This window comes from Mucilaginibacter angelicae, from assembly GCF_042434235.1.
Classification (GTDB): domain Bacteria; phylum Bacteroidota; class Bacteroidia; order Sphingobacteriales; family Sphingobacteriaceae; genus Mucilaginibacter; species Mucilaginibacter angelicae.
In genome coordinates, this window is the sequence record NZ_JBHLTS010000022.1 from 1 (window position 1) to 461,373 (window position 461,373).

General features: G+C 42.8%; 355 protein-coding genes and 2 tRNA genes (1 of these 357 only partly in view). 151 read left to right on the plus strand and 206 right to left on the minus strand.

Annotation, left to right across the window (positions count from 1 at the left end):
* Positions 1–384: 384 nt before the first annotated feature.
* Positions 385–2,604, minus strand: coding sequence for a putative Ig domain-containing protein (locus ACFFGT_RS12350; RefSeq protein ID WP_377022843.1), 2,220 nt, complete (start codon positions 2,602–2,604; stop codon positions 385–387).
* Between the two features lie 293 nt (positions 2,605–2,897).
* Between ACFFGT_RS12350 and ACFFGT_RS12355 the strand changes: the two genes are divergently transcribed.
* The 8 genes from ACFFGT_RS12355 to ACFFGT_RS12390 all read left to right on the plus strand — a co-directional run bounded on the left by ACFFGT_RS12355 (position 2,898) and on the right by ACFFGT_RS12390 (position 10,072).
* Positions 2,898–3,254 (plus strand): hypothetical protein, encoded by a 357-nt coding sequence (locus ACFFGT_RS12355; RefSeq protein ID WP_377022844.1) that lies wholly within the window; start codon positions 2,898–2,900, stop codon positions 3,252–3,254.
* A 113-nt stretch (positions 3,255–3,367) separates the two neighbouring features.
* The gene (locus ACFFGT_RS12360) at positions 3,368–3,733 is read left to right on the plus strand and encodes a hypothetical protein (protein WP_377022845.1); all 366 of its coding nucleotides are present in this window, start codon (positions 3,368–3,370) and stop codon (positions 3,731–3,733) included.
* 228 nt (positions 3,734–3,961) lie between these two features.
* Positions 3,962–4,318, plus strand: a complete 357-nt coding sequence (locus tag ACFFGT_RS12365) for a hypothetical protein (RefSeq protein ID WP_377022846.1) — start codon at positions 3,962–3,964, stop codon at positions 4,316–4,318.
* Positions 4,319–4,396: 78 nt separating this feature from the next.
* Positions 4,397–4,768: a hypothetical protein gene (locus ACFFGT_RS12370; RefSeq protein WP_377022847.1), complete on the plus strand. Its 372-nt coding sequence runs from the start codon at positions 4,397–4,399 to the stop codon at positions 4,766–4,768.
* A gap of 406 nt (positions 4,769–5,174) precedes the next feature.
* On the plus strand, positions 5,175–7,532 hold the full coding sequence (locus ACFFGT_RS12375) for a TonB-dependent receptor (RefSeq protein WP_377022848.1): 2,358 nt from the start codon (positions 5,175–5,177) through the stop codon (positions 7,530–7,532).
* 3 nt (positions 7,533–7,535) lie between these two features.
* The gene (locus tag ACFFGT_RS12380) at positions 7,536–8,984 is read left to right on the plus strand and encodes a PepSY-associated transmembrane domain-containing protein (protein ID WP_377022849.1); all 1,449 of its coding nucleotides are present in this window, start codon (positions 7,536–7,538) and stop codon (positions 8,982–8,984) included.
* A 3-nt stretch (positions 8,985–8,987) separates the two neighbouring features.
* Entirely contained in the window at positions 8,988–9,209 is a 222-nt protein-coding gene (locus tag ACFFGT_RS12385) for a heavy metal-binding domain-containing protein (RefSeq protein ID WP_377022850.1), read from the plus strand.
* Positions 9,210–9,778: 569 nt separating this feature from the next.
* The gene (locus ACFFGT_RS12390) at positions 9,779–10,072 is read left to right on the plus strand and encodes a hypothetical protein (protein WP_377022851.1); all 294 of its coding nucleotides are present in this window, start codon (positions 9,779–9,781) and stop codon (positions 10,070–10,072) included.
* Positions 10,073–10,086: 14 nt separating this feature from the next.
* On the opposite strand, the gene ACFFGT_RS12395 is transcribed toward ACFFGT_RS12390, so the two are convergent.
* Both ACFFGT_RS12395 and ACFFGT_RS12400 read right to left on the minus strand, forming a co-directional pair.
* Positions 10,087–11,325: a DUF3179 domain-containing (seleno)protein gene (locus tag ACFFGT_RS12395; protein WP_377022852.1), complete on the minus strand. Its 1,239-nt coding sequence runs from the start codon at positions 11,323–11,325 to the stop codon at positions 10,087–10,089.
* 106 nt (positions 11,326–11,431) lie between these two features.
* Positions 11,432–12,775, minus strand: a complete 1,344-nt coding sequence (locus ACFFGT_RS12400) for an outer membrane protein assembly factor BamB family protein (RefSeq protein ID WP_377022853.1) — start codon at positions 12,773–12,775, stop codon at positions 11,432–11,434.
* A 263-nt stretch (positions 12,776–13,038) separates the two neighbouring features.
* On the opposite strand from ACFFGT_RS12400, the gene ACFFGT_RS12405 reads away from it, so the two are divergent.
* From ACFFGT_RS12405 to ACFFGT_RS12415, 3 genes are all read left to right on the plus strand, one after another.
* Entirely contained in the window at positions 13,039–13,746 is a 708-nt protein-coding gene (locus ACFFGT_RS12405) for a DsbA family oxidoreductase (protein ID WP_377022854.1), read from the plus strand.
* A 118-nt stretch (positions 13,747–13,864) separates the two neighbouring features.
* Complete coding sequence (locus tag ACFFGT_RS12410; protein ID WP_377022855.1) at positions 13,865–14,548, plus strand: hypothetical protein; 684 nt, start codon at positions 13,865–13,867, stop codon at positions 14,546–14,548.
* Between the two features lie 199 nt (positions 14,549–14,747).
* Positions 14,748–15,986 (plus strand): MFS transporter, encoded by a 1,239-nt coding sequence (locus tag ACFFGT_RS12415; RefSeq protein ID WP_377022856.1) that lies wholly within the window; start codon positions 14,748–14,750, stop codon positions 15,984–15,986.
* Here the strand turns inward: ACFFGT_RS12415 and ACFFGT_RS12420 are convergent.
* Positions 15,949–16,221 (minus strand): hypothetical protein, encoded by a 273-nt coding sequence (locus ACFFGT_RS12420; RefSeq protein WP_377022857.1) that lies wholly within the window; start codon positions 16,219–16,221, stop codon positions 15,949–15,951. The two genes, ACFFGT_RS12415 and ACFFGT_RS12420, sit on opposite strands and share 38 nt — an antisense overlap.
* A gap of 113 nt (positions 16,222–16,334) precedes the next feature.
* Between ACFFGT_RS12420 and nhaA the strand changes: the two genes are divergently transcribed.
* Positions 16,335–17,660 (plus strand): Na+/H+ antiporter NhaA, encoded by a 1,326-nt coding sequence (gene nhaA / locus ACFFGT_RS12425; RefSeq protein ID WP_377022858.1) that lies wholly within the window; start codon positions 16,335–16,337, stop codon positions 17,658–17,660.
* Here nhaA and ACFFGT_RS12430 read toward each other — a convergent pair.
* The 11 genes from ACFFGT_RS12430 to ACFFGT_RS12480 all read right to left on the minus strand — a co-directional run bounded on the left by ACFFGT_RS12430 (position 17,657) and on the right by ACFFGT_RS12480 (position 38,249).
* Positions 17,657–18,790, minus strand: coding sequence for a glycoside hydrolase family 26 protein (locus ACFFGT_RS12430; RefSeq protein ID WP_377022859.1), 1,134 nt, complete (start codon positions 18,788–18,790; stop codon positions 17,657–17,659). The two genes, nhaA and ACFFGT_RS12430, sit on opposite strands and share 4 nt — an antisense overlap.
* 319 nt (positions 18,791–19,109) lie before the next feature.
* On the minus strand, positions 19,110–20,870 hold the full coding sequence (locus tag ACFFGT_RS12435) for an alpha-L-arabinofuranosidase family protein (protein ID WP_377022860.1): 1,761 nt from the start codon (positions 20,868–20,870) through the stop codon (positions 19,110–19,112).
* A complete protein-coding gene (locus ACFFGT_RS12440; RefSeq protein ID WP_377022861.1) occupies positions 20,867–22,102 on the minus strand; it encodes an AGE family epimerase/isomerase in 1,236 nt (411 codons plus the stop codon). Before ACFFGT_RS12440 ends, ACFFGT_RS12435 begins: the two co-directional genes overlap by 4 nt.
* 291 nt (positions 22,103–22,393) lie before the next feature.
* Positions 22,394–23,590 carry a glycoside hydrolase family 130 protein gene (locus ACFFGT_RS12445; protein WP_377022862.1) on the minus strand — a complete coding sequence of 399 codons (1,197 nt, stop codon included), beginning with the start codon at positions 23,588–23,590 and terminating at the stop codon, positions 22,394–22,396.
* 12 nt (positions 23,591–23,602) lie between these two features.
* Positions 23,603–25,435 carry a sodium:solute symporter family protein gene (locus ACFFGT_RS12450; RefSeq protein WP_377022863.1) on the minus strand — a complete coding sequence of 611 codons (1,833 nt, stop codon included), beginning with the start codon at positions 25,433–25,435 and terminating at the stop codon, positions 23,603–23,605.
* A 261-nt stretch (positions 25,436–25,696) separates the two neighbouring features.
* Complete coding sequence (locus ACFFGT_RS12455) at positions 25,697–26,575, minus strand: AraC family transcriptional regulator (protein ID WP_377022864.1); 879 nt, start codon at positions 26,573–26,575, stop codon at positions 25,697–25,699.
* An 85-nt stretch (positions 26,576–26,660) separates the two neighbouring features.
* Positions 26,661–27,206, minus strand: coding sequence for a carbohydrate binding domain-containing protein (locus tag ACFFGT_RS12460; protein ID WP_377022865.1), 546 nt, complete (start codon positions 27,204–27,206; stop codon positions 26,661–26,663).
* 59 nt (positions 27,207–27,265) lie between these two features.
* The gene (locus ACFFGT_RS12465) at positions 27,266–28,426 is read right to left on the minus strand and encodes a hypothetical protein (RefSeq protein WP_377022866.1); all 1,161 of its coding nucleotides are present in this window, start codon (positions 28,424–28,426) and stop codon (positions 27,266–27,268) included.
* 7 nt (positions 28,427–28,433) lie between these two features.
* Complete coding sequence (locus tag ACFFGT_RS12470; protein WP_377022867.1) at positions 28,434–30,098, minus strand: RagB/SusD family nutrient uptake outer membrane protein; 1,665 nt, start codon at positions 30,096–30,098, stop codon at positions 28,434–28,436.
* Positions 30,099–30,116: 18 nt separating this feature from the next.
* On the minus strand, positions 30,117–33,278 hold the full coding sequence (locus tag ACFFGT_RS12475) for a SusC/RagA family TonB-linked outer membrane protein (RefSeq protein ID WP_377022868.1): 3,162 nt from the start codon (positions 33,276–33,278) through the stop codon (positions 30,117–30,119).
* Between the two features lie 852 nt (positions 33,279–34,130).
* Complete coding sequence (locus tag ACFFGT_RS12480) at positions 34,131–38,249, minus strand: two-component regulator propeller domain-containing protein (RefSeq protein ID WP_377022869.1); 4,119 nt, start codon at positions 38,247–38,249, stop codon at positions 34,131–34,133.
* A gap of 513 nt (positions 38,250–38,762) precedes the next feature.
* Between ACFFGT_RS12480 and ACFFGT_RS12485 the strand changes: the two genes are divergently transcribed.
* The 3 genes from ACFFGT_RS12485 to ACFFGT_RS12495 are packed head-to-tail and all read left to right on the plus strand — an operon-like array spanning position 38,763 to position 41,372.
* Positions 38,763–39,569, plus strand: coding sequence for an MlaE family ABC transporter permease (locus ACFFGT_RS12485; RefSeq protein WP_377022870.1), 807 nt, complete (start codon positions 38,763–38,765; stop codon positions 39,567–39,569).
* A gap of 11 nt (positions 39,570–39,580) precedes the next feature.
* Positions 39,581–40,354 carry an ABC transporter ATP-binding protein gene (locus tag ACFFGT_RS12490; protein ID WP_377022871.1) on the plus strand — a complete coding sequence of 258 codons (774 nt, stop codon included), beginning with the start codon at positions 39,581–39,583 and terminating at the stop codon, positions 40,352–40,354.
* Positions 40,355–40,382: 28 nt separating this feature from the next.
* The gene (locus tag ACFFGT_RS12495; RefSeq protein WP_377022872.1) at positions 40,383–41,372 is read left to right on the plus strand and encodes an MlaD family protein; all 990 of its coding nucleotides are present in this window, start codon (positions 40,383–40,385) and stop codon (positions 41,370–41,372) included.
* 289 nt (positions 41,373–41,661) lie between these two features.
* Here the strand turns inward: ACFFGT_RS12495 and ACFFGT_RS12500 are convergent, their stop codons facing one another.
* Positions 41,662–42,852 carry an acyltransferase family protein gene (locus ACFFGT_RS12500; RefSeq protein WP_377022873.1) on the minus strand — a complete coding sequence of 397 codons (1,191 nt, stop codon included), beginning with the start codon at positions 42,850–42,852 and terminating at the stop codon, positions 41,662–41,664.
* 202 nt (positions 42,853–43,054) lie between these two features.
* Between ACFFGT_RS12500 and ACFFGT_RS12505 the strand changes: the two genes are divergently transcribed.
* The 3 genes from ACFFGT_RS12505 (at position 43,055) to ACFFGT_RS12515 (ending at position 44,691) form a co-directional block, all read left to right on the plus strand.
* The gene (locus ACFFGT_RS12505; protein ID WP_377022874.1) at positions 43,055–43,549 is read left to right on the plus strand and encodes a hypothetical protein; all 495 of its coding nucleotides are present in this window, start codon (positions 43,055–43,057) and stop codon (positions 43,547–43,549) included.
* Positions 43,533–44,021 (plus strand): hypothetical protein, encoded by a 489-nt coding sequence (locus tag ACFFGT_RS12510; protein WP_377022875.1) that lies wholly within the window; start codon positions 43,533–43,535, stop codon positions 44,019–44,021. Before ACFFGT_RS12505 ends, ACFFGT_RS12510 begins: the two co-directional genes overlap by 17 nt.
* 115 nt (positions 44,022–44,136) lie before the next feature.
* Entirely contained in the window at positions 44,137–44,691 is a 555-nt protein-coding gene (locus ACFFGT_RS12515; RefSeq protein ID WP_377022876.1) for a DUF1572 family protein, read from the plus strand.
* Between the two features lie 501 nt (positions 44,692–45,192).
* Here ACFFGT_RS12515 and ACFFGT_RS12520 read toward each other — a convergent pair.
* The gene (locus tag ACFFGT_RS12520; protein WP_377022877.1) at positions 45,193–47,082 is read right to left on the minus strand and encodes an SPFH domain-containing protein; all 1,890 of its coding nucleotides are present in this window, start codon (positions 47,080–47,082) and stop codon (positions 45,193–45,195) included.
* 287 nt (positions 47,083–47,369) lie between these two features.
* Between ACFFGT_RS12520 and ACFFGT_RS12525 the strand changes: the two genes are divergently transcribed.
* Together ACFFGT_RS12525 and ACFFGT_RS12530 are read left to right on the plus strand one after the other, a co-directional pair.
* Complete coding sequence (locus ACFFGT_RS12525; RefSeq protein WP_377022878.1) at positions 47,370–47,528, plus strand: hypothetical protein; 159 nt, start codon at positions 47,370–47,372, stop codon at positions 47,526–47,528.
* A 78-nt stretch (positions 47,529–47,606) separates the two neighbouring features.
* Positions 47,607–48,014: a hypothetical protein gene (locus tag ACFFGT_RS12530; protein ID WP_377022879.1), complete on the plus strand. Its 408-nt coding sequence runs from the start codon at positions 47,607–47,609 to the stop codon at positions 48,012–48,014.
* Between the two features lie 385 nt (positions 48,015–48,399).
* On the opposite strand, the gene ACFFGT_RS12535 is transcribed toward ACFFGT_RS12530, so the two are convergent.
* From ACFFGT_RS12535 to ACFFGT_RS12555, 5 genes are all read right to left on the minus strand, one after another.
* A complete protein-coding gene (locus ACFFGT_RS12535; protein ID WP_377022880.1) occupies positions 48,400–49,623 on the minus strand; it encodes a multidrug effflux MFS transporter in 1,224 nt (407 codons plus the stop codon).
* 117 nt (positions 49,624–49,740) lie between these two features.
* Positions 49,741–50,955 carry a BamA/TamA family outer membrane protein gene (locus tag ACFFGT_RS12540; RefSeq protein ID WP_377022881.1) on the minus strand — a complete coding sequence of 405 codons (1,215 nt, stop codon included), beginning with the start codon at positions 50,953–50,955 and terminating at the stop codon, positions 49,741–49,743.
* Between the two features lie 155 nt (positions 50,956–51,110).
* Positions 51,111–51,461: a YMGG-like glycine zipper-containing protein gene (locus tag ACFFGT_RS12545; protein ID WP_377022882.1), complete on the minus strand. Its 351-nt coding sequence runs from the start codon at positions 51,459–51,461 to the stop codon at positions 51,111–51,113.
* Between the two features lie 107 nt (positions 51,462–51,568).
* Positions 51,569–52,381 carry an alpha/beta fold hydrolase gene (locus ACFFGT_RS12550; protein WP_377022883.1) on the minus strand — a complete coding sequence of 271 codons (813 nt, stop codon included), beginning with the start codon at positions 52,379–52,381 and terminating at the stop codon, positions 51,569–51,571.
* Positions 52,382–52,393: 12 nt separating this feature from the next.
* On the minus strand, positions 52,394–53,710 hold the full coding sequence (locus ACFFGT_RS12555) for a GntT/GntP/DsdX family permease (protein WP_377022884.1): 1,317 nt from the start codon (positions 53,708–53,710) through the stop codon (positions 52,394–52,396).
* A gap of 359 nt (positions 53,711–54,069) precedes the next feature.
* Between ACFFGT_RS12555 and ACFFGT_RS12560 the strand changes: the two genes are divergently transcribed.
* Together ACFFGT_RS12560 and ACFFGT_RS12565 are read left to right on the plus strand one after the other, a co-directional pair.
* Positions 54,070–54,426 (plus strand): response regulator, encoded by a 357-nt coding sequence (locus ACFFGT_RS12560; protein WP_377022885.1) that lies wholly within the window; start codon positions 54,070–54,072, stop codon positions 54,424–54,426.
* Between the two features lie 1,085 nt (positions 54,427–55,511).
* Positions 55,512–55,877 carry a response regulator gene (locus ACFFGT_RS12565; RefSeq protein WP_377022886.1) on the plus strand — a complete coding sequence of 122 codons (366 nt, stop codon included), beginning with the start codon at positions 55,512–55,514 and terminating at the stop codon, positions 55,875–55,877.
* Positions 55,878–55,957: 80 nt separating this feature from the next.
* On the opposite strand, the gene ACFFGT_RS12570 is transcribed toward ACFFGT_RS12565, so the two are convergent.
* From ACFFGT_RS12570 to ACFFGT_RS12580, 3 genes are all read right to left on the minus strand, one after another.
* Entirely contained in the window at positions 55,958–56,329 is a 372-nt protein-coding gene (locus ACFFGT_RS12570; protein WP_377022887.1) for a hypothetical protein, read from the minus strand.
* Between the two features lie 72 nt (positions 56,330–56,401).
* The gene (locus ACFFGT_RS12575) at positions 56,402–56,908 is read right to left on the minus strand and encodes a GbsR/MarR family transcriptional regulator (RefSeq protein WP_377022888.1); all 507 of its coding nucleotides are present in this window, start codon (positions 56,906–56,908) and stop codon (positions 56,402–56,404) included.
* Between the two features lie 797 nt (positions 56,909–57,705).
* Complete coding sequence (locus tag ACFFGT_RS12580; RefSeq protein WP_377022889.1) at positions 57,706–58,806, minus strand: DUF922 domain-containing protein; 1,101 nt, start codon at positions 58,804–58,806, stop codon at positions 57,706–57,708.
* A gap of 271 nt (positions 58,807–59,077) precedes the next feature.
* Between ACFFGT_RS12580 and ACFFGT_RS12585 the strand changes: the two genes are divergently transcribed.
* The 7 genes from ACFFGT_RS12585 (at position 59,078) to ACFFGT_RS12615 (ending at position 68,740) form a co-directional block, all read left to right on the plus strand.
* Positions 59,078–62,170: a tetratricopeptide repeat protein gene (locus ACFFGT_RS12585; RefSeq protein ID WP_377022890.1), complete on the plus strand. Its 3,093-nt coding sequence runs from the start codon at positions 59,078–59,080 to the stop codon at positions 62,168–62,170.
* Between the two features lie 29 nt (positions 62,171–62,199).
* Positions 62,200–64,074: a porin family protein gene (locus ACFFGT_RS12590; protein ID WP_377022891.1), complete on the plus strand. Its 1,875-nt coding sequence runs from the start codon at positions 62,200–62,202 to the stop codon at positions 64,072–64,074.
* A 40-nt stretch (positions 64,075–64,114) separates the two neighbouring features.
* Positions 64,115–65,185, plus strand: coding sequence for an HU domain-containing protein (locus tag ACFFGT_RS12595; protein WP_377022892.1), 1,071 nt, complete (start codon positions 64,115–64,117; stop codon positions 65,183–65,185).
* Complete coding sequence (locus ACFFGT_RS12600; RefSeq protein ID WP_377022893.1) at positions 65,182–65,895, plus strand: MotA/TolQ/ExbB proton channel family protein; 714 nt, start codon at positions 65,182–65,184, stop codon at positions 65,893–65,895. The genes ACFFGT_RS12595 and ACFFGT_RS12600 overlap by 4 nt, the downstream gene beginning before the upstream one ends.
* Positions 65,892–66,293 carry an ExbD/TolR family protein gene (locus ACFFGT_RS12605; protein ID WP_091219820.1) on the plus strand — a complete coding sequence of 134 codons (402 nt, stop codon included), beginning with the start codon at positions 65,892–65,894 and terminating at the stop codon, positions 66,291–66,293. Before ACFFGT_RS12600 ends, ACFFGT_RS12605 begins: the two co-directional genes overlap by 4 nt.
* 218 nt (positions 66,294–66,511) lie before the next feature.
* Positions 66,512–67,330, plus strand: coding sequence for an energy transducer TonB (locus tag ACFFGT_RS12610; protein ID WP_377022894.1), 819 nt, complete (start codon positions 66,512–66,514; stop codon positions 67,328–67,330).
* A gap of 96 nt (positions 67,331–67,426) precedes the next feature.
* Positions 67,427–68,740: a bifunctional folylpolyglutamate synthase/dihydrofolate synthase gene (locus ACFFGT_RS12615; RefSeq protein ID WP_377022895.1), complete on the plus strand. Its 1,314-nt coding sequence runs from the start codon at positions 67,427–67,429 to the stop codon at positions 68,738–68,740.
* A gap of 133 nt (positions 68,741–68,873) precedes the next feature.
* Here ACFFGT_RS12615 and ACFFGT_RS12620 read toward each other — a convergent pair whose 3' ends face one another.
* Positions 68,874–69,362: a lipocalin-like domain-containing protein gene (locus tag ACFFGT_RS12620; protein ID WP_377022896.1), complete on the minus strand. Its 489-nt coding sequence runs from the start codon at positions 69,360–69,362 to the stop codon at positions 68,874–68,876.
* Between the two features lie 106 nt (positions 69,363–69,468).
* Between ACFFGT_RS12620 and ACFFGT_RS12625 the strand changes: the two genes are divergently transcribed.
* The 5 genes from ACFFGT_RS12625 to ACFFGT_RS12645 all read left to right on the plus strand — a co-directional run bounded on the left by ACFFGT_RS12625 (position 69,469) and on the right by ACFFGT_RS12645 (position 74,580).
* Positions 69,469–69,816 (plus strand): winged helix-turn-helix transcriptional regulator, encoded by a 348-nt coding sequence (locus ACFFGT_RS12625; protein ID WP_377022897.1) that lies wholly within the window; start codon positions 69,469–69,471, stop codon positions 69,814–69,816.
* 83 nt (positions 69,817–69,899) lie between these two features.
* A complete protein-coding gene (gene mgrA / locus ACFFGT_RS12630) occupies positions 69,900–70,892 on the plus strand; it encodes an L-glyceraldehyde 3-phosphate reductase (RefSeq protein ID WP_377022898.1) in 993 nt (330 codons plus the stop codon).
* 85 nt (positions 70,893–70,977) lie between these two features.
* Positions 70,978–71,955 carry a Gfo/Idh/MocA family protein gene (locus ACFFGT_RS12635; protein WP_377022899.1) on the plus strand — a complete coding sequence of 326 codons (978 nt, stop codon included), beginning with the start codon at positions 70,978–70,980 and terminating at the stop codon, positions 71,953–71,955.
* Positions 71,956–74,052 (plus strand): M48 family metallopeptidase, encoded by a 2,097-nt coding sequence (locus ACFFGT_RS12640; RefSeq protein WP_377022900.1) that lies wholly within the window; start codon positions 71,956–71,958, stop codon positions 74,050–74,052.
* Positions 74,053–74,067: 15 nt separating this feature from the next.
* Complete coding sequence (locus tag ACFFGT_RS12645; protein ID WP_377022901.1) at positions 74,068–74,580, plus strand: hypothetical protein; 513 nt, start codon at positions 74,068–74,070, stop codon at positions 74,578–74,580.
* A gap of 68 nt (positions 74,581–74,648) precedes the next feature.
* Here the strand turns inward: ACFFGT_RS12645 and ACFFGT_RS12650 are convergent, their stop codons facing one another.
* Positions 74,649–74,825, minus strand: coding sequence for a DUF6496 domain-containing protein (locus ACFFGT_RS12650; RefSeq protein ID WP_377022902.1), 177 nt, complete (start codon positions 74,823–74,825; stop codon positions 74,649–74,651).
* A gap of 216 nt (positions 74,826–75,041) precedes the next feature.
* On the opposite strand from ACFFGT_RS12650, the gene ACFFGT_RS12655 reads away from it, so the two are divergent.
* The 4 genes from ACFFGT_RS12655 to ACFFGT_RS12670 all read left to right on the plus strand — a co-directional run bounded on the left by ACFFGT_RS12655 (position 75,042) and on the right by ACFFGT_RS12670 (position 79,322).
* The gene (locus ACFFGT_RS12655) at positions 75,042–76,136 is read left to right on the plus strand and encodes an AI-2E family transporter (RefSeq protein ID WP_377022903.1); all 1,095 of its coding nucleotides are present in this window, start codon (positions 75,042–75,044) and stop codon (positions 76,134–76,136) included.
* A 350-nt stretch (positions 76,137–76,486) separates the two neighbouring features.
* The gene (locus tag ACFFGT_RS12660; RefSeq protein ID WP_377022904.1) at positions 76,487–77,449 is read left to right on the plus strand and encodes an MBL fold metallo-hydrolase; all 963 of its coding nucleotides are present in this window, start codon (positions 76,487–76,489) and stop codon (positions 77,447–77,449) included.
* An 18-nt stretch (positions 77,450–77,467) separates the two neighbouring features.
* Positions 77,468–78,352, plus strand: coding sequence for an alpha/beta hydrolase (locus tag ACFFGT_RS12665; RefSeq protein ID WP_377022905.1), 885 nt, complete (start codon positions 77,468–77,470; stop codon positions 78,350–78,352).
* A gap of 82 nt (positions 78,353–78,434) precedes the next feature.
* On the plus strand, positions 78,435–79,322 hold the full coding sequence (locus ACFFGT_RS12670; protein ID WP_377022906.1) for an alpha/beta hydrolase: 888 nt from the start codon (positions 78,435–78,437) through the stop codon (positions 79,320–79,322).
* A 126-nt stretch (positions 79,323–79,448) separates the two neighbouring features.
* On the opposite strand, the gene ACFFGT_RS12675 is transcribed toward ACFFGT_RS12670, so the two are convergent.
* Both ACFFGT_RS12675 and ACFFGT_RS12680 read right to left on the minus strand, forming a co-directional pair.
* A complete protein-coding gene (locus tag ACFFGT_RS12675; protein WP_377022907.1) occupies positions 79,449–80,018 on the minus strand; it encodes a tetratricopeptide repeat protein in 570 nt (189 codons plus the stop codon).
* A gap of 57 nt (positions 80,019–80,075) precedes the next feature.
* Positions 80,076–80,612 (minus strand): GNAT family N-acetyltransferase, encoded by a 537-nt coding sequence (locus tag ACFFGT_RS12680; protein ID WP_377022908.1) that lies wholly within the window; start codon positions 80,610–80,612, stop codon positions 80,076–80,078.
* A 276-nt stretch (positions 80,613–80,888) separates the two neighbouring features.
* On the opposite strand from ACFFGT_RS12680, the gene ACFFGT_RS12685 reads away from it, so the two are divergent.
* Positions 80,889–81,956 carry an NADH:flavin oxidoreductase/NADH oxidase gene (locus ACFFGT_RS12685; protein ID WP_377022909.1) on the plus strand — a complete coding sequence of 356 codons (1,068 nt, stop codon included), beginning with the start codon at positions 80,889–80,891 and terminating at the stop codon, positions 81,954–81,956.
* A gap of 117 nt (positions 81,957–82,073) precedes the next feature.
* Positions 82,074–82,493 (plus strand): OsmC family peroxiredoxin, encoded by a 420-nt coding sequence (locus ACFFGT_RS12690; protein WP_377022910.1) that lies wholly within the window; start codon positions 82,074–82,076, stop codon positions 82,491–82,493.
* Between the two features lie 360 nt (positions 82,494–82,853).
* On the opposite strand, the gene ACFFGT_RS12695 is transcribed toward ACFFGT_RS12690, so the two are convergent.
* From ACFFGT_RS12695 to ACFFGT_RS12740, 10 genes are all read right to left on the minus strand, one after another.
* Entirely contained in the window at positions 82,854–83,219 is a 366-nt protein-coding gene (locus ACFFGT_RS12695; protein ID WP_377022911.1) for a hypothetical protein, read from the minus strand.
* Between the two features lie 238 nt (positions 83,220–83,457).
* Complete coding sequence (locus ACFFGT_RS12700; RefSeq protein ID WP_377022912.1) at positions 83,458–84,690, minus strand: cytochrome c3 family protein; 1,233 nt, start codon at positions 84,688–84,690, stop codon at positions 83,458–83,460.
* A gap of 105 nt (positions 84,691–84,795) precedes the next feature.
* The gene (locus ACFFGT_RS12705; RefSeq protein ID WP_377022913.1) at positions 84,796–86,292 is read right to left on the minus strand and encodes a RagB/SusD family nutrient uptake outer membrane protein; all 1,497 of its coding nucleotides are present in this window, start codon (positions 86,290–86,292) and stop codon (positions 84,796–84,798) included.
* An 18-nt stretch (positions 86,293–86,310) separates the two neighbouring features.
* Positions 86,311–89,730: a TonB-dependent receptor gene (locus tag ACFFGT_RS12710; protein ID WP_377022914.1), complete on the minus strand. Its 3,420-nt coding sequence runs from the start codon at positions 89,728–89,730 to the stop codon at positions 86,311–86,313.
* A 265-nt stretch (positions 89,731–89,995) separates the two neighbouring features.
* Positions 89,996–91,033 (minus strand): FecR family protein, encoded by a 1,038-nt coding sequence (locus ACFFGT_RS12715; RefSeq protein WP_377022915.1) that lies wholly within the window; start codon positions 91,031–91,033, stop codon positions 89,996–89,998.
* 147 nt (positions 91,034–91,180) lie between these two features.
* Positions 91,181–93,364, minus strand: a complete 2,184-nt coding sequence (locus ACFFGT_RS12720; protein WP_377022916.1) for a TonB-dependent receptor — start codon at positions 93,362–93,364, stop codon at positions 91,181–91,183.
* Positions 93,365–93,414: 50 nt separating this feature from the next.
* The gene (locus tag ACFFGT_RS12725; protein ID WP_377022917.1) at positions 93,415–93,723 is read right to left on the minus strand and encodes a DUF6660 family protein; all 309 of its coding nucleotides are present in this window, start codon (positions 93,721–93,723) and stop codon (positions 93,415–93,417) included.
* Positions 93,724–93,784: 61 nt separating this feature from the next.
* A complete protein-coding gene (locus tag ACFFGT_RS12730; RefSeq protein ID WP_377022918.1) occupies positions 93,785–94,372 on the minus strand; it encodes an RNA polymerase sigma-70 factor in 588 nt (195 codons plus the stop codon).
* A 594-nt stretch (positions 94,373–94,966) separates the two neighbouring features.
* Positions 94,967–96,541: an AGE family epimerase/isomerase gene (locus ACFFGT_RS12735; protein ID WP_377022919.1), complete on the minus strand. Its 1,575-nt coding sequence runs from the start codon at positions 96,539–96,541 to the stop codon at positions 94,967–94,969.
* 4 nt (positions 96,542–96,545) lie between these two features.
* Positions 96,546–99,044, minus strand: a complete 2,499-nt coding sequence (locus tag ACFFGT_RS12740) for a glycoside hydrolase family 9 protein (protein ID WP_377022920.1) — start codon at positions 99,042–99,044, stop codon at positions 96,546–96,548.
* A 300-nt stretch (positions 99,045–99,344) separates the two neighbouring features.
* Here ACFFGT_RS12740 and ACFFGT_RS12745 point away from each other — a divergent pair, with 300 nt between their 5' ends.
* Positions 99,345–100,496, plus strand: a complete 1,152-nt coding sequence (locus ACFFGT_RS12745) for a hypothetical protein (RefSeq protein ID WP_377022921.1) — start codon at positions 99,345–99,347, stop codon at positions 100,494–100,496.
* A gap of 121 nt (positions 100,497–100,617) precedes the next feature.
* Here ACFFGT_RS12745 and ACFFGT_RS12750 read toward each other — a convergent pair whose 3' ends face one another.
* The 8 genes from ACFFGT_RS12750 to ACFFGT_RS12785 form a co-directional block, all read right to left on the minus strand.
* Entirely contained in the window at positions 100,618–101,586 is a 969-nt protein-coding gene (locus ACFFGT_RS12750; RefSeq protein WP_377022922.1) for an alpha/beta fold hydrolase, read from the minus strand.
* A 375-nt stretch (positions 101,587–101,961) separates the two neighbouring features.
* Complete coding sequence (locus tag ACFFGT_RS12755) at positions 101,962–102,993, minus strand: DUF1735 domain-containing protein (protein WP_377022923.1); 1,032 nt, start codon at positions 102,991–102,993, stop codon at positions 101,962–101,964.
* A 78-nt stretch (positions 102,994–103,071) separates the two neighbouring features.
* Positions 103,072–104,751, minus strand: a complete 1,680-nt coding sequence (locus ACFFGT_RS12760; RefSeq protein ID WP_377022924.1) for a RagB/SusD family nutrient uptake outer membrane protein — start codon at positions 104,749–104,751, stop codon at positions 103,072–103,074.
* A gap of 24 nt (positions 104,752–104,775) precedes the next feature.
* Positions 104,776–107,613, minus strand: a complete 2,838-nt coding sequence (locus ACFFGT_RS12765; protein ID WP_377022925.1) for a SusC/RagA family TonB-linked outer membrane protein — start codon at positions 107,611–107,613, stop codon at positions 104,776–104,778.
* 34 nt (positions 107,614–107,647) lie between these two features.
* A complete protein-coding gene (locus ACFFGT_RS12770; protein ID WP_377022926.1) occupies positions 107,648–109,507 on the minus strand; it encodes a RagB/SusD family nutrient uptake outer membrane protein in 1,860 nt (619 codons plus the stop codon).
* A 15-nt stretch (positions 109,508–109,522) separates the two neighbouring features.
* Complete coding sequence (locus ACFFGT_RS12775) at positions 109,523–113,053, minus strand: TonB-dependent receptor (protein WP_377022927.1); 3,531 nt, start codon at positions 113,051–113,053, stop codon at positions 109,523–109,525.
* 229 nt (positions 113,054–113,282) lie between these two features.
* Positions 113,283–114,494: a FecR family protein gene (locus tag ACFFGT_RS12780; RefSeq protein ID WP_377022928.1), complete on the minus strand. Its 1,212-nt coding sequence runs from the start codon at positions 114,492–114,494 to the stop codon at positions 113,283–113,285.
* Between the two features lie 177 nt (positions 114,495–114,671).
* Entirely contained in the window at positions 114,672–116,147 is a 1,476-nt protein-coding gene (locus tag ACFFGT_RS12785) for a S41 family peptidase (protein ID WP_377022929.1), read from the minus strand.
* Positions 116,148–116,449: 302 nt separating this feature from the next.
* On the opposite strand from ACFFGT_RS12785, the gene ACFFGT_RS12790 reads away from it, so the two are divergent.
* From ACFFGT_RS12790 to ACFFGT_RS12810, 5 genes are all read left to right on the plus strand, one after another.
* Complete coding sequence (locus ACFFGT_RS12790; protein WP_377022930.1) at positions 116,450–118,876, plus strand: ABC transporter permease; 2,427 nt, start codon at positions 116,450–116,452, stop codon at positions 118,874–118,876.
* A gap of 281 nt (positions 118,877–119,157) precedes the next feature.
* Positions 119,158–121,545, plus strand: coding sequence for an ABC transporter permease (locus ACFFGT_RS12795; protein WP_377022931.1), 2,388 nt, complete (start codon positions 119,158–119,160; stop codon positions 121,543–121,545).
* A gap of 146 nt (positions 121,546–121,691) precedes the next feature.
* The gene (locus ACFFGT_RS12800; RefSeq protein WP_377022932.1) at positions 121,692–122,738 is read left to right on the plus strand and encodes an SDR family oxidoreductase; all 1,047 of its coding nucleotides are present in this window, start codon (positions 121,692–121,694) and stop codon (positions 122,736–122,738) included.
* A 14-nt stretch (positions 122,739–122,752) separates the two neighbouring features.
* Positions 122,753–123,586, plus strand: a complete 834-nt coding sequence (locus ACFFGT_RS12805; protein ID WP_377022933.1) for a helix-turn-helix domain-containing protein — start codon at positions 122,753–122,755, stop codon at positions 123,584–123,586.
* Positions 123,587–123,723: 137 nt separating this feature from the next.
* Positions 123,724–124,524: an SDR family NAD(P)-dependent oxidoreductase gene (locus ACFFGT_RS12810; RefSeq protein WP_377022934.1), complete on the plus strand. Its 801-nt coding sequence runs from the start codon at positions 123,724–123,726 to the stop codon at positions 124,522–124,524.
* A 21-nt stretch (positions 124,525–124,545) separates the two neighbouring features.
* Here the strand turns inward: ACFFGT_RS12810 and ACFFGT_RS12815 are convergent, their stop codons facing one another.
* The gene (locus ACFFGT_RS12815; protein ID WP_377022935.1) at positions 124,546–125,127 is read right to left on the minus strand and encodes an RNA polymerase sigma factor; all 582 of its coding nucleotides are present in this window, start codon (positions 125,125–125,127) and stop codon (positions 124,546–124,548) included.
* 469 nt (positions 125,128–125,596) lie between these two features.
* Between ACFFGT_RS12815 and ACFFGT_RS12820 the strand changes: the two genes are divergently transcribed.
* Together ACFFGT_RS12820 and ACFFGT_RS12825 are read left to right on the plus strand one after the other, a co-directional pair.
* Positions 125,597–125,950 (plus strand): VOC family protein, encoded by a 354-nt coding sequence (locus ACFFGT_RS12820; protein WP_377022936.1) that lies wholly within the window; start codon positions 125,597–125,599, stop codon positions 125,948–125,950.
* A gap of 248 nt (positions 125,951–126,198) precedes the next feature.
* Positions 126,199–126,588 carry a response regulator gene (locus ACFFGT_RS12825; RefSeq protein WP_377022937.1) on the plus strand — a complete coding sequence of 130 codons (390 nt, stop codon included), beginning with the start codon at positions 126,199–126,201 and terminating at the stop codon, positions 126,586–126,588.
* A gap of 42 nt (positions 126,589–126,630) precedes the next feature.
* Here ACFFGT_RS12825 and ACFFGT_RS12830 read toward each other — a convergent pair whose 3' ends face one another.
* A complete protein-coding gene (locus tag ACFFGT_RS12830) occupies positions 126,631–126,882 on the minus strand; it encodes a hypothetical protein (RefSeq protein WP_377022938.1) in 252 nt (83 codons plus the stop codon).
* A 289-nt stretch (positions 126,883–127,171) separates the two neighbouring features.
* Entirely contained in the window at positions 127,172–128,110 is a 939-nt protein-coding gene (locus ACFFGT_RS12835) for a sugar phosphate isomerase/epimerase family protein (protein ID WP_377022939.1), read from the minus strand.
* A 141-nt stretch (positions 128,111–128,251) separates the two neighbouring features.
* Between ACFFGT_RS12835 and ACFFGT_RS12840 the strand changes: the two genes are divergently transcribed.
* A complete protein-coding gene (locus ACFFGT_RS12840; protein ID WP_377022940.1) occupies positions 128,252–128,650 on the plus strand; it encodes a hypothetical protein in 399 nt (132 codons plus the stop codon).
* A gap of 2 nt (positions 128,651–128,652) precedes the next feature.
* Here the strand turns inward: ACFFGT_RS12840 and ACFFGT_RS12845 are convergent, their stop codons facing one another.
* On the minus strand, positions 128,653–129,069 hold the full coding sequence (locus ACFFGT_RS12845) for a VOC family protein (RefSeq protein ID WP_377022941.1): 417 nt from the start codon (positions 129,067–129,069) through the stop codon (positions 128,653–128,655).
* Positions 129,062–129,562 carry a hypothetical protein gene (locus ACFFGT_RS12850; protein ID WP_377022942.1) on the minus strand — a complete coding sequence of 167 codons (501 nt, stop codon included), beginning with the start codon at positions 129,560–129,562 and terminating at the stop codon, positions 129,062–129,064. Before ACFFGT_RS12850 ends, ACFFGT_RS12845 begins: the two co-directional genes overlap by 8 nt.
* Positions 129,563–129,767: 205 nt before the next feature.
* On the opposite strand from ACFFGT_RS12850, the gene ACFFGT_RS12855 reads away from it, so the two are divergent.
* The 5 genes from ACFFGT_RS12855 to ACFFGT_RS12875 all read left to right on the plus strand — a co-directional run bounded on the left by ACFFGT_RS12855 (position 129,768) and on the right by ACFFGT_RS12875 (position 134,528).
* The gene (locus tag ACFFGT_RS12855; protein ID WP_377022943.1) at positions 129,768–130,085 is read left to right on the plus strand and encodes a hypothetical protein; all 318 of its coding nucleotides are present in this window, start codon (positions 129,768–129,770) and stop codon (positions 130,083–130,085) included.
* Between the two features lie 96 nt (positions 130,086–130,181).
* Positions 130,182–130,604, plus strand: coding sequence for a secondary thiamine-phosphate synthase enzyme YjbQ (locus tag ACFFGT_RS12860; RefSeq protein ID WP_377022944.1), 423 nt, complete (start codon positions 130,182–130,184; stop codon positions 130,602–130,604).
* A gap of 168 nt (positions 130,605–130,772) precedes the next feature.
* Positions 130,773–131,474, plus strand: a complete 702-nt coding sequence (locus ACFFGT_RS12865) for an NUDIX hydrolase (protein ID WP_112567744.1) — start codon at positions 130,773–130,775, stop codon at positions 131,472–131,474.
* A gap of 210 nt (positions 131,475–131,684) precedes the next feature.
* Positions 131,685–133,550, plus strand: coding sequence for a tetratricopeptide repeat-containing sensor histidine kinase (locus ACFFGT_RS12870; RefSeq protein WP_377022945.1), 1,866 nt, complete (start codon positions 131,685–131,687; stop codon positions 133,548–133,550).
* Between the two features lie 105 nt (positions 133,551–133,655).
* On the plus strand, positions 133,656–134,528 hold the full coding sequence (locus ACFFGT_RS12875) for a creatininase family protein (RefSeq protein ID WP_377022946.1): 873 nt from the start codon (positions 133,656–133,658) through the stop codon (positions 134,526–134,528).
* Positions 134,529–134,643: 115 nt separating this feature from the next.
* Here the strand turns inward: ACFFGT_RS12875 and ACFFGT_RS12880 are convergent, their stop codons facing one another.
* From ACFFGT_RS12880 to ACFFGT_RS12890, 3 genes are read right to left on the minus strand one after another with little or no spacing between them, the layout of a single operon-like run.
* Entirely contained in the window at positions 134,644–135,339 is a 696-nt protein-coding gene (locus ACFFGT_RS12880; protein WP_377022947.1) for a ClpP family protease, read from the minus strand.
* 12 nt (positions 135,340–135,351) lie between these two features.
* Entirely contained in the window at positions 135,352–135,624 is a 273-nt protein-coding gene (locus ACFFGT_RS12885) for a hypothetical protein (RefSeq protein ID WP_377022948.1), read from the minus strand.
* Positions 135,605–136,156, minus strand: coding sequence for an RNA polymerase sigma factor (locus ACFFGT_RS12890; protein WP_377022949.1), 552 nt, complete (start codon positions 136,154–136,156; stop codon positions 135,605–135,607). The genes ACFFGT_RS12885 and ACFFGT_RS12890 overlap by 20 nt, the downstream gene beginning before the upstream one ends.
* 469 nt (positions 136,157–136,625) lie before the next feature.
* On the opposite strand from ACFFGT_RS12890, the gene ACFFGT_RS12895 reads away from it, so the two are divergent.
* Together ACFFGT_RS12895 and lysA are read left to right on the plus strand one after the other, a co-directional pair.
* On the plus strand, positions 136,626–137,936 hold the full coding sequence (locus ACFFGT_RS12895) for an aspartate kinase (RefSeq protein ID WP_377022950.1): 1,311 nt from the start codon (positions 136,626–136,628) through the stop codon (positions 137,934–137,936).
* A gap of 104 nt (positions 137,937–138,040) precedes the next feature.
* Positions 138,041–139,210: a diaminopimelate decarboxylase gene (gene lysA / locus ACFFGT_RS12900; RefSeq protein ID WP_377022951.1), complete on the plus strand. Its 1,170-nt coding sequence runs from the start codon at positions 138,041–138,043 to the stop codon at positions 139,208–139,210.
* 190 nt (positions 139,211–139,400) lie between these two features.
* Here lysA and ACFFGT_RS12905 read toward each other — a convergent pair whose 3' ends face one another.
* Together ACFFGT_RS12905 and ACFFGT_RS12910 are read right to left on the minus strand one after the other, a co-directional pair.
* Positions 139,401–140,162 (minus strand): hypothetical protein, encoded by a 762-nt coding sequence (locus tag ACFFGT_RS12905; RefSeq protein ID WP_377022952.1) that lies wholly within the window; start codon positions 140,160–140,162, stop codon positions 139,401–139,403.
* Between the two features lie 85 nt (positions 140,163–140,247).
* Positions 140,248–140,901, minus strand: a complete 654-nt coding sequence (locus ACFFGT_RS12910) for an HAD family hydrolase (protein WP_377022953.1) — start codon at positions 140,899–140,901, stop codon at positions 140,248–140,250.
* Between the two features lie 577 nt (positions 140,902–141,478).
* On the opposite strand from ACFFGT_RS12910, the gene ACFFGT_RS12915 reads away from it, so the two are divergent.
* Together ACFFGT_RS12915 and ACFFGT_RS12920 are read left to right on the plus strand one after the other, a co-directional pair.
* Complete coding sequence (locus tag ACFFGT_RS12915) at positions 141,479–141,673, plus strand: cold-shock protein (protein WP_090533335.1); 195 nt, start codon at positions 141,479–141,481, stop codon at positions 141,671–141,673.
* A gap of 187 nt (positions 141,674–141,860) precedes the next feature.
* Positions 141,861–142,247 carry a YtxH domain-containing protein gene (locus ACFFGT_RS12920; protein WP_377022954.1) on the plus strand — a complete coding sequence of 129 codons (387 nt, stop codon included), beginning with the start codon at positions 141,861–141,863 and terminating at the stop codon, positions 142,245–142,247.
* 71 nt (positions 142,248–142,318) lie between these two features.
* Here the strand turns inward: ACFFGT_RS12920 and ACFFGT_RS12925 are convergent, their stop codons facing one another.
* On the minus strand, positions 142,319–144,184 hold the full coding sequence (locus ACFFGT_RS12925) for a M1 family metallopeptidase (RefSeq protein ID WP_377022955.1): 1,866 nt from the start codon (positions 144,182–144,184) through the stop codon (positions 142,319–142,321).
* Between the two features lie 276 nt (positions 144,185–144,460).
* A complete protein-coding gene (locus ACFFGT_RS12930) occupies positions 144,461–144,967 on the minus strand; it encodes a DUF892 family protein (RefSeq protein ID WP_377022956.1) in 507 nt (168 codons plus the stop codon).
* A 156-nt stretch (positions 144,968–145,123) separates the two neighbouring features.
* Between ACFFGT_RS12930 and ACFFGT_RS12935 the strand changes: the two genes are divergently transcribed.
* Positions 145,124–146,074, plus strand: a complete 951-nt coding sequence (locus ACFFGT_RS12935; protein ID WP_377022957.1) for a Smr/MutS family protein — start codon at positions 145,124–145,126, stop codon at positions 146,072–146,074.
* A gap of 62 nt (positions 146,075–146,136) precedes the next feature.
* On the opposite strand, the gene ACFFGT_RS12940 is transcribed toward ACFFGT_RS12935, so the two are convergent.
* Positions 146,137–148,284 carry an alpha-L-fucosidase gene (locus tag ACFFGT_RS12940; protein ID WP_377022958.1) on the minus strand — a complete coding sequence of 716 codons (2,148 nt, stop codon included), beginning with the start codon at positions 148,282–148,284 and terminating at the stop codon, positions 146,137–146,139.
* 295 nt (positions 148,285–148,579) lie between these two features.
* On the opposite strand from ACFFGT_RS12940, the gene ACFFGT_RS12945 reads away from it, so the two are divergent.
* Positions 148,580–148,807: a hypothetical protein gene (locus ACFFGT_RS12945; RefSeq protein WP_377022959.1), complete on the plus strand. Its 228-nt coding sequence runs from the start codon at positions 148,580–148,582 to the stop codon at positions 148,805–148,807.
* A gap of 346 nt (positions 148,808–149,153) precedes the next feature.
* On the opposite strand, the gene ACFFGT_RS12950 is transcribed toward ACFFGT_RS12945, so the two are convergent.
* On the minus strand, positions 149,154–149,951 hold the full coding sequence (locus tag ACFFGT_RS12950; protein ID WP_377022960.1) for a carboxypeptidase-like regulatory domain-containing protein: 798 nt from the start codon (positions 149,949–149,951) through the stop codon (positions 149,154–149,156).
* A 103-nt stretch (positions 149,952–150,054) separates the two neighbouring features.
* The gene (locus ACFFGT_RS12955; RefSeq protein ID WP_377022961.1) at positions 150,055–150,390 is read right to left on the minus strand and encodes a hypothetical protein; all 336 of its coding nucleotides are present in this window, start codon (positions 150,388–150,390) and stop codon (positions 150,055–150,057) included.
* A gap of 403 nt (positions 150,391–150,793) precedes the next feature.
* Here ACFFGT_RS12955 and ACFFGT_RS12960 point away from each other — a divergent pair, with 403 nt between their 5' ends.
* Positions 150,794–151,372: a hypothetical protein gene (locus ACFFGT_RS12960; RefSeq protein WP_377022962.1), complete on the plus strand. Its 579-nt coding sequence runs from the start codon at positions 150,794–150,796 to the stop codon at positions 151,370–151,372.
* A gap of 380 nt (positions 151,373–151,752) precedes the next feature.
* Here ACFFGT_RS12960 and ACFFGT_RS12965 read toward each other — a convergent pair whose 3' ends face one another.
* The gene (locus ACFFGT_RS12965; protein ID WP_377022963.1) at positions 151,753–152,139 is read right to left on the minus strand and encodes a DUF4430 domain-containing protein; all 387 of its coding nucleotides are present in this window, start codon (positions 152,137–152,139) and stop codon (positions 151,753–151,755) included.
* A 258-nt stretch (positions 152,140–152,397) separates the two neighbouring features.
* Between ACFFGT_RS12965 and ACFFGT_RS12970 the strand changes: the two genes are divergently transcribed.
* The 3 genes from ACFFGT_RS12970 (at position 152,398) to ACFFGT_RS12980 (ending at position 158,965) form a co-directional block, all read left to right on the plus strand.
* Positions 152,398–155,271 (plus strand): sensor histidine kinase, encoded by a 2,874-nt coding sequence (locus tag ACFFGT_RS12970; protein ID WP_377022964.1) that lies wholly within the window; start codon positions 152,398–152,400, stop codon positions 155,269–155,271.
* A gap of 132 nt (positions 155,272–155,403) precedes the next feature.
* Positions 155,404–158,265, plus strand: a complete 2,862-nt coding sequence (locus ACFFGT_RS12975) for a sensor histidine kinase (RefSeq protein WP_377022965.1) — start codon at positions 155,404–155,406, stop codon at positions 158,263–158,265.
* Between the two features lie 70 nt (positions 158,266–158,335).
* Positions 158,336–158,965 (plus strand): response regulator, encoded by a 630-nt coding sequence (locus ACFFGT_RS12980; protein WP_377022966.1) that lies wholly within the window; start codon positions 158,336–158,338, stop codon positions 158,963–158,965.
* A 967-nt stretch (positions 158,966–159,932) separates the two neighbouring features.
* Here ACFFGT_RS12980 and ACFFGT_RS12985 read toward each other — a convergent pair.
* Positions 159,933–160,424, minus strand: a complete 492-nt coding sequence (locus tag ACFFGT_RS12985; protein WP_377022967.1) for a hypothetical protein — start codon at positions 160,422–160,424, stop codon at positions 159,933–159,935.
* Positions 160,425–160,552: 128 nt separating this feature from the next.
* Here ACFFGT_RS12985 and ACFFGT_RS12990 point away from each other — a divergent pair, with 128 nt between their 5' ends.
* The 5 genes from ACFFGT_RS12990 (at position 160,553) to ACFFGT_RS13010 (ending at position 165,962) form a co-directional block, all read left to right on the plus strand.
* Positions 160,553–161,353 carry a hypothetical protein gene (locus ACFFGT_RS12990; protein ID WP_377022968.1) on the plus strand — a complete coding sequence of 267 codons (801 nt, stop codon included), beginning with the start codon at positions 160,553–160,555 and terminating at the stop codon, positions 161,351–161,353.
* 137 nt (positions 161,354–161,490) lie between these two features.
* Positions 161,491–162,102, plus strand: coding sequence for a hypothetical protein (locus tag ACFFGT_RS12995; protein ID WP_377022969.1), 612 nt, complete (start codon positions 161,491–161,493; stop codon positions 162,100–162,102).
* Positions 162,066–162,842: a sensor histidine kinase gene (locus ACFFGT_RS13000; protein WP_377022970.1), complete on the plus strand. Its 777-nt coding sequence runs from the start codon at positions 162,066–162,068 to the stop codon at positions 162,840–162,842. Before ACFFGT_RS12995 ends, ACFFGT_RS13000 begins: the two co-directional genes overlap by 37 nt.
* Complete coding sequence (locus tag ACFFGT_RS13005) at positions 162,839–163,477, plus strand: response regulator (protein ID WP_377022971.1); 639 nt, start codon at positions 162,839–162,841, stop codon at positions 163,475–163,477. Before ACFFGT_RS13000 ends, ACFFGT_RS13005 begins: the two co-directional genes overlap by 4 nt.
* A 556-nt stretch (positions 163,478–164,033) precedes the next feature.
* A complete protein-coding gene (locus ACFFGT_RS13010) occupies positions 164,034–165,962 on the plus strand; it encodes a tetratricopeptide repeat protein (RefSeq protein ID WP_377022972.1) in 1,929 nt (642 codons plus the stop codon).
* A gap of 463 nt (positions 165,963–166,425) precedes the next feature.
* Here ACFFGT_RS13010 and ACFFGT_RS13015 read toward each other — a convergent pair whose 3' ends face one another.
* The 5 genes from ACFFGT_RS13015 to ACFFGT_RS13035 all read right to left on the minus strand — a co-directional run bounded on the left by ACFFGT_RS13015 (position 166,426) and on the right by ACFFGT_RS13035 (position 173,336).
* Entirely contained in the window at positions 166,426–166,785 is a 360-nt protein-coding gene (locus ACFFGT_RS13015) for a CHAT domain-containing protein (RefSeq protein ID WP_512700657.1), read from the minus strand.
* A gap of 2 nt (positions 166,786–166,787) precedes the next feature.
* A complete protein-coding gene (locus ACFFGT_RS13020; protein WP_377022974.1) occupies positions 166,788–167,159 on the minus strand; it encodes a tetratricopeptide repeat protein in 372 nt (123 codons plus the stop codon).
* Between the two features lie 51 nt (positions 167,160–167,210).
* The gene (locus tag ACFFGT_RS13025) at positions 167,211–170,435 is read right to left on the minus strand and encodes a WD40 domain-containing protein (RefSeq protein WP_377022975.1); all 3,225 of its coding nucleotides are present in this window, start codon (positions 170,433–170,435) and stop codon (positions 167,211–167,213) included.
* Positions 170,436–170,481: 46 nt separating this feature from the next.
* Positions 170,482–171,189, minus strand: coding sequence for a hypothetical protein (locus tag ACFFGT_RS13030; RefSeq protein ID WP_377022976.1), 708 nt, complete (start codon positions 171,187–171,189; stop codon positions 170,482–170,484).
* 188 nt (positions 171,190–171,377) lie between these two features.
* Positions 171,378–173,336: a caspase family protein gene (locus ACFFGT_RS13035; protein ID WP_377022977.1), complete on the minus strand. Its 1,959-nt coding sequence runs from the start codon at positions 173,334–173,336 to the stop codon at positions 171,378–171,380.
* 1,406 nt (positions 173,337–174,742) lie between these two features.
* Here ACFFGT_RS13035 and ACFFGT_RS13040 point away from each other — a divergent pair.
* Genes ACFFGT_RS13040 through ACFFGT_RS13050 form a run of 3 tightly spaced genes read left to right on the plus strand, consistent with a single transcriptional unit; the run spans position 174,743 to position 189,991 of the window.
* Positions 174,743–176,197, plus strand: a complete 1,455-nt coding sequence (locus ACFFGT_RS13040; RefSeq protein WP_377022978.1) for a ComEC/Rec2 family competence protein — start codon at positions 174,743–174,745, stop codon at positions 176,195–176,197.
* A gap of 15 nt (positions 176,198–176,212) precedes the next feature.
* Complete coding sequence (locus ACFFGT_RS13045) at positions 176,213–177,622, plus strand: hypothetical protein (RefSeq protein ID WP_377022979.1); 1,410 nt, start codon at positions 176,213–176,215, stop codon at positions 177,620–177,622.
* A 9-nt stretch (positions 177,623–177,631) separates the two neighbouring features.
* Complete coding sequence (locus tag ACFFGT_RS13050; protein WP_377022980.1) at positions 177,632–189,991, plus strand: Hint domain-containing homing endonuclease; 12,360 nt, start codon at positions 177,632–177,634, stop codon at positions 189,989–189,991.
* A gap of 352 nt (positions 189,992–190,343) precedes the next feature.
* Here the strand turns inward: ACFFGT_RS13050 and ACFFGT_RS13055 are convergent, their stop codons facing one another.
* The 7 genes from ACFFGT_RS13055 to ACFFGT_RS13085 form a co-directional block, all read right to left on the minus strand.
* Positions 190,344–191,264 (minus strand): glycerophosphodiester phosphodiesterase family protein, encoded by a 921-nt coding sequence (locus tag ACFFGT_RS13055; protein WP_377022981.1) that lies wholly within the window; start codon positions 191,262–191,264, stop codon positions 190,344–190,346.
* 1 nt (position 191,265) lies between these two features.
* Entirely contained in the window at positions 191,266–192,540 is a 1,275-nt protein-coding gene (locus ACFFGT_RS13060; RefSeq protein WP_377022982.1) for a ComEC/Rec2 family competence protein, read from the minus strand.
* A 48-nt stretch (positions 192,541–192,588) separates the two neighbouring features.
* Entirely contained in the window at positions 192,589–193,992 is a 1,404-nt protein-coding gene (locus tag ACFFGT_RS13065) for a RagB/SusD family nutrient uptake outer membrane protein (RefSeq protein ID WP_377022983.1), read from the minus strand.
* An 11-nt stretch (positions 193,993–194,003) separates the two neighbouring features.
* Positions 194,004–197,405 (minus strand): TonB-dependent receptor, encoded by a 3,402-nt coding sequence (locus ACFFGT_RS13070; RefSeq protein ID WP_377022984.1) that lies wholly within the window; start codon positions 197,403–197,405, stop codon positions 194,004–194,006.
* Positions 197,406–197,690: 285 nt separating this feature from the next.
* Complete coding sequence (locus ACFFGT_RS13075; RefSeq protein ID WP_377022985.1) at positions 197,691–198,824, minus strand: FecR family protein; 1,134 nt, start codon at positions 198,822–198,824, stop codon at positions 197,691–197,693.
* Between the two features lie 65 nt (positions 198,825–198,889).
* Positions 198,890–199,486 (minus strand): RNA polymerase sigma factor, encoded by a 597-nt coding sequence (locus tag ACFFGT_RS13080; RefSeq protein WP_377022986.1) that lies wholly within the window; start codon positions 199,484–199,486, stop codon positions 198,890–198,892.
* Positions 199,487–199,770: 284 nt separating this feature from the next.
* Positions 199,771–201,087 carry a serine hydrolase domain-containing protein gene (locus ACFFGT_RS13085; RefSeq protein WP_377022987.1) on the minus strand — a complete coding sequence of 439 codons (1,317 nt, stop codon included), beginning with the start codon at positions 201,085–201,087 and terminating at the stop codon, positions 199,771–199,773.
* Between the two features lie 187 nt (positions 201,088–201,274).
* On the opposite strand from ACFFGT_RS13085, the gene ACFFGT_RS13090 reads away from it, so the two are divergent.
* Both ACFFGT_RS13090 and ACFFGT_RS13095 read left to right on the plus strand, forming a co-directional pair.
* On the plus strand, positions 201,275–202,309 hold the full coding sequence (locus ACFFGT_RS13090; protein ID WP_377022988.1) for a sensor histidine kinase: 1,035 nt from the start codon (positions 201,275–201,277) through the stop codon (positions 202,307–202,309).
* Positions 202,310–203,002 carry a LytR/AlgR family response regulator transcription factor gene (locus ACFFGT_RS13095; protein WP_377022989.1) on the plus strand — a complete coding sequence of 231 codons (693 nt, stop codon included), beginning with the start codon at positions 202,310–202,312 and terminating at the stop codon, positions 203,000–203,002. It abuts the gene before it with no gap.
* Positions 203,003–203,212: 210 nt separating this feature from the next.
* Here ACFFGT_RS13095 and ACFFGT_RS13100 read toward each other — a convergent pair whose 3' ends face one another.
* Complete coding sequence (locus ACFFGT_RS13100; RefSeq protein ID WP_377023742.1) at positions 203,213–203,305, minus strand: VOC family protein; 93 nt, start codon at positions 203,303–203,305, stop codon at positions 203,213–203,215.
* Positions 203,306–203,369: 64 nt separating this feature from the next.
* On the opposite strand from ACFFGT_RS13100, the gene ACFFGT_RS13105 reads away from it, so the two are divergent.
* Positions 203,370–203,747 carry a VOC family protein gene (locus ACFFGT_RS13105; RefSeq protein ID WP_377022990.1) on the plus strand — a complete coding sequence of 126 codons (378 nt, stop codon included), beginning with the start codon at positions 203,370–203,372 and terminating at the stop codon, positions 203,745–203,747.
* A 43-nt stretch (positions 203,748–203,790) separates the two neighbouring features.
* Here ACFFGT_RS13105 and ACFFGT_RS13110 read toward each other — a convergent pair whose 3' ends face one another.
* The 3 genes from ACFFGT_RS13110 to ACFFGT_RS13120 are packed head-to-tail and all read right to left on the minus strand — an operon-like array spanning position 203,791 to position 205,648.
* Positions 203,791–204,519 carry a formylglycine-generating enzyme family protein gene (locus tag ACFFGT_RS13110; RefSeq protein WP_377022991.1) on the minus strand — a complete coding sequence of 243 codons (729 nt, stop codon included), beginning with the start codon at positions 204,517–204,519 and terminating at the stop codon, positions 203,791–203,793.
* A 3-nt stretch (positions 204,520–204,522) separates the two neighbouring features.
* Complete coding sequence (locus ACFFGT_RS13115) at positions 204,523–204,888, minus strand: VOC family protein (RefSeq protein WP_377022992.1); 366 nt, start codon at positions 204,886–204,888, stop codon at positions 204,523–204,525.
* Between the two features lie 37 nt (positions 204,889–204,925).
* Entirely contained in the window at positions 204,926–205,648 is a 723-nt protein-coding gene (locus ACFFGT_RS13120; RefSeq protein WP_377022993.1) for a hypothetical protein, read from the minus strand.
* 906 nt (positions 205,649–206,554) lie between these two features.
* Between ACFFGT_RS13120 and ACFFGT_RS13125 the strand changes: the two genes are divergently transcribed.
* Positions 206,555–207,724: a tyrosine-type recombinase/integrase gene (locus ACFFGT_RS13125; protein ID WP_377022994.1), complete on the plus strand. Its 1,170-nt coding sequence runs from the start codon at positions 206,555–206,557 to the stop codon at positions 207,722–207,724.
* 65 nt (positions 207,725–207,789) lie between these two features.
* On the opposite strand, the gene ACFFGT_RS13130 is transcribed toward ACFFGT_RS13125, so the two are convergent.
* A complete protein-coding gene (locus tag ACFFGT_RS13130) occupies positions 207,790–208,242 on the minus strand; it encodes a hypothetical protein (RefSeq protein ID WP_377022995.1) in 453 nt (150 codons plus the stop codon).
* Positions 208,243–208,714: 472 nt separating this feature from the next.
* Between ACFFGT_RS13130 and ACFFGT_RS13135 the strand changes: the two genes are divergently transcribed.
* Together ACFFGT_RS13135 and ACFFGT_RS13140 are read left to right on the plus strand one after the other, a co-directional pair.
* Positions 208,715–210,568 (plus strand): DEAD/DEAH box helicase family protein, encoded by a 1,854-nt coding sequence (locus ACFFGT_RS13135; RefSeq protein WP_377022996.1) that lies wholly within the window; start codon positions 208,715–208,717, stop codon positions 210,566–210,568.
* Between the two features lie 734 nt (positions 210,569–211,302).
* Positions 211,303–211,740 carry a hypothetical protein gene (locus ACFFGT_RS13140; RefSeq protein ID WP_377022997.1) on the plus strand — a complete coding sequence of 146 codons (438 nt, stop codon included), beginning with the start codon at positions 211,303–211,305 and terminating at the stop codon, positions 211,738–211,740.
* Positions 211,741–211,930: 190 nt separating this feature from the next.
* Here the strand turns inward: ACFFGT_RS13140 and ACFFGT_RS13145 are convergent, their stop codons facing one another.
* Positions 211,931–212,311, minus strand: a complete 381-nt coding sequence (locus ACFFGT_RS13145; RefSeq protein ID WP_377022998.1) for a hypothetical protein — start codon at positions 212,309–212,311, stop codon at positions 211,931–211,933.
* A gap of 561 nt (positions 212,312–212,872) precedes the next feature.
* On the opposite strand from ACFFGT_RS13145, the gene ACFFGT_RS13150 reads away from it, so the two are divergent.
* The 4 genes from ACFFGT_RS13150 (at position 212,873) to ACFFGT_RS13165 (ending at position 214,693) form a co-directional block, all read left to right on the plus strand.
* Complete coding sequence (locus tag ACFFGT_RS13150; RefSeq protein WP_377022999.1) at positions 212,873–213,331, plus strand: hypothetical protein; 459 nt, start codon at positions 212,873–212,875, stop codon at positions 213,329–213,331.
* 43 nt (positions 213,332–213,374) lie between these two features.
* Positions 213,375–213,854 (plus strand): hypothetical protein, encoded by a 480-nt coding sequence (locus tag ACFFGT_RS13155; protein ID WP_377023000.1) that lies wholly within the window; start codon positions 213,375–213,377, stop codon positions 213,852–213,854.
* Between the two features lie 11 nt (positions 213,855–213,865).
* Entirely contained in the window at positions 213,866–214,075 is a 210-nt protein-coding gene (locus ACFFGT_RS13160; protein ID WP_377023001.1) for a hypothetical protein, read from the plus strand.
* 117 nt (positions 214,076–214,192) lie between these two features.
* Positions 214,193–214,693 (plus strand): hypothetical protein, encoded by a 501-nt coding sequence (locus ACFFGT_RS13165; protein ID WP_377023002.1) that lies wholly within the window; start codon positions 214,193–214,195, stop codon positions 214,691–214,693.
* A 23-nt stretch (positions 214,694–214,716) separates the two neighbouring features.
* Here the strand turns inward: ACFFGT_RS13165 and ACFFGT_RS13170 are convergent, their stop codons facing one another.
* On the minus strand, positions 214,717–214,959 hold the full coding sequence (locus ACFFGT_RS13170) for a helix-turn-helix domain-containing protein (RefSeq protein WP_377023003.1): 243 nt from the start codon (positions 214,957–214,959) through the stop codon (positions 214,717–214,719).
* Positions 214,960–215,253: 294 nt separating this feature from the next.
* On the opposite strand from ACFFGT_RS13170, the gene ACFFGT_RS13175 reads away from it, so the two are divergent.
* The 12 genes from ACFFGT_RS13175 (at position 215,254) to ACFFGT_RS13230 (ending at position 226,657) form a co-directional block, all read left to right on the plus strand.
* Positions 215,254–215,988: a hypothetical protein gene (locus tag ACFFGT_RS13175; protein WP_377023004.1), complete on the plus strand. Its 735-nt coding sequence runs from the start codon at positions 215,254–215,256 to the stop codon at positions 215,986–215,988.
* A gap of 95 nt (positions 215,989–216,083) precedes the next feature.
* A complete protein-coding gene (locus ACFFGT_RS13180) occupies positions 216,084–216,389 on the plus strand; it encodes a hypothetical protein (protein ID WP_377023005.1) in 306 nt (101 codons plus the stop codon).
* Positions 216,390–217,898: 1,509 nt separating this feature from the next.
* Positions 217,899–218,561 (plus strand): hypothetical protein, encoded by a 663-nt coding sequence (locus tag ACFFGT_RS13185; RefSeq protein ID WP_377023006.1) that lies wholly within the window; start codon positions 217,899–217,901, stop codon positions 218,559–218,561.
* Between the two features lie 76 nt (positions 218,562–218,637).
* Complete coding sequence (locus tag ACFFGT_RS13190; RefSeq protein ID WP_377023007.1) at positions 218,638–219,303, plus strand: DUF4145 domain-containing protein; 666 nt, start codon at positions 218,638–218,640, stop codon at positions 219,301–219,303.
* Between the two features lie 4 nt (positions 219,304–219,307).
* Positions 219,308–219,928, plus strand: a complete 621-nt coding sequence (locus ACFFGT_RS13195) for a hypothetical protein (protein WP_377023008.1) — start codon at positions 219,308–219,310, stop codon at positions 219,926–219,928.
* A 121-nt stretch (positions 219,929–220,049) separates the two neighbouring features.
* Positions 220,050–220,961: an abortive infection family protein gene (locus tag ACFFGT_RS13200; protein WP_377023009.1), complete on the plus strand. Its 912-nt coding sequence runs from the start codon at positions 220,050–220,052 to the stop codon at positions 220,959–220,961.
* Positions 220,962–221,062: 101 nt separating this feature from the next.
* Positions 221,063–221,950, plus strand: a complete 888-nt coding sequence (locus ACFFGT_RS13205) for a phage exclusion protein Lit family protein (RefSeq protein WP_377023010.1) — start codon at positions 221,063–221,065, stop codon at positions 221,948–221,950.
* A 182-nt stretch (positions 221,951–222,132) separates the two neighbouring features.
* Positions 222,133–222,864 carry an N-6 DNA methylase gene (locus ACFFGT_RS13210; protein ID WP_377023011.1) on the plus strand — a complete coding sequence of 244 codons (732 nt, stop codon included), beginning with the start codon at positions 222,133–222,135 and terminating at the stop codon, positions 222,862–222,864.
* Between the two features lie 58 nt (positions 222,865–222,922).
* Entirely contained in the window at positions 222,923–223,366 is a 444-nt protein-coding gene (locus tag ACFFGT_RS13215) for a hypothetical protein (RefSeq protein ID WP_377023012.1), read from the plus strand.
* 18 nt (positions 223,367–223,384) lie between these two features.
* The gene (locus tag ACFFGT_RS13220; RefSeq protein WP_377023013.1) at positions 223,385–224,482 is read left to right on the plus strand and encodes a hypothetical protein; all 1,098 of its coding nucleotides are present in this window, start codon (positions 223,385–223,387) and stop codon (positions 224,480–224,482) included.
* Positions 224,483–225,035: 553 nt separating this feature from the next.
* Entirely contained in the window at positions 225,036–225,542 is a 507-nt protein-coding gene (locus tag ACFFGT_RS13225) for a hypothetical protein (RefSeq protein ID WP_377023014.1), read from the plus strand.
* A 692-nt stretch (positions 225,543–226,234) separates the two neighbouring features.
* Positions 226,235–226,657: a hypothetical protein gene (locus ACFFGT_RS13230; protein ID WP_377023015.1), complete on the plus strand. Its 423-nt coding sequence runs from the start codon at positions 226,235–226,237 to the stop codon at positions 226,655–226,657.
* A gap of 381 nt (positions 226,658–227,038) precedes the next feature.
* On the opposite strand, the gene ACFFGT_RS13235 is transcribed toward ACFFGT_RS13230, so the two are convergent.
* The 4 genes from ACFFGT_RS13235 to ACFFGT_RS13250 all read right to left on the minus strand — a co-directional run bounded on the left by ACFFGT_RS13235 (position 227,039) and on the right by ACFFGT_RS13250 (position 230,469).
* Positions 227,039–227,112, minus strand: a tRNA-Arg gene (locus ACFFGT_RS13235).
* A 141-nt stretch (positions 227,113–227,253) separates the two neighbouring features.
* Positions 227,254–228,060, minus strand: coding sequence for a polysaccharide deacetylase family protein (locus ACFFGT_RS13240; RefSeq protein ID WP_377023016.1), 807 nt, complete (start codon positions 228,058–228,060; stop codon positions 227,254–227,256).
* Positions 228,041–229,009 carry a glycosyltransferase family 2 protein gene (locus ACFFGT_RS13245; RefSeq protein ID WP_377023017.1) on the minus strand — a complete coding sequence of 323 codons (969 nt, stop codon included), beginning with the start codon at positions 229,007–229,009 and terminating at the stop codon, positions 228,041–228,043. Before ACFFGT_RS13245 ends, ACFFGT_RS13240 begins: the two co-directional genes overlap by 20 nt.
* Before the next feature lie 278 nt (positions 229,010–229,287).
* A complete protein-coding gene (locus ACFFGT_RS13250) occupies positions 229,288–230,469 on the minus strand; it encodes a glycosyltransferase family 87 protein (RefSeq protein WP_377023018.1) in 1,182 nt (393 codons plus the stop codon).
* Between the two features lie 110 nt (positions 230,470–230,579).
* Between ACFFGT_RS13250 and ACFFGT_RS13255 the strand changes: the two genes are divergently transcribed.
* Together ACFFGT_RS13255 and ACFFGT_RS13260 are read left to right on the plus strand one after the other, a co-directional pair.
* Complete coding sequence (locus ACFFGT_RS13255; RefSeq protein ID WP_377023019.1) at positions 230,580–231,509, plus strand: Nif3-like dinuclear metal center hexameric protein; 930 nt, start codon at positions 230,580–230,582, stop codon at positions 231,507–231,509.
* Positions 231,510–231,825: 316 nt separating this feature from the next.
* On the plus strand, positions 231,826–232,686 hold the full coding sequence (locus ACFFGT_RS13260; protein ID WP_377023020.1) for an N-acetylglucosamine kinase: 861 nt from the start codon (positions 231,826–231,828) through the stop codon (positions 232,684–232,686).
* Between the two features lie 642 nt (positions 232,687–233,328).
* Here the strand turns inward: ACFFGT_RS13260 and ACFFGT_RS13265 are convergent.
* Positions 233,329–234,021 (minus strand): NUDIX hydrolase, encoded by a 693-nt coding sequence (locus ACFFGT_RS13265; protein ID WP_377023021.1) that lies wholly within the window; start codon positions 234,019–234,021, stop codon positions 233,329–233,331.
* A 129-nt stretch (positions 234,022–234,150) separates the two neighbouring features.
* Between ACFFGT_RS13265 and pfkA the strand changes: the two genes are divergently transcribed.
* From pfkA to ACFFGT_RS13285, 4 genes are all read left to right on the plus strand, one after another.
* The gene (gene pfkA, locus ACFFGT_RS13270; protein ID WP_377023022.1) at positions 234,151–235,137 is read left to right on the plus strand and encodes a 6-phosphofructokinase; all 987 of its coding nucleotides are present in this window, start codon (positions 234,151–234,153) and stop codon (positions 235,135–235,137) included.
* Positions 235,138–235,144: 7 nt separating this feature from the next.
* Entirely contained in the window at positions 235,145–235,993 is an 849-nt protein-coding gene (locus ACFFGT_RS13275) for a hypothetical protein (RefSeq protein WP_377023023.1), read from the plus strand.
* 6 nt (positions 235,994–235,999) lie between these two features.
* Positions 236,000–236,995, plus strand: a complete 996-nt coding sequence (gene gap / locus ACFFGT_RS13280) for a type I glyceraldehyde-3-phosphate dehydrogenase (protein WP_377023024.1) — start codon at positions 236,000–236,002, stop codon at positions 236,993–236,995.
* Between the two features lie 573 nt (positions 236,996–237,568).
* Entirely contained in the window at positions 237,569–238,738 is a 1,170-nt protein-coding gene (locus ACFFGT_RS13285) for a hypothetical protein (protein ID WP_377023025.1), read from the plus strand.
* Positions 238,739–239,147: 409 nt separating this feature from the next.
* Here ACFFGT_RS13285 and ACFFGT_RS13290 read toward each other — a convergent pair whose 3' ends face one another.
* The 7 genes from ACFFGT_RS13290 to ACFFGT_RS13320 all read right to left on the minus strand — a co-directional run bounded on the left by ACFFGT_RS13290 (position 239,148) and on the right by ACFFGT_RS13320 (position 251,113).
* A complete protein-coding gene (locus ACFFGT_RS13290) occupies positions 239,148–239,873 on the minus strand; it encodes an SDR family oxidoreductase (protein WP_377023026.1) in 726 nt (241 codons plus the stop codon).
* Between the two features lie 51 nt (positions 239,874–239,924).
* Positions 239,925–240,830, minus strand: coding sequence for a helix-turn-helix domain-containing protein (locus ACFFGT_RS13295; protein WP_377023027.1), 906 nt, complete (start codon positions 240,828–240,830; stop codon positions 239,925–239,927).
* Between the two features lie 214 nt (positions 240,831–241,044).
* The gene (locus ACFFGT_RS13300; RefSeq protein ID WP_377023028.1) at positions 241,045–243,432 is read right to left on the minus strand and encodes a phosphoketolase family protein; all 2,388 of its coding nucleotides are present in this window, start codon (positions 243,430–243,432) and stop codon (positions 241,045–241,047) included.
* A gap of 3 nt (positions 243,433–243,435) precedes the next feature.
* The gene (locus ACFFGT_RS13305; protein ID WP_377023029.1) at positions 243,436–244,623 is read right to left on the minus strand and encodes an acetate/propionate family kinase; all 1,188 of its coding nucleotides are present in this window, start codon (positions 244,621–244,623) and stop codon (positions 243,436–243,438) included.
* The gene (locus ACFFGT_RS13310; RefSeq protein WP_377023030.1) at positions 244,614–245,045 is read right to left on the minus strand and encodes a hypothetical protein; all 432 of its coding nucleotides are present in this window, start codon (positions 245,043–245,045) and stop codon (positions 244,614–244,616) included. Before ACFFGT_RS13310 ends, ACFFGT_RS13305 begins: the two co-directional genes overlap by 10 nt.
* Positions 245,046–245,994: 949 nt before the next feature.
* Positions 245,995–248,412 carry an ABC transporter permease gene (locus tag ACFFGT_RS13315; protein ID WP_377023031.1) on the minus strand — a complete coding sequence of 806 codons (2,418 nt, stop codon included), beginning with the start codon at positions 248,410–248,412 and terminating at the stop codon, positions 245,995–245,997.
* 313 nt (positions 248,413–248,725) lie between these two features.
* Entirely contained in the window at positions 248,726–251,113 is a 2,388-nt protein-coding gene (locus tag ACFFGT_RS13320; RefSeq protein WP_377023032.1) for an ABC transporter permease, read from the minus strand.
* Positions 251,114–251,490: 377 nt separating this feature from the next.
* Between ACFFGT_RS13320 and ACFFGT_RS13325 the strand changes: the two genes are divergently transcribed.
* Together ACFFGT_RS13325 and ACFFGT_RS13330 are read left to right on the plus strand one after the other, a co-directional pair.
* On the plus strand, positions 251,491–252,153 hold the full coding sequence (locus ACFFGT_RS13325) for a hypothetical protein (RefSeq protein ID WP_377023033.1): 663 nt from the start codon (positions 251,491–251,493) through the stop codon (positions 252,151–252,153).
* A gap of 98 nt (positions 252,154–252,251) precedes the next feature.
* Positions 252,252–252,803 carry an STM3941 family protein gene (locus ACFFGT_RS13330; RefSeq protein ID WP_377023034.1) on the plus strand — a complete coding sequence of 184 codons (552 nt, stop codon included), beginning with the start codon at positions 252,252–252,254 and terminating at the stop codon, positions 252,801–252,803.
* A gap of 4 nt (positions 252,804–252,807) precedes the next feature.
* Here the strand turns inward: ACFFGT_RS13330 and ACFFGT_RS13335 are convergent, their stop codons facing one another.
* The 11 genes from ACFFGT_RS13335 to ACFFGT_RS13385 all read right to left on the minus strand — a co-directional run bounded on the left by ACFFGT_RS13335 (position 252,808) and on the right by ACFFGT_RS13385 (position 268,030).
* Positions 252,808–252,999, minus strand: coding sequence for a hypothetical protein (locus ACFFGT_RS13335; protein ID WP_377023035.1), 192 nt, complete (start codon positions 252,997–252,999; stop codon positions 252,808–252,810).
* Positions 253,000–253,133: 134 nt separating this feature from the next.
* Positions 253,134–255,440 carry a 1,4-alpha-glucan branching protein GlgB gene (gene glgB, locus ACFFGT_RS13340; protein WP_377023036.1) on the minus strand — a complete coding sequence of 769 codons (2,307 nt, stop codon included), beginning with the start codon at positions 255,438–255,440 and terminating at the stop codon, positions 253,134–253,136.
* Positions 255,441–255,644: 204 nt separating this feature from the next.
* The gene (locus ACFFGT_RS13345) at positions 255,645–255,950 is read right to left on the minus strand and encodes a GIY-YIG nuclease family protein (RefSeq protein ID WP_377023037.1); all 306 of its coding nucleotides are present in this window, start codon (positions 255,948–255,950) and stop codon (positions 255,645–255,647) included.
* 186 nt (positions 255,951–256,136) lie between these two features.
* Positions 256,137–258,611, minus strand: coding sequence for a glycoside hydrolase family 31 protein (locus ACFFGT_RS13350; RefSeq protein WP_377023038.1), 2,475 nt, complete (start codon positions 258,609–258,611; stop codon positions 256,137–256,139).
* Positions 258,612–258,720: 109 nt separating this feature from the next.
* A complete protein-coding gene (locus ACFFGT_RS13355) occupies positions 258,721–260,097 on the minus strand; it encodes an MFS transporter (RefSeq protein WP_377023039.1) in 1,377 nt (458 codons plus the stop codon).
* Positions 260,098–260,251: 154 nt separating this feature from the next.
* On the minus strand, positions 260,252–261,970 hold the full coding sequence (locus ACFFGT_RS13360; RefSeq protein ID WP_377023040.1) for an alpha-amylase family glycosyl hydrolase: 1,719 nt from the start codon (positions 261,968–261,970) through the stop codon (positions 260,252–260,254).
* An 80-nt stretch (positions 261,971–262,050) separates the two neighbouring features.
* The gene (locus ACFFGT_RS13365) at positions 262,051–262,419 is read right to left on the minus strand and encodes a hypothetical protein (protein ID WP_377023041.1); all 369 of its coding nucleotides are present in this window, start codon (positions 262,417–262,419) and stop codon (positions 262,051–262,053) included.
* A gap of 9 nt (positions 262,420–262,428) precedes the next feature.
* A complete protein-coding gene (locus tag ACFFGT_RS13370) occupies positions 262,429–264,741 on the minus strand; it encodes a glycoside hydrolase family 65 protein (protein WP_377023042.1) in 2,313 nt (770 codons plus the stop codon).
* Between the two features lie 126 nt (positions 264,742–264,867).
* Complete coding sequence (pgmB, locus tag ACFFGT_RS13375) at positions 264,868–265,518, minus strand: beta-phosphoglucomutase (protein ID WP_377023043.1); 651 nt, start codon at positions 265,516–265,518, stop codon at positions 264,868–264,870.
* A 44-nt stretch (positions 265,519–265,562) separates the two neighbouring features.
* Positions 265,563–267,425: a glycoside hydrolase family 13 protein gene (locus tag ACFFGT_RS13380; RefSeq protein WP_377023044.1), complete on the minus strand. Its 1,863-nt coding sequence runs from the start codon at positions 267,423–267,425 to the stop codon at positions 265,563–265,565.
* A 287-nt stretch (positions 267,426–267,712) separates the two neighbouring features.
* Positions 267,713–268,030 (minus strand): hypothetical protein, encoded by a 318-nt coding sequence (locus ACFFGT_RS13385; protein ID WP_377023045.1) that lies wholly within the window; start codon positions 268,028–268,030, stop codon positions 267,713–267,715.
* A gap of 212 nt (positions 268,031–268,242) precedes the next feature.
* On the opposite strand from ACFFGT_RS13385, the gene ACFFGT_RS13390 reads away from it, so the two are divergent.
* Positions 268,243–268,602: a hypothetical protein gene (locus tag ACFFGT_RS13390; protein WP_377023046.1), complete on the plus strand. Its 360-nt coding sequence runs from the start codon at positions 268,243–268,245 to the stop codon at positions 268,600–268,602.
* A gap of 130 nt (positions 268,603–268,732) precedes the next feature.
* Entirely contained in the window at positions 268,733–269,263 is a 531-nt protein-coding gene (locus tag ACFFGT_RS13395) for a ferritin (RefSeq protein ID WP_377023047.1), read from the plus strand.
* A gap of 124 nt (positions 269,264–269,387) precedes the next feature.
* Here the strand turns inward: ACFFGT_RS13395 and ACFFGT_RS13400 are convergent, their stop codons facing one another.
* Both ACFFGT_RS13400 and ACFFGT_RS13405 read right to left on the minus strand, forming a co-directional pair.
* Positions 269,388–269,648 (minus strand): (2Fe-2S) ferredoxin domain-containing protein, encoded by a 261-nt coding sequence (locus ACFFGT_RS13400; RefSeq protein WP_377023048.1) that lies wholly within the window; start codon positions 269,646–269,648, stop codon positions 269,388–269,390.
* Between the two features lie 220 nt (positions 269,649–269,868).
* On the minus strand, positions 269,869–271,023 hold the full coding sequence (locus tag ACFFGT_RS13405; RefSeq protein WP_377023049.1) for a DUF3095 domain-containing protein: 1,155 nt from the start codon (positions 271,021–271,023) through the stop codon (positions 269,869–269,871).
* A gap of 172 nt (positions 271,024–271,195) precedes the next feature.
* Between ACFFGT_RS13405 and ACFFGT_RS13410 the strand changes: the two genes are divergently transcribed.
* The 4 genes from ACFFGT_RS13410 (at position 271,196) to ACFFGT_RS13425 (ending at position 275,093) form a co-directional block, all read left to right on the plus strand.
* Positions 271,196–271,546, plus strand: a complete 351-nt coding sequence (locus tag ACFFGT_RS13410) for a glyoxalase superfamily protein (RefSeq protein ID WP_377023050.1) — start codon at positions 271,196–271,198, stop codon at positions 271,544–271,546.
* Positions 271,547–271,699: 153 nt separating this feature from the next.
* Positions 271,700–272,278 carry a thermonuclease family protein gene (locus ACFFGT_RS13415; protein WP_377023051.1) on the plus strand — a complete coding sequence of 193 codons (579 nt, stop codon included), beginning with the start codon at positions 271,700–271,702 and terminating at the stop codon, positions 272,276–272,278.
* 33 nt (positions 272,279–272,311) lie between these two features.
* Positions 272,312–274,747, plus strand: a complete 2,436-nt coding sequence (locus tag ACFFGT_RS13420) for a penicillin acylase family protein (RefSeq protein WP_377023052.1) — start codon at positions 272,312–272,314, stop codon at positions 274,745–274,747.
* Positions 274,748–274,754: 7 nt separating this feature from the next.
* Positions 274,755–275,093, plus strand: a complete 339-nt coding sequence (locus ACFFGT_RS13425) for a hypothetical protein (RefSeq protein ID WP_377023053.1) — start codon at positions 274,755–274,757, stop codon at positions 275,091–275,093.
* Positions 275,094–275,145: 52 nt separating this feature from the next.
* Here the strand turns inward: ACFFGT_RS13425 and ACFFGT_RS13430 are convergent, their stop codons facing one another.
* Positions 275,146–275,826, minus strand: a complete 681-nt coding sequence (locus tag ACFFGT_RS13430; RefSeq protein ID WP_377023054.1) for a lipid-binding SYLF domain-containing protein — start codon at positions 275,824–275,826, stop codon at positions 275,146–275,148.
* Positions 275,827–275,923: 97 nt separating this feature from the next.
* Positions 275,924–276,403: a DUF1203 domain-containing protein gene (locus ACFFGT_RS13435; protein ID WP_377023055.1), complete on the minus strand. Its 480-nt coding sequence runs from the start codon at positions 276,401–276,403 to the stop codon at positions 275,924–275,926.
* 224 nt (positions 276,404–276,627) lie between these two features.
* Here ACFFGT_RS13435 and ACFFGT_RS13440 point away from each other — a divergent pair, with 224 nt between their 5' ends.
* The 3 genes from ACFFGT_RS13440 (at position 276,628) to ACFFGT_RS13450 (ending at position 278,932) form a co-directional block, all read left to right on the plus strand.
* Positions 276,628–277,614 carry a LuxE/PaaK family acyltransferase gene (locus tag ACFFGT_RS13440; RefSeq protein WP_377023056.1) on the plus strand — a complete coding sequence of 329 codons (987 nt, stop codon included), beginning with the start codon at positions 276,628–276,630 and terminating at the stop codon, positions 277,612–277,614.
* Positions 277,615–277,760: 146 nt separating this feature from the next.
* The gene (locus ACFFGT_RS13445) at positions 277,761–278,480 is read left to right on the plus strand and encodes a PH domain-containing protein (RefSeq protein WP_377023057.1); all 720 of its coding nucleotides are present in this window, start codon (positions 277,761–277,763) and stop codon (positions 278,478–278,480) included.
* A 35-nt stretch (positions 278,481–278,515) separates the two neighbouring features.
* Positions 278,516–278,932, plus strand: a complete 417-nt coding sequence (locus ACFFGT_RS13450) for a DUF2314 domain-containing protein (protein WP_377023058.1) — start codon at positions 278,516–278,518, stop codon at positions 278,930–278,932.
* Positions 278,933–279,031: 99 nt separating this feature from the next.
* Here ACFFGT_RS13450 and ACFFGT_RS13455 read toward each other — a convergent pair whose 3' ends face one another.
* From ACFFGT_RS13455 to tyrS, 3 genes are all read right to left on the minus strand, one after another.
* Positions 279,032–279,484 (minus strand): RES family NAD+ phosphorylase, encoded by a 453-nt coding sequence (locus ACFFGT_RS13455; protein WP_377023059.1) that lies wholly within the window; start codon positions 279,482–279,484, stop codon positions 279,032–279,034.
* A complete protein-coding gene (locus ACFFGT_RS13460) occupies positions 279,484–279,978 on the minus strand; it encodes an Xre family toxin-antitoxin system antitoxin (protein WP_377023060.1) in 495 nt (164 codons plus the stop codon). The genes ACFFGT_RS13455 and ACFFGT_RS13460 overlap by 1 nt, the downstream gene beginning before the upstream one ends.
* A gap of 159 nt (positions 279,979–280,137) precedes the next feature.
* A complete protein-coding gene (tyrS, locus tag ACFFGT_RS13465; protein WP_377023743.1) occupies positions 280,138–281,421 on the minus strand; it encodes a tyrosine--tRNA ligase in 1,284 nt (427 codons plus the stop codon).
* Between the two features lie 431 nt (positions 281,422–281,852).
* On the opposite strand from tyrS, the gene ACFFGT_RS13470 reads away from it, so the two are divergent.
* The 7 genes from ACFFGT_RS13470 (at position 281,853) to ACFFGT_RS13500 (ending at position 289,161) form a co-directional block, all read left to right on the plus strand.
* Positions 281,853–282,524: a hypothetical protein gene (locus ACFFGT_RS13470; RefSeq protein WP_377023061.1), complete on the plus strand. Its 672-nt coding sequence runs from the start codon at positions 281,853–281,855 to the stop codon at positions 282,522–282,524.
* Between the two features lie 200 nt (positions 282,525–282,724).
* Positions 282,725–284,695 (plus strand): 30S ribosomal protein S1, encoded by a 1,971-nt coding sequence (gene rpsA, locus ACFFGT_RS13475; protein WP_377023062.1) that lies wholly within the window; start codon positions 282,725–282,727, stop codon positions 284,693–284,695.
* Between the two features lie 219 nt (positions 284,696–284,914).
* A complete protein-coding gene (locus tag ACFFGT_RS13480; RefSeq protein ID WP_377023063.1) occupies positions 284,915–285,307 on the plus strand; it encodes an ACT domain-containing protein in 393 nt (130 codons plus the stop codon).
* A 223-nt stretch (positions 285,308–285,530) separates the two neighbouring features.
* Positions 285,531–286,079, plus strand: coding sequence for a bifunctional pyr operon transcriptional regulator/uracil phosphoribosyltransferase PyrR (gene pyrR / locus ACFFGT_RS13485; RefSeq protein WP_377023064.1), 549 nt, complete (start codon positions 285,531–285,533; stop codon positions 286,077–286,079).
* A 152-nt stretch (positions 286,080–286,231) separates the two neighbouring features.
* Complete coding sequence (locus tag ACFFGT_RS13490) at positions 286,232–287,164, plus strand: aspartate carbamoyltransferase catalytic subunit (protein ID WP_091163068.1); 933 nt, start codon at positions 286,232–286,234, stop codon at positions 287,162–287,164.
* 17 nt (positions 287,165–287,181) lie between these two features.
* Positions 287,182–287,721 (plus strand): hypothetical protein, encoded by a 540-nt coding sequence (locus ACFFGT_RS13495; RefSeq protein ID WP_377023065.1) that lies wholly within the window; start codon positions 287,182–287,184, stop codon positions 287,719–287,721.
* A 9-nt stretch (positions 287,722–287,730) separates the two neighbouring features.
* Positions 287,731–289,161 (plus strand): serine hydrolase domain-containing protein, encoded by a 1,431-nt coding sequence (locus ACFFGT_RS13500; protein ID WP_377023066.1) that lies wholly within the window; start codon positions 287,731–287,733, stop codon positions 289,159–289,161.
* Positions 289,162–289,481: 320 nt separating this feature from the next.
* Here ACFFGT_RS13500 and ACFFGT_RS13505 read toward each other — a convergent pair whose 3' ends face one another.
* The 3 genes from ACFFGT_RS13505 to ACFFGT_RS13515 are packed head-to-tail and all read right to left on the minus strand — an operon-like array spanning position 289,482 to position 295,269.
* The gene (locus ACFFGT_RS13505; RefSeq protein ID WP_377023067.1) at positions 289,482–290,609 is read right to left on the minus strand and encodes an efflux RND transporter periplasmic adaptor subunit; all 1,128 of its coding nucleotides are present in this window, start codon (positions 290,607–290,609) and stop codon (positions 289,482–289,484) included.
* Entirely contained in the window at positions 290,602–293,847 is a 3,246-nt protein-coding gene (locus ACFFGT_RS13510) for an efflux RND transporter permease subunit (RefSeq protein WP_377023068.1), read from the minus strand. Before ACFFGT_RS13510 ends, ACFFGT_RS13505 begins: the two co-directional genes overlap by 8 nt.
* Positions 293,848–293,865: 18 nt before the next feature.
* Positions 293,866–295,269 (minus strand): TolC family protein, encoded by a 1,404-nt coding sequence (locus ACFFGT_RS13515; RefSeq protein WP_377023069.1) that lies wholly within the window; start codon positions 295,267–295,269, stop codon positions 293,866–293,868.
* An 89-nt stretch (positions 295,270–295,358) separates the two neighbouring features.
* Between ACFFGT_RS13515 and ACFFGT_RS13520 the strand changes: the two genes are divergently transcribed.
* Both ACFFGT_RS13520 and ACFFGT_RS13525 read left to right on the plus strand, forming a co-directional pair.
* Positions 295,359–296,309, plus strand: a complete 951-nt coding sequence (locus ACFFGT_RS13520; RefSeq protein ID WP_377023070.1) for a LysR family transcriptional regulator — start codon at positions 295,359–295,361, stop codon at positions 296,307–296,309.
* Positions 296,263–297,513 carry a family 8 glycosyl hydrolase gene (locus tag ACFFGT_RS13525; RefSeq protein WP_377023071.1) on the plus strand — a complete coding sequence of 417 codons (1,251 nt, stop codon included), beginning with the start codon at positions 296,263–296,265 and terminating at the stop codon, positions 297,511–297,513. Before ACFFGT_RS13520 ends, ACFFGT_RS13525 begins: the two co-directional genes overlap by 47 nt.
* A gap of 108 nt (positions 297,514–297,621) precedes the next feature.
* Here ACFFGT_RS13525 and ACFFGT_RS13530 read toward each other — a convergent pair whose 3' ends face one another.
* From ACFFGT_RS13530 to bglX, 9 genes are all read right to left on the minus strand, one after another.
* A complete protein-coding gene (locus ACFFGT_RS13530) occupies positions 297,622–298,938 on the minus strand; it encodes a flavin monoamine oxidase family protein (protein WP_377023072.1) in 1,317 nt (438 codons plus the stop codon).
* A gap of 119 nt (positions 298,939–299,057) precedes the next feature.
* Positions 299,058–301,847, minus strand: coding sequence for a glycoside hydrolase family 2 protein (locus ACFFGT_RS13535; protein WP_377023073.1), 2,790 nt, complete (start codon positions 301,845–301,847; stop codon positions 299,058–299,060).
* Between the two features lie 390 nt (positions 301,848–302,237).
* Entirely contained in the window at positions 302,238–303,800 is a 1,563-nt protein-coding gene (locus ACFFGT_RS13540) for an FG-GAP repeat domain-containing protein (RefSeq protein ID WP_377023074.1), read from the minus strand.
* Positions 303,801–303,817: 17 nt separating this feature from the next.
* Positions 303,818–305,383: an FG-GAP repeat domain-containing protein gene (locus tag ACFFGT_RS13545; protein WP_377023075.1), complete on the minus strand. Its 1,566-nt coding sequence runs from the start codon at positions 305,381–305,383 to the stop codon at positions 303,818–303,820.
* Between the two features lie 14 nt (positions 305,384–305,397).
* Positions 305,398–306,720, minus strand: coding sequence for a vanadium-dependent haloperoxidase (locus tag ACFFGT_RS13550; protein ID WP_377023076.1), 1,323 nt, complete (start codon positions 306,718–306,720; stop codon positions 305,398–305,400).
* A 10-nt stretch (positions 306,721–306,730) separates the two neighbouring features.
* Positions 306,731–310,345, minus strand: coding sequence for a VCBS repeat-containing protein (locus ACFFGT_RS13555; RefSeq protein ID WP_377023077.1), 3,615 nt, complete (start codon positions 310,343–310,345; stop codon positions 306,731–306,733).
* A gap of 77 nt (positions 310,346–310,422) precedes the next feature.
* Complete coding sequence (locus ACFFGT_RS13560; RefSeq protein ID WP_377023078.1) at positions 310,423–312,201, minus strand: RagB/SusD family nutrient uptake outer membrane protein; 1,779 nt, start codon at positions 312,199–312,201, stop codon at positions 310,423–310,425.
* 26 nt (positions 312,202–312,227) lie between these two features.
* A complete protein-coding gene (locus tag ACFFGT_RS13565) occupies positions 312,228–315,452 on the minus strand; it encodes a SusC/RagA family TonB-linked outer membrane protein (RefSeq protein ID WP_377023079.1) in 3,225 nt (1,074 codons plus the stop codon).
* 935 nt (positions 315,453–316,387) lie between these two features.
* Complete coding sequence (bglX, locus tag ACFFGT_RS13570) at positions 316,388–318,694, minus strand: beta-glucosidase BglX (RefSeq protein WP_377023080.1); 2,307 nt, start codon at positions 318,692–318,694, stop codon at positions 316,388–316,390.
* Between the two features lie 189 nt (positions 318,695–318,883).
* Here bglX and ACFFGT_RS13575 point away from each other — a divergent pair, with 189 nt between their 5' ends.
* Complete coding sequence (locus ACFFGT_RS13575) at positions 318,884–319,645, plus strand: NUDIX hydrolase (protein WP_377023081.1); 762 nt, start codon at positions 318,884–318,886, stop codon at positions 319,643–319,645.
* Positions 319,646–319,767: 122 nt separating this feature from the next.
* Here ACFFGT_RS13575 and ACFFGT_RS13580 read toward each other — a convergent pair whose 3' ends face one another.
* The gene (locus ACFFGT_RS13580) at positions 319,768–320,004 is read right to left on the minus strand and encodes a hypothetical protein (RefSeq protein WP_377023082.1); all 237 of its coding nucleotides are present in this window, start codon (positions 320,002–320,004) and stop codon (positions 319,768–319,770) included.
* Between the two features lie 142 nt (positions 320,005–320,146).
* Here ACFFGT_RS13580 and ACFFGT_RS13585 point away from each other — a divergent pair, with 142 nt between their 5' ends.
* Complete coding sequence (locus ACFFGT_RS13585) at positions 320,147–322,021, plus strand: M1 family metallopeptidase (RefSeq protein ID WP_377023083.1); 1,875 nt, start codon at positions 320,147–320,149, stop codon at positions 322,019–322,021.
* Positions 322,022–322,193: 172 nt separating this feature from the next.
* Here the strand turns inward: ACFFGT_RS13585 and ACFFGT_RS13590 are convergent, their stop codons facing one another.
* A complete protein-coding gene (locus ACFFGT_RS13590) occupies positions 322,194–322,622 on the minus strand; it encodes a pentapeptide repeat-containing protein (RefSeq protein WP_377023084.1) in 429 nt (142 codons plus the stop codon).
* 208 nt (positions 322,623–322,830) lie between these two features.
* Between ACFFGT_RS13590 and ACFFGT_RS13595 the strand changes: the two genes are divergently transcribed.
* Entirely contained in the window at positions 322,831–323,325 is a 495-nt protein-coding gene (locus ACFFGT_RS13595; RefSeq protein ID WP_377023085.1) for a DUF6265 family protein, read from the plus strand.
* Positions 323,326–323,343: 18 nt separating this feature from the next.
* On the opposite strand, the gene ACFFGT_RS13600 is transcribed toward ACFFGT_RS13595, so the two are convergent.
* Entirely contained in the window at positions 323,344–324,174 is an 831-nt protein-coding gene (locus ACFFGT_RS13600; RefSeq protein WP_377023086.1) for a helix-turn-helix domain-containing protein, read from the minus strand.
* 306 nt (positions 324,175–324,480) lie between these two features.
* Here ACFFGT_RS13600 and ACFFGT_RS13605 point away from each other — a divergent pair, with 306 nt between their 5' ends.
* Positions 324,481–325,479, plus strand: a complete 999-nt coding sequence (locus tag ACFFGT_RS13605) for a hypothetical protein (protein WP_377023087.1) — start codon at positions 324,481–324,483, stop codon at positions 325,477–325,479.
* Positions 325,480–325,633: 154 nt separating this feature from the next.
* Here the strand turns inward: ACFFGT_RS13605 and ACFFGT_RS13610 are convergent, their stop codons facing one another.
* The 5 genes from ACFFGT_RS13610 to ACFFGT_RS13630 form a co-directional block, all read right to left on the minus strand.
* Entirely contained in the window at positions 325,634–327,847 is a 2,214-nt protein-coding gene (locus tag ACFFGT_RS13610; protein WP_377023088.1) for an alpha-galactosidase, read from the minus strand.
* A gap of 14 nt (positions 327,848–327,861) precedes the next feature.
* Complete coding sequence (locus tag ACFFGT_RS13615; protein WP_377023089.1) at positions 327,862–331,200, minus strand: DUF5107 domain-containing protein; 3,339 nt, start codon at positions 331,198–331,200, stop codon at positions 327,862–327,864.
* Positions 331,201–331,214: 14 nt separating this feature from the next.
* The gene (locus ACFFGT_RS13620) at positions 331,215–332,576 is read right to left on the minus strand and encodes a sugar porter family MFS transporter (RefSeq protein WP_377023090.1); all 1,362 of its coding nucleotides are present in this window, start codon (positions 332,574–332,576) and stop codon (positions 331,215–331,217) included.
* 105 nt (positions 332,577–332,681) lie between these two features.
* The gene (locus ACFFGT_RS13625) at positions 332,682–332,828 is read right to left on the minus strand and encodes a hypothetical protein (protein ID WP_377023091.1); all 147 of its coding nucleotides are present in this window, start codon (positions 332,826–332,828) and stop codon (positions 332,682–332,684) included.
* A complete protein-coding gene (locus ACFFGT_RS13630) occupies positions 332,825–333,859 on the minus strand; it encodes an aldose epimerase family protein (protein WP_377023092.1) in 1,035 nt (344 codons plus the stop codon). Before ACFFGT_RS13630 ends, ACFFGT_RS13625 begins: the two co-directional genes overlap by 4 nt.
* A 250-nt stretch (positions 333,860–334,109) precedes the next feature.
* Here ACFFGT_RS13630 and ACFFGT_RS13635 point away from each other — a divergent pair, with 250 nt between their 5' ends.
* From ACFFGT_RS13635 to ACFFGT_RS13650, 4 genes are all read left to right on the plus strand, one after another.
* Positions 334,110–334,997 (plus strand): AraC family transcriptional regulator, encoded by an 888-nt coding sequence (locus ACFFGT_RS13635; protein WP_377023093.1) that lies wholly within the window; start codon positions 334,110–334,112, stop codon positions 334,995–334,997.
* Between the two features lie 49 nt (positions 334,998–335,046).
* A complete protein-coding gene (locus ACFFGT_RS13640) occupies positions 335,047–335,583 on the plus strand; it encodes a DUF6886 family protein (RefSeq protein WP_377023744.1) in 537 nt (178 codons plus the stop codon).
* Between the two features lie 82 nt (positions 335,584–335,665).
* Entirely contained in the window at positions 335,666–335,881 is a 216-nt protein-coding gene (locus tag ACFFGT_RS13645) for a hypothetical protein (protein ID WP_377023094.1), read from the plus strand.
* Positions 335,856–336,473, plus strand: coding sequence for a hypothetical protein (locus tag ACFFGT_RS13650; protein WP_377023095.1), 618 nt, complete (start codon positions 335,856–335,858; stop codon positions 336,471–336,473). The genes ACFFGT_RS13645 and ACFFGT_RS13650 overlap by 26 nt, the downstream gene beginning before the upstream one ends.
* Positions 336,474–336,682: 209 nt before the next feature.
* Here the strand turns inward: ACFFGT_RS13650 and ACFFGT_RS13655 are convergent, their stop codons facing one another.
* From ACFFGT_RS13655 to ACFFGT_RS13675, 5 genes are all read right to left on the minus strand, one after another.
* Positions 336,683–337,894: a DUF5000 domain-containing lipoprotein gene (locus ACFFGT_RS13655; protein WP_377023096.1), complete on the minus strand. Its 1,212-nt coding sequence runs from the start codon at positions 337,892–337,894 to the stop codon at positions 336,683–336,685.
* Positions 337,895–337,914: 20 nt separating this feature from the next.
* Positions 337,915–339,141, minus strand: coding sequence for a DUF4959 domain-containing protein (locus ACFFGT_RS13660; RefSeq protein WP_377023097.1), 1,227 nt, complete (start codon positions 339,139–339,141; stop codon positions 337,915–337,917).
* A 51-nt stretch (positions 339,142–339,192) separates the two neighbouring features.
* Positions 339,193–341,112, minus strand: coding sequence for a RagB/SusD family nutrient uptake outer membrane protein (locus tag ACFFGT_RS13665; protein WP_377023098.1), 1,920 nt, complete (start codon positions 341,110–341,112; stop codon positions 339,193–339,195).
* A 20-nt stretch (positions 341,113–341,132) separates the two neighbouring features.
* Positions 341,133–344,420, minus strand: coding sequence for a SusC/RagA family TonB-linked outer membrane protein (locus ACFFGT_RS13670; protein WP_377023099.1), 3,288 nt, complete (start codon positions 344,418–344,420; stop codon positions 341,133–341,135).
* Between the two features lie 550 nt (positions 344,421–344,970).
* On the minus strand, positions 344,971–347,436 hold the full coding sequence (locus ACFFGT_RS13675) for a TonB-dependent receptor domain-containing protein (RefSeq protein WP_377023100.1): 2,466 nt from the start codon (positions 347,434–347,436) through the stop codon (positions 344,971–344,973).
* A 635-nt stretch (positions 347,437–348,071) separates the two neighbouring features.
* Here ACFFGT_RS13675 and ACFFGT_RS13680 point away from each other — a divergent pair.
* From ACFFGT_RS13680 to ACFFGT_RS13690, 3 genes are read left to right on the plus strand one after another with little or no spacing between them, the layout of a single operon-like run.
* The gene (locus tag ACFFGT_RS13680) at positions 348,072–349,205 is read left to right on the plus strand and encodes a sensor histidine kinase (protein WP_377023101.1); all 1,134 of its coding nucleotides are present in this window, start codon (positions 348,072–348,074) and stop codon (positions 349,203–349,205) included.
* Positions 349,202–349,942: a LytR/AlgR family response regulator transcription factor gene (locus ACFFGT_RS13685; RefSeq protein WP_377023102.1), complete on the plus strand. Its 741-nt coding sequence runs from the start codon at positions 349,202–349,204 to the stop codon at positions 349,940–349,942. Before ACFFGT_RS13680 ends, ACFFGT_RS13685 begins: the two co-directional genes overlap by 4 nt.
* 40 nt (positions 349,943–349,982) lie before the next feature.
* Positions 349,983–350,405, plus strand: a complete 423-nt coding sequence (locus ACFFGT_RS13690) for a DUF1801 domain-containing protein (protein WP_377023103.1) — start codon at positions 349,983–349,985, stop codon at positions 350,403–350,405.
* A 39-nt stretch (positions 350,406–350,444) separates the two neighbouring features.
* Here the strand turns inward: ACFFGT_RS13690 and ACFFGT_RS13695 are convergent, their stop codons facing one another.
* A complete protein-coding gene (locus ACFFGT_RS13695) occupies positions 350,445–352,145 on the minus strand; it encodes a fibrobacter succinogenes major paralogous domain-containing protein (protein WP_377023104.1) in 1,701 nt (566 codons plus the stop codon).
* A 75-nt stretch (positions 352,146–352,220) separates the two neighbouring features.
* Positions 352,221–353,666 (minus strand): aminotransferase-like domain-containing protein, encoded by a 1,446-nt coding sequence (locus ACFFGT_RS13700; protein ID WP_377023105.1) that lies wholly within the window; start codon positions 353,664–353,666, stop codon positions 352,221–352,223.
* Positions 353,667–353,757: 91 nt separating this feature from the next.
* Here ACFFGT_RS13700 and ACFFGT_RS13705 point away from each other — a divergent pair, with 91 nt between their 5' ends.
* The 3 genes from ACFFGT_RS13705 (at position 353,758) to ACFFGT_RS13715 (ending at position 356,999) form a co-directional block, all read left to right on the plus strand.
* Positions 353,758–354,225 carry a GNAT family N-acetyltransferase gene (locus tag ACFFGT_RS13705; RefSeq protein ID WP_377023106.1) on the plus strand — a complete coding sequence of 156 codons (468 nt, stop codon included), beginning with the start codon at positions 353,758–353,760 and terminating at the stop codon, positions 354,223–354,225.
* Between the two features lie 506 nt (positions 354,226–354,731).
* On the plus strand, positions 354,732–355,922 hold the full coding sequence (locus ACFFGT_RS13710) for an aminotransferase class V-fold PLP-dependent enzyme (protein ID WP_377023107.1): 1,191 nt from the start codon (positions 354,732–354,734) through the stop codon (positions 355,920–355,922).
* Between the two features lie 294 nt (positions 355,923–356,216).
* Complete coding sequence (locus ACFFGT_RS13715) at positions 356,217–356,999, plus strand: alpha/beta fold hydrolase (RefSeq protein WP_377023108.1); 783 nt, start codon at positions 356,217–356,219, stop codon at positions 356,997–356,999.
* A gap of 24 nt (positions 357,000–357,023) precedes the next feature.
* On the opposite strand, the gene ACFFGT_RS13720 is transcribed toward ACFFGT_RS13715, so the two are convergent.
* The gene (locus tag ACFFGT_RS13720) at positions 357,024–357,455 is read right to left on the minus strand and encodes a DUF1801 domain-containing protein (protein WP_377023109.1); all 432 of its coding nucleotides are present in this window, start codon (positions 357,453–357,455) and stop codon (positions 357,024–357,026) included.
* Positions 357,456–357,660: 205 nt separating this feature from the next.
* On the opposite strand from ACFFGT_RS13720, the gene ACFFGT_RS13725 reads away from it, so the two are divergent.
* From ACFFGT_RS13725 to ACFFGT_RS13745, 5 genes are all read left to right on the plus strand, one after another.
* On the plus strand, positions 357,661–358,518 hold the full coding sequence (locus ACFFGT_RS13725) for a helix-turn-helix domain-containing protein (protein ID WP_377023110.1): 858 nt from the start codon (positions 357,661–357,663) through the stop codon (positions 358,516–358,518).
* A 67-nt stretch (positions 358,519–358,585) separates the two neighbouring features.
* A complete protein-coding gene (locus tag ACFFGT_RS13730; RefSeq protein WP_377023111.1) occupies positions 358,586–359,158 on the plus strand; it encodes a DUF417 family protein in 573 nt (190 codons plus the stop codon).
* A gap of 21 nt (positions 359,159–359,179) precedes the next feature.
* Positions 359,180–359,719 carry a carboxymuconolactone decarboxylase family protein gene (locus tag ACFFGT_RS13735; protein ID WP_377023112.1) on the plus strand — a complete coding sequence of 180 codons (540 nt, stop codon included), beginning with the start codon at positions 359,180–359,182 and terminating at the stop codon, positions 359,717–359,719.
* 14 nt (positions 359,720–359,733) lie between these two features.
* The gene (locus ACFFGT_RS13740) at positions 359,734–360,135 is read left to right on the plus strand and encodes a nuclear transport factor 2 family protein (RefSeq protein ID WP_377023113.1); all 402 of its coding nucleotides are present in this window, start codon (positions 359,734–359,736) and stop codon (positions 360,133–360,135) included.
* Positions 360,136–360,254: 119 nt separating this feature from the next.
* Positions 360,255–360,857, plus strand: a complete 603-nt coding sequence (locus ACFFGT_RS13745) for a DUF1684 domain-containing protein (RefSeq protein WP_377023114.1) — start codon at positions 360,255–360,257, stop codon at positions 360,855–360,857.
* Between the two features lie 317 nt (positions 360,858–361,174).
* Here the strand turns inward: ACFFGT_RS13745 and ACFFGT_RS13750 are convergent, their stop codons facing one another.
* The 6 genes from ACFFGT_RS13750 to ACFFGT_RS13775 all read right to left on the minus strand — a co-directional run bounded on the left by ACFFGT_RS13750 (position 361,175) and on the right by ACFFGT_RS13775 (position 373,122).
* Entirely contained in the window at positions 361,175–362,758 is a 1,584-nt protein-coding gene (locus ACFFGT_RS13750) for a glycoside hydrolase family 43 protein (RefSeq protein ID WP_377023115.1), read from the minus strand.
* Positions 362,759–362,771: 13 nt separating this feature from the next.
* On the minus strand, positions 362,772–363,668 hold the full coding sequence (locus ACFFGT_RS13755; protein ID WP_377023116.1) for an AraC family transcriptional regulator: 897 nt from the start codon (positions 363,666–363,668) through the stop codon (positions 362,772–362,774).
* A gap of 26 nt (positions 363,669–363,694) precedes the next feature.
* On the minus strand, positions 363,695–366,640 hold the full coding sequence (locus tag ACFFGT_RS13760; protein WP_377023117.1) for a discoidin domain-containing protein: 2,946 nt from the start codon (positions 366,638–366,640) through the stop codon (positions 363,695–363,697).
* 341 nt (positions 366,641–366,981) lie between these two features.
* The gene (locus ACFFGT_RS13765; RefSeq protein WP_377023118.1) at positions 366,982–368,445 is read right to left on the minus strand and encodes a RagB/SusD family nutrient uptake outer membrane protein; all 1,464 of its coding nucleotides are present in this window, start codon (positions 368,443–368,445) and stop codon (positions 366,982–366,984) included.
* Positions 368,446–368,472: 27 nt separating this feature from the next.
* Positions 368,473–371,754, minus strand: a complete 3,282-nt coding sequence (locus tag ACFFGT_RS13770; protein ID WP_377023119.1) for a TonB-dependent receptor — start codon at positions 371,752–371,754, stop codon at positions 368,473–368,475.
* A gap of 207 nt (positions 371,755–371,961) precedes the next feature.
* Positions 371,962–373,122, minus strand: coding sequence for a FecR family protein (locus ACFFGT_RS13775; RefSeq protein ID WP_377023120.1), 1,161 nt, complete (start codon positions 373,120–373,122; stop codon positions 371,962–371,964).
* A 148-nt stretch (positions 373,123–373,270) separates the two neighbouring features.
* Between ACFFGT_RS13775 and ACFFGT_RS13780 the strand changes: the two genes are divergently transcribed.
* Positions 373,271–373,858, plus strand: a complete 588-nt coding sequence (locus ACFFGT_RS13780; RefSeq protein WP_377023121.1) for an RNA polymerase sigma-70 factor — start codon at positions 373,271–373,273, stop codon at positions 373,856–373,858.
* Between the two features lie 266 nt (positions 373,859–374,124).
* Here the strand turns inward: ACFFGT_RS13780 and ACFFGT_RS13785 are convergent, their stop codons facing one another.
* The 29 genes from ACFFGT_RS13785 to ACFFGT_RS13925 form a co-directional block, all read right to left on the minus strand.
* Positions 374,125–375,354: a DUF4998 domain-containing protein gene (locus tag ACFFGT_RS13785; protein WP_377023122.1), complete on the minus strand. Its 1,230-nt coding sequence runs from the start codon at positions 375,352–375,354 to the stop codon at positions 374,125–374,127.
* A 17-nt stretch (positions 375,355–375,371) separates the two neighbouring features.
* A complete protein-coding gene (locus ACFFGT_RS13790; protein ID WP_377023123.1) occupies positions 375,372–376,604 on the minus strand; it encodes a DUF5126 domain-containing protein in 1,233 nt (410 codons plus the stop codon).
* Between the two features lie 46 nt (positions 376,605–376,650).
* Positions 376,651–378,564: a RagB/SusD family nutrient uptake outer membrane protein gene (locus ACFFGT_RS13795; RefSeq protein ID WP_377023124.1), complete on the minus strand. Its 1,914-nt coding sequence runs from the start codon at positions 378,562–378,564 to the stop codon at positions 376,651–376,653.
* Between the two features lie 16 nt (positions 378,565–378,580).
* Entirely contained in the window at positions 378,581–382,078 is a 3,498-nt protein-coding gene (locus ACFFGT_RS13800) for a TonB-dependent receptor (protein ID WP_377023125.1), read from the minus strand.
* A 183-nt stretch (positions 382,079–382,261) separates the two neighbouring features.
* The gene (locus ACFFGT_RS13805; RefSeq protein WP_377023126.1) at positions 382,262–383,419 is read right to left on the minus strand and encodes a FecR family protein; all 1,158 of its coding nucleotides are present in this window, start codon (positions 383,417–383,419) and stop codon (positions 382,262–382,264) included.
* Positions 383,420–383,510: 91 nt separating this feature from the next.
* Entirely contained in the window at positions 383,511–383,924 is a 414-nt protein-coding gene (locus ACFFGT_RS13810; protein ID WP_377023127.1) for a type II toxin-antitoxin system VapC family toxin, read from the minus strand.
* Positions 383,921–384,169 (minus strand): DUF6364 family protein, encoded by a 249-nt coding sequence (locus ACFFGT_RS13815; protein ID WP_377023128.1) that lies wholly within the window; start codon positions 384,167–384,169, stop codon positions 383,921–383,923. Before ACFFGT_RS13815 ends, ACFFGT_RS13810 begins: the two co-directional genes overlap by 4 nt.
* 174 nt (positions 384,170–384,343) lie before the next feature.
* Complete coding sequence (locus tag ACFFGT_RS13820) at positions 384,344–386,725, minus strand: ABC transporter permease (protein WP_377023129.1); 2,382 nt, start codon at positions 386,723–386,725, stop codon at positions 384,344–384,346.
* A gap of 224 nt (positions 386,726–386,949) precedes the next feature.
* The gene (locus ACFFGT_RS13825) at positions 386,950–387,540 is read right to left on the minus strand and encodes an RNA polymerase sigma-70 factor (protein ID WP_377023130.1); all 591 of its coding nucleotides are present in this window, start codon (positions 387,538–387,540) and stop codon (positions 386,950–386,952) included.
* A 219-nt stretch (positions 387,541–387,759) separates the two neighbouring features.
* Entirely contained in the window at positions 387,760–390,609 is a 2,850-nt protein-coding gene (locus tag ACFFGT_RS13830; RefSeq protein WP_377023131.1) for a M16 family metallopeptidase, read from the minus strand.
* A 141-nt stretch (positions 390,610–390,750) separates the two neighbouring features.
* On the minus strand, positions 390,751–391,308 hold the full coding sequence (locus ACFFGT_RS13835; protein WP_377023132.1) for a TlpA family protein disulfide reductase: 558 nt from the start codon (positions 391,306–391,308) through the stop codon (positions 390,751–390,753).
* A gap of 9 nt (positions 391,309–391,317) precedes the next feature.
* Positions 391,318–393,189 (minus strand): protein-disulfide reductase DsbD domain-containing protein, encoded by a 1,872-nt coding sequence (locus ACFFGT_RS13840; protein ID WP_377023133.1) that lies wholly within the window; start codon positions 393,187–393,189, stop codon positions 391,318–391,320.
* 7 nt (positions 393,190–393,196) lie between these two features.
* Positions 393,197–394,336 (minus strand): redoxin family protein, encoded by a 1,140-nt coding sequence (locus ACFFGT_RS13845; RefSeq protein ID WP_377023134.1) that lies wholly within the window; start codon positions 394,334–394,336, stop codon positions 393,197–393,199.
* 31 nt (positions 394,337–394,367) lie between these two features.
* Complete coding sequence (locus ACFFGT_RS13850; protein WP_377023135.1) at positions 394,368–395,300, minus strand: hypothetical protein; 933 nt, start codon at positions 395,298–395,300, stop codon at positions 394,368–394,370.
* A gap of 83 nt (positions 395,301–395,383) precedes the next feature.
* Positions 395,384–396,301, minus strand: coding sequence for a hypothetical protein (locus ACFFGT_RS13855; protein ID WP_377023136.1), 918 nt, complete (start codon positions 396,299–396,301; stop codon positions 395,384–395,386).
* Positions 396,302–396,319: 18 nt separating this feature from the next.
* A complete protein-coding gene (locus ACFFGT_RS13860) occupies positions 396,320–397,741 on the minus strand; it encodes a PKD-like family lipoprotein (protein WP_377023137.1) in 1,422 nt (473 codons plus the stop codon).
* 19 nt (positions 397,742–397,760) lie between these two features.
* Positions 397,761–398,600, minus strand: a complete 840-nt coding sequence (locus ACFFGT_RS13865; RefSeq protein ID WP_377023138.1) for a DUF4843 domain-containing protein — start codon at positions 398,598–398,600, stop codon at positions 397,761–397,763.
* A 14-nt stretch (positions 398,601–398,614) separates the two neighbouring features.
* Positions 398,615–400,090 carry a RagB/SusD family nutrient uptake outer membrane protein gene (locus tag ACFFGT_RS13870; protein WP_377023139.1) on the minus strand — a complete coding sequence of 492 codons (1,476 nt, stop codon included), beginning with the start codon at positions 400,088–400,090 and terminating at the stop codon, positions 398,615–398,617.
* A gap of 10 nt (positions 400,091–400,100) precedes the next feature.
* Complete coding sequence (locus ACFFGT_RS13875) at positions 400,101–403,529, minus strand: SusC/RagA family TonB-linked outer membrane protein (protein WP_377023140.1); 3,429 nt, start codon at positions 403,527–403,529, stop codon at positions 400,101–400,103.
* Between the two features lie 222 nt (positions 403,530–403,751).
* On the minus strand, positions 403,752–404,918 hold the full coding sequence (locus ACFFGT_RS13880) for a FecR family protein (RefSeq protein WP_377023141.1): 1,167 nt from the start codon (positions 404,916–404,918) through the stop codon (positions 403,752–403,754).
* A gap of 177 nt (positions 404,919–405,095) precedes the next feature.
* Positions 405,096–405,677: an RNA polymerase sigma factor gene (locus ACFFGT_RS13885; protein WP_377023142.1), complete on the minus strand. Its 582-nt coding sequence runs from the start codon at positions 405,675–405,677 to the stop codon at positions 405,096–405,098.
* A 270-nt stretch (positions 405,678–405,947) separates the two neighbouring features.
* Entirely contained in the window at positions 405,948–409,217 is a 3,270-nt protein-coding gene (locus ACFFGT_RS13890; protein ID WP_377023143.1) for a DUF2135 domain-containing protein, read from the minus strand.
* Between the two features lie 221 nt (positions 409,218–409,438).
* Complete coding sequence (locus ACFFGT_RS13895; protein ID WP_377023144.1) at positions 409,439–410,434, minus strand: basic secretory protein-like protein; 996 nt, start codon at positions 410,432–410,434, stop codon at positions 409,439–409,441.
* A 15-nt stretch (positions 410,435–410,449) separates the two neighbouring features.
* Entirely contained in the window at positions 410,450–411,403 is a 954-nt protein-coding gene (locus tag ACFFGT_RS13900) for a hypothetical protein (protein ID WP_377023145.1), read from the minus strand.
* A gap of 92 nt (positions 411,404–411,495) precedes the next feature.
* Positions 411,496–413,304, minus strand: a complete 1,809-nt coding sequence (locus ACFFGT_RS13905; protein WP_377023146.1) for a RagB/SusD family nutrient uptake outer membrane protein — start codon at positions 413,302–413,304, stop codon at positions 411,496–411,498.
* 25 nt (positions 413,305–413,329) lie between these two features.
* Positions 413,330–416,467 carry a SusC/RagA family TonB-linked outer membrane protein gene (locus tag ACFFGT_RS13910; protein ID WP_377023147.1) on the minus strand — a complete coding sequence of 1,046 codons (3,138 nt, stop codon included), beginning with the start codon at positions 416,465–416,467 and terminating at the stop codon, positions 413,330–413,332.
* 50 nt (positions 416,468–416,517) lie between these two features.
* Positions 416,518–417,069: a discoidin domain-containing protein gene (locus ACFFGT_RS13915; protein ID WP_377023148.1), complete on the minus strand. Its 552-nt coding sequence runs from the start codon at positions 417,067–417,069 to the stop codon at positions 416,518–416,520.
* A gap of 705 nt (positions 417,070–417,774) precedes the next feature.
* A complete protein-coding gene (locus ACFFGT_RS13920; protein WP_377023149.1) occupies positions 417,775–418,041 on the minus strand; it encodes a hypothetical protein in 267 nt (88 codons plus the stop codon).
* A 201-nt stretch (positions 418,042–418,242) separates the two neighbouring features.
* Positions 418,243–421,779, minus strand: a complete 3,537-nt coding sequence (locus ACFFGT_RS13925) for a non-ribosomal peptide synthetase (RefSeq protein WP_377023150.1) — start codon at positions 421,777–421,779, stop codon at positions 418,243–418,245.
* A 425-nt stretch (positions 421,780–422,204) separates the two neighbouring features.
* On the opposite strand from ACFFGT_RS13925, the gene ACFFGT_RS13930 reads away from it, so the two are divergent.
* Positions 422,205–423,092 carry a dienelactone hydrolase family protein gene (locus ACFFGT_RS13930; protein ID WP_377023151.1) on the plus strand — a complete coding sequence of 296 codons (888 nt, stop codon included), beginning with the start codon at positions 422,205–422,207 and terminating at the stop codon, positions 423,090–423,092.
* 40 nt (positions 423,093–423,132) lie between these two features.
* Here ACFFGT_RS13930 and ACFFGT_RS13935 read toward each other — a convergent pair whose 3' ends face one another.
* From ACFFGT_RS13935 to ACFFGT_RS13990, 12 genes are all read right to left on the minus strand, one after another.
* Positions 423,133–423,408: a DUF4342 domain-containing protein gene (locus tag ACFFGT_RS13935; protein WP_377023152.1), complete on the minus strand. Its 276-nt coding sequence runs from the start codon at positions 423,406–423,408 to the stop codon at positions 423,133–423,135.
* 120 nt (positions 423,409–423,528) lie between these two features.
* Positions 423,529–424,647, minus strand: coding sequence for a Gfo/Idh/MocA family protein (locus ACFFGT_RS13940; RefSeq protein ID WP_377023153.1), 1,119 nt, complete (start codon positions 424,645–424,647; stop codon positions 423,529–423,531).
* Between the two features lie 323 nt (positions 424,648–424,970).
* Entirely contained in the window at positions 424,971–425,366 is a 396-nt protein-coding gene (locus ACFFGT_RS13945) for a DoxX family protein (RefSeq protein WP_377023154.1), read from the minus strand.
* Between the two features lie 216 nt (positions 425,367–425,582).
* A complete protein-coding gene (locus ACFFGT_RS13950) occupies positions 425,583–427,094 on the minus strand; it encodes a M56 family metallopeptidase (protein WP_377023155.1) in 1,512 nt (503 codons plus the stop codon).
* Entirely contained in the window at positions 427,084–427,461 is a 378-nt protein-coding gene (locus tag ACFFGT_RS13955; protein ID WP_377023156.1) for a BlaI/MecI/CopY family transcriptional regulator, read from the minus strand. Before ACFFGT_RS13955 ends, ACFFGT_RS13950 begins: the two co-directional genes overlap by 11 nt.
* Positions 427,462–427,595: 134 nt before the next feature.
* Positions 427,596–428,234 (minus strand): class I SAM-dependent methyltransferase, encoded by a 639-nt coding sequence (locus tag ACFFGT_RS13960; protein ID WP_377023157.1) that lies wholly within the window; start codon positions 428,232–428,234, stop codon positions 427,596–427,598.
* A 203-nt stretch (positions 428,235–428,437) separates the two neighbouring features.
* Positions 428,438–429,295 carry a helix-turn-helix domain-containing protein gene (locus tag ACFFGT_RS13965; RefSeq protein WP_377023158.1) on the minus strand — a complete coding sequence of 286 codons (858 nt, stop codon included), beginning with the start codon at positions 429,293–429,295 and terminating at the stop codon, positions 428,438–428,440.
* Positions 429,296–429,399: 104 nt separating this feature from the next.
* Entirely contained in the window at positions 429,400–430,302 is a 903-nt protein-coding gene (locus ACFFGT_RS13970) for a metallophosphoesterase family protein (RefSeq protein WP_377023159.1), read from the minus strand.
* Between the two features lie 23 nt (positions 430,303–430,325).
* Positions 430,326–432,080: a RagB/SusD family nutrient uptake outer membrane protein gene (locus tag ACFFGT_RS13975; protein ID WP_377023160.1), complete on the minus strand. Its 1,755-nt coding sequence runs from the start codon at positions 432,078–432,080 to the stop codon at positions 430,326–430,328.
* A 24-nt stretch (positions 432,081–432,104) separates the two neighbouring features.
* Positions 432,105–435,500, minus strand: coding sequence for a TonB-dependent receptor (locus ACFFGT_RS13980; protein ID WP_377023161.1), 3,396 nt, complete (start codon positions 435,498–435,500; stop codon positions 432,105–432,107).
* 254 nt (positions 435,501–435,754) lie between these two features.
* The gene (locus ACFFGT_RS13985) at positions 435,755–436,909 is read right to left on the minus strand and encodes a FecR family protein (RefSeq protein WP_377023162.1); all 1,155 of its coding nucleotides are present in this window, start codon (positions 436,907–436,909) and stop codon (positions 435,755–435,757) included.
* A 78-nt stretch (positions 436,910–436,987) separates the two neighbouring features.
* Complete coding sequence (locus ACFFGT_RS13990) at positions 436,988–437,560, minus strand: RNA polymerase sigma-70 factor (protein ID WP_377023163.1); 573 nt, start codon at positions 437,558–437,560, stop codon at positions 436,988–436,990.
* 476 nt (positions 437,561–438,036) lie between these two features.
* Between ACFFGT_RS13990 and ACFFGT_RS13995 the strand changes: the two genes are divergently transcribed.
* Together ACFFGT_RS13995 and ACFFGT_RS14000 are read left to right on the plus strand one after the other, a co-directional pair.
* Entirely contained in the window at positions 438,037–439,221 is a 1,185-nt protein-coding gene (locus ACFFGT_RS13995) for an alginate lyase family protein (protein ID WP_377023164.1), read from the plus strand.
* Between the two features lie 228 nt (positions 439,222–439,449).
* A complete protein-coding gene (locus tag ACFFGT_RS14000) occupies positions 439,450–440,373 on the plus strand; it encodes a S1C family serine protease (RefSeq protein ID WP_377023165.1) in 924 nt (307 codons plus the stop codon).
* Between the two features lie 33 nt (positions 440,374–440,406).
* Here ACFFGT_RS14000 and ACFFGT_RS14005 read toward each other — a convergent pair whose 3' ends face one another.
* The 6 genes from ACFFGT_RS14005 to crtID form a co-directional block, all read right to left on the minus strand.
* On the minus strand, positions 440,407–440,805 hold the full coding sequence (locus ACFFGT_RS14005; RefSeq protein ID WP_377023166.1) for a nucleoside deaminase: 399 nt from the start codon (positions 440,803–440,805) through the stop codon (positions 440,407–440,409).
* Positions 440,806–440,886: 81 nt separating this feature from the next.
* The gene (locus ACFFGT_RS14010; protein ID WP_377023167.1) at positions 440,887–441,759 is read right to left on the minus strand and encodes an alpha/beta fold hydrolase; all 873 of its coding nucleotides are present in this window, start codon (positions 441,757–441,759) and stop codon (positions 440,887–440,889) included.
* 103 nt (positions 441,760–441,862) lie between these two features.
* The gene (locus ACFFGT_RS14015; RefSeq protein WP_377023168.1) at positions 441,863–442,423 is read right to left on the minus strand and encodes a TetR/AcrR family transcriptional regulator; all 561 of its coding nucleotides are present in this window, start codon (positions 442,421–442,423) and stop codon (positions 441,863–441,865) included.
* 260 nt (positions 442,424–442,683) lie between these two features.
* Complete coding sequence (locus ACFFGT_RS14020) at positions 442,684–443,886, minus strand: PQQ-dependent sugar dehydrogenase (RefSeq protein ID WP_377023169.1); 1,203 nt, start codon at positions 443,884–443,886, stop codon at positions 442,684–442,686.
* 182 nt (positions 443,887–444,068) lie between these two features.
* Complete coding sequence (locus tag ACFFGT_RS14025) at positions 444,069–444,800, minus strand: helix-turn-helix domain-containing protein (protein ID WP_377023170.1); 732 nt, start codon at positions 444,798–444,800, stop codon at positions 444,069–444,071.
* A 115-nt stretch (positions 444,801–444,915) separates the two neighbouring features.
* Positions 444,916–446,394 carry a bifunctional phytoene desaturase/3,4-desaturase gene (gene crtID / locus ACFFGT_RS14030; RefSeq protein ID WP_377023171.1) on the minus strand — a complete coding sequence of 493 codons (1,479 nt, stop codon included), beginning with the start codon at positions 446,392–446,394 and terminating at the stop codon, positions 444,916–444,918.
* Positions 446,395–446,474: 80 nt separating this feature from the next.
* Here crtID and ACFFGT_RS14035 point away from each other — a divergent pair, with 80 nt between their 5' ends.
* Genes ACFFGT_RS14035 through ACFFGT_RS14050 form a run of 4 tightly spaced genes read left to right on the plus strand, consistent with a single transcriptional unit; the run spans position 446,475 to position 448,787 of the window.
* Positions 446,475–447,326, plus strand: a complete 852-nt coding sequence (locus ACFFGT_RS14035; protein WP_377023172.1) for a phytoene/squalene synthase family protein — start codon at positions 446,475–446,477, stop codon at positions 447,324–447,326.
* Positions 447,326–447,871: a hypothetical protein gene (locus tag ACFFGT_RS14040; RefSeq protein ID WP_377023173.1), complete on the plus strand. Its 546-nt coding sequence runs from the start codon at positions 447,326–447,328 to the stop codon at positions 447,869–447,871. Before ACFFGT_RS14035 ends, ACFFGT_RS14040 begins: the two co-directional genes overlap by 1 nt.
* On the plus strand, positions 447,868–448,548 hold the full coding sequence (locus tag ACFFGT_RS14045) for a lycopene cyclase domain-containing protein (protein WP_377023174.1): 681 nt from the start codon (positions 447,868–447,870) through the stop codon (positions 448,546–448,548). Before ACFFGT_RS14040 ends, ACFFGT_RS14045 begins: the two co-directional genes overlap by 4 nt.
* Entirely contained in the window at positions 448,545–448,787 is a 243-nt protein-coding gene (locus ACFFGT_RS14050; protein WP_377023175.1) for a cytochrome b5 domain-containing protein, read from the plus strand. The genes ACFFGT_RS14045 and ACFFGT_RS14050 overlap by 4 nt, the downstream gene beginning before the upstream one ends.
* Positions 448,788–448,851: 64 nt before the next feature.
* On the opposite strand, the gene ACFFGT_RS14055 is transcribed toward ACFFGT_RS14050, so the two are convergent.
* Positions 448,852–449,766 (minus strand): PfkB family carbohydrate kinase, encoded by a 915-nt coding sequence (locus ACFFGT_RS14055; protein ID WP_377023176.1) that lies wholly within the window; start codon positions 449,764–449,766, stop codon positions 448,852–448,854.
* 316 nt (positions 449,767–450,082) lie between these two features.
* Here ACFFGT_RS14055 and ACFFGT_RS14060 point away from each other — a divergent pair.
* From ACFFGT_RS14060 to ACFFGT_RS14070, 3 genes are all read left to right on the plus strand, one after another.
* A tRNA-Asn gene (locus ACFFGT_RS14060) sits at positions 450,083–450,156 on the plus strand.
* Between the two features lie 84 nt (positions 450,157–450,240).
* Complete coding sequence (locus ACFFGT_RS14065; RefSeq protein WP_377023177.1) at positions 450,241–450,933, plus strand: hypothetical protein; 693 nt, start codon at positions 450,241–450,243, stop codon at positions 450,931–450,933.
* Between the two features lie 297 nt (positions 450,934–451,230).
* Positions 451,231–451,566, plus strand: a complete 336-nt coding sequence (locus ACFFGT_RS14070; RefSeq protein WP_377023178.1) for a hypothetical protein — start codon at positions 451,231–451,233, stop codon at positions 451,564–451,566.
* 237 nt (positions 451,567–451,803) lie between these two features.
* Here ACFFGT_RS14070 and ACFFGT_RS14075 read toward each other — a convergent pair whose 3' ends face one another.
* The 10 genes from ACFFGT_RS14075 to ACFFGT_RS14120 form a co-directional block, all read right to left on the minus strand.
* A complete protein-coding gene (locus ACFFGT_RS14075; RefSeq protein WP_377023179.1) occupies positions 451,804–452,451 on the minus strand; it encodes an HD domain-containing protein in 648 nt (215 codons plus the stop codon).
* A gap of 65 nt (positions 452,452–452,516) precedes the next feature.
* A complete protein-coding gene (locus tag ACFFGT_RS14080) occupies positions 452,517–452,711 on the minus strand; it encodes a hypothetical protein (RefSeq protein WP_377023180.1) in 195 nt (64 codons plus the stop codon).
* A gap of 56 nt (positions 452,712–452,767) precedes the next feature.
* Complete coding sequence (locus ACFFGT_RS14085) at positions 452,768–454,036, minus strand: quinol:cytochrome C oxidoreductase (RefSeq protein ID WP_377023181.1); 1,269 nt, start codon at positions 454,034–454,036, stop codon at positions 452,768–452,770.
* Positions 454,037–454,087: 51 nt separating this feature from the next.
* Positions 454,088–454,585: a quinol:electron acceptor oxidoreductase subunit ActD gene (locus tag ACFFGT_RS14090; RefSeq protein WP_377023182.1), complete on the minus strand. Its 498-nt coding sequence runs from the start codon at positions 454,583–454,585 to the stop codon at positions 454,088–454,090.
* 100 nt (positions 454,586–454,685) lie between these two features.
* Complete coding sequence (locus ACFFGT_RS14095; protein WP_377023183.1) at positions 454,686–455,561, minus strand: helix-turn-helix domain-containing protein; 876 nt, start codon at positions 455,559–455,561, stop codon at positions 454,686–454,688.
* A gap of 313 nt (positions 455,562–455,874) precedes the next feature.
* Positions 455,875–456,756: an AraC family transcriptional regulator gene (locus ACFFGT_RS14100; protein ID WP_377023184.1), complete on the minus strand. Its 882-nt coding sequence runs from the start codon at positions 456,754–456,756 to the stop codon at positions 455,875–455,877.
* Between the two features lie 21 nt (positions 456,757–456,777).
* On the minus strand, positions 456,778–457,434 hold the full coding sequence (locus tag ACFFGT_RS14105; protein ID WP_377023185.1) for a carbonic anhydrase: 657 nt from the start codon (positions 457,432–457,434) through the stop codon (positions 456,778–456,780).
* Between the two features lie 86 nt (positions 457,435–457,520).
* Positions 457,521–458,042, minus strand: coding sequence for a cyanase (cynS, locus tag ACFFGT_RS14110; protein ID WP_377023186.1), 522 nt, complete (start codon positions 458,040–458,042; stop codon positions 457,521–457,523).
* A 224-nt stretch (positions 458,043–458,266) separates the two neighbouring features.
* A complete protein-coding gene (locus ACFFGT_RS14115) occupies positions 458,267–459,103 on the minus strand; it encodes a helix-turn-helix domain-containing protein (protein ID WP_377023187.1) in 837 nt (278 codons plus the stop codon).
* A 239-nt stretch (positions 459,104–459,342) separates the two neighbouring features.
* Positions 459,343–459,879, minus strand: coding sequence for a carboxymuconolactone decarboxylase family protein (locus tag ACFFGT_RS14120; protein WP_377023188.1), 537 nt, complete (start codon positions 459,877–459,879; stop codon positions 459,343–459,345).
* A gap of 249 nt (positions 459,880–460,128) precedes the next feature.
* Between ACFFGT_RS14120 and ACFFGT_RS14125 the strand changes: the two genes are divergently transcribed.
* Entirely contained in the window at positions 460,129–461,007 is an 879-nt protein-coding gene (locus ACFFGT_RS14125; protein ID WP_377023189.1) for an MBL fold metallo-hydrolase, read from the plus strand.
* A gap of 154 nt (positions 461,008–461,161) precedes the next feature.
* On the opposite strand, the gene ACFFGT_RS14130 is transcribed toward ACFFGT_RS14125, so the two are convergent.
* A protein-coding gene (locus ACFFGT_RS14130) for a dihydrofolate reductase family protein (protein WP_377023190.1) crosses the window boundary here: on the minus strand, positions 461,162–461,373 show its 3' portion. The gene runs 355 nt beyond the window's last position; the window shows 212 of its 567 coding nt (coding positions 356–567); its start codon lies beyond the right edge, outside the window; it ends in the stop codon at positions 461,162–461,164.

Here is a 461,373-nt window from a genome sequence, read left to right on the forward strand (position 1 = left end):
AAAAGGTTTGTAGCATAAAAAATTATAGAAATACCCTTTGCCCCAGAGGGGCAAAACAAAACGCCTTGCTGATTAAACGACAAAGCAATTTTATGGGTTAACTTAAATCTGCGAGAGACCCTGAGGGGACATGAAACTTGCAGAGGACCCTGATGTATACACCATACAAACCCGCTGTTCTCTATGTCGAGAAAACGCGGTGAACCTCAGGGTCCTCTGCGAGAAACCCTGAGGAGACATAAGACACCCTGAGGGGACATAAACAAAAAAACGTCATTACGAGGAACGAAGCAATCCCAAACTGTACAGGGCGGACCTGCTAATCGGGGATTGCTTCGTTCCAGCAATGACGCGTATTTTTTATGCTTTTCTTCTCTAAATTACTCACATAACCCGGATCAGCTTTACGCCATGCGGTGGTATTTTGAAAGTGTACTTGTGGTTAACCGCTATCAGGTATTTCTGTTCCCAAACATCACGGGCTTTGGTAAAGCCTTTTAACAGCTTATCATTAGCATCCAGGTTAACGGTTTGATATTTATCAGATATGTTAAAGAATCCTATGGCTTTTTCGCCTTTGTTAAGCTCCTTCACCCAAATCTGTTGCTCATCTGTTTTAACAGCCTGTCTTGCACCTTTGCCTAAAGCATCCTGGTCAATAGCCAACACTTCATCATTGGTTAGCAAACTCAGTGTAAACCTGTCCAAATGGCCCATATCGCAACCAATCAATAACGGTGCCGACAATAAGCTCCATAAACTGATGTGTGTATATTGCTCGTCATAAGTTAAACGGCTGTTGTGCAGGCTTGGCCCCCAGCCTACTTTGCCCACAACCAGCATATCAGGATCATTAAAATGCCCCGGACCTGCATAAGGCGAAGCCGGGTCCTGCCCAAAGCCAATATCGCTCATACTTCTCCAGGTATCCTGGATATCGCCGGTTGTACGCCAGCTGTTACCACCAGTTTCGGCACCCCATTTCCAAACATCGCCCCAGCCATACTGGCAAAAGCTAAACATAATATCGCGGTTCACCTTGTTTAAAGATGCACGCATGAGCTCGTATGGTTTCTTTAAGGCGGGCAGGTCGGGATGCGGCGGAGTAACTTCCGAATAAGAGCACCAGTCGTATTTCAAATAGTCAAAACCCCAGTCAGCATAGGTTTTGGCATCCTGGTCTTCATGCTGCCAGCTGCCCAAAAAGCCACCGCAGGTGCGCGGGCCTGGCGATGAATAGATGCCGGTATGCAAACCAAGACTATGCACATAATCGGTTAAACCCTTCATATCCGGAAATTTGCTGTTAGCTACAATGGCGCCGTCTGCCGCGCGGTTTTCAGCTTCCCAGCCATCATCTATATTAATATAGTTCCAACCGTAAGCGCCCAATTCTTCCGACATTTCTTTGGCCGAGATCTTTACCTTTTCATCGTTTACGCTCAAACCCCAGGCATTCCAGCTGTTCCAGCCCAGGGCTGGGGTAAGACCAATTTTATCGCCGATGCTGATAGTAAGCGTTTTGGCTTTGCTGCCTAAGCTATTGGTAACAGTAAGCGTAACCGGGTAATCACCTTTTTGATTGGTTACACCTGTAATGATACCTGTTTTAGCATCAAGCTTTAAACCTGCAGGCAGTCCATCCGCTTTGTAGGTAAGCGGCTTTTTGCCGGTAGCGGGGATCAAATAAAGGAAAGGGTTACCCGGTCTGGCCCCGTAAACATCGGCACCATTAATTTTTGGTTTAGCCGATGGATAAGGCGTAAGGATATAAGGCGTGGTTTCGGTTTTAACAATGTATTTACCCGATTTTTGATCACTGAAAGTATAGGCGATGGTATAAGATTTTTTGGCTAACCGGGCTATTACAAACGAATAAGTAAAAGGCTTGCCTGCGGTAAAGCTTGCCGGGTTTGTTTTTTCGTAGATGACCGCGCCTGTTTCAGGGTCTGTAACTTTAAAAGCCAAAGTACCCTGATACTGGTATTTATTGGTAGTTACCAGTTTAACCGACTTGGCCAGGCTGTTATTTTCCTGGAAGCTGTAATCGCCGTCGGTATTAACTGTAACGTGATCCATTACGTCGGCCATGCCGAGGGTAAAATTATCACCGTAAATACCGCCGTCGCCCCCTGTATCATATATGCGGATGGCAAGCACGTTTTCTTTATCCCATAAAATAGCCGGATCAGCAGCCGGGATATTATAGGTACGCGGCCCGTAATTTCCATCTTTAATGGTTCCGCTGCGGCCGCCGTACTTGGCAATCAGCTTTCCGTTCAGGTATACTTCGTCGTTATCATCCACACTGGCCAGGCTTAACCGGAGACTATCCTTTAAATATGCTTTTTCTCTAAGCGATGAAGGGATCACCAAATGGATGCGGTACCAGCCAAAGCCATCGTAATTTGGATGTCCTTGTGGTTCCCAGGAGTGGGCAACATCAATATTTTGCCAATTTTGATCATTAAAAGTTGGTGATGACCATTGGGCAGAATCGCCCACGGCAAATTTCCAGCCTTTGTTAAGCTGAACATCCTGTGCCGAAGCGCCAAGGTAAGTGCCGCCCAGCAAAAGCAACATGGTAAAGATCTTTTTTATCATTGTAGGTTGTTTAAAATGTATTGCGAAACAGGATTTCGCACGGTTAGTATATGCTTTTTAAAGGTACAAGGATTTTGAATAATTAGAAATGTATTGTTAACATTTATATAACAACATTCAAAAAACACCCACAAATACAACTCAATGTAAAAAAGCATCCTTTGAGTTAACCATCAAGCTGTTGTAGTACAGTTTTTGTTTATAAACCGATAACACCAACGCAAGTAAATTTAATGTACAGTTTACGATTTGGTTTAATATCGATTATACATTTACTGGTGAAAACAATAGCAATGAAAAAGACCTTTTTAACCTTAGCCCTTGCAACATTTTGCTTTGTGGCCTGCTTTGCCTCCATTGCCGGAATTGCCGGTAAATGGGAAGGCAAACTTGAAACAGAAACCGGTGAGGTTTACCCGCTGCTTTATAATTTTCAGATTGATGGCGATAAATTAACCGGCACAGCCAAAACCCCAAAGGGTGATATGCCTATTGAAGACGGCAAAATAACCGGCAACGATTTTAAATTTACTGTAAGTATCGAAGATATCCATATTGCCCACACAGGCAAATTTTATGGCGATTCGGTTGGTGTGGATATTGAGGCTAATGGCTCAAAAACGCATACAACATTAAAAAGAGCTCAATAACCTTGATATTTCTGATTTATGGATTGCATGATATTTAAATCGCATAAAATATTAGGTAATCATTTCATCCTATAAATCAAGGTTCTTATATTTATAAACCAAATCAATATTTTATGAAAAGAAAAATTTTTACTACTACACTACTGGTAGGCTGCTTTATGATATGCCTTGCCGCTATAGCTGATTTAAACGGCAAATGGGCCGGCAAACTTACTACAAGCGATGGCCAGGAGTATCCTTTGCTATATAATTTTAAGGTTGATGGCGATAAACTAACCGGTACAGCCTTAACCCCCGAAGGCGATGTTGACATTAAAGAAGGCAAAACCAATGGTACCGATTTTTCATTTACAGTAGCTACCAGCGGTATCACCATCCCGCATACAGGCAAATTCATGGGCGATTCGATCAGCGTTGAACTGGATATCAATGGCTCAAAAAGCAGCTCGGTATTGAAAAGACCAGTTGAGAAGAAATAAGTTCATCCTTTTGTCATGCTGAACATAGTGAAGCATCTTCTTCGCTAAACATGCGAATACGCAAGGCGCAGAAGATCCTTCGTTCGTCAGGATGACAAAAAACAGGAAATAAAAAAGCAAAACCTTACCTCCCCGTAAGGTTTTTGCTTTTTTATTAAACTTAAAGGCAATAAAATTGTATATAGTTTAAATTACAGCATATAGGTATCTGCTTAAACTATATCAACAATGAAAAAGGAGCTCCTGGTGATCAGTGCGTTTGTCATTATTACCGCTTTTAGTTTTATTTCGATGGCCGATATCAACGGCAAATGGATAGGTTCATTAAAGCTTCCGGGCGATGATCATTTCCCTTTAAGTTACACTTTTAAGGTTGACAGCGGCAAGCTTACCGGCACCGCACATGCCCCGCAGGGCGATGTAACTATTACAGATGGTATGATCAATGGCGATAATTTTTCATTCAGCATCCCGGTGCCGGGAGGCAGCTCACCCCACACCGGTAAGGTTTATGCAGATTCTATAGGTATGGACCTGGTTTACAAAGGCCAGCATATGCACGCTACTTTAAAACGCGACAAATAAAGCAACCCATTTATCACGTTTAACTGTTTATTTAATTTACAAATTGCTTATTAAGCGCACAGGGTGTACATTTGCGCCATGCTGCAACGTATTACAGCCTATTTACTCATCTTTTCGCTGATCACGGTCAACTTCTCGCGCTTTTTCATTTTCGCGGGTTTTGAGCTGAACAGGAATTACATTGCCACCAAGCTTTGCGAAAACAGGAACAAACCCTGGCTGCATTGCGACGGTAAATGTTACTTTGCGAAAAAGATCAAACAGGCAGAGGACAAGCAGGCCAGCGACGAAAGGCAGTCGCAAAAGAGCCTCTTCCAGGAGGTTTATGTCATCAGTACAACTGATGTAAAATTCCACTCCAGCCTGTTGCAGGTTATTTTAACCCCCTACACCCCAACCGTACCGGCCGATCGCCCGGTTACGATATTCCAGCCTCCGCAGTTAGGATAATCATTTCATTTTTATTGGTTTTTGGTTGATGATATTGGATAGTTATGCCTATCGTATAACTACAACCATGTCATTGCGAGCGTGGCAATCGCATGCTTTACAAAGTGAACTTGTATAGTTTGTCATCGGTTCGTACTTGCTATTTATGATCAGATTTAAACATTCCGTCATTGCGAGGTACGAAGACAACCGACCGTAGGGAGTTCATTAATACATATAAAAAACAAATTATAAGTATTAATAATCCCAAACTGTACAGAGAACCATGCTTGGCCGCCCTGCTAATCGGGGATTGCTTCGTACCTCGCAATGACGAGAAGTATAATTCATTTTATCCCTCATCAATAGCCACACCCTACTTCTACCCATTTTTTACACCGGGAGGCAATTCCCGTAATACTATATAATGAAACGATATTTAATCCTATTTATAACTTTTATACTTTTTAAAACACTGGCTTTCGGCCAAACTACCATACAAGGCACTGTTACAGATGCCAATACCCACGAAGCCATAGCGGGCGCATCAATCTGCAACGCAGATATTCAAAACAGCGCAAAACTGGGTATGACCAATGCCAAGGGCCATTTCAGCATCAATGTGCAAGGTGTTACCCGGCTTAAATTTGCCATGGTTGGTTACAGCGCGCGCATTATTGAAGTCCCGACCATGAAAGGCCAAAAGCTCGATGTTGCATTAGAGCCTTCAACCGTCGATCTGCAGCCTGTGGTGGTAACCGCCAGTCGTGAAGGCCAGGCGAGGCAGGATGCACCTATTGCCATCAGCAAAATTAACTCTACCCAAATAAAGGATACCAAAGCTACCGCGCTTTACCAGTTGCTTAACAAAGTAGCCGGGGTTTATATGGTGAACCTCGGTAACGAGCAACATACCATGGCTATCCGTCAGCCTATCACTTACAACGCGCTTTATTTGTATATGGAAGATGGTTTGCCTATTCGCCCTACGGGCATCTTTAACCATAACTCGCTGTATGAGATCAACATGTCGGGCGTAAAGGATATTGAGGTGATTAAAGGGCCTGCATCATCTCTGTATGGCAGTAACTCCATTGGCGGCGCGGTTAACTTTATCACCCAGGGGCCGCCTACCGGCTATGCAGGCAATATTGCTGTTCAGGGCGATAACTACCATTACCGCCGCGTTGATGCCGATGGTGGTTTTACACAAGGCAAATTTGGTTTATACGTTGGCGGCTATGTTGCCCATCAAACCGATAGCTGGCAGGATTATTCTGATTTTGACAAGTACTCGGCCAATTTTAAAACCACTTATGATTTCAGCGCCAAAACCAAACTGACCACCTCGGCAGCCTACAATTATCTTAACACCCAAACTCCGGGCAGTTTGGACAGCGCACATTTTTACGACCGGAGCTATGGATCCAATCAGCGTTTTACCTATCGCAAGGTAAAATCGTTCCGTGCCAGCACCCGGTTAGATCATCAGTGGAATGACAAGAACAGCACTTTTGTAACGCTGTTTTTCCGTGGCAACTCAACCGCACAATTACCAAGCTATTTTATATCCGACGTTCGCGATGCCAATGGCGTTTACAAAAGCAGCAACGGCCAGGTGAATGATCAAAAATTTAACAGCTATGGCTTGCTGGCCCAACACCGGGCTGATTTTGATTTTCTGCACTCAAGATTGATTGGCGGCGTTTATATGGACGACAGTCCAAGCTCGTATTATGCCCAGTACCTTGATATCACCAAGGATGTAGCTAACAACTACTACACCAGCTTCAGCAATACCGGCAGGTACATTGATAACTACAAGATCAAATTGTTTAATACAGCGGCTTATGTTCAGTACGAGATCAGGCCGGTAGAAGCCCTGCGCATAGTGGGTGGTTTACGGTACGACAGAGTTCATTACAATTTTGATAACCAGATCCCTGCCGGGCAAACCAAGTACAAACAACAGGAAACCAACAATTTTAACATTGTTGCCCCCAAACTGGGCCTTACCTATAATTTTGGCAGCAACAAAGGTTTTTATGCTAACTATAGTGTAGGTTTTCAACCGCCCGAAACCGGTGATTTGTACAGCTCACGCCAGCTTACCCAGCTTAAACAAGCCACTTTTGATAATTACGAAGCCGGCGGCTGGTTCTCGGCTTTCAACAAAAAGCTATATTTTGAGTTGAGTGTATTTGATTTGGAAGGCCACAACGAAATCATTAACCAGTTGCTGCCCGATAACACCACGCAAAACCAAAATGCAGGTGCAACACGCCACCGCGGTATTGAATACTCACTTACTTTGGCACCGGTTAAAGAGCTTACCTTCAGATTTAGCGGCACCAATGCAAAACATACTTATGTTGAGTACAGCGAGGTAACCACCAATTACACTACCGGCACCAACACGGTAACCAATTACGATGGTAAACGGATGAACAATGCACCGGCCTGGATTGCCAACTCCGAGCTTACTTACAAACCCCAATATCTGCCCGGTTTCAGGATAGCGACAGAGTGGCAGCACATTAATCAATATTTTACTAACCCGGCCAATACCAAAACTTACTCGGGCTATGATATTTACAACCTGCGCTTAGGTTATGATGTTAAAAGCAGCGTATTAAAAGGTGCGGGCATCTGGTTCAATGTGCTTAACTTAACCAACAAGCTTTACGCTACCACGGTAACCAGCAGTCAGTACGGCGATACCTATAACGCCGCGCCGCCGCGTACTTACACTTTAGGCATCAGTTATTCATTTTCAAAATATTGATCAATGGCATCAGCAGCAGTAAAAAGCAACTTTTATAAATGGCACCGGGTGCTGGGCTTAACAGCCCTCATCCCGGTGATCTTTTGGACACTGAGCGGGCTTTCGCATCCCTTCATGTCAAACTGGTTCAGGCCGTCAATAGCACAGGAGGTATTCAAACCTTTGGTTCAAAGCCAGATGAAGCCGGCGCTCAGTATTCAACAGGTACTGGACAAAAACAATATCGCCGCCATCCGGAATTTCGGATTAGTAAATTTTAATCATAACACTTTTTACCAGGTGCTGGATAAGGATAGTGTGTACACCTACTATTCGGCCAACGATGGCGTGTTACTTAAAGATGGCGACAAGCTCTATGCCACTTATCTTGCCCGTTATTTTACACAGGATTCAACATCCAACATTAAAAAGATCAATTACCAAACAACTTTTGATGGGCAATACCAGCCCATCAATCACCTTTTACCTGTTTGGAAAATCAGCTTCGACCGCCCGGATGGCATGGATATTTATATTGAAACCAGCCAAAGCCGCATGGGTACTTTTAATAACAATACCCGTAAAGCGTTTTTGTGGCTGTTTGAGCAGTTCCATACCTGGCAGTTTCTGGCCGATATTGGCGGCGATACTTTCCGCAATGTAGTATTGCTCATCATCATGACGGTGATGCTGTGTGCCCTCATCAGCGGCTTAACCGTGTACGGTTTAATGTGGAAGAAGTTTAAATCCATCACTGAAAAACGTAAAGAAAAAGGCGGAGAGGATAAACGCATTGTTCATCGTTTTCACCGGCAGATAGGGCTTATTGTTTCTTTTGTGATGTTCACCTTTGTAATCAGCGGGGCATTTCACCTTGCAGTAAAGCTACACAATACTGAAACACCTAAAGCCGATTACAGCCAGGTAATAAACAGGAAACAGCTGGCGATATCCAATTTGCAGCTTTCCCTTGCCGATAGCCTTATTAAAAGGGTAGCAGTTGTTAGCTTTGATAGCAACACTTATTACCAGGTAACCGATAACAAAAAGCAAATCGCTTACTTCAACACCTTAACCGGCAAAGAGCAAATGAATGCAGATGAGGATTATGCCCGCTTTTTAAGCACTTATTACCATACCCACCAGGATCCCGATAAGTTTTACGGCAGGGTAAAAGTGAACCAGGTAAAGCAGTTTGATAACGAGTACGGTTTTATTAATAAACGCCTCCCGGTTGAGCGGGTAAGCTATGCCGATGGTAGTAATTGGTACATTGAAACTACCTCATCAAAACTGGCTACGAAAGTCGCAGGAATTGACAGGGCAGAAGGGCTTTCTTTTATATTTTTACACAAGTATTTTGGCATGACCTGGGCGGGTAAAAACATCCGCGATATAGTAAGCATGCTGGCCGCCTTAGGTGTGCTGGTAGTATCATTGTTCGGGTTGGCCTCATTCATCAAAAACAAATAATCAATGAAAAAAAGCTTTATTATTTTAGCCTTAGCTGGCCTTGCTCTTGGCGCCTGCAACAGTGCAGTAAAAAGTACTGCCAAAACCGACAGCACCGCAACCGTAAAGAAAAAAGGCAAATACACCTGCACCATGCACCCCGACCTTACTTTTGATAAACCCGGCACCTGCCCTAAATGCGGCATGGCTTTGGTTGAAAGGGATACTACGGAGGACAAGAAGTAACAGAAAAAAATGTCATTGCGAGGAGCTGGCTGTGGCTCGTGTCAGGGGAAAGCGACGCGGCAATCTCATAGCTATGCATAGCCGACAGGAATAGCTACGAGATTGCCACGCTGCGCTCGCAATGACATAGGTTTTATAATATAATAACACCTCACAGCAATAACGCTTTTTTGTTTTGCTATCTTGCGCACGTTTGCAACGTGTGCTTAATGTGGTTTGGCGATTGTATCGCCAGTGTGTTACGTTAAAAACGTAAGCCCATGTTAAGCACTCGTTAAAAACGAGCACAATTTTTGTTTGCTTGGTCCGGCCACAACAACTATTTCGGAAGATTTTATAATTCCCTCCCTTGGGAGGGGTGCGGTGGGATGTGTATTGGCAGGGAGGGGTTTATACATCATTAACGCAAATAAGTCTGGCGCAAAACCCCTCCTACCCCCTCCCAAGGGAGGGAATCGCACAATCCCGCACTTTCTTATTCCTTCCGAACACTTGTGGTCCCTCACAAACAATACAACAAATATCCCGTTATACCCCTTGTTACAAATAATTCATTAATTTTGGCGCTGATGAAAAAGGTGGAAGTATTAAAAATGATCGACTTGGTTGAAGAGATCAAGAAACTTGATGAGCTCATACAACAAAGCCGTAAGAAAAAAACTTCTGATTTTGTGATCAATCAATATGAGGCAAAAAAGCTAAAACTCATCGGTTCCACCATCGCTGAACTGGCCTCCGCCCCCATTCAATCTGTTGAAAGCTACCAGCTTATTCAAAAAATCCTGAATAAATACTATCCTAACCTTTCTGAAGATACATTGCTTAACGATGATGATATCAGCAAAATAGCAACCGCTATTTAATTAAAACCGCTTATTTAAAAAGGGGGATAAATTGATGCCGTTTGCTCCAGCGATTCATCACCTTTCCAAAACATTGTACCGGGGTGAAAATGTTTCCATGAATGCCAGTATTCCTGGTAGGCCTGTATTTTAGTAAGGCGCTGCCCTTTTTGTGAACCTGTTAAACATAAGCCGTCCCAATCCCAAACAGAAGCTGTTTCCTCGTCGGTAAGCATACCTTTATCGTCCAGCTTAAAATGGAGGGTTTTGCCATTTACTGATGTATTCCAGGCGTGGTAGCTCAGGCTATCCTTTTCAATACCTATCAGCAGCGAACTTTTGTCCAGTTCATCATTAAGAAGGCGCTTAGCATACATATGGCGCCAGTCGTAGGCTTTGGCTTTCCCGTTAATGATCACGCCTATCACCCAGCTTTTACGCATCAGGGAGTCCTTGTTTTTTATGCTGCTATCGCGATCAACAGCCTGTACACGGTCGTAGTTTTTCAGGTCAGCATAATCGGCTGTGTATAACCTGTCAGGTTGTAAAATGAGCGTTTCAGGGTGTTTCTGAAGCCAGGCAGCAAGGGTTAACTGCTCATAAGGCAGCTCTGTTAACTGTTTTCCTTTCAACTCACCAACAGCAGCATTACCGGTAGCCTGGTACCACCAGGTTTTGGTGCTTTCGTCCTCAATAATGGCGTTATAATGCCTTGCCCCTACCAGTCGGAAATTTTGCCTCACCCCATTAATAATTGGGCTGTAAACCCTCCCGGTACGGCACATCGTACAATAAGTTACAAGTACTGGTTTGTTACCCACATCATCCTGCAGCTTATGATGATAACCCAGGTATATGAGCGGATAAGCCTTGGCCACGCCGTTATTTACAACACCAACCACCAGGTAACTTAAAGGCACCCTGTTACGCAAGCCATTGGCAAAAACAGCTTTTTCTGTTTCTTTAAACATGGTTTCGGCCTTGTACATATAATCAGTTATATAAAAGCTGCCTATGCAAAGCACAAAAACTGCGGCCTTAACAGCCTTTTGTTTAAAGGTATTTTTGGTATAGAATTTAAATAAGTACCAGACAATGAACAGCAGCCCTATCAACCGCAGGGGCATGATCACTTTTTCGAGATAATAACAAACGGTTATGGCATTCAGATCCTGGCTGCCGGGAAAAGGCATTAACAGGTAAGCATGAATAAGACCGGGTACCACCAGTAAAATGATACCTATCCAAAATATTTTAGCACTGTTCCATCTCATGCTTAATCCTCAGCAATGGGCTGTTATCTCAATAAGTTTATAATCGGTTTATAATTTCCTAATTTATAAAAAATTACAATTACAAAAACTATCTCTCAATAAATAATTACTTAACCAGGTTTATGGCATATAATGAGCCGTCGGCACTACCAAAATAAATCACATCACCGGCAATTACCGGCGATGAAACTATAGACCCAAGCGTGTATAATTTATCCATTACCTCAATGCCTGTCTGGTAAAGACTGTTATCAGCACCTTTTGCTGCATGATCAAAATTAAGAGTATCCTGTTTTAAAATCGTAGCAGCATTTAAATTCCGGCCTGTGGTTTTAAATACGCCGGTAGGTTTACCCGATGCCAGATCGACAGCAAAAAGTTTACCCGTAAAATCGCCAAAAAAGGCAGTACTTGCCGACAACGCTGGCGACGAATACAGATACCCATTACCTTTATAGCTAAATTTAGGTTTACCGGTAAGCGCATCGGCAGCTACAAATAAGTAAGTATCGGATGTACCGAAATACACCGTGTTATTTTGTATAGCTGCTGTGGTAAGGATCCACGAGTTATTGGCATTGTATTTCCAGGCCAGCGTACCATTCTCCGCATTAAGCGCATAAAAATAACTATCCCTCGATCCAAAATAAACCATTCCGTTACTACAGGCCGGCGAAGCCTGAACCCCTTCAAGCAAATGATAAACCGGGTGATCGGCTGTTTTAAACTTCCATACCAGCTTACCATCGTTGGCATTTAAAGCATACAGGTAAGTATCCCAGCTGCCAAAATAAACCTTCCCATTGTATAATGCCGGGCTGGTGTGAATAATACCATTTGTTTTAAAAACCCATTTTAGCTTTCCCGTACCCGCATCTAACGCATAAAACTTACTATCGCTGCTGCCAAAATATACGGTGGGATTTTTTGCATCATCATCAAACACAGGCGATGACAGGAAAAAATCATACAGGTCATCCATGTATTTATTAAGCGGTTTCATAGTCCACAGACCCTTGGCGCCCACTTTTCGCTCCCCACCTGTTTTAAATTTCCAGTTTAGCTTCCCGGTTTTTGCGTTGAGCATATAGTAATAACCATCATAACTGCCAAAGCAAATAGTATTGCCCTGTACGGCTGGCGATGAGCTTACAGCACCGCCAGTGGTAAACTTCCAAACCTGTTTACCGCTTTGTAAATCAACGGCATAAAGGTTATGATCTTCGCTGCCTATGTAAACCATACCACCGGCAACCGCAGGCGATGAAAATATTTTTCCCTTTGTAGCAAATTTCCATTTTAAGCTGCCGAATGCGCTATAGCTTTTTGTGGTATAAACACCGGTATGCAGTGCATTTGCAGCAAAGGATGTATTTGTTAACGAATCGTTTTTTTGGGCACAGGCAGTGATACTACCCAGCAGGGCAATTATGGTAAGGTATTTTCTCATTAATTACAGGATGATAATTCAGGTACACAAGTATAGGCATACTTACCTGTATGAACATGATCAATAACTAATAAATGTAATTACCGCTGCGGTTTTTCCAAGCTCCGCACCCTTGATCTCTACTTTGCTGCCTTTTTTAAAGCCGAAGCATTGCCATCAAAAAAATGCTGCCTGTCAACCGCCAATCCGTTAAATTTTACGTTGGCCTTACGGGGATAGCAATCCTTATGCATTAAATTTGTTTAAACATTTAAAAAGAAGAGATGAAAGTAGAAATATGGTCGGATGTGATGTGCCCGTTTTGTTATATAGGCAAACGCAGGTTTGAGGAAGCACTTGCCGGGTTTGAAGGCAAAGAGCAAATTGAGATTGAATGGAAAAGCTTTCAGCTAAACCCCGATCTTAAAACCAACCCCGATATCAGCATCAACCAATACCTGGCCGATATAAAAGGATGGACACTTGAGCATGCCGAACAGATGAATGATCATGTTACCCAAATGGCGGCACAGGCCGGACTAACCTATGATTTCAGCAAATCAATTGTGGCTAATAGTTTCAATGCGCACCGTATGGCGCACCTTGCTAAAAAACATGGCCTGGGAGATGCCGCCGAAGAAGCCTTGTTCAGGGCCTATTTTACCGAAGGCCGCAATATTGATGACACTCAAACACTCATTGAGCTGGGTACTGCAATAGGGCTGAACACTGAAGAAATTAAGCAAACACTTGAAAGCGGCAGCTATGCCGACGACGTAAAACATGACATAGCCGAAGCACAATATTTAGGTGTACGCGGTGTTCCGTTTTTTGTAATGAACCGCAAATATGCTGTATCCGGCGCACAGGAAGTAGCAGTATTTAAAGATACACTTGCAAAATCATTTGCCGGCTGGCAGCAGGAAAACCCCAGGCCTGCATTTGATATTATTGAAGGCGAATCATGCGGACCCGACGGAGATTGTAAATAATTGAAAATATTGTAAACTTTTCTTAACATTATTTGTATCAAATAATTCCGGCAATACGTACAAAGGGCTGAAATGCTTATATTTAATGCATTAAAACTACAGCTTAAGCCCTTTGTATATGAAAAAAATCTACTATAAAGTATTTATCCTGCTTTTAGTAACAGCTTCAGTAAGCAGTTGCAAGCTCGACCCGCCTCTCGGCCCTGATAAAGAAACAAAAGCGATTGCTGTAACCCCTACCACTGGAACGGGTACTGGTACTGGAACAGGTACTGGCACCGGAACAGGTACTGGAACCGGCACTGGAACAGGAACAGGTACAGGTACTGGTACTGGCACCGGAACAGGTACAGGTACTGGTACTGGTACAGGAACGGGTACAGGAACGGGTACAGGAACTGGAACGGGTACTGCTGATGATGGCTCCGATTACCCGGCCGCTGCACAGGGAACCATCTCATACCAGATTGATGGCGGTGCCAAGATTGTAAAGAGTGGGCCAACACTTATCTCAAATGATCCAAACATCTTTTCTGATAAAGGTCAAACTATTGTATCTTATTTTACCACTACAGAGTCATTTCAATTAGTGGCGAACACGCTCTCTGCCGGTACTTATGATATATCAACGATGAGTGTAACTACAGACGGAACTTTTGCAAGCGGCAAAGTTAAATTTACTACATTAAATCATTCAAGCTCTATTAAAGGAAATGCAATAGGTACATTTAAGGCACAATTTGAAAATTTCAGTACCGGGGCAACACATACTATTGTAGGCTCATTTAACGTAAAAGGTTAACAACCGGGCAATAAAATACAATTTAAAAAGCGGTCATTTTTAACCTTTTACAGGTAAAATGACCGCTTTTGCATTTTAAACAACAGTTAATTCACCAAAAAGTAAAAAACGATTTAGCTTGTTAAAAATACAATTAATTGCTTTATATTTGTATCCGTCCGGCCATAGTGTCAAATTGACACTATGATAATATTTTAACATGAACAATATCCCACCAAAAACAGATGCTATAAACAGGTTAACGCTCCGCATTGCTGTGGGCGCTATGTTTTTTATGGCGGGGTTAAGTTTTTCAAGCTGGGCATCGCGCATTGCTACCGTTCAGCAAACTTTAGGTTTATCAGATGCCGGATTGGGTGCTGTGTTATTCGCTTTACCGGTTGGCCTGATGTGCTCCCTGCCCTTTTCGGGCTGGATCATCACCAAAATAGGCAGTAAAAAACTGGTTATAGCAGCCTTGCTGGTTTACGCGGTTGCATTGGTAAGCCTGGGCCTTGCACAAAATACATTTCAGCTTATCATATGCCTGCTATGCTTTGGCTTTGCAAGCAACTCCGTAAATATTGCGGTAAATACGCAGGCAGTAGCTACAGAGCAGCTTTATCAAAGGCCTATTATGGCGTTTTTTCATGGCTTGTGGAGCCTGGCCGGGTTTGCAGGTGCAGGTATAGGCACATTTATGATAGCCAAGGGTGTTATCCCTTTTCATCATTTTTCATTAATGCTGATAGTGATAGCAATTGGTGTGGCTGTAGCTGCCCGCTACCTGAAAGATGATAAAGTAACCGATACCGGGCCCGTGTTTGTAATGCCCGATAAATCGCTTATCAAATTAGGCGTAATTGCGTTTTGTTCGATGATTTGCGAAGGAGCAATGTTTGACTGGAGCGTGATCTACTTTAAAAAAGTAGTACTTGCCCCCGAAACATTGGTTGGCATAGGCTTTACTACTTTCATGTTCACCATGGCGGGAGGCCGCTTTATTGCCGACTGGTTTGCGCATAAGTTTGGTTTAAAACGAACTTTACAGGTTAGCGGCTCATTAACTGCGACCGGCTTGCTGATAGCTGTTGCCTTCCCTTATGTTTACACAGCCATGGCAGGCTTTTTACTGGTAGGCGCCGGCGTATCATCCGTGGTGCCAATGGTATACAGTGCGGCAGGTAAATCAAAAACGATGTCGCCTGGTGTTGCTTTGGCAGCAGTATCAACCATTGGTTTTATGGGCTTTTTGATTGGCCCGCCGGTTATAGGTTTTATAGCAGGAATTGCTACCCTAAGGGCTTCATTTATCCTGATAGCCTGCATGGGCGTTTCTGTAGTGATTGTATCAACCCTGGCCAAAATTGATTCGGATGATGCCAAAGAAGAATTACCAGCCGAAACAACAACCGTTGATTTTAGTCCCCCTGTTCCAAATCCTCAGCAGCAGGATTAAGCAGGTATTCAAACTGCTCGTACCCGTTGTGGAAAATAAACTTCAGCCTCTCCTTCGGTAAATTAATATCCAAAGCCATCAGCGCCAGTGTTTGCGGCAAATTATCCCTGATCAGTTTCAGATCTGTAACATGGGGCATTTCCACAAAAATATCATCACCCTGCGGTTTTATCTCCCAATCTTGTAAATGGGCGCTTTTCAATGTACTTATCCATTTTTGCTGATAACTGTTCATAATATTCCGGTTTCATTGGTAAATGTGATATAGCCGGTTTTTGTTTTAATGAGATTTAACAGGCAGGTCATTTCGGCCAAAAATCAAACTTAATTCCTTATTTTAGGCCATCTATGAAACAAAGCTACCCTATTGATAAGATCACCAAACCGGTAAGCAAATTCATACACCAGGAACATACCGGCGGGATAGTGCTTTTTATCAGTGTGCTTATCGCTATCATATGGGTAAACTCGCCTTTTCAGCACAGCTACCATGAACTTTGGGACCTCAAACTATCGCTCGGTTTTGATAAATATGTTTTAAACCATCCCCTGCACCTCTGGATCAATGACGGCCTCATGGCTCTGTTTTTCTTTGTGATTGGCCTGGAACTAAAACGTGAGTTTATGGCCGGCGAATTATCATCCCTAAAAAAGGCCTCGCTCCCTATGTTTGCCGCTTTAGGCGGGATGCTGGTACCTGCTTTGATCTTTTTCCTTTTCAACATAGGTAAGCCATCAGCACATGGCTGGGGCATCCCCATGGCTACAGATATTGCCTTTGCCCTGGCTTTATTATCTGTGGCGGGCAAACATATTCCATCATCGGTAAAAGTGTTCCTATCGGCATTAGCTGTAGCCGATGATCTTGGGGCTGTTTTGGTTATCGCCATATTTTATAGCAGTCATATAGCGCTTTTACCACTTACTGTTGGGATTTGGCTGCTGGTACTGCTGCTTATAGGCAATAAAATGGGCATCAGGAGTACTGCATTTTACCTGATAATAGGCTTTGCTGTTTGGATAGCCTTTTTACTTTCGGGCGTGCATGCAACTATTGCCGGGGTACTGGTTGCTTTTACCATTCCCGCGCGTACCCGCATCAGCGAGACAGGTTATGCCCAATCGGTAAAGCAATACCTTACCGATTTTGAAAACGAACAGCCCAACAACAGCACGCTTGTAACAGCGGAGCAGCATCATATTATTGATAAAATAAAAAAGCTAAGCCTCGATGCCGAAACACCGCTGCAAAAAATTGAGCACGCCCTGCATCCATGGGTAGCTTTTATCATTATGCCGCTTTTTGCTTTGGCCAATGCCGGGATTGAGATCGGTCACGATTTTTTTTCGGCGCTGGTTAATCCCGTTAGCATAGGCGTAACTGTAGGATTACTTGTGGGCAAGTTTACAGGTGTATTGCTCTTTACCTGGCTCATGGTAAAGTTTGGCGCCCAATTACCGGCTGGCTCATCATGGAAACAAATGGCCGGTGTAGCATTATTGGCCGGTGTTGGTTTCACTATGTCATTGTTTATATCTGCATTAGCCTTTAATCATGCCGAAATGATTGACCAGGCCAAATATGGGATTTTGCTGGCTTCGTTACTGGCAGGGATATCGGGAGTGGTTGTTTTAAGAGCCCCCCAGCCCCCTAAAGGGGGAGCTTCTGATTAGTGGCTTTTCCAATTCGGTTTGCCATAAATTCCTAAAGGCGTTATCCGGTTTTGAAAAATGGTTTGAGGGCTGTTATAAAATTTTATAAAATCATCGGCACTAATTTGGCCGGGGTATGGTACATAATAGTGATGATCGTTTCCGTTGCGCCAGGCCATTACATAGGATACTTTATGTTTAGCGAGGGTTTGCAGCAATACATCCGTCCACCAGTTAGCCATGGGGATGCCTTCGTAACCGGTTTCGGGCAGGCATGATATTTTATGGTGTTTTATGGCGATGGCATCAACAATGGCAAGGCGTTTATCCAGCTTAGCTTGAAAACTTTCAACATTCTGTCTACAGTAATTATCAAAGCCGATAAAATCGGCATAAGCATCGCCGGGGTAGCGTTCCAAAAACTCATCTTCTGATTCAAAATCGGCCGCCGAATATACGATGAGCAGGTTATGTAACTTCTTTTTATCCCTCAGGTAATCGATAGTAAAACGCCACAGGCTTTTAAATTCATCGGGCGTGCTCGTGTTTTTGCACCACCAAAACCAGTTACCGGTAAGCTCATGAAAAGGGCGGAACAATATCGGGATAGCCTCCCCCTCCGGCCCCTTCATATCAGCTAAATAACTGGCGGCACGATCAAGGTAAGCAACATACACATCATGGAACGCGCCACCGGGGATAAGATCTTTTACGGTACGCTGCGTGGTATCCCAGGCGGTTTTGCCATTAGCCGGGTTATCCATATGCCAGCAAAAAGTATTGATACCGCCGCGCGCATAAACATCCTTAACAAACTGTTTTTGCTGCTTAAAGGGAATACCATTAATATCATGAATGCTGTCATGCTCAATCCGGGCCAGATCCCAACCGTACATGGCAGGATATGACCCGGTAACACTTTTCACATCAGAGCCATCGGCATTATTGCGCCAGCCCACACCGTAGGCCAAATCATCGTGATGGCCAAATATCACACCTACGTTCAACAGGCGCTGCATACTGTAAAAAAGCTGCCGGGTTTCGGCGGTAGCTTTTTTATCGGCGGGTTCAAACAGTTGCGCCATAGCGGTTGAGCTATTGATCAGCAGGCATAAAATAACAATCCCCTTAAAAACCTTCCTTATCAGCATTTCTCTTTATTTCTTATTACTTAGCTTGTTTGTAGAGTTCATTTTTATCCAAACATCGCGTAGCTTATAATTTTCATTAATCTACACGCTGTTTAATTAAACCATTCAATAAAATCATTGCCGTTGACTTCAGTCAACGGAATAATAATAGTAAAGTAAATGGCTTTAGCCAAAATACCGCTTGAATTTTGGCTAAAGCCCAATTGTTCGTTTCTTTTACCGTTGACTAAAGTCAACGGCAATGAATGACTTTCATTTTTAAACAACACCCAAATTAACGCTTTCAAAACAAAACACAAGCCATCACAAATAGCCTACATTATTTCTTATCGGCCACCAAAAACACCACTCCCCTTGCCGGTACACTTACTTTAATACCCCCACTGGTACCGGTTGAACTTGCCGCTATAGTTTTATAATTTGACGGCCCGCCATAAGCAATTGCCGGGCCATTGCCGTTCACCAGCACCTTACCCGAAAACTCGCCGTTATCGGTGCCTCCTTTTAGGGTATAGTAATAGTAATTGCTGCCTGTATAGTAATTTTTAAAGTTGATGTTTACTACCTGATCGGTTGTGCTTTTGTTAACCAACACTACTCCAGCCTCACCCGAATTGAACGATGAGGCATAACTCACAATATCCGAACTTCCGGTAACCGACGAGCTGATCATTCTGTCGCCAAAATATTTCTGAAAGTAATACAGGTAATAAAATGCGGGGCGTGGTGTAAAATCCGGTGCATCCGGCTGACCGATGCTGAACAAACCATGATCATCACCTACAGGTGTTGTACTCCAGCTATTAGCTAAATCCCACCTGCTGGCTTGTCCATATTGATCTTTAATAATTTCGCCCAAAACCATTACAGCATGTACCCCGGCAATGTTGGAGATCTGCTGTTTTGAACCTGATGAAAATATATTCCATTCGGTAAGTGCAACAGGTTTTTGTGGCACACCCGCCGTTTGTATCGCCCCTTTAACATAATCCATCATCGTTTTTGAGGATGCCGGGGCCGTGTTAAGGATAGTTATAGCGTTTGAATTTTCATTATAATTAGTGTAGTAATTATGCACTATAAAAAAGTCGGCCTTATCACCTATTTGCCCTAATGCACCAGGGTTCCAATTGGCTACAATGGTAGGGTTTGAATTATCGGCACTTTCATGCAATACAGCGCCAATTTTTATAGTTGCGCCAATATCGGCTGCTGCTTTGCGCATCGAATCAGCAAAAACCTTAAAATGCTTACCATAAAGATCGCCGGTGATTATAGCGGGCTGACCATTTTTATTTTTACTTACATCAATGCGGTAGCAGGCCTCCCAGTTACCATAACACTCGTTGCCGACTTCCCAATATTTGGTTTTGCCTTTATCATACCGTACCCATTGCGCAGCCAGGTGCGCGGCGGCGGCCACGGGATCATTGCTGGTGCCGTACCGTGCATAGGCATAATTAACCGTGATAATACCGGTAGTATTTGTTTTTTGAAGCAGACTGTAGTAATTACTTAAACTTAAAGACCAGCTATCATTTACATTACCACTCCAGTAACCGGTATTCGTATCAACCGAACCATCCGGTTTCAGCGGGTGATCAGGCACATCGGCAGGTTTGCCATAAGCAGGTAAATCCCAAAAGTAGATATCAGATAAACTGCCTCCTGGTGCCCGGATGATATTTGGCGACAGGTTAGTGATATTGGTTACCGTACCGGCATCCGTATACTGACCTGTAAAAGGGTTAATATTATTGCCGAACAAGTATTTAGATACTTTTGACACCACCTGGCTAAAATCGGCCGTAACAGTTATTGATGTGCTGGCCGTTGGCTTGGCAGCATCAACAGTGGCCGGTTTAGTGAAAGTTTTACCCTGCCAGTCGTCAAGGAAAAAGCCCTGCGTTGCCGCCACCGAAGGATCGGTTGGTGCAGTAATAGGGCCTGTTGCACCACCATTGCCGGGATCAACAACAACTGGCGTTGGATCAGGCGCAGGTTTGCTGCTCTTTTTACATGCCCCCGTGAACAGGAGGGCGAGCGGAAGAACCGCTATGAATGTTTTTAATAATTTCATTTCAATATTTTTATCCGTTTAATAATTTCTATACATGCACGGCTGTTGTGGTAAGGGCATTTCCAAAGCCCTGCTTTATCCTCACCTGGCATAATGCTGCCATCGGCCTTAATGCCCCAAAACCATTCACCGTTTTGTTTATCTAATATTTTATCTTTTACAAAAGCCCAGTTATGAAGGGCTAATTGCAGGTATTTATCATTGCTGCTTACCTGCCAGGTGTTGTAAAAACCTACCATGGCTTCGGCTTGTACCCACCAATGCTTTTCTTTAATGAGATGATCGCCTGCCGGTTCATATTCGTACCATAAACCGCCATCGGTATCTAAACCCTGTATAGTTGCTTCTGCTATCGCGATGCAAATACCATTGATCCTTGTTATCATTTCATGATTGCCAATAGTTTCGGCGGCTTCCAGCAAAAGCCAGGTAGCTTCAATATCATGTCCGTATGATACCGTGTCCGACCGGCGGTTCCAGTCTTCATCAAAAAACAGTACGAGGTGCCCTGCTTCGGCATCAATAAAATGATCAAAGAAGTTATTGATCAGGGTTTCTATCTGCTGTTTAAGTCCGTCATTGGGCCAGATGCGGTACAGGTTGGTATAAGCTTCCAGCACGTGCAGGTGGGTGTTCATGGTCTTTTTTTCGTTGGCGTCCTTTGCACTTAGCCGCAGATCGCCGAGCGGCTGCCAGTCGCGCGTGAAAGCTTCGAGATAACCGGTTTTATCCTGATCATAACTTTTATCAACTAAAAGGTGATACAGACTGATGGCTTCTTCCTTTACCGTTTCCGATTTTGAAGCTATATAATATTCACTGAGCGCGTAAATGGTAAAAGCGTTGGCATACACCTGTTTTTTGGTGTCGAGCTTATCGCCTTTATAACCAACCGACCAATACACACCGCCAAACTCATCGTCAACAAAATGAGCTTTGATATAATCATATGCCCGTTTAGCTGCCTGCAAATAAGCTTCATCAGGATTTTGATTATAAGCAGCAGAAAAACTCCACAGGATCCGTGCGTTTAAAACAGAGCCTTTAGCAGCACCGGGAGTCACTTGGTTATCATTGTCGATCTTGCCCCAAAAACCGCCGTTTACTTCATCTACAGTATGGTTGAGCCAGTAGTTGAGGATATTTTTCAACTCTTCGGTTAGCTCGTTGCTGAAGATAGCAAGCTGATCTTTTGAAACAATGTTTAATGATTGAAGCGTATTATTTGTCATAGTTTACAGGCACACCACCTCCATAACAGCTTTTAACATACTGTTGAGTGGTGTTTGATTTTAGATGTTTAGTAAATAGTAAGGTGTTGTTGAGCGTGTGTTTTGTCGCGTGAAAAGAACACACCCCTCCACCCCTCTCAAGAGGGGAATCGCACCGCCCCTGCTTTGAAAGATGTATTTATAATCGCCATTCAAATTCCCCTCTTGAGAGGGGGTGCATTGGGTGGCGTGGTAGCAGGGGTGTGTTCTTCGCGCGAAAAGCCCCTTGCTTTGAAACACTTAAGTCTTTACTCAGGCGCTGGCTTCCTGTAACTGACCTAAACCCTTATTTTTATCAATAATATTATACACTACCTGCACCGATGAGGCCGAACGCAAGCCATCTGTTGGCGTGTTCATGGCATAGTCTATCAGTTTATCAACCGTGGTGGTGGCTACGTGCATCCTGGTATCCGATGATGCGTAATAAACATAAACAGTACCATCGGCATCAACTATCCAGCCATTGCAAAACACTACGTTTGATACATCTCCTACACGCTCATCGCCTACCGGTGCCAAAAAATAACCGGCCGGCTGGTAAATTACCCGGGTAAGGTCATGCAAATCGGTCATGAACATATACAGTACATAACGTAAGCCCGCAGCAGTATTACGCACGCCATGGGCAAGGTGCAGCCAGCCTTGCTCTGTTTTGATTGGCGCCGGGCCCTGGCCGTTCTTGGCCTCGTAAACTGTATGGTAGTTTTTATTATGGATAATGGTTTCCTGGTCAACCGCCGCGTTCTCCATAGTATCACAAAGGCCAAAACCTATGCCGCCGCCTGTACCTGCGCTGATAAAACCATCCTGCGGACGGGTATACAAGGCATATTTACCATCAACAAACTCAGGATGCAATACAACGTTGCGCTGCTGAGGCGAATTGGTTTTCAGGTCGGGCAGGCGCTCCCATTTCACCAGGTCCTTTGTACGGGCAATACCACAGGCTGCTATCGCCATCGACTGATCATGCGATGGCGCCTCCGGATCGCGGCGCTCGGTGCAAAACAAACCGTAGATCCAACCATCTTCATGCTGGGTAAGGCGCATATCATACACATTGGTGTCGGGCTCATCGGTTTGAGGCAATTCGATTGGATAATCCCAGAATCTAAAACCATTGATACCATCAGCACTCTCGGCCACTGCAAAAAATGACTTCCGGTCGGCCCCTTCAACGCGGGCTACCATGAGGTATTTGCCGTTAAATTTTATAGCGCCGGCATTAAAAACCGCATTGATCCCAAAGCGCTCCATTAAATGCGGATTAGTTTTGGTATCAAGATCATACCGCCACTCAAGGGGGGTGTGGGCGGCAGTAAGCACAGGATATTTAAACCGGCTAAAAATGCCGTTGCCTGTTTCCTCAACCTGGTTTTGCCGGTTAATTAATTGCGCTTGTTCGGCCTGTAATTGAATGAGCCTTTGGTTAAATTCCTGCGTCATATAGTTTTTTTATCAATAGTCTTTTAATTTATCCCACCAGGTTTTTTTCAGTATAGCGATAGTAACCACCAATATGGCAATGGTAACTATAAGGGATGCTTTTTGTGACAATATCAGGTACATGGGCAATATGGTAAGGCAGCACTGTGTTATGGTGCCGATAACTACATTGAACATGTTAAGCTTAAAGTTTTTATTCGGCACAAATGACGGATCGCTCTCCATCACAATTGCCTTAACGGGGCCCCAAAAACCCCATGGCCTCACTGTTGTGTAAAACGATCTTAACACGGCCATGTCAGTTGGTGGCTTAGCGTACGAACCGATAACCGAACCCGCCAGCGAGATAACAAACAACACCGGGAACCAGTACAACAGTTGAACCGAAGGAATGATGAGCGAGAACGCCATTGCTGATAAGATCCCCGAAAGCATCCCGAAAAAAAAGCCGTTGGCATTAAAGCGCCACCAATGCCATTTCAATACGTTACTGGCTATGTAACCACCATAAAGTGCCGATACTATCCATTGCAACACGGTATTTACATCTTTCATAAAAAAGCCAAGTATCACGCCTACTGCTACTACAAAAACGCCTACCAGGTAATTTGCAGTAATGATCTTTTTGGTGGATGCCTTTGGGTTGATGTATTTAAGATAGATATCATTCACGATGTAAGCCTGCGCCGCATTCATAGTACCGCTGAATGTGCTCATGAAAGCCCCAAGCAAACCGGCCAGCAGCAGGCCAACCAAACCAACCGGTAAAAAGCTGTTGATCACCGCAGGCAAGATCCGTTCAAAATCGATAGTACCCTGGGCATCTTTTAAATCCATTTGATGATAAAAAAGAACACCCAATATGGTTAAACTCACAATAAGCGAGTAGCGGATAGGCAGCAATATGATATTTACGAAACCGCTCATTTTGCTGGCCTCTTCGGGCGAGCGGGTGGAAAGGATCTTTTGCATATCATAATTAGGTGCAGGCCCGGCCACTGCCGCGAAGAACCCTTTAAAGGTCATCATCATAAAAAACAGGCCAAACAGTGAATAACCATCTGCCTTGATCTTATTGTTTACCTCATTAATGATCCCTGTCCAGCTCAAGCCAAGGTTTGTACCGAAGAATGGGCTGTACCAGCCTTCGGGCACATTGAGGTGGTTTCCCTGCAATTTTCCGGCAGCTATAAAACTGATCCACACGCAGGCTACGGTCATGATGCCGTATTTGATCATATCGCCCAGCACAATACTGTGCATGCCGCCTATGATAGAATAAAACATGGCGAAAAGCGTAAATATAATCCCGTACACATGCGGTACATATTGAGGCGCTACGCTGAAAGGCACGTAAGCTTTAACCAAATCCCAGGGGATAAATATTTCAATGAACTTGCCTAAGCCAATAAACCCGTAAGCCAGAAACCCAAAGCAGCTTAGCAGCGCAAAAGCGATAACCACTACATTTGAACCCGTTACCCCAGGCCCGTTTTTACCAAAGCGGGTAGCCAGCCACTCGGCACCGGTTGCCGCGTTTGACCGGCGAAGCCAGCGCGACAGGTACATCATTAAAAATACCTGGTTAAAAACCGGCCACAGCCAGGGGATCCAGATGCTTTTCATGCCATAAACAAAGCACAGGCTTACCATCCACATGGTGCCGCTGATATCGAACATATCGGAGGCATCACTTAAACCCAGCTTATACCAGGGTAAAGATTTGCCGCCCAGCATATAGCTTTCCTTGTTTTCGCGGGCCTTTTTACGGTACCATAAACCAATAAAAATGGTGCTCAGCAGGTATAAAACTATAATGGCAACATCAAGTAAGTGTAACTTCATTTAATAAAATTTTATCTGAACCGGGATTTTTCGAATTAAATAATTACCAGAATTTTATAATCATGCTTTTTAAAATAGCCAAATGCAATAAGCATTCGGTTCATTCATTAATTCCAAAAATTCGGGTTCAGACATAATAATTGGCATTACTCAAAAATGAATTTATTATCAGCAATTTTATAATACTTTTTTAACCTTATATTTAACTTTACCGACACATTGGTACATTTTCAACCGGCGGCACAGTCAAATAAATACCGGTTAAATAAACACGCGGTTCCCGGTATAGGTCTCCCTGAATTCTTTGGGGATACACATCTTTTTACGCTTAAAGATCCTGTTGAAATTGGAGATATTATTGAACCCGCATTTGTAAGCAATTTCGGCCACGGTGGTTGTTGAGTCAATAAGCATCCTGGAAGCATGGCCAAGCCTGATCTCGTTCAAACTATCAATAAAGGTTTTACCTGTGCGCTTTTTAATAAACCTGCTGAATGAAGCTTCGGGCATGTTGGCAATTTTCGCTACTTCGGCAAGGGTGATCTGCTTGTTGTAGTTGATATTCATATGCTCAAACACTTTCTCAATGCGGCGACTGTTGTAATAAAACTTCTCGTTAGCAAAGCTTGGGTCCGACAGCATTTTCATGTTACGGGAGATAGACAGATCATGAAGGATAGATAAAAGCTCCAGCACAGAGTCGAAGCCATTTTTTTTATCCAGCTGCATAATCCTGTCCTTAAGCGCATAAATAGTCTCGGCCGAAAAGGAAATCCCCCGCTGCGAGCGCTCCAGCATGCTCTTCACAAAACTCAACTGATTGCGTTTCAGAAACTTTTCATCAAACAGATCTTTGTGAAACTGAATGGTAACCTCGGTTATATTTTCGCTCTGGCATTGGTGCGTAAACCAGGCGTGGTATAAATTAGGACCAATCAGCGCCAGCTCCACCTCCTCAATAACTTCAATATGGCCACCCACTACCCTTTTAGCCCCCTTGGCGTTGATAATTAAATTAAGCTCATACTCGTCATGATAATGAAGCGGAAAGTCGAACTTCTTTTTTACCCTCGAAAAAATAGTAAAACAATCACTTGGCGTTAGCGGAGTTATCTCGCGCATTACATTACTTGTCATCATAAAATCCCACTAAAATAAGTTTGCTAATTGATGATACTAATTTAACACTTTTATACTTACAAAATGTCAATCACACAATTAATTATTAATTTTTTGTTACCACATCGCTCATTATCGCCTTCACAGCAACATCATCAATTAAAAATGTCCCTGTAGCATAGCCCATTGCTAAAAGCAGTTTAAAGCGTACCGCGCCGACAGGTATCAAAACCTCTTTTGAAGCCAACTCCCAGGGATGATCACCGGTTAGTGTAACTATGTTCATGCCTTCGCCAACCTTTTTATCCGCTTTATCCAAAAACTCAACGCTGAAAACCGCGCCATTCCAGTCATCCTTCCCTTTCATCACGTTAATGGTTTTAAGCCACGCACTGATTTCAAGCTTGCCAGCCTTTTTAGGGATAATCACCTGCTGATCAATGCCAAGCCAGCTTGCAGCATTAGTAGCGATGATAGCACAGCTGCTTTTGCCCGTTTTTACATCCCATGGGGTAAGCTTAACACCACCGTCGTTCCAACCGTACATTTCATCTTCAAAACCACCGTTGGTTACCAGGTTCTTTTGGGCCTGTACTTTGCCTGCCAGCAGCAACAACAGTGCTATACAGGTTATTAAGCTATAAACTTTCATACTGTTAAATTTTGAAAGCAAGGGTCACCGCCGTTTACACCGCGGTGACCCTATAAAATTTAAATAAAGCCAAGGTCATCTACATAGAAGGTGGCTGGTGCCCCAACCCCCAATGTTTGGAAAGTAATTTCGGATATGGTTGCCGGGTTCCCCAAACTGCTCAACGGGATAGTAAAATCAGTATAAGCACCCGGTACAATGGTAAGCGGTACGGCCTTATCATAGCCACCATTTACCACAAGCTGTACCCTATCGCCGGTTTTGAAGTTTGCACCGCCGTAAATTGATACTTTTATGGAGGTTAAGCCCGATGCTGCAACGCTTAAGGTAGCACCGCCATAACCTAATTGCAATGCGCCGTAACCGTTATCAACATTAACAGCAATAGCATGTGTACCGCGTTTTACATGAGCTGTGCTGGCATAATCGCGGGTACTGCCGTAGCCATCATAGCCGCCTCCGTTACCGCCCCAGTACAGGGTAAGGTCATCGCCATAAATCAAGTACTTAAAGCCGAATGAAGCAGCAGACTTGGTTGTACCGCCCGCTGTTGTAACATATACATAAGCCTGAACAATACCGGCCGGTACTTTTACCTTTATTTCGGTAGTAGTTGGTGTGCCCACAATTTCGGCAGGGGTATCATCAAATTTAACGCTGATAACATCGTTGAACACACTCCCGGTTATGGTAACAATATCGCCCGCACCTGCGGCAAGCGGTGCAAACGAAGTAATTACCGGAGGCGGCTGCGCTATGCTGAAATCATAATCAACCTTGCCCTGTGTAGTGACAACCGTAAGCTTGTTTGACTGGCTTGGCCCGAAAGGCACATTTGAGCCTATGGTAACAATAATGGTTTTATCACTTACCAAAGCAGGGTTAAAATAAACCTCAGTGCCGTTAAAGTATACATGGGTAGTATTCAGCAGGTTTTCGCCTATGATAGCGTACTGGGTGTTTAAGCGCCCCTGTGTTACTGTCGAATCAAACTTAACCAGTTTGATATCGTCATAAATATTGGCCGAATCGAGGTTTACCGGGTGCGATACATTTTTAATGGTATCTGTTTTACTAACATACCTAACCCTGGTAATTTTAGGGGCGCCGGTGCCACCGGTACCCCTGTCGTTATATTTACGGCACGAGGCCATACCAAACACCATCAAAACCGACAGCATCCAGTAAAATGATTTGGATTGTTGAAATATCTTTTTCATGGTTTGATTATTTAAATACATAAGGTACCGGTGCGTCTTTTAATTTAGGGTTCGATGCTACTTCGGTAGCAGGGTATGGCAGCCTGAAATTGGCATCGCTAACAATTGAATTATATTCGTTACCATAACGCTGCGGTGGTGTGCTGTTATCGGATGTTCCCCTGTCCTGGTTTTTAATAATGCTTACGGCTATCGGGTGGGTAGTTACATTATAGCCATCCAACCTGCCCAAATCAAACCAGAAATCGTTTTCAAAAGCAAACTCACGTCTTCTTTCATCCAGTATATCGTCACGGTAAAGTTCTTTCGGTGTATTAGTTGGTGCTCCGGCCAGTTTAAGCGCAGGGTTTGCCAGGTAGTATCCACGTTTAATAGTTGTAAGGTTGCCCAAACCGGCCCTCGTCCTGATTTTATTAATGGCAGCCAAGGCCTCCGGATCACTGCTGGTTTTAGCACCGGCCATGATGGCTTCGGCTTTGATCAGGAATACTTCGGCATAACGCATCATGTAGGTATTGTTTGCGGCAGATTGTGCCGCACCTAAACCTCCGTTATCAGCAGGGGTACCAACTACATATTTTTTAACCTGGGCATGCGTACCCTGCGAGTTTGCGTTATCGGGCAGCGTGTAACCGCCAGCAGCCTGGTTTATTTCAGGATAATGATCGCCGGGAAGCATAATGGTCGCTTTCCTGCGCAAATCGCCTGATTCATACATATCCTGCAGATCAAAGGTTGGCGCAAGCACACCATAACCATCACCGGTACCGGTTATAATTGAATTGTATGCAAACGAAGCCTGCTGCGGGTTGCCTTTTCCGTAGCCGCCAGTGGCCGACCATTGTAATTGAATAATTGACTCTTCATTATTGTTATTAGCCGTCAGATACAAATCGGCAAAGGTTTTACCGGCTACATCAACACCATATAATTTAAACTCGCCGCTGCTGATCACCTTATTGGCTTCGGCAAGGGAGTTTTGATAATCCTGCATGTACAGGTAAACCTTGGCAAGCAATGCCGATGCCGATCCGCTGGAAACACGGCCGGATGATTTACCGCTCCGCGGCCCCATTTTGGTCAGGTTATCCTCGGCAAATTTTAAATCGTTAACAATAAATTTGTACACATCGGGGATAGGATTGGTATTGATCTGGTAGTTTGATACATAATCCAAACTATTTTCGATGATGGGTACCGGCCCCCATGTCCTTACCAAATGAAAATAAGCTAAGGCACGGAACAGATGTGCTTCGCCGAGGGCATTGTTTATTACAGCTTTATCAACCCCGGCGCCTACTTTTACAGGCAGGTTATTGATCAGGGCATTGGCCTGGGCTACTACAATGTACAACGAGTTCCATGCACCGCCCAACTCAAAGTTAGCATCGGTTACCGAAAAATTTTCGAAGTTCACCACATCCGATGAATAGGTACGGCCATTGCCGCCCATCAGCTCGGTTATTGACCAGCCGGCTTTACCACACCAGCCAAACCATACCGCGCTGTACAGGTCGTTTGTACTGGCAACCACCTGGTCGTTAGTTTTATAGTAATTATCCAAAGTAATGGCACTTTGGGGCGGACGATTAAAGAAGTCCTTTTTACAGCTACTTGCCGTAACACCTGTTACAACCGTAAGCCCTAATAAATATTTTATATATCTTTTCATATCAGGTATATCCAAAAATTAAAATTCAGCGTTAACTCCAAATGTGATGGTACGTGGTGAAGGGTACCTGCCGATATCAACACCATTTAAAAACGCATCCTGGTTTATTGACCCAATTTCCGGGTCGAGGCCTTTGTATGGTGTAAATACATACAGGTTTTGCCCGCTTACGTAAACTTTAAGACGGTTAAGCTTGATGTGCCTGATCCATGATACAGGCAGATTATAGCCAAGACTAACATTTTGCACCCTCAGGAACGATCCACTTTCGATAAACCTGTCTGAGTTTTTCAGGTTAGGGTTATCACCGCCGCGTGGGGCCGGGATATTTGAATTAGGGTTTTGAGGCGTCCAGAAATTACCTACTGAAGCCAGTTGGTTTTGATAAAGGCCGGATAATCCGCTGATAGAATAGTTAAGCACGTTAAAGATCTTAGCACCATATGATCCGTTAAGGAAGAACGACAGATCGAACGATTTATAACTGAACGAATTGGTGATGCCATAAGTAAATTTAGGGTTACCGCTGCCAAGGCTGGTTTGATCCGATTCGTCAATTTTGCCGTCATGGTTCAAATCCTTGTATTGAATATCGCCCAGCCAGGTACCTGCTGAGTTATTAGCCACTGCACGGCCGAACTGGATAGGCGCATTGCGCAGCTGATCTGCAGTTTTGAAAATACCCTGAACCTCGTAGCCATAAAACTCACCCACAGGTCCGCCAGCAACAGTACGGGTAACCGGTAACGACAGGAAGCTTACGCCAACACTTCTGTTGATGAACGGCACACCATTGGCAAGTGATACAACTTTGTTTTTATACTTTGAGAAGATCAGCGTAGTGTTCCACCTGAAATTGGTAGTGGCGATGTTTCTTGAATTAATGGTGAACTCAATACCGCGGTTATACAATTTACCACCGTTAACATAAGGCGGTGCAATTACACCTGTACCTGAATACTCTGCACTTTGACCTAACAGGAATGCCGGTAACGATGCCTGGAACAGGAAGTTTTTTGATGTTTTATCGAAATAGTCAACGCTGGCGTCAATCCTGCCGAATAAGGAGAAATCGATACCGATATCGGTTTGGATAGCTGTCTCCCAGGTGAGGTTAGGGTTTGCCACCTTGTCAATGGTAAAGCCGGTACCCAAACCTGTAGTTAATGAATTTAAAGCCGAGCCATACAAATAGTTAGGCACTGCCTGGTTACCAACCTGGCCGTAACCTACCCTTAGTTTAACATTATCGGCAAAGGTTTTTATACCTGCAAGAAAGGGCTCTTCAGATAAACGCCATGACACCGCGAACGAGGGAAAATAGCCCACCTGGTGGCCTTCGGCAAATTTTGATGACTTATCACGGCGGATGGTGGCTGTGATACTATACCTGTTGTTGTAGGTATATATTGCACGGGCAAATTGTGATTCGAGCGCCTGCCCGTCTTTATACTCGCCGTTAGTGGCAGTTTTTGCATCGCCCAGGTTCAGTGTTTTAAGGTCATTACCTAAAAAATTCTGAACACCGGCATCAACACCACCCCAGGTTGATTCGTTAACCTCATAACCTAACAAACCTGTCACACTATGTTTTTTACCGAAAGTGTGATTGTAGTTCAAATACTCCTGCCAGCCCCAGTAAACAGTATTGGCAATATATTCGTTAAGTTTTGCGGTTGGATTAACAAATAGCGGCCCGTAATTATATGATGGCTGGAAAACCTTAGCATTCGACCAGTTGAAATCGCCGTTTAACTGGCTTCTTAATGACAGATCGCGGGTAAATTTCATTTCGGCATACACACCGCCGTTAAAATTACTGCGTACCAGGTTATTGTAAATACTTAAAGCCTGGGCCACCGGGTTAATTTGCCCGCCCTGCTGATTGGCCTGCGGCAGCGGACCGGAAAACGATCCATCAGCATTGCGCACGGACTGGTCCGGGGCGCTTAACAAAGCACCGTAAATAACACCATTATTATCGCCAATTGACACATTTTGGTTGGAGCGGCTGCCGGATATGGTAGTACCCACCTTGAGCCAATCTTTCACCTGCGAGTTGATATTAGTACGGATGGTGTAACGGGTAAAATCGTTACCTAAAATTGTTCCCAATTGCCTTAAGTAACCACCTGAGATATAATAATCCGTACCTTCTTTACCGCCAGATATAGATACCTGGTGACTTTGCATCGGTGCATTCCTGAAAATTTCATGCTGCCAGTTGGTTCCGTTACCCAGCAGGCTTGGATCGGCAAACTCACCGCGTTTTTGAACACCAATTACATCAGCAAGGGCATTTTGCAATGCGGCGTATTGCTGCAGGTTCATCATCTTTAAAAACTTGCCCTGCTCCTGGTAACCGAAATAACCATCGTACCCCACACGGGCGCTGCCATTTTTACCGCGTTTGGTAGTGATGATAATTACACCGTTTGATGCCCGGCTACCATAAATAGCTGTTGCTGATGCATCCTTCAGCACATCGATAGATTCGATATCACTCGGGTTGATCAACGCCAGCGGACTTACCGCATTTTCATCATTATTGGTAGTAAGCTGTGGCGAACGGCCACTGGTTGATTTATTGGTAGCATCACCAGAAACCGGCACACCATCAATAACATAAAGTGGCTCGTTTGATAAGCTTAACGAAGTAACACCACGCACCCTAACCGAGGTTGAACTACCCGGAGCACCCGAGTTTTGGGTGATGGTTAAACCGGCAGCTTTACCCTGTAACAATTGATCAATACTTGGCTGCGGGATGTTGGCTATATCAGAAGCTTTTACTGATGATATAGCACCGTTAACATCCTGCCTCCTTTGCGAACCATAACCTATCGCCACCACATTAACATCGGTAAGCGCGGTAGTGGTTGATTTAAGGATGATAGTGAATGTTGTTTTGCTGCCTATCGTCACCTCTTGTTTTTCGGTACCTATAAAGGTAAAAACAAGCATTTTGGCGTTGGCCGGCAAGGTTAGGCGGAATTTACCGTCGACATCGGTAATCACAGTTGTCTTAGTATCTTTAACAGCAACTGTAACGCCTGGCAGGGTAACGCCTTTTTCATCTGAAACCGTTCCCTGCACCACCGTTCCCTGGTTTTGTGCCATCCCCCGGATGCACACAAACAATAAGGAGAACAGGAAGGCTATTCGTAGAATTTTTCCCATAATTGATTGTTAGTTAATATTTGATTTTATTTAGATTTTTCAGCTCTTATTATACAGACTGAATAAACCGCTCCTCCCCTTGCCTGATGCCCGATATGCAGGAAATAATTCCTCTCTCCCTACAATTGCAGCATCTGTTTCATCAATCAACATTGACGGTTTATCCTGTTATTAAATTGGTTTGTTAATTTTAGGTTTATATTAACCCTTGCCTTAGCAAATGATTGTGGTTAATATTGATTATAACGATGGTAAAATTATATGCAAGAAACAGCCCGGTTGTGGATAAATAGGGGCACAAATGTCAACTCATATTAAATAACTCATTATCAATTACTTAATGTTATTTATTGCTATAAAAAGGATATAATAGTTACAAATGTATACCCATTAATATGTTTCATGAAGATATTTTGGTGCGATAATAGTATCACCGAGAGCGATTTATTGGGAGGTAAAAGAAGGCGATTTTGAAATAGGAGAATTCCCGCCGTCGCTCGGCTTCAGCCGAGTGTCAGCTATCGTCCTCTGGTCGAAGTTTAGCGATAGCGTAACTTCGTCCTAAAATGTGTTAAGCTTTCAGCTTAACTCCAATGTGTATTTACTCTTCCATACTTATTATAACATACAACACGAACAAGCATTGCAGGCTTCGCAAGCAGGATGCTTGCCTTATTTTAGGACGAAGTTACGCTATCGCTAAACTTCGACCAGTAAAGGGTAAAAAGCATGGACTTGATGATATCGCTAAAGCTGGAAGCTTTAGTGATGCTACACCACGGGTTACGCTATCGCTAAACCCGCGGCAGTGAAATCCATTAATCCAGAAAATCTGTTTAATCCCGGTTCAGATCACTCCTGGTTCATAGCTTCCAGGTACTTTGACGGGATGCTGTTAAACTCGGCCTTGAAGGTGCGCACAAAGTATTTCTGGCTCTTGAAGCCTACTTTATGGCAGATCTGCGATATGGTAAGGTGACCGGTTTCAAGCAGCTGCGCGGCACGCTTGAGGCGCATGGATCGCACAAGCTCGTTAGGGGTTTTGCCGGTCATTTGCAGGATCTTTTTATAGAGGGTATAGCGGCTCACAAACATCTCACTGCTTAATTCCTCAACAGAGAAATTAGGGTTGGAGATATTGGCATCTATCAGCATCAACACTTTTTTGATAAACAATTCCTCCGGCGAATCAACCTGCAGCTCGGTAGGCGTAACATCTACTTGTTTTTGGTAGGTTTTGCGCATTTTTTCCTGCTGACTGAGGATATTCTTTATTTTGGAATGCAGGATCTCAAAATTGAAGGGCTTAGTCATGTAATCGGTGGCACCGGTTTCCAGGCCTTTAATCTGCTGTTCCTCCCCTGTTTGGGCGGTAAGCAAGATCACCGGGATATGTGATGTACGCGAATCACCCTTGATTTTACGGCACAGATCAATCCCATTCATTTCAGGCATACTGATATCGCTCACTATTAGATTGGGGTGCTGTGCCAGGGCCTTTTGCCAGCCCTTTTTACCGTTTTCGGCTTCAATGATATTAAAGGCATCCTTCAGGTTATCCTTAATGTAAAATCTAAAATCCTCGTTATCTTCTACTAACAATACCGTTGGCTTTTTTATATCACGGGTTTCTTTTTGCTGATTTGGTTTTACCAGGTCGGCATCAGTCATAAACTCCATACTATGCTGCAGATGGTATTCAGTATCGGTAAACAGCGTTTCGTCAACTTTTTGCAACGGTAATATCACTGTAAAACAGCTCCCCTGGTTATGCTCACTCTCCACATAGATCTCACCCTGGTGCAGCTTCACAAATTCCTTGGTAATAGATAAGCCTATCCCGCTCCCCTGGTTTAACATAGAACCGGGGATATCATGCTGAAAGAATGGTTCAAAGATGCGCTCCCTTTTATCAGCCGGGATCCCGATACCTGTATCCACTACCCTGATCTCTAACAAGTATTCATCATCCTCATCTCCATTCTTCAGGTTAAGCAGTACGCTTACCTGGCCACCCTCATGCGTAAACTTGTAAGCGTTTGAAAGCAGGTTAAACAGGATGCGCTCAATTTTATCATGATCAAATCTGGTAACAAACTCGTCTGCATCTGTATCAAAAACAAACCTGATATGCTTTTGATCAGCAATATCGGTGAACGACCATGACAGTTCTTTAATAAAACTGATGATGTTTCCTGATCGCTTATATAGCTTAAGCTCCTGGTATTCCATCTTTCTGAAATCCATCAGCTGGTTAACCAAATTAAGCAGGCGCCTGGCGTTACGGGTAATCATGGTAAGCTGACGCCGGGTTTCGGGCTCGCTCACTTGTTTCAGGATCTTATCAACCGGGGCCATAATAAGCGATAGCGGCGTACGGAACTCGTGGCTTACATTGGTAAAAAATTTGATCTTCATCAGGTCGAGCTCGTGCATACGCTGGGCTTCCTCGCGTTCTTTTTCAATGGAGAATTGCACCCTCAGCTTTTTGATCCCCCTTTGCCTGAAATAAAACAGCGCGCCTATACCCAGCAAAGCATAAACTACATAAGCCCAGGTAGTTTTCCAAAATGGCGGCAGAATCCTGATGTGCAGGGCTATTTCTTTTCCGTTCCAAAACTCATTACTGGTTGCCCGCACTTTAAAGGTATAATCGCCCGGTTCAAGGTTGTAAGTGGCTTTACGGAGTTTGTTATCAACCGAAATCCAGCCATCATAAAAACCTTCCATTGCATATTGCAGCTTTACCTTATCGGGATTAAAGAAGGTGAGCGCGGCAAATTCAATCGAGAAAACATTTTGATCGTAGTTAAGTACTATTTCCCTAAGCTGGGAAATTGATTCGGGCAATATCACCCTGCTGTTAACTTTTTCACCTACGCCCAAACTTTTATCAAACAATTGAAAATCGGTAAACAGTAAGGCCGAACTGCTTTTATTAAAATGCAGGGTTGATGGTTTAAAAATATTAAAGCCATTGCCCCCTCCAAAAATCAACTCTCCTTCGCGGGTTTTTACTGATGAATTTTCAGCAAACTCGCGTCCCTCTAAGCCATCTGCTTCATTATAATTGATAAAGTGGAACTGCAGTTGAGGTTTACTCCTGTCAACAATAATGTTCGACAATCCGTTTGGTGTACTTACCCAAATATTATGATTTTCGTCTTCCCTGATATCTATCGTAGTATTATCAGGCAGACCGTCCTGTTTGGTAAGGGCGGCAAATTTCTTTGTAATCGGGTTAAAAATATTAAGCCCTTCGCGGGTGCTGATCCATATCAGCCCCCGGCTATCCTCCAAAATATTATTGGTATTGTTATTTACAAGGCTATTAGGATCTTTATCATCATGCAGGTAATGAATAAACTTATTTTCCTTTTGCGCCAGCATATCAACACCATAGGCTGTTACTACCCATATGTTTTTACGCCGGTCTTCAAGCAGGGCACTTACATAGTTGGAGTGAATGGTATTTTTGCTAATATCGCCATCAAATTTATAGCTCGCTACTACCTGCCGGTTCCGGTCGAGCTTATTTAGCCCTGCCGAAAGCGTGCCTACCCAAAGGTTTTGATCACTATCTTCCATGATAGAACAGATCCTGTCTTCAGAAATACTGTTTGCTATACCATCATTATGTTTATAGTGTTTAAAAGTTTTGCCATCGTAACAGTCCAACCCTCCGTAGTAGGTGCCTATCCATAACTTTTGCTCATGGTCAATATACAGGCAAACTATCACATTATTGGTGAGGCTGTTTTTATCACCTGCATTGTGCAGGTATTGCTTAAAGCTGCCGGTTTTACGGTTCCAGTAAATAAGGCCGCCGCCGTTTGTACCTATCCAGATATTGCCGAGTTTATCTTCGGCAAAGTTATTTACATCGCTAAAAGGTAAGCTATTGGGATCGCTGAGGTGATGTGTGTAACCCGCAAACTTGATAATACTTGGATGATAATAGCTGAGCCCCCTTTTGTAAGTGCCACACCATACAATACCCGAGTAATCCCTGTAAACACAGGTTACGCTGTTTTGCCCAACGGTTTTATTATCATCCTCGCGGTTAAGCAGGTAACTCAATTTAAAATTCTGCTTATCAAGCAGGTTGATACCCCCATGATCGGTTGCTATCCACATCCGGTTTTGGTCATCCTCTGCCAGGTCTGATATTACATCTGTATTCAATCCGGTACCGGCCGGGCCTTTACCTATGTGCTTAAAGATACCTTTTTGCATATTGAGGTAAAACACCCCCGATGAGTAGCTTGGCACAAACACCCAGATATCGTCCTGCCTGTCGATATATATTTTGTACGATGAGCTCAGGCCGGGGGGCAGCTCACCCAAAGCTTTACGGTAGTTTACTTTGTAAGTAACCGGGTCAAGCCTTTCCAAAACGCCTGTACTGGATACCAGCCATATGCCCTTTTTTGAATCGACAGCAAGATCGGTAACCATGTTAGTGAAAATGGAACTTCCATCATTATCCTTGTGTACTAAATTAATTAACCGGGTTGTTTTGGGATCATATTTAAACACGCCCTGATTTTTATTGTGGTGCAAAAACCAGAAATTACCGAACCTGTCGTTTTTAATAGCTGCTATATAAGGGTCATACAGTTTTATTTTGTACAGGAAATCTTTAACATTACGGGTAAATTTTTCGGTAGCGGGATCATAAATATTAAACCCCATCCGGGTTTCAATCCATAGCTTATTTTCGGGCCCGGGGGTTATGCTAACAATGTAATCATCATCTAACGTAGTAGTATCACTGCTGGCATGCTTAAAAGTTTTGATCTTGTAACCATCATACTTATTAAGTCCTGATAGTGTACCAAACCACATAAAACCTTTGTTATCTTTATAAACGCAGTTTACCTGGTTATGCGATAACCCGTTATTGATATCAAGCCTTGAAAACTGAAATGGATTTGATTGTGCGCTTAAAAATGCCGGTAAATACAGCATAATAAGGCAACATATCAAAATTTTACACTTCATTAACTATATTTTAGGGGCTGCGTTACGCTATATAAATTTTAACTTTTAGGTTTGCAGGCAAATAAGTTTAAACATTTAACCCAAATGGTCAAAGGTTTATTTAGCCGTAATTTAATCTGCCATTAACACTGTATTTGATAATTTGCCCGCTTAATACCGGCGTGGTTTTGGCCGGCCTTTTGCTAAAACATCTATAATTGGTTTATTACCAAATGTACTTTTAATACAGAGGTAAGATATAATACTTTTTTTACAATATTTAATTTTATATTAACAAAAACGTTTAAAATCATTGTTACAAACAACAAAATAAAGCATTGATACATAATACTTTTATTTCATTTTACTAATCAGTCAAAAGTTTTTAAAACGATTTAAAAAGTTATCAAAAGTGTTTTAAATGAAATAAAACAACGTACGGCAAACAAACTCCGACAGGTTTTGTAGAAATAACCGTATATTAATACAAGTACCTATTGAATGGACAATACGCAAAGCATAACAAAGCATACAAATAGATTCTCAAAGCTTAAGCAAAGCCTGAGCGACTTTTTTTTATCGCTTTACAGGATAAACCAGTTTATCTTCCGTTTTTTTAAGGAGGCCTTTGTACCGCCTTTTGAATTTAAGGAAGTTGTACGCCAGTGTTATGAAGTAGGCGTACGTTCATTTACGCTGATATCGGTTACAGGTTTTATTGTGGGTGTGATATTCACAAAACAATCAAGGCCGTCATTATCACAATTTGGCGCCGAATCATGGCTGCCTTCGCTGGTATCTATAGCTATTATGCGTGCGCTTGCCCCACTGGTTACTGCACTCATAGCTTCAGGAAAAGTAGGTTCAAGTATCGGTGCCGAGCTGGGCTCCATGCGGGTAACCGAGCAGATAGATGCTATGGAGGTATCGGGTACCAAACCTTTTAAATACCTGGTATGTACCCGCGTACTGGCTACCACGCTTACAATTCCTATTTTATCAACTTATACAGGCTTTGTGGCCTTGTTTGGCGGTTATTTGAACGTTACCCAAAACGAAGGCACCACCTGGACAACCTTTATACAGGAAGTTTTTGAACCCCTAACGTTTACTGACTTTGTGGCATCGCTCATAAAATCAATTGTATTTGGTTTTACCATTGGTATTGTTGGCTGTTACCAGGGCTATAACTCAAACAAAGGCACCGAAGGCGTGGGTAAAGCGGCAAACGGCGCAGTAATTACTGCTATGTTCCTGGTATTTATTGAAGAAGTTATTATTGTACAGATAACAGGCTGGTTCCGCTAATTAATTGAGATATGAAGAAAGCAGCAGTACAGGCAGATCATAGTAACCCGGTTATCAGCATCAGGGGCTTAAAAAAAGCTTTCCAGGATTATGCCGTGCTCCGTGGTATCGATCTTGACCTTTACCAGGGCGAGAACCTTGTTGTACTTGGCCGTTCGGGTACAGGAAAATCGGTACTGATCAAAATTATATCAGGCCTGCTTAAGGCCGATGAAGGTGTGGTGAAAGTATTTGACCAGGATATCACTCACATTAGTGAAGATGAACTGCAGAAGCTGCGCATCAGGATAGGGTTTTCATTTCAAAACAGCGCACTGTACGATAGTATGACCGTGCGCAAAAACCTGGAGTTCCCGTTGGTACGCAACAAACGCAACCTTACCCGCGGAGAGATCAACACCTCGGTTGAAACTGTGCTTGATGCGGTTGGTCTTTCACAAACTATCAACCAGATGCCTTCTGAGCTTTCGGGTGGGCAGCGTAAGCGTATCGGCATTGCACGTACGCTGATCCTCAACCCCGAGGTTATGCTATATGATGAGCCAACAGCAGGCCTTGACCCTATAACCTGTATTGAGATCAACGACCTGATCAATGAGGTACAGCAGCGTTACAATACATCATCCATCATCATAACACATGATCTTACCTGCGCCAAACAAACCGGCGACAGGATAGCTATGCTCTTAGACGGGCAGTTTCAGCGTACCGGTACTTTCGACGAGGTATTTGATACTAACGACAGCCGGGTGAAACCTTTTTACGATTATAATTTTATTCAATAACAGCATTTAGATAAGATATACCATTATCATGGATCCAGCAGAAAACAGAAAATCGATCATAGTAGGCATATTCCTGGCACTTGGCCTCATATTGTTTATATTGGGGGTATTTACCCTGGGCGGTCAGCAAAAAGCCTTTGTTAAAAATATAAAGTTAAGCTCGGTATTTACTGATGTTGCCGGCTTAAAGAAAGGCAACGCAGTTTGGTTTTCGGGCGTTAAAGTTGGCACTATCAGTGCTATCAAGTTCATTGGCCCCTCAAAAGTTGAGGTTTATATGAATGTTGACGAAGCCACTCAGCAGTACATTCGCCGCAATGCGATGGCCAAAATTGGGTCGGATGGTTTGATAGGTAATAAACTCATCGTAATTGAAGGCGGCAGCGCGCAGGCCCCGGTAATAGAAGATGGTGACATACTGCAATCAGAAAAAATGCTCTCCACTGATGATATGCTTAAAACCCTGCAGGACAATAACCAAAACCTGTTAGCCATCACCAACGATTTTAAGTCGTTAAGTCACAACATACTGCAAGGCAAAGGCACAGTTGGTGCCCTATTGGCCGACAGTACCATGGCCATACAGCTGCGCAGCGCTATGCGTAACCTGCAGGCCACCACCCAAAGCGCTGCTTTGATGGCGGTACAGCTTGATCAGTTTAGCCGTAAAATGAATACCAAAGGAGGGCTTGCCGATAAAATGCTTACCGATACCACAACCTTTGCCCAAATTAAACAGGCGGTAACCCAGTTGCAGCAAACGGCTACAAATGCTTCAACGCTTACCAGCAACCTTACCAAAGCAAGCAACAAGCTTAACAGTACCGATAACGCCCTTGGCGTATTATTGAATGACCAGAAAGCGGCAGTACAAACACAATCGGCAATTAATAACCTGCAGGCAGCATCTATCAAATTAAATGATGATCTTGAAGCAGCACAGCATAACTTTTTGTTACGTGGTTTTTTCAAAAAACGCGATAAAGCAAAAGCTGATAGCTTGAAAGGGAAGCAGTAGCCCCCTCTAATCTCCCCCGGAAGGGGAGACACAAATTCTTTTCAAGTCCCTCTCCCCCGGAGAGGGATTTAGGGTGAGGCTAAAAAAAATGCGTTCCGTATCTCACCCCGGAACGCAATCTCGACAACATCTCAAAGCTATCGATCAACTAAATCAGGTTAAATCTCACCCTGTATCTTATTATACACGCATATCGTGCCATTGTTTTAAATAATTAAAAATCAGCACATTAAACAAATTCAAGCTTTTTAAAATGTCCGTTTATGTACATGTAATGTTCCATTTCAGATCAGATGATTTTATTCACTCCCGGTATCTTCACCAGGATCAGCGATAGTAAAAAACTGCCTGCTACAGCCAGCGGACCAACAATCAGCAATTTAAAGCCTGGATCAATCGGCCAGCCTATGGCAATTACCGAAAGCGAGATCAACACCAGCGGATGAAAAATATATACCCCAAATGCAGCCCGCGACATACTTTTCCCTAATATCGATTGCCCGCTCCACCTATGTTTTGCAATGATCAATAAGGCGGCCATGATAAAAACACCAGTCAATTGTTCCCAGCAGGCATACATTAGCGATTGCCAGTGTCCCTGCCCGCTCAAACTTTCAATAGAACTATGAGTGCTTTCCTTCACAAAATAAAGTACCGGAAACATTACTAAAATCATGAAAGCTGCCAGCCAGGCAAACAGCCTGCCCGTTTTGATATCAAATCCGCTGAGCCAGTTATTTCGTGATGCTATTACCCCCACCCAAAACATGGCTATATATTGTGGAAAATGCCCTAACTGAAAACCAACCGGCTTAAGCACCCATCCTACCGGGAAAACTATCCTTACGCTGTATGAAGCCATTCCCAATCCGGCAGCAAACAATACAATAGCCAAAGCTGACGGTGCCTTTCCTGCTCCGGGCTTTTGGGGCTTTACCAATGCACTGATCAGCACAAAAACCAAACTGAATAATAACAGTGCTGCCACAAACCAAAGCACTCCAAAATTTATCCATCCATCAAAACCGCTTAGGTATTGAAGGTAGGTGATCTGATGTCCATCGGCAAAACGGTAAACTATATAGCTTAACACCGGCGACAGGATAAACGAGTAAAATAACAACGGGATCCCTAAACGCTTTAACCTATCGACAGTAAAACGCGCGGCACCTTTTTTTTGTAACGATGATGCCGAAAAGTAGGCCGAAATAAAAAAGAAAAACCCCATAAAAAACGACTGGTTTACAGCCACAAACAAGGTCATAGGAATAAGTGCTCCTGTGTGCGTGGTTTTATCGGTAAAATACCAGCCGCCTGGTGCCCCATAAGTAATAAAAGCATGATGCAGCACTACTAAAATAGTCAGCGCAATTTTTAAATTATCAATGTACAGCAACTTTGATGCGGCTGAATACTTGACATTGTTTTCGACAGGAGGTGTACCGGTTAATTGCATAGGCTGATTTGCAGTGATTTTCAATTAATAAGACACCAAAAAATTTTACATGTTACACCCTGATCAATATCTTAATAAATTATTGTACCAATTACATACAACATGCAGAAGTGTGAAATTCAACCCTTATTTTCACGCTTTTTTGCACAATTTTCATTTAACCTGTAACATAATTTTTCTATATTTGGTTGAATACTAAATTTATACTATTTTATTTGACCCCAATTTGAACCCGCAGTTACAAATATCTGCACCTCTGGCCCAGAGCAAGTTGGCGGCCGCACGAAACCTGTATAACAGTTACGCTGCAAAGCTTTTGGGTTATATTTTTGAGGTGGTACAAAACAAATTGATAGCTGAGCAGTATCTCGCAGCTGTTTTTAACGATGTACCAAACGAGATTGAAGAACTTTCAAAAGCTGGTGTAAACGTGCTTTGCCGTCTGCAAGTAATGGCACGCCAAAAACTGGCTAAGTTTTTTGAAACCCTTGATAATGACACCGACAGGAAAGCCTGGCAAAATATGCCCTGGGTAAACAATAAATACATTACCCTGATGACACCATTGCAACAACAGGTTTTTTGCTGTGTTTATTATCAATGTAAAACAACATCGCACATTGCTGCAGAACTGAACAAAACTGATGAAGAAATAAGAAAAACGTTAAAAGAATGTTTTACCATTATCAGGAACGGGAGGAACAATGAAAGAGTACATTGATAGCGGCATACTTGAAGTTTTTGTAATGGGCGCAGCTACCAACGAGGAAGTAAAGGAGCTGATGTACATGAAGGCTAAGTACCCCGAAGTAGATGAAGCCCTGAAACAACTGGAAACGGATATGGAAAAAATTGCCGCTAATATGGCTGTTGCTCCTCCACCGGGAACCTGGAATAAGATAGAAGATGAGATCAACGAACTCATCCGCCGCGAGGAAACACAGCCGGTTAAATTCAAAACAGATTATGGTTATAATAACCGAGAAAAGGCTGCTCCTGCTGAGCAGTTCATTTCGATAGAATCGGAATCGAACCATATGCGCCTCCATAAATCATGGCGCTGGGTATTTGCCGCCGTGTTTGTGTTAGGAAAGATATTTTTAGGTTTTGCTATATATTTTTACCTCGAAAACCGCCAGGCACAGCAACAATTGCAGGAGTTAAAAACTGAGATTAAAGAGTTGAAGAAGTAGAGGTTAGAGGTTAGAGGTTGGAGATTAGAGATTAGTTTTTTTCAAACAATATTGAGGCATTCTTTTGGATGCCTTTTTTGTTGCTTATTAAAGCATTGGGGTCTAACTTTATCTTATGGAAAATGATTATATAATCAGTGTAAAAAAGCAGTTCGCCTATTATAAATCATTGGGCGAAAAAACGTTTGAACAGCTTACCGACGAGCAGTTATGCTGGCAGTACAACCCCGAATCAAACAGTGTTGCCATGATCGTGAACCACCTATCGGGCAATATGATTTCCAGGTGGACAGATATTTTCACCACCGATGGCGAAAAACCCAACCGTAACCGTGAAGCTGAATTTGCTCCCTCCAATCTTACCCGGCAAACTGTATTAGCTACATGGGAACTGGGATGGAAATGCCTTTTTGATACACTTGATGGGTTAACTGGCGATGACCTCAGCAAGATCATCTATATCCGTAACCAGGGGCATACCGTTATGGAAGCCATTAACCGGCAGCTGGCCCATTACCCCTACCACGTTGGGCAGATAGTTTTTTTAGGCAAGATGCTTTGCGATGAAAGCTGGGCTTCATTATCTATCCCCAGGGGAAAATCTGAAAATTACAATGCCGATAAGTTTGCCAAAGAGAAACGGAAGGTACATTTTACGGATGAGGAGTAGCAACGTTGCAAACCGCCAAATTATAAAATCGTCATTGCGAGGCACGAAGCAATCCCCGACTGTACAGAGCGGATCTGCATAGCTACTCTGCTAATAGGGGATTGCTTCGTACCTCGCAATGACGCGTATTTTGTTTCACCCTAAAACAAAAAGGCATCCCCTCGCGGGATGCCTTTGCAATTGATCGGTTTAGGTAAAAAGCCTCGTCAATTATATCAGTTTAGCCGGATCATAAAGTGCAACCACTTTCGTAGCTCTCAATCTCTAATCTCCAACCTCTGATCTCTTAAATAAAGTTTAGGTATAAAGAACGTATGCTCTTTGGCCGGAGACAGGCTACTGATCACCTATCTCCAACCGCTGATCTCTTCAGTAAAAAGGTTTAGGATTTTGAGCTATTTGTACTCTTCCTCAAAAATCTCTAATCACAAACCTTAACCATGATGCATAATTTGCAGGGATTTCATAATCCATCTGCAAATTTTATGCACAGGTATTTAACTATTCGCCTTTAGTGGTGGCACCGCCTTTACCCTGGTTTTCATTTTGCAGTTTTTTCAGCATTTCAGTGCCTATAAGTGCATCTATCATACCGTTACCGCCGCCTTCTTTACCACTTACCAATATCTCAGGCACCAACCTGATGCCGGCGTTGGCCAGGGCTTCGGCCACACGTACTATGGCGTATTGTTCGGTACCCATGGCTTCGGTTTTTTGTTTGGTAACCTCAGCTTCGGCCATACCTATCGCTTTGATCTTGGCACCTTCGGCCAAACCATTCACCTCTGTAGCGTTAGCATCGGCTTTGGCATTCACAGTTTTCGCTTCGGCATCTGCCTTAGCTATCGTGATCCTTACCTCAGCATCGGCCTTGGCGTTGATGGTTTTGGCTTCGGCCTCACCACGTGACGCGGCAACCCTCGAAGCGGCCATCTGGGTGTTGATCTCAACCTGGCGGGTTGATTTCACTACCTCCGGCTGCATATCGGCACCGGCACGGGCGCTTTCAAACTCCTTACGTTCAATTTGCGCATGGCGCTGAATTTCGTAAGTAACCTTTTCTTCTTCGGCCAGTTTACGGTCGGTAAGGGTTTTCATCAAGGCAGCAGGTGGCACAATGTCGCCTATCAGGGTATCCACACCAATTACGTTGTAGGTTTCCAGTACCCTGCCAATGTGCTCGCGGGCATCGGTTTGCCTTTGGATACGATTGGCTAAGAAGCCGATCACATCACTTTTTTGGGCCGAGTTACGGAAGTAGTTGGCAATGGTTGGCTCCAGTACCTGTGATACCAGGTTTTTCATTTTACCAAACCTTGCTATCACTTTTGGTGCTTCGTTACGCGGCACGTGGATGATCTGTGACACATCAAGGTTGAAAGTAAAACCATCGCTTGACCTCACCGTAATGGTACACAGGTTTTTATCCAACTCGTGCGATTCGGTACGGCTATCGGCCCAGTTAAGCACGATGTTGGTTGTAGGCACAATTTCAACAGCGTGGGTATAAATGTTTACCGGGTGCTTACCAGGGTCAAGCGGTTCGTCCCAAACACCTTTTTCGTTCCGTTTAACAATATTACCATGCTTAAAGTTATCGCCGCTGGTATCCTTACCTTCAGGCCCTACGAACGAGTTCACAACACCTACATAACCAATAGGGATGTAAATCATATCTACCTGTTCAACACTCACAAACCAGGGGTTAAGGTAGTAGGTACCCGCCAGGATCACATCCTCCTGCAAACCTTTGCGGCCGCCGGCAGTGATAAAGGCAATTGGGTCCTGGTAGTTTTTGTGCCCCGCAACTGATTCGCCGGCTATCTCGCCTTTGTTCAACGGTTCACCATCCAAAGTGGTAATAATACCTACCTTATTTTCATGGATCTGGGTGATAGGAACCATCTCAATATCAAACAAAAAGGTATTGATACGGTAGCTACCCGGTGTAAGGAAAGCAGCCTGCGGGCCTTTTTGACCATTGTTATCCAAAAATGCTACCGCATCCTGAAATTTATCACAGTCAACCGGTTTACCCAGCACACGGCCGGTATCAAACGGGGCACCATCCTTAGCTTTTACCAGACCCAGCTTATTTTGCTCAATGATGGTAAAAGGCTGCATGATAATGGTATACTGCCATGGCCACATTTTCCAGTACAAGCCAGGCGCAAGACCGCGGCCCTGCATACCAGCTTCGCCTTTGGTGGCAATGATACGACCATCGGGCAGGCGGCTGTTGCCTGTAAGGGCAAACTTCTTGATCACCAGCCCGATACGGTCGTCAGGTACGATAACCATACCAAAAAACACGCGCAAAACAAATTTGTACATCAGCAATAACACTATGACGGGTATAACCCACCACAGACTAACAATTAGATTGTCCATTTTTTTAAAGATTGTTTTTGATTTTTTTAACGGAACCCTTAAGGTGCGGGCCCTCACAATACTTATAGCTTACCTGGAAGAGTACCTTGGCTATATAGTGTCATTAAGACAGTTGCAATTATGCTTTGTTACGAAAAATCTTAAAAATATTTTGCGGGCAGCGTCAAATCCATGTAATTAATTGATACACAGAAAGTAAATTTTATAATGGTTTTTCAAAAAACATTTAACAAGCAGCATAGTTAAACAGGTATCATATTGTTTAATGAAAACTTAACATTACCGCTATGAGCATTCCTAACAACACCAAAAAAGAAGGCACCAAAGCAGGTTCAACAAAAGCGGAGGGGCAAAAATCCAAAGAGATCAAAACCGAAGGCCCTTTAAGTGAAAAGGATGAAGTAAAGCAGGCCGAAGAACGGATCAAAAAAGGGTTGAAAAAATAACCGGCTTAATAATCTCCCGCCTCCTCACGCTTTCAATTTCAAAAGCAATTGTATAGTTTTATCCAAACATTTTATGTTATGATAAAACAAGGCTTTTTATTGCTTGCTGTTGTAGCACTTTTTATAACATCATGCAAACCTACGGTTTCGGTTACTACACTTACCGGCAAATGGAAGTATGTAAAAATTGAGCACCCTAATGCCAGTCCGCCGGATACTGTAAAACAAGCTGAGTTAGATGCAAACGTGCCTTACATCCAGTTTACGCCCGAAATGAAGTTCCTGATAGTTTGGGGTGGCAAGTTCCTGTCGCATGGCAGTTTTACGCTTAACGGCAGTAATATGAATATAACAGAGAAACTACCTGATGGTAAAACCCGCGATTTTGTTTTTTACGTTTCGGAACTAACCGAAAACAAGATAGTTTTTGAAAGCACCGGCCCCGATGGCTCAAAGGTTACGGCTTTAAGGGCAAGTAAATTTTAACGGGGCCTCCGCTCCCGCAAGGCCGTGTCTTGTAGGAACCATGTTATGCCATCGCCATTGTTGGTGACAACATAACAGCTGTTCGGAAGATGAAATTATTTCTTAAAAAGCATGTCATTGAGCGTAGCGCGGCAATCTCGTAGCCAATGCATGTACGATCTGTAGAGCTACGAGATTGCTTCGTCGTTCCTCCTCGCAATGACATGGTTTTTTAATCAACATTTTCAATTGATCTGCATCTTCCGAACACCTGTGATGACAACACCAACAACGGAATAGCGACTTAATATTGTTTATACTCTGCAGAGTATAAACGTTGCAAACGCTGCCACAAGGCAAGTAATTTTAAATCCTGCGAATCCTGTGATCCTAAAAATCAAGGTTCTTAATGAGCCACCAAAACATCCCCACTGGCTTCAACCTTGTGTTTTATAAACCGTTTACCAATAAATACAATTAAAAGCGCCAAAATTGATGAAGCTGCCATAACCGCGGCCATGGGCAATGAGCTATGCTGTTTGATTACCGAAATACCGATAGATGACAAAGCGCCCACAGCCATTTGCGAAGCACCCAAAATTGCAGAAGCCGAACCGGCATTTTTAGTAAAAGGGGCAAGAGACAGTGCAGATGTATTTGGGGCACAAATGCCAACACAACAAAGCACTCCAAATATCATAGCAATGGTACCGCCTATCCCAAACCAGTGATTTAACGAGCCTGCAAAAAACACTATCGAGATAATTACCATCAAAATAAGTGATGCACCAATCATTTGTTCGCTTTTATATTTTTTCATCAGCACACTGTTAAGCTGGCTTGAGCCAATAAAACCAACCGAAAGTCCGGCAAAGATCCATCCGAATTGCGTTTCGCTTACTTTAAACCCCTCAATGAATACAATAGGCGATGATGAAACATAGGCAAACAAACCTGCGAATGCAAATGCGCCGCCGATGGCATAGGTTACAAACTGGGCATCCTTTAAAACCGTTATAAAGTGGCCTATAATCGGCCCAGGCTTTAAAGAGTAGGAAGGATCGGGCTGGTAGCTTTCGGGCAGCCAGAATATTACGGCCAGCAATATCAGCACCGCTATAATTGTTAATACCAGGAAAATAATCTGCCACTCAAAAGCCGCGGTGATATAACTGCCTACCGTAGGGGCCAGCATAGGCGATGCGCCAAGCACCAGTATCAACAATGAAAATACTTTGGCATTATCTTCAACCGGGAAAAGGTCGCGCACCATAGCCATGGCCGCCACGCTTGCCGCACAGCTGCCTACCGCCTGGAAAAAACGGAGCATGATGAGCATTTCGAGCGATGAAGAAAAAAAGCAACCCATTGATGATACAATGTAAAGGCCAAGTCCCCAGTATAGCGGCTTTTTACGGCCGAACCTGTCAAGTAAAGGGCCATAAAGCAGCTGTCCGGCAGCAATGCCTATAAAATAGCTTGATAAAGACAACGCCACCTCATCGGTACTTGTATTCAGGTATTTGGCTATTGCTTTAAAACCCGGCAGGTACATATCGATAGAAAAAGGGCCAAGCGCCGTAAGTGAACCTAATATGAGGATGAGTACAATATATTTTTGTTTAGTCATATGTGTGTTAGTTGATGGTTCATGGATGATAGTTCATAGTTGTGAATGGGCACATATTATGTCATGTCCATACTAAAACTACTATGAACTATGATCAATAACCTATGAACCGAAGCATCAAAACGCCTCGCCTAAATTAAGACTTATTGATGAGAAGTTTTTGCTTACTCCATAATCAAGGCTGATATTGGTTCCCGCTTTTTTATTAAACTTGAACCGCAGGCCTGTTCCTCCGGCGGGGTGCCAGTATACAAAGGCATGATTTTCGGGCTCAGTAACGGAGTTTACGTTTGCAAATACTACAAAGCCCAACAAACCATTCCGGGTAATGTCGCGCCGGTACTCTGTTTCAAAATAAGCAAGCCTGTCGCCCCGGTAACGGCTTTGCGGAAATCCCCTGCCCGACCGCTGATAAGGCTCCCAGCCAAGGCTTGGCAGGTTAAGATATGGCGTGCGCGGCGAAAGTGTTGTCCAGAAGAAAGCCCAGAAAGCCAGTACATTTTTAGGACCTGTATTGTTTAATTGCACATACTTACGCACATCAATGTATAAAGATCGCCAGTCGGTATGGCTTCCAAAAACTTTGGCGTTAATCCGGTAAACCACATTGGCATAGGCTCCCGGCAGTGGATTGATAGAATTTTTGCGCGAATCGTACAATAAATTGAGCGTTACCCCTGATGAAAAAGCATCCTGATCAGCAGCGGTGCCATACTTATAGCCGGTAAACTTTCGCAGGTTTTGATCGCCGTTGCTTTCAATATCCATGTAATAATCAAGATTATAGCCTAAACCCGCATAAAAGTAAGGCTTGATCTTTTTTAACACGCTTTGATAAAAGCGCATATAATTATAGTTTACCAAAAACTTGTCATCAGGCGCCTGTTTACCCCCTAAGCCCCAGGTATATTGCGGATAAACCAGCAAACGGGTATCGCCCTGGATATTCCACTCATTATTATTAAGCCAGATGTTTGACCGGATAGGCAAGCCATACCTGCCCTTTAAATTAAAATAAGGAGTAAAAGTAAAGCTTGATAAATTGGTTGTGGCCTCATCACCAAGATAAAACCCTGCTGTTGTTGAGGTAAACAGCGCCCTGCCGCCGCTCCTTCCATCGGTTGTTGAAGTAGGAAAAACAGAAAAGTAGATTCTCTTCCTTACAGTTGCCTGCTGCCGGGGTTTAATTTTAAAAAACGAACGTACTATATCAATAACATCTCTTTGCGGTACTGTATCTTTTTTTATACTTACGGTATCAGTAACCGGCCCCTGCGCCAGCACCATTGCCGGAATTAAACACAAAATTATTACAGATAACCCTTTCACCATCGTTGCTTAAACAGAAATATCACCCTGCTGTTTGATCGTTAATAATATTAATAACGGATAAAACAGGGCAATCGCTTCAATTTAGCTAAATTTTAATTTAAATAAAAAAGGCCTGTAAAATCAATAATTACAGGCCTTCATAACAATCACTTAAATTAATGGTAAGTTGTTTGTTTAGTTACAGTTGTTTTAGTGGTAGTATAATGATGGTGGGGATGCGCCCTGCGCCAGGCAATGCGTGCCGCGCGTTGCCTTTTTTCCTCGCGCCTGCGGGCTTCATTACCAATAATATAACCACCACCGGCACCAAGTGCACCGCCCACTAAAGCGCCGCCGGCGCTATGGGTGATAAGCGCGCCGGCAACTGCACCGCCGGCACCGCCAATAATTGCGCCCTTACCCTGTTTGCTTATTCCCTTTTTCTTTGTAGTTTGTGCATCGGCATTAATACTGATGAATAACATCAGGCCAATCAAAAAGCACATATATATCATTAACTTTTTCATTGTGGTATGTATTTAATAAGTGTTAACACAAACACTTATACAAATAGCAGGCCGTTATTGAAAATAGCTGTTCAAAAATTCAACAATCTGAACATTAACTGACAATGTTATTTCAGGAAATCCAAAATTGATTTTGAAAATTCGGGGGTACGGCTGGCACTATTATGATCGCCGGGAACGTGAACAAGCTTTGAGCCGGGGATGAGTTTATTAAGAGCAACCTGGCCTTCGCTGTCATGATCTTCGGTTCCGTTAATAAGCAACACCGGAATTTTCACTTTGGCTAATTCCTGCTTGCTGGTTGATGGCTGCCACTTTTGCTGATAGGCTAAAGCAAGTTCATCAAATGGGTTACTGCGGATGTATTTGATCATACCGTCAACATCATGAAAGCTGGTATCGCCCATTAAAGCCTTATAGGCATGGATCCTTCGCGGCCATTCGGGGTTGGTATAAGCATCGCCCATGCCGCCCATTACGGCCTTCTGAACCCGCTTATCCAGCACAAATACGCGCGAAGTAATGATCGATCCGCGTGAGTAGCCTACAATATCATATTGCTTCAGGCCCAGGCTTGTGGCCAGGCCCATAATGTCCTTAGCTTCGGCATCGTTGGCATAACCGGCATCGGTGTGGGGCTTGTCCGACCGGCCGTTGCCCCGCTGATCCAGTATGATCACTTTGTAGCCTGCAGTCAACAGATCATTATAAAGCTGTCCTTTTTTCCAGCCTTCGCCGGTGCCCGAAAAACCATGCACCAGTATTACCGGGAAGCCATCGCCCTTTACCTCGTAATAAATTTTAACGCCATCAAACGAACTGTAGTAGCCGCCGGGGGCAGGAACCTGCTGCGCCAAAACACAGTTACCGATGATCAGCATAAAAATTAACAGGCTTAAACTTGCCGATAGCTTTTTCATAACAAGCATGGTTTATTTTACAAACAGGTTAATAACAGTAACGCCCACAAGCCCGATAATAGAAACAAGCGTTTCCATTAATGACCATGACTTAATGGTATCTTTAATACTTAAATTAAAATACTCTTTATAAAGCCAAAAGCCCGAATCGTTTACGTGCGAAAACGCCAGGCTGCCCGCTCCAATGGACAGTACCATTAAATTAGGGTTAACATGGTTCTGTAAAACCAGCGGCGCAACAATACCGGCAGCAGTTAGCCCCGCTACTGTTGCCGAACCTAAACTAATACGGATAATAGCGGCAATTACCCAACCCAACAGCAGGGGCGGCAGATTAAAGGATTGTAGTTGCGATGCTATCTGGCTGCTTACACCACTGGCCGTTAAAACCTCTTTAAACGCACCCGATCCCGCTATGATCAATAATATCAGTGCCACATCCTTCACGGCATCGGTAAAGCTGCCGGCAAGCTGCCCCATACTTTTGCCTTGCTTTATACCTAAGGTATAAGTGGCAACTATAAGCGCTATCAGCATCACAATTGACGGATCGCCAAGAAATGCAATGAATTTTGATACGCCGGGATCCTTTATATTGAGGTATGGAAAAAATGCAGTAAGCATTAAAAGCAAAACCGGCAATAAAGCGGTAAAAAAACTATTGAATGCACCAGGCAATTTTTCGATGGGTAGTTCTTCGGCACGGAAAGTAGCCAGCGGCTCCGACGGGATCTTTTTAAGAAACTGGGCAAACACCGGGCCCGCCAGTATTATGGCTGGAATAGCGATCATGAGCCCGTAAATAAAGGTTGTTGCCATATTAGCGTGAAACAAAGCCACCAATGCCGATGGCGATGGATGCGGTGGCAAAAAGCCATGCGTTACCGATAAGGAGGCCAGCATAGGCAGCCCTATATAAACCGCAGGCAGTTTGTATTTGTAAACTACCGAAAATATAAGCGGCACCATAAGCACGAAGCCGATACCGTAAAACAGGGGAATACCTATAATAAACCCGGCTGCCACCAACGCCCACTGAATATATTTTTCGCCAACGGCATCAACAAGTACCCCTGCTATTTTTTGTGCAGCCCCGCTTACAGCAACAAGCTTGCCCAGCATAGCGCCCAGGCAAATAATGATAAGCAGCTGGCCCAAAATATCGCCCATGCCTTTTTGCACCGAGGCGGTTACTTTGTTAATAGGTATGCCCAGCAACAGTCCTGCAACTATTGAAACAATCAGAAATGCAATAAAGGGATTTACCTTTGCCAGGCTCACCAGCAGAACCAGCAGGACAATACAAAAAAGGATAGTTAGCAGTACCATTAAGTTATATGTTATGTGTGGCCAGCAGAGCATGGAAAACCCTGCTGTTGCCAACTAAAGTAATAACAAAATTTGGGTTTAGGATTTTTAATGGCAAATGCTTTTAATTACGCTTTAACCAAAGGCATCTATACAGCATTCCCGGCATTACATCCTGAAAAACAGGCGATTCGTGTAAATACCTTACAACATATTGCTATTTACAGCATCGTTCCATTAATTATCTGAAAAATAGTTTTAATTTTGCATTAAAGTTTTATCCGATTAAGATTTAAGCCCAAACCATTGTTTACAGGATTCTGTATTTTTAACGAGCATACTTTAATACCTTTTCGGCAGTTACTTCTTTAATTTTTATTATGTTAAAGCGTATTTTAGTATTGGATGACAATCAGGACATACTTGATATTGTTCACGAAACCCTTACTTATGAACAATTTGAGGTTAAAAGTACATCAATAAGTACCGACGTGCTTCCGTTGATTGAAAGTTTTGAACCCGACCTGGTTATACTTGATTACCGCGTAGCCGGTACTAATGGCGGCGAGATTTGCCGCAACATTAAAGTGCATCCCCGTTTTGGCAATACCCCTGTAATTATCTTTTCGGCTTATGTGAGTAATGACAGCGAATTAATCAGCTATGGTTGCGACGCAATAATCAATAAACCTTTTGATTTGGCCGAGCTTGTTGAAAAGGTTAATAACCTGCTTTAAAAAACAAGCCAATCCTTTTTCAACTACCAAAATTGTTTAGTACCCCTGTGTATTACACCTTTTTGCCCCCCTGCTTTATCCCTTTTTTTTGGTAACCAGGAACCTCTATTATTAAAAAAACAAAAAAAGCATACAAAAGCATTCGTTGTTATAAATAAAGTGCATTTCAGAGGCATTAATTAAGTAATTATCAATACTTCAACAAGCTGATTGAAATATTGATAATTATATTAACTTTGTTATGTAAGTTAATATTAAACAATAAGTTAAATACAATAACCCCTGATTGTATTATGGTACTATCGATAAATGAACAAGAAAAAACGGAGCTAAAAAAAGTTCCTTTATGCCCCAGGTGTAAATCGGAGCTTGACAACCGGGTTCCGAGAGGGTTTCTTGTTAAAAATTTTCTGTTTTTTCTTCCGTTAAAAAGATATATCTGTTATAAATGCCAGCGTAAGCGGTATGTATTGCGATAATTAATTTAATTAATTTCTTAAAAGGAAATTAACACTTACTTAAAAGTACTTTTCATTATTTTCTTATCCTCCGATAATATAGATATTGTATTTTGGCTTCCTCTTATTTAAAAATTTGTGGAAGAAAACGAAGCGAAGTCAAAAAAAAGATATTATTGTCCAAAATGTGGGGCCCCTTACCATTTCCAGATGCGAAGGAGCTGGTTTTTGAAAAACATCCTGTTTTTTATACCCGTAAGGAAATATTTTTGTGCAAAGTGTAAAAAGTCGGCCCACATTTTTATAAAATGATGCTCAACTAATACATTTCTTTTCAATCTTCTCATGCCTTCTTTTCAGAAAGCAAACGTAGCCCGTGTGCCGGTAACAAAATTATTCTGTTATTTTAGAATACCGACCTTATTTGTGTACAATAAACAGGTATTGTGGTCTTTAATATCAGGATAACCGTGCTTTTATAGCCATATAAAATAGTCTTCACAAACCAAAGTGCTTAAACGTAATGCTTGGTATAAAATTTGCTAAGTAATAACTGTTAGTTATTGGAAGACGCAATATCTTACTGAGAATCAATTTTTTTGCTGAAACATTTTTTAATTTTTACATATGCGACGGATATTAGCGGTGGATGATGATAAGGATATTTTAGAGATAATAAAATATATACTGGAAGAATCGGGCTACGAGGTTGAAACTTTAGCCGAAGGTAAAAGTTTGTTCGACCGCATTAAACAGCATGAACCCGATTTAATTTTGCTTGACATTATGCTTGGCAATGTAGATGGGCGCGAGCTTTGCAAAATCCTTAAAAACCAGCAGGAAACTAAAAACATACCCGTTATATTAATTTCGGCCAGCCATGATCCGGGCAGGCTTGACCAGGCCGGATCTCCAGATGATTTTATAGCCAAGCCTTTTGATATTGATGTTTTATTAAGCAGTATAAGCAGCCAATTGAAGCGTGCTGCCTGATATACAACAGCGCAAAAAAAATGGGCAGGCAAATACTCGCCCACCCATTCAAATCAAAACAAAAAACTAAAAATTAAAAATTAAACATTTATAGTAAATGCCTTTTCCCGTTTAGCGCGGTTACGCAGCTTAAAGAAAATGACAAGGTTTAGGAAATGCATACCGCCCAATATTAAAATTATCCAGCCTACTTTATAGCTCAATACTTCAACCACTACCTGCATGCTGCCAATAGAGCCATACTCTTTAAGCGCCAGGCTCATATACCCTATATTTACCAGGTAAAAGCCCACCACCAGCAGCTTGTTAACAGAATCGGCCAGTTCATTGTTGCCGTGAAAAATATCCACTAAAAAGATCCTTCCGTTTTTAAACAGCACTTTGGCAACCCATACGGTTAATGCAATGCTTACCAGCAGGTAAATAACATAGGTTAAAATAAAGTAGTTCATGATGTTGAGGTTTTATTTATTATTAATTATTTAGAATTTTCAGTAAAAATTGAAATTTTAATTTAAAAAAATTTATTTAAACACTTTCAGTATCGAACCAAAAAACCAGTTCTCTTCGGCCTTAAGCATGGTATCCAATGTTTTGTTTACGTTATTAGCCAGCTTGTTAATATCAGTAACCGTAGTTTTAAACGTGTTATAAGCAGGATCCTTTGCATCACCATCTACCGTTACCAACTGATCAAGTATTTTAATAATGGGCGTAAGCTCGCGCTTTTTACGTTCCTCGGCTACACGGCGGGCAATAGTCCAAACATCTTTTTCAGCATAAAAAAACTCTTTGCGCTCACCGGTTTTGTGCTGCTTTTCAACCAGGCCCCAGTCAATTAAATCGCGCAGGGTCATGTTGGCATTACCGCGTGAGATGCTTAGCTCGGCCATTACCTCTTCTGTAGTTAAAGCTTCCGGCGAGATCATCAGCAAAGCATGTACCTGGGCCATGGTGCGGTTTATCCCCCACTCTGATCCCAGCTTGCCCCATGCCTCAATGAATTTTAACCTTGCCTCTGCCAATTCCATGCACAAATATAAACAAGTTTTTAAACTTTCAAAAAAAAATGAAACTAAGATTAGAGGTTAGAGGTTAGAGGTTAGAGGTTAGAGGTTAGAGGTTAGAGGTTAGAGGTTAGAGGTTAGAGGTTAGAGGTTAGAGGTTAGAGGTTAGAGGTTAGAGGTTAGAGGTTAGAGGTTAGAGGTTNGGTTAGAGGTTGAACGACTTACTTCTTATGGGGTTTCAAAATATTATCAACAATATACACAGTATTTGCATCAACCTTTACCAATCTTTAGGAAGCATTCATTGTAAATTTTATAAGGGCGTTGCCTGCGGCCCGGGCTGTACGCTCATACTACACATGGCCTTAGCCACTTGGCCGGTATCCGCTACCATCCCTAACGCGGATCGCGATTCATTGATCAATTAAGTTATTATATTGTTATGCTCCCCGTCGGCAGATAAGTTTCGGGCGAAAGCGGGCAGAACAATGGTGGGCACGTGCGGCTGCAAGGGCATAGCAAGTTTTTGCAGAAGCGAGGCCCGGAGCGAGCGAAGCGGGGCAAAATAATTGCAGCCGTGGTTCTGGCCGGTTTGCAGGGCAAAGGCCTTGTGCGGCAAAGAAACATTTCTGCCGACTTGATTTTTGGTTACTTTTTATCAAGAAAAAGTAACAGCCCACCCGCGGCAATTGAGCGGGCCAATGCTTATTAAAGCAACAAATTCCGTTACTTACCCAAAAATGGACAGCATCTACGGCGCAATTTATCTTCTATATGGAACTTATTACAAACGAGGTAAATCCTCATATAGCAACTACCCTCTAATCACTCCTTAAAAGCCCATCTATCTTCATATTCCATTCCTGTTGGTATGACTGGTTCGCGCCATGGCTGGTTTCATTATCGTATTGATTCTGTAACTGGTTCATTTCACGGTACGAGTCGAGGTATTGTACATTAATATAGCCATCATAATTATCAACCGGCAGTTTCATAGCTATGAGGGCCTGCTTAAAATGCCGGGCTACTATGGCCACAATATCAAAATGCCTTTGCTCATGGTTTAGTGCATAACTGGTACGCCCCTCCGGTTTTACCCAGGCGGCACTTTTAGGTAAAAACACGCGCATGCTCACCCTTACAACAACTATCGATTTTACAACATCCACTTGTTCGGTATAACCGAACCCGGGCAGCACCTCGGCAATATATTTTACGCCGCGGGCCTTATCCTGAAAGTCATTCCAGGTCAAAGGCCGCTTTGCCGAATAATAGATGGTATCGCCTTCGGGCTGTTCCGAATAATCGCTGAAGATCAGCTTCACCCCTTTAGCCAGTTTAATGTTGGTATCCGCTTCACGGTTAATCCATTTATTAAAAAAATCAAGACCGGCCATAAGCGCCCGGCTCATCAGCAACCCGGTATCATACTGCTGTCCGGCACTGCGATAGTAGGTCGTAGCAGCCGGATAATCAATCAAATGCACATTGCCCTCATCCTTTTTCAATTCAAACCACAATTGTATTTCCAGCCGGCCCTCTACCCTGCCATCGGTCATGGCTGTTTCAGTGAGTTTTAATTTTTTTATACGGATGCCGATAGGGCGCAAGGTTTTATTAACAGGGATAGCATAATCGATAAATTGCTTCACTGAAATTGCTGCACCGCCATGTAAATCTACCTTATATTTCACCGCCGGTAAACTGCCAGGGGTAGGCAATAACCAGGCTACGGCACTTCGGTCGGGCCGTTCATCAACAACATTGGCTATATAAAACTCATTAGTTTTTTCATTTAACTGCCTGTTTGTTAAAACAATTTCTGCATTTGTTTTTTGTGCTTTTGAATTTAACGGACAAAACACAAGCATGTACAAAATCACCGGCAACCACAATCCCGCCCTGTTAAAAACACTGTTCATAACTGATAAAAATAAAAGATGGGGCACACTGCCCTCAAGGTATTATAATGCTCAAAATACAAATAAATTGCACTGTTTAACGCCTAATCATTACCTTTGATTATCCACCGCCGGTACCACGGCAATACTTAACAATTTTAAAGTTTTCCACATGGATATGATCTTAAGTATTACCTTCGTTAAAAGAAGTGTTATCCACAATTGTTAATTTCTAATGTGAAAAGCCTCTTTTTGGTTTAGCTATTTTCGCACTATCGTTAGTATGCGCTTTATGATCAAAACAAGATACATCACCCTGCTCATTCCCGTATTTTTATTCTCAACTGCACGAGCCCAGCAAAACCCTTCCACTCAAATTTACCGCACTTACCATGCGGCTATTGACCTGATGGACAAGGGAAAATTTGCTTCGGCTGCCGAACAATTCCGTTTGGTTGAGGCTTACAAAATTAAAACAAGCACCCAGCCGCAGTTTGAAACCGAGTTATCACTCACTAAAGAAAACTGCCAGTATTACGAAGCTTTCTGTGCCCTTAATCTGGGTAACGATGATGCCGAAAGCATGTTCCTTCGTTTTATAAAAGAACACCCCGAAAACCCGCTTACCAGGCAGGCTTTTTTCCAGATAGGCAAATCGTACTTTAAACAAGGAAAATATGAAGACGCCATCCGCTGGTTCAATAAAGTTGAAGCAGGCGAGCTTAACGGGCACGACAATACCGAATATAAATTCCGTAAAGGTTATGCCTACTTTGAGTTAAAGGATTTCAAAAATGCCCAGCTGCTTTTTGGCGAGGTTAAAAATAAGCGTTCGGAATTTACCGAGGATGCTACCTATTACTTTGCCTACATAGCTTATCTAAATAAGGACTATCACCTGGCACTGGTAAACTTTGAAAAGCTTAAAAATTCAAAGAAATACGAAAACAGCTATCCTTATTATATCTCGGCTGTTTACTTTTTAGATAAACGTTATGATGATGTGATCAATTACGCTGTGCCTATTGTAAACAGCACCCATCAGCAAAACGAAACTGAGATGCTGCGCATCATAGCAGCATCATACTTTGCCAAAGCCGATTACGACAATGCGGTTAAATACTACGGCCGCTTTGAAGACCGCGACCAGGGCCGTACCCAAAATACGCAGGACAGCTACCAAATGGGTTATACCTACTATAAAGTAGGCAACTATGCCAAAGCTGCCAGCGAACTGGAAAAACTGGTTGAACAGCATGATGTTTACAGCCAAAGCGGCAACTATACCCTGGGCGATGTGTTCCTGAAAATGAACAACAAACAGAGCGCCCGTAACGCGTTCCTGAATGCTTCAAAGCTTGATTACGACAAGCAATTACAGGAAGATGCCCTTTACGAGTACGCCAAACTATCGTACGAGCTTGACTTTAACCTGCAGGCTTTAGGCGCTACAAGGTTATATTTAGCTACCTATCCGCGTTCAAAACGTATTGATGAGGTTAAGGTATTATTAGGCGAGGAATTATTGAACTCGCGCAGCTACAAAGAAGCGGTTGAGATCCTGGAGCCTATCCCTAACAAAACCCAAAGTGCCCGTTTAGCTTATCAAAAAGTTACCTACTACCGCGGTTTGGAATTTTATAACGAGCGCGCTTTTGAAAATGCGATAGGTATTTTCCTGCGCTCATTAAAAGATCCGGTGGATAGTAAAACTGAAGCATTAACCAACTACTGGATGGCGGAGGCCATGTTTGAGGTTCGTAAATACAGCGAATCTGTTGAAACTTTTGAAAAGTTTCTGAGCATGCCTGAGGCTAAAGAAACTGATGTTGCCAATTATGCAAACTACGCTTTGGCTTACGCAGCCTTTGGCGGTGAGCAGTATAAAAAAGCCGCTAATTACTTCGAGAAGTTTTTACAGGGCGATGTAAAAGATGTAAACACTCAAAACGATGCGATAACCCGCCTGGCTGATAGCTACTTTGTGCTGAAGAGCTACGGGAACGCCATGACGTACTACAACCGCATTATAGCCATGCACAACCAGGGCGAAGATTATGCCTTGTTTCAGCGCGGTATGATCCAGGGTTTACAGGGTTCCTTAGATACCAAGATCAGTACATTGAATGATGTATTGAACAAATTCCCTAACTCTGATTATGCCGATGACGCCTCATTTGAGATAGCTTATACCTACTTCCTGAAAACAGATGGTGATAAAGCTAAAACTGATCTGAATGCCATGATCCAGAAATATCCGCGCAGCAGCTATGTGCCGCGTGCGCTGGTTACTATTGGTTTAATTGATTACAATGCAGGTAATGACGATCTGGCTGTTGAATCATTTAAAAAAGTGGTGCAGGATTATTCCTCAACTGATGAGGCTAAACAGGCTTTAAAACAGATAGAAAAGATCTATACCGATAAAGGTGATGCCCAAACATTCATCAACTATGCGGGTACTACTCCTATCGGTAACTATACCACATCTGATCAGGAAAGCATTATGATAACCGCAGCCAACAACCTTTATCTTAAAGGCGACTGGCAGGGTACCGTAAGTGCGGTGAACGCTTATTTTGACAAGTTCCCGAGCAAACAGATCTACGAAAAGCAGGCTCGCTTTATCCGCGCTCAGGGACTGGCTAATTTAGGTCGCACGGAAGAAGCCGTTGTTGATTACAATGTGATCCTGAACGACTGGACAAGTGCTTACAGCGAAAAGGCATTGATCAGCATGGCAAAGCTATACATGCAGCAAAAGAAATATAACGAAGCTGTAGTGTTCCTGAAACGTTTGGAAACCAATTCTGAATACAAAGCTGATTATACCTTCGCCATCACTAACCTGATGTATTGCTACTCGGAAATGTTAATGACCGACGATGCTATCAAGTACGCTGAGCTGGTTAAAACCAATGATAAGGCATCGCAGGAAGATAAATTCAAAACCGGTTTATATGAAGGTAAAGCCTACCTGGCAACCGGCGATACCGCCATTGCTATAAAGCAATTTACCTACACCGCAACCAATACCAAAACTGTTGCTGCTGCCGAAGCCCGCTACAACCTTGCCTTTATTGAGTACGAAAAAGGCCGTTACAAAACATCGCAAAAAATGTGTTTTGACCTGGCTAAGGAAATGCCAAATTACGATTACTGGGTAGCCAAAACGTACATTTTGCTGGCCGATAACTACGTAGGCTTAAAAGATACCTTCCAGGCAAAAGCAACCCTTCAAAGTATCATTGATAACTATAAAGCCGATGACGACATATTACCTACTGCTAAAGAAAAGCTGGATAAACTGAGCGGCCGCAAAACCAAGGCCCCTGCCGCAAGTACCAAAGAAACTACCCAGCCCGATACAACTAACAAACAGTAACAAAGAGTAATATAAAAAAAAGACAAGCAATGAACTCAAGATACACATATACGCTGCTTACCTTAATAATAGCATTATACTTTGTTCCTGCTCAGGCACAAACAAAGAAACACGCCAAAAAAGCAACAGTAAAAACAGTAACTAAAAAGCCGGCTGCTAAACCGGCGCCTAAAAAAGCCGCTCCAAAACCAGTAACTAAAAAAGCTGCCGATAGCAAAAGTTTAGGCGATGCAGCTGCTAAAACAGTGCAGGATACTACTAAAAAAGGCGGTGGTAACAACCCCAACACATCTGCCAACGGCGGTAGCTTATCCGAGGAGATTGTAGTAACTACAGCCTATAAGCCGGTACTGGCCGATGCAGTTAAGATCCGCCGTAACCCCGACCTGGAAGATAAAGTGCCATTTAAAGCACCATTAACCTACGCGCCGCTTGATAAACGCCAGGAGCAAAACTCCGAGATCAGGCAGCTTGACCCAATGAAAAGGCCGGCCGAGCAGGATTCGATACTTACTAATAACTTTGCTAAAGTTGGTTTTGGCAACCTGAAAAGCATTTTTGGTGAAGCTTATTTTGCCAACGGCCGCGACCAGGCGTTACAGTTTGGCGGTCATATTAAACATTTTTCACAATCGGGTTCGCTGCAAAAACAAACCGAAAGCCGTGATGATGTTGGCGTATTTGGCAAAAGCATCATTGGCGATAATAACATATCGGGCCGCATAAACTACAACCGTTTAGGCACTTACTTTTACGGTTATAACCAGGATATTCCCGATAATAATTTTGAGCCAACCAAACAGCACTTTAATACTATAAGTGGTGAAGTTGAGCTGGCTAAAAACTATAAGGATGTTGAAAACGATTTCACTTATGCTGTAAAATTAAAAGGCTACGCTTTCAGCAATGCTTACCAGGCTCGTGAAAACAATATCGTGATATCAGGCTTTTTAAACCAAACTGTTAAGCAGTTTTATGCCGGTTTAAGCGGATCATTGGATCTGGCCAGCCAGAAAGATAGTCTTTACAACCTCGGTAATAATATTGCACGGGTTAACCCTTACATCAAATTTCAGGGTGATAACTACAAGATAGATGCAGGTGTTAACATTGTAAAAGAGTTTGGCGATTTCGGTAAGTTTTACATTTTCCCGGCTGCCAAGCTTGAGGTACAGGTGATCCCGAAATATGTACGCCTGTTTGTTGAGGCCAAAGGCGATGTTAACCGCTCTTCATTGCGCGATTTTGCCATGATCAACCCATTCATCGGTCAAAACATCAATATCAAAAACTCGGTTGACCAGCTGGATATCAGCGCAGGTTTAAAAGGTACTCTTGCTCCCGGCTTAAGCTTTAAAGCAGCCATATACCGCAACAGCATTAAAAACATGCCTTTAATGGTGAGTAATTTTAATGCCGAAGGCAACAAATTTGCTGTTATTTATGACGATGGCAAAGCCCGCGTAAATGGCTTTAACGGTGAATTAGACTTTAAGGCGACAGACGATTTTAACATTTTTGGCCGCGTTGAAATAAAAGACTATCAGCTGGCATCAGAAAAAGAACCATGGAACCTGCCTAAGTTTTTACTAACTGCAGGTACTGCCATACATATCGATAGCAAAATCACTGTTACAGGCTCATTGCTTATCCGCGGTTCAACTACCGACAGGTTATTGGTATTAGTACCATCTACCACGCCGGGTGGCACTGCGGTTTACAACCAGGTTAAACAGCCAATTAAAGGTTTTGGCGATTTGAGCGGCAGCGTTGAATACAAGATCAACAGCAGGTTTTCGGTATTTGCGCAAGCTAATAACATCCTGAGCAGCTCATACCAAAATTGGTTATACTACCCTAACTACGGATTTAATATATTTGGCGGCGTAGGCTACGCGTTTTAAGCCCTGTTTGATGTTTTAAAATTAACCGTATTTTTGCCCGATGGATATAGCCAATTATTTAAGCGAACTACTTGGCCGGTACACTGAAGTAAGTGTACCCGGCCTGGGCTGCTTTTCGCGGCTCCGTGTAAATGGCTATTATGATGATGAGCAGGCAACATTTTATCCGCCCGGTCATAAGCTGCACTTTGATCAGCAGTTAAAGGACGATGAGATCCTTACACAGTACATTGCCGAAAAGAAAAAGATCTCGCTGGCATCGTCCAAGTATTTTACCGAAAAATACATTAACGGCCTTAAGCAGGAACTGACACTGCGCGAAGTGCCTTTTGCCGAATTAGGCTGGTTTTATTTACAGGAAGGTAAAATAGCGTTCAGGCCGCAGGAACAGGCACAGGGTACCGATCCTTTATTTTTTGGTTTGCCCCCGATTAAAATTAACAAGGTAAATTATATACCGCCGCCACTCCCGCCGCCGCCTTTACCTACTGCAATACCTTTGCAGCAAACTTATACCCCGCCGCCTGTAACCACAATACCGGCTGATAGTGAGCCCGAATATGTTGCTGACGAGCCGGAAGTTAAACGTAATACAAACATCTGGATTATTATTGCATTGGTAATAGTTGCACTTGCTGCTGCATTATTTGGTGTGTATAAATATAACCCTGCACTATTACATCTTACTGACCAGGATACTACTGATCAACCAAAGGTTGAAAAGCCCAAACCTACTCCCGTGGTTAAGCCGGATAGTATTAAAAAGGACTCAACCCCAGCCGTCACTGATACCACTAAGGCAATTTCCAGGCCGGTTGCCGCGTTAAATAAACCGGTAGTTAAAACAGATACCGTAGCTAAGCCTGAATTCGCGATATTTTTAGGATCGTTTAAAACCGAATCAAAAAGTGAAGAGGCCGTTAAAGATTACAAAAGTAAAGGCATTGATGCCCGCATACTGAAAGGTCCGGGAACGGGTCCGCGTATCAAGATCATAATCGGTGGGTTTTCCTCATCCGAAGAAGCAGAAAGCACGAGAAAAAAACTCATATCACAAGGAAAAATAACGAAAGATACTTACTCAAAACAAATTACTGATTCCACGAAATGACTTTATTATTAATTCAGCAACTTACAGATACCGCCAAACACCTGGCAGATACCGCAAATCACGCCGTAACAACTGTGGCCGCACCAGCCGAAGACCTTCGCTTTGGCGACCTGTTGATCAAGGGTGGCTGGGTAATGATCCCGATAGGTATTTTAGCTGTACTGGGGCTTGTAATATTTTTTGAGCGTTATTTTACTATTCGTAAAGCATCCCGTAACGAATCAAACCTGATGGTGCAGGTACGTGCCAGTATCCACTCGGGTAACCTTGAATCGGCTATTGCAATTTGCCGTAACAACAACACCCCGCTTGGCCGCATGCTGCAAAAGGGCTTATTGCGAATTGGCAGGCCGATCAAAGATATTGAAGGCGCAATTGAAAACGTTGGTAAGCTGGAAGTATCCAAACTGGAAAAAAATATTGGCATTTTAGGTATCGTAGCCGGTATAGCGCCGATGTTTGGGTTCCTTGGTACCATTGCCGGTGTAATCAAGATCTTTTATGATATCTCAAAAACCGATAACATCAGCATGGGTGTAATTTCGGGCGGTTTATATGTAAAAATGGTAACATCAGCTGCCGGGTTGTTTGTAGGTATCGTAGCTTATGTTTGCTACCACATCTTAAATATGATGGTTGACAAGGTGATCCTTAAACTGGAAACCGATGCTATTGAATTTATTGACCTGTTAGAGGAACCGAGCAAATGAATTTAAGAAAACGACACAGGGGCGCATCCGCAGAAGTACATACATCGGCAATGAACGATATTATGTTCTTTCTGCTGCTGTTTTTCCTCATAGCTTCAACAGTTACCAATCCTAATGTTATTAAGCTGGTGCTGCCTAAATCATCAACAGGGCAGTCGGTATCTAAAAAAACGATAACAGTATCTGTAACCAAAGATCTTAAATACTACGTTGATAAAAAGGAAATCCCGGTAGATGCCCTGCAAACTACACTGGCAGGTTATAAAAACCTGGCTACCGAACTTACCATAGTTTTGTATGTAGATAAAACCGTAGCCATACAGGATGTGGTACAGGTGATGGATGTAGCACAAAAATTAAATATTAAACTGGTTTTGGCAACGGAACCAAAGGGCTAACAGTGGCAGTTGCAGTTTAAAAGTTTGCAGTAGCTTATTGCAGTAAGTTACTGTAATCAATTAAACAAACTGCCACTCTATTATAAAAGCAGGCAGTTGGCAGTTTTGAGTGGACAGTTAATATTTAATGCTAAACTTAATAACTTTGCCAACTGCAATAATTATAAAATAACTGCAATTGCTTAACGCAAATTAAGCAAACTGCAAACTGAACAAAAATGGAGTACAGGGAAGAAAATAACTATCCGAAAGCATTTATAGCAACAGGCATTATTATGGCTGTGCTGATAGCGGCATGTTATTTTATTGTGTTTAAAAATCCGCCGGTTGAAGAAAACGGAACAGGCGGTATCCTTGTGAATTACGGCACGGTTGATGAAGGCATGGGCGATGATTACATGAGCACAGAAGAACCTTCTGTAGCCGAAAAAGCTAATCATACCAAACCGGATAAAGTTACAGAAACCAAACCCACCGAAGAAAAGCCCACACCCGAAAGCAGCGAGAAAACGGTAGTTACCCAAAATACAGAGGATGCGCCTGAAGTAGCTGCACCAACTAAAAAACCAAGCCAAAATGTAGCTCCTACCCCGCCGGTAAAAACGCCACCGGCTAAACCAAGTGTTAACCAAAACGCGTTGTACAAAGGCAAAGCATCAACCGGTACAGGTGAAGGCGATGGTACAGGCAAAACACCCGGCAATCAGGGTAAAACTACAGGTACTACACTCACCAATAACTATAACGGAACAGGATCGGGCAATGGCGGCAGCCTGAACATGGCACAGCGTAACTTTGTGAGTCGGCCGTCGGTAACAGACGATAATCGTCAGACCGGTAAAATAGTGGTGGATATCCGAGTGGATAGGAATGGCAATGTAACTTATGCCAGAGGCGGTGCCCGCGGTACTACTATAACCGACGATGCATTAGTTCAAAAATGTGAGGATGCTGTACGCAACTCTAAACTTAATCCCCTTGAGAACGCCGAGGAAGAGCAAAAAGGCACCGTTGTTTTTGTATTTAAGGTAAATTAATTCAGTTTGCAGTTTTAGGTTTGCAGTTAGCATACCCAAATTAATAGCTTTGCCTTAGCAACTGCCTATTGCAAACGGGCGACTGCAAACTGCAAAATGAACTACAACGAAACCCTCCAATACCTTTACACCCAGCTCCCCATGTTTACCAGGGATGGGGCTTCGGCATTTAAGAAAGACCTTACCAATACGCTTGAGCTTTGCAGGCGGCTGGACAATCCCCAGCATAAGTTTAAAAGTGTGCATGTAGGCGGCACCAACGGTAAAGGTTCAACATCGCACATGCTGGCAGCTGTTTTACAAACAGCGGGGTATAAAACAGGGCTCTATACTTCTCCCCATCTTAAAGATTTCCGCGAGCGCATCCGCGTTAACGGGCAAATGATCAGCGAGCCAACTGTTATTGATTTTGTTGAAGACCATAAGACCGATTTTGACGAAATAGCCCCCTCATTTTTTGAGATGACCGTAGCGCTTGCCTTTGATGTTTTTGCAAAGGAAAAGGTAGATATAGCTATAATTGAAGTAGGCCTGGGCGGCAGGCTGGATTCAACCAATGTGATCACCCCGCTCCTTTCTGTAATTACCAACATAGGCTGGGACCACATGAACATGCTTGGCAATACCCTGCAACTGATAGCAGGCGAAAAAGCAGGCATTATTAAACCGGGGATTCCGGTGGTTATTGGTGAACAACAACCGGAGGTGGCGAACGTATTTACTGAAAAGGCCGCCCAAACTAATAGCAGGATCCGGTTTGCATCGGAAGGATGGATTGCAGAAAAGGTTAAAGGTGAAAGGCAAAAGGCGAAAGATGGTGCTGAAGAACTATTGGAGATCCACATCCAAAGTAAAGACCCCGGACTTAAAACTTACAACTTAGCACTTGACCTCCCCGGTACCTATCAACTCAAAAATGTAAAAACCGTTCTGACCGCGATTGAAGAGTTAAAAGGAATAGGCTTTGATATCAGCGATGATGATATCCATAATGGCCTGTCGCGGGTAAAAACCCTCACCGGTTTACATGGCCGCTGGGAAACCTTAAGCCAAAACCCGCTTACCATTTGTGATACCGGGCATAACCCCGACGGCATACAGGAAGTAATGAAAAACATTGCGTCCGTCGATTACAAGCACTTGCACATGGTGATCGGGATGGTGAATGATAAAGATACCGGCAAAGTATTACCAATGCTGCCAAAAGATGCTACCTATTATTTTTGCAAACCTGATATCCCCAGAGGTTTAGATGCCGAAAGTATGAAAGAACAAGCGGAGGCTTATGGCTTAATCGGCGAAGCTTACCCATCGGTAAAAGAAGCCCTGTTATCAGCACAAAAAAGTGCAGGCAGTGACGATCTTGTATTTGTTGGCGGGAGTACTTTTGTGGTAGCGGAGGTGGTATAAAAAATTAAAAAAAGCCGTCATTGCGAGGTACGAAGCAATCCCCGATTTACAGAGACGCTCTGCACAATTTGGGATTGCTTCGTACCTCGCAATGACGCGTTTTAATCTCTCTTGGATATCCCGGAGGAAAAATTCAAAACAGTTTCCTCCAAACAACCTCACCTGTTACCGCTCCGCCAGTAGTTGGCGCGGGCACAGTATACTTAAAAATATCTCCCGAAATTGTAAACGGCCGTTTTTGCTGTGTACCCTCCCAGTTTGGGAATGATGCGTGTTCGATATTGAAGATGATGTTAGCGCCTTCAACTTTATAAGTACCATAATGGGCGTTACATCCTTTAACCGCAGCTTTGTACTCTTCGTCGGTTCCCTTACTTTTATCCCCGGATGCAAATTTCGGCCGGCCTTCGCTGTAGATCTGCAAAGTATAATGCCCCATAGCATCAAATATCAGGATCCCTTTTGGCGAATTGCCATAAAGATGGATGCGGCTGCCGTCGGCGGCAATATTATCAACGGTCATTAGTTCATATGTCCCGGTCAAATTACTAACGCCGGTTTTGTTTTGTGCCGATACCCTGCAGGCAAGCATCAAAAAGATGAAAAGCAATTTATATTTCATACCACTAAGTTATATTTGCTATATTCCATTAACAATAAGGTACAAAAAAGTAGCCTGATTACTAAAAAGTTACCATGCTGTAAATCAGTTATATTATTTTTAATTGATGGATAAAAAATCGAATCATCCGGCACCAAAATGCGGCATCGACTACGCTTTTCAGCGGATAGGCGGTAAATATAAAGGCCGTATCCTATGGCGTTTGCGCAATGGCACCATGCGCTACGGCGAGTTACGCCGTACAGTTACGGGTGTAACCTCAAAAATGCTTACCCAGGCCCTGCGTGAATTGGAAGATGATTGCCTTATTGTGAGGCAGGTATATATAGAAGTGCCGCCAAGGGTTGAGTATACTCTTACAGATACGGGTAAAGAACTTCTCCCCTTTCTACAACTACTGCGCGATTGGGCCAAACACCAGATGCAGATTAATGATATACTGGCCATGCCATAATTTAATTTCAACAACTGTCAAAAACACCTTTATTAATCTGCTTAAAGTTATATTTTTACTCGTCCAATCCTTACCTTAAAAATATGACATATATAGCATCTGCCGATAGATATCAGACCATGCAATACCGCCGTTGCGGCAACAGTGGCATCAAGCTTCCGGCTATTTCACTGGGCCTTTGGCACAATTTCGGTCACGTTGATGTTGCCGATAACTACCGCAAAATATTACACCTTGCTTTCGACAGCGGCATCACCCATTTTGACCTGGCCAATAACTACGGCCCACCTCCGGGCTCGGCCGAAGAGAATTTTGGAAAAATCCTTAAAGAAGATTTCCGCGATTATCGTGACGAGCTCATTATATCAAGCAAAGCCGGTTACACCATGTGGCCGGGTCCGTATGGCGACTGGGGCTCAAAAAAATACCTGGTAGCCAGTCTTGATCAAAGCCTTAAACGCATGGGACTTGATTATGTGGATATTTTTTATCATCACCGCCCGGATCCAAACACGCCCCTTGAAGAAACCATGGCTGCCTTGGATCTGATCGTTCGCCAGGGCAAAGCGCTCTATGCAGGTGTATCCAACTACCCTGCCGAACTGGCTTCCAGGGCTATCAAAATTTTGAAAGACCTTGGCACGCCATGCCTTATTCATCAGCCCAAATACTCTATGTTTGAGCGCTGGGTTGAAGGCGGTCTGTTGAATGTTTTAGGTAATGAAGGCGTTGGCTGTATCCCATTTTCACCACTGGCGCAAGGCTTGCTTACTGATAAATACCTGCACGGCATCCCCGAAGATTCGAGGGCGGCAAGGCCAACCGGCTTCCTTCAAAAAAGCCATATCACCGATGAGCGCCTGAGCCAGATTCGAGACCTGAACAGCTTGGCAGTACAACGCAGCCAGTCGCTGGCCCAAATGGCATTGGCCTGGATCCTGAAGGATGAGCGCGTAACATCGGTATTAATAGGTGCAAGCAGGCCAGGGCAATTATCTGATTCATTAAAAGCATTGGATAACCTCCGGTTTTCGGCAGAGGAATTGGCGAGGATAGAAGAAATTTTAGCCCCCTAATCACCATAGGGGGGACATATTGTAATAATAAAAAAATAACTATTTTTAAAGTCTCCCCTTTCAGGGGGAGATTTAGAGTGGGCTTATGAGCACAATAAACTGGGGTATTATAGGCTGCGGTAACGTAACCGAGAAAAAAAGCGGACCAGCATTTAAAAAAGTGCCTGGAAGCAACCTTGTGGCCGTGATGCGCCGCGATGCAGAAAAGGCTGCCGATTATGCTGCGCGCCATGGCGTAGGTAAATGGTACAGTGATGCCGGTGAGCTGCTGGATGATCCGGACTTGAACGCGATCTACATAGCTACCCCTCCGGCCTCCCATCTCGACTATGCGCTTACCGCCCTAAAAAAGGGATTGAATGTTTACGTTGAAAAACCGGTAACCCGCAATTCGGCCGAGGCAAAGGCTATGGCAGCAGCTGTAAAGGATAGTACCTCAAAACTTACCGTTGCACATTATCGCCGGGCTTTGCCCATGTTTTTAAAGGTTAAAGAACTGATAGATACCCAGTTGATAGGCGAAATTCGCACCGTACAGATCAGGATGTGGCAAAGCCGCAAACCGGCTCTTGTTGCTGATGTGGAAACCAACTGGCGTGTACTCCCTGAACTATCGGGCGGCGGCTATTTCCATGACCTTGCCCCTCATCAGCTCGATTTGATGTTGTATTATTTTGGCGAGCCGGAAATGTATCATGGTTTTTCGCTCAACCAATCAAACTCAACACCTGCCGACGATCATGTGTGCGGGCAGATCCTGTTTAAAAACAAGGTGGTGGTTAATGGCTCATGGTGTTTCAATGTAGCCGAAAGCGAAACTACCGATACCTGCGAGATCATCGGCACAAAAGGAAAAATAACCTTCCCGTTTTTTGGCAATTACATCAGCTGGAAAACCGATACGGAAGAGGAAACAATAACATTTACCCACCCTGAACATATTCAACAACCATTTATAACTAAAATAGTAGCTTACTTTAAAGGCGAAGGGCCAAACCCCTGCCCCATTGAGGAAGCAGTGACGCTGATGGATATCATCGACGCGTTTACATTAAAAAAGTAAATGAAAAACCTAACCTTATCGTATCCGCCCATGCCTGCAGGGGCCGATAAAAATGTAGTTAAGCCCTCAAAAGCTTTCAAAAAGCACGTCTATTTTGCTGTGGGCGCAATCATTTTATTTGTGCTTTGTTACATGCTTTTATTTTTAGGATCGCTGGGGATAGCTATAGCATTTGGCTATATCGGTGTGGCTATTATAATGTTGCATCCGGCATTTATAACCCTTGCGGCAGGTATTGCACTGATATTGTCGGGCCTTATGCTGGTTTATTTCGTGATCAAGTTTATTTTCAAGCGTACCCATATTGATAATTCAGACATGATCGAAATAACATCAGACCAACACCCGGCATTATTTGAATTTATCTACAAAATTACTGCCGAAGCCCAGGCTCTAAAACCTAAACGCATTTATCTGTCGGCCGATGTAAATGCCGGTGTGTTTTACAGCTCAAGCTTTTGGAGCATGTTTCTGCCGGTTAAAAAAAACCTGAAGATAGGTTTGGGGTTGATAAACTCCATAAACCTGTCGGAATTTAAAGCGGTGATGGCACATGAGTTCGGCCATTTTTCGCAACGGAGTATGAAAGTTGGCAGCTATGTATACAACTTTAACAAGGTAATTTATGATATGCTGTACGATACCGAGGATTATAGCAACCTTGTTAACAGCTTTGCGCGGATTCATGGTGTGTTTTCTCTTGTTGCTGCTATAAATGTAAAGCTTATACAAGGGATGCAGTTCATTTTGCGTAAAATATATATAGTGGTTAACAAAGCCCACCTCGCCCTGTCGCGTGAAATGGAGTTCCAGGCTGATGCTGTTGCGGCATATGTAAGCGGATCAAACCATATCATTACCTCCCTGAAACGCGTTGATATAGGACAAGCTTGTTACGATAACCTTATCAATTATTCGCGTACTAACCTGAAACAGAATAAACGGGCAGATAACCTTTATCCCCAGCACCTGGAAATGATCGGGCATTTTGCCGGCTACCATAAAATCAATACAGATGCTGCTTCGCTGCCAATCATTGAAAACGGCTGGAATTTACCCGAAACCAGCGAAATAGTAATTAAAAACCAATGGTCGTCGCACCCTACCAATGAGGAACGTGAAGCCCACGCTAACCGGATAAACCTGATCACCCCTCCGGTAACAGAACCTGCCTGGGCGCTTTTTGAAAATCCGCTGAAAGTACAGCTACAGCTTACCAATCATTTGTATGAAATAGTTAATACAGATAAAAATGCCGAAACAGTAACCCTTGAAAGCTTTAAACAAGACTTTTACGGTAAGATCAATGAAAACTCTTTCGATCCGCTGTACAATAACTATTTTGATGACCGGCTTATAACCCCGTTTAATATTGAGGAAGCAATAACAGCCGAAGATAATGACCGCGGGCAAACTACTTTTGAAGAGTTGCTGAATACTGAGAACAGCAGCCTGCCGGCAAGGGCACGGCGTATGCAGGCCGATATCGACATATTTGGTCAGCTTAATACAGCCGACCATATCAAAACTTTTGATTTCCGGGGTACTAAATATCACCCGGATGACATTTATCCACTTCAGGCATCGCTTACAGAAGAATGTAAGATTGTACAAAAAAGAATAGAAGACCTGGACAAACAACTCTTCCTATTCTTTTACAAACACTCGGCCGGTACTGAACGCGAATTATTGACTATGCAATATAACAGCTTATTTAAGTACCAGCAGGAAGCAATCACCGACTATGATATGTACAATAACATCATGCGTGCCATGGCCCCTGTTTATAACAAAATGACGCCTGATCAGATCAATGATACCCTTGCAGAAGTTTACAAACAGGAACGCCACATAAAAAACCGGATAAAGGAGATTTTAACCGATGAAATAACCCGTGCCTATTTTAATGAAGAAGAGGTTAAAACTTTAGAAGGATACCTTGCTGCCAAACATATATACTACCTTAAACCAGGATATGACAATAAGGCCTTACAAAACTTCAATGAAGCGATGGATATTTACGTATCGGGCATCGCTAAACGCAATTTTGAAATAAAGAAAAACCTGCTTAATTTCCAGCTTCAACTTATTAATTAAACTAACTTAATCACAATGAAAAAAACCCTTACCCTGATCACAATTATAGTAGCGTTTTGCTTCACAGCAAAAGCCCAAACCTTTCACGTTCCTGAAAACTATACGCTAAAGGAAAAAGAAGATTATGGCAAATATGAAGATGATGTAATAAAAGCTGTTGACTGGCTTCAGGATACGCCATGGGCACTTGAGGATCAAAAACGTATGGAAACCAACGCCTTCCTGATGAAATGGATGCAGGGAAGCCCTACCGTGAGCATTGAAATTAACACCAGCGTAGCAAAAATGACCGAAAAGAACCCGCAGCTGCTCATGACCTTTATGGGAGGTTATACCAAATATGCCCTTCAAAACAAAAGCGCCTTTAATAAAACTAAGGCAAACCAAGCCGGTGTAAAAGCGGTGATTGACAAGTATGTTGTTGAAACAGACCATAAAAACAATAGCCTGCTCAATAAACTCACCAAAATTGAAAAAGACGGCAAATTAGCCGATTGGATGGCTTCTGATTTTAATAAAACGAAGTAATATTCATGAAAGGGCAGGCTCACTGAACGGCTGTAAGCTTTTCAGTGAGCCTGTATTACAGCCCTTTATCAGCCTTTCTTTTTGGGTACTTTAGCCCCTTCTTTCCTCGCCTCGGACAGGCCTATCGCTACTGCCTGCTTTTTGCTGGTTACCTTTTTACCGCTGCCGCTTTTCAACTTGCCTTCTTTCATTTCGTGCATGGTTTGCGCAACCTTCTCCCCGGCTTTTTCTGAATACTTTGCCATAGTGTTAATTTTAATTAAATGATATTATTACAATACAAAATATTTGCCAAAACATAAATCTGGTTATTTCCTTAATGATCTGCGCATAAATGAAATGAAGAAATTCAAACCTTTAATATCTTTTCATCCGGTGGGTTCCCAATTATTACTTATCTTCAAAACATCTGAAATAATTTCGTGTTAAGCCATCATAAAATACCGCAACATTTTGCCCATATGCCAACAAAAAAACTCATAGCCCCTTTTTACGAACGTCTTGCTTTAGTACTTATCGGCTTCATGGCCCTGGGCTACCTGGTTATTATGGGTAAAGACCTGCTTGATCCAATGATCTTTGGTTTCATCTTCGCCATACTGCTGCTCCCGGTTTGTAATTTCCTGGAAAACAAACTCCGGCTGCCCCGCAGCATGGCATCGCTCGTTTCCATATTATTGTTGATTGGCGTTATTGGGGGGATCCTGTATTTAGTGGGATCACAGATCTCAAACATGGCTAACGACTGGCCTATGCTAAAAAAGCAGGTTACGCAATCAATACAAGATCTGCAGGAGTGGATCCAGCATGCTTTTCATGTGAATGCCGCTAAACAAATGGCCTATGTTGATGATACTGCTAAAAAGCTCATGGAATCAGGTACGGATGTGCTGGGCAGCACCTTCGGGGCCATTTCATCGCTCATGTTATTTTACGTATTCATCCTGATATTCACTTTTTTTATCCTGCTATACAGGCGCCTGCTCATCCGTTTTATAGTATGGGTTTTCAGGGACGAAAACGAGCATGTGGTGATGGATATTGTTGAAAACATTCAGAGCATTTTAAGACAATACATATTGGGGCTATTATTGGAAATGGTAATAGTTGCCGGTGTGGCCATTACTGTTTTTTGGCTGATAGGTATAAAATATGCTGCTTTACTGGGTATTATAGTGGGCCTGTTCAATATCATTCCGTACATCGGCATCTTTACCGCGTTGCTGTTAAGCACGGTTATAACTTTTGCCACCGGCAGCATCAGCAACACCATAACAGTAGCTGCGAGTGTTATTGGCATCCATGCGGTTGATGCCAACTTTTTACTGCCTACCATAGTTGGCTCAAAGGTTAGGCTTAATGCCCTCATCTCTTTTATAGGCATCATTTTGGGCGAAATGATCTGGGGGCTTTCGGGCATGTTTCTTTCTATACCTGTTATTGCCATATTCAAGATCATATTTGACCGCATTGAAACACTGAAGCCATGGGGATACCTGTTAGGCGGTGATTATGAATATAAAAAATCGGCCGCGAAGGCTATGAAAACCGAATAATTTTTTCAAAAAGGGGCTAACCAAAATCTGCAAGTTTTCGTTTAAATAAACTAAACTTTTAATTTTGCAGAAACTATTGATGCCCCTAACAATGGAAATTGTAAGAGATACACCACGCGCTGTTTACAGGTGTAGAAAATGTAATGAGCCCTTAAAAACCAGGCGCAAGCGCGGCCTGTTATTAAAAGCAACCCTGTTTTGGCTTCCAATCCGGAAGTTTTTTTGTGAACGCTGTCTTAAAACGCGTTATGTAATGTAAGTGTTCATAAAAACAGGCAGCATTTTACTTTGATTATTTAGGCATATCCTTAATTTAGTAGCGTAGCATATTAAAGCTAAATCTGCCTAAAATGAACCTCAAGCTTAAATTTCTATCGTTTTTATATATTTTCCTGTTCCCAGCAATTGTATTAGCGCAAACTTCAAAGGGCACAGCTTTCAGGCTGGTACCTTTAGGCGTATTGGGCGGTATTGATGAAAGTAACCTGTCGGCCTATATGCTTGCCCCCGCCGGGAGCAATAATTATATCTGCCTTGATGCCGGTACGCTGCATTACGGCATTGAAAAGGCAGTAGCCGGTAAAAGCTTTAATGTGCCTGCGGGCACTGTGCTCAGGCAGTATATTAAAGGCTATTTCATATCCCATTCACACCTTGATCACATTGCCGGGCTCATCATTAACTCGCCCGAGGATAGTACCAAAAATATTTATGCACTTAACGACTGCATTGAAACCATAAAAACCCACTATTTTACATGGAAAAGCTGGGCCAACTTTGCCGATCAGGGCGAAACTCCGGCCCTTAAAAAATATCGCTATAAAGTATTGGAACCTGGAGCTGAAACCGCTATTGAAAATACCGAACTTAAGGTGCAGGCTTTCCCCCTTAGTCATTCCAATTTAACGAGCACTGCTTTTTTGGTGAAGAGTAATGATAGTTATTTACTTTACTTAGGTGATACCGGTCCGGACGAAATTGAAAAAAGCAGCAATATGCAAAACCTGTGGCAGGCCATCGCTCCGCTGATAAAAAGTAAAAAACTGAAAGCTATTTTGATAGAAGTATCCTTCCCCAATGAACAGCCGGATAAAACGTTGTTTGGTCACCTTACACCAAAATGGCTGATGACTGAGATGGACAAGCTTGCCGCGCTTACCGGTGCCGATGCTGTTAAAGGTTTAAATATTGTAGTAACACATTTAAAGCCGCCTGTTACCAGCATCAGCAAAATTAAAGTACAGTTAAAGGCCGCCAATAAATTACAGTTAAACCTGATATACCCTCAACAGGGCAAAGCGCTTAATTTTTAAATCTGAAATATCTGCACTATGAAAATACTTAAACCTGTTTTTCTACTTCTGCTGCTGATAAGCAGTTTCAACTCGTTTGCACAGCAAGGCAAGGTGCTTGAGGAGCAAAATGTAAAAAGCAAAATTTTAAAGCGCAACGTAAACTATGCAGTTTACCTCCCTCCCGATTATGAAACAGCCAACCGCACCTACCCTGTGGTTTATCTGTTGCACGGTTACTCCGACGATCATACCGGCTGGCTGCAATTTGGAGAGGTTAACCGCTATGCCGATAAAGCAATTTCCGACGGTACCATCCCACCGATGATCATTGTGATGCCTAATGCCGATTCAAGCTGGTACATCAACTCTTACGATGGCAAGGAGAAATATGAAGACTTTTTTATTAAAGAGTTTATGCCGCATATTGAAAAGACCTATCGCATTAAGGCCGAAAAAAAATACCGCGGCATAGCAGGCCTTTCCATGGGTGGTTATGGAACCCTCATTTACACGCTTAAACATCCTGATCTGTTTGCTGCAGGCGCAGCTTTAAGTGCTGCTGTATTCCCCGACGACCAGCTTATTGGCACGCCTGATGATACTTACGAAAAAATATTTGCACAGCTTTATGGCCGGGGCTTAAAGGGAAAAGACAGGGTTAACAATGCATGGCTAAGTAATTCTGTTTTAAACATGGTGCAAACCAAAACTACCGACGAGCTAAAAACCGTAAGGTACTGGATAGATTGTGGTGATGACGACTTTCTGAGCAAAGGCAACTGCCTGCTGCATATTGCCCTCACCGAAAAAAACGTACCGCATGAATTCCGCGTACGCGATGGTGCCCATACCTGGACTTATTGGCGCACAGGCATCACCAATGCACTGCAATTTATCGGGGATAGTTTCAGGCAGAAGTAGTAAATGTGCGGATTTCAGATGTGCAGATCTGCAAATAAAATTGCTGATGTACAACTGATTATTTAATTGAATAAATAAGAATATGAGTACTATAAAAAGGATTTTGCTGGCTTGCTTACTGCTGGTTTCTGTAAATGCATTCGCGCAAACTACCGGTAAAGTGATTGAAGAGCAATACGTAAAAAGCGATATTTTAAATCATAACGTAAAATACGCTGTATACCTGCCTGCCGATTATGAAACATCAAACCGTACCTACCCTGTAGTATACCTGCTGCATGGTTACGGCGATGACCATACCGGCTGGCTGCAATTTGGCGAAGTTAACCGCTATGCCGATAAAGCAATTGCCGACGGCACCATCCCCCCGATGATCATTGTAATGCCCGACGGAGGTACAAGTTTTTATATCAATGCCTACAATGGTAAATTAAACTACGAAGATTTCTTTTTCCAGGAGTTTATACCGGCTATCGAAAGAGAATACCGCATAAAAGGCACTAAAGAATATCGCGGTGTAGCAGGCCTTTCCATGGGTGGGTTTGGGACATTGGTATACAGCCTTAAACACCCCAAAATGTTTTCGGCAGCGGCAGCCTTGAGTGCGGCGGTACGCAGCGATGATGATTTTATGGCCGTAACCGACGAACGTTGGAAAGAAGTCTATAGCAAAGTATTCGGCCCCGATCTTAAAGGGAAGGAACGGCTTAACGCTACCTGGCAGGCTAATTCCATACTGGGTTTAGTTCAAAGCAAAACAACCGATGATCTTAACGATGTGCGTTACTGGATTGACTGTGGTGACGATGATGCCCTAAGCAAAGGGAACAGCCTGCTGCATATAGCCCTGACAGAAAAGAAAGTGCCCCATGAATTCCGCATCCGCGACGGTGCCCACACCTGGACCTACTGGCGTACCGGTATTACCGATGCGTTGGCGTTTATTGGTGATAGTTTCAGGCAGAAGTAATTACAAATAATGCTAAACAAACGTCATTGCGAGGTACGAAGCAATCGCGAACTGTACAGGGGGATTTGAATAGCCGCTCTGTAGGTAGGGGATTGCTTCGTACCTCGCAATGACGCTCGATAGTTTTTAATCACTCAAAATATCCTCACACTTCCCTTTCAAAACTTTCAAACGGTTATTCAACCCGTTCAGCCCGGCATCATCTCCTATGTTTTTATAAAGCGTTTTTATCAGGGCGAGGGTATTGTCATCAGCATCGCAGGCCTGGGCCTTTTCAAGCTGGGGCAGGGCTTTCTTAACAGTTTTAATATACTCGGCATCTGTTGATGGGCTATTCAAAGGCTTATCAGCATCGGGGATGCTTTTGAGGTACAAATACCCTAAGGCCCGGTGGGCTACATAATAATCGGGTTCGGCAGCTACAACGCGCTCGTATAAGGGTATGGCATTTACACTTTGATTATCATCCTCATAAAGCTTCGCCAGTGAGTTAAAAAAATTGATCCTCACTTTGGCGGTTAGCTTAGCAGTATCCTGTATGATTTGCCGGGACAGCTCCATCGCTTTGTCCTGCTCGCCCTGTAAGCGTGCCAGGTTAAAATCGAGGTATTTATTGTAGGTATCTTCGGCAGTTTGAGAATGCGCTAACGTAACAAACATCAACAAGACTATTGCCATCAGTATTTTCCTGAACATGGTTGTGGGTTTGGTTTTAGCTATAACGCCGAAATGGGCGGTTTAATGTAATTTAAGCTATAAAACCTTGAACATCTTAACCAAGGGCAATACTACACCATCCGGCATGGGTTGATCGATGTTTTCCATTGCATTATACCCCATCACTTCGTAAAGCGGCACACCGGGCAAAGTTGCTCCTAATTGCAGGCTTTTAAAGCCATTGTTTTGGGCGGCAGTTTCACAAACCTTCATAATATAACTTCCTACACCCCTCCGGGCATAATCAGGATGAACAAAAAACGCCCTGATCCTGGCGGCATCATGTTCGGGATTAAGCAATGGGTCCTCAATTTCTTTATGCTGATCGCCGCCATAGAGTGTATTACGTTTACTCCAGCCGCCACAACCTACGGTAACACTATCTATTTCAGCAACGTAATACGTACCATCGGTAACCAGCTGGGTATCCACCCCAAAAATGTATTTAATGGCGCTTTCAATCTGCTGCTGGTTATAATAACCAGTGCTCAATCCACGAACAGATAGGGCAATCAGTTTCTGTAATTCAGGGATATCATTAAATGTTGCTAAGCGTGTAGTAATGGTAGACATGGTGGTAAAAGTAATATTTTTCGGAAAAACAGCTCAGCATTGGGCTTTATTATATCGTTGTCATGTTGAACGTAGTGAAACATCTTCTCCGTCATGTATAGCCGCTCAGCATATCGAAGAAGATGCTTCGTTCCTCAGCATGACAAAATATATGCTCCCCGTCAAAAACCTTCTTCCAACCTCACCTCAATATCATTTTATCCGCCATACTATTATTTTACAAAAACAGTATTTGTACACCGCTTGTTAGTGAGCATATTTGTAAAAACAAAACGCATGTCTACACTATTTTCTCCCCTTAAAATAAAAAATATTGAACTTAAAAACCGCATCGTAGTATCGCCTATGTGCGAATATTCGAGCGAAGATGGTTTCGCTAACGACTGGCACCTGGTACACCTCGGGAGCTTTGCAACCGGCGGGGCAGCAATGATCATTACCGAAGCCACAGCGGTATCACCCGAAGGCCGTATTACTTTTGCCGATCTGGGTATATATAAAGACGAACATATTGAAAAGCTAAAACAGATCACCGATTTTATAAAGGCCCAGGGAGCTATCCCCGGCACACAACTGGCCCATGCAGGGCGTAAGGCAAGTCACCAGCAACCCTGGATCGGCGGCAAACAGATCCCTGCCGATCAGCCCAATGGCTGGCAAAGTGTCTCGGCCAGTGCAATTCCTTTTATTGAAAGTGAAGAACCACCTGTAGCCCTGGATAAGGCGGGTATTGAAAAAGTGAAAGCTGATTTTAAGGCCGCTGCTAAAAGGGCAATAAAAGCCGGTTTTAAAGTGATTGAACTGCATGGCGCACATGGCTACCTCATCAACCAGTTTCTTTCTCCGTTCAGCAACAAACGTACGGATGAATATGGCGGCAGCTTTGAAAACCGCATCCGCCTGCTGCTTGAAATAATTGAGAGTGTTAAAGAAGTTTGGCCCGAAGAGAATTTACTGTTTGTACGCATTTCGGCAACCGAATGGGTAGAAGGCGGCTGGACTGCCGACGATTCAGTTGCCTTAGCAAAGATTCTGAAAAATAAGGGTGTAGACCTGGTTGACTGCTCAACGGGCGGTAACATACCAAATGTTAAAATTCCATTAACGCCAGGTTATCAAGTGGAATTTGCCGGGAAAGTTAAAAAAGAAAGCGGTATACTTACAGGTACGGTAGGTTTGATCACCAAATCGGACCAGGCCAATGAAATTATCGAAAACGAGCGCGCCGATCTTGTGTTTTTTGCCAGGGAAATGCTCCGTGATCCGCATTTTGCCCTGCGTGCGGCACACGAGCTTGGGCAGGAAATAAAATGGCCTGTACAGTATGAGCGGGCTAAATGGTAATTGGTTAATAGGTGATGGTTCATGGTTCATAGCAAAGCCATAAACTATTTACCTCACCAAATCAAGCCATGAACAATGAACCATAAACTATGAACTAATATACAAAAACCACACACTATGAAACGTACAGCAAACGCCCATTGGAACGGCACATTACAGGCAGGTCAGGGAGAGATCACTACCCAGAGCACCGTATTAAACAAAACCCAGTATTCATTTAAAACCCGCTTTGCCGACGGCATTGGCACCAACCCCGAAGAGTTATTAGCTGCAGCTCATGCAGGCTGCTTTACGATGGCTGTTGGCGCTGCTTTAACCCAGGCTGGCTTCACTCCTAACGATTTAACCACCGATGCTATCCTTGACCTTGATATGCAGGCATTAGAGGTTACAGGCATCCTTTTAGAACTAAAAGGTGCGGCAATTGATGGTGTTTCTGAAGAGCAGTTTAAAGAAATTGCAGAAGGTGCTAAAGCTAATTGCATCATTTCAAAAGCACTGAGCGTGCCAATTACTTTAAGCGTTACTTACGCTTAATTACATTTAATAAAACAACAAAAAGGGGATTGTGTTATGCGCAATCCCCTTTTTGTTGTTTTATTAAACGAGATTCTACACCTACCCCTCTTAACACCATAGGTGTTCGGAGGATTTTTTAGTTCCCTCCCAAGAGAGGGGTGCGGCTGAAATGTGTGTTGGTAGGGAGGGGTTTGTACGCCATTGCAAACGAACGGGCTATCGATGAACCCCTCCCTACACCCTCCCAAGGGAGGGAATCGCACAATCCCTCGCTTTTTTAATTCTTCCAAACACCTACCTCCTCTTAACACAACAAAGCCGCCGGCAATTAAACCGGCGGCTTTTAGCACATTATTAATAGGGGTTAAATAAGTAATCTTATAGCATAAATACAAGCAGCATGGTAATATGTACCAGAACGCTGAATGCAAAAAAGCCAAGCAGTGTCCGGATCCCTGAGCCACCCATACCGGCTATGATGTTGGCAAAGAATAATACAAGAGTAATTGCCAGTATAGCGATAGGCGCATTATAATAATACAGCAGAAAAGCGGGTACAGGTAAAAAGAGCACACCTTGTGAAATAAGGGAAAACATGAACCAAACTGTTTTGTTAGGCGCCTGGCTATCGGCAAAGGCCATTAACTTATTCCAGATATTATTGCCGGTGTTGGTATTGGCAGTAGTAATTGTGTTGGTATTTGCAGCGGTCCATTCAGGAGCATTTATTTTTAAAATTGCCATGATTGTTATCTTTTAATGATACAAAGATGGCCGGTACGACTTACCTGTACCATGACCATGGCACGTAAAAAAAGTGATCGTGGTCACCTTTATTTGAGCTAAAAGCCTAAAGTCGAAGGCTCAAAGCCCAATAATCAATTCTCAAGCTCAAAACTAAAGGCCGAAAGCTTATACATGGTTAATCACAAAAACGCGCTCTATTTAGCTTTACGCTTTAAGCCTTAAGCTTTTGGCTTTATTAGCTTTTAGCTCTTAAGAAAGCCAGGATCTTTTTAGTTTCATTTGGATAGATAGCAATGCGATGGGTACGCACCAGGTAGGGTGATGACTTTTTATTCGCGGTATCATTTACAGCGATGGTATTTGACGGCTTAAGCGGCATATGACAGTCGATACAATTGTTTTGCATGGCTGCACTTAGCTTCGGTGCTACCTTGCAAAGATTATGATTGGCTTCGGTATGGCAGCTCATACATTTTTTAGAGTACAGGGCAAGGTTACCTCCATTATTTACGTGGGTGTTATGGCAGGTGCTGCAATCCATATTGCTCATCATAAAACATTTGCTGGCAGTGAGCAACCCGTTCTGGTTGCCATGCACATCAAGCAAAGCCGCATTGGTTTGTATATTTAAATAATCGGGCTCTTTGAAGCGGGCCAGGGTATCCCCCATTTTAAATTTAAAAGTCGATACCTGGAAAGCCTGCTTACTGCTTGAATGACAAACCCCGCAAGCGTCCATTTTCTGGGCACGGGTAAGCGATGCAAAGCGGATGATGTACTTAGCTGTCTTTTCCTCGGGATAAGCCTCATGGTAGTTTACGTGGTTTGCTGCCGGGCCATGGCAGCGTTCGCAGTCAATACCATAAATGATGGATGCAGGCTCAAACTCAACCTTGCGGTTTTGCATATCCATACTTTGTTGCGGCGCCTTTCTGATAAACGACGCATGGCACTCAAAGCACCTTTGCAAAATCGGCCTGTTAAAATCTGGTTTCCCCCCTTCATAACCCGGACTGTTTGCCCAGCCATGCACAGCGCTAAAGTAGGATACCGGCAATTCAAACAGTTGCTTATCCTGCCAGTACATATATGTTTGGGCTTTGCTTACCCCAAAGGTAATATCCATTTTATGGGCAAGGGCTTCCTTACCGTTAGTATAACTTACCTGGTAAAGTTCGCCATTTCGCTTTTCCATTTTAACTGTTGTGCCATCGGCATATTGCAGGGTATTATTATGCGGATCGAAACCTCCGTGTACAATTTCGGGTGTTGTTGGTCGCGATGAAAGATAGTGTGCTGTATGCAGGTAGCTGTCATAAACATCCTTATGGCATTTTTCGCAACTTGCTGATCCGGCGAAGATCTCCGCCCGCGGATCCTCCGGTCTATCACTAAAGCACTGTACCAGTAAAAAACTCAAAGGTATCAGTAGCAATAAAGCCAAAAAGAATGTGCGCTGCTTAAGCATAATATTACCTGCTAAAATTGACGGGCTAATGTAATGCCCCTCTATATAAAGATAAAAAGGCTGCCATGTAACATGACAGCCTTTTTATTAATTATTCGGGCTAAATTAATAACCCGGGTTTTGTTTAAGCTTAGTGCCGTTAAGGGTTTCATTTAACGGGATAGGCAAGATCTCATTAACGCCAGCTTTAAAGCCTTTAAATGCAAGCACAGTTGGTGCCTGGCCCCAGCGTACAAGATCGAACCAGCGGTGGCCTTCAGTAGCCAGCTCAAGCCTTCTTTCATCATAGATGTTTTGAAGCGTAGCCGGTTTTGAAGCCAAACCAACACGTGAACGAACAGCATCAAGTAAGGTTTGTGCACGGCCTTGATCGCCGCCGCCATTCAATTCAGCTTCTGCTTCCATCAGGTAGGTATCAGCCAAACGGATCTCGATGTAATCGTTAGGCCAGTTCAAATCGGTAGTACCTGTTGTTACTTTATTAGCAAGCACCGGTGCATACTTCTGGATAAAGTAACCGGTGTTTTGATAGCTTGGTGAATAGCTTGTTTTAGTAGCTTTTGTTAAACTATCTATGTTAACAACAGTGTAACCGTAACGTGGGTCGCCTTTTAAAGCGGTAGCCAATTGGGTGGTAACCGGGTTAAAACCATAACCACCACCATAATAGATCGGGCCGGTATAGCTACGCGGGCCAATCATCTGGGTATAGATGTTTGATTTAAACTGATCCCAATTGCTCCAGGTATAGCTTTGTGTACCGGAGTGCACCAATTCAAATATCGACTCGCTATTAAACTTGTTATTAGGGCTGAATATATCGCCGAATTTCGGTAACAGTTTATAGCCGTAGTTAGTGTTCACATCTTTTAACATAGTTGCTGCATCGGCCCATTTTTTCTCATACAGGTAAACTTTACCTAACAAAGCTTTAGCTGCACCCTGTGTTACACGACCACCGTCGGTTGTAGGTACTGTAGCCGGCAAGCCGGGGATAGCCGCTTTCAAATCATTTTCAATTTGAGTGTAAACCGCTTCCGGGGTTGCCTGTACCTGATCGTATACGTTAGTCAGAGTTAGTGAATTAAGGATCAACGGCACATTTTTAAATAACCTCACCAAATCAAAGTAATAGTGGGCACGTAAAAACTGCCCTTCGGCGGTGTAGCGTTTTAGCAAATCAGCGCTTAAACCCGGTACCAGTGGCAGCTTTTCAAGCAATACGTCGGTACGGTTAACACCCTGAAAGTTGATTGCCCAGAATTGGTTTTGTGGCCCTTGTGCAGGAGTAAGTGTATAGTTGTTGATCACCTGCCATGGGGTAACGTCTGATGCGCTACCGCCACCTGCATAGCACTCATCAGAAGCTGAGTTCAGTGCACCAAGCGGGTCTGAATAAGTATTATCAATACCCCCGGTTTCGGTAACCAACGGATCATAAGCAGCTATTACCGCTGCAAAAGCCTCATCGGGGTTTGCGTAATAGTTTGACTCTAAGAACTGCCCTTTAGGCTGCAGCTCAAGGAATGATTTTTTGCATGATACCATGGCACCCATTCCCATCAAAGCCAACCCGGTATATATAATATGTTTCGATTTCATGATAATTGTAATTTGTTATTATAAAGTGATATCCAAACCAGCCATAAATGTGCGTGCCTGAGGATAAAGCCCCATATCAATACCGCCGCTTATTTCCGGGTCGAAGCCTTTGTAACCTGTAATAGTTGCCAGGTTATTGCTGCTCAGGAATACCCTTACCCTTTTAATATCAGCCGATTTTAACCAGGTTGCCGGCAGGTTATAACCTAACTGCAAAGTTTTAATACGGAAGTAAGCACCGCTTTGCAGATAGAAGTTTGACGGGTTTTTAAAGTTGTTGTTCGGGTCGGCATCACTTAAACGCGGATAGTTGCTGCCGCTGTTAGTTGGTGTCCAGGCATCAAGTGCTGCTATTGGGTAGTTAGCAGAAGGGATATCTAACCTGCGGTAAGCCTGGTAAATTTTGTTGCCCCAAACACCTTGTCCAAATAATTTGATATCAAAGTTTTTGTAGTTGGCGCTAAAGTTAATACCATAAGTAAAAGTAGGCAGCGGGTTACCCAAAAACTGACGATCGGCCTGGGTAATTTTACCATCACCGTCAGTATCCTGCCATTTAAAGTCGCCCGGTTTAGCATTTGGCTGTATCAGCTGACCATTTTTGGTATAAGCATTAATCTCAGCCTGTGAATGGAACACACCTAATTCTTTAAAACCATAAAACTCGCCAATAGGTTGTCCCGGAGAGATCCGGCCAATTTCGTAAGTAGTGCTCTGTACGGTACCCTGCACAAAGTGATCAATCTGGTTACCCAGGCTTAACACCGTGTTTTTGTTGTATGAAATGTTACCGCCAACGCTGTAGTTAAGCTCCCCTATTTTGTTGCTGTAGTTAAGGCTTAACTCCACACCTTTGTTTTCCATGTCACCAACGTTATCAGATGGCTGGCCGGCAAAACCTGCATAAGCTGGCAATTGCACATCCTGTAACATACCTTTTGTAAGCTTTTTGTACACATCAAAAGTTACGCTCAGGCTATTAAACAATGTAGCATCAAAACCGATATCTGTAGTGTGGGTTTCTTCCCATTTCAGATTAGGGTTAGGCGGCTGGTTAGGGCTATAGCCTATGCCTACAACATCACCAAAAATAGCGTTACGGCCACTGCCAATAGTTGCAGCATACCTGAACGGCCCAAGGGCCCTTTCATTACCAACCGAACCATATGAAGCGCGAAGCTTGAAGAAATCAACAAATGTATTTTTAGGGAACCAGTCTTCACGGCTCACTACATAACCAACCTGGGCCGAAGGGAATGTACCGTAAAGGTGATTAGCACCAAAACGTGATGAACCATCACGACGGATAATACCTGAGAACAAGTACTTCTGATCGTAATCGTAAGTAACCCTGCCAAAGTATGATGCTAAAGTGTGTGGCTGAACATCATCTAAACCAAGCGAGCTTGCAGCAATCCTGTTGGCTGCCGGTAAGGCATAAAGTATTGACGCATCGTTCAGTGATGTAGCCGGTTCGCCAAGGAAGGTACCTTGCAAGCCTGAAGCAGTTGTTTTTTGAGCACTTGTACCTACCAGGGCTGTCAGGTTATTTTTGCCAAATGAACGGCTATAGGTTATGGTATTATCCCAGTTCCATGACAGGTTTCTGTTGTAAGCCTGGGTTTGATTGGTGGTAGTGTTTGAAGTACTTGAGTTAAGGTAGTACAGTGGCGTAAAGCCGTCGGAGCCGTAATAGGCTTGTTTCGCACTGATCTGTGACCTTAATTTTAAGCCCCTGATAGGTTCAACTTCAACAAAAGCGCTACCTAACAAATTGGTAGCATCACTGTAGTTACCTAAAACAGTTTGAGCGTAAGCCAATGGGTTGGTGATCTCCTGGCCTACATAACCTGATATACCATAAGGTAAGCCCTGTCCGTTGCGAATGATATTAGCTTTTTGGTAATCGGTTAAATTAGGCTGACCGTTAATATCGCTAACAGTAACAGGCGTTATAGGATCAAGGTTTAACGATGAACTTAACGGACCGCCAAATACACTGTTGGTGTTACCAAACGCTTTATTTTTGGTGTATGAATAAGTGAAGTTTTCGCCAATGGTAAGCCATTTTTTAGGTTTGAACGACGTATTAACCGTAAAGTTAAATTTCTTGTAACCAGATATAGATGGCATTACAACACCCTGCTGATCAAGATAGCCAAAAGAAGTGTAATAGTTAGCCTTGTCAGATGCACCGCTGATATTCAGGTTATGATTTTGGATAAGCGCGTTGTTATCAAAAATCTGATCCTGCCAGTTAGTGCCTGTGCCGTATGATGCCGGGTTTGCAAAAATGGCGGCTGCACCATCGTTTGTTTTCGACTCATTTCTTAAAGTAGCATATTGAGATGCGTTAGCCAGTTTAACCTTGCTCACCGGCGACTGTACACCAACGTAACCGTTATAGCTAATTTGCGCATCGCCTTTTTTACCTTTTTTAGTGGTTACAATGATTACACCGTTTGATGAACGTGAACCATAAATAGCGGCCGAAGCATCCTTCAACACCTCTATCGATTCTACATCGTTGGGGTTTACGTTATCCAAACCGCCGTTATCAACAACAATACCATCAATAACATATAGCGGATCGCTGTTTAACCTTGAAGTAACCCCCCTCACCCTGATCTGTGGTGATGAGCCCGGCGAACCTGAACTTTGTACAACGCTAACACCGGTTACGCGGCCGCGAAGCGCATCATCAACACGGGTAACCTGCTGATCTTCAAGATCGCTGGCTTTAACACTGCTGATAGCGCCGGTAACAGTTACTTTTTTCTGTGTACCGTAACCTACAACCACAACCTCGTTAATGGCTTTCACATCTTCGGCCAATGTAACATTGATAACAGTTTGGCTGCCAACAACAATTTCCTGTTTAGCATAACCAATAAACTGCACTACGATAACCGAAGCCGGGCCGGCAACCGACAATTTAAAGCCGCCATCAGCACCGGTAGTGATACCGTTAGTTGTGCCTTTTTCGGTAACTGTAGCTCCCGGAACCGGCTGACCTGTATTATCAATAACCTTACCTGTAATGGTAACATTAGCTGCCGGCTGTTCTGTAATTACAACACCTGCTTCGGCAGTATTATTAACAGCCGGTGCGGCAGGGGCCTTTTTTTCAAGTACCACCCTATCGTTCATTACATCGTAATTGATACCATTGTTTTTAAACACCTGGTCCAATACGGTTTTTAATGTTTGGTTATTGATATTTAATGAAAAGTGTTTATCGGCATCCAGTGAGCTGGCGCTGTAAATAAACTTTACATCGTTATTTTTTTGAAGGTATTGTAAAGCCTCAAGCATAGTTGTATTGCTGAGCGTAACATTTACCTTTTTGTTAAGTATACCCTGTGCTTTAATTGGGCTTGAATAAGCTATGCTGCTTACCATTATTGCTATCAGGATCTGGCTAAAAGTGATCTTCATGATTTTACCCCATGGTATGGGCCTTCGTAAACGAAAATTCATATATTTGTTATGTTTCTTTGTTAAAAATGAGACAATTAATAGCCCGCACACCTCCCGGAGGTGTTCTTAGCGGAACGGGCTTTTGATCCTTAAAACTTAGGGGTGCTCGTAACACTTCTAAGTTTTTTTTATGCAGATCATTTTCGGAGGTTGCTTTGCTTTCTTCTTTTAGGTTTGTAGTTTTTTGTACATCTTATAATTTTTGAATGTTTAATATGGTTGGTTATTTTAGTTCTATATGGTTATTAACAATAGCGTAATCAATATTGAGCGATTTCTTCAGCGCATTAAGCACATCAGGTAAATTGAACCCTTCAAAATCTGCATTCAGGATATAGTGGTTCAACTTTTCGCTGCTCACTCTGATATTTACGTTAAAGCTGGAATCAAGCACCGGGATAATGTCCCTGAGCGGTTTGTTATCAAAAACAAGGTGTGTGCGCTGGTACTGTTTCACAGTTGATTTTACTTCGACAGCCTGCGATGTAAGCGTATGCTTATCGTTCAGATAAACCGCCTTTTGATGCGGATAGATCATGACCTCATCTTTGGTAAGCTTTGTAGTAATAGCGTTATTTTTACCCTTAGTCTTAACACTTACCGAAACTTTACCTGTTAGTACCGATACATCGGCCATGTTACTTTGCTCATTATCGCGTACCAGGAAGCTGGTGCCCCAAACCTTGGTAACTATAGAACGGCTGCTGATAATAAATGGACGCCCGGGATTTTTAGTCACCTCAAAAAAGCATTCTCCCGAGATACTAACCAGCCTCGAATCGGAAGCAAACGCATTGGGATAGCTGATTTTTGCCGATGGGTTAAGCCAAACAGCACTGCTATCGGGCAGGGTAACTTTATAAATATGGCCGGTATTATTGGTAACGTTAAACAAACGTACATTGCTTACCGCTGATACAACCAGGTGCTGATCTTTTGACTTTTGGGTATAAAAAACCGCCACAGCCGATAATGCAAAAACAACAGCAGCGGCCGCAGCAACAGCGTACCACTTACGCAACGGCACTACTTTAGGTTGCTCTTCTTCTGGTGCTTGCAGATGCACAAGATTAAGGTTGCTGATAATACTGAAATAGATATTTTCTTCCAGTTGCTTCTCTTCGGCAGGCGAAAGGTCCGACACATGGTCATTTTCATGCTCAAAGCTGAAATACCATTGCTTTACCAAAGCTATCTCGGCTTCGGTGCAATCGCCTTTAATGTATTTCTCAAGCAAATCAATGCGTATAGGTTCTTTCATGAAAAAGAATATAATTCCGGTTTATAAATGGTATGACGAATGCGGGATAGTGTACCCCCTACACCTATGTAATATTTTTTTTAAAAAAATATTACATAGGTGATTTCACATCATTTCAATCCTGATATTAAGGCATTTATACTTGTACTATAATTTAAATTTTATGCCACCGTTTACCACAAAACCATCTAAAGGCGCATAAATATCTTTAAATACAGGATCAGTAATGCTCCCGGTATATATCGGGCCAAATTTGGTTTGGCGGGTATCCGTCAGGTTCTCGAAATTTATAAACAGCGAAAAACGCTTCCACATCTTTTCGGCCATGAAGCCTGTAGTCCAATATCCCCGGCCGGTTGAGCCATCATTTAATTGCTGCGGACTAAAGTAATAGGCCTCGGCCCCGAGTTTTAGCTTACCTTCTATTTCATAAACCAGTACATTGTTAAGCCTGTTGCGCGATACAAGCGGGTAGTTGGTAATATTATTACCGGTATGCTGGGTAACATCGGCCAGGGTATAACCAATAAACAGCTTAAAGTTGTTATAGGTTAGCTTAACATTGGTTTCAATGCCTTTGGTATTTAAATCGCCGGGAGGCTGCTGGTATTGCAAGTTGCCATCACTAAGGACAGTAAGTAAAATAGGCCTTTCAATCCGGGTGTAAAAGAAAAGCTGGTTAATGCTTAGGCTTACCGTGTTATCAAACAGGCCTGTTTTATAGGTAATATCGTAATTAGCGCCGTATGATCGCTCGGCTTTGGTATTGGCTACATCTATCGGTAGTACGTTCCTAAACTCAATACGCTCGGCATCCTCGGTAAATACGGTTGGCGCTTTATAACCTAAACCGCCACCCAAACGGGTCGAAAAATGAGTGTTTATCTTGTACAAACCCGAAATCCTTGGCAGTAAAAAGAAGCCATATTTATTGTGATAATCGCCCCTCAGTCCCGACTCTAAAGTAAATTTGTCAGTCGCATTCCAGGTGTTTTGTACAAACGCTCCAATTGTGTTGTAATTATAGCTTCGCAAGGCAAAAGCACTGTTTCTATCCTCGGTAAACTTATCAGTCAGGAAATTTACCCCTGCAACCCAATCGGTTTTGCTGCTGTTGTACGCGTAATTAGCCTCGCTGTAAGAGGAAACCTGCGAACCCGAAAACTTATACGCCGGCAGGTTAATACTGCGGCCAAAATAACTCAGGCTGTTTTTAACCGCGAATTTCTCTTTATCATTGATAGTATGGTCGAGCTCCAGCTGTGAGCTGTAACGGCCTGTTTTATTTTCCTCAAAATAAGAATGCTCTGCATCGCCATTGCCTTTCAGATATTGCATATCACCTCCAATCCTGTTCTCGATAGTTGAATTTATGCCGGCTATCAGTTTTGTGCGATCATTAAAGTAAAAGAACAGCTTCGGATTAAACGTATAGCGGTTAAACCGGGGGATGGCCGATAAGCCAAGATCCGAAGGATCATAAGCTGTACCATGATTATAAGCTGCATATACGGTTACGCCTATGCTGTTAAACTTTTGCGAATAAAATCCGCTGGCATCAAGCCCTAAAGCCGATGTGCCATTTAAAAGGAAATTTAATTGCCGTTCATTAGTGGGTGTTTTAGATACCAGGTTTACCAGCCCGGCAATAGCACCGCCGCCATACAATGTTGACGACGAGCCTTTAATTACCTCAACCTGTTTCAGATCAAGCGGGGCTATCTGCAATAAACCAAGGCCGCCCGAAAACCCGGAGTACAGCGGGAAACCGTCGCGGATGATCTGGGTGTATTTACCATCCAGTCCCTGTATGCGGATACTGGAATTGCCGCTTGTTGCCGAAGTTTGCTGTGTTTGAATACCGGTACTTTCGGCAAGTAGCATCCGGATATCCCCCGGTTTCATATTCCCTTTTTCGTCCAGTTCCTCGCCCGAAATCACTTCTACCCGGGTAGGGATGTTAGCCATGGTACGGCTGCTGCGGGTGGCACCAATTACTACCTCGGCCAGGTTCTCGCCTTCTTCCTTTTCGGCCTGTAAAAAAACAGGCAAAGGTACCGACTGACTTAGCGGAAAAATTATTGTATCTGTTTTGGTTTGATATCCGATAAAACTATAGCGGATAATTTGTTTACCATCTGGAACCCCGTTAAGGATTATCATCCCTGCGGTGTCAGCTGCGGCTCCCCTGGTGGTTCCGGATATTAAAGCGGTAGCGCCAATTAATGGTTCTTTTGTTTTTCCATCTTTAATAATGGCTTTAAACGTATTTTGAGCGTATGATATAGTAGTATATAGCAGTGCAATAGAAAGCACAGTTAGTTTTTTCATGATGTTATTATAATTAAGTGAATACAGAAAATGAGCCGGGCGGCTTGGTATTAACTTAATTTAGGAGGCAGCCAAATAGAAGAAGCAATTTTTGTGATACGCGGTTGCCGGTATGCAGCATATTCATTAGTGATGCTTTCTACAATCAAGGGTAAACTGATAACTACCGATTTGCCTGTAACAAAGCCTACGCATGATCCGCAGGTAAAAAAAGGAGAACATCCTAAACAATCCTTCCCGGCAGGGACTTGTTTACTTGTTTTTTCTTTGCTTAAAGCCACGCAGTTGTTATCCGTACAGCATGGCTTAGCCGAAAGGATAATAACATATAATGACAAAATGAGGCAAATAATTTTCACGCGCCAAAGTTATTTAATTATTACCGGCTTTGAAAGATGATTTATTAAAACAAAAGCGGTCTTAAAACTTGTGCAGCAGCGCAACAATCACCCACAGCATGTGATGGCTCAGGCTTAAACGAAGGCGTTTAATGGCCTTAGTAATTTGGTTTTCAACAGTTTTTTCCGAAATCCCCAATAGTTGGGCTATCTCCTTATTGCTTTTATATTCTTTACGGCTCAACTCAAAAACCGACCGGCATTTATCCGGCAGGTGACTTATTTCGGTTTCGAGGGTATGGGTCAGATCGCGCAGCATAATCGCGTCTTCGGTGCCGGTATCGGTCTCAGTACTTAATAATTTAAGTGCCTCGGCGTGTTTTGCACGGATAGTTTGTTTGCGGTACTGGTCAACCACCTGGTTTAAAACCGCAAGGTGCAGGTACCCGCCAATAGTAGTATTAATTTGCAGTGAATGCCTTTTATGCCAAAGGTTTGAAAATATTTCCTGAACAACTTCCTCGCACAGCTCCTTATTTTTCAGGCGCTTGTAAGCATCGCTATACAGCTTTTTCCAATACCGCTGGTAGATCTCCCTGAACGCACTAAGCTTATCCTGTTGTAGCAACCCCATCAAATCATCCTCAGTCAGCTTGGTAAAATCGTTCATTTGTTAAATAACGCGGCAATTAATGTTAAATGATTGGCAAAACTCAAAATAATTAAGGCAACTAACAAGACATCAATTGTAATACTTTTAACATAAACTATTATTATGTTGCTTTGACACAATGAGATAATTGGTTTGTAATGTTGATTTGCTGTAAACGGAGTGGGTTTTCTGCTTGGGTTCCTTCAATCTTAAGCAGAATTATATTGACTGTAAATTGACACAAAACAAGTTTTTTTTGCTGCTTAAGAGGTAAAATACAGTTAAGAGATAAAGAGAATGGGGTTTATATGATATATTTTTTGTGGAGCATACATCCAGAACATTTGTTTGATAAGCGTTTGAACTTTTGCCAGTTCGCCCCGCCAATTGAGGATGCGCGGGATAGTTAGGCTACCCAACACTAAAGCGATTTGGGCCATGCCTGCAAGGCGAATGATTTATTGAATGTTCATGACGAATAAATTTACTTATTTTATTGAATTTTCAAAAAATATTGAAATAAAAATCAACGCGTATTTTATCTCTCGCAAAGGCGCTAAGACGCAAAGTTTTTCACAGCAGATTTGTGTATTATGCATCTATATAGACGACTCAAAAGGCTTTGCTCTCCGTTGATAAATTCCCCGCCAAATCAACAGCCCTCACACTTAACTTACCGCTCTTACCCACCACAAAATAATTAAGCGGTGTAAAACCTATCCGTAAGCCATTACTGTAAATATTATAGCCCAGCACCCGTTTGTTATCTGTTGAAGCCAGCCATTTTAAAGTACCGGTAGCTTTAACCAGCTTTACCTGCTTGGGTGCGGTGGGTGGCGTTTTATCCGGATCAAGCTGCATAATGCAGTTCATCAAGGCGCGGAAGTTATGGTAAGTCCCCTTCCAGATTTGCCCTTTGAGCGCTGTTTTATATTGCAGTTGCTTATCTATGCCGCCCTGGTACCAGTCGCCGTGCTCATGATCAATGAGGTAGGTTTGGGTGTATTGCCACAGGGTCTTAAACTTGTTAAAATATTGGTGTTTATCCTGCGGGTATTTGGCTGCCATAATAAGCAGCGTGTTAAGTCCTTCGGCCTGGGCCCACCAGTTTTTGGTATCTTCGGTAATGGTGATTCCGGGCTTATCTTTAAAGTAATAACCTTCGTCGTAAAAACCGCCCACTTTGTTATCCCAGCCGTTATCCAATGCATCGTCGACCATCTTTTTGCCCACCTGCAAGGTTTTGACATCATCTTCCAAGCCTAAAGCATGCGAGGCTTCAAGCATGAGGTAAGCTGTTTCTACATTATGACCATAGGATACGTGATCAAGGCTATGATGCCTTTTATAAACTGCCAGGCTCGAATCACGGTAAGATACAGGTGTCCAGTCCGATTGAAAAAACAGGATGAGGTTACCGTTGTCATTGGTGATCTTATCGCGCACTAACAGCAGCATTTCTTTAAGGCGGGTTTTGAGCAGTTCATCGGGCCATACACTGTACAATTCGGTAAACGACTCCAGCAGGTGGATAGATGAATTTTGATCTTTATAACCTGTTTCGGCAGTTGATCTTATAGTCGAATCCCGTACAATAGGCGTACCATCTCGCTGCATGTGCTGGTAGTAACCTTTATACACCGGATCGTGTGCGTGTTTTTCCAGCCACCAGAAACATTGCTTAGCCAAATTTAACGCACTGGTATCGCCCGAGGCCTGGTAATAAGCAGCAAGCGCGTAAATGGCAAAGGAGTTGCCATATGCTTCCTTAGGGGCAAAATCACCATGCTTGGGATTGCCTTGTTTATCTGTAAAAATATAGAAACCTCCGTATTGTTTATCCCAAAGTTTATCCCTCAAAAATTCAAAACCATGGCGGGCCCCTGCCATGTAATATTTTTTACCGGGGAAAAGTTCTGCGGCTTTGCTGTTGCTCCAAATGTGGCGTGCCTGGGTCACAATCATTTTATCCTGGTTGCCTGTTGGTTTAAAATCATAGGTAAACGCGCTTAAAAAGCCACCATCGGCAGTATCAATAGCCGCCGGGTACCAGGGTTTAAGCAATTCATCAACCATGGATATTTGCATTTCATGGGCTATCTTCTGCTTTTCGACACTGTTATTTTGAGCAAATGCGATAGACGCGGTACCTATTAAAGCCGAAAGCAAAGTGATCTTCAATTTCATGGGGTTACTTTTTATTTAAAACATGATCGGCCGCCAAAACAAGGAACAGGTAATCGGTAGTGCCGCCGCCCAAAACGTATTCGCCCTGCTGCCACAGGTAAGGCCAGTTCAATAGTTCAGGAAAATCGGGACGGATAAGCGCTGTACCCGATGTAATACCACCGGGGATATACGAGCGATCGGCCCGGTTAAAGCCGTAAGCCGTGGTCATTGACCTTGAACCTACGCCCGACACAAACGAAGCCGTGTTGGAGCCAGGATGGCAGCCCAGCACAAAATCAATAGCATGCAGCATATAGGTATCGCTGAAAACAGCGGGGAAACCGGTGTATAAAAAGTATTGCTTATACCCAAAATTCTGAATGCCCCAGCCTGCCCCCCAAATATTAGGCTCATACGGAACGCCATAAGGAGTTTTGGTTCCCTGTTGCTGAATTTGAGCATATAACTTTTTCACCGCTCCGGTTATTTTGTTATGATAGTTTGCATCGCTGATAAGCCCCATGGTACGGCCAACCAGCCAGCCGGTATTGTTAATATCAGCTGCTATACCATCGGTATTGTTTACCAGATAGTCGGCATAGGTTTTATCTTTTGTAGTAATAAACAGCTCAACGGCCAATGCTACCCGATGCGATAATTTTTGATCGGGCGTGTTTTTCCAAACCTCCTGTGCTATTTGCAGGCATTGAGTGGCAAGGGTATCATTATACCCCTTCATCACGCGGCTTGCAGCAGCCAGCGCGGCGGCAGTTTCCAATGAGCGACCGGGATTATCTTCTGTAAATACCCAGCGGTCATCGGCGGTAGCAGGAGTTTTCAGTACCGGATCGGTGTTTGCAGCGTTAGTTACAAAAGGTTTGTTATCGGTAATATTAGCGGCATCGCCCAAAATGGTGTACTGCCTTATGGTTGGCTCAATAACACCACGGTAAAAACGGCCCATGGCCTGGTAACCGCCGGTGATTGCCAGTAAACCATGTTCAACCTGTTGCAGCATATCCGGTTTGCCATCGGGCTGATGGATCTCAACAATGTGGTTCTTTTGATCGATAGTAGTATTATCATACTTTACATCAAATGCCTCGTAAGCCAATGTAAGTCCGTGAACCGTTTCGGCCTGCGATTCAACCCTCAAATCAAAATCGCCGGCATCATGCCAGGCGCCACGATCAAGGAAAGGCACATTATCGCCGGGCTTATATTTATTGAGTGTGCTATGCCCCTGAATATATCCGTCGAAATGATTGGAATCAATTGGTGCCATCCTTGCATCATCCATATGGCACAGCCCATGCCACACCCGGTATTTTTCGTTAACGCGCATGTGGCACATCTGAATGGGTAAAAAGTATGAAAGCGTTGGCTGCCATACATCATTTTTAAACACATCCGCATTGATCTGAAACGGTTCAGTTTGATAGCTGCCATATTTCACCACGTACATACCCGGCTTGGTAATCTTTGTAAAATCGAATTGCAGGTAATGGTACCTCAAAAAATCGCCCCAGTTGTTGGGCGTAGCTTTTAAAGCCGTTACCAGTCCGCCGTTTTCATCTACTCTTAACAGCAATACCGGTAACGCTTTTTTATCATTTTTATCCAGTTCAATAACCGCTATTTTTTGCTGCGCCGGGTGATAACCCACCTGCGATACCTGCACCACCGGCTCAGATTGCCAGCCATCCACAGCATTGGGGGTTACCAGCCATTCTATTGCATTTTTTGAAGCACCTTTAGCCACTAATGAGCGTACCACAAACCAGCCGTTATTGTGCTTAGCCCGGCCGTCAAGCAGTTGCAGGTTACCGCCCGAAAGATTTTGGATAGTCATAAGCTGCAGATCAGCTTCAGGCACAATGGTAAGCTTTTTGCCTTCGGCCATCGGCATTACCTGGGTTTCGCCTTCCTTGTCGGTATAGGTTTGTCCGTTGGCCTGCTGGGGGAAGATGCCGAACTGCTTATCCATATAATACGATTTGCCAAACAGGATGCCGGGGAACAGCTCCAGGTTAAAGCCTACCTTACCTACCCAGTTATCGGGCAGGGGCTTATCTAAATCAACTATAATTTTAAATGCTTTCCCCGCAGGCATTACCCTGATGTTATAAGCAAAGTTCAAATCGGGATAAATAATAGGATTAAAACCATGACGGTTCATATCCGGGTTAGGGAACTCCATGCGTACGCTCACTTCGCCGGTAGTTTTATTAACCACACGCTTGCCTACTTTAGGTATGGGCGACCACTGGCCCGGTGTAGGTTCCAGCCTGATATCGCCATTAGTGGCTACACGCTGCCCGTTTTGGATAATGCCTACACCGCCCTGGTGGCCTTCGGGATAAAAATCATGGGCAAGCATCACATTTACACCCTTATATTCAAGATATTCCTGCGCATTAAGCTTCATTAAATTAGCGGCAGGCTTAACCTGGGCATGCAAAAAGCGTGGTAATAAACAACAGGCAGCGATAAGCGCCAGGAAGGTAAATTTAGATCTCATCAGGATATGGTTAACCGGTAATATGCAATACGATATTTGCATGGCTAAAAATAACCCGGTAGTAAGGGCAGGGTATAATGATATATTAACCTTTTGTTGCCGATTTTATATGATAACAGGGATATTACATTGATGCTATTGTCATTAAAAACAAGCTCAATTAACTAATTACCAAATAATTAAAACTAAAAATACCCAACATCAGGTATTCATTTTATTCATTTATTAATTAAATTTGATTACCGATTAATACCTGCATGCCGAAAAAGGGATCAAAGAGTAGGCAACAATTCTTAAACCATGGCCTTATTGTTATTTTTTGCTGTAATAGCTTTACCGCTATTACTAAACCCCTATTTAAAAAAACAGCTTTTTAAATTATCGGCGGGTGCATTTATATTTATAATCCCCACATTGGTTTGCGCGCAAACAGCAGGCAGCGACAGTGCAAAAAAGACTTCCGGGAAGCCAGATTCTGTAGCTAAAACAACCATTCTTTCCGATTCGATATTAAATATCTCCAACCTCAGCGGACGGAAAGATTCGGCAAGACTTAATGAGATCATCGCTATCAGGATCAAAACTAAGCTCCCTATCGATTCGTTCAAAACCCTTTATGTTGATGATATTAAAGTAGGAGAAACAGCTTTTTGGAGCAGTAATGACCATGAAAAGATAGTATATTTCAAAATAGATGAATCGGTACAGAACCTGGCTGTTCAGTTTTTAGCCAGTAAATCCCTTGATAAGGCACGCATCCCGGTATATTTTTCGGCAGGTTCTTCAAGTGGTTACATAACCAAAGGATTAATAATAACACAACTGGAGGTTAAACAAAAGATAAGCAGGATTTGGGTATGGATAATGGCCGTTATAATGGCCGGCTTCCTGGCCATGGGTTTAAAGAACAACATTTTAAAAGACGACAGTAATTTGTATTACAGCCTGAGCCGTACACAACTTTTGTACTGGACTATCATTTTTTCTGCAACCTATTTATATATATGTAATGAAACCGGGGCTCTGCCTGATATTCCAGGTTCATTGCTGGCCATTTTGGGTATCAGCGCAGCAACTATGGCCACAGGTAAGCTTATTGAAAACGACCAGAAAACCAAAACCGAAATTGACCCTAAAGCGCATAGCGAAGGCTTTTTTCACGACATCCTGTCCGACCGGAGCAGCATCAATATCCAGCGCCTTCAAAATGTGCTGTTCAACATTTTATTCGGGTTGATCTTTATTCAAAAAACGGTATCCTCAAACCTGTTACCCGATTTCGACAACAACATTTTACTAATGATGGGTATCAGCGCGGGCACCTACGCCGGGTTAAAAGCCACCGAACCAACCAAAGACCAACCGACAGAACAACATGACTCGACCACCGTTGGGAACGAAAAGCCTAACGGAGATGACGGTAAAGGCGGCGGTAGTGATAAAACAAAATAAACAGTAACGGACTTCGTCGTCCCGAACTTGTTTCGGGACCCCACATGACACTCCGATTGTTTAGCATGTGTATTACTTAGAGCGTGAGATGTTGAAACAAGTTCAACATCTCACGCTTATTTTATTTACCCAAAAACTCATTAATAACCTTAAATTCTTTCTCCGGTTCTTCAACCTGCGGATTGTGACCCGATTTTTCAAAAATCACAAACTGCGCCTGCGGGCAGTACTCTTTGTATTTAACAGCCATCCATGGTACAGCCACCCGGTCAAAGCGGCCGGTTACTATGAGCACGGGCATTTTAAGATTTTTGAGTTGCTTTCGGTAATCAAAATTGCCGATATCGCTGCCTACGATAAAATCACCGTCTTTGCCTACCATTTGGTAGTAAACCTCGCTGTAGTGAGGGTTTGGATAATGACGGGTATTCACACCTATTTTGGGTTCAAACCGGGCCGGGTTATAGGCATACAAAAATCCGTAAGGCACTTCACTATAAATGGCCTGGTGTTCCTCATCACTTGATACGGCGCCTTCATTCCTGATCTTCATCAGCCTTTCCCAAACCTCGGGGTAATTGGTTTTTATTTCATGATTGGAGTTATCGTCGTTTTCCTGCCACATTACAAAGCTGTGAAAAGTATCGGCCAAAATAAGGTGACTTAAATGTGCCGGGTATTTAATGGCATAGCCCTGTGCAACCACCCCTCCGTACGAATGGCCTAATACGGTGATCTTATCCAGTTTTAAAGCCACACGCAAACCCTCAATATCATCAATGTCGCGTGCAAGGCTATATTCAGTAACATTCTTAGCCGAATCTGACTTACCCCTGCCCAATGCATCAAAATAAATTAACTGGTGATGATTATTGGCCAGCGAATCAAAACTACGCAAACCCAAATGTGTACCACCCGGTCCGCCGGCAATAAAGATGATTGGATCACCCTCTCCTACTGTAACTACCCATAATTTAGCACCATTTATAGTAACATATTTGCCGTCGGTCCAGCTGTCAACAGGTTTCACCTGGGCTTGCGCCAAAGTTGTGGTTAAGAATAATGTTATGATGATGTATAGTTGTTTCATGCTTTTTGTTTGTGCAACTAAAATAGAAATTTAATTAAGATTGGGGAATTATTGGCGATGAAGTAAGGGGACGCGCTTATTAAAAATTGTCATTTCGAAAGAGCAGCGATGGAATTGAGCCTTAGGGCGAAAGAGAAATCTTGTACATCTTGCATAGCGAACTGTACAGGTCGGCTTTTATGGCGTAGAAGATTTCTCCTCACCTCCAACACACATTTCCCACTACCAGTTCGTCGAAATGACATTTTTCTATTTACTTCCCAAAAAAACAGCGCCCCGGATCTCATCCCGGGGCGCTTCATAGTATAGAGCTATACTAATCAACTAAATCTCAATTTATCATTGAGAATCGGTTTGCTATTTCTTACAGAAGCTTTAATTCACTCTTCTGAAATCGATATTGGTCATCTTGATCCCGGTTGTACCAAGGGTTGAACCACCCGAACGGATCAATACATAAGCAGTACCTGTTGTTGGGAATGACACCACGTTACCAGTGCCCGCGCATGATAACGAGGATAACAATGCGTTAAAAGGTGATTTACCGCAACCATTCCAGGTATTGAGCGCTATACGCGTGCCGCCATCAGCATAATCGCTTGCTTCAGATGGTACCCCCTGGCCTACATAAACCTCAAACCAGCAATCGGTAGCGCCCGAGCCGGCCACGTTCATATCAATTTTATATTTCTTATTGGCCCTTACTTCAACGGCCTGAACAATGCCCTGCTGCCCCCAGTTACCGCCTGTTGCCAATACGCTGCCATCGGTATTTACCTTAAAGGTTACACCATCGCCGCGGTGATAAATTTGCCATTTGGTGTTATCTATCAAATTGGTTTTGGGAGTAATAGCGTCAATCAGGTCCTCAACGTTGAAATAAATAATAGCCTTACTCATATCGGCATTTACTTCCTGTTTTGACGAATTTGCAATTTTAATACCCAGGGCCGCTATTTTACCGCCATACTTGTTCAAACTGGCAATTTTTATTTTAGGGGTGATGCTACCCTTCATAATGTTGTTGTTCAGCATTACGGTATCTTTAGCATCAAGGGTATAATCGGCAGGGTCAAGCACTACAGTATTAGCCGGCAATGTGCCGGCGGTAACCAAGCCGGCAATGGCGCTGTTATCTGCGCTTACATCAACGGTTAGCGTTTCAAAATTTGACTCACCGCCGCGGTATACCGGGATAGAAAAATTCACTGTACTCGCTGTACTGTCAACCTTAAGGGAACTTCCAGCCATAACATCAACAAGGCCGTTGGGCTTTTCAGAATCGGGCAGGTATACCTTTACAGCAGGGTTTGACTTTACACCGTTCAGGTGCTCCTGTTTACAGCCCGCAACTCCCAGCAACAAACATGCTGCCGAAAGCTTTACTAATGATGCATTAATTTTCATGAAAATATTTTTTACATTATTAATTTAAATCATTTAACAGCCCATCGCCTTGTTCTAAGGGCGATAGGCTGCTTGTATTTACCAGCCCGGATTTTGTGTCCAGCCAGTTTTTGAAATTTCGGCCTGGGGTATAGGGTACCATTCCATTTTGGTAGTAAACACCCTGTCTTCCAGTTTTTTTACAGTATAAACACCGGCAGCGGTAATATCAATACGGTTTACCGGCTTGCTGAAATAGCTTACGCCTTTTTTCCACCTGCGTACATCCCAAAGGCGGTTGTTTTCAAAGCTTAGCTCAACATTACGTTCATGTTCAATAGCCTGTTGGTTTATTGTTGTTAAAGCAGGTACACCTGCACGCTGCCTTACCTTATTAATTGCCTGTAAGGCGCTCATTCCGAACCCCTGCGGATCTGCATTGGGCCCGTAAGCATTAAACATAGCCTCGGCATAACTAAGCAAAACATCTGCATACCTGAAATAGATCCATGCATGATTGGTGGTTGTATTGTTGATCAGATCTACAGACTGATTCATCCATTTTGACAGGTAGTAACCGGTTTTGGTAGCGTTTTGCTTAGGCAAACCGCTGTTACCACCAAAATAGGTTTGGATAGTAGTTGATTTGAACGATGCGCCGTTGTATACAACTGTTGCCCCAAAACGCGGGTCGCGGTTGGTGTAAGGTGCCGCCGCATGTGCCGGATTATTCCAATCAAACGGAACAGAACCTGTAACTGTGCCACCTGATTTTATAAGCACTTCAAAATCACTCACGAGGTTTTCGGTTGGGGTTAAGCTGTTTCCGTTACTATTTTGAAATACAATAGGAAAGTTATTGTACTCATAGGTATTTATAGCCCCGTAACGGCGATAAAAGATCACCTCGCCCGATGTGGTATTATTTGCACCAAACAGGTTGGAGTAACTGGCATCAAGCGAATAGCTGCCCGGCGCAATTACATCGTGGGCTGCTGCCGCTGCCTGAGCCCAGGTAGTGGTTGATCCGTTTGCAGTAAACAACGGGCTCGCGCCATAAAGCAAGGCCTTCGCTTTTAAAGTTTTGATAGCACCATTGGTAACCCGCCCTGCTTCATACCATGAATATGGTGAAAGGTTGGCCGGAATTATGGCTGCAGCCTTATCACACAATGAGGCGATGTACTTGATACATTCATCAACAGAATTGCGCTGTACGTTTTTCCAGGTACTGGGGTCATTATAATCAAGCGGTTGCTCAAAAATAGGGACACCACCATAGCGTTTTACCAATTCAAAATAAAAATAAGCCTTTAAAAACAAGGCCTCGCCTTCCATAAATTTAACGTTATTGCGGGCGTTATAGTAAGTGGTTGAATCGGTTGAAGTGATTTTATCTTTAATGTAATTGATATCAACCTTATCTTTATTTTTAAGATAGAGGTTTGCCTGGCGGATGCCGTCGAAATTAGCAGCCCAAACGTTATCGGGGTTGTTGTACTGGCTCCAGGTACCGTAATTGAAAGCCTGTACCGGTTCAACCGAGTTGGTAGCTTCCGCTTCGTCGGTGGCAGCATCAAGATCAAGGTTTAAAAACCCGTTGGGCAGGTAACTGTATGTGTTCCACATCTGCTGTTGCACATAGGTATAATTTGAGTACAACTTATCAGTGGTAATGTCGGCCTTAATGGTTTGCACCTCAAGGTAATCATGCTTACATGATGAGTAAAGCAGCGTACCCAGGGCCAGCATTGCTATTATATATCGATTTCTTTTCATTTCCTTGTAATCAAATAATTAATACTACAATTTCACTTTCATACCAAATGTCACTGCTTTTACCAAAGGATATCCCATCGAAAGACGCTCAGCTTCAAGGCCTTCTATCTTATCCCATGTAAACAGGTTTGTGCCATTCACAAAAATCCTTACAGCATCAAGCTTCCGTAAAAAGCCACGCTGAGGCAAGGTATAACCCAATTCAACACTGCGTAACTTCAGGAAATTACCATTGCGCATCCAGAAATCAGATTGCTGATCATTGTTAGGGTTTGCAAGAGTTGATAACCGGGGTGAAGTAGCAGTAGTGGCATTTTGAGGCGTCCAGCTATTTGCCGAAAACTCAGATATGTTATTGTTGAATACAAAAGGATGAGTATAAGTATAAGCACTGTTAAGCAAACTTACAGTACGGTTCATTACACCTTGCAGGTAAGCGTCAAAATCAAAACCCGCATATTTAAAACCAAGGTTAAAGCCTAAAGTAATTTCGGGCAGTACAGAATATTTAAGCGGTACCTTATCATAATCATTGATGATACCGTTACCATCCTGATCTTTAAATTTCAGATCGCCGGGTTTAACGTTGGTATATGATGATGAAACAACGCCTGATTTTAAGTTACCATTGGCATCAAAATCCGACTGCTGATAAAACCCTGTGTATACCAGCCCCTTCATTTGGCCAATAGGATATCCCTGGGTGTACAGGTAGCTATATGGCTGCGGGTCTTCTGAACGCTTAACTATTTTATTGCGGGCATATGCAATTGAACCACCTACATAATATTTGAATTTGTTGTCATTTTGCTCATATTTCAATGATGCTTCCAAACCTTTGTTATGTACCTCGCCGGTGTTGGCGTATTGCAGGTTAAAGCCGGTATAGTCAGGCACGCCTGCCGATGGTATTTCAAGAATGCCTGTGCGTTTTTCGGTAAATACATCTAATGTACCCGAAAGGTTTTTCCATAGGGTAAAGTCTAAGCCAATGTTAAGCGTTGTTTTCTTCTCCCATGCAAAATCAAGGTTGGCAAAAGGCCCCTCGGTTAAACCACCGTGAACTGTATTACCGGTACCGGTGATCCAACCCGGTGCGCCAACAGCGTATTGTTGGTATAAAAAGCGGTAAGCTTCATTGATATTACCCACAATACCGTATGATGCGCGAACCTTCAGAAAGTTAATGATTGAATTATCTTTCAGGAAATCTTCTTTCGATGCAATCCAGCCCAGGCCCAGAGCAGGAAACCAGCCGTAACGGTTGCCCGGTGCAAAATCGGCCGAACCACTATATGAACCAGAAAGATCAACAATATATTTTTTATCGTAATCATAAGTTACGTTACCCGCAATGCCTTGTGTACGTACCTGGTAAACTATACCATCATGCGTATAACCCTGCCTGCGGGCCTGGATCATGCCGGTAAAGGTTGATTTACCGAAAGTACGGTCATAGTCAAACCCCATCCTTACGGTTGTACGGTTCCAGTGTGCTCCGCCACCGTCACTGCTCGACTGACTGATCGGTGTTACCGGGGTTGAGCCGTAAATAGCATTGCCCTGAGCATCCTGGCCGGTAATTTCGTACGAGTTTACCGAAAATTGTTTTTGATAGATCCCCACATACTGGTTTGCAAAGGATACTTCGCCTTTAAGGTCGAGGCCTTTAGTTAGTCTATCCAGCTTTTGTACAAAGCTGAAATTGGTTTGCAGGTTACGGGTATGCGACTGATAAACGCCATTTTGCTGTAAAAGCTGGATCGGGTTAAACTTATACACCGAACTGTTACCCCAGGTACCGTTAGGGTTTTTAACAGGGAAAGCAGCAGCCGGGATTGCCATGATGTTATTGAACACCTGGTCGGCAGTGAAGCCCGATGGCGTATTCCTATCCTCAGTGATGCCGCTGATGTTGGCCGTTACCACCAGGTTTTTGTTAAGCTGCAACTCGATGTTTGCCCTTAAATTCAGCTTGGTGTATTTGGCATTGGTACCAAAATCCTTATCAATGATATCGGCATTTTTGTACAGGCCTTCAAAGTTGGTGTAGTTCATCAGCACAAAAAACCTGGCTGTGTTATTACCGCCGCGAAAGCCAAAGTTATAATCCTGGATAGCCGAAGTTTTTTTGAGCAGCTCATTATACCAGTTCACATTTGGGTGAAAGGGATCATTGGCAGCTTTATACAACTCAGGATTAGGATATTTGATCGGCAGGCCGTCGTTGGTGAGTGCGTTATTGTAGTTTGTGGTATAGCCATAAGCGTCCATTACCTTCGGCAAGTCGATAGGGCTCATTATACCGTATTTACCGTTTACAAACACCTGTGTTTTATTTAAAACAGCACCTTTTTTAGTCCGGATACTTAATACACCCGAACCACCTTCAAGCCCGTAAACCGCCAGCGCAGCCGCATCCTTCAGCAAGGTAACCGATTCAATTTCATAGGCCGAAAGACCGCTGATAGCGCCCATATCAACCTGGAAGCCATCAAGGTATATCAGCACCTGGTTACCCTGAAGGTTCCAGCTGCTTACCCCTCTCATGTAAAAAGTTGGGTTATCATACCCTGGCTCGCCCGATCCGGTAATTACAGTTAAACCGGGGATGCGGCCCTGAAGCGTGTTAAGCAGGTTACCCGAGGTCATGCGGGTCAGGTCTTCGCCCGAGAGGGTAAAAACTGCGCCTGTGTTACGCCATGATTTATCTATTCTTAAGCCGCCGTCGACAAAGTCTTTATATGAGCTTGCCTTTTTTATGGTGTCGGCCGGTGCCGTACCTGCGGTTTGGGCGTTAGCCGCCGAAAAACTGCAGAACGCAAGCATCCAGGCCAAAAAGTTTTTATAATCTTTTTTCATTGTTTCTCACTAATTGTTAATGTTTAAAAGCCTATTACCAACCTGGATTTTGTCCGTCCCAGCTACTGTTACCTAAATACCTTAAACTGATTTCGGTACTTGGGAATGGAACATAGTAGTATTTGGCAGGGAACACCCTTGTAACAAATGGAACTGTTGTCCATGTACGTTTTAACTGCCCGCCAACGTTCCTGGCAGTGGTTTGGATACCGTGTAACACCGTATTCAATACAGTTTTGGCTTTTAACCAGCGGTTCAGGTCGTTATAGCGATGGCCTTCATAAGCAAACTCAATAGTTTCCTCATTCTGTACCGCATCCCTGAACGCATCAATAGTGGCCGGGTTTTTATCAGGCATCCCGGCACGTTGCCTGATCTTGTTCAGATAAGTTGCCGCTTCGGCGCTTGGCCCCTGGTATTCGTTAAGCGCTTCGGCATAACCAAGGTAAAACTCCGCAAGGCGGAAAACCGGCCATGCAAAATGGTTATCGGTCATGTTATCAACCCTTGCAACAAATTTGTAGGTTTCGGTAGCGTAGCCATCTACACCGGCATCACTGCTGGCCAGGTTACCATCGGTACTGTAATCGCCTTTTTTGTAGTAAGCAAGGATACCGCGCTGGCTGCTGTAGTATTTACCATCATAAGCAATGGTTTGGTAAAAGCGTGGATCAAGGTCCCATGCCGCAACATCAACAGGTAAGTCGGCTCCGTTTGCCGGCATAGTCCATTTAGTGCCATCGTGTTTTTCATACTGTTGTATAAACTCAATAGGCACGTTATTTTTAACCCCCCATTGCGCCAAACGCAATTTTGACGAAAGATATTGGCCCCATGCAGAGCCATCGCCCCAGCCACCACCGGCACCCGGAACCTGGTTTGAGGTATTTACCAATATCAACTCCTGGTTGGCAAACACGTTCCATACCGATTCATAATCGCCCAGTGTAGCATAAGTTTCGCCTGTTGTTAACGGTTTACCGGTATTGTATAAAGAAACACCACCGGCAGCAGCGTTATCTAACACATCTTTAGCAGCTTTAGCAGCTTTGTTCCAGCGCTCTTTATCATAGCTGGCATAAGCTAATACAGTATCGCGGGTGTCATTAAACCTTGCGCCCGATGCATCGCCTTTCATGCCGGCAGGTGTATTATAAAGCGGGCTTGCGGCATATAGCAGGATCCTTGCTTTTAAAGCCATGGCTGCCAGCTTGGTAACGCGGCCAAAATCGGCACTTGGGCGGGTAGCAGGCAACATTGATGCAGCCTGATCGCACCATTTAACCACACTGTCAACAACCGATTGCACCGAACTGCGCGGGATAGCAATTTTCACAGTACCATCAAGCGGTTTGGTTACGATAGGCACGCCGCCATAGTACCTGAACAATTCATAATGCTGCATAGCCCGGCAAAACAATGCCTGGCCTTTAACATCAGTTTTCCATGCGTTATCGGCATCGGCTACTTTATCTATATTTTTCAACACCAGGTTAGCCTGCCTGATGCCTTTATAGTGCCAGTAAAAACCGGCGCCGTTATCCTGTCCAAAACCATAATCGCAGTTATTATCGGCACTCATATTACCGGTAATGTATGAACCTGTGTTAATGGTATTTGAAGCCCAGTCATAAGCCGGGTGGATGATATAAAGCTGGTCGGTAAGCGCTTCGGGACGGCAGCCATCGTAGGTTTCGGGAAAATATCCCCTTATACACAGCATGTACATCTGGGCCACCGCGTATTGTGCCTGGTTGCGGCTATCAAAAATGGTATCAACCGTTACCGCACCGCCTTTAGGCTTTTCAAGAAAAGTTTTTTTACAGCTTGTTGAAAGCATACCACCTATGAAACAAGCCACAAGCAGTAAAATAATATTTGTTCTTTTCATCATTGCTATATTTTATGATTAAAAATTAACATTAACGCCTACGTTATAGGTGCGGGTAAGCGGATAACCGATGTAACCTAAGTTTTCCGGATCGCCCCAGATTTTATTTGGCGACCATGTGTACAGGTTATATCCGTTGATATAAAAACGGGCCGAGCGGATCCCCACTTTTTTCAAAAGCTCGGGTTTAAGCGTGTAGCCTATTTCCGCATTTTTTAACCTTACAAAAGCTGTACTTTTCAAAAAGAAGGTATTATAGGCTGCATCCTGGTTATAAGCGGCAATAGGGAAATCAATACGCTCGCCATGATCATAACGATCCTGGGTGTAGCGGTTCAAATCCACATCAAACAATGATTGCTGTTTGTTGAAGTGAAGCTCCTGCATAGCATATTTAGCTACACCTGATTGTCCCTGAAACAAGGCCGAAAAATCAAATCCATGAAAGCTAAAGCCAAACGATACACCATAGCTTAAGGTTGGCAGGTCGGTTTTACCCGAACGCATATAGTCCTTTTCGTTAATGATACCATCGCCGTTAATATCCTTAAGCCTAACCTCACCCGGTTGTAAAGGCGCACCCGCATAACCAAGATCTTTTTGATATACCGGGTTACCGGCCGCGTTGTTATAAGGCTTACCATCTTTACCAACTGCCAGAACAGGCTGCGAAAGTATCGGGTTGCCGCTGCCATCAATTTTGTATAACTGCGACCATGAGGTGTAAAGCCCGTCGGCCTGTAAGTATGAACCCTGGTTAATAGGACGGCCTGTAGCTGCCTGGTACTCTAAACCCGGTGCAATGGCTTCATCTTTAAAAAGGATCTTATTGTGATTGGTTGAGGCGTTACCTTTTACCCACCAGGTAAATTTACCAGGGGCGCTGGTATAGCTTAATTCAATTTCATCACCCCAGTTCTTTACTTCGCCCAGGTTGTACGGAGGCAGGGTTGCCTGTACTATACCCGGTACGCTGCCTTTGTATGAAAGGATGTTTTTACGATGCTCGTTATAGTGATCATAAACAATGGAAAGACGATCGTTAAACAGGTGGGTTTCCAAACCGATGTTTGATTTGGTAGCCGTTTCCCAGGTTACGTCGGGGTTACCCAAAACGTTTTCACGGGCACCTTGTATGGTATTGCGGTCATTAAGGGTACCAAAAGTATAACCACCACCATTGTTATAACCTTGTGCATATTGCCAGGTATCAGGCAGGTACAGGTAACGGGCTGATGTTGTAGTGCCCGGAATATTGATACCATCATTACCTACTTTACCTAATGACCCGCGAATCTTTAAGTAAGTGATATAATCAGTTTTAGGAAAAAACGACTCATTGCTTGCAAGCCACCCCAATGAATAAGCAGGCAGGAAGCCGAACCTTTTACCTTCGGGGAAGTTCTCAGAACCGTTGTAGCCCATGTTATATTCGGCCAGGTAACGGTCGCCGTAGTTATAAGTTACCCTGCCCGATACACCTTCATATGCATGCGGAAGATCATATTGCAAGTTCGGGTCATATTTTTTCTCGGCATTGGCCAGGATCAAAGCGGTAACAGTGTGTTTTTTTGCAAATACACGGTTATAGTTGATGGAGAACTCGCCGTATGCCTTACGCCATTTATCGGTGTAAAAATCTGTCCAGCGGGCAGGCGCCACGTCGTTGGTTAATTGCACCAGGATAGGGTCGAGCTTATTGCCGTTAGGGTTTTGGCGCAAACCATACAATAACGGCGTGTATTTACCACCGGTACGGCTTTGGAAGTAACTATCATAAGCACCACGTGCATTTACCGATAAACCAGGTGTAAGATCGTCAAGTTTATAAGTTAATTTGATAGCCGAGTTTAAAGTACTGTTGGTTGTAATATTGTAGTTGTTGCTGTTGGCTATGGCATACAGCGGGTTAAGCTGATCATTCTGGTTGCTGAAAGGCACTACAAACTTGCCATTGATTATACCAGGCGAACCAAGCGGCGATGACCATAAAATCCTTTTTTCCCAGGTGTAGCCGTCGTTATCCATACCTGTGATGGTTACGTACTGGGTTGATACATCTACCGATACCCTAAAATCTGAATTCACATCAAAATCGAGATTTGAGCGCAGGTTATAACGTTTCTTTTTAAACTGCATCTCGTCAGAGAAAGGCATATAATCGGTATTAAACAAACCGCCCTGCGCCAGGTAACCTAATGAAACAAAGTATTTGGTTGCCTTGGTACCGCCGGTAATATTGGCATTAACCTGTGTTTGAGGGGCAAACTTATTGAAGATCTGTTTTTTCCAGTCCTGATCGGGGTGGCCATACGGATCATAATAAGGGTTTGGCTGCCCGTTAAGCGTTGGTGTATGCGCGTTTTGATAATATTTCAAATCCTCGGGCGAGTAATATATAGTTGCGTCCTTGATCCAGTTGGCGTCACGTTTGGTCACGAAATCATTCCAGGTATGCACATCGGCATCTTTTGAATGCTGTACCCAGTAACTTTCATAGCTCTGCTCATTTAACAGCGATGCGTACTGGTACGAGTTAACAAAGTTGGGCATGCTCGAAAACTGCGAAATAGCCGTTTGGAAGGTAGCGCTAACTTTAGGAGCACCTTCTTTACCACGTTTGGTAGTGATGAGGATAACACCATTTGCTCCACGCACACCGTACACTGCTGTAGCCGATGCGTCTTTCAGGATACTGATGGATTCAACTTCGTTAGGGTCGATATCGTCATAACTGTCGCGGGCAATACCGTCAACCATTACAAGCGGGGCTGTTTGACCAGTATAGGTACCAACACCACGCACATAAAGCGTAGCCCCGTCTGAACCGGGCTTACCGCTGGTTTGGGTTACCGTTAAGCCCGATAAGCGACCGGCCAGCGCATTACTCAGGTTAGCAACCGGCGACTGCACCAGGTCTTTGGTGCCAATTGAAGTAATAGCGCCGGTTACGGTTTCTTTCTTTTGTACGCCGTAAGCTACAACCACAACCTCGGTAAGGTCCTGCGGTGCATCCTCAAGCGTAATACTTATTTCTGAACGGCCGTTAAGGGCAACTTCCTTAGTCCTAAAACCAACAAAGGAAAATACAAGGGTAGCGTTAGCTTCCGTAACATTAATGGAATAATTACCATTTAAATCGGTTATGGCGGCCGCTGTTGAACCCTTTTGTTTAACAGTTACACCCGGTAAAGGCAAGCCCTTACTATCAACTACCTTACCGCTGATCTTTTTAGGAGCGTTACTCTCGGCCGATGTTTTTTTACGGATGAGAATCGTTTTGTTGTCGATGCTGTAAGTTAGCGACTGGTTACTTAAACACAGGTCCATGGCCTGGTTTATGGTAACATTTGTAAGATCAACAGTTACCGGTTTGGCCAGCTTCAGATCGTCAGAATTGTACAGGAAATCATAATTGGTTTGATTCCTGATCTCTTCAAAAACTTCTTTTAAAGTTGTTTGTTTAACCTTTAAAGTAACTTTCTGTGCATAAGTTGCGGCAGACACCTGTAAGAAGGTAACTGTTAGCAAAATAAGTGTTAGTTTCATAATAAGCACAGGTTTATATAGGCGCCCACGATGTTTGCCGCAAGTAAATGCAGTAAAATTTTTATACATTTGAATGTCAGTTTATTAATAAGTGGTTGTAATCGCTGCAATTAGTTTTTCTATCTGGCATTGCCATAACACGGCTTAGGCCAGGGGCGGTCCGAAACGCTCCTGGTTTTATTTTTTTATGCTGATAGATAATTGGTTGGGGATAATAGAGAATGTAGATTTATTGCATAACGGTGATCCTCCTTCCTGTAATTTTAAAATGCACATTGCTTATTTGTTCAAGATTTTTCAGCAGGTCTGTTATGCTTTTTGAGCGGGTAAACGTACCGCCAAAACGCTGGGTACCAAAATTGCCCTGGTATTCAACATCTGCATCGTACCAGCGGGATACTTTCTTCATGATATCCACTATATTATCATCATTAAACATGAAATAACCGTTTTTCCAGGCCATAGCTTCGTTGATATGTGCTTTTGAAACCGCAATAGCATCAGCAGTACTGCCTATCACTGCCTGCTGGCCCGGTTTTAACAAAGCCTGGCTGCCGTTTTTACTGATCTGTACCGAGCCTTCAAGCAACGTGGTGGTTAAATCATTATCATCGGCATAAGCCGAGATGTTGAAATGTGTACCCAGTACTTTTACCTGTACGTTGTTCATCTCTACATAAAAAGGCTTGTCTTTATTTTTCGCTACCTCAAAGTAAGCTTCGCCGGTAAGTTTTACGGTACGGCTGTTACCGGTAAATTCGGTTGGATAGCTTAATGATGATGATGAGTTTAACCATACCTGGGTTCCATCGGGCAGTACTACCTGGTACTGGCCTCCCGGCGGAATGGTGAGTGTGTTATATAAAACAGCGTTAACACCAGCATGAGTGGCGTTTGGCAGCACATCATAAACCAGTTTGCCATCGTTAACTTTATTTACCTGGCTTTTGCCCAGGTTGGCAAGTGCCCCGTTAGCTACACTATCCAGCACTATACTTTTGCCGGTTGCCAGTGTAAGGATGGCCTTATTGCTGCCCGGAACAATTTTGGCGGCGGTATTAGCGGCAACATTATTTTTAACCGCACCATTTTTTTGGCGCTGCACAAAGTAAAACCCTACCGATGCAAAAATTAAAACGGCAGCTGCAATTTTTACCCAGCCGGCGTATAATTTTAATATATTATTTTTACGGATAACAGGTACTGCCGGTACAACGTTATCATTAAACCGTGAATCGGCCTTAATATCAGCCAATACTTTCTGCGCGCGGGCATTATCAAACTCAGGGGCGCCATCAAGGTTCAGCATTTCCTCGTCAACAGTACTAAATACCTCGCCGGGATTATTGTTCAGGTAGCTGAGCAACTCATCACGGTCGGCATTGCTTATAGCATCGTTAAAATACTGTTCAAGTAAACTCCTGAGCCTTTCGTTATTCATGTTATTGGTTTATATACAAATTCCCCGGGAGGGGCATTTATGTATAGAACACATAACTTAAACCATAGGACTACCCGGGTGTGAAATATTTTTTTAAAAATTGTGATTTTCTTCTTTTACCGGCACGTTATCTCCGGTTATAATGGCACAGACATTTTTCCCGAACGATCATTATGTTCATTTCTTTGATAAAATTAAGCCAAGTGTGAAATCTAACTCTGTATCGATGCCTTTTAAAATATCATCCATTTTAGGGCTTACATCATAGTCCGGATAAACGCCTCTCCCTTTTGTAAAAGCAACAGCATTTGTTGTTTTTAGTAATGGTATCGCAATTCTTATTTTAGTATTGGGTAATACCAGTCTTGCCGATTGATGTGAAGTATTGCCCTCCATTGTTCCACCGCTTTCTTCTCCAATAAATATTGCCCTTTTATTACCTTTCAGAAAGTTGGCAACTACTGATGCCATAGATCCTGATGCGCCATTGATCAGTACATATAATTTCCCTTTGTAATGATTGATATCCGGTTGCTGTTCATCAAGGAGCGGCATATATTTGTTTTTAAGGCTATAGATTCCGGTATTGGTTTGATAGACCAACGAATCGGCAAAAAATGGCTCTTTGCCGTTTTCCAGATAATCAGCGACTGGAGCATACCCTACAAATTTCACTTCGACAGATTCAAAATGCTTATACGGCTTTGTCAAAAGATAGGTAAGCAATTTTTCACCCGTTCCATCGCCGCCTTCATTATTTCTCAGATCCAAAATTAAATTCTTTGTATGCCTTACATTTAATTCTTTAAAAACACTATCGTATAAGGTATAAAAGTCTTGTTTAAAACGTGCTCTGTGCCATTTAAGAAATGAAGAGATGCGTAAATAAGCAACATCTTTTTTAAGGTATCTAAATGCTAATGGCGCCTCTAATTTTGTTCTGCTATAGAAAAACTTTTTATACGATTTATAATCAAGACCGGCAATCGTTATCATTTTCTTTTTTGACTGGTCAGCAACGTCTATAAATTCTATGCGATAAGAATCTGTATCTTCTATAAAAATTGGATAATTCAGATCAAAAAGGTTTTCTTCTTCAGTCATACTATAATCTTCCAGGTGACGAATATTAAAGGTTTGAATGTACCCGTCAGAGGGGATGGCAGACAATAAAGTATTTAGAATTTCTTCAATGGGCCTTCCGTTAATTGAAATAATTTCAGATCCGACAGGCATAGTGCTATTGGATTGTGCCGTTGTGAGCACATAAAACCTTCGGTCAATAATTTTTAAAGAAAAAGGCAAATAATGATGCGTATTTTCTAATGACCGGTAATAGTCTTTAGATGGTGTTGCGATCAGGTGCTCATCGTTTACCCTGGCGCAGGAGGTGGCGATGAGTTTGTAAAAATCAGCCCCGGACTCTGGCTGATTTAATGATTTGAAATTATCATCTAAATATTTGCTCATGATTAAACTGTCTGTAAATCTGTAAAGACTTGGATAAGTAGTTTCCAAAGCTTTTCTGAATATGGAGTAATCCTCCTGTAATTGTTTGGGACTGTAGGTTAATTGTTCGTTTTGACAGTTGCCACAAAAAGTTTTTGCTAACAACAGGAGCGTCAGCATTATTTTTTTTATTGAATTCAGCATATGGTAAATTATTTTTCTCGATAGATCTGTTATGGTACTAAAACTCGGTTCAAAAAAATCGGTTACAGAAATTTTGAAAATTTTCGGCTTTTGTTGAATAGACGGCAATTTTTAAAAGACAACAAGAAAGATCACTGCTTAAAGGATAACTTAACCTCATCAGAAATTCTTCTGAAAACCTTTGCAGGATTCCGGAGAACGAGGTTCCGTATTCTTAAACACTTCTGCTTGAAACTGGAAAAGTTTTTTCAGCAAATGCAACTACCCGGCCCGGCTCGCGTCATTTAACAAAACCTAAGATTATGTTCAAGAACAATTTCAAGATCGCCTGGCGTAATCTCACCAGGAACAAGGCGTCGTCTTTCATCAACATCGGCGGCCTGGCCGTGGGTATGGCAGTAGCCATGATGATTGGTTTGTGGATTTGGGACGAACTGTCATTCAATAAATATCATCAAAACTACGACCGCATTGTAGCCGTGATGCAGAAAGAAAAGTTCCTCGGCAATATTACTGTAACTGACCATATGCCTTACCGGCTGCTTAATGAACTCAAAACCAATTACCATAATGATTTTAAGCAAGTAGTAATAGCAACTGAAACCCGCGATTACTATCTGTCACAGGGTGAAAATAAAATAGCGCAGACAGGGCAATACATAGAAGCCGCTGCGCCCGAAATGCTGACTTTGAAAATGTTCCGCGGCTCATGGGCTGCCTTAAATGATCCCCGTTCGGTTCTGCTTTCAGCGTCTGCAGCAAAAAAACTTTTCGGCAATACCGACCCCATGGATAAAACAGTGAAAGTGAGCGACACCTGGGATGTACATACTACCACTGATGTGAAAGTGACGGGGATATATGAAGACCTCCCGCAAAACGTTCAATTTCACGATGTGCAGTTTTTTATGCCATGGGAGCTTTATGCAGCTGCTGATGCGCGCCTAAGCACAATGGCCTGGGACGATCATCGTTTTTTGATCTATGGTGAGATCTGGCCGGGTGCTGATTTAAATAAAGTATCGGCTACTGTTAAAAATGCTGAACTTAACGTGATCAGGCACATGGACAATATGAGGCATGAGGTGGCAGCAAACCCCGAAATATTACTAAACCCGATGAAGAACTGGCATCTCTATTCAAACTTTAAGGATGGTGTTGCCGATAAAGGGCCTATCCGGTTTGTGTGGATAGTTGGCACTATTGGTGGATTTGTATTGTTATTGGCCTGTATCAATTTTATGAATTTTAGTACCGCGCGCTCCGAAAGAAGAGCAACCGAGGTAGGCATACGTAAAGCCATAGGCTCGGCCAGGGTACAACTCATCGGCCAGTTTTTTAGTGAATCACTACTGGTGGCACTTTTGGCATTTATAATAGCGTTATTGTTTGCCATACTTGCTTTGCCAATGTTAAATGATCTGTCGGCAAAGCAGATCTCCCTACCCTACGCCAATATATGGTTTTGGCTTTCTTGTATCAGTTTTATCATATTTACTGGTTTGCTTTCCGGAATTTACCCGGCTTTATACCTGTCTTCATTCCAGCCCGTAAAAGTTTTAAAAGAGGCATTTCGGGCAGGCCGAATGGCGTCACTTCCGCGCAAAGTATTAGTAGTGATGCAATTCACGGTTTCTATTGTATTAATCATTTGTACCATCATTATATATAACCAGCTGATCTTTGGCAAAGACCGGCCCGTTGGTTACACCCGTGATGGCTTGATTATAGTACCGATGCAGTCAATTGACTATCAGGGGAAACAGGAAGTTCTCCGCAACGAACTGAAGGCAACCGGCTTTGTGGCCGAAGTAGCTGAATCAGAAAGCCCGGTTACAGGGGTGTCCTCAAACAATGACGGTTTTAACTGGCGAGGCAGGGACCCCGGTATACAAGAAAAATTTGGGACGTTAACCGTGACAGCCGAATATGGAAAAACAATTGGCTGGCAATTTAAGGATGGCCGCGATTTTTACGCCGGGTCTGCCGCAGATTCATCCGGTTTCGTAATCAATGAGGCTGCCGCAAAGTACATGGGCTTCAAAAACCCGGTAGGTGAAAGCATCCACTGGAAAAGCAAGTGGAACAATGTCGATAAGGATTACAGGATTATCGGCGTAATAAAAAACATGGTGATGGAATCGCCTTACGATGCGATAAGGCCCGTTGTTTTCCGCCTGGGAGGTAACCCCAACTGGATTTTTATCAGGATAAATCCGCAGGCAAGTGTTAGTAGGGCATTGCCCAAAATAGCCGGCGTTTTCAAAAAGATCGTTCCTTCCGTTCCTTTTACATATAATTTCGCGGATGAAGAATATGCCAAAAAATTTACAGCCGAAGAGCACATCGGCAAACTGACAAAATTCTTCTCCTGCCTTGCCATTTTTATCAGCTGCCTCGGGCTGTTCGGCATGGCAATGTTCATGGCCGAGCAACGCACTAAAGAAATCGGCCTGCGTAAGGTATTAGGTGCAACTGTATTCACGCTATGGCGGTTGTTATCAAAAGATTTTGTGGTGCTGGTAATTATTTCGCTCGTCATAGCAACACCAATGGCCTGGTATTTTATGTCGAAATGGTTGCAAAATTATCAATATCGCACACCGATAGCCTGGTGGGTATTCGTATTTACAGGGATAGGTGCTGTTTTGATCACCTTACTCACAGTAAGCTATCAAACTATTAAAGCCGCGCTGGCAAACCCGGTAAAGAGTTTGCGGAGTGAGTGATTCGTGGTAGAAAAAGTCGGGAGGTCATCAGATCCCCACCTTATCGTAACCATACACCGGAGATAAGCATGCCTTTTAACGTACCTGATTACTTCCCCAACTTTGACGATATGTATTACGCTAATTGTAATCAATAAACTTACTGATCAAAAATGCACGGTTACTGTTCACTTTTGATACAACAGCCCAAAGCCAACACACAACAAACACCTAATAACCAACAACATACACATTTGGCATTATATTTACGAATAGCTTCGTATCTATTAAATCGCCCGGTTATGATCAGAAATTATCTCAAAACTGCCTTGCGCAATCTCGTGAACAATAAAGTTTACAGCGCTTTGAATATCATCGGCTTAGCGACAGGGATGGCAGTAGCCATGCTCATCGGCCTATGGATTTATGCCCAGGTTTCCTACGACCGCTTTTTGCCCGGCTACCAGCAGGCCTACAAAGTAAGGTTTAATGTGAATAACAATGGCGAGATCAACACGGTTGGCTCTACCAACTTACCGTTGACCGACGCGTTGAAAAAAGACTTTCCGGAGATTAAATATGTGGCTCAAACAGATTGGATGGGTTCACATCCGCTTACTGTGGGCGATAAAAGAATAAACGTTAACGGGGCAATGGCAGGCAGCGATTTCCTGAAAATTTTTCAATTCCCGCTCATCAAGGGCAATATAGATGCCGTATTAAGTGACCCATATTCCATCGTGCTGTCACAAACCGCTGCAACGGCATTATTTGGTAGGGCTGAAGCAATAGGAAAAATGGTAAAAATTGATAATTTTCATGATTTGCGGGTTACCGGTATCCTGAAAGATGTACCGGCCAACTCTACATTTCAGTTCAGCTTTATTGTACCTTTCACCTACTATGCCATTACGGATAGCGAGGTAAAACAATCCCTTACCAATTGGGACAATAATTCATTCCAAACCTTTGTTGCTTTGCAATCTAACGCATCTTATGCTGAACTGGCCCCCAAAATAAAAGGGACAATGGTTAGGCATAGCCCTAAATATTACGCGCAAACCAAGGCTGAACTGTTCCTTGAACCTTTGAAAGACTGGCATTTATTTTCAGAGTATAGGAATGGCGTTGTCTCAGGCGGTTTAATAGATTATGTGAGAATGTTTACACTCATCGGCATCCTGATCCTGGTTATCGCGTGTATCAATTTTACCAATCTTGCTACCGCGCGATCAGAGAAAAGGGCGCGAGAAGTAGGTGTACGTAAGGCTATCGGATCCAGCCGTAAAAACCTCATCTTCCAGTTCCTGATCGAATCCATGACTTTAACCTTCTTAGCCTTTTTAGTATCGCTGCTATTTGTTACGGTAGCTTTACCGGCTTTTAATAACCTTACCCATACACAGATCAGTATTCCTTTTACCAATGGCACTTTTTGGCTGCTTATGATAGGTTTTGTTGTGTTTACTGGTCTGCTTTCGGGAGGAAGACCTGCATTTTACCTGTCGTCCTTTAACCCGGTAAAAGTTTTAAAGGGAAGTTTGCAAACAGGCAAAGCAGGTAACCTTCCGCGGGAGATCCTCGTGGTATTGCAATTCACCTGCTCCATTGCACTCATTATTAGCACCCTAATCATTTATCAGCAGATAGATCATGCTAAAGAAAGGCCAGTAGGCTACGATGCAAATCGTTTAGTGATGACCGACGCCACCGGCGACCTGACGCGCAATTATGAGGCTTTTAAAAACGAAATGCTGGCCACCGGCGTTGTGAGCAGCGTTACCAAATCTTCAAGTCCTGTTACCGATATTTGGGCCAACAATAGCGTAACGGATTGGTCGGGCAGGTTACCCGGCGAAACATTGAGCCTTGCTATCATTGGTGTATCTGATGCAGATTACTTTAAAACGCTGGGTATGAAAATGGAAAGCGGGCGTAATTTCACCGGCAATCTCGGAGCTGATTCCCTGAGCGTGGTACTCAATGAAGCTGCTGTTAAGCGCATGCGGTATAAAGACCCCATTAACCAGGTGATCACCTGGCACACTGTGGAGCAAAAGGCCACCGTGATCGGCGTGGTTAAGGATGCTTTGATGGCCTCGCCGTTTTCAAACTCGGTACCTACAATATTTATTTACCAGCCAAGCTGGTCAAGCGTAGTAACATACCGGTTGTCGCCAACGGTAAATACACGGGCAGCATTAGCTAAACTCGCCCCGGTATTCAGTCGTTATAATCCCACTATTCCTTTCCAGTATCGTTTTGTGGACGAAAGCTATGCATCAAAATTCGACTTTGAATCACTGATCGGGAAGCTGGCCGGTTTATTTGCCTCCCTCGCCATCATGATTTCCTGTATAGGGTTGTTTGGATTAGCTGCGTACATGGCCGAAAAACGAACTAAAGAAATTGGCATACGGAAAGTATTGGGTGCTACTGTGCCCCAGGTTTGGATGTTATTGTCGAAGGAGTTTATGATCCTCGTGATCATCAGCTGCCTGATCGCCAGCCCGGTTTCGTATTACTACCTCCATACGTGGCTACTAAAATATCAATACCGGATCAGCATAGGGCCGGGCGTGTTTATCCTGGCTGGAGCTGGGTCTATTATCCTAACTTTGCTCACCATCAGTTTCCAGGCTATAAAGGCAGCGCTAATGAACCCGGTAAAAAGCTTGAGGACGGAATAATCTGAATGATAAAATTTCGGCTTTAAGCTTTGTGCATTTCGCTTTTAGCATTTATACAACGGCCTTTTAAACAAACCATCTTCGGTCTTTTAAACAAACCTGCCTGTAGCTATTTAGAGGAGCTTTGCATTATAAAATTTAATGTAATGACAACAACAAACTCTAATAGCAATACACAGGTACTGGTAACAGGTGGTTCAGGCTTTATCGCGGTACACTGTATCCTGCAACTTATTGAAGCTGGTTACCGCGTAAAAACAACAGTACGCTCATTAAACCGTGAAGCCGAAGTACGGGATATGCTCAGAACAGGCGGCGTTGAAGCGGGCGACCGCCTATCCTTTATAGCTGCCGACCTCGGTGCCGATGCCGGCTGGGCAGAAGCAGTTGCAGGCTGTACCTATGTTTTGCACGTGGCCTCTCCCACCCCGCTTAAAGGCTATAAACACGAGAATGAAATGATCATACCCGCACGTGAAGGGGTATTACGTGTGCTGAAAGCAGCAAGGGATGCCGGTGTTAAGCGTGTTGTATTTACCTCGGCATTTGGCGCTGTTGGCTTTGGTCATAAGCCACGATCTACACCATTTAATGAAACCGACTGGACACCGATAAACGATAGCGTACCTGCCTACCAAAAATCAAAAACACTGTCTGAAAAAGCCGCCTGGGATTTTATTGCGACTGAAGGCGAAGGATTGGAAATGACTACAATAAACCCGGTCGCCGTTGCCGGCCCGGTTTTAGGGCCCGACTATTCACACTCCATTCAGTTGGTACAAAATATGTTGTTTGGCAAGTTAAAAGGCTGCCCAAGAATCAACACCGGCCTTGTGGATGTACGTGATGTGGCCGACCTGCATTTGCGCGCTATGACCAATCCGGCGGCAAAAGGCCAACGCTTCCTGGCCATTTCGGGCGAAAGCCTTTGGATGATAGATGTGGCAAAGATCCTGAAACGCCGGATGGGCAATTATGCAGATAAAGTTAAGGTAAAAAACCTGCCTAACTGGCTAATACATTTAACTGCCCTGTGGAACCCAACTGCCAAAGTAATTGCACCTATGCTTGACCAAAACATGAACGCTACCAGCGAAAAAGCCCGGCGCATGCTTGGCTGGTCGCCCCGCCCAGCCGAAGAAGCGATTGTTGCAACCGCCCAAAGCCTGATACAACTGGGAATTATTAAATAACTATTTTTACACTAATGGAACAACCGGGAGCAGCCAGCAGGGCAATGGTATTTGTATCCTGTAAGCGTGAAAAGCATTACAGCCGCGAAGTGATCCTTCCCTGGCATGCACTGGTATGCGTGCTATCAGGCGAAATGAAGATCGCATCGGCCGACAGGCTGTTTGTTTTCCATGCCGGGGATATTGTCCTGCTGCCGCGCAACCAGTTGGGCAGGTTAAGTAAAGTACCCTTAAACGGCGAGCTTTTTAAATCGATCTCCATTTGTTTCCCGCAGGAAACATTGCAGCGCTATTATGCCGCGCTTCCGCAGGTTCAGATCACTCCTGCTCAACCTGATATCAAATACTTTAACCGGCATCCGCTGCTGCAGAGCTTGTTTGGATCCCTGCTACCCTATTTTGAAGTGGCCGATGATTTGCCGGAAGAGATAGCCAATATCAAAATAACCGAGGCTATTGCCGTACTCCGCTCTATCGATAAATCGGTAGATAACCTGCTTGGCCATTTTGAAGAACCGGGTAAAATTGATCTGGCCGATTTTATGGAGAAAAACTACATGTTTAACCTCACCGCGGCCAGGTTCGGCTACCTTACCGGCAGGAGCCTCACCACCTTTAAACGTGATTTTAAGAAAGCCTTCGGCAATACGCCCGAAAAATGGCTTACCAAAAAACGCCTGGAAACCGCCCACTACCAAATAGTTGAACAAAAACGCAAACCATCCGAAGTTTACTTTGAAGTAGGCTTTGAAAACCTCTCGCATTTTTCATATGCTTTTAAAAAGCAGTTTGGGTATAATCCAACACTTTCTAAAGCTAAACGAGAGATAAGTGAAAAGCAATTTTAACAGACACCAAAGCACAAGCTTGTCCTAAACCCTCCCCTCAATTGTCATCTTTAGCCCTCTCCCTAAAATAATATTTACGGTTATGTTTGTTATGTAATCTGGCATTTTCAGAACTATCTTTAAACAAACCAATCATCATGATACTCCAAAACAAAAACGCGGTGATATACGGGGCAGGCGGCTCATTAGGCGGTGCAGTTGCGAAAGCCCTGGCTGCTGCCGGAGCAAGAGTATTTTTAACCGGGCCTAACCCCACATCAATTCAAAAAATAGCCAATGAAATTATTGCTTCGGCTGGCTTAGCCGAAACGGCTATAGTAGATGCGTTTGACGAGGTAGCAATTAATGGACATTTACACCAGGTGGTAAATCAGGCTGGAACAGTTGATATCTCCTTTAACGCTGTTGGAGTTGATGTAGTGCAGAACATTCCGCTTACCGAAATATCAGCCGAAGATTTTGTAAAGCCCATTACCCTCACCATGCAAACCCGTTTCATGACGGCCATTGCAGCAGGTAAGGTAATGATGAAACAAAGATCAGGTGTAATTTTATCGCTTACAGCTACGCCTGGAGGTATCGGTTATCCGCATACAGGAGGTTTTGGCCCGGCTTGCAGCGCGGTTGAAAGTTTTTCGCGCACGCTGGCATCCGAGCTGGGGACTTACGGCATCCGCGTAGTTAATATCCGTTCCGGTGGCTCGCCCGATTCACAGGTGTTCAAAAACGCCATTGATACCATCCCCGATGTTATGGAGCCCATCATCAAAAAAATGGAAGCTGATACCATGCTCAAAAAGCTCCCCTTAATGGCTGATATTGCCAATACTGCAGTCTTCCTGGCATCTGACCTTGCCGGGCAAATAACAGGCGTCACTATCGATGTAACCGGTGGTACAACGGCAGCATTAAATTACAGGGTAAACAGACTTGATTGAAGGTTTAGGGAAGAATTGCCTTTAGCTGATCCAGAAGAACAAGGCAAGCATAAAAATAAGGTCGGAGTATTGCAGCTGCGATTTGAGGGTTTTCAATGCCTCAACCATGTGGTTTTTTACTGTATTTGGCGAGATCTGCAACTGATCGGCAATTTCTTTGTGGGTAAGGTGCTCCACCCTGCTCAGCCTGAAAATAAGTTGCTGCTGGCGCGGAAGCTTGTTGATGATCCGCTCGGTAAACTGTTCCAGGTCGCTCACCAGCAGGTCTTCTTCGGTATCGTTATGAACGGTAGCTATGTGGTTCACTAACTTATCCGAAAACTCGCGCGACTGGCACATCTGCCTCAATGAATTTAATGATAAGCGTTTGGCAATAACGTAAAGGTACAGCCAGATATCGCCCATGGCATTAAGTTTTTCACGGCTGGTCCAAAGGTTTATAAAACACTCCTGCACTATCTCCTCGCTCTGCAGCGCATCCTTCAGAAACCGGAAAGCCAGCCGGTAAACCTTGCTGCTGTACGCTTCATAAATCAAATCGAAAGCGGCCTCATCGCCCGCTATCAATTGTTGGATATGATTGCTGTTAATACTCTTACCCACTGTAGTTTAATTATAATTGGTGAGATAAAAGTAAAAAGTAAATTTTAATTTAACATAGCAAAAACATGATAATAAATTGAAGTAGTGTTGTTGTAGTGGTACTTTTTTAACAAAGGCACATGCTTTTATAACTGATTATCAGCACACAAGGCACAAAAATCACTTCACCTGGTATGTGCAGCTTTTTTGTACAAAGCCGTATTTTGTGGAAAAGTTTTAACGTAAAAGAGTTTATTTTATTATCAGGAGATTAAAAAAGCATCTTTCTATTGATAATACAAGACCAAATAACTCTTTCCTTACCTTACTTTTCAGATGATTACGGATAGGAATATCAAGGCAAACCATTGACACGATTTACTGCTTTGGCCTTCATCAGGGTTCTTTCCGGAAGTCATGGTGGCACAGGAACCTATTAATTCCAGATCGTATTTGTTATGTTTACATACACTACTATCTGTAACGCAATATGGAATTTTTATCACTTGAGCCCTTTGTGCCATCGGGCAGCGACTTTGAAGGTTCTAAACAATTTTTTCAGGAACTGGGATTTAAAATTAACTGGGATTCGGGAGATTATATCGGCTTTCAAAAGGATAACTGCCGCTTTATCCTGCAACGTTATGACCAGCCTCATTTTGCTCAAAACTTTATGCTAAGCGTAAAGCTGAACGATGTAGCAGCCTTCAGACAAATGGTAATAGACAAACAATTGCCTCAACGTTTTAAAATCCGCATAAGTGAAATTAACCAGGAACCTTATGGCAAAGAGTTTAACGTTATAGATATTGCCGGTGTTTGCTGGCACTTTGTAGAACAATAAGTTCTGCTACTTCAAAGTACCTTACAGGAGCGCTCCTGAACTGCTTATTATTGCAGTAACGTAAGCAAAAATAAAATTGTACAATAATGGGAAAACTGCCCGAAAGCTATATATTAAATAGCTAACAAACAACGAATTATATATTACCACATTTTTCTCACTTCTGCACAATTACCTGCCTGTATCAGCTATGACCACGCTATCAATATAGCTTTTAGCTATATTAGTGGTGATCTAAATCTGACCTAATGGCCAAAACGCTTTTATACATTGATGACAATCAAATAGATATTGCCATTATTAAAGGGATGCAGGATAAATACCTGGCGTTTGATTCTGTAACATACAGTACCGACGCAGAGTATTCCATCCGCTATATCAGGGAACATTTGCAAAATGAAAATGAGTTGCCTGATGTTATTTTTCTTGATCTGTACATGACCCCATTCAGCGGATGGGAGTTTTTGGATGAGTTTATAAAAATCCAGCCCTTCATAGGTAAAAACATTGAAATCTATATCGTAACCTTCTCGATATTGCCAAGAGACCTGACACGTTCAAAGCAGTACCAGCATGTAAAATCATATTATACTAAACCAGTTACCAGGGAAACGTTTACCAGCTTCAGGGTTAATTAATTATTGGCAGGAGAAGCTGATAGGCACGTGATTTTTCGTTACCTATTTCCCCATCATAAACCCTATCGACTTTGCCTCTGCCTGTTTAGCTACCACGCCTTCAATATAAAGCTGGCCGTCCTTAATCTTATAATCGAGGGTGCGCTCATCAATTTTATAATCATCGTCTTTAAAAAGGTCCTTCAGTTTGTTCAGTACTTCCTTACGGTCAAACACAGGGCTGATGCTCAGCAAATCACTTGCTGGTTCAAGTGTAATGCCTTCTACTTTGTATGAAAATATTTTTGATTCCATGTGATAAAGATAAGCTATCGCGCCTGACATCAGCAAAACAATACCTACGGCTTCCTTTTATAAGTCTTGTGTTTTGCAAAGCTATTGCCATTTTGGTAAATCCGGTTTACAGGCTGCGCCTGCTTGATTGTGCTAACTGAGATTTCATTATTACCCTTGTCTGCCTCCCTATAGGCAGCGGGAATCCATTCCAGCTTTAATCTGCATGAGTTGTCCATATCTATATCTCAATAAATATAAATTTACAAAACATGAGGCATAAATACTAAAGGCAAACTAATACAACATCTTAAGCCAGCGCATCTGCAGCAAACTGGCGGCAAACTTTCACCTCCTTTACCGCATCTGATCCTTCGGGGATCTTATACTCTAACTCAATAGTGGCAGGAAATTTATAGTGATTATTTTTGAGTAATTGCAATACTTCCTTTATCGGGGTATCGCCCTGCCCCCATGGCTGGTTGGGGCCGTCATGGAACTTACGGTCCTTGATGTGCATGCTGGTTATACGGTCGTGGTATTTTTCTATGAACGGCACCGGGCTGCTGCTGGTACCTGCTACGTAATGGCCTATATCCAGGTTAATACCATTATATTTTGATTGGCTTAAGGCGGTATCCCAAAGGGTTGGTGTGGCCTGGGTGTGGGCGTGATAACCAACCATCATTTTATGTTTGGCAGCAATATCTCCAAGGCGTTTAGTTTGGGCTTCGTCGGGCAGCTCAACGGTTACGTGATTTACACCAAGGGCCTTCCCTGCGTTAAAGGCATAATCAATTTCGGCATCACTGTTTTTTGGGCCGAGGGCATTGGGTTTCCAGGCATAAATGCTTACCCCTACATCATGGTACATTTTCCTGATCTCCTTAAACTTATCCATCGGGGCTGTACCGCGCCATTCGGCTATCTTTTTACCAAATGCAGCCCAGTCTTCACCAGCCTCGCGTTTAGGGGCGCCTGCATATATCTCGGCGGCATCGCCCATAAGCTCAATGGCGTTAATATTACAGTCGATACAATACTTCAGCAAATCATCAATGGTGCCCGGCATACTCCGAAATGAGTAAGTGATCACCCCTATCTGTACGCCGTTAATGAGCGAATTAGGTTTATCGGCCCTGCCCGAAACCACACTTGCCAGTAATGGTTTTGAAAATGCTAAAAAACCGGCTGCGGCCATTACGCTGCGGCCAATAAAATCGCGCCTTGATAAGTTATGCTGTTTCATGATTTATAGGAAATACATTGGTTTACACCAAAGTTATCAATTAATTGATGCCGGCAAATTGTGTATTGAAACTGTTACCAACCTAATTTGTGTTGTAGCGTTTTGCCTTATTGTACCGTAAAGCATTATAAACCTTATTGTATGAAAAAGCTGCTTTTGTTTGGCGTACTTGCCGTTTTGTTAAGTTGTAAAAAAGATAAAACTCCAAATAACGATCAATTAATAGGTAAATGGGAATATCGCGGCACGGGTGGTTGCGAATGCGTACCTCCCAAGGACCCCAACTCGGTAAAGCCGGGCAATGGGAATATTATTACCTTTACATCAACTACCTACCAGCGGTTTAACAAGGATACCCTGATAAAAAGCGGCACCTACCGTACCCGAAGGTATGACGATGCACATGAGCAAATCATGTATGATAATGACACCTCAAGCAACAGTATCCTATTTTTCAGGGTAGATGGTAAAATACTTACTTTTTATGGCACAGTCCCTCTTGTAGTAGACGGGCCGGAATACAAGTATGAAAAGCTATAATATCATTGTACAGGCCAGTGAAAACACAGCAGGTAGCCGTCAGGATCAAGCAGGTAAATGGCTTTCCAGCCGTAGCCGGTAATCTGAGGTGCCTTTAGGTGTATCCCCTTACTTAACAAATAACTGTATAATTCATCAACATCAGGATGGCCGAAATAAAGTGAAGTATCAGTATGGGCAGCAATACGCTGCTCATCTGGTTCGGGAGGGCGGTTGGGCTTTTCATATGCGGTATTGAGCATCAGCTCTGTACTGTTAAGATTCAGTAAAACCCAGTCAACATCATCTCCTTCGCCCGATGCCCGTACTACTTCAAAACCTAATACGTCGCGGTAAAACCTTAAAGCAACAGGCATATCAAAAACCTGGAGCAGCGGGGCGAGGCCCTGGATCTGTTTTACGATGATGTTATTACTCATAATTTCCTTCTAATAATTCCAGTAAAAAAGATTTACAGCTATTACTTTCCGAATTGAAGCCATATATCACCATAAGGTAAATGAATACCAACACAGCAAATGGGCTCAGCGATACAAGATCAAACTTATTAGATTTTAACGAATTTAACCAACCCCCAAAGCCTGCAAACGTTAAAAAAATTGCCACGCCTATGATGATATATTCTATTTCCCGGTGCATAGCCATAGTTATATAAAGGCAGCTTCCTGATTCTGTTAATTCCACACGCCCCTTTATCACAGGAATAAACGAATTCCTGCCTACAATTACAGGTTCAATTTTAAACTCATTAATGCTTACATACCCTTTAAAGGGAGTAGGGTACCTGTTATATAATTGCCCGAAGAAATCTCCTGTAAAAGCAGGGCTCACCTGCTCCATCATTTTTGCTATTACTTCGTCGGGAGAAAGCGGGCTGATAATAGAAAATTTTTCATAAGGCAACCAATTCATAACTGATGGAATATTTGCATTTAAAAGTACTAATCCTGCTTATTAAAACCTATTATATCTGATAGGTCCCCTGCACGAAAACGAACGATCCATGTGTCAGAATGATGCAGGTGCAAAAATCAACACCAATATAAATTATTGAAAATCAACACAATAAATACATGGCACTTAATTTGAGTTCATAAAAAAGATTACTATAAATGTTATGAAACACGGCAAGCAACTGGAAAGGCGTACTTTCAACCAGGACCGTTTTGAAATACTTATTAAGCGGCAAAAAAACGGTACAGCTACCTTTAACGAGCTCAGCGAACTGGATGAGATTGTAAACCGTGACCCCGAGATCCGTGAAATTGTTTTGGAGGAAATGCAGGATGCAGATAACCCAAAGCCCCCGGACTCTGATCAAATTCAAATCATCGAAAAACCGGTGAGGAAAAGCTTTATTGAAAAAATAAAGACATTCTTCAACCACCTGTTCACGGTCGAAAGCGCAGGCCTTGGTCCCTCAATTGCTGCCTGAACGCTACAAACAATTTTAATATTGCAAACTCTTCAAAACAAAAACAGAACAATCTTTATAGATATGTTTGCAGCATCGTTATAAAGTAAACTGTTTATGAAAATATTTCAGCAAATGCTTCAGCTCAGGGAGCGCAAAAGGGGTTTTCATCTCATCACAGCCGAAGTAAAAAATGCCATGCCCCAACTCCAGGAACTAAAAACCGGTATTTGCCAGGTGTTTATCCAGCACACCTCGGCATCGTTAACCATTAATGAAAATGCCGACCCAACAGTACGGCAGGATTTTGAAATGTATTTCAGCAAAGCAGTGCCCGAAAATGATCCTGATTACTTACACGATGACGAAGGCCCTGATGATATGCCCGCCCACCTGAAAGCCGCAATGCTTGGCAGCTCGGTAACTATCCCTATCCGCAACGGCAGGCTTGCCTTAGGCATGTGGCAGGGGATTTATTTGTGCGAACACCGTAATTATGGCGGCAACCGGATGCTGGTAATAACAGCATGGGGTGAATAAAAACAGCAATAAGCAGCGAGTATGATTGTAAAAAGGACAATTAATTTACACATTTGACTATCTATTGTAAATTAATACTTTTTTAACTGGTATAACCCGGCAAATTTATCGGCTTATATCAAATGTTATTCTATATTTGTTTTTACCATAAAATTATTACTGTTATAAATGCTCAAGTACTCCAAGCAAACAAGGTTATTATTAGCTGTTGATTGTATCATTTTTGGCTTTGATGGCGAGGTTTTAAAAATCTTATTAATAAAAAGGGGCTTTCAGCCCGAAAAGGGAAACTGGAGCCTGATGGGCGGCTTTGTTCAGCCCGATGAAAGCCTTGACCAAAGCGCCAACCGCATTCTGAAGCAATTAACAGGCCTGGAGGGCGTGTATCTTGAACAGTTATATACCTTTGGGCAGCCACAGCGCGACCCGATTGAGCGTACCGTATCAGTAGCATACTTTGCACTGGTTGATATTCATAAATATGAAGCCCAGATCAGCGATGATTACCAGGCCGAGTGGTTCCAGCTTAAACGTGCCCCTAAACTGATATTTGACCAGCAGGAAATGGTTGAGCAGGCCCGCAAACGCATTCGCTACAAAGCGGCCATGCACCCTATCCTGTTTGAGCTTTTACCTACCAAGTTTACCATACCGCAATTACAAACCCTTTATGAAAGCGTGTTTAACACCACTATTGATAAACGCAACTTTAGTAAAAGGGTGCTGGCAACCGGTTTGCTCATTAAACTGGCCGATAAAGATAAAGCAGGTTCCAAACGCGGCGCTTATTATTACCAGCTTAACATGCAAAACTACTATGCCAAATTCCAGGCATTTATGAATTTTATTCCTAATCCCGATTCTTTATAGTATCCCTTTGGTAAAACGTTCCACTTAAACTACTTATAATATTACAAGCATATTCCCTTGTCTAATATCCGGATATTGTTGAGCAACAAACAAAAGTAACCGTAGGCAGGTGTTATTTTATTTAACATTTTCCAACCATACTGTTTTTTCATACGTATAATAGCTTTAGGCTGCATTTTAAACCAAAAGCCTGTTTGCTAACGCCAATTAATGAAAAAAAATGTAAGCCTTTTAGTATTACTGCTGCTGGCTGTATCTGTATGTTTCGGCCAATTCAGGGAGGTTAATAAACTTAAAAAAGACCTCCCTTTAATTCGCGATAGCATCCGGTATGTAAACACGCTTAACCGGCTGGGCATGCTGATGTATGAGCAAAACATCGACAGCGCATTTTACTATGCTAAAAAAGCCAGAAATATATCCGAGCGGCTTGACTATAAAGCCGGTAAAGCCGATGCCCTAAATGCGATAGGTATTGTTTACGATCTGAAAGGCAATCTGCAACTTTCGCTGCGTTATTATAATGAGGCTTATAACCTGTATAAAGAATTAAACGACACCTCAAACGTTGTGCAGGGCTTAATGAACATTGGCCTGGTGTTTAATGAAACCAAAGAGGATAAAAAAGCAATAGATTTTTTTAAACGCGCAATGAACACTGGCAAAACCATGCAGCGTGATTCCATTATGTCGCTGGTGTTATGTAATTACATGCTCTTATATCCGGAACAAATACCAAAAGATTCGGTTGAAATTTACCTTAAGAAAGCGCGGGCGATAGGAACCAGATTTAAAGATAAACGTATGCTGGTTGAAGCAGACCAGATCCAGGGCTTGCTATACCTGCAAAGCAACAAGCGTGAAAAAGGTACAGCATTATTACAACAGGCCGCTAACAACGGTTTAGCTATGGGGCTTTCCTATCTGAGCCTTGATATAATCATTAACCTTGGCGATCTGTACCTGGATAATGATACAGCAAAAGCCATTGAATACTATAAACAAGGACTTTCCATTGCCGAAAAAAACGGTTATCATTATTATGAAAAATTCTTCGAAAAAAAATTATATAATATCTATATCGCTCAAAATAACCTTAGTGAAATGCGGCGCTGCAACGAAAAATTACTGAAGCTTTACGAAGATGAGGAAAAATTCGCCAGCACATCGGGCTTCGATTACATTGATTATGCACTTAAGGACCAGGAGCTTGAGGCGATAACCATCAGGAGCCAAAACAGGCAAGTGCTTACTATTGTACTGGGTATATTATTTGTGATCACTGCTGTTACGGTGATATTTACCTATCGCCTTTACAACCTCAAAAAAAAGCATGGTAAAACACTTGAAGAGCTTAACCGCACGGTACAGCTCCGTAACGAAAAACTGGAAATAGATCACGAATTTAACAACCGCCTCGTATCCATCCTCGCTCATGATTTCCGGCAACCGATAGGCGCGCTCAAAACGCTGGCAACGGTACTCAAAGATGCCGATTCGTTCACCCGCGAAGAATTGATGGAACTGGTAGATACCATGGAGCATTCTTCAAATATTTCGCTGGAGATTTTTGAGAATATCTTGCAGTGGATCAAACAGCAACTATCGGGCTTTAATTATAAAGCCGTTCCGTTGCCTCTAAGTGAGCTTATTGATGAGGCGATACAACCATTTAACCTAATGGGCGAAGATCATGGGCTTAAGCTTTTAAACACAGTTGATCCGGCTATTATTATTCATGCTGACAAAGAATTGGTACAGTTCATCCACCGCAATTTTATTCACAACGCTATCAAGTTTTCGCCTGATAATTCAACTGTTACCATAAGCGCATCAAGTGGTAAAGATGTAACCGTTTGTGTACAGGACGAAGGTAAAGGCATCTCGCCCGATAAACTTCAGCTGCTGTTTAATTTTAAAGCCAATATGCAGTACAGTAACGAAAAGGAAAAAGGGGCGGGTGTAGCCCTCATGATCTGCAAGGATTTTACTGAAAAAATGAATGGCCGTATCTGGGTGGAAAATAACCAGGTAAAGGGTGCAACTTTCTGTTACTCGTTGCCCAACATCCCTTAATTTTTTATTGTAATTTTTAAATTACCTATTGAAAAACAACAGCTTAAGTTCGTAATTTTCAGATCAAATACAGTTTGCTATAACCTGTTATTAAACCTATAATTTATGAAAACTTACTTATTACTGTTTGCAGCGCTGCTGCTTTCTGCTTATTCATTTGCCCAGCAAATACCTGCCCGCTGGGACGAGCTTGTTGCTTCCGATTTTCCTGTAGCGCTCGAAAAGTCCTCAAAAACCTGTATCCTGCCTATCGGGATCCTGGAAAAACACGGCCCCCACTCTCCTATCGGTACCGACCTCATCCATGTACGTGAGTGGGCAGCCCATGCAGTTAAATCAGAATACGCCGTTGTATTCCCCGATTATTTTTACGGGCAGATTAATGAAGCCCGTCACCAGCCGGGAACATTTGCCCTGCCAAGCAAGGTGATCTGGGATTTACTGGAAGCTACCTGCGATGAAATTGCCCGCAACGGTTTTGATAAAATAGTGATCCTGAATGGTCATGGCGGCAACCCGGAGTTTATCCAGTTCTTCATGCAATCGCTGCTTAACAAACGTCATAACTATGCGGTATATTTTTACAATCCGCGCGGCGGCGATAAGGAATATAATGACCAGTACCGCAAAATGCATAAATCGGCCATTGAAGGAGATCAGCATGCCGGTGAAAGCGAAACTGCCACCCTGCTTTATTACCGTCCTGATTTAATGAAGATGGACAGGGCTGCATCACAATCGGGTGATAACCAGCACCGCTTAAACCTTGCCAATGTTTATACACCCATATGGTGGTACGCCGCCTACCCTAACCACTATGCCGGTGAGGGCGCTAAAGCCACACCCGAATTTGGTAAATTCATAGCCGAGCATGAAATAGCCAGCTTTATACAGGCCCTTAAAGCCATTAAGGCCGATACCAGTACCATTAAACTGCAAAACGAGTTTTTTGATAAGGTAGATGCGCTGAATAAGTAAAAAATAAACTTCAAAAAACCATGTCATTGCGAGCGCAGCGTGGCAACCGTACATAAGCATAGCCGCCCTGTACAGTATGCGATTGCTTCGTGCCTCGCAATGACATGGTTTGATATCAGTCCTCTTTCCCTCCCAAAACCTCATCTATCATCCCGAAAGCCTTGGCTTCCTTGGCTATCATCCAGTAATCACGGTCGGATACTTCATTAATCCGTTCGTAGCTTTGTCCGCTGTGTTTAGCTGCAATTTCATACAGCTCTTTCTTCATTTTGGCAATCTGCCGGGCAGCAATTTCTATATCTGACTCCTGTCCCTGCGCCCCACCCGATGGCTGATGCAGCATTACCCTTGAGTGCGGCAATGCGGCCCTTTTGCCTTTGGCCCCTGCACAAAGCAATGTAGAAGCCATGGAAGCAGCCATGCCTGTACAAATAGTAGCCACATCCGGCGAGATGAATTGCATGGTATCATAGATCCCCAGCCCGGCATACACCGAACCTCCCGGCGAATTGATATAGATCTGGATATCTTTTTTAGCATCGGCCGATTGCAGGAACAGCAATTGCGCCTGGATAATATTGGCCACCTGCTCATCTATCGCGGTGCCAAGGAAAATGATCCTGTCCATCATCAGCCGCGAAAAAACATCCATTTGCGAGATATTCATCTGGCGCTCTTCCATGATATAGGGTGTCATACCCATGTTTATTTTGCTGTTGTTAACCTGCGCAATAAACCTGTCGACATGTAAACTTTGGACACGGCGATGCCCTACCGCATATTTGCGGAACTCATTTTGATAGATATTCATAAAATTTAGTATTTAGCGTTTATGGAACAAACGCATGATCTTTTGCCTGAAACCCTCATGCTCAGGTTGGCTGAATAGTTTTTGATGCACACTTTCAATTTCGGCCTTAAGGTTATTACGGCCGTATTGCTGCACCAGGCCAAGGGTTTGTTTGTGCCACATCACCTGGTACTTAAGTTCGGGATTTATGATCAGTCTGGCCTCAAACAGCAGCGCTTCATCGGGTGCAGTCTGCCCAAGTACGTGGTCATCAATTGCTTTTATCTCATTCAATGAAGTCCTCATAAGCCAGTGATTGTTCTTTAACTGTTTCCCTTACTTTTTCAATGCATTTATACTTCTGCACGGTAGCCGAACGCTCACCTGCGTAGCCAAATAAACCAGCTACCTCTTTCATAGGTAGTTTGTGGTAATAAAAGGCGCTCAGTAGCTCCATGCATTTTTTACCGGCAGTCTCCAGGTAATGCATCAATTTACCGGTCAATGGCTGTTCATCGGCTTCATCAGTAATATCAAAGCCTTCAATACAATTATCAAACGGCAGGTTGTTGCTGCCATCCCTGAACTTTTTAAACCAAAGGTGTTTAGCGATACCCAACAGGTAGGCTTTTTCGCCGCTATTCAGGGATAGTTCACCATTAACCGTCTTTTCGTAATAAATAACAAGCGCATCCTGGAAAACATCCTTTGCATCATCAAAGGAGCCGCCCATTTTGCTTACATATTTCGCCACCGCTGGGAAAGCGCTTTTATAAAGCTCAGTAATGAGCTTTTCTCTTTCAATCGCCGGATTATCAAAAACTATCTCATGTGCCATGATCAATGCGTTTAATAGTAAGTGCACAAAACGGATGATATATCACCGTGAATTTAGAAAAAAATCACATAGCATCCTTTTTTTGCAGACTATAGAAGGATACACATATTTTGAGGCATTAATAACTAATAAAACCAATTGTCATTTCGACTGAGCATGGGAGGGCATGAGAACCAGGGGCGAAAGAGAAATCTTATACACCTTGTTTAGCGGCCATGAAAGCGTTAATACAGCGCGTATAAGATTTCTCTTTCGCCCCACCACCCAATCCGGCCCCGCTCTATCGAAATGACATTTTCTATTATTTGAAACAAGAGCTCCGTTTGAGATGCTCGACCTAAGCTCTTTAAATTAAATTACAGATAAGCGTTTTAAAATCCTATTTTTAGCGCCTCAAATATTGGTGCTTGAATATCAGCAAACTGGTATTCAAAAGCACCGGTCATATACGGTTAACAGCAACATAAAAATGAAAGTTTTAAAATTTGGTGGGACATCAGTAGGTAGCCCCGCCCGGATGAAAGCACTGCTTGACATCATTAACCCGGCCGAGCGCCAGGTGGTGGTACTATCGGCAGTGTCAGGCACAACAAACAGCCTCGTAGAAATTGGACAAGCATATCTCGCCGGTGATAAGAAGAAGGCGGGCCAGCTGATTACTATCCTGAAGGATAAATACGAAATTTTTATTAAGGAATTATTTGCCAAGCCTGAGTTTTTAGCCCAGGGCAAGGAGGTTATCGACTACCATTTTTCATTACTCACAAACCTGGCCAATGACCATTTCACTCATATTGAAGATAAGATCATTGTAGCCCAGGGCGAGCTGCTTTCAACTACGCTTTACCATGTTTACCTTAAGGAGATCAGCATACCATCGGTATTGCTGCCTGCTTTAGATTTTATGAAGATTGATGAGGACAATGAGCCCATTGTTGATCACATTACCGAAAACCTGCTTCCGCTGCTTGATAAACACCCCGAAGTAAACCTGTTCATTACCCAGGGCTATATTTGCCGCAATGCTTATGGCGAGATAGATAACCTGCGACGCGGCGGCAGTGATTATACAGCATCGCTAATTGGAGCCGGCATCCGCAGCGAGGAAGTACAGATCTGGACAGACATTGATGGCATGCACAATAACGATCCGCGGATTGTGAAAGGCACACAGCCTATTGCCCAGCTCTCCTTTGATGAGGCTGCTGAACTTGCCTATTTTGGCGCCAAGATCCTGCACCCGCAAAGCGTATTCCCTGCCCAAAAGTACAAGATCCCGGTCCGTTTACTGAACACCATGGATCCCAAGGCACAGGGTACCCTGATCACCAATACCAGCGAAAAGGATAAGATCAAATCTATTGCTGCTAAAGATGCCATTACCGCTATCAAGATCCAATCGAGCAGGATGCTTTTGGCGCATGGCTTTTTACGCAAGGTATTTGAAGTGTTTGAGCGTTATAAAACATCTATCGATATGATCACTACATCAGAAGTGGGCGTTTCGGTAACTATCGACGATACAACTTATCTTGGCGATATCACCAAAGAACTGAATACATACGGCTCGGTTGAGATTGACGTAAACCAAACCATCATTTGCGTGGTAGGCGATTTTGGTGCTGAAAAGCATGGTTATGCTGCCCGTGTACTGGAAGCTGTTAAACATATCCCGCTCAGGATGATCTCATATGGCGGCAGCGATCATAACCTGTCCTTACTGGTAAAAACCGAGGATAAGGTGGAGACTTTAAGGAGTTTACATAACAGGCTGTTTTAATTCCGGATGTCGGATTTTCGATTTCGGAATTATTTTATTTAAGATTTAAAGTTTAAAACGTCATTAAGGGTTATTTAGCCCTAATGACTTGAAAGATTAACACTATGTTCAACGCCAATACTATAGATAAATTTAACGGCTTAGAAACCCCTTTTTATTACTACGATCTTGAGGTATTGAAAAACACCTTAAGCGCCTGCCGCGATGCTTCTGCAAAGCATGGCTTCCATGTGCACTACGCCATGAAGGCCAACTTTAACCCAAAGGTTATTGATACTATACAAACCTATGGCTTTGGTGCCGACTGTGTGAGTGGTAACGAGGTTAAAGCAGCTATTGAACATGGCTTTGATAAAGGCAAAGTGGTATTTGCCGGTGTAGGTAAGTCCGACCGCGAAATAAACCTGGCCCTTGATGCCGATATTTTTTGCTTCAATGTGGAATCGGTACAGGAGCTTTTTATTATCGACGGTCTTGCCAAAGCAAAAAACAAAAAAGCTGCTGTTGCTATCCGCATTAATCCAAATGTGGATGCCCATACCCATCATTTCATCACCACCGGGTTGGATGAAAATAAATTCGGGATCAATACCTGGCAACTGCCCGATGTTGCTGCTGCCTTACGCAAATGCGATAACCTGCAGTTTTTAGGCATCCACTTCCACATCGGTTCACAAATTACCGACCTTGAAGTTTACAAAAACCTGTGTACCCGTATTAATGAAATGCAGGACTGGTTTGAAGACCGTGGCTTCCCCATCAAAGTACTAAATACCGGCGGTGGGCTTGGAGTTGATTATTATAACCCCGATAACAACGTAGCCGATTTTGAAGCTTACTTCCAGGTGTTTAAAAACTTCCTGAATGTTAAACCGGGGCAAGAAGTTCACTTTGAGCTTGGCCGTGCACTGGTTGCGCAAAGTGCCTCATTAATATCAAGGGTGCTGTATGTTAAAAACGGACAGAAAAAGAACTTCCTGATCCTTGATGCCGGCATGACCGAACTCATCCGCCCGATGCTTTACCAGGCCTATCACCTGATAGAGAATTTGAGTAGAAAGTCCGGAAGTCCGGAAGTCGGAAAGTCCGAAAGTTTGAAGTATGATGTGGTTGGGCCGATCTGCGAAAGCACAGATTGCTTTCAGAAAGACGTAAGCCTTCCTGAATCATTCCGCGGCGATCTGATAGCTGTGCGTACAGCGGGTGCCTACGGCGAGGTAATGGCTTCAGGTTATAACCTGCGCGACAGGGTTGGCTCTGTTTACTCGGAATAAGTAACTTAAAGCGCTTATTATAAGTTTTTTTAAAAATAAAAAAGACGTCATTGCGAGGTACGAAGCAATCCCCAAACTATACAGGGCGAACCTGCTTATCGGGGATTGCTTCGTACCTTGCAATGACGTTTCTTATTATAATATTTATTAAATCATTAAAACATCTTCTTAACAACTTCCCAAAAAACAACTAAAACTGGTACCCCAGCCTGAACTGAAAATAATTACCGCCTTCAAAAATGGCCACATAATGCTTTATCTGCATAAAGTAGGCTACGGTAACTATTCCCTGGTTTATTGTTTGGTATGTATAGTTGGCGTTTTTGTTTTTGTAAACATTGTCTTGCCCAAAAGTGCCACCGGCAAATACACGAAAGCCAAACTTATTTTGCGTATGGTTGGTATGAAAGATCAGTTCTGTAGTACCACCCAGCGTAAACAGATCGGTGCGGGTATCGGTAAAGAAATTAGGCTGATTGGTTACCGCTTTTCTGAAATTTGCATAGTCGCCAAATTCGTGACTGTAAACTGCTTCAAAACCGATAATACGGAAGTCGAAATGCCTGCCTTTTATAAAATAATCTCCGGATAACCGTGCACCGCCAGCACCAAAAAACTTATTTTTAAAGTAATATGGATCGTTTGGTTGCAGTTCGCCGTTGGTATAACTTCCCAAAACGCCAAAAGCCCCGTAGGCCAGGTTAAAATGATCAAAAGTGTTAGCATGGCTTAGGTTAAGCTGCCCGCTGGTAACCTGATCCAGGGGATTGATATTGGTATCAAACGTAACGCCTGCCGAAATATAAGTTGCCGACTTACCGGTATCTGCCGATACCGGTTTGGGCATATACGCTATATCACTATGGTGCAGCGCAGGGGCATACAAATGATCACTGCAGGAACTGATCAGCGCAGCTACGCCAAACAGACAAAGGATAAATTTAAGTTTCATCGTAAAAGGTTCAGATCAGGTTTATAATCAGGATACTGAACAATAATACGTTAAAACAAACAATAATATAACAAGCCCTACTGATTTATTGTACCAAATCGCTGATAAAGCTATCGGTAAAGTCATCGGCAAAGTGAATTACATTTTGCAGCGCCTCAAATTCGTCCTGCTGATGTGTCGTAGTAAGTACAACGGCTTTCATGCCTGCATTGGCAGCGGCTTCGGCACCTTTGGGTACATCTTCAAACACAATACAATCTGCTGTTGAGGCATTCAGTAATCCGGCAGCCTTCAAAAACGTTTCGGGGTGAGGTTTGCTCAACACTACATCATCGGCACTTACAATGGCTTTAAAATAATGCCTGATATTAAGGTTGTCCAACACAAAATCGATATTAAACGGAATAGCCGCCGAACCAATAGCCATAGGGATGCCGTTTTGATAGGCCTTTTCCAAAAACTCGTGCAGGCCGGGGAGAAGTGCCAAATGAGGTAAAAACTCGTCCTGGTAACGCTGTTCTTTAAGATAAGCCAACTTATCCATTTCTTCGGCTGTGAAGCGGTCGGGGCCAAACATACGTACCAGTACTTCCTGGTTTTTGCCATACATCTGTGGCTTTACTTCATCCCAGGTAAAGTTGGCGCCAAGGTCGGTATTTAAAAGATATTGCCATGCTTTGGTGTGGAACGGCATATCATTGATCATGGTGCCGTTAAGGTCAAATATAAAGGCCTTCATTCGTGCTATTCTATTTTTATAAGGGGATACAAACCAATCGCGGTTGCTGATGCAAACTTAACCTTTTTAAAAACTAAAACTCCAATGGCACCGTATATTCTTTAAACACATTGACAGATAATTTTTGGTACAGAATAAGTGACACTACAGGATGTGGCTAAAAAAATAAAATGGGTGGTTTGAGGTTGTTTTGTTGTAATTATTTTTTTTAGCGAGCCCATTGGCCTCAAAAGCCGAGGGGCTTTTTTATGTACCTAATTTTTCATTTACCGCCTGGTTAAAAATTGCGTAATTCGATTTTTTTAATTATAAAGAGCATTCATTTTAAGCAATAATTAAGCCTGTAATAACATGTGATAGCGTATACCGTTAACGAACCGGACGAAAAGATAAGAGGAACAGTAAAAGATTTGGAGGATACAATACAGGGACGCCACCTGGCAATAGTGACCTGAACAGCAAACTTTTAACAGGATAAGTACGATGCTGACTGTTTAGTTTCTGTCTAAATTACGCTTGGGGTATTGCTTTAATACGGTAAATTATAGCTACCTTGGCAGCATTAATAAATAAAATAATGCAAAATCAAGGAACAGTAAAATTTTTCAATGAAACAAAAGGTTTCGGATTTATAGTGCCAAGCAATGGCGGTCCGGATATCTTTGTTCATTCAACAGGCCTAATTGACGAAGTTCGTGAAAACGACACCGTTGAATACGAAGTTGAAAACGGCCGTAAAGGTCTTAACGCGGTAAATGTAAAAGTTATATAATTATAATATAATCATTAAGCCTACCAGGCACTCAATTTTTTGAGTGCCTTTTTTGTTGCTTATTTTTTTGTTAACCTGCCTGGTACCTCAACTTAATATTTGAATGTTACTTTCAAATAAAAACTGGCATTGTTGTTGTTTAACCTATAACATCATAAATCGACTACACATAAAACAAAGAAAGAACATGAAAGATCAAGCAAAAATTATAGCAGCACTGTTGGTAGGTGCGGCAGCGGGCGCGGCTTTGGGTTTATTGTTAGCTCCTGAAAAAGGCACTGAATTAAGAGGCGATATTGCTGACTATATAAACGACCTGGTTGATACAGCCAAAAACAAGGCTCAAAACACAGCCGGAGAGATCAAAGATTACAGCAATAATGTAATTGACAAGGCTAAAACCAAGTTTAGCGGAACAGTTAGCGACCTTTGGGATGCTAAAGACAAAGCTGTTGATGCCGTAAAATCAAAAGTTGAAGATATTGCAGGCAAAGCCGGCGATGCTGCTGATGATGCAAAATCTAAAGTAAAATCAACTGCCGATGATTGGAACAATTCTGTACAAAACGCATAATATTTAGTACTATCATAAAATAATAAAACCCGGCTAATTGGCCGGGTTTTATATTTATAGGCATTTTTTTATTATTTATTCCAGGTATTGTTGCTTTCATCGGCATCCATAAATATACCGCCATTTAAAGTAACCGATTTAATGGTTTTAGTGGTTTTGATATCTACTGCAATTTGCTTTTGATTTTTTTCCCAAACTGCCGGGGTTTGGTGAATGCTTTCGGCCGAACCATCTGCATAAGTAACCTTTACATCAAACGGAACCACAAAACCGCCTACGTTTTTAATAGCTGCAGTATAACCGCCTGCTGCTTTGGTTACGCTTTTTAACGACAGGTCAATGTAGTAATTGGTGAAAAACCAGTTATTGAAAAACCAATCGAGGTTTTTACCGGTGATATTGCTCATGGAGTTAAAGTAATCCCAGGGAATTGGGTGTTTACCATGCCAGCGGTCCATATAACCGTGCAAGGCTTTTTTGAACAGCTCATCGCCAAGCATATCTTTCAGGGCAAAGTAGCTTAATGATGGTTTACCGTATGAGTTATTACCGTAACCGCCTCTCAACTCACTTGACGGTGTTATAACAGGCTGATCTTCGGCTGTTGAGGCATCGTGGATCCACCTGTCAACACGGAAGTCTTTATATAATGATTCTGCTTTCTCTTTACCAACTTCTGAGCTGCCTATCAGCAATTCAAAGGTAGTAGCCCAGCCTTCGTCCATAAATGCGTAGCGGCTTTCGTTTATGCCCATGTAAAAAGGGAAATAGGTATGTGCTATTTCATGATCCTGTACAAATTGTGAAAAGCGGACATCGTTGGTATGGCTGTCGTTAACCATCATAGGGTACTCCATATCGGCAAAACCCTGGAACGAAGTCATTTTAGGGAACGGATAAGGTACGCCCGGCCAGTTATGTGACAGCCAGCCTAATGAATTACGACCATTTTGTACAGCGTGATGAAAATCTACTGAAGTATCTAAAAAAGCTGCCTGCATACTTGCACGGCGGTTTGTGGCATCATCAACCACAACACTGGCTGCATCCCATACATAATGATCACTAATACCTACAGCCATATCGCTGATATCGTTGGCGGTCCAGGTCCAGGTGTTCATCTCCTTTTGGGCCGTTACCTTATGAGCAGCAAGTTCGGCTGCCGATGCAATGTTGATGGTTGAATCGCTGGTAAACGAAGCCTGCAGACGTTTTGCGTATTCGGGCTGTAATACTTCGTTTGCGTTTTGCAGGGTGCCTGTAGCCCAAACCACATAGTTTTTAGGCGCAGTTACATGCAGGGTATAATCGTTAAAGTCGTTATAAAATTCCTGGGCATCTAAAAAAGGTAACCTGTCCCAGCCGTTGTAATCGTCATATACCGATACCCGCGGATAAAAATAAGCCAGGTAACAGGTAGTTGAGTCAATCATGCCTTCGCGGCCGCTTTGTTTGGAGATTTCAAAATGCCAGCCGATATCAAGCTTAACAGAATCATGCGGCATCAGGGGTTTGCTCAGGCTCACATACTGATTTGTTGATGCTGAAGGAACTTTTTTTGCATCGCCATTAATTGAAAAGTTATCAAACTGAATACCCGGTGTAAGGTAATCGGCCCCGGCATCGCCAAAACGGGCAGCTCCCGGTTTGTGAATATTGAGGATAAGCTTCATGTTAAGCCTTTTTAAGGTATCCGGGCTGTTATTAATATAAGTAATTTGTTCTGTACCTTTTACGCTACGATTTTGAGGTACAGCGGTAATACTGATATTATAGCGGCCGTAATTTTGCCAGTACTTTTTGCCGGGGCGGCCATCGGCCGAGCGAGTTTCGTTTTTAAATGCTTTTTGTATATCGCGGGGCATATACAGGGATTGAGCCTTAACCTGTGCAAAAACAATGCAGGATAAGGCAGTTAAAATAATGGGTCTGATCATACGTCTTAAATTTCAGTTGCCAATTTAAATCAATTGGACTAAATAACGATATGCGGGAAGCATTAATCAGAAAATTTAAGGATAAAAGTATTCTGATAAATCGTTGTATCAGTGCGCCTTTGTAACAAAGCTGTCACAAAGTTTATTTATGAATAAATATTTTGCGCCATCGGATATATTTTTTTTTACTTTGTTACCAGTTATTTTAATAGGGGTATTAAATAACTAACATTTAAGCCATCTGCGCTATGCGGATGGCTTTCTTTGTATAAATACCTACCCGGCAACAATATATTCTTTGGTAATGAGCGTAAAAAGCTCATCATTATCAATCGATTCGTCTTTACATTCGGTAAGCAATTGTTGAGCCTCGCTATAATTAAGCTGCTTAGCTACCATTATAAGCATATGACATGATGTTATATTAATATGCTCAAGCAGTTGCAGATACATCATAATATCCATATCCAGCAATACGGGGATAGTTTGTGCTTCATCAAGGCAAAACTCATCCTTAACAATGGACTTTATAGGGTTACAGTTTTTATCTGAGGGGATTTCATTGATCAGGGCATAGATTTTTTTCATCCGGCCTATCTGCTTTTTGATATCGTCCCAAAATTCCTGTATAGCCTGCTGCAGTGCTGTAAATGAAGCAAGGCCTTTCAAATGCTCAAGGTGCTTATCAAGGTAGCACTTGCCAAAATAAATGCGGTTTAGGTTGTGGACAAATACGTGTTTTAATAAATCGTTATCCAATGTTTTAGGGGTATTGTTGTTCATGGCATGAAATTAAAAGTATCGGGTTAAAATTGATGTTTCTTAAAAGCTGTTAATCATATAATTACCTATCAAACTTACCTTAAAAATAAGTAAGTTTTATTACCGGGGCGGATGTGCCCGGATAAATTAACTTTGCACAGTAATAACATATATGCTATGAAATATAAATTAGGCGATTTTGTTCGTTTTGTTGATGAAAAAATGGAAGGTTTTGTTACCCGCATCATCGACGAGCAAATGATAGGCGTTACCGGCGATGATGATTTTGAAATCCCTGTGCTGGCCAGCAAAGTAACTTACGTACATGGTTACCAGCCCGCAGGAACAACAAAAAATACCAATACTACTGATGAAAAGCCTGTAACACCCGGTGAGTTTGTAAAAAACGGCGTTTACATAGGTGTAGTTACCGATGCCCGGGCAAGCTCCGTTGTGCATTTTCATATAATCAATGAAACATCGTTTCAATTACTGGTTACTTTAACAACTGATAAGCAACAGGTATTTAAAGGTGAATTTGCAGGGATATTAGCGCCCAAATCAACCGAAAACATTTACGCGGCACAGCTGGCTGATCTGCAGGTTTGGCCTAAGTTTATTTTCAGCGTTTTATTCAATACCAAGCAAAATATCGAACCACCGGCACCTTTGGCTGTACACGAAAAATTTAAAGCCAAAGATTTTTCGACCACTAAAAAGAACATCCCCTTGCTTAACCAGCCAGGCTGGCTCATCAGGCTTGATGAACCGGAACTGGTTATTGATGCTCAAAAACTAAAGGAAAGTTTTTTTGAAAGCCCTACAGAAAAAATAGTAATTGAAAAACCGGTTAGCGAAGTTGACCTGCACATTGAAAAACTACGTGACGATTATCAGTTTTTAACAAGCGCTGAAATCATGGAGATTCAGCTGGCTCATTTCCACAAAGCATTGGATGCAGCTATTGTTCACCAACTGCCCGATATCACTTTTATACATGGTGCAGGTAACGGCACACTACGTAATGAGCTGCATAAACAATTGGGCAAACATAAAAAAGTACAAACCTTTATGGATGCCCGCAAAGAGAAATTTGGTTACGGTGCTACTAAGGTACTGTTGAAGTAAATATGTCCTGTTCAAAAGCCTTACGAAGTTTCAGAAACTTCGTAAGGCTTTATTTTAATCCGCTATTTTTTTGCAAACCAAATTTCAAGGTTAGGCAGCTTTAAAGTTTGATGCGGTGTTGCCGGATTGTGCAGTTTTAAATTTACCGGGTAAAGCTTATTTGCCTCAAGCATCAGCGGGTCAAGATCCTTTATGTAGATATTTTGCGGAATGCTATGGTTGATAGCAAACGGAATATTCTTTTTAAAGTTGTTGAACACTTTTATAAGCAACTGATTATTGCCTGGCATTAGTATTAAACTTACAACATGGTTTACTGAAGCAGCTTTGCCCGGATTATTGTTGATGAGTAACTGCTTGCCATTGAGTAATGCAATAACACCATCACCACTTGTAATTTTAACCTGCGCGTATATTAAACTTTTCCCTGCGTTGATGTTTTGCAAAATATAGTAAGCATTGTCCATTCCCGCCGGCAGGTCAATAAGCTGGCCGTTTTTATAGCTATCCATACGCTGCCATGGTTTATCAGTTTCTTTGGTATATGGCCTGGCTATATCAATTTTATCCGCTTCACCATTCAAGCCGCCCAAGCCTGCTGAATATGGCCCGGTAATGTACAGCGGTCCCCACTTTATTTTAGCTGTGTCGGATTTGTATTTCATCAGCCTGTCGCTATCAAGCTTAAGCGTATTAGTTACATTATTAACGGTAAGATCAACTACCGTCCCTTTTTCTTCGTCAGTATATTGTATGGAAGGCAGGTATTTGCCTTTGTGCTTTGGTTTTATTGTCCATGCCTGCTTCACGGTGCTCTGATAATTGCTGTTATAATCGATACCGGATGAGCTGTAGTAATTATAGGCATTATGCTCATCCAGATTTATGTGGTCATAACTACTGCTCAGAATATGGATTGGCTGTACTTTATAGCCTTCGGCAATATCAACGGCTATAACTTTGATCTGTTTTTCGTTGTCAAAACCTGTGGGCAGCGTTATCACAGCGGCATCCGCAGTTTGTTTAAAGTTTAGCGATTGTTGTTCACCTAAAACAGATACATTATTGATCCTGCCCTCAAGGCCGGGCAAGGTAATAAGCCCATCGACCGGTACTGAGGTTACAAAAAGATATAATTTATTGGGTTTACTGGTTACGTTGCCCCAGTTAAAAGAGGTAAAAAACGGATCGGCGGTGGTGCCATAAACCGCTTCGGCATTTTTATGGAGCCAGGCCCCTATCTTCAATAAAACATCCTTTTCAAAACCCACTACCGAGCCATCGCCTTTTGGGCCGATATTGAGCAGGTAATTACCTCCCCTGCTAATTACGCGGATCAGGCTTTCCAGTTTTTCTTTATACTTTTCATCTTCGCTGCCACGCTTTTGCCATGACCTGTAACCCCATGTTTCGTCAAAAAACGAGGCTGGCGACTGCCATGCCACGCCTATGGAATAATCAGGGTATTGATTATCGCCCATAACAGCAAAATCCCCCTGATCGTTCCCCAGGCGGCTGCTCACCATACAATCGGGTTGCAGGCGGTGTACCAATTGATTAAGTTCTTTACTTTGTTCGGGACTTTGCGATCCCATATCAAACCAAAGCTCAGATATAGTACCGTAATTTGATAACAGTTCGGTCACCTGCTTTTTATTGTATTCATGATGTTCGGGCGTCACATAATCAGAATTGTGGCTTGATATGGGCGATGCCTGCGGATAATGCCAGTCAATCAGCGAAAAATACAAACCAAACCTTAAGCCATGCCTTTTGCAGGCTTCGGCCATTTCTTTTACCACGTCGCGTTTAAATGGAGTGGCATCAACCACGTTAAAATCGGTAGTTGCTGTTTTAAACATGCAAAACCCATCGTGATGTTTGGAGGTAAGTACAATAGAACGCATCCCGGCCGCTTTAGCCAGCAGGGCTATACTATCGGCATTCCAATTTACCGGATTAAAGTTTTTGGCCAGGTTGGCGTAAGTATCGCTGTAAATACCTGCGTGAGACTGGATCTGTTCGCTTAAACCCCGGGTAACAGGCTTGCCATCCCAAACACCACCCAAAACCGAATAAATGCCACCGAAATGAATAAACATGGAAAACTTTTGATCCTGCCATTGCTTTACCGAGGATGAAGGTGGCTGCGCAAACGCAAAATGATTATAAACTAATAATGATAACAGGAGGTATATATATTTTTTCATAGCGATGAATTCAATGGCCCAATGTGTAAAAAAGTTGTTAATAAACAAAAAAGCTTACAACTTAAAGTTGTTTACCATAATTGCACAATTACACAGTTATGTACACAACATGAGCAAGTTTTACACTTTTACTAATAAAAGTGTTACATAATTGTGAAATCATCTTCCCAGATTGCAATTTTTTAATAAAAATATTATGTGCATCTTTGTAATAACACAACCAAAACCCTAATTCATAATGAAAAAATCCTCTTGCTCAGTGGCAAGGGTTTACTTAACCTTTAAAAAAACATAGATGTCCGAGCCTATACAAATCCAACCCAATATCCATTGTGAGCCTTGCAAAGAATGCGGTGCACGCCCGGTAATTGAACAAAGCCGCAAAGGTTTTTTGGTTACCTGCCCTACAAATAAGAGGCATTATGCAACTGCTCCAGGTATGGTAAATATTGATGAATGGAATAGGTTTAACAAAAAATCACCTGTGCTTACAGGCCCTTCTTATAAAAGCAAAGCCTCATAAAACTATTCCCAAAAAGGAATACATTTTTTATTTTTGGGTATTTAATCAATAAAGCCTGCTTATGAGGATACAATGGGTTTAATTGTATTCATGTTATGCATATTTTAGATACTAAAAATGAACATTCAAAAAAAAGGCATAGCCGAACATTTTGCCCTAACTGCCAAACTAACACGGGGCAAAGGATCCGGAGGCCGTTACTGTTAAAGTTATTAACATTTTGGCTGCCGGTTAAAAGGTACTTTTGTTACAACTGTAACAAAAAGTACCTGGTAATTGAAAGGTAACAAAACCATCTAATAATAAGGCTATTGCCTGGGTATCTCATTTAACAAACAAAACAATTTTATCTTCCAAAAAGCGGCGCTGTTTGTTTACTTCCTGATTTGCGGTATTCCACATAGCTTTTTTTGATGTAGCTAACCATATCATAATCGCTCATCTTTTTCACCTTTTTAATATCGGGGTGGTATTGGTTCATAAAATTTTGCAGCGAATCACCTTTGAGGTTAGTTAAGGAACTCACTTTTTCCGGCGAAAAAAATCTGTCGACATAATCATCTTCTTCATCCTTCAGCAAAATCTTTTGGAGCTTTGATTGTGGTGCTTTGTTTTTACCCAGCATGTCAATTACTGAAAGCAGGTTGATGCTTAAAATAGTTGCAGTGCTTTTATCTGCATTTATGTGATTACTGGGTTTACCAAAATCAAGATCAGATGGATGTGCTATAAAAGCATCTTTTATGGTTGAGCCACGATAGGCAAAAACAGAGGCAAACTCCCTCCGGTTGCGTAATGAATCGGCTTTAGCATTGCGCCTGGCCCTGATCTTCACTTCACTTAAAACAGTTGCAGCCGGTTCAATGTAACATCTTAAAGTATCAAATTTTAAAAAACTAACTATTAGCCTGAATGGCTTATACCCTATGCTGCTGATCCTTAACGTATCGCCGGGTTTTACGTTGACTAATACAAATTTCCCTTCCGAATTACTTATACTTTTTGAAGCAGGTGTGTTGATAAAAGCGTTTGCTACCGGCAAATAGGTAGCTTTATCAATCACTATTCCTTTAATACGCTGGGCAAACAGGTTCATTGACAGGAGCATCAATATTACTGTTGAGGTAAGTTTCAATGTTTTCATGACGGGTTCAGTTAACAGGTAAAGTAGGTTAACTAAATATACGTATAAATTATTAACCCGTATGCTTTTAACATTTATTAACAATAACCCGGGGTATCTCCTACTAATTGTAAGCGATAACTCCTCTGAAAAACTGGATCCCGCCAAAAACTATCGCCCCCCAAAATATGAAACCGATATGTGCCAGGGTTAAAATCAAGCCCCCCGCACACCATAATGCCCCGTAAAGCATATCTTTTTTTGCGCGTGCTTTCCGTGCCTCGTTAATCTGCAGATCAAGCTGTTCTACTATATAGTCGGCGTTTCCCTCATCAAGGCCGCGTTCCAGCAATGCTGTTTTAACTTCGTAAGTGTTTTTTCCGCCAATGAAAAGATTGGTGGCATATTGATACATCTCGTTAATATCAACCGACTGGGCGTTTTGGGTGTTCTCTGTCATGATAAGGAGGGTTAAGGTTAAGCTTTTTGTTTGCCCTTGATTTTTACGGGCAAAACAAAGTTATTTATTATTGTACCAAATAACAAAGATGATATTGAGAAAAATCCAAAGCCTAATGAATGAAAGTGAGCCTTTTACAATGTGAAGTAAATAAAAACAGATAACACCAATAGATTTTCACTGCCGGGGATATTTTCCCGGAAAAAGCCGAATCTTATAATTAAGAACCGGGTTGCGCGTCTGAAAATAGTTATTAAACTACTAACTATTTTCTTTATAACACGCGGTAAAAATTATATTTTTAGAAAAATCTTACACAATGTTTATTGCCTTCGGAACACGCTTTTGCGGTAAAATAGCCAGCGTTAATAACCAATGGATCGAATCAAAATTCTTTTCAATTATGTTTATTCCCATTTTTCCTGTGGGTTCAATGTTTGTGACCGGCTCAGAATTCAGGAAGCGCAAAGGATTTCAGATTGCAGTTAACGGAAAAAGTGTGATAGCTGTATATGGAAGAATACTTAGCCTGATGTTTGCAGGGTGGTTTTTATTTATGGCTTACGATTACTTCACGGGCTACATGGCAAGCCAAATGGGAAATGCGATAACATACCTGATACCAGGGCTTATATTTAGTGCATTGTGCATATATTTTTATTTTCACTATGGCAAGGCCAAGCCCAATGATATTTTATTAAGAAATAAAATGGGGCGTCTTACCGGATATTATGCATTACCTAATTGGTTTGACTATGGCGATTTGAGAAATATGCTGGGCTCATTCGAATCGGAATATAAACAAAAATACCCCGACGGTAACTGGAAAGCAGATTTGCAAAGCGATAAAGTTGAACCAAACAAGCACATGTTGCTTTTTGGCCTTGCTTTATTTAACTGTATGGTGTTTGACTCCCCTGAAAATGATCAGTTATATTTTCGGGCAGATCAACTATATGTATTAAAGCCTGAAGGTATTTAATTTAAAAATCTCAAATAGTTACAGATAATGAGCCGATAGATATTAATCCGGTTCATTTGAAACAGGACTTCATTTGATACAGTAAATTCCGAAGACAATTGCAAAAAAACAGCACATTATAATAAAACCGCTAAATTGAAACAATAACCAAAAGCTATTCAGGCAGCAGATCACTCACTGCTTCAAAGATCATTTTGTTTACTATAACTTAAACATTTTACCATCACCTACAACATCGCTGAACTTTGTAACCACAGGCAACTGGGCTGTAAGGGCGAATATTATCAAAACGAGGAGAAGGAGGAATAAAAAACCTCGGTTCTAAGTCAGAATCGAGGCTTATGTTTTCTAAGTGATGGCTTCAGGATCCAACCCCATTCTTAATTTGATATGGTTGCTGATTTGGCTGCAAATTTGGTTGCCAGCGTGGTGTCTGCATGAGAGATTGCGTTATAAGTGGTATAGGTAAATGTGATGATATCGCCGTCATTGATCGTGGTATTATCAATGCCGGTATTTGACGCCGTTCCATTCACGATGAAATCCCAGAAAAAATAAGGTGCATAGGTCGAAAGAAACGAATCATAGGTGCCATTGATCATTTCCACAAGATAGCCAAGCTGGCTTCCGTAATACTGTAATACATAGGTGAAGCTCTTTTGCGGTGAAAGGGCATTATAGGCCGCTTCAATTGCTGTTTGCCCGTTCATGCCTTGTTGCCAGGGAACCTGTACACTCGGCCCTCCTGTAATTGTAATTGTTACCATGCTGAGATTGTTTTAGGTTGTTTAAAGTTAGGGATTTATAACTGGTAAAAACCTTTTTTTTGAACCCTTTAATCACTGATTGCACATTTATCCCCAAAAAGGGATAGTTTGTATATGATCGTTATGAGAACAAGCTTATTTAATTACATAGCATTTCTTTTTATATTTATCAGTTGATACAAATACATAAAGCCGTACACTCCATATTATTGAATAAGGCTAAAAAGGCAGCTATGTTAAATTGATACAAATAATAAAATGCTGTTAAAAAGCTCTTTTTTTAAACTTTTAATATTAAGTCTATTTTTATTTTCGGGTGTATATGCCGATACTCCATACCAGGTAGTTTACCTGAAAAACTACAACACGCCCGATGGTTTGCTCAGTTCGCGGGTAAACTATTTAATGCAGGATAGCAGGGGCTTTATCTGGATTGCCACAGATAAAGGCGTAAGCCGGTTTGATGGTCAGCATTTTAAAAATTTCACCTCGGTCGACGGACTGGAAAGTAACGAGTGCTTCCGGATAGCAGAGGACAATTACCACCGGATCTTTTTTTACTGTAATAATTACCGGTTTTGTTACTACGAAAACGGGCTTATCCATAAACTCGATCAGCAGCAAAAAATATGGGTGTTGCCTTTTAGCAATTTCTTTTTTAACCGCTATAATGAGCTTTGTGTAAATTATGCCCTCAGTACCAAAGTTTATCGTTTTCCGCAATTAAGATCAAGACCGCATGCCCTGCAAAATTTAGTTGGGTATACTTACGGGCCAAACGGAGAAGAGTTTCTATTATCTGAAAATGACCTTAACATACTCGAAAAAGAACTTTCTGGCGGGCAGTTAAGCTATGTGACAGCCAAAAACAACACCAAACCTTACAGGCTGGCTTTACAGCAAAATCATTTGTTATTGATAACCAAGGAGTGGGTACAGGTTTATCAGTTAAAAAAAGGCGGGATCAGTCCTCTTAATAAAGTCCGCTTTGCAGGCAATGTTACCTCAGTTTATCCCACCGGTAAAAATACTGTTGCCGTTACAACTGTAAAACAGGGTACATACATTATTAACTATCTTACCGGCGAACGGAAAAATTATCTTAATAATAACATCACTACTGCCACGGTTATTGACCGGGAAAATAATATATGGTTTGGCAGTTATGATAAAGGCTTCTTTTTAAGTACCGACCCCGAGGTAAAGGTCATTAACAAAGAAAGCGGACTGGCCAATGAGGATGTTTTAAAATTGGGCATCGCGGGTGGCTACCTGTTTACGGGGCATATTTTAAGTGTACTTAATTACATGAAACTTGGTGCAAGCCCAAACCCCTTAATAGGCAGCTTAACTATAAAGCAGGACAGATCTGATTTTAACCGGATAACGAGCCTGGCCACGATTCGGGGAGACTCCCTGGCTATTGGTACAGATAATGGCATATTTGGGTTAGATGTATCCAATAACAACCCAGCATCGTGGCAGGCAAAAAAAAGTTTTTATGGCCCCATAAAAGGAATCATAAGTTGGCCTGATACCGTGGGTTTTATTTCGCACACTTCTGTGGGTATACTTTCACACCACCTTAGGGATTTAGTAGGGTTTAGGTTTGAATCGATCCGCATGACCTCCATCGCACGGTACAAAAACCAGCTACTAATAGGCTCGCTTTATGGTCTGTACCGGTTTTCCCCCCTAATCCCTATGATTGACCAAGGCAAGTTTAAACAGGAACGCATCCTGGCCGACAAAGGTATAGATGTTGTTAAATGCCTGGCATCAAATAACAAGGCATTAGCCATAGGTACCGAAGCTAAAGGCGTGTTTTTGTGGGTCGACAAAAAGATTGTTCAATTTAATGCACCCGCCATATCTTCTGGTGATATCCGCAAACTGATCTGGACAGATGCCAATACATTATGGGCCTGTACCGCCAATGGTGTAAGCATTATCAGCTTTAGTAATAATTATCAAAATTACCGGGTTAGTTTGCTCAATACCAGTAACGGACTCCCGTCTGACAACGTTGCGGATGTTATTCGGAACGATCATGATTATTATATAGCCACAGACCAGGGTATAGCTGTTACTCAAAATTTAGGCAACACCAACCTGCCCAGGCCGGTACTGATTAACGACGGAACAACCGAAAACCAAAGCAGTTTTACTTACGGCCAGCCTATTGTATTTAACTGTGTAGCCCTATCCTACAAAAGCATGGGTAAAATACAATACCGGTTCAGGCTTAAGGGGGTCGACAAAAATTGGAGCGTAGCGCCGTCCGGCGAGAAACGGTTTGACCTGCTGCCTCCCGGAAACTATGAGTTAGAAGCGGTGGCTGCCGACCGCTTTAACCAGTTGAGCCCATCTCTTATTTTTAAATTTGCCGTTATGCCTTTATGGTACCAGCAACTATGGTTGCAGGTTGTGGCTGTTTTAAGCGCTATAATCATAGTTTTTTTGCTGGTACGAAAATATTATCAGTCCATCATCGGATTGCAAAAAAAGGACTATGAAAACGCGCTTGCCCTGCAACGTGAACGCCAGCGTATCAGCAGTGAGGTGCATGATGATTTGGGGGCAAGTATCTCGGGTATTAAGCTGCGAACCGAACTATTAAGCCGAAAGGTGAACGATCAGCCTGCTTTTAAGGAAATAGACGCCATTCATGAAGCTATTACGGATATATCTACCCAGATGAGGTTAATTATCTGGAGCCTTGATGCCGAAAACGATGAGGTGAGCAATCTTGCCCATTTTATTCATAAGCAGGCAATTAAGCTATTTGAATTTAGTGATATCCGCCTTAACAAAAGTACTTCGGTTGGTGAAACGGCTATTACTATTAACGGCGAAAAAAGGCGGCAAATATATTTGTTGGTTAAGGAGGGCTTAAATAACATCATCAAGCATTCTGACGCTCGAAACGCATTTCTAAGCATCAGCCTTTATAAAAAAAAGTTGCATATCACTATTCATGATGACGGCAAAGGTTTTGACCTGGATACCCGTAAACTCGAAACCATGGGCATCCGTAATATTTATGCACGTGCAAAAAGATTAAATGCCGAATTGAAAATTGACACAACACCAGGTAAAGGCACGGCCATCAGTTTTAAACTGAACCTTTAATGAAGCAATGTACGAGGTTGGCTAAATTTTATCGTTTCATATTTATTAAACAATACAACACAAAGCCATACACTCCGTATAATTGTATATTGTTCAACGAGGCAGTGATGTTAATTGATGTAGATGATAAAAATGCCGTTAAAAAGCTCCTTTTTAAAACTTTTAATACTAACTCAGTTTTTATTCCTGCGCACGTACGCCAGCATTCCTTATCAGATAGTTTACCTGAAAAACTACGGCGCAACTGATGGCCTGCTCAGCTCAAGGGTTAATTATCTAATGCAGGACAGCAAAGGCTTTATCTGGATCGCTACTGATAAAGGCGTAAGCCGGTTTGATGGTCAGCATTTTAAAAATTTCACCTCGGCTGATGGACTGGAAAGTAATGAGTGTTTCCGGATAGCAGAGGACAATTACCACCGGATCTTTTTTTACTGTAATAATTACCGGTTTTGTTACTATGAAAACGGGCTTATCCATAAACTTGATCAGCAACAAAAAATATGGGTGTTGCCTTTTAGCAATTTCTTTTTTAACCGCTATAATGAACTTTGTGTAAATTATGCCCTCAGTACCAAAGTTTATCATTTTTCGCAATTAAGATCAAGACCGCATGCCCTGCAAAATTTAATTGGATATACTTACGGGCCGGACGGAGAAGAGCTTATCTTATCTGAAAATGACCTCAACATACTCGAAAAAGAGCTTGCGAGCGGGAATTTAAGCTATGTGACAGCCAAAAACAACACCAAACCTTACAGGCTGGCTTTACAGCAAAATCATTTGTTATTGATAACCAAGGAGTGGGTACAGGTTTATCAGATAGAAAAAAGCGGGATCAGTCCTCTTAATAAAGTCCGCTTTGCAGGTAACGTTACCTCAGTTTATCCAACCGGTAAAAATACTGTTGCTGTTACAACGGTAAAACAGGGTACATACATCATTAACTACCTTACCGGCGAACGGAAAAATTATCTTAATAATAACATCACTACTGCTACGGTTATTGACCGGGAAAATAATTTATGGTTTGGTAGTTACGACAAAGGCTTTTTTTTAAGTACCAACCCCGAAGTAAAAGTCATTAACAAAGAAAGTGGGCTGGCCAATGAGGACGTTTTAAAGCTGGGCATTGCGGGTGGCTATCTGTTTACCGGGCATATTTTAAGTGTACTTAATTACATTAAACTTGGTGTAAACCCCAGCCCCCCAATAGGCAGCATATCTATAAAGCAGGATAGGTCTGATTTTAACCGGATAACCAGCCTGGTCACAATTCCGGGCAACAGGCTTATGATCGGTACCGATAATGGCATATTTGGATTAGATGTTTCCAATAATAACCCATTATCGTGGCACCCTGTAAAGTGTTTTTTTGGCCCTATAAAGGGAATTGCCCAACAGTCTGATAGCTTGTGCTTTATTTCGCAAAATTCAGTTCTTACAATGTCAAATGAGTTTAAGAATCTGCAGGGTTATGCATTTGAAAATTTACGCCTAACATCTCTTGCCTGGTATAAAAACACCATACTGATAGGGTCACTTTACGGCTTATATAAATTTACACCTAACGGTAAAACCAGTGGCTATTATACCAAAATATTGCCCGACAAACGGATAGACGTTGTTAAATGCCTGGCATCAAATAACGAGGCATGCGCGATAGGCACCGAAGCTAAAGGCGTGTTTTTATGGGTCGACAAAAAGATTATTCAATTTAACTCGCCTACCATATCTTCTGGCGATATCCGCAAATTGATCTGGACAGATGCCAATACATTATGGGCCTGTACTGCAAATGGTGTAAGCATTATCAGCTTTAGTAATAACTATCAGAATTACCGGGTTAGTTTGCTCAATACCAGTAACGGGCTCCCGTCAGACAACGTTGCGGATGCTGTTCGGAACGGCCATGATTACTATATAGCCACAGACCAGGGAATAGCTGTTACTCAAAATTTAGGGAACGCCAACCTGCCGAGGCCGGTAATAATTAACGATGGAATATCCGGAAACCAAAACAGCTTTACTTACGGCCAGCCTGTTGTATTTAACTGTGTAGCCTTATCCTACAAAAGCATGGGTAAAATACAATACCGGTTCAGGCTTAAGGGGGTCGACAAAAATTGGAGCGCAGCGCCGTCCGGCGAAAAACGGTTTGACCTGCTGCCTCCCGGAAACTATGAGTTAGAAGCGGTGGCTGCCGACCGCTTTAACCAGTTGAGTTCGTCGCTTATTTTTAAGTTTGCCGTTATGCCGTTATGGTATCAGCAACTATGGTTGCAGGTTATGGCTGTTTTAAGCGCTATAGTCATAGTTTTTTTGCTGGTACGAAAATATTACCAGTCTATCATCGGATTGCAAAAAAAGGACTATGAAAACGCGCTTGCCCTGCAACGCGAACGCCAGCGTATCAGCAGTGAGGTGCATGATGATTTGGGGGCAAGTATATCGGGTATTAAGCTGCGAACCGAACTATTAAGCCGGAAAGTGGCCGATCAGCCTGCTTTTAAAGAAATAGACGCCATTCATGAAGCTATTACAGACATATCTACCCAGATGAGGTTAATTATCTGGAGTCTTGATTCCGAAAACGACGAGGTAAGTAACCTGGCTAATTTTATTCATAAACAAGCCATTAAAATATTTGATTTCAGCAATATCCACCTTCATGAAAGTACTTCGGTTGGCGAAACTGCAATTACCATCAATGGCGAAAAAAGGCGACAGGTATACCTCCTTGTGAAAGAAGCTTTAAATAATATTGTCAAACATTCGGAGGCGCAAAACGCGTTTCTGGAAATCAGCCTTTATAAAAACCGGCTGTATATCAGTATCCGTGATGACGGCCGGGGTTTTGACCCTGATCTTCGCAAATATGAAACCATGGGTATCCGTAATATTTATGCACGTGCAAAAAGATTGAATGCCGAATTGAAAATTGATACAGCACCTGGCAAAGGCACATCCATCAGTCTTAAACTGAACCTTTAAACTACCCCATAATAGGTATAAAGAAAGCCGGGATAATTTAAGAAATTAGCATTTTATATTTACCGCAAGCATGCTCCAGATAATTTTGTTAGAGGATAATTTACATTACCGGCGCGGACTGGAACAGATTATTCATGATATGAGCGGCGTAAGTTTGATGGGATCATATACTAATGCCGAAGCCGTATTAAAAAAGATAAACCAGCTTAAACCGGATGTATTTATAGTTGATATAAACCTTGAAGGCATGTCGGGCATTGAATTTATACGACGGGCTAAGCCATTGCTACCCAATACCGAGTTTTTAGTATGTACCATAAACGACGATAATACCAATATTTTTGAATCGTTGAAGAGCGGTGCAACAGGTTATATGCTCAAAGAATCATCGGCCGATGAGATCAGAAATGCAATTACTGAAATTGCAGCAGGCGGCTCGCCCATGAGCGCCTACATCTCGCGCAGGGTGATAGCATCATTTAATACTGCTGCAGCAAAACCCGCCACCATTGCCACCGAAAACCTGACAGAACGTGAGGTAGAAGTACTTAACCATTTGGCGCGCGGCCTGCAGTACAAAGAAATTGCCGATCGCCTTGAAATTACTACAGGTACCGTAAAAAAACACATTCGCAATACCTATATCAAGCTGCAGGTACAAAATAAAGTAGAAGCGATTAATAAATTCCGAGCAATTTGATATACCACTTTTTCAGTATTGCAGGGGTTGAAGGTTAAAGCTAATTTAGCGATATAAAATAACTAAAGGGTTATATTAAAATAACTTACCTGTTAGTGATTTTAAAACCTAAACCTTATCATTTATAAATTCGCTGATTCCCGGTTGCGTTTAGTACTTATTGTATTTAAACGCCCTGGAGTCATTGAAGTCGATTCCATACATCCCTGATTTATATCAGGAACCGGAGTTGAAGCGCCAAATGCAGCAAAGCCTGCCTCACTGTAAATTTGTGATTTTTCTAATTAAAACTTCCTTAATTAAAGATTAAATATGCATATTTGATCATCTGAGGCTTACCTAAGTCTCAATGTGATAAGGTTTAGGTAAAAGTCCCGGCGGCGAGCGCTTTGGGGCTTTTTTTACAATAACAATAGAAATTATCGCTATCCGGCATATATCCTGTCTGTTTTCTTTACAGCAAGGCTACACAGCATCGGGCGGAGAAGCCCGGGCATGAAAATTAAATGCCTGATAGTAAGGGCAACCCAATACCCGCTTACCTGTGTGATTTAGCGGAGCGAACGGATGGCCATTGAATGTTTGTTACAATCAGGCTTTCATAATATTGATGCATGCTTATAAATACCAAAAGTATGAATGGCTAAACATGCTTTGCCCGAAGTAACCCGTAATCTTACCCTTGATGCCGTTACCGACTTAAATTTAACAAGCCATTTATAGTTCAAATGGGTGTAAGACGTATTGGTGGATAGTCTTTCATCCAGCATTGTTTTCATCAGATGATGCGTTTGTAATAATAAGGTGTGATTATGATTCTTGTTTAAATTTATAAATCAGCCCATCCGATTTAAATATCTTATTTATACCCTGTTATATCCCATAGGCACTTTCAACGCGGAGCCATTAGTGCTCCGCGTGGCAAAAACGTTATTACAGATATTTCATGGATGTTGACGGATTTAATTCACGGTGCTGAAAATTCCGGTGCTGAGGCATTGTTATTGACTAAAGTTATTCCGCCTTTTTCTGCCACCATATTGGTGTGGTCAGAAAACTGAAGGATAACTTTTGCATTAAACTTCCAGGTATCGTGACCTGCTCCGCCATGTGTTTCCTGGTGAATATTTACAACAAAGTGTTTGCATGCCGATTTGGCCATTCCTACACCATCACACTGCAGTTCAAACTGGTGGTCTGAGTCGTCCTTGTATTGGGTGCCGTCTGAAGGGCCGCAGTCGGCATTTGATACATGAGCAATTTGCGTTTGTCCGTCGGCAGTCTTGACGTCAACAAAGATGCAGGTGTCGTGGTCTTTATCGTCATTGTTTGTATGGGTCACAAAAATGACCTTTAACAAAATCGGCTCGTCCTTTTTTAAGCTGAAAGACGGTAATAAGATCATCGCAATCGCAGCAGTAGTAACTGAGGCGAGTTGAAGTTTTAAATAATTTTTCATTTTGATTTAATATTTTGATACAAATGTTGGCATAAGTGTATGTTTCCTTTACCGGTAATCACGAAGAGGGCGCAGGGTATTTTTACGGTATTACTAAGGGTATAAAACAGTTGTCAGTACTGTTATAAATGAGGACTTTAGCAAAAAAAACACACACAATGGCGACACAAGAATTATCCAACACGAATTGGAAAACAAGCGTAAGAAAGCTTGCAACAGACGATCCCTCGTCATACGAGGATATGATAATTTATGAACAAGTTTTTTGTATAACCATGCCGGGTTATGATGCCAAACCCATAGGGCGTCCTATTACCGCTAACCTTGCAGTAAATTTTATCCACAATCTGGTCGATGCCTGTAATACGGCGATCGGGCCGGATAATATCGACAGTCTTGATCTTGATGGTCTTAAAGAAAGGTATAACGCAGCGAAGGATTTTATTGTAGAGCTGCGTGATATGTATTACGGCGTTACCGTAGACAAGAATTTTATCTTAAAATTGTTAAGCCAGCCACAGTGCGAAGGCCTGAGAGGATACCTGTGCTATAAAAATGAAAAAGATGAATCCCATTTCTCTATGGTCGTGGTAGGTGTCGATGCTAATGGATATGATCTGAATTACAAAACTCCGCAGGTAAAATATACAGAGCCTGCCAAACCCAATTCAGAAAGTGACACAGATAATGGCGATGAAAATCAAAAGCTGGCAATCACCGAAGAAATCCCCCCTTCATCAGTTGAGCCGACCGACAGTATATTGCCTGCGATGAATGGCATACCGGCTGTTGAAAATGTAACCATGAATTCTTTAACCGGAGAGTATATGAGTCCGCCGTATCAAAAAAAATTAGAAAAGGAAACGGCGGATAACCTGCAGGATTGTTTTGTTTTATTGAATATTGCTAAAGGGGTTAAGCCATATTAGATGTTCGGCCGGTTTGTGGGAGGTGGTTATTACTATTGATGAATATTTATCTTATATTTATCGTTAGACAACCACCCTCCTCACAAATGTTTACGATCGTTGACCTATTTTATTATGGCCTCCTTTTAACAGGGGCAATGCTGTCTTATTACTGGTTTGGCAAAGGCGATAAAAGCGCTGTTTATCTGTTGGTTTTGTTTGCCGCGACACTTTTGTTTGAGTTGTTGATGAAGTGGATAAACAAAGTTTCAGGGTTCAAATTCTTGTATGATATATTTAGTGCTACAGAATATACATTATTCTGCATGTATTATTGGTCGGCAAAAGGGGTGAACAAGATCAGGCACTGGGTAAAATTATCAGTCATACTCTTTGTCATTGTTAGTTTGGGTTGCGCCTGGCTGGTATTTCATAACGAAATTCAGAACAGGCCGTTCATCACCAGAAATATAGAAATTGAAAGTACGCTGCTCATAATTGTTTATGCCCATTTATTATTCATTATAGATGACGATATCCCCCTGCCGATTTACCAGCACCCTGATTTCTGGGTAGGCGTAGGCGTTTTAATATTTAACAGCGGTGTATTTGTCATACTGGTATTTTACCCGATGATTTTAACCATCAGTAAAACACAGGCAACGCAATCGTACGCTTATTTTCTCGGTCCACTGAATTTAATTCAATATGTGTGCATAAACATTAGATTTATATGTCTACACCACAACAAGAGATTATTAATTCAATAGGTCTGATCAGTGTTTTCTTTATACTATTGGTGTCTATAGTCATCATTACGGCGGTTTTGTACCATAACCGCAAGCGTATGCACAAAATTGATCTGGCCAGCTTTGAAAACTTGCTCCTGCGGTCTCAATATGAGGTCCAGGAACATACTATGCAAACTATAGGTGCAGACCTTCATGATAACATCGGGCAATTGTTAAGCCTGATTTCACTTACACTTTCAACCGTAGAGATCAGCAAAACGGAAAAGGCACAGGAAAAGATAGGTACCGCTTTAGACCTCACCAACCGCTCCATAAAAGATATGAGGCAGTTAGGTAAATTATTACAGGGAGATCAACTCATATCAGCAGGATTGAACGAGGCAATACTATATCAGATAGCCTGGCTGGAAAGAACCGGTAAATTTGACGTTCAATATTTGAAAGGAGATTTACCCGACATACCTAACCAGGATAAAGATCTGATCATATTCAGGATTTTGCAGGAAGCGATCAATAATATTGTTAAACATGCAAAAGCGAAAACAATTGTCATCATGTTAGATTATTTGCAAAATTCAATTAAGCTGTCTGTGACAGATGATGGTAAAGGTTTCAATTTTGAAATTAACAACTTGGCTTCTGCCGGGATGGGATTAAAAAATATCGTTAAAAGAGCCGCTGCCATCCGCGCCGAATTAAAAATTGATTCATCGCCGGGAGCGGGCACAAAAATCACATTGTATATTCCATATCCATGAACACTACCATAAAAATTGCCATTGTTGATGATCATACGCTTTTCAGAAAGGGATTGATTTCCCTGATGAAAGAATTCGATGAGCTACAGGTGGTTTTTGAAGCAGAAAACGGCTTGCAAATGCAGGAATACATACTTAATAAAAAACTGCCCCAGGTAATATTAATGGATATCAATATGCCCGAAATGGACGGGTATGAAGCAACTAAGTGGTTAAAACAAAATTACGCTCAAATAAATATCCTGGCGTTGAGCATGCTGGAGGAAGATGAAGCTGTAATAGGCATGTTAAAATGCGGTGCCGGGGGGTATGTGGTAAAAGAAACAAAACCAGCAGATTTACTGGAAGCCATAAAAATAATTTATCAGAAAGGAACTTATGTTAACGACCTGGTTTCAGGAAAGCTGCTGAAAAGCCTCGCAAGCCCGCTTAAACAAAACATTTTCACCACCAAAGAATTGGAGTTTATGCGCTTATGTTGCTCAGAGCTTACGTATAAGGAAATGGCAGATGTGATGTCAATTAGCCCCCGTACAATAGATAATTACCGTGAATCATTGTTTATAAAGCTGAATATTAAATCACGTACGGGAATTGTTTTGTATGCTATTCAGAAACAAATTTTTAAAATTTAAAAGTACCGATGATTTCTTCAGCCCCATCATGACTTCACCTATTGGCTAACTCAATGGAAAAAAAGCAGATCTCCGCTAAGAAACCCCTTCATTTTATTTTTCAACAATATTATTTGATCTGGCTGGATAAAATCAAAGTCAATTACAATAACGGTCAGAATACCACTTAATTCAGACATCAAGGATTTTGCACCGCTGTTCGTTAACTTATGTGGCATCCCAACTGTAATGCTCATTCCAACCGCATTGATAATGTTAAAGACCAGATGTACAAATAATAATAATTATAAGAACTGAAATCACATATAATAAGTTACTTAAACGTATAATCTGCTTAACCTCAATCCGGCCAAATTTTGAATAACCTTTGACAGATTTTCCATTTCTAACATACAATCGCGATTACGATTTAGCCATTCTCTTAATAACACAACAGACTGATAATCATTTTTTTAATTTAAAAAAACTTATGAAAACATATATATTTTTTTTAAATTAAAAAAAAATTATATCTCATTCTCAGTTACTCATCAATATTGATCTTAATTTGATTGTAATGAAAGCAATTAGCCAAAAATCAGTGATATTTTATTTATTTTTTATTGGATTTCCGTTGCTTACAAGCGCACAAGAAATCAAAGCAGATAAGTCAATAAAATTAGCAATTGAACAATCTCAGCAAGGGCAACTTGACTCATCCATAGAAAATTGCAACAGAGCTTTAATTTTTTATCCGGGAAGCGCACGGGGCTACTACGTTAGAGGTAGCGCCTATCAACTCAAAGCGAACTATGATCAGGCTATCATTGACTATAATAAGGCCATTGAACTTGACTCCGTATATTTAGACGCTTATTTCAATCGCGGGAACGCATATAAGATCAAAGCGAACTACGATCAAGCTATCATTGATTATAATAAGGTTATTAAAATGGCCCCTACATATGTAGACGCTTACAACAATCGGGGCAGTGTTTATAAAGCCATCGGCAGTTACGATCAGGCTATCATTGATTATAATAAAGCCATACAACTGGATCCTAAGTACGCAATTGCATATTACAACCGGGCCAACGCGTATGATGAGAAAGGAAACAATGATAAGGCGATCATTGATTGCAACAAGGCCATCGAATTAGATCCGAAATATGTAAATGCTTATGTCATAAGGGCGCATGCCTACCTTAACAAAGGAAATTACGAACAAGCTGTAATTGATTATACTAACGCCTTAAGGATAGCCCCTTTGAACGAATATGCACTATTAAATATATTGGTGCCTCTCATCCGTTTAAACAGGTTCGGAGAAGCCAACGATTATTATCAAAAATACAGGACGAACCAAGTAAAAGGTTTTATAGAGGGCACAGGGTGGGAATATTATAAGTATTATTTAAATGCGGCCACAATTTATCTGAAAGACGATGATTATCCACGGGCTTTAGTTGAACTTGAAACAGGAGAAACGGCTTATAATATTAATACTTTAAAAAACAACATCAACAAAGAGTCTAAAACAAGCTATGCGAATTTTTTAGCACTAAAAGGTTATACCCTGTTTAAGCTTAACAAACTCCAGGAGGCCCTGGTTGCTTATAGCCAAGCATTGGTTATCAAGCCAAATCAACCAGAAGTAAGCAAGGCTATTAGAAATATAGTTGAAATTCAAGACACAAGCGTTAAACGAACTATTGAACCGAGAAATAATCAAGCCTCATCACAGCACTCGTTTTTTGACGACAGCAATACTCCTCCTAAATTTTTTGCCATATTAATAGCAGAGGAAAATTACAAAGATCAATCCATAAAAAGGCTTTACCAACCAGTTAATGATGCACTCAAACTAAAACAAGTATTAGAGACATACTATTCATTTTCTTCCTCAAATATAGATACCATTTTTAACCGGAGAAAAGAGGATATACTTTCAGCCATTGCCAATAGATGCAATACTCTTAAAGAAACTGACAATCTGCTCATTTTCTATTCTGGCCATGGTACGTTCAAAAAGAATCCCCGTGGTGAAAATCGCGGTTTTTTGATTCCATCATCTGCTGAGAATGCAAATATATTTACTTACATAAACAGCGACGATATAACGTTAGCTTTAGGATTGGGAAATGTGAAGCATATACTTATCATTGTTGACGCTTGTTTTGGCGGCGCCCTGTTTAGAGACTTGCCAAGCGATGCTCCGCGGGACATTAAAAATATCTATAAAGATCCCAGCCGCCGTATAATGTCCAGCGGTAATCTGGAACCCGTACCCGATAAAAGCGTATTTTTATATTATGTGATAAAGAGATTGAAAGAAAATAAAGAAGAATATCTTACCGGAGAAGGACTTTTTCACAGCCTTATAAAGGCGGTACAAAACGGGTCGGACAATGTACCACAATATAACTCTATAAAAAACTCGGGGGATGAAGGAGGAGATTTTGTCTTTATTAAAAATCAAGCAACAAATGAAATTTCAAACAGGTAGGAAGCCCTATGAAAAATTTAAGCTTATCAATACTTTATGTTCTTGGAGGTACTCAGCAAAATTAGTATCGCCAAAAACCATAAAAGTTCAGGTAGTACCATCATAATGGGCAAAAAAAATTAGATGGGCTTTTAAACTACTTGTGGGTAACAATCAGCATTAATTTATATTTAGTGATTTACATTTTGACGTAATAATTCACAACGATCAATTGTTATCGAATCAGATTGACGGAACTAAAAAGGATGACATTATCAGATGACATAACCGATCAGAATCTCAGCCATTTGGCCATCAAATCACCTTCGGCTTCGTCCATTTATGAAACTTTTATGGAAAATTTTCAAAATTCAGACTGACATAAAACGATACCATACCAATCTGAAAATTGCGGTATGTCCAAAAACCAGCTTATCGATTTTATGTGCATACAAAAGCATGCATTATCATGTTTTTGCACATATTATGGTTCTGCCGATAAAACAAAAGCGCCCCAATAATAAGGATCGGGATAGGTAAGGCGAATATCCTGCTGAGCGTGGCGTAAGGCAATGTGTAAGTTTTCACCTTTTAACCAATTTCTGTAAAAGCATGTCATTAATTTCTGTGTAACCTGATCATTTACCCGCCACATACTATAAAGGACTGCGCCAGCGCCAGCGGTTCTGAAAGCTCTTTGTAGACTATATGTACCCTCACCGTTTCTGATCAAGTCGCCCTGTCCGGTTTCACAAGCCGAAAGCACTACCAAGGCCGTTTGTCGCAAGTCAAGGTTTTCTGCTTCAAAGCCGGTAAGAATGCCATCTTCCGATTTCTCGTCCACCGTTAATGGTGGCGTTTGGTTGAGGGTAACACTCGCTCCGGCGAATAAAAGTCCGGTATATAACATCGGATTGACTTCAATAATAATGGCTCGACTAAACGGGTATTACCCAACTGCTGTTCCGCCCTTGCCAGATAATAAGCGGAAGTTGCATAATTTAAATGATCCTGACCATATAGCTTGCCGGCTGCAGACAATGCTTGCTGCCCAAGTTTTTCCGCGTCACGGTAATGTCCAGATTTGAATGAGTCTACGAATTGGTCAGTAAGCTCGTCCCAGGATTGCGCCCGTACCTGTGTATTGCCAAAGAGGCTAAAGCCAACTATTATGCTCAGAAAATGCCATTTCATGCGCTGCATATTTGATGTTTTCAAAAAAACTCATCTCTAATAGCCCTGACAAGCGTAATTACAGGTTTTCCCCAGCTACCAAATCCTAAAATCAAAATCAATATTTTCTTCCCGTATCGTAGGTACCTGAATCCCTCCTGATAAATCCTTGACAGTTTTTAAGACAAAGGGTATCAGTTCAGAAACATACAAGCCATCTCCATTGAGATCTGTTTCTTTGATATTCTCCAACGAGTGCAATACAGCATAGGTAAAAAGGCCGTTTTGCCATTTATCTTTTTCATAGGATACATCGACACCACTGGATGAGGATATCACAACCGTTCCGGTTCTTCTTCTTAAATCCAAAAATGATTCCTTGATTAATTCAAAGGTGCTTTGCTTGTCCAGTTTTAAAGCATTATGTGGAATAATTGGTTTCGCATCGCTAACACTTAAGGATTTTGCTGAATCACTTTTCGCAAGGATAGCTCTTACCTCCTCCTTATCAACCTCTCCTGAATAGCAAGCGTCTATCAACAACATTTTTTTATAAGAAGGAATATCGTCCAGAAGGCTTTCCATCTCTTTAAAACTAACTGCGGTGGCTGCTACACTGTCAAGGTTAATTGTATTGGTGGCAAAATAAAAGTCCCGACCGGCATCTATAAGCCCGTGTCCCGAATAGCTTAATATAACGACATCGTCCGGCCTGGCTTTCGAAAACAAATTCTTTATTTTAAGAATGTTAGTCCTATTAGCAAGGGTATTAGTTAGTGTATCCGAATAAATTTTGCCAAAAAGCGTTGAAGTCCGGAATTTACGTACAATATCTCTGGCATCCTTATCAGCATATTTGAGTTTAGAATCAGGGTAATTTTTGTATTTAGATACGCCTATTGAAACGATGTACAGATCTGGTTTTCGCTTGACGACAGGAGTGTAGATTATCGATATCGATTTTATTAGCGATTCCTTTTCTGATTGATTAAATGCCGAAACTTCAATCAGGTTCTTTCCCTCTGCAAGAGGCACATTGAACCAACCATTGAAGCTTAAACCCGAAACCTCTTTGTTTTTTTCAAGAGCTGTATGATATACAGGTACGCCGTTTACCCAAATATTAACTTTTTTAAGGTTTTCATTGGCACTTGTGGCTTTCACGTTTAAACTGACAATGGGTTTATCAGTGATGTCTGGTATAGCGTCGATATTGGCAATATCTAAACTTGGTACGCTAAAACTAACTAAATTATCACCAGGCTTCAGACCCATTGTTCTGAACCGTTTTTCCACCAGTTGACTATAGAACAAAACCAGGCTGTCAGAAGATAAGCCAATATTTTTCATGACAAGATCCGGTCGGTTTAATTCCAGGTCAAACTGTTGAAACCGGTATATTTGTTTGTTTTTCCGAAAGCTAACTACCCGGGAAGCATATTTGGAAGAATAATAGTAGTTGTCCGGAGTAATCCAAAACCAGTCCGCCGAATCGATGGCGAAATAAGATACAAGCGTTTTCCCGGATGAACTGTCCCATATCCGTATCGAATTATCATCGGCGGTTGTAGCAATAAGCTTGTTGTTGTTTGACGGCGAAATAAATAAAATTTTTCCCTGATGCCCTTTATAGCTCATAACTGCTCCGGATTCCATATCCTTTTTTATAAAGAGCGGCCCGTCGCGGGAAATAAATATTGAATGGCCGTCCTTAGAGATCACTTCCCGATGGGATAATCCACCATTTCTAAATAATTCGATCAACGTACGTGCTTCCGGGTCCCAATTTCTAACATCAACCTTTGGGAATTTCTGCTCATCAAGTGGTACATCGTGAGGATAGTACCACACCCTCTTTTTGCCCGCTATATCAACAACGTCAAGCATACTGGCAGTTGCGTATAGTACCTGTTTGTTATCCGTTGAAAAATAAACCCTATTACTGGCATCGGTTATTGCTTTAAAAGTGGCGATTACCGACCAGATAGACCGGTCAATGATCACAACTTCCCCTGACATCAACCCAACGATCATCAATTTACCATCTGATGAAAAAGCTGTTGACGAAACGACGCCATCCATCTCGAGCTCCTTAACGGTGTTCAGGTTAGAAAGGTCCACGACAGATAAAAAATTCTTCGATAAGCCTCCATGGCCGAATATCAAATAATGATTATCCGGAGAAAAGTTTAGGTAGCCCACAAAATCACTGTAAATAGCCCTAAAACCGGTGATATTCGAAAGATCAATGATCCTGATCTCCCTTCGGTTAACTACGGTAGCCAGCATTTGATTGTCCGGTGAAAAACGGAGCTCCCGAAACGAGGAAAACCTGTTTCTGAATTCCTTTACCGATTCTCCTGATTCAAGGTCCATTATTTTGGCATCGGTTGCCCCATATAAGGTCTCCGTACCTTTTACAGGTACCAGCACGCGTTTCCTATCTGCTGAATAGGCGATGTCATTTAAGTTTTCGTTGTCAAGAACGATCTTACTATTCCCGTTATTGACATTTATTTTTTGGACATTTTGACCATTGGCTACCATGATCGAGTTACCGTCGGGCGTAAAAACAATCGATTTATCCCACGTCGCAGTCCCCTTAAATGAGTTTATTAATCGACCTGAACTGACTTCGCATAGATAAATCGTACCGCCCTCATCAGCGAAAATGACCTTGCTGTCGTCATTTGAGAAGCAAACAGATGATATCTTCCTATCAGTTAATTTAAACTCTTTAACAACAGTACTCGAATTAGAGTTGAATAAACGCACAACCCCATCATTCCAGCCGGCGATAAATCTGCTGCCGTCTTTTGAAAACTTCAAGCACCTTATTAAACCCGGCTGCTCATATTTTCTCAACAGCTTACCTGACGCAATATCCCAAAGGCTTGGGGCTCCACAACCAACAAGCGCTGTTTTGGAATCAGCTGAAATGTCGATAGTATAACAATAGGCCCCGCTAAAGGCTTTCAGTTCCATTACTTGCTGGCCGGTGGCCACGTCCCAAACATAAACATTCAATAACCCTGAAAGCAGGTATTTGCTGTCGGGGGTAAAACACAATGAGCCTACACCTACCCCATCTAAAGTATTTTCGCCCAAAGTAAACAGCAGGCTGGCTTCGCGTGCGTCCCATACTTTTATATAGCCATCGTTGGCCCCTGTGGCAAAATACCTGCCATTATTTGATAGGGCCAATCTTTGGATGGCATACTTATGGCTCACGGGCAACAGCAATTCAATCTGGTCTGTAGTCTGGGCTACCGTAAAATCTGAACAGAGAAAAAACAGCAGGATGCTTAATGTTATTTTCACTCATTAAAGGTAAATAGCGGTTTACGTTAGGCGTTATTTATGTTTCTCAATCCTTAATATCCTTCAGCCGCGCGTATTGCACCAGGGGTATAAAATCGCCGGCAGAACTCGCGGTAATATGATTATTTTTCCCTTTTTTAAATTTGAAACCAAGCCCTGCAGACGTGTTTTTTACCAGGCCGGAATCCATCGCCGCAGTCAATCCGACCGTATCGAGTTTTTTAAATTTTATATCTGCACTAAATCCTGAGATCACATAACCTTTAATGATCAGGCTCACTTTCTTTTTGGAAAAATCGTCAAAGAAACTCTTTAAGGCGGCATTGCTTTCCCTTGCATTATAAAGGCTATCGAGTACGTCTCCTTTTAATGATATTTTTTTGTAAGACGTAACATTAAAGACGATGGTATCAAGCTTTGTACTTTCCGCGCCAGCGTTGATTTTAAGCAGATTAAATAAGATGACTTTGAAAAAGCCTCCGATTAGCCTATAGTCATCTTCTTTTATTGAACATTCGGGCGTATTACCGGCAACGTCGATCAAAGATTGATAAACATTTGCTGGAACAACGTTTTTAATATTTTTGCGGCTTAAGCCAAGCTTTGTATCGATCAACACTCCTGGTCCGTCTGTATTGGCCATCGAAACGTATGAAGCTTTTGAATCAATTTCACTTTGAAGGCATTCGGCAAAATATTTTTTCCATTCATCGCCGATGCTTCCTTTGACTAAACCTTTTGTAGAATCACTCATACCAGTTATCCTGTCCAGGTCCCGGTTGTTGTTTACAATGGTTATGGAATCTACATCTTTTGGAGACAGGTCCTCTAATTCAAGATGTTTGTTTTTGCATGAAACGATCGCGAGACAATTGAATGCCACGATGACTAAATAAATTAATTTGCGCATGATAAAAGATTATGGTTTTTTGATTTGGTTAATTATAGTTTGATAAAAATTACTTTCTCAATAGTGAACCAGTCATCCAGATTTTCAAATGGTTTGTTGGCAGGCGTGATCTCTCTTGTAAGGCCGTCTCTTTCGGAAGGTTCTACATTCTTCTGTTCCAAGGATTTAAAATCTGTAGCGACTGTAGTAATAATTATCTTCATAACATCGCGTGAAAATGATTGACCGGAGCGTACGCTGGGGGTCATAGCGCATGAAACGGAGCCTCCGGCGGGAATGGCTTCACTAATTGATTGTCCGGGAGTTTTAAATGCGTCAAGTGTATACACATCTATATTGTTGGTATCTCCAAGAATCAGGACATAAACATAAACCGGTAAATTCGAATTATTTTTTATGCTAAAAGATATTTCCCGGCCCGACTTGAAATTAATATCTTCAGTATCCAGGCTTATATCGCGTGTGACGTCGAAAAGCAGGCTTGCTTTCAGTTTAGTCGCCAGGTTCCTCATATTGGCCACTCTGAACCATTTGTTCCATCGCATAACAGACGATATCGTCCCTTCACCGTTTCTGGATTGCCCCAGAGGGATCTTTTGTAACGCATGTAATGTGTCGCGACCGCTGTAAACAATTATTTCGTTACCTTTTCTATAATAGATAAGATTAGGATACTTATTATCTTCAGTGACACCGTTCAGCGCGAGAATTTTCTCTTTAATAACGTCAATACGGGTGTCATTCCAGTTTCCGAGAAAGCTGATAAATAGCTTTTCGTCTTTCCTGGCTACATATTTGTATTCAACTGCGCGGCAATTCGCGGCGGTGATTTTACCTTCGATAATTTTTGCCTCCGAACTGAAGTTTGAAGTTTTAGTGATTTGTATGGTACCGATGCTTCCCTTATCAAAATGTAGTGTGCCAGGAGGATAAACTTTGTATATGGAACCAACAGTAATGTCTTGTGCGCTTCCACCATCAACCAGGGCAAATTTATTATCCGACGGCTGTATTATAAAGTAGGCTTCATCAGCGTTATAGGTTGAGCCGAATACATAAGAATTCTTGTTGACACCTGCCAATTCAGGAGACTGGTTATAAAACTGTCGGATATACCGTTGTAAATCTTCTACAACACGCGGCCAGGTCAGGCTTTCATTGGTTACAGATAATCTATTTACTAAAGAGACAGTTAGCATTCCGCCGTAAACGCCATCAGCTGATTTCGTTTCGTAAGATTTCTGATCAGATCTGCAGCCTGACAGCAATACATATTTCGCGGCCGGGTTATTAAGTTTACTGCTCGTTAGCGATCTACCCGTCAAAGGTAGAAAATCATCTTCGCCCGGTGCTTTACGGGAGTCTTTCGGTATTTCTTTTTCGGTTCCAGTTAACAAGTCTCTGGTAGCTCCGCCAGAATGGCAACAATCCAGAATAATTGTAATGTTCGGGGTTTTTAACGACAGCTCGCCTAACATATTGCCTATTTGTTTATCCGTTATAGGTAGAGCGCCGAATTGCGAATCCCTGTAATCATACGGGATAATGGTTTCACTGAGCCCATCCGTCTCTGTCGGGTTTGAGATCTGAGAGCCGTGTCCACTATAAAATATCACTACTGTGTCCTTGCTTCTGGTATTGGCGATAAGATCATGAAAGGCATTAAGGATGGCTTTACGTGTGGCTTTTTCGTTTGGCAATATGGTTATTTGTTCGGCCGGGAAAGAAAACTTTCTCATCAGCAAAGATCGCATCATCATTACATCATTGACGCAGCCCATCAGCGTAGGTCTGACGTAAGGATAATCATTGATGCCAATGAGCAAGGCCCTTTTACCTGACAGACTTACCGGAGCCGTTGAAGCGTTATTTGCTGACGTGGTATCGAAGGTGTCTTTGGACACGGTAGTTTTTTTATTGGACGTGCCGCCGCAGTAGACAGACAAGAAAAAAAACAACACTGGAATCAGGTGAACTTTAAATTTCTTCATTTTTTTATTGCTTGGTTTAGGGTATCCGATTTTCGATTCCTGTTGTTAGTTTAACTCTAAACAAACATTGCTTAAAATCAAACAGAGCTTCCATAAAAAACGGGTACAGTGATTTTATAATGATAGCCTCGTAAAACTATTTCGAATATAATAAATAATTAAAAAAAAATCAAATCACACTGAATTAAAGTAAGTTATGAAATAAACATAATTAAATAACTATTATTTTATAATATTTCTCCTTGGTAAATTAAAGCTATCGGTGGATAATATTATTACCCAAATTTGAGTTATTTTATCTTACTTGACGGGAATGCGAACTAAAACCGATTCCTAACAACGGGAAAACCCAAGCGAATTTCCCCGGTATAATCGTAAAGTAAAACAACTTGCTCCCCAAAGTAGATGAAGATTACTTTCAATTATGATTTCATTTTGTGGGTTGCAAAGGATTATAAGACTTTCATCAGTAAATAGGTGCCGTACTGCAAAATACATGTCTTAAAATAAGCATTAGCCTAATTTCGATACTTATACTTACTAAGAGTTTCTTCAAATAACCCGCCACCCTTTTCCCAGTGTTTTCGCGTTATAAAACCCTGTTCTTTTGCCTGTAAGAAATGACTCTGACGAAAAGCAAAAGATATAGAACAAATCGAAATAAAAGATCCTAACAACCATCGGCTCAGGCGGCAAGAGCCGGCCAGAAAGATGTTTACAAAAGAGTATGAAGAGTTAGAAGCTTTGAAAAGACAATTAGAAATTAAAAACGAAACAAATCGCACAAATTCCGCACAGCAAAAATAAAAAAACCATATGATCAGTTTGAGGATTTTCAGTAATCCCATTTGGATTAGAACCAAAGACCTACAGATTGAACATCAAAAGCTCCCTCCGCGTTACCGATCACATTTTACATATAGCATCAATATTTTTTTCCTGAATCCGGGTTGCTGCATAATGACCATTATAAGTATCTCGCGGGCCAACTCAACGAAATATTTAATTTATCATATTTGAAATATTTCTTATTAAAATCCTTGCTTATGCGTTGTATTTAATTTAGTTTTGATGAGACACTTAACCCAATTATTACAAATGTCTATCTCTTTTGAACCGGGAATAAAGACATAAAAAATTGGTATCTAAAGCATACTGCTTGTTCTGACAAAAGCACGTTTTCTTTGACCAGGCATATAGGACGAAAACTTTTTTGGCATCTATAATTATCCATAAATTATTATTTATTGGCAATTGCTATGGTTTAAAAAAAGCGACCGCCAAGCCCAAAAAATAATCACTATTACTATTAAGGGATATTTAAGCTATTGCACCTATTTCGGTGTGAATAGGTTGATTGCGATACTGATTATATAATAAAAACCTCCTAAACTCTGAAAAACAAAATGGCACAACTTGAAATACATCACATTAATGTGGGGCAGGGCGATAGTACACTGATCATCAACAGGAATATTGCCCAGCTTGGCAGCAATATTGACGCGGCAATACAAAAAAATTCATCCCTGAGTAAACCGTCGGCGGTGGAAGATTACCTGCCTTATGCCGTCAGCCTAAATAATAATAGCCGTTCGGGCCCGGTAATCCAACTTGATAACACGATTCGGGCTGCGCTGTTAATTGATGCCGGTGAAAGCGTTTATGGGATAGATGTAAACAGCTACCTTGTTACCAGTGGCGTGAAGGCGGCAGATAACAAGAATAAGTTTACCACCTTAGCCACTCACTTTCACAGTGATCATGTAAATGGGTTCAGGGAAGTTTTTTTTTCAGATTATGCCATAAAAAAAAACTATAGTGATCAAACATTGAACTTCCCTCCGGTAACAGCTTATGATTGCGGAGATTTGAAAGAGTGGGATGATAATCCATCCTATGCAAATTACGTTGACTCGGTTAAGTATTTAGCCGGCAAAAACCTTACAAAAAGACGGGTAATAAAAATTCATGAAGTTATACCGCTTGGTAAGGATTCAGATAATACCGAGATCATGCTGCGCTGTATTGCTAATAATGGAACGGTATCGCTTAATGGTACTAATACAGAAAAACAGATCATTAAAACGACTGATAGCCCTGATCAGAACGCCCGCTCCACGGTGATGATTTTGGAGTATGGCGATTTCAGGTATTTTTTGGGAGGGGACATAGGGGGGACAGGAGATGAGAGTGGCGGCAATTGGGCAAATAATAAGGATACCCGGACGAAAGCGTTTTACTCGAACTATCCTGATATTGAAACAGGGGTCACTGCCGTATTACCTCAAATTTATAAGGCTGATCCCAAAAGAGGAAATACTTCCGCAGGCCATACCTGCTGCTTTTTCGCAAACCACCACGGTTCTGGTTCGTCAAATGACGTTTTCCTGTTAGAGGTTTTAAAGCCCACGTTATCAGTTTGTTCGTCAGGGGTGCGGATGCAATTTCATTGCCATCCTACCCAGCAATGTTTTAACCGCGCCGATAACAGCAACAATTACAGCCCTAAGTGGCAAACGCCCGGCAAAAAGGATTCGGCTGCAAATACGGTGGACAATACGATCGACGGGTACTATGTAAACGAAATGGCACAGGACAATGACAATTACGGAACAACAAAAAGCCCCAAGCCATATAAAAGAACGTTCCCTAAGGGGAAAATATTAGGGGATATCATTGTGCGACCCATTGACGTGGTTAATTACACTTCAAGCACCAATGGGATCAGGATCCAGGTTTACGGCACCGGTGATATGACAGACTCTTCCATAATATCAAAGCCGTTGCGTCCCAAATATGGTACAGCGGGAACATCCCCATACCCACTGGGGCCTTTTATTCATACGTGTAATTTACATTAATAACATAAACATAGTATGGCACTGACTATAGGAACAGACTCAACAGGAAATTTCAGTGGAGTGATGGGGGTATACCAGGGGCAAACTGATCCCCTGTTTTTGGGCTTGAAAAATTTGAGCACCCTAATAACCGGAGATAATGGGGCAGCCTTCTCAATAGGTTTTGACACACGCACCAGCCCGGCACAGGTAAGGCTGTATTTTGATATTGGCAACGCACGATGGGGCTCGGAGCTTAATAATAATTATGGTTTAGTAATGACGAGTGAAACTGTATTTGACACGCTTCCAATATTACCATCTGTTTTTTCACCCGATATTGCCTATAAAGATAGCTACAGCAACTTTCAGGAGCCTACATCCTGGAGGCGCGGATTTTCAACCTCGGCAGTAGATATGGTATCACCGGATTTACTAAGGCAAAAGCAAATAAATGACCCGTATTTCCCTTATAATTCAGGAGATTCATCAGCCGCTTTTACCTCCGGGGGCAGCTGTGGTTTTATTGCAAATGTTCCTCCCGCCAGCCAGGACGGTACGCCGCTCTGCGCTTCTATTATCTCTCCTATCGGGATAGATATTGATGGCCCGGCGTCGGATGAAATGAATAACTTAATTAATGCTATTAAAAACAGCTCTATTTCTTTTGCTATCTGCGAAGTATCAAATGATGATTTACAATCCGGCCGGGCATTGGCAAAAGCAGCGGCAGTCCTCGAAATTGATCTCAACAAAATCATCATGGTGCAAATGTTTGGCAACTCACTATTGATAACCGTTGATGATGCTGAGGGTTATTACCCGGTTTTTTACGTAGATGTAGACGCCGATTCATCAACAACCACAAAAAGAATTTATTCAATTGATATTAATAGTTTACAAAGCCTTCGCTTTTATCGCGTCAGCGACATTTTTGAACGCTTTATCGACTTTGCTAATAAAGTAGGCTATTCCAATACAGACTATCCTTCCAGGCCGGGGTACTTTTTACGAAGTTACGACACTAACGATAAAAACAGGGTCAAAACGATTTTAAGCGGTTCCGCCCACTTTGTGGGCACGAAATATAAAATTTATTGTGTCCAAAAAGGAAGCAACCGGCAACAAAACGGGAGCCTTCAAAACTATTTTACATGCTTTGGCGGTGTGGAATGGAAGGTAAGGAGAGGCTTTAATAAAGATACATTAAGTTTTGGCCCCATTGAAATTAGTCAGCCGGCGCCTTTAAACGACGGTGACCTGACCAACTATAACAAGTGGCTCAATGACGAATCGTCCATGCCCGAACTAAGCAACTATTTTAGTGCATTACGTTCCCAGGTAACGGGGCCGCCTAACCAGTTGCAATGGTTTACGCCCTATTATCCGCTCGAAGCGAGAATGACATCTTTTTACGAAAACAACACCGAATTTTCTAATTTTTAATCAATAAACATGAGCCAGGGAATTATAAAAGACGATTTTGCCAGCAGCGCCAATGGCTGGACGGTGGTAACAAACCCCGGTGCGGCAAACCCGCGTCAACCGGTATGGTCGGCGGGAATGATCAGTTATACGCCTGCCGCAGAAGAACTGGATTATTCTTTCCTGGCCCCTGCAACCTACCTGGGCGATCAGTCAAAATCCTACGGATGCAACTTCGGTTTTACCCTTGGCTATAATATTCACCCCGTAACATTTAAAACCTCACCGCTTATAGTTATCGAAGGCGGAGGTAACAGTATAGGCCTTGCAATGCAAGTGCCGGCCCCGACTGCTGCAAATGCTTACCCCCTGATGGCTATTCTCAATGAAAGCGCCGGCTGGCTGGCTTTACCTGCCAATACCGCTGCTTCGGCCGCGGAGATCCAAGCCGTTTTGCAAAATGTTACACAAATACTGATCAGGGCCGATATTATCAATGAAACATTTGCAACCGTCTCCCTTTCTGCTGTTTCCCTGGCCTATGTTATTGTAAATGATCTTAGTACAACGGCAAGTATTTATTACCAGGGCCAAAAACTTTATGCAAGCTGGCTGCCGGTTGCAAATGCCTGGCAATACAACATCACAGTTACTGACGAAACCGGCACTAACGTTTACAGCGGTTCCTTGCAGGCTAATAGTTTCAGCCCTCCCGTAACCATTGGCGGTGGTAGCTGGGCGCCTCTCGCAGGCAAAACTTATACCGTGGTGGTGATGGCGGTCGGTCCCGGAAGCGACCCGGTTTCCGTTACAACGGTAGATATTGGGAAAGCGGTGCTTTCTATCCAGCAGCTTGCTGCCGGTGCAACATTTTCGTGGGCACTGTTAACCGGCGCCAACAGCTATGATCTGCATATTCAAACAGAAGCTGATCCAACGGTCACTGTAGTTAGTAAGGAAAATATAACGTCGACACCCATAGTGCTTACCGAGGCCGACGGTTTGGTAATTGATGTTGCCTACAACGGCCGGCTCAGGGGCCGGGCCGGGAATTCATTCGGCGACTGGAGCGACCCGGTTCCATTTACCCTAAATTCGGCCCGCCAGATACTTTTCGATCTTCAACAGCGGCTTAATAACAACAAACCCGGTGCCTCATCGGTTATTTTTAATGATACAACATTCCCTGCGGGCACCGGGAACCCTGCCGGCGTATTGAGCATTATTAAAAGTGCCTTCTCCATCAACGATCTTACAACAACATTAACGGGGACAGTTGCTCTTTCCGCTGACGGGCTTTCATTGACCCTTGCCGGCACCACCACACTGGGAACAACATTGTCAACGGTCAATGCCCTTTTCCAGGTTTCAAATGACCTTAATTTAACGCTGGTTCTGCGGTTAGGCTTGCCCAATACCTGGAAATTCTCCGATACTTTCCCAACATTGAAGTTTGCCGCTCCTGATTATCTTTACCTGGAAGGCAATACCATTATTTTAAGCACCAACGCTTATACCGATGCAACTGTATTTTATCCCTTGCAAACAGGCCTCAATTACCTGGGTACAATGCTGTACACACAAACACTGTCATCTGTTCCTGATCCCACAGATGCGCGTGTTCAAATAGGCGGTTATATTACACAGGATGCCAATGGTGTTAGTGTTAACTTTAACGGCAAAAACACTGTTTCCGACTTAACTGCAACATTCATTGGCCTTCAGGCGCTTACATTTACCGGTGGCCAGGTGTCAATTATCAGCCAGGCAGCCGCTGGCGCGTTAAACAGCGATACGGCCGTTTTCAAAGGATCGGTTGCCTTATACGAACGAACACTTGCCTGCAATCTTGATATCCCTACCAAACTTAATAATAAGTTGTCGCTGCGCATGACCGGAAGCGCCGGCGCTTCAATTGATTCGCTCACGGATGCCATTGCGCCTGTAACATATACTTCGTTCGATGCTTATATGCCAGCTGCATTAAACAGTTTAGCAGGCTTGTCGGTTACCGCTATAGAATTTGAATTTGACCCTACCGGTGCAGAGGCCACTTCTGCCGCCCTTTCACTTTCCTTAGATTCGGGCCAGGCATTTGATCTGATCCCCTCCCTGGTTTCTATCAGGAACCTGGTTTTTTCCATTTCGGCCAATTATACGCAATTAGCCGATCAAACCATATCCTCTGCGTATTCGGCTACGATATCGGGAACCTATACCTTCGGGGGGCTGCCGGTGAATATTTCCCTGTTCATCCCGATGCAGGATAACTGGGTTATAACTATTGAGCCCACAGCTGCAGGCGCTGCTACCCTAAATAATATTGCTCGTTTTGCCGGTACAACAGATACATCAATACTCAGCTCATTACCGGTTTTTTTCCAGACGCTGACTTCATTTTCTGTCGACCAGATCATATTTACTGCGGCAATTATGCCCCCTGTAAATGATTCAGGATCGGATACACCTTTTACCCCTTCAGTAACCTCCGTCAGTTTCACTTTAAGTCAAACTTCTCCCTGGGTCATCGCCAGTGACATACTGTCGGTTACGGGCTGGACTTTGGCGATGAACCTGGTTAAAGGCAACCAGGGCTGGGACGTATCGGGCGTATTGAACGGCAATATTTCGCTTGGCAGTAACGAAAGTGCAGTTACTTTTAATATTAACCTGCCGTTCCCGGTATCAGACCAGGGCTGGGTGATACGTTTAGCCGGCGATGGATTTGATATTCCCGGCCTGGGGGATATCCTCGGCCTGGTTGGGGCAAGCAGTTTAAGCAACCTGCTGCCCCAGGGCATCAGGAACATCGGGAATATCCATGTTTTTGCATTCGAAATCGCGTTCGATCCAACTGTCGCCTCGCCCATAAAAACTGTTTTTTTCCAGATGGGTACCGATGCCAGCCAAAACTGGACACTTATTGAAAACCAGGGCCTTGTAATAAGCAACATCGAAACCGGCATTACTATAGTGAATGATCCCGGTGGCGTTTATGCGGTGGGCTACATAGGCGGCGAACTTACTATCGCCGGAACAACGGTGTCTGTCCAAAGCAGCCGGACATCAAAGGACGATCCCTGGCTGCTGGATATGACCACGGTAACTGTGATACATGTGCCCGGGCTTTCAAGCCTGGCCAACTGGATGCTACCCGCAACGGTAAGTCAATACATTCCTGTTTCTATGATACCATTTAGTAATGGTTTAGATATTATAGACGCCGGGATGCAGTTTGATTTAACAAACCTCACCTTAAACCAGATAAGCTTTGTAGTTATTAACCAGGAAACATGGAGCATCTTACAGGGATTTATTTCGGCTGATAATTTACGCGTTGATGCTACGATAGATACACCACTGGCTACCCCGGGCCTTACTTTACATGCCGAAGTGTTACTGAACATAGGACCGGTGGGGATACTTGTAGCGGCGGATAAAGCCAGCCCCACAGCCGATTTTATATTTTCGGGCACACTTGACCGGCCGGCGACCATTGATTTTGCAGGAGCTTTTTCAAGTATGTCGCTTACATTCACCATGCCTTATGATTATGGGTTTCCGCGCAGCATGATCCTTGAAACGGCTTCGGTTACCTTAAATTATACAAAGGGAAATTTCAATTTTGCAGCTACATCCACCTTCGACTGGTCATTTAATTTTGGTTTTACGACACTTAACATCCTGGCCATAAATTTGGCCATCGAAATTGCCACTGCCGACAGTACCGGCAGCCATCCTTACAATTTAAAAGCCGGGGGCACACTTACCCTTGCCGGGATGCAGGCCGTTTTGAACTTTACTGCCAGCAATATCCCCTCGCAGGATACTATACTGACGGCCTCCGTCACACCCGGCCAGGTTGCCAATATATCGATAGAAAACACTGTAAATACACTGGTAACTACAGATACCCAGGGCAAGAAGTGGAATACGGTGATCCCTTCAGGGTATACTGCACCTTCATTCTCAAGCGCTTATATACATGTAAACCTGTCTCAAAAAATCTTTTATTTGTACGGCGCCGCAATCGGCCTGGGCGGCATCGCTATCATCGCTAAAAAAATTGATGAGCAAAACTGGGGCTACGCCCTGGGCCTTAACCTGGGCTCCGATTTTAAGTTTGCCAATATATTCTCCGCGCTGTCTGCCATCGATGATTACTTAAAAGTAAACAGCGCCGGGCTTTTTGTAGTTTCTTATACCGGCTCAACCACCACCCTTGCCCAGGACATAAGCGCGATAGATGCTTTCCCTGACAAGCCCGCCGGCATACCATCCATCCTTCCCGTGTCAAATATTCCGGCCATTTCAATGACCTCGGGAATGATGTTTTATGGCGATTTGAATATTACCACAAGCGGCTTATTTAATAAATTAGTTCAGATCGGCGCAGATGGTACGGCGCAAATAATAATTTACGGGTTTATTAACAATACAAACCCGACCCAAACCATATTCATAGCCGACCTGCCTGATATTGTTTTGTTTAATACCTTAAAGTTTACGCACCAGGACGCTTATACCGGTATTCATCTAACTTATTCGCCCGGCAACAATAATCAATTTCAGCTGGCCGCACGCCTGGTTATAACCGTGTTTGGCACCGACTATTCTTTTGACGGTAACCTTGCGGTAAATAACACTTTACTCGACGCGACAATAGCTTTAGTTACGGGCAGTCCCAACAACCAGATCGTCAACCCCTTTGGTGTTCCGGGCATAACCATAGGATCTCTTTACGCACAAGTTAACTATACATTCGGGCACGACGCAATCCCGGCCCAGGGTGCAAATCCTGCTGTTCCGGCAACGGAAACTACTTCATCATTTACCGTGGGCGGGACAGTTTTGATAGGGCCGGCCCCAGCGCAGGGCTCCCCTGACAATCGCCTGGCCTGTTCGGCAAAACTTGCCCTGTTACAAAGCATGCCGGTGCTTGCCACTATCCAGCTTATAAGTAATTTTTCGGTAGCAGACTTTTTTACACAATGCATTACCGGCAGCGGTGCGTCCTGGCCAACAGGCTTAATCAATATTACCTTTTTAACCGGAAGCAGAATTTATTATTACGATGCGACTTCGGATACATCGCATACGTTTTTAACAGATGGCGATTATACTTACCGGAACGGGTTTAATATTGATGCCGCTATTAAACTGACCATCATTATCGACATAGATATTGCGTTCACACTGCGGGCCATAGAAGACGGCTCTGCGGGCGGCAATAGTCCTAAAACATATAAAGGCGTAATTGCAACAGGGAGTCTTTTAAGCGGGCCCATTGAACTGTACGTTTTAGAAATAGCCGGGACCACTACTAACGCAAACGGAAATTATACCGGGGCTCCGGTTTTTAAACTGGATACAACTACCAGCCCGGGCCCAGCCATGGGATTTGCTGCGGGGTTTAATTTTTTCAAAAAACCTTTTGGCACGGCCGATTTGAGTATCACAAAAAACAATGCCGGTGACCTCCTGCTTACAGGTACACTGGCATCAGCCGTATCATTTGATCCCTTTGGTGTGCTGAGCCTTGGATTTACCTATAGCGCATCAAACGGTTTTAATATTACCGGCTGGCCTTCCTTTGATTTCGCACGCGAGGCCATTGATTTTGTAAAAACATTGCAAGCTATAGCGAGCGCTGCCCAAAGCGGCGGCCTTTGTTCAAAACTTGCCAATTTTGTTGTGGCTAATGCCTACACAACAAAGTTCACTATTAATCCGTCCTTTTTAACACAATCCGGCGGGTTTTATCTTTCCATAAGCGGTACTTACCAGCTTTCCGTACTTGGGAATGCGTTTCTAACGGCTAATTTCCCGAATGCAATACAAATTCCGCTTCCAAATTCTTTATCACTGGATGATCTGCCCGGCGAGATATTTTCTGCATTAGCGGGCGCGGCCACGTCATTTGTGAATGCTTTATTAGCTAACCCCGAGGCAATAGCAAAATTCCTGGTGATTGTAGCAGGCGAAAACGCAGCCGGGTACGCAGCCGATATAATTTGTAACGGCTTAGCCGATGCCGTGATAGACGCCGCCGTGGCAGCCGGGCTGGATGCGTTAGCTACCGCAGGCGGCATAGTAGCGGGCGGAGCGGCCGCCATTGCCGCCGCGGCCACTGCAATCCTGAGTATTCTAAGCTCGTGTTTTACGGCCGGGACTAAAGTGCTGATGGCTGACGGAAACACTAAGAACATCGAAGACATTATCGTGGGCGACGTCTTACTGGGGGCAGGTGCCGTCCATAACAAAGTTGTAAGTTTAGATTCACCAAAACTGGGAAACAGGAAGCTTTACGCTATTAACAAGGGGCGCCATTTTGTAACCGAAGAACATCCTTTTATGACAAGGGAAGGGTGGAAATCAATCAACCCGGCCGCTACCCTAAAAGAAAATGAAAACTTAACAGTAGGCGCTCTCGGCACAGGTGATATGCTCATCCTGGCGGGAGGTGAAGAAATTGTTGTTGAGAGCATAGAATCACTGGAGGCCAATCCTGAAACGCAGCTTTACAACTTTATACTTGAAGGCGATAACACTTATTACGCTGACGGCTTCCTTGTTCATAATAAAGGCGGAGACTCCTGTTTTGTGGCAGGTACACTTGTGCTGATGGGTGACGGATCAGAAAAACCCATACAAGACATACTTGTCGGCGATTCGCTGATCGGCAAAGAAGGTGTTTTAAACAAAGTTCTTGACTACGATTCGCCTTTACTGGGCAACAGGCTACTGTACTCTTTTAATGACGGACCGTTTTTTGTGACTGAAGAGCACCCGTTTTTGACTGAAGATGGCTGGAAATCGCTAAACCCTGCAGCAACAGCGCGGGAAAATCCGGATCTGCTGGTAAAGCAGCTTATTATTGGTGACGTATTAATACTGGCCGATGGCAGACGCAAACCGCTTAACAATATCCAATTTCAGACTGCCGACCCGGAAACACAGCTTTACAATTTCATACTCGAAGGGAATAACACCTATTACGCTGACGGCCATCTCGCACACAATAAAGGCAGTTCTTGTTTTGTAGCAAACACCCTTGTGCTGATGGATGACGGATCGGAAAAACCCATACAGGACATACTTGTCGGCGATTCGCTGATTGGCGAAGAAGGTGTTTTAAATAAGGTACTTGACTACGATTCGCCTTTGCTGGGCAACAGGCTGCTGTACTCATTTAATGACGGACCGTTTTTTGTTACCGAAGAACACCCGTTTCTGACGGCAGACGGCTGGAAATCGCTGAACCCTGCAGCAACAGCAATGGAAAATCCCGATCTGCCGGTAAAGCAGCTTGCAGTCGGTGACCTGTTAATCATGGCCAACGGTGTCCCGCAACGGCTTGACAACATCCAAAATGTGGAAGCAGACCCGGAAACACAGCTTTACAATTTCATACTCGAAGGAAATAACACCTATTATGCTGATGGGCACCTCGTACACAATAAAGGCGGTGGCTCTTGTTTTGTAGCAAACACCCTTGTGCTGATGGGTGACGGATCGGAAAAACCCATACAAGACATACTTGTCGGGGATTCGCTGATTGGCGAAGAAGGTGTTTTAAATAAAGTTCTTGACTACGATTCGCCTTTGCTGGGCAACAGGCTGCTGTACTCATTTAATGACGGACCGTTTTTTGTGACTGAAGAGCACCCGTTTTTGACTGAAGATGGCTGGAAATCGCTAAACCCTGCAGCAACCGCACGGGAAAATCCGGATCTGCCGATAAAGCAGCTTATTATTGGTGACGTATTAATACTGGCCGATGGCAGACGCAAACCGCTTAACAACATCCAAATTCTGAAAGCCGACCCGGAAACACAGCTTTACAATTTCATACTCGAGGGAAATAATACCTATTACGCTGATGGGCACCTTGTGCACAATAAAGGCGGCGGCAGCTCTTGTTTTGTAGCAGACACTTTTGTGCTGATGCATGACCAATCAAAAAAACCGATTCAGAATATACGCATAGGGGATTTGCTGATTGGCGAAGAAGGGATTTTAAATAAAGTTCTTGACTACGATTCGCCATCCTTAGGCGACCGGTTGCTGTATTCCTTCAACGGGGGACCGTTTTTCGTTACCGAAGAACATCCATTCCTGACGGCAGATGGCTGGAAATCGCTGAACCCTAAAGCAACAGCACGGGAAAATCCAGATCTGCCGGTAAAGCAACTTGCAGTCGGTGACCTGTTAATTATGGCCAATGGTGTCCGGCAACGGCTTGACAACATCCAAAATGTGGAAGCAGACCCGGAAACACAGCTTTACAATTTCATACTCGAGGGGAATAATACCTATTACGCTGATGGGTACCTTGTGCACAATAAAGGCGGCGGCACGGCCAACAACCCGGCACCGCCTGATTTTGACACTGTAACCTTCGCTAATGGGATCCTTTCAATAACATGGGATTCGGCGGCTTATGCAGATAAATATGATTTTCAGTTTCTTAAGCCAGATCAGAGTTTGCTTGGTACAATGACATCAATACCATATTCAAACCAAAAATCAGTAACTGTAGATTTGAGTGACGAGAGTTTGCCTTCAGGTAGTTATACCGCGCAATTAAGATCAGATAGCGGCAGCTTTTCATCTGCATGGAATAGCTATGCCGTTACTAAACCGGATGCACCAGGAAATATAGCCCTTGGTTATTCGTCATCTGATGAAAAACTAAACATTACATGGTCTGCCGTTGGTTCGCAAACAACGTACATCGTCATACTTTTACTTGATAATGCCGTAAATCAAACACAACCTGCCAGTCAGTCGACACTAAGTTATGATGCCGGGACATTGCCGGCAGGGACATATTCCGCAAAAGTTCAAACTGCGATTGTCGACGCAACAAACAACTATTATATACCGGGCATTTATGGCCTGTCGCAGGCAGCTATAGTAAAACCTGCGGCGCCAACCAATCCGCAGATAGGCGCCGGCGGCGATCAGATAAATATTACCTGGGATGCCCTGGATGCCGGCTTGGGTTATCAAATCAACCTTTTAAAAGACGGCCAGTTGTTTCAGTCAGCTGAAAGTAACGCAACAAATGTATCATTTGACGCATCCGCTTACGATACCGGGGCTTATACTGCACAAATACGTTTAAAAGGGGATGCTTCCCATCTGCCGAGTGACTATGCGGTAACGGCACAAAGTATCTCCAGACTTTCTGCCCCGCAGGATATTACCTTTAGTTATACTGATGCCGCTACCGGTTTTACCGTTGGATGGAGTGCCGTAACAGGCAACAACGGTTATGCTATCCGGATCGTGGATCAGCTGACAAAAGCCGTTATAGCAGCCACCACAAATGTGGCGGTTGATATCATTACCCTCAACATCCCGCTAAGCAGTTTTATCCCCGGCGCAGGCCCGTACATTGCAGAGGTGAAAGCAATCGGGGTATCCGGTACGCTTGACAGCGCGTTTGGGGAATCTACGCAAAGCGTAAACGCGCTTGCCACTCCACAGGGCGTTACTTTCAGCTATGATGAATCTGCTGGTTTTACCGTTGGATGGAGTGCCGTAACAGGCAACAACGGTTATACTATCCGGATCGTGGATCAGCTGACAAAAGCCGTTATTGCAGCCACCGCAAATGTGGCGGTTAACATCGTTACCCTCAACATCCCGCTGAGCAGTTTTACCCCCGGCGCAGGCCCGTACATTGCAGAGGTGAAAGCAATCGGGGCATCCGGTACGCTTGACAGCACTTTTGGGGAATCTGCGCAAAGCGTAAACGTGCTTGCTACTCCGCATGACGTTACTTTCAGCTATGATGCATCTGCTGGTTTTACCGTAGCATGGGGTAATGTAAGCGGTAACAATGGTTATGCTATCCGGATCGTGGATCAGCTGACAAAAGCCGTTATGGCAGCCGTCGCAAGCGCTGCAGTTGATGCAATAACCATCAATATTCCGTTAAGTAGCTTTACTCCCGGCACGGGGCCATACATTGCAGAAGTAAAAGCACAGGGGGCAGCCGGGGCAGCCGACAGCGCATTCGGCCAATCCGCCCAAAGTATAAGCCAGATGGCACCGCCGCAGATAACCAGTTTTGTTTATGATAATATCGCCGGCTTATTTACAATCACCTGGAATGCCGTGACCGCCAACAATGGTTATAATATTCAGATCATTGATAATCAAACCAAACTACCGGTAGCCGATCCTGTCAGTACCCCTGCAGATAGCACCAAAATTGATATTTCGGATTCTCATCTTCCAGGTGGTGGCGGTACTTTCATTGCACAGGTAAAAACAATCGGAACCCGGGGCGTCCTTGACAGCGCATTTGCTCATTTAAGTCTTGACTTTTACGATCAACAATATCTGCAATTCCAGGGCAATACCTTTGGGGAGGTTCTCTACAATGACCCCAATTATAAAAGTCCGGGTGTGGATTACACCGATTCTGCTAACCCGTATACCCTTTACAATCTGATGAATGATGGATTTGCTATAGAAGCGATGGTATATATAAATCCTAATGCACCAGGTTATAATCCCATACTTACGAGTTACATCACAGACAGCACCTTGCTAAAAGATGGCTACTCTCTTTGTTTGAGTATAGAAAATGGCAAATTTAAATTTGCAATGACAACTTATACATGGAATTCCGGAGTACCATCCAATCCCCAGCTGACTACTGTCACATCTTCTGATGAAATACCTACAGGGCAATGGGTAAACCTCGCGGTGACTCATTCATACCAGGGACAAGTATTTTTATACGTTAACGGAAATAAGGCGGGAAGTTTTTATCCTTTCTATGCTTCTATACCCGGATTTAGACATTACTTTTTGGGCAAAGAAGGAAATACTTTTTTTGCAGGGATGATTCGCGAAGTCAGAATCTGGCGGCTTGTGTATTTACAGAGTGATATAAGCAGTGATATAAGCAGCCGCCTCGCTCCATTGACAAAGGATGAAATACCTTTATTGAAGACGAAGGGACTCGGCGCATACTGGCCATTAACAGACGGCCAGGCGTCTACCGCTGACTTGATAAATAATAACAATTTTGCACTGTCTAACCCGGAATGGGTTAATGCTCCAAGCCAGCTGGCATCGCCGCAGGACATAGTCCTCAGTTATGGAACTACCGCGTTTACTATAAGCTGGGGCACCGTAACAGGCAATAATGGGTACGCCGTCAGGATAGTCGATCAGCAAACAAAGGCAGTCGTAGCGGCAAGCGCCAATGCCGCAGCAAATGCCACGTCCGTTAATATCCCGATGAGCAGTTTTTCAGGCGCTCCCGGTGCGTACGTCATACAGGTAAAGACGCTTGGGGCTCCGGGCACGGCCGACAGCATCTATGGCGAATTATCAATAAATATTAATCCTCAAAGCAATATGAAACCAATAGTACTGACAATGGCGTATGCCAACGTACCGGCAATTCCCCAAGGTATGAAATATGAATGTACGGCGGGCCCAGACTCTCTTAATACGATTAATAACTGCCCTGTTGTAAACTGGCTTGGCTATACATTTTGGGCGTTTAGTTATATTGACAATCGCAATTCATTTGGGATTGCAGGCTATGACAGTAATGGAAATGTAGTTGCCCAATGGGAAAAACCGGGCTCCCGGTATCTCTATAAGATTACAATTGATGAAATTGCTAAATCTGTTACTTTCTGGGGGCAGGCAAATCAAACCGTCGTTATGACCTGGGATGAGCTTAACATACATCGGTTGCATTACTGGGGTTTTGACGAAACATCGGGTTTAATTGCCTTTGACACACCGGGCACTATTAATGGGAATCTTACCCCTTCAGTAACGCGCGAAACCCCGGGATGTGTAGGTCCGGGCGCGTTGCATATTGACGGCTCCAATGGCTCCTATGTTTCATTTGGAACGTCTTTGGGGCAGTTCGGGACCAATGATTTCACTGTGGCGCTATGGTTCAAAACAACTGAAACAATAAGGCTTTTCGATCTTGCGGGCAATCGTACCGATTCTTCTGATGGCGTGTTCTTTTGTATAAGGATGACGGGCGTGCACGAAACCCTGCCTGAAGGGGTTGTCACCATCGAAGTAGATGAAAACGGGGGGAATTACATCTATGTGCAAAGCCAGGCGCAAAACCTGAATAACGGGCAGTGGCATCACATAGCTGCAGTTAGGCAGGGGACACATTTACAATTATATATCGACGGGGCGCTTAATTCCGACGCCGTGGGCGGCGGGATTACTAATATTATTAACGGCAATGATTTCCGGATAGGCAGGTCATTGGTTATGGATGTTGACCGGTTTGCCCCGAATGCTTCATTTGATGAATTATATGTTTGTGAAACAGCTATTTCTGCCGATCAAATAATAGTTTTATATAATCAGAAAGCCAGGTAACATTAAAATATAGTTTATCGCGTAACGGGCAGGTAGTCTGTATCCGGGATACTGTCCAACTATTTTTGTAAATGTGCCGCAGTGGTTTTGGTATTTAGAGAACGCTGAGAAAAGGCAAATCACTTTTCAGAATGTCATTGAATCGTGGATCGTAATAATGGTCAAAGTGTTGTAGAATGCTCTGATGCAATTTCCAGAATAGAGTGATCCGTGGCCTCAGAACTTCCACTATAATTGGACATTCGAGAGTCATTGACCATGCCGTTCCGGAATAGCACGGAACAGCATGGACAAAGATGCCTGAAGATCCACTGATGATAAAAGAAACAAGGAATCTTTTCTCAAATTACTTTTAAAAATGCAGGTTTCGTTTTCGTAAATATTCCAGCAATTCCCGGGGCCTGTCAGTTTGTATAATAGTGGCCCCGTGTGCGATGATCCAACCCCAGCTATCTTGGGTATTACCGAGATCAACCGCGGTGTCATCATCATGCCCTGCATTAAGGCTCGCCCATAATGAATTGATCCAGATTCGTGCCTCATTATGGTTAATGAATTGGTTATTTTTAAGGACACCAGAGGTATCTGTCCCAAAATTTAGTTCAAAAGCCACCGGTTTAATATGACGCTGGTAATTTTCGATTGATTGTTTCGCACCCGGCTTATCCAGATCGATTACAGCCATAAATGTGACGCTATCAATAATTGCAGGATATTGCTTCCTTACCGTTTCATAAGCTTCCGTTGTTTTAAAAATAGCCTGATTTAAAGTACCTGTAGCTTTCAAAACCTTGTAAGCCTCATTGTAGTATGGATAGCTTTTATCAAGGTTTACTAAAATTTCCCCTTTAATCAACTCCATTACTTCCTGAAGTGTCGGTATGGTATTTACGGTAACCCTGTTCAATCCATTTTTCAGGTGAAATTTCTTTAATTCGGCTAAAGTATAATCACCCGGACTTCCTTTTCCGTCTGTTGTACGGTCGATGGTTTGATCATGCATGATAACCACTACCCCATCTTTTGTTTTGTTCAAATCCAGTTCAATAATATCTACTCCTATGGCCATGGCATATTTAAATGCCAACAAGGAATTTTCCGGGGCATCGCGCCAATCGCCACGATGGGCGGCCACCATGATATGCTTATCAAGCGGTTGATGTAATTGTTTCACCAAGCTATCCGCCCTCGTAGTCTGTGCGTAGCCATTTGTATAATACATTAATAGTGCCGGAACGATAGCCGCGACGGCTTTTATATTTTTTAAATACATGTTATGTTTTTTGATGTGTTAAATAAGGGCCAAATACTTGTTTTACTTTAATTACAGGACTTTTATCATCCAGGATAAATACAGAATATGTTTTTCCCCCTTCTAAAACGCGGATGAGCACATGCCCTTCAAAGCTTTTAAATCCTTTGGCAATCCAAAAGCCAAGGTAGGTTTTGGTGTCGGGCTGCATATAGGTGTCAAATACATCTGTGTTATCTTCCCGACCTGTTTTTTCCAGCAAACGAAACGCCACCTCCTGTCCCGGCTGATCCGAACACCAGCTTTGTTCAACAGCAACTTTTGGGGCAAGCGCTTTTAAAAATGCATTGTTCGTGGCATCGCGGTTACCGTGATGGTTTAGCGTAAGGGCATCTACCCGGCCAATTACTTTTGCCATAGGCGTTTCAACATCTCTCCGCCCAGGATAATTACTGCCTTCATACCCGGTATTGTCGCCGCCTGCATAGTAGGTAAAAGGGCCGTAACTTATTTTTAAGGCATTGCTGAGCGGGTTTTCATTAAACTTGCCGTTTTCCAATAATTGCCCTGTTGTAAAACAAGTGTTTGTTCCCTCTCCTTTTCCCGACCAGATTTCGGCGTTCGATTTGATATTCCGTACTTCAAAGCCAGGATAAAATTCCGGGCGGGCCAACAATACAACCTGGTTTGCGCTTCCTGCCTTTAATGCCGCATACCTCATCCCGTTATGAGATGATTGATATTTCACAAAGGCCAGGTAGTTATTGAAAGTGGCGTTATTGCGATAATAGGTTAAAAGATCAACCGGATAGGTATGGCCTCTGTCCAGCATATTTTTAATAGGGATAATATCGCCTACATCGGTCAAACCGGATAACCGGTAAGCCCCATTAGCCGCTATCGGGCTATTATTTTCAATATTGCCATAATGATCTCCATGAAAATGCGTAATTAATGCATAATCGATACCAGCTTGCCTCCCCCCGGGCATTACCTGTTTTATATAAGCGGCAATCCATTGCCCCGGTCTTAATGAACTATCCGGTAATGCAGGTGGAATTTTCAACGGAGCATTTGAGCTTTCAAATTCATCAGCGTTCATGTCGCCTGCATCAATGAGCATGGTTGTACCATCCGGAAAAATCAGGAAACTTGAATTTCCACGGCCGGTATTGATGAAGTGAATATCCATTTGTCCTTCCTGCCAGGCGGACAAATGCTCGTTTATTTTTTTTTCCTGACCATCCCCTCTGATCATAAAAAACACAGAAAGAAGTACTAAAACTAAATTCTTCATATGGCTTTTTATAAAGCGGGTTACCCCTTAAGATAACCCACTGTTAGTTTAATATCCAGAATTTTGTTTGATAGCCGGATCCGTATTGATCTGCGATTGAGGAACCGGCATCAGCAGGTTATGCTGATCGATAGTGATCAGGATATTATTATCCTTAAACCATTTGTTCATCACAGTGACAGCTGTACCGGTACGAAGTAAATCGAACCAGCGATGCCCCTCTCCGATAAGCTCCAGCCTGCGTTCCAGTGCAATGGCATCGCGAAGATCGGCTTGATTAACGGCCACGGTATTTGCCAAACCGGCACGGTTGCGGATACTGTTCAGGTAAGCAACCGCCGAAGTAGTGTTTCCTAACTCATTTTCAACTTCGGCCATCATAAGCACCACATCAGCATAGCGCAAAACCACAAAATCGCTTGGCCCATCGGTAATGATCGTGTTTGGCGCAGTAAGCTTATTATCAAAAGGCGCACCGGTTGGAGCCAATGCAACGTATACACCTTTACGGAGGTCTCCGGCAGTGTACAAATTGTACAGGCTTAATGTTGGCAGGTTATGACCTTTAGCACCGGTAACGGTGGCAGAAGGGCTAAATTGCTGAAACATGATGCTTCCTTCCGAATTACCGTTCAGGCCCGATGTAAATTGCACGGCAAAAATGATCTCTTTATTGTTTTCGTTGCTTACAGCGAAAACATCCTGCGGGCGGGTGAGCAATGCATGTTTGCCAGAGTTAACAACTACCAGCAATTGTGTTTCGGCATTAGCATAATCCTTTAATGTCAGGTAAACCTTGCCCAGCAGGCTTTCTGCAGCGGTTTTGATCACCCTTCCAGGTTGCCCTGCTACTTCCGGTAATAAAGGGATAGCGGCCGTTAAATCAGCCTTGATCTGATCATAAACTTTGGCTGCCGGCTGACGGCCTAAGCCAAAGTACTGGTTAGGGTCGGTAGTTTCGGTAGTTACCAAAGGCACATCGCCATATAATCTCACGATATTAAAATACAGCAATGCCCTGATGAATAACATTTCACCTTTACGGGCCTGCTTTATCGCCGGATCGGTATAGGTGATCTTATCTATCCGGTTTAATACCACGTTAGCTTTTTGTATGCCCTGATAAGCGTCGCGCCAGGTGGTTTCTATGATATCGTTTGAAGGTATGGTTGTAAACTGATCAAGCTGTCCGTAATTACCATTGTCATTAGATGGCACCTGGTCAAAAGTATTGTCGGAAGGAATTTCAGCGAATGCAGGCAGGTACAATCCGTAAAGACCAGTTGACTGCAAGGTTCCGTAAACAGCGGTTACATACTCTTCGGTTTCGGCCTGGTTGGTCATGAATTTTCCGAGGTCTTTAGAGGTAACGGGATTTTGATAAAGCTCCTTTTTACATGATGAGGCAGTTACCGTCAGCACTGCCGCTATGATGATGTATTTAATTTTCATGTCTGTAACAATTAAAATGTAACATTAGCACCAAAAATGAATGACCTGGCAACCGGGTAATTTGCGTTCGACAAACCATCCGTAAGCACATTGCCGCTGGTAGCGTCAGGATTGTAGCCCCTGAACTTTGTCCAGGTAAACAGGTTATTGGCCGAACAGTATAAGCGGATATGGCTTATCCTGACCTTTGAAGTTAAAGTCTCCGGTAGATTATAAGCCAGTTGCGCGTTCCTTAATCGCAGGTAGTCGCCTTTGTAGTAAAAGATACTGGCAGCACGGGTAAGCCTCCTGGCCGACGATAAATTACCAAGATTGGGCTGCGCATAGGTTCCGTTTGGATTATCAACAGGATGATACCTGTTTTCAAAATAATAAACGCTCGGCATAGAAAAACCTTCACCCGAATCATCAAGCGTAGCCAAACCGTAATCATATATTTTGCGGCCATAAACACCATTAAAAGCCATATTAAGTTCAAAACGCTTGTAAGCTATATTGACACCGAAACCGTATGTAAACTTTGGACTATATGTGCCGTAAGAAACCTGATCGCGACTGTCAATCACACCATCATGATTGGTATCCGCTACTTTGTAGTCACCTGTCAATGTACCAGCCAAATGCGGGCTGCTATTGATCTCGTCCTGCGTTTTATAAATACCTGTAATGTTATAACCGTACATAGCAGCAACCGGGCCACCTACTTTGGTAATAAAGTTACTTGCCGGCCCTTGTATTATTTGAGTTTGCCCGGGGGCTAAGGCCAATACCTTATTCACATTCGTAGCCAGGTTCGCATTAAAGCCTATCCTAAATGGCCCCGCATTCAGATTATTGCCCGAAAGCTCAAACTCGAAACCATGGTTGGCCACTTTTCCGATATTTTGAATAGAGTTGGTAAAACCTGATTGCTCGGGAATGGGTACATTCAGCAACAGGTTTTTGGTAGTGCTTTTGTAATAATCGGCAACGAGGTTAAATTTTTGAAAAAAGGCCAGGTCGATACCAATATCGGTTGAGTTTTTGGTTTCCCAGGTAAGGTTGTTATTAGCAGTAGTGGTTGCCGCGAAACCCGGACTAAGCGTACTGCCAAAAACATAATTGTAGTTATAATCATTTGCACCGTTTGCAGATGCTGAACCGATCAGGGCTTTGGAACTGTATGAGCCTATCTGGTTATTCCCTGCCGATCCCCAGCTTGCCCGGATCTTGGCAAAGGTCAGGACTTTGTTTTCCGGGAAAAAAGATTCTTTACTCAGGATATAACCTGCAGTTACCGACGGAAAGTTACCCCACTTATTGTTGTCGCCAAACCGTGATGAACCATCCCGCCTGATAGTTGCGGATAACAAGTATTTATCTGCATAAGCGTATTGCAAACGGGCCAGGTAGGAGATTTGCGTCCACTGGTAACGTGCGGATGCCACACTGAATGCACTGGCACCCGCAATGTTTGTGATATTATCGTCAGGTATTCCAGAGCCAGTTACAATAGTATTTGCACCGTTTTCGGACTGGAAGGTATAGCCTGCCAAAATATCAAAGTCATGGTGACCGATGCTTTTAGAATAATCAACCGTATTTTCGGTGATGTAGTTGTAGATATGCCCGTTAGTTTCAATAGCAGAAGCCGGTTGCGGCGCTGCAGCACGGTATCCGCCCACATCTGATGGCCTGTAATAATCATAAAAATTGCTCCTGATATCTGTACCCAGTACTGTTTTAAATTTCAGCCCGGTTATGGGTTCAAAAACCAGGTAAGTATTACCAAACAAGCGGGTATCGTTCAGGTTATTTTTGATCCTGGTAGCCAGGGCAATGGGGCTTTCGCCCAATGCGCCGTCTTCGGGTGTATTACCTTTTATCTGCTGGCTTATCGCAACAGAGCCATCTGCGTTATAAGCAGGAAAAAAAGGATAACTGATGGTAACGTCACTCACTACGTCATTAGAGTTATTAGCGTTATTGTTAAAGTATTTTTCCTTGTTGAACGATGGGTTTACAGAAACACCGTACGTAAACATTTTGGATATTTTGGATTCTACTTTAATAGTACCGCTATATCGCTCCAGGCCATTATTAATCACAATACCATCCTGCTTAAAATAATTGGAAGAGATATAATAATTGGTTTTGCCTGATGAACCGGAAACCGACAAGTTATAACTGCTCATTGGCGCTTTGCGAAATACCTCATTGAGCCAGTTGGTATTGGTGAGCCCCTGCTTACCGTCAAGATAAGATTGCAGGTAATTTAAGCGCAGTTCCCTTAATGATGCCCCCTTTGCAACCCTGGTGGCGCGGTCATCGTTGATACTTCTGTTATTCGGATCTTTTGATACATATCCCCAATCGCGCGCTTCAGTAAAATAAGTGGCGGCCTGGTATGCATCGACGTATTTTAAGTTATCATGCCTTTCCTGGAAACCCGAATATATATCCAGTGAAACTTTTACTTTATCGCCGCTGCCTTTCTTAGTGGTGATAAGGATAACACCATTTGCAGCCCTTGAGCCATAGATTGCAGCCGAAGCCGGATCCTTCAATATATCCAATGTTTCTAAATCCTGCGGATTGATCGAATTAAAGCTGCTACCTTCTGACAGCGGGAAACCATCTACTACAATAAGTGGCGCCCGGCCCGCTGTTAAAGTACCGATGCCCCTGATCACGATCTGCGGATCGGTTCCGGGTTGAGCCGAAGCATCATTGATGACTACGCCGGCAGCCTTACCTGCAAGCTGCTGGGCAAAACTGGCCCCCGGGTATCTATTTAACTCGGTTCCTTTTACAGTGGTTATCGCGTCGGTGATCTTTTCGCGCGATTGCTTGCCATAGCCAATAACTACTACCTGGTTTAATTGACTAACATCGTCATCAAGTGTGATAGCCAGCACTGTACGGCCATTAACAGGTATTTCCTGTTTTTTATAGCCAACGGAAGTAATTTGTAATACGGCTTGTTCTTCAACTACAATCTTAAAGAAACCGTTTCCGTCTGTAACTGCCGATGATTTACCATCTTTAATCGTTATCGTAACACCGGGCAATGCAGCACCTTTACTATCTTTCACCGTACCGGTTACAGTTATCGGCTTAAGGCTTTGGGCTGTACCAGCGTTTAAGGCATTAATAACAATAATGTTGTCAATTATTTTATAAGTTACCGGCTGGTTCTTTAAAACCATGTCAAGCACATCGGTTAACGGCACGTTTTTAACATCGATGCTGACCTTGTTGAGGGTGCTAAGCAGTTCAAGCTTATAAAAGAAATTGTAATTGGTTTGTTTTTCAATGTTTTTAAAAACACTTTCCAGGCTAACCTGCTTTTGAGAGAGGCTGATGTTTTGACTATAGCCGGCAGCGCTGATCTGCAAACAGGCGGCAAGCATCAATAGAGTAATCAGTTTCATGCGAATGAGCATTGATTGCATCCGGGACATGCCCGGATTGTATTTTACAGGTATTGCACCTGCGGGCATTGTTTGCACCGGCTGATAATGCACAGGCCGGCCGCAAAAAGTATAAAATTGCATACCTTTGTAATGGTTAGGGTTACTTGTTGATTTAGTTGGCAAATTATTTGAATAAGCCTGCCCCGATCTTTGCCGGATTGTGCTCGAACACGTTCCGGCTTTTTTATGGGCAAACTTTAAAAGCACCGGCCTTGCCGGGACATTTTTCCGTTTGTTATATTTCTATTTAACTATAATCTTTCCCCCTTCAATTGTAAAGTGCATTCCACTTAGCTCCAGTACCTTCAATACCTTCGAAGCATTGACATTCCTGGAAATTTTACCATAATAGTGCCCCGGCTGTACCTGCCCTTCATATTTAACTTCTACGTCATACCAGCGCGAGATCTGGTTCATGATAGTTTGAATATCAGCCTTGTTAAACTGGAAAAAGCCATTTTTCCAGGCCACCACTTCATCCATATCAATGTCATCGCTGACGGTCAGTTTATTTTCAGTACTGAGTTGTGATTGTTCTCCCGGTTTAAGTAAAACAATATTATTTCCGTTACTTACTTTTACACTTCCCTCAAGCAGGGTTGTTTTCACAGCGCCTTCATCCTGGTAGGCGTTGATATCAAAATGGGTACCCAACACGGTTACTTTTTGGTTTCCGCTGGTGACAATAAATGGTTTGTTCTTGTTTTTGGCTACTTCGAAATAAACCTCACCACTAATCTCCACCTGCCTGTCATTACCGGTAAAAGTCGTAGGAAAACGGATCGAGGAGGCTGTATTAAGCCATACCCTGGTGCCATCAGGCAATACAACCTGGTACTGACCACCTTTGGGTGTGCTAACTGTATTGTACAAAGTAGCAGCAGCTTGATTGGCTGCCAGGGCTTCTGTGCCGGGACGGTATTCAACCCTACCCTCTTCTTTTTTATTAATTGCGGTTATTCCCTGACGGGCCAGTAAACCTTTGTTACCGCCTGTTAAACTTAGCTTTGAACCATTGGCCAGCGTAAGCACCGCTTTGTTGCTACCCGGCAGGAAATCATTTTTTATAATATTGTTCTTTACTAAATATTGCTTTTGGGGCCGACGGTAGAAATAAAAGCCAACAGAAAGACATAATAAAATACTTGCCGCAGCAGCGTAGTTTAGCCAGTATCTTTTTTTCAGGATAGTGGGCGGAAGGGCCTTGTTATCCGCAGATGATGTGTCAGATACAAAGTCGTCGTTACTCATGGCTTCGGCCAGGTATTTGTCCAACTTTCCTTCATTAAGCAAATGCGCAAATACTTCTAATTCGTCGTCGCTAACCTGCTTGTCGAGATACCTTTTTACCAGCTGCCTGTAGTACGCTTCTTCCATTTAATCTTGGCTTTTAATACCAAGACTTTAAAAGCCTCAAACAGGGTAGCAGGAAAATGATTTTTTTAATGTTTGAAAACAACGGCGAGCAAAACACTGAGCGAAATACCAAGCTCAGTTTCAACTTTTGAACTTAAAACCTTCATGGTAAGCACCATGTGATTCTTGATAGCGTTACGTGAAATGCCTAACTCTTTGGCAGCTTCATCATAGGTTTTGCCCTGCTCGCGGCAAAGTGCAAAAATTTCCCTCGAACGCTGAGGCAAAGTGGTCAACACATTTTCTATAAATAACAGGTATTCTTTGGTGAGACGGTCCTCTTCTACCGTATTACGATATTCGGTAATGACACCCGAAATCTGGTTGATAGCGCTTTCTGTACGAAAGGCAGTTTTTAAATGATCAAGCGCCTGGTTTCGGGCAACGGTGAACAGGTAGGCTTTAAACGATTGTACCTTTTTGAGCTGCTCACGCTTACTCCATATTTTAATAAAAACATCGTGAGTCGCATCCTCGCTCAAAACCGAGGCATGCAGGTACTTTTGCATAAACCTGTTTATTTGAACAGCATAACGGCTATACAATTCATTATAAGCGGCTTCATCTCCGCAGGCAAGTAATTGCTGCAATTCAAAGTCGGATAGTGATTGTACTGATGGCATTTTGAATACTACTTATATGCTTTGGCAAAGTACGCTTTGTATTATTACTTTATTGTTAAGTAATTTACAATACTAACATTGAAGGTATTGCTTTAATGCCGAAGTTTAGGTTTACGGCTTGGGAAAATCGTTGAGCCAAAGAATTCCTTTCTTTACAAAGATAAATAAAAGGCAATAAACGCAACAAAAAGGCCCCTTAGATAACTCTAAGAGGCTATACAAGATGTGATCCAATTCGGATTCGAACCTAAACCTACAGAATCATGATCAGGTACTTTTTCATGTTATTTGCGGTTAACCTTTAACACCTGTTTGCCACCTTCGAATACGATCATGGAATTAATATCCGGAAACTGCAACTGCACGTCGTAACCTTCCATAAAGAATTTATTGGCTGATTCAGGTAATACAACCACTGTGGGCACACCGTCGCCGGATACTTTTAACGCATTGCCGGCTGCCTCCACCTTTACCAGTTTGCCATTGCTTTGTTCGTAAGTGCCAACATAGCTTTCGATCAGCTGGCCGGCTATCACGATCCTTTCGTGGCTGGTTGCCGATTTGTTCATCGTAGCCAGCACCTGTTCCCCATAAGGAAGCGCACGTTTGATAATGCGGTCGCAGATGAATTCGCCATTATCAGCGTTAGTCATCACTACCACACCACTTTTTGATCCGGGCAGGAAAACCGCCATTGTACGCACGCCGATATCCGAGCCACCATGTTGTAAGGCATATTCACCACCAGGAAGGCCATCCACCAAACCCCAGCCCAGACCGGAAGCATTGCCGGGTTTGGTCCTTCTTTGCGGTTTAATCATTTCGGCATAGAGCGGACTGCCTTCGTTAGCCAACTTCATGGCATAGATCCCCAGGGTACAATAATCGGCAATGCTGGTTATCAGGTCATCGGCAGCGTTTACCGGGGTTTGGATAGAAGTGGCATAGCGCTTGCCCTGCCCGTCATGCCACATGGCAAAACGTGTGGTATCCAGGTTTTCGCTCCAGTAATAGGTATCCTTCATTCCCAAAGGTTTGAACAGCAACGAATCCATCAGCATCGCAAGAGATTGATGAAACTTTGCTTCCAGCGCCCGGCGCAAATACTCAAAGCCCTCGCCTGAATACCCTGAGGCAGTACCCGGTTCAAACCTGAAACGCAGTTTCGTGCCGCCATTATCCGAGCGCCAGTTAGGAAAACCGGTCTGGTGGCTCAATACAAAGCGTGTGGTCAGCTTCATTAAATAAGGATCACCTGCAATATCCGGATCGACCCAGTAATGCGCCAGCGGCTCGTCCAAATCCCATTTGCCCATTTCAACCAGTTTTAGGGTAAGCATTGCGGTTACTGGCTTGGTTTGCGAAGCAATATTGAACAAGGTATTTTTTGGCGCCGGATACCCTGCTTGCAAGTCGCCAAAGTTTTTGGCCCATTTTATCTTACCATTTTCGATGACGCCTACGCCGACACAGGGTACCTGGTATTCGGCCATCCATGCCGGAATGTCCTTTAATAAGTTAGCCTGAACGGTATCGGTTTGCGCAAAAGCTGAACTGATCAGTATAAATAAAGCGCTAAAGGAGATGATGAGCGTTTTCATATTTTTTTGATTTACCCAAAAATATCCCGGCTGTAAAACCTAAAAAAATAAGAGTGATGACCACATCCGTATCAGTGATGAACATCAACAAGCCGGTGATATCCGTCTTTTGTAACGTTCATCATCAGTATCGATACGTTCATCACCAAAATTTGGCGAATAGGGCTGGCTATAGTTTCTTTGAGAAATGAAAACTTTCGACTGGACACGCTTATTTACCTGGCCCTATAAGATTTACACCCAGTTGGTGTTCTGGGTGATCGTTTTCTTCCTTTACATACTATTGAAGGAATATCCCCAGCGCATGAGCGGTATAACCCTGGTTTGTATGGTATTACAGGAAATACTGGAACTGGCTATCCCTTGTTACACCCAAAACCTTTTAGTACTGCCGTTTTTAAAGCGGCGTAAATGGCTTATTGGCGTCGTTATTTATGTAGTGCAATTGGTGTTACTTATTGAGTTATTACCTCATTTGTTAAACCTGACAGGCCTGCTTTTTGCTAACATGTTTCATATTACTGATGTGGTTACTAATTGGCAGGACCAGCACTTTGCCTTCACTATGGTGGCTTTTACCGTGATGGCTTCACTTGCCAAAATAGGGGTAGATCGTTTGATCCGCGATAAAGAACAAAAAGATAACGAATTGCGTCATTTGAAAGCCCAACTCAACCCGCATTTTTTGTTTAACACACTTAATAACCTGTATGGGTTATCTGTAGCCGAGTCGAAGAAATTACCCAGCCTGATGCTGAAATTATCTGAATTGCTGCGTTACTCCTTATATGACACCAACCAAAACTATGTGGCGGTGCAAAAAGAATTGGATTACATTAGCAATTACGTGGAATTGGAAAAGATCCGATTGAGCGACAAGACTGATATTAAGCTGGAGATCACCGGCGATTATACAGATCTGTATATTGCGCCGCTATTACTGATCATTTTTGTTGAGAACAGTTTTAAACATTTTTCCGTTGAAAAGGGTAGGCAGGCTTTTGTGCATATCACTTTTAATATCAGGGGGAGTCAATTGCAGTTCAACATTAAAAATTCGGTAGACCCGGGTTATATTCCCGTTCAAAATAAATCCAAAGGCGGCCTGGGCCTGGGTAATGTTAAACAACGTTTAGATTTGATCTATCCTCAGCAGTATACCCTGAAAATAGCCAAAGAAAACGCTTATTACGACGTAAACCTTGAAATAGATCTAAGCTAAATGAACATCAATTGTATCATTGTTGACGATGAACCCATTGCCCGCGACATACTCAAAACCTATGTTGAACAGATCCCCTATCTAACACTGATTGCCAGCTGTGAAGATGCTTTTGAAGCTATGCAGATCCTGAATAAGAAAGAGGTTGACCTGATCATTCTGGATATCAATATGCCGCGGCTCACCGGGTTTGAGATGCTGCGCTCCCTGAAGAAATATCCTGCAGTGATCATTACCTCTGCGTATCCCGAATACGCATTGGAAGGTTTTGAGCTATCAGTAACCGACTACCTGTTAAAACCATTTTCTTTCCCCCGCTTTGTACAGGCTACCGAAAAGGTAGTCAGTAAAACCAGTGAAACATCAGAAGTCATAAAAGATGAAGGCTCTTTCCTGATGGTCAAATCTGATAAAAAACTCACCAAAGTATTTTTAGGAGAAATTGAATACGCAGAAGCCTATGGCAATTATATCTTTATTTACCTGAACAGCGGCGACCGGATCATGTCAAAACAAACCCTTACACAGCTTGAAGAGCAATTGCCTGCACATAAATTCATCCGGATACATAAATCCTACCTATTATCGCTGAAGGCTGTCAAATATTTAGAAGGAAACGAAGTTGCCCTGGCTAACAAAAAATTGCCTGTAGGTAAAGTTTACAGGGAAAATCTGATGAAGAGTTTACACTGATTTCAACTAATATTACGGTCCGGCGCCACAATTTGATTCGGATCTTCGATAAAGGAGCATAACGTCTGTACTCCTATCCTGCATACTTTAAAAAAAGGTGGCCAGGTAAATTGAGAGTCACGGCACCGGGAAACGATATAGGAACGTTTTTTTAGCTGAGGTATATCCAATATCGATGTTTCGGTAAAGACCAGTATTCCCATCTGCGAATTAAGCCGCATAAGGAATGGCGAAATCCATGGTTAGCTTAAATCCAAAACCTTCGCAGTAATACTGCAGCGAGGTTTCCATATCCCTCACCATAAAAATTGGCACGGCCAGTTTAATATTTTATTCCGTCAATACTAACTTACAGCTATCTTTAATTATGACAAAACCAACGCTCGCCGGTATCGCGCCACAAGTTGTGGTGAATGATGCCGTAAAAACCGCTGCCTATTATCAGGCAGTGCTTGGCTTTAAACTCATCGGCTTTTTCCCGGCTGAAACCAGTACGGCTTATGTCATGCTGGAACGTGACGGCTACCAAATACATTTTGGCGGAGCCGATAGCCAACTCCATATTAATGACCATATACGCTGCGGCACGCCGGACTTTTTAATTTGGGTACCTGAGATCGAAGCGTTTTATCAGGAAGTAACAGCTAAAGGTGCCAAAATCCGGCAGGAAATTATGCAGCGTCCTTACGGCCGGGAGTTTATTATCGAAGACTGCGACGGGCATTGGCTGCATGTTTGCGATTAAACCAATTGAACTGCGCCGGGCAGCCGCAATTCACAAGGCTTGATCATTGCGTTAAAGCTAAACGAAAACCGATACAGCCATCAAGGAATTGGGGGCCTATTTCATAGCGCTTGGTATTGGTACAATGTTCTGCCCAATTATGGTGACAACCGCCGCGCAGGACTTTAGCCTCACCCGGAACATTATACGCACTGCCGTCTTTCGGAATAAGGCTGGTATCCCGCACGAACCAATCCTGGCACCATTCCCAGAGATTTCCATTCATATCATATAAACCTAACTGGTTCGGCTTTTTCCGGCCAACCGGATGCGTTTGCGTGAGTTTGGCCTGGTTTTTTAACTGCCTGATCATCGCCAGGTCTGTGTACGGCCCGGCATTGGCTTCATACCAGCCGGATTCGGCCATATCGTTGCTGCCGGCAAAGCGGAAACCATCTTTCCAGTGTTCCCCCCCGCGCGCTGCATACTCCCATTCCGTTTCGGTTGGCAAACGGAAATCACGGCCCGATTTCTGATTCAATTTTTCGATAAACACTTGTGCCTGGTACCAGGACACCTGTTCTACCGGGAGCGCATTACCCCGGTATAGAGACGGGTTATCATCCATGATAAATTGCCAAAGTGCCTGAGTGACTTGCGTTGCAGCAATATAAAAATCCGGGATGCCGACCGCCTGTTCATCGCCAAAAAGAAAAGGGTGCCCCACCGGCGTTCTGGCTACAAAAGCCAGCTCTAATACCTGTTCGCCAGAAAAGATAACTAAGTTTTCCATAACTCAAATGGATTGGCAAAAGCGCAGCGTATTTCCGTCTGCGTCGGTCACGTAAAATTCCCGCCGGCCCCAGGTCTGATCCGTCGGCCCCTGGTGAACCGGCGAACCTGGTTTATTCGTATCCAGCCCCCGGCTTTTGTATTTCGCAAACAAGCTATCCACATCATCAACGAACACGTTAACGACCGAACCGAACAGCCGCTCACTCTCGTGCGTCGTAATTTGAAATTCCATCACCTCATGCCCCAGGTCAACCACCGGGGAATCCGGCGTGTCGTCCGGCCAGGTCATGCCGAAATCCAACACTTCGGTATAGTGCTGAATAGCCGCGCGCATATCGCGCACTTTGAACAGTGGAATGAATTGCATAATTAAAGTTAAATATTTTTTTCTTCAGCGGGTTTGGCTACTTCGCATCGGATTTGCGGATATCTTTCGCCTTATCAAAAGTCGCCAAACAACTATCAAGGGGTTTACCTTGTATATAAATGCAATCGCAGAAAACTTTGCAAGCCGCAGGATTTTTACTGGAAGCACATTGATTCCTGCACTCAGCTTCAGAGTTGCCCGGTACGATCTCATATAAATAGAAAGTACCGATAATGATAAAGACTACAACGGCGAAGCAACCTCCAAAAAACAGTACCCGCAGGCGTTTACCCAGGGGCTTTTTTAACACACGAGATTCTGCTTTGGGCTGCTTATAGGGTAAAATGTGTTTTAAACGGTCATAATCCCAAATCAATAAAAACAAGCTTGCCAATACCAACATCGTATTAATCCGGGTACCATCAAAGCGTGTGGCATAAGTCAGCACACAAATATTAACGATGATGGGAAAATACATTAGCGCACCAAGAAGGGACGTTCGCGGGATCAATAATAATATGGCGGTTATGATTTGAACAATGCCGATAAAGGTGTAGTAATATCCTGTAAGATGTAAGGCATCGAAGTAATGTCCCAAAGGGTTATTGGAAGGCAGGCCTGCGGCGAATCTTTCACTGGCGATTTTAATATAGCCTGCTGGAATAAAGGAGGCTGCCAAAGCAATACGGCAAAAAACAGCGAACTTTATAAACCACTGGTCAGTCCTGGCCTCATAGTATAGTTCTTCAAATCTATTCATGTTTTTTACGAGGGATAATTTTGCTTAGGATAAAATAGAGAACTAATGCGATGGCCGTCCAGTATAAAGCACAGGCAAGCACCCGAATCTGGGGTGCCGGCCGGGTCGTTGAATATTGGTGCCAGGGGTCCTGCTAAAACAATTTTGACAGGATATTTATTACTGGCCCTCCCACATTCTTAAATAGCTAATCAAACTAACAATGGAATCTCAATCTTAAATTCTAACTTTTCTTAAATATTCACCTTTATAGGGTAATTACAAGAACATAAAGAAAATTAGAACGTCACCTGAGAAGTCTACCTTATAAATGAAACTGATTGAACTCATTCTTTACCTCTATACTCAATTCTAAGTTTTCTTACTTTCATTGAAATGTTATTCTTATAAGGGTATTTTTAAGATTCTGCAAAAAATTAGAAATGGATAAGAGAGGAAGAAATGAATTATTAAGCAAAGTTACGCTTATAGCTGCTGAAGCGAGGCAAGGAACTACGGCATAAACACAAGCCTACGCACTACCTTTCATTTATTCCGTTCCTCCCTGCACTTGATTGCTATAAGCGTGCGTGGGCGTCATAATTCATAATCTCAATTAAAAAGTGCGCCAAATATTAACTAAAAACATCCAATACGAAACAGAAAGTCTCACCAAACACACAAACAAGAAACAATTAGATTTATCAATTAACAGATTAAAAAACTGCATTTAGAACGTAAAATAAGGGGGTTAGGCAACAAAAAAGCCTTTCTAAACAATTAGAAAGGCTTTCGTTAAATGTGATCCCATTTGGATTCGAACCAAAGACCTACAGATTAGAAATCTGTTGCCAAACCCCTCAGGGATGCATTTAAAGGCCAATTTCGTGATAATGTAATACTTAATGCGCCAAAAACGCGCCAAGTATGTTCACAATACCTACAATCGTTGTAAGCGACGATTTGACTCAAAGAGCTTATATAACTTTCTATTTCCACAATAACCGAGTTAGAGAATATAATGGGAAAAAGATAGGGTTACGTATTAGTCCGAACAAAGCAACTTCTTTAGAACAACGAAACGAACTACTCGAAAAACTCAGGTTTGAATTTCACAAGGCACTTGAAGCTAATTCATACCCATTAGTAGAAACTTCCCTTGAACAAAAGCCACAACCACGAGAAAAGACAAAGCATGACGAAATACCTAAGCATGACTCTTGCATAAGACTTCTGTTTAAAGCAATCCGCGCAAAACTACAATCTGACCTAAGTAAGAAATACAAGCGTAATTTAAAGTCAATCTACCGACAGTTTAAAAAGCACATGTCAACGGAAGAACTGAGTGGCCCGATAACATCCATATCCGCATCAAGGATTGACTTGTTTCTAAATCAGTTTCGATCATCGGGCACCTATTACATGAATAAAAGGCGTGATCTTGGCGTGTTATTTTCGGCAGCAGGCAGGATAATAGATCAACCAGTAGAAACTATTCAGAAATCTCAAAAGAAGAAATCCAAAGCGGTACTACACAAAGCCTATGAACAAGAGCAGTTAAAGCCAATCTTAAGCTATCTAAAAGCCAATAACCCAAATCTGTATATCTGTAGCTTGTTAACTTATGGAGCGTGGTTAAGACCTCATGAAGAAGTACGGTTGCTAACAGTTGGCAACTTTAAAAATAACCTTAGCGAAGTGCATCTGTCTGGTGAGGAAAATAAAGGTGGCCGAGTCAGAGTAGTTCATATTCCTGAATATATTCGAGTGGAACTTAGAAGTAAACTTGCCGGTTTAGGAAGGCATGATAATATCTTCAGCCTGAACGAAGCACCTTTTAATGAGTACTATTTCAACACCCAATGGTCACGAGCCTGGGCGAAGATGCACAAGTTAGGTTTGATATTCGAGGATCAAACAATTTACTCATTCAGGCATACTGCAGCAGTACAGCTGTACCGAAGGACTAAAGATGTGCATTTACTACAACAACTGTTAGGGCATTCCGCTATCACTGTAACCTTAAAGTATCTACGGAACTTAGGCGAAATCAATAGCGAGGAACTTGCAAAGTATGCACCACAGCTGGAATTTTAGTTAAACAAACAAGCCCATCCGGCAGGGATGGGCTTGTAATCTTGATCGATACGATGGTTAATAAATTAAGCTTTGATCTTGAGTATTGGCCTGTAGCCAATAAACTTACCTCTCTTTCCTTCTTCTACGACTTCTTCGTAAACGATTTCAACGTAAAATACTTTAAGAAAGTCCTCCTCACATTGTGCATCTATACGACGGAAGTAAGTATCCAGTCCTAAATCTGCACGTTCTTCATTAACAACTCTACTAATCTCTTCGATTGAATAGAGTATACCTATCTCAAAGGAATGGGTTAATGCAGAATAATAATCAGCATCATTGCTACGAGCTTTATAGACTCGCAAAGCGTTATCAAGGAACGTTTTCCAGGCACGAATGCCCTTGCCGTTAACTACCTTGACAATACGTGCGCTATCATCGCCATAAATATGATAAATAGCGTTAACACGTTGTTTTTGAGAAGCAGTCAGTGCTTCACCTTGGATTTTGCTATCCACTTTACTTGAGTTTTCCATGTTCTTTATAATTTAATAAAAGTGTCAACTGCCGACACTTGACTGACTATCAGATCTTTGCAGTTGTGGAAAAGCACATGAGCTTGCGAGAAGAGTGTATCAAGATTTCAATGAACGTGCACTATTTCATTAGTGCGTTACAAAAATAGCCAAAAACTACCAGTGAGCAAAGTGAAGCTTACTCCGTTATCTATAAACGACAAAACTATGACAAATTGCCAGAAAGTAAATTCATTCAAGTTGTTGAAAATCAGTATTTTATTTGTACATGTTACGAATTTTTCGTATATTTGTATCAACATTTCAAAGTCAATATAGCCTCATCGGCAGGGTATCTTCAGATCAGTTTAGCTAACTGATCTTTCCTTTTGCCCTAACTTTCTAATAAAATTGACTTTTCAGATTCTTCCTAATCAAAGCAGATCATTCATAAAAGTTAGATACACCCTGACGAACTATAATGACAAAATGAATGTACCAATCTACAACAACTTACAACGTTGCTCCTACGATCCGTTTAGATAAAATTATGCCTCACGGCTTGCCAATTAACTCCTTTATCGACAAAGGGCGTTGCGCAATTGGCGGAACATACTCCGAGATTAATAACAAAACACGATGTACAATAATCGTTGTCCCCAATATTAGTATTGAACTTAGTAAACAGCGCTCTCATCCCGAAATGGATATAGTCTATGGCGAGGTTACTCGTAAGGAAGTTGAGGAAATATTTCTGCTTAAAAAGGTTGGGCATAAGATAATGACGACCCCTGAAGGCATGCTAAAAATCATGACAGTTGCAGAGGGTCTGGGGATTGTAAAACAGCTTTACGATAATTGGTTTCTGCTCTTGGACGAGGCACACACTTTTATAAGTGAAGCTTACAGAAAGGACATTTTAGCGCCGTTCATCTATTTTTGGAGCTTCAAGGCTAAATCAATTATATCAGCTACGCCATTCGAGTTTTCAGATCCTATATTTAAAACTCTCCATCACCATAAAATTACTTTTACCGATACGCTTGGAAAGGTTACACTGGTCAAGGCAACGAGTATTGTGGCAACATTAAATTATCTTCTTAGTAATCTCGATAAGTACCCTGGGAACATACACATCTATTTCAACTCGGTAAAAGATAGCGTTGCCGCTATTAAACGGGCTGGACTACGTCAGGAGCAATGCAATATTTTTTGTGCCAACGACAAGGAAGGTGAGAACATGAAAAAGCTTGGTGATCTCATAGGTTACTTTCTTTCAGAACCGGTAGATGGATGTTACAAAAAGGTGAATTTCTATACCTGTAAATATTTTGAGGGATGGGACTTATATGATTCTAATGCCACCATGGTATTTGTTAGTGATATCAATAAGCCACAAACATGTTTAGGCCCTAAAACTAAGGGGAAACAAGCTTTCGGAAGGTTGCGCTTAGATGTCGAAAATAAAGAAGAACCCCACCGGCTCATTCATATAACCAACGCCAGAAGTTTACGCTACATGAACTCTATTGACAAGTTCATCACAGATTTTTATGCTCAAGGTTACCAGGCGGTAAGCCACTGGAATGAAAAAGTTGCACTTCTCAAAAGTCAGAAACGAGCCATTCCCACAACAACAGAGATCATAAAGTTTGCTGATATTGATAACATTACCAAAAATGCCACTTTAATCCCTCTCAAACTTGACCAGCAAATCAATTTTGAAGCTAACAAGGAAGTATACAATCATATTGATTTCATCAAAAAGGATTGGGAAGATGGATACTTTGACGTCGAAGTACTATATGCTGATCACAAAATCGAAACTAATACCATTATGAAACGTAAATCAAAAGCAACACAGCTAAAAGAAGATTACCAAGCATTAAAGGCTTACAATAGCGAACGCTTGACTACTACTACATTTAACTTCGGATTAACTGTAGAACAGGAAATTCAAAGCAGTAATCCTACCGCCTATCTTGCTTTCAAATTACTTGATGAAAGTACGTTGGAAAGCTTAAAGTACAACGTGAAGAAAGTTGAAACAGCGATTATACTCAAGGAGAACTCTATGGCCGAACTGAAATTAGCGAGGTTACTTAATCAGCAGTTCAAACCCGGGTCTAAGTACACCAACGATACGATTAAAAGTAAGTTACAAACCATTTACAATCAATTAAACATCCGTAATACTGATGGTACAATAAAAGTGGCCAAAGCCACCGAACTTGCCAAACATAATTGGTATGAAATGAAGCCTTGCTCTATAAAGGAAGATGACGGTGGCTATGAAAATGGCCAGTTAATTATCCGTGCTCACTTCAATCTACTGATGGCTGCGTAATCACTTTGAGCTTTCGAATTTCTAATTAGTTTTCGATGCTTACATTAATAGAGGTAGTTACAAAAAGTGATTAATAAATAGAACTACCCTCCACCGCTTCTCATCTCTGAAATCAGATACAAAACCGTTTTATGTTGCTAAACATGTGTTATTGTTCATTAATAGGATAAAACACGTGTTTAGCACCTTTTAATGGCAAAAGGCCTGTTTTGCATATCTCAATCTTTAAGTAACGCTTTCTACTCCTGTTGATCTGAAGAAGCTGCCAATGTGCAACATTTTACGTACTTAAGGTGTGCATTGTAGTACTAATGCAAATGTTATTATTAAAAGGTAGACTTATCAAGGCATTTGCAAGTCATCTGCATACTGTAACCTTTTAATACATGTGGTCGGGATGTTAATTTGCAAATGCCATTACAAATGTGTTCATTTAAAAGCAGGCTTCCCAAATCGCTTTAAACGCCATTTGCTCAAGTAACCTTTGTTCGGTTTGCTATAAGTTCTGACACCTGCAAGTTTTTCTTTTCTTTGTTTAAAAGCTCAATATTTTGTATCTTTACATTAGTAAAACAGCTGATAATGTGCGCATTATCCTAATCGAACTCTTCATTAATCAGCTACTTTACTTACCCACCAAGATATCCGTTTTGCGCTTACTCATCGCGTTAAACACAAACTCAGATTGACCTACCAGAAGATGCTCATGTTAAAGAACAATGAAATAAGAATTTATGATTATCGCAAATGAAAACTCATTAGAAGCAGGAACTGAACAATTAACTATTAATATAACCGAGGACGTATCAATAGCACAAGCCTATAACGACAGTAATATCGTCTCTCCCACAGAAGAAGAACAACAAGCGACAAATGTGGAAAGTTGCTGTGCCGAACCTATTAAAGGTTTAAAGGAGTTTATTGAAGACACCTTAACTATGAGTGTAGATGAAAAGCATCCGCAAGATATGCTTTCGACATCCAATTTATCGGTAAAAACAGAGGATGAATCATCTCCATTAAATCAACTGTTATATCTATTAACATTATTTAAGGATAGGTTGCTAGAGCAAAAGGCTTCCCTTCAGGAACAAAAAGCAACGCTTGTAGATGTACAATCGCGACTTTTGAAAATTCAAAATAAGGTACAAACTAAATTGCTGCGCTCATAAGTGCGTTAAAACATCGTATACTACAATTTCAATCTTAAATAGCTGCCATCGTGCAGCTATTTTTGTTTAACAGTGTTTTGTTACTGATATAAAGACCCTCTCGACCATATTTCCTAAAAGGTAAGACGTTGCAAGTCATTGGTGAGGCACTTGATTCAGTAACCTTATAATAACAGAAGCTGACTTCTCATTAATACATATCTGCTTCTTTGCCAACATGGAGGGATTGTGAGTTATCAGTTGCCAAATATTCGAATTTCCCAATTACATGTTTACCCATCCGAGTTAGCTCATCATCAGACACAGCTTTATCAAATAACTTTTTAGAGTATGACTTAGCCACCTGTTTACTATCATAGTACAGAATTTGTAATGACATTACACCGCTACGTTTAAACCTCGCAACTAAAACTTTATTTACATCTTTGATATCCGCCATCTTTGCTACATAGACATCAAGGTGATTGACGTATCCTTTAGTATCAAGTTCTTTGTTTACGATCTCATATTTGACTTGTGCACGGACTATAAATGGCGGTAAGAGCATTAGAAGGAACAGCAGTCTTTTCATGTGATTGAGTTTAAAAAACAAACATAGACAAAACAAGTAGTAATTTTGACTGATCCGTAGTAGCAATGGCGTTAAGACAAACAATATCATTCTTCGACAAACTAAGTAAGCAGGTTATCAACATACAAGTAGCTGAATCTTCAAGCTTGGAGAAAGTCACACAGACCTTACTTTAATTCCCTATAACGGCAAACAGCTTCGTAAAGATTTGATTTAAAGCAATCAAACAAAGTATATAGCTGTTTCTACAAAATGCCCCCGGTATACCCTCAAATAAATACGTCCCTCCTATAGTCCATTTCTTCCTGTAAAATATCTTGAGTGTGTTGCGGTCAAAGGTGGCGGTTGGTACTTCACCCCCTATCCCTGATGTTGAGGAAAGAGAATTGTTTTCTGTTTTTAGAGCAAGAGCAGTGCAGCCTTCTCAATAAAAACGCGCTGGCACGAACGCTTGCCTTTGGCAAGCTGAACTCAACCATCATTACTGCCTCGAAACCACTGCCAATCTTGCTCCTAAGCAGAAACCATCCTAATCGCTAACCCTAAATCAACAACCAAGATATGAAACGAACAACAACAAACAGCTACAAACCTAAACCGAGATGGCAGGTCGCTCAATCTCTCGAACACGTCGATCCTGAAACTCATCGATCAAATAAGGAAACATTCGCCTTTTACTACAACGTCCTTTCGACCGTGAAGTCGGAGATCATGCGCCTATTTCCTGATCTATCCTATGAACGTAACTATATGGACGAACCTGTTCAGGATATACCTGGAGCCGTTCATCATTTCATGACCAAAACCTTTTATTGGTATTTGTCTTGCGATGAGTGCCAAACCTTCATTATCCAATATAGCTTTGCTAACTGCCCTTTTGAAGCTGAAATCCGCAAATTACTCTCGCCATTCTCCGGCACTCCGTTCATTACCCAAATCCGATTGCAACCCGATCTTATTACTGCTTTCAAGCGAACAGCGAGGCTGGAAGACAGCAAATACTTTTCACAAGCCTGGTAACCTTAATTACTGGGCTTTTTTATGCACTTGTAAATAATAAACCATGGAACTGCTTAACAACCCCAAACCTCAACCAGAACCCGAAGTGCGCATCGATCCTAATCATCGTATCAGCAAGCGATGGCGTAAGGTCAGCGATCTATCCCACCCAAACAAACTCAAAGCTCAAAACACAACTATCGAAATCCAGTATTACAACACACTCAAGAAGATCAAGCGTGATTACTTGCAGCCGGGAATACTGTATTTTGAACGCGATTACCGCGACGATCCGACTGACCCTTTCTTGTTACACAGCTTCATGTGCGACCAAATCTCATTCGTCCTTACGTGCGACTTTCATTGCGTCATGCAGATTGAATATGACTTTGCAGTCTTTCCACCAATCGAAGATGTCCTTTGGCGGGTTGGCTATGCAAAGGAACTTGGTTTGCTCATCTACAAATCAAGGTTGCCAAACTTAGCTAACTTCTTTGAGGGCGTAACATCCTATCAGGCACCACAATTCATTCACACACTTTAAACCATATTAACATGAGCAATAACTTACCGCTGTTCAGTTCGGCCACTTCAGTCGATGATCTTTATGTTTTAATCAGATGGCCATTCGTTCAGGACTTAATGGAAGCCGATTGGTTTCGCAGCGAATGCGTACTCTATCAGGCATTTGATGACCAGGAGCATTTGGATTCTGCTTACTTCGTTCCGCTTAATCGTCTTTATGAGTTCGGAACTGCGGACTGATACTGTCTACTGGGATGCCTCATTAACAAACATTCTCAAAACACACGCAAAGCCTTGGTTTATCAACCAGGGCTTTTTGCTTTCAATTCATTTACAAACTCTTTTAAACCACTTTATATGAAACAGAAACAAAACTCAATACAGGTTCAGTCACCTTATAATAAATGCGTTCAACAGGCCTATAATGCTATCTACAAGCAAGCAAAACAACTATTATCAACACTTGAAAATGAGGAGCTTCGATATACATTGGAACGTGAAGACAAGGTGCAGCCCATAGTTGGCACCATTGTTCACGAGTTCATCAACCCATTGTTGTATCTGCGTTTGGAGTGCCATCCGACAAATACATTTGCTATACACTACGGATTTGAAGAGTCAAAGTCATTTAACGAATTTGCACGCATTACATCTGCATTTGTCCGCACTATCTATAAAGTAACAAATAAGGATGCTACCGACGTAAACATTGAGGATGCTGTGCGTACAGACTACTGCATATACCTATGCTCTGAAATGTATGAATACATCGAGGAACGCAACAAGCACCACCAGTTTAAACAGATCAGATACAAGCCTACAGCAGCTAAGCGCAAACAAATGCATGCAGTAGCGTAATGAATAGAGGCTTTAACACGCCTCTATTTAAATGGCTTATCTGGAATGAAGTCTTTAACTGAGCAGCCAAATATGAGCGCCAGCTTATTAAGGTGATTTAAATTGTATTTAGTCGGCGACCTTGAACTTTCTACCTGGCCAATAAACCCATTAGAAACATTCAAGCGCACAGCAAGCTCAGATTGCGAAAGCTTGTGCTGCTCTCGCATCTCCTTTACCTTATTGATAACATAAGCTTCAATATCTGATTTAAGGTTAGCTGCCATCAGATACGAAAGAATAAAAACAAAGCGAACGCTTTGCTTAGTAATAACTAAGTAAATATCTACTTTTGCATTACAGATAGTCCACTGTAGGCTTTAACTAACCAACCGATTCAGGACAATTCGGTGCCTTATCAATGATATACAATGCCAACAATGCAATTTAAATGCCCGGTATGTAAAAGGATTTGCCGTGCATATGTGGACACGAGGGTTACTCTTAAATGCCCTGGCTGCAATACTCTTATAAAACCTCATGAAAATGGGAAAGTCGACATAGTTCCAGATTTGAAACCCGTGATTCAACCTGAACCAGTTCAGACCGCTGCTAATCCTAAAAGTCCCGATGAAATACGCGAATCAGGCACACCAAAAGTAGCTGTCGAATCATCGACGCTGCAACATGAATCAGTAAAAGTTGCCGCTCAAGAAACAAATGGTTCTTCCCTCGATGGATTCTCTATAGTTGCTCTGATTATAATGTTCATTGGAGGTATCTCCGTAGCCATTATGGTAGGAACAGCGATATATGACCATTTTGACAAGTCCAAGCCCGATCAAACGAAATCGTATGTTAGCGCACCGGCGGCATCACAACAACGAGCGATAAATGAAACTCCAACCCAAATTCAGCCAACCGAAGCCCCTTCAGATGGAGACAGTTCCACCGGTCGTTATTCAGCATCAACTTCTTCAAACGCGAAAGATAGCGCCAATAGTACTGTTTTTAAAGTTTATCAAGGCCTGTACACGTTCGATACTGATGGAGTAATTCATGCTGATGATTTCAAACTAACGGTCGGTTCAAACCAAATCACTTATGCGAAGGGCGAAGCGCTTAAGACGTTTGATGTTCAGTATCAAGGCACAATTACAAGGGAGCCGCAACCAGGTATAAGATTTCTGTACCATAAATTCCTTTTGCTCAACAAAGGCGAATACTTATTAGTTAGTGATCGTAAAGAAGTTAAACATGAAGGTGTTTTTTATTATAGAATAATTATAGACGGGCAAGTTCAATTAGCTCTCTGATAACATGATGTAATTTATGCTACTAATTTGATACTTACAACGTCTTCAATTCGATATAGAGCCCGCTTTCTAAGCGGGTTCTTTACTAAACAACCATGTCGTACATAATTGCTGTTACCGGATTCATCTGGCTGATACACACCTTTACTTCAAAACCTAAGCAAAAGATACTGGCAAAGTTCATAGTAACCAAGGCAGCTATTAACGATAATGAATTTACAGACATATCAACGGAGGACGACTTTTACTTTGTGTTTTATAGGATAGGAAACAAGCCTTTAACCTTGAGTGGAGTTATGGGCAAAGATGAGAAGCAATTCTTTGGTGAAGCGGAAGGCGTTGATGAAGCGAAATTATTTAGTCAGACAAGCCCCGTTAAGCATGATCTGCATTCCTTTTAACTGGACTTATGAAAGTGATCCTGACAAGGCCAAAAGCAAGGCTCTCGTTAAGCTTATCAAAACCTATTCAGATGACCGAGTGGATTTTGATTTGGCAATATTGAATAAGGATAGAAGCAGATTCCTTGTCAAAGGTTATATGAGTTACTGATTTATATACAAATATAACTGTTTGCCTTAGTTTTCAGGCCGTTCATTAACTTTACAAATAAATGAGCTTCATTGTGACTTGAGAACTCCAACAATAAACATAGCCACGAAGAGCCAAGTTAATATCTGTAGCCAATTAAACAGTGATGGCTTCCGCATAAATAAAACTCCAATTATAGCACCGGCTACAATCCCTATTAAACCTTTGAGGTATAGAGTCCGTAGACACATACCGATACCTCCCAAAATTAAGTACAGACCTACTATGGCCGCAACTACCTTAAATATTATATTGTTGATGCTCGACCAGTTCATGATTGCGATAGGTTTGCTATAGCAAATATAGATACGTTTTAGCTATCCACAATGGCAATAGGCATTTCCTAAAGCTTCATAAAAATACTTTTCATAAAGGAAGATACAAGAACTGCCATTTATAGGAGCCTATCGTCTCAGTCTCTGGACTATCACGACAAAGAAAGATATTATACCCGCTAACCCAAGAATCCCACCCATGCAGAATAATACTGTATTAACGAGAGGTGCTATTATTTTTACACTGTAAGCTAAACCAGCTATTAAAGCCCCTGTTAAATAAATTGTCACTGCCAAAAGTGCCTTATATCTAGCCTTCCATTCTCGCATTTGTTAAATATACAAGTTATTCTATAGACACAAAACGAAGCCGTTTCACCTGAAAACATTTCCACAAGCTACGCTATCCTTCCGCTCATTAGTTGCTTAAGTGAGGAAAGGATAGCTATGCTTGGTGGCTGGGCGCAGAGGCCTTTCACACACCAGGTCCATCGGTGTTCTTCACTCCAAAGCGCCTCATAATATCACGCCAAGCTTCGTTGCGCTCGATAAGCTTTCAGCACATCTCGCTACACCGCATCTTTATGCCAGTGCAATTGATTCCGCACATTATTTATTTATAAGGTATACTTTGTATATGATTGTTTTATTAATGTGCGGAAGTTAGGCCAACGCACAGATGCGGCTTTTCATGCTATTTGATGTCGCAAAGTCGTTCATCACATGAGCTCTCTCTGTCTTCATCAACCTTTCACTTATGCTGCGCTTTCACTTGGTCTATTCGACCAGGTGAGCTTGCAACGCTCAAGATTAATTCAGCCAGTCGCTCATATTGTTAGGCTCGCCTGCTTTCATCGCTCAGGCTTCGGTACTGTCACAGCATTTGAAATTCCCAACACTTTGCCCCTATAATCAAATGCAGCGCCAGTAACCTTGTGAAGCATTCTGTGAAGCCGCCTATCGGCTTTCTCTTCACAGACCTTCGCTCAAACTCGCAGCGGCTTGCATATTATAATATTCTCTTCAAAATATTTATCTTTAGCGATGACCACAACCGAATTACTCGCAAGAATAGATCGCTTAATTACTCAAGGCTCAGAGGTACTTACAACTAAAAGACCGAGCGATTTTCTTACCCGTGTAGATACTGGCCTGTTCCATGGGTTTCGCTCTGCTTCGTTATCATTTATCGGCTCTTTATATGGTACAAGCCACTCATTTTACACAGATTTTAAACGTGTTGTTGATAACAGCCTTGAAAATGATACTCAACGTGGGCTAAATATTCTAAAAGCCATACGCTACGAAATTGAACATGGATGGTTGATCTCTCTTAGGCAGTTAGTTTTCGCAGATGTTTTTACCGATTTTTTAGAAATGGCGGAGCATTTACTTGAGGAAGGATACAAAGACGCAGCGGCTGTAATGATAGGTTCCGTTCTTGAAGAACATTTACGTCAGTTATGTGGTAACCATTCTGTTGACACTCACTTTATCAATAAAGGCGATAGTGTGCCAAAGAAAGCCAATCTTATTAATTCTGATTTAAAAAAAGCAGGGGTATATGGTTCATTGGAGGAAAAACAAGTACTGGCATGGCTAGCTTTGAGAAATATGGCGGCGCACGGATCGTATTCAGAATACGGCATTGAGCAAGTGAAGTTGATGTATCAGGGAGTTTTGGATTTTATAAGTAGAATCAAATAGTTTTACGCCCACATACTGTGTTGCCCGTATCTATTCAACATATTACCTTTGTAAATCAAACCTTATCAAGTCATATATGAAATGTCCACATTGTTTAGTTGAATTTCACGCTGAGTTTAGAATTAACCCTTTAAAAGATGACAATGATGGCTCATGGTATATTCAAAGTTGCACATGTGCAAACCCAAAATGCCTAAAGGGGGTGTTATATCTCGTAAATGGCGACTGTAGATATAATAACCATGGAGGATATACACTTGGTAAAATCATTTCAAACAGGCTGATCTATCCAAAAGGAAGTAATCGACCTCCGGTTCCAACTCAGGTAACAAAGGAAGTAGCCGATGATTATACGGAAGCCTGTCTTGTGCTTACTGATAGTCCAAAAGCTAGTGCAGCCTTAAGCAGAAGATGTCTGCAAAATCTTTTATTAGATAAAGCCGGGGTTAAAAAGGGGGACTTAGCTGTTCAAATACAAACACTGCTCGATAGTGGAAAGCTCCCCTCTCATCTTGAAGAAGATATTGACGCTGTAAGAAACATTGGCAACTTTGCTGCCCATCCTAACAAAAGTAAAAGCACCGGCGAAATACTCGAGGTGGAGCCTCACGAGGCAGAATGGAATTTAGATGTATTAGAATCACTCTTTGACTTCTATTACGTTCAACCAGAAAAAGCAAGGGCTAGAAAGGCTGCGCTGAATGCAAAACTCAATGATTCTGGTAAACCTCCAATGAAGTAAGATCATGATACTGGGAAAGTTACAAGTCAGAGTTGCAGCAATTTGTTTGTTTGTCATAGCGTCATTAAGCCTGTATCAAGATAAGTTGCACATAAAAATGGATGCTGCTACCATATTAACCTTTTGCTTATCTATTATCCTTTTTATCTTACCAGATCTTAGTTCTTTGTCAAAGTTTAAGATTGGTGATCTTGAGGTAGAATTTAAGAAGGAGGTAGATAAACTTGAAAAACTTGTTCAGGAAGAAGAAAAATCAGACTACACCAATAGCTTAAGAGCGGCAGATAAAGAATCCTGGCAATATTACTATCAGGAATATCAAAGTATCTTGCAGTCTGCAAACTCAAACTCGGAGAAACTTTTAAGAGCATCTCAATTGGTTGAACAAATGATTATGGTAGCAGGTAAAGATTTTGAACTGGATGCTAATAAACTTAAAAGTCCAGCAATGGTTGTTATCGAACTAAGGAATGCTGGACTTATATCAGAGGAAGAATTAAGCCTATACAAAGAATTCCAAGCGCTTCGTAACAATATTATACATAGGGACGTGTCGCAATTAGATGATACATTAACCGTGCGAATTCTCGACTTATTGCTTAGAATCATTCGAATATTTGGATAACAATAGCGTATCTAAGTGCCTTTATATCAAAACGAAGAATACCCTCTTGGTTCGTAACGAGCAGATGAATAAATTGATGAACCATTGAATGTATAAACAATAACACCTTAATTAGTTTGTAATGCCAATCTTTAACTTATTCTCAAAGCGACAAAAAGCTTTAAATGCAGAACCATCCGATATTTTAATTTATAATAGTATACCGTTGCCCTTAAGAGTTCAAATAATTCATATTCTAAATGATGCATTTGGCGACTCATACAATGGTTATAGTGAGGAAAGAGTATACGAGGATATGCATGAAATGTTATGTAGAGAATATGGTCTTTTCCATTTAAATGGAAGAAATACATATCGCGAGCGTATCAACGAATTCATTTTAAAAGAAGAAAACAACGAAAGCGTAATAGATGCTATCGAAGTTGCTTTTAGGTATATTGATATAATCATTAGACCGGATTGGAACTATAAAAACTCAACGAGAAGAAAAATAAGCGAAGATGACGCCATTGCTGAATTAAATGAAAGATTTAAACAACATGCTGTCGGATATCAATATGAATTCGGAGAGCTAATAAAAGTTGACTCAACCTACGTTCATGCCGAGATTGTAAAGCCCGTCTTGCAATTACTTTATAACAAAAAGTTTTCAGGCGCTAATGAAGAGTACTTAAAGGCACATGAACATTACCGCCATGGGAGAAATAAAGAATGCTTAACTGAATGTCTTAAAGCATTTGAAAGTACAATGAAAATCATTTGCACAGCAAAAGGCTGGTCATTCAATGCTACAGATACGGCAAAGCCATTAGTAAACGCTATCCTTACAAATAACCTTATTCCCAGTTATATGCAAAGTCAGATATCCGCATTTAGAAGTCTCTTGGAAAGTGGTATCCCGACAATTAGAAATAAAGTTGGCGGCCATGGACAGGGAGCAACTCCAACAACTGCTGATGATGAAACTACAAGATATGCACTTAACCTCACAGGGAGCAACCTAATTTATCTTATCGAATTAAGCAATCTTTAATCCCGCTGTTACCAAAGTTACTTATGTGTGCTAGTTTATTTAAGAATCCAATCTCTCTTTTGTATAATGAGCTGTTAGTCCGCTTTGCCAATAAGAGCAGTATGGCTAATGGCTTTGTCTTAAATTTGCTGGAAAAAAATAAACCTCTGCACATTCGTTTAAACTCGTTTGACAGCAAATTGACGACTCCAAAAGTTGATTTACGTTTAGGATTAATCCAACTACATGAATCTCATTTATCTTATTTATGGTGCATGATTTATTCCTTTATGTCACTTTTGGATTTCACAGAGAAAAGGATAGCAGAGGGTCAAACGTATATAGTGATGACTAACGCGCCAGAACTTATTGAAACAAATTCAATATTCACTTGGGCTGTTTCATTAAAAAGAGAATACTCTAACTGGCCAGCAAATCTACCTTCCCCCGCAGGTGTATCTCAAGATTGCGACTTAACTAATCGCATTTTCATTCAAGCTGTTCTGTATATTATATATCATGAACTTGGACACCTTTCAATCGGACATGATCAGTACTTGCCACTGATTACTAAACAAGAATTAACAGAAGAGGAAAGTCAAACTTTGAAATTATTAGAGAGTGAAGCTGACAACTTTGCTTTCGATTGTTTAAAAGATGTAGATGAAACGGAAGACTTAATACTTGTAAACGTATTTGCAGCATCTATTGCTCATATATCTAACTTATACCTAATTACAAACACTGCTGATCTACTTCAAATGAAGCACCCTGATTTAGATACTAGAATGTTTAATCTGATGAATAAAGTCCAATTTGAAAATGAACATTATAAGTCCGGCATGGATTTAATTTACAACATTGGCTTATCGCTCTTCATAAATCAATTGTCCTCGGCCTATTTGACCGAAGACATGAGCTTCGAATCATTCGATGATATATTGAATTACCTTTACTCCTGCCTCGATATCGAAAAGACCAAGGTGCATCCTTTAAAGTTTAGAGCGTGATATCAATTCTCATCACAAAGTTAGCTGATGCATCAGCACGTAGTCGTTTCACTTCAAGGTAGTATATCGTAATTGGGTTTCCCAATTGGGAGCCTCCACAATTACTCAATCTCCACCTTGTCTTAGTGCTACTGATCAGCAGTGAGTCGTTCGAGAATTCACTCGGCATAAAACTTACTGCTATGACAGATTTTAAACAGCTACTAACAGCATTTGAACGCTTTGCTTATGGACAATCCTTACACTCTGCCTTCGTTGAACTCTTAGATTGGGCGCTGTTACCTTTTAAGAAATGGGACGATGCAGAATCGCAAAACATTGCATTTCAAAAGTACCAGTCCCACCCAAAGATCAAACATCTTACAGTTCTCATCACACTGATTGGCGACCTTTCAGAAGGGTTTAATGATCCTCTTGGCGAGCTTTATATGCAAGCAATTTCAAATGGCCATAATGGTCAATATTTCACTCCAACACCAATATGTGATATGTTGGCTATAATGAACCTTGGAAACGATACAAAGCCAGGGCAATCAGTTTGTGATTGTGCATGCGGTTCAGGCAGAACATTATTAGCTGCAGCAAAAATTAACCGTTACTTAAAGCTATATGGCGCTGATCTTGATATTACATGCTGCAAAATGGCTTTATTAAACATGCTACTAAACTCGCTAACTGGTGAAATTGCACATATGAACTCGCTTAGCAATGCCTTTTATACCGGTTATGAGGTTAATATAACTTTAGTGAATGGCTTCTACCATCCATATTATGTTGAGTTCACGGAGCCTGAGCAAAGCAACATTTGGCTACATGATCCAATAGGCACCGAAGTTAAGCCTGTGTTTACCACACCTTTTGAACCTGTCAGGGCAGCACAACCTATCAATGGCGTGCAGGGTAGCTTATTTTAAGCGCCCTTGTATATTATTTTACAACTTATTATATTGTATCACCAAACAATATCACGTTATGAACCTATTTGAAGGTGAGAAGATCATCACCACGACCGACAACAATGTTATCATCCTAACTACTCATCGTATTCGCTCAACCAACAGCTTAGGTTGGGGACATCGTGAAACAACTTCTATGATGCTCGATATGGTGAGTTCGATTAAAACAACTTGCAATAGCTATCCAATCCTCTTAGTTATAGCAGCTATAATTGGCATTGGTGGTTTTATCCTTGGCAATCAAAACAATTCGTCTTACGGCGTTTCCTTTACCATTGTCTTAGCAATTATATTAGTTTCTATATATTTCGTAACCAGAAAACATGTTTGCATGATTGCCTCAAGCGGAGGTTCAAGGATTGTTTTCGCCACATCAAACATGAGCCATGATGGCTTGATAAACTTTATTGATCGTGTAGAAGAAGCGAAGTATCGTAGCACCCTGAGAGCAGTAGTTTAACCATTCGCATAGAAAGATATGAACCACGATACAATTACGACAAAACAAGTAACCTTAAAGGTCAGCGAAGGCTTTTTAGCCACTGCAAATAACAGCGATCAAATTACTGCTAAGGAGTTTGGTGAACAATTTGCCAAAGGCGTTGTAAATAAACTATTCCCCAAGTCAGTTGAATACGGAGATATTCAAAGCCATTTCAACACTGAACGACTTAACTCTTTCAACTTCACTGGCTTTAAGGAACTGGTAATTGGCACTCATTATCTAAGAAAAAAGCTAACATCAGAATTGCATCATTTCTCTAATGAATTGCGTGCAAAATCTCAAAGCCTTGACAATCGCAAGTCATCGTTACTTAGTTTCCTGTATAAGAAAAAGATAGCAACGGAAACCGGGTTAGTAGAACAGCTTTCAAATCAAGTTAATTCTCTTAAAGAATCGCAATTGGGATCAAGTGTTGATCTTAAATATCAATATGAAAATTCTTTGCTAACAGATGCATATTCGGACTTGACAAGCGCTTTTACTACGATGAAATCAGCCATCAAAATCTGGGATGTTACTACCGCTCAAATGAATTTAGACACTAAAGCAGCAGCAGGCACATCTATTGACCGGCATGAGGTTAAATTCGATTTCAAAAGGTTGGATATACTGTCTACCAATGAAAAGGTTTTGCATGTCGAGAACTTCAATGGTGGTGACTTTTATTTCTACCCGATGTTCATTATTTATTTCAAAGGACGCGAGGAAATCGCGATTATAGATTATACAGACCTATATATCGAATATAAGGAGCAGCAGTTCTTAGAAAGGAAAGAAGATATAGTGAGTGACGTAACAACAATTGGCGAAACCTGGTATAGAGTGAATAAAGACGGCTCACCCGATAAGCGATTTGTTGGGAACTATAAAATCCCAATAGCATTATACGGATCGATCCATTTTAAAAGTCCCTCTGGGATCAATGAACTTTACTACATCAGTGATCATAAGAAAGCTAAGCACTTCTATGAACAATATTTAAACTATCAAGCGCACGTTCGTAACTCAAGCTATGAAATGATTTCGCACTCAAATACATTGTTAGACGGAGGACATACAGGTAATGGTTAACAAATCAAACGCCAGGTTTATCAGCTTGGCGTTCTGCATTAGCAATATTTTATTATTGGCTACTTCGCAATATTGATTGCTTTAGTATCTGTAACTACAATCTCCGGCTTGCCTTTAAAGTCGATAACTGATCCTTGTACCGTTATTGCTTTATCAGTTATCTAACCAGCTAATTGTTTAGCGTTACCTTTTAACACAACAGTTAGTAATTGATTTGGATAGACTGTGCGTAAGATGCAAACACCTCGCAAACAGGACAATTGGCTTTGAATTATCAAATCAAATGATTAGGTTTATACTAACAACCTGAACAATCATGAAAAGATGCGTTATCGTCCTTAGCCAGGCTATTGGAACTCTACAACCAGCTTCAACCCATCCGCCTCACCAACATACAAGAACCTCGCTACCTGCGAAGGTGAAAGTCCATGTTGTGCTTGCAAGAATTGTAAGTATTGTAAATGCTATGCTAAGCAAGGCTTAACGTGTGGCGTTTGTAAGAAATAACCAATAAAAAATATGTAGTGACACAAACTTCATTATAAGTTAGTATATGAAAAAAACTTTACGACAGAAATGGCAAACTTTTACTTTCTCCGAAAGGTTTACGGCTATTACCTCGGTTGGAGGAATAGTTGTGAGCATAGTTGGTTTAACTTTGGTAATTATAAGCTTAAAATCAAGCGAGAAGATTGCAAGTACAAGCACCTATCTTCAAACTTATGCCTGGACAATAGATGTTGACAAAGCCTTCATTGAACATCCTGAAGCAAAGGGCTATCTATATGAGGATATTGCAAAACTAAAATCTAATTCCAAGTACAAACAGGATAAAGCCCAATTAGATGTGATATTGGAACTTATGCTTGACAGTTATGATGCAATTCTAAACAATACAAGTTACTTTAAAATCTACCCAGACCAGTATCAAATTTGGATGAAAACAGTAAAAGACAACTTCAAACGTAGTGCTGTCCTCCGAATGAAGTTTGAAATGGATAGTGATGAATATAGCTCTCTATTAGATCAGGCGTACAAACATAGATTAGATAGGAAATGAATGACACTTATGCGTGCATTTTTAATTTAACCTCGAACTCATTTGTAAAGCTATCAGATTCAGTAACCTTTTAAAGCAAGTGGTTGGAATGCCAATTACACACAAACTTTGAGAACCAATCATAAACCAAAATGTCACGTATTAGAATAGCAGGACTACTTATCTTTCTCTTAGGAATCGGAATGTTAATCTTCGGTGCAGGTATGTTCACATATCGCGGAGACGCTTTAACTCCATTTGTTTCTAAGCTTGGAGAGTTTTCGTTCAATTATTGGATCCCGACTGTAATCATAGGTATCGCACTGTTCATTGCAGGCCGAAAGAGTAAATAAGCTTAGTGAAATGTAATTTAAAGGATCAAACTACCAACACTACCTCGTTCTAAAGTTCTAACTTTTCTTAAACTTTCACCTTTATAGGGCAATTACAACATCATAGAGGAAATTAGAAAGGCAATTGAGAAGTCTACCTTTTAAATGAAACTGCCTGAACTGCCTTTATCCCTTCAAACCTAACCTTCTTCAATTTACAATCTACTACACGTTAGATAACAGGGGGCTATAAAAGCCCTTTTTTGTAAACCTTGTAGTAAGTAAGTACATCCTCCACCAAATATTCTGTTCTGTGTGGATGATAATAATTTGCTATATCCAACGGTAGCATTATATTTATGAATACAACCGACACCAATCATGAAATTTTGGTTTATTATGGCTATTGCTATTCTAATGTCTATTAGCTCTCATGCTCAAACTGCATTGCATCTTTATGGAGGCAAAGATCATGATAAATACCTTGGATGCCTAAACTGTAACACTTACGACAAAAACTCAATATGGAATGATTACGGGTCATTTGGATCATCTTATAGTAGCAGTTCCATATGGAATGAATACGGTACGTACGGTGGAGAATATAGTCCTTATTCACCTTTTAATAACTATGCACAGTATCCTCCAGTTATCGTTGATAAAGACGGAAACTTTTATGGCTATCTCACTGTAAACACCTATCACGATAAACGGGCTGAAAGCCAAATTGCTTTGATTATCTATAAGTACTGGAACTTAATTGAAAAAAACGTTTCCGATTGGTACGCTAAAATATTTAATTAAAAGGTAGAACTTGTTAAGGAAGTGAGACAATGAATTATTAAGCAAAGTTACGCTTATAGCTGCTGCAGCGTGACAAGGAACTACGGCATAAACACAAGCCTACGCACTACCTTTCATTTATTCCGTTCCTCCTTGCACTTGATTGCTATAAGCGTGCGTGGGCATTATAATTCATAATCTCAATTAACAATATGCGCCAAAAGTGCGCCAAAATACACCAATAAAACATCAAAACACGAAACAGAAAGTCTAAATTAGCAAATCATCAATCCACTCAATTAATTAACTAACAACTATCAAAAACAGCGTTAAGAGTATCAATAGCACATTATAGCCAATAAAAAAAGCCCCTTAGATAAATCTAAGAGGCTATACAAGATGTGATCCCATTTGGATTCGAACCAAAGACCTACAGATTAGAAATCTGTTGCTCTATCCAGCTGAGCTATAGGACCATCGCATTTAAATTACAAATATACATATGGTTTCGAACCCATGGCATATTGTATAATTTTTTGCGGTGCAAATATGCAAAATTATGCTGAAAATAACAATCAATTTGCTAATTGATTTACTACAAGCTGTTTAACAGCCTGTTACTTTGAAACCAGGGCAAGCTTACCTTTGTTTTTAATTTTGCTACAAAAGGTGTCCGTCCGTTCAAACGTGTAACAGTTGTCCGTTGCCCAATCAATAAAATCAGCTATCCTGGCGGCAAAGGCTTCACCTGAGTTTTTTGAAACATAGCCAGGAAACCCGAACTTTTCTTTGTCGTGCAGATCGGTAAATTCCCAGGGGTGAAAATACAGGTTCAGGTAACCATCTTTTTTATGCGTTGCCGCACTCATCAGTTTTAACAGAGAGAGCGGCAAATTATGAAAGCTTAACCAAAAAAGCGGAAAACGCAGCAGCGGTGAAACCGAAGCCGGAATCTGCAGCACATCATGATCATAAAACCAGCTGCGCGGTTTATTAAAGTTATTGTACCGGCCAGGCAGCCAGGTTGGGTTTATGGATGAGTTATATTCATAACCGGCTTTTGCAATCTCAGCCTCATCAACGGGCATCATCCGGGCCATCCGGAAGCCCGTTACATCAGTCCCCGAAATATCCTCCAAAGCCAGTTTTGACAACCTTAAATGTTCGGCCTTAAAATCAGAATGATAATATCCGTGTGAGGCTATCTCGTGTCCATCGGTTACCATCTGTTTGATGATATCAGGCTTATTGATAGCGTAATTAGCCGTACAAAAAAAAGTAACTTTTATGTTCTTTTCTTTCAGCAAGCTGAGTATAGTATTGGTACCCTTGGTTGAAATTTCAAGCTGCTCATCAAACGATATTGATTTACCGTACTCAAACGGCATATCAAACTCCTCAACATCAAACCCTAATAAAATCATTATTTACAATAACAACGTTTGATGAACGGATAATATAATGCGGCCGGTGTTTTGACTGCATAAATATTTTGCCTACATAAACTCCTATAACACTCATTACAAGCAATTGCAAGCCACCAAAAAAGGCTATAGTAGCAATAATTGATGCCCAGCCCGAAACAGCGTAGCCTAAAAAATAGCTAACAAGCACGTATGGAATATATAGAATAGCCAGCGTTGAAAAAAACAAGCCAATTAACGAAACAATATATAATGGCCTGGCGCTAAACGCTACAATACTGCCTACAGCAAGTTTAACCAGTTTTGGGAAGGAATAACTTGCCTCACCGGTATGCCGCTTTGATGGTACATAAGGGATGCCGATCTGCCTATAACCTGCCCATTTAATTATCCCCCTGAAAAAGATCTCGTATTCGTCAATAAGCTTAAGCTGTTTTACCACTTTCTCGTCAATCAGCCTGAAATCGGCAGTACCATTTTCCATCTTGATATCCGAAAGCATATTGAGGCCTTTGTAAAACAACTTTGAAGTAACTTTCTGATAACCTTTACCATGCGGGTTTTCACCTTCTCGATAGGTGTAAACAATATCATAGCCATTTTCCCAAAGCTTTAACATCTTCAGGATCAGTTGCGGTGGGTGCTGCAAATCGGCATCCATGGTTATAACAGCATCGCCATGGGCCATGGCTATACCTGCTTTAAGAGCATAATCTTTGCCAAAGTTGCGCGAAAGCTCTACATAAAAAACATTAGTATGCAGCTCGGCATTAATCTTTAATTCATTCAGGGTATTATCACGGCTTCCGTCGTCAACAAAGATCAACTCATAGGCATATCCTGTGGGCGTAAGTGTTTCACGAAGTTGCTCAATTAAATAACTAATGTTTTTTTCCTCGTTATGTGAGGGTATAACAATAGATATCTTTTTATCGGCAAGGTATGTCATAGCTATACTATGGATTTTTTTAATTGTAACAGGCGGTATTAGTAATTAAAGCTTATATTTGATTGCTATTTTCAGCGCATTCCTTTACATAAAAGACCTTACGATAAATTGTTACAAAACGTAACTGTCGTGGCCAATTTTAATAAAGAAGGACAAAAGACACAAAAACGTAACTTTCCTGTTACAAAAATAGTTAATAATTATCTATTAACCTGCAAATCTTTCGTATTTTTCAGTAAAAAAATAATTATTAAAACCCGTTTTATGCCAGGAAGCCTTTAAACCGCTGCCGGGGCCAATTCACTTTCTTTTTCTTTGGCAAAATCCCTGGTGAGTGTTTCATAAATTATTTTAAGCCAGATCAAAAAACAAGGTATCGATTTTAGTTTATAGGGGACAATATACTGTGTGCGGATATAAGACGGAAACAGATCTGAAGGTGAAAGACTGGTTATTAACAGCGCCAAAACCAACAGGAAAATCTCGAAGCCGGTTACCGGCCTGTTCAAATTCATAAACCAAACGGCTACCCCAACAAAAGCGATAATATAGGTTGATGATTCGGCCGAGCTGCTGAAGATCACTGCGAAGATCAATACTGATGAAAGGATCAACCGCTGATATTGCAAAAACTTATAAGCTCCTATGCGCAGGTACGACAGGGCAAACAGCACCAGCGCCGGCCCTATTACATACATATTTTTGAGGTCATCGTAATGAAAAGCTCTGCGGATAAAACCTGTAACGCAAATTTCCTGCATTACTGAATGTTGGTTACCCGAATTTTTAATCACCAGGTCGGTATACCAGTCATGATAGGTTTGTATTATAAACGCTGGAGATGAAATAGCCATCGGCAAAACAAACAACACTGCCGACCAGAATATAAAGCTCAACACAAATTTTGGTTTATTTGCCGAAAAGAAAAAGAAGGCAAGCCCAACAATACCGTACAGCTTGATGAATGCCCCAAGGGCTATCATCAGCGCAGCCCAAAAATCCTGTTCACGTTTTATAAAATTAAAACCTAATATGATCAGCGCCGCTATCATAGGGTTACTCTGTACATTGGCCGATGCAGTCATCAGTTCGTGTGCACACAACAAAAGCACAATAACATACTGATCCTTTTTCAGCGGTAATAACTGGACAGCCTTAAACAGGACAAACGCATTAAACAGCACCCATAAAATAACGCCGATACTATCGGGCAATATGGCAAATGGAGCCATTATTATCGAAAATATCGGTCCGTAGTGGTTCAGATCATAATAATGCTCGGGCTGATAAGCATACAGGTTATGCTGATGAATAGTGTTTAGAAAGTTATATTTAAATATGGTGTAATTGTTAAACCCCTGGTGGGCTAATACCCCTTTAATTACCAAAAATAGACTTAAACCAAACCATAAAGAATATACAAAGGGTTTGTTGCTGATAAGCTTAGCAAGTTTTTGCACGGATTAGGATATTTATAAATTTATGCGAAGATATAAATACGTCACACAATTATTACAAATCCCGAAATTAACTTGTGCTGTATTATCTTTGACCAAACCCAATCATTACCATGAATTCAAACCTCTCCCCCACTAATCATAATCCCTACCGCCGTAAATTTATCGGCCAGTTAAGTACCATAGCAGGTACCGCCGCGTTGTTATCAACTCCCTTTGCTGCAGGTGCCATCACCTTCGCTAAACCGGATGAAAACATGACAGTAGGGCAAATTATTGATCTGTTTATGAAACAGGTGCCGGGTGCCCCGTTCCCAGGCACAGTTGATACCTTAAAATCAGGCAACCGCGATATTGTGGTTACCGGCATAGTTACCACCATGTTTGCCACCATTGGTATTATTGAAAAGGCTATTAGTTTAGGTGCCAATTTTATCATAGCGCACGAGCCAACTTTTTACAACCATGTCGATGAAACCGCCTGGTTGGTCAATGATGATGTATTTCAATATAAAAAACAATTGCTTGATAAGCATAACATAGCCGTTTGGCGCAATCATGATACCATACACAGCCTTAAACCCGATGGCGTTGGCTTAGGTTTATTAAAACAGCTTGACTGGGTAAACTATTACAAGCCCGAAACTGGGAACCTGCTAAGCATCCCTCCTACCTCCTTAAGCTCCCTTATCGAAACCCTTAAAAAGAAACTACAAATTGAAAAGGTGCGCTACATCGGCAACCCAGTTCAAAGCTGCCAGAAGGTATTGCTGCTGCCCGGAGCAGCCGGTGGTAAAAGGCAGATCAGCGAAATGAGTACAAAGAAACCCGATGTATTAATTTGCGGTGAAATTTCGGAATGGGAAACTGCCGAATACGTAAGAGATGCCCAGGCTAAAGGTGATAAACTTTCACTTATTGTATTAGGCCATATTGCCAGCGAGGAGCCGGGTTCGGAGTTTATGATAGGCTGGCTGAAGCAAAACGTACCAGGCATTAAGGCTACGCACATCCATCCGGGCAATTCTTTATCGTTTATGTAACATAAAAGCCACGTTTTAGCATTAAATAAAGTCAATATTTTGTTAAATAATGTAACATTACGTACAATTGTAAATTACTCTGTTTTTAATTGTAGGGCGTGCTGCTTATCTGTAAACTTTACATTTAAAAAAAGGTTTAATTTACCTGATTAATTATTGATAACATTGGCACGAAAGCGCCATTAAAAGTTTAATTTATACAAGAAAGTAGCTGTAATTTAAGTAAAAATCGCAATTTTCATTTTTTGAAATACAAAGTGTTTTTTTTACAATAAGTTAATCCTACTTTTAACCGATTTTTAAAAAAACAAAATTTATGATCATAATTGCTGACGGTGGCTCAACCAAAACAAATTGGTGCCTGGTTACCGAAGAGGGAAAAAAAGTTTACTTTAATACCGAGGGTTATAACCCATACTTTTCAAGTACAGAGTATATTATACAATCACTGAACGAAAGCCTGCCTACCGATCTTGAAAAAAACCAGATCACCGAGGTAAATTACTACGGTGCAGGTTGCTCAACCCCCGAAATGCGCAAGATTGTTGAGGAAGCTATGAAAGTAGTTTTCGCCGGCGCAAAGGTTAATATCGGTCATGACCTGCTTGCGGCTGCCCGTGCCCTGCTTGGCAACACCGAAGGTTTTGCTGCCATATTAGGTACCGGAACCAATACCTGCATTTATGATGGTAAAGAAGTTGTACAAAATATCGATTCGGGTGCATACATCCTGGGTGATGAAGGCAGCGGTTGCTACATCGGCAAAAAATTGTTAACTGATTATCTGCGCGGATATATGCCCGAGCCTGTACGTAACCTTTTCTGGGAAACCTATAAGCTTACACCCGACGATATCAACGAGCAGGTTTACACTCAGCCACGCGCTAACCGTTTTTGCGCAAGCTTCAGCAAATTTGTTTACGATAACAACGTACATATCGAATACTCACGCAACCTGGTACGTACCTCGTTTGAGGATTTCTTCCGTAACTTGGTAACCCACTACCCTGATTATCAAAAATACACTTTCAACTGCATTGGTTCAGTAGGTTATAACTTCCGTAACGTGCTGGAAGAAGTGGTTACCGAAAATGGTATGGTTGTTGGCAACATCATCCGCTCGCCTATAGATAACCTGGTGAAATACCATTTGGAATTAGCACCGAGCTCTTTATAAGAAGAGAGCTGAGAAGCAAGACGTCAAGAATCAAGACCTAAGAAGTTAAGATTTTAAGATAACGAAGGGCTGGAAAATTTTCCGGCCCTTTTCTTTTTAGTATTCTACGAAGCAATCGCCAACCGCATCCTCTCCCCCGTCATACCCTCTCCGCACGTCATTGCGAGGCACGAAGCAATCGCGAACTGTACAGGGTCACCTGCATAGCCCCTCTGCAAATCGGGGATTGCTTCGTACCTCGCAATAACGTGATGATGATGAATGGGGATTGCTTTGTTCCTTACAGCAATGACGTGGTTATGAATGCTTCCGTCCGTCCGCATACCTGTGTCACTATTCTTACAGACATATAACGGACATACATAGCTACCGCATCCTCTCCACCCCGCCATACCCTCTCTCCGCGCATCATTGCGAGGCACGAAGCAATCGCGAACTGTACAGGGTCACCTGCATAGCCGCTCTGCAAACCGCGGATTGCTTCGTACCTCGCAATGACGGGTGGTGAGCATGTTGTAAAATAAAAAAAGGCCGGAAAATCTTCCAGCCCTTTTTTATATCTAACTTCCTGGTTCCTGAATCTTGATTTCTTTTATCTTAAAAAACTTCTTGACTCCTGAATCTTGACCTCCTGCTTCTATCTCAAACCAAATTCATATCGCCCTGAAAAATCTTCCCGTACTTGCGTTTATCAAACTTGTAAAGCTTGGCGGCACGGTATGATACGCCCTTTTGCTTCTCATCAAGCTCTTTCAAAAAGCCGTAGCTCAGCATTTTTTTGCGGAAGTTTCGCTTATCCAGTTTCTTATCTAAAACAGCCTCGTAAAGCGATTGCAACTGTGTTAAGGTAAATTTTTCGGGTAGCAGCTCAAACGCTATCGGCTGATAGTGCAGGCGTCGTTTTATTTTATTGAACCCGGTTTTGAAGATCTCACTATGGTCGAACGCCAGTTTAGGCAGCTCGCTTACCGGGTGCCAGAACGCTTTTTTGGCGTATTGCGTTATCGGTCGTAACTCCTTTTGCCCGTTTATGCGGATGAGCGCATAATAAGCCACCGTAATTACACGGCCCTGCGGGTGGCGGTTTACTTCGCCAAAAGTATGAAACTGCTGCATGTGCATATCCCGCAGTCCCGTAAGTTCATACAGGATCCGCTCGGCAGCATCATCAATACTCTCGTCCTGCTCAACAATATAGCCGGGCAGCGCCAGCCAGTCTTTATATGGCTCCTCGTTCCTCTCAATGAGCAAAATTTTAAGCTCGCCGGCTTCAAAGCCGAATATCACGCAGTCAATTGAGAATACGGAATCAAACTTGGGTAACATTAGTTCCAAACTATTAGTGAGATTTAGTTAATAAGTTTAAATATATAGCCTTAATTCCTAATCCAAAAAAAAATAAATAAAATTTAATGGTGTAATCTACACACACTATCTTCGTAGCGTAAAATTAAGGAGCGAAAGATGCGTAAAATTTCAAAAATAGGGGTTTTAACTTCAGGTGGTGATGCCCCCGGAATGAACCCCTGTATCCGTGCTGTTGTAAGGACCGCACTGTATAACGGACTGGAAGTTGTAGGTGTAAGGCAGGGCTATAAAGGCCTTATCGACAACGATATGTACGAAATGGATAAACGCTCGGTAAGTAACATCCTTAATTTGGGCGGCACTATTTTAAAGACAGCACGCTGCCTGCCTTTCAAAACCGACGAAGGCATGGAGATAGCTTATCAAAACGCTAAAGCCCGCGGTATTGATGCCCTTGTGGTTATTGGCGGCGACGGTACTTTTACCGGCGCGCTCCGCTTTTCGCGCAAGTATCCCGACATTGCTGTAATGGGTGTACCCGGCACAATTGATAACGACCTTTGTGGTTCTACTTATACCCTTGGCTTTGATACGGCTACCAATACGGTTATCCAGGCCATTGATAAAATTCGCGATACTGCCGATGCGCACGACCGTCTTTTCTTTATCGAGGTTATGGGCCGCGATTCGGGTGCTATTGCTTTACGTGCGGGTATTTCATGCGGTGCCGAAGCTATTTTACTGCCCGAGCGTACTACCGCTATTGACGACCTGATCAAAAACCTTAAAGAGGGCCATATGAACAAAAAGTCATCGAGCATTGTAATTGTTGCCGAAGGCGATAAAAACGGCGGTGTTTATGACGTGGCAAAGGCTGTACAACAGGAAGTTAAAAATTACGATATAAAAGTTACTATCTTAGGCCACTTGCAACGGGGCGGCGCACCATCAAGCTTTGACCGTATTTTGGGCAGCAGGCTTGGTTTTGCAGCAGTTAACGCTTTGGTTGCCGGCGAATCACAAAAAATGGTAGGTTTGCAGGCCAACCAGATTTTGATGACAGACCTGGAAGCGGCACTTAACCAGCATGAGTTTAAGTTAGAAGACGACCTTTTACAAATGATGGATATATTATCGATATAAAAGATTAATGATTGCAGTTGTTTATAGCGGATCGTACTTTGCACATTGGCGGCTTACTGACAAAGGGAGAACTGTTGCTTCCTTTAAAACCAATGGTATAAACCCCTATTTTAACGACGAAAAGCACATTACCCAGCTCCTCAATAAAAACATCAACCTCATACACCACGCCGAAGAAATAAAACGCATTTATTTTTTTGGCGCCGGGGCTTCGTCAGACGAGCGGAGACAGCTTGTGCATAATGCACTTTCATCGTTTTTTAAGTTTGGTAAAGTTACTGTTGAGCATGATATTGCCGGGGCAGCTATTGCCTGCTGTAAAAATGAGCCGGGTATCATAAGCATTTGCGGCAGCGGTACCAATGCCGCCTGGTACGATGGTAAAAGAGTTTGGCCAAACAATTACGGCCTCGGTTATATCCTGGCCGATGAAGGCTCGGGCAACTGGCTGGGCAGGCAGCTTATTAAAGGTTTCATGAACAATACCCTGCCCCCAACTATCCGTAAAAAGTTTATCCATAAGTACGATGCCGACCGTAAAAACCTGCTCGAAAAGGTTTATCGTCAAAAACAACCGGCTTTATTTTTAAGCTCGTTCACCGATTTTTACCTCGATAACAAAAACGATCATCATCTGCAAAACGTCATAAAAAAAGGATTTAGCACGCTAATTTCTACATATTTGCTACCTTTATATAAGCAACATCCGGCAGCCTCCATTCACTTTGCAGGCTCGGTTGCTTTTAATTTTCAGGAACATTTATATGAAGCTGCTGCCGACGCAGATCTGCAAATCACTAACATAATTAAAGAACCCATAAATAATTTATTAACCTACTATTCAAATAAAAATTAAAAAATCATGAAAATAGGAATTAACGGTTTCGGCCGTATTGGCCGCCTGGCATTCAGAGCTGCAATGGAAAGACCAGACATTGAAGTTGTTGGTATTAACGACCTTGTTGAGCCAGATTACATGGCTTACATGTTAAAATATGATTCAACTCATGGTCAGTTCAAAGGCACTATTGCTGTTGAAGGTGGTCATTTGGTTGTTAACGGTAAAACCATCCGTGTTACTGCCGAAAAAGATCCTGCAAACCTTAAATGGGGCGAAGTAGGTGCAGAGGTTGTAATTGAATCAACCGGCTTGTTCTTAACCCAGGAAACTGCTCAAAAACACATCGACGCAGGTGCTAAAAAAGTAGTAATGAGCGCCCCTGCAAAAGATGATACCCCTACATTTGTAATGGGTGTTAACCATAAAGAGTTGAAAGCCGATCAAAACATCGTTTCAAACGCTTCATGTACCACCAACTGTTTAGCCCCTATCGCTAAAGTATTGGATGATAACTTTGGTATCGAAGAAGGCTTAATGACTACTGTACACGCTGTTACAGCTACTCAAAAAACAGTTGACGGCCCATCGGCTAAAGACTGGAGAGGTGGCCGTGGTGCTTACCAAAACATCATCCCTTCATCAACAGGTGCAGCTAAAGCGGTTGGTTTAGTTTTACCTCAGTTAAAAGGTAAATTAACAGGCATGTCATTACGTGTACCGGTTGCCGACGTATCTGTAGTTGACTTAACTGTACGTTTGAAAAAAGGTGCATCTTACGAAGCCATCAAAGCAGCTATGAAAGCAGCATCAGAAGGCGAATTAAAAGGTATCCTTGGTTACACTGAAGATGAAGTTGTATCTGAAGACTTTAAAGGCGATGCACGTACATCAATTTTTGATGCCAAAGCCGGTATCGGTCTGAATGATAACTTTGTTAAAGTTGTTTCTTGGTACGATAACGAGTGGGGTTACTCAAACAAACTGATCGACCTTGTTCAGGAACTTGGCAAATTATAATTGCTGATTTTTAGATCATATAAAAAACGCCCTTCGGATAGCCGGAGGGCGTTTTTTTTGTTATAAAACATAAGCTACTGCCCCCCACGTCATTGCAAGCACAGCGTGGTAACCGCATGCTATACAGGGCCGCCGTTGCCCACCCCACCCGTCATTACGGGGCACAGCCTGTCCCGAACTTGCTTCGGGAAAGCAATCGCTAACTGTACAGGGAGGATTTGTATAGCGCACCCCTTAATCAACTAACCTCTAACCTCCAATCACTAATCTCTCAACCCGGGCGTTGCCTCCGGCCCGAGCTTTCCGTTGCAAGTCCTCGCCTTTCCTGCCCGCAATGCCAACACAGGCTGTGGGCTTTACACTGCAATCCCTAACGCGGCCTGTGCTCATCGTCCGTCCGTCACCCTGTGCCCAATATTCACTTTAACTTCGCCGGACACCTACTACTTCCACTTTCTTCCAGTCTGTGGTAGGTGGTTAACCATTACCGAAGTTTATTAACTTCGGTATTTAAACAACATAGCTAATATTAAATTGATAATTTTGGTTTAAGGACAACGTAAACACTAAACCATGAATATATTTAAAAAGTTATTCGGCAAAAAAGACACTAACATTGAAGAAGTGCCTTCTGCGCTGGAAAATGTAGTTCCTGATCAACCTGAAATTAGCGGGAATACAGCCCCAATGACGGAAGAAATTGAAGAAGCACCCTTTACGCAAGAAAAGGTAGCTGCCGCTCAACCCGAAGCTAATGAATACACCCTCCCGGCCGCTGAGGAACTTAAAAAGGCATTTGACGAAAAATTCAGTTTCGATCGTTCTGAAGAAAACTTTGAGATTGAAATGTATAATTCGATAAAAAGATATTATTCAAGGCCAGACCTTGACATTAGATTTAATTTAACAGATGCAAACGGCATAACTTACAAGCCACATGAAGCTTTTAATGCTGTATTTGACAAATGGAAAGAAATTCGCTCCAAATGGGACAGGCGTGGACTATTATTTAGCTTTTGGGATGAAACGGAATCTAATAAAATAGGAAAATGGCAAATTATTGAACGCTATAATAACGACCGTAAACCTGTTGAGGCCGGGGAATATTTTAGTAAAAATGTAAAGGACGACGATTTGAATGACGCTTTGGTATTGGTTGCAATGGCCAAAACAAACAGGCTTTTATCCAGATTGGAAAAAGCGCGGAAGATTATTGAGTACGCCTTTGAGAATGTGCCAAACCACCCTAAAGTAAGGGTTGAATATGCTAATATTTTGCACCTTCATGGAAATGAAAGTGACAAACAAAAGGCGCACAATTTGATTGATGAACTATTAAAGGAAAAGATTGCTGCCTCGGATCAAAAAACAATAGGGCTTCTCAATTATTTCTGTTTCTCGAAAGCTTATATTGATTCATCAATTTTTGCAGCTTCATTTTTACACGCGGGCAACGCCGATTTGAAAGCCTGGGATTTGTTGGCCGAAGAATATTACTATTGCCCGGTTTTTAGGTATGAACATGCAGTGAAATTGACAAATACCAACGAGCCCATGCTTGCTCTCGCAAAATTAAATTCGTTGGCAGATGAATTTCCCTGGTACGAACAAGGCGTTATAGCGGCGATAGACATTATAAATCAATTTCGTTCCCAAATGAATAATCTCCGATTTATGGAGGATGAGTTACAACGGCTAAATCACTATCTGTCGGTACACAAACAGCATGGTGGTGATATTTGATGTTTTGAATATTTAACAGCCCCCCGCTGCCGCAAGCGTCCTCGCTTGTGGCCCGCGTTTAGGTAAACAACCTGATGAGCCGCTTGCATAGCTTAGCATGATGCCCACAAGCGAGGACGCTTGCGGTAGCGGTGGTGATAACAGTCCTTTATGTCCACGCACATTTTCCGTACACCGACACACTGGGATGGACGGACATACAACAATCCCGTAACCAATGCTGCTTTGATGTGCATAGCTACGGGATTGTTGTTTGTTGCAACGAAAAGCTAAAGACGGTTGCCTGGTTATTGTTCGGCTTAACCGCTGAAGTTAATAAACTTCAGCCATGGCCAACCACGGGCTACGCTAAACCCGCGGCAGATTTTCCTTTCTTGCCTCTTGATTCTCAAAGTCCTGCCTCTAAAAATCACCAGGGTGTTTCGCCATAATCACTAACGTATTTGCCTGTTGGGCCATCGGCATCAAGCATAGCGTATTCAACTATTGGTGCTGCGCCATCTTCAACTGCCTTTGGGCCCTGGTTGCCATTAAACTCGGTATTAGTATAGCCGGGGTTTACCATGTTTACCTTTACCTGATCTTTCAGATCAAAAGCCAGCGCTACGGTATAAGCATTCAATGCCGTTTTTGACGGACCGTAAGCTGCCGATTTAAAGTGGTAATACTGCCATGCAGGATCGTTATGATAAGCCAACGAACCCAGATCGGAAGTGACATTCACTATCCTTGGGTTTGGCGACTTTTTTACCAGATCGATAAAAATACGCACCGTGCGGATCACACCGAAAAAGTTGACTTCAAAAACCTGTTTCATGGTATCATCGCTTGTTGCAGCGGCTGGCTGCGGAAACGCACCCGGAATACCCGCATTATTGATCAACACATCCAGGTGATCAATCTTAGCAGCCAGCTCATCATGGGCTTTCTGTACCGATTGTTCGCTGGTAACATCTATCAGCAATAGTTCAATATCATTTAAACCTTCGGCTTTAAGCTCATCAACGGCTTTTTGGCCCCTATCCTGATCACGACTGCCCAGGTAAACGTAGTAACCGGCGGTAGCCAGCTGGCGGGCGGTTTCCAGGCCAATACCTTTATTGGCACCGGTTATTAAAACTGTTTGTTTTTCCATAACACAAAGCTATGGCTGCGCAATATTTATACCGCTGCACATAGCAGGGCATTAACTGTACATTTCCCGGATTTGCGTCCGGAAGGCTATGGGCGTGGTATCGCTAAGGCGTTTAAAAAAGCGGTTAAAGTAGGCGGCATCCTCAAAACCCAGCTCATCGGCAATTTGCTTAACCGATAGTTCGGTATGCAGCAGGCGGCGCTTGGCCTCCACAATCAATCGCTCATGAATATGGGTTATGGCTGTTTTGCCGCTTTGCTGTTTAATAACTTCGGTAAGGTGGCCGGGCGTTAAGTTCAGTTTTTCGGCGTAGGCGGCAACATCATGCTGACTGGCATAATGCTCCCCAATTAGCGCCTGGAAGCTTTTGAGCAGGCAATAGTTTGGGGTAACGCAGGTTTCGTTATACTGTTCGCTGTACAGCCTGCTCAGGTATATCACCAATACCCGCAGCCAGGAGGTAAGCATCTGGTTGCGCCAGCTGCCATCGGCATTAAACTCAAGCAGCATGTTGCGCATGGTATCCTCCACAAAAGTCAAATCGGCAGGGCTAAGCTTTATTTCGTGTGCGGCGGCAGGGTTTTGAATAATGGGCAGCTGTTTAAGTATGCGGTTGTCTTCCAGCTGTAAAAACTCGTCGGTAAAGCTCATCATTAAGCCCTCTGTGGGGCCCGCATGCTCTTTCAGATGTACCTGCTGCGGTACGGTAAAGTAAAAAGTATCGGGCTTTACGGTATACGGCACAAAATCAATCCAGTGCCTGTTAGCACCGCTTTTAACCAGTACAAAAAGGTAATAATCCTTACGGTGCGGTTGCAGAAATGCCGGATCGAGCCTGAACTCGCCGCAATGCTGGTTGGCTTCGCGCACATCTATCATGGCATTACGCTGCTCATTGTTGTGCTGCAGTGTAAAAGTAGGAATAACAGTTTTTTCGGGTGCAGTTAAAACAGCCATAAAGCAAAGTACGCAATTTTTGATGTTGTTTAAACAGCCAACCAACAGCGGATTGTAAATGTTTTGGGGATAAATTATTCAACCAGCCCGTACTTTGTCCAAAATACCGCTATGGTTTATTGATTACGGTTTTATGTAACCTTATTTTAGGGCATTCTGAAATAGCAAAAATAAAGATCCAAGCTTACTCAGATCTTCATTTTATAGTAACATATCAATTTGTCCATACCCAGTTCCGGATCTCCGGCATATCCTCGCCATGGGCATTAATGTATTGTTTATGTTCAACTAACTTATCCTGCAGTTTTTGTTTCAGGTAAGTGCCTTTACTGCCGGTTTGCGGCAACCGGTCTATTACATCGATAACCAGGTGAAACCTGTCCATTTCATTCAAAACGGTCATATCAAAGGAGGTTGTTATAGTGCCCTCTTCCTTATAGCCCCGCACATGAATATTAGGGTTGTTGGTACGGTTGTAAGTTAAGCGGTGTATTAACCAGGGGTAACCATGGAAGGCGAAAATAACCGGCTTGCCCGTAGTAAAAAGCTCATCAAAATCATGATCGGTTAAGCCGTGCGGATGCTCGGATTTCCTTTCAAGCTTTAACAGATCAACCACGTTTACTACCCTTATCTTTATTTCGGGCAGATGTTCTTTTAGTATAGATACCGCGGCCAGTGTTTCCAGTGTAGGCACATCGCCACTACAGGCCATCACAACATCGGGATCACACTGCTGGTCATTACTGGCCCAGTCCCAGATACCTATACCCCGTGTGCAATGCTCAACCGCCTCGTCCATATCAAGCCATTGGGGCGATGGATGCTTACCGGCAATAACCACATTTACATAATGATAACTACGGAGGCAATGATCCATGACCGACAGCAGGCAATTGGCATCAGGCGGAAGATATACCCTTACAATCTCTGATTTTTTATTGATTACATGATCAATAAAACCGGGGTCCTGGTGGGTAAAACCGTTATGGTCCTGGCGCCACACTGTTGAGGTAAGCAGAATGTTCAATGATGCTATTTTTGTTCTCCATGGGATTTCCCGCGTAGTTTTTAACCATTTAGCGTGCTGGTTAAACATCGAATCCACAATATGAATAAATGCCTCGTAACAGTTAAAAACGCCATGCCTGCCTGTAAGCAGGTAACCTTCCAGCCAGCCTTCGCACTGGTGCTCGCTTAGCATTTCCATGACGCGGCCTGTCGGGGCAAGGTATTCGTCATGATCCTTTATTTCGGTATTCCATTGCCTGTTGGTGGTTTCAAAAATAGCCTCCAGCCTGTTGGATACGGTTTCATCCGGGCCGAAGATCCGGAAATTAGCGGGATTCTGTTTAATGACATCGCGCAGAAACCGCCCGGCCACATGAACATCGCCTTCGCCTTTTACCCCCGGTTCAGGAACTGCAACCGCATAAGTCATAAATCCCGGCATCCGCAGGGGTTTCAGTAATAAACCACCATTGGTATGAGGATTGGATCCCATCCGGCTGTCGCCTTTAGGGGCAAGATCAGCCAGTTCCGGCATCAACCTGCCGTTTTCATCAAACAGTTCTTCGGGTTTATAGCTCTTCATCCAGTTTTCCAGCAATTGAAGATGACTTTCAGGATCTGCCGCGGAAACCGACAATGGGATCTGGTGCGACCTAAATGTACCTTCTATCTTATATCCGTCAACTTCCTGCGGCCCCGTCCATCCTTTTGGCGATCTTAGTATAATCATGGGCCATTTGGAGTGTACACTGTTTGGATGTTCATAAGCATTGTATTTTATCTGTTTAAGCAGGTGCATGGCCTGCTCCAATGCTGCTGCCATAGCCTGGTGCATTAGTTCCGGTTCCGAGCCTTCCACAAAAATGGGTACATAGCCATACCCCCGAAACAACTGTTCAAGTTCTTCGCCCGAAATCCGGGCTAAAATTGTCGGGTTGGAAATTTTATACCCATTAAGGTGCAGAATAGGCAAAACAGCACCATCTGCCAGCGGGTTCAGGAATTTATTGGAATGCCAGGCAGTAGCTAACGGCCCGGTCTCGGCCTCGCCATCACCTACCACGCAAGCAACTATCAAATCAGGATTATCCAATACCGCTCCAAAAGCGTGGCTGAGTGAATACCCCAATTCGCCGCCCTCATGTATAGAACCAGGCGTTTGAGGCGATGCATGGCTGGAAATGCCGCCCGGATATGAAAATTGCGTAAAAAGCTTCTTCATACCCTCTGTGTCCTGTGTAATTTCCGGATAAACCTCACTGTAGGTTCCTTCCAGGTACGTCCCGGCAACCACAGCCGGGCCACCATGCCCGGGACCGGAAATATACAGCATGTTCAAATCATACTTTTTGATGATATTGTTGAGGTGGGTATAAATAAAATTTTGCCCGGGTGTTGTGCCCCAGTGCCCCAGCAGCATGTTTTTAACTTGCGTTAATTTCAGCGGCTCTTTTAACAAGGGGTTGTCGCGAAGGTAAAGCTGGCCAACCGAAAGGTAATTAGCTGCGCGCCAATAAGCGTTAACTTTACTTAACATCTCCGCAGTAAGCGGGGTTTGCTCTTCTATGATGATATCTTCGGTAACATTCATGTTTTATGATTCTAATAGTTGTTTATGAACAAGCATTTTGCTTATGATCTGTGCTATCATTAATTCTTCGTTGGTGGGCAGTACCCTTACCATAACCCTGCTTTCATTTACAGAGATCAGGGACGCATTTTCATCATTTCGCGAGGCATTCAGGCTTATGCCCAAAAACTCAAGGCCGTCACAGATCCTCGCTCTTATTTCGGGTGAGTTTTCGCCTATGCCGCCCGAAAACACAAGGATGTCTACACCGCCTAAAACAGCGGTATAAGCACCTATCCATTTTTTTACCTGGTAACAAAACAATGATACAGCCTCTGCCGACCGGATATCTGTATGTTGCTGCTCTAACAGGTCGTTCATGTCGCCGGTAGTCTGCGAGATGCCCAGCATTCCCGATTCGTGATTAATAAGGTGATTGAACTTTTCGGCCGAAAGGTTTTCGGTTTGGATCATGAGCCAGGCCACTCCAGGATCAAGGTCGCCCGATCGGGTGCCCATTGGCAAACCGCCCGCCGGGGTGAAACCCATACTGGTATCCATACTTTTCCCATCATAAACGGCAGTAACACTGGCGCCATTACCCAGGTGGGCAAGGATTATGCGAACCATAAGCGCCTGTTTACCAACCTGGCTTTCCAGCTCCTGCATTAAATAACTGTACGACAGGCCATGAAATCCGTAACGACGGATGCCGCGCTGATCAAAGCGGCGTGGTACAGGCAGGAGTTGAGCCACACGCGGCATTCCTGCATGAAAATCAGTGTCAAAGCAGGCGTATTGTGGTATCCGCGGGTGATACTTTTGGAATGCTTCTATCAGTGAGATCTCAACAGGTAAATGATCGGGGTCGTAAGGAATAATAAGTTTGAGTTCATCCAATAGTTCCGCGCTGATCAGCGTAGGTTTGGTGTGCGCCATACCCTGCACTACGCGGTGCCCGATGGCATTTATTTCGCTGAAATTGATCTGTTTTTCAAGCCAGCTTACCAGGAAAGTGACTGCCGAAACATAATCCGTTGATTTTGATTCGGTATCGGCACTGTGATTTGTTTTAAAATTGGTATAGCTAAGCCTTGAACCGGGCAATCCTATCCGGTTTAGTTGGCCACCAAATGTTTTTTCGGGGTTGGCCTCCTCTTCGTATAGCCCGAATTTGATACTGGATGAACCGGCGTTGATCGTTAAAACCATAAAGGTACATATTGGGGTATAATGATCTCACCCTCGCCTCTTTCAGTTCTTTTTTCATTTTCGATCATATCATACACCAGGTTGATGTGCAGGTCTTCATAATGATCGCGCCGGTACTGTAGTAATGTTTCTTCCCCCGAGGCTCCCTCATCTATAAGCTTATCAATATAATTAAGTGCACCTGCTTTGGCCATTTCCATTGCTTTGGAACGGGTAGCGTATCCATAAAATAATGGACTGTTAACAGGTAGCGTATATAACCTACCGGCAATAGTGCCAAGCACCTCGGTTGTATCGCCGATGAGCCAGTTCTCCTTTACAGGCCTGAGTTTAAGTCTCTGGAAATCATTTGTAGAAATTTCCGTTACTACGGTATCATTCTTAAACACACGAAAATAGCGGGCATAGTTGTTCTTTACCATTTTAATAATTTGAATAATTGTAGAAACAAAACCATTACCGAAGCAGAGAGTGGTAATTAAATTAGCGGTAACGAAAAGACAGATGAAATCACCGTTTAACTTAGTGACCATCTTTTAAGGCAAACAAGGCTTGTTGGTTTATGCCCTGCTTTAAGTATTGTATACTTAAGCAACCACCTCAATCACAATTTGTTTTAGCTAATACCGATTAAATAAAAGATAAGGAAGCTATTGGCAGAAGGCTGTTATCATGAGTAAGGTTTCAGAGCCTGCGGATTAAGCGCTTATGTAGCTCATTAAATAATAACGGGAGCGTTCATACTCCCGTTATTGGCTTGCCCAGGTGGTGACGCTTAAGCAAATATGCTTTTAATCTATTCGCCCTACTCCGTTTTCAAACTCTTCACCTGGTTCATTTGCATAGCCGCTCTGTGTAAAGTCGGGGATTCGGGAGAAGGGTTGCTTGTCCGTCTATTCAACTTTATTGAACACAGGGTGACGGACGGACAGGAGGTGATGCTTTTGCTCTTACTCAAGCGTCATTGCGAAGCACGGCCTGTCCCGAATTTGCTTCGGGAAAGCAATCGCGAACTATAGGGGATTATTATATAGTTATAATTTGATTTTTATAGGTATTAATGAGCTCCCTTTGGCAGGTCTGTCTTAGTGCCTTATAATGACGTGATTTTAAGTTATTGATTATTAAGTGTATTTTTTGATCGATTTATAAATATGGGCGTTGCCTGCGGCCCGTGCTATCCGCTCATACTACACGACCTGTCCCGATACCCATCGGGAGGCATTAGCCACAAGGCCGGTATCCGCTCCTATCACTAACGCGGCCCCCGTGTACCATTGCTAAAACATATTTTATACGTCATCACGGTTTTTTTCAGGATTTCCCTGATGGTTACTCGCAATGACGGATGGAGAAGGGACGCTTTTCCCCCTACTCCGTTTTCAAACTCTTCACCGGGTTCATCAATGCGGCTTTTACGCTCAAAAACGATACCGTTGCAAAAGCAATTAACATCACCAATAAAAACGGTATAACAAACAGGAAGGGGTTAATATCCATCCTGAAGGCATACGTTTGAAGCCATTTACTGATGGCATACCAACCTATCGGTGCCGAAATCACAAAGGATACTACCACCAGCAGGGCAAAATCTTTATACAACAGCCTCAAAATACTGTTAACTGAAGCGCCCAGCACCTTGCGGATCCCGATCTCCTTGGTACGCTGCACAATGGTGTACGATACCAGGCCAAATAAGCCCAGGCAGGCCACAAAAATGGCAATGCCGGTAAATACACCAAACACCTGCCCAAAGCGCTGGTCGGTTTTGTATTGCTCATTAAAATGCTGATCCAAAAAGAAATAATCAAACTGATCGCCGGGGAAAAAGCTGGCCCAGGTTTTCTTCAGATCAGTAATGGTTTGAGGCATATTGTTGGTGCTTACTTTTACAGAAACCGCCCCCCTTACATCGGGGATACAACGGAAAATTAAAGCATCGTAAGCATCATGTAACGATTGCTGGTGAAAGTTATCGGCCACACCCACTATAGTATAAACCTGTCCCCAAAAATCAATGCGTTTGCCCAAAGCGTCGGCAGGTTTACTGAAGCCTAACTGCTCAACACCCTTTTTGTTAAACACTACGCTATGCGGCTCATCGCCAAATTCCTTTGAAAATTTGCGCCCTGCAATTAGTTTTATATCATAAGCATTAAGGTAATCATAATCGGCACCGATAATGCGGTATTGCTTCCCTGCGCTTTGATCGGTGCCTACCAGCTTAATACCACCGGCATTCCATGGTACAGGCTCGCCGGGGATAGAGGTTGATACGGTTACGCTTTTAACGGCAGTCTGCGCCAGGCATTCCTGTTTAAATGAGCTCATGCTGCGGTAAAACGAATCAACCTTAACTAAGGGCGCTTTAATCACCAGGGTTTGATCTATTTTTACCCCTAACTTTTGGCTTTGCATGTACTTAAGCTGCCTGAACACAGTAAGCGAGCCTATCAGCAAAAATATGGAGGCTGCAAACTGGAACACCACCATTCCCTTGCGCAGTATAACCCCTCTTGGCGATGCCAGGATCTTGCCCTTCATCACCTCAACAGGTCTGAAAGCAGACAATACAATGGCCGGATAAAACCCGCTGAAGAACGAACCTAACACAAAGATCCCCAAAACAGCCAGCCAGAAAGCAGGCTTAGCAAACAGGGTGAAGCCCATCTGCATGCCCGAAATATTTGCAAATGCAGGCAAACAGGCCATAATGATGAGCAATGCAAGCCCTATCGCAATGGCATTAAGCATCATGGCCTCTAACATAAACTGTGTAACCAATTGTCCTTTTGCCGAACCAAGCGTTTTACGTACACCAACCTCTTTGGCCCTGCCAATGCCACGGGCAGTTGCCAGGTTGATATAGTTGATCCAGGCAATGATGATTACAAAAATGGCGATCCCTAAAAGCAGGTATACCGATTTGCCATCGCCATTAGGTTGAAACTCCAGCATCCGGTTAGAGTACAGGTGAATATCTTTTACCGGCTGCAGCTTATAAATGCCGCCTTCGCCCGAGCCGGGATATTTATCATAGGCCTTTTTTACAACAGGGATAAATTTAGATTCCAATACCCGCGGATCAACGCCCGGTTTAAGCAGCAGGTAAGTTGTACAGCCATCATTTAGCCAGGCATCGTCAAGGTTATAATCTTTATTAGGCGGATTTTCCTTAAGCAAAGTAGCGTACGACTGCATGACATCGAATTTCATATGCGTATTAGCAGGCATATTTTTCATTACGCCGGTTATTTTAAGCGGCTTATCTGTGTTAATGTACAGGGTTTGGCCAACCGGGTTAACACCGTGGAAAAGCTTATTGGCTATCTCTTCGGTAATTACGGCCGTGTTGGGTTCTTTAAGCGCTGTATTAGGGTCGCCATTAATAAGCGGAAATGAAAAGATTTTGAAAAAAGCTGTACTTACGTAGTAATCATTCAGGATCACCATTTTCTGATCTTTATAATTGGCGATAGTTTGGCCCGCCCCTACTATTTTTACATAATCCTCAATTTCGGGCAGGGCATCTTTAAAAGCCGTACCGGGGGCAAAAGCGCCACCCGCCCATTGGGTGCTTAACTTGCCGTTATTATACCTGTCCTGATTGATGCGAAAAACACGGTCTTTTTTGGTGTGGAAATCATCATAGCTCAGTTCAAAACTAACATATTGCAGTATAAGCAGGCATGCAGCCATACCAATAGCCAGCCCCACTATATTAATAGCAGAGAAAGCTTTGTTTTTAGAGAGGTTTCTAAAAGCAACCAGCAGGTAATTTTTAAGCATAATTGTAGGGTTTATGCCTGATAATTAGCCAATTACGTGCCTTTATTATAAATAACTGATTATTAATAAATTACAAAAAACACCAATCTACGAAAGTGTTCGTTTCCGCACAGTGGATGTGCGGTTGTGGGGCGGGCCTGAAAGTGAAATGGCGAAAGGTTTTCTTTCACTGGCGCAAGTATTGTGTGGTTGCCGGTGCGAGGGCTTACTTGTGCCTTCTCCCCCCTGTCTCGGGAAAGCACAAGTCCTCCGCCCTCCAACCCTAACACAAGACTTGCGCTAAAAAACGACCTTTCGCCTTTCGCCTCCAAAACTACTCTCCCGCCCTCAAACTCTTTACCGGGTTTGCAAGTGCAGCTTTGATGCTTTGGTAGCTAACTGTCAACAAGGTAAGCGTAAACGCCCCGGCGGCTGTTTCTACAAATAACCAAACAGAAAGATCAATATGATAGCTGTAATGTTGCAGCCAGCCGTGCATAATAAAGCCCGCAACCGGGGCTGCAATAAGTAAAGATACAATGATGAGCACCACAAAATCGCGACACAACAGCAGCCAGAGGTTAAGCACCGAGGCACCCAGTACCTTACGCACCCCTATCTCTTTGGTACGCTGCTCGGCCATAAACACAGCCATACCAAATAGCCCAAGACAACTGATCAGGATAGCCAAACCGGTGAACAGGCTTGACAGGGAGCCTACTTTTTTCTCTGCATCAAACTTCTTCTGATATTCCAGATCGGCAAATTTAAAATCGAAAGGTTCTTCAGGAACGTAGTTTTTCCATATATCGGCAACAGTGTTAAGAGCGGCCTGCAGGTTTTGTTTAGGGTTAAGGCGAATATTAAGGAAGTTACCCGCATCTTTATTGATAAAAAAGATACTTTGCTTAACCGGTTCATAGGGCGACTGCATCACCATATTTTTTATCACACCAATCACATGGTATTTTCGCCCCCACCAATCGATGGTTTCACCTACCGGCCTTTTCAGGTTCATATAACGAACAGCAGCCTCGTTAAGAATAATGGCCGATGAATCTGAAGGAAATGCGGGCGAAAAATCACGGCCTTCAACCAGTTTCCAATCTACCGTTTTTCCGTATGGCATACTGGCGCCTACCATCGCAAATTCATCGTTCATACTTGGATTTTTACCAGTCCATTTAAGCCCGCCTACAGTATTGTAGATGCTGGTCGTTGGGCTGCCCGATTCGGCAACGTCTACAACTGCGCCGCTGTTCAGTAAGTCATTGCGGAAAGATGCGAAATGGCTGTGGATAGCAGCCGAGTACATTTCCATCGAAAGCAGGCCGGCCCGGTTATAACCCACCTCGCGGCTTTGCGAATAACGCACCTGGCGAAAGATAACCAGCGTACCGATGATCAATATAATGGATACACAAAATTGCACCACAACCAATACCTGCCGCGGCAGTGCGGCCATTTTACCAGTCCGGAATGTACCTTTCAATACCATTACCGGCTGAAAACCTGAAAGATATAATGCAGGATAACTGCCGGCCAAAATACCCGTAAGTAAAGTAAAAACAAGCCCGGCCCCCCAAAACATTGGGCTGTGCCATAAAATCATGAGCGATTTATCGGCAACCTGGTTAAAGTAAGGCAAAGCAAATTCAACTATCACCAGCGAAAGCACAAAAGACAACAAAGCCAGCAAAACCGATTCGATATAGAATTGCAGGATCAGCTGCCCCCGTAACGAACCAACGGCTTTCCTTACACCAACCTCCCGTGCACGTTTTTCACTGCGCGCAGTGCTCAGGTTCATAAAGTTAATACAGGCCAAAAGCAGCACAAATACGCCAATAACACCAAAAAGCCACACATAGGTAACGGCACCACCCGTGTTAACCCCATTCTTAAATTCGGCATATAAGTGCCATTTGCTCATGGGGTGCAGCAGGATCACCGGTTTAAGTTTGGCACTTTCAGCATCCGCATTCCTTAGCTTAACATCTTTGATCTGTGCCGATACCTGGTTCAGATCCACACCATCTTTCAACTGTACAAAAAGATCATAAGAATTGTTCCCCCAGTCGCCCGTTGATTTCATGAGGTTCGGGTCGGCTATTTTGTATAAATCCCAGGCTGCCATAAAAGCCAGGTTGCTGAAAGTTGTGTTTGCCGGCAAATTATGGTAAACACCGCCTACCTTAACGGTCATTTTGTTATCCAGCTTTAATATTTTGCCGGTTGCATCAGCATTGCCGAAGAGTGCCTTCGCGCTTGTTTCTGTCAGCAAAACAGAAGAAGGATCTTTTAAGCCGGCCCGCGTTCCGCTGATCATGTGCAGTGTAAGCATATCGGGCATTTGTGCCTGTATATAGCTCCCGGTCATGGTAAGGTGTTTATCGCCCACACTGAGGATATGCTGCCAAACCCCGGAAGCCTGAACTACGTATTTGAAATTGTTGCCATAAGTTGTGCTTAAAGCATTGGTTAAAGGCAGGGGTACCATGTCTGATGTACTTGTTTCCCCATTATTTGCGCGGCTTTGCATCACCTGCGCAATCCGGTCATAATTCTGGTGGTACTTATCAAACGATAATTCATCGTTGATCCACAGGCCAATAATGAGCGCAACGGCCATGCCGAGGCTTAAGCCACCAATATTGATAAAGGCGGTTGATTGGTTGCGCAGCAAATTGCGCCAGGCGGTTTTCAGGTAATTACGAAACATGGGTATGCTTTTTACTGTAATTGTTTTCAGGCAAAATAATGCCAAATACAAAAACAACTGACATTCAACACATTAATAATTTCCACTCTTATTACCATGTGCGTTTTCGTTACAGCTACTGTGCAGTTTTGATCAGGAGGTTAGGGAATTTTTGTCCTGCCATTAAAAAAGGAATTGGGCACGGGGTGACGGACGGACAAGATGCGGGCTAAGTATAATGATATGGTGATTTACAACAAAAGCCAAATGGCCATCCGGTCAAAATAAAATTCACTAATCCTAAAAAACATTGAATTACAATAGTTTTATCCTTAACTTAAACACATCTTATTAACCTGATTATCAACCAATAAAACCCAACATTTTTTTTATTTGTTATGGATCAACCAAAAGTATTTATCAGCGTAGGTGGTACCACAACTGCCGAACAAGAGGAGTTTGTAAAGCACATTGAAGATAGGCTTCAGGCTGAAAACCTAACACCCAACACCATTGGAAGAAATAAATTCAGTGCCGACTCGCCGTTAAAATCAATAAAAGATTTAATGGATGAATGCTCGGGCATTTTGGTCATCGCTCTTGAACGTACTTATTTTGAAAAAGGCCTTGAAAAACGGGGGAGCACACAGGAGATACAGCTATCTACAACAAAATTTTCCACTCCCTGGAATCAAATTGAATCGGCAATGGCTTATGCCAAAAACCTGCCGATTTTAGTAATAGTTGAAGAAGGCGTACGGGCCGAAGGGTTATTAGAAAAAGGCTACGACTGGTATGTAATGACCGCAAAGCCCAATCAAAGCTCGTTGTTAACAGCCGAGTTTAATGGGGTTTTGGCAAGCTGGAAGAGTAAGGTAGAAAAGCTCAATCTTAGTAAAAATGATACTACTGCCCTAAAAAAGAAAGTTGTTCCCGATGAATTAACTATCGGAGATTTAGTATCGGGCATGAAGCCTGCTCAGTTATGGGGAGTATTGGGTGCCATTATCGCACTGATGATTGGTATTTTTGTGATTGGCCAACATTTTCCGGTTAAGTAAAATTTGCTATTAGGGCTATCTTTTAACTACAAAACAGGTAGTAAACCTTAACAATATTAATTATTTTGCTTAGTCAAAACCCAATCACCTAACCAACTATGACAATCAATACCCCTATCGAAATCTCCCTAAGTAAAACCAAAATAATAAAAGGCCTTTTAGGCTCAGTAGCTTTTGTAGCAATCGGGCTTTGGATCTTAATTTGTCAGCCCCATATCGGCAATCCTGTTTTTGATAATATACTTGTTAAATATGGGGCATCAACCGCTTGCATTATTTTCTTTGGTTTCACGACGTTTTTCTTCCTCAAAAAGATGAGCGATAAAAAACCTGGCTTAATTATCAATAACGAAGGTATTTATGACAATTCAAGCGTTGGTTTGATTCCCTGGAGCGATATTACCCGCTTCAGCATTTCAAGTGTAATGAACCAACAATTTCTGGTCATCGGCCTGAAAGATCCGGAGCAATATATAACTGCACAAACAAATCTGTTTAAGAAAAAGAGTTTTGACTTTAACTATAAAAACTACGGCTCACCCCTTGCTATTTCGGCCAGTACGTTTGAATATAATCTATATGAATTAAAAGCAATGCTTGAAAATAAACTAATGGGGCAACAAGCAAAGAACCCGGAAGTTTCTGAATAATAAGCTACATCAACTCATTATCCTTTTTAACATGATAAGCCTTGTACGACAGGTAAAACAAGGCCAGCGCAGGCAAAGCACCAAGGATTACCCCTACTGTATTTGGTTTTGGATAGGTAGTTACTATTTGTACAATAAGCAATATGGTGGCAATTATACCACCTATTAAATAAAGATATTTGAATTTGGGGTTCATGTTTAAATATAACAACGTCACCCAAAACTTGTTTCGGATCCTCACACCCTAACAAATCATGAATGACGAATCTATTTTATATCAGACTTACGAAGTTTTTAAAACTTCGTAAGTCATAAGGCTTTCAAATTGATTTACCGTTTCAATTCATACTTAGCAGGCACATCAGGTACCAACTTAAATACAGCAGCTGCCAGCGGAGGTATGGTTATTTTAATAGACTGGCTTTTACCATGCCAGCCCACCGGATCGCTGTTTACCGGCTCATAATTAATGATGCCGCTGCCCCAGTATTTATTATTATCCGAGTTAAAGATCTCTTTCCATTTACCTGCAGCAGGCACACCTATCCGGTAATCACGACGGATAACCGGCGTCATGTTCAGAATGATCATCAGGTCGTTTTTGCTGTCGTGGCCCATCCTGCGGTATACCAGTATGGAATCATTGGCATTGCCGCCATCAACCCATTCAAAGCCCTGGTGCGAAAACGCTTTTTCGTACAAAGCAGGCTCGCTGCGGTATAAGTGGTTCAGCGCTTTAACTGTTTCGCTGATACCCTGGTGGTTTGGAAATTGCAGCACATGCCACTGTAACGACTGGCCAAAATTCCATTCGTCACCCTGCCCAAATTCGCCGCCCATAAACAGCAGTTTTGAGCCCGGGTGCGTGAACATATAGCCGTACATTAACCGCAGGTTGGCAAACTGCCTCCACTCATCGCCCGGCATTTTGCGCAGCATACTGCCTTTGCCATAAACCACCTCATCGTGCGAGAAAGGCAGCATAAAGTTTTCGGTAAAGGCATATATGGTACTAAAAGTTATCTCGTTATGATGGTATTTACGGTGAATAGGATCTTCATGAAAATAATCAATAGTGTCATGCATCCAGCCCATCATCCATTTCATACCAAAACCTAAACCACCCAAATAAACCGGGCGACTAACACCGGTAAACGAAGTAGACTCCTCGGCTATGGTTTGTGTTGATGGGAAATTGCTATAAACAGCTTCGTTAAATTCTTTCAGGAACGATATGGCTTCGAGATTTTCGTTACCGCCGTACATATTGGCTTCCCATTCGCCGTGCTTGCGCGAGTAATCGAGGTACAGCATCGAGGCCACCGCATCCACACGTAAACCGTCGGCATGGTACCTGTCGAGCCAGAACAGCGCGTTACTGATCAGGAATGCCCTAACCTCGTTACGGCCATAGTTAAATATATATGATTTCCAGTCGGGATGGAAACCTTTTCGGGCATCGGCATGCTCGTAAAGGTGCGTACCGTCAAACTTGTAAAGGGCATGAATATCACCCGGAAAATGTGAAGGAACCCAATCCAATATCACGCCGATACCTGCTTTGTGAAACTCTTCAATCAGGTACATCAACTCCTGCGGCGTACCGTAGCGCGATGCCGCAGCAAAATAGCCGCTTACCTGATAACCCCAGCTTGGATAGTATGGATGCTCCATGATCGGCATAAACTCCACATGTGTAAAGCCCATTTCCTTTACGTAAGGCACCATTTTTTCGGCCAGCTGTGTATAGGTCAAAAATTCATCCGGACTTTCCCAGTTGCGTGCCCATGAGCCTAAATGCACCTCATAAACTGAATATGGCCTGTCAAGCGCGTTATGCTCATGACGGGTTTGCATCCATTCCTGATCCTTCCATTCATAAAATGTATCGGCAACTATGGAGGCTGTACGTGGCGGCAATTCCCAGCGTAAAGCAAAAGGATCGCTTTTTTCCAGGTCTTCGCCCGTTGATGATTTGATGTAATATTTATATGTTTCGCCAACACCCACATTGGCAATAAAACCTTCCCAAATACCCGATGAATCCCAGCGGGCGTTCAAGCTGTGCGAACCGCGGTTCCAGCCATTGAAATTACCAATTACTGCCACATATTGCGCGTTTGGCGCCCAAACAGCAAAGTAAGTACCAATAACACCCTGGTATTCCACCACATGCGAACCCAGTTTTTCGTACAGCTTATAATGCTTGCCTGATTTAAACAAACTGATATCAAAATCGGTAAGGCGGCTATATGGTTCAACGGCTTTAAGCTTTACGGGCTGCGCAGGGGCAGTTTCAACCGGTTTATCGGCTTTCGCTGCTTTATCTTTAGCCGAAGCAGCTTTTTTAACGGCAGCTGGCTTTTCGGCAGTTACTGTTTTAGCTTTAGCCGGAGTAGCTTTTTTAACGGCAGCAGGCTTTTCGGCAGTTACTGTTTTAGCTTTAGCCGGGGCAGCTTTCTTTTCGGCGGCAGGCTTTTCGGCAGCTACTGCTTTTGTTTTAACTGCTTTTTTAGGTTCCGGAGTTCCTGTTTCAGGCGTTACTTTATCGGCTTTGACCTTAGTGACGGCTTTTTTTTCCTTTACAGGCTTTGCATCCGGTAAAAGATTTTCGGTTTTAGTTGTTTTTTTGGCCATGATATAAGATAACCTGTTAGGGTGTTATTAGATAACCCAAATCACAGGAATGAGTTTGGTTTATATGCAATCAAATATAACAGGATTAATATATTATGCAGGGTTTTGGAGATTTATTTTTGGAGGTGGCCTCCGTTACCTCACCCCCACGTCATTGCGAGGTACGAAGCAATCCCCTACTTACAGAGCCTGTTAGCTGGTCGGCTATTCGTTTAACAAATCATCATATAAATCCTTCCACTCGGGATTCAATTGATTAACAAGATCAGCTTTCATTTGCCGGCTTCCGCCCTTTATCGCTTTTTCAGCTGCAATTGCTTCTTCGATATGAGGATAAAAAATATAATACACCAGTTTACTACAATTGTATTTAGCAGTGAAACTTTGTGGATAAGTTTTATTTCTATGATCCCATATCCTACCAACGATATCTGATGTTACTCCGGTATATAATACTGAATGCGTTTTGTTTGTGACGATATAAACACATCCGCCGCGTTGCATAACCATAATGCAATGATAGGAATATTGGAGATTTTTTTCCGGTGGCTCTGTACAGTTCGCGATTGCTTCGTACCTCGCAATGACGGAAGAAAGTAAGGATACGAAGCAATCCTGGATGAGCAAAACTACTCTGTATAGTCGGGGATTGCTTCGTACCTCGCAATGACGCTTGCAGAAGAAAGTTGAGTTATATTATTTGCTTATCTCAATATGCTTAAAGTTTTTACTAAACTTAAACTCTACCGTTTTATCTTCATTGATCTGGAACTCTTTTACGCTTTTACCATCAACTGTTATTTTTGATGGTGCAAACGGTAAACCTATCAGGTTAAAATGATAGCCGTCATAGCGCGGGGTGTACAAACCTTCCAGGCTTTGGTCGATAGTTACCGATCTTGAATTGCCGTTTACTACAAATTTTTTCTCCAGGTAAATATCCTGCTCGTAGGCAAAAGTTTCGCCGTAATCTTCAAACAGGAATGAGTTTACCTCGTAATCTGTATAGTAGATATTCAGTTTTACTTCTTCAATCTCTTTTTGGCCAACGTATTGCATTACCGGGTATTCAGGTATCACCGAACCGGCTTTAACAAATATCGGTATGGTTTCAAGTGGGGTATCAACAGATACTTCCTGGCCGCCATCAACAACTTCGTAAGTCCAGAAGTTGTACCATTTACCTTTTGGCAGGTATACGTTACGTTTTTTCTGGCCTGGCTCCATTACCGGGCAAACCAATATCTTATCGCCATAAGTAAACTCATCCTGGCGGAAATGGTTGAGCTGCGTATCCTGCTCGTGCATTACTATCGGCCTCAAAATAGGGAAACCGTAACGGTGATGCTCCCAAAAAGTTGAGTACAGGTAAGGGATTAAACGGTAACGAAGCTCGATGAATTTACGGTTGATAGCAGTAAACGGCTCCCCGAAACTCCATGGTTCACGCTCTTTGGTATCACCGGCAGAGTGTGCACGCATGAAAGGTGAGAATGTCCCCATCTGGATCCAGCGGGTAAACAGTTCACCGTCAGGCTCGCCGCTAAAGCCGCCGATATCTGTACCGCAAAATGGGATGCCCGATATTGATAAACGCTGGCACTGGATATTACCCAGTTTCAGATGTTCCCATGAGGCTACGTTATCACCAGTCCACACCGATGAAAAGCGTTGCACCCCAGAGTAACCAGCCCTTGTAATGGTAAAAGGACGTTTATTTTTCATGATCTTACGCAAACCTTCGTAGGTTGAGCGTACCATCTGCATACCATAAATATTATGTGCCTTACGGTGCGAACCGCGGTAACCATCGTACTGGTGGCGTACATCATCAGGGAAAGTACCTGCACCAAATACGGCAGGCTCGTTCATATCGTTCCAAACACCAGCAACGCCCATTTGTACCAACTCGTCAAACAAGCCTCCCCACCACTCACGCACTTCGGGATTGGTAAAATCAGGGAACTGGCATCGGCCCGGCCATACGTGGCCTTCCATAAAATAATCGTCGCTACGGCGACAGAAATAGCGTTTCTCCTTACCCTCTTTAAACACCGAATAGTTATCGTCCACACGGATCCCCGGATCAATAATTACAACCGTTTTAAAACCATCGGCTGCAAGCTCGCTGATCATCTTTTTAGGATCGGGAAAATACTTGCGGTTCCAGGTAAAGCAGCGGTAACCATCCATGTAATCGATATCCAAATAGATACCATCACAAGGGATCTGGTTTTCGCGGAAGCCTTTGGCAATTTTCCTCACCTTAGCCTCTGGGTAATAGCTCCAGCGGCATTGGTGGTAGCCCAGCGCCCAAAGCGGCGGCATGGGGTGGGTACCGGTTAGGGTATGGTAGCTTTTTACCACGTCCATCATGTGCGGCCCGTGGATATAATAATATTGCAGTTCGCCGCCGTCAGCCCAGAAACTTGTTTTAGTCCTGTCTTCGGCGCCAAAATCAAACTGCGCTTTAAATGTATTATCAAAGAAAATACCGTGTGCTATGCCCTCATTTACGCTAATGTAAAAAGGGATACTGCGGTATAAAGGGTCCTGGTTCCACTGAAATGAGTAAGCATCAGTGTTCCAGTTTTTAAGCCTTTTGCCACGCAGGTTAAATTCGGTCGGTTTATCGCCCAGGCCAAAAAAGCTTTCGTCGGGTGCACAGGTTTTGGTGCAAAATACATAGTAACCACCTGCCTGTACGTTCTCTTCCCAGTGCATTGGTACGGCATCGGCGCTGGTTACGTGGTTATTGCTATCCGAAAAAGAGATAAAGAAATCCTTTTTGCGGATATGGCAATTTACTTTATAGGTTGATACACGGAATTCGTTATCATCTTCATGCAGGGTAAAACCTGCGGCCTTAGTTGGCAGCTTGGGTACGCCGTATGAAAAATCTTCCAGGAAAACGCTGTGCGGCGCAAGCCTTACACGGATGATCTCGTCGGTAACAACTATTACCTCAACTTTGGCATCGCCATCGGTAAAGTAGAACTTATTCCCTACTTGATCGGCATGATTGGGTACACCGAGATACTTTTTTACAACAGGCTTAATACCATCGGCAGGGTTATTAAGGTGGTGAAACTCCTCTTCTTCTTCCAGTAAGTTCTCTGCTTCAACTAACTTACTTGTTATCAGCTCCGGATTTGGGGTATTACTTTCCATTCAAATAAATTAGTGGTTCTGCAAATATGTATAAAGTGTACTTACTACGCAATATACAACAATTGAATTAACGAAAAACCATTAACCGTGCCAAATCCTTAACTTTTATTCAATTTGCAGCCTCAATAATTTGGATTTTCTTACCATCCTGCACAAAAAGAACAGCTATCGCTGCCAAAAACATAAAAACACCTGCCATTACCAAAGCATATATAGCGTGGCCGCTGTAGGCGTACTTCACTATTGGCCCGCCAATAATGCCGTTTACAATTTGAGGGAAGGTGATAAAGAAATTAAAGATGCCCATATACACGCCGATCTTTTTGGCTGGTATTGAGCTTGATAAGATAGCGTAAGGCATAGCAAGGATACTACCCCAGGCCAGGCCAATGCCAACCATTGACACTATCAACAAATGCGGGTCAGAGATAAAGAACACCGAGATCAGCCCCAAACCACCCATAGTTAATGAAAACGCGTGTGCTTTTTTACGGCTCAGTTTTTTAACTATGCGCGGCAACAACAGCGCATACACTGCCGATACTAAATTATATACACCAAACAATACATTTACCCAGTTGGCGGCATCATTATAAGCTGCGGACGAGGTATCACCTGCCGGAATGTGGTAAACATGATCTACAACTGCCGGGGTGGTAAATACCCACATAGAGAAAAGCGCGAACCAGGAGAAGAATTGTACCAAACCCAACTGCTTCATGGTTTTAGGCATATTCGCCAGATCGGAGAAGATCTCTAACAAACCGCCCTTATGCCCCGATTCCGTTTCGTCCTTTTCATGAAAGGTTGCGTAAACTTCGGGAGGGTATTCTTTGGTGCGGATCACCGTCCATAAAATAGCGCCTATCAATACTGCTGCGCCGATATAAAAAGAATAAAGCACATTATCGGGCACAATACCCTGATTGGCCGTTTTCCCTACCCCAAACCACTCGGCAAAAACATAAGGCAGCCACGAACCTATTACCGCACCTACGCCAATTAAACAGGTTTGCATAGAGAAGCCGGTAGTATGCTGACTGTCGGGCAGGTTATCGGCCACCAATGCCCTGAAGGGTTCCATGGCTACGTTAAACGAGGCATCCATGATCATAAGCATCCCCGCTCCTACTACTATTGGCGGGATCAGCGCTGCCAGCATTGATGAGTTTGGCATAAAGAACAAGGCTACTCCGGATAAAATTGCACCCGTTAAAAAATACGGCCGGCGGCGACCAAGACGGTTCCAGGTCCTGTCACTATAGTGACCAATTATGGGCTGAACAATCATGCCTGTTATAGGGGCAGCTAACCAAAACCACGACAGATGCTCCACATCGGCACCAAAAGTTTGCAGTATCCTGCTGGCGTTACCTGTTTGCAGGGCAAAGCCAAATTGGATGCCCAAAAAGCCGAAGCTCATGTTAAAGATCTGCCAAAAGCTTAATCGTGGCTTTTGCGCAATGGTTGGTTTATTTTGGTTCATTAGTTCATTGGTTCAATAGTTCATTGGTGGCTGCTGTCTATTATCCACCATGTCATTGCGAGCGCAGCGTGGCAACCGCATGCTATACAGAGCGGCTCTGTACAGTATGCGATTGCGTCGTCGTTCCTCCTCGCAATGACATAAGGAAGGCAATCTAAAACTCCAACAACATCCCACTCATAGCCGGCAGACTTACTTCAACACCGTTTTTAATATCATCGGTATTGAATTTGGCGCCGCTCAGCAGATCGGTAAATTGTTTATGGCCGCTTTGGTTTAATTTTGTTAACAGGTCTTCCGGCAGCTTTACGGTTATTTTACGCTCGCCCCGGTTAAAATTGGTTATCACTAATATACGCTGATTGTTGGTGTACCGAAGATAAATGTACTGGCGGGTATCAAAGCCCGGCTGGTGTTCATTGGCTATCATCAGCTCATAAAAGCTGCCTGTTTTTAATGCTTCACTATTATGAACAACGGTAAGCAGGTTATGATAAAAGCCTCTTAGCTTCTGTTGATCGGCAGATAATTTTGCACCATCATATTCATGGTTATTCACCCATTTCTGATGCTCGGGTACACCCCAATAATCAAATATAGAGGTACGGCCATCACTGCCGCTAAAGCCTTCGGTACCGAGGGCAGGCTCGCCAACTTCCTGGCCAAAATATATCATTACCGGGCCCGTATTGAGTGTGGCGGTAACAATCATGCCGGGTACGGCCAGCCATGGGTTGCCTGCAAAATCGTTAGCGGCAATGCGCTGCTCGTCATGGTTTTCCATAAAGCGGAGCATGTGCTCGTCGATGCCTTTGCTATCGTGGTTCCAAACCGCATTGATTTCCCAGGTTGATGAGTTGTGCTCATCGCGGGTCAGGCGTTTGATGGCATCATACAGGCCTACTTTATCGTACAGGTAATCAAACTTTCCTTTAAAAATATAGTCGCTGTATCTGCCTTTGTCATAAGCTTCGCCTATGAATACTAAACCGGGGTGTTCGGCTTTTAGCTTCGGGATTACCCAACCCCAAAATTCAATGGGAACCATTTCCACCATATCGCAGCGGAAACCATCCACACCTTTTTCACTCCAGTAATGCAATATGTCATAAACCTTATTCCAAAGTGGCGGGATAGGATCAAAATGCCCCCGTCGGTGATCCATATAGTCAACACCGTAGTTCAGCTTCATGGTTTCAAACCAATCATTGATTGAGGGCGCAGCGCTGAACACATCATTACCTGTAGCCTTGGCAGGGTTTTCATCAAATTTACCGTCCTTCAGCGGGCTTTTAAACTCATCCCCTCCCGGGTTGTAACCAGCCGGCACCACAAAAGGCTGACCGGGCATATAGTAAAAATCGTTAGCAGGGCTAAAAGCTTTGCCTTTATCATCATCTTCTCCAAAATCGCGTACGCCGGCAGGTTTAACATCCGAGCCGTAAGTGCGGGCAACATGGTTTGGAACTAAATCCATCAAAACTTTTAAGCCGTTGCTATGGGTACGTTTGATGAGCGCTTCATACTCGCCGATGCGGTTTTTAACATCAACCGCCAGGTCGGGATCGATATCATAATAATCTTTAATGGCATACGGCGAACCAGCCCTACCCTTCACAATATCCGGATCATCGGCTTTGATACCGAATTGCGAATAATCAGTCATGGTGGCGTGCTCAATTACACCGGTATACCAAACGTAGGTAAAGCCCATCTTTTTAATTTCCTGCAGGGCTTTATCGTTGATATCGTTAAGCTTGCCTACTCCGTTTTCTTCAATGGATCCATTCGTTTTATTAAGCGTTTGGGTATTGCCAAACAGGCGGGGCAGCAGCTGGTATATAATGAGCTTATGATTGGTAATTGGTTCCATGCGTTTTTTTGTATGATGTTTTTGTGCGCAACTTGTGTTGAACAGTAACACTGCACTTAAAATAAAGATTGAATTTAACTTCATAAAACGGCCTTTTTTATATTAACACGGTGTGCTACAATACCGCCGACTGCCGAAAAAATCAAAGCCATAAGAATATCTAAAACCGGATAGGGAAAAAGTTCGATCCCCAGCATAAGTAATGCTATCCATGCAAAAAAGCCTGCAACCCAGGGCAAAACAATTGCCACCGTTAAGTTATATAGCTGTTTTTTTTCTGTGAGATGGATAGCGAGGTATCCAACGCCGTAAAAAAATGCAGCGTTAAATAACAGCGAAAAAATAAATGAAAACAAAGATGGCTCATGCGGCATCAAAAGTGCAGGCAACAAAAATATCCCTCCTGTCAAAAAACCTGCACCTATTATAATCCCAATAACCCACTTCATATTTTTCTTTTATGCTTCAACTAATAATTCATCATTAGCCTTAACCAGTTGTTCCTTACCATAAACCAATACAGTTGTTTCCACATCCGATGCATTTTTGATCTGCACGCCTTCCTTGCTCACTTTAATATTCAGCAGCGCACCGCGGAAACCGATGTGGAACGAAAACGACGACCATTTTTCGGGGATGAACGGCTGGAATACCAGTTTACCATCCCTTACACGCATGCCACCGAAACCTTCCACAACAGCCATCCAGGTACCGGCCATTGAAGTGATATGACAGCCATCCTCGGTATCATTGTTATAATCATCCAGATCTAAACGGGCGGTACGGAGGTAAAACTCGTAAGCACGGGCTTCATCACCTAACTTGGCAGCCAAAATAGCGTGGACACAAGGTGACAATGATGACTCATGCACCGTACGCGGCTCATAAAAATCAAAATTGCGGCGAATGGTATCTATATCATACTGGTCTTCAAAAAAGTAGATCCCCTGTAATACATCCGCCTGTTTAATATAGCACGAACGCAGGATCCTGTCCCAGCTCCATTTTTGGTTGATGGGACGCTCCGATGCAGGCAGGTCTTTTACCAAGATCTGTTCTTTGTCGAGGTAGCCGTCCTGTTGTAAAAACACCTGGCGCTTTTCGTCATACGGATAATACATTTTATCGATGATATGACTAAACCTGCTAAACTCAGTTGCTTCATCCAGATTGATCTTGCTTGCCAATGCAGCATATTTTGATGGGTCGCCGGCTTTTACTTTAGCGGCAACGTCCATAGTATATTGCATACACCAGGTAGCCAATGTACTGGTATACCAGTTATTGTTTATATTGTTCTCATACTCGTTTGGCCCGGTTACACCCAGCATTACATACTGCTCCTTATCCTCCGACCATGTAACCCTTTGCGACCAGAACCTCGCTATACCCAACAGCACTTCCAAACCATAATCGCCTAAATAAGCCTCATCTCCCGTGTAACGCACATAGTTGTAAATAGCAAAAGCAATAGCTCCGTTGCGGTGGATTTCCTCAAAGGTGATCTCCCACTCATTATGGCACTCGGTACCATCCATGGTAACCATGGGGTACAGGGCGGCACCGTTTTTAAAACCTAACAGCTGTGCATTTTCAATGGCTTTACCCAATTGCTTATAGCGGTACAACAGCAAATTACGGGTAACTTTTTGCGGCGCTGTCGACAGGTAAAAAGGCACGCAATAAGCTTCGGTATCCCAATAAGTTGAGCCTCCGTATTTTTCGCCGGTAAAACCTTTGGGACCTATATTAAGGCGGTCATCTTCGCCGGTGTAGGTTTGGTTAAGCTGGTAAATATTAAAGCGGATGGCCTGCTGTGCCGATATATCTCCCTCAATAATAATGTCGTTATGTTTCCATTTTTCGGCCCAGGCGGCAGCTTGTTCGGCCAGCATGGTATCAAAACCTTTGATGCTGATGCGATTTAAAGTGGCGTTTAACTGGTCAATCAGTTCTTCGGGCTTGTAATTTTGGGAGGAAATGTTGGTTACAAATTTAACTATACTGAAGGCCTTTCCTTCTTTACTGTTCAATACTATTTTTGAGGCTACATATTTTTCCTTTTCAATAGGTTGAATCTCAGGTTCGTTAGCGCCATGATCCTGTAAAAGACTGAATCGCATACCTGTAGCTACTTCAAAACCTGTTTTCTTAGTACGCATTACTATATAACCACCATACAGATGATCATTAGCCTTACTTACCTCATCCCAAAATTTTTCATCATAGTTGGAATCTTTGTTCACTACATCACCATCAATAGAAGGCGTTAGAGTGATAGCACCGCTAAAATTTAATGGCGTAATGGTGTATTTAATGGCACCTGTTTCATCATCGGCCATGCTGCAAAAGCGGATAGCTTCTACCTTAACTTCTTTACCAGATGCTGTTTTGGCCCGAAAATCACGCTTCAGGTAACCTTCCTTCATATTCAGTTCCCGGCAGAAGTCCAATACTTCGCATTTAGCCAGATCAAGTTGTTCGCCATCTAATACCACATCAATACCTACCCAGTTGGCGGCGTTGAGTACTTTGGCAAAATATTCGGGGTAGCCGTTTTTCCACCAGCCAACGCGGGTTTTATCGGGATAGTAAACCCCGGCTACGTAGTTACCTTGCAGTGTATCGCCGCTGTAAGCTTCCTCAAAATTGGCACGCTGGCCCATCCGGCCATTGCCCAAACTGAAAATACTTTCTGAGATCTTATTATAATGAGGGTCGAAACCTTCTTCAATTATCTTCCACTCATCAGCTTTTATGTAATTTTTCATTTAGTCACTTATTTAATACCCAACATGTCATTGCGAGCGTAGCGTGGCAATCGCATGCTATACAGGTCGGCCCTGTACAGTATGCGATTGCTTCGTTGTCCTTCCTCGCAATGACATATCTTTTTATTACAACTTATACAATTTATCCAAAGTCATTTCATCCAAACCTTTAATCACCAGATTGGCCCCCTTGAGCACATCGGGCGAGCCTATGCCTACTACCTTCATATCGCCGGCAAGGGCTGCTTCAACGCCTGCAATGGCATCTTCAAATACCACGCATTCCTCGGGTTGAACGCCCAGAGCTTGCGCACCGGCTAAAAACACTTCAGGATCGGGCTTGGCTTTGCTTACTTTATTGCCGTCAATTACGGCATCAAACATATCGGTGATACCAATTTTTTCCAGTATGGTCATGGAGTTTTTACTGGCTGATCCCAGTGCCGTTTTAAGGCCTACCGTACGGCAGGTTTTTAAAAATTCTTTAGCTCCGGGCAGGATTTCTTCGGGTTTCATCTGGTTTACCATTTCCATATACCAGGTGTTTTTTTGAGTGGCCAGCTGCTCCTGCTCAGCTTCGGTTTTGGTAACGCCACCCCAGCCTAATATTAATTGCAGCGAACGTACGCGGCTTACGCCTTTAAGCTGTTCGTTCTGGTGTTCGGTAAAATCAAAACCAAGTGAGTTGGCCAGCCTTTTCCAGGCTTTATAATGGTAAACGGCAGTGTCAACAATTACACCGTCGAGGTCAAAAATACAAGCTTTTATAGTATTCATTTTATTGGATAAAACACAGGGAATTAGTCCCCTAAGATATTATTTTAATGGGTAACACCGGGGATTAATTCCAACACCAAAGTTGTTTTGCCCGGTATGGTGACTTTATCCAGACCAATCACTTCATCTGTTAGTACATTCCTGGCTTTTTTGGCATCACCAATGCGTTCAAAATACCTTGCAGTAGCGGTTTCCTGCTCCTTATCGCTGCTGTTGAACATGATCATGACCGTTTTTTGGGCGTCGTACCTGAAATAAACATAAATGCCTTTTTCTGGTACAAACTGCATCAGTTTACCTGTTTGCAGCGCCGTAGTAATTTTGCGGTAGTTAGCCAGTTTGCTTACATAGTTATAGGCATCGTTCTCTTTTTTACTGCGGCCTTCGGCGGTAAACTTATTGTCCTTATCGCCGGCCCAGCCACCCGGAAAATCTTCCCGAACTAAACCATCGGGGTTGGATAAATTTTTCATCAGGATCTCATCGCCATAATACATTTGCGGCACACCACGCATGGTGAGCAGCATAGCCATTGCCGACTTGTATTTGATAACATCCTCGCCCACAACCGATAACAGACGGCTCATATCATGGTTATCCATAAATATGGTATTGCGGGTAGCATCCTGGTATAAAAAATCCTGTGCAACTACGGAGTACAGGCGACCAACACCGTCAGTCCAGCCATCGCTGCCATTAATGGCTTCGTAAATGGCATCCTTTAACACGCCATCAGTAATGCCTGGCAATTGGGTATCAAAGCCCCGGTTAACGGTATTGCCCTGTGTAAAAAACGCCTGGTTAGCGGCCGACCATACCAGCGTTTCACCAAATATGGAAAGCTTAGGGAATTCCGCTTTTACGTCTTTTGCCCATTTGGCCATATACACAGGCTCGTTATAAGGATAAGTATCCAGCCTGAAACCATCGATACCGGCATACTCCACCCACCAGATGTGGTTTTGGGTAAGATAGTTTTGTACATAAACATTGTTCTGGTTCAGATCGGCCATGCGGTGATCAAACCAGCCATCCTGCATCAGCTTGCGGTCCATTGGCGAAGCATGCGGATCCATCACCGCCGCATCGCGGAAGTTTGATTTGGTATACGTTGGCCATTGGTGTACCCAGCTTTTCATCGGTATATCCTGTATCAGGTAGCCTTCGGTACCTGCGTGGTTATGCACCAGGTCTTTGATCACCTTTAAACCCAGGCTGTGACATTTTTCAACAAACTTTTTGTAAAGGTCATTAGTGCCGTAGCGCGGATCTATCTTATAATAATCGGTAACCGCATAACCATGGTATGATGCATGCGGCTCATCATTCTCAATTTCGGGTGTAAGCCAAATGGCTGTAACGCCTAAATTTTTCAGGTAATCGAGATGGTTCATGATCCCCTGCAGGTCGCCCCCGTGGCGGCTGAACATCGAATCGCGGTGGATGCCGCGTTCGCGCAGGTTATCGAATGAATCGTTAGTAGCGTCGCCGTTGCTAAAGCGGTCGGGCATGATCAGATAGATCAGATCTTTACTGGTAACGCCCTGCGCCTTGCCTGCCGACTTATCGCGTTTGTTAAGCGTGTAGTTGTAGCTAAGATCTTTTTCACCTGCTTTCTTAAATTTTATCGGGAACGTTCCCGGAATAGCAGATGAAAAAACTTGCAGGTCGACAAATAAATAATTAGAATTTTCGACTTTGTGTACTGCTTTAAGCTTAACGCCAGGGTAGCTTAATGACACGCTTCGTGCCGCGATGTTGTTGCCATGAACCACCAGTTGCAGGTTAGGATTGCTCATGCCAACCCACCATGACATAGGCTCAACACGCTCAAGTGCAGGCGCTTGTGCCTTTACACCCAAAGCAGCCAGTAAGCAACATAAGGTGGATAGTAAGGTTTTTCTCATATATGAAAATGATAAAAGGATAATTGGCTTGGCGACGGGCTTGCCCGTAACCACGTTTCAAATTTATAATAAAATTAATTGCTTGTATGAAAAAGTTACAGATAAGTTAATTGCGATAGTATTCAACTGGCAGGTAACAACCTTAGTAGGTTTATAACTTACATCGTCGCCCTCTTGGCCGGGCGGGGCCAGTCACTTTTTCCTTGATGAAAAAGTAACCAAAAAATCAAGACAAAAAAATGCTTCAACCCACAGGCCATACTCCCAGGCCCGCTTTTTTGTCGGGCCTACGCACTTTTGTTTTGGTTGTTATAATATCTTCTGTCCTTCATTAAACGCTCATTGTCTTGTTTCTTAACTCTTACCATCATGTATCTTTTCCCAAACCCGTCGGCAGGTAAGCTTCGGGTGAAAGTGGGCAGAACAATGGTAGCCAGTGCGGCTGCAGGGGCATAGCAAGTTTTTGCAGAAGTCGGGGCCGGCGCAGTCAGGGCAAAATAATTGCAGCCTGTGGTTCTGCCCGCTTTGCAGGGTAAAGGCCAGCGCAGGATGAGTGGGCAGGTCAGTGCGGCAAAGAAGCCTCCCTGCCGACTTGAGTTACTCACTATTGTTTTTTTTGTTATAGTGTTCGTTATCTCGCTATCGCTCGGTCTTGGTTACTTTTGTGTCAAGACAAAAGTAACAGCCACCCGCGGCAATTGAGCGGGCCAATGTCAGTTGAATACAACTAAAGCTCTCACTACCACCAAATCTGTTAATAATTTTTTTGTCTTTATTTGGATTGATTACAAATAATGCCAATATTTGCATCTGTTATATGATTGCGACCACCGAACTAACTTTATGGACCGACGTTTTCAACACCAAAACTGGTGCTGTTTACCAGTGTGATACGGAGCGTTGCTGGTATGTTGATTTCGCAGGTAAGGTTGCCCGGTTTGATCACCGTTGCCTCATGAAGCTGCGTAAGGCAATTTATGCTATTGATATTGAGCAAAAGCTGCTTAATACCACAACCGGCCCCGATGTTGAGATCATTTTCATCTGCGCTTGTGATCATTGCTATGTACTTTCCCTGGCTCAGGTAATCAACCTGAAGGAGTTATTGGAGGGTACTTTTGTGATGCTGGAACTCAACCATATTATCCACGACCGCCTTTACAGTAACTCCCTGTAGTTTAGATCAATTCTTGTTATAATTTAGATTAATTTCATATTATCTTTAAATTAAACTAATATGCTTTAACTGCATTATTATTGTATTATAATTCCTGCAATAAGGCATATAACGTTTAATTTACCAGATCATGAAAGACCTACTCCGCATAAAAAGCCTGATATCATCAGATATCGAATCGCTTTTAAACCAGCAAGTTAAAAAAGAAGCACTCTCATCATCAATATATTTAGCCATGGCTTCATGGTGTAATCGTAATGGTTATGATTTTTCGTCAGAATATTTTTTTAAACAAGCCGATGAAGAACGTCATCACCAGTTAAAATTTTATAAATATATCCTTGATATGGGCGGCAATGCAGTATCACCTGAAATCACCGGCATTAAACAGGAATATAACTCATTCCGCGAAGTGTTTGAAGAAGCCCTTGACCAGGAGATCAGCGTAACCAATTCTATCAAAAACATTTATGCACGCTGCATGAAAGAACAGGACTTTATAACTATGGAGTTCCTGAACTGGTTCCTGAAAGAACAACGCGAAGAAGAATACAAAGCCCGTCGCGCGCTCGAACTATTTGAAGTTATTGGCGAAGAGGGTACCGGCAGGTGGCAGATTGACAAACACGTTGGCCAGATAAAATATGATAGTGAGGCGTAATAGCCTCACCCTGCCCTCTCCAAAGGAGAGATTTAAGCAAAATGCCTTTCGGTTTCGAAAGGCATTTTTTTTGATATGATTATTTTAAGCCCTCTTATTTGGAGAGGGTTTGGGTTGAGGCTAATTACTTTATCAGATCCATCAGCTTCAAAACATCTTTGGCGTGGTACTCCTTTAACCAGGTATTGCCGGGCTGAATACTGCATATCGGGGCATATTTGCACCTGTCGGTGCACTCTGTCTCAATTACCTCAATCTCCTCGGGGCCGTTATAATGCTTGATATACGCCTTGGCTATCTTGTACATATCCTTACCGCCGCGTTTTCCGCATTTGCTGCCTACACATACGTACAGCACTTTATCAGGTATGGTGAATTTGCTCATGGTGGTAATTGTTAAAATTACGTTAATAAATAGCAAAGTTAATGCTAAAAATTATCCGAACCGGGATTTATTGGATTTATGAGATTTAAAGGATTTTTCCTTTATGATTCTTCCTCCATACTAAGTCTCTGGATTACAGTATATTTCTATTTAGAAAACTTTAAGTCCGCTGTACGAAGTCTCTGACATCGAACAGCGTTATTTTTCCAGACATACTCTTTTACATCCCCGCCAGCTTCTTCTTAATAAAACCGGCCGCTTTGGTATATCCTCCCTCCGATCCATCTACAAAATGAATATGACCGTCCTCCAGGTCGCGCACATAGCATGACATTACGGATTCACGGCTTACGTGGAAGCCGAAATATAGCTCCCCATCATTTTCCAGTTTGGTTAATACCTCCTGCAGCTTTTTTCTTTGTGCCGATGTACCCGATATCACAGTATTGATCTTTCCGTCAATAACCAGCGTGTCCGACATTTCAACCAAACGGTTCAGGTAATGCTTACCTTCTTTGGTGTTGAAATAAACATAGACGTACAACATTACTACCCATTCTTTGAGCAACTCCATCACTTTTATCCTGCCTAACTTCACTTTCATTTCCCGTCCCAGTCTGTCGAAGGTTGACTTAAGCTTTAGCTTGGGCACTGAGATAGGCTGCCGCTTTTCCGAATCGCCGTATATTTCATCAATATAACAGATCACTTTTTTGAAAACTTCGGCCTGTTTGTTTTCCTCCCGGGCCACTACCAGTAACGATACCACCTCCTCAGTATTTTTGGGCGGAGGGATCTTGTCCCAGCGGCATTGCATGCCGGTCAGGTCAAGCTCTTCCTCTTGTGCCATATAATCTAATGATTCCCCCTCACGGCCTTTTATTACTTTTTCGGCATAACTCAGGCCATTGCCTAAAACAACCGGGATAGTAAAATTTCCCGAAGTGCAATATTTACTGATGCATAACTTATAACCCTCGTCATAAACCTGTTTAACCGGCACAATACCGGTACGAAGCTCAAAGTCGAAGTTTTTACGGGTATTTTCCTTATACAAAGCAAGCGCCTGCATCACGGTATCAACAATGGGTCTGGGTACAATAAAGGTTGCCCCATCGCCGCCAAAAAAGAATGGCACAGTTATATTGTGCTTAAAGGCGATATTGAGCACCGATACAATGCTGCCGGTAGCAACAAAGTTCACATTTTCGTGCTGCCCGCTGGTTACGGCGAGGGTGCTTCCCTTAATATCAGTAATGATGATATGCCAGTCGGCTGGTACATTATTAAACAATTCATCTTTAATAAAAAGCTCAGCAAGCGGTATGGTGTTCACTCTCAGGTCCGAATAAAAGTTTTGGTTAATGGCTGGCATCTTTCTTTAAATAAAAACAGGCTGATTATGTTTTAAAGATCGGGTTCAATTACGAAAACTGTACGGTAGCGATGTAAAAAATATTTTATATGCTGTGATATTTCAAAGATAAATTCGACATTCAACACGGGCTAACCCTACTGTTATAAACCACCAAACAAAATCTAAATAAATGAAAGCAATTGAAATTATCTCTATCCCTGTAACAGATCAGCAAGCAGCTAAAGAATTTTACCTTAAACTTGGCTTTGAGGTATTGGTTGAAGCCAACTTTGAAAAACAAACCTGGATCCAGATGGCATTTCCCGGTTCGTCTATTTCCATCACACTGGTAAACTGGTTTCCCGAAATGCCCGCAGGCAGTGTACGCGGCTTTGTAATTAAAACCGATGATCTGGATAAAGAGATTGAAGAACTAAGAGCCAAAGGCCTTGAAGTAGGCGATGCCGAAAAAACGCCATGGGGCCGGTTTGCAGCCGTTAAAGATCCTGATGGAAACACACTGAGTTTGCATGGGAAGTAATTTTCAGATGTGCAGATATGCAAATTTCAGATGTGCAGATTGTTTGCTGATTATATAAGCTTCGTCAAATCATCTGCACATTTGCATATCTAAAACCCGCACATCAATAAATTCATCTGCATATTTGCACATCTGAAATCTGCACATCAACAAATGTTCAAAAAGCACCTATCATTCCTCCTCGTCCTTGTATTACTTATAATTGCCGGGTGTAACCCTAACAATACCAAACAACCCGATGCCGGTGTTTATAAAGTTGTTAAGGTAAAAGACGGTGATACTTTGGGCTTACTCAGCAGCGATAACCAACAGGTTACCGTAAGGCTTGCCGAAATTGACTGCCCCGAAAAATCGCAGGCTTTTGGACAGGCGGCCAAAAAATTCACTTCCGATCTGTGCTTTGGTAAAGAGGTAAAATTAATTGGTAACGTGCATGACCGCTATGGCCGCACCGTTGCACAGGTTGTGCTAACCGATGGCACCAACGTAAATTATGCGTTGGTAAAAAACGGTTATGCCTGGCAATACAAAGCCTACTCCAAAAGCACCGAACTGGCGGCGTTGGAACAACAGGCCCGTGAAAACAAGCTTGGTTTATGGCAGGATGTTAACCCAACCCCGCCCTGGGATTTCCGCAGAGAAAAGAAACAGCCCAAAACAGATTCACTTCAAACCCCCAAACCTAAAAAACATTACCATAAGCGTAAACCAAAGCTTGAATATGCTGCCTAAATGGTTAACTTTATGGGCATCATTACCTAAGCAATGAAGTTTATAAAAGCGCTTATATCCATCTTTTTTACATTACTGCTCATTTGGGCACTGCAAACTAAAATCGGATCCGTTCCGCCACTCGGCAAATTCCTGAGCCCGGCTGATGGCTTTTGGCAAAATGCCGAAAGCAAACACATTTTGTCAACCCGCGACCTTAAACTTAAAGGTTTACAGGGCAAGGTTACCATTAAGTTTGATGAAAACCACATCCCGCACATTTTTGCAGAGAACGAACACGACCTGTACTTTGCCCAGGGATACATGACCGCTACCGACCGCCTTTGGCAAATGGATATCCAAACCCGGCAGGCAGCAGGCAGGCTTGCCGAAGTTATAGGCCCCAAAGTACTGGATATTGACCGCTATCACCGCCGTATGGGCATGGTTTATGGTGCCGAAAAAACAATAAAGGCAATGATGGCCGATCCTGTGATACGCAACATGATCCTGGCGTATACCGATGGCATCAACAGTTATATCCATCAGCTAAACCCGAGGGATTACCCGATAGAATTTAAACTGCTTAACTATGCCCCCGAGGATTGGAAACCGATAAACTGCGCATTTTTGCTTAAGCTGATGTCGGAAACATTGGCCGGCGGCTCAAACGAATTTGCCATGACCAATATCCTGCGCAAATTTGGCCCTGCAACTACAAATGATCTTTTCCCCGATTACCCTATGCATGAAGATCCCATCATCCCCATAGGGACAAAGTGGGATTATTTTAAACCATTGCCTATCCCCAAACCATCAAAAAACTTTTTGGCCAGTATGACAGACAGTGCCAATACCAAACCCCGTGTTGAAGGCATAGGCAGCAATAACTGGGCGGTAGCTGGTAGTAAAACAGCAAGCGGGTACCCAATTTTAGCTAACGATCCGCACCTTAATCTCACGCTTCCATCCATCTGGTACCAGGTGCAGCTTTCAGCACCGGGCATGAATGTTTATGGGGTATCCTTACCGGGTGCACCCTGCGTTATTCTGGGCTTTAACAACAATATCAGCTGGGGTATTACCAATGTTGATGCCGATGTACTGGACTGGTACCAGGAAAAATTCAGGGATCCTAAAATGGATGAGTACTGGTACAGCAACAAATGGAATAAAACTACACGCAGGATTGAAAAAATTGATGTACTTGGCCTCCCCCCTGTTTATGATACCGTTGTATATACCCACCATGGCCCGGTTGTATATCAAAACAATGCCCAAAAAGCTGATGGTTATGATTTTGTGCCGATAGGACATTCCCTGCGATGGATAGCACACGAACCATCAAACGAGCTGATGGCCATGTACCTGCTCAATACGGGTAAAAACTATGATGATTACCGCAAAGCACTTACCTTTTTCAGCGCGCCGGCATCAAATTTTGTTTTTGCGAGTAAAGATGATATAGCCATTACCCCTAATGGTAAATACCCGCTTAAATATAAAGACCAGGGCAAATTTATTTTAGATGGAACCGACCCTGCAGATGACTGGCATGGCTGGGTACCATTTGAACATGACCCTACCGTTAAAAACCCGCCGCGGGGCTTTGTAAGCTCGGCCAATCAATCATCAACAGACCAAACCTATCCTTACTATATCGATTGGTCGTTTGCACCATACGAGCGAGGCAAACGCATTAACGACAGGCTTACCGCTATGACCAAAGCTACCGTTGATAGTATGCGCATCCTGCAAACAGATGTGTACAGTATCCGTGCACAGGATGTTTTACCAACCCTCCTCAAATATATTGATCCAACAAAACTTGACGCTATCCAACTTACTGCTTATCATGAGATCAATAAATGGGACAAAAATTTTGCGCCAAATTCAATCGGAGCTACGGTATTTGCCAACTGGTGGTCGCAACTGTACAATGCTGTTTGGGGTGATGATTTTGCAGATAATACCCTGCAGAACAATCTCCCGTCAATGGACCGTACCGAGCGGTTGCTGTTAAAAGAGCCTGATTCCAAATGGTTTGATGATATCCGCACACCTGCAAAGGAAACTGCTGCAGATATAGTCAATAAAGCATTTACAGTTGCTGTAAACGACATTATCCAAAGGTGCGGCAAACCCGGTGCAGGCTGGCAATGGGGTAAATTTAAAAAAATGGAGATAGCCAGCCTGTTACGCCTGCCGGCTTTTGGTTCGGGCAATTTTGAATCGGGCGGCACAGGCACAACCATTAACGCCTTAAATGATGGCCATGGCCCGTCATGGCGCATGGTAGTACAAATGGGGCCAAAGGTAAAAGGCTACGGCATTTTCCCCGGCGGCGAATCGGGCAATCCAGGCAGTTTCTTCTATAATGATATGTTCAAAACCTGGAATGAGGGACAGTTAAAAGAATTGCTTTTCATGCAATCGGCCAATGAACAGTCGCCACGCATTAAATCAACTTATACATTAACCGGTAAATAATAGCAACATGCCATTCCTCATTATACTTATACTTTCATTTGCCAGCGGATATTTTTTACCCTGGTGGATAGTTGCCATCATATCATTTTTGACAGCACTTTTTATTGGTACTACAGCAAAAAGCTCCTTTTGGCAAGCCTTTATAGCTGTTTTGATTGTGTGGGTAGTACTGGCATTGTTTAAAAGCATCCCTAACGATCACATCATGGCTACGCGCATAGCCCATTTATTTAATTTGCCGGGCTGGGGTTATATACTGGCGGTAACTGGCATTTTAGGCGGACTGGTCGGCGGGATGTCGGCGCTTTCGGGGCTGCTGCTCAAACGGGCATTTCAAAAGCATTAAAAAAAATGCCCGGCTGAAATTCCGGGCATTTTTTTTATCAACGTGTTATTTTTTAAAACGCAGCCAATGTTTCTTTCAATGTTTTAACTGCGTCAGTAGTGCTGGCCGCCTGGGCAAAAATATCCTGCGAGGTTGCTTTTGCTCCGTAGTAAGCAGCATTTGAGTCTTTATCAATACCCAGGTTTGAGCCATTAATAGATATACCTGCAAATAAGCCTTTACTGCGCGAATAAGAATATACCTCAGCCTGTAACTTATAATCGGTACTTGCCGTTGAACTACGCCCAACCGGACCTGCCGCTGCAGAAATATCACCACCAATGGTAAAATCGCCGTTTTTAACTTTAGTTAATACGCCTTTGTCACGGAACACCAATACCAGATCTACCGATTGTACCCCTATCTGCAAACCAAAACTGCCGCCTGTAAGGGTAATAAATACCGGGTCGCTCCACTTGCCGTTGCCCAGTTTTACCATGGCAACGCCTTTTCCTCGCTTACCGCCTATGCCAAAGCCTGCATTGATCATTTTAGGAATGATCACGATACCTTCGTATTCTTCCAGTAATTGGTGCGGGATACTTTCCTTCATTTTGGCAAATTCTTTCAACACATTCGATGCGTTGTGGATGCGCTCCGTTTGTTTGCTGTCGTCATCGGCCGGCTTTGCCGATATCATTACAAAAAAGAGGCCTAACAAAACCGGGAGCCTCAAAAATTTCAATGTTTTCATGGGGTTGGATGATTAATATAATTAACTATTGTATGCTTCGATACTTAACTAACCCCCAAAACACGTACTTGTTTTTCAATTTTATGTAATACCAAAGTCAAACGCGCTCAATTTTGCATATAAAACAGCAAGCCTGGGCATTTCTGGCATGCAAATATTCTACATTATCGTTTTCGGCAAATATCTCCTTAATCAGCTCGTCCACATCAGCATCACCAACAAGCCTGGTTAAAACCATTTGCTGCGTCTTGCTGTAACCAATGAGCGACAACGGAAAGCTCTTTTTATTAGCCTTGATCTCGGGCGGGAAACGATAGATATCGCTGTATTCCTCTACATCATTAGCATGGATAAAAACCGGCCCCGGCTGGTTATAAGCATTTTCAATTTCAAAAGGCGAATGTTTTAACAACAGTCGCTTATCAACATTACGCTCAAAGGGTTTAAGCGAAACCCGACAAGGCCCAAGCCCGGTAGCCAGTTGCTCAACAACCTCGCCTCCAAAATCGTCGGTCATGGTAGTTCTTATTTTTTGCGCGAATGATTTGGATAGCGGTACAATTTTAAATGTGTTCATGATTATTATTTTTGATACATCAAAGGTCGGGTGAAGCCCGGGGCACTTCAACCCGAAACTTGCGGAGTTTGAACCATGATTTCTGGGATTAAAGGATTCACCGGATGTATAGTAAATAACAAACAGATAAAATCCATTAATCTAAAAAATCAGTTTAATCCCGGTTCAGACAATCTGCACATCTGAAATCCGCACATCTGCACATTTCCTTATCTTTGCCTTCAATGAACAAGCCAGGTAAACAGCAGGTATTTTCTATCAGTACCGATGAGCAATTTAATGAAACAGCCTTGCAGGTTTTCAATTACCAGGCAAAACATACCCCGGTTTACAGGCAGTTTATTGCGGGATTAAAAATTGATCCGTCATCAATTACATCCTACGGGCAAATCCCTTTTTTACCTATTGAGTTTTTTAAATCGCACAGCATATTAAGCACCGGTGAACCTGTTGAAGTAACCTTTACCAGTTCGGGCACTACAGGTATGATCACCAGCAGTCACCTGGTTATTGACAAAACCTGGTATGAGGAAAGTTTCCGTAAGGCATTTGCCCTTTTCTATGGCGACATCCGGGATTATACTGTTTTAGCCCTGCTGCCCTCTTATCTGGAGCGCGAAGGCTCGTCGCTCATTTATATGGTTGATGACTTAATCAAACAATCAAACAATCCAGATAGCGGCTTTTTTTTGTACAACCATGATGAACTTTTTCATCAGCTTAAAAAGCAACAGGATGCCGGGAAACCGACACTTTTAATAGGTGTAACTTTCGGTCTGCTTGATTTTATTGAAAACTACCGGGTAAACTTCCCCGAACTGGTGGTGATGGAAACCGGCGGCATGAAAGGCCGCCGCAAGGAAATGATCCGCGAGGAACTGCATGAGGTTTTAGGTAAAGGCTTCGGCGTTAAACATATCCATTCAGAATATGGGATGACGGAACTGCTATCGCAAGCCTACTCTAAAGGTGATGGCATTTTTAATTGCCCGCCATGGATGAAGATCATCATCCGTGATACTAACGATCCACTAAGCACGTTACAAACAGGTAAAACAGGTGGCATCAGCGTTATTGACCTGGCCAATATCAACTCCTGCGCGTTTATTGCCACACAGGATTTAGGCAAGATCCATGCTGATGGATCGTTTGAGGTATTGGGCCGGTTTGATCAGTCAGACATCCGCGGGTGTAATTTGCTGATTGCTTAATATTATTGAGATTCAAGAGCTAAGAATCAAGAGTCAGGAAGGTCGTTAAATAAGATTTCGCCTTTTTTCTTACTTCTTAACTCGTGATTCTTGACTCTTTGACCGGTATTATTGTTATTTTTGCGCGCATCATAAATGCTAAAAACATGATTGAAAAATTTTTAAACGAGGAACAGGATCCCAAAACAGTTGAAAAGGTTTATTCACGCCTTGTTGATCTGCTTTCTTCGGGCGAAGAGGTTATCTATATTGCCGTTCAGAAAAAGCCGCTGGTAAACCTTTTTCCTGATTGTATAGCTATTACCAACAAACGTGTATTGTTTTTTACCCCGGCCAACCTGGGCTTATCCATCAAGTTTGTTGATTTTGTTTGGAAAGATATCGTTGACGTATATACCAAGGAAGAAATTATCGGCTCCATTTTCAGCGTAAAAACCACAGGTGGCGCCGAAATGGCTGTTGATTACCTGCCTAAAGTTCAGGGCCGTAAATTATATCAGTACGCCCAGGAGCGTAAAGAGGTTGAACGCGAAGCCCGCCGTCAGCGCGACCTGGAACAAAAACGTGCCGAATCAGGTGCTATCCAACTGGAAAATTCACCTGCACGTGCATTTGTAGCACCGGCATCACCGCAGCCATTTTCTCAAACTAACGGCTATACAGCACCTTCTGCTCCTGTTGCACCACCCGCCGCTCCAGTTGCAGCCCCTGCACCCGTTGTACAGGAAACGCAAGCACCTGCGCCGGCTGCTAAACCAGATGAGCTTACCGAGAAATTAAAGAAGCTAAAAACTTTGTTTGATAATGGTCTTATATCACAGGAAGAATATAACGCCAAAAAACTTGATTTGCTGAGCGATCTTTAAGAACTCGTTGCCTTCATTAATCAAAACGATTCAATATGCTTGGATTTTTTAAAAAGAAAAAAACAGCAGAGCCCAAAAGTGTTGTTGCAGGTCTTTCGGCCAATGACAACTTATTGCAGGAGTTTAAAGCAAAAGCCCAGGAACAGCTTCCTTACCTTATTGAATTTATGGAAAACCATGAAGAGGGAGACGAATTATTTAGATATGCGGTAAAAACCAATTTTGTTGAAGGTGATAATACCGAACACATGTGGGTGCAGGTAGATCGTTTTAAGGATGGCCTTTTTATAGGCAAACTTGCCAATAAACCATCAGCGATAACCCACATAAAGTACGGCGACCCCATTGAAGTTTCCCAACATAATGTTGAAGACTGGATACTACAGGATTTTTTAACCAACACCAAGGTTGGGGGATTTTCAAGCGGCTATGTAAGAGAAAACGCCAAATAAAAAGGGGCAACGGATTATATCCACTGCCCCTTTTGTCATTTAGATCATCGACAAACACTATTCAAATACCTAATGAGGATTCATCGGATGCCCCAATGACTAAAGCAACCTCCGATCAAAACCGAAAGGCTCTCTTTTTAAAAGTTTCACATCAAAAGCATCGGGATGCAACGGATTAAGCAGGTAATTAAATTCGGCAGGGACAATTGATGAGGGTACTTTCATCAATAAATATTCCTGTTTTTTGAGGAAGGAATCGCCCAATTCACGCAGAATTACCGGGCCTGATATATCCCGCCAATCTTCAGGTAATTGCTCAACTTCAACAGTAATTATCTTACTATCCGGCACTTCAATTTCGGCAAGGCAATAATTACCTGGAATTATCAGGGGATCTAAATGCACCAGCACCTCAAGCACTGCCAACGATTGTGACGAAGCCAGGTAAAGCATCGGCTTGCCTTCGCTGTTCCAGCGGCCGCCATATAATCGCGCACCTGAGCCGCTCAGGTCGGCAGCGTAATTACATTTAGTAATACGGTAAAGTATCATCAGGCAAAAATACCGTGCTCTATGCGGCCAAGTTCTTTGAACACCATATCAAAACCCGCCGAAGTATCTAAAATAGTTACCGGAGCTTCGCCCCTGAAAACCACCGACGGTGTTTTGATCCAGATCTTGAATTTATCCATCGACTCAAAAACTTCCTCGCCGCGAGTATAAAGCCGGGCAAGCTCAATGGCTTTTTCGGCGTATTCGGTTTTTATGATAACATCATCCTCATAGCGTTGTAAAGTACGCTCGGAGATATGGAGTATATTGGCAAGCTCCTGGATATTTAAGGAGATCTTTTTTGCAAGGGATAGCAAAGCACTTTTAGGGAATCCCTTACGTGCAAGGCTGATAATATCAAAATCAGAAGATGCTTTTACCTGCTTTGAACCATTCAATAAACTATAAAACGAAGGCATAGCTCCCTGAACAGCATATGCTGCCATTGGTTCATTAACCTCGTTTTTAGTATCCGGCTTTGATTTATACGACATATATACAAATATAATTACCATTTGTCGCATTTACAAATATTAAGCCAACAAAAAAGCGATAGGAGTTTTACCTATCGCTTTTTTATCATTGGGTCATTATTCATTAAGTCATTATCAATTACTTAATGACCTCAAAGGCTAATGACTCAATGATCTGATTTATTCTGCAACTATCAAAAAGTAATTCCTTTTGCCTTTTTGCACTATTATAAACTTACCGTTAATCAACATGTCAACATTATAAATATCCTCAGCACTTGCTATTTTAACTTTATTAATAGCAGCACCGCCGCCTTGAATCATTTTCTTTGCTTCACCTTTTGATGAAAAAATTGAAGTTTTAACAGCCAGCAGGTCTGTTACATTGATACCTTGTTCCAGATCGCTTAATGCAATTGTATAGTTATCCACCCCTGAAAAAATCCCGAGCACTTCGGAATCAGTTAGTTCATTTAAAAACTCAAGACCGATATTCCCGAATAAAAATTCCGATGATTTGATTGCCTTTTCATATTCAGCTTCGCCATGCACACGGATAGTAATATCCTTTGCCAGTGCCTTTTGCAATATGCGGGTATGTGGTGCGGCATCATGTTCAACTTCCATAGTTTCAATAACCTCGCGCTCAAGCAGGGTAAAAATACGGATGTAAGCTTTAGCATCAACATCTGTAGTATTTAACCAAAACTGGTAAAACTGGTAAGGTGAGGTTCGTTCAGCATCTAACCAAACCGCGCCGCTTTCAGTTTTACCGAATTTGGTACCGTCGGCTTTTTTGATCAGGTTGGTAGTTAAGGCAAAAGCTTCACCACTGTCCTTACGACGAATCAACTCGGTACCGGTAACAATATTACCCCACTGATCGCTGCCGCCCATTTGCAATGAGCAGTTATGGTGCTTCCACAGGTAATAAAAATCATAGCCCTGTACCAGTTGGTAAGTAAATTCGGTGAATGACATGCCGGTATCACCTTCAAGGCGTTTTTTAACCGAATCTTTGGCCATCATATAGTTTACCGTAATGTGTTTGCCTACATCACGGATAAAATCAAGAAAAGTAAAGCTTTTGAACCAATCGTAATTGTTCACCATTTCGGCGCTGTTGGCGCCGGTGTTAAAATCAAGAAAACGGGTAAGCTGTTTTTTTACAGCTTCCAGGTTATGCTGCAGCACATCCTCTGATAATAAATTACGCTCGGCCGATTTGCCCGACGGGTCGCCAACCATGCCGGTAGCACCGCCAACTAACGCATAAGGTTTGTGGCCCGCGCGCTGAAAGTGGATCAGGGTCATAATCTGGGTAAGGTGACCAACATGCAATGAATCAGCAGTTGGATCAAACCCGATATATCCTGAAGCCATACCTTTATTTAACATATCCTCAGTTCCGGGCATTTCGGTATGCAGCATGCCGCGCCAGCGTAATTCTTCAACAAAGTTCATATCAAGTTCTGTTTCAAAAAGGTGCAAATATAAAAGAATAATTGGGGGAAGTGTTTTTAAAATTGATAGATCAGGCATAGGTGTTAGTGTGATCCTTTTATGCGAAACGATTATTTGCAAGCGATAGGAGGCGCCTCCGGAGCCGAAACAATGAATTTATATTTTCTAAAAACATGGTACTTCTCCGGAGTTGTGTTTTCACGATCTTAAACTCCGGAAGAATACCATGTTTATTAGGAAGAAAAGCCAACCTTTTGGCTCCGTAGGTGCCTCCTTTTACGCCTTTAATGTTTCGGGAATTAATGAACCATTAACTCAAGGTATTCAATTTAACAACCCTACACCGGGTTAACTATAGGTAAACCCTATTTCAAATAATTACTTATATTTTGTATCTTGAGCAAAACCGGGTATTTTGCAAAGCAAGGGTTATGAATTTTTTATCGCATTTTTATTTTGACAGGCATACTACCAACTGTTACCACGTGTTGGGAACGGTACTGCCCGACCTGTTGAAAAATGCCGATAAAACTATCATCCTCCACCCCGAAAAACTACATCACACTGATAACGAGATCAATTCTATCATAGCCGGATGGAATAAACACCTTGATGTAGACCGTTATTTTCATTCATCCGATTTTTTCACTACCCGTTCGCACGAACTTAAAAAACTGCTGGCCCCCGCCTTAGTCGGCTCACCGGTTAAACCTTTCTTTTTAGGTCACATAGCATTGGAGCTTATTATAGATAACCTGCTGCTCACCACAGGTAAAATAAGTGTTAATGAATTTTACGATCACTTGAGCGGCTGCCGGGAAGATAAAATAAAGGAGTTTTTAACTTTTGCCGGCCTAAAGGACAGCGATGTTTTCTTTAAATTTTACGAAGGCTTTAAAAAAAGTCAATACCTGCATACCTATGCCGAAACGCACCAGATAGCCTATGCGCTTAAACGGATCTGCATGCGGGTTTGGCATGATCCTTTTACTCCCGAACAGGAAGCATTGATGAATGATATCCTGGATCATTATCGCGAACAAATGTTTGATGATTTTATGCTGATTTTTGAGGAGATAGAGCATAAACTAACCAGCGTTTAAAACATTTTATGGCTATAAAAGGCCCTCGCAAAGCGCTGTTTTACACTCCAATAAACAGGCAGCGCCGAAAAACCATCGTTTTTAAAACAAAATGGCTTGAATATAAGCAATTAACATTAAAAAATTTCTTTTTTCAATAAAATATATCCGTACCTTTGCAGTCCCAATTAACAAATTGGGAAAAGGAGAAAAATTATTTAATGGCAAAAAAACAAGAAGCAGAAAAAGAATTAAAAGCGAAAGAAGCTGAACTGGGTACAGTTACCGCATCTGGCGAAAAAGAAACTATTGAATCAGAGGCTGATTCAATATCTATCGAAGAGATCAAATCAAAGATCGCCTTAACACCAAGCGAAGATTTCGATTGGGATGCTGACGATAAAAAATTTGGTAACTACAGCGATGACGACCGTGAGAAATTTGAGAAATTGTATGATGGAACTTTCAGCTCTATCACCAAAGGCGAAATCATCACCGGTACTGTTGTTAACGTTAACAACAAAGATGTAGTACTTAACGTAGGGTTCAAATCAGACGGTTTAGTATCAGTATCAGAATTCCGTGACACACCAGATCTTAAGATCGGTGACAAAGTTGACGTTTTTGTTGAATCGCAGGAAGATGCTAACGGTCAGTTAGTACTTTCACGCAAACGTGCAAAAACTCAAAAATCATGGGAACGCATTAATTCAGCCCTTGATAATGATGAAATCATCACTGGTTTTGTAAAAAGCCGTACTAAAGGTGGTTTAATTGTTGACATTATGGGCGTTGAAGCCTTCTTACCTGGCTCACAGATCGATATCAAACCTATCAGGGATTACGATGTGTACGTAGGTAAAACTATGGAGTTCAAAGTTGTTAAAATCAACCACGAATTCAAGAACGTTGTGGTATCGCACAAAGTGCTTATCGAAGACGATCTGGAAAATCAAAAAACAGAAATTGTTGCACGCCTTGAAAAAGGTCAGGTATTGGAAGGTACCGTTAAAAACATTACCGACTTTGGTGTATTCATTGACCTTGGTGGTGTTGACGGCTTACTGCACATTACAGATATTTCATGGGGCCGTATTGAGCACCCACGCGAAATTTTGGCATTGGATCAAAAGATCAACGTTGTTGTTCTTGACTTTGATGACGAGAAAAAACGTATCGCTCTTGGCTTGAAACAATTAACCCCTCACCCTTGGCAAAGCCTTTCTGAAGAAATTCAGGTTGGTTCAAAAGTTAAAGGTAAAATCGTTACCGTTGCTGATTACGGCGCATTCCTTGAAATCATCCCTGGTGTTGAAGGTTTGATCCACGTATCAGAAATGTCATGGTCACAAAACCTGCGCAACCCTCAGGAATTCCTGAAAGTTGGTGACGAGATCGAAGCTCAAGTATTGACTTTAGACCGCGAAGAGCGCAAAATGTCATTAGGTGTTAAACAATTAACTCCTGATCCATGGCAAAACGCTGCTGAAAGGTATGCAGTTGGTACCCAGCACGTAGCTACAGTTAAAAACATGACTAACTTTGGTGTGTTTGTTGAACTGGAAGACGGCATCGATGGCTTGATCCACATCTCTGACCTTTCTTGGTCTAAAAAAGTTAACCACCCTAACGAATTCACTAAAGTTGGTGAAAAATTAAACGTGGTTGTACTTGAACTTGATGTTGAAAACCGCAAATTGAGCTTAGGCCACAAACAGCTTGAAGAAAACCCTTGGGATACATTTGAAACTATCTTCACTATCGATTCGATCCATGAAGGTACCGTTATCAAAGTAACCGACAAAGGTGCTATCGTAGCTTTACCTTACGGTGTTGAAGGCTTTGCGCCAACCAAACACCTGGTTAAAGAAGACGGTAAGAGCCTGAAAGCTGAAGAAGCTGCTGAATTCAAAATCATTGAATTTAACAAAGAAAACAAACGTATCGTTATTTCACACTCACGTATCTGGGAAGAAGCCCGCGCTGATGCCCGCGTACAGGAATTTGAAAACCGTAAAAAAGAAGCAAAAGCTGCTACTAATGCGGTGAAAAAAGTGAAAGATTCTGTTGAAAAATCAACTTTAGGTGATCTTAGCGTATTAGCTCAATTAAAAGAGCAAATGGAAGGTGCTGAAAACAAAGCCCGCAAGGCTGCACCTGCTGCTAAAAATTCTGAAGAAGAAGAAGCATAATTTTAGCTTAAAGCTTATACAAGCCTCCCGATAAATCGGGAGGCTTTTTTGTTGGATTAAACTTTTTTAATTCCATGCTATACTTGCGCTCGTTTGTAACGAGCGCTTAATATGGTTTGGCGATTGTATCGCCGGGCGTTACAAACGCAAACCCAGGTTACGCACTCGTTTTAAACGAGCGCGAGTTAGTATGACATGTTTTTAATTTACTTTTGCCTTATGTCCGGAGAAACCAACCTCAATACCCTGCTCAAAAACATGACACCTGTACTCAATGAAGGTGACTACGTTTATTGCACAACACCATCATTAAATAACATCAACACGAATGATATTATAGCTTTTTTTAAAGAGGAAGAAGCTCCTACCCTAATCCTGAAAAAAGAAACTGCAGATAAGTTAAACCTTGAATATACCTACGTAGCCGCCTGGATCACTTTAACCATCCACTCATCACTGGAAGCCACCGGCCTTACCGCTGCATTTGCAACCGCGCTGGCAAAAGAAAGCATAAGCTGCAATGTAGTAGCAGCTTATTATCATGATCATATTTTTGTAGCGAAGAAAGATGCGGAAAGGGCGATGATGGCGTTGAAAAGGCTATCAGAGTAATTCTCATTCCAATTCCCACCCGTCATTGCGAGGAACGAAGCAATCGCGAACTTTACAGGGCGGTTATAAAAGCGACTCTGTACGTAGGGGATTGCTTCGTTCCTCGCAATGACGTAAGTAGATGTATTTTGTTGGAAACCGGAGATCCCTGCAACTCCCCTTTCAAAACTCATCCTCCAAAACTGAAAACAAATTATTACTTTTGCCCAAATCCACCCATACGATGCAAAATCTAACACTGCTCGACGGACAAAAGTTTCAAATCACCATACAACGTTTATGTCGCCAGTTAATTGAAAATCATAACGACTTTTCAAACACAGTATTAATTGGTATTCAGCCACGTGGCATCTATTTAGCCAAACGTGTTGCCGAAGAACTAAGAAAGATCCTCCCTGATAAAAACATACTGCAAGGCGACCTTGATATCACCTTTTACCGCGACGATTTCCGCCGCCGTGAATCACAACTGCTGCCAAATCAAACTAAAATAGATTTTATTATTGAAGGCAAAAAAGTGATCATGATGGATGACGTGCTATGGACAGGCCGTACTATCCGTGCCGCCATGGATGCCATGCAGGCATTTGGTCGCCCGGAAAAGATTGAGCTTTTAGCTTTGGTCGATCGCCGTTATTCACGTCATATACCGGTATCTGCCGATTATGTGGGTATCGAGGTTGATTCCATCGCATCGCAAAAAGTAGTGGTAAGCTGGAAGGATACTGACGGGGAAGATAAGATAGTACTGGTTTCAGAGGTACAGGAATAATAGAAATAATAGAATAATAATATGTCATTGCGAGCGATAGCGTGGCAATCGCATGCTATACAAAGCGGCTCTGCCTCCGTGCGATTGCTTCGTACCTCGCAATGACATGACCAATAACAAAGAGAATTAAATATAACAGGATCAAAATCGACATGGCAGGACTGAGCACACGACACTTATTAGGTATAAAAGATTTGAACCGGGCAGATATTGAGCTGATATTTGAAACTGCCGATACTTTTAAATCTGTTTTAAACCGACCGATTAAAAAAGTGCCGTCGCTGCGGGATGTTACCATTGCCAATATTTTCTTTGAAAACTCAACCCGCACCCGTTTATCATTTGAGCTGGCCGAAAAAAGGCTATCGGCCGATGTGATCAACTTCGCGGCCTCGTCATCATCGGTAAGCAAGGGCGAAACGCTGATTGACACTGTGAACAACATCCTGGCCATGAAGGTTGATATGGTGGTTATGCGCCACCCTTATGCAGGCGCAGGCATCTTCCTGTCAAAACACGTCAAGGCTCAGATAGTGAACGCTGGAGACGGGGCGCATGAGCACCCTACCCAGGCTTTGCTTGATGCTTTCTCAATCCGTGAAAAGTATGGAGATGTAGCCGGTAAAAAGGTGGTAATTGTGGGCGATATCCTGCACTCGCGCGTAGCGCTTTCCAATATCCTTTGCCTAAAACAGCTCGGTGCCGAAGTGATGGTTTGCGGACCAACAACATTGATCCCAAAATACATTGGCTCATTAGGTGTTAAGGTTGAGCACAACCTGATTAAAGCCCTTAACTGGTGCGATGTGGCCAACATGCTCCGCATTCAGCTGGAGCGCCAGGATATAAAATATTTCCCTTCATTAAGGGAATACACCATGCTTTTCGGTCTTAATAAAACTATACTGGATTCATTGGATAAAGAGATCACCGTGATGCACCCCGGCCCTATCAACCGGGGAGTGGAGATCACCAGCGATGTAGCCGACAGCAAGCAATCTATAATTCTGGACCAGGTAGAAAATGGTGTAGCCGTACGTATGGCTGTGCTTTACCTGCTGGCCGGTCAAACACCAACAATATAAAATAGGATGTTTCAGGTATGAAGTTCAATTTTAAAACATATCTGAAACATGCTTATAAAGGAGAACTGCTTTATCTGGCGGTTATTGCTGCGTTGTACTTTTATGACCACAACAATATCATCTTCCTCATATTCTTCCCGTTTTCGTTTATACAAGGCTATTACCGCTATCAATATAAATTAGCCCAAGCCGAAAAGCTTAAGGCCAAAGGCCTTACCGAGGAAGATATCGACAACATCAGCTTTGTAAAAAAGTGGGAACATTCACGCAAGCGAGGCAAGTGGAACTATTGCATTATTGACGGCGGGTTTATTTTCGGGCTGGCTATATCACTCATTACAAGCGTTGCCTGGTTAATTTTTAAAGGCAGGGATATGCACACCTTACTGGCCGAACCCGGCGATATGTTTGCTTTTATCGGTTACAATTATATGATAGGGGCTGGTATTGCCGTTATCATATTCCGCATCAGGTGGAAATACAATGAAAAACGCTTTGTGCGCTTAACCGATCCTTTGGCCGATAATTACTTTGCCAAAGATTACCAGGATATTTAAATACGCTTAATGAAATTCAAGCTCTGCTTCGTTCTGTTTTTATTTATATCGGGCATAACATTTGCCCAAAGTCATCAGCAGTATAAAACCGATTCGGTATTTGTGCTGGTGAAAAAATTCTTCAATGCTAAACAGGCCGACTCCATTTATGCTATAACCGGCCCAAACTTCAGGCATGCTGTTAGCGAAGGACAATTTCGTCACCTTATGGAGCAACAACTCTTTCCCTTGAATGACATTAAGGGCTCAACTGTTATCAGCTTTGTTAACAACAAGGTAAGTACTTACAAGCTGGTATTTCAATCGGTAACGTTGCAATTGCTCATGAGCCTTGATGCAGGTAACCAGATAGAGCTTTTCCTGTTTCAGCCTTATAAAGATGTAACTGCCGATAAAACAACGCAGATCCCAACCTCAAATAAACTACTCAATACCATGGATAAACAGGTGGATTCAGTAGCTCATGCCTATATTCAAAAGGCAAATACCGTTGGCCTGAGCATAGGGATCCTTAAAGATGGGCAGATCAGTATTTATAACTATGGAGAAACAGCCCGCGGCAACAATCAGCTGCCAACAGCAAACACGCTATTTGAGATTGGGTCCATCACCAAAACATTTACGGCTACCCTGCTGGCTTATTACGCCAACGAGGGTAAAGTAAAGCTCACCGATCCAATCACCCAATACCTCCCCGATTCGGTAAAAACCAATACCGCATTAAACGCTGTAACCCTGCTCACGCTAAGCAATCACACATCAGGATTGGCCCGGATCCCCGAAAACCTTCAGTTCGATTCGGCCAGTGCCGCTAATCCCTATAAAAGCTATAACAAAAAGTTGCTGTATAGTTATCTCAAAACCTGTAAACTCAACAGTAAACCAGGCGAGCAATATGCTTATTCCAATTTAGGGGTGGGTTTATTAGGAACCATATTATCTCAGGTAAGCGGTAAGACTTTTGAACAAATGGTACAGGAAGTGATCTGTACTCCTTTAGCCATGAAAAATACAGTTCAGCATTTAAGCGCTTTACAGCTGCCCCGCTTCACCAAAGTATACAGCCAATACGGAGACCCTACAGTTGCCTGGGATTTTGACGCCCTTGCCGCCTGCGGTGCCCTGCATTCAACGGTAAATGATCTGCTGATATATGCAAAGGCTAACATGCTCGGTGGCACAGATAAGCTATCAAAGGCCTTTGATCTCACTCATCAGACAACTTACAGCAAGGATGCTAAAATAGCCCTCGGCTGGCATATTATTTGGGTTGATGGTGTGGAATATATCTTTCACAATGGCGGCACCTATGGTAGCAGCAGCTTTTTAGCTTTTAACGCTGATAAGAAGCTTGCCGTGGTGGTGTTATCCAATGCAGCAGAAAGTACAGATGCTATGGGGACGGGGATTATTAAGAAGTTGCAAGGGGAGGTTAAATAACAAGCTTACAATTATCATAAATAAACGTTGTCATTTCGAACGAACCAGCAGGGAATTGCGCGAAGGCGTGAGGAGAAATCTTCTGCACCCTGCCTCACCTGGCGGCCAATGCATGGTGCAGAAGATTTCTCTTTCGCCCCAACACTCATATCCTCCCCCTGCTCTATCGAAATGACATTTTTTATTTAAGGCAGGGATGTTAAAAATCGTCTAAATAAAAAAGGTACCTGAAAACAAATTAAGCTTTCAAGCACCTTTCCCTTCACACTATTCAGGTTGTTAATTTTGAAGAAATCTTCAAATCAACCAATTTTCAATTATTAATATTTCAAAGTCGATCCGTTCCTGATCTCATCCGAGGCTGCTTTTACCAGCTTATCATCAGGTTTCAGGTCACCACCGAAGATTTCGATGCTATCGCCGTTGCTCAGGCCTTTTTTTACATCAACCCAAACAGCTTTGTGGTCAACAACTTTTATCACAAAAACCTTTTCGGTTGAAGTGGCAACAGCTGTTTTAGGCACTACATAAGTGCTGTCGCCGGCAGGCAGTGGCAGGCTTACTTCGGCAAACATATGCGGAAGCAGTTTTTTATCTTTATTGTAAACGTCCATCTCCAGGCGTTCGGCACGTAATTTTTCATCAAGCGCACCTGCTATACGTTTTACCTGGGCGGTAAATTTTTCGCTCGGCAAGGCTCTCACCGTAAAATTAACTTCGCTTTTATTGCTCAAAGCGCCTGTATAAACTTCAGGCACTGATACCACTAAACGTAAACGGCCCTGATCCTGGATGGTAAACAATGGGTCGGTACTTTTACCACCCGGACCAACATAGGCACCCAGGTTAACATTACGACTGGTGATCACGCCATCAAAAGGCGCACGGATCTCCAGGTAAGCCAAATTAGCGGATACCTCTTTTAAACCGGATTTTGCAGCATCAATATTGGCCTGGTCGGCGTTCTTTTTAGCTTCAGCCTGCTCCAGATCGTTTTGCGAAACGGTACCCGGTGTTTTGCTGGTGCTTACCAATCTGTCGTAAGTTGCTTTGCTGGCAAAATAAACAGCTTCAAACTGTTTAATACGTGATTGTGCAGCAGCCAATTGCGAGTTAATTTCCGGTGCTTCAAGCACAGCCAACAGCTGTCCCTGGTGTACTTCCGAACCAATATCAACCAAAAGCTTTTTAACATAGCTGTTGGTTTTGGCGTACAGGTCAACCTGCTGGTAAGGGATCAGCTCACCAGGAATAGTGATATTGCTGCTTAACCTGCCTTTGGTTAACGGTACAATTTGTACCGTTGGGGTTTCAACAGCATCCTGCTGTTGTTCCTCTTCCTGCTGCTCCTTTTTTTCTTTATCATCTGAGTGGCAGGCGCTCATGGAGCCAACTGCCATCGCTAAAACGGCAAGCAGCAGTATTGATTTATTTTTTAGCTTATTCATGGTGGTGCAAAGGGACATAAAATTTACTTTCTTTATCTTCTGGATCTAATGAAACGGATTGGGTAGTGGCATTACCTTGTACCCAGGCAAAAACCAATGGCAATATCAGCAGCGCAGCAAAGGTTGATGCGATAAGTCCGCCGATAACAGCGCGGCCGAGTGGTGATGTTTGATCACCACCTTCACCTAAGCCTGATGCCATCGGGATCATACCTACAATCATAGCCAAACTGGTCATCAAGATAGGGCGAAGACGTAATGCTACAGCTTCACGGGCCGATTTCAGTGCATCGCCGTTGTGCTTACGCAATTCTTCGGCATTGGTGATCAGTAACACTGCGTTTGAGATAGATACACCTACCGACATGATCATACCCATGTATGATTGCAGGTTAAGCGTAGCACCGGTGATTTTAACCAGCAACAGCGAACCAAACAATACAGCAGGAACGGTTGATAAAACCACCATCGACATTTTGAACGACTGGAAGTTTGCCGCCAGCATCAGGAATATCACCAATACGGCTACTAATAAGCCCGATTGTAAGCTGTTCAGTGTATCGGTAAGGGTTTGGCTCATACCATGCATTTCAACTGTTAAACCACGTGGTGGTTTGCCCAGTTCGTCAATTGCTTTCTGCACATCGTTGGTTGCAGTACCCAAATCCTTTTTATTGATGTTGGCTGTAACTGACAAAGTTGGCACAGCACCTACGTTATCGTTTTCACCAAAGGTGGTACCAGTCTTTACATCAGCAACATCACCCAATACAGGGCGGGCCTGGTTTGCCAGTACCGGGATCTCCTTAACATCATTTAAGCTGGCCATTTGGTATTCAGGCACCTGTACCTGTACCAGGTAGCTTAAGTTTGATCTTTCATCAATCCAGTTATTCTTTTCGGTAAACCTTGATGACGAAGTTGATGCCACCAGTGAGCGTGAAATATCATTTAAACCTACACCAAGCTGTGCCGCCCTTTGCCTGTCGATATTAATATCGATAGTTGGATAATTGAACGACTGGCCTATCTGCACATCACGCAGATATTTGATATCTTTTAGTTTATTGATGATCTTGAAGGCATACTCAACATTCTGCTTTTTGTTTTTACCGGTGATGGCAACTTCAATAGGCGTTGGTGAGCCCTGGCTCAGGATCTTATCGGTAAGCTCGATAGGCTCAAACGACAATTTAACATCAGGCAATTGTTTAGCCATCTCGTGCCTGAATTTTTCCTTCAGGTCATCAAGGTTAACTTTATAATCCTCGGTTAAGCTTACCTGCATAACAGATTCCTGCGGGCCTGCCATGAACAAGTAAATAGGGTTGGTTGAAAACGATGACGGATGCGAACCAACAAATGTCGATGTGATAGCAATGTGGTTTTTACCAACAATATCACCCAATATATGCTGTGCTTTAACCGCAATAAGTTCTGTACGTTCTAAACGGGTACCATCAGCTGCACGCAAACGTACCTGGAAAGTACCTGAGTTAACCTTAGGTAACACATCGCGGCCAATGATATTGAACAACAGGAATGCCAGGCCAAAGGCCGTTACTACGTAAACCGTTACCAGTATTTTACGGTTAGGCAGCATACGGTCCATCAGGTTCATAAAGCTGTCCCTGAATTTATCAAAACGGGTAACATCTTTACCTTTATGTTCAAGCGCAGCTTTCATAGCCCTTTCTTTTTGCTCCCATGGCTCGCCTTCATCTTCTAATGCAAAACCATCTTTATGGCTGTGATCTTCGTGTTTGTTCACCATGATCCAGTTGGCCATGATAGGCACAAAGGTTTGAGCAAGCAGGTATGAAACTATCATAGAGAAACCGATTGCTAATGCCAGCGGCAGGAACAATGCACCCGGGATACCGGTCATGGTAAAGGCAGGTGCAAACACCGCCAGGATACAGAACAGGATCAGCAATTTAGGGAAAGCAATTTCCTTACAGGCATCCCAGATAGCCAAAGCCTTTGGTTTACCCATATCAAAGTGCTGGTGGATATTCTCAATCGTCACCGTCGATTCATCCACCAAAATACCTATCGCCAGCGAAAGACCGCTCAGCGTCATGATGTTGATGGTTTGATGCGCCAGCGACAGAAAGAATATCGCCGAGATAATACAGGTTGGGATAGTAAGGATCACGATGAGTGCCCCACGTTTATCACCCAAAAATAGCAATACCATGAGTCCGGTTAATACCGCACCTATCGCGCCCTCTTCGGCCAAACTTTTTACCGCGTTGATCACATATATGGATTGGTCAAACACGAATGACAGTTTCACATCATCGGGCAGTAAAGCCTGAAATTTAGGTAAGGCCTTTTTCAGGTTTTGAACCACATCCCAGGTTGAGGCTGTAGCCGATTTGGTGATAGGCAGGTATACCGAACGTTTACCGTTAATAAGCGCATAACCGGCGGTAATATCGGCGCCATCTTCAATAGTAGCAACATCCTTCATAAATACAGTTTGGATGCCGTTTTTATAAAGCGGGATATCGCCAAAATCCTGAACTTTTTTTATGGTGGTGTTTGATGGGGCAAGGTAGTTGTAATCGCCAATGCGTACGTTACCTGCCGGGGTATTCTGGTTATTCTCGCGCAGGGCAGCCACGATCTGGTCGGGCGTTAAATTGTGCGAGCGTAACAGGTTAGGATCAACTTTGATCAATATAGTACGCTGGTTACCGCCAAAAGGAGCCGGAGCAACAAGGCCCGGAATGGAGGTAAATGACGAACGTACATAAACCAATGCATAATCCAGCAATTCGTTATTACTGCGGGTGGCGCTGCTCAACACCAGCTGACCAACCGGCAGCGTCGAGGCATCAAAGCGCAAAATAAAGGGCGGCTGCGACCCCTGCGGGAAGCTGGCCTGGGCCCGGTTGGTGTAACTCGTGACCTCCGCCGCGGCCTGGGCCATGTTGGTGCCCTCATAAAAAGTAACTTTTATTAACGTTAAGCCTTGTATATTTTTCGTTTCGATACTTTTTACGCCCGATACGAAAAGCAACAGGTTAACATATTGCTTACCAAAGTAAGCCTCCATTTGGTTTGGGGTGAAACCGCCGTATGGGTGCGATACATATATAACCGGCAGGTTTAGATCGGGAAATATATCGATCTTGATAGTCCGTACCGCATTTATACCGAAGAAGAACAGCCCGGCTACTATAACCAATATGGTAATTGGTTTTTGCAGCGCCCCTTTTATCATTCCCATTGTATATGTGTGTAACTGTTAAAAATTATTGATGAAGATCCCGAAATCGCCGGTAGCTGCCGATTTAAACAGCAATGCCTGCCATACGTTGTTCAGGGCTATGTATTTGTCAACCTCGGCCCGGTTAAGGGTATAAAGCGCCTGTGTAAAATCAACTATGTTTGATAGTCCGTTTTTATACAGTGTATATTTTTGAATGTAAGCGTTGTTGGCGGCCGAAACTTCAACCGGTACTTCGTTAACATTTTTCAGGGCATTGCCTATACGTGTTTCGGCTAATGCACGCTGTGCTTCCAGTTGTTTATCAACCAGCTCATAATCATTCTTCAACTGTTCTGAAGTATATTTTTGCGATTGTACCTGGTAGTGGGTTCTGAACACGCTTGTAAAGTTCCATACCACGCCTACACCAAACAGGTAGTTGTAACGGGTTGGGTCAACACCTGCACCATAACTGCCGGTATAGCTCGATTGATCAACGCCATAATCGGATTTAAAGCCTGATCCCCTGCCCTGGTAAACACCAAAAAGGCTAAAGGTTGGCAAGGCGAAGGTGCGGAGGTATTTAGCCTGCTGATCGCTCACGTTTACCCTGTTTTGATAAAATTTCAAAGTTGGGTGATCGGTAGTTGCAACGGCGCTTAATGCTTCCAGGTTATTAGGCTGTTTGGTAATGAAAGCACTATCCAACTGAAACTCCTGTGCCGGGATACCCAAATAAACCGAAAGCTGGTTACTTTGATCCTGCACGGTTTGCTGCGCATTGGTAAGCGCTATTTTAGCGTTAGATACTTCGGCGTTGGCCAGTGATGAATCTACACCCGGATTTAAACCGTTCTTTACACGGGCTACAACTACTTTTTGCAAGTCCATAGCGCGGTTAAGGTTATCCTGCTGTGCCTTGCTTAGTTGCTGGGCCGCCAAAAGGTTTAAGTAAGTAGCGGCTACTCTTACCTGGTGCTGAAATTGCTCCTGTACAAGATCAGTTTCATCGCGCGATACGATGGTTTTTTGTACGCCGATTTTTTGCTTCGATCTGCCGAAGGCGAAAAAGTCCCAGCTAACGTTGGTTAAATAGAGCGCTCCGAAAGCAGCATTCCAGTTTTGCTTGGCCAATACCGGCCCGGATGAAGCTACAGAAAGCCCCCGGTAACCATATGATGGTCCGTTTTGGCCGTTCACTGTTCCGTAGTCCTGCTGCGCGGAGAAGTTTACATCCGGCAGATACTCCGTTTTTGTTTCTTTGAGGTATGCCTTAGAGGCGTTAAGCTGGTTTGCCTTCGACTTGATTGACGCATAGTTAGCAAGGGCCATTTGTTCAGCATCCTTAATGGAAAGGACTTTTTGCTGAGCTTGTACGTGTAAGACATATGAAACACTCAAAAAAAACAGGAGTAATTTTTTTGCATTTGTGTTTAACATGAGGTGTATTTTATACACGGCAAATGTATTGCTATATGATTCATGAAAAAAATGAATTAATTTTGTGTAAATCATTAGCAAAACTAATAATGAATATTGCATTACATCATTTCAGGTTAGTAGATACCATTTCAAAAGAGGGTTCGCTGACCAAAGCAGCAAGCGCTTTACACCTAACTCAATCGGCCCTGAGCCACCAGTTAAAAGAGCTGGAAAAGGAACTGGATATAGAGGTGTTCCATCGCCAGGGAAAGAAGCTTCAGCTTACCGAAGTGGGCTATCGTTTTTTACGAAGTTCGGAAAAAATATTGGCCGAAATACGTACGCTTCAAGAAGATATTAATAACTATAAAAATGGTAAAACCGGCCAGCTGAATATCAGTATGCAATGCTATACAGCATACCACTGGCTACCCGGCGTAATTAAGGATTTCAAGAGCCAATGGCCTGATATTAACATAAATATAGTTTCGGATGCCAGTCGCCGGCCACTCGAATATCTCATGCGAGGCGACCTTGACCTGGGCATTGTGCGTACCCAAATGGTGAACACGCAAATTGTTTATGAGCCCATTTTTGAAGACCAGTTAGTAGCCATTTTACCGGCCGATCACCCCCTGGCAAAAAAAGCTGTTATTGACATTTGCGACTTCCAAAACCAGGAGCTGATCCTGGCCCTTTATGACCCCTCGTACCAGGAGACTCCGGTTATCGAAACACTCATCCAGGAGCAGCATGTAAAGCCCAAAACACTTAACCGGATCCACTATACCGATGCCACTATTGAGATGGTAAATGCAGGCCTCGGAATAAGCGTTATGGCCGACTGGATAGTGAAGCCGTACCTTCCCGGTAAACACATTGTTACAAAACCATTACATCACAGCATAGCAAAACGCACCTGGTACGCCGCCACCTGCAAGGATACACCGGTAATTCAGAATTTTTTGGCTTGTCTGAAAAACCATTTCTGCAAAACCGAGCTATTATGCAATGATGTTGAAGAGGTTGCTGCTTACCCCGAACTGCGTGCGATATAGCCTGCTGCTATTCTTGATATTTACACTGAACGGCCTCAATGCACAGGTAGCATTAAGGCCGTTTCCTCAACATAGCCGGTATACCGCCGGTACCATTAAACCAAATCACCTTAGCCAGCAGCAACTGGATAAACAGGTAACCGTTTTTTACTATCAATGGAAACACCGGTACATCAAACCCGGCTGCAACAAGAACCAGTTTTACGTTTGGTTTGAAAAACCGGGTAAAGAATGCGTATCCGAAGGGCAGGGTTATGGTATGATCATCACTGCTTTAATGGCTGGATATGATAAACAAGCCAAAACCACCTATGATGGTTTATACTATTACTACAAAGCCCATCCTGCAAAAACATCAGCTTACCTAATGGCTTGGGCGCAGGTGAAAAACTGCAAAAATCTTGACAGAAGTACAGCTACCGACGGAGATATGGACATTGCCTACTCCCTGTTATTGGCCGATAAGCAATGGGGCAGCAAAAGCGGTATCAATTATCTACAGGAAGCCAAAAACATGATGGCTGCCATTATGCGCTATGAAATCAATCCCAAAACGTTTTCCGTTTTACTGAGCGATGGCAGCGAACATGATAGCAAAGATTATTACGATATGCGCGCATCTGATTTCATGCCTGCCAATTTCAAGGCTTTTGAAAGCACATCAAAAACAGGTAAATGGCAAAAGGTGATTGATAATAATTATCGGCTTTTTGGATACCTGCAAAAAACTTACAGCCCCGAAGCAGGCCTTGTTCCAGATTTTATAAGGGGAATAGATAGGAAAGCCCGGCCCGCACAGCCTAAGTACATGGAATCGGTATATGATGGTTATTATAACTACAATGCATGCCGGATACCGTGGCGCGTTGCTACCGATTATTTGTTATATGGCGATAAACGCGCGAAGGATTTTGTGAGCCCGATTAATCGCTGGATCAGGCAAACTACCGAAGGTAACCCTGATAATATTTCGGCAGGATATACATTGGCAGGTAATGATATTAAAGGCCGCTACTTTGAAGCTTTGAGTTTTATAGCACCATTCACCGTATCGGCCATGGTTGATCAAAGTAACCAGCAATGGCTTAATAAAATCTGGGATTACCTCGTAGCCTTTAAAGTGAAGGATTATGATTATTACGATAATACCATCAAAATGCTGGATATGATCATTGTGAGCGGTAATTATTGGCGGGTGGAATAAGCGAGCTATCTTCTTCATGTCATTGCGAGGAACGAAGCAATCGCACGGAAGCATGTCCGCTCTGTACAGCATGCGATTGCTTCGTTCCTCGCAATGACATATTTTTAATTACTCATACCCTAACAACATTTCAGCCGCCCTTAAACCACTCGTAAGCGCGGCTTCAACGGTTCCCATGGCTGTGCCTTCGTACAGGTATTCGCCGGCAAAAAACAGGGTATCACCAATGGGGTGGCTTAGGATTTTCCTTGCATCGGCGGTTTCGGTAGTATCATAGCTGTATGATCCACGTGAGAATGGGTCGGCAGTCCAGTTTATGACATTCCAGGTGAGGAGTTTTTCCTTAAGCTTCGCAATATCTATTTTAAAAATATTGGAGATAGATTCAAGGGCTTGCATCAGCATATCCTCGTCGCTGGTATTTAAACGCGCAGCAGCGGGTGGCCCTCCAAGCCAACCGGTAAGCAGCGGACGATGTACAGGCATCTGTGTCCACCAAACCGGGACTGCCTCTCCCGAAAACAGGAAACCCATATCTTCCAGATCGGCACCGGTCATTTGCCGAATTTCGTCGCTATACCAAAATGCCTCATCAAACTCAAGCAACACTTTTATAACAGCTCCAAAACCAAGTGACTTTAAAGCCTTGATATAATAATCAATCGGCGGGTCAAAACTTAGGGTGCATTTTAAGCCTGTCTCGGCCTGTAAAATCCCAAGCGGCACAGCAACCAGCAGTTGCCGGGCCTGGTAGGTTATCCCGATATCGGTGCTTATGGTAACATGATGCTGCCCCCAATCAATATCTTTTACAACAGCGTTAAGGTAAATATGCCCGCCCGCCTGTTTAAACTCATTTGCCAGGTAGCTGATCAGTTCACAATAACCGCCTTCAACACGGTATTGTGCATCTTCATGCTCATTCTCCCACTCTTTACGGATGGAAAAGGCGCTCGCCTTTTTAGGATCGGCATTATCATAGCCTGACACATATCCCCGCACAGATTCACGGAGGCCGACATACTGCTCGCCCGAAAACTCCTGCTGCATGAAATCTTCAATGCTCATATCATGCTTCAGCTGCATAATGCTTTCCAGAAACTCACCCCAATGTTCAATAACATGACCTTCGGCTATAAACTTACCATCTTCATATTTCCACATCGAGGCTGATGCCGGGGTATATTTAATACCTGCTTCATTGAGCAAGCTTTGGGTAACGGGCAAATCTCCGTGAATAAACTCAGCACCCAGTTCTGCAGGTTCCAGTGAGGTACCATGCTCCAGCGTATGGATCCGGCCGCCAAGCCGGTTACGCCCTTCAAGCAATACAACATTTTCCCCTGCTTTGGCAAGCGTACGGGCGGCCATTAAACCTGCTGATCCACCGCCGATGATAATTACATCTGTATTTTCCATATGCAATATGTGTTGAGCAAGATAAGCAGATTTTTAAAGTTTTATATAAGCACGCAAAGGCGCAAAGACGCGAAGAAAAAAATCTTTGCGTCTTCGCGCCTTTGCGAGAAATATGAATTAAACTTTTACTGCAATGCTATCACCTGCTTATCCAAATTCCAGCCCTCAAGTAATATGGTTGGTTTTGCCGTACCCAGCTTAGCTACCGGAGCGCTAACTGATACCGTGATGCTTTCATGTGGGGCAAGACTAAAATAATTCCCTGTCCAGTAGCTTGGCATAACCTCTTCACCATTCTTCATCAATTGGGGGCGAACAAAGAATGCCAGTTGATTAGAGTTGTTGGTAAACTGCAAGGTCCATTTATTTTCGCTCGCACCTTTTTCAGCTTTGAGCACTTTGGCCTGTACATGTACATGTTTCATATCATTCAGCGATGTGAAGTCATCGGTTGCAGATAACCAGTACACGTTGTGCGATACCGTTTTTCCGGCTGCATTTATCAGGTTCAACACCACAAAACTTACACCTTTGGTGGCGGAAAGCGCATCTTTGAGTTGGATCACTTCCTTAACACCTGTTTGTGTCAGCCCTACATTAGCAACCCTTTCCGATTTAATCAGCTTGCTGTTGATATCATAAATATCGGCCGTTGCGGTTAAGCTGCCTGTTGCATGATGCGTACGATTGATAACAGCTATTGATGAATTATCATAATTATACTGTATATGGACTGGTTCGCAAGCGTTTTGCATGGTGTAGTAGCCTGCGTTAGGTTCCAGGTACCAATCGTAAATTTGCCATATTACGCTTGGCAGCGCCGCATTCAGTTTCCAGAGCATTACGCCGCCTGTTTCGTTCAGTTTATGACCATCGGCCTCAAAAATCCCCTGGTAACCTACAGCGTTCATGAGCTGCATTTTGTCAGAGAAATTAACAATGCTGCTCGGCTTACCATACCTTTTGGCCATTTCTTCATAGTACTTATCATACTTACCTGCACCGGTGGCCGCGTCATGATAACCCCATGAATTATTAAGCGGGAAAGGCAAGTTAGTGTCCCAAACTAAATTAGGGATGATCTTTGGTAATGTAGTATATGGCGGCTGCGACGGCAACCCGGTTTCATCTTTAAACACCCAGTCCTTTGCCGCATCGGCCAGTTTATAATAGTCTTTAGGGTCTTTCCATTCATACGGGCCGCCGCTGTAAACCCCCGATGGCATATCATCAGGCCATGAACCTTTCCACCCGGCAGGCAGTTTGGCAAAGCCCGATGAACTTGGGATAAACGGCCTTGTACCATCTAAAGTGATAATATCATTCCGCATTACATCGTATAACTCTTTACGGGCATGGCCTTCATTACCGCCTGTCCATACCAACAGGCTTGGGTGGTTACGGATACGGTAGATGGTACTTTCCACGTTTTTGATGAATACGTTACCTTCCAGCGGCCAATCTGGCGAACCTTTAAACTCGCCCTGGGTATCGCCGGTGATCCAAAAGTCCGACCATACCATTTGTCCGTATTTATCGGCAGCATTCCAGAAATCATCAGGTTCGGTAACCCCACCTCCCCAAATGCGTACCAGGTTCACATTGGCATTGCGGCACAGGTGCATTTCATAATCATAACGGGCCGAATCGCGGTTTACCATCATATCAGGCACCCAGGCACCTCCTACCAAATGCACTTCTTTGCCATTTACATAAAACTTACGGCGTACAAAACCATTGGCTGTCGTTTCGGCTTTTGAGGCCACCTTACGGATCCCGAATACAAAAGTGGTATCGTCACTTACAGTAGCTCCTTCAGCATATTGCAAACGGATGCGGTACAGGTTGGCCCTGCCATAACCATTAGGCCACCACAATTTAGGCTGATGGATAATCAGTTGACTGATCTTATCAGCACTTAGCTCAACTCCTTTTTCAGCATTTGCAGGCACTACCACGGGCTGGCTAAACTGCACCGGCGCACCTGTAAAATTTTCGGGTTTTATGCTGATTGTTAGCTTACCGCCATGTGTAGCGGTTGTATTATTGGTTAATGTTAAGTTTAACGAAAGCTTGGCCATGCCAGTATCGGGCAGGTTTGGCAAATCGGTAACCAGTTTTGGCCTGCCTATGGTTACCGCCCCGGTAGTACGCAGAAAAACAGGCTGCCAGATGCCCATATTACGGTCGCGCACCGGCGGGATCCAGTCCCAGCCTGAAGAACATAACATAGTCACATTTTTACCGATATCACCAGTTGGGCCACCATTTTCATAAAATGGGCCGAGAGCCTTCAATTGTTCTTTTGCCGGATAGCCAGGGTAATCGAGAGGGTAAATTTTTACGGCGAGGGCGTTTTCGGCGCCTGCTTTAACTGCATCGCTTACATCCAGGTTATGTTCGGCAAACATGCCGGCCATTTGGGTACTATCGGCAATTTGTTTACCATTAAGCCATACAGCTGCACGGTAGTTGATACCTTTAAATATCAACTGGAAACGACGGCCTTTGTCGCCTGCAGGTACCTTAAAAGTGGTGCGGTACCAGTAAGGCTTTTTCCAGGGATTAGGATCATTTGGTAAATGACTGTATTGTTCCAGGTTATATTCCTTATTAAACTGATCGGATGCGTCCGGGATCAGCATATTATTCAGGCCCTGGTATGGATCAGGATAGATATGATTAGCCACAAGACCGGTGAGCACAGTTGAGGGTACTTTTACCGGAAACCAGTATACCGGCGAATGATATTGCATATTGGAAAGTTCGGAGCCGGAAGCACTCACCAACGCAGACGATTGCAAATCGAAATTGCTTAATTTAACTTGTTTCACAACTCCTGATTGTGCCGATACAAAGGCAGGCAAAATACAGGCAGCTATTACACTTAAAGCAGAGCAGATACTTTTGTTCATTTAGTATATCAATAAATATTGAGGTAAAACTACTTAACGTACAGCAAGATACAGCTGTACTAATTTATCAATTTGTTGTACAAATGATACGTTTTAGAGCTTTAGTAAAACATTTTACCGGTTTGTTATCGCATCTCCCTCTTCGTCGTAAGAAACCGCTGCAAATGTTATTGTTGTAAATAACATTTGCAGCGGGATGACATGCGTTAAAAACGCAAACCCAGGTTAAGCACTCGTTACAAACGAGCGCAAGAAGAAACGCTGTCAAATAAAAACCATGTCATTGCGAGCGTAGCGTGGCAATCTCGTAGCCAATACATGGCCGATCTGCATAGCTACGAGATTGCTTCATCGTTCCTCCTCAATGACATGGCTTTAATATTGAAATATCTACTTTTTGATAGTTTTATTCTGCAGCACTATGATCGGCTCGTACAGATCCCAGTTGGGTTTATAATCCTTTTGGTTCATCAGTCCCTGTGCTCCTACCGAAAAATTGCCCAAAACAAGATCTGTATCTCCATCGCCGTCAATATCACCGGCTTCCATCGAGATCCACCGGCCTAATAAATTAATGGGCACCTCATGAACTTTAAACTTACCGGGGCTGAGCTGTTCATGGTAAGTAAAACCTTCGGTAGGATGATATTTATAATCAGGAAAAAAGGCGATCACGGCCAGGTCAAGGTCGCCATCATTATCAAAATCGGCAGCTATCGCTTTAGAGCAGCCGTTGATATGGTAAAAGTAGGTTTGTTTAAATTTCCAGTCGCCCTGGTTGGTAAAAATGTAAACTCCATGATAGGGCTTAAACACAGGTGAATAGTCATTATTATCGCCGCAGGTGTATAAAATATCAAGTTTGCCATCGTGGTTAAAATCAATTAACTGAAAACTGCTTGAACCGTAAACCGATGGAAAGCGCATGATATTTTGTGTGGTAAAGCCGCCCTTTTTATCATTCAGGAATAGCCAGATGCCTTCATCGGCCTGGGCAAACAGGCAGGCAATATCAGGCCAGCCGTCGCCATTAAAATCGCCTGTGTAAACTACTTCGGGGCCGGGAACAGCACGGATGATTTTTCTTTTAAAAGTATGATTAGCCTGCTGCTGTAACAGGAACAAGCCGCCCCGGTCACGACCAAAACCACAGCTTACATAATCTACCAGGCCATCTTTATTAAAATCGGCAGCGGCGCTTTTAACCGGACGAGGTAAGCTATCGGCCATTAAAGTGGTATCTTTTGATTGCTTATCGAGATTGATATGCGTTAACCTCCCCTTAAGCTGATCATTGGGCGGGAGGATGCCTATACAGGTAATTACGGCGCTGTTAGGTTCTGTTTCGGATTGATAAAAAGTAGCATCGGTTATGGGCGAATGGAACTTTTTGATGAGCGTAGCCCTAAGATTGCTATCCCAGCGGTAAAGTTTATTACCGGCATCACCTGTATAAAAGTGCTTATCAACAGGATTAAACTTAACCATGGTGGTCATGGCCTCTCCCGATTTTGTATCAACATTGGCAGGCCGTTTTACCGAAAATAAAGCCGAATCCAGTACCGCATCGGGCCTGGGGATCTTTAGCTTTTTGGGTGATGTATATTTATAATATGCAAAAATCTTGTTCCAATCGGCCAGAGTAATGCTTGCCGTTGGCGAGGCCACGTATTGATCCATAAAAAGCCGCATACCAAATTTTGCGCCCATGGCCGGTAAAATATATTTTTCCCATGTAGCGCTGTCCAACAGTGAAGCATCCGGAGCTTCATGGCAACTCCCGCAGCGTACCATAGCCAGTTTTTTGCCCTGCGCTAAAAATTCTTCATCGCTTATACCACCGTCATCATTGTGGCAACTGCTTAGTGAGGCAAGGGTTACCAACATCGCGCCTGTTATCAGTAATAATAAATTATTTGACCGCATCCCTAAACCCGCTTTTAGCCCCGCCATTGATTTATATCTATCTGCTATTTCCCGGTATGATTTTCCAATACAACAAGCGGCAGGTGCTGGTTCCAATTGGGTTTAAAACCATCCTGGAACATAAAGCCATCCGAGTAGTTACCTAAAACAAGATCGGGTTTGCCATCATTGTTCAGATCAGTCATTTCCATACACATCCAATGACCATATTGGCTAATCGGCAGTGCATGTGGTTTAAAATCAAAAGGTTTACCCTGCTCAAAATATATAAACTCTTCGGCAGGCGTGTTTTTCATATCAGCGAAGAAGGCTATCGTTGCAATATCAATATCACCATCACCATCAAAATCGGCAGCTATAGCTTTTGTGCAGCCGTTTACAGGATAAAACCAGCGTTGTTTAAAATTCCAGTCGCCTGTGTTGGTAAAAATATATAAGCCGTGGTAAGGTTTCAGGATCCGCGAATCACGATAGTTATACCCGCAGGTTAATATAAGGTCAAGCCTGCCGTCATGATCCATATCAACTAATTGAAAGCTGCTTGAACCATAAACCGGTGGAAAATACAGCAGGTTGCGGGTAGTAAAACCTCCTTTTTTATCATTTAGCAATAGCCAGAGGCCTTCATCGCCGCTACCTGTCAGGAGCATCACATCCTGCCAGCCATCGTTATTAAAATCGCCGGCCAAAGCTTGTGCAGCGCCCGGCTTATCATAAATAGTTTGCTGATCATACGTATGATCTTTATTTTGCTTAAGCAGGTAAACTCCGCCTTTAAACTTACCCTGGCCGCAAACTACCACATCCGGCAAACCATCCTTGTTAAAATCTCCGGTTACGGTACCTACGGGGCGGGGCAAATCAGATGCGATATAGGTTTGGTCATTATTAACTACCTTAGCATCAAGGTTTACCTTTACTACTTTACCGTTGGGAAAATCAACTGGGGCCATACGGCCTATGCAGGAGAAAAAGCCTACATTATTGCCCAAACTATCCATACCAAAAGTTACATCAACGGCAGCCGACGGAAATTTAGCAATAGAATCCATTTTTAAATTGCTATTCCAAATATTCAGCTTTTCATCAACCGCATCGGCACTGTATAATTTATGTGTGGCGGGATTGGTGGCAACCATGGTGGTGAAGCTTTTATAAATGACCGGCGCAGGCTTTTTCAGCACAAAACCAGCCCAGTCATTTATCAATGGGCTGGGCTTTTTGGCAGTCATTAAAGTATCCGGTGCTGCTTTCTTATAATAATCTAAAATGGCTGTCCACTCGGCAATAGTGGCGCCGGTTGTATCAAGCGGCCTGTTTTTATAGTACGAGGAGCCGCCATAAGTTGAAATATGCAGCAGCGGCGCCATATTAACCAGCGTATGGTTAAGCCAAACATCTTTAGGCAATGCATCAACGGGCACTAACGAGTGGCAACGGGTACATTTTAGTTGTACCAGGTTTTTACCATCAACTATAACATCGCCGGTAAACTTATAAGGTTGATATGCCGGTTTACGTTTACAACTGTTGATGAGCGTTAAACCGGCCAGTAATGCAGTGAATGAAAAAAGGTATGATATGGTTAATAAGCTTTTTTTAAAATTCATAAAATAGCCAACCCTTATTTTTTAAGTTTTAATTTTTTCCAGATGTACTCACCTACCTGCCTGCCCTGTACAGCACCCTGGTTTACACTGTTACGGAAGTGGATACCGCCATAAAACCTGCTTACTGAAGTTTCATCGGCAGCCTTTAAAAAGGAATCGAAATGGCGCTGCATACCAATATAACGCAGATCGCTGGTATCCTGGTAGGCAAAATTATCGCCAAACAAATGCGTAAGCACCACTGCCGAAGCACCGCTGATATCGCTATGACCGCTTGGATATTCAGGAAACGGTGGCGTTTGCAGCATTGGCAGCCAGTCGTGATCAATTTTATCATTGATGATGGTTACCGGCCTTATATAATTAGTTTCATACTTAACCTGCCAGCCGCAGATAAAAGCATCAAACAAAGCTATTGAGGTAAGGGCGTAGGCCTGGGCAGTTTTTACTTCATCAGCGTGGGTTTGCTTACAGGCTATGGCAGTTATACCAATCCAGTGACCGCCGGGGGTGATCTTTTTATTGGCAAACATCATGTGGCCGTTGTGTTCAATAACAAAAGGGTTATCATCCCAAAACCTGGCTATAGTTTTTTGCTCAGGTGTGATATTTTTGCTTTGGTTATACACCTCCATGGTTTGCTTAAAATATTGACTGTCCTTGCTCTCGCTAAATGCAGGTGGAGGCGGCAACGCAAACATGGTTGAGGTATCAACCGCAAAGGTGTGCATGGTGCCCCAGCAAAACTCAACACCATCAAGGTAATCAGGAGGCGTTGGATGCCAGTTGCCGGGATTATCGTTGCCCAAAAACCTGGGCTTACCACGGGTTTGGGGATAATTATCAACCGATGCCCTTTTTAAAATGTACTTACCTATCTTTTCGCCAAAGGCCATTGAACGGGCATAGGTTGAATCATCGAGGTTATCTTTATACATGGCATAAACCTTAGCCTCATATTTTTTCAATGAATCAATTGAAAAAGTCACTTTATGTGCTACTGTAAAAAAAGCGTTAGTAGCTGCCAGTGTGTAATTATATTTAACCCCTTTTTGAGGCTGCGGCGGCTGGCCGAAAGCTTTAAGCTGGGCTGTAATAGAATTATACTCCGGTTTTTCATAACGGAGCGCTTCATAAGCTGCCAGCGAGGTATAACCGTAAATACGGCTTGCTACCGGAGGGGTAAAAACATCATATATAATAACCTGCGTAAGCTGATCAACATTATTATGGATAACATCTGCATCCTTAATCAATGGTATCTTTTTAGGCTTACCTCCGCAACCTAACATAAGGGCACAACTTGCAGCGGCTAAGAATATCCTGAACAATCTCATTTATAATAATTTAGTTAATTGGTATATTACGTTGACGGCCATAGCTGTCGGTTATAGTTACTGAAGCCATGTTATCATCAATATTAATGAATCTGCCTGACTGCGACAAGAAAGAATTACCATTATAAAACTCCTGTTTGGCAGTTTTGCCATTTTTGTATTTTACAGTTGCAAATGCATCAAGCGGTTGCAGATTATATGTTTTAACGGGCCTTTTCAGCTCAAATAATTTCATGGCATCCCGATTTTGGGTAGCGGCCAGCAGATAATTGCCTTTAGCTCCCTTTAGCTTAACTAAAGCCTTACCATTGCCAGGAATGTAAATACCACTTTGCATAATGCTAAGCGGTTTAAAGCCTCCTTTACCATCGCCTTTAAGCAATAAACCGTTAAAAGCATCGTAACGGCCGGTTGCAACTTCGGTGCCATAGTCATTACCATTCAACGCAACATCCAGGTTACCGTCACCGTCAAAGTCGTCGACTGTAATGCCGCATAGTTCCGACATCTGGGCTTCAACCGGCAACGGGATGGCTGTAAATTTACCGCCACCATCATTACGTAAATAAACCGATTGCAGGTAGTTCACTTTTAGGCGGATTGCACCCTCACGCATTTTTGGCGTTATCACCGAATCCATTGTTGCTGTTGCAAACGAACGGTAATTTTGGAACCTGCTGCGCATGCTGATCATTTGCTTTACAATATCATCGCGGCCAAAAGCCGGGAACTCCTGCAGCTGCCCTTGCTGATCTTTCAGGAAAACCGAAGGAAATGCGTCATAACTGCCATTATTGTCAAAATCTTTAGCGGTAATATAAATCGGGTATTGATCAGTTGCTTTATAAAAAGTATTAAGACCGGTATTACCTACAATATAATCGGTATCGCCATCGTGGTCAAAATCGCCGGCTGCAATAGTATTCCACCAGCCAAGCTTATTTTCAATACCCGTGTTTTGCGTTACATTTTTATAAATGCCGTGATCGTTTTTAAGGAAAGTGATTGGCATCCATTCGCCGGTAAGGATCAGGTCGGGCCAGCCATCGTTATTAAAATCGGTAAAGGTGGCATCACAAACCAGGCCTATGTTATTCAATTCTTTTGCTACCGATGCAGATACGTCGGTAAACTTAACAACGCCATTTTTGCTATCATTGCGCAAAATAAAGCTTGATACCGGTTTAGGATAATTCCAGGGATCAACACGACCGGATACAAACAAGTCCATTTTACCATCGCGGTTTATATCGGCCGCTTTTACACACAGTTTACTGGTCAGATTTTTAGGCAGTGCATCGGGCTGTAATTTAAAGTTCCCTTTACCATCGTTAATATAAAGCCTGTCCTGGTAATTGGATGAACCGGGCTCGCTTTCAAAGCCGCCGCTGGCTACGTAAAGATCAAGGTCGCCATCACCGTCGGCATCAAAAAGCAGCATGCCTTCATCTTTAACCCTTACAGGCGATACCATGTGCACCATATCATTAGGATTACCAACCGGGGCAACAGCTTTTGGTTGAAGCACCAGGTCGCGCTGAATAAATTTGCCGCTGGCCTGTTGCAATAACAACTGGGCAGGGTACTTTGTAGTGCCGCCTACCACCATATCATCAAAACCATTACCATCCACATCGCCAACAGCTACGGCCGGTGTGTATTCTGATAATTTATGCGGAAGCAGTTTCTGAACGTTAAAGTCTATATAATCCTGGTCATTATGCTTATAGGTTATACCTGCCGATTGGGTGACATCTTTAAATAAAGCGATATTATCAATTGAAGGTTTTTTGTTACTATAATCAAGTTTGGCATCGGCAATTTTAACCTGGATTGTTTGGTTGGTTTTTACATTAGTAAGCACCTGTTTTTTACCATTATCCCAGCGGATCACCACCGAATCGAGTTTAGATACATTACCCAGGCCAAAATGGGCTATATCCTGTATGGTTGATAAATAACCACGGTAAGGGGTATTTTCATAGTACTGGTGCTTGCCATGATCATAATAAATATCGGCAAAAGCACCAAGGCCATTCAGGTTTTTAGGCCCGCCATGAAATTGTATATGTAAGTAGTTACTACTGTTTATTGCATTTTTACGGGATGTATTTTTGTAGATGAATGCTTCATCATTGATATTGTTGATCACCATATCCATGGTGCCGTCATTATCCAAATCAGCATACGCACATCCGTTTGAAAACGAGGGGGCACCAAGTCCCCAGTTTTTGGTTACATCCTCAAACTGTACGCCATTGGTATTGCGGAAAGCGTAATTAGGTATTTTCACAATCGGGATCTGGTCAAGCACCTGCTGGGTTGACGCTACCGAATAGGCCATCTGCCTGAAAGTTATAAAATCATGGTCTGTTACATCGCGCGGATAGCCGTTGGTTATCACAATATCACGGTAACCATCATTATCGAAATCGGTTATCATAGGCCCCCAGCTCCAGTCTGTTTGGCCAACACCGCTTAAAAAAGCCACATCACTAAATGAGGGATCGCCAATGGAGTCATTGCCGCCAATTCGCGGGCCGTTATTTAGCTGCAGTGTATTACGGGTATACTGGTACTGGTATTTATACCTGTCAAAATTTTGAAATACCTGGTAATTATTGGGCGGCATGAACATTTTTTTCCGGTAGTTATCCTCGGGGTTCATATCCACCTCAAAAACATCGGCAAGGCCATCATTGTTCACATCCTCAATATCCTGCCCCATGGCACTAAAAGCAGTGTGCTTAAAATACTCCTGTACCTTATCGGTAAAAGTGCCATTACCGTTATTGATGTATAAAATATTATCGGTTAAAAAATCGTTGGTTACGTAAATGTCTTTCCACCCATCACGGTTAATATCAACAATGGTAGCAGCATGACCATAGCCTTCGGTGCCTATGCCTGCCTGTTTTGATACATTGGTATAAACCGGGTGTTTAAGCACCGGGTCCCAGTCACAACGGTAAAGCTGCCCCGTGCTCCGGTGGCTTCCGTTGGTTATTATCGGCCTAAAGGTGCTTTGATTATCGCCGGCAACCGCCTCATTAACGGTTAGGTACATATCCAGATCACCATCGTTATCATAATCAAAAAACGAGGCCATGGTTGAGTGCAGCTTAACATTAAGACCATATTCCTTAGCCATTTCTTTAAAGTGCGGTACGCCGTCTTTACCTATGCCCTGGTTTACGTAAAGCAGGTTAGTACGCTTAACCGAATCATCAAGCAATGTATAACATACATAAATATCCATAAGGCCATCGTTGTTTATATCAACAACGGCAACTCCCCTGCCCCATCCGCCGCTGCCCCCAACACCTGCTGCCGTGGTTACGTCATCAAATTTCATATCACCTTTGTTAAGGTATAGCTTATTTGATGTGGTATTGGCAACAAAGTAAATATCCTGCAAACCATCATTATTGAAATCACCTATGCCCACGCCGCCGCCATTATACAGGTTTAGCTTGGTTAAGGGGTTTATGGTGTCATTTTCAACAATTTTATTATTGAAGGTAATACCGGAGTGAGAAGAGGGTATCTGTTCAAAAAGTGTAGCTTTTTTACAGGCGCTAAATAAAATGGCAACCAGGCATGCAAGGGAAAGGGTATACTTCATTATTGGTTAGTAAACTATAAAAAAAGGTGGAGATCATGATCTCCACCTAAAGTTAAATATTTAAAATCAACAGTTAATTAATAACCAGGATTTTGTTTTAATACACCGCTTCCGGTTGAAGCAGATTTATCAATCTGATCCTGTGGAATTGGATAGTACTCATTTCTTCCTTTGGTAAAGTGAGCACCTGTTAACTGTGAATTGATATTGATATCATATGCAAAGAAGGCATTGATCTCATCGGCCATACTGCCTGTACCCTGATCCCAACGCTGTAAGTCAAAGAAACGTTGACCTTCCATTGCTAACTCCAGTTTCCTTTCAAAATGGATAGCTGTACGGGCATAATTTTTATCAGCAAAAACACCTGCAGGATATGGTTTAATTAAATAGTTATCGGCAGGAGTTGTTTGTACCGTATAAGTCGATTTTGAAGGATCATACGGAGAGTTTTTGTAAACCCACCAGGTAGTGCCTGCTGCACGGTTACGCACCTGGTTTACATAATCTAACGCTTTATCAACACTTCCTACTTCAACTTCTGCTTCGGCAGCCATTAAAAGCACATCGCTCCAACGCATTAGGTTTACGTTGTTTGATGTAACCTCATTAGCAGCCCAGTAGTTTTCAGTACTTGAGTTGGTGCCTTTTTCGGCAGATGAATAAACGTTTTTACGTGGATTGAAAACACCATCTGTAGGGTCACGGATCCAGCTTGCCGGAGGATTGCCCCAGTCAAGGTAAGGAATATTAGGACGGCCCATAGTAATGTCAATACGTGGATCAAGGGTACCAGTATATGGATCGGTTTTGCTGCTTACCCTTTTACCTGTGTTATAGGTAGTGAAAAGAGGCAAACCATCAGCACCTGTTTTAAATGAGTTACCCAATGATTGTGAAGGGTTAAACCAACCGCAGCAAGCACCAGGACCGCTATTGTAAGGGAAGTTCAACTCATCGCCGGTGTTACCATTGTTACCGCCCGAGTTATCATTTACTGACGCTTGTGCAGCAAATACAGATTCGATACTGTTTTTCTGAGTGGCCTGAGGGCTAAAGTTAGATTGATAGTTAACATTTAATCCAAATTTAGCACCTGTTCCTTTAACGCCATTAGCAATTAAGTTATCAAACAAAGTTTTAGCTTCGGCAAATTTGTGCTGAAACATTTTGGCTTTAGCAAGGTAAGCAACAGCTACCCATTTGTTGGCACGGCCTTTTTGGGCTTGTGTAACCGGGATATTGTCAATACCTGCCTGTAAATCGGCTTCGATATTTGGCCATATGTCCTTATCATTTGCAATGTTTGCCTGAGCGTTAGTAGTAGCTGTTTCGTCAACATAAGGGATCATGTTGTACATTTTCTTCAGCTCAAAATAGTAGTAACCTCTTAAAAAACGGGCCTCACCTGTAATCCTCTTAACGTCGTCGGCGCCGATATCTTTAGCTAATGCCAAAGTACGCAAAACATCATTTGAGCGGGCAACACCATCATAACACAAAGTATATTTTGAGGTGGTATAAGGGTTATTAGTTGCTTCGTTAAAGTTACCAACTGGTAAGGCATCGTTACCACCGTCAGATGGTTCTGAACCTTTATAGGCATCGCCTGCTGCAACACTGCCAAACAACCAGTTTGAGCCAGCAGCATCAATACCGCCGCCAATGCCACCTACACCATCCAATAAGGAATACGTTCCGATAAGTAAGCTTTCAACACCAGCTTTGTTGGCCACAATGTTCGGACTTAAAGCAGCCTGTATCGGCCTGTTAAGGATATCCTTCTGGCACGCATATACCATACACACTAATAGCAGTGCTAACGGTACAATCAATTTCATTTGTAATTTTTTCATAACTTTTTTATATGATATTGTAAGTATTAAAAAGTGGCGTTAACACCAATATTATATATTTTTTGGTTTGCCGGATAGTTACCGAAGTCGATACCAAAGCTGGTATTGCTTTGCAGGTTTGAACCCTGAAGCTCAGGATCCAGGCCAGTGTATTTGGTAGCAGTAAACAAGTTGTTACCCAATAAATATACTCTTAATTTACTAATACCTAAGCTTTTGATTTTAGAACTTGGAATTGTATAACCAATTGTTAATGATTTTAACCTAACATAAGTTCCGCTTTCAATATAGAATGAGTTAAAGCTACCTGTGTTATCGGCGTTAGCAATACGGGTTAAAACCGGCACAGTTGCTTTGCTGTTATCAGCACCTGGTTTCCAAACCTTGTCGCTCAATATATCGGCACTTACGTTACCGGTAAATACTTGTGGAAAATAAGTCCAGTATTTAACATAGTTAACCACTTTACCACCAAATGAACCATAAAGGAATGCATTGAAATCAAAACCTTTATAATACATGTTAAGTGTGAAACCACCTGTAAATTTAGGGTTTGGATTGCCTATAAATGTGCGGTCATCAGCAGTTATTTTGCCGTCATGGTTTGTGTCCTGGTATTTGAAGAAACCTGGGCGTGCATTACCGTCAGTTGGTGAAGCAGCGATATCAGCAGCGTCTTTGTATAAACCGATTACTTTGTAACCAAAAAACTCGCTCACAGGCTGGCCTGGCTGTAACCTTACAAAGTTTTGCAAACGGGTTGATCCGCTACTGTTATAATCAACATATTTTAAACCACCTGTTAAGCTTTTTACAACGTTTGAATAGTGGCTGAAATTAAGGCCTAAATCGTATTTGAAATCGCTGCCTGCAGTACCATGATATTGTGCATCAAAGTCAAAACCTTTGTTAAGGATGTTACCACCATTAAGGTAAGGCGCGTTAGGCACATCAATTGGTGCAAGCGGGTGAACCTGGAATAACAGACCGGTAACTGATTTCTCAAAATACTCAAATGAGAAGCTGAACTTATTGTTCAGGATGGTCATATCGATACCGATGTTTTTCACTTTATCGGTTTCCCATGAAGTTGATAAGTTACCTAACTGCAATTTGTATAAACCAGTAACAGTTGAGTTACCTGTACCGGTTATATCATAGTTTGCGTTACCATTTGATTTTGCATATAAGTTGTAAGCGTTACTTGCCTGTCCTTCAACACCGGCAAGTGAGCCCAGCGTACCGTAACCAGCACGCAATTTCATGTCATTTAACCAGGTAGCATCTTTCAGGAAGCTTTCTTTTGACAACCTCCAGCCGGCAGTTACCGAAGGAAATACACCCCATTGGTGACCGGGTGCAAAGAACGAAGAACCGTCACGGCGTATTGTTCCGCTTACCAGATACTTATCATCATAGTTATAATCTAACCTGCCAAATTGTGAATACAACGTGTTGTTATAAAGCTGATCAACACCGTTACTTGGAGTACCATCGCCATTGGCAACAGTAACATAGTTAGGGTCGGTTGTTAAGCTGTAATTGGTGTTACCTGCACGGATACCACGGCCATACTTTGTAACAGCCTCAGTACCTGCTAAAAACTGCACATTATGTTTACCAAATTGCTGGTTATATTTTAAGGTGTTTGTCCAGGTATACTGGCTGTTGTAACCTGCAACCTCGGTGAAACCATTGCTTGAAGTATTACCTTCAGAGTTTTCATAAGCGGTTGTGGTGAAATAGTAATAGTAGTAGTTATCAACAGCACCACCAAAGCTTGTGCGCAAAGTGAAATGTTTCAGGAAGTCAACTTCGGCAAAAAGGTTACCTGTAATATCCCAGTTATTATTCCTGTTATTTTTAGTACGTTCCATAACAGCAACCGGGTTGCTTGAGTTACCCAATGAACCCGATCTTGTACCGGCAAAATTACCCTTGATATCATAAACAGGGATAATAGGAGGTTGACGATAAGCATAAGATATACCGTTACCTTCGTTCTGGTTATTTGAAAGGTTTGGTGTTCTTTTATAAAATATATAAGCGTTTTCACCAACACGGACATGTTTACCAACTGCAAAAGCTGTATTAGCCCTAACAGAATAGCGTTTCATATAAGTATCGATCAATGTACCCTGCTGATTGAAGTAGTTAACAGACATCAGGTAGGTTGACTTATCGTTACCGCCGCTTGCAGTGATATTATGGCTTTGGATTGGTGCTGATTTAAATATTTCATGAAACCAGTCGGTACCTTGCTTGTTTGCAAGCGTGATTTGATTATCAGGTAAGCTTGCGGGGTGAAGGCTGTAAGTTGAAGGATCGGTATTAGGATCGCCTGCATGAGCTCCTGCTGGAGTAATATAATCAGGAATTGTCCAGGTACCGGTATTTTTAGGATCATACTGTGAGTTGCCATTTAATGCATTTGCATTTTTAAACGACTCATAAATTGCTTCAACATAAGTTTTGGTATCAGCAAGTTTAAAACCATCTTTCAAAGGCCTTTGCGTACCATAAAATGCATCATAAGTAATGGTTGCAGAACCTGATTTACCTTTTTTAGTTGTTACTACAACTACACCGTTTGAACCACGTACACCGTAGATAGAGGCAGAACCCGCATCTTTCAGTACCTGGATTGATTCGATGTCGTTAGGGTTAACATCATTCAATGAACCCTGAACACCATCAATTAAAACAAGTGGAGCAGTGTTGTAAATTGAACCGATACCACGAATGTTTACCGAGCTACCACCGCCAGGGTTACCTGAGTTGATAACGGTTACACCCGCAGCCTGACCTTGCAGTAATGAAGCAGTGTTACCTGATGGTACAGTTTTTAAACTCGCCACGTTAACTACAGCTACCGAACCTGTAATGTCCTTTTTACGCTGAGCGGTATAACCTGTTACTACCACCTCGTTAAGGGCATTATTACCAGATTGTAAGGTGATGCGCAGGTTTACATCGGTACCTACTTTCACTTCAGTGGTTTGGTAACCAATGTATGATACCACAAGCGTATTGCCCGGGCTTAGTGTTAAGGTGAATTCACCGTTAACATCGGTTACAGCGCCAGTGCTTGTACCTTTTAAGCGTACAGAAGCACCTACAACCGGTAATTTATCGTCGGAGCCGATAACTTTACCTTTGTACTTTGTTTGGGCTGTAACTACCAATGAAGATACCAGGCAGCATAACAGCAAGCCAAGGAATCTTCCTTTTAGGAGTAAACTTTTAAACATGAGATTGAGATTTAGTTGATTAATATATTTGATTAAGCTTTTGGGTCGATAATTGGTGGTGCTATGTTTTAAAATAAAAAATTGCACACTTGCGGGCAACCGGCTTAAACGGGGCAGTTGTGAGATGAGCCCTGTTAAACAGATTGATTGGGGATGAAGTGTCGGAAAGTGAAAAATGTAAAAGTTTTATCATATGATCTTCTCTCGTATAAATTTTAAACTTTTTTATCCGTGTAACCGCCTTTTTTATGCTCTTGCTACCAGAGCAACATTAAAGTTAAAATGTTATAATAATATCAGATTTTGAACGCTTTCTGCTAAAACAGAAATTTATATTGGCTATGGAACTAATGTAAATAGTGTGTACTGTATACACAAGTAAAAAAAGCAGATTTACAAATTAATTATTTATAGACCGTTTTAACCGATAAAATTACAAGCAACAAACATTTCGTTAATAAATTATTAATAATAAGAGGCATTTTTTAAAAATATCGAATTGTAAAAATGTTGCTATTATTCATTAACAGTTCCGAAAAAAGTATTAAAGCAATAAATATTGGTGCAAGCCTCCTTTTATACTTCATATTTTAATCTGATTTTAATGTGGCGGGCTTAGTTGTCATAATTTACCAGAGTGTTAAAATATCATCATACTTTGCAAATACTGTCATAACAACATTTATTATTGATCCTCCAATAATAAATGTTAAATATACATTTACACAAACGATACTTTTTAGGCAATAAATGTTCATATAACATTTATTGCAATCGATTTCACATCACTAACACAGCACTTTAACCCCTTTCTTTAAAACAAAACAGCACCGGTAAAATTTACTTACCGGTGCTGTCCACGTATTTTTACATATCAAAAAATACCTTTGCTTTTTTTAACAAAGTGCTAAAAATGTATTACACTCCAAATGCTTTTATCTGGCCCACCAAACCGACGCATTATGCGTATCGGCCGAACTTGTTCCTATCTGCACAACAAATTCGCCGGGTTCCCAATCATATTTAAGCTGGCTGTTATAAAACTTCAATTGCTCAGGCGTTATAGTAAAACTTACCTGTTTTGATTCACCAGGCTGAAGGCTTATTTTTTGATAACCTTTAAGCTCTTTTACCGACCGGCTAATGCTTGCTACAGGATCGCTGATATATAACTGTACCACTTCTTCGCCTGCATATTTGCCTGTATTGGTTACGGTAACAGTAGCAGTTAAAGTTTCGCTGCCTTTCAATTTAGTTTTGCTTACACTAACAGCACTATAGCCAAAAGTAGTGTAGCTTAAACCATATCCAAACGGATAAAGCGGATCGTTTGAAATATCAAGATAATTTGACTTGAATTTTGACGGACCGCCGCTGTATGGCCTGCCGGTGTTTTTGTGGTTATAATAGATAGGTATCTGCCCTACACTGCGCGGAAAAGTAGCAGTTAGCTTACCCGCAGGGTTATAATCGCCGAACAATACATCGGCAATAGCGTTACCGGCTTCAGTACCGGGTGCCCAAACGTCAAGTATGGCGCTGGCGTGTTTATCCTCCCAGGTTAAGGTAAGCGGGCGGCCGTTAAACAGCACGATCACCATTGGCTTGCCCAGTTTTGAAAGCTCCTTCAGCATATTTTTCTGGCTTTCGGGAATATCAATATCCGAACGGCTTGATGATTCGCCCGACATACTCTGCGATTCGCCAACCACAGCCACTATCACATCCGATTTTTTAGCAGCATCAACTGCTTCTTTCAACAGTTCATCAGCTGGTTTAGCATCTAAAGAAACCATGCCAGGGCCAAAGTTCAACCTTTTAATGAACAGGCTGTCTTCGGTAATATTGGCGCCTTTTGCATAGTTAATAGCAACATTGTTACCTACTACGTTTTTGATACCTTCCATTACGCTTACCGATTTTTGCCATTCGCCGGCAATTACCCAGGTACCCAGCATATCGCGGTGGTTATCGGCCAGCGGTCCAACCAATGCAATACTCCCTCCTTTTTTAAGCGGCAGGGTTTGGTTATCGTTCTTTAACAGTACAAAAGAGTGTTTGGTGATTTCCCTCGCAGCAGCACGGTTGGCTGCAGATAATTCTTCTTTAGCTTCCTTATCAGCATCCATTGATTTGTAAGGGTTATCAAACAAGCCTAATTTATATTTAGCTTCCAGCACACGCTGGCAAGCCAGGTCTATTTCCTGTTGGCTTATCTTCTTTTGTGTAAGCGAGTTCTTTAACGTTTTCAGAAAACCTTCTCCTACCATATCCATATCCAAACCGGCTTTAAGGGCAAGGGCCGATACCGTTTGCAAATCGCCAAGACCATGAGCCGTCACTTCGTTTACAGCAGTATAATCAGATACCACAAAACCTTTAAAGCCCCATTGCTTTCTTAACAGATCGGTTAATAACCATTGGTTAACTGTTGCAGGTACGCCGTCAACCGTATTGAACGAGCTCATAAAGCTGCCTGCACCTGCATCAACTGCTGCTTTATATGGCGGCAGGTAATCCTGGTACATTTTAATGCGGCTCATATCAACTGTGTTATATTCACGACCGGCCTCCGCGCCTCCGTAAAGTGCAAAGTGCTTAACGCAGGCCATCACAGCATCAGCATCTTTCATGCTCGTACCCTGGTAGCCCTGCACCATAGCTTTAGCCACCTGCGAACCATACCAGGGGTCTTCACCCGAGCCTTCAGAAATGCGGCCCCAGCGCGGGTCGCGGGCAATATCAACCATTGGCGAAAACACCCAGTTTAAACCTTCGCCGGTTGCCTCTTTAGCTGCAATTTGTGCCGATTGTTTGATCAGCCCCATATCCCAGGTTGCCGACATACCCAGGGGGATTGGGAAAATAGTACGGTGGCCATGGATCACATCCAAACCAAAAATAAGCGGGATATGCAACCTTGAGTTTTTAACGGCTATATCCTGGATCTGGCGGGTTTGAGATGTGCCCCATACACCAAACACACCACCTATTGATCCTTTTTTAATATTTTCTTCAACACCTTTATTTACTACCGATCCTGTTGTTGCCGCCCCGATGGTTACCAGGTTAAGCTGCCCTATTTTTTCATCAAGGGTCATTTTACTCATCAGGCCTTTAACATAGGCGTTCATTTTTGCATCTTCGGCTGGGGTTTGTGCCAACACCTTGTTAAGGGGCATCAGCGCCACGCAAAACGGCATTACGGCTATGGCAAGCCGGCTTGAAAAATACTTTTTCATTTTTTAATTTATGTGGGTAGTAAATAATTGGTTAACAAATATGGCTAATAATCAGGGCATTTCATTGCACCCTTAAATATTTTTGATGATTTTTAAAATGGCATGCTATGGCATTTTTCATAGTGTATTAAGTACACAATTGTAAATATTATAATTAAAAAATCAAACTTTATTTGTACAATAGCGCAAATGTTAAGTAAACAGCAACTTATTGAGTACAGCGAGGAAGCCCGTAAAAACTACGTGAACCACATTTCTATTGATTGTGTTGTATTTGGATTTCATGAAGGGCAAATGAAAGTGCTGCTATTAAAAACCAATGATGAAGAAAAATGGTACCTGCCCGGTGGCTTTGTGCTAAATGAGGAACCGATTGACACCGCCGCCGATCGCATACTAAAGGAACGTACCGGTTTGGATAAAATATTTTTGCAGCAGTTTCGCGTATTTGGCGACCCTGACCGGTCGAAAGTGCATAATGATATGTATGCCGGTATGCTGCCCAAAGAAGAGAATTGGTTTTCGGGCCGTTTTATTTCGATAGGCTATTATGCGCTGGTTGATTTTTTTGGTGTTATCCCTCACCCCGATCAGTTTTCGGAGCTTTGCGCCTGGCGCGACCTGGACGATATGCCCGAGATGCAGCTTGACCATGAAAATATTTATAAAAGTGCTTTAGATGCCCTGCGACTGCAGCTTAACTACCAACCCATTGGTTACAACCTGATGCCCCGGGAATTTACCATGCCCGAATTGCAAAAGCTGTATGAAACTATTTTAGATAAAAAGCTTGACAGACGTAACTTTCAACGCCGCGTATTAGGCTTCGGTATCCTTAACCGGTCTGAAGAGCCCCGCAAAGGCGGCGCGCACAAGGCACCCTACCTGTATTCGTTTGATATGGAAAATTACCAGAATGCTTTGACTGAAGGGTTTAAGGGAGGGTGGTAAACAAAACATTTATACACACGTCATTGCGAGGTACGAAGCAATCCCTAACTATACAGGGAGAACTTGCCTGGCCGCTCTGCTTTTTGGGGGTTGCTTCGTACCTTATAATGACACGAGCCTCCCTACTCCGCCACATACTCCAACTTTACCTGCACATTTAAATCCTCATGCATACTGGCAAACTGGCGCGGATTGCGGGTAAAATCGGGATCAGTATCCATATAAATGTTCGTGATCTTAACTACTTCGGGATGTTTATCGGTGCCTATATTAAAGGTAAGCCCCTCGCTGCTTTCTAAACTTTGTTTTAGCTCAAGGTATTGCTTACCGGTTACAATGATCATTTTTTCGGCAGTCATGGATATTAATTATAAATGGTAAACTACTCAAAACCGTGTTGATTTGCCCCGTAACATACCGGCGATACAAAATTATCGCTTACCGGGTTCAGTAACGGTTTATTATATTTACCTCAAATATAACTCATATACATCCGCATAAATGATCAGTATTAAAAAATTATTGCCTTTTATTTTATTATTGGGCAGTACGGCAGCTTTGGCCCAGCAAACCTTACCCATAGCTGTAAACCTTCAAAAAACCTATACCAAAGGCACACGGACCGCCACCGGTGCACCCGGTAAAAACTATTGGCAAAACACTGCCGACTATAAGATCAAAGTAAGCTTCGACCCTAAAACCCGCCTGGTAAGCGGCTCCGTTGGTATCGATTATGTTAACAATAGTCCGGATACTTTAAAGCGGGTACAATTTAAACTGTATCCTAACTTATATAAAAAAGGCGTAGTGCGCCAAATGGCAGTTTCGGCCGATGACCTTACCAATGGGGTACAGATCAAAAGCCTCAGTATTAATAACCAAACACCAGATAGCGTTAAAACCCGTCGTATCAACGGTACAAACATGACGCAACGGGTTCCCCCCATCGCTCCAAAACAAAAAGCACATTTTGATATCAGCTATGCTTACACCTTAAATAAGGGCTCCCATATCCGTACCGGTCAAATTGATACCGGTGCATTCTTTATCGCTTACTTCTTTCCCCGGGTAGCTGTTTATGATGATATTGACGGTTGGAACGATTATCCCTATGTTGGCTCACAGGAGTTTTACAATGATTTTTGCCATTTCAGTGCGGAGATCACCGTGCCAGGCGATTATAAGGTTTGGGCCACGGGCGACCTGAAAAACGCAACTGATGTTTACGACAGCCATATTATCAAACGCATTACTGATGCAGGCGCAAGTGATAAAGTAACTGATGTTATTACTGAAGATGATATCAAAACAGGCAATATCACCAAAAACAACCCTACCAACACCTGGAAGTTTGAAGCCGACAGTGTTACTGATTTTGTTTTTGCCACCAGCAACCATTATTTATGGAAAGCATCGAGCCTCGTAGTTGATCCTAAAACCGGCAGGCGCACCCGTGTTGATGCCGTGTTTAATGAGAAACACAAAGATTATTATGCTGTTGTTGACTATGCCCGTAAAACCGTGGAGGTGATGAGTTACAAATTCCCGAAATGGCCATATCCGTATCAGCATGAAACCGTTTTTGACGGACTGGATCAGATGGAATACCCTATGATGGTGAATGACAACCCGCTTGAAGATAAGGCAGATGCAATCGAACTTACCGATCACGAAATTTTCCATACCATGTTCCCATTTTATATGGGCATTAACGAAACCAAATACGGCTGGATGGACGAAGGCTGGGCAACCATAGGCGAATGGCTGGTTAGCCCGGAGATTGATCCCTCGATAGTAGATCCATATGGTGTTGCCGCTGTTGAGCAAAGCGCAGGTCATGAAGTTGATGTGCCTGTAATGACGCTTACCCCTATGCTTACAGGAACAGCCGGTTTTACCGATAGCTACCCAAAACCGGGCCTGGGCTATTTATATGTAAAAGACATGCTTGGCGATGAACTGTTTACCAAAGCCCTGCATTATTATATTGCGCAATGGCACGGCAAACACCCCATGCCTTACGACTTTTTTAATTGCATGAACACCGGATCGGGCATGAACCTTAACTGGTTTTGGAAAGCCTGGTTCTTTGACAACGGTGTAACCGATCTCGCCATCAGCAAAGTAACCAACACAGGGCTAAAATACAGCGCCATCATTACCAAAGTTGGCAGCAAACCCATCCCGGTTAACTTAACCGTTTATTATGCCGATGGCACTACCCAATTGGTACATAAAAGCATAGCTGTTTGGGCCACCGGTAATAAAACAACCAGGGTTGATTTTACCGCCAAAAAAGCTGTTAAAAAAATAGTAATGGGCACCACCTATGATCCCGACAGTAATAAAAAGGATAATGTGTGGACAAGTAATTAAAAGCGAAAAGCCGAATGCAGAAAGCCAAAAGTTAATAATGTGATAACTTAAAAAGCGTCATTGTAAGGTACGAAGCAATCCCCAATAAACAGAGTAGCTATGCAGATTTGCCCTGTAAAGTCGGGGATTGCTTCGTGCCTCGCAATGACGATCTTCTTATTCGATTTTACCTCTACTTCTGCTGATACGCTTTTAGCAGATCAGCCACATCAATACCGTTAATTTTCATGCCGCTTAGGTTACAGTCCGAGATACTAACTTCACTAAGGTTACAATCGGTTATGGTGCTGCCCTGCAGGTCGCAGTTTTCAAATTTAAGCGGACGTTGTTTGGCAGCAGGATCATAAGCGGGGTGGCCTTTGGGCGGCATGCCAATATCATGAATGTAAGCTCCTCCAAGCTGTGCGTATTTTATTTCCAGATCACTCAGATTGGCATCTTCAATTTTAAGCCCGGTGATGCTTACGTCCCTAAAGCTCGCATTGTTCATCATCATTTGCTCAAAGGTTGAACCGTTGAGCATGGCACATTTAACATCAAGTATCTTTTGAGTTTCTTTTATGGCGATTACTTCGGTGCCGTTAGTTGCTGAATTTTCCATGATTTGCTGTTAGTTTAATCAAATATCTTAAAAATGCATGGCATCGCAGAGCTACATACGCGACAAATAAAGGGTGCATTTGCGACAAGGTTATCCTCACGCGAAGCCGCAAAGGCGCTAAGCTAAAACCTTTGTGGCTTAGCGCCTTTGCGTGAAATTTGAATATATGCTGATATATAATTAAATTCAAATACTTTATTCACTGATCATGATCCTGTTTCCTCATATCAAATTACCTCTGCTCGTTATGGCCTGTATCACACTTGCTCATACCTCATCTTATGCTCAACAAAAATCCAATCCTATCACACAAGCCAAATGGCTTATCGGCAGCTGGAGAAATCAATCGACAGAAACACTGGATACCGAAACCTGGAAAAAGCTTAATGATTCTACCTTTGTTGGCAAGAGTTATTCATTTAATGGTTCAGAAACGGTTTCATCAGAACATCTCCGTATTGAGCAACACGAAGGTAAGCTTTACTATATCCCAACAGTAAAAAATCAAAACGGCGGCAGGGCGATAACTTTTACGCTCACTTCATCGGATAATAAACACCTTGTTTTTGAAAATCCGGAACATGATTTTCCTCAAAAAATAACCTACACTCAAATCAATAAAGATTCATTAGTTGCAGAAATATCCGGCCTATGGAAAGGCAAGCAAAAGGCGATACAATTCCCGATGAAGCGGGTTAAATAACAGATTACATCTTTTATGTTATTGAAGAAATTCGGCTACATCACGGCCATAAAATTCTTTAAATAGTTTCCTGAAATAAGCAGGGGTTTCAAACCCGGCGATGTAAGATATTTCGGACACGGTGCGGTATTTGCCACTATTGATTGCTTCCATCGACATGTGCAAACGGATCCTCCGGATATAGTTATTGGGCGTAACGCCTGTGGTGTTTTTGATACGCCGGTGTAATTGCCTTTCGCTTAAGCCCATTTCGCTGCTCAGCAACACAATGCTCAAATCAACTTTTCCTATATATTTTCTTACCAGCGTTTCAAGTTCGTAAAGCCATAACTGATCGGCAATGGAAAGTTCGCTGATTGGTTTAAGGCTGCGTCCATCAGTAAATACATTAAACTTTACCCCATTCGTTAATTCACCATTTTGCGCCGGTGCTATTCTTTCTTCAATTTTATTATTGAATATAAATGAGGCCCTGCTAAATTCTTCCAGTTTCTTTTTATCCGTAATATTCCTGGCAATGGCAAAAACCAATTGCTGGCTCTGTACCGGCATCGATATCCACGAAAGCCATACAATTTCCCCACTTTTGGTTACATACCGGTTTTCAAAATTATACAGCGGATTGTTTTTCTTTATGCTCTCCCGTTTACTGGCCGTAAGGCTTCTGTCATCAACAAAAACAAATGAATCGATAGGCTTTGAAAACAGTTCGCTTTCGGTGTAGCCTAAGGTTTTTGAAACAGCCGGGTTAATTTTTTTAAAGTAACCATCAAATCCGGCCACGCACAACCAATCGGGCGACAAGTGAAAGAAGCATTCCAAATCAAAAATCTCGCTTAAGTTCTCCATATAAATTTCCGTCCCTGTTTGTAAGGGAATATTAGCATAATATAGCTGCAGGCTATGAAAGAGCAGGTTCAAAAGAAGCTATTTTTTATGACACAAATGAGTATTTAATGCGTACTGGCAGGATTATTTAATAAAATGTCAGTCCTGTCAACTTTCAAAACGGAGCTTTGCCCGCCTAAGGTAAAATCGGTAGTCGCAATATATCACATTATGTGAGGCTTTATCGCCATATAGCATTAATTGACCCGATTCTTCATAATGGTGCTATAGTACAATTCAGTGTTTTTTCATATTATTACTGGTAATATGAAAACCCTATACCAAAACACAATTAAACTTATCCTCTTTGCTTTACTGACTGTATCATTGCAAAGCTGCATTAAACAGCCCGGATCGTGGCGAAACGACCAGATCCCCGGAGGTAAACGCGACGATTTTCACAAACTAAACGAGCAATTACTTCATGACCTGCGCAGCAGCAACAGTGACGATATCAGCAACATGGAATCGCAGGAGATGCTGCAGGACAAGTCAAACCTCAGGCAAATCGAATTAGTTGGCAACGCCGCAAAAACCACCGATTATGATATTTACGATGAGTATTACATTGTAAACAAACATCGCAATACCGATACTGTAGGTAACCTATCGGCAGGCATTAACAGCTATAAAATGGTCTACAATGGCATTACCCATGAAATGTACATTGCGCTCCTTTTGCCGAAGGACAAAAACCTGCCTAACCAGGAAATGATCACCGCAATGTATGCCAAATACGACTATGGCTGGAAGCTAACCTCGCTAAGCGTAAATACTTATAAGATAAACGGCAGAACAGCTCCGGAACTTTACACGCTGGGAAAAGAAAAATACGATAAACAGCATTTTGCCGATGCCCGCTTAACACTTGAGCTGGCTTTACAATGTACCGCCCCTAATGATTACTGGCAATATCAGCATGATAGCGATGCAGGCAAATTATTTCAGGATGCAGCAGAAGCAACGGTAAAGCAATACCGTTTCCCGGTTATAATTGATGATGTTGCAGGACAGCCAAGAGTATTCCGGATCGGCAATCAAAAGAACAGCCATGGCTGGTTCCCGGTAATTTATTATACCACCAAGGTAAACATTGCCGATACCAATGCAGTAAAAAGCGAGAACATGCAGATTGGGAAAGTGATCAACAAATTGCTTCCGGGCATTACCGAGGATAAAGATTACATTTTTTACTCTGCCTGCAGCAAACTGCCGCTGAGCTCGGCAAGGGTTGAACATTTTGATATGACAGATAAGTTGAGGTAACAAATTGAATTACAATCCAACACAAATAACATCAATAAAAACGTCATTGCGAGGTACGAAGCAATCCCCTATAAGCAGGTCTGCCCTGTATAGTTTGGGATTGCTTCGTACCTCGCAATGACGTTTCTTTTTTAACTCTTATTATTCGCCGCTATCAGATCGCTTCCAACTGCAGCACCACGCTGGTGTGGTAAGTATTGGTTTCGGGATTAAGGCCTACGTTCATCAGAAAATCGCCGGTAAAGGTTAAATCTTCGTTACCTAAAACCGAACCAGTGCCCGGGTAAAGATTGATCTCTTTCACGCGGTATTTTTTGTTAGGGTCGAGGCCTTTCAGGCGTACAGGTACTTTGGTACCTGAGCCGTAACGGTTATTCACCAGATAGTTGAACATAACAGCTTTTGATTTATCGCCGCTTACGTACATCAGCGATGCTGCGTCGTTATCCCATGGAGATGCTAAACGGTATTGGTCGCCATGCCAGATCACATCTTTCAATGCATCATAGTTTTTCAGGGCCGACTGGCAGAAACTCAGATCACCTTCGCTCAATTTGCCAATCACAATATCAAAGCCCATTTTACCCATCATAGCCACATCCACGCGGAACTTGATTGGTTGTTTACCCCAATCGGTTACGTGGTTTGAGCTGGTAAGGGCAGGATAGAAATAAGAGTACTCCCACTGAATAAAAATCCTTTCCAGCGGATCGGTGTTATCACTTGGCCAGTATTCGGTAAAATATTGCAATGCACCGTAATCAACACGACCGCCGCCGCCTGAGCAAAGCATCAAAGGCACTTTAGGATATTTGGCACGTACGCGTTTCAATACATTATATAACCCATTCACATAATCAACATAAATATGCGACTGGTCTTTTTTCAGATAAGCAGAATAAGCATTGTAGATAACCGCGTTACAATCCCATTTAATGTAAGCCAAATCAGGATTCTTGGTGAACAGGCCGTCAACTACGCCAAATACAAAATCCTGTACCTTAGGGTTAGCCAGATCAAGTACCAACTGGTTCCTGAAATATTTTTCAGGGCGGTTTGGTTGCTTGATCACCCAATCAGGGTGGGCTTTGTACAGATCGCTGGCAGGGTTAACCATTTCCGGCTCAATCCAGATGCCGAATTTTACGCCATTCGCCTGTGCCTCTTTAACCAGTGAGCTGATGCCGTTTGGCAGCTTTTGTTTGTTCTCCTGCCAATCGCCCAAACCGGCATTATCGCCGTTACGCGGGTGGCTGTTACCAAACCAGCCGTCATCCAGTAAAAACAGGTCGACACCAAGTTTTTTGGTATCTTTTAACAAACCTGCAAGCTTACTCTCGTTAAAATCAAAATAGGTGGATTCCCAGTTATTGAGCAGCGTAAGCCTTGAACCTTCACCATCAACAATTTTGTACTTGCGTGCCCAGCTTTGCAGCTTGCGGCTGGCATCGCCTTTACCATGATCTGAATAAGTATAAAGGAAAGCAGGCGTGGTAAATTCAGCACCCGGCTTTAAATGATACTCGGAAGCAGCATTGTTGATACCAGCAATAACTTTAAGGTTGTTGGCTACATCCAGTTCAAAATCAATCCTGAAATTGCCCGACCATTCCATAGCTCCGTAAAGCACTTTACCTTCATCTTCGGTAGCAGGTTTATCCATCGATACCATGAACATGGAGTGCTCGTACAGGTTGGCACGGGTACCCAGTTTACTGTCGATGGTTTTAATACCGTGAGTTAACCTTGCTTCTTCGGGCTGCATTTCCATAGCCCAGTTGCCATGATATTGCTTAAGCCAAAAACCGCCGGTAGTGTTACCTTTAAGGCTTAAATTGGCCGATGCATATTTATTAAGCGTTACTATCCCCTTTTCGTTATGTTTTATCACCGACCATTGCTCGGTAATATCTTCTTTAAAATAGGTTTTGTAGTAAAGCTTTACCTCAAAATCATAAACAGGGTCTTTCATGGTAACCACCAGTAGTGAAATATCATCATCAACCTTGCTTACCGTATGGCTTACATAGGTTAGGTTTAATGATTTATTACCATCGGCATGGGTAACGGTAATGGCTGGTTCGCCAAGGCTGGCCGATCCTGATGGTGTATAAGCGTCATTCTGTACGCCCGAGTCATCGGCCTGTTTGTACATTTTCTGGATGCGGGCATACTCGGCTGTGTTGGCAAGTTTTGCGCCCAGGTACACCATATTCAGGTGTTTTTCGGCATCGGTTTGTAATACCAGCGCGTTGTGCTGGGTTTCAACAGGGATAGTTACATCCTGTGCTGCCGCCCTACCGGCCAACAGCATTGAGCCTGCAAAAAGCAGGCCCAGTGGTAAATTTTTTCTTTGAGTAGTTCTCACGTGTGATTTTTGGTTTAACCGGCTACTTCGGTAATTTGGTTTATCATGTTTTGATGTATCCTCGCCCCAAAGTGCCCGGCATCCTGTTTCAGAACTTCGGCAAAGGCCTTTTGTGCATGCTCAAAATCATGTAAACCGAGATATCCCAGTCCCTGTAAAAAGTGGCAATGCACCTGGTTCCTTGCCTTCAGATCATCCTCAAAAATGAGCAAATTTGGCAGCGAGACGGCAAAGTAATCAATTTTTACGTTATCATCCATGTGCTCAATACCATAATTAAGCAGTTTTTTGAAGATACGCTCTGCTGATGTACTGTCACCCAGACATTTTTTAGCTAAACCCTGATAAAAGATCTTATCCGGTTGTTGATCGTTGTAAAAAACTGCCGCTGTAGGGTCTTCCAAACCGATAGCTGCTTTCTCAAAATAAGCCTTTGAAGCATCCGTTTGCTGCAGGTTTTCATAAGCCTTGCCTAACCAATAAAAGATATCATTTTCCTGCGTACCGAACAGTTTGCCTTCTCCTAAATTATGCGGATAAGTTTGTGCCTGGGTTAACTGTTCAATAGCTTCATTATTTTTACCATCGCGAATATTTTGCTTGGCCATTTCAACCAACGCGGCAACATACTGGCCCGAAGCCTTACCTTCGCCACCCTCCCATGGATGAAAAATCCTTTGCATCACCTGCTCAAAGGCCGTTTGGTGTTCGCCTAAAAAGTTATACAAGGTGGCGCGCTCCAGGTAAACATCATCACGGAGTTTGGCGGTTTCCAGGTTAGCTTCAACAAACTGCAAACGGACTTCGGCAGAGTGGTTCAGTTTTTTGTAAAGCTGGTCAAGCTCCATTAAGATCCGGGCATCAGTTGTATCCAACGCAAAAGCTTTTTCAAAGCATGTTAAAGCTTTAGCCGGATCATTACGCTTGTTATAATAAGCTATGCCCAGATTCCTGAACACGGTTGGGAAAGTATCATCCAGTTGTGCCGATGTTTCCCAGGCCGCTATAGCATCATCATATTGCAGTTTATCATAAAACAGGTTGCCTAAGTAATAAGGCGCTTTGGCATCGGTTGGTACCAGGGCAGCGGCCAGTTTCAGTACGCTGATATCTTCCAGCCTGTCGGGGAAGCACAGGTATGAGTCGGCAGCCGATGCCAGTTTAAAGTACTCTGATGCCTGTTCGTTATTGCCCAACTGGCAGGCAAAGTAGCCAAGGTAATAATACACCATAGGGCTGGTAGCATCACCGTTCACTGCATAATTCAGCAGATCGGCAGCTTCCTGGTACAACCCGGCGTTGGCGTAGTCAAGTGCATATTCAATGTAGTTTTGGTAATAACCGCGCGATAGTTTGGTTAGCTCATTAAGGCTGGTCATTGCTTTTTCTTCATTGCCCAAAGCTTTGTAAGCGTAAACCAGTTCAAACAAAGCACCTAAGTTAAACGCGTCCCTTTTTATAGCCGCAACACCTATTTCAACAGCCTCTTCAAAACGCCCCAGCTTACGGAAAGCGGCCGAACGTAAAACATAGGCTTTGCTGTTGTTCACGTTCCTGTCTAATGACGACAGCGAATGATCAAGCGCCAGTTCGTAATCACCGTTTTCCAGGTCGATCTGTGCTACAGAGAAATAGCCACTATCTTTCCAGGCATTGCTCCAGGTAGCTTTGTAAAACGACTTGTAAGCTTCATCCTTTTTACCGAGGAATTTAAGCGCCAAACCTAAATTATAATAGCACTCACTATCGTAAGGGTTAGGGTTGCGCTGGGTAATGGTTTCAACCGCTTTACGGAAGTATGGCTCACTTTTTGCAAACTGGCCGCGGCGTAAATACCACAAACCCAAAGCATTGTTATTGCGGATATCTTTAGGATCGCGGCGTAAAGCTTCTTCATAATATGGCACCGGGCTATAGGTAGCATGGCGGTACTGCTCCAGATGCTGTGCAGTTAAAAACAGTTGCTCTGCATTTTCTACATCGGCAGGCAACAGGGCAGGTTTAGCTGCTTCCGGTATATTATTAAGCTTATTGCTGGCCGCATCATATTTGATCAGCTCTTTACCTGCTTCCGAATGCACGGTAAGCAATAAAAGGTTTTCGTCAATATTTTTAATAGCTATCTCCCTTTCAAAAACCTGCTCGGGCCCAATGCAAACTTTTTCGCTTAACAGTACCCTGCCATCGTGTTGTAGTTTGATGTTCAGGTTGTTTTGTTCGCCGGTTACGTATACTTTTAACAGCAGTTTGCCATCAGCATAGTCAAGCGCCAGCAGGATATCCTTGGTTGCATTTTTAATTACACCAAGCTCGCGGTATGGCATAAAGTATTGGGTAAAATGCTTTTCTTCGTTGGGCATCAGCCAGGTAAAATCGGGCTGATTATCGGTAAACATACCGGTCATGAGCTCAATGTACGGACCATCCTCATCGGTCAGGTTCCTGTCCCATGCAACGCCAAAATCACTATGTCCCCAGGTCCACTGTTTTTTGCCGGGAGATACATGGTGATTAGCCACATGCAGTAAACCGGCCTGGCTGTCATGCTCATATCCGCCCACAAAATCATAGTTGGAGTTGATGGCCATGTATGATGTTGGTACCGGAATATTTTTATACCTGGAGATATCCGTACCCGGTGAGTAATCAACCTTATAATAAGTACCTGTAGCAATTGGGAAGGTAGATACATCGCGCTTGCCATGGTCAAAAACCGCATTCACATCCGGCGGAAAAACCGACTGGTAATCATCATTAACCTTTACAGCAGGGTTTGCCCACCATAAAAAGGTTTGCGGTAATGCCGAACGGTTATATAGTTTCGCTTTTATTTCGATGTAGGCTTTATCCGGGTGCAGTGTAAAGCCTGCCATGCCTTTGGTATGAAACATGCGCTCCACCTCGTTAACCCAAACGGTTTTACTGCCATCGGCGTTTTCTTCGGTCTTATAGTCAACAGGCTCAAAAGTACTTGGACGGTGGTGCTGCGGCCAGTTAAACTCAATACCGCCCGAAATCCAGGGACCTGTCAAACCTACCAGCGCCGGTTTGATGACCTGGTTGTAATAGATAAAATGGCGATCTTTGATCTTGTCATAAGCCATCTGAATGCGGCCGCCAAGCTCGGGCAGGATCAGCACCTTGAGGTATTTATTCTCCAGGTACAGGCCAGCGTATTCCTTATCTTCTTTTTCGTCGTAAATTTTTTCGATAACAGGGTTCGGGTACACCTTGCCGCTGCTGCCCTGGTAAACGCGCTTTTCAAAAAACATAGGGTTTTTATCGGGCTTGCCTATACCGTAGGTTGGGATAATTACTTTTTCTTCCCAAACATTTACATCCAAATTATTCATGTAGCTTATAATTATTAATGTCTTATTAAATTTTCTTCTAACTCTTCAAGGGTTCGGCCTTTGGTTTCTTTCACTTTCCGTAGCACGAACAAAAAGCCTAAAAAGCAGATGCCGGCGTACATATAAAACGGCCCGTAAGTGCCCAATACTTTAGCCAGTATCGGGAAGGTGAACACCAGTATAAAATAAGCCCCCCATAAGGATACAATGGCCACTGTTGATGCCGCGCCACGGATCTTGTTAGGGAAGATCTCCGAAATAAGTACCCAGGTTATAGGCGCAAGCGAAAGCGCGTAGGTACTGATAGCGAGCAAAACGAAAACCGATACCAGTTTGGCCGACAAATGATTTTGCAGCAGGTAAGCCAAAACAATATAAAATATGGATAAGCCTAAGGAGCCAATGAGCATCAACGGCTTGCGGCCAAGCTTATCAACCTGCCACATAGCCAGCAGGGTAAACACCAGGTTAACTATACCGATTGAAACAGTTTCAAACAACTGCTGGTTAAGGCTTGAACCCACTGAAGCGAAGATAGTTGAGGTATAATTAAACACTACGTTGATACCGCAAAACTGCTGAAACACAGCCAGCGTAATACCAATCAGCACAGCGGGACGTACGGACTTCTCAAACACCGCACGGTATGATTGCTTGCTTGTCCCTCCTCCTTTCAGTGATTTTTCAATGGCTTCCTGCGTGGAGGTAACAAAACCTTCTGAGCCAATTTTATATAATACCTTTTCGGCATCGGCGTTGCGGCCTACTTTCATGAGCCATCTCGGGCTTTCGGGCAGGAACAATACTCCAAGCATGAAAACTACTGCAGGTACAGTGCCTAAGGCAAACATCCATCGCCAGGCATTAACACCTGTATCTGCCAAAAAATAATTGCATAAATTAGTGATCAGGATACCCAGTACCACGGTAAGCTGGTTTATAGCTACGTTACGCCCGCGCACCTTGGCCGGCGAAATCTCGGCAATATACATGGGGCATAGCATCGATGCCATCCCTACACCAACACCTGCCGCAAAACGCATAGTAATAAAATAGGCAAGATATGTTGAAACCGAAATAGCCAACGATGATACCGCGAAAATGAAGGCGGCAATCATCAGGCCCGGCTTACGGCCAAACTTTTCGGCAATACTACCGGCAAAGATGCAGCCTACAATACAGCCGAGTGCAAGTGAGCCGGTCAGGAACCCTTCCCAAATAGGATCGAGTCCAAACTCTTTGCGGAGGAATGGCAGCGCCCCTGAAATTACGGCAAAATCAAAGCCGAACAGGTAGCCACCCAGCGCCGATATAAAGGAGATCCCTATAATATAGCTGCTGTTAAACTTAATTTCATTTTTCAAATCAGTGATCATTTTATATTGGTTAGCTTCTTCTCTTTATAAATCTGCTTTAATTGAGTCAGTTAATTTAAGCGTTCAGGTTTCCTCCCTTTCGCCTTTAACCTTTATCCTTTCACCTTAACTCCTTGCAGGTGTACAACCGCCACCTGGTTCCAGCTTCCGGTTCAGTTTGGTTAAACGGTTAACTGTATTGGTTTTATGCCCATATTTTTCGGCATTTTTATCTGCGTCGATAGCGACAGTGTTTAAAATATGTTCTTTCATATAGTGCCGAACTTGTATAAAATGCTTTGGTTGTATACATCGCCTGCCTGCAATACGGCCTGAGGAAAATTAAGATGATTAATGCTATCAGGATAATGCTGGCACTCCAGGCACAGCGCATCAAAAGCTTTTGCAGGTTTACCGGTATGGGTAGGTGCTGTGCTGCTTAAATAATCACCTGTATATAGAAACACGCCGGGGTAATCGGTATAAACTTTAAGGGTTCTGCCTGATGCCTCGTCGGTTAAAAGAGCAGCATAGGCCAGCGCGTTCTCTTCAGTTTCGGTATCGATGACATAAAACAGGTTAAGTCCTTCAACACGGCTCTCATCTATTTTAAACTTATCGGTTAGCTTGTTATTGCTAAAAGCCTTTTGCCGGGCAGGTATGATGGCACCGCTCGGTGTATAATCTTCATACGAATCGACAATATATTCCGATGATACAGTAAGCTTATGGTTATAGATCTTATTTTTAAAAGCCGACAGGTTAAAATAGGCGTGATTAGTAAAATTAGCGATGGTAGCTTTATCGGTAGTAGCTTTATAATTGATCAGCAGCTCGTTATCGGCACTCCAGGTATAGGTAACCGTAAGTTCCAATGTACCGGGATAACCACCGTCACCATCAGGGCTGGTCAATGTCATGATCACTCCGTTATCAATAGTTTCGGCAGCGAATACCTTGTAGTTAAAACCGCTTTTCCCTGCGTGGTTTGAATTTTTGCCGTCGTTGGCATCCAAATGGTAAACCCTGCCATTCAGTTCAAACCGGGCATTGCTGATGCGGTTTGCGTAACGGCCTATGGTTGAGCCAATGTAGCAGGTATCGTTTAAATAGCCATCCAGCTCAGGAAAACCAACCACTACGTTTTCAAAATGCTGCTGCCTGTCGGGCACCACAACCGATACAATGGCCGCACCATAGTTGGTAAGCTCCACATATGCCCCGCTCTCATTTTCAATTTTGAAAAGATAAACATCGGTGCCGTTAAGCTGCCCCCATAACCTGGATGAAGTTTTAACAGCCATGCGCGTATTGATATTTAAATTGATACTTCATGTGTTTATTCGCCGATTAAACAGGCCGGTAAAAAATGGTAACCTGTTTTAGTCCCTAATTGGTTTTGGTAAACCTACTATGAAACTGCGGTTAAAAAAATGGATATTTTTTAAAAAGTGATGGAGAATACTATCATGCAACCACAGCAATTGAAAACTTGCTTTGATCAAAAAAATAAATACCTTTAAGCACCAATTATGCTGTAATGTTATGAATGCTATGGCCGAACCCAAAAAGCGGATTAAAGAAGGCTTTATAGGCCAAAAAATGATTGTATTACCGCCAAACATTAAAAAATCAATCACCAACAATGCTTTAATCAAAGGCTTTTACCTTACCGCCATAGGCTATTACCCCAAGGCAGCCTATCATGACCGTGAACGCCGTACAGGCAGCAGTGAATATATTTTACTTTATTGCATTGATGGAGAAGGCTATGTTTATTTAGGCGGACAAGACCACCCCCTTAAACCAAATACTTTTTTCATCATTCCGCGTAACGTTGCGCACCGATATAAAAGTTCGGAAACCAATCCATGGAGTATTTACTGGGTGCATTTCAGCGGACTAAATTCGCACCTGATCTATGAACGCTCACTTGATAACGGGCAGCCCGTGGTACAATCCGTTCCCTACGACAGCAGTCGGATCAAGCTGTATGAACAGATCTATGCTGTGCTCGAACACAGCTATCACGAAAAAGAAATGGAGATCGTGAACATCAACCTGCTCAATTTCATCTCATCGCTGGTGTATTACAAACAAACCAACCCGGTTGATTATGATAACGATTTTGTGAGCAACTCCATCGCTTACATGAAAAAGCATATCAGCAAAAAGTTTGAGGTAATGCACCTCGCCAAGCAACAGGGTATTTCGGCATCACATTATTTGCGCTTGTTTAAACAGAAAACAGGTTCCTCACCCATTAACTATTTTAACTTGCTCAAGATCCAGGCTTCATGCCAGTATCTTTATTTTACCGACAGGAGTATCAAGGAGATCTGTTCAGATCTGGGCTTTGATGATCCATATTATTTTTCGAGGTTGTTTACCAAGCTGATTGGTATGTCGCCTTCAAAGTATCGGAAAACACATAAGCGGTAATTCCCCCCGTTAAAACTTACGAAGTTTTAAAAACTTCGTAAGTTTGGATATGCACCTGCACTCGTCTCAATCAAGACTTTTCCATATCAGCGAACAACAGGGTATCAGCATATTTACTCCCCGCCCTTCCCCATCGAATTTTGATAATATTACCGGCGATGTTGTTTTTGCTATCAGCGAACAGTTACTGCATAATTACCTGCTGCCCCGCGATTGCCCAAGGGTTACATTTTATGCCGGAGCTAATACCACTGCTGGCGATAAACAAAAGTTTATGAGCAATACAACTGCTGGCCATATTGTTGCTGTTGAAAGCGGCTGGTATCAGCAGATCAAAGAAACGACACTATACTGCTATGAGTTTTTGCCGGATGATTTTATGCTGATAGATGAATGTGCAGGGTATTATGTATCCTATAAACCAGTTGTTCCGATAGCGGTTACTGTTATTGATGATATCATGGCTGCATTGTTAAGCCGGGATGTTGAACTGCGGTTTATGCCGTCATTAACTGATATTGCTGATGCTGTACGGGATTCGAGCCTTCAGTTTTCATTGATCAGGATGAGGAATGCGAAGGGATGAATCTTTTACTTTAACAGGTGTGACCTTCCGTACAATTCTTATATTCTTTATTTTTTATTATTTTTGATAATAAACACTCAACATGGCACAGGATATTCCTTTAGATTCAATATTAAAAAAGGGCAAAATGACCAGGAAACCATGGTTGATGACACCCACAGAACGGGCAGATTGGCTGATTAAAATGCAGAACGAGGCTAAAGAATACCTTTTTTCAATAGGACAACCATTAGTTTATAAAAAAGATGGGCACTTCCTGGCAGAATATGCAGATGGGAGCACTAAAGTACTTAAGTAAATGTCAAACATTTATATCATCGCCGGGGATAGGTAAAAGTACAAGAGGCGATGAATTTATAGATCCTGATCTTGATATATTAAATGAAGATGAAATGCGCTTTAAATATAAAGCGCAAGGATATGCCGATTATAATGAATATTCTATACATCGTGTAAGAAATACTATTCGGCAAAAATTGATCAATAATGAAGATTTTGCCATCGAACTAAATCTCGGCTATCAGCATCAATACGAGTATATCCTTTCAGCAAAAAAATTCAGGCACGACAATAAACTTCATGTCATTTTATTCTTCACTGATGATATTGATCTTTGTTTAGTTCGTGCCAAAGAAAGACATGAACGCGGAAGACATCTCGTTAAACCTGAAATAATAAGAGAAATGTATGCCAATACGATTCCATTGTTAAAGGACAATTTTGCCTATTTAGATGAACTGATTTTATTAGATTCAAATAATGAAACTGGACTTGAATTAGTAGCTTATTACGATAAATCTTATAATCAGTTCGCTGTACATCGAGAAAGTGCCACATGGTTTGTTAACGACCTCAAACCGTTTATTCAAAACAGAATCATGGGTTCCTGAAAACAAGTTACCCATGACATGATAAAATTGCGGTCATGTTGAACTTGTTTCAACACCAACTCGCTAAGCAGCCACGCTGAGCACAAATTGGCTACTTGTCCCGTGGGATCCTAAACAAGTTCAGGATGACGCGCATTTGTTAAAAACTACAAATCCCGCTGCTTCAACTGAAACAACGGGAATTTGCCATTATTAAACCAAACCAATTTTTATTTATCCACTTTATACATGGTTAACTCCAGAAAGTGGAAATAATTTGTTCCGCCCCAGGTTTCCAGTACTTTAAACCTGATGTAACGATATGCAGGCAGATCGGCAGGGAAGTTGAACGGCTCGCCGGCTGCTGCAAAATCTGCATCGGCCTGGGTGTTTTGGCCCGCTGGTAAACCTGACGGCTTAACCGAGGTGAAACTTGCGAGTTTTGTCCAACTGTTGTAGCTGCCATCCGAGCTTGGGCTGTTGCTACCATAGATCTCAAACCTTTTTGGGTTACCGTAATTATACAAGGCCGAAGTACGCTGCCAGATCTTCATTTTAGCCAGCGATGCCTGTTGCCCCATATCAAACGTAAACCACTGCGGCATGCTTGTTCCCGGGGTGTGAAAGCCAGGCTCATTGGTGCTCTTATCCCATAGGTAATAAGTTTCCCAACCGTATGCCGATGGGATATCTGTAGGTAAATTATAGGCTTTGAACAGTGATTTGTCGCACTCCACTATCCCATAGATCTTTGGAAAATCGTCGAAAGACGTGGCATTAAACACGTCAACCGCATCGGCCGTTGGCTTATATGACGATCGGTATTGGATAGGTGTTCCCAGTTTAAGATCGGTCAATGTAATGCCGCTGCTGTCTGCACTCAGCTCTTTTGTTGCCGCGGCACCGGCTGTATTGGTGTATTTGATGGTAGTTGACACATTACCGGTATCGGCCTTAATAAAAAACAACCTTACCGAACCATTATCATTTACCTGGAATGGATTGGCTGTACTGTATGAACGGTTTAAAAGTGATGCCTCGTAAACCGTGCCATAAACACGCACATTATTAATATCCTGCCCAACTGATGAATTGCCCGCATTATCACGCGCTACCAGCCTGAAGCTATACACATACTCCTTCAGGTTTGGAATGGATACACTGATAGAATCGGCCGGGCTGTGGCTTGAGGCATCAACGATCACCGAATCCGTGGCATTGTTCCAGGTGATCTTATAGTTTTTGATGCTCGGATCGGGGCTTGGATGCCAAACCAACACCGCTCTCAGATTACCGGGATGGAAAGTTACCTTACCGGCCAGGCCCGGATAAGTTACCTCATGGTTATCTAAAAACGCCTTATAATCCTTATCGTACTTTTTACAGGCAAATATTGCAATACTCACCAAAAAGAAAACAGCTATGTTGTATCTGATCTTCATTTCTTTAATTTTTAATTGTATTACAATGGGTTACCATATAATGAGATCTCCAGCGCGTTCACATAATCCAAACCGCCCCAGGTTTGCGTACACTCCAGCCTGATGAATTTGGTAGCAGGTGCGTTGATACCGATCTTGAAATTAACCCCGGCGGCAACAAAGGCAATATCAGAAGCATTGGCCTGGTTTGGCGGTAAACCCGACGGTGGATTAGGATAAGTAAAGTTGCCCAGGTTCACCCAGTCGCCGGATACCGTACCGGGGGCCGAGTTTTTAGGCAGCACTGAATCTTTAGGCGAATCGCTGCTGGTACCCCACAAGGTAAGCTGCCTGATATTCTGGTAACCGAAAACACCGCTCAACCTTTCCCATAAAACAAAACGGCTCAGCTTGGCATTTACACCCAAAGCAAAAGTACCCTGTTTGGTAGGCGCACTAAGTGTATGCCAGCCCGGTTCGCCGGTGTTACCGTCAAACAGGTATTTGAATTCCCAGCCGTAGCCGATAGGACTATCGCTATCCAAATGATAGGTGTAAAACTTACTCTTATCCAACAGGGTTTCAAACAGCGGTGTAAGGGTTTTAAATACCGTATCCGAAACATTGCCAAACCTGTCGGTAGTATACACGCCAAACTTTTTAGGCGTAGCATCATATCCGCGCACCGAAAAATTCACCGAATCGGTACTAATATACTGCGGGTCCTGCTCGTCATATTTATTGGTTTTATCATTTAACGACAGCACATGCACCGCAATTGGCACCTTGTTTGGGTTTAAGCCAAAGAAATTGGCACCACCAAAATCAGGGGTGATATCCAGGTTATCATTGATCAGCAAGTAATTTGGCGTTTTAGGGCTAACCTTCACCGTAATTGGATCCGATTTGATATTGGCCCTGCTTACAGCGTAAAGGGTAACCTCATATTCTTTAGCCCTTGCAAAACCATCAACCATAATGGTATCGGTATAATAGCTGGCCTTGGTTTCCCTAATTGTTTTATCGTTGATGTTATAGCTGGCTAAAACATACAGCAGGTTTTTAGAGTTGGGCAGTGTATAGGTAAGCCTTGCCGCGCCATTCAAATTCTCAACCTTTACATTGGTCACCACACCGGGCTTGGTGGTATCATTGGATACTACCTCGATGTTTGATTCGCCCTTTTTACAGGAAACGATAAGCATGATAAGCAAAACCGGCACAAGCATTAAACCGGTAAGCCATCTGCGGTTATTAATCTTTTTCATAATTTATATTTCTATATTCATTATCTAATCTTTTCAGAAAACAGGATGCTCCTACCAGTATGGATTTTGGGTAAGGTTATTATTCACAATCAGATCGTTAGTACTGATAGGCCATAAATAATCCTTAATACCAAACACAGGCTGTATGATGGTTTGCGGACGATAATAGTTAACCGCGGTTCCTTCATAAATACTCCAGCCCTGGATCGGTTTGCTCAACACGTCCTGCAGCTCTTTCCAGCGGCGCAAATCCCAGCCGCTTTGTGCTTCAAAACAAAGCTCAATCCGGCGTTCCTGGTGAATGATGGCCCTTAAGCCATCTTTAGAATTAGGCTTAGATGGATTTTTTGAATAGTTGCTCCATGATGCCTGCACACCATCTAAACCTGCCCTTGCCCTTACCCTGTCAATGTATGAGTAAACCTCGGCCGTAGGGCCCTGGGCTTCGTTCAGCGTTTCGGCATATAACAGGTACAAGCCTGATAAGCGCATTACCGGTAAATGGTAGTTTTCGGTAGTGAATATATTGTCATAAACCGACAGGTAGTTAGCCAGCTTTTTAGGCCAGTAACCGGTGATATTGGTGGCGCTGATACTTTTAGGACCGGCCAACGCATACGGGCCGCGGGCCTGCACATAATAAGCAGTGCTTTCGTCGCGTTTTCCATTACCAAACCAGATGCCGCCATCAAAACCGATATCGGCATAAAACCTCAGCTCGCGATTAAAGTGGGCTTTAGCAGTTTCATAGCCATTCATGATGAGCGGGGCACTTGAATCATCACCTGTTTGTGTTGAATTGCGGTTGGTATAATCCCAGGTTTTGTCTTCGTTGATCGGCACACCTTTATCGGTATAAAACAAATCGGCAGTCTGGATAGGCACGGCAAAAGTACCGGGATTAGTTGATGCCAAACCTACAGCGGCCGAAGTCATCCTCGGGATGGTGAAGTTCTGGTATGTAAAACCATAGTTCAATGCCCAGATCAGTTCGGGGTTTTGCTCCCATTTTTCGGTGATATCGTTTTGCAGGGTTAAAACTTTTCTCAGTTTGTCGGATACATTACCTACACCAACTGTAGGCGGCGTAGTATATAATTTAAGACCTTGCGCCTCGCACTCGGTTATAGCGGCTTTGCAGGCATCGGCAGCTTTTTGCCATTTGCTTGCATCATAAGTTGCAGAGAACAGGCTTTTACCATCATGGTCTTTAAAACCGGCATAATCGGGATTACCATTAAACAGCGGACTTGCAGCCGTTGTCAATATCTCGGCTTTAACCGATAAGGCAATAAACTTGGTAATACGCCCAAATTCGGTAGCCTGATTGTCAATAATCGGCGGCAAATCAGGAATAGCTTCATCAAGCAGGGATACCACGTACTCAAAACCCTCATCAACAGATGAGCGTTTACGTTTCACCTCATCGGCCGATGCATTGATCGGGAAGTTATCCTTGATCAGCAACATAGGGCCGTACATACGGATGAGGTAATAGTGATAATATGCTTTCAGAAATTTGGTTTCGGCAATCCATCTTTTCTTTTCAGATGCACTCAGATCAATGGGTTTGTCAATGTTTTCCAGCATGATGTTGCACCGCCTCAAAGCCTGGAAAATTGCCTGCCCGCCGTTAGCTCCATCCCAATAGTTAAGGCTTACGTTTGAGTTGCTTTGCAAGCCCCGGATCAGGTTAAACCCAGCCTCGTTAAAGTAATGATCGTTCAGCGTGTTGGGGTATACAATCTCTGACGAGTATACAAAACCCGGGTTGTTAACCACATCGTTTAAATGCTGCATGGTTGAGTAGCAGGTAAACAGGTAATCTTCCGCTTCATTACGGTTACGGAAGGTATAGTCTATCGTGGCCACATTATCAGGAGTGATATCCAGGTATTTTTTGCATGACTGGCCCATGGTAACCAAGGCAGCCAGCATAACAATTTTATAATATGATCTTATATTTTTCATCTCTCTAAATCCGTTTACGGTTATAAATTCACGTTTAAGCCCAGGTTAAACACTTTCTGTATCGGATAAGCAAAGCCGTTACCGCCCTGCTCAGGGTCCCACATTTTGAAGGGGCTCCAGGTAAGCAGGTTAAGGCCGTTAAAATAAATACGGCAATTGGTTAAGTGCAGTGCCTTTGATACGTTTTTGGGCAGTGTATAACCCACCTCAACCGATTTCAATCTCATGAAGCTGCCATCGCGCAGCCACCAGGTACTCGGCTGTAAATTGTTAAGCACCGTGGTTGAGGTAGTGCCCAGGCGCGGATATAAAGCATACAGGTCCTGGTGTTCTTCGCTCCAGTGGCTATCGGCAAAAGCCTGTAATACCTGCGTATTTCCGTAGATGTAAGCGTCGTTACTTGGTATAAAAGGGCTCACTTTGTTTGGATCGATAAAGAACGACACCCTTGCCTGGCCCTGGAAAAAGGCCGAAAGGTCAAAGCCTTTATACCCGGTTGAGAAACCGAAGCCGTAAACAATTTCGGGCGTTTGCGGATAGCCTAAAAAGGTCTGGTCAAGATAATCGATCTTGCCGTCACCGTTCAAATCGCGGTACTTGATATCACCACCCTGCGGCAGGATACCGTTTGTACCATTTGCGCTGAAGATCTGGGTTGGCGAGTTGCGGGCTTCCTGGTCGTCAACAAACAAACGTTCGGCTATATAACCATAGCCACGGCTTATTGGCTGACCAATGAAGTGCCTCCACGACTCTTTGTAATCAGGCTCTTCAATGTATTTGTACCTGTTGGTTGAGTAGGTGAAGTTGCCACGGATAGAAGCCCATGCACCATTGCTGAAACTCTGCTTATAATCCATCGAAAGATCGACACCCTTTGAATTTACCTTTCCTAAATTGGCGCTTGTTGTCGATTCTAAACCTTCGCTGGTTGGGGTATTGGTACGTTCCTGTAAAATATTGTAGCGGTTGTTCCGGTAAAACTCGGCTACTACATTGAAGTTTTTCAGGAAAGTAGCTTCAACCGCAATATTGGTTTGTTTTGATGTTTCCCAGGTAACATCGGGGTTGGCGTAGTTGTTAATGAACACACCTTTACGCTCATACTGGTTATTGATACCGAACTGGGCGTAGTTGGGCCCATTGTTCAGGGTAACATCCGACTGGTAGAAGAACCTTTGTGAACCAATGGCATCGTTACCCACCAAACCATAGCTGGCGCGGATCTTTAAGCGGTCAAGGATATTGGGGTTCCAGAATTTTTCGTTTGATACCACCCATGAACCGCCAATGGTTGGGAAAAAACCATAACGGTGATTTGCAGAAAAACGTTCCGAACCGTTATAGCCAAAGTTGGTTTCAATAAAATACCTGCTCAGGTATGAGTAAGTTAACCTGCCTGCTAAACCTAAGTTGCGGTAAGGCAACGAATAAGGCAAAGTGGTGGTATTCGTTTTAGGATCTTTAGCGCTTGAGTAAAGCGTTTGCTGCGCCGTACCAATTAATGTTGAGCTGATGTTGTGCCCTTTACCAAAAGGCTTGTTATATTCAAGTGCTGTTTGCAGGTAAAAGAAGGTATTGGCGTTTGGCTCGTTGCGGCTGTAAGTTAAGTACTCTGTTGGTACGTTATAACCTGTAGGCTGCGGGTTAAGCCATGTTAAAGTGTACTTGTTGGTCTCCTTATCATAGCTGCCAACGTTGTAATAAAAAGGCGAATAAGAGAGTTGCGAATCAAAGTACGAGTACCTGTTGGTATTGAAGATACTCCTGAACTTTAAGCCGTCGGTAATAAATTTCAGGTCCTGGTTTAATTCAAACTGTGCCGACATTCTTGACTCCGATGAGTTTTTATGTCCCCTTAACAAAGCTGCATAAGGGTTATTGTACTGAATGCTGTTGCTGGTAGTGCCTGATGCCAAACCTACGTTACCAAACAGGATGTGCTGTGCGTTGGCATTGGCGGCATCGGGCTCAAAGTATGCCGGGAATAAAACCGGACTGGTGTGGATTGCAACGTTATAAAGATCGGAAGCAAAAGAGCCATCGGATGTTATTGGACCATTGTACTCGCTGAACGTGCCTGATAGCCTTACAATAATCTCAGTAGTTTTGGTAAGGTTAACGTTCACGTTTGAGCGTAACTGGTAGTTTTTGAACTTAACGTTGTTATTATTGTTATTGCGGATATCCTCGCGCAAAACACCGTTATCAATATTGTATGAACCGGCAATGTAATAACGTGCTGTTGGGCCGCCGCCGCTAACGCTTAAATCGTTACGCTGTGTGGTAGCTTGTTTTTTGAATAACAGGTTCAGCCAGTCTACAGCAGGATAAACGTAAGGATTGCTGCCCGGTGTGTGGTTAATAGTGTTAACCGTGTTGTTTATTTTAGTTTGGGGAAAAGGGAGCGGTAACGTAGGATCACGCGTTAGCGATGCCTCATTATACAGGTTCATGTACTGGATAGGATCAACCAGCTGCGGTGTTTGTGTTGACTGCGAAGATGAAAACTCCGACCGAAAGTTGATCTTGGCCGGGCCCTGTTTACCTTCCTTAGTAGCAACCAAAATTACGCCGTTGGCACCGCGCGCACCATAGAGCGCTGTAGCACTTGCATCTTTCAATATCGAAAAACTGGCAATGTCATCCACGTTTAAGCGGGCAAGATCATTGGTTGAAAGCTCCACGTTATCAATCAAAATAAGCGGGTCGCGTTTGTAGCCGAAAGTGGTTACGCCGCGGATAAAGAATGAGGCATTATCCTGCCCAGGCTGGCCGCTGCGCTGATAAGCAATGATACCTGCCGCCTGCCCTGCAAGCGCATTGGTAAGGTTACTTGCCGGAATTTTTAATTCGCCGGGCTTGATACTGGTAACCGAACCTACCAGGGCTTCCTTACGTTCCTTTTTACCAAAGGCGGTTACTACCACCTCTTCGGCAAGGAGCTTTTGTTCTTTCAGCCTGATGTTGAAGTGCTGGTTATCGGCAGTAACCACAATATGCTGGTCAATGAAACCAACATAGGAGATTTTAATACTGGTGCCTGTTGCTACTTCAAGCACAAACCTGCCGTTTACATCGGTGGTTGTACCTACGTTCTTCACATTTTCGGCAGTGATGTTAGCACCGGAAATTTTTACGCCAAGCGTATCGGTTACCTGTCCAACAACAGTGATCTTGTTTTGCGCATGTACATTAATGGCAAAACAGGAGAGTATTAGTAACATTAATAACCGACCAATGAAAAGATGGCCTTGCTGCCTGCCGCTTTTCACAGGAAATTGATCGTAACTGTAAAATGGTTTCATAAAATTGGGTTCATATAAATTATTTAGGGTTAGCCGGATCTTTTAAAAATCAATTGCGCTGTTAGCTTAAGTCCATAGTATTTCCATGCCGGCAAGCTTAACCAACGGTTAAATTGTTAGGCAACCAACACTAACAGAGGAATTAAATTAATAGCTAATAATATCATTTGGCCGAAATGACTCAATGAGCTACCGGGCTTATTCAGGTTCCGTGAATTTTAATTGTAGCAACGACAGTTTCGTCGTATAAAGAGAGTAGAGCTTCTTTTCATAATTTTTGCGTTTAATTTCAATAATTGGTTTTGTAAATGTATATGCGTACTGCAAAATTTAAAATGGATAAAACATATAAAAAGATGGATAATATTATCAGCCCCACTACTCTGTTTTGAAGTGAATTACAGGCATTTAAGCCGCCTTTTTAAACAGACCTATCAAACTGAGCCAACAGGTATTGAAGGCATTGCAGCACCTGGCAACAAAAGAAAAAGGCCGCAATACGGCCTTAACAAAAATGAACAATACTGCTTTTTACTATTGCAAAAACCTTTTAGTTACCCCTGAGCCTCTCACGCTCCTCCTTTGAGCCATTTTCTTGCTTACTCCGGTTTGCCGATCCTGTACCCCCAAATGATTTTGTATAGGTGAGCTTGATTATTGGGAAACGCCGTGTTTCTGTATTGACAAGTACGTTGCTTTTTATGTCGAAAGCCTCGCGCGTAAGCGTACCATACCGTACATGGATTTGCGAGGCGCTAAATATATCGGCCACTGCTAACTGCAGGCTACCGCCGTTATTTTTCAGCTCTTTTTTGATGCCTGCGTTGATCACCCCAAAACCATCAACCCGTACGGTACTATTGTAAGAGAGGGAATTATATTGTCCCGATACCTCTGCCGAAAAGCTGTTGGGCAACTTAAACAGCTGGTTAAAATTGAATGAATAACCGAAGTATGATTTAGTTAGGGGATTCAAAGTATAATCTTCCTTAAACTGACGCAGCCCGCCAACAAAGCTATACGTCATCTCCCACCAGTTACCTACCTTAACCGGCACATTGGCCTGAAAAGTGAGGTAGTTTTGATATGGCAGATTTTGAGGCGAAATAAACAGGATATCATGCGCAGGGCTTTCACTGAGCTGATAACGGGCTATGGCATTATCATCCCGGCTGTAAAGCAGGGAAAAGCTATAATCGCCATAATTGTAACCCAGCTTGATATTGTTGGTGATGGTTGGCTTAAGAAAAGGGTTGCCGGTGTAAACCGCAGTAGGATCGCTGTAAGCAAAGTACGAGGCAAGGTCATCATACGACGGGCGGGCTATCCTTTTGGTATAAGATAATTGAAGTTCAGAACGATCATTTAGCTTTTGGGTAAATAGTACTGTCGGGAACAGCTTGCCCAGTTTGCGGTTCACGATATTGCTGCCGGTTTGCGGGTTATCCATATTGGTATAAGAGTATTCGTATCTCGCCCCGGTATTAAGGCTGATGTTTTTGCCCAACTGCCAGTTAAAGGAAAGGTAAGCCGCGCCGATATCTTCCCTCATGTAAATATTGGCGGCCGTTTGCATATTATGCTCCCAAACCCCGTTGTTGAGGCTTTCAATACCTGATGAGCTTGAGCTGCCGGTATGTGTTCCTTTAATGCCAGTTTCAAGTTTGAGCAGGGGCGATAATTGATTGGTATAATCAGCCTTAAACACCCCTACGTTGATTGTGGTATTGGCAAATCCACGCTGCTGCTGGGCGCTTACGCTGTTATTCGCGTAAACCTGTTCGCCATGTTTATTTACGAAGGAAGTATTAACCACCGTTGGGCCATCGCTGCTGTAATGGATAAAATCGCCCTCCATGCTGATCTTCTCCCCTTCCTTCAGCACCCGTTCAATGATAAGCGAGCTTGTGAGATTACTGAGGCGGTCGTTACCGTTGATATGCCCGATATACCTGAGCAACGAATCGGGCAGGATATTGTAACCTGCATTGCTGTAAGTATAATTTGGCGAATGGATGTTGTTATAGCTTACGTTACTACTTAGCGTGGTTTTAGCATCCAACTTAAGATCTGCACCCAATGAGGCATTATGGTTATTGCTGATCCGTTTGGTTTTGGTATAAAACTCAACCTCGGCATTACCGCCAATGAAAGGCATATACTGGCTTCCGGTGATAAAAAGATCGGTATAGGTCCTGTCGTGCTGAAAAGTGTAGGAGCCGTACAGGTTAACATTTTTGGTGTTATGATTGAGGTTGATGCTGGCTGTACCTTTTTCGCCCATACCGTACCCTCCGGTTAAGGAGTATGAGCCGTTGGTACCCTGCTTTTTGCTTTTCTTCATCACAATATTGATAATACCTGCGCTGCCTTCGGCGTCGTACCCGGCGGGCGGGGTGCTCAGCAGTTCTATCTTTTCAATATTATCGGCACTGGTTCCGTTTAGCAGGTTCATAACCTGTGCAAGCGGCATCCGCACCAGTTTGCCGTTTATCATTACCGTAGCGCCGCTTTTACCATTCAGGGCAATGCCATTATCCCGGTGGTCAATAGCTACCCCCGGCGATCGCTCCAATACCTGTAATGCCGTGCTGCCTTTAGTAAGCACACTATTCTCAACATTTACAACTAATCCGTCGCTGCGCTGTTGGTACAATGATTTACTGGCCCTCACTACCACCTCGCCCAGTTGGCGGGTATCCTCCTTCATCACAACTACAGCAAGATATTTTGACTCCCTGCTCCCGCTGATTTCAAAAGGTGATGAAAACCAGGTTTGATAGCCGATACTGCTTAGCCGCAAGCGATAACTCCCGGCGGGTACATCCGCAATATTGTAAGCCCCCTGTTCATTGGTAAGCATACTTTTAACTGACGATGAATCGACCGTTTTAATAAGCGCAACGGTCACATATGCCAAAGGCTGGCCATTGGCTGTGGTTACCCTGCCCAATACCTGGGCTTTTGCTGTTTGTAACAGGCAAATAAATAACAGGCTGATGCATAAAGTTTTCATGTGCGTTCACAACCTTTTTAGCGGTTATGCCAGCAAATAAAAACTGCGCGTTAAACTTAAAAAAACAATGATGATGAGTGGCTGCAGATAATTGATGAGATACCTAAAAACAAGCTAATCCCCTTAAAACTATAACCGCATTGCCCTTTTTACTGCTTATAAGTTAAGCGTTGCATTTGGTCAATTATTTGTGCCGGTTGATACAATAACGATGTATAAATCAATGCAATTGCCGTATCTTAGGTATGATGTTTGAAAAAACAATATAAAACGCGTCATTGCGAGTAACAAATCCCAAATGGGCAGCTACCGTGCGGACACATCTTTTTAAATAAAAGAAAATGTCATTTCGATTGAGCAGAGGTGAGCTGAGTGATGGAGCGAAAGAGAAATCTTATACGCCCTGCAGAGCCGCATACAAGGTTTAAAGCAGGACGTATAAGATTTCTCCTCACTGCACCCGCTCATTCCCAAACTGGTTCGTCGAAATGACATTCGGTTTTATTGATTAATATTTATTGACAAGATGTGTCCACGGTAGGATTAGCAGAGCCGCTCTGTATAGTTTGGGATTGCTTCGTTCCTCGCAATGACGGCTTCTTTTGTTTTTAATAATAGTTAATATAGGGTCTAAAATGAGCAGTTTATCCGTTGATACATTAAACCAAAACTGGCTGTTTAAATACAAGCTGTACCATATTCCGTTTTGGTGCGTGTACCATTATTTTTGGTTCACTATAGCGGTGGCCAATCCGGTAGCTGCGGCCAAATCCATGTTCTTTTCGGCCTATAGTGTTAAAATGCTGGCTTACGTGGTTTTGCAGGCGCTGGCGGTTTATTTTAACCTGTACTACCTGATGCCGAGGTACATGAAAAAGGGCAGCCTCACACAATATGTCATCTATCTTTCGTTAACGGTAATCTGCGCGTCATCACTTATTAATGGTGGTTACTATTTGAGTGCTTTTTTTGCAGGCTGCTCGGTGAAGAAAATGTTCGGGGTCGATCCGGAAAATTTCATGTATTTCTATAATACCTCGTTTCCCTCAACAATTGCCAGCATGACTTTAGGCATGAGTATCAAGCTCACTAAAAACTGGCTCCAAACCCAGCACCGTCAGCAGCTCCTCGAAAAAGAAAAACTGGAGACCGAGCTTAAATTCCTGAAATACCAGTTTAACCCGCATTTTCTGTTCAACAGCATTAACTCGATATTTTTCCTAATCCACAAAAACCCGGGTATGGCATCAGCATCGCTGGCCAAGTTTTCAGAGTTGCTCCGGTATCAGCTGTACGAGTGTAACGACCAGCAAATCCCATTGGGAAAGGAGCTTACCTATCTCGAAAACTTTATCGAGCTGGAAAAACTCAGGCAAAACAATAATGTATATGTTACTTTTGAGGCAGATGAACCCCTGTCAGACCATTTGGGCATAGCCCCATTTATCCTCATGACCTTTGTAGAAAATGCTTTTAAACACGTATCCAAGGATGCGGAATCCCCTAACTGGATAGGTATTAAACTGGGGCTGTCAGGCAACCAGCTTGATTTTTACGTAGCTAACAGTACATCGAACCAACCGGAAACCGAAGTAGTGAACTACAGCGGAATCGGCCTGAAAAACGTAAAACGCCGGCTCGACCTCATCTACCCCGAGCTGCATAAACTGGAGATCCAGAATACTGCAAACCGCTTTGAAGCACACCTGCAATTAACATTGACCGAACTGGAACAATCGCCCGCAACCCTACAAATGGCTTCCCTATGATGAACTGCGTAATAATTGACGATGAGCCCCTGGCCCGCGAGGGATTAGCCAGCTATGTACGTGAAGTTGATTTTCTGAATTTAACCGGCACCTGCGAAAACCCGCTCGAACTGATCAAGCTGCTTGATCAACAGGCTATCGACCTGATATTTTTGGATATCCAGATGCCGAAGATGAACGGCATTGATTTTTTAAAGATCATGCAGAAGCCGCCCATGGTGATCATCACCACAGCCTACCCAAGCTATGCACTTGAAGGCTTCCAGCTTAATGTGCTCGATTACCTGCTGAAACCTATCACGTTCGACCGTTTTTTTAAATCGGCCAATAAGGCTAAAGATTATCACCGACTGCTTAGCAATTCGGCCCAGCCGGGTACAGCAAAAACGGAAGCCGATGAGAATTACTTCTTTATCAAATGCGGTAATAAATATGAAAAAATCTATTTTGATGAGATCCTGTATGTAGAGGGCATGCAAAATTATGTGACCATTTTTACCGCCAAAGGCAAATACATCACCCTGCTCAACCTCAAAAGCCTGGAGCAAAACCTGGATAGTAAATTGTTTATCCGCGTGCATAAATCATACATCGTATCAACCGGTAAAATTGATGGTATTGAGGGGAACGATATTTTTATCCAGCAACACCGCATCCCGATAAGCCGCAATTACCGCGAGCAGGTAATCCAACAGGTTGTTGCCAATAAACTATGGGATAAAATAAAATTTTCCTGATATATTTATATCAGTTTTAAACCTTTATCCGCATAAAGCCATGGCCAAAAACACCAACAAAACCACCGAAACCGAAAGCAGCGTGGCCGATTTCATTAGTACCATTACTGATGAAACCAAACGCGCCGATTGTTTCAAACTGGTAGAATTGATGGAAGAAACCACAAATCTTAAAGCAAAAATGTGGGGCCCGGCCATTGTAGGTTTCGGTAGCTACCATTACAAATATGAAAGCGGCCGCGAAGGCGATGCACCGCTTATTGCTTTTTCGCCTCGTAAAAGCTCACTTACACTTTATCTTCCAGGCTTTGAGAGCAAAGAGCAACTATTGCAAAAATTAGGAAAACATAAGCAAAGCGGTGGCTGTACACATATTGTTAAGTTAACCGATGTAGATACTGCTGTATTAAAGCAATTGCTGAGTGAATCATTTAAGCATGCTGAAACAATACATTGTAAATAATGGCAGTTTAAGTTAGGTTAAACTGCCATTATTTATCCTTTAATCTTTAATACACCTTACAGAATAGCCGTAGTATTTAGGGCTGTCATGCCGTTCAAAATAGCCCTTAACATACAAATCCATGTACCAGGCATTTGAGGTACCGTTAGCTGTGGTGCTCCAGAAATAAGCATCCTCTGTTAAGCTGGCAAATACTCCCAAAAACGAATCAAAAATACGCCCGCCTCCCGGCAATGCGGTAAACAATGTACTGTTGGTAGCACCGGTATTGGCCGACCAATGTGCAGTGCCCTGCTCCTGGATTTTTTGTCCATCTTGCCGGTCGCCTCCTAAATAATTATATAAAGTTGTCCATTCGGCATCAGTAGGGATATGGAACCCCTTAGGTGCCAGCCTACGCGAATCAGTAACAGCATACCAATTGTATAACTTACCATAGGTAGCTGCTATAGATGCATCATTTTTATAGTTACAATAGGCACCTGTGTTAAGTCCTTTCCATTTATTATCATCAGTTACGTTAGCTATTGCCGTACCATCATTATAATGGGTAACCTTCAAATTTTCGATCATCCAGGTTTGGTTACCTATCTTAATTGTTTTATAAACGTTGCCGTCAATATCGGTAACTGTACCTGTTACCGCTTTATCCTCCACAGTTAATACGGCGGTTATACTTCCTGATGTGTAATTGCCTTTGGCGGCCTGCGTAGCGGTTATAGTGATCTGTCCTTTTGCTTTTATGGTAACCGTACTACCGTTAATAGTGGCCACAGCGGTATTGCTGCTGGTATAGGTAAAAGCCCCGGTGCTGTTACTGCCCGGCGCGGTTAAGGTAAACGGAGCATCGCCAACACGTTTATCAGGTAATGCAAAGCCATAAAGAGTTGGGGCAATAGCCCCGCCTGTTACGGTGAACGTAGCTTTAACCGAATCGGCGCTGTAGGTAGCTGAAGCGCCCTGCATAGCGGTGATCACCGTGCTACCTATGGCCTTAATGGTAAGGTAATTGCCTACAACTGTAGCAACGGCTGTATTGCTGCTTTTATAAGTAAAAAGGCCCGTACTGTTGCTGGTTGGGTTAGTGATAACAAAAGTAGCCTCGCCAAGTTTTTTTGATGGAAGAATAAGCGGGCCCAAAGTTGGCCTGGGCAGGCCCGTTACGGTAAAGGTGGCAGTGATCGAATCTGATTTAAAATTTGCTGTTGCCGCCTGTATGGCCTTAATTGAGCCGCGACCGGCCCCTACAATGGTTACTTTATTGCCTGATACCCTTGCCACGGCCGGGTTATTACTTTTAAATGTGAATACCCCTGTACTGTTACTTTTAGGGTTTACAAGTGTAAATACGGAATCACCCAATCTTTTATCAGCAATGGTAAAACCGCTTAATGCTGGTGACGACAGGCCTACGGTAAAAGTAGTTTTAACAGAATCGGCCAGGAAAGCTTTTGTTGCAGCCTGGTGCGCCGTAATTACCGACGAGCCTGAGCCTTTAATAGTGATAGTTTCGCCACTGATGGTTGCTACTTTATTGTTGCTGCTGGTATAAGTTATAGCACCATCGCTGGTGCTGCCGGGTGCGGTTATTTTAAAAGCGGCATCACCAAATTCTTTCGAAGGAAGTGTAAAATCGCCAAAAGTGGGCGCTACAGCTGCAGGCGGGTTAACTTTATCGCTTTTACTACAACCAGTAGCAAAAGCAATTAATATGACAAGGCAGGTTATTAAGGGTTTCATTAACAATATTTTGCAGCGAAGATAAATATTATCAACCAGTTATTTTTATTAATTTAGTATTAAATAACTATCCCACTACTGCGTAAAACTTCTCACTAATTTCCCTAACACCCTAAAACTCTCTTCCACCACATCATCAAAAGCTAAACCAAAACTAATGCGGATAAAATTGGTAAAACGCCCGTCTACACTAAAAATCTGGCCGGGGGCTATACTGATATTTTGTTCCATAGCCAGCTGGTATAGCTCAAATGCATTTACGCTTTTATCAAGCTCAACCCAAAGGGCATAACCGCCCTGCGGCCGGCTGATTTTTGTACCCGGCGGAAAGTGTGCGGCTATAGCCTGGGTATACCTCAGGCACTGGGTATGCAATGCCTTGCGCAGGTGCCGCATGTGCAGGTCGTACCGTCCGGTTTCAAAAAAGTGCCCAATCGCAGCCTGAGTAGGTGTTGCAGAGGCAATGGAATGCATCATCTTGATATTCAACACCTGTTCCTTAAACCTTCCGGGAATACACCAACCCACCCGGTAACCGGGTGCTATTGATTTTGAAACCGACGAACACAGAATGACCAGGCCTTCGGTGTCATAACTTTTACATGTTCGCGGCCGGCTTTTACCAAAATAGATCTCGCCATAAATATCATCCTCAATTAAAGGGATCTGTTTTTTTGCCAACAGCTGCACCAGTTGCTGCTTACGCTCATCGGGCATGCAAACGCCAATAGGGTTGCTGAAATTGGTAACAAACAGGCACACTTTTACCGGTACTTCGTCCATTGCCCGCTCCAAATATTCCAGGTCGAGGCCGGTATCAGGGTTAACCGGAATTTCCAGTACCTTCAAATCAAGGCTCAGCATCACATTGAAAATACCAAAGTAAGTAGGGCTTTCAATGGCGATAGTATCGCCGGGTTTGGTGAGCGCCCGCAGGCAAAATATCAGCGCTTCCAGGCAGCCTTGTGTGGTTACCACATCATCTCCGGTAATATTACCACCCAAGTTAAAGGCGTTTTTAGCAACCTGTTTGCGCAGTGCTATATTACCCTGCGGATTTTCGTAGGTTATATTTCCTGTAGGACTGTTGCGGATAGACTCCATCATGGATTTGCTGAGCTTAGCCAGCGGAATCAAACTCAAGGGCGGCGATGAGCGCGACAGTTGCAGCACGCTATCTTCAGACATGTTGCGGTAAACCATGGCTATCATTTCGGCAACGCTGGCGTCTCCTGCTTTTTTTATCGGCGGCTTTGCATCGGGCACACTGGTAAAACGGGCAGGCAGGTATTTTACATAATAGCCCGATTTGGTACGCGCCTCTATCAAACCCATGTTTTCCAGCTCAACATAAGCCTTATACGCCGTACTCATGCTAATACCCTGCTCCTGGCTTAGCATCCTTACCGATGGCAACTTATCGCCCGGTTTAAGCAGGTTCTGTTTAATCTGCTTTTCAATGCGTGCAGCTATCTGCGCGTATAAAAAATCATGATCTGTGCTGAGTGCCGTAATTTCCATATAAAATCTGTTATGCTCAAAATTAATAAAACTGCATCTGTTTTGCTATTATCAGATGCGTTTATTTTGTATCGATCAAATAATTAAGCACATGGAATTACAGGTTATCGATTATCAGCCGCAACATGCCCCCTACTTTGAAAAATTTAATAAGGCGTGGCTTGAAGAGTATTTTACCGTTGAGCCTTTTGACAAATGGGTTTTGGAAAATCCCGATGAGGCCATCATCAAAACAGGCGGCAGCATTTACTTTATCACTTCAAACCAAAAAATTATTGGTACCGTAGCGCTGCGATATATAGAAGATGGCGTGTATGAGCTTACCAAAATGGCGGTGGATAAAGATCACCGCGGCGCTGGTGCCGGCCAGTTTTTGTGCCAGGCCGGTATTGATAAAGCACGCGGGCTGGGTGTAAAAAGACTGGTGTTATTCTCCAGCCGGGTGCTTAAAAATGCCATCCACATTTACCATAAACTGGGCTTCACCGAAATACCGGTTGAACCCGGCACTTATAAACGCGCCGATATTATGATGGAAATAAATTTTATAAATAACTAATAGCTTTTTATCAACGCGGACTAAAACGAACGTCATTGCGAGGTACCATCAGGGGAACCCTGGAAAAAATCGTAATGACGTGTAAAATATATTTTATGGATGTTGCGCGTGGGCCGCGTTAGGGATTGCAGTGAAAAGCCCACAGCGCGGGTTGGGGTTGCGGGTAGGAAAGGCGAGGACTTGTAACGGAAAGCCCACAGCGCGGGTTGGGGTTGCGGGTAGGAAAGGCGAGGACTTGTAACGGAAAGCCCGGGCCGCAGGCAACGCCCATATTATAAAATTGATAAAAAATATACTTAATAATCAACTATTTACAGTCACGTCATTATAAGGTACGAAGACAACCGACCAAAGGGAGCTCATTAATGCCTATAAAATCAAATTATAATTATTAATAATCCCCGACTTGTAGAGCCGCTCTGTATAGTCCGCGATTGCTTCGTGCCTCGTAATGACATGGTTATTCATATTTATTCAAAATCAAATTTAACCAACCTCTCAACTTTATGAAAAATATACTAAGCGAACAGGAAATACAGCAGCTCCGGGCCGAAACCCGGGGCACAGCAAAAACTATCCATTTTAACAATGCGGGTTCATCCTTACCGCCAGATGTGGTGGTTGACACCGTGATAGACTACCTGTACGAAGAAGCCCAAAGCGGCGGTTACGAAACCGAGTACACTTACCGTGAAGAACTGGAAAACACTTACAGCCTTATAGCCCGACTCATTAATGCCCGTAAAGATGAAATTGCCGTGTTAGAGAACGCCAGCATAGGCTGGTGGCTGGCCTTTAATGGCATTGATTTTAAACCCGGCGATGAGATCATTACCTGCGAAATGGAGTATGTAACCAACCTGATCGGTTTGCTGCACGCCAAAAAAACTTACGGTATTGAATTTAAAGTGATCCCTAACGATGAGCAGGGTAATTTTCAGCTCGAAGCTTTTGAGGAAGCCATCGGCCCTAAAACAAAGCTGATAGCCGTTACCCATATCCCATCCACCGCGGGCGGCATGATCCCGGTTGTAGAGATTGGCCAAATAGCGCGTAAACACAATATATTGTACCTGCTTGATGCCTGCCAAAGCGCAGGCCATGTACCGCTGGATGTTCAGGAGATAGGCTGCGATATGCTGGCAGTAACCGGCAGGAAGTATTTACGTGCCCCCAGAGGTACCGGCTTTTTATACGTACGCAAGGAGATTCAGGATAAATTAAAACTGTTTTTTATGGATGGCTTTACCACCCAATGGGTAACCGAAACTGATTTTAAACCCCGTGACGATGCCCGTCGCTTTGAAGTTTACGAAAAAAGCCGTGCCCTAACCCTTGGCCTGGGTAAAGCGGTTGAATACGCACTCAACATCGGCGTTGACCGTACCTGGCAGCGCATACAATATTTAGCAGGCTTGTTACGCGGTAAACTAAAAGATGTTAAGGGTATAACTGCTCATGATTTTGGTAATGAGTTATGCGGTATCGTAACTTTTTCGGTAGATGGAATAGACGCTGCAACAGTAAAAAACAAACTGGCCGAAAAAAGCATTAATGTATCGGTTGGCAAGGCAGTATCAACTCTTATCTATATGAACAAAAACCAGCTCAGCAATATAGTACGGGCTTCAGTACATTATTATAATACAGAGGAAGAGGTTGAGATTTTGTGCGGGGTTTTGGAGGAGATGGTGTAATTGAAATATCGTCATTGCGAGGCACGAAGCAATCCCAAACTATACAGAGCGTGCCTGTTAATCGGGGATTGCTTCGTACCTCGCAATGACGCCTTTTTTAAAGTACTCATAAAACTTTGCGTCTCAGCGTCTTTGCGTGCTTAAATTTTTCATATTCTTTGTAAGGTATCCCACCCACAACCGACTAACCTCAAAAGTTATCGATCAACCAACATGATACCATCGGGGAAATTTACCTTAACTGCCTGGGTTATAATTATACTATTAGGGCTGCAGTCATGTCGCTACATGCGTATGCCTGATGAGAAAGCTAAAATGAAGTTTAAGGAGCATGATATGTATGCCCACTTCATGCATACCTCGGTTGATAGCATCCACCTGCATTATGTAAAAGTTGGCAGCGATACTTTACCTACCCTGTTTTTCATCCACGGTTCGCCGGGCAGCTGGAAAGGCTATGAAAAATACCTGATGGATACCGCCCTGATGAAACATTTCAGGATGATAGCTATCGATCGCCCTGGCTTTGGGTACAGCAACCGCGGACATGCCTATCACCTCGAAAAACAATCGGAACTGATTTATGGCATTGTTAAAAAAGAAATGAATGGCAAACCTATGCACATCATCGGCCACAGCCTTGGCGGGCCGATAGTTGTTAAACTGGGACAGGACCATCCCGAAGCCTATGCCTCAATGACCATACTGGCCGGCTCCATCTCGCCCTATGATGAACCTAAAGAAGGCTGGCGGCGCATTTTTATCCATAACCCGCTTCAATATTTAATGCCCGGCCCTTTCAGGGTTTGTAATACCGAGATCTGGTATTTTAAAAAAGATCTTTACGAAATGGATACCTGTTATAACCGCCTCACCATGCCCGTTACTTTTATCCATGGCGATATGGATAACCTGGTGCCCGTACACAATGTGGAATATGGTAAACAGAAACTCGCTTTTAACAAACATGTAAAAGTGATCATTATCCCCGGCGCCAATCATCATATCCCCTGGGACCATTATGATGTAGTGAAAACACATTTATTAACGCTGGCTTCTGAAAAAAGCAATAAATAAACCGGTAGTGCCTCGGTTTGAAATTCAATTTTCACTTGTAGCCTCAACTCCATACCGTATTGCCGCTTCAAGCACATTAAGATTTATATCTTTTAAATTATTGAATTTAATGCAATACCCGGTCACGCTCGCCTTGCCTATTTCTTTCCCATAAGTTTGGGCCAAGTATTTCTTATCCGCGATACCGAGGATATAGACAGAGATCCCGGTTGTATTTGCGCTGATACCAATCTGATAAAACTCCCTGGTTTTTCCATCAGCATATTTTATGGTGTAAAATCCATATCCTATATTGGGGTTAGAAACAATCTTGTTTTCGCTGTTTTTACCATCAAGGAACCATAATTTGCATCCAGGCAATACCTGAAGTATGAATCTGTGCAACTCCTGCATGTCGCTACGCTTTGGTTCGGGTTGGCTGGTAATATACGCTGTGATTTGTTCTTGTACGTCCATATGAAGTATTGAATTATGGGTTACTTACTTGCCTTTTTCAAATTTCGTTTTATTTTTAGTCATTCACTAATTCATTTTCTTTACCTTCCTTCAAAAGTGCATTCCTTTTTCCTTTGATTCTTCATTCAAACCAAAACACATTCATTCAAGGGTAGACACCTGAACGTGCATTAGTATATTTATATTAGCAATTCATAAATATCAATTGAAAGCGATCCACGACAAAGCAGGCGAATTTTTATTAGGCTTAAAAGAACCGCAGGACGATTTTTTGTGCAAGCCTGCCCAATTTTCGGAGTATACGGTTTATTTTATTCCTGAAGGACAAGGGATCTTTCATGCCGATTTTGGGGCATTTACATTTACAGGCCCGGTTTTACTGTTTTCAACCCCGCTGCAGGTTATTTTTATAGATGATTGCCGGGTGACCAAAAGCAATATCATCCAGTTTCACAGCGATTTTTACTGCATCGAGTACCACCGCGAAGAAGTGGCCTGTAATGGCTTGCTGTTCAATAATATCTACCTGGACCCGGTAGTGGTATTAACCGAACGGGAGGCAAAAATATTTGAGCTTTTATTAGGGCAGATAGACGATGAATTTAATCAGCCCGCCCCATCCGACATCGTTCTCCGCGCCTTTCTGCAACTGTTTTTGGCCAAAGCCAGCACCATTAAAATGAGCGCCATCAGCAGCCAGCTGGATAAACCCGAAAAGGATGAGCAAATGGGGCGTTTCCGCCAGCTGCTGGATCAACATTATCTCGATCTGCATAAACCCTCGGATTACGCCTCGTTACTGGCCATGTCGCCCGACAATTTGACCCGGCGCTGCAATAAATACTTCCGCAAATCGCCCTCACAGCTCATCCAGGAAAGGTTGATCCTCGAAGCAAAAAAGCAACTTCACCTCACTCGCCAAAGTATCAAGGAAATCGCTTATAACCTCAAGTTTCAGGATGAGTTTTATTTTAGCCGGGTATTTAAAAAATTCACCAAGGTATCGCCCCAAACCTTTCGCGATAAAACGGGCATTTCCATCGTAGCGGATTTGTCCAAGTAATAACCTTTTTTGTCCATGTTCGCGCGTTCCGTACGGTTGTAATTTTGTTTTATCAAAAAACAACAGTATGAAAACTTCAATCATAAACACCATAGCCGGCCTTGATCAGCTTGGTAAAAAAGCCGTCCGTTTCGGCATCGTAGTCGTATTTCTTTGGATAGGCGGTCTTAAATTTTTCACTTACGAAGCCGATGGCGTTGTACCCTTTGTAGCTAATAGCCCGGTAATGTCATTCTTTTACAGCCACCCAACCGAATATAAAAAACACATGAACAAAGAGGGCGAACTGATAGCTGCCAATCACCAATGGAATATCGAAAATAACACTTACGGCTTTTCAACCGGCCTGGGTATTATGCTGGTCACATTGGCCGTTTTGGTAGCCCTTTATAAAGTAGCTCCCATACCCAGCATGATAGGCAGCGCGCTTATTTTTATCATGACATTGGGCACGCTCTCTTTCCTGATCACCACCCCTGAAAGCTGGGTTCCGCATTTAACCGATAACCAGTGGGGCTTTCCTTACCTTTCAGGCCGCGGCCGATTGGTTATTAAGGATATTGTGATCCTTGGTGCTGCTATCATCACCATGAGCGAAACTGCACAGCTTTATCTTAAACGTAAAACAACAGGCAAATAAATCATAAATCGAAATACAATCATGAAAACTATAAATGTCCCCACCCGCGACCAGGTAAGTGCCGAATCGCAGGTAATGTTTGATACTTTCACAAAGCGCGTAGGTAAAGTACCTAATCTGTATGCCACTATGGGTTATTCGGCACCTGCCCTCAAAATGTTTATGGATATGGAAGATGATTTGAGCAAAAGCGTATTTACACCCAAAGAAAGGGAGGCTATTGCCCTTATTGTGTCTGAAATAAACGGTTGTGCTTATTGTTTAGCCGGACATAGCCTTTTAGCTATGAAACGTGGCTTTACCAAAGGGCAAACACTGGATATAAGAAGAGGCCATACAGCCGATGATAAGCTAAATGCCATTATTGGCCTGGCCAAATCAATCGTTGAAAATAAAGGCAAAGGCGATGAAACCGCTCTTGATAATTTTTATGCTGCCGGTTTTGACGAAGCTGCATTGATGGAACTTATTGGTTTTATTACCGTACGCGTTTACACCAATTACGTATTTGCCATGACCGAAATCCCGGTAGATTTCCCTGCGGCCGAACCTATTAACTAAATTGCCGCCACAATATGAAAACCACCGAAGAAACAAAAGAACAATTAGCCACCCAATTTTTGACCGGGCTAAAAAACCGCGACTGGCAACTGATGCGCTCGGCCCTCGCCGATAATGTTACGTGGACACTGCCTGGAACAAGCCTGCTTTCAGGCCCTGCCATTGGTGCCGAAGCTGTAATAAAACGAGCTAATCAATTGCGTGATTTTGGGGTGATGCTTAAGCTAAATCATATTTTATACGGCTTGGATAGCGTGGCCTTATCACTCCACAATACAGCCAGCCGGGGCGATCTGCTCCTGGATGAACAGGTGGCTATAGTTTGTGATATCGTCGATGGTAAAATCAGCAGGATAGTTACTCATTTAAGTGATGTGGAAGGCATCAATAATTTCTTTGTTGATGGGGTGATATAACATTGCATATAAAGTTTTTTTGCACGCAAAGACGCGAAGCCGCTAAGAAAAACCTTTGCGTCTTCGCGCCTTTGCGAGAAATAGAGAATACGCTTAACTTTAAGCCAAATAGTTTATAAATGAGATACCTTACCACATTCATCCTTTTCCTGGCATTAAGCGCCGCCAGTTTTGCCCAAAACCATCAAGCACAAATAGCCGAGTTTCGTAAAGGCTATATGGACGATTTTTTAAAAGACCCGCATTCACCGCTGAAACAGGAAGATCTGCAATTTCTCCGCTTTTATGATGCCGACAGTACCTACCGGGTTACTGCTAAAGCTGAGCTGCTGACTAATCAACCAGCTTTTATTATACCTACCTTCAGCGGTGCAGGCAGCCAGTATGTTAGGTATGCTCAACTTTCCTTTACATTAAAAGGCAAACCAATACAGTTAACCATTTACAAAAGTATCGCCCTGTCTCAAAACCCGGCGTTCAGCAATTACCTGTTCCTGCCTTTTACCGATGCTACCAATGGTTCTGAAACCTATGGCGGTGGCCGCTATATTGATCTTACTACTAAGGATATTAAAAACGGAAGCATAGTGATAGATTTCAATAAAGCTTACAATCCTTACTGTGCCTTCAGTAGTGGCTATTCATGCCCAAAACCTCCTGATGAAAACCGGGTTGATCTGGCTGTTGAAGCCGGGGAAAAGAATTTTGGGAAGGGGCATTGATTTGAACCCAAATAAAACAAATGTCATTTCGATAGAGCATGGGCAGGGAATGAGCGCCGGGCGCGAAAGAGAAATCTTATACGCCCTGAAAAGCGAACTTGCATAGTCCGCTAAACAGAGCGTGTAAGATCTCTCACTATTATTATCCATGCCCAGTTTAAAAACGGGTCATGCTGAGCTTGTCGAAGCATAGCGGGCAGGCCCCTGCGCGCGACCCTTCGACAAGCTCAGGGTGACCGGCTTTCTTTTTATCATTTCACCTTCAGAGTCCGCGAGATTTTTTCACTCAAGATGACAAGAGTTTTACTTTCTTATCCTTACAACCCTCCACCCAACCCATCATGCAAATAATGGAACCAATCAAATAGTGCCGTACCGCCATCCTGTTTGGTATTGTATGAAAATAACGCAGGCCGTACAGCCTTCCAGTAGTTATAACTTGATAGCAAACATACATCGCCCAATTGAGTAAACGTTTTGCCATCCAGGCTATATTGCATCACTGTGTTATGATCAAGGTCGATAAGTACGCGTAAAAAGATCCGGTTTTGCTTAAGGATAATTCCCTGTTCAAGCTTACCATTGTTATCGGCATAAACATTCAGGCTGCTGTCTGTTTTGATCAAACCTATTTCATGAATGTAATTACCTACCAGGCATAAACCAGCCTTTTGGCCGGGCAGCATTTGATCAGTATATAGCACCGTAGTTATTTCTCCTCTCCTGCCCATAAGCTTTTGGGTGATGGTATTTTTAGCATGTTTATTATCGTCAGCATGCATAGCCGTAAGCGACAGATATCCTTTTGATTTTTTTAATGACCATTTATCATCAACCGGGTTATGGTTCCATTGCCATTGCAAGCCCAGTGTTGGTTTATTAAACTCATCTGAAGTTTGCAAAGCAGTTAGAGCAGATGTTTTTTTTACCTTTGGTTTAGGGTAGATACCCACAGGTTCGCCAATACCATTACCATCATTATCAACACCGATAAATGGCCAGTCGTTTTGCCATTTTACAGGCTCCAGGTGGCAGATTCGTCCGATGGCCCCTGCATCCTGGAAATGGATAAACCAGGCTTCCCCGTTATCCAACTCAACTATCCCACCCTGGTGCGGGCCGTTAACATTGGTTTTGCCTTGTTCCAAAACAATCTTCCGTTCATAAGGGCCGTAAATGTTTTTTGAGCGTAAAGCGGTTTCATAACCGGCGCCTACCCCACCTTCGGGAATAATGATATAGTAATACCCGTTCCGCTTATAGATCTTGGTACCTTCGGCAACCGGGCCTTCATAAACGGTTTTGCCAGAGTCGAGCAGGTGTTTGCCATCGGCGCTCATTTTATGTATGATGATTGGCCCCGCGCCTAAGCGGCTGTGCCCGAGATAAGCTTGTCCGTCGGTATCCCAAAATGGACAAGGATCCTCCCAGCCGCCTGTTCTTTTTACTTCCGTTAAAGGAGCCCATTTGCCTGCAGGATTGGTAGCTGTACTCATGTAAAGCCCTTCATCGGGCGTGCAGAAATAAACGTAAAACTTACCATCATGATAACGGAGTGAGGGCGCCCAACTGCCGGCACCATATTTCTCCATGGTGTTATACTTTGGGTCGAGATCCAGGCGATTGTACACCTGGCCTATGATTGTCCAGTTTACAAGGTCGGTTGATTTCAGAACTGGCATCCCCATAAAATGAAAATCCGAGCAAACCATATAAAAACTATCCCCCACGCGGATCACGTCCGGGTCGGAATAATCAGCATTGAGGATCGGGTTTTTATAAGTGCCGTTTAACTGATCGCCCCATGCACCGGGATGCTTTTGCTGGGCATCAAGGTGTTTATTAAAACCAATCAGCATCAAAATTAAAACGGTTATTCCCGTTAGGCGGATTTTCATCATATGTTTAAATTGATCAGGCAATATTAGCAGGTTTACGAAACTTCTGCCTGTATTTTAAAGGTGATAAACCATTAATTTGGGTGAACAGCCGCGAAAAATAATACTGGTCATCAAAGCCCAGATCAGCACAAATAGTTTTGATATTCCGGTTGTCAAAACGCAGGTATTCTGCTGCCTTTTGGATTTTGAGCGTATTAAAATATTTGATAGGCGACATTCCGGTTTCCTTTTTAAACCTGGCCGAATAATAAGCGGGCGGCAAACTCTGCTGCATGGCCAGATCCTTTATCTCATATTTTTGACCGATATTGTTTTTCATAAAAGCGATGGATTTGCTGATAGCATCAGCATCACGCTCCGGCTGCTCCTTTTTTTCATGGTATACCAGGGAAGTTATAAAATGCAGCAGGTAAAAATTCATTTTCTCTGTTTCACGCTGATCATAACCCTGTTCGGAGATCCGGCAGATCTCCTCAAACACCCTGATACGGTGCTCATCATAAGGCACCCAGTGAACAATATGCCGCCCGTTTAAAAGCGACCGGTTATAAAGTCCAGCCGCCAAATCCCCTTTGAAATTTACCCAATATATGCTCCAGGGATCGGCAGCCGAACTTTCATAGCGGTACGGTGTTTTAGCCGGGATGATCACAAAATCATTCGACCGTAACTCATACCCGGTGCCCTTAAGGCTAATTGTACCGGCACCTTCCGTACAATATATCAATGTATAATCACTGCTGCCTGTTCTTCGTTCCCGAAGCCTGTCAACAGCCTTCGGGAAATACCCGGCGGCGGTTAACAGCATGTTCCGGTTCATCGGGTTATCGGCCACCTGCTGTTTGATATGAGCAGGCAGCACTACCAGTTTATGCTCCTTTACCTTTTTTCCTTTCGCCGCCGTTTCCATTCTTCAACAGGTTAAACAGTATCCGATTATTTGGTATTGTTATAAGGTTCAGCTATCAGCTTAATGTTATCATTCCCCAAAACAGCCGCATCAAATTCAATCTTAACCGTTTTAGTCTCGCTTTTTAACAAGGTAAAATAGTTATCGCTCATTATAGCCGGCAAAATCTGTTCGCCGTTTGATGCTCTGATCGCCTGCACCCTGATCCCAAAAGCTACTGCCTTTGACGATGCCGGATTAGTTACCTGGGCGGTGATATAATATTTACCATCTGCCTTAACCGTTTTATAATCGGTTTTCAGGTCAACCTTTGGCAAAGTGTTTAAAGCCGTATAATCCTTGCGTTTGTTGCCTCGCCAGTAAAAGTTATCTGATACCAGTTTGCCTGCATTATCGGTCAGTTTTAGTTTGATGAAATGCACATCCGAAAGGCCTTCGCTGGCAACATCCCCCTGGTAAACTTCAAAATTATACAACGAATACCCCCAATAGGTAGCGCGTTCAACACCCTGCATTTTAACATAACGGGCGGTTACCTCGGGGAAGGTGATCTTCTGCTCACCTTGTCTGCCATCGGTAGTGCTGTATACATCGTGCCAGTGATTGGCATCGGTTGATACCTGGATTTTGAATGATTTTGCATAGGCATCTTCCCAGGTCAGGCCAACGCCATTCACTACCTCTTCCTTACCCAGATCAATATAAACCCATTCGCCATCGTTATAGCGGCTTGCCCAGCGTGAGCCAGGATTGCCATCGTTTATTGCAGATGCATCGCCATTGGTTGATGATGAGCTTACTACTTTTTTGTTTTTGGCGAGATCGGAATTGTACTGGTTAAACTTCAGATCAAATGCTGCTCCCGCGCTGTTAGCCGGTGCATCTACGTTTTTTGACTGACTATATTGTTTTACCATCGTACCATCCAAATTATAAACATCAGCCGATGCAGTTAAACCATCTGCATCCTTGCGGGTGGTGTTGATCACTTTAATAGCGTTGGTTACCGGGTTCCATTGGATGTGCAGCGGCTCGCAGGCTTTTTTAACGCCCCAGTATGCTCCGGTAAGGTCATAATAATAATCATACGTTTGCCATACCATTGACGGATAAGCCGACTGGCTCATCCAGGTCATAAGGCCAGAAGCATCTTCGCCCATGGCGTCCTGCCAGCCTTCAAACATGGCTTTATTGCTTTCCAGGCTCACAAACTGGGCCTTGCGGCAAAAATCTTCAATGCCTTTTGGTGTGCCGTAACCGTTAGTAATACTGGCTTCATAAGTATCAGGCCCTGCATTAAATGCCCGCGGGCCAAAAAAGTGCTGATCCCACATTTCATTGCGAGGCCACCAGTTTTCCTTCGGCATAAATTTCTTAAAGCTTTCAAAATTCACAAACACGGCTGTGCCCAGTTCGGTACGTAAGCCCCAGCCTTTGTTGCCGCCCAAACCTGTTGGATAGGCGGTAAAGTAGTAACGCGGATCTTTGGCATCCCATGGGCCGCTGCCGGTAAGGTTTTCGGCATGCGAGTTAGGCTGATACCAGCGGTCGCCGCCATCAAAGGTTGAAAGATCTTCTTTCAGCCATGCGCTCAGCGGTTGTTCAGGCCATCCCTCATTATCCGCACACCATACAGCAATGGAAGCATGATTTCTGAAGCGCTTGATCTTTTCAATGGCGTTGGCATTAAATGTGGTGATATCGGCAGGCAGGTTAGGGTTAGCATTCAGCCAAAAATCATCCCAAACCATAATGCCATACTTATCACAAGCATCATAAAATTCCTCATCAGTAGTTGAACCAATCCAGTTCCGGATCATGTTAAAGTTCATCTCCTTGTGCAGTTTTACCTTATAATCATATTCGGCGCCGCGGCAGCGCAGCAGGTATTCGCTCATGCCCCAGTCGCCGCCTTTTATAAATACTTTGGTACCGTTAATAGCCAAATGCAGCACATGGCCAATGGTATCATAGCTATACCGTTTGATCCCAAATTTGATATTTTGCACATCTGATACCTCATCGCCAACACTAACACTTAGTTTGCAATTGTACAGGTTGGGTTCGCCATAACCGTTGGGCCACCACAGTTTGGGGCTGTTGATCATCAGCTGCTCAAAATCTCGCTTGTTCAGCTTAACATCAGTTGTGCCATTGGCATCAACATAAACCTTTTTCTGAAACTCAATATTGCCAGGAGTAATTACGCCTTTTATAATAGCTGCCTGTGAGCTTGAAGCATTGTTTTTAACTTCAAGTGCTACCGACAGATCGGCACGGGCATTGGTTGGCAGGTTAGCGCGGATCCATGGATCTTTAATGGTTACATCGCCTGTATTACTCAGATAAACATTATCGGTGATGCCCGAGTTAAGCCCTGGTACGTAAGGCATCCAGTCCCAGCCGGCGCTTGATACATAGTTGGGGCTGCCCACATTAGCCAATGGTTGTTTTGGGATATAAACGAGTGCGGTGATCACATTTTTACCTGTACGGTTTACCAGGCTGGTGACATCAAATTGCCCGCGCTGCATAAAGCCGTCAAGACTGCCCAGCAGCGTTCCGTTAAGGTAGATGTCGGCTTTACGGTTTACGCCCTTAAAGTTAAGCCAGATAGTTTTTTTGGTATAGCTTGCCGGTACGCTAAATTCGGTACGGTACCAGAAACTGCGATCATATTTGGCTTTATCCACCTTATAAATATTATCCCCAAAGTTGGGGTCTTTTTCTAAACCGGCGGCTACGTATGATGCAAAGGTTGTACCCGGCACTATGGCCGTAACCCAGTTATCGGTATTGTAACCGGCATCCTTAATTTTTGCGGCATCGTTTACATCAGCTTGCGGCTTTATCTTCCATTGCTGGCCGGCCTGACTATTGAGCAATACCACGTTACTTTGTGCGCGGACTTCGCCATAAAAAAATGTAATGATGACAATTAAAAGTTGGGGTAATGTAATGCGTTTAATCATTAAAGTAAATTAATTTAGTTGGAACTTGGGGCCGGGGCCCGGTCTGATAAAAATTCAACACCAGCACCTTCAATGTTTAGCTAAAGGCAATTAGGTATAATCATGTTTTCAAGCAATAATTGATTTGTATACATGTACATTGAACCCGGGCTTACCCTACATCAAAAGAAAATAATTATAATACCGGTGAAGCGCGGGATTGTGCGGTTTACTTACTTCTTGAGTGTGGTGGAAGGGTGTGTTGCTGCTTTGATAAATCAATCGCATAAACACACCCCTGCTACCGCTCTTTCCTCCGCGCCCCCTCTCAAGAAGGGATTTTAAAAATCTATGCCATTAAATTAATAACCCGGGTTTTGCTGCAATACGCCGCCGCTTAATTGTATTTCAGTAAGCGGTATTGGTATATGCTCATTTTTACCTACTGTAAAGTTAGGCAGGAGGGCTGCTGCACGACCTGTCCTGATGAGCTCGTACCAGCGGCGGTGCTCGCCAAGGGCGGTTTCTACACGCATTTCATGATAGATATTATCAAGGGTTACCGTACCGTAATCGGGCAGGATGCTATTGTCCGTATTACCACCGCTTTTGCGTGCCCTATCCCTGATCTGGTTTACCAATGTGGTTGCGTGTGCTATATCGCCGTTGTGAAAAGCAGCCTCAGCCGTCCAAAGCATCACCTGGGCCAGCTGATAAACACGGTCGTTGGTAGGGCCGTCACCTGTACCGCCGCCATTGTTGGTCGGGATTTCGTTTACAGGTAACCAGTACTTCATATTCCAGTAGCCAGTTTCGCTTACTGTAGTGTTGGCAATAGTTCCATCTGGTAAAACCTCGTTATTGGTGATAACGGTGGCTTTGAGGCGTGGATCGCCTTTTTCAAATTCATTTACAAGACTTTGAGAAGGAACAACAAACCCATAGCCCCAGGTGTTACGCGGCGCATCGAAAAGGTCGAGCAGGTTACCGGTACCTTTACCCGGGATGTTTTCGCAATTCACCTCGAAGATGGATTCAGAACCAAATTCACCGGCTACCGTCCAGTTTTTTGTTACGTCGGCGGTTAAACTATATCCACCTGTAGTGATAATGGCGTCGCCTATTTGCTGGGCCTGGGTCCATTTTTTTTCCCACATATACACTTCCAGCAATAAAGCCTGCGCTGCACCTTTTGTTGCGCGGCCAAGATCTGAAGCCGCCTGGCTGCTTTTATCAGGCAGACTGGTAATGGCGGCATTGGCATCGGCTTCAATAAAAGCCAGCACATCAGCTTCGGGCGACTGCGGAACATTATAATCGCCATTGTCTATGGGTGCCTTGATCAGTGGTACACGACCAAACAAACGCACAAGCTGCAGGTAAAAATAAGCCCTCAGCCATTGTGCCTCGCCCAGTACCTGTGTTTTCAGTTTGGCATCCATGTTTATTGCCGGAACCTTTTGCAGCACAAGATTGGCCAGGTAAATACCTTTGAAGTTATCCCTCCAGGCATTGTATACATAACCGTTATCGGCTTTGGCCACAAAAATTTTAAGGTCCTGGATCAGGCTTTGATCAGATGCGCCGCCACCACCTTTATTGGCATCATCGGCCATGATATCGCCAAATGATGAAGGCGAGTAACCGCCATAAGCCTGGTCTTTCATGTAACGGTATGCATCTGTAACGGCCCTTACGGCATCGTCACTGGTTTGATAGTAGCTTGAAGTAGAAAGATGCGACGTTGGTGTTTCATCCAGGAATTTTTTACACCCTGTAAGCCCGGTAAGTAAAATTGCCGCAAATAATATTTTTGAATTTTTCATTGTCGTATTTTAAAAAATGAGCACCGGTTAAAAAGATAAATTAGCACCTGCAGTAATCGTCCTGCTTTGTGGATAGGAACCCTGGTCAACGCCCAGGTCAAGCGTGCCGCCGTTACCGTTGGTACCTGTACCTACTTCAGGATCATAGCCTTTGTACTTAGTGAATGTTAGCAGGTTTTGCGCAGCACAGTAGACCCTGATCGACTTAATACCGATTTTTGTCAGCAGCGAACGAGGGAACGTATAGCCGAGCGTAACATTCTGTAAACGCAGGTACGATCCGCTTTGCAGGTAAAATGTTGATGGCCTTGAGTTGTTGTTTGGATCGCTGGCGATGAGGCGCGGCATAAAGTTGCTGGTACCCGGACCGGTCCAACGGTTAAGTGCGTCGGTTTGCATGTTGTAATTGGATACAAAGAAGCCATAGGTATAATACTCATACGCCGCCGCTACTTTATTGCCGTATACGCCCGAGAAATAGGCTGCAAAGTCAAAGTTTTTGTAGCTCGCCCCGATATTGAAGCCATAGGTAAGTTTAGGAATAGGCGAACCCAGGAAGGTTTGATCGTCCTGGTTAATAACGCCATCACCGTTCAGATCTTTGAACCTGATATCACCAGGAGCGGTGCCGGTTTGCTGTTTAGCATGATTAGTTACGTCCTGTGGGGTTTGAAAGATCCCATCGGCCACATAACCATAAAACGATGCTGCCGAATGACCAACTTCTGTCAGTTCGAAGTTACCGGGTTTGAAGCCGCCACTGTAGATCTTTTCACCGTTTTGCAGCAGATCAAGCACTTTGTTTTTAATGGTTGCAAAGTGGATCCCCGCATTGATCTTCAGGTCGGAGCCCAACTGCTGGTTATAATCTGCCGAAAATTCCACACCGCTGTTTTGCATTGAACCTGCATTTTCACGCGGACTTTGTGTAAAGCCTGATTCTGAAAGAATGTTCAGGCTCAGCAGCATGTCTTTGGTAGTTTTCTTATAGTAATCGAATGATCCGGTGAAACGACCGTTAAACAACTGGTAATCAAAACCTGCATTCCATTGTTTATCCTGCTCCCATTTAAGGTTAGGATTAGGCAAACCGCCCGGTTCTGCAGTTGGCACCGCACTTGCCGGATTGCCCAATGCGTAGTAATTATTGTAAATCACAGCCGAATAGTCATAATAGCCAACCGGTGCCTGGTTACCTACAATACCCCAGCTCCCCCTGAATTTCAGGTAAGTAAGGGCGTTGTTTTTAGGAAAGAATGATTCGTTGGTTGCATTCCAGCCCACTGCCGCCGAAGGGAAGTTCCCGTAACGATCATTTACACCAAATTTTGATGAACCGTCGCGGCGGATGGTTGCTGTTAAATAATACTTGCTTTGGTAGTTGTAGTTTAACCTACCGATGTACGATAGCAAATCCCATTGCTGCTGGCTGCCCCCAACCTGCTGGTTGCTGATACCTGCATCAAGGTATTGCAGGTAAGGATCATTGCCCGGTTGTCCCTGGTCATAGCCGTGGATATAGTTATAGGTAAAACGTTCCATCGACACGCCAGCCAAAACTGTGAAATGATGGTCTTTGTTTATGTTGAAATCGTAGTTAATGGTATTGTCCCAGGTCCAGTTGGTAGCGTTATCTTTTTGTTCGTAAACGCTTGGATTAGTGTTCCTGAAATTAGGCGCTACATCATAAGTAGGCGTAAACTGTTTATCATCCGAGAATTTCAGATCTGTACTGTAAGATGTTTTTAGCGTAAGGCCTTTGATCGGCTTATATTGTAAATAAATATTTCCCAATAAGCCCCAAACATTGTATGGATGATTATTTATCAGGTAATTGATAGTTGCCAGCGGATTGATAATGTCTGAAAACTTAGTTGCCGAATAGTTGCCGTTTGCCAGTTTTACAGGAATGGTTGGATCTTCTGCAAACGCAGCGTTTACCAGGTTGCCATTGTTATCAACATTAGAATTCTTCGTTCTGTTAAGGGCAATGCTCTCCCCAAACTCGAGGTTGGGTTTCAGGTTAAATGTTAAATTATTAGATACGTTAAGGCGGTTATAATAGGAGCCCTGCATGATCCCAGTTTGATCAAGATTGCCCCCGGTAACACGGTAGGTCATTTTATCACTGCCGCCGCTTATGGCAACACTGTAATTGTGGGCGTAACCTGTTCTGAACAGTTGTTTTTGCCAGTCGGTAGTTTGTGTATATTGTGAAGGATCGCCAAACGGATTGTTTTGACCTGCATTATTGTAGGCTTCGGTATTGAGCTTTACATAATCTTGCGCATCAAGCATATCAAGGGTTTTACGCACATTGGAGATACCCTGATAGGTACTCAGCGTAATCAGCGGGTTATCTTTATTGCCTCTTTTGGTTTTTACCAAAACAACTCCGTTAGCACCTCTCGAACCATAAATGGCCTGCGCCGATGCATCTTTTAAAATGTCGATCGATTCGATATTTTCAGGATCAACGATATTGATATCGTTGGAGGCCAAAGGAATACCGTCAACAACATAAAGCGGATCGGAGTTATTGATTGATGTTAACCCGCGAATCCGCACCTGCGGCGTTGAGCCAGGTGCACCGGAGTTTTGTGTGATCTGCACGCCGGGGGTTTTTCCTTCCAGCGCGGTTCCGAGGTTGGCACCAGCCTGATCCTTCAGGGTGTTGGCGCTTACAGAGGAGATGGCACCGTTCACATCGCTTTTTCGTTGCGTACCGTAACCAACAACTACCACTTCGTTTAGTGCTGATTGTGCTTCTTTAAGCGTAACATCCAACTGGGTACGACCTGCCACTGCTATTTCCTGCGGGGCGTAACCAATAAAGCTGAATACGAGGGTTTCATTGCCTGTAGGCAACTTAACCGTATAGTTACCTGACAGATCTGTTACAGCACCCGTATTAGTTCCTTTTATTTTAATACTTACACCGGGTAAAGGCAGGCCTTTGTCATCAACTACTTTACCCTTTACTATAACATCCTGTGCTGCATCGGCAACCGGAACTGGCCGGGGCCTCACAATCACCGTATTTTGGTTAATAACGTAGGTTAAGGGCTGTCCGGCGAAACAGGCTTTAAGCACATCATCCAGCGTGGCATGATTAAGATTTAAACTTACCGGGTGGGCATCACTAAGCATATCGCTGTCGTACAAAAAATTGTACCCGCTTTGCTTTCTTAGTTTTTTAAAAACCTGCTGTAATGAAGTCTCCTTTACGTTAATGCTGATCTGCTGTGCATAGGTAGCAGCGCTAACCTGTAGGATTGAAGCAGTCAATAATATGATGATGAGTTTCATGATCAGCAACGGTTTATAAAGTGCGCGGGAATGCCGCATGCATAGGAATGCATTAATAATTTTATACATTTGATTTGAGGTTAATGAATAATTGGTTGTTCGTAACGATTGGTTATGTTACCTCAAAAAGCCATTTGGCATACTGACCGGGGGAGCTCCACCTCTCCTGGTTAGTTTTTAAGATAACATGATGAATAAAAAGCGTAATTATGGCATCACAGTTATCCTCCTTCCTTCAATTTGGAAGTGAACAGAACCGGTAAGTTCCAGGGAATGTAATACCTCCGAAACATCTTTAAACCGGGATACCGTACCTCCAAAGTTTTTTCTTTTGAATTTTTCAGGGAATACCACATCGACATCGTACCACCTTGAAATCCGTTTCATAATTGTTTGAATATCTTCATTATTGAATACGAAAAAGCCGTTTTTCCAGGCTACAGCATCATCAACATCTACATCACTTACGTTAAAAGCAGTTTGCTGATCGTTAAACGCGCCCTGCTGGCCGGGTTTTAACATTGCCTGCTGACCGTTGCCGGTTAGCTTAACAGAGCCTTCCAGCAAAGTTGTTTTAACAACCCTTTCGTCACTGTACGCGTTAATATTAAAGTGGGTACCCAAAACCTCTACGCTCATGCCATTTACATTTACGGTAAATGGTTTGGTACGATCTTTCGCCACTTCGAAATAGGCTTCGCCCGAAAGTTCAACTTTTCTGTCTTTCCCAATAAAGGCTGCGGGGTATTTTAAGGAGGAAGAAGAATTGAGCCAAACCTTTGTACCATCTGACAGCACCAGCTGGTATTGCCCTCCGCGGGGAATATTGATGGTATTGTAAGTGAGTTCCTGATTGTCGTTTTTTTGATCGCCGGCCTGTTTGTTGTAAGACAAGATCCCGTCTTTTACTTTATTGACCCGGATGCCTGTTTGTGTACCCAGCGTACCGTTTTTAACTCCGTTTAATGTAATAACTGTACCGTTTGCAATGGTTAAATAAGCCTTATTGCCGCCCGGAAGGATTTTTTGAGGCGATGAAGCAATTACATTGGATTGTTTTGAAACCGATGGCATTTGTGCCCTCCTGATCAAGATCCCAACGCTTAAAAGAATAATTACAGCGGCCGCCGCTCCTAACCATTTATAACGATTTTTAGACGTTTGTGAGGATTTTTCAGGGATGCTTTGAGTCAGTCTTGTTTCCAGTATACTGCGAAGCCGTTTCTTATCTCCTAAATCAGCCCCCCACCTATTGTCCGGCATAACAATATCGTCCTGGTATGATTCCAATAACTGTTTTTCTTCAGGCGTGCATTCTCCCGCCAGATTCTTTTTATACAGAATAAGAAATTCTTCTTTGGTAATCATTGTGGTTAGTATAAGCTTATTAATGGGTCTATACTTATATAGTATGCTTTCCTGCGGCCTACACCCATACGATTGTAAAAGATTTATTGTTTTTTAATGTTACTGAGACATATAATTACTTTTTCTCTACTTTTATAAAACCAATTGTATGTTTAAGTCTTTAAAGAGCGATTCTGATTTGTGGAACGACATTCGTAATGATGACGGATCGGCGTTCGATGAGCTCTTTAACCGTTACTGGGTCAGGATGTACAAAATTGCTTTCCGCCAGCTCAACGACGAAGAAAGCAGTCTGGAAATTGTTCACGATATTTTTTTGAGTTTGTGGAACAGGCGTAAAGAACTGGAGATAAATAAGTTTTCTAACTTTTTGTTAACGGCCATGCGTTACCAGTTATACAGCCGCTCTAAAACTGCAAAACTATCCCTGGTATATAAAGCCGATTTTATAGAATCTGATCATTTATCCGAATCAAATACCGGAGAGATCCGGCTACAGGATTTTGAGTTAAAAAACGAGCTGGACAAATACCTAAATCAACTGCCTGAGCGCTGCCACGAGATCTTTAATTTAAGCCGTATAGAACATCTATCCAACCAGGATATTGCCGATCGCCTGGGCATCTCAAAAAAAACCGTTGAAAACCAACTCACTATCGCATTAAAACATTTGAGACTGGCATTTAAAAATATAGCTTCCTTTATAGCAATCGCGCTGTTGCTTTTGTTGCGCTGATTTTTTAGAACTATATTTAAGTATCTTCAATATATTTTAAAGTGCATCGCCAATCTGTATAAAAACGACTCAAAAAAAGCGTCATTGCGAGGTACGAAGCAATCCCCAACTTTACAGAGAAACTTTCATGGTCGCTCTACCTCTTGGGGATTGCTTCGTACCTCGCAATGACGCGGAGGAGAATTTTACAGCTCATTATTATCCCATCAGCAAAAAAGATTGCTCCCCGGTTTAACCAGGGAGCAATCTCAAAATAAATACAATTATTATAAACTTCTCAGCTTAACACCTTTAAACTGTAAGTAAGTATATGACTGAGTGCTTACCACCCATCCAAAAGTAACGGTGGTGGTTGTGGCAAGTGTAAAACTAAGCGTATGTACACCACCCATGTTATTTTGATCGCCTTTGTAAATTGCCAGTGGGTTGCCCAAATTGCTGATGTCAGGCAGCGAATTACCAACTGCGACAATTTCATTGGCATTAAAGGTTCCTCCATAGCCGGCAGTTTCTATATCAAGAGCATAGCTACCGGCAGGCAGGGTGATGGTTTGATAAACTTTACCGTTGTTGACGCCGTCGCCACTATAATCTTTGGCTTCAAAGTGGATACAGCCATTATTATCCCATGACCAGCCGCCGCCTTTGCCGCCGTCCTGGTTCAGCACATTGCTGTTGTACTGCCAGTCTTTAGGTGTGCCCCATTTATTGGTGCCGTTATCGCCCCGTACAAAAGGATAGCCCGCATTTTTGATATACAATGATGTAATATCACCAATACGCCTCACTCTTGGAAAAAGCGTAGGTGTAGCTACCGTAAAAGTATCGATAGCACCTCTGAAAGGCAGGTAGCTTGATTGATAGGTAACATCGGTACCAAACTTAAAATCATTGATGGTTACTATCGAATCGGCAGGTTTTAACAATGTGGTTTTGGTTTCGCCTGCATTATTGATGTAAGTAACAATGGTCTTGGTGTTGATGGTTACCGAATCAAGCGTGATCTGGTTAAAGTTTAGTTTAACAACACCCGTGGTGATATCAACTGTAAAAGGATTATCGGCATTATAGCCACGATTAAAAATACCGCCTGCATAAACAGGTCCGTACACCCTAACCCCATTGATGGTTTTGGAGATAGAGATATGCCCGTCGCTATCGATAGAATTTACGCTGAAGTTGTAGGTACCTTCTGTAAGGTTTGATACCAACACTTTTACTGTGTCAAGCGGGTTATGGCTTGTTGCATTTACAATTAACGAGTCCTGCTTGTTATTCCAGTAAACCTTATACTTCACAATTTTAGGGTCGGGGCTGGGGTTCCAGATCAGTTGAGTGCGAAGCTTACCGGCCTGGTAACTGGCATTAACAATTACGCCGGGGTAATAAATTTCACCACCCTTTATTAATGATTTATAATTTTCGTTCTTTTTTGAACAGCCCCACATGGCCAGCAACAACAGCAGCCATGTTATATTTTTTATGTTGATCTTCATTTGTTTGTCGCTTAAAATTATTGAGGGATCCCGTAAAAAGACATTTCTTCAATGTAGGTGTAATCCAAACCGAACCAGGTTTCGCTTACCACAACCCGCAGGTATTTAGCAGGCGGGCTGCCAAAAGGCACATCAAAGTTTACACCGGCATCGGTAAAGGCCTGGTCGGCCGCGTTGGTTTGCCCCTGCGGCAGGCCCGACGGCGGGTCTGGGAAACGGTAGGTACCCAGCACTATCCAATCGCCGCTTACCGTACCCACGGCTTTGCCTCCGGGAGTAACAGCATCGGCAGGGTTATCCTTATTTGATCCCCAAATGCTGAATACCTTAGGATTGGCATAGCCATACCCTCTTGGCCACATCAGAAAGTGGCTCAGCTTATAGCTTTTGCCAACACCAAATGTACCCTGTACCAGCTTTTGCACCGGGCCAATAGTTGTTTGCCATGGCGAGGCACCGCCAACCTCTTTGGTAAAACCATCCCATAAATATGGCAGGATGCCGCCGTAGCCTATATAGGCATCACTTGGTGTGAGGTATTGGAAAAACAGCTTCTTATCCAGCAATTCTTCATACAAAGGGGTTAGGGTAACCAGTAAGGTATCTGATGCGTTTCCAAACTGGTCGGTTACAAAAGCGCCAAATTTTGCAGGCGTAGTGCTAAAACCCCTCACCGCGTAGCTTATGGTATCTGTGCTTGTAAAATGCCTGTCTTTAATGTTGAATTTATTATTGGCCGGATCAATAGCAATTACATTGATGCCAACAGGCCTTTTATCCTTATTAATTGTTGACAGGTGGATGCCGCCAAAATCGGCCGCGATGGTAAGGTTTTTCCTGATCAATTGATAATAAGGCGTATCCGGGTGTACCGTAACCGTAATGGCATCTGATGAAACATTGGCACGGGTTACCGCATGTAATGTAACCGTGTAGTCCTTACTGCTCTGAAAGCCATCAACCCTGATGGTGTCCAAAAAATAGCTCGACTTTGTTTGCCTTGCAACCGTGCCGTTAATGTTGTAATCAGCCACCACATAAAGCAGGTTTTGTGACGATGGTAATTCGTAGGTTAAAACAGCGCCGCCGTTAAAATTACGTACTTTAACATTGGTCACCACGCCAGGCTTTGTTTTATCGGTACTTTCGGGAAGCTTGTAGTTATCGCTTTTTGAACATGAAAACAAACATGTTGTTAAAAGCGCCAATACACATAAAAAATGTACGGGCTTTATATGATTATAGGTCATAATATCTCTTCGTTAATATTTATCCAATTAAAAAACCGTTAAAATCCTACCAGTAAGGGTTTTGAACAAGGTTATCGTTTACCACAATTGAATTGTTCCAGATAGGCCACAGGTAATCCCTGGTATTGAATACCGGGATCTCCACGTTGCGAGCACGATAATAGTTAATAGCCTGTTCTTCGTAAATACTCCAGCCGGTTAGCGGTGTGCTCAGTACGCCCTGCAGTTCTTTCCAGCGGCGTAAGTCCCAGCCGCTCTGGCCTTCAAAACAAAGTTCTATCCTGCGCTCCTGGTGAATGATAGCCCTTAAGCCCTCTTTAGAAGTCGGTTTCGACGGATTTTTTGAATAGGCTGCCCATGAATTAACAATACCATCCAAACCTGCACGGGCCCTGATCTTATCTACATATGATATCGCATCGGCAGTAGGGCCATTTACTTCATTTAATGCTTCGGCATAGAGCAGGTATAAGCCCGCCATACGCATAACCGGCATTGAAAAATCCGTCCAGTTAAAGCCATCGTCGTATACTGTAAGGTAATTGGCCAGCTTTTTAGGCCAGTAACCGGTGATGTTTGATTTTTGCAGCGTTTTAGGGCCGGCAAGCGAGGTAACGCCACGTGCGGGTACGTAATGCGCAATATTTGCATCCAAAATGCCATCACCAAACCAAATACCGCCGTCAAAACCTATGCTGCCATAAAACCGGGGCTCACGGTCAAAATGGGCTTTAATGGTTTGATAGCCTTGCTTTATGTAATAAAAGTTTGCAGCATCGCCGGTACGCAGCTGGTTACGGTCGGCATAATCCCAGGTTTTATCCTCATCAATAGGCACGCCTTTGTTGGTATAAAACAAATCGGTAGTTGAAATTGGCACTGCAAAATAAGCAGGGTTCTGGTTATCGTTTTGGTTGGCCTTTTGGGTTAACCTTGGGATGCAATACTCCTGCCCGTGCCAGATATTGCTCAACGACCAGATCAATTCAGGATTGGTATCCCATTTTTGCGTGAGTGCGTTTTGACAGGTTAGTACCCTTTTCAATGAATCGGGCAGGTTTGAAACACCCGGCGCAGGCACAAAATTGGTATTTAAATGAAGGCCGGCAGCCTCGCAAAGATCAATAGCTGTTTTACATGCGGTGGCGGCCTTTTGCCATTTAGTAGCATCAAACGATGTTGAGAACAGGTTTTTACCGCTTTTATCTTTAAAGTTGGCATAATCAGGATTGCCATTAAACAAAGGACTTGCCGCCGTCATCAATACTTCGGCTTTGATGGCCGCAGCAGCAGGTTGAGTTATCCTGCCCAGCTCTTTGGCGGGGTTGTCAATTGTAACGGGCAGATCGGGAATAGCCTGGTCAAGCAGTCCTACAATGTAGTTAACCACGTCATCAACCGGTTGGCGTTTAACCTTCACCTCGGCTGTTGAAGCTTCAACCGGCAGGTTTACGTCGATAATAGGTACCGGGCCGTACATCCTCATCAGGTAATAATGGTAATAAGCCTTCAGGAATTTGACTTCGGCTATCCAGCGCTTTTTATCGGCAGCACTCAGGTCGGCAGGCTTATCAATATTTTCAAGCATGGTATTGCAGCGCCTTATGGCAACAAACATAGCGGTACCGTTAGCCCTGCCATCCCAAAAGTTTAAACCGGGTTCGCCAACATTTTGAGTACCTGTAATAAGCGAGAAACCAGTGATATCAATAGGGTTGTTAGCCAGGTTAAGCGGAAAAATGATCTCGCCCGAGGTAGTAAAACCTGCACTCCTGTTTAGGTCATTTAATTGCTGTACAGATGAATAACAGGTAAAAAGATAATTTTCAGCTTCGTTCTTACTCCTGAACGCATAGTCAATTGTTCCTACATCTGGCGGAACAACATCAAGGTATTTTTTACATGAGCCGCTTAATACCATTAAAAATAATAAGCAAATATGTTTATAGTTAAATTTCATGATACTCTTCATCTCCTTATAAATTAACATTCAAGCCAATATTGTATACCTTTTGGATAGGATAGTTAAACCCGTTTCCGCCCAGTTCAGGGTCCCAAAGTTTAAATGAGCTCCAGGTAATAAGGTTGAGACCGTTCAGGTAAATCCTTAAGCTCCGTAAGCCCAGTCTTTTTGATACCGAAGCCGGCAGCGTATACCCAAACTCGGCCGATTTAAGGCGCATGAACGCGCCGTTACGCAACCACCAGGTACTTGGCTGTAAATTATTTTCGATAATGTTACGGGTTGTTCCTAAACGCGGGTAAGTAGCATACAGGTCCTGGTGCTCCTCGCTCCAGTGGCTATCCGCAAATTGCTGCAATAGCTGGGTATTACCGTAAACATAGGCTTCGGTACTTTGCACAAAAGGACTAACCTGGTTAGGGTCGACAAAAAATGACACCCTTGCCTGCCCCTGGAAGAACGCCGAAAGATCGAAGTTTTTGTATTGGGCAGATACACCGTACCCGTAAACAATTTCAGGCACCTGCGGATAGCCGATAAAGGTTTCATCACGGCTATCAATAATACCATCACCGTTCAGGTCGCGGTATTTGATATCACCGCCCCTTGGCGCTTTACCTGTAGTTGAAAAGATTTGCGTTGGCGATGCGGCAGCTTCAGCATCGTCAACAAATAAACGGTCGGCAATGTAGCCGTACCCAATACGGATGGGCTGGCCTACAAAATGCCTGTATGCCTCGGGATAATTAGGCTCCTCGTAATAAGTATACTTATCAGTTGCCAGGGTAAGGTTACCACGTCCTGAGATGAGCCACGAACTGCCGATGCTTTGTTTATAATCGAAAGAAAGATCGATGCCCTTTGAGTTTGCCTTACCTAAGTTGGCATAAATATCGGCCTCAAGCCCTGATGTACTTGGGATGTACGAGCGTTTTTGCAGGATGTTATACCTGTTATAATTATAAAACTCGGCCGTAATATTCAGGTTTTTGAACAGGGTCATCTCCAAAGCCACATTCGCCTGCTTTGAAGTTTCCCAGGTTACGTTAGGATCGGGATAGTTGAGTATAGTAGCACCATTGTGCGCATATCCTGCATTGGTACCAAAAGCAGCATAGGCCCCTCCGTTAAGATTTACATTTGATGCATAAAAGAAACGTCTGTCGCTGATGGCATCGTTACCCACCAAACCATAACTGCCGCGTAACTTTACCCTGGTGAAAATATCAGCCAAGGGCTCAAAGAACTTCTCGCCCGACACCAGCCAACCGCCGCCGATGGTTGGGAAAAAGCCGTAACGGTGCTCGGTAGAGAACCTTTCGGAACCGTTGTAACCAAAGTTGAACTCAACAAAATATTTGCTCTTGTAGTTATAAGCAGCCCTGCCTGCAACACCAAGGTTACGGTGAGGTAAAGCATCTATCAGTTGGGAGGCATTTGAATAAACCGTTTGCTGCCGGGTTAACACCATTGTTGCCGAAACATTATGATTCCCAAACTGCCTGGCATAATCAAAGTTACCCTGCAGATAAATCTGGTTGCTGATGACAGGCGTACCGGGAAAATATTCCAGATATTCAATAGCATCACCGGGGTTTTGGTTGAGCCAGGTTAACGTATAGGTGTTATTGGTTTTATTGTAGCTGCCAACATTGTAATAAAAAGGCTTATAAGCCAGGTTTGAATCAAAATACGAATACCTGTTAGTACTGAAAATGCCATGGAAGTTTAAGCCGTTGGTAATAAAGTTCAGGCCCTGGTTTAACTCGATCTGAGCCAGCACTCTCGACTCCGACGAGGTTTTATGCCCCCTGAGCAGCAACGCGTACGGGTTATTGTAAGGTACGCCTACATCTGTCGGTGCGCCAAACAGGATATGTTTGGTATCGCGGTTTGCCGAATCGGCAGGGAAATAGGCCGGGAACAGCACGGGGCTGGTATGCAGCGCAATTTTATAAACATCCGAATTAAATGAACCATCGGTTGTAAGCGGACCGGCATAGTCACTGAACGTGCCCGAAAAGCGCAATATCGCTTCTGTGGTTTTGGTCAGGTTCAGGTTTACGTTTGAGCGTAACTGGTAGTTGGTAAACTTGATGTTATTATCGTTGTTATTGGCCCTGTCTTCATTAAGGTTACCGTGATCAACATTGTATGAACCGCCTACATAGTAACGGGCAAATGGCGTACCGCCGCTAACACTTAAGTTGCCCCTTTGGGTTGAAGTGCGTTTTTTCAGTAACAAGCCCAACCAATCAACAGCAGGATATACATAAGGGTTATAACCCGGCCCTTTAGCTATGGTGTTTTGGGTATTGATGATCTTATCCGGATCAAAAGGCGTTGGCTGATACGGGTCCCTTGACAATGTAGCCTCATTATAAAGGTTCATGTAAGTGATAGGATCAGCTATTTTAAGCGACTGCGTATTTTGAGACACCGAGTTTTCTACACGGAAACTGATTTGCGGCTTGCCTATTTTACCTTGTTTGGTTGCCACCAAAATTACACCGTTAGCACCGCGTGCACCGTAAAGTGCCGTAGCACTTGCATCTTTCAGGATAGAGAAACTGGCAATATCATCAACCTGCAAACGGGCAAGGTCATTGGTAGTAAGCTCAATGTTATCTATCAGGATCAGCGGGTCGACCTTATAGCCGAAAGTAGTTACCCCCCTGATAAAGAACTGGGCGTTATCCTGCCCCGGCTGTCCCGTTCCCTGGAAGGCGATGATCCCTGCTGCCTGGCCTGCAAGGGCAGTGGTCAGGTTACTTGCAGGGATTTTTAATTCGGCCGGTTTTATGGTAGTTACCGAACCAACGATGGCTTCCTTACGTTCCTTTTTACCGTAGGCGGTAATCACAACCTCTTCGGCCTGCCTTACATCCTCAACCAAAACAACGTTGAACAGCTTGTTGTCGGGGCTTACAGTAAAGGTTTGCGTAACAAAGCCTATAAAAGATACCCGGATCACCGAGCCGCTTTTTACATCGAGGATAAATTTACCGTTGTTATCCGTTACCGTGCCACGCTTGGCATCATCCACAACGGTGATACTTACACCGGGCAGTGTTACCCCTTTTGAATCGCGCACGGAACCCGTTACGGTAATATCAGCTATGTCTTCAGCCAGGTTACTGTTTTTAGCGCCGGCAGTTTCTTTAATGATGACCGACTTGCCATCAATAGTATAGGTTAAAGCTGAGTTTTTGAGACAGATCTTCAGGGCTTCTTCAAGCGGGGTGTTCTGGAAGTTTACATCCAGCGGCGGCACGTTTTTTATACTCTTTGCCGACCAGAAGAGGTTGTAGCCTGTTTGCTTATTTATTTCATTGAATATTTGTTTAAGCGTTGCATCATTCTGTTTATAAGTGATTTTTTGTGAAAAAACCGCTGCACTTGCCTGCATAAATGCCAGGAAGAGTATAAACGTCGTTATCTTCATGATGAGCAGAAATTTCTTAGGGTAGCACGAAGGCGTACAAATGTTTGTAGTAAAAATTTTATACATTTGTTAAAGGCTGTTTTAAGTTGAAATGTTACGACAATTACATTCAGGTTTTAAAAAGCTGATTGAGCAGGGGCATCGGAAGTGCCTCTGTTCTGCTTTTTATAAACCGCTGATCTGCTTTAAGCTATGGGTAGGTATTGGTTTTTCTCATATTTTTTAGTTTAAATTGGTTTATTGGGGTGGTTATTTTCGTTTACTTACGGTTATGGTAGTACCCTGAATGCTAAACCGGGCATCACCGGTTTGTTCCATCATTTTTAACAGGGTTGTAATATTGGCAAAGCGGGTGGTTACAGCGCCATAGGTTTCCTTCTTCAGGCTTTGATCTTCAAAAACTACATCTACATTGTACCAGCGTGATACACTGCGCATAATGTTTTCCAGCTTTTCATCATCAAAATTGAAGTAGCCGTTTTTCCAGGCTATGGCATCAGCGGTATTTACCTCGCTTACGTCAAGCGTGCTGGTTAACCGGGCCTGTTGACCGGGATTTAATATAGCACTCTTGCTGGCGGCTGTTATTCGTACTAAACCTTGTAGTAGCGTTGTTTTGGTAGCGGCATCATCGGCATAGGCGTTAACGTTAAAGTGGGTGCCCAATACCTCCACCGTTTGGCGGGCGGTTACTACCCTGAATGGCAGCTCCTTGTTATGGGCAACTTCAAAATAAGCCTCGCCGGTTAGTTCAACGCGGCGCTCTTTTTGGTTATTAAAACTTACAGGGAATTTTAGCGAGGTATAAGCATTAAGCCAAACCTTTGAGCCATCGGGCAAAACAACCTGGTATTGGCCGCCTTTTGGTGTTTCAATGGTATTAAAATCAGATGTATTAATTTCATTACCGGAAGCAGCGCCCGGTAAATTTGGCGAACGTTCAATTATAGTATATACCAGTTGCCCGTTTGCGGCCTTGGTTACCTTAATTCCATTTTGATTAGCTATCTGCCCGTTGCCGGCATCAGTAAGGGAGATCTTTTTTCCATTGGCCAGGGTAAGGATAGCTTTATTGCCGCCCGGCGGGATATCGTTCTTAACCAGTTGTTGGGTTCCGTTTGCAGATTTATCACCAATATTTTTTGAAACAAATAATGCAGCGATACCTAATATCAATATTATTGAAGCCGCAGCCACCCATCTGAAGATTGGTTTCGTTTTAGCAGGTTTTGTTTCGCGGTTGAGCCTGGCAAGCATGGCCTCCCCTGCCAGCTCTTCGCTTTCGGGAAATTCGGCATCCTGGTACGCGTTTTCACGATACCATTTCAGTAATTCGTCGCGCTCGGTCGCCGTGGCAGTATTGTCCCGATACTTTTTAATTAAAATGTAGATACGTTCCTGGTCCAATTGGTTTTGGTGCTTATATATGGGTGTACCATGAAAGCAACCTTACCCTATATGGGTTTTGAAAAAAAATAATTTTATGTACACGAATAATTTACAAGTAACCAATTAATTCGTCAGGCGGGAGGACTGTTATACCTGCGTCTTTAAAATCCTTTAAATTTTTGGTAACAATGAAATCCAAATTAGAAACTGACTTTGCAGCAATGATTTGAATAGCATCTTCAAAATCTTTATGACTGGACAATAGTGCCTTTTTGATAACGTCACAATCAATACCGATGAGATCAATATAATCCAACAAGGAATAAAGCAAGTCTCTTAGCTCTTTTTCCGAAACATACTTTTTTAGTAAATAATGAGTAGTAGCGTAAGCATGTGAAGAAGTAAAAAGCTTTACTTTCTTTTTTTCTGCCAAATCGAATAGCTGTATAGCAAATTTGCTAAAGGGGGGCCTGTCGGCAAGCAAATCAATCAGAATGTTAGTATCAACAAATACTTTCTTCATAAATGCTTACGTTCAAAATAAGCATCTAATTCTTTTTTTTCATCAAAATCTGCAGGCAGTTTGATAGAACCAGCCAATTTTTGAAGTTTAGTGGAAATTTGTGCTGTATCCTCGCGATGTTCTTCTGTCAGCGTCGAAAGATAAGTTTCAATCAGTTCTGATAAACTTCTTCCAGTTTGCTTCGCGTACGATTTCGCCTTTTTAATAATGTCCTTCTCTACGGTCAGGGTTAATTTCGTTGTCATAGCACGTATACTTTTAACAAAAATACGTATCTCTGCAAAAATCAGCAAACAATATGTATGATTAGTTAAGAAAAAAGTGTGAGATCAGGTGTAAAAAATGACAGGTTGATTTTGTTCATATGTCCTGACAGGAGAATTGTTAATAACTGATTAACTACTCCTTATCGTTTGATCTTATTCGTTTCTTAAACTTTTAACAGGATTGGCCAATGCAGTCTTCACTGACTGATAGCTTACAGTTAATATGGTGATTAATATAGCCCCCATGCCGGCAGCAGCAAAAATCCACCAGGATAGGGCAATCCGGTACTGATAATTTTCAAGCCATCCGTGCATAAAATACCAGGACAATGGAATAGCCACGAATAAAGAGATGAGGACAAGCTTAATAAAGTCAACTGATTGAGCATACCATAAATTAAAAACCGTTGCACCTAATATTTTACGTACACCTATTTCCTTAATCCGCTGCTCTGCTACAAAAGAAGCCATGCCAAACAGCCCCAGGCAGCTGATAAATATCGCCAGTCCGGAAAAGCAACCGGCAAGGTTGCCTATGCGGACTTCGGCTGCAAACTTAGCCGCATAATCATCATCCACAAACTTGTAATCAATGGTGGCATCAGGTGTAAGCTGTTTAAAAACCCTGGCAATTTTAGCTAATGAGGCCTGGGCGCTCAAAGCCGGGTTCAGGCGCAGGAACAGGCAGTTTCTATCACCTTTCATAAAAAAGAATGTTGCTGAAGCAAGTTTAAAGGGCGATTCCATCACCATATCTTTTACAACTCCTAATATGTGATAATTTTTTCCTTCGTATTTGATCATTGCATTTAGCGGATCTTTTAAACCCATGTGCTTAACTGCCGTTTCATTTACTACAAAACCGCTGGAGTCACTTACGGTTGAGGCCGAAAAATCCCTGCCTGCCAAAAAACTCCAGCCAACGGTTTTTCCATATTCACTGCCCACAGAAATTGTACTGAATTCTTCCTTTAAACCCGGGTCTTTTCCGTTCCAGCTAATGTCTGTACTGGTTGACCAGATACTTGTAAGTGGACTGGAAGATTCGGCCAGGGAGGTTATCGCTCCGGTAGCTTTTAACTCATTGCTTAATACTGCATACTTAGCCTGGATATCCCCCGTAATCGGGATTGTCAACAAACCGTTACGGGAATAACCTACCGGCCGCTCCTGTGCAAAACGAACCTGGCGGTAAACAATGATAGTTCCAATGATTAAAGTAACAGAAACGGTGAATTGCAGCACAACAAGTACTTTACGCGGCATTGCGGCAAAACGCCCCACCCGGAAACTGCCTTTCAAAACCTTCACCGGCCTAAAGGAAGACAGGTAGATTGCAGGGTAACTGCCGGCCAGCAGGCCGGTTAACAAAATAAAGCACGCGCTGCTTAGCCAAAAAAATGAATTTGTCCAGGGTATATTCATTGCTTTACCTGCAACGCCATTAAACCACGGCAGGCTTAGCTGTACCAATACCGTAGCCAGTAAAAAACTAAAACAAACCATCAATAGGGATTCAATATAAAACTGCCTTACTAATTGACTGCGGGCAGAGCCGATCACTTTACGGATCCCCACTTCTTTGGCACGTTTTTCACTGCGTGCAGTACTCAGGTTCATAAAGTTAATACAGGCCAGTAACAGCACAAACAAACCTATCGTTCCATAAAACCAAACGTATTTTAGAGCATCGCTCCTAACATTCACCGCATTTTCAAATTTCGAATACAAATGCCAGCGGCTCATAGGGTGCAGAAAGACCACGGGTTTACGTGCAGCCTGGGCGCCACTAACATGAATTAATTTAATGTCTTTAATCCTGGCCGAAACCTGGTCAAAACCGGCCCTGTCATTCAATTGGGTATAGATCATCACGAACTGGCTGCTCCAGTTATCCGTTGCTTTCCGGGCCCAGTCGTTAGCTTCAAGATACAGGTCAAATGGAGCAATAAAAGCCAGGTCTTTAAATTCTGAATTATCCGGCTGGTCTTCATAAACGCCGGTTACTTTTACAATTTGTTTTTTATCGATACTGATCACCTGGCCAACCGGCTCAGTCATACCAAATAATTTTTTGGCCAATGTTGCGGAAAGCAAAACAGAACCAAGCTCCTTTAAACCTGTGCGAGAACCGCTGACCATTTTTAACGAGAGCATATCCGTTACACCAGGCTCCATATACCTGCCGGTTTGGTTAAATTCTTTATCGCCTGCATTGATCCTGTGCTGTTCCGAAGCTGTTGAGGTCACTACAGCCTTAAAATAATTTCCGTAAGCCGAACGAAGTTCGGCTGCTAAAGGCAATGGATTAGAATTTATAGTATTTATTTGTCCGTTATAATTAGCATGCACCATGATCTGTGCTATACGGTCATAATTTTGATAAGATTGGTTATAAGATACCTCATCGTAAATCCACAAACCGATCAATATCGCGACAGCCATCCCTACCGAAAGACCGCCTAAATTAATTACAGAGGAAACTTTGTTTTTAAACAGGCTGCGCCAAGCTGTTTTGAAATAATTCCGGATCATAATTAAGTTGGTTTAAGAAATTACAGGCATAATTATGCCATTCAATTAATAAATTGACAATAAGTTACTTACATTAAAACCCATTAATAAAACCTGTAATAAAAGCGAACACCCACGTCCGTTTTTGTAGCAAGCTGGTTTGAATAACAAGTGGGGAATTATTTATGGGATTGATGAGAAACCTCTGAGAAATGCCAGTGAAATCTTTTATAGCTTTTAGTTCATTATTTCAAAAACGAAATAATAGTATGCAACACAACCACTATGCTCCAGCCATAGTTTTTCAACTCACCGCGAATGATCTTTAGCGCGCGGGTAAGGTTGGCCTCTACCCCTTTTTCACTGATCTCTATCTTTTCGGCAATTTCATTGTTTTTTAGCCCAAGGTCGCGGCTATAACGGAATACCAAACGACATTTTTCGGGCATTTCTTCAACAATGCCATTGATATACTCCTGCAAAAAAAGTGCATCAAGCTTATGCTCATCGTGGGTAACATCGGCAAACTCGTAGTTTTCTTTGGCGAGGTCGGCACGGTGTTTTTCGCGCTGGTAGTGTTTAAACACGCTGAATTTTACTGCTGTTGCAAGGAAAGCGGCAATGCTTTGTATTTCAACAGTACTTCGGCGCTCCCATAGTGATAAAAAAACCTCATGTACCAGATCTTTGGCAATGGCCGTATCCTTGCTGTGGTTCCAGGCAATGGCGAGCATTTTTTTCCAGTACCGCTGATAAATTTCGGTAAAGGCGTCATGATCGTCTGCCTGCAGCAAACCTGTTAACTCCTGATCTGTATATGAACTGTACTTTGACATTTGCCCCGTTCCGGAGATTCTCTCTAATTGGTTACCGGCCCAGGATACAGCGGGAACTGCTCCAAAACCCGGCTACAAATATGCAATATAATTTCAATGAAAAAACTATTTTAACATTTATCAGCCATTCAGTGGCTTAAGTAGCAATACAATTACACAAAGCATAAAAAAAGCCACCCTTTGCGGGGTGGCTTAAGCAATAGTATTAAAATTACTTTATTATTTAGATGCTTCGGGCAACAACTGCATGCGGATGTAGTTTTTACCGCTCAGGTATTTTTGCGCGGTAGCTTTTACGCTTTCTACAGTTACGCTGTTCAGATCTTTAGTATAAGTATCTAACTGGTGCAGGTCTTCTTTATCGTTGATCTGCCCACCAATGTAGCCTAACCAGAAACCGTTAGTACGTACGCTGGTTTCCCTGGTGCGGATACTTTCGGCACGCCATTTATCAATGTTTACCTGGGCCGGACCGTTGGTTTTGATCTTGCTGATCTCATCAAGGGTTGAAGCTACCAGCTTATCGGCGTTTTTAGGATCGCAGCCAAAATAAACGAACATGGAATAACGCGGCGTTGGAAATTTGCTGTTATTGGCAAAGGCACCCGGCGAATAAACACCGCTTTCGTCTTCCCTTAAACGTTCTATCAGCCTGATCTCCAAACACTCTTTCAAGGCATCCAGCTGGATCTTTTCGGCAGCACTGTAATCAAACACGCCCGACCAAACCATATCAACCGTAGCTTTTGGTTCCGAGCCTTTGTATACGTTTTTAGCTATCTGCCCTTCGGGGATATGGATACCCAGGTCTTTAGCCTGCTCGCCAAGGTTTTTTGCCGGTAACGAGGCGATATATTTTTCAAGCAGCGGCTTAATTTTTTCAATGTCGATATTACCCACAAAAGTGAAGGTCATGCCTGATGCATCGGCAAAACGTTCTTTGTAAATAGCATACTCACGGTCAAGACTGATCTGATCGATCTTGGCAATGCTCGGACCGGTACGGCGAACGTTATGGTTACCCAGCACAGCGCTTAAAGTATCCTGGAAAACAGCATTAGGATCGTTCAGCCTGTTGGCAAGCCCTGCTTTTGAGCTGGTGATGATACCCTGGAACAAATCAGCATCTTTACGCGGCTCAGTCAAATAACCGTAGATGAGCTCAAAAGCTGTCTCCAGGTCTTTTGGCGTTGAACTGCCACTAACACCCTGCGTACGCTCGCTGATGTACGGACTAACACTTAACTGTTTACCCGAAAGGTATTTTTCAAGCTGTGTAGGGTTATAGTTACCTACCCCAAATGATTCCACCATACCCGATGCATTTTTAGCCGATTCAAAATCAGCATCACTATAAAGCGAAGTACCACCCGGTGCCGAAGCACTGAACAGAATCTCGTTATCTTTAAAATCGGTTGGCTTAAGTACAACTTTAATGCCGTTGCTTAAGGTTAAGGTAGTAGTACCCAAAGCGGCATCTTTAGTTTCACCTGTGATTTTGCCCGCGGCAGGTGCATTAGCCAATAGCGGCTGTTTGCTTACCTCATCGTTGTAAGGTTTCAGGTCTTCAGTTTCAACATCTTTTATCCAGGTGTTAACCACTGCTTCTGCCGGTAGTGTTGCTTTATCCTTTTCAGGAGCGAGCAGCATCACATCGCGATTAGTGCTTTTGATAGAAGTTTTGGTAACGGCGTTTACCTCTATAAGCGCTATACCCGGCAGGTCTTTTTTAACCAGGTCGTACTCATAGCTTATGCCCGGCGCCGCAGTACCTTTTAAAAAGTATTGCAGATACTCGTTCACATAACTATCGGAGTTGGTTTTGTTTTTCTCTTTCAACGCAGCTTCCATATCGCTCAGGTAGCTTTGTTTGGCGCGGTCAAGCTCGGTTTGGGTAAAGCCAAAGCGTTTAATCCTTTCGGTTTCGCGCCATGCAGTTTTGAAACCCTTTTCCAGTTCGCCGGGTTTGGCTACGGCATATACGCTATAGGTATCCAATCCGCCTAAAAAGCCGCTAAGATCAGCACCGCCCTGTAAATATGGAGGATTGGCCTGGCGCATAACTTCGGCATATCGGGCACCGGCCATCCTGTTGAACAGGCCACGGATAATGCTTTCACGATATTCGGTAGCGGTATGCAGATCAAGCGCCGCCTGCTTCATGAATACCTGCGCTACGGTTACAGTCATTTCCTTATCAGTGATAGCAATGAACTGATTTTGACCCGACAATGGCACCGTATATTTGGTACGTGGTTTTTCGGCAGCAGGTTTCTTCAGATCGCTGAACTTGGCTTTAACGGTTTTCTCCATCTCGTTTACGTCGATATCTCCCACTACGATCAAAGCCTGCAGATCAGGGCGGTACCAGTCATGATAAAAACGTTTGATGGTTTCGGGCTTAAAATTGTTCAGCACTTCGTCCGTACCGATAGGCAGGCGTAATGAATAGCGTGAGTGGTTCAGGATCACTGGCAGGTAAGCCCGTTGCATCCGCTCCTGCGCGCCTTTACCAAGGCGTTTTTCTTCCAGTACTACGCCGCGTTCTTTGTCAATCTCTGTAGGATCCAAAGTGGCGTCCTGTGCCCAGTCGCGCATGATCTGGATGCCATTTTTCAGGATCTCCGGATTATCCGACGGGATAGGTAATTGATATACAGTTTCATCAAATGAGGTATAAGCATTTAAATCGGCCCCAAAACGTACGCCCGATTTTTGCAGATAGCTTACCAGCTCATTTTTCGGGAAGTTTTTGGTACCGTTAAAGCTCATGTGTTCCATAAAGTGGGCAAGGCCACGCTGGCTGTCATCTTCCAATACCGAGCCAACCTTATTAGCCAGGTAAAAGGTGACACGTTTTTTGGGCTCTTCGTTATGCCTTATGTAATAAGTAAAACCATTAGGCAGCTTGCCGGTGCGTACAGCAGGATCAAGCGGAAGGTTCTTTTCGACAGCGGACTTGGTTATTTTCGGTTTACTAACCTGGGCCCACGTTGGTGTTGTCTGAAACGACCAGCTAAGCGCAAGTCCTACACTGGCCAATAAAATAGTACTTTTTATGTTTTTCATATTTTGTATATCGGATTAGGATTTAGCGCTAATTTAAAAAAGAGCCGGTATTAAACCGGCTCTCCGGAAAATTAAATTAACTAATAAAACGTCCTACCGGGACTTCTTTATGATAGCCTAATGCTATCCTTTTATATTTTTTTAACTGTTAAAGATCTTTTTAAGCTGCGTGTCTATGTCCGCCGCCGCGGGATTTATTAAAACCACATTCCCTGCGGCGTCAAGCATTATGGCAAATGGCACCGACTGGATGCCCAAAGCGTTCATCATAACTGATGCGTCTTTACCATCCTCATATTTATCAATCCCCTGCTCCCATGGCATTGCTTCCTTTAACATGGCATTTTTCCAGGCTTTTCTGTTTTGGTCGATAGAAATACTCATTATTTCAAATCCTTTGGCGTGATACGCTTTATATAACTCCTTGAGGTGCGGAATAGCCGCCCTGCAGGGCATACACCATGATGCCCAAAAATCAACAAGCACCATTTTACCTTTTACTGATGATAATTTAATAGATTTACCATCTGCAGTTTGCAGGTCAAAGGCAGGCAATGGTTTTCCGGCAGTTAGGTTTTTATTGGTTATAACGGTGTCTTGCCTGTGCGCCTGTAATGCTTTTGCCTTTCCCTGCCATCCGGTGCTTAGGGCAAGCGCAACAGGTGTTATTAACAAGAGCCTTTTAAAGTTCAATTTCATTTATTTGGATTATAAAACCTGCAATTCAACTATCTTTCTTTTTGGTGGGAAGCATTTGTTGTTATCACAAACCTGGTAAAACAAACCACATTTAATCACCATTCCTGGTTTTAAAGCCGATGCATCTATCTCAGTTTTGAAAGTCGCCTTATCTTCCCATACAAACATGCCTTCACCACCTGTAAACGGTACCCCGGCCGAGCTTTGCCATTCGCTGCTTTGTACGCCTTCGGGCAGTTCAACAATAGCCTGGGTTGTAATGAACGGGCTATCTTTAGGCACATAAGCATAAATATGCCAGCCTTTCAAAATAGCGGCATCAACCTCAACAGTTTTTTTGCCGGCTGCGCCATCCACAAACTTTGCAGTAACAGCTACAGGATCGGCAAGCGTAGGTATCGCCGCCATTTTATTTACTTCCGGTGCTACCTGCTTAAGTGCTGCTGTTTCATTTTTATAAGTGTTCACCATAAACTTGAAACCGCCAGCTTCGGTATAATACAGGTTAGCCTTGTTTTTGGTGAGCCAGGCACGCCATTCTTTAGCGGTAGCGAATTTTTCGGTAGTATACCTTTCCAGTACGCGTTGAGCTAATGCTGTATCTGTATTTTTCTCCAGCAACTGAATACATTTCTCCAATAGCTCAACCTTCCTGTTTGAGATGCCCAGCTTTTTAGCATCCTCATCAACCTGTAAGGAGTAAGCATCAAGCGGGTAGTAATACTCATAATTGGCATGATAGTATTTGTGATAAGCATCGGTATTGGTGCCAAACGCTTTAAACATGCCATCACCAGTCCAGCTTTTAAGGTAATCTTCAAAGCTTTGTGTATCATCAGTAACGGGCATTTTCAAAAACATTTCGTTGCCTCTGCCTATATCTTCGCCTTTAGCTTTCCTGTCCTTTAGTTCCTGCTGCATTTTTAGCAGGCGGATATTGCCTTCCCGCCTTGAGATCAGGGCTTTTTCGTACAACTCTTTATCGCTCCGGTAGATCATCTCATTAACCCATTCGCGGTTCTCTATCTGTACCTTTTTCATGATGGGGGCCTGATGGTCAAACTTTTTGATATAGCAAACCGTGTTCACAAATACATCCTTTGCTTCATCGGTCATATGATTGGGCGAAGCCGAAAAGCCCCACATAAAATAGTTGCCATGCCTGCCTAATGCTACTGCTTCGGCATTTTTGAGACACACGCCGCCGCTTATGGCTTCGGCATCGGGCGAATCATTAAAACCCTCGCCATGAGCCACCATACCTATGATGTACTTGTCTTTTGCAGTTGGGTCTTCTTTAACCACTTTCCACATCGGCATTTCCTTAGGTGTTGTAGCTCCCTGAAAACCATTATAAAACGAACCCGGCGTTGGGCGGTTTACCATGGTAAGGTTTACCTTAACAGGGGTGTTAAATATCGGGTGACCGGTTTTGATATTCAAGGCATCATCCTCCAGGCATTGGCAATACCAGTCGAATTTTAAACCTATGAGCAGGCCCACATTTGGCGCCATTTCATGCATCAATATCATGGGACGGTTAAAACCGGCCGGCAATTTCACAGGCCCTGCATCAACAATGGTAACATCTACTTTATCTGACATGGCGGCATCGTAATCGCGCACATCAATTACCTCCACCTTATCAAAACGGCTTTCCAGGAATGTCTTAAAATCGGCCATCCGGGTTTTGTAAGCCTCGTCAATTGCCCCTGCCGATGTACTGTAATAATTAATATGTTCTGGTTTGGGCTTTGAGGGATCATATCCCACATATAATACTTTAAGCGATATTTTATCGATACCCTTTTTAGCTATTTTACCAAAAGCGATGCTATGTATTACAATACACAACAACAGGAGTGACAGATTTTTTTTCATGACCCGGTTAGTTGTTAAAAAGTTCGGCAAGTTTGGCGTTCAGAGATTCGTCGCGCAGGGTATTGCCGATGATCTTTCCATCCTTATCCAATAGGTAGCTTTGCGGTACAGCCCTTACCCCGTATAACCTGCCAACGGCATTGTTCCAGCCTTTAAGGTCGGATACATGGATCCATGGCAAGCCATCTTTGGCAATTGCGTCAACCCATTTTTCCTTCACATTATCAAGCGACACTGAAATGATCTCAAAGCCTTTGTCTTTATAAAGCTGATATTGCTTTAACAGGTTAGGGTTACCGGCACGGCATGGTGCGCACCAGCTTGCCCAAAACTCCACCAGTACATATTTACCTTTCAAATCGGTAAGGGAAACCGGTTTGCCGTTTACATCATTTTGAGTGAATACAGGCGCAGGTTTACCAACAGCTGTTATACCGGCAGCCTGGATCCGCTGCTCAAGCTCCTTACCCATATCGGTATTGCGTAACGAAGCGTTCAGCGCTTTAAAAACTGGGCTAATTTTATCTGCATCAACCTTAGTACCGACCGACTCGGACAGACCTACCAATGCGAAGTATGAATTGGGGTTATTTTTGGCGAAGAGGAATTGTTTTTCGTTCCTATCGGCGATGCTTTTGCGGTATTTGGTGTCGATAGTTTTCACAAAGGCGGTATCCTTTTGCTGTTCGGGCGTGGCGCGCGAAAACTCGGCATTAACGGCTTTGGTTAAATCCATAATGGTGCCGCCAATCTGTTTGTTATATGCCTGAAACTCCTCATACACTTTTGAACCGGTAACTTTGGCGTTAACCAGCGAATCGGCCGAAGTGAATACCACGTTTTCCTTACCAAAATAGATGTAAACCACATCGGCATTGGGGGCGTAAATAGCATGCGGTTTCCCCTGACCTGTGTGGTCAAATGACATGCGGCTGGTAGTTATACCCGATACATTGCCCGTAAATTTGAATATACCGTTGGTAACCACGCACGAGTCTTCATGGCTTGTGCCATTATCCATATAATCGATATATGCCTTGGCCGGTTTATCAAGCTTACCGATGTGGCCGGTAATGCTGAAGTTGGTTTTCTGGGCTGATACTGCGAATGGCAACAACAAGGCCAGCATTGATAATTTTAGTTTCATTATGATTGGTTATTATTGATGTCGGGATCTGTTAATTGTATTTTACTTTAGGAAAATCCTTTTTCGCTTGCTTAAACTGGGCTTCCCACTCATCTGTCCAGCCAAAGGCCAGCGTTGCCTGTTCTTTCAGGTTTACACCGGCGGCACCGCTCCAGAAATGCACAAACTCTCCCCAGTTCATATCGCGGGTATACTCGCGTCCATGCGGATTTGGTTTTTGCGGGAAGTTTGCAGCCAGTAAGGCAAAATATTTATTGAGCACCGCAGCTTTGCCATAGCTGCTGTAAACGGGGTAGAACCAGTTTTTAAACCACTGACTTTTTGCACGCGGGAAATCGTCATACTGGGTTTGCATTTGCTGATAGATCTTTTCGGCTTCATCCTGGCGGCCTATGTGCAGCATCACATCATAGTTAAAAATCTCCATGAACTTGCTATCGCCCCAAAGCACATCTGATGGTGAACCTTTTACACCGTGGCTTGCTCCGCTTACGATATGCCCCATCTCATGAATGGGCATACCAATCTGCTCGCCAAATGGTTTTTCCCAGTTACCCAGACCGCAGTCAATAGTATTACGATAATCATGACTGTCATCAAAATAGGGTGACGGGTGCCCGCCGCCGTAAATGCCCTGGTGAAAAACGGTGTATAACCTTGTCGAATCGCCAAACTTGCCGTAGGTACTTTTAACGTAAGCCCAGGAAGCCGACATGGTTTTGTAAGGCCAGGTAACCGATTTATCCATACCCTTATCATAATAAACAGCTACATTTTCATCCTGGTAAACCAATGATACCGTTTGGTCATGCTCAAACCAATGCTCGTGCCATGTGGCAGGCGGAAGGCCCTGCTTATGCTTTGAATTTAATTCGTCGATGCTTAAACATTTTCCATAGTAAAAGGAAAACGAGGCAATGATGATGCTCCCTATTATGAGCTTAATTGATGTACTTTTTTTCATTATTATTTAATCCGTTTGTATATGCAGAACCGGGTACGGCACCCCTACTCGCAAAAAGGCGCCGCCCGATCTGCAAAAGGCTTTTAGTCTTTATATTTAATATCCGGAAAATCTATCCGGGCCTGGTTAAACTCTTCTTCCCATTCATCACTCCAGCCAAAAGCTATGGTAGCCTGCGTTTTAAGATTTACTCCTGCAGCGCCACTCCAGAAATGGATCCATTCGCCCCAGTTCAGGTCACGGTTTGATGGAACATATTTGGCATACAATTGAAAATATTTGCTGATGGTTGGCCCTTTGCCGTAATTACTCCAAATAGGATAAAACCAGCCGCCAAACCAATTCGACTCCGGGTGCGGAAAAATCTCTGTTGCATCCTTAAGCTGGTAATATTCCCTTGAAGCCTCATCCTGCCTGCCAATGTTCATCAGCACATCGTAAATAAAAATCTCGGCAAATTTGCTGTCGTGCCAGATGTTCTGATCCTCATGTGAGTGCCCCCATGATGCATTGGCTACAATATGGCCTATTTCGTGAACGGGCATGCCAATCTGTTCGCCGGTAGGATAGGTCCAGCTGCCCAAGCCGCAATCAATAGTGTTGTGGTAATCATGTGTTGAATCGCGCCATGACGCCGGGTGACCGCCTCCCAGTTCGCCCGTGGTATCAACTGTTGAGTGAAATACACAGTACAGGCGCGGATCTTTGCCAAAGTCGCCGTAGTTTTTCTTAACGTATGCCCAGGAATCAGACATGGCCTTAAACGTCCATGTGACTGACGGATCCATGTTGTTATCGTAGTAAATGGCCACGTTATCATCATAATAAACGCGCTTTAACAACTGGTGATGGAGCCCCCAGTGTTCCTGCCAGGTCTTAGCCGGCGCACCCGGCGGGTCAACCTCTTCCTTAACTGTATTCTTTGTTTTTTTGCACGATGCAATGGTTAATACAGCCATGAGCAGGCCTATTAAGAATGTTGTGATCCTTATCAATTTCATATCGATTTTAATAAATGGTTAATTCTTAGACACTTCGTCAACCGGAGCTCCCGGTATGCCGGTAACCGTTCGTTTTATAGTTCCGTTAACACCAACGCTGATATCCAGGAACATCAGGGCGCCATCAACCCCAACAATAAGTTTGTTATCGTTATCATCAAGCTTGAGCATGGTTACCTTTTTACCCCCAAAATTGGCATCAAGGGTCCGCAGGTCCTGGTTAATAGGGTTATACCTGTAAATCTTATCATTTGATGTAAAGTAAAATACATCAAGATATGACCGCTGCCATTTGGTATCGGCGTTTATCAATGAAGCCCCCTTAAAAATGCGCTTATCGTCAGCACTGATAATGCGGGTGTTTGAATAATCGTCCATGTTAACGTTGAATGAAAATTCATAGATCTGCCCGTCATTACTTTTCAGGAAAGCATAGTTACGGCCTGATACAGGCTTCATAAACAGCAGCTCTTTCATCCCTAAATTTTGCGGGTTAAACGCCGTACCACTTACATTATAAAGTGTATCAAGATAGGCGCCAGACGGACTGAACGATACAAAAGCCGACCGCTTTTTATCGTACCCAAAAAAGAAGTTGTTTGTGTTTGAAAAATATGGCGACAATTCATAATTACCGGAAACAGGATTGGCAAATTTGCCCCAATCTTCGGCAAAAGGAGCCGTACTGGTTACGCTCAGGTACAGTTTATCATTAATAACACCCGATACCCAACCCTTTGTGGCCTCAAATGCCTGGGGCTTTATTATTGGCGGCGGCAAAAAGAACTGCTCGGGGAAATCCTTTTTCTTGAGCATGGTGCTGCCGTCAATAATCACACTGCTCCTGGTAGCATCAGCGCAAATTACCCAGTAATCCTGTACTGTACCGGGCTGATAAAACACAGGCCTTGCAAACAGTTGCAACGGGCTATTAGGCAAATTTTCATGGTGCAGGGCAAAATACAGGTTGGGTAGCACCCCGATGGTATCAGCCTTAACAAACGACAGTTTTGTTACACCATCCTGCACGCTTAAAACCGTCAAACCTTTAGAAAACTGTGTTTTGCCAGATATTTTAAAATCATAAAAATATTTAATGCTGTTCCGTTTATCGGTAACGGTAAGCTTGGCGGCACGCACACCCGGAGCAAGACTGTAAACCACCTTTAAGGGATAGCCTGTATAATTAACACTACGGGCTTCTTCGTTGATGGTTATGCGCCAGTCAAAATCCAGGTCTTTAGCCGGATCGGCATCCTTAAAACTGATATAAGGCTGCAATACCAGGGTATCGCCAATAGTTGCATCAACCGTAGCACCCTGCAGGTTAACAACAATGGGCTCGGTAGGCGGCGAATAATTATAGTTACCCAAATCCTTTTTGCATGAGCAAAAGGCCAGGATAAAAAGAACACAAATGATTATAGGATTAAATTTCATGATACGCTGGTTTTATGAATTATTCCATTGTTATTTTTGCACCTGTTTCGTTATCAACAAAATAGGACTTACCTACCTCGGGAAAATATTTATACAGGAACCGTTTCGTTGGCGAATTGATGTAGTAAAACTCGTAATCCTTAGTGCCTGCTTTTGGAGTTATGGTATAGCCATTTTCGGGATGTTCCTGAACCCAGTTAATAGGATCCCTTAAAAAAGTCCTGGTATTTTCAATATAGTACAGGCAGCGCGGGATCTGGAAATTAGGATCACCATAAGTTTTATAATCTATCAGATCACGTGTACCCGAGGTTATTAAAAACAATTGATGTTTAGTACGACTGTAATCCTTCACTTCGTCCAGCCATGAATTCCACCAGAAAGGCTTTTCGAGGCGGTTCGAAAACAAAATGGTTTTGTTGCGCAAACTATCGGGCATGTTGTTAGTAAAATCGCCGTTGCCCGAAACATGTATAGTTAATATCACAGATTTATTTTCGAGTGCGGCATCAGTATTCTTAAGAATAATGGGAATCTTCACCACGCCCGAATCAGCGGGCATGGTGTACGTTGGCTTCAGGGCCACATAGTGCAGCGGACTTGCAGCAGTTGTGGCCGCATCAACTGTGCTAATGGTAAAACTCCTGGCCTGGTGGCTGCGCCTGCCCGAAACTATTACCGGGATCCAGACCGTATCCTGAACAAGGGTAGGATCGTACGCAAACGAATAGGTAAGCGTATCCTTTTTAGGATAATTGAAATAAATATTATCGGTTGAATCGTAGAAAAATTTGGCATCTTTCTTACATCCAAATAACATGGTGCCCGCAAGCAGTATAAAAAGTATTTGCTTTTTCATCGTCATCATTATTATTAGTTATTTCTGAAAGCTTCTTCATCAGGCGGCAGCGGGAATACAAATATTTTATCGGTAGCCGGATAGCTTACTCCCGAAGCAGCTTTAATAGGTAGGTTTAACCTTTTATACATATAAAAGATCTGGCTTTCACCGTAAAACTCTTTCCGGGCCTCTTTCAACAGCAGGTCAATAAAATCGGCCCTGGCCGGGATGTCCATTAAATCGTTCCCTATACCCCTGCTTCTTCTCACCGTGTTATAGTAATTCATAGCTTTAAGCGGGTCGGTATCAAAGCTGGCCTCGGCAGCTACGTAATACATTTCGCTAAGCCTTAATGCTGGTGCAACCAAAGGGTGCAGGTTTTTTACCGGCGCAGTGTTAGTGAGATATTTTTGAAGCAGGGCACGCTCAATACTGCTGGAGCCAACTTTAGTTTTGAAAAACCATTGCCTGTACCGCCAGTCATCGGCGCCATCGGCGCCCGATTCGTAGATATCATCTATCTGCGTGCTGGTTGGCGAAAAAAACGGTGCATCGCCGGCAAAGGCCGCCAGCAGGTAATCTTTTATAGCTTTGTTATCATTAATGTACCAGCAGCTAATGAGCTCCTTGTAAAAGATGCGGTCTTTTTTCGTGTTATCGCTTTGGTTAAAATCGGTACCGTTTGTTGCCGGAAAACGTTTTGAATTAATCACCTCATTGGCCATGGCCAGGCTGTTAACCATATCATTTTTATACAGGTATACCCTGGCAAGTTCGCCGCAGGCTGTAAAATAATTCATGCGGTGCCGGCGGTTCTGCATAAACAGATCAGGATCTGAAACTTCGGGGGTACCATTATCACCAGGGTATCCAACAGTGTAATTTGAAACAATAGGGTCGGAAGAGCGAAATAAGGTCCTCGCGGTTTTCAAATCGGTGATAACACTGTCGAGCGCCTGGCTCACCGTCGAAAACCTGGTGCTTTTAATAGTAACCGATGTTACATAAGGGATACCACTTGCATTAGGTTTGCTTTTGTATGATGGTGCAAACATCCTGAGCATATCAAAATGCAGATAAGCCCTTAAAGCCAGTGCCTCGCCTTTTATCAGCTCATAATTGTGGCCGGTAAACAGGTTTTTCTTTTTATCAATATTGTTCAGTATGTAGTTACAATTGGCAATAGCGCGATAGCCCGAATTCCATATATCAGCATTACGGTTAATTAAATCGGGATAGGTATAATTAAAGGAGGCTATGTTACTGTAACCAACATTGGTAAAATCATAGTTTTGAGCCATAATATCCTGGTAGCCGAACGTGAGGCTTTCGCCATACAGCGACGGCGCTGCACACAAGGTGTATACCCCGTTGAGGGCTTCCTTAAAACCCTGCTCGTTTGCAAACAGCTGATCCTGCTCAATTTGCGAGGAGGGCTTTACATCTAAAAACTTTTTACATGATGTAAAGGCTATCAGCACGGTTAGTATGTATAAATATTTCTTCATTGCTGTATTTTTAAAATGTAGCCTGTAATGAACATGTTAAACTGCGGGCGAAAGGATAATCAATACCACGTTCAACCCCGGCGCTTGCCGAGCGGAAAATATCATTGGCTGTAAGCGCCACCCTGAGCATTTGCAGCCCAAGCCTTTTAGCCACAATACGGTTCAGATCGTACGATAAATAAACCGACTTAAGTTCAACCAGGTTATCCTTTTGCACAAAGCGCGATGTGGCGTAAGTAGTACCCAGGTCGGCTATGTTTTTGTAAAACGAAATATCGCCCGGCTTTTTCCAGCGTTCTTCGAGGGCGCGGCTGTCAACGTTAAAACGCGGGTCGGCGTTCTCCACCCTGTCAACCAAAGTTTGGTTATACATTTGACCACCAAACTGATAGTGAAAACTAAAGCTTAATAAAAACTGCTTATAGGTAACGTTGCCCCCAAAATAGCCTTCGGCCTTAGGTGTTATATCGCCTACCGGCTGAGTATCTTTTACATTGTAATCATAAGTAAGCGTGCCATCCCTTTTAACATAGATCTCTTTACCAGTTTCAGGATCGATACCCAATGACTTTACAGCCCAGATGGTATTTAATGACAAACCTTCCTGGTACCTGAGCAACGGTGTGCCTAACAGGTTGTTCTTCACATTAGCCTGCATGGTATCAACCATGTTGTTGTATGATTTTAAGGCATTAGATATTTTAACAATGGTATTTTTATTATGCGCCAGGTTGGCGGTAAGGTTAACATTAATATCTTTTGCCCGGTAAGCATTTACTGTTACAGCAAGCTCATAACCTTTGTTGGTCATATCGCCCAGGTTGGCTTTATAAGTTGTAAAACCGGTTGAAGGGGCTATGTTAATATCATTAACCAGGCCATGCGTAAGTTTATAGTAGTAATGCGGTATAATGGTAACCTTATCGTTAAACAAGCCCAAATCAAGGCCCACATCATAGTTATCCGTTTTTTGCCATTTCAGGTTTTCGTTACCATAATTATTTACAATAGCGCCTATACCTGTTGAATACCAGTTAGCTGTTTGGTAACTGTAGGTAGTTTTTGATAAATAAGGTGGAAAATCAACCGAACCAACCATACCGGCGGTTACTGTCAGTTTCATCCGGTTTACAACCTTTGTAAGGTTTTTCATGAAATTTTCGCGGTGGATGTTCCAGCCTAAACCGCCCGAATAAAACGGTGCAAACCTGCTGTTTGAACCAAAGGCAGATGAACCATCTAAACGAAAGGTTCCGTCGATCAGGTATTTATTTTTAAACGAGTAATTGGTTGAAAAGAAAGCACCTACCAACCTTGTTAAGGTAATATCGCCATTAGGATGACCATCGGGCTCATAGCTGCGGGCAAAACCAACGTTGGTAAACTTATCATTTGAAAAGCCCCTTGCAACAAATGATTTTGCATCGTTTTTATCTGATGTGATATTGGCACCTAATACCGCATTAATGGAGTGCTCGCCCATTAGCTTGTTGTAAATAAACCTGGCGTTACCGTCGATATTGAGCGTATTGTTGCTGGTGTACGCGTAACTTCCGCGGTTTTGGATCTCGCTGGCCGGGGTTAAATAAAAAACGTTACTGTATGGGGATATAAACTGATCGGCAGTGGCTTTGTTGTCGGTTAAGCTCACCAAACCTATAAACCTTAAGGATGGCGCAATTTTCCAATCGATTAAAAGATTATCCAAAACCTCGAGGTAACCGTTCTTACTGAAATTACCCAGGCCGGCTTCATACAATGGGTTTAGTACGGGCACGTTCTTAAACTGATCGGCACCTTCTGCGTGTGTGTCAACACGCCAGTTGGCAATTTCCCTGATCAGATTACCGCTTGCATCGCGGATAGGGTAATAGGGGTTCATACGCACATAGGTGCTGAAATCACCATATTTTGAGTCGGTAGCATCAACCTGTGTAACGGTAAGCTCATTCCGGAAAAGTAAATTGCGGGTAGGGTTATAGTTAAACACCATACCACCGCTGTAACGTGTACGGCCCGAACCTTTCATTACACCCGGTGTATTCTGGTAACGCAGGTCGACACCATACCTAAAGGTAGTATCGCCGCCCTCGGCATATAAAGAGTGCTTATGACCAAAGGTGTTTTGAAGGGGCTGCGACAGCCAGTAAGTATTTATACCGCTTACCACATTTTTAAGCCTGCTATAATACATTTGATCAAGCTGATCCTGGGTGTAGGCTGCTGATGTTCCGGCAACGTATAAACCGGCCAGCTTTTCATATTCAAGCTTTTGGGTAGCGTTAAGCACATGATAGTCGGTTAAATCGGGTGCAGTAACGGTTAGTTCATAGTTATAGCTTAACTGTAATTTACCAGGCCTGGGTGATTTGGTTGTTATTACAATAACGCCGTTAGCCGCACGTGAACCGTAAACCGCGGTAGCCGCCGCATCCTTTAAAATGGTGATGCTTGCAATGCGGTTAATATCGAGGTCAGTTACTTTTTGCAGGCTCACCTCAAAACCATCCAATATAAAAGCAGGCAGATTGTATGAGCTTGAAAGGTTATTGCGATCGAGCACACCTCCGTTTAATGATGGCAGCGTGGTTGAGCCCCTTACGTTAATTTTTGGCAGGGCATTGGGATCCGAACCTAAAAGGTTATTCTGATCTATCCTGAAAGAGGGATCAAATGCAGCCAAACTTTGAATTAAATTATTGGGGTTAACACGCTTAAGGTCATCCCCTTTTATCGAGATGGCGCTGCCGGTATAATTATCTCTTTTAATAACCTGGTAACCGGTTACTACCACATCATTAATGTTATTCATTTTTTGGCCAAGACGTACCAGTAATGGTTTGTCGGCAATTGCTTTAACTTCTTTGGCATTATAGCCTATATAGGTAAATACCAGGATGTCTCCTTCGTCAACCGTTATCTTAAATTCACCGTTGCCGCCAGTTTGGCCTAAAAAGGTTTTTGTTTTTTTAAGGGTGATGCTTACGCCGGGCAGGGTAGTTTTATTATTTGCCGAATCGACTACGGTGCCGCTTAGCTCTATCTTTTTTGCGGGCTGTGCAGGCCCCTCCTCCGGCACTTTATTCCTGATCACGATGGTTTTATTAACTATGGTATAGGTGAGCTCATAGCTTTTAAGCAGGATGCCAAGGGCATCGGTTAAGGGCACATTCTTAAGTTCAACATTTTGCGTTTTACCGCCCGTGTTTATTTTTTCGCTGTAAAAAAACAAATAGCCGGTTTGCTGCTTAATATCCCTGAAAAGGGTTTCGAGCGTGGCATTCTTTCTTGAAATAGTTACCGTTTGCGAATAGCTTGCCGCCGATAAATGCAGTGCGCCAATAAGCAGCAAAATAGTGGTGAGTTTCAATACTAATAAGAATTTGCACTTTACCCCCCGTATTGCGCATACGGCGTTGTAAAGAAAAGTTAATTTCATACTTTTGAATAAGATTGGGTTAATAAAATGCAGCCCAGGGCTTCGACATCTTGTGCTGCCTGACCTATTTTAAACCGGAAGCGGTGAGAGGCTTCCGGTTAATTTTTGGTCTGTGAGTGTGAGTTGTATCTGAGATTTATCGTAGTTGTTTATCCATAAGTTTTGTTTTAGTTTTAGCATTTAGTTTTTGTTTAGTAAGTAGTTAAAGTTTAGGACTGAACATCATTTTTTATAGGATACCTTCACGGTTTTACCCTCCACTGTAAATTTCATATTGTTAAGCTCCAGAATCCTGAAAACATCGGCCAGGTTACTGCTCCTTGAAATTTCGCCGAAAAACTTGTCGCGGGGAATATCGCCTTCATAAACCACATCAATATCATACCAGCGGCTTACCTGGCGCATAACCTCGCGGATATCCTCATCTGCAAATGAGAATACGCCGTTTTTCCAGGCTACTTCTTTGTCAGGATTTGCCTGTTGTTTACCTATAGCACCATTACCTGTACGGTTTATTACCGCCTGCTCACCCGGAACAATAATTATTGAGTTTGTTGCCGACATCACCTTTACCGAACCTTCCAACAGCGTGGTTTTAACCAATGCTTCATCGGCGTAAGCGTTGATATTGAAATGTGTACCTAATACCTCAATAGTTTGCAGCGCAGATTTTACCCTGAAAGGCATCGCTTTATTTTTAGTTACTTCAAAATACCCTTCTCCATTCAGTGTTACCACACGTTCGGTTCCCTTAAATACAGTTGGATAGGTTATTGACGATGCCGCGTTAAGCCATACGTTAGTACCATCGGGCAGGATGATCTTGTACTGGCCGCCTTTTGGTGTGGTAACCGTATTTTGTACGGCCTGCCCCTGCCCCGCCGCATCTGCCTGGTAAACAATTTGTCCATCTGCGGTTTTGGTAATTTTTACGCCAGCCTGTTTAGCTATCTGCCCTTTGGTGGCATCATCCAATGATATGGTTGAGCCGTTGGCCAGGGTAAGGGTTGCCTTATTACCTCCGGGTTTTATGTTTTTATAAGTGTTCGCCGTAAAATTATCGGTCTTATGATTACTGCGAATGAAAAAGTAAGCACCAACCGAAATAAACAACAGAATTGAGGCTGCCACGGCGTACCTGATCCAGCCAGATCTTGAAGGCATCGTAACCGGCTTTTTTTCGTATTGGGCTATCCGCTCATCAACCGCAGCTTTAATAGCATCTTTCAGGTACAGGTAATCGGCCTCGTTTTCATCGGTGATAAGGCCATCGTTTAATTCAAACAGGTTGTAATATGCCTCCAGGAATTTTATTTCCTCCGGGGTAGTCTCACCAAGCCTGTATTTTGTAAGTATTTGTATAAAATATTGTTTGTTCGCCTCGTCCATTTGCATCCTTTATATATACATGAGTCGGCAAAATGGAAATAGCCCACGCCAATTAAAAATATTTTTAATCTTTTTTTTGAAAAGAACATACATTTTAAGCCAAATTGATAAAATATCAATAACAAAACAGCATTATCAATAAAAATAACGCATCAATTTTAAAGAAGAAACGTTTTATCAACCTTTCTGATAAAAATAAAGCAATACATGAAGCAAGAAAAGTGATTTACGAAGTGTAGCAAGGGCCTTTCCCATTTGGTTGCGGACAGTTTTGGGCGAGATTTGCAGCTGATCGGCAATTTGCTGACTCGAGAGGCCTTCATTAAAGCGCAAATTGAATATAATACGCTGCTGAGGTGGTAAAGTATCTATAAGCTCATTAAAAGCTTTTAAAAATTCATCATGAAGTACATTGGCATCGGCACGACCAAGCGGGCTTTCAATTTCCTGGGCGGTATCCGGCAGGGCCGCATAGCGCGATTCCTTTTCCATATATTTGAAAACACCATTACGGGCAGCTACCAGCAAATAAGCCGGTAAGTTTTCAATAGGCGATTTTGAGCCACGCACCCATAGCTGCACAAATACATCCTGCGCTATATCCTGCGCGCGCTCAGCATCGTTGAGCCTTTTATAGGCAGCATTATAAACCTGTTTCCAGTATTTGTTATATAAAGCATCAAAAGCAGGCTTGTTGCCTTCGCTCAAAAGCGATAGCAGCTCAGCATCGTCGGCTATATACAGTTCATCAGGGGCCATGTGTTTTGGGTATTTCTTTTGTTACATCACGTTAATTACGCAAACATCATGGTGGTTTAATGTTCAGTTCAAATGCGCCAAACCCAAATATATAATTTTATCGGATAAGGCAGGGGCATGGATTTGAGATATACAAAATTTGGGTTTTATGCAGCCTTTATTACCATCTGTTATGCAGATATATTATTTAGATATACCGTAAACAAAAAAGAGCCCCGTTGTTAACGGAGCTCTGCTGCTACAAAAGCGCCTGGATGACGCCCTAATCATCTATTTAAAATCCAGGTCGCCGATGTAAACAGTGCCATTAATGCCCTTCTTCATTTGCAGTACTATAATCTCTTTCTTTTCGTCGGGCGTTCCGTAATGCGTGAACATTTCAGCCATGACGGTAGTTGGGCCGGCAATGGTAGCCTGCCTGTCGCCGTAATAGTTAATCTCTATTTTGTAAGTACCTTTGATAGCTTTCTTCAATAAAAACTGCTCGGGGCCAAAACCCTGGGTCATATCATGCGAGATACGACCGCCAATTACTGTACGGTTATGGCTGTAAAAGCATTTTTCGTTATCAGGATCGGTTACCCAAAGGTCAATATCTGTATTGTTCATGTTCCAGTCCATCACAATGCGGACATCAACCGGCAAGGGCTTGATCAGCTTTTTGTCGATAGCGGATAAATTGAGCTTCCCTTTGTTCAAAGCTATGATCCTATTTATTTCGGGTAGGAAAATTTCCTGGATGCCACGGTACAAGCCATCGGCATCAGCGGTATAGCTTTTGGTCATGGCGGTATAAAGCACATCGAGCGCCTTTTGATGCTCACCGGCATCATCAAAGGCCAGGGCATAATCACGGTAACTTTGCGGGTCGAGCGGGCGCAATTCGGTTACTTTTTTAAAGGCGAACACCTCACCCTCAAAATCGCCAAGTTGTTTCAATTTGTAACCCAGCATTTTGTATAGTTCATAGCTGCCAAGGCCAAGCTCGGCAAGGTTGCTCAAGATCCGCTTACCCAATTCTATGTTGCCTGTTTTTATAAAATAGTCGGCCACATCAAAATAATAAACCGGGTTGCCTCCTAATGAAGTTCTTAACTCCAGGTATTTTTGATATTGCGCTGCCTTATCCGTTTTTTGGATGATCTTTAAATAATCGGCAGCGGCGGGATTATAGGTAACACTAATGCCACCGTTTTTATCTGCAGTACCGCCAACAGAATCGGCCTGAGCCGCGGAGCCACGGCCATTGCGGGTATTGATGACCACCACACCACCCGCAGCCCTTGCTCCATAGGCAGCCGTCGCACTGGCATCTTTCAAAACCTGCACCGAAGCAACATCGTTAGGGTTGATATTGGATATACCGGAGGCCACCAATCCGTCAACAACATATAAGGGCTGGGCAGCACCCGTGCCTGCATTACCGCGGACCATCATTTCGGCGTTTGAACCAGGTGAGCCCGAACTGGTTGCCTTTACCCCGGCAACCCTGCCTTCAAGCTGCGTATCTATAGTACTGGCAGATATAACAACCTCGCTTACCGAACTGGTAACACTTTGCTTTCTTTGCACCCCATACCCAACTACAACAACCTCGTTAAGCTGGTTTGCATTTTGCGGGGCGGCGTTTGCAGAAGCGCTCGCCCGGGAGTTGCCACTAACAACTGGTACCTTAGCATTACCGGTTCTACGCGGTGATGCTGTTGGGGTACGGGTACCCTGTGTACCTGCGGGAGTATTTTTATTTACTGCTTCAGATTTCCCTTCTGCCTCAACTTTTGTATCCCACCACTGTGCCAATTCTGTTTTCATGGCGTAAGCGGTGGTCAGGTTCTCGCGCAACGGCGCATTAACAGGGCCTCTTTGTTTCATGATGGCATTGTACTGGGCCTGCAATTCGGCAGGAGGCTCAATACCATATTGAATATAATCGCTTACATTTTCCAATACAATGAGCGATGTATTACGGGTAATAATGCCGAACCGTTTACCAAGCGATTCAATTTCCTGCCGGTTGGTATCGTAATTTATATCCAACTCGCTAATCTTTTTCTGCGCCCATAGTTTGGCTACATCCACACCTTCAACAGCGTTGGTTGTCAAATCAAGTGTAATTATTTTTTCAAAGCTCACCTTATCGCCATAGCCGTATTGCAGCGTAATGGTTTGGTTGGGGTTACGGGTGATCCCTGCTATTGAAAATGAATTGCCAACCACAACAGGCAAGGAGGGATAAGTTTCTTCTACGGTAGCACCGGCTTTGATCCCCAGGAAATGCTGTGAGCGCGTAGTTAGTTTGCTCAGCGCTTTATCGTTATCCCCTCCGGTAAGGTCAATCAACTCGCCATGGGTTTTAAGGGCAATGAGCTTCAGGTTGCTGTAATCGGCTGTTGCCGATGAATTGATACAATAAACCGGCTTATTGATCAGTTTTAACGTTTTTTCACCAAAGGTTTGATGACCATCGCTCATCAGCAGAAACTCATCTGCCGGGTATTGCGCAAGGTTGATATTGCCCAGGTTAGTAGCTCCATCATAAGTAACATGTTCAAGCGCATTTTTTAATTCGGCCCAGTCGCCGTTGCGCACAGCATAGTTTTTAGTACTGATCACTTTATTGCTGAACATAGTTAGACTGATCTCCGCATTATTTACCTTTTTGAAGTAAGCATCCAGCAGCGCCAGTTCTTTTTTGCTATCGCGATTGATACCGCTCATGGATGCATCCCACAATAATCCAATACGATGAGGGAGAGGTTTGGCCAGGGGCGGCGATTGTAATGTAGTATTAATAAAATAATAGTACTTGTTGCCCTGGGCCTGCAACATCACCTCATTCGCTTCGGCAGGTTTAGGTATTAAGAACGACAGGGAATGATCAGGCACATAGTTGTTTTTTTCGACGGATGCCGAATAAGTATTGTGATGATTATCAAAATGCAGTAACTCAGTACCTCCTTCGGTAACGGGGGCTTCGGCATTTTGGATTACCGATGCATTGAGCGAAAATTTTTCGACGGTATCTTTAATATTAAGCGGCAGCGTAAATTTCAGGTTGCCTTTATCAACCGCAGGGATCTCTTCCTCGTAACCAATAATTACCGTGCGGGTGCTGTTGGGATTAATAGGATAAATGCGCGTACGGAAAGCATTACCTTCCACTTTTTCAAGCAAACCCGGATCAACGCGGCGGCGTTCAATGGCCTCGAAGGTTACGGTTCCCTTGCCCCTGTCAACGGGCACCGCTTCCCTCATCTTACCGTTAATATCCAGTGCATAACGACTAACACTTACGCCATCCTTTAACGGAAATATTAGTGTGCCTTCTAAAATGCGCGAAGTTGAATTGAAGAAAGTCATTTGCCAGGTGGTACGGCTGATGTTACCGTAAATAGCAACATCAACTTTTAACTGCTGCAGCTTAACACCGTTATTACTTTTACCATCAACGGTAAGCTGCAGACTTTGCGCATGAGCCGTTGTTATATGTAATACAAGCAGTATAATTACTAACAGGGGAAAGAAAATTATCTTTTTCATGGATACTTATTTCCCATTGGATGCAGGGATTTGAGCATTTCCATAAATGATTTTGAAAATAATATAAACAAATAAGAAGATCGTCATTGCTGTGAGGAACGACGAAGCAATCCCCGACTTACAGAGCCGATCTGTATAGTTTGGGATTGCTTCGTTCCTCGCAATGACGATCTGTTTGTTATCCTGTTTTTAAAATCGGCGATACTTAAAAGAATTTTATATTATCCTTTTTTACCCTTTGCCTTATCGCTGTATGTCAATTCAACAGCAGGGTTTTGGCTGTAAGCCTCCCAAAGGGCATCAAGGTTTTTACCGGTTAAGGTTACCCATGACTGGTCGGTATACTGGTGAGCGCGTAACAGCACATCCAGATCGGCAATTAAACCCGGTTTAACATTTTTTTCGAGCCAAACAAAAAAGCGGGCTGTTACGCGGTAACTGTTGGTATAATGCTGCTTGCTGTTAAAGGCGGGCAGATACCATTTTGAACCTACGTTGTCAACCCCGTATTTATACCTTACATAATCGGCAATGCCTTCAGTTAACCAAACCGGTCCGGCGCTATAGCCATAGCCCTGAACCAGGTGCATGGTTTCGTGCGTTACCACGTCAATATCTGTTGGATGAGCTTTGAAATATTTAGTACTGAAAAGGATGCGGTTACCGCTGGCTTCTGCAACACCACCGTACGCCGTATCAGTTACAAATACCACGCTTTTGGTTGTTTTTTTATTGAAAGTTTTGATCAATACCGGAAAAATTTCAAAGTAGGTATCGATCAGGCTTTGCTGCACTGCAGGATCGATGTGTTGGTTCTTGTTGATAAAAACCAACTGAAAACCTTTTTTCCTGATGGTATCGGCCGATACCCAATTTTTCGACAGCGCGGCTTCAATAGCTTTCTCCAGTTTCTTTTCGGACAGATCTTTAATTACGGCAGCACTGATCTCTAATTTACCATCTTCGGCAGTAATTGCCGGGCTATCAGAAAAAGCAACCGATAAATGTTTTTTAGTGTGATAACTATTGGCCCGGGCAAAGTCGGGGTAAATGTTGTAGAAAGCTTTGGTAAGCTTTTCTTTTGATTTTGCATCTAAAGCGCTGCTATCTGCAGGCAGGTTTAAATGGTATTCTTTCAAGTCTTTTTCTTTGTCCTGTGCAAAGCAGGCACCCATGCTGCATAAAAGGGCAAGGAATAATAGTTTTTTCCTGATCATTTTTAAAGTATTGTATTAATAAGTAACACCCGGAAAATCTGTACGGGCTTTTTCAAGCTGCGGTACCCAGCTGTTTCCGTGTTCATCTTTATCGCCGAAAGCCGTCAATGCAAGCTGCTTCAGGTCGGTACCGGCGGCACCGCTCCAAAAATGGATAAACTCACCCATGTTCAGATCTCTTGAATATTCGGGGAAGTTTTGTTTGCCGTTATTGAAAGTTTGCTTAGGGAAATATTTCGCCAACAGCGTAAAGAAGTTATTTAATGCCTTTGTTTTTCCATGCTGGGTATAGATAGGGTAAAACCAATCCCTGAACCAATGGGTACCTGCACGCGGAAAATCATCTGTAGTACTCAATTTCATATTGCTCCAGCGTACGGCATCATCATCCCGGCCAAGACCCAGGTAAACATCGTACTGGTAAATTTCCATCCACTTGCTATCATGCCAGATAGCAAAAGCAGGCGACCCATGTACGCCCTTAGATGCACCTTCAACAATGTGACCTATTTCGTGGGTTGAGAGGTCGATATCATTGCCCACACCCGATGTCCAGGCATTGGGGTCCGACGAGCCACAGTCCGTTACATTATGATAATCATGACTGGCATCCATATACGTTGAGGGATGCCCTCCCGAATATTTAGCGGCATGGAACACGGCGTACAAGCGAGAATCGCTGCCGAAGCTTCCGTAAGTTTTTTTTGTGTAGTTCCAGGCCTGTGCCATATAGGTTTTAGGCCAGGTTACTGATGCCTTTACGTCGGCATCATAATACACTACAACGCTTGTGTCGTAGTATATGCGGTTAAGGGTTTGGTTGTGCTCAAACCAATGTTCCTTCCATGTGGCGGCAGGGGCACCTGGATCGATGTTAACATCGGTTTGTTTAACAGGTGTATTTGCTTTTTTGCTGCAGGCCATAGCTATTATGCCTACTGCGCAAATAAAATAGCATATTGTTTTCATAAAGATGATATTTGAAAAGCCCCGCGATTTACGGGGCTTTTTTTGTAAAGATCAACAGATCCCCGGCATTTGTTAACGCCGGAATTACTGTATTACCAGCCCGGATTTTGAACCATGTTATTGTTCTTCAACACTTCATCGTTAGGGATCGGGAACAGGTAATCACGTTTTTTGAACACTCGTGTTTCCAATAGCGTTTTATTATAAAAGCTGTTATCGCTTTTGGTCATGTCCATACCATAGAATGGGCCGGCATCAGTAGTTTCGGCTATTTTCCAACGGCGTGTATCAAAGTAACGCGTGTTTTCAAAAGCAAGCTCAACACGGCGTTCGGCACGGATAGCCAAACGCATCGCAGCCTGACCTGCCGGTGCAGCTAAGCCAGTACTGCCATATAATGGCACGCCTGCACGCTGACGGATAAGATTAAGATATTTCAAAATATCTGCGTCTCCCGGGGTCGACTCATTAAGTGCTTCGGCATAATCCAGATAAATATTGGCAAGCCTTAACATAATAGCTCCCCTGGCGCCATCACTTTTAGTAACATCTTTACGTATAACGTAACCGGTTGGGGTAACATCCGATGTACTTTGTACACGACCAGAGTTGCCGTTGAAAGTAAAATCGGTGATAAGCGTTGAACCGGATACCTGGTTTAACCAATAACTGCCGGTGTAGGTTACACCTACATAAAAACGCGGTTCGCGACCAACCCACGGATTAAAGGTGTTTCTTGCTGCTACGTCAAATGGTGCTTTGAAGCTTGAAAAACCACTTGATACGTAACCTGATCCAGCGTCGGTAATAGGCAGGCCATTAGCCATGAAATAAGCATCAACCATAGTTTGTGTTACGCCTAAAGCACCACCACCCTGGTTGGCCGAGCTTGGAGTAGCCGCGCCAACATGCTTTGGTGTACGGTCATACTGAGTAAAGCTGCCGCTGTTTGATCTTGCAAAGATCCACTCACTATTCCAATCGGTAATTACCACATCACGGCACGATTTATAGGCAGCTATAAACGGATCAGCATCAGTTTCCTGGTAAAGATCATAAACGGTTGGCACAAACGTGGTGATGAATGTTTTGGCAGCAGTGGCAGCAGCAGTCCATTTGGTTATGTCAACCGTTTGGCTTATAAGTTGTTTACCATCATGGTTTTTTAAAGATGCCATATCGGTATTGCCATTATAAAGCGGGCTGGCTTTCAACAACAAAGCTTCAACCTTGTAAGCTTTACAGATTCCGCTTGTAATCCTTCCGTACTGTCCAGAGTTTGGAGTTGCCTGTAAATCAGTGGCGGCGGCATCAAGTTCCGACACCACGAAATCTATCCCTTCATCAAATGAATTACGGGGCAACCTTAAATCGGCAATAGGCGCATTAACGTCCAGGATCTTATCTCCAATGATAGGTACGGGACCATAAGTACGTAATAACCAATAGTAGTAAAGCGCACGTAAGCCGCGTGCTTCTGCTTTATAGGTTTTTTTTACGTTCGCATCTACTTCGGCGGGGTTAGCGCTATCGATGTTTTGCATAAAGTAAGTAGCATTACGGATAGCAACGTAATAATTATTCCAATACTGTGCTACGGCACCATCGGTGTTACTCCAGGTGCTGGCATTCATGTTATTGCTATAATTGAAATCCCAGTTATATTTAGCTTCATCTGATGATGCTGTCCATGGCCCCGAATTATCTGTGCCATTATATCGTTGTGTTAATTCATTGGGGATAGAATTATAAATATTAGCCAAAAAATTTTCAGTATTGGTTCTGGAACTAAATATTTTATCTGTTGTGATAATATCATCCGGAACCTGGCTCAGATATTTTTTGCATGAGCTCAGGCTTAGCGCGAGCAAACACAAACCTATATATGTGATTTTTTTCATCTCTCTTTGTTATTCGATTTATGATTTAGAAATTAGCTTGAACACCCAGTGTTAATGTTCTTATGTTAGGGTAAGCGGTACCATTGGAGGTATTAAGCTCGGGATCCCATAATTTGAAAGGGCTCCAATACAAGAGGTTTAAGCCTTGCACATACACGCGAGCGCTCTTGAAACCAATAGTTTTAAGCAATGTTTTGGGAAGGTTATATCCAAAATCGGCTGTTTTTAAACGGACAAAGTCTATATTTTTAACCCACCATGATGATGTCACCGCGTTGTTTTTATTGGCGCTGTTGCCATAAGCCAAACGAGGATAAAAAGCATTTGGATTTGGGTTTTCCGGTGTCCACCTATCTTCGGCTACGGCAAAAAGGTTGCTACGCTCGGCACCTGTACTATTATTAAACGGTATTATACCATCTCCGCTCAATAACCTGTCGGCACCTGCCACTCCCTGGAAGAACAAGCCGATGTAGAAGTTTTTGTATTGTAAATTAAAGCCGAGACCATAAACAGTTGTAGGCACGTCACCGTTCCCGATACGGGTAACGTCATTGGCGTCTATTTTACCATCACCATTTAAATCTTTGTACCTTATATCGCCTGGACGTACTGTACCGAGGGCTGCCTGGGTTGGGGCAGCGTCAATCTCTGCCTGATCTTTGAAAAGGCCGGTAGCTACGTAACCAAATGTTGCCAGGTAATTAGTGCCTCTTCTCTCCATATACGGATAAGGCTGAGGCGCCTGGTCGTTTTCAATAACTTTGTCGCGGTTATAAGTAAAGGTACCGCGTACATCCAGCGTAAATGCGCCTATTTTTGTAGGATTAAGTGCTATTGTTGCATCAATACCTTTGTTGGTTATGATACCAAGGTTGCCTTCCGGCGCACTTACAAGCCCTACCAGTGCCGGTATCGAAGCTCTTTGCAAGAACACCCCGCTCCTTCTTTCATGAAATACATCCACCGTTAATGAAAATAACGATCTGAATGCCTGGATATCTAAACCCAAATCCCTTTTGTGCGATTTTGCCCACTGCACATCACTACCATAACTGGTAATAGCGGTTCCGCCGTACCCTGTGTTGCCACTGGCCGTACCATTACCGAATGTATAACCGCCAGCAGTTGTGCTAACCAATGTGAGGAAGCCGAACCGACGGCCTCCGTTGCCCCCATCGCCCACAATACCATCAGAGTACCTGATCTTTGCAAAGTCAATTACATCTTTTAAAGGCTCATAAAATTTCTCGTTAGATAATACCCATCCTACACCAAACGATGGGAAAAATCCAAACTTTTTAGCAGGCTCAAAGTTTTCAGAGCCGTTATATCCAAAGTTACCTTCGGCAAAATATTTATTATCATAAGAGTAAGTAACCCTGCCGGCCAAACCCTGGCTGCGGTAAGGAAGCGACCCGGTTAAATCTGTTGCCGAATTTAACAGCTGTTCCCTTTGGTTAAATAATGCCAGGCCGGTAATGTGGCTCTTTTTACCAAAACTGTGATCATAATTCAATGATGCCTCAGTATAATACTGACGGGTACCATTGGCGTCACCAAGAGGGGTAAAACCAAGTTGATCTGAACCTTGTTGTATTACGTTCAAATTAACTGAGCCATCATCATTGTAAGGATTGGCCCTGTTTATTTGATACCAGCTTCGCCTGCGGGTACGGGCAATGGTGTGGGTATTGTAAACGTCAAATGAGTACAAGGCGCTAAATGACAATCCGGGAACCCAAAACTTTAAATCCTGAGTTAACCTTGCATTTGACAAAACCTGGTTACTAAATATGTTTTGATAACCTGTTTGTGTTATCTCGGCATATGGGTTGGGCTGTGCGCCTGCCGAACTTACCCCCGGCACGCGGTTGCCCGGGTACATAACAGGATAAAGTACCGGGTTAGTTTGCATTACATCGGCAAATGCATCATTAGGGCTTACACCCGGATAGTTAGTATTTGTAATATAACCCTGCACACCTAAATCAAACTTGGTAGTGCTTGTCCAGTTCATGGAAACGTTTGAGGTAAAATTGTAACGTTTAAACTTGGTTGTAGCATCATAGCTTTGTAAAGCATCTGTTTTCAGCAAGCTCTCCTCATCGTAATAAGCTCCGGATACATAATAGGTAGCAGTTTCTGAACCGCCGCGGGCACTGAAATTAGCCCTCCTGTTTTGCGCGGTGCTTTTAAATAAAGCATCCATCCAGTTTACATTGGGATACAGGTTTGGATCTAAATTTTTGATGGTTGCGTTGATATAGTTGTTGCTATATTCCTTACCCTGGCCGCTGGCCAAACGAGCCTCGTTTCTAAGCATCATGTACTCTATACCGTCGGTCAATTCAGGAGTTTTAGTAAATGATGTGATACCCTGGTTGTAATTAAACATTAATACGGGTTTGCCGGTAGTACCTTTTTTGGTATTTATCAGGATTACACCGTTTGCACCGGATACACCGTATACCGCGGTTGCAGATGCATCTTTCAGAATGGTAAAAGAAGAAATATCTTCAGCATCAAGGCCATTAATATCCCTGCCCTGTACACCATCAATAATTATTAGCGGAGATGCATTATTATTAGCGTTGAAAGTAGAGATACCGCGGATCCATAGGTCGGCACCATTTTGTCCTGGTAAACCCGAACGCTGCACGCCAACCAAGCCACTGATCCGGCCCGCCAGTGTTGCACTCAGGTTAGCAACAGGCTGCTTGATATCCTCAAGGTTTACGGTTGACTGCGCCCCTACTACACTAATCTTTTTCTGCTGACCGTAACCCACAACGGCAACCTCATTTAAACTATTAGCTGCGGCCTGCAGCGTGATGTTGAAATTGATCTCGTCTTTAACTGCTGTAGTAAAAGTTCTGAAACCGATAAAACTCACCGAAATAGAGTCGCCGCGGCTGGCCAGGATAGTAAACCGGCCTTTATCGTTGGTAACAGAAGCTGTTTTGGTTTTCAGGTTGCGCACTGTTACACCAGGCAACGTTAGGTTAAGTTCATCCTTAACTGTACCGGTTACCTGTATTGCCTGGTGGGTTTCCTGCGCCCGGACATTCATAACAAGCGCCATACATACCAGGGCGATATACATGAGTTTGTTATTCCTCAAGCTTGCAAGAAAAACTTTTAAGAGTCGAATTTTTGACATAGTTTCTTATTTGTTTATTGAAAAGTATTTTGATTGATTAATTGCGTGTTTTACTGCGGAACGTTTGTTACACGCCACTCAGCCATCTGAAATAAAGCATCCCCCCCGTTAGCTGTTATATTAAGCCTGTAATAGGTGTAAGTTTTATCGTTGGTGAATTCGTAATTATTAGTTTGTCCGCGAGCCGCGAAGGTTTCATTGGTACGGGTGTCTAATACCGTCCATGCGCTGCCATCATTTGACCCTGCGAGGTTCCAGCTTTTAGGGTCTCTTCCAGGCGCGTCATTTGCCGAAGTGAGCGTATAACTGGTGATGTGTTGTGCTTGTTTAAATTTTAGCTGGATCCAAAAGCTTGGGTTGTAGGTAAAAATCAAAAACTTGGTACCTGTGTCACCATCGGTTACTCTTACTGAACCCTCACTCGCGTTCGGGCCGCCGGTATTTTCAATATTCGTAGATAATGCACCCTGGGCAGTTACATCCTCTGGATCGGGCGGCAACAGGGCGTAAGTCCGCTGCTTATCCTTTTTGCAACCCGCGCAAAAAATCAGGGCGATACAAAGCATTGCCAATGCCCGCCTGGTTAGTTTTAAAACATTCATAGATTAATTTGATTGTAGTTAGAAATTTGGAACATATATATTATTAATTAATAAGCTGTTATGAAAAATACACACCATAAAAACAAGGCAATAAAACCCCTGTCCGTCATTGACGAAGCTTTTTGGGTTATTCTTTACGGTTAAAGAATAATTATCTCAGAAGAAAAAAAATGAAGACCTGCTTCAACTCAAGCTATCGTCACAATATGCCAAAGCGATGCCATATCAGTATTTTTTCCTGAAAATGCGGGCATAATATGATGATAGAAAATTGCGGGGAAATTAAAACAGGTACCTGTAATTCAATATTGTTCTCATTGGTGACGATGGCTAAGTTTAGTAATTAAAAGAGAGTTGTTGATTTAATATTGAATTGATAAAACGTTTTACCAATTATAAAAAACTATTCATACGCAACAATTCTTTCGTTAACAGTAAAGCTAAGAAAATAATAACATTAATAAAACGTTTTATCAATTTTTTTTTATTATGTATTTTTTTCACACTGATGCTAATGATCTTCATAACATCAGCATAGTGCAATAAGCTTACCGGTGGTGGACTGGTGCTTACTACAATTTCATTAAATTAAGGGGATTGACAGGCCACCTCAGCGCTGTAAACAGTTTATAGGAAGTAAAATAAAAAATGCCGGAGGAACATATGAGTTTTAAGCCTCCGGCATTCGTTTCATATTTACCGGTATCATATTTTAGGTGTAGGGCACCATACTTGTTCGGAAGATGCAGATACGTTAAAAATATTGGTTAAAGAAGCTATGTCATTGCCATCAGGGAACCTGAAAAAAACCGTGATGACGTATAAAATATATTTTAGCAATGGTGCGTGGGGCAGCGTTAGGGATTGCAGTGTAAAGCCCACAGCGCGTGTAGGGATTGCGGGCAGGAAAGGCGAGGACTTGCAACGGAAAGCCCAGGCCGCAGGCAACGCCCATATTAAAAAATCGATCAAAAAAATATACTTAATAATCAATAACTTACGATCACGTCATTGCGAGCGCAGCGTGGCAATCGCATACCATACAGGGCGGTTATGCTTCCGTGCGATTGCCGCGCTGCGCTCGCAATGACATGAGTTTTAAGATATATTTCATCTTCCGAACATTTGTTGTACAGGGCTCCGGCAACTTTATGTGATCCGCTTATCCGGCGTTCAGGCTAAAAAAGGCTGAAGTTCTTTAGCCAGGTATTGCACATAAGGTTCGTTCATGATATCCCTCCTTGTTTCATGTTCGCCGGGAATATCATTTGTTTTTATTTTGCCGGTTACAAGATGCTCCCAGCCCAAATCAGGATCGGGATAAATACCGGGCGACCGGAAAACAACCATATCTCCCGAATAGCTTTTGGGTTTATACTTACACTGTAGCAGATACAATGAATTACCCGTGTATCTCCTTGCAAACAGATCCGGAACCGTTTTCTTTGCCGAAAGATATAGCCTGAATACTACGCCCGATATTTTAAAATTGAACATAAAAAGCGGACCAGCTATTTTACTCTTTGCCTGTACCCAAAACCGTTGGGATATATAATTAACCTTTTCTTTCCAGGGTAAACTTTTAATATTATTAAGATGCCGGTAGATTTTTGCAAACCGTTTGGGCTGGTTTGTATGATCAGCCACGATATTAACCGAATGCCTGTAATAAGGAGAAATACCGTTAAAGCTTGCAAGCAGAGCTACATTTTGTCCCTGGTTAAGCAGCTGCTGTGCCATTTCAAATGTAATTAACGCCCCTAAACAATAGCCGGCCAGCTGATAAGGCCCCTCAGGCTGAATTTTCCGGATCTCACTGATATAGTATTCGGCCATATCTTCCATGCTCGAAAAAGGCAGATCGGTACCATCAATACCTTTGGCCTGGATACCGTATAAGGGTTGGTCATCACCTAAATGCATTGCCAGGTTCCCATAAAACAAAACATGGCCGTGACCCGCATGTACGCAAAATACCGGCGTTTTATTACCCCGGGGCTGAATAGGGATAATTGATTTTGAGGCCGATGGAACTTTGATGATATCAGTAAGCACGCCCGCCATTTGATATATGGTAGGGGCACTAAAAATAGTAGCAAGAGGAAAACTTTTTTGAAACTCCTCCTTTACTTTGGCAAAGATCATTGCCGCAAGAATCGAATTGCCACCAAGCTCAAAAAAATTATCATGAACACCTACCTTCTCCGTATTTAATATAGTCTCCCAGATAACAGCCAGCTTTACTTCGGTACAGCTTACCGGGGCTGTATACTCCCTGCAAAAATCGGCCAGGCATGCCAGCTGTTTTTTGTCAACTTTACCATTCCTTGTCAGTGGCAGCTCTGTAAGTTCAATACAAGCAACAGGCACCATATACGCAGGCAGCTTTTTCTTTAAAAAAGCTAACAAACTATCCTTATGATACGCTTTGTTGGGTACAACATATTGCATTAAACGGCTATGACCTTTATTATCGGCAACGGCAAGCACTACCGCATGGCTTACCAGGCCGCTTCGTAGTATTACATCTTCAACTTCGCCTGGCTCAATACGATAACCGTTTATTTTTATCTGTTCATCGGCACGGCCCAGGTATTCTATATTTCCATAGGGTAACCATTTTACTTTATCCCCGGTTTTATACATTCTGTTAAAAAGGCCATCATCAAACGGGTTAGGGATGAATTTTTCGGCGGTGAGTGCTGGCAGGTTCAGGTAGCCCCGCGCCAATCCCGCTCCTGCAATATAAAGCTCGCCGGCTATGCCGGCAGGCACTGCCTGAAGATTATCGTCAAGAACATAAAGCCGGGTATTGGAGAACGGTTTACCTATCGGTACGGTATGATATTCTTCATCAATGTTTACCTTATGGATACACTTGCCTATGGTAACTTCGGTAGGGCCGTAATGGTTATAAACATGGCCCTGGTAATGCGACTCCCGCAGATAATTTAAAATGCTTAAAGGGAATACCTCACCTCCAAAAATGACTACTTTTTTCGGCAGGGCTATTTTTTGCGCCCCGGCGTAAGAAAGCCATAAAGAAGGGACTATCTTAATACAATCAATTTCATGATCGTTAAGATAAGTACTAACGCCCCCGCTATCCACAATTAATGTCTTTGGTAACAGATGAAGACAGCCTCCCGTTAACAAGCATGAATGTATTATGGAGTGCCCGGCATCAAAAACCAACGGAGAGAAGAGTGCAAAAGATTTACAACTATCAAGATGGGCGCTTTCAATAACACCATAGCAATGATCAATTAATGCCCTGTGTTCAATCATCACCCCTTTGGGACTGCCCGTAGTACCCGATGTGTAAATCACATAGGCCAGATTGGCTGGGTGAATAGCGATACTTAAATTATCTGCCGGATAGCCACTTATCAGCTCATGATCATTCAGGGACAATAGTGATACTTCTTTAAAATCCCTGAGCTTAATTCTGCTTTTATCATTACAAATAACCAGTTGGGCACGGGTATCTTTCAGCAAATAAGCTATCCTGTCAGCAGGGTAATCAGCATCAATAGGTACATATGCCCCTCCTGCTTTCAGGATACCTAAAACAGCAATGATCATTTCGACAGAAGGATCAATACAAACCGGCACCAGTACACCTGGCTTTACACCTGCGTTACATAAATAACGGGCAAGTTGATTAGCCCGCCCATTCAGTTCGGCGTAGGTTAGCTCCTCCTTTTCAAACACTAAGGCCTTAGCATAGCCGCTTTTTATTACCTGCTGCTCAAAAAGTTCATGTACGCATTTATTTTCCGGGTAAATGACTGCCGAAGTATTCCATACCGAGGTTAATTGCTGAAATTCAGCTTCCGATAATAACGGCAATTTTGTTATTTGCTGAAAAGGATTTAACGCAACTGCTTCCAGCAAAACCTCAAAATGTTTTGCCAGCAGCTGCATGCTTTCGGCCTTAAACAGTATCGAATTATAGGTTAAAGTAAAATTTAATTCATAGTTGGCATCTTCTATATATAAAGCAATATCTATACTATGACGGGCATTTTCCGGAACGCTTATGTTTGATGTCCAGTCAGCAATTTCCTTACTTCCAATCAGCGCGTTGCGGTATGAAAATATGAGGTTGTATAAACAGTCATCACTGTTTTCACTATCAGTAAGGAATGCCTCCTGTAAAATCTCGTATGATACATCAGGATGCAGAGCATATTCGGCATTGATATGATTTACCCGGGCCAGCAGATCAATAAACGTGGTATTGCCGGGAAACTGGATATGGAAAACTTTTGTATTGTGATGCGTATCTATAAAATCACCGGTTTCATCCACCCGGCATTCAATAGCCGGCAAGCCGATAACAATTTCGGTTTGACCGGTATACCTGAATAAAAGCACATTATAAGCTGCCAATAAGGTTGTATGCAGGCCTTTATCAGCATCGCTGTTAATCTGCCTGAGCGAATCAATAAGCAGATGCGGAATGGAGAATGTTATGCACTCTGTTTTATAACCGCTTGCGTGTGATCGGGGAAAGTCGGCAGGCATTTCCAGCCGCCGTACACCGGAAGCCAGTTCATGTTTCCAGAACAAGACCGGGTCATCGGTTAGATAGGTTATTTTATCGGGAGTACTCCCATAGTTGACATCACCGTTTTGCAGAGGCTCTTCTAAAATTTGTTCCGCAGGAAAAACCACAGAGCCTTGCTGCAATGTATTTATTTTCATATCACAGACTTAAAAATTGATTTATAATACCGGAGGTGTCAGTTTAAATTTACATAAAATCAATTAGCTTATAACTATCAGTGGAATTTTTTAAGAAAATGTTTTCAACATTTTCTTATGGCTTGTGTTAAAATTTCCTTTAAACAAAACCTTTTTCACAGGGTTAAAAACTTAGTCAATAAGGCAGCCAGTGGCTGATCAATAAAGGGATCATAATTTTATAAAAACATCGATACAATTATTGCAGAAATTTGCTTCAGTCATTTTATTGTTTGCAATACAAAACCGCATTGCTTTTAAATCAATTATGATTTTTTAAACACCCGGCAGTGTGGATAACCCATATGAAAAACATTACTGGTAACGAGACTGTTACAACTCAAACAGAACGTAACAGGTAAATTTGAGCACAGCCTTCAACAATTATGAACCAAATCAACAAAGCAGACATTAAACAGGAAGTATTTGACCTGTATGATGATTACGCGCATAACCGCCTTGACAGGCGCGCGTTTGTGCAAAAACTATCCATGTATGCAGTGGGTGGCTTAACCGTTACGGGGTTGATGAGTTTCCTGATGCCCGATTATCAATCGACCATTCAGATTAAGCCTGATGACCCGCGTTTAAAATCGGGTTATATCAATTACCCTTCGCCTAAAGGTGGCGGCACAATTAAAGGGCTATTATCCGAGCCTGCCAATGCTAAAAAGAAACTTGGAGGTATCATTGTAGTTCATGAAAACCGGGGCCTGAACCCTTATATTGAAGACGTTGCAAGAACGGCTGCCCTGGCAGGCTTTATTACCCTTGCACCTGATGCACTTACCCCGCTGGGTGGCTATCCGGGTAATGATGACGAAGGGCGTACTATGCAGGCCAAAAGGAATAAAGGTGAAATGGAGGAAGATTTTATAGCAGCCTATGAATACCTGAAAAACCATAAAGACTGTAATGGCAAGGTAGGAGTTGTGGGCTTTTGCTATGGCGGAGGAATTGCCAATATGATGGCCGTGCGTGTTCCCGACCTGGCAGCAGCTGTCCCTTTTTACGGAAGCCAGCCGGCTGTTGAAGATGTTCCTAAAATTAAAGCTCCCTTATTGCTGCACTACGCAGCATTGGATACCCGGATCACAGAGGGCTGGCCGGCATATGAAAAAGCCTTAAAGGAAAATGGCAAAAAATACCAGGCTTTTATTTACGAAAATGCCAACCATGGCTTTCATAACAATACTACTCCCCGTTATGACAAAGCCGCGGCCGAATTAGCCTGGAAACGAACAATTGATTTTTTTAACGAATATTTAAATTAAGGGCCGATTACCCCGGCCCTTAATTTATAGCTCATTAACATTATACAGAAGGGGTTATATCTTTTGGGGTATCCTCTTCTTCTTCGCGCTCTACTGTTATGGTACATTCTGTAACCAAAGCGGCCAGGGTACCTACTGCAGCAAAAACAGGTGCAAGTATCATCCCGAAAAGGCCCACGCTTAACGGAAAGGTCATTAGCTCTTTGCCATGTTTATCTGAAATGGTGATCCTGCTGGCCTTACCTTCATGAATAATTTCTTTTATTTTTCCCAATAACGCTTCGCCGTTAATTGAAAATGTTTCTTTGGTGCTCATGTTTTTATTTAAGTTTATATTTTAGATGAGCGTATGATCTCCTTGTTACAGGCCTTGCCAAATATGACAATACAGGCCATAGCAGGATGCCAATAACTGCACAGTAGATTATTCTTTCCGTTAAATGCTTACTTCCACCTTTTTACCGGTTTTAACCGCAAGGTAAATGGCATCGATGAGCTTCAGGTCTTTTACTGCTTCTTCGCCGTTTACAGGCACTACCGGCTTTTTGTTATTAAATATAATCTCGGCCATCTCATCCATTTGTACTGTTTGATGGGTGGTTACGGGCTGATTAAGCTCTCCTAAATGAGTGCGGCCTCTAATAGGGCCGTAACCGGTAGACGGCTGCATTTCGGCAAAGCCCTTTTCGCCGTCGAGGAAAAAGCGGTCGAGGTTATTCATATTATAGGTAGACAGGCAAGATGCCACCGCCCCGCTTGGAAAGCCAAACTGGAACTGGATAGTTTCATCAACCCCTTCTTTAAATTTCACCGGATCTGTCTTGGTTTCCTGGGCGGTAACCCAAACCGGTTCTTCACCTGTCATGTAACGCGCGCCATTGATGGCATAAATGCCGATATCCATCATCGATCCACCTCCGGCCAGTTGTTTGTTGAGCCTCCATTGTGCCGGATCGCCAATGGTAAAACCGCATTGCCCCTGAAAAAACCTGATCTTCCCAAACTCACCGTTTTGCCTCATCCTGATCACTTCAAGGGTTTTGGGTTCAAAATGCATCCGGTAACCAACCAGCAGTTTTACGTTGGCTTTTTTGCAGGCGTCAACCATTTCCTGCCCCTCTTTGGCGTTAACGGCCATTGGCTTTTCGCATATAGCATGCTTACCGGCTGCCGCCACCCTGATCACAAAATCACGGTGCAAGCCATTAGGTGTAATAACATACACGGCATCGATATCGGGATTGTTTTTGATATCATCGAAATTTTGATAGTTGTAGCAGTTTTTATCAGGAATACCATATTTACTTTGCCATGCTTTAACCTTTGATGGTGTACCGCTGATCACCCCCACCAGTTTAGCTTTGGTACATGACTGCATGGCTTGTGCAACCATACCTCCGTAGCCTCCAAGTCCCATAATGGCCACGCGCAATACAGGGCCATCATAAGGTTGTTCAATTTTATCGGTTCCTGCTGCCCATCCGGCCAGCGGCGCAAGTTGAAGCGCCAAAGCTGATAAACCCAATTTTTGTAAAAAATCACGACGAGAATTCATAGGTGTGTTTTTTGGTTGATGACAATTTACATATTTCCAGAAAACATATCTACACGTAATCTGATTTTTACTAAAATCTGCTATAATCCTATCATCGTTGTATTACACGTATTTAAACATCAATGAGGCGGATGTAGCTGTAGCAAGTATACGGCAGAAATTGCCCCCTGTTTTACCAATTTCTTCGGCAGTAACCTTATGTAAAGTTAATGGGCGAATATCGTTCAGCAACCGCCCAAATAAAAAACGAGGCTACCCTGCGGATTGCCTCGTTTTATGTCGTAGTTAAGTGCGTTTGTGAACTACGTATCTCAATCCCGATTTTAAACGGTGACTGATTTTACATATGCAGCAGGATACAGTTTACGGAACATAGCGTAGGTCACTGTTACCATAGTGAAAGCAACGATAGCATCTACAGTAGCCGGAAAACCGATTACGGCAACCTTGGATAAGAAGGCAAATATGATATCGAACAAGATACCGGCAAATACCCATTCTTTTAACCTCAGTAACCTGTTAGGTGTTAAAAGTACAGCGACGCCTGTAAGTTTAGCAACACCAAGAAAATAAATAAAGTGCGGTGGGTAGCCTAATTTTAAGGTTATGTCCCAAACAAATTGATTTTTAGTAAGCTCGCCAATTCCGCTTGCTGCAAACCATAATGAAGTAAGTACTGCTCCGATCCAATAGATTGTTTTTACTGTTTTTGTTGTCATGATATTTAGTTTTTGAGTTGTTTGATGACTCAAAATTGTGGCAAAAACAGGGAAAACTTAAGGGCTTTCGGGACGAGGAAGACAAATTAACCTGCCGACCGGACAATTGCGAACTCGACTATGTTTATTAATTACTATCCATTTTATGTTTTTATATAAAAATCAAAAAGTCTCATAGGTTTCCCTATAAGACTTTCATTTGAATGAGGCTTTCAACTATACAGCCTTATCGATTTTGAAAAACATTTCGCTGGTATATAAATTCTTCATCTGCTCCTTGTAAAGCTTTGCATAATAATCTACCGTATATAAACTTATTTCGTACCGGTATTTTTTATAGTTGATAGCCCTCTTCGTTAAGCGGGAAGGTATAGCCAACCCAAAATCCGACGGCTTATAGTTATTTAATTCCGCATTATTCACTTTTTTATCATCAATCCATACGCCCGATGTACGTGAGTTTTTCCAAATATCAAGATCAGCCTGGCTTGGTTGTTTGGGCTTCAGCGGCTCGGCAGGATAAGTAAATCCCACTATTTGTTGCTCCTGCTGCGCGCGGCTCATGTTTTTGAACATTGCTTCCAGTTGTGCTCTGTCTTCGGCAGTAATTTTTGCAGGATGTTTGATAAAGCCATCCGGGCTTTCTACATACTTGTTAATTATCTGACAATACTCCTTTATCACAGCTGCCGAAACGCCTGTTTTTGAACAAGGATAATCACTTACAATCATTGATTTTGAGTAGCGTCTTGATATAGCTGTATCGCCCGATGTTTTTTCTATTATTGGTTTAGGATTCTTTACCGTAATGGAACGGGCAAAAGCCTCCGTTTTAGAACAAAACAACAGAAATGCCGAAATAAATACGGGGACAGTTACAATTTTTGCCCAGATGGCATTAATTGCAGGTGTGGATCTGGTCATCATAATTAAACGTTTTTTTATGGTTAAATAATTGAATTGACTCGTGATACTTAATCCGCTGGCCCCGCTGGCTGTATTAAGCAGTAAATATTGGTAGCTGCTTATATCTGCAGTGCTGCCAATTACAGCGGCATCGGCAATAAACTCATGATTTAGTTCGATGCTCTTTCGGTAAAAAGGAATAAAAGGATTAAACCAGCAAAACGCCTGTAATAACTCTATCAAAATAATATCAACCGAATGAAGCTCCCTTACATGGGTTAGCTCGTGCTTCAAGATAGCCTCGTCGATATTTCGCCTGTAGTAATCTTGCTTACTCAGAAAGATATTGTTCAAAAAGGTAAAAGGTGCAAGGTTATTCTCCATTAATACCAGCTTTCCTCCCTTATAGGGTAAATGATCACTGCTTTTTATGGTTGAATTAACAATGTACAAGTTACGGCCAAACCTGAACAGCAATAGCAGCACCCCTGAAATGTATAACCCCAATAAACCATACTGCCAATAGTTCGTTTTCCTGGCAATGACGGTTACAGTATCGTGAGCTGACACCGCCTGCGGTGTTTCCAATACCCACAGATCATTTATGGGTTTGAGCGCCACGGTTTCTTTAACCGGTTTTATTACTTTAATGACAGGGTTATCACTCTTTATCCCGATAAAAGGCACGGCCAACGAAAACAAGATGCTAAACAGCAGGTAATACCTGTTAAATGTGTAAAGCGTTTTGCCTTTTAAAAGCAGATGGTAAATGCCCAGTAATAAACCCGAACACAGGCTGAAACTGATAATGTTATTGATCATCTTTTTTCTTATTAAGCTGTTCGTCAATTATTTTTTTCAGGTCCTCCAGCTCAGCATCACTAAGATTAGCCTCGCGGGTAAAAAAGGATGCAAATTGCATGGAAGAATTTCCGAAGAAATTCCTGATCAACCCTTTCACATGGGTCGAAAAATAATCAGCCTTTTTTACCAGCGGGAAATATTGCCTCGAATTACCCATCAGGCGATAGCCTACAAACTCCTTGTTCTGCATCCTTTTCAATAAAGTGGCAATGGTAGTTGTGGCGGGCTTAGGATCGGGATAGGTATCGATAATGTCTTTCATAAACACTTCGTTCCTCTCCCAAATTATATCCATTAATTGCTCTTCGGCGGCGGTTAATTTCATAGCTACTCTATCTTTTTAGAATTTACTCTACAATTGCAGAGTAAAAGAATTATAATTCAAAATATTTCCTGAAAAAAATTTAATGATCTAACTTATAGAGAGAAAAAAATGATCTCTGCGGAACGCTGTTAATTTTATACACGAGGTTTTCTTCCAACAAACCTAACCACGCTGCCAGTACCGATATGATAGTCGCCTTCGCCTAAATCAACTTCAGTTTCTTCCAACACCAGAAAATTATAGCCTTCGAAATCGGCAGCAATTTCATCTGTAGAGAACAGCATTCCTACGTCCTTTGGGCCACCAACTTTTGGATTGATTTTAACGTTGTGTAAGTTATTCTTACCAAAAGCTTCAAAAACGATCACCCCTCCAGGTTTAAGATAACTGCTTAGCTCTTTATGAAACGAAGACTTTTTCCCGGCTGCGAAGTGGGCATAAATTAATCCGATGGCGTCAAACGCTGCTGTTTCAAAGCTCAGTTGTTCCTGATCGCCCACGAGATACTTTATGGTCACATCATTTTCCTTCGCCAGTTCCAGCGCTTTCTCTTTCCCCTCTTCACTCAGGTCAAATGAAGTTACATCCCAGCCTAATTTTGCTGCAAAAACCCCGTTGCGGCCTTCTCCATCGGCCGGCATCAAAATCGCTCCCGGTTTAAGCTTTCGGAGCCATGCGGCAAAAAAATCATTGGGTTCTTTTCCATAGGCATAACCAGTTTGTTTGTAACGTTCATTCCAAAAGTTTTTGTAGTGCTCATCCCATGTGTTCATGTTTGTTAATATTAAAATTGTTCAAAAACCAATTGTTCATATACAGCGATGCCTGCGGTTGTTTCTGTAACAACAGTGTTTGCTACCATAGGCATGCGGGTTGCATTATCGCCGCAGGCAAAAACTCCTTTATTATTTTGCTGTTACAAAAGTAATTTGGGTACTAAGACAAGCGATAGGACAAAAATTTAGTTAAGCAGGATTTATTTGAAATTATGTCTGAATACCTCAGGCGAATAGCCAGTATGTTTTTTGAAAAAACGGATAAAGTAAGACACATCTTCATAGCCCAGGCGGTATGCCGTTTGATTAACCTGGTTGGATGTTGCCAGCAAACATCTTTTAGCTTCAAGGATAATTTGTCCGTTGATTAGTTCAGAACTGGTTTTGCCAAGCGCCGCTTTAACGACGGCATTTAACTGGTAAACAGAAAGATTAAGCATTTCTGCATATTGTGCAACCTGCTTGTGGGTAAAAATATGGACCTCTAAAAGTTCCAGAAACTTTTCAAGCCGTTCCTGCATATACAGGGTGGTTGTTTCGGTTGGCCTGCTGCTTTGCTGCCGGGTTAGTTCGATAAAGAAAATGCCCAGGTTAGCCTTGATCACCTCGTCATACCGCTCGTTTTTTTCAGTGAATTCCTGGAAAATATAGGTCAACAAGCCAAGTGGTTTTTTAAACCCTCCGGTGCTAAACTGATAATGGTTGGTATGACTGGCTTTGCGTAATAAATAGTTGAATGATTTATCGTTCGGAAAATAGAATTCATCACGAAATTGCAGGAGATACCCTGTGCTTGCTGCATTTAAAATAAGCTGATGCACCTGGCCCGGGCGGATGAAAAAAACAGACTGATTGGAAATAGTGTACGGTGTAAAATCGATATTATGGCTTCCCGAAGCATTTTCCAAAGCAAGGATATAATAGAAATCATGCCGGTGCAGCTCCTGTACCATGTCCTTTCCATCCAGCAAACTTTGAATATCGCGGATACTGAAGGCATCAGACAGGGCTGGCTCCTTTTGGCCTGCATTAAGATGTCTTACAGGGATGCTTTCCATTTATCCGTAAAACTAACAAAAAAAGATCTGCATCTTATTTAGTAAAGCATGTATGCCCTTTCGAGCATACATGCTTTAAAATGAACTAACTTTGTCACTTGCAGCTAAAATGCATGTGGCTTATAAACGTTTTTAATGCTGCCATCAGCATATAGTTCAAGAATAGCATAACCCGGAGGAGTTTCTTCGTAATACCCATCCCCGGCAGATTTCTCATCTCCCTTGCCCCACCAGAAACCGCTCATGGCGCCATTGCAAAAATATTGGGTGCCGTTATAAGAAGCCGTATCCAGCAGGTGGTTATGGCCGCTTAAACAAGCTTTTACCTTATCGCGGTGCTGATAGAACAACGCTTTCAGCTTTTTATAATCGGAGTGCATCCCTCCTTCCCAAAATGGCGTTACGCCTAATATCGGGTAATGCGACATCATTAAAACAGGCGTGTTTGCCGGTAATTGTTCCAGTTCCTTTTTTAACCAGTCAAACTGCTGGTCATCCAGTGTAATGGAAGGGTTGTTGCCATCTAAAATAATAAAATGCCAGCCCGATTTGCTGAAGCTATAATACCGGTTAGGGATGCCAAGGCGCTTTACCACATAATCCTTGCCGTACATAGCATCTGCATGATCCGGAGCGGCCCACCAGGTATCATGATTGCCAATGCAGCTATGCACTTCATATCCTTTCAGGTCTTTCATGCAATCATCCCATAAGTTCCACAATTCGGTAACGCGTTCGCGTTTTACATTATCATAGGATGCATCAAATATCGAATCGCCGCCATTCAGAAAAAAATCCACCTTTTCATTTTTGATCGTTTCAAGGCATTTTTTAAATTTCTGAGGGGCATCCAAATCGGGCCTTATATGCACATCGGTAATATGGGCAATTTTTAATGCCGGCTTTGCTTTTACACTTTCTGCCGCGTTAGCAATGTTGCTGCTACGTGTAACCAATCCGGCTGCTGCCAGAATGCCCGCGCCTTTTAAAATTTCTCTTCTTTTCATATATCTATGATGATTAGAGGGCTTTACCAGCCCGGGTTTTGGGTTAAATTTTTATTGAGCAATAACTCTGTTGTTGGCAGCGGGAAGTAATAGTTTTTAGGATCGGTAAAGGTTTTAACCAATGTAGGGTTAACTACTACGTTACCACTGTTGCCATTACTTAGGTAAATATCCTTACCCACTACAAAGTACGATACATTAGGCAGCGTAGTGGCCGGCTTGGCTGTTACCAGACTTACGTCAGGCTGTCCGTCGCCATCCAGGTCAAAAGTACCCAGGCCCGGGAAATACATGCCTGTAAAAATTTGTGCCAGCAATGATCCGCTTTTCCAGCGCATAAGGTCGTCATAGCGGAAATTCTCGCAGGCCAGTTCAACCCGGCGTTCCCTGCGGATCTCAAGCAATACGTTTTGCAACGATCCGGATAAATTAGGGTAAGTAGCTGCCAATACAGGATCTACGGGTGTGCTCATGGTTAAATGCGGCATGCCTACCCTGTCGCGCAGCAGGTTTATGGACATGTCCAGGTCGCTTTGGCTAAAGCTGCCTGTTCCGGCACCTGCCAGTTCGGCTTTTGCTTCGGCGTAAATCAGCAACATTTCTGCATAACGGAATACAATACCTGCGTTATAGTTGGTATTGTAAGTAGGCGTTGCCGGATCATAATATTTGATCTGCTGGTAACCGGTTGGCGCGGGGCCTAATATACGTGCACCTTTTAAATCACCGTAAGTAACAGTAGGCGGCAAAACGGTTTGCGCCATCCGCGGATCACGGTTCGCGAACTCGTCCTTAATCATCTGTGTTGCATAACCCGCTGTAGATGTATAAGGCGTTCCGCTTTTGGTAAGGTAGCTATTTAACAAGCTTTTGGTCAAGCTTAAACCATAAGCCCTCATATTACCGTCAAGCGCGGTGGTAACGTGCAGGGTATTGCTATAATAGTAACCCAGTATCACCTCTGTATTCTGCGGATCGGTAGGTGCGTAAAACAAAAACAGGTTCAGATAATCCTTGTCTGGGCTGCCGGTACTATACAGTTTAAAGGTGCCGCTTTTTGTTACAGCAAGTGCTGCGTCATTAGCCGTTTGCAAAAATGGCTGCCAGCCGTCTATACCATGATATTTTCTGAAAGTACCTTCGTGCAGGCCTACACGGGCCTGCAAGGCAAGGGCTGTCCATTTGGTAATGGTTCCTGAAGGGCCGGTTGGATTAATATGGGCAGCTGCAAAGCTCAGGTCGGCCATTACCGAATCCATTACCAGTTTCCGGGGATCCCTGCCTTTGTATAATTCGCCATTATCATTAGGCAAAATGGTTGAACCGTACCATGGCACATCACCAAAGCGCTTTACCATATCAAAATAAAACCAGGCCCTGAAAAAACGAGCGACCCCAACATAATGGCTTTTTACAGCTTCGGAGGCATTGGCTTTCTGATAGTTTTGCAAAAAGTAATTCACCTGGCGAAGGTAAGTCCAGGTCCAGCCGGCCTGGCTGGCACTGGTAGGCAGGGTGAGCTGACCGGCAACAACCTTATTAAAAGGATTATTTTCATAATTATCGCTTTGCTGATCGCCCAAAGCAACAGTATTAATACCCGGCAAATAAGAATACAAGCCGTTACAATAAGTATTAAGGTCATTGGCATTGGCAAAAAAGTTTTGCTGCGTTAAGCTGGATACGGGGTACCTGTTTAAAAAATTATCTTTTTTGCAGGATGTTAATGATAAGCAGGTTACCATTACAAACAGTATGAGGATATGAATATTTTTCATTTTAATGAGGATAAACATGATGCATTAAAATTTAGCGTTAATACCGAACGAATAGCCGCGCTGGAAAGGATATACCTTACCGGCACCCCAGCTGCCACCCAATCCTTCAGGATCAAAACCTTGTGGCAGTTTGTCTGATTCCCAAAGGTCCTCACCGCTGAAATACAGCCTTAGGCGGTCAACACCTATTCTTTTAAATACAGGGAGGTTAAATGAATAGCCCACAGTTAAATTTTTAAGGCGGATGTAAGCAGCACTATAAGTATACCGTGTTTGTGGTACAGCGAGGTCAACCCAGGCACCGTCATCGCCTGCACGCCAGCCTTTCAGGCTTGGGTAAAATGCGTTAGGGTTTTGAGGGGTCCAGGTATTGCCCACAATGTTCTTGTACACATTATCCCATGGGGCAAAAAAGCTGCTCCAGTAATAACCGCTGGTACCCGGCCAGAAAGATTCTTTGCCTACACCCTGGAAATAAATACTGAAATCGAAGTTATTCCATGCAAAATTACCGCCGAAACCAAAGTTATAACGAGGGGTTGTATTGCCTATCACATGCGCATCGCCGGAATTACCGATGGTACCATCACCGTAATCAATTTTACCATCGTGGTTCAAATCGGCATATTGCAGTTCACCTGCTTTGTTCCAGGCATAATAACCCTGCAATTTCGACTGGTTTGGTGCGGCCTGTGCAGCGGCATCTGTCTGGAAGATTCCCAGGGTAGTTAAGCCCATAATATCGCCAACATGTTCCCCTACGTAGTAATCACCGCCAAACCAAAATTTGTTAGGATTATTATAACGGGTTATTTCTGTTTGCGCATCCCATACATTGGCACGCAAGCCAAATACAAAAGGTTTGCCCGCCAATAAAAACTGATCGTTATAAGTCAGGTTTAATTCCCAACCCTGCGTACGCAGATCGGCAGCGTTTTCCTGAGGCTGTGTGGCGCCCAGCACTGCAGGAAGCTGAAAACCTTTGGTGATCATGTTTTTGGTATCGCGCTGGTACCAGTCAAATGTTGCATTCAGTTTGCCAAACAGCGTAATATCAATTCCGGCATCTTTGCTGTATACTTTTTCCCAGGTTAAAGCAGGTGAAACCAGGGTAGCAGGGTAAACTGCCGTTGGCTGTGAACCTCCTAATATATTGCCTATCTTACCGGAACTCAGGGTAGAGATAAAATCATAGTTGCCCAAACTTTGATCATTACCTAACGAACCATACGAGGCGCGTAATTTCAGGTTATTAACAACTCCTGTTAAACCTTTAAAAAACGGCTCTTCAGATACCCGCCAGCCTGCCGATGCGGATGGAAAGAAGGCATAATGATCATTAATCGGGAAACGTGATGAACCATCATAGCGACCATCTAACTCCAAAAGATATTTGTTATCATATGAATAATTCAGGCGTGAAAAAACACCCCTTACTGCCCATTGATAGCCATTGCCCTGAACCGAGGGAGTAGCGCCGGTAGTTACATCAAGATAACCAACCTGGTCGCTGATGAGGTCATTGTTCTGGGCCGAAAAATAATTGTATTTATTCAGCTCCTGGTTATAACCAACCATTCCTTTAAAGTAATGCTTCCCAAAGCTTTTTTCATATTCGGTATACAGGTTAACGGCCTGATACGAATTATCATCTGAATAAGCAGAAGCATCGCTATGGCCAGCATAGGATATCGGTTGATTAGGGCCGGTTTCATAAGGCAGCGCAACGTGATAAACCTGGTTGTAATCGTTGGTTGACCTGAAAGTATAGTCGCCCTTAACCCGCCAGGTGTTATTAAACCATGATGTAGTAAAACCAATTGTATTTTGGGGCTGATTGGTAACGGTATTGCCACGGCCGCCACTTTCCAAAAAGCCAAGGTATGTTCCATCTGAGGTATAAGAACCATCGGGATTTTTAGGAACCGACAATGAATTTGAGCGGCCAATCTGGTGATACAAATCGCCCGATGTCCAATCTGAGGTCCATAAAGAAGGATAATTGTAAATTGTGCGGTTATAGGCTGTATTGGTATAAATGTGCAACCAGTCGTTAACCTTAAAATCAAGTTTTGCCCGCATGTTAATCCGGTCATAATGATCCGGGTTATAACGGAACACACCATTTTGCCTGTTGTAATCTGCCGAAACATAATAGGTGATCCTATCGCTGCCGCCGCTCACACTCAAATTATGGGTTTGGCTAATGTTATCAGGTTTATACAACTCATTAAACCAGTTAGTAGCTCCGAAATAATCATAAGCATTCGGGTTAGTCGGGTCAACAATAGTTGCCGGCAGGCTTGGGTTTTTCGAGCGTTCCTGAGCATAATCAACGGCCGCAGTATTATACAAGTTTACACCATAATAAGCAGCATATGCCTGGTTTTTAAAATCGATAACAGTTGCCGGATCAGTTACAACATCGGGCAGGTTAGTGATTTTATGGATAGCAATGTTTGAACTATAGCTTACTTTGGCTGCGCCATTACCTTGTTTTGAGCCGGTTTTGGTGGTGATCAGGATTACACCGAATGCTGCCCTCGAGCCATAAACTGCCGCTGCGGCCGCATCTTTTAATACGGTTGCGCTGGCCACATCATCAGGGTTAATATTGTTGATATCGGTAGTAACGCCATCTACCAATACCAGCGGGCTTCCTCCGTTAATAGAAGTAAAGCCACGGATATTAAAAGAAGGAGCCCTACCCGGCTGTCCATCAGACGAGGTTACATTCAATCCTGCTAACTGGCCCTGCAAACCACGCCCCGCATTGGGTATGGGCCTGTCTTCTAAAACACTTCCACTCACCGTAGCAACTGCCCCGGTAAGGTTTACCTTTTTCTGGCTGCCATAACCTACAACAACTACATCATTCAATTTCGATTGATCCATTTCAAGCGCAAGATTAACCTCCTGCTGCCCGTTAACAATCACTTCCTTTTTCTTAAAGCCTACAAAAGTGAAAACGATAACCTCGTTGCTTTCCGCAATAATCCTGTAAAAACCGTTTGCATCCGTGGCTGTATGTTTTGAGGTACCTTTAATGCTGATATTAACACCCGGCAACGGGAGGCCTTTATCGTCTGTTACTTTACCGGTAATGGTTTGCATCCAGGGTAAAATGGTTGTTGATGCCGGCTTTTCGTCAATCACGATGGTATTATCAGTGATGGTATAAACCAGCGACAGATCTTTAAAAATCAGATCAAGGGCCTGTTGGATTGTTCCGTTTTGAAGATTGATACTTACTGCGCCGGCATGTTTAAGCAGTTTGCTCTCATACCAGAATGCATAACCGCTTTGTTTTTTGATCTTGCTGATAACTCTTTCAACAGAGGTATTCTTTTCCGATAAATTTATATTTTGCGCATAGGTACTGGCCGACGCTTTGAGGCAAATAAAAATTATTAAGAACATCGTAATTTTCATAATCATGAAAATTTTAATTAATTGTCTTCGATTAATACGCAGAAGACCGGGGAGCGTATAAAAATTCATACTTTTGTTTCGTTTGGGTTTAATGTATAAATGTCTGTCACAAGATTTTTTTCGCTTCGGCGAGAGGTGAACCCAGCATCCGCCGGCAGTGTTCCAGCACTTCCGGCTTTTTTATGAGTTCCCTGAAAAGTGATTATTTCTCCATATCAATTCATTAAGGGTTAAAGATTTAGTTATTGTTTAACGATAAGCCGCTTACCTTCCAGCGAAAACCGGATATGGGTAAGGGTTAATATTTTTAACAGTTCGGACAGGTTTGATTTCCTGGAGATGGATCCGGTAAACAAGCGGCCCGAAGGCTGCCCCTGGTATTCCACATCCACATCGTACCACCTGGATACCATGCGCATGATGGTTTTGATATCAGCCTCTGAAAAAGAGGTTATCCCGTTTTTCCAGTCTACCGCGTCATCCACGTTGGCAGGTATAATTATAATATCTTCACCGGATATAGCCTGCTGGTGGGGTTTTAAAAACATAGTTGTTGGACCGTTAGTAATTTCCACCGATCCCTCCAGCAAAGTTGTTATAATATGGCCTTCTTCAGGATAGGCCATCACATTGAAATGAGTACCCAAAACAGTGATAGTTTGGCCACCCGTGATCACCGTAAACGGCTTATGCTTATCCTTGGTCACCTCAAAATAAACCTCTCCGGTAGTTTCTACATTTCGCTTATTGGCCGAAAAAGCAACAGGAAAACGGATAGATGAAGCGGCGTTAAGCCAAGCCTGAGTCCCATCAGGCAGGATAACTTTATATTCGCCTCCGCGCGGCGTTGTGATAGTATTAAATTCGGGAGCTTTATCAACGGTTTCGGCCGGCTGACTGGCATTATCGCCCATCAGGTAAGAAATGAGCCCGCTGCCCGCTTTTTGTATGGTTGTAGCCCCCTGCTGTGCCAGGTTGCCGTTTTGAGCATTGTTCAACGTAATTTGCTTGCCATTTGCCAATGTCAGCACTGCTTTGTTGCTGCCCGGGCCAACATCATTTTTAACAAGGGCTATTGGTGTGCTGGTTTGTTTTGCCGGTTTTAAATAAAAGTAGGTTCCGATACTAAGTACCACCAGGATAGTTGCCGCTGCTGCAATGTAACGTGTAAAAAAGTGCATACGCCTAACCGGGGTTACTGGCATACCCTCATTCATTTTCATGCGGATATTTTGCAGCATCAATTGTTGTAATGCCTGTTCCTGTTCGGCATTCAGTGTAAATGAGGTATCCTGAGCTAATCTTTTATAATATTCCTCTAACAGGGCTTGCTCCTGGGCTGTTGCTTTCCCTGAGATGTACTTATCAATTAGTTCAAAAAAAATAGATTGTTCCATGCTGCTTTGATATTAAGTACCAAAAACATGGGCACACCCTACGGTAAAAATGATTTTTTTGTAAAAAGATTTAATTAGCTAAACACAGTGCATAATAACAGCCACACAAGTGCTCACAGTTAAACCATTGCGGATATGGTTTAAGGATTTTGACAATCGCTTTTCAACTGTTTTTTCGGAGATGCCTAACTGAAAGGCGATTTGTTTGTAGGTTAAGTTTTCTTCCCGGCTCAGATGGTAAGCTTCCCGGCAATCCAAAGGCAGGGTATTGATCAGCCGGTTTAATAAGGCTTGTTGTTCTTTATACAACAGGGGGTTATCATGGATGATCTCTACGGTAACCTGTGCAAGACGCTCATAAAAGGCATCGTTTACTTTTTGTTCCCTGATTGACTTAAATACCGCAAAGCGCACCGCCTGCTGCAGGTAAGCTTTTAAATTTTGGATCTCTACTTCGGTACGTCGCTGCCAGATACTGATAAATACATTTTGAACAATATCTTTAGCCAGCTCATCATTGCCAAGTACGCTATTGGCGTTATTATACAAAAGCTTCCAATACCTCAGGTAGATTTTGGTGAAAGCATCTTCCTGGCCTTCCTTTAATAAGGAAATCAATTCTGGATCAGTAAGATTCTGTAACGCTGCCATTTCAGTACAAAGAAAAGAGAGATATATTACCTTACTGTTAAATGAAGCAAGCAATTACCAATATTTCTGTCAATGGGATCTTCCATTTTAATAGATATTAAAAATTTTAAAAGCCCGCATCCTGACTTTTCTCACCTGCCGATACTTGAAAATTGCTTCCGGCAACCCTCAACTTCCCCCTTTCTTACGCGGATAAACCGTATCAGATAAAAAAAATTTAATTTTTTTTTCCGTTAAAACAGCCCCTGCAGCCATGAAGTGCCATTGTGGATCAAGCGTATCGAAAGCATTGTATCTTGCTTTTAATCAATAGTTTACAATAAATTTGTTTTATCAAACCAATTATCCGGCATCTTCCTTGAAACAACAGTAAGACCGTATGCTAAGCAAAAAAAAGCCGGGCCCGACAGCCCGTAAACGGCTTGTTTTTATGGCCTTACGCCGGATAAAACCATTGTAAACTAAAAAGCTAATTTATGAACAACAAACCAAAAACTACCTTTGCAACCCTGTTGGGCCTGGCGCTTTTTGCGGCCGTATTTTTCACTTATTGTACCAAAAAACAGGTTTCGCCGGCTGCACCAGGAAATGATGCCGCCACAGCTAAATTACAAACTCAGGCTACCGGCTTTATCCATCCAGGTATTCTCAACACCCAGCAAACCCTTGCTTATGCGGCCCAGCAAGCCAACTCAAACGATGCCAACCGGCTGGCTGCTTACCAGTTTGTGCTTAACTATTGCAACAACCACAGTCCCAGCGGCGCTTACAAGGCTACAGTACAAGTAGCCGGCGGCGTTACCACGCCTGATGAAATTGCTTTTAAAGGCGATGCCCTGCTCAGCTATGCCCTGGCGCTGCGCTGGTCAAAAACAGGCACCGCATCTTACGCAACTACTGTAAAACAAATCCTTGATGGCTGGGCCAGTCATTTCCAAAACTTCAGCGTAACCGGCTCACAGCCTAACCAGGCTTCGCTTGAGGCTTCATGGGCTGCGCCTACCTTTGCTGCTGCTGCCGAAATTATCAAATATTACATCCCGGCCAGCGGCGTTGGCGGCGGCTGGACTACTGCCGAAAACACCCAGTTTGTAAACTTTCTGAACAACATGAAAGATAATTACATCAATAACGTGCCCAACTTTAACAACAACTGGAACGTATCTGCAGGCTATGCTAAAATGGCTATCGGTGTATTTGAAGACAGCCAAACCGTATACCAGAACGGTATTACAGATGTAAAAACCGTGCTGCCAAACGTAATCGCTTCTGATGGTTCGATGAATGGTGAAATCTGCGGCTCGCACAACGATTACGTGCATTACCAGTACACCCTTACCGGCCTAAGCTATGCTGCTAACATTGCCGGTATCCAGGGCGATCTGTCTATCTACTCGGCCAGCAGCAGCCGTCTGTTAACCGGGTTTAACTACCAGTACAAACTGATGCACGGCACCGTTTCGCCGCCATGCTCACCTAACGGCAATGTAAACAACCCTATCTGGCCGGGCATTGAGGTGGCCAACCGTCATTACAACACTACCGAAACCAGTTATATTGCCAGCAATTATGTGTGCGACACTAATGGTTTACCTAATGGCGATATCGGTTTTCTGTGCTGGACAAACTATACCCACAATAACGTACCGACTACCTTTTAAAGGGGTACACGCTTAATAAATCATTTTCCACAAACCGCTCCGGTTATATGGCTCATACCATTTAACGGAGCGGTTTTAGGCTTTCTGCGGATGACAATCTGCAATGTGCATCTGACATAATAGCCAGATGTTGAGCCTAAAACAGACAAAAGGACGTGAAATGGTTCGCAATAAATCATCTTTTAAATTGGGAATGTAATTTGAGGCCTGCTTTTTGAAAGGATTATTATGGATAGCTATTCAGCTACAATTATCAATGCTGTTGATAAAGTAAAGACAGCAGTTGTAAAGATTGAGATTTTTAGTAATGTGAACGGGAAAGAGCAGGCTGCCGGAACGGGATCAGGGTTTTTATTTTCTTCGGATGGGTATCTGTTTACCAATAGCCATGTAATACACAACGCCAAAAAGATTTCGGTAAAGATGCATGACGGTACTAACCACCCGGCCGAACTTATTGGCGAGGATCAGGACACCGACTTAGCCATTCTTAAGATCAGCGGTGCAGAATTTACACCTGTTAAATTCGGGGATGCAGATCAGCTCCGGATCGGTCAGCTGGTTATTGCCATTGGCAACCCTTTAGGATTTCAACATACCGTAACAGTCGGCGTAGTTAGTGCACTGGGCCGCACATTGGAAGGCCAGGCTGGCCGCCTGATGGATAGCATGATCCAAACGGATGCTGCACTGAACCCAGGAAATTCAGGCGGGCCATTAGTAAACGGCGATGGTGAAGTTGTGGGTGTAAACACTGCTGTGATCAGGGGGGCACAGGGGATTTGTTTTGCCATCAGCATTAACACCGCCAAGGATATCGCCAATCAGCTTATCAGATTTGGCAAAGTAAAAAGAGCGTACCTGGGGGTGGTGATGCAACAGATAGACCTTGTCCCGAAGCTTCGCGCAATTCACGAGGTACCAAATAAACAGGCATTGTTTGTTTCGGAAGTAGCTGTGGACAGCCCTGCTGCTAAAGCCGGGATCCTTAGCGGGGATATTATTTATTCCTTCAACAACCAGCCAGTTGAAACGTCGGATGGTCTTTTTAAGATGCTTACCGAAGATAAAATAGGTCAGTTCCAATATATCGGGATCCTTAGGAATAGTTATAAAACCGAGTTCAGGATAACGCCGGTGCAAAAGAACTAATGTTACAATTTATTGGTTGCAAGAGACAGATTATCAAGGATACTGAGTAACCAAAGGAATTTTGCCCCATGATTTTAATTCGGCAGTTAAGATTGGGAAACGCGGGCCGGTTCCACCTAATTCACCGCAGGCTTTGCTAAAAACAACCTGTTTAATTTTATGGTGCCTGATAACGTATGAACAAAGGATGCAAGGTTCAACGTTGGAGTAAAGTATGGTATCTTCACAACTCCCGTGATCATTAATCGCGTTCAGGATGGCTAATGTTTCAGCATGCCGGGTGATATCCTTTAACCTGCGGCTCTGTTCAAAAGCTTCGGCTATAATAACGCCATCTTTAACAATAACACATCCCACAGGGCTTTCGCCTTCGGCAGCGGCCTGTTGGGCTAATTGAAGACAGCGTTGCATAAATGGTTCGTGATTGCTCATAGGGTTTAAATGTATTTGCAAAAATAAGGCATGCCATTAGTGACTATACTATGGCATGCCTTATTTTTTACCGTTTAGTTTTTACTTTACTGTTTTTTTATCCAGGAACTGCCTGATAGTTGCAGCTATTTCATTACCGTGACTTTCCAGTGCAAAATGGCCGGCATCATATAAATGATATTCCAGGTTTTTAACATCTTTTTTGAAAGCTTCGGCACCCGCTACCGGGAATATATAATCGTTTTTACCGTAAACGATCAGCATTTCGGGATTGTGTGTACGTAAGTATTCCTGCCATTTAGGATATAGATCCACATTGGTACGGTAATCATAGAAAAGATCAAGCTGGATCTGTCCGTTTTCCGGCCTTTCGAGGTGACGCAAATCTATTTCCCAGTTATCAGGACTAATAAGACTTGTATCAGCTACGCCATGAGTGTATTGCCATTTCAGGCCGTTGGCATCATGGAAAGTTCTTAAAGTGGCTTCTGCTGTTTTATCGTTATGGTCTTTCCAGTAAGCTTTAATCGGGTCCCAGAATGCTTCCAGACCTTCGTCATAAGCACATCCATTTTGCACAATCAGGGTTTCCACACGTTCGGGATTAGCCGAAGCAATACGCCAGCCAACAGGTGCGCCGTAATCCATCAGGTATAAACTGTATTTGCTAATCTGGAGCTGGCTCAGGAGTTCGGTAACAATTGCAGCAAAATTTTCAAAGGTATAGGCAAAATCAGCAATTGGAGGCTGCTCACTTCTACCATAACCAGGATAGTCGGGTGCGATCAGGTGGTACTTGTCGGACAGATCATTAATAAGATTTCTGAACATGTGCGACGAACTTGGATAGCCATGCAGTAATACCAATACAGGTGCATCTTTGGGCCCTGCTTCGCGATAGAAGATGTTCACACCATTGATGTTAATGAAGTGATGTTGTGTTTGATTTTTCATGTTATTTAATTTAAAATTGTTTATTCATTATTACCGAACGTTCGGTAAATATAGATTATATAAAAATCCATTTCAATTAACCGCATTATTGATCATATTTCAATCATGCAGCTAATAGTTCCGGGACCCTATCAAGACTGTTTTTAAAATAACTATTGTCGCCGGTAGCCCCTGTTAATACAAGCGAGCCCTGGATTGTCAGGTTAATAAGCTTTGCGTTCTGCCTCGCTTTGTCCGCCGATATGCCCAGATCTATTGCAATATCCGTAAAACCATCGGCCAGCAGGTTAAAGCAATTGGTAACACCTTCTTTAAATGCATCGGCATCTGTACCTACCGATAATGTTCTGAGCAGGCAATTATTAGCGCCGCCATTGTACAACTCGTCAATGGCGTTAATCATCTTTTTTAGCCTGGCTGTTGCAGGTACATTTTTGTTTGCCGATTCGGCTACGATACACTGCAAAATCCATTGTTCCACAATTTCCAAAGCATGTTTGGCCATCTCCTTTTTACCGTTAGGGAACCGGTGATATAAGCTGGCTTTTTTTAACCCGGTAGCCTTGGCCAGGGCCTCCATCGATGCACCATCGTACCCCAACTCGCTGAAAGTTTTAAACAGCTTCAGGTCTACATTTTCAGAGTTAACTTTTTGAGTGCGCATATTTTAGAATTATCTGTATTCGTTATCTTCTTTTGAATTACAATTCAAATATACCGAACGTTTGGTAAAATAAAAATAAATATTAAACTATCCCCGAAAACCACCACTGATTCCATAAAAAATACCACTAAGTAGTATGGCCCTTATCTCAAAAAGCTGAAAACCGCGTGCCTTATAGCCATAAAAAACGCCGGGTTGTAATGCCCGGCGCCTCTTACTTTTTTATAGCATCCTGATGAAGAGGAAGGTCTGAAAAATAATTATTTACCTATCCGGTACAGGTTACCATTATCGGTAACACCGTATAATGCTCCATCTTTACCGGTAACTAATGAACGCCAGCGTTCGTTTTTATCTTTCAACAGGCGCTCCTCGGCCACCACTTTGTTATTTTTGATGACAAGCCTGGCAATATGCGAGCCGCCGAGCGCTCCTACAAATAAATTATTTTTCCATTCAGGGATCAGGTTGCCGGTATAAAAAGTGATGCCACATGGCGAGATACTCGGGTCCCAATAATATATAGGCTGCGTCACGCCTTCTTTTTGCTGTATGCCATCTCCTACCTTTTTGCCGCTGTATTCAATGCCATAGGTTACCACAGGCCAGCCATAGTTTTTCCCGGCATGGATGATATTGATCTCATCGCCCCCGCGGGGGCCAAATTCGGCCTCCCATAACTCGCCGGTTACGGGGTTGGTAGTCATACCTTCAGGGTTTCTTAAACCATAGGCATAAATTTCGGGCAATACGCCGCTTTTATCTGCAAACGGACCACCGGGAACAGCTTTTCCATCGCGGGTAATATGAACAACCTTACCTACTGCGGCACCCAAATCCTGTGCTTTCATGCGGATATCATCGGCGCCATGCTCACCTGTGCTTACAAACAAATTACCCTGTTTATCAAATACAACGCGCGAGCCAAACTGCAAATGCCCGTTGTAGGCCGGTTTGGCATGATATATTACCTGTACATTTTCAAGTTTGCTATCATCGGCCGATAGCTTCCCTTTAGCTACAGCAAGCTGGAAACCGCCTTCAACCTGTTCAGAATAAGTCCAGAATAAAGTCCTGTTTTTTGCAAAAGAAGAATCAAAATTCACATCCAGTAAACCGCCCTGGCCGCCAACAGCTATAGCTGGCAACCCTTCAATATCTTTATCGAAACTTCCGTCGGCTTTTAATATCCGCATGCTACCACCTTTTTCGGTGATCAGGAAACGGCCATCAGGCAGGCAACGCAAAGCCCATGGTGATTTAAGCTGATGATTGATCACGTTAACGCTAAGCTTTGTTTTGGTTTGAATAGCACCAATGCGGGTTTGCCCGGCAAAAGCAGGTTTATATTCGCTGTTGGCTTTCTGTGTTTCAACTGCGGGCAGCGACTGCGCATTTACCCGGCTTACTAAAGTGCCAAGGCCTATTGCAGCAAGCAAAATCGATTTATTAGTAATTGACATAGGGTTGCTTATAATTTTCAAGTACAAACATATATTTTAAACTAAAGTTCTGTTGATATCTGCTACGTGGTATCAAACTTTTTACGATCCGGTCATTTAAAACAACAACAGTTATTTACCGACAGGTATTGCCTGCTCAAAACACATTAAGCCGATCTTACTATTTCGGGCTTATGCCGCACCTATTTAACCCTCTTCCAAACCTCGTTATAGCCATTGTTTAATCCGTTTATATACATTAATGAGTCGGCAACTTTATATTTAAACGTGTTTCGGACGCCTAAAAAACCACTATAACCTATACCGGCTGTATGTATGGTTTCGGTATATACATCATCATATACGGTGTAATTTCCAGCCATAGCGGCACTCATCAGGCTCGCCCCATATTTGACATCAAGTATTACAAACTTATCGTTACTGATCATTTTGTACCTGGTTATCCCTGGCTGATTAGCATAACTGGAGTCTAATAATCCCCGGCTATTTAAAATTTGCCAGGTTCCTATAATGCTATTCTTGTTGCTTACTACTTTTTTTGTAGTTAAACAGGCCGAAAGCACAACCGTGCAAATACTTAAAAGGATAATAGATAAAATGCTTAATTTCTTCATGGTGTTGGTTTTTAGGTTAAACAGGTCAATTATATACATGAAGAATTTAGCGGAGCCATCGCGTGTCACATCAATGGTTGCTTTTAGCCTTTCGGGCAAATCTGCGGCTTCTTCATAAGCATCCTGACCAAGCGCAGAAAAAATGAGTTTGACAGTGTAACTCCTGGGCATCACTTCGCCCGCTTCAATACGCTGAAGTGTTCGCACGCTCAGGTTACATTTTTCAACAAGTTCTTCCTGGGTTAGGCCTTTGGCTTTTCTGAGTTTCGCAATCTTTTTACCTAAATTGGGCTGTTGCATATCCAATAAATTCTGTGACAATGATAAAGTTTAGGCTCACAAGGTACAATAAATACACCTGTATTTATAGCCGACATTAACCCGACTTTCTTATTTCGGGCTTATGTCACTCAGATTATCCAAGTTTTTTCATTGCCTCCTGAGCTACCACTTGCCCGGATATAATAGCCGGCGGCACACCCGGGCCCGGCACCGTAAGCTGTCCGGTATATAACAGGTTATTGATATTTTTAGCCCGCATGGCAGGTTTAAAGAAGGCAGTTTGGGCAAGGGTATTAGCCAAACCATAGGCATTGCCTTTAAACGAATGATAATCTGCCTTGAAATCATTGAGCGCATAACTTCGTTTCACTACAATCGAATCCCTGATATCCTGCCCCGTAATGTGAGCGAACCTGTCCATCATCAGGTCAAAATATTTTTCACGGATGGTTCCATCGTCATTTAATCCCGGAGCTACAGGCATCAGGAAAAACAGGTTCTCACCGCCTTCAGGGGCTACGGTACTATCTGTTTTTGAACTGCAGCATACATAAAACAGCGGACTGGAGGGCCATTGTGGCTCGGTATAGATCTCTTTGGCATGAAGCTCAAAATCCACATCAAAAAATAAATTATGATGTTGTATCCCATCCACTTTTTTGTTGGTGCCGATATAGAAAAGCAAACTGGATGGCGACATGGTACGGCTATTCCAGTACTTAGCGGTGTAATTACGATGGGGTTTATCGATTAAGTGCTGGTCAACATGCTCATAGTCGGCCCCTGCAATTACCATATCGGCGGTAAACACACCATTATTGGTTTGGATGCTATCAACCTGTTTATCCTTTATACTGATTTTTGTAACCTCTGTATCGAGTTTAATCTCTACCCCCATTTCGGTAGCGAGGCTCACCATGGCTTTTACAATCTCGTTCATACCGCCCATAGGGTACCAGGTACCCAGCGCCAGATCGGCATAGTTCATCATGCTGTACATGGCAGGGGTATTTTGAGGCGTAGCACCTAAAAATAATACCGGAAACTCGAGCAATTTAATCAGTTTAGGGTTTCTAAAATACTTTCGCACATGGCTGCTCATGCTGGTAAGCAACTGAATGCTGAAGCTTTTTTTGATCAGGTTAAAATCGATGAATTCGGTAATGGAATGCGAGGGGCGGAACACATATTCGCCCATGCCTACTTTATATTTGTACGCTGCCTGGGCCAAAAATTCACGTAATGCCGGGCTGCTGCCGGGTTCAGTTTGTTCAAACAGGGTTTCAAGTGCTGCCAGATCCGCAGGTACATCAAGTATTTCATTTTTGCTGTAATAAACCCGATACCCGGGATCGAGTCTTTTTAATTGATAATAATCAGCGATTTTTTTGCCGAACAGCGCAAAAAAGTTTTCAAACACATCGGGCATCCAGTACCAGCTTGGCCCCATATCAAACCTGAAGCCAGCCTGCTCCCAAACCCGGGCGCGGCCGCCGGGCTGATCGTTTTTCTCCAGTATGGTAACCTTATAACCTTCTTTAGCCAAAACACAGGCTGCCGATAAACCCGCAAAGCCCGAACCGATAACAATAATATGCTTGTTGCTGCCCATGTTTAATGTGAAGCCCAAGGTAAGAAAATTGTTTTGGTGCCATTAAAAAACAATACCGCTTTGAATTTGTACTTTTGAAAATGACCATGCGAGTGCCGATGATGAACTTGTACGATGAAACTTGTTTTGAATGCAGTAAACTGATAACTAAGCAATACAGCACTTCCTTTAGTCTCGGCATTAAAACTTTCGATAAAAATTTCCGATACCCCATTTATGCCATTTATGGCTTTGTGCGCTATGCTGATGAAATTGTAGATACCTTTCATGGTTACGATCAGCAGCAACTGATCAGCAGGTTTGAGCAGGAAACTTTCAAAGCTATTAAAGAGGGCATCAGCACTAACCCCGTGATCCATTCATTTCAGCAGGTGGTTAACAAGTATGGTATTGATCATGAACTGATCATGGCTTTCCTGAAATCAATGCAAATGGATCTGGATAACAAGGCCCACGATAAGGATAGTTATCAAGCTTATATCTATGGTTCGGCAGAGGTAATCGGGTTAATGTGCCTGCGTGTTTTTACAAATGACGAAGTTTTGTATCAATCGTTGATTCCAAAAGCGAGGAGCCTGGGAGCAGCATTCCAGAAAGTTAATTTTTTGCGCGATGTTAAGGCCGATTATACCGAACGCGGCCGCACATATTTTCCGGGGATTGATTTTAATAATTTTACCGAACAGGATAAGCTTGCCATTGAAGCCGAAATTAAACATGATTTTGACGAGGCTTTTGAGGGGATAAAGCGACTACCGGTTGGCACAAGGCTTGGAGTTTATATTGCATATATTTACTACCTGCAGCTGTTCAAAAAAATAAGCTACACCCCTGCCAGTGTAATATTGCAAAAACGTATCAGGGTATCTGATGCCCGCAAAATGAGTTTGTATATCAAGGCTGTTCTGCAGCAAAAATTAAACGTTATTTAATGTTCAAAAAGATATTTTTTACAGTCAATTTATTGGCGCTGATATTCATGTTGCAATCGGTTAAGGCTGAGGAGCCTAATTTGAAAATGCTGCGTAAACAAATGGTGATGGCTATTGATAAAAGCAAAACCACCGATTCATTATATAGCAGCCTCGATAATATCAAAGATAAAAGCGGTATCGTGAACGGTTTTATAGGCGCACTGCTTGCCTTAAAAGCTAAACATGCCTGGAACCCCTATTCTAAAATAAAATACATTAACAGATCGGAAAAGGTTTTTAAACAGGCAGTAGCGGCCGATCCGCATAATATCGAGATCAGGTTCATGCGTTTTTCCATCGAGCATAATGTGCCATCCATTCTCGGTTTTAATAAAGATCTTGTAGCCGACAGTGAAGATATTATAGCGCAACTGGATAAAAAGAACTATGGTTCGGCCGATAAGGAGCTGACCATAGCGATCATCAAATTCCTGATCCATTCCAAAAGATGTACACCTGCCCAAAACCAGGTACTTAATAAACACTTAACCGAACTTACGTGAGATACACCTATTTGCTGATCAACCTGCTAACGGTATTTTTTCCCGTTGTGCTTTCGTTTGACAAAAAGGTGGAGTTTCACAAAAGCTGGAAATTTATATGGCCGGGCATGGCCATTACCGGTTTGTTTTTTTTGTTTTGGGATGTACTTTTTACCATTAAAGGTGTTTGGTCATTTAACCCGCTTTACGTTATAGGGGTCCGTTTTTGGGGCTTGCCGCTTGAAGAGGTGATGTTTTTTTTAACAGTTCCCTTTGCCTGCATATTTATTTATGCCTGCCTTAATTACTATGTTAAATGGCTGATGCCCTTCAGGCTTACCAGTATCATAAGCAGTATGGTAATACTGCTGAGCGTGCTGATGCTGATATTTTATCATGGCCGGCTTTATACTGTGGTTACCTTTGGATTGCTGTTGATATTAGTGCTGCTAATCCAATATGTTTTTAAGGCTGAATGGCTTAATCGTTATTACCTAACATATATTGTGGCGCTTGTACCTTTTTACATAGTGAACGGCATATTAACCTCAATCCCAATTGTGCTGTATAACAATGCCGAAAACATTGGGAAACGGGTGGGTACTATCCCTTTTGAAGATCATTTTTACCTGATGGCTTTATTGCTGATGAATATTAGTTTCTTTGAATATTTTAAACTACGGAAATTAAACCAATGAGCGAGCTGCCTATATACACTAAATCGCAACTGGCTTTACGCAATGGCCAGGATAAGCCCCAGATTTGGGTGGCCTACAAAGGCGATATCTATGATGTAACCGAAAGCCGCCTGTGGCGCAATGGCAAACACTATGAGCACTGGGCCGGGCAGGACCTTACAGATGAGCTCGCCGACGCGCCGCATACCGAAACAGTATTTGAAAAGTTTGAAAAGATAGGAAAACTAAGCCCCGCATAATTTCATTACGCGGGGCTTAAATATTTTAAGGTTCTCTCCTTTAGAGAGGATTTAGGTAAGGCTCTTACAATTCAAATTTAGCCAGGCCGACAAACTCCTGGATGCGACCAGCTATTTCTTCTTCGCTGAGGTTTCTTAACCTTTCTGAGCCAAATTTTTCAACACAGAATGAAGCAAGGGCCGAACCAAAAATGATGGCATTTTTCATGTTGTTGAAGTTAACGGTACCTACTTTAGCCATATAGCCAATAAAGCCGCCTGCAAAAGTATCACCTGCGCCTGTGGGGTCAAATACTTCGGCTAAGGGAAGGGCCGGGGCACTGAAAATTTTATCTTCATGGAACAACAAAGCACCGTGCTCACCTTTTTTAATGATGAGGTATTTTGGCCCCATAGTTAATATTTTGCGCGCAGCTTTAACCAGCGAAAACTCACCTGATAGCTGACGTGCTTCGGCATCATTAATGGTCAAAACATCAACCATTTGGATAGTTTTTAACAGCTCTTCGAGGGCAATGTCCATCCAAAAGTTCATGGTATCCATTACAATGAGTTTAGGGCGGTTTTTAAGGCGTGCTATAACCGTTTGCTGCACCTGCGGAGAAAGATTGCCCAGCATCAGGTATTCGCAATCCTGGTAGCTGTCCGGGATGATTGGATCAAAAGCTTCCAATACATTGAGCTCGGTTATTAGGGTATCGCGGCTGTTCATATCGTTGTGGTAACGTCCGCTCCAGAAAAATGATTTTTCGCCCTGTTTTATCTGCAGGCCTTCGGTATTAATGTTGTGTTTTTGCAGATCCTCAATTTCATGCTGAGGAAAGTCGTCGCCAACAACGGCAACAATTTTTATTTTATCATAAAAGTAAGAAGCGCCCAAACTTGCAAAGGTTGCAGAGCCGCCTACTATTTTATCGGTTTTACCAAAAGGGGTTTCAATGGCATCAAACGCCACAGTGCCAATAACTAACAAACTCATGTAAAGATATTTATATTTTTTCGCCGCAAATATTGTGAAAATTAAGGGATAATCATTCATCGGGATCTATTTGTAACGCCAATTTTCATCTGCGAAAGCATAATTTAAGCAGCTTTAATGAATCCAGCATCGAAAAAAAGGAGATTTGATGAGAAATTTGCCAGCTGTAAAAAAATCCGCAATACATCTCAACACATAAATACCACATAATCAGCTATAAAAAAGACAGATGAAAAATATTTCAACTTTTTTTGAATAAAAATTGTGAAATATCCGACGAGTTTTTACCTTTGCCCCACTCCAAACCGGATTAGATTCCTGAGTAGCTCAGCCGGTTAGAGCATCTGACTGTTAATCAGAGGGTCGCTGGTTCGAGCCCAGCCTCAGGAGCAAAGCCCCGCACATGTGCGGGGCTTTTTTGTTTATTCTTTGGTAAAGATTGCGCATTTGTACAATAAGCTTTAAATTGTATCAATGAACCTTATTTACAAAACATTACTTCTTTTTTTATCTTTCAATAACACACACCAGCTATTTTGTTCATCGACTAAACCTGTTTTAAATTTCGTTATTCCGAAAGGGGATTCAGTAATACAACGTGAAACAGTAATTGTAGATGGCAATAGGTATACTTTTATCAATATTTTAAGTGATAGCCCTGGCTATAAATTCTATATAAAAAATAAAAGCGGTAAAACTGTTTACACATATAAAGATGGGAGCGCCTTATATTTTAAATTGAATGATTTTAATAGCGATGGGTATAAAGATGCCATCTTAGAATTGAGAGGCGTGGATTCTGGTCAGCAAGACCTGATTATTTATGACGCAAAGTCAAAAAGATTCAAATTAGCTGGCAATTGTTCAAATGCTGAAAAAATACCCAAAACAAAATATTATTATTCCTATGAGGATTGTTGTATGGGTAGATACTGGAGTAGTGACCTATTTTATATTTCTGAGTCTAAAATTATTAATATCGGCCACATTAAATATAATGATGATTCCGGACTATACTTTTTTAAACTTACAGGTAAAAAAAAGATTCTGTTAAAAAAATGGCGCGTTCGAATTAATGGCGATACGCCGGTTACGACAGGGCCGCATATCGATTTTGATTTAGGACATTATTGGATTAAGCACTGGAGTTCCTTTGTAAATAACTAATTGGTTAATCACTTTTCAATATTTCGTTCGAAAAAATCCAGTCTGAATCAGCATTAAAACCACTTCAACTCATTCAAAACACGTATTTGATTTCAAAATTGATTTGAAAAACGCCCAACCTCAAGAGCGATTTTTGACGACACCAGAGGTTTACCGCAAAGCTTAAAATCCATTACTATTAGTAATGGGTTTTTTGTTATTTTTATTTCCCGATATAACAGCCTTAACTCACTCATGTATCTTCGGTTTACAACTCAATTTATTAACCAATATGGTGAGTTGGAAACAGGGATATTTATGGCACTTAAATATCTACGTGACGACCATTCTTTAACAAAAGATGCCGATATTAATAAACTAAAGGAATTATCCGGGTGGTTTAATCAGAATTTGGAAAAGCCAACGAGATTCTCTAAAGGGACAAGCAAGTATAACGCCGACGTGTCATTGTCGTGGTTTAAAGACTCAGCCAAAGAGCACATTAAAAAAATACAAGACTTAATAGAAATAGCTGAGCAGTACGATATTATTATAGACAGAATAGCCAGTAAAAATCCTGGTTATATTGTTTTTGAGGATGAATACCAGGTTTCGGCTATACCATTTAAAGCTGATCGAAAAAGAGTGATATAATTAAAATACCAGTAACTCACTCATCCAAATTTCCAACTCTCCTTAAGCTTTTAGGCAATTGATTCAAAAGTCATTCATTGATAGGGCGTAAAAGGAAACACATATTTTAACCTTCCTTTTTTTATGCCCTCAAAATTCTGTTAAAAACAGAACAATGGGAATAAAAGAATATATCCCCACTGTTTATGTGATTGTAAATAAAATTTCATTTACAATCAATATAACATTCGGCTTTTATTACTCAGACCAGGGTGAATGCAAAATCAAATCGCAATAGTCTTTTCTTTGAAATCCGGGAATCATACAGGCACAAATATCAGCATTGATGCTCCCGTAGGTAGTATGCGGTTTATGTTTAAAACCGTCGAAAAAAGTGGTTATCATGTTTTTCTTCAGGTCATTTCGCGGAAATTGTTTTACAATTTCTTCACGATCGTTATGCGATAACTGATCATACCCCTTACCAATAACATCCAATGCCACTGCATAATTCAGTAAGGCAACCTCGGGTTCTTTGTATTCGGCAATACCAGGTGATGTGTGAAGCGCTATCGCATCCCATACCAGTTGCATCGATTGCGGCGAAACGCCATGGCCACGCAGAAAATCGCGGGCGGCATTTGCTCCGTCAATTTCAAACCGCTTATCGTCGCTGCGGTAATGCGCCGTTAGCCCCAAGTCATGAAACATGGTACTAACGTACAAGAGTTCTGCATCATACCGGATATTGTTTTGCTTACCGTTGAGTGCTGCAAAAAGAAAAGCCCGCAACGAATGGTTGTACAAAAGTTCGCTGCCATGCTCACGCAATAATTCTGTGGCCTGGCTGGCAATTGCACTGTCGGGTATTTTTATACCGGCTACAGTTTTATGTGGAATTATCATTTGATTAATTTTTTATGGATACTTAAATTTATCAGTCAGCTACTATTTTTTTAAAATGCTGCCATTTACCATTGACGCGTTTTTACTTTTTCATTGTCCCACAAATAAATCAGTACCCCAATTGAAATAATTGGAATAAAAAGCGAGATCCCAAACCAACGCCAAAAAGAAAGCCCGATCTGGTATGCAAGGATGCCTGCTGCAAACTGGAAACAATTAATGATGGAGAAAACGGTGAGGATAAAAAGAAATGTTAACATGATACTTTATTTTTAATGTAAACAATTTGGATGCAATGGGTTATGCAAAACAACTATCAGATATGAAGGCTAAGGCTTTCCTGGAGAAAGGGGTGGTTCTTCGGCGCAAGGGCTTTAAATTTGCTCAATGAGTTTAGCAGCATGTAAATAAACAAGCCTGTAAAACCTATAAAAACCGAGCCTTCAATAACTCCTATTTCGGTATACCAATGTGATTGTGGCCCTGTGGTACCTGGCATGATCATCAGCCAGTAATCAAGCCAGTGCCCGCCGATTAAAAGGAAACAGGTTGCTTTCATTACTTTTACTTTACGCTTGGAATCCCGCGACATCAGCACGAAAAACGGCCCGCAAAAATTGATGGTCATGTTTAACCAGAACCAAAAATTAAATTCGGGCTCCCATCTTTTATAAAAATAAACAGCTTCTTCCGGCAGGTTTGAGTAGTACATCAACAGGAATTGCTCAAACCACAGGTATGTCCAAAAAATAGAAAAACCAAAGATCTGTATCCCCAAAGTATGCAGGTGGTTTTCGTTAACCCATGGCAGGTACCCGGCTTCTTTTAAATAAATGATGATGAGCGTAATTACTGTAAACCCGGTAGCTAAAAAGCCCAAAAGGTTGTACCAGCCAAATAAGGTAGAGAACCAATGGGCCTCTAATGACATGATGGTATCAAATACAAACAATGGAACTGTAAAGCCAAATACCGCTATAAACGCTGCCGAAAGTGTAAAACTCTTTTTATAATTAAAAACCCCGCCTATTTTATCTTCATTAACTGAGTATTTAACCAGCAGCCTGCCCATAATACTATAAACAGTAAGGTAAGCTACCATCCGGACAAAAAATAACGGGAGATTCAAGTAGATCGATTTACCGGCGATAATGGGATCGTAATTTACATTGCCTGGAGTGGTAACCCCTTTTAAAGCCCAAAGCTTATACAGGTATGGCAAAATCGTTGTTGCCCCGGCCTCATTTTTTCCGCTATGCGTGGTAAATATTCCTGCACTAATGATAACCAGCAGTATTACCGACGCGGCAGGCAACAACTTAACCAGCACCTGCGGAATGCGGAGTATGGAAGCCGACCACCCCGCCTGTGATATATATTGAACAGCGCAAAAACAAACTCCAAATATGCAAACCGAGACAAAATAATAGCCCATCAGCAATAAGTTTGAAAAGGTACGCTCTCCGCTGCCCGATAAAAAACCATATAATACGCCCGCTATACCGATAGCTATCATAATAAAGCTCCAGATTTTTGCTTTGCCGGTAAAAACAAATGGCTTGTCGAAATTATTTTGTGTGATCATTTTGAATGATGATGTTGTTTAAAATTGGTGGACTTATGTTTTGTACTATTTTTAAGCGGTTACAATATCTTTGACCGGCGGGCTCATTTCAACAGCCTCCGCATATTGAAAAAGGCGCCCTATTTCCTCATGAGCGGTAATATGATTTGCATCAACAACTATTAAAAAAAACCGGCTGTCGGATGGTGGAAGGCTAATCACTTTTGGAACCCGGGAAGGAAACAGATACGTTGCGAAAACGAATGTTAAAGCCATTATAATAATGCCGATCAGGAATGCTGAAATCGTCTTCGAATTCATTAATGGCCATCCATGTTCAATTAAGTAATAAGTCAACGTTGACAAGGCGGTACCTCCGAGCAACCCGAATTTGATGGCAGCATGCCCCCGGCGCAATCTTTTAATTTGTAGTTTTTCATCAATCCCTTTTATCGGTTTTGACAGGTGTACCTCAAGAATCGGAACCTGGTAATGCTGCAGTACTTCAATACCGTGTTTCAAATCATCGGTACTGTAAAAATGATTTAAAATCAATTTCGTTCTCTTCATCTTTCATGTTGTTTTAATCACTTCAGGATCTTGTTATTAAACCGGCAGGGCACTTACAAGTAACAGAAAGCCTGAAATGATAAGCCCATGCTGATTATTTTCAATGTATGTGCAGATTATGGTGCTTTCGGAAAGCATTCGGGGTCATACCTGTTTGCTTTTTGAACAGCTTGCAGAAATAGGAACTGTCTTCAAAATTGAGTTTGTAAGCAATCTCCGTAACGGTTAATTTAAGATTGATCAGCAATCGCTTTGCTTCCAGTATGATCCTGTTCCTGATCAGATCCCCTGCTGATATGCCAACCATTTCATTGCATAGCTTATTCAAATGATTTGGTGTTATATGCAATAGTTCGGCATACTGCTTTGGAAGACGCAAGCTGAGATAATTTTCGTCGATCAGCTTTTCAAAATTTTGACGCAGTGCGTTTTTGTTCGGCTCAACAAAAGACAGCCTGTTTCGGCCATCCAGGTTGCTTATTTCCATAAACAGCAGGAGTAACAGCACCCTAACTGTGTCATTCTTAAACTTGTTGTCGCCCAATGTTTCTAAAATCGCCTTCTCTATCAGTTCCACAACAGTCCATCTCAATTCTTCCGGCACCTGGATAATGCAGTCCTGAACATTTCCGTTAAAAAAGTAGAATTGATCCAGGTAATTAGCATTTAGCAGAAATGACTGGAAAAACTGGGCCGGGAAATTAATAATATACCCATCTATGTTTCCTTCAAAGTGCCAGTCGTGTATTTGTCCCGGTGCCATGAAATAAAACTGGAACGGCTTGATTGAATACGTTTGATAGTCTATTGAAAATTTTCCGCTGCCTTCAGTAAATAAAACCATGTGATAAAAATCATGGCGACGAGGAAAAGTGGTTTTCTTAAACTTTTTCAGGAACACTCCAAACCTGCTTACAATTACCTGGGTATGCTCGTTAAAATGGCAGAGGTCAAGTAATGGAAACTCACTTTTCATATATTCTTTTACTTCAAAGCTTTCATTGCAATGGCAATGAACAGCAGTCCGACACCTTATTTTTTCTCTGTATTTATGTTAAATAATAAACTCAAAATTAGAGACTTAAAATGCGCCAGTACGGTAATAATCGGTTCATTTACGGTATTTTTTACTCACTGTTTATTGCCTTGACAGGGTAAAAAAGGCACAATTCAATACGTTACAAGTTATTTATACCTGAAGTAGAAAGAGGGATTAAAAGTAGAGGAAGAGATACCCGGTTCAATTTAAACACGGATAAAAGCTTTAGGTTGCAGCGTTTTACCGGTACTTAGTCAGTATCCTTATGGATATGCTTTCTGAAGCCATCGGGAGACACCCCTGTTTGCTTTTTAAAAAATTTACAGAAATAGGAGTTGTCTTCAAAGTTTAACGCATATGCAACTTCCGTAACCGTGAGGCTAAAATTAATTAACATACGCTTGGCCTCAAGGGCAATCCTGTTCCGGATTAAATCTCCTGCGGATTTTCCCAGCGTTCCGTTGCAGAGTGCATTTAAATGATTAGGGGTAATGAATAAAAGCTCTGCATATTGCTTCGGCAGCCGCAGGTTTAAATAGTTTTTTTCTATCAACTTCTCAAAATTCCGCAATAAGGTCATGTTATAGGAATCTGCCGCATGAGCTTCGTTTCTTACGTTCATATTCCCGATTTGTAAAAACAACTGCAGGATCCAAACCCGGATTGCATCCGTCTTAAACCGGTATTGTTTTTCCATCTCTTTAACCGCGTTTTCCAGGATATTAATGATTGAAGTTCTTTGTTCTTCCACAATATCAATCACCGAATCGCCTGCAATACCGTTTAAGAAGTAAAATTGATCAAGATAGTCTGATTTCAATAAAAATGACTGGAAAAACTGAGCCGAGAAATTAATGACATAGCCATCCATATCGCCCTCAAAATCCCAGCCGTGAACCTGGCCCGGGGCCATAAAATACATTCTGTAAGGTTGAACTTTGAAATTCTGAAAGTCAATTGAAAAGCCGCCGCCGCCCTCCGTAAATAATATCATATGATAAAAATCATGACGGTGCGGAAAATGTAGTTTTTTGAGATTTTTTAAATAGACAGCAAAACGGCTTACAATAATGTCCTGCTGTCTGTCTAAAGAAAACTCGCAAATATCATATACTTTAAACTCACTTTTCATGCTCAAGTATAATGTTAGTGGCTACTCTTCATTTAATTCATACACATAACCCAGGCTGTGCGCGTCCCTGTGTGATACGTTCAGGTCTTTCACAAGCCCCGTCTTCAGGTCTATTACCCATCCGTGCACTTCCAGATCGGTGCGTTCTTTCCAGGCATTTTGCACAACTGTTGTTCTGCACAAATTATAAACCTGCTCTTCTACATTGAGTTCTACCAGGCGGTTTACCTTCTCTGTGTGATCAGCAATGGCATCCAGTTCATGACTATGCATCCGGTAAACATCCTTAATATGCCTCAGCCAGTTGTCAATCAGGCCAAACTGTTTCTTACTTAAGGCCGCTGTTACGCCACCGCAGCCGTAATGCCCGGCAACAATCACATGCTTAACTTTCAACGCGTTTACCGCGTAATCCAGCACACTTAACATGTTCATATCCGAATGTACGATTACATTTGCAATATTACGGTGTACAAATACTTCGCCGGCCCTTGTGCCTGTAACTTCATTTGCCGGGACCCGGCTGTCTGCACAGCCTATCCATAATATCTCCGGGCTTTGCCCTGCAGCAAGTTTGTTGAAAAACTCAGGTTCTTCCTGCATGCGTTTAGTAGCCCAGTCGCTATTTGCTTTGAGCAGGGCTTTGTAACTTTCTGTTTGAGCTAATTTTAATTCCATGATCTTTTGTTTTTATCTTATTGGTTTTGAAATTTATTGAGGAGCATAAAGCATTTACATCCCGGCTTTATGCTCCTGGTACCTGATTAAAATTTATTGAATGGTAAAAATTTGCCATCCAAAGTAAGTTTTACACGGGCGCCGTTTGGTGATTCAACACGTTCGATACCCACCGTAAAGTCAATACCACTCATTGCGCCATCGCCGAACAGTTCATTAATAGCAGCCTTAATATCGGGGCCATAATTCTGCATCATTTCAGTTAACCTGTACAGGGTTGGATCGGTAGGCGTAGGCTGCAAAGCGCTTCTTAAAGGAATTTCCTGTAATGACTCAACCAGTTCAGGTGTCAGCGATAAAATCTCCCCAATTTTTTCGGCGGCTGTTTTATCCAATGCAGCCTGACCATGCAGTGCGTGGATTGTCCAGATTAAACTGCTGCCGATGGCGTTTGCCAGGTCCTGGAATTTTACTTTTTTTGTTTTGATGCTTTGAATAATTAATTCAGTTGCTGTTTGTCTGTTCATTTTTTTAATATTTTTTTGTTGATCAAAAGTACTGGCTGCCAGTTTATTGCCACGGTAGCAGATAGTGGCGTTGCGGTACATTTTACTGATTTGATTATTTTTTGGAGATAGCGGTACAGTAATTCCAAGTTGCCGCAGCTTTTTTTGAGATTTGCACACGGCCCCGGATTTTTATCTGCAGCAATGGGCAGGTTTGGATGGATTGGTAAGCCCGGGTATCAGGTACTGGCGACAACGCCATATTATAAGTGCGGATTTGCTATTGTCTGGAAAAAAGCCCGCCATTTAATAGGGCAACTAACCTGTTACCCTTCCTTTTTATATTCAGAAATATTTTGTCCGGTTACATTTTTAAAAAACCGGCTAAAGTGTGCAGCATCTTCAAAACCCAACTCATAGGCAATTTCTTTTGCAGACTTATCGGTATAATAAATTAATCTTTTTGTCTCGTCAATTATACGGTCGTGAATAATTTGTAATGGCAATTTGTGATGATAACGTGCAAACAAATTAGATAAGGTTTTAGGGGATTTATTGAGTTCATTGGCGTAAAACTGAACCTGGTGATGCTTCTTGAAATTCCTGTCGACCAATAAATTATATTTTCTGACGATATCAAATTTATCAGATTCAACTGGCTGCTCGTTGACATATTGCTCTTTTGCCAATCGTGTGGCAATAATAATCAGCCTTTTTAACAGCATTTTGAGCATTTCCGATTGTGTGCTGCCGGTTGTTTCAAACTCCTCGAGAAATACTTTTCTTAAGATGTTCAGTTTTTCCTGGTTGGATTCGTTCAGCTTTATAAAAAGATGACCATATGATCCAAAAAACAAGAAACCTGCGCAGCTCACTTCATCATCATGATCAACAATACAATAAAAATCCCGGTTATATTGCCAGGCAGTAACCTGCCTGGGGTTTTCAAAAGTGAATGACTGATTGGAGAACAGCGGCAATAAACTCCATGAAGCAAATATGTAAGGGATACTATCAATACATACTTCCTGATCAGGGCCGCTATTCAGAGCAATAGTAAAAAGCCGCTCCGCTGCCAACTCCGTTCTCTGGCCCGAAAATATTTCATCCTGCAGAAAATGAATTACGCCGTTTGTTCGCCGATCAATATGTGATAATTTCATTTCAATTGTGACAACCTATTTTGCCAGTTTAATAATTATATACTGCAAACCTAAAATATCCGATACGCGCGAGATGGTGTTTTTGGTGTATTATGCGGTATTATTTACTTGTTCACAAAACCTGGATAGCTAATTTGTTTAATTAAAAAAAAGCGCCGGCTTTAATAACACCGGCGCTTCAGCAATTGATACCAGGTCGTTAACCAGCTATCTTCATTACAAACAACAAATAAATGATCTTAAATTTCAGGTGCCACCGGGAAGTCAATTGGAACGTTCACCACAGCATTTAAATAATTACTAAAAGTTCTTTCGGAAATAATTAACAACGCATCAACAAGGCTTTCATTTGTATACCCTGCTGCAAAAAAGTTATCAATAACCTCCTGACCAGCTTTGCCCTTATTGTTGGTTACTTCTTTAGTTAACTGTGCTAATGCATCTAATTTTGCATCAAAGCTTAAGCTACCACGACGGATTTCCAGGATTTGTTCATCTGTAAAACCATTGAGCTTACCAATCATGGTGTGGGCGCAAACGCAATAATGACAACCGTTTATTTCACTCACGATAAGGTTAATTACTTCTTTCTCTTTGATATTAAGCGAGCTTTTTGCGTTTGAAAAGGCCAGGTAGGTAGCTAATCCGTTTTCTGAGCTTGCCATAAATGCATAACTGTTAGGAACCTTGCCTAACTTTTGTTTTACGTTGTCAAATATGGCCTGGTTGGCAGGACTAACTTCATCGCGGGTTGGAACTATAAACGTTTTCATCATTTTGTATATTATTTCTGTCGTTATTGACAGTACAAATTTGCGTTCAACAGCTCCCCGAAAAAATGGATTTAATTCCTGAAGAAATGCCGATTTTTCCACCTGCGTGTAGCATAAATTAAAACCTATTTTGGCTCTGGATCAGGAAGCTTTACCTTAGCCATCCCCCGGTATAACCACATGAAATCCATAACTTAGTTTAACGGAAACACGCGAAACAGCAGTAAAAAACAAACTCCAAAAATTAAACCTATGACACAAGAAAACAACAGCATGAACGAAGTACTCGGTTACGAGGTATTTACGTCTACACGGCCCGGCCTGAACCGGGACCCCAACACGCCTCCCGGCCTGGATGACCTAAAATGGGTACCTAATAGCGCAACGCTGATATATGGCAAAAAGGATGCGGTACTTGTAGACGTTTTCCTCGCCATTGAACATACGACTGCACTGGCAGACTCTGTCGCCGCTACTGGCAAAGAACTTAAGTACATTTACATTACCCATCCGCATGGAGATCATTTTTACGGCCTTCAGTTATTGCTCGATCGTTTCCCCAATGCAATAGCGATTGCTACCCAGGCCGTTGCAGAGGATTGTGCCGAGCAGGTGCGACCGGAGGTAATTGAAGGCTTTTGGGCTCCCCGGTTTCCGGGGCAGATCCCTGAAAAACTGGCTGTTCCACAGGCGCTGCAGGGCAATGAATTTGAGCTGGAAGGGCAAAAATTGATAATTTTACAGACAGGTTTTTCCGATACACACGATACAACCAGCCTTTATGTGCCTTCTATCGGACTTATAGTAGCCGGCGATGTAGCCTACAATGGCGTTCACGTATATCTCGCAGAAACGACATCGGAAACCCGCAAAGAATGGAGAAACTCCCTGGATATGCTGATAGGACTGCAACCAAAAAGAGTTGTCGCGGGGCATAAACAGCCTTCCTTTTCTGACGATCCTGCTATTTTAACGGAAACTAAAAAGTACCTGGAAGATTTTGACCGCCTCAATGCAGAAACTTCAACCAACCTTGAACTATATAACGGGATGCTGGCACTCTACCCGGACCGTGCTAACCCGGGCTCTCTTTGGGGAGGAACGTTAGCAGCTAAAAAGGAAACCATGTAATCCTGTTACTGCTTTAAATATCAGGTAAGGGTGTCTCAAAAGTAACTGAGGCACCCTTATTTGTTTTTATAATAAATTAAGATACTTTTCTGTTTGCGATTAAAAACAGCTTCAACTAATTGATAATAAAATCACTGTGTAATGCAGCTTAGGCTTATACCGGCAGGTATTTATTAAGCACCTTTCCATTTTGGTAGGCGATTGAACTATCTAATTTCAGGATTTTTTTCTCCTTGAAAATTGAACGTCCGCTGCCAATTGCAACCGGGCAGATACTAATAAAATATTCGTCAATAAGGTTCAGGCTGATGAGCGAGCTTACAAAATCAACACCTCCGTAAACAAGGATGTCTTTGCCGGGTTGGT

Excerpts from the sequence above, each read along its gene's own strand:
- ACFFGT_RS13335 (WP_377023035.1), bottom strand. The coding sequence starts at position 252,999 with ATGAACCCCAAATTCAAATATCTTTATTTAATAGGTGGTATAATTGCC.
- ACFFGT_RS14015 (WP_377023168.1), bottom strand. The coding sequence starts at position 442,423 with ATGCGCACTCAAAAAGTTAACTCTGAAAATGTAGACCTGAAGCTGTTT.
- ACFFGT_RS12890 (WP_377022949.1), bottom strand. The coding sequence starts at position 136,156 with ATGGCACATGAGATAGTTTTTGATAATCCGGCGATTGAAAGAGAAAAG.
- ACFFGT_RS12840 (WP_377022940.1), top strand. The coding sequence starts at position 128,252 with ATGAAAAAGCTGCTTTTGTTTGGCGTACTTGCCGTTTTGTTAAGTTGT.
- ACFFGT_RS12485 (WP_377022870.1), top strand. The coding sequence starts at position 38,763 with ATGGACAATACGCAAAGCATAACAAAGCATACAAATAGATTCTCAAAG.
- ACFFGT_RS13760 (WP_377023117.1), bottom strand. The coding sequence starts at position 366,640 with ATGATTAAACGCATTACATTACCCCAACTTTTAATTGTCATCATTACA.
- ACFFGT_RS13515 (WP_377023069.1), bottom strand. The coding sequence starts at position 295,269 with ATGTTAAACACAAATGCAAAAAAATTACTCCTGTTTTTTTTGAGTGTT.
- mgrA (WP_377022898.1), top strand. The coding sequence starts at position 69,900 with ATGACATATATAGCATCTGCCGATAGATATCAGACCATGCAATACCGC.
- ACFFGT_RS12405 (WP_377022854.1), top strand. The coding sequence starts at position 13,039 with ATGAAAGTAGAAATATGGTCGGATGTGATGTGCCCGTTTTGTTATATA.
- ACFFGT_RS12355 (WP_377022844.1), top strand. The coding sequence starts at position 2,898 with ATGAAAAAGACCTTTTTAACCTTAGCCCTTGCAACATTTTGCTTTGTG.
- ACFFGT_RS13065 (WP_377022983.1), bottom strand. The coding sequence starts at position 193,992 with ATGAAAATTAAATACATCATCATAGCGGCAGTGCTGACGGTAACTGCC.
- ACFFGT_RS12970 (WP_377022964.1), top strand. The coding sequence starts at position 152,398 with ATGCTGTTAAAAAGCTCTTTTTTTAAACTTTTAATATTAAGTCTATTT.
- ACFFGT_RS13730 (WP_377023111.1), top strand. The coding sequence starts at position 358,586 with ATGAAAACTTCAATCATAAACACCATAGCCGGCCTTGATCAGCTTGGT.
- ACFFGT_RS12950 (WP_377022960.1), bottom strand. The coding sequence starts at position 149,951 with ATGAAAACATTGAAACTTACCTCAACAGTAATATTGATGCTCCTGTCA.
- ACFFGT_RS12430 (WP_377022859.1), bottom strand. The coding sequence starts at position 18,790 with ATGCTGATAAGGAAGGTTTTTAAGGGGATTGTTATTTTATGCCTGCTG.
- ACFFGT_RS13420 (WP_377023052.1), top strand. The coding sequence starts at position 272,312 with ATGAAGTTTATAAAAGCGCTTATATCCATCTTTTTTACATTACTGCTC.
- ACFFGT_RS13045 (WP_377022979.1), top strand. The coding sequence starts at position 176,213 with ATGGCACTGACTATAGGAACAGACTCAACAGGAAATTTCAGTGGAGTG.
- ACFFGT_RS12400 (WP_377022853.1), bottom strand. The coding sequence starts at position 12,775 with ATGAGAAAATACCTTACCATAATTGCCCTGCTGGGTAGTATCACTGCC.
- ACFFGT_RS12680 (WP_377022908.1), bottom strand. The coding sequence starts at position 80,612 with ATGTCTACCATTACTACACGCTTAGCAACATTTAATGATATCCCTGAA.
- ACFFGT_RS13405 (WP_377023049.1), bottom strand. The coding sequence starts at position 271,023 with ATGCCAGCCATTAACCAAAACTTTTATTCGGACCTGAGAGTGAACACC.
- ACFFGT_RS13195 (WP_377023008.1), top strand. The coding sequence starts at position 219,308 with ATGATACTGGGAAAGTTACAAGTCAGAGTTGCAGCAATTTGTTTGTTT.
- ACFFGT_RS13425 (WP_377023053.1), top strand. The coding sequence starts at position 274,755 with ATGCCATTCCTCATTATACTTATACTTTCATTTGCCAGCGGATATTTT.
- ACFFGT_RS13305 (WP_377023029.1), bottom strand. The coding sequence starts at position 244,623 with ATGGTTTTAACGATCAACGCCGGTTCATCCAGTATCAAATTCGGGCTA.
- ACFFGT_RS12835 (WP_377022939.1), bottom strand. The coding sequence starts at position 128,110 with ATGAAACAGCATAACTTATCAAGGCGCGATTTTATTGGCCGCAGCGTA.
- ACFFGT_RS13510 (WP_377023068.1), bottom strand. The coding sequence starts at position 293,847 with ATGGGAATGATAAAAGGGGCGCTGCAAAAACCAATTACCATATTGGTT.
- ACFFGT_RS13460 (WP_377023060.1), bottom strand. The coding sequence starts at position 279,978 with ATGTCGTATAAATCAAAGCCGGATACTAAAAACGAGGTTAATGAACCA.
- ACFFGT_RS13315 (WP_377023031.1), bottom strand. The coding sequence starts at position 248,412 with ATGCTTAAAAATTACCTGCTGGTTGCTTTTAGAAACCTCTCTAAAAAC.
- ACFFGT_RS13675 (WP_377023100.1), bottom strand. The coding sequence starts at position 347,436 with ATGAAAACTTTATGCATCAGCCTGTTATTTATTTGCCTGTTACAAACA.
- ACFFGT_RS13125 (WP_377022994.1), top strand. The coding sequence starts at position 206,555 with ATGTTCACAATACCTACAATCGTTGTAAGCGACGATTTGACTCAAAGA.
- ACFFGT_RS12700 (WP_377022912.1), bottom strand. The coding sequence starts at position 84,690 with ATGCTTAAGCAGCGCACATTCTTTTTGGCTTTATTGCTACTGATACCT.
- ACFFGT_RS12990 (WP_377022968.1), top strand. The coding sequence starts at position 160,553 with ATGAGGACTTTAGCAAAAAAAACACACACAATGGCGACACAAGAATTA.
- ACFFGT_RS14005 (WP_377023166.1), bottom strand. The coding sequence starts at position 440,805 with ATGAGCAATCACGAACCATTTATGCAACGCTGTCTTCAATTAGCCCAA.
- ACFFGT_RS13505 (WP_377023067.1), bottom strand. The coding sequence starts at position 290,609 with ATGAATAAGCTAAAAAATAAATCAATACTGCTGCTTGCCGTTTTAGCG.
- ACFFGT_RS12600 (WP_377022893.1), top strand. The coding sequence starts at position 65,182 with ATGACTTTATTATTAATTCAGCAACTTACAGATACCGCCAAACACCTG.
- ACFFGT_RS13925 (WP_377023150.1), bottom strand. The coding sequence starts at position 421,779 with ATGAAAATAAATACATTGCAGCAAGGCTCTGTGGTTTTTCCTGCGGAA.
- ACFFGT_RS13905 (WP_377023146.1), bottom strand. The coding sequence starts at position 413,304 with ATGAAAAAAATCACATATATAGGTTTGTGTTTGCTCGCGCTAAGCCTG.
- bglX (WP_377023080.1), bottom strand. The coding sequence starts at position 318,694 with ATGAAAAAGTATTTTTCAAGCCGGCTTGCCATAGCCGTAATGCCGTTT.
- ACFFGT_RS12850 (WP_377022942.1), bottom strand. The coding sequence starts at position 129,562 with ATGAATTGGTTGCCTTATGAAAAATTTTCTATTATCAGCCCGCTTTCT.
- ACFFGT_RS12360 (WP_377022845.1), top strand. The coding sequence starts at position 3,368 with ATGAAAAGAAAAATTTTTACTACTACACTACTGGTAGGCTGCTTTATG.
- ACFFGT_RS13545 (WP_377023075.1), bottom strand. The coding sequence starts at position 305,383 with ATGAATTTTAAAAAAAGCTTATTAACCATATCATACCTTTTTTCATTC.
- ACFFGT_RS12535 (WP_377022880.1), bottom strand. The coding sequence starts at position 49,623 with ATGACTAAACAAAAATATATTGTACTCATCCTCATATTAGGTTCACTT.
- ACFFGT_RS12915 (WP_090533335.1), top strand. The coding sequence starts at position 141,479 with ATGCAAAATCAAGGAACAGTAAAATTTTTCAATGAAACAAAAGGTTTC.
- ACFFGT_RS13225 (WP_377023014.1), top strand. The coding sequence starts at position 225,036 with ATGAAAAAAACTTTACGACAGAAATGGCAAACTTTTACTTTCTCCGAA.
- ACFFGT_RS13830 (WP_377023131.1), bottom strand. The coding sequence starts at position 390,609 with ATGAAAAACATAAAAAGTACTATTTTATTGGCCAGTGTAGGACTTGCG.
- ACFFGT_RS12980 (WP_377022966.1), top strand. The coding sequence starts at position 158,336 with ATGCTCCAGATAATTTTGTTAGAGGATAATTTACATTACCGGCGCGGA.
- ACFFGT_RS12880 (WP_377022947.1), bottom strand. The coding sequence starts at position 135,339 with ATGAATATCTATCAAAATGAGTTCCGCAAATATGCGGTAGGGCATCGC.
- ACFFGT_RS12515 (WP_377022876.1), top strand. The coding sequence starts at position 44,137 with ATGGAAAATGATTATATAATCAGTGTAAAAAAGCAGTTCGCCTATTAT.
- ACFFGT_RS13840 (WP_377023133.1), bottom strand. The coding sequence starts at position 393,189 with ATGAAAAAAAATCTGTCACTCCTGTTGTTGTGTATTGTAATACATAGC.
- ACFFGT_RS13735 (WP_377023112.1), top strand. The coding sequence starts at position 359,180 with ATGAAAACTATAAATGTCCCCACCCGCGACCAGGTAAGTGCCGAATCG.
- ACFFGT_RS12875 (WP_377022946.1), top strand. The coding sequence starts at position 133,656 with ATGAAAACTTACTTATTACTGTTTGCAGCGCTGCTGCTTTCTGCTTAT.
- ACFFGT_RS12480 (WP_377022869.1), bottom strand. The coding sequence starts at position 38,249 with ATGCTGTATTTACCGGCATTTTTAAGCGCACAATCAAATCCATTTCAG.
- ACFFGT_RS13710 (WP_377023107.1), top strand. The coding sequence starts at position 354,732 with ATGAAAAATATACTAAGCGAACAGGAAATACAGCAGCTCCGGGCCGAA.
- ACFFGT_RS13500 (WP_377023066.1), top strand. The coding sequence starts at position 287,731 with ATGAAATTCAAGCTCTGCTTCGTTCTGTTTTTATTTATATCGGGCATA.
- ACFFGT_RS12865 (WP_112567744.1), top strand. The coding sequence starts at position 130,773 with ATGCTCAAGTACTCCAAGCAAACAAGGTTATTATTAGCTGTTGATTGT.
- ACFFGT_RS14020 (WP_377023169.1), bottom strand. The coding sequence starts at position 443,886 with ATGTCAATTACTAATAAATCGATTTTGCTTGCTGCAATAGGCCTTGGC.
- pgmB (WP_377023043.1), bottom strand. The coding sequence starts at position 265,518 with ATGAATACTATAAAAGCTTGTATTTTTGACCTCGACGGTGTAATTGTT.
- ACFFGT_RS13940 (WP_377023153.1), bottom strand. The coding sequence starts at position 424,647 with ATGAATTCTCGTCGTGATTTTTTACAAAAATTGGGTTTATCAGCTTTG.
- ACFFGT_RS13035 (WP_377022977.1), bottom strand. The coding sequence starts at position 173,336 with ATGAAGAAATTTAAAGTTCACCTGATTCCAGTGTTGTTTTTTTTCTTG.
- ACFFGT_RS12410 (WP_377022855.1), top strand. The coding sequence starts at position 13,865 with ATGAAAAAAATCTACTATAAAGTATTTATCCTGCTTTTAGTAACAGCT.
- ACFFGT_RS13635 (WP_377023093.1), top strand. The coding sequence starts at position 334,110 with ATGGCCGAACCCAAAAAGCGGATTAAAGAAGGCTTTATAGGCCAAAAA.
- ACFFGT_RS13030 (WP_377022976.1), bottom strand. The coding sequence starts at position 171,189 with ATGAGTGATTCTACAAAAGGTTTAGTCAAAGGAAGCATCGGCGATGAA.
- ACFFGT_RS13665 (WP_377023098.1), bottom strand. The coding sequence starts at position 341,112 with ATGAAAAATATAAGATCATATTATAAAATTGTTATGCTGGCTGCCTTG.
- ACFFGT_RS12585 (WP_377022890.1), top strand. The coding sequence starts at position 59,078 with ATGATCAAAACAAGATACATCACCCTGCTCATTCCCGTATTTTTATTC.
- nhaA (WP_377022858.1), top strand. The coding sequence starts at position 16,335 with ATGAAACAAAGCTACCCTATTGATAAGATCACCAAACCGGTAAGCAAA.
- ACFFGT_RS13320 (WP_377023032.1), bottom strand. The coding sequence starts at position 251,113 with ATGTTTCGTAATTACCTGAAAACCGCCTGGCGCAATTTGCTGCGCAAC.
- ACFFGT_RS12965 (WP_377022963.1), bottom strand. The coding sequence starts at position 152,139 with ATGGTAACAATTACAATTACAGGAGGGCCGAGTGTACAGGTTCCCTGG.
- ACFFGT_RS13450 (WP_377023058.1), top strand. The coding sequence starts at position 278,516 with ATGCTTGGATTTTTTAAAAAGAAAAAAACAGCAGAGCCCAAAAGTGTT.
- ACFFGT_RS13120 (WP_377022993.1), bottom strand. The coding sequence starts at position 205,648 with ATGAATAGATTTGAAGAACTATACTATGAGGCCAGGACTGACCAGTGG.
- ACFFGT_RS13625 (WP_377023091.1), bottom strand. The coding sequence starts at position 332,828 with ATGAAAGAACATATTTTAAACACTGTCGCTATCGACGCAGATAAAAAT.
- ACFFGT_RS13160 (WP_377023001.1), top strand. The coding sequence starts at position 213,866 with ATGAGCAATAACTTACCGCTGTTCAGTTCGGCCACTTCAGTCGATGAT.
- ACFFGT_RS13055 (WP_377022981.1), bottom strand. The coding sequence starts at position 191,264 with ATGTATTTAAAAAATATAAAAGCCGTCGCGGCTATCGTTCCGGCACTA.
- ACFFGT_RS14115 (WP_377023187.1), bottom strand. The coding sequence starts at position 459,103 with ATGAAATTATCACATATTGATCGGCGAACAAACGGCGTAATTCATTTT.
- ACFFGT_RS12605 (WP_091219820.1), top strand. The coding sequence starts at position 65,892 with ATGAATTTAAGAAAACGACACAGGGGCGCATCCGCAGAAGTACATACA.
- ACFFGT_RS13455 (WP_377023059.1), bottom strand. The coding sequence starts at position 279,484 with ATGATACTTTACCGTATTACTAAATGTAATTACGCTGCCGACCTGAGC.
- ACFFGT_RS12720 (WP_377022916.1), bottom strand. The coding sequence starts at position 93,364 with ATGAAAAAACTAACTGTGCTTTCTATTGCACTGCTATATACTACTATA.
- ACFFGT_RS13540 (WP_377023074.1), bottom strand. The coding sequence starts at position 303,800 with ATGGCGGGGCTAAAAGCGGGTTTAGGGATGCGGTCAAATAATTTATTA.
- ACFFGT_RS13950 (WP_377023155.1), bottom strand. The coding sequence starts at position 427,094 with ATGATCAATAACATTATCAGTTTCAGCCTGTGTTCGGGTTTATTACTG.
- ACFFGT_RS13165 (WP_377023002.1), top strand. The coding sequence starts at position 214,193 with ATGAAACAGAAACAAAACTCAATACAGGTTCAGTCACCTTATAATAAA.
- ACFFGT_RS12905 (WP_377022952.1), bottom strand. The coding sequence starts at position 140,162 with ATGAAACTTAAATTTATCCTTTGTCTGTTTGGCGTAGCTGCGCTGATC.
- ACFFGT_RS13170 (WP_377023003.1), bottom strand. The coding sequence starts at position 214,959 with ATGGCAGCTAACCTTAAATCAGATATTGAAGCTTATGTTATCAATAAG.
- ACFFGT_RS13850 (WP_377023135.1), bottom strand. The coding sequence starts at position 395,300 with ATGAAAAAAAGTACATCAATTAAGCTCATAATAGGGAGCATCATCATT.
- ACFFGT_RS14125 (WP_377023189.1), top strand. The coding sequence starts at position 460,129 with ATGACACAAGAAAACAACAGCATGAACGAAGTACTCGGTTACGAGGTA.
- ACFFGT_RS13255 (WP_377023019.1), top strand. The coding sequence starts at position 230,580 with ATGAATTCAAACCTCTCCCCCACTAATCATAATCCCTACCGCCGTAAA.
- ACFFGT_RS12495 (WP_377022872.1), top strand. The coding sequence starts at position 40,383 with ATGGATCCAGCAGAAAACAGAAAATCGATCATAGTAGGCATATTCCTG.
- ACFFGT_RS13585 (WP_377023083.1), top strand. The coding sequence starts at position 320,147 with ATGATCAGTATTAAAAAATTATTGCCTTTTATTTTATTATTGGGCAGT.
- ACFFGT_RS13495 (WP_377023065.1), top strand. The coding sequence starts at position 287,182 with ATGAAGTTCAATTTTAAAACATATCTGAAACATGCTTATAAAGGAGAA.
- ACFFGT_RS14080 (WP_377023180.1), bottom strand. The coding sequence starts at position 452,711 with ATGTTAACATTTCTTTTTATCCTCACCGTTTTCTCCATCATTAATTGT.
- ACFFGT_RS13555 (WP_377023077.1), bottom strand. The coding sequence starts at position 310,345 with ATGAAGTATACCCTTTCCCTTGCATGCCTGGTTGCCATTTTATTTAGC.
- ACFFGT_RS13185 (WP_377023006.1), top strand. The coding sequence starts at position 217,899 with ATGACCACAACCGAATTACTCGCAAGAATAGATCGCTTAATTACTCAA.
- ACFFGT_RS13765 (WP_377023118.1), bottom strand. The coding sequence starts at position 368,445 with ATGAAAAATTCAAAAATATTATTTGCGGCAATTTTACTTACCGGGCTT.
- ACFFGT_RS12670 (WP_377022906.1), top strand. The coding sequence starts at position 78,435 with ATGAGTACTATAAAAAGGATTTTGCTGGCTTGCTTACTGCTGGTTTCT.
- ACFFGT_RS14050 (WP_377023175.1), top strand. The coding sequence starts at position 448,545 with ATGAGCGAGCTGCCTATATACACTAAATCGCAACTGGCTTTACGCAAT.
- ACFFGT_RS13140 (WP_377022997.1), top strand. The coding sequence starts at position 211,303 with ATGATTATCGCAAATGAAAACTCATTAGAAGCAGGAACTGAACAATTA.
- ACFFGT_RS12635 (WP_377022899.1), top strand. The coding sequence starts at position 70,978 with ATGAGCACAATAAACTGGGGTATTATAGGCTGCGGTAACGTAACCGAG.
- ACFFGT_RS13520 (WP_377023070.1), top strand. The coding sequence starts at position 295,359 with ATGAATATTGCATTACATCATTTCAGGTTAGTAGATACCATTTCAAAA.
- ACFFGT_RS12470 (WP_377022867.1), bottom strand. The coding sequence starts at position 30,098 with ATGAAAAGATATATAAAATATTTATTAGGGCTTACGGTTGTAACAGGT.
- ACFFGT_RS12660 (WP_377022904.1), top strand. The coding sequence starts at position 76,487 with ATGAACCTCAAGCTTAAATTTCTATCGTTTTTATATATTTTCCTGTTC.
- ACFFGT_RS12745 (WP_377022921.1), top strand. The coding sequence starts at position 99,345 with ATGGCCTTATTGTTATTTTTTGCTGTAATAGCTTTACCGCTATTACTA.
- ACFFGT_RS13800 (WP_377023125.1), bottom strand. The coding sequence starts at position 382,078 with ATGTATAAAATTTTTACTACAAACATTTGTACGCCTTCGTGCTACCCT.
- ACFFGT_RS12580 (WP_377022889.1), bottom strand. The coding sequence starts at position 58,806 with ATGAACAGTGTTTTTAACAGGGCGGGATTGTGGTTGCCGGTGATTTTG.
- ACFFGT_RS12830 (WP_377022938.1), bottom strand. The coding sequence starts at position 126,882 with ATGGAATCAAAAATATTTTCATACAAAGTAGAAGGCATTACACTTGAA.
- ACFFGT_RS12805 (WP_377022933.1), top strand. The coding sequence starts at position 122,753 with ATGGAACAACCGGGAGCAGCCAGCAGGGCAATGGTATTTGTATCCTGT.
- ACFFGT_RS14090 (WP_377023182.1), bottom strand. The coding sequence starts at position 454,585 with ATGAAGAGAACGAAATTGATTTTAAATCATTTTTACAGTACCGATGAT.
- ACFFGT_RS12565 (WP_377022886.1), top strand. The coding sequence starts at position 55,512 with ATGCGACGGATATTAGCGGTGGATGATGATAAGGATATTTTAGAGATA.
- ACFFGT_RS13415 (WP_377023051.1), top strand. The coding sequence starts at position 271,700 with ATGTTCAAAAAGCACCTATCATTCCTCCTCGTCCTTGTATTACTTATA.
- ACFFGT_RS13690 (WP_377023103.1), top strand. The coding sequence starts at position 349,983 with ATGGCCAAAAACACCAACAAAACCACCGAAACCGAAAGCAGCGTGGCC.
- ACFFGT_RS12385 (WP_377022850.1), top strand. The coding sequence starts at position 8,988 with ATGAAAAAAAGCTTTATTATTTTAGCCTTAGCTGGCCTTGCTCTTGGC.
- ACFFGT_RS12775 (WP_377022927.1), bottom strand. The coding sequence starts at position 113,053 with ATGAAACTAACACTTATTTTGCTAACAGTTACCTTCTTACAGGTGTCT.
- ACFFGT_RS13640 (WP_377023744.1), top strand. The coding sequence starts at position 335,047 with ATGCACCTGCACTCGTCTCAATCAAGACTTTTCCATATCAGCGAACAA.
- ACFFGT_RS12855 (WP_377022943.1), top strand. The coding sequence starts at position 129,768 with ATGAAACACGGCAAGCAACTGGAAAGGCGTACTTTCAACCAGGACCGT.
- ACFFGT_RS13155 (WP_377023000.1), top strand. The coding sequence starts at position 213,375 with ATGGAACTGCTTAACAACCCCAAACCTCAACCAGAACCCGAAGTGCGC.
- ACFFGT_RS12455 (WP_377022864.1), bottom strand. The coding sequence starts at position 26,575 with ATGATGACAAGTAATGTAATGCGCGAGATAACTCCGCTAACGCCAAGT.
- ACFFGT_RS12755 (WP_377022923.1), bottom strand. The coding sequence starts at position 102,993 with ATGAAAATTAATGCATCATTAGTAAAGCTTTCGGCAGCATGTTTGTTG.
- ACFFGT_RS12450 (WP_377022863.1), bottom strand. The coding sequence starts at position 25,435 with ATGAAGTTACACTTACTTGATGTTGCCATTATAGTTTTATACCTGCTG.
- ACFFGT_RS12735 (WP_377022919.1), bottom strand. The coding sequence starts at position 96,541 with ATGAAATTGAAGATCACTTTGCTTTCGGCTTTAATAGGTACCGCGTCT.
- ACFFGT_RS13780 (WP_377023121.1), top strand. The coding sequence starts at position 373,271 with ATGTTTAAGTCTTTAAAGAGCGATTCTGATTTGTGGAACGACATTCGT.
- ACFFGT_RS12395 (WP_377022852.1), bottom strand. The coding sequence starts at position 11,325 with ATGAGATGGAACAGTGCTAAAATATTTTGGATAGGTATCATTTTACTG.
- ACFFGT_RS13205 (WP_377023010.1), top strand. The coding sequence starts at position 221,063 with ATGGCTAATGGCTTTGTCTTAAATTTGCTGGAAAAAAATAAACCTCTG.
- ACFFGT_RS13685 (WP_377023102.1), top strand. The coding sequence starts at position 349,202 with ATGATGAACTGCGTAATAATTGACGATGAGCCCCTGGCCCGCGAGGGA.
- ACFFGT_RS13935 (WP_377023152.1), bottom strand. The coding sequence starts at position 423,408 with ATGAGCACCAAAGAAACATTTTCAATTAACGGCGAAGCGTTATTGGGA.
- ACFFGT_RS13820 (WP_377023129.1), bottom strand. The coding sequence starts at position 386,725 with ATGATCCGGAATTATTTCAAAACAGCTTGGCGCAGCCTGTTTAAAAAC.
- pfkA (WP_377023022.1), top strand. The coding sequence starts at position 234,151 with ATGCGTAAAATTTCAAAAATAGGGGTTTTAACTTCAGGTGGTGATGCC.
- ACFFGT_RS12940 (WP_377022958.1), bottom strand. The coding sequence starts at position 148,284 with ATGAAAAAATATATATACCTCCTGTTATCATTATTAGTTTATAATCAT.
- ACFFGT_RS13900 (WP_377023145.1), bottom strand. The coding sequence starts at position 411,403 with ATGAAAACAATATGCTATTTTATTTGCGCAGTAGGCATAATAGCTATG.
- ACFFGT_RS13870 (WP_377023139.1), bottom strand. The coding sequence starts at position 400,090 with ATGAAGAAATATTTATACATACTAACCGTGCTGATAGCCTTTACATCA.
- ACFFGT_RS13750 (WP_377023115.1), bottom strand. The coding sequence starts at position 362,758 with ATGATGAAAATCCGCCTAACGGGAATAACCGTTTTAATTTTGATGCTG.
- pyrR (WP_377023064.1), top strand. The coding sequence starts at position 285,531 with ATGCAAAATCTAACACTGCTCGACGGACAAAAGTTTCAAATCACCATA.
- ACFFGT_RS13835 (WP_377023132.1), bottom strand. The coding sequence starts at position 391,308 with ATGAAATTGAACTTTAAAAGGCTCTTGTTAATAACACCTGTTGCGCTT.
- ACFFGT_RS12930 (WP_377022956.1), bottom strand. The coding sequence starts at position 144,967 with ATGAACAACAATACCCCTAAAACATTGGATAACGATTTATTAAAACAC.
- ACFFGT_RS13655 (WP_377023096.1), bottom strand. The coding sequence starts at position 337,894 with ATGAAGATCAGATACAACATAGCTGTTTTCTTTTTGGTGAGTATTGCA.
- ACFFGT_RS12955 (WP_377022961.1), bottom strand. The coding sequence starts at position 150,390 with ATGACAGAGAACACCCAAAACGCCCAGTCGGTTGATATTAACGAGATG.
- ACFFGT_RS12645 (WP_377022901.1), top strand. The coding sequence starts at position 74,068 with ATGAAAAAAACCCTTACCCTGATCACAATTATAGTAGCGTTTTGCTTC.
- ACFFGT_RS14095 (WP_377023183.1), bottom strand. The coding sequence starts at position 455,561 with ATGAAAAGTGAGTTTCCATTACTTGACCTCTGCCATTTTAACGAGCAT.
- ACFFGT_RS13890 (WP_377023143.1), bottom strand. The coding sequence starts at position 409,217 with ATGAAAAAGATAATTTTCTTTCCCCTGTTAGTAATTATACTGCTTGTA.
- ACFFGT_RS13470 (WP_377023061.1), top strand. The coding sequence starts at position 281,853 with ATGAATTTTTTATCGCATTTTTATTTTGACAGGCATACTACCAACTGT.
- gap (WP_377023024.1), top strand. The coding sequence starts at position 236,000 with ATGAAAATAGGAATTAACGGTTTCGGCCGTATTGGCCGCCTGGCATTC.
- ACFFGT_RS12920 (WP_377022954.1), top strand. The coding sequence starts at position 141,861 with ATGAAAGATCAAGCAAAAATTATAGCAGCACTGTTGGTAGGTGCGGCA.
- ACFFGT_RS13445 (WP_377023057.1), top strand. The coding sequence starts at position 277,761 with ATGATTGAAAAATTTTTAAACGAGGAACAGGATCCCAAAACAGTTGAA.
- ACFFGT_RS12475 (WP_377022868.1), bottom strand. The coding sequence starts at position 33,278 with ATGGGAAAAATTCTACGAATAGCCTTCCTGTTCTCCTTATTGTTTGTG.
- ACFFGT_RS13115 (WP_377022992.1), bottom strand. The coding sequence starts at position 204,888 with ATGCAATTCATTCCACTGTTCAAAGTGCGCGATATGCGCGCGGCTATT.
- ACFFGT_RS13865 (WP_377023138.1), bottom strand. The coding sequence starts at position 398,600 with ATGAAAAAGCAAATACTTTTTATACTGCTTGCGGGCACCATGTTATTT.
- ACFFGT_RS13230 (WP_377023015.1), top strand. The coding sequence starts at position 226,235 with ATGAAATTTTGGTTTATTATGGCTATTGCTATTCTAATGTCTATTAGC.
- ACFFGT_RS13535 (WP_377023073.1), bottom strand. The coding sequence starts at position 301,847 with ATGAACAAAAGTATCTGCTCTGCTTTAAGTGTAATAGCTGCCTGTATT.
- ACFFGT_RS12975 (WP_377022965.1), top strand. The coding sequence starts at position 155,404 with ATGCCGTTAAAAAGCTCCTTTTTAAAACTTTTAATACTAACTCAGTTT.
- ACFFGT_RS13960 (WP_377023157.1), bottom strand. The coding sequence starts at position 428,234 with ATGAACACATGGGATGAGCACTACAAAAACTTTTGGAATGAACGTTAC.
- ACFFGT_RS13825 (WP_377023130.1), bottom strand. The coding sequence starts at position 387,540 with ATGTCAAAGTACAGTTCATATACAGATCAGGAGTTAACAGGTTTGCTG.
- ACFFGT_RS13985 (WP_377023162.1), bottom strand. The coding sequence starts at position 436,909 with ATGGAACAATCTATTTTTTTTGAACTAATTGATAAGTACATCTCAGGG.
- ACFFGT_RS13560 (WP_377023078.1), bottom strand. The coding sequence starts at position 312,201 with ATGAAAAAATTACAAATGAAATTGATTGTACCGTTAGCACTGCTATTA.
- ACFFGT_RS13370 (WP_377023042.1), bottom strand. The coding sequence starts at position 264,741 with ATGAAAAATTACATAAAAGCTGATGAGTGGAAGATAATTGAAGAAGGT.
- ACFFGT_RS14085 (WP_377023181.1), bottom strand. The coding sequence starts at position 454,036 with ATGATCACACAAAATAATTTCGACAAGCCATTTGTTTTTACCGGCAAA.
- ACFFGT_RS13650 (WP_377023095.1), top strand. The coding sequence starts at position 335,856 with ATGGGAGCACTAAAGTACTTAAGTAAATGTCAAACATTTATATCATCG.
- ACFFGT_RS13260 (WP_377023020.1), top strand. The coding sequence starts at position 231,826 with ATGATCATAATTGCTGACGGTGGCTCAACCAAAACAAATTGGTGCCTG.
- ACFFGT_RS12685 (WP_377022909.1), top strand. The coding sequence starts at position 80,889 with ATGTCTACACTATTTTCTCCCCTTAAAATAAAAAATATTGAACTTAAA.
- ACFFGT_RS13380 (WP_377023044.1), bottom strand. The coding sequence starts at position 267,425 with ATGAGAAAAACCTTACTATCCACCTTATGTTGCTTACTGGCTGCTTTG.
- ACFFGT_RS12845 (WP_377022941.1), bottom strand. The coding sequence starts at position 129,069 with ATGAGTAATAACATCATCGTAAAACAGATCCAGGGCCTCGCCCCGCTG.
- ACFFGT_RS12490 (WP_377022871.1), top strand. The coding sequence starts at position 39,581 with ATGAAGAAAGCAGCAGTACAGGCAGATCATAGTAACCCGGTTATCAGC.
- ACFFGT_RS14100 (WP_377023184.1), bottom strand. The coding sequence starts at position 456,756 with ATGAAAAGTGAGTTTAAAGTATATGATATTTGCGAGTTTTCTTTAGAC.
- ACFFGT_RS12765 (WP_377022925.1), bottom strand. The coding sequence starts at position 107,613 with ATGAAAAAAGATTATAAAAACTTTTTGGCCTGGATGCTTGCGTTCTGC.
- ACFFGT_RS13400 (WP_377023048.1), bottom strand. The coding sequence starts at position 269,648 with ATGAGCAAATTCACCATACCTGATAAAGTGCTGTACGTATGTGTAGGC.
- ACFFGT_RS12520 (WP_377022877.1), bottom strand. The coding sequence starts at position 47,082 with ATGGACAATCTAATTGTTAGTCTGTGGTGGGTTATACCCGTCATAGTG.
- ACFFGT_RS13095 (WP_377022989.1), top strand. The coding sequence starts at position 202,310 with ATGAACATCAATTGTATCATTGTTGACGATGAACCCATTGCCCGCGAC.
- ACFFGT_RS12750 (WP_377022922.1), bottom strand. The coding sequence starts at position 101,586 with ATGAAACAACTATACATCATCATAACATTATTCTTAACCACAACTTTG.
- ACFFGT_RS12780 (WP_377022928.1), bottom strand. The coding sequence starts at position 114,494 with ATGAATAACGAAAGGCTCAGGAGTTTACTTGAACAGTATTTTAACGAT.
- ACFFGT_RS12690 (WP_377022910.1), top strand. The coding sequence starts at position 82,074 with ATGAAACGTACAGCAAACGCCCATTGGAACGGCACATTACAGGCAGGT.
- cynS (WP_377023186.1), bottom strand. The coding sequence starts at position 458,042 with ATGTACCGCAACGCCACTATCTGCTACCGTGGCAATAAACTGGCAGCC.
- ACFFGT_RS13395 (WP_377023047.1), top strand. The coding sequence starts at position 268,733 with ATGAAAGACCTACTCCGCATAAAAAGCCTGATATCATCAGATATCGAA.
- ACFFGT_RS13145 (WP_377022998.1), bottom strand. The coding sequence starts at position 212,311 with ATGAAAAGACTGCTGTTCCTTCTAATGCTCTTACCGCCATTTATAGTC.
- ACFFGT_RS13050 (WP_377022980.1), top strand. The coding sequence starts at position 177,632 with ATGAGCCAGGGAATTATAAAAGACGATTTTGCCAGCAGCGCCAATGGC.
- ACFFGT_RS13080 (WP_377022986.1), bottom strand. The coding sequence starts at position 199,486 with ATGCCATCAGTACAATCACTATCCGACTTTGAATTGCAGCAATTACTT.
- ACFFGT_RS14070 (WP_377023178.1), top strand. The coding sequence starts at position 451,231 with ATGGCACTTAAATATCTACGTGACGACCATTCTTTAACAAAAGATGCC.
- ACFFGT_RS13720 (WP_377023109.1), bottom strand. The coding sequence starts at position 357,455 with ATGGACGTACAAGAACAAATCACAGCGTATATTACCAGCCAACCCGAA.
- ACFFGT_RS12795 (WP_377022931.1), top strand. The coding sequence starts at position 119,158 with ATGATCAGAAATTATCTCAAAACTGCCTTGCGCAATCTCGTGAACAAT.
- ACFFGT_RS13010 (WP_377022972.1), top strand. The coding sequence starts at position 164,034 with ATGAAAGCAATTAGCCAAAAATCAGTGATATTTTATTTATTTTTTATT.
- ACFFGT_RS12760 (WP_377022924.1), bottom strand. The coding sequence starts at position 104,751 with ATGAAAAGAAATCGATATATAATAGCAATGCTGGCCCTGGGTACGCTG.
- ACFFGT_RS13480 (WP_377023063.1), top strand. The coding sequence starts at position 284,915 with ATGTCCGGAGAAACCAACCTCAATACCCTGCTCAAAAACATGACACCT.
- ACFFGT_RS13715 (WP_377023108.1), top strand. The coding sequence starts at position 356,217 with ATGCCTGATGAGAAAGCTAAAATGAAGTTTAAGGAGCATGATATGTAT.
- rpsA (WP_377023062.1), top strand. The coding sequence starts at position 282,725 with ATGGCAAAAAAACAAGAAGCAGAAAAAGAATTAAAAGCGAAAGAAGCT.
- ACFFGT_RS12740 (WP_377022920.1), bottom strand. The coding sequence starts at position 99,044 with ATGAGATCTAAATTTACCTTCCTGGCGCTTATCGCTGCCTGTTGTTTA.
- ACFFGT_RS12555 (WP_377022884.1), bottom strand. The coding sequence starts at position 53,710 with ATGGTACTGCTAACTATCCTTTTTTGTATTGTCCTGCTGGTTCTGCTG.
- ACFFGT_RS13795 (WP_377023124.1), bottom strand. The coding sequence starts at position 378,564 with ATGAAATTTAACTATAAACATATTTGCTTATTATTTTTAATGGTATTA.
- ACFFGT_RS13785 (WP_377023122.1), bottom strand. The coding sequence starts at position 375,354 with ATGAAGATCAACATAAAAAATATAACATGGCTGCTGTTGTTGCTGGCC.
- ACFFGT_RS13005 (WP_377022971.1), top strand. The coding sequence starts at position 162,839 with ATGAACACTACCATAAAAATTGCCATTGTTGATGATCATACGCTTTTC.
- ACFFGT_RS12820 (WP_377022936.1), top strand. The coding sequence starts at position 125,597 with ATGGAATTTTTATCACTTGAGCCCTTTGTGCCATCGGGCAGCGACTTT.
- ACFFGT_RS13100 (WP_377023742.1), bottom strand. The coding sequence starts at position 203,305 with ATGGTGAGGGATATGGAAACCTCGCTGCAGTATTACTGCGAAGGTTTT.
- ACFFGT_RS13440 (WP_377023056.1), top strand. The coding sequence starts at position 276,628 with ATGAACAAGCCAGGTAAACAGCAGGTATTTTCTATCAGTACCGATGAG.
- ACFFGT_RS12995 (WP_377022969.1), top strand. The coding sequence starts at position 161,491 with ATGCTGTCTTATTACTGGTTTGGCAAAGGCGATAAAAGCGCTGTTTAT.
- ACFFGT_RS13930 (WP_377023151.1), top strand. The coding sequence starts at position 422,205 with ATGAACCAAATCAACAAAGCAGACATTAAACAGGAAGTATTTGACCTG.
- ACFFGT_RS12445 (WP_377022862.1), bottom strand. The coding sequence starts at position 23,590 with ATGACGCAGGAATTTAACCAAAGGCTCATTCAATTACAGGCCGAACAA.
- ACFFGT_RS13135 (WP_377022996.1), top strand. The coding sequence starts at position 208,715 with ATGTACCAATCTACAACAACTTACAACGTTGCTCCTACGATCCGTTTA.
- ACFFGT_RS13490 (WP_091163068.1), top strand. The coding sequence starts at position 286,232 with ATGGCAGGACTGAGCACACGACACTTATTAGGTATAAAAGATTTGAAC.
- ACFFGT_RS12420 (WP_377022857.1), bottom strand. The coding sequence starts at position 16,221 with ATGAACAGTTATCAGCAAAAATGGATAAGTACATTGAAAAGCGCCCAT.
- ACFFGT_RS13880 (WP_377023141.1), bottom strand. The coding sequence starts at position 404,918 with ATGGACGAGGCGAACAAACAATATTTTATACAAATACTTACAAAATAC.
- ACFFGT_RS13700 (WP_377023105.1), bottom strand. The coding sequence starts at position 353,666 with ATGGAAATTACGGCACTCAGCACAGATCATGATTTTTTATACGCGCAG.
- ACFFGT_RS13150 (WP_377022999.1), top strand. The coding sequence starts at position 212,873 with ATGAAACGAACAACAACAAACAGCTACAAACCTAAACCGAGATGGCAG.
- ACFFGT_RS14120 (WP_377023188.1), bottom strand. The coding sequence starts at position 459,879 with ATGATGAAAACGTTTATAGTTCCAACCCGCGATGAAGTTAGTCCTGCC.
- ACFFGT_RS13975 (WP_377023160.1), bottom strand. The coding sequence starts at position 432,080 with ATGAAAAATATTCATATCCTCATACTGTTTGTAATGGTAACCTGCTTA.
- ACFFGT_RS12440 (WP_377022861.1), bottom strand. The coding sequence starts at position 22,102 with ATGACAAATAATACGCTTCAATCATTAAACATTGTTTCAAAAGATCAG.
- ACFFGT_RS13680 (WP_377023101.1), top strand. The coding sequence starts at position 348,072 with ATGAGCAGTTTATCCGTTGATACATTAAACCAAAACTGGCTGTTTAAA.
- ACFFGT_RS13550 (WP_377023076.1), bottom strand. The coding sequence starts at position 306,720 with ATGAGATTGTTCAGGATATTCTTAGCCGCTGCAAGTTGTGCCCTTATG.
- ACFFGT_RS13790 (WP_377023123.1), bottom strand. The coding sequence starts at position 376,604 with ATGACCTATAATCATATAAAGCCCGTACATTTTTTATGTGTATTGGCG.
- ACFFGT_RS12715 (WP_377022915.1), bottom strand. The coding sequence starts at position 91,033 with ATGAAAGAACCTATACGCATTGATTTGCTTGAGAAATACATTAAAGGC.
- ACFFGT_RS14055 (WP_377023176.1), bottom strand. The coding sequence starts at position 449,766 with ATGAGTTTGTTAGTTATTGGCACTGTGGCGTTTGATGCCATTGAAACC.
- ACFFGT_RS12640 (WP_377022900.1), top strand. The coding sequence starts at position 71,956 with ATGAAAAACCTAACCTTATCGTATCCGCCCATGCCTGCAGGGGCCGAT.
- ACFFGT_RS13070 (WP_377022984.1), bottom strand. The coding sequence starts at position 197,405 with ATGAAACTGATTACTCTATTGATGCTTGCCGCCTGTTTGCAGATCAGC.
- ACFFGT_RS12370 (WP_377022847.1), top strand. The coding sequence starts at position 4,397 with ATGCTGCAACGTATTACAGCCTATTTACTCATCTTTTCGCTGATCACG.
- ACFFGT_RS13040 (WP_377022978.1), top strand. The coding sequence starts at position 174,743 with ATGGCACAACTTGAAATACATCACATTAATGTGGGGCAGGGCGATAGT.
- ACFFGT_RS12650 (WP_377022902.1), bottom strand. The coding sequence starts at position 74,825 with ATGGCAAAGTATTCAGAAAAAGCCGGGGAGAAGGTTGCGCAAACCATG.
- ACFFGT_RS13290 (WP_377023026.1), bottom strand. The coding sequence starts at position 239,873 with ATGGAAAAACAAACAGTTTTAATAACCGGTGCCAATAAAGGTATTGGC.
- ACFFGT_RS13755 (WP_377023116.1), bottom strand. The coding sequence starts at position 363,668 with ATGGAAACGGCGGCGAAAGGAAAAAAGGTAAAGGAGCATAAACTGGTA.
- ACFFGT_RS13355 (WP_377023039.1), bottom strand. The coding sequence starts at position 260,097 with ATGAACCAAAATAAACCAACCATTGCGCAAAAGCCACGATTAAGCTTT.
- ACFFGT_RS13815 (WP_377023128.1), bottom strand. The coding sequence starts at position 384,169 with ATGACAACGAAATTAACCCTGACCGTAGAGAAGGACATTATTAAAAAG.
- ACFFGT_RS13595 (WP_377023085.1), top strand. The coding sequence starts at position 322,831 with ATGATCCTGTTTCCTCATATCAAATTACCTCTGCTCGTTATGGCCTGT.
- glgB (WP_377023036.1), bottom strand. The coding sequence starts at position 255,440 with ATGGCCAAAAAAACAACTAAAACCGAAAATCTTTTACCGGATGCAAAG.
- ACFFGT_RS13295 (WP_377023027.1), bottom strand. The coding sequence starts at position 240,830 with ATGGCTGTTTTAACTGCACCCGAAAAAACTGTTATTCCTACTTTTACA.
- ACFFGT_RS13875 (WP_377023140.1), bottom strand. The coding sequence starts at position 403,529 with ATGAAATTAACTTTTCTTTACAACGCCGTATGCGCAATACGGGGGGTA.
- ACFFGT_RS13090 (WP_377022988.1), top strand. The coding sequence starts at position 201,275 with ATGAAAACTTTCGACTGGACACGCTTATTTACCTGGCCCTATAAGATT.
- ACFFGT_RS13575 (WP_377023081.1), top strand. The coding sequence starts at position 318,884 with ATGTTAAGTAAACAGCAACTTATTGAGTACAGCGAGGAAGCCCGTAAA.
- ACFFGT_RS13630 (WP_377023092.1), bottom strand. The coding sequence starts at position 333,859 with ATGGCTGTTAAAACTTCATCCAGGTTATGGGGGCAGCTTAACGGCACC.
- ACFFGT_RS12895 (WP_377022950.1), top strand. The coding sequence starts at position 136,626 with ATGAAAGTTTTAAAATTTGGTGGGACATCAGTAGGTAGCCCCGCCCGG.
- ACFFGT_RS13990 (WP_377023163.1), bottom strand. The coding sequence starts at position 437,560 with ATGGCAGCGTTACAGAATCTTACTGATCCAGAATTGATTTCCTTATTA.
- ACFFGT_RS13590 (WP_377023084.1), bottom strand. The coding sequence starts at position 322,622 with ATGGAAAATTCAGCAACTAACGGCACCGAAGTAATCGCCATAAAAGAA.
- ACFFGT_RS13190 (WP_377023007.1), top strand. The coding sequence starts at position 218,638 with ATGAAATGTCCACATTGTTTAGTTGAATTTCACGCTGAGTTTAGAATT.
- ACFFGT_RS12365 (WP_377022846.1), top strand. The coding sequence starts at position 3,962 with ATGAAAAAGGAGCTCCTGGTGATCAGTGCGTTTGTCATTATTACCGCT.
- ACFFGT_RS13360 (WP_377023040.1), bottom strand. The coding sequence starts at position 261,970 with ATGGAACCAATTACCAATCATAAGCTCATTATATACCAGCTGCTGCCC.
- lysA (WP_377022951.1), top strand. The coding sequence starts at position 138,041 with ATGTTCAACGCCAATACTATAGATAAATTTAACGGCTTAGAAACCCCT.
- ACFFGT_RS12590 (WP_377022891.1), top strand. The coding sequence starts at position 62,200 with ATGAACTCAAGATACACATATACGCTGCTTACCTTAATAATAGCATTA.
- ACFFGT_RS13525 (WP_377023071.1), top strand. The coding sequence starts at position 296,263 with ATGATGTTGAAGAGGTTGCTGCTTACCCCGAACTGCGTGCGATATAGC.
- ACFFGT_RS13105 (WP_377022990.1), top strand. The coding sequence starts at position 203,370 with ATGACAAAACCAACGCTCGCCGGTATCGCGCCACAAGTTGTGGTGAAT.
- ACFFGT_RS12810 (WP_377022934.1), top strand. The coding sequence starts at position 123,724 with ATGATACTCCAAAACAAAAACGCGGTGATATACGGGGCAGGCGGCTCA.
- ACFFGT_RS13885 (WP_377023142.1), bottom strand. The coding sequence starts at position 405,677 with ATGGCCCCTGATGAACTGTATATAGCCGACGATGCTGAGCTGCTATCG.
- ACFFGT_RS13310 (WP_377023030.1), bottom strand. The coding sequence starts at position 245,045 with ATGGTAAAGAACAACTATGCCCGCTATTTTCGTGTGTTTAAGAATGAT.
- ACFFGT_RS13215 (WP_377023012.1), top strand. The coding sequence starts at position 222,923 with ATGAACCTATTTGAAGGTGAGAAGATCATCACCACGACCGACAACAAT.
- ACFFGT_RS14040 (WP_377023173.1), top strand. The coding sequence starts at position 447,326 with ATGTTCAAAAAGATATTTTTTACAGTCAATTTATTGGCGCTGATATTC.
- ACFFGT_RS13995 (WP_377023164.1), top strand. The coding sequence starts at position 438,037 with ATGAACAACAAACCAAAAACTACCTTTGCAACCCTGTTGGGCCTGGCG.
- ACFFGT_RS13970 (WP_377023159.1), bottom strand. The coding sequence starts at position 430,302 with ATGAAAAGAAGAGAAATTTTAAAAGGCGCGGGCATTCTGGCAGCAGCC.
- ACFFGT_RS12380 (WP_377022849.1), top strand. The coding sequence starts at position 7,536 with ATGGCATCAGCAGCAGTAAAAAGCAACTTTTATAAATGGCACCGGGTG.
- ACFFGT_RS13220 (WP_377023013.1), top strand. The coding sequence starts at position 223,385 with ATGAACCACGATACAATTACGACAAAACAAGTAACCTTAAAGGTCAGC.
- ACFFGT_RS13965 (WP_377023158.1), bottom strand. The coding sequence starts at position 429,295 with ATGGAAAGCATCCCTGTAAGACATCTTAATGCAGGCCAAAAGGAGCCA.
- ACFFGT_RS12945 (WP_377022959.1), top strand. The coding sequence starts at position 148,580 with ATGTCCGAGCCTATACAAATCCAACCCAATATCCATTGTGAGCCTTGC.
- ACFFGT_RS12615 (WP_377022895.1), top strand. The coding sequence starts at position 67,427 with ATGAACTACAACGAAACCCTCCAATACCTTTACACCCAGCTCCCCATG.
- ACFFGT_RS14010 (WP_377023167.1), bottom strand. The coding sequence starts at position 441,759 with ATGAAAAATCAAACACAACATCACTTCATTAACATCAATGGTGTGAAC.
- ACFFGT_RS12510 (WP_377022875.1), top strand. The coding sequence starts at position 43,533 with ATGAAAGAGTACATTGATAGCGGCATACTTGAAGTTTTTGTAATGGGC.
- ACFFGT_RS13130 (WP_377022995.1), bottom strand. The coding sequence starts at position 208,242 with ATGGAAAACTCAAGTAAAGTGGATAGCAAAATCCAAGGTGAAGCACTG.
- ACFFGT_RS13180 (WP_377023005.1), top strand. The coding sequence starts at position 216,084 with ATGTCGTACATAATTGCTGTTACCGGATTCATCTGGCTGATACACACC.
- ACFFGT_RS13910 (WP_377023147.1), bottom strand. The coding sequence starts at position 416,467 with ATGTCAAAAATTCGACTCTTAAAAGTTTTTCTTGCAAGCTTGAGGAAT.
- ACFFGT_RS12460 (WP_377022865.1), bottom strand. The coding sequence starts at position 27,206 with ATGAAAGTTTATAGCTTAATAACCTGTATAGCACTGTTGTTGCTGCTG.
- ACFFGT_RS12770 (WP_377022926.1), bottom strand. The coding sequence starts at position 109,507 with ATGATGAAAAGAACAAATATTATTTTACTGCTTGTGGCTTGTTTCATA.
- ACFFGT_RS12695 (WP_377022911.1), bottom strand. The coding sequence starts at position 83,219 with ATGGCAATTTTAAAAATAAATGCTCCTGAATGGACCGCTGCAAATACC.
- ACFFGT_RS14075 (WP_377023179.1), bottom strand. The coding sequence starts at position 452,451 with ATGATAATTCCACATAAAACTGTAGCCGGTATAAAAATACCCGACAGT.
- ACFFGT_RS13410 (WP_377023050.1), top strand. The coding sequence starts at position 271,196 with ATGAAAGCAATTGAAATTATCTCTATCCCTGTAACAGATCAGCAAGCA.
- ACFFGT_RS12985 (WP_377022967.1), bottom strand. The coding sequence starts at position 160,424 with ATGAAAAATTATTTAAAACTTCAACTCGCCTCAGTTACTACTGCTGCG.
- ACFFGT_RS13615 (WP_377023089.1), bottom strand. The coding sequence starts at position 331,200 with ATGAATAATTTGGATGTAAATGTTTGGGAAGAAAAAGTAATTATCCCA.
- ACFFGT_RS13580 (WP_377023082.1), bottom strand. The coding sequence starts at position 320,004 with ATGACTGCCGAAAAAATGATCATTGTAACCGGTAAGCAATACCTTGAG.
- ACFFGT_RS12545 (WP_377022882.1), bottom strand. The coding sequence starts at position 51,461 with ATGAAAAAGTTAATGATATATATGTGCTTTTTGATTGGCCTGATGTTA.
- ACFFGT_RS13245 (WP_377023017.1), bottom strand. The coding sequence starts at position 229,009 with ATGACATACCTTGCCGATAAAAAGATATCTATTGTTATACCCTCACAT.
- ACFFGT_RS12375 (WP_377022848.1), top strand. The coding sequence starts at position 5,175 with ATGAAACGATATTTAATCCTATTTATAACTTTTATACTTTTTAAAACA.
- ACFFGT_RS12710 (WP_377022914.1), bottom strand. The coding sequence starts at position 89,730 with ATGAAGATCACTTTTAGCCAGATCCTGATAGCAATAATGGTAAGCAGC.
- ACFFGT_RS12655 (WP_377022903.1), top strand. The coding sequence starts at position 75,042 with ATGCCAACAAAAAAACTCATAGCCCCTTTTTACGAACGTCTTGCTTTA.
- ACFFGT_RS13325 (WP_377023033.1), top strand. The coding sequence starts at position 251,491 with ATGGATCAACCAAAAGTATTTATCAGCGTAGGTGGTACCACAACTGCC.
- ACFFGT_RS13275 (WP_377023023.1), top strand. The coding sequence starts at position 235,145 with ATGATTGCAGTTGTTTATAGCGGATCGTACTTTGCACATTGGCGGCTT.
- ACFFGT_RS12620 (WP_377022896.1), bottom strand. The coding sequence starts at position 69,362 with ATGAAATATAAATTGCTTTTCATCTTTTTGATGCTTGCCTGCAGGGTA.
- ACFFGT_RS12800 (WP_377022932.1), top strand. The coding sequence starts at position 121,692 with ATGACAACAACAAACTCTAATAGCAATACACAGGTACTGGTAACAGGT.
- ACFFGT_RS14035 (WP_377023172.1), top strand. The coding sequence starts at position 446,475 with ATGACCATGCGAGTGCCGATGATGAACTTGTACGATGAAACTTGTTTT.
- ACFFGT_RS13980 (WP_377023161.1), bottom strand. The coding sequence starts at position 435,500 with ATGTTCTTAATAATTTTTATTTGCCTCAAAGCGTCGGCCAGTACCTAT.
- ACFFGT_RS13770 (WP_377023119.1), bottom strand. The coding sequence starts at position 371,754 with ATGAAACTCATCATCATATTATTGACTGCTTCAATCCTACAGGTTAGC.
- ACFFGT_RS13300 (WP_377023028.1), bottom strand. The coding sequence starts at position 243,432 with ATGAATGTTACCGAAGATATCATCATAGAAGAGCAAACCCCGCTTACT.
- ACFFGT_RS13620 (WP_377023090.1), bottom strand. The coding sequence starts at position 332,576 with ATGATCACTGATTTGAAAAATGAAATTAAGTTTAACAGCAGCTATATT.
- ACFFGT_RS14025 (WP_377023170.1), bottom strand. The coding sequence starts at position 444,800 with ATGCAACAGCCCAATTTAGGTAAAAAGATTGCGAAACTCAGAAAAGCC.
- ACFFGT_RS12960 (WP_377022962.1), top strand. The coding sequence starts at position 150,794 with ATGTTTATTCCCATTTTTCCTGTGGGTTCAATGTTTGTGACCGGCTCA.
- ACFFGT_RS12560 (WP_377022885.1), top strand. The coding sequence starts at position 54,070 with ATGTTAAAGCGTATTTTAGTATTGGATGACAATCAGGACATACTTGAT.
- ACFFGT_RS13695 (WP_377023104.1), bottom strand. The coding sequence starts at position 352,145 with ATGAAACCCTTAATAACCTGCCTTGTCATATTAATTGCTTTTGCTACT.
- ACFFGT_RS14105 (WP_377023185.1), bottom strand. The coding sequence starts at position 457,434 with ATGGAATTAAAATTAGCTCAAACAGAAAGTTACAAAGCCCTGCTCAAA.
- ACFFGT_RS12730 (WP_377022918.1), bottom strand. The coding sequence starts at position 94,372 with ATGAACGATTTTACCAAGCTGACTGAGGATGATTTGATGGGGTTGCTA.
- ACFFGT_RS12625 (WP_377022897.1), top strand. The coding sequence starts at position 69,469 with ATGGATAAAAAATCGAATCATCCGGCACCAAAATGCGGCATCGACTAC.
- ACFFGT_RS13855 (WP_377023136.1), bottom strand. The coding sequence starts at position 396,301 with ATGAAATTGATAAGGATCACAACATTCTTAATAGGCCTGCTCATGGCT.
- ACFFGT_RS13915 (WP_377023148.1), bottom strand. The coding sequence starts at position 417,069 with ATGAATGTTTTAAAACTAACCAGGCGGGCATTGGCAATGCTTTGTATC.
- ACFFGT_RS12910 (WP_377022953.1), bottom strand. The coding sequence starts at position 140,901 with ATGAAGGCCTTTATATTTGACCTTAACGGCACCATGATCAATGATATG.
- ACFFGT_RS12575 (WP_377022888.1), bottom strand. The coding sequence starts at position 56,908 with ATGGAATTGGCAGAGGCAAGGTTAAAATTCATTGAGGCATGGGGCAAG.
- ACFFGT_RS13705 (WP_377023106.1), top strand. The coding sequence starts at position 353,758 with ATGGAATTACAGGTTATCGATTATCAGCCGCAACATGCCCCCTACTTT.
- ACFFGT_RS13085 (WP_377022987.1), bottom strand. The coding sequence starts at position 201,087 with ATGAAAACGCTCATCATCTCCTTTAGCGCTTTATTTATACTGATCAGT.
- ACFFGT_RS13775 (WP_377023120.1), bottom strand. The coding sequence starts at position 373,122 with ATGATTACCAAAGAAGAATTTCTTATTCTGTATAAAAAGAATCTGGCG.
- ACFFGT_RS12610 (WP_377022894.1), top strand. The coding sequence starts at position 66,512 with ATGGAGTACAGGGAAGAAAATAACTATCCGAAAGCATTTATAGCAACA.
- ACFFGT_RS13810 (WP_377023127.1), bottom strand. The coding sequence starts at position 383,924 with ATGAAGAAAGTATTTGTTGATACTAACATTCTGATTGATTTGCTTGCC.
- ACFFGT_RS13945 (WP_377023154.1), bottom strand. The coding sequence starts at position 425,366 with ATGACAACAAAAACAGTAAAAACAATCTATTGGATCGGAGCAGTACTT.
- ACFFGT_RS12785 (WP_377022929.1), bottom strand. The coding sequence starts at position 116,147 with ATGCTGAATTCAATAAAAAAAATAATGCTGACGCTCCTGTTGTTAGCA.
- ACFFGT_RS13200 (WP_377023009.1), top strand. The coding sequence starts at position 220,050 with ATGCCAATCTTTAACTTATTCTCAAAGCGACAAAAAGCTTTAAATGCA.
- ACFFGT_RS14000 (WP_377023165.1), top strand. The coding sequence starts at position 439,450 with ATGGATAGCTATTCAGCTACAATTATCAATGCTGTTGATAAAGTAAAG.
- ACFFGT_RS12350 (WP_377022843.1), bottom strand. The coding sequence starts at position 2,604 with ATGATAAAAAAGATCTTTACCATGTTGCTTTTGCTGGGCGGCACTTAC.
- ACFFGT_RS12870 (WP_377022945.1), top strand. The coding sequence starts at position 131,685 with ATGAAAAAAAATGTAAGCCTTTTAGTATTACTGCTGCTGGCTGTATCT.
- tyrS (WP_377023743.1), bottom strand. The coding sequence starts at position 281,421 with ATGAACTTTGTTGAAGAATTACGCTGGCGCGGCATGCTGCATACCGAA.
- ACFFGT_RS12465 (WP_377022866.1), bottom strand. The coding sequence starts at position 28,426 with ATGAAAAAGATATTTCAACAATCCAAATCATTTTACTGGATGCTGTCG.
- ACFFGT_RS13565 (WP_377023079.1), bottom strand. The coding sequence starts at position 315,452 with ATGTTTAAAAGTTTACTCCTAAAAGGAAGATTCCTTGGCTTGCTGTTA.
- ACFFGT_RS14065 (WP_377023177.1), top strand. The coding sequence starts at position 450,241 with ATGAACCTTATTTACAAAACATTACTTCTTTTTTTATCTTTCAATAAC.
- ACFFGT_RS13060 (WP_377022982.1), bottom strand. The coding sequence starts at position 192,540 with ATGAAGAATTTAGTTTTAGTACTTCTTTCTGTGTTTTTTATGATCAGA.
- ACFFGT_RS13110 (WP_377022991.1), bottom strand. The coding sequence starts at position 204,519 with ATGGAAAACTTAGTTATCTTTTCTGGCGAACAGGTATTAGAGCTGGCT.
- ACFFGT_RS13435 (WP_377023055.1), bottom strand. The coding sequence starts at position 276,403 with ATGAACACATTTAAAATTGTACCGCTATCCAAATCATTCGCGCAAAAA.
- ACFFGT_RS13345 (WP_377023037.1), bottom strand. The coding sequence starts at position 255,950 with ATGGTTATGCAACGCGGCGGATGTGTTTATATCGTCACAAACAAAACG.
- ACFFGT_RS13330 (WP_377023034.1), top strand. The coding sequence starts at position 252,252 with ATGACAATCAATACCCCTATCGAAATCTCCCTAAGTAAAACCAAAATA.
- ACFFGT_RS12935 (WP_377022957.1), top strand. The coding sequence starts at position 145,124 with ATGAAATATAAATTAGGCGATTTTGTTCGTTTTGTTGATGAAAAAATG.
- ACFFGT_RS12595 (WP_377022892.1), top strand. The coding sequence starts at position 64,115 with ATGGATATAGCCAATTATTTAAGCGAACTACTTGGCCGGTACACTGAA.
- ACFFGT_RS13000 (WP_377022970.1), top strand. The coding sequence starts at position 162,066 with ATGTCTACACCACAACAAGAGATTATTAATTCAATAGGTCTGATCAGT.
- ACFFGT_RS12825 (WP_377022937.1), top strand. The coding sequence starts at position 126,199 with ATGGCCAAAACGCTTTTATACATTGATGACAATCAAATAGATATTGCC.
- ACFFGT_RS13745 (WP_377023114.1), top strand. The coding sequence starts at position 360,255 with ATGAGATACCTTACCACATTCATCCTTTTCCTGGCATTAAGCGCCGCC.
- ACFFGT_RS12525 (WP_377022878.1), top strand. The coding sequence starts at position 47,370 with ATGAGCATTCCTAACAACACCAAAAAAGAAGGCACCAAAGCAGGTTCA.
- ACFFGT_RS13240 (WP_377023016.1), bottom strand. The coding sequence starts at position 228,060 with ATGATTTTATTAGGGTTTGATGTTGAGGAGTTTGATATGCCGTTTGAG.
- ACFFGT_RS12860 (WP_377022944.1), top strand. The coding sequence starts at position 130,182 with ATGAAAATATTTCAGCAAATGCTTCAGCTCAGGGAGCGCAAAAGGGGT.
- ACFFGT_RS13670 (WP_377023099.1), bottom strand. The coding sequence starts at position 344,420 with ATGAAACCATTTTACAGTTACGATCAATTTCCTGTGAAAAGCGGCAGG.
- ACFFGT_RS12540 (WP_377022881.1), bottom strand. The coding sequence starts at position 50,955 with ATGGTGAAAGGGTTATCTGTAATAATTTTGTGTTTAATTCCGGCAATG.
- ACFFGT_RS13955 (WP_377023156.1), bottom strand. The coding sequence starts at position 427,461 with ATGAAATTAACCGCCGCCGAAGAGCAATTAATGGATATAATTTGGGAG.
- ACFFGT_RS12530 (WP_377022879.1), top strand. The coding sequence starts at position 47,607 with ATGATAAAACAAGGCTTTTTATTGCTTGCTGTTGTAGCACTTTTTATA.
- ACFFGT_RS12790 (WP_377022930.1), top strand. The coding sequence starts at position 116,450 with ATGTTCAAGAACAATTTCAAGATCGCCTGGCGTAATCTCACCAGGAAC.
- ACFFGT_RS12885 (WP_377022948.1), bottom strand. The coding sequence starts at position 135,624 with ATGAGGACTTCATTGAATGAGATAAAAGCAATTGATGACCACGTACTT.
- ACFFGT_RS13860 (WP_377023137.1), bottom strand. The coding sequence starts at position 397,741 with ATGAAATTTAATCCTATAATCATTTGTGTTCTTTTTATCCTGGCCTTT.
- ACFFGT_RS12435 (WP_377022860.1), bottom strand. The coding sequence starts at position 20,870 with ATGAAATTATTAAAAACATTCATAGCGGTTCTTCCGCTCGCCCTCCTG.
- ACFFGT_RS13350 (WP_377023038.1), bottom strand. The coding sequence starts at position 258,611 with ATGGAAAGTAATACCCCAAATCCGGAGCTGATAACAAGTAAGTTAGTT.
- ACFFGT_RS13660 (WP_377023097.1), bottom strand. The coding sequence starts at position 339,141 with ATGAAAAAGATTAATAACCGCAGATGGCTTACCGGTTTAATGCTTGTG.
- ACFFGT_RS13740 (WP_377023113.1), top strand. The coding sequence starts at position 359,734 with ATGAAAACCACCGAAGAAACAAAAGAACAATTAGCCACCCAATTTTTG.
- ACFFGT_RS13210 (WP_377023011.1), top strand. The coding sequence starts at position 222,133 with ATGACAGATTTTAAACAGCTACTAACAGCATTTGAACGCTTTGCTTAT.
- ACFFGT_RS12665 (WP_377022905.1), top strand. The coding sequence starts at position 77,468 with ATGAAAATACTTAAACCTGTTTTTCTACTTCTGCTGCTGATAAGCAGT.
- ACFFGT_RS13845 (WP_377023134.1), bottom strand. The coding sequence starts at position 394,336 with ATGAAACTAAAATTATCAATGCTGGCCTTGTTGTTGCCATTCGCAGTA.
- crtID (WP_377023171.1), bottom strand. The coding sequence starts at position 446,394 with ATGGGCAGCAACAAGCATATTATTGTTATCGGTTCGGGCTTTGCGGGT.
- ACFFGT_RS12675 (WP_377022907.1), bottom strand. The coding sequence starts at position 80,018 with ATGTTCAGGAAAATACTGATGGCAATAGTCTTGTTGATGTTTGTTACG.
- ACFFGT_RS12570 (WP_377022887.1), bottom strand. The coding sequence starts at position 56,329 with ATGAACTACTTTATTTTAACCTATGTTATTTACCTGCTGGTAAGCATT.
- ACFFGT_RS12415 (WP_377022856.1), top strand. The coding sequence starts at position 14,748 with ATGAACAATATCCCACCAAAAACAGATGCTATAAACAGGTTAACGCTC.
- ACFFGT_RS13285 (WP_377023025.1), top strand. The coding sequence starts at position 237,569 with ATGAATATATTTAAAAAGTTATTCGGCAAAAAAGACACTAACATTGAA.
- ACFFGT_RS13895 (WP_377023144.1), bottom strand. The coding sequence starts at position 410,434 with ATGATCAGGAAAAAACTATTATTCCTTGCCCTTTTATGCAGCATGGGT.
- ACFFGT_RS13600 (WP_377023086.1), bottom strand. The coding sequence starts at position 324,174 with ATGGAGAACTTAAGCGAGATTTTTGATTTGGAATGCTTCTTTCACTTG.
- ACFFGT_RS12550 (WP_377022883.1), bottom strand. The coding sequence starts at position 52,381 with ATGAAAAAGCTATCGGCAAGTTTAAGCCTGTTAATTTTTATGCTGATC.
- ACFFGT_RS13390 (WP_377023046.1), top strand. The coding sequence starts at position 268,243 with ATGATTGCGACCACCGAACTAACTTTATGGACCGACGTTTTCAACACC.
- ACFFGT_RS12705 (WP_377022913.1), bottom strand. The coding sequence starts at position 86,292 with ATGAAATCGAAACATATTATATATACCGGGTTGGCTTTGATGGGAATG.
- ACFFGT_RS13430 (WP_377023054.1), bottom strand. The coding sequence starts at position 275,826 with ATGAAAACATTGAAATTTTTGAGGCTCCCGGTTTTGTTAGGCCTCTTT.
- ACFFGT_RS12925 (WP_377022955.1), bottom strand. The coding sequence starts at position 144,184 with ATGATCAGACCCATTATTTTAACTGCCTTATCCTGCATTGTTTTTGCA.
- ACFFGT_RS13605 (WP_377023087.1), top strand. The coding sequence starts at position 324,481 with ATGAAAACCCTATACCAAAACACAATTAAACTTATCCTCTTTGCTTTA.
- ACFFGT_RS13365 (WP_377023041.1), bottom strand. The coding sequence starts at position 262,419 with ATGAAGTGGGTTATTGGGATTATAATAGGTGCAGGTTTTTTGACAGGA.
- ACFFGT_RS13645 (WP_377023094.1), top strand. The coding sequence starts at position 335,666 with ATGGCACAGGATATTCCTTTAGATTCAATATTAAAAAAGGGCAAAATG.
- ACFFGT_RS12390 (WP_377022851.1), top strand. The coding sequence starts at position 9,779 with ATGAAAAAGGTGGAAGTATTAAAAATGATCGACTTGGTTGAAGAGATC.
- ACFFGT_RS13075 (WP_377022985.1), bottom strand. The coding sequence starts at position 198,824 with ATGGAAGAAGCGTACTACAGGCAGCTGGTAAAAAGGTATCTCGACAAG.